At 62.9% G+C, this 461373-nt stretch carries 410 protein-coding genes, 2 tRNA genes and 8 pseudogenes (2 of these 420 running past the window's edge); 200 read left to right on the forward strand and 220 right to left on the reverse strand.

Annotation, left to right across the window (positions count from 1 at the left end):
* From gltB to pyk, 3 genes are all read left to right on the forward strand, one after another.
* Positions 1 to 2988: the 3' portion of a glutamate synthase large subunit gene (gene gltB, locus AOC05_RS05600; RefSeq protein WP_062006387.1), read on the forward strand. Its footprint begins 1665 nt before the window's first position; only the last 2988 of its 4653 coding nucleotides appear in the window; its start codon lies off the left edge, out of view; it ends in the stop codon at positions 2986 to 2988.
* Entirely contained in the window at positions 2981 to 4435 is a 1455-nt protein-coding gene (locus AOC05_RS05605; RefSeq protein ID WP_062006388.1) for a glutamate synthase subunit beta, read from the forward strand. The genes gltB and AOC05_RS05605 overlap by 8 nt, the downstream gene beginning before the upstream one ends.
* Positions 4436 to 4505: 70 nt before the next feature.
* Positions 4506 to 5990 (forward strand): pyruvate kinase, encoded by a 1485-nt coding sequence (gene pyk / locus AOC05_RS05610; protein ID WP_062006389.1) that lies wholly within the window; start codon positions 4506 to 4508, stop codon positions 5988 to 5990.
* A 190-nt stretch (positions 5991 to 6180) separates the two neighbouring features.
* Here pyk and AOC05_RS05615 read toward each other — a convergent pair whose 3' ends face one another.
* Positions 6181 to 6783: an ANTAR domain-containing response regulator gene (locus AOC05_RS05615; protein WP_062006390.1), complete on the reverse strand. Its 603-nt coding sequence runs from the start codon at positions 6781 to 6783 to the stop codon at positions 6181 to 6183.
* Between the two features lie 187 nt (positions 6784 to 6970).
* On the opposite strand from AOC05_RS05615, the gene AOC05_RS05620 reads away from it, so the two are divergent.
* From AOC05_RS05620 to AOC05_RS20040, 3 genes are all read left to right on the forward strand, one after another.
* Positions 6971 to 7051 (forward strand) — tRNA-Leu (locus AOC05_RS05620).
* 87 nt (positions 7052 to 7138) lie between these two features.
* Positions 7139 to 7309: a hypothetical protein gene (locus AOC05_RS19320; RefSeq protein ID WP_154605298.1), complete on the forward strand. Its 171-nt coding sequence runs from the start codon at positions 7139 to 7141 to the stop codon at positions 7307 to 7309.
* Positions 7310 to 7315: 6 nt separating this feature from the next.
* Positions 7316 to 7558 carry a hypothetical protein gene (locus AOC05_RS20040; RefSeq protein ID WP_154605299.1) on the forward strand — a complete coding sequence of 81 codons (243 nt, stop codon included), beginning with the start codon at positions 7316 to 7318 and terminating at the stop codon, positions 7556 to 7558.
* Here AOC05_RS20040 and AOC05_RS05625 read toward each other — a convergent pair.
* A pseudogene (locus AOC05_RS05625) lies at positions 7545 to 8794 on the reverse strand (IS256 family transposase). The gene AOC05_RS20040 and the pseudogene AOC05_RS05625 overlap by 14 nt on opposite strands.
* A gap of 351 nt (positions 8795 to 9145) precedes the next feature.
* Between AOC05_RS05625 and AOC05_RS05630 the strand changes: the two are divergent.
* The 4 genes from AOC05_RS05630 to AOC05_RS05645 all read left to right on the forward strand — a co-directional run bounded on the left by AOC05_RS05630 (position 9146) and on the right by AOC05_RS05645 (position 11926).
* A complete protein-coding gene (locus AOC05_RS05630) occupies positions 9146 to 9619 on the forward strand; it encodes a hypothetical protein (protein ID WP_157374917.1) in 474 nt (157 codons plus the stop codon).
* 256 nt (positions 9620 to 9875) lie between these two features.
* Entirely contained in the window at positions 9876 to 10076 is a 201-nt protein-coding gene (locus AOC05_RS05635; RefSeq protein WP_062009414.1) for a hypothetical protein, read from the forward strand.
* The gene (locus AOC05_RS05640; RefSeq protein ID WP_062006392.1) at positions 10073 to 10441 is read left to right on the forward strand and encodes a type II toxin-antitoxin system death-on-curing family toxin; all 369 of its coding nucleotides are present in this window, start codon (positions 10073 to 10075) and stop codon (positions 10439 to 10441) included. The genes AOC05_RS05635 and AOC05_RS05640 overlap by 4 nt, the downstream gene beginning before the upstream one ends.
* 858 nt (positions 10442 to 11299) lie before the next feature.
* On the forward strand, positions 11300 to 11926 hold the full coding sequence (locus AOC05_RS05645; protein WP_062006393.1) for a hypothetical protein: 627 nt from the start codon (positions 11300 to 11302) through the stop codon (positions 11924 to 11926).
* Positions 11927 to 12080: 154 nt separating this feature from the next.
* Here AOC05_RS05645 and AOC05_RS05650 read toward each other — a convergent pair whose 3' ends face one another.
* The 11 genes from AOC05_RS05650 to AOC05_RS05700 all read right to left on the reverse strand — a co-directional run bounded on the left by AOC05_RS05650 (position 12081) and on the right by AOC05_RS05700 (position 26263).
* Positions 12081 to 13487, reverse strand: a complete 1407-nt coding sequence (locus tag AOC05_RS05650) for an alanine racemase (protein ID WP_157374918.1) — start codon at positions 13485 to 13487, stop codon at positions 12081 to 12083.
* Positions 13488 to 13496: 9 nt separating this feature from the next.
* Positions 13497 to 15128, reverse strand: coding sequence for an FAD/NAD(P)-binding protein (locus AOC05_RS05655; RefSeq protein WP_062006395.1), 1632 nt, complete (start codon positions 15126 to 15128; stop codon positions 13497 to 13499).
* Entirely contained in the window at positions 15125 to 16102 is a 978-nt protein-coding gene (locus tag AOC05_RS05660) for a pyridoxal-phosphate dependent enzyme (protein WP_062006396.1), read from the reverse strand. Before AOC05_RS05660 ends, AOC05_RS05655 begins: the two co-directional genes overlap by 4 nt.
* A gap of 1003 nt (positions 16103 to 17105) precedes the next feature.
* Positions 17106 to 17375: a GlsB/YeaQ/YmgE family stress response membrane protein gene (locus tag AOC05_RS05665; RefSeq protein WP_062006397.1), complete on the reverse strand. Its 270-nt coding sequence runs from the start codon at positions 17373 to 17375 to the stop codon at positions 17106 to 17108.
* A gap of 558 nt (positions 17376 to 17933) precedes the next feature.
* Complete coding sequence (locus AOC05_RS05670; protein WP_231687182.1) at positions 17934 to 19118, reverse strand: AI-2E family transporter; 1185 nt, start codon at positions 19116 to 19118, stop codon at positions 17934 to 17936.
* A gap of 45 nt (positions 19119 to 19163) precedes the next feature.
* A complete protein-coding gene (locus tag AOC05_RS05675) occupies positions 19164 to 19832 on the reverse strand; it encodes a hypothetical protein (RefSeq protein WP_062006398.1) in 669 nt (222 codons plus the stop codon).
* Between the two features lie 15 nt (positions 19833 to 19847).
* A complete protein-coding gene (locus AOC05_RS05680) occupies positions 19848 to 21569 on the reverse strand; it encodes a dipeptide ABC transporter ATP-binding protein (RefSeq protein WP_062006399.1) in 1722 nt (573 codons plus the stop codon).
* A complete protein-coding gene (locus tag AOC05_RS05685; protein ID WP_082357789.1) occupies positions 21566 to 22459 on the reverse strand; it encodes an ABC transporter permease in 894 nt (297 codons plus the stop codon). The genes AOC05_RS05680 and AOC05_RS05685 overlap by 4 nt, the downstream gene beginning before the upstream one ends.
* Positions 22456 to 23433 (reverse strand): ABC transporter permease, encoded by a 978-nt coding sequence (locus AOC05_RS05690; protein ID WP_062006400.1) that lies wholly within the window; start codon positions 23431 to 23433, stop codon positions 22456 to 22458. Before AOC05_RS05690 ends, AOC05_RS05685 begins: the two co-directional genes overlap by 4 nt.
* A gap of 25 nt (positions 23434 to 23458) precedes the next feature.
* Entirely contained in the window at positions 23459 to 25123 is a 1665-nt protein-coding gene (locus AOC05_RS05695; protein WP_062006401.1) for an ABC transporter substrate-binding protein, read from the reverse strand.
* A gap of 294 nt (positions 25124 to 25417) precedes the next feature.
* Positions 25418 to 26263, reverse strand: a complete 846-nt coding sequence (locus AOC05_RS05700; protein ID WP_062006402.1) for a universal stress protein — start codon at positions 26261 to 26263, stop codon at positions 25418 to 25420.
* 419 nt (positions 26264 to 26682) lie between these two features.
* Here AOC05_RS05700 and AOC05_RS05705 point away from each other — a divergent pair, with 419 nt between their 5' ends.
* Together AOC05_RS05705 and AOC05_RS05710 are read left to right on the forward strand one after the other, a co-directional pair.
* Positions 26683 to 27549: an NAD-dependent epimerase/dehydratase family protein gene (locus AOC05_RS05705; protein ID WP_062006403.1), complete on the forward strand. Its 867-nt coding sequence runs from the start codon at positions 26683 to 26685 to the stop codon at positions 27547 to 27549.
* A 26-nt stretch (positions 27550 to 27575) separates the two neighbouring features.
* Complete coding sequence (locus tag AOC05_RS05710) at positions 27576 to 28607, forward strand: aldo/keto reductase (RefSeq protein WP_062006404.1); 1032 nt, start codon at positions 27576 to 27578, stop codon at positions 28605 to 28607.
* Between the two features lie 61 nt (positions 28608 to 28668).
* On the opposite strand, the gene AOC05_RS05715 is transcribed toward AOC05_RS05710, so the two are convergent.
* From AOC05_RS05715 to AOC05_RS05745, 7 genes are all read right to left on the reverse strand, one after another.
* Positions 28669 to 29538, reverse strand: coding sequence for a metal ABC transporter permease (locus AOC05_RS05715; protein WP_062006405.1), 870 nt, complete (start codon positions 29536 to 29538; stop codon positions 28669 to 28671).
* Positions 29535 to 30317 (reverse strand): metal ABC transporter ATP-binding protein, encoded by a 783-nt coding sequence (locus AOC05_RS05720; protein WP_062006406.1) that lies wholly within the window; start codon positions 30315 to 30317, stop codon positions 29535 to 29537. Before AOC05_RS05720 ends, AOC05_RS05715 begins: the two co-directional genes overlap by 4 nt.
* On the reverse strand, positions 30314 to 31264 hold the full coding sequence (locus AOC05_RS05725) for a metal ABC transporter substrate-binding protein (RefSeq protein ID WP_062006407.1): 951 nt from the start codon (positions 31262 to 31264) through the stop codon (positions 30314 to 30316). Before AOC05_RS05725 ends, AOC05_RS05720 begins: the two co-directional genes overlap by 4 nt.
* A 159-nt stretch (positions 31265 to 31423) precedes the next feature.
* Positions 31424 to 32953: a DUF4389 domain-containing protein gene (locus tag AOC05_RS05730; protein ID WP_231687183.1), complete on the reverse strand. Its 1530-nt coding sequence runs from the start codon at positions 32951 to 32953 to the stop codon at positions 31424 to 31426.
* Between the two features lie 61 nt (positions 32954 to 33014).
* Positions 33015 to 33275: a hypothetical protein gene (locus tag AOC05_RS05735; RefSeq protein ID WP_062006408.1), complete on the reverse strand. Its 261-nt coding sequence runs from the start codon at positions 33273 to 33275 to the stop codon at positions 33015 to 33017.
* Between the two features lie 9 nt (positions 33276 to 33284).
* Entirely contained in the window at positions 33285 to 33977 is a 693-nt protein-coding gene (locus AOC05_RS05740; protein WP_062006409.1) for a hypothetical protein, read from the reverse strand.
* Positions 33978 to 34125: 148 nt separating this feature from the next.
* Positions 34126 to 36978, reverse strand: coding sequence for a LuxR C-terminal-related transcriptional regulator (locus AOC05_RS05745; RefSeq protein WP_062006410.1), 2853 nt, complete (start codon positions 36976 to 36978; stop codon positions 34126 to 34128).
* A gap of 361 nt (positions 36979 to 37339) precedes the next feature.
* Here AOC05_RS05745 and AOC05_RS05750 point away from each other — a divergent pair, with 361 nt between their 5' ends.
* Positions 37340 to 38560 (forward strand): hypothetical protein, encoded by a 1221-nt coding sequence (locus AOC05_RS05750; RefSeq protein ID WP_062006411.1) that lies wholly within the window; start codon positions 37340 to 37342, stop codon positions 38558 to 38560.
* Positions 38561 to 39191: 631 nt separating this feature from the next.
* Here the strand turns inward: AOC05_RS05750 and AOC05_RS05755 are convergent.
* A complete protein-coding gene (locus tag AOC05_RS05755) occupies positions 39192 to 39638 on the reverse strand; it encodes a recombinase family protein (protein WP_231687184.1) in 447 nt (148 codons plus the stop codon).
* 270 nt (positions 39639 to 39908) lie between these two features.
* Complete coding sequence (locus AOC05_RS20715) at positions 39909 to 40352, reverse strand: Clp protease N-terminal domain-containing protein (protein ID WP_082357790.1); 444 nt, start codon at positions 40350 to 40352, stop codon at positions 39909 to 39911.
* Between the two features lie 396 nt (positions 40353 to 40748).
* Between AOC05_RS20715 and AOC05_RS05765 the strand changes: the two genes are divergently transcribed.
* Complete coding sequence (locus AOC05_RS05765; protein ID WP_062006413.1) at positions 40749 to 41543, forward strand: VOC family protein; 795 nt, start codon at positions 40749 to 40751, stop codon at positions 41541 to 41543.
* Positions 41544 to 42234: 691 nt separating this feature from the next.
* Here AOC05_RS05765 and AOC05_RS05775 read toward each other — a convergent pair.
* The 8 genes from AOC05_RS05775 to AOC05_RS05810 form a co-directional block, all read right to left on the reverse strand.
* On the reverse strand, positions 42235 to 43533 hold the full coding sequence (locus AOC05_RS05775; protein WP_197277900.1) for a dihydrolipoamide acetyltransferase family protein: 1299 nt from the start codon (positions 43531 to 43533) through the stop codon (positions 42235 to 42237).
* A gap of 12 nt (positions 43534 to 43545) precedes the next feature.
* Complete coding sequence (locus tag AOC05_RS05780) at positions 43546 to 44589, reverse strand: alpha-ketoacid dehydrogenase subunit beta (RefSeq protein WP_062006415.1); 1044 nt, start codon at positions 44587 to 44589, stop codon at positions 43546 to 43548.
* Positions 44586 to 45701, reverse strand: a complete 1116-nt coding sequence (pdhA, locus tag AOC05_RS05785) for a pyruvate dehydrogenase (acetyl-transferring) E1 component subunit alpha (protein ID WP_062006416.1) — start codon at positions 45699 to 45701, stop codon at positions 44586 to 44588. The genes AOC05_RS05780 and pdhA overlap by 4 nt, the downstream gene beginning before the upstream one ends.
* 59 nt (positions 45702 to 45760) lie before the next feature.
* On the reverse strand, positions 45761 to 46240 hold the full coding sequence (locus AOC05_RS05790) for a CBS domain-containing protein (protein WP_062006417.1): 480 nt from the start codon (positions 46238 to 46240) through the stop codon (positions 45761 to 45763).
* 121 nt (positions 46241 to 46361) lie between these two features.
* Positions 46362 to 48167, reverse strand: a complete 1806-nt coding sequence (locus tag AOC05_RS05795) for a molybdopterin-dependent oxidoreductase (RefSeq protein WP_062006418.1) — start codon at positions 48165 to 48167, stop codon at positions 46362 to 46364.
* A 54-nt stretch (positions 48168 to 48221) separates the two neighbouring features.
* The gene (locus AOC05_RS05800) at positions 48222 to 48971 is read right to left on the reverse strand and encodes a succinate dehydrogenase/fumarate reductase iron-sulfur subunit (RefSeq protein ID WP_062006419.1); all 750 of its coding nucleotides are present in this window, start codon (positions 48969 to 48971) and stop codon (positions 48222 to 48224) included.
* A complete protein-coding gene (locus AOC05_RS05805; RefSeq protein ID WP_062006420.1) occupies positions 48968 to 50911 on the reverse strand; it encodes a fumarate reductase/succinate dehydrogenase flavoprotein subunit in 1944 nt (647 codons plus the stop codon). The genes AOC05_RS05800 and AOC05_RS05805 overlap by 4 nt, the downstream gene beginning before the upstream one ends.
* Positions 50911 to 51627, reverse strand: coding sequence for a succinate dehydrogenase cytochrome b subunit (locus AOC05_RS05810; protein WP_062006421.1), 717 nt, complete (start codon positions 51625 to 51627; stop codon positions 50911 to 50913). The genes AOC05_RS05805 and AOC05_RS05810 overlap by 1 nt, the downstream gene beginning before the upstream one ends.
* A gap of 152 nt (positions 51628 to 51779) precedes the next feature.
* Here AOC05_RS05810 and AOC05_RS05815 point away from each other — a divergent pair, with 152 nt between their 5' ends.
* A complete protein-coding gene (locus AOC05_RS05815) occupies positions 51780 to 52451 on the forward strand; it encodes an NAD(P)-dependent oxidoreductase (protein ID WP_062006422.1) in 672 nt (223 codons plus the stop codon).
* A gap of 55 nt (positions 52452 to 52506) precedes the next feature.
* Here the strand turns inward: AOC05_RS05815 and AOC05_RS05820 are convergent, their stop codons facing one another.
* From AOC05_RS05820 to AOC05_RS20400, 3 genes are all read right to left on the reverse strand, one after another.
* Positions 52507 to 53814 carry an NAD(P)/FAD-dependent oxidoreductase gene (locus AOC05_RS05820; protein WP_082357791.1) on the reverse strand — a complete coding sequence of 436 codons (1308 nt, stop codon included), beginning with the start codon at positions 53812 to 53814 and terminating at the stop codon, positions 52507 to 52509.
* A gap of 140 nt (positions 53815 to 53954) precedes the next feature.
* Positions 53955 to 54290 (reverse strand): transcriptional regulator, encoded by a 336-nt coding sequence (locus AOC05_RS05825; protein WP_062006423.1) that lies wholly within the window; start codon positions 54288 to 54290, stop codon positions 53955 to 53957.
* On the reverse strand, positions 54274 to 54408 hold the full coding sequence (locus tag AOC05_RS20400) for a hypothetical protein (protein WP_257720356.1): 135 nt from the start codon (positions 54406 to 54408) through the stop codon (positions 54274 to 54276). The genes AOC05_RS05825 and AOC05_RS20400 overlap by 17 nt, the downstream gene beginning before the upstream one ends.
* A gap of 312 nt (positions 54409 to 54720) precedes the next feature.
* Here AOC05_RS20400 and AOC05_RS05830 point away from each other — a divergent pair, with 312 nt between their 5' ends.
* The gene (locus AOC05_RS05830) at positions 54721 to 54918 is read left to right on the forward strand and encodes a hypothetical protein (protein WP_062006424.1); all 198 of its coding nucleotides are present in this window, start codon (positions 54721 to 54723) and stop codon (positions 54916 to 54918) included.
* A 109-nt stretch (positions 54919 to 55027) separates the two neighbouring features.
* On the opposite strand, the gene AOC05_RS05835 is transcribed toward AOC05_RS05830, so the two are convergent.
* A complete protein-coding gene (locus AOC05_RS05835) occupies positions 55028 to 55999 on the reverse strand; it encodes a 1-phosphofructokinase family hexose kinase (protein ID WP_062009421.1) in 972 nt (323 codons plus the stop codon).
* Positions 56000 to 56176: 177 nt separating this feature from the next.
* Here AOC05_RS05835 and AOC05_RS05840 point away from each other — a divergent pair, with 177 nt between their 5' ends.
* The 11 genes from AOC05_RS05840 (at position 56177) to AOC05_RS05890 (ending at position 64627) form a co-directional block, all read left to right on the forward strand.
* Positions 56177 to 56611, forward strand: a complete 435-nt coding sequence (locus tag AOC05_RS05840) for a hypothetical protein (RefSeq protein ID WP_062006425.1) — start codon at positions 56177 to 56179, stop codon at positions 56609 to 56611.
* Positions 56608 to 57534 (forward strand): hypothetical protein, encoded by a 927-nt coding sequence (locus tag AOC05_RS05845; RefSeq protein ID WP_062006426.1) that lies wholly within the window; start codon positions 56608 to 56610, stop codon positions 57532 to 57534. Before AOC05_RS05840 ends, AOC05_RS05845 begins: the two co-directional genes overlap by 4 nt.
* The gene (locus AOC05_RS05850) at positions 57521 to 58834 is read left to right on the forward strand and encodes a V-type ATPase 116kDa subunit family protein (protein ID WP_062006427.1); all 1314 of its coding nucleotides are present in this window, start codon (positions 57521 to 57523) and stop codon (positions 58832 to 58834) included. Before AOC05_RS05845 ends, AOC05_RS05850 begins: the two co-directional genes overlap by 14 nt.
* Positions 58831 to 59268, forward strand: coding sequence for an ATP synthase subunit C (locus tag AOC05_RS05855; RefSeq protein ID WP_062006428.1), 438 nt, complete (start codon positions 58831 to 58833; stop codon positions 59266 to 59268). The genes AOC05_RS05850 and AOC05_RS05855 overlap by 4 nt, the downstream gene beginning before the upstream one ends.
* Positions 59265 to 59555, forward strand: a complete 291-nt coding sequence (locus tag AOC05_RS05860) for a hypothetical protein (protein ID WP_062006429.1) — start codon at positions 59265 to 59267, stop codon at positions 59553 to 59555. The genes AOC05_RS05855 and AOC05_RS05860 overlap by 4 nt, the downstream gene beginning before the upstream one ends.
* On the forward strand, positions 59552 to 60073 hold the full coding sequence (locus AOC05_RS05865; protein ID WP_062006430.1) for a hypothetical protein: 522 nt from the start codon (positions 59552 to 59554) through the stop codon (positions 60071 to 60073). The genes AOC05_RS05860 and AOC05_RS05865 overlap by 4 nt, the downstream gene beginning before the upstream one ends.
* The gene (locus AOC05_RS05870; protein ID WP_062006431.1) at positions 60061 to 61809 is read left to right on the forward strand and encodes a V-type ATP synthase subunit A; all 1749 of its coding nucleotides are present in this window, start codon (positions 60061 to 60063) and stop codon (positions 61807 to 61809) included. The genes AOC05_RS05865 and AOC05_RS05870 overlap by 13 nt, the downstream gene beginning before the upstream one ends.
* Entirely contained in the window at positions 61806 to 63260 is a 1455-nt protein-coding gene (locus tag AOC05_RS05875; RefSeq protein WP_230085597.1) for a V-type ATP synthase subunit B, read from the forward strand. Before AOC05_RS05870 ends, AOC05_RS05875 begins: the two co-directional genes overlap by 4 nt.
* A gap of 10 nt (positions 63261 to 63270) precedes the next feature.
* On the forward strand, positions 63271 to 63882 hold the full coding sequence (locus tag AOC05_RS05880) for a V-type ATP synthase subunit D (protein ID WP_062006432.1): 612 nt from the start codon (positions 63271 to 63273) through the stop codon (positions 63880 to 63882).
* Positions 63883 to 63942: 60 nt separating this feature from the next.
* Entirely contained in the window at positions 63943 to 64125 is a 183-nt protein-coding gene (locus tag AOC05_RS05885; RefSeq protein ID WP_195849432.1) for a hypothetical protein, read from the forward strand.
* Between the two features lie 115 nt (positions 64126 to 64240).
* Complete coding sequence (locus tag AOC05_RS05890) at positions 64241 to 64627, forward strand: SDR family NAD(P)-dependent oxidoreductase (protein WP_197277901.1); 387 nt, start codon at positions 64241 to 64243, stop codon at positions 64625 to 64627.
* A 130-nt stretch (positions 64628 to 64757) separates the two neighbouring features.
* On the opposite strand, the gene AOC05_RS05895 is transcribed toward AOC05_RS05890, so the two are convergent.
* A complete protein-coding gene (locus AOC05_RS05895) occupies positions 64758 to 67718 on the reverse strand; it encodes a glycosyl hydrolase family 65 protein (RefSeq protein ID WP_062006434.1) in 2961 nt (986 codons plus the stop codon).
* A gap of 24 nt (positions 67719 to 67742) precedes the next feature.
* Positions 67743 to 68213, reverse strand: a complete 471-nt coding sequence (locus tag AOC05_RS05900; RefSeq protein ID WP_062006435.1) for a pyridoxamine 5'-phosphate oxidase family protein — start codon at positions 68211 to 68213, stop codon at positions 67743 to 67745.
* 390 nt (positions 68214 to 68603) lie between these two features.
* On the opposite strand from AOC05_RS05900, the pseudogene AOC05_RS20535 reads away from it, so the two are divergent.
* The 7 genes and pseudogenes from AOC05_RS20535 (at position 68604) to AOC05_RS05940 (ending at position 76073) form a co-directional block, all read left to right on the forward strand.
* A pseudogene (locus AOC05_RS20535) lies at positions 68604 to 69244 on the forward strand (hypothetical protein).
* Positions 69245 to 69550: 306 nt separating this feature from the next.
* Positions 69551 to 71977: a phosphoenolpyruvate synthase gene (gene ppsA, locus AOC05_RS05915; RefSeq protein ID WP_062006438.1), complete on the forward strand. Its 2427-nt coding sequence runs from the start codon at positions 69551 to 69553 to the stop codon at positions 71975 to 71977.
* A 109-nt stretch (positions 71978 to 72086) separates the two neighbouring features.
* Positions 72087 to 73004 carry a universal stress protein gene (locus AOC05_RS20540; protein ID WP_315899786.1) on the forward strand — a complete coding sequence of 306 codons (918 nt, stop codon included), beginning with the start codon at positions 72087 to 72089 and terminating at the stop codon, positions 73002 to 73004.
* A 93-nt stretch (positions 73005 to 73097) separates the two neighbouring features.
* Entirely contained in the window at positions 73098 to 73514 is a 417-nt protein-coding gene (locus tag AOC05_RS20045; protein ID WP_231687185.1) for a hypothetical protein, read from the forward strand.
* Positions 73515 to 73666: 152 nt separating this feature from the next.
* The gene (locus tag AOC05_RS20050) at positions 73667 to 73807 is read left to right on the forward strand and encodes a hypothetical protein (protein WP_231687220.1); all 141 of its coding nucleotides are present in this window, start codon (positions 73667 to 73669) and stop codon (positions 73805 to 73807) included.
* Positions 73808 to 74788: 981 nt separating this feature from the next.
* Positions 74789 to 75313: a GNAT family N-acetyltransferase gene (locus AOC05_RS05935; protein WP_062006441.1), complete on the forward strand. Its 525-nt coding sequence runs from the start codon at positions 74789 to 74791 to the stop codon at positions 75311 to 75313.
* 217 nt (positions 75314 to 75530) lie between these two features.
* Positions 75531 to 76073: a Type 1 glutamine amidotransferase-like domain-containing protein gene (locus AOC05_RS05940; RefSeq protein WP_197277902.1), complete on the forward strand. Its 543-nt coding sequence runs from the start codon at positions 75531 to 75533 to the stop codon at positions 76071 to 76073.
* A 237-nt stretch (positions 76074 to 76310) separates the two neighbouring features.
* Here AOC05_RS05940 and AOC05_RS05945 read toward each other — a convergent pair whose 3' ends face one another.
* The 3 genes from AOC05_RS05945 to AOC05_RS05955 all read right to left on the reverse strand — a co-directional run bounded on the left by AOC05_RS05945 (position 76311) and on the right by AOC05_RS05955 (position 78641).
* Positions 76311 to 76790, reverse strand: a complete 480-nt coding sequence (locus AOC05_RS05945; RefSeq protein WP_062006443.1) for a universal stress protein — start codon at positions 76788 to 76790, stop codon at positions 76311 to 76313.
* 78 nt (positions 76791 to 76868) lie between these two features.
* Entirely contained in the window at positions 76869 to 77510 is a 642-nt protein-coding gene (locus AOC05_RS05950) for an NADPH-dependent F420 reductase (RefSeq protein ID WP_062006444.1), read from the reverse strand.
* Between the two features lie 69 nt (positions 77511 to 77579).
* Positions 77580 to 78641 (reverse strand): zinc-dependent alcohol dehydrogenase family protein, encoded by a 1062-nt coding sequence (locus tag AOC05_RS05955; RefSeq protein WP_062006445.1) that lies wholly within the window; start codon positions 78639 to 78641, stop codon positions 77580 to 77582.
* Positions 78642 to 78891: 250 nt separating this feature from the next.
* Between AOC05_RS05955 and AOC05_RS05960 the strand changes: the two genes are divergently transcribed.
* From AOC05_RS05960 to AOC05_RS05995, 8 genes are all read left to right on the forward strand, one after another.
* Positions 78892 to 80628, forward strand: coding sequence for a GAF domain-containing sensor histidine kinase (locus AOC05_RS05960; RefSeq protein ID WP_082357793.1), 1737 nt, complete (start codon positions 78892 to 78894; stop codon positions 80626 to 80628).
* Between the two features lie 147 nt (positions 80629 to 80775).
* Complete coding sequence (locus tag AOC05_RS05965) at positions 80776 to 81444, forward strand: response regulator transcription factor (protein WP_186759374.1); 669 nt, start codon at positions 80776 to 80778, stop codon at positions 81442 to 81444.
* Positions 81441 to 82661 carry a sensor histidine kinase gene (locus tag AOC05_RS05970; protein ID WP_062006447.1) on the forward strand — a complete coding sequence of 407 codons (1221 nt, stop codon included), beginning with the start codon at positions 81441 to 81443 and terminating at the stop codon, positions 82659 to 82661. The genes AOC05_RS05965 and AOC05_RS05970 overlap by 4 nt, the downstream gene beginning before the upstream one ends.
* 109 nt (positions 82662 to 82770) lie before the next feature.
* Complete coding sequence (locus AOC05_RS19335; RefSeq protein WP_154605326.1) at positions 82771 to 83046, forward strand: hypothetical protein; 276 nt, start codon at positions 82771 to 82773, stop codon at positions 83044 to 83046.
* A 22-nt stretch (positions 83047 to 83068) separates the two neighbouring features.
* Positions 83069 to 84007, forward strand: a complete 939-nt coding sequence (locus AOC05_RS05980) for an FAD:protein FMN transferase (protein ID WP_231687221.1) — start codon at positions 83069 to 83071, stop codon at positions 84005 to 84007.
* Positions 84000 to 84557, forward strand: coding sequence for a ferric reductase-like transmembrane domain-containing protein (locus tag AOC05_RS05985; protein WP_062006449.1), 558 nt, complete (start codon positions 84000 to 84002; stop codon positions 84555 to 84557). The genes AOC05_RS05980 and AOC05_RS05985 overlap by 8 nt, the downstream gene beginning before the upstream one ends.
* A complete protein-coding gene (locus AOC05_RS05990) occupies positions 84554 to 85807 on the forward strand; it encodes an NADH-ubiquinone oxidoreductase-F iron-sulfur binding region domain-containing protein (protein WP_062006450.1) in 1254 nt (417 codons plus the stop codon). The genes AOC05_RS05985 and AOC05_RS05990 overlap by 4 nt, the downstream gene beginning before the upstream one ends.
* On the forward strand, positions 85804 to 86046 hold the full coding sequence (locus AOC05_RS05995; protein ID WP_062006451.1) for a ferredoxin: 243 nt from the start codon (positions 85804 to 85806) through the stop codon (positions 86044 to 86046). Before AOC05_RS05990 ends, AOC05_RS05995 begins: the two co-directional genes overlap by 4 nt.
* Here the strand turns inward: AOC05_RS05995 and AOC05_RS06000 are convergent.
* Genes AOC05_RS06000 through AOC05_RS06020 form a run of 6 tightly spaced genes read right to left on the reverse strand, consistent with a single transcriptional unit; the run spans position 86043 to position 91463 of the window.
* On the reverse strand, positions 86043 to 86765 hold the full coding sequence (locus AOC05_RS06000; protein WP_062006452.1) for a VIT1/CCC1 transporter family protein: 723 nt from the start codon (positions 86763 to 86765) through the stop codon (positions 86043 to 86045). The two genes, AOC05_RS05995 and AOC05_RS06000, sit on opposite strands and share 4 nt — an antisense overlap.
* A gap of 50 nt (positions 86766 to 86815) precedes the next feature.
* Complete coding sequence (locus tag AOC05_RS06005; protein WP_231687186.1) at positions 86816 to 87769, reverse strand: hypothetical protein; 954 nt, start codon at positions 87767 to 87769, stop codon at positions 86816 to 86818.
* The gene (locus AOC05_RS06010) at positions 87766 to 88473 is read right to left on the reverse strand and encodes a cytochrome b N-terminal domain-containing protein (RefSeq protein WP_062006453.1); all 708 of its coding nucleotides are present in this window, start codon (positions 88471 to 88473) and stop codon (positions 87766 to 87768) included. Before AOC05_RS06010 ends, AOC05_RS06005 begins: the two co-directional genes overlap by 4 nt.
* A complete protein-coding gene (locus tag AOC05_RS19340; RefSeq protein ID WP_154605329.1) occupies positions 88470 to 88637 on the reverse strand; it encodes a hypothetical protein in 168 nt (55 codons plus the stop codon). The genes AOC05_RS06010 and AOC05_RS19340 overlap by 4 nt, the downstream gene beginning before the upstream one ends.
* Entirely contained in the window at positions 88630 to 89085 is a 456-nt protein-coding gene (locus AOC05_RS06015; RefSeq protein WP_062006454.1) for a universal stress protein, read from the reverse strand. The genes AOC05_RS19340 and AOC05_RS06015 overlap by 8 nt, the downstream gene beginning before the upstream one ends.
* Complete coding sequence (locus tag AOC05_RS06020) at positions 89085 to 91463, reverse strand: phosphoketolase (RefSeq protein WP_062009431.1); 2379 nt, start codon at positions 91461 to 91463, stop codon at positions 89085 to 89087. Before AOC05_RS06020 ends, AOC05_RS06015 begins: the two co-directional genes overlap by 1 nt.
* 322 nt (positions 91464 to 91785) lie before the next feature.
* Between AOC05_RS06020 and AOC05_RS06025 the strand changes: the two genes are divergently transcribed.
* Complete coding sequence (locus tag AOC05_RS06025) at positions 91786 to 92289, forward strand: universal stress protein (protein WP_082357795.1); 504 nt, start codon at positions 91786 to 91788, stop codon at positions 92287 to 92289.
* Positions 92267 to 94912, forward strand: a complete 2646-nt coding sequence (mgtA, locus tag AOC05_RS06030; protein WP_231687187.1) for a magnesium-translocating P-type ATPase — start codon at positions 92267 to 92269, stop codon at positions 94910 to 94912. The genes AOC05_RS06025 and mgtA overlap by 23 nt, the downstream gene beginning before the upstream one ends.
* Here the strand turns inward: mgtA and AOC05_RS06035 are convergent.
* From AOC05_RS06035 to AOC05_RS06055, 5 genes are all read right to left on the reverse strand, one after another.
* Entirely contained in the window at positions 94867 to 95703 is an 837-nt protein-coding gene (locus AOC05_RS06035; RefSeq protein ID WP_062006455.1) for a lysylphosphatidylglycerol synthase transmembrane domain-containing protein, read from the reverse strand. The two genes, mgtA and AOC05_RS06035, sit on opposite strands and share 46 nt — an antisense overlap.
* A 514-nt stretch (positions 95704 to 96217) precedes the next feature.
* Positions 96218 to 96676, reverse strand: a complete 459-nt coding sequence (locus AOC05_RS06040; RefSeq protein ID WP_062006456.1) for a pyridoxamine 5'-phosphate oxidase family protein — start codon at positions 96674 to 96676, stop codon at positions 96218 to 96220.
* On the reverse strand, positions 96673 to 97143 hold the full coding sequence (locus tag AOC05_RS06045; RefSeq protein WP_062006457.1) for a pyridoxamine 5'-phosphate oxidase family protein: 471 nt from the start codon (positions 97141 to 97143) through the stop codon (positions 96673 to 96675). Before AOC05_RS06045 ends, AOC05_RS06040 begins: the two co-directional genes overlap by 4 nt.
* 84 nt (positions 97144 to 97227) lie before the next feature.
* Complete coding sequence (locus AOC05_RS06050) at positions 97228 to 98877, reverse strand: ABC1 kinase family protein (RefSeq protein ID WP_062006458.1); 1650 nt, start codon at positions 98875 to 98877, stop codon at positions 97228 to 97230.
* A gap of 13 nt (positions 98878 to 98890) precedes the next feature.
* Entirely contained in the window at positions 98891 to 99589 is a 699-nt protein-coding gene (locus tag AOC05_RS06055) for a response regulator (protein ID WP_062006459.1), read from the reverse strand.
* A gap of 254 nt (positions 99590 to 99843) precedes the next feature.
* Here AOC05_RS06055 and AOC05_RS06060 point away from each other — a divergent pair, with 254 nt between their 5' ends.
* Complete coding sequence (locus AOC05_RS06060) at positions 99844 to 101181, forward strand: PLP-dependent aminotransferase family protein (protein ID WP_222440097.1); 1338 nt, start codon at positions 99844 to 99846, stop codon at positions 101179 to 101181.
* A 44-nt stretch (positions 101182 to 101225) separates the two neighbouring features.
* Here AOC05_RS06060 and AOC05_RS20055 read toward each other — a convergent pair.
* Positions 101226 to 101660, reverse strand: a pseudogene (locus AOC05_RS20055) (recombinase family protein); the annotation flags it as partial.
* Between the two features lie 250 nt (positions 101661 to 101910).
* Positions 101911 to 102336 (reverse strand): hypothetical protein, encoded by a 426-nt coding sequence (locus AOC05_RS06065; RefSeq protein ID WP_062006461.1) that lies wholly within the window; start codon positions 102334 to 102336, stop codon positions 101911 to 101913.
* Between the two features lie 319 nt (positions 102337 to 102655).
* On the opposite strand from AOC05_RS06065, the gene AOC05_RS20720 reads away from it, so the two are divergent.
* On the forward strand, positions 102656 to 103039 hold the full coding sequence (locus tag AOC05_RS20720; RefSeq protein ID WP_420480393.1) for a hypothetical protein: 384 nt from the start codon (positions 102656 to 102658) through the stop codon (positions 103037 to 103039).
* Between the two features lie 608 nt (positions 103040 to 103647).
* On the opposite strand, the gene AOC05_RS06075 is transcribed toward AOC05_RS20720, so the two are convergent.
* The gene (locus tag AOC05_RS06075; protein ID WP_062006463.1) at positions 103648 to 104208 is read right to left on the reverse strand and encodes a maleylpyruvate isomerase N-terminal domain-containing protein; all 561 of its coding nucleotides are present in this window, start codon (positions 104206 to 104208) and stop codon (positions 103648 to 103650) included.
* 407 nt (positions 104209 to 104615) lie between these two features.
* Here AOC05_RS06075 and AOC05_RS06080 point away from each other — a divergent pair, with 407 nt between their 5' ends.
* A complete protein-coding gene (locus AOC05_RS06080; RefSeq protein WP_082357798.1) occupies positions 104616 to 105176 on the forward strand; it encodes a class I SAM-dependent methyltransferase in 561 nt (186 codons plus the stop codon).
* A 699-nt stretch (positions 105177 to 105875) separates the two neighbouring features.
* Here AOC05_RS06080 and AOC05_RS06085 read toward each other — a convergent pair.
* Entirely contained in the window at positions 105876 to 106541 is a 666-nt protein-coding gene (locus AOC05_RS06085; protein ID WP_062006465.1) for a DUF1684 domain-containing protein, read from the reverse strand.
* A 9-nt stretch (positions 106542 to 106550) separates the two neighbouring features.
* Positions 106551 to 106877, reverse strand: a complete 327-nt coding sequence (locus tag AOC05_RS06090) for a hypothetical protein (RefSeq protein WP_197277903.1) — start codon at positions 106875 to 106877, stop codon at positions 106551 to 106553.
* A gap of 476 nt (positions 106878 to 107353) precedes the next feature.
* Between AOC05_RS06090 and AOC05_RS20725 the strand changes: the two genes are divergently transcribed.
* From AOC05_RS20725 to AOC05_RS06105, 4 genes are all read left to right on the forward strand, one after another.
* Positions 107354 to 107650: an urease subunit gamma gene (locus AOC05_RS20725; protein ID WP_395939465.1), complete on the forward strand. Its 297-nt coding sequence runs from the start codon at positions 107354 to 107356 to the stop codon at positions 107648 to 107650.
* Entirely contained in the window at positions 107640 to 108020 is a 381-nt protein-coding gene (locus tag AOC05_RS06095; RefSeq protein WP_420480377.1) for a hypothetical protein, read from the forward strand. Before AOC05_RS20725 ends, AOC05_RS06095 begins: the two co-directional genes overlap by 11 nt.
* Positions 108021 to 108078: 58 nt before the next feature.
* Positions 108079 to 109164 carry an NADH:flavin oxidoreductase/NADH oxidase gene (locus tag AOC05_RS06100; protein ID WP_062006468.1) on the forward strand — a complete coding sequence of 362 codons (1086 nt, stop codon included), beginning with the start codon at positions 108079 to 108081 and terminating at the stop codon, positions 109162 to 109164.
* Between the two features lie 138 nt (positions 109165 to 109302).
* A complete protein-coding gene (locus AOC05_RS06105) occupies positions 109303 to 109677 on the forward strand; it encodes a PASTA domain-containing protein (protein ID WP_062006469.1) in 375 nt (124 codons plus the stop codon).
* A gap of 134 nt (positions 109678 to 109811) precedes the next feature.
* On the opposite strand, the gene AOC05_RS06110 is transcribed toward AOC05_RS06105, so the two are convergent.
* Complete coding sequence (locus tag AOC05_RS06110; RefSeq protein WP_062006470.1) at positions 109812 to 110390, reverse strand: TetR/AcrR family transcriptional regulator; 579 nt, start codon at positions 110388 to 110390, stop codon at positions 109812 to 109814.
* 125 nt (positions 110391 to 110515) lie between these two features.
* Here AOC05_RS06110 and AOC05_RS06115 point away from each other — a divergent pair, with 125 nt between their 5' ends.
* Complete coding sequence (locus tag AOC05_RS06115) at positions 110516 to 111550, forward strand: NADP-dependent oxidoreductase (RefSeq protein WP_062006471.1); 1035 nt, start codon at positions 110516 to 110518, stop codon at positions 111548 to 111550.
* Positions 111551 to 111654: 104 nt separating this feature from the next.
* Here AOC05_RS06115 and arfB read toward each other — a convergent pair whose 3' ends face one another.
* The gene (gene arfB, locus AOC05_RS06120; RefSeq protein WP_062006472.1) at positions 111655 to 112077 is read right to left on the reverse strand and encodes an alternative ribosome rescue aminoacyl-tRNA hydrolase ArfB; all 423 of its coding nucleotides are present in this window, start codon (positions 112075 to 112077) and stop codon (positions 111655 to 111657) included.
* A gap of 168 nt (positions 112078 to 112245) precedes the next feature.
* Between arfB and AOC05_RS06125 the strand changes: the two genes are divergently transcribed.
* Entirely contained in the window at positions 112246 to 115512 is a 3267-nt protein-coding gene (locus AOC05_RS06125) for a hypothetical protein (RefSeq protein ID WP_062006473.1), read from the forward strand.
* Between the two features lie 15 nt (positions 115513 to 115527).
* Entirely contained in the window at positions 115528 to 120363 is a 4836-nt protein-coding gene (locus tag AOC05_RS06130; protein WP_062006474.1) for a hypothetical protein, read from the forward strand.
* Here AOC05_RS06130 and AOC05_RS06135 read toward each other — a convergent pair.
* A complete protein-coding gene (locus tag AOC05_RS06135; protein WP_062006475.1) occupies positions 120339 to 121241 on the reverse strand; it encodes a class I SAM-dependent methyltransferase in 903 nt (300 codons plus the stop codon). The genes AOC05_RS06130 and AOC05_RS06135 overlap by 25 nt on opposite strands.
* A gap of 48 nt (positions 121242 to 121289) precedes the next feature.
* On the opposite strand from AOC05_RS06135, the gene AOC05_RS06140 reads away from it, so the two are divergent.
* Entirely contained in the window at positions 121290 to 121979 is a 690-nt protein-coding gene (locus tag AOC05_RS06140) for a helix-turn-helix transcriptional regulator (protein ID WP_082357800.1), read from the forward strand.
* Positions 121980 to 122023: 44 nt separating this feature from the next.
* Positions 122024 to 122788 carry a C1 family peptidase gene (locus tag AOC05_RS06145; protein ID WP_062009435.1) on the forward strand — a complete coding sequence of 255 codons (765 nt, stop codon included), beginning with the start codon at positions 122024 to 122026 and terminating at the stop codon, positions 122786 to 122788.
* Positions 122789 to 123489: 701 nt separating this feature from the next.
* On the opposite strand, the gene crcB is transcribed toward AOC05_RS06145, so the two are convergent.
* The 10 genes from crcB to AOC05_RS06200 form a co-directional block, all read right to left on the reverse strand.
* Positions 123490 to 123867 carry a fluoride efflux transporter CrcB gene (crcB, locus tag AOC05_RS06155; protein ID WP_062006477.1) on the reverse strand — a complete coding sequence of 126 codons (378 nt, stop codon included), beginning with the start codon at positions 123865 to 123867 and terminating at the stop codon, positions 123490 to 123492.
* On the reverse strand, positions 123864 to 124301 hold the full coding sequence (locus AOC05_RS06160) for a fluoride efflux transporter FluC (RefSeq protein WP_062006478.1): 438 nt from the start codon (positions 124299 to 124301) through the stop codon (positions 123864 to 123866). Before AOC05_RS06160 ends, crcB begins: the two co-directional genes overlap by 4 nt.
* Positions 124301 to 124816 carry a universal stress protein gene (locus AOC05_RS06165; protein WP_062006479.1) on the reverse strand — a complete coding sequence of 172 codons (516 nt, stop codon included), beginning with the start codon at positions 124814 to 124816 and terminating at the stop codon, positions 124301 to 124303. The genes AOC05_RS06160 and AOC05_RS06165 overlap by 1 nt, the downstream gene beginning before the upstream one ends.
* Positions 124817 to 125451: 635 nt before the next feature.
* The gene (locus tag AOC05_RS06170) at positions 125452 to 126816 is read right to left on the reverse strand and encodes an MDR family MFS transporter (protein WP_231687188.1); all 1365 of its coding nucleotides are present in this window, start codon (positions 126814 to 126816) and stop codon (positions 125452 to 125454) included.
* A 346-nt stretch (positions 126817 to 127162) separates the two neighbouring features.
* The gene (locus AOC05_RS06175) at positions 127163 to 127906 is read right to left on the reverse strand and encodes an SDR family NAD(P)-dependent oxidoreductase (protein WP_062006480.1); all 744 of its coding nucleotides are present in this window, start codon (positions 127904 to 127906) and stop codon (positions 127163 to 127165) included.
* Positions 127907 to 128193: 287 nt separating this feature from the next.
* Complete coding sequence (locus tag AOC05_RS06180) at positions 128194 to 129711, reverse strand: sulfatase-like hydrolase/transferase (protein WP_062006481.1); 1518 nt, start codon at positions 129709 to 129711, stop codon at positions 128194 to 128196.
* 6 nt (positions 129712 to 129717) lie between these two features.
* Positions 129718 to 130743: an aliphatic sulfonate ABC transporter substrate-binding protein gene (locus tag AOC05_RS06185; protein ID WP_062006482.1), complete on the reverse strand. Its 1026-nt coding sequence runs from the start codon at positions 130741 to 130743 to the stop codon at positions 129718 to 129720.
* Positions 130744 to 130825: 82 nt separating this feature from the next.
* On the reverse strand, positions 130826 to 131623 hold the full coding sequence (locus tag AOC05_RS06190) for an ABC transporter ATP-binding protein (RefSeq protein WP_062006483.1): 798 nt from the start codon (positions 131621 to 131623) through the stop codon (positions 130826 to 130828).
* Between the two features lie 8 nt (positions 131624 to 131631).
* The gene (locus AOC05_RS06195; protein WP_230085605.1) at positions 131632 to 132525 is read right to left on the reverse strand and encodes an ABC transporter permease; all 894 of its coding nucleotides are present in this window, start codon (positions 132523 to 132525) and stop codon (positions 131632 to 131634) included.
* Between the two features lie 119 nt (positions 132526 to 132644).
* On the reverse strand, positions 132645 to 133811 hold the full coding sequence (locus AOC05_RS06200; RefSeq protein WP_062006484.1) for an ROK family protein: 1167 nt from the start codon (positions 133809 to 133811) through the stop codon (positions 132645 to 132647).
* Between the two features lie 340 nt (positions 133812 to 134151).
* Between AOC05_RS06200 and AOC05_RS06205 the strand changes: the two genes are divergently transcribed.
* The 3 genes from AOC05_RS06205 to AOC05_RS06215 all read left to right on the forward strand — a co-directional run bounded on the left by AOC05_RS06205 (position 134152) and on the right by AOC05_RS06215 (position 136636).
* A complete protein-coding gene (locus tag AOC05_RS06205) occupies positions 134152 to 134418 on the forward strand; it encodes a hypothetical protein (protein WP_062006485.1) in 267 nt (88 codons plus the stop codon).
* Between the two features lie 87 nt (positions 134419 to 134505).
* On the forward strand, positions 134506 to 134970 hold the full coding sequence (locus AOC05_RS06210) for a GatB/YqeY domain-containing protein (RefSeq protein WP_062006486.1): 465 nt from the start codon (positions 134506 to 134508) through the stop codon (positions 134968 to 134970).
* Positions 134971 to 135112: 142 nt separating this feature from the next.
* Positions 135113 to 136636, forward strand: a complete 1524-nt coding sequence (locus AOC05_RS06215; protein WP_082357802.1) for a flotillin family protein — start codon at positions 135113 to 135115, stop codon at positions 136634 to 136636.
* Positions 136637 to 137194: 558 nt separating this feature from the next.
* On the opposite strand, the gene AOC05_RS06220 is transcribed toward AOC05_RS06215, so the two are convergent.
* The 7 genes from AOC05_RS06220 to AOC05_RS06250 all read right to left on the reverse strand — a co-directional run bounded on the left by AOC05_RS06220 (position 137195) and on the right by AOC05_RS06250 (position 144973).
* Positions 137195 to 137878 carry an SRPBCC family protein gene (locus AOC05_RS06220; protein WP_062006487.1) on the reverse strand — a complete coding sequence of 228 codons (684 nt, stop codon included), beginning with the start codon at positions 137876 to 137878 and terminating at the stop codon, positions 137195 to 137197.
* Positions 137879 to 137882: 4 nt separating this feature from the next.
* Positions 137883 to 138776, reverse strand: coding sequence for an FAD binding domain-containing protein (locus AOC05_RS06225; RefSeq protein ID WP_062006488.1), 894 nt, complete (start codon positions 138774 to 138776; stop codon positions 137883 to 137885).
* Positions 138773 to 141160, reverse strand: coding sequence for a xanthine dehydrogenase family protein molybdopterin-binding subunit (locus AOC05_RS06230; RefSeq protein WP_062006489.1), 2388 nt, complete (start codon positions 141158 to 141160; stop codon positions 138773 to 138775). The genes AOC05_RS06225 and AOC05_RS06230 overlap by 4 nt, the downstream gene beginning before the upstream one ends.
* Positions 141157 to 141693: a (2Fe-2S)-binding protein gene (locus tag AOC05_RS06235; protein WP_082357803.1), complete on the reverse strand. Its 537-nt coding sequence runs from the start codon at positions 141691 to 141693 to the stop codon at positions 141157 to 141159. The genes AOC05_RS06230 and AOC05_RS06235 overlap by 4 nt, the downstream gene beginning before the upstream one ends.
* A gap of 90 nt (positions 141694 to 141783) precedes the next feature.
* Positions 141784 to 142923: an XdhC family protein gene (locus tag AOC05_RS06240; protein ID WP_062006490.1), complete on the reverse strand. Its 1140-nt coding sequence runs from the start codon at positions 142921 to 142923 to the stop codon at positions 141784 to 141786.
* The gene (locus AOC05_RS06245) at positions 142916 to 144085 is read right to left on the reverse strand and encodes a vWA domain-containing protein (protein ID WP_082357804.1); all 1170 of its coding nucleotides are present in this window, start codon (positions 144083 to 144085) and stop codon (positions 142916 to 142918) included. The genes AOC05_RS06240 and AOC05_RS06245 overlap by 8 nt, the downstream gene beginning before the upstream one ends.
* A 3-nt stretch (positions 144086 to 144088) precedes the next feature.
* Positions 144089 to 144973, reverse strand: a complete 885-nt coding sequence (locus tag AOC05_RS06250) for an AAA family ATPase (RefSeq protein ID WP_062006491.1) — start codon at positions 144971 to 144973, stop codon at positions 144089 to 144091.
* A gap of 149 nt (positions 144974 to 145122) precedes the next feature.
* On the opposite strand from AOC05_RS06250, the gene AOC05_RS19345 reads away from it, so the two are divergent.
* Positions 145123 to 145308, forward strand: a complete 186-nt coding sequence (locus tag AOC05_RS19345) for a hypothetical protein (protein ID WP_062006492.1) — start codon at positions 145123 to 145125, stop codon at positions 145306 to 145308.
* 196 nt (positions 145309 to 145504) lie between these two features.
* On the opposite strand, the gene AOC05_RS20060 is transcribed toward AOC05_RS19345, so the two are convergent.
* The 5 genes from AOC05_RS20060 to AOC05_RS06280 all read right to left on the reverse strand — a co-directional run bounded on the left by AOC05_RS20060 (position 145505) and on the right by AOC05_RS06280 (position 151832).
* The gene (locus AOC05_RS20060) at positions 145505 to 145810 is read right to left on the reverse strand and encodes a hypothetical protein (protein WP_062006493.1); all 306 of its coding nucleotides are present in this window, start codon (positions 145808 to 145810) and stop codon (positions 145505 to 145507) included.
* Positions 145811 to 145899: 89 nt separating this feature from the next.
* Positions 145900 to 146910 (reverse strand): alkene reductase, encoded by a 1011-nt coding sequence (locus AOC05_RS06265; RefSeq protein ID WP_230085661.1) that lies wholly within the window; start codon positions 146908 to 146910, stop codon positions 145900 to 145902.
* Positions 146911 to 147149: 239 nt separating this feature from the next.
* The gene (locus AOC05_RS06270; RefSeq protein WP_062006495.1) at positions 147150 to 149045 is read right to left on the reverse strand and encodes a DUF222 domain-containing protein; all 1896 of its coding nucleotides are present in this window, start codon (positions 149043 to 149045) and stop codon (positions 147150 to 147152) included.
* A 127-nt stretch (positions 149046 to 149172) separates the two neighbouring features.
* The gene (locus AOC05_RS06275; protein WP_062006496.1) at positions 149173 to 150588 is read right to left on the reverse strand and encodes a mycothione reductase; all 1416 of its coding nucleotides are present in this window, start codon (positions 150586 to 150588) and stop codon (positions 149173 to 149175) included.
* Positions 150585 to 151832: a YihY/virulence factor BrkB family protein gene (locus tag AOC05_RS06280; RefSeq protein ID WP_062006497.1), complete on the reverse strand. Its 1248-nt coding sequence runs from the start codon at positions 151830 to 151832 to the stop codon at positions 150585 to 150587. The genes AOC05_RS06275 and AOC05_RS06280 overlap by 4 nt, the downstream gene beginning before the upstream one ends.
* Before the next feature lie 191 nt (positions 151833 to 152023).
* On the opposite strand from AOC05_RS06280, the gene AOC05_RS06285 reads away from it, so the two are divergent.
* On the forward strand, positions 152024 to 152965 hold the full coding sequence (locus tag AOC05_RS06285) for an alpha/beta hydrolase (RefSeq protein WP_062006498.1): 942 nt from the start codon (positions 152024 to 152026) through the stop codon (positions 152963 to 152965).
* A gap of 192 nt (positions 152966 to 153157) precedes the next feature.
* Entirely contained in the window at positions 153158 to 154039 is an 882-nt protein-coding gene (locus AOC05_RS06290; protein WP_062009441.1) for an alpha/beta fold hydrolase, read from the forward strand.
* A 14-nt stretch (positions 154040 to 154053) separates the two neighbouring features.
* Here AOC05_RS06290 and AOC05_RS06295 read toward each other — a convergent pair whose 3' ends face one another.
* Positions 154054 to 154815: a glycosyltransferase family A protein gene (locus AOC05_RS06295; RefSeq protein WP_231687189.1), complete on the reverse strand. Its 762-nt coding sequence runs from the start codon at positions 154813 to 154815 to the stop codon at positions 154054 to 154056.
* A gap of 132 nt (positions 154816 to 154947) precedes the next feature.
* Between AOC05_RS06295 and AOC05_RS06300 the strand changes: the two genes are divergently transcribed.
* Genes AOC05_RS06300 through hrpB form a run of 6 tightly spaced genes read left to right on the forward strand, consistent with a single transcriptional unit; the run spans position 154948 to position 161786 of the window.
* On the forward strand, positions 154948 to 156195 hold the full coding sequence (locus tag AOC05_RS06300; RefSeq protein ID WP_082357805.1) for a LolA family protein: 1248 nt from the start codon (positions 154948 to 154950) through the stop codon (positions 156193 to 156195).
* Positions 156192 to 157136, forward strand: a complete 945-nt coding sequence (locus tag AOC05_RS06305; protein ID WP_062006501.1) for an ABC transporter ATP-binding protein — start codon at positions 156192 to 156194, stop codon at positions 157134 to 157136. The genes AOC05_RS06300 and AOC05_RS06305 overlap by 4 nt, the downstream gene beginning before the upstream one ends.
* Positions 157120 to 158022, forward strand: coding sequence for an ABC transporter permease (locus tag AOC05_RS06310; protein ID WP_420480378.1), 903 nt, complete (start codon positions 157120 to 157122; stop codon positions 158020 to 158022). The genes AOC05_RS06305 and AOC05_RS06310 overlap by 17 nt, the downstream gene beginning before the upstream one ends.
* A gap of 45 nt (positions 158023 to 158067) precedes the next feature.
* Positions 158068 to 158775, forward strand: a complete 708-nt coding sequence (locus AOC05_RS06315; protein ID WP_062006502.1) for an MBL fold metallo-hydrolase — start codon at positions 158068 to 158070, stop codon at positions 158773 to 158775.
* Between the two features lie 24 nt (positions 158776 to 158799).
* Entirely contained in the window at positions 158800 to 159123 is a 324-nt protein-coding gene (locus tag AOC05_RS06320) for a putative quinol monooxygenase (RefSeq protein WP_062006503.1), read from the forward strand.
* A gap of 2 nt (positions 159124 to 159125) precedes the next feature.
* Entirely contained in the window at positions 159126 to 161786 is a 2661-nt protein-coding gene (gene hrpB / locus AOC05_RS06325) for an ATP-dependent helicase HrpB (RefSeq protein ID WP_062006504.1), read from the forward strand.
* Positions 161787 to 161798: 12 nt separating this feature from the next.
* Here hrpB and AOC05_RS06330 read toward each other — a convergent pair whose 3' ends face one another.
* The 3 genes from AOC05_RS06330 to AOC05_RS06340 form a co-directional block, all read right to left on the reverse strand.
* Positions 161799 to 162623 carry an SDR family oxidoreductase gene (locus AOC05_RS06330; protein ID WP_062006505.1) on the reverse strand — a complete coding sequence of 275 codons (825 nt, stop codon included), beginning with the start codon at positions 162621 to 162623 and terminating at the stop codon, positions 161799 to 161801.
* A gap of 76 nt (positions 162624 to 162699) precedes the next feature.
* The gene (locus AOC05_RS06335; protein WP_062006506.1) at positions 162700 to 163260 is read right to left on the reverse strand and encodes a Dps family protein; all 561 of its coding nucleotides are present in this window, start codon (positions 163258 to 163260) and stop codon (positions 162700 to 162702) included.
* Between the two features lie 129 nt (positions 163261 to 163389).
* Positions 163390 to 164010: an L-threonylcarbamoyladenylate synthase gene (locus AOC05_RS06340; protein ID WP_062009444.1), complete on the reverse strand. Its 621-nt coding sequence runs from the start codon at positions 164008 to 164010 to the stop codon at positions 163390 to 163392.
* Positions 164011 to 164206: 196 nt separating this feature from the next.
* Between AOC05_RS06340 and AOC05_RS06345 the strand changes: the two genes are divergently transcribed.
* Both AOC05_RS06345 and AOC05_RS06350 read left to right on the forward strand, forming a co-directional pair.
* On the forward strand, positions 164207 to 166522 hold the full coding sequence (locus AOC05_RS06345) for a transglycosylase domain-containing protein (RefSeq protein WP_062006507.1): 2316 nt from the start codon (positions 164207 to 164209) through the stop codon (positions 166520 to 166522).
* A 119-nt stretch (positions 166523 to 166641) separates the two neighbouring features.
* Complete coding sequence (locus tag AOC05_RS06350) at positions 166642 to 167070, forward strand: universal stress protein (RefSeq protein ID WP_062006508.1); 429 nt, start codon at positions 166642 to 166644, stop codon at positions 167068 to 167070.
* Here the strand turns inward: AOC05_RS06350 and AOC05_RS06355 are convergent.
* From AOC05_RS06355 to AOC05_RS19725, 4 genes are all read right to left on the reverse strand, one after another.
* Entirely contained in the window at positions 167037 to 167678 is a 642-nt protein-coding gene (locus AOC05_RS06355) for a hypothetical protein (RefSeq protein WP_062006509.1), read from the reverse strand. The two genes, AOC05_RS06350 and AOC05_RS06355, sit on opposite strands and share 34 nt — an antisense overlap.
* Before the next feature lie 682 nt (positions 167679 to 168360).
* Positions 168361 to 168861: a hypothetical protein gene (locus AOC05_RS19715; protein WP_062006510.1), complete on the reverse strand. Its 501-nt coding sequence runs from the start codon at positions 168859 to 168861 to the stop codon at positions 168361 to 168363.
* Positions 168846 to 169058: a hypothetical protein gene (locus AOC05_RS19720; protein ID WP_197277904.1), complete on the reverse strand. Its 213-nt coding sequence runs from the start codon at positions 169056 to 169058 to the stop codon at positions 168846 to 168848. Before AOC05_RS19720 ends, AOC05_RS19715 begins: the two co-directional genes overlap by 16 nt.
* Positions 169058 to 169351, reverse strand: coding sequence for a hypothetical protein (locus AOC05_RS19725; RefSeq protein ID WP_062006512.1), 294 nt, complete (start codon positions 169349 to 169351; stop codon positions 169058 to 169060). Before AOC05_RS19725 ends, AOC05_RS19720 begins: the two co-directional genes overlap by 1 nt.
* A 744-nt stretch (positions 169352 to 170095) precedes the next feature.
* Between AOC05_RS19725 and AOC05_RS06380 the strand changes: the two genes are divergently transcribed.
* Entirely contained in the window at positions 170096 to 170539 is a 444-nt protein-coding gene (locus tag AOC05_RS06380; protein ID WP_062006514.1) for an AMIN-like domain-containing (lipo)protein, read from the forward strand.
* Here AOC05_RS06380 and AOC05_RS06385 read toward each other — a convergent pair.
* Positions 170527 to 172248, reverse strand: coding sequence for a PucR family transcriptional regulator (locus tag AOC05_RS06385; protein ID WP_062006515.1), 1722 nt, complete (start codon positions 172246 to 172248; stop codon positions 170527 to 170529). The genes AOC05_RS06380 and AOC05_RS06385 overlap by 13 nt on opposite strands.
* A gap of 150 nt (positions 172249 to 172398) precedes the next feature.
* Here AOC05_RS06385 and AOC05_RS06390 point away from each other — a divergent pair, with 150 nt between their 5' ends.
* Both AOC05_RS06390 and AOC05_RS06395 read left to right on the forward strand, forming a co-directional pair.
* Entirely contained in the window at positions 172399 to 173883 is a 1485-nt protein-coding gene (locus tag AOC05_RS06390) for a CoA-acylating methylmalonate-semialdehyde dehydrogenase (protein ID WP_062006516.1), read from the forward strand.
* 36 nt (positions 173884 to 173919) lie between these two features.
* Entirely contained in the window at positions 173920 to 175293 is a 1374-nt protein-coding gene (locus tag AOC05_RS06395; RefSeq protein WP_230085663.1) for an aspartate aminotransferase family protein, read from the forward strand.
* Positions 175294 to 175498: 205 nt separating this feature from the next.
* Here the strand turns inward: AOC05_RS06395 and AOC05_RS06400 are convergent, their stop codons facing one another.
* Together AOC05_RS06400 and AOC05_RS06405 are read right to left on the reverse strand one after the other, a co-directional pair.
* Positions 175499 to 175921 (reverse strand): pyridoxamine 5'-phosphate oxidase family protein, encoded by a 423-nt coding sequence (locus tag AOC05_RS06400; RefSeq protein WP_062006518.1) that lies wholly within the window; start codon positions 175919 to 175921, stop codon positions 175499 to 175501.
* A 7-nt stretch (positions 175922 to 175928) separates the two neighbouring features.
* The gene (locus AOC05_RS06405; RefSeq protein ID WP_082357807.1) at positions 175929 to 177056 is read right to left on the reverse strand and encodes a LacI family DNA-binding transcriptional regulator; all 1128 of its coding nucleotides are present in this window, start codon (positions 177054 to 177056) and stop codon (positions 175929 to 175931) included.
* 254 nt (positions 177057 to 177310) lie between these two features.
* On the opposite strand from AOC05_RS06405, the gene AOC05_RS06410 reads away from it, so the two are divergent.
* Genes AOC05_RS06410 through AOC05_RS06420 form a run of 3 tightly spaced genes read left to right on the forward strand, consistent with a single transcriptional unit; the run spans position 177311 to position 180570 of the window.
* Positions 177311 to 178444: a Gfo/Idh/MocA family protein gene (locus AOC05_RS06410; protein ID WP_062009447.1), complete on the forward strand. Its 1134-nt coding sequence runs from the start codon at positions 177311 to 177313 to the stop codon at positions 178442 to 178444.
* 3 nt (positions 178445 to 178447) lie between these two features.
* The gene (locus AOC05_RS06415) at positions 178448 to 179677 is read left to right on the forward strand and encodes a dihydrodipicolinate synthase family protein (protein WP_062006519.1); all 1230 of its coding nucleotides are present in this window, start codon (positions 178448 to 178450) and stop codon (positions 179675 to 179677) included.
* On the forward strand, positions 179674 to 180570 hold the full coding sequence (locus AOC05_RS06420) for a sugar phosphate isomerase/epimerase family protein (RefSeq protein ID WP_062006520.1): 897 nt from the start codon (positions 179674 to 179676) through the stop codon (positions 180568 to 180570). The genes AOC05_RS06415 and AOC05_RS06420 overlap by 4 nt, the downstream gene beginning before the upstream one ends.
* Positions 180571 to 180672: 102 nt before the next feature.
* On the opposite strand, the gene AOC05_RS06425 is transcribed toward AOC05_RS06420, so the two are convergent.
* Positions 180673 to 181308: a hypothetical protein gene (locus tag AOC05_RS06425; RefSeq protein WP_062006521.1), complete on the reverse strand. Its 636-nt coding sequence runs from the start codon at positions 181306 to 181308 to the stop codon at positions 180673 to 180675.
* A gap of 237 nt (positions 181309 to 181545) precedes the next feature.
* Here AOC05_RS06425 and AOC05_RS06430 point away from each other — a divergent pair, with 237 nt between their 5' ends.
* Complete coding sequence (locus AOC05_RS06430) at positions 181546 to 182784, forward strand: pyridoxal phosphate-dependent aminotransferase (RefSeq protein WP_062006522.1); 1239 nt, start codon at positions 181546 to 181548, stop codon at positions 182782 to 182784.
* 68 nt (positions 182785 to 182852) lie between these two features.
* Positions 182853 to 183911, forward strand: coding sequence for an LLM class flavin-dependent oxidoreductase (locus AOC05_RS06435; RefSeq protein WP_062006523.1), 1059 nt, complete (start codon positions 182853 to 182855; stop codon positions 183909 to 183911).
* A gap of 98 nt (positions 183912 to 184009) precedes the next feature.
* Here the strand turns inward: AOC05_RS06435 and AOC05_RS20065 are convergent, their stop codons facing one another.
* Complete coding sequence (locus AOC05_RS20065) at positions 184010 to 184195, reverse strand: pirin-like C-terminal cupin domain-containing protein (protein ID WP_062006524.1); 186 nt, start codon at positions 184193 to 184195, stop codon at positions 184010 to 184012.
* A 570-nt stretch (positions 184196 to 184765) separates the two neighbouring features.
* On the opposite strand from AOC05_RS20065, the gene AOC05_RS06445 reads away from it, so the two are divergent.
* Together AOC05_RS06445 and AOC05_RS06450 are read left to right on the forward strand one after the other, a co-directional pair.
* The gene (locus AOC05_RS06445; RefSeq protein ID WP_082357808.1) at positions 184766 to 186151 is read left to right on the forward strand and encodes an inorganic phosphate transporter; all 1386 of its coding nucleotides are present in this window, start codon (positions 184766 to 184768) and stop codon (positions 186149 to 186151) included.
* Positions 186151 to 186456 carry a hypothetical protein gene (locus AOC05_RS06450; protein ID WP_230085612.1) on the forward strand — a complete coding sequence of 102 codons (306 nt, stop codon included), beginning with the start codon at positions 186151 to 186153 and terminating at the stop codon, positions 186454 to 186456. The genes AOC05_RS06445 and AOC05_RS06450 overlap by 1 nt, the downstream gene beginning before the upstream one ends.
* A gap of 80 nt (positions 186457 to 186536) precedes the next feature.
* Here the strand turns inward: AOC05_RS06450 and AOC05_RS06455 are convergent, their stop codons facing one another.
* Positions 186537 to 186995, reverse strand: a complete 459-nt coding sequence (locus tag AOC05_RS06455; protein ID WP_062006525.1) for a hotdog fold thioesterase — start codon at positions 186993 to 186995, stop codon at positions 186537 to 186539.
* A 130-nt stretch (positions 186996 to 187125) separates the two neighbouring features.
* On the opposite strand from AOC05_RS06455, the gene polA reads away from it, so the two are divergent.
* The 3 genes from polA to AOC05_RS06470 all read left to right on the forward strand — a co-directional run bounded on the left by polA (position 187126) and on the right by AOC05_RS06470 (position 192341).
* Positions 187126 to 189756, forward strand: coding sequence for a DNA polymerase I (gene polA / locus AOC05_RS06460; RefSeq protein ID WP_062009450.1), 2631 nt, complete (start codon positions 187126 to 187128; stop codon positions 189754 to 189756).
* Positions 189757 to 189813: 57 nt separating this feature from the next.
* Positions 189814 to 191145 carry a GNAT family N-acetyltransferase gene (locus AOC05_RS06465; RefSeq protein WP_062006526.1) on the forward strand — a complete coding sequence of 444 codons (1332 nt, stop codon included), beginning with the start codon at positions 189814 to 189816 and terminating at the stop codon, positions 191143 to 191145.
* 203 nt (positions 191146 to 191348) lie between these two features.
* On the forward strand, positions 191349 to 192341 hold the full coding sequence (locus AOC05_RS06470) for a type IV toxin-antitoxin system AbiEi family antitoxin domain-containing protein (RefSeq protein WP_062006527.1): 993 nt from the start codon (positions 191349 to 191351) through the stop codon (positions 192339 to 192341).
* A 99-nt stretch (positions 192342 to 192440) separates the two neighbouring features.
* Here the strand turns inward: AOC05_RS06470 and AOC05_RS06475 are convergent, their stop codons facing one another.
* Positions 192441 to 193193 carry an ABC transporter permease gene (locus tag AOC05_RS06475; RefSeq protein WP_154605367.1) on the reverse strand — a complete coding sequence of 251 codons (753 nt, stop codon included), beginning with the start codon at positions 193191 to 193193 and terminating at the stop codon, positions 192441 to 192443.
* A gap of 247 nt (positions 193194 to 193440) precedes the next feature.
* Here AOC05_RS06475 and rpsA point away from each other — a divergent pair, with 247 nt between their 5' ends.
* Both rpsA and AOC05_RS06485 read left to right on the forward strand, forming a co-directional pair.
* Positions 193441 to 194922: a 30S ribosomal protein S1 gene (gene rpsA / locus AOC05_RS06480; RefSeq protein ID WP_062006528.1), complete on the forward strand. Its 1482-nt coding sequence runs from the start codon at positions 193441 to 193443 to the stop codon at positions 194920 to 194922.
* 225 nt (positions 194923 to 195147) lie between these two features.
* Positions 195148 to 195765 (forward strand): DUF805 domain-containing protein, encoded by a 618-nt coding sequence (locus AOC05_RS06485; protein ID WP_230085613.1) that lies wholly within the window; start codon positions 195148 to 195150, stop codon positions 195763 to 195765.
* Here the strand turns inward: AOC05_RS06485 and AOC05_RS06490 are convergent.
* Positions 195759 to 196487 carry an IMPACT family protein gene (locus AOC05_RS06490; RefSeq protein WP_230085614.1) on the reverse strand — a complete coding sequence of 243 codons (729 nt, stop codon included), beginning with the start codon at positions 196485 to 196487 and terminating at the stop codon, positions 195759 to 195761. The genes AOC05_RS06485 and AOC05_RS06490 overlap by 7 nt on opposite strands.
* Positions 196488 to 196509: 22 nt before the next feature.
* On the opposite strand from AOC05_RS06490, the gene coaE reads away from it, so the two are divergent.
* Complete coding sequence (gene coaE, locus AOC05_RS06495; protein ID WP_062006530.1) at positions 196510 to 197721, forward strand: dephospho-CoA kinase; 1212 nt, start codon at positions 196510 to 196512, stop codon at positions 197719 to 197721.
* Between the two features lie 78 nt (positions 197722 to 197799).
* On the opposite strand, the gene AOC05_RS06500 is transcribed toward coaE, so the two are convergent.
* Entirely contained in the window at positions 197800 to 198354 is a 555-nt protein-coding gene (locus tag AOC05_RS06500) for a hypothetical protein (RefSeq protein ID WP_062006531.1), read from the reverse strand.
* Between the two features lie 151 nt (positions 198355 to 198505).
* Between AOC05_RS06500 and uvrB the strand changes: the two genes are divergently transcribed.
* Positions 198506 to 200587, forward strand: a complete 2082-nt coding sequence (gene uvrB / locus AOC05_RS06505; protein WP_062006532.1) for an excinuclease ABC subunit UvrB — start codon at positions 198506 to 198508, stop codon at positions 200585 to 200587.
* Positions 200588 to 200660: 73 nt separating this feature from the next.
* Here uvrB and AOC05_RS06510 read toward each other — a convergent pair.
* The 3 genes and pseudogenes from AOC05_RS06510 to AOC05_RS06520 form a co-directional block, all read right to left on the reverse strand.
* Positions 200661 to 201949 (reverse strand): annotated as a pseudogene (locus AOC05_RS06510) (alpha/beta fold hydrolase).
* Positions 201946 to 202482: a GNAT family N-acetyltransferase gene (locus tag AOC05_RS06515; RefSeq protein WP_062006533.1), complete on the reverse strand. Its 537-nt coding sequence runs from the start codon at positions 202480 to 202482 to the stop codon at positions 201946 to 201948. Before AOC05_RS06515 ends, AOC05_RS06510 begins: the two are co-directional and overlap by 4 nt.
* 46 nt (positions 202483 to 202528) lie before the next feature.
* The gene (locus AOC05_RS06520) at positions 202529 to 205066 is read right to left on the reverse strand and encodes a DEAD/DEAH box helicase (RefSeq protein WP_062006534.1); all 2538 of its coding nucleotides are present in this window, start codon (positions 205064 to 205066) and stop codon (positions 202529 to 202531) included.
* A 43-nt stretch (positions 205067 to 205109) separates the two neighbouring features.
* Between AOC05_RS06520 and AOC05_RS06525 the strand changes: the two genes are divergently transcribed.
* Positions 205110 to 205943 (forward strand): trans-aconitate 2-methyltransferase, encoded by an 834-nt coding sequence (locus tag AOC05_RS06525; protein WP_062009456.1) that lies wholly within the window; start codon positions 205110 to 205112, stop codon positions 205941 to 205943.
* Positions 205940 to 206638 (forward strand): PIG-L deacetylase family protein, encoded by a 699-nt coding sequence (locus tag AOC05_RS06530; protein ID WP_197277905.1) that lies wholly within the window; start codon positions 205940 to 205942, stop codon positions 206636 to 206638. Before AOC05_RS06525 ends, AOC05_RS06530 begins: the two co-directional genes overlap by 4 nt.
* Positions 206639 to 206696: 58 nt before the next feature.
* On the opposite strand, the gene AOC05_RS06535 is transcribed toward AOC05_RS06530, so the two are convergent.
* Positions 206697 to 208037 (reverse strand): type II toxin-antitoxin system HipA family toxin, encoded by a 1341-nt coding sequence (locus AOC05_RS06535; RefSeq protein ID WP_062006535.1) that lies wholly within the window; start codon positions 208035 to 208037, stop codon positions 206697 to 206699.
* On the reverse strand, positions 208034 to 208258 hold the full coding sequence (locus tag AOC05_RS06540; RefSeq protein ID WP_082357810.1) for a helix-turn-helix domain-containing protein: 225 nt from the start codon (positions 208256 to 208258) through the stop codon (positions 208034 to 208036). Before AOC05_RS06540 ends, AOC05_RS06535 begins: the two co-directional genes overlap by 4 nt.
* A gap of 242 nt (positions 208259 to 208500) precedes the next feature.
* On the opposite strand from AOC05_RS06540, the gene AOC05_RS06545 reads away from it, so the two are divergent.
* From AOC05_RS06545 to secG, 15 genes are all read left to right on the forward strand, one after another.
* On the forward strand, positions 208501 to 210243 hold the full coding sequence (locus AOC05_RS06545) for an ABC transporter ATP-binding protein (RefSeq protein WP_062006537.1): 1743 nt from the start codon (positions 208501 to 208503) through the stop codon (positions 210241 to 210243).
* A complete protein-coding gene (locus AOC05_RS06550) occupies positions 210240 to 212177 on the forward strand; it encodes an ABC transporter ATP-binding protein (protein ID WP_062006538.1) in 1938 nt (645 codons plus the stop codon). The genes AOC05_RS06545 and AOC05_RS06550 overlap by 4 nt, the downstream gene beginning before the upstream one ends.
* Positions 212174 to 212566, forward strand: a complete 393-nt coding sequence (locus AOC05_RS06555) for a GntR family transcriptional regulator (protein WP_230085616.1) — start codon at positions 212174 to 212176, stop codon at positions 212564 to 212566. The genes AOC05_RS06550 and AOC05_RS06555 overlap by 4 nt, the downstream gene beginning before the upstream one ends.
* 88 nt (positions 212567 to 212654) lie before the next feature.
* Positions 212655 to 215543, forward strand: coding sequence for an excinuclease ABC subunit UvrA (uvrA, locus tag AOC05_RS06560; protein WP_062006539.1), 2889 nt, complete (start codon positions 212655 to 212657; stop codon positions 215541 to 215543).
* 54 nt (positions 215544 to 215597) lie between these two features.
* Positions 215598 to 216353 (forward strand): HAD hydrolase-like protein, encoded by a 756-nt coding sequence (locus AOC05_RS06565; RefSeq protein WP_062006540.1) that lies wholly within the window; start codon positions 215598 to 215600, stop codon positions 216351 to 216353.
* The gene (locus AOC05_RS06570) at positions 216340 to 217008 is read left to right on the forward strand and encodes a lysophospholipid acyltransferase family protein (RefSeq protein WP_062006541.1); all 669 of its coding nucleotides are present in this window, start codon (positions 216340 to 216342) and stop codon (positions 217006 to 217008) included. Before AOC05_RS06565 ends, AOC05_RS06570 begins: the two co-directional genes overlap by 14 nt.
* 32 nt (positions 217009 to 217040) lie before the next feature.
* Positions 217041 to 219029, forward strand: coding sequence for an excinuclease ABC subunit UvrC (gene uvrC, locus AOC05_RS06575; protein WP_062006542.1), 1989 nt, complete (start codon positions 217041 to 217043; stop codon positions 219027 to 219029).
* A gap of 121 nt (positions 219030 to 219150) precedes the next feature.
* The gene (gene rapZ, locus AOC05_RS06580) at positions 219151 to 220074 is read left to right on the forward strand and encodes an RNase adapter RapZ (RefSeq protein ID WP_062006543.1); all 924 of its coding nucleotides are present in this window, start codon (positions 219151 to 219153) and stop codon (positions 220072 to 220074) included.
* Positions 220075 to 220076: 2 nt separating this feature from the next.
* On the forward strand, positions 220077 to 221075 hold the full coding sequence (locus tag AOC05_RS06585; RefSeq protein WP_062006544.1) for a gluconeogenesis factor YvcK family protein: 999 nt from the start codon (positions 220077 to 220079) through the stop codon (positions 221073 to 221075).
* 35 nt (positions 221076 to 221110) lie between these two features.
* Entirely contained in the window at positions 221111 to 222091 is a 981-nt protein-coding gene (gene whiA, locus AOC05_RS06590; protein WP_062006545.1) for a DNA-binding protein WhiA, read from the forward strand.
* A 114-nt stretch (positions 222092 to 222205) separates the two neighbouring features.
* Entirely contained in the window at positions 222206 to 222832 is a 627-nt protein-coding gene (locus tag AOC05_RS06595) for a superoxide dismutase (protein ID WP_062006546.1), read from the forward strand.
* Positions 222833 to 223101: 269 nt separating this feature from the next.
* Entirely contained in the window at positions 223102 to 224109 is a 1008-nt protein-coding gene (gene gap, locus AOC05_RS06600; RefSeq protein ID WP_062006547.1) for a type I glyceraldehyde-3-phosphate dehydrogenase, read from the forward strand.
* Positions 224110 to 224119: 10 nt separating this feature from the next.
* On the forward strand, positions 224120 to 225358 hold the full coding sequence (locus tag AOC05_RS06605; RefSeq protein WP_062006548.1) for a phosphoglycerate kinase: 1239 nt from the start codon (positions 224120 to 224122) through the stop codon (positions 225356 to 225358).
* Between the two features lie 108 nt (positions 225359 to 225466).
* Positions 225467 to 226282 carry a triose-phosphate isomerase gene (tpiA, locus tag AOC05_RS06610; protein WP_062006549.1) on the forward strand — a complete coding sequence of 272 codons (816 nt, stop codon included), beginning with the start codon at positions 225467 to 225469 and terminating at the stop codon, positions 226280 to 226282.
* A 189-nt stretch (positions 226283 to 226471) separates the two neighbouring features.
* Positions 226472 to 226717 carry a preprotein translocase subunit SecG gene (secG, locus tag AOC05_RS06615; protein WP_062006550.1) on the forward strand — a complete coding sequence of 82 codons (246 nt, stop codon included), beginning with the start codon at positions 226472 to 226474 and terminating at the stop codon, positions 226715 to 226717.
* A gap of 224 nt (positions 226718 to 226941) precedes the next feature.
* On the opposite strand, the gene pgl is transcribed toward secG, so the two are convergent.
* From pgl to tkt, 6 genes are all read right to left on the reverse strand, one after another.
* A complete protein-coding gene (gene pgl / locus AOC05_RS06620; RefSeq protein WP_062006551.1) occupies positions 226942 to 227748 on the reverse strand; it encodes a 6-phosphogluconolactonase in 807 nt (268 codons plus the stop codon).
* Positions 227745 to 228686 carry a glucose-6-phosphate dehydrogenase assembly protein OpcA gene (locus tag AOC05_RS06625; RefSeq protein WP_062006552.1) on the reverse strand — a complete coding sequence of 314 codons (942 nt, stop codon included), beginning with the start codon at positions 228684 to 228686 and terminating at the stop codon, positions 227745 to 227747. Before AOC05_RS06625 ends, pgl begins: the two co-directional genes overlap by 4 nt.
* Positions 228683 to 230227, reverse strand: a complete 1545-nt coding sequence (zwf, locus tag AOC05_RS06630; RefSeq protein ID WP_062006553.1) for a glucose-6-phosphate dehydrogenase — start codon at positions 230225 to 230227, stop codon at positions 228683 to 228685. The genes AOC05_RS06625 and zwf overlap by 4 nt, the downstream gene beginning before the upstream one ends.
* A 16-nt stretch (positions 230228 to 230243) precedes the next feature.
* The gene (locus AOC05_RS06635; RefSeq protein WP_062006554.1) at positions 230244 to 231881 is read right to left on the reverse strand and encodes a glucose-6-phosphate isomerase; all 1638 of its coding nucleotides are present in this window, start codon (positions 231879 to 231881) and stop codon (positions 230244 to 230246) included.
* A 5-nt stretch (positions 231882 to 231886) separates the two neighbouring features.
* Positions 231887 to 233008: a transaldolase gene (gene tal, locus AOC05_RS06640; protein ID WP_062006555.1), complete on the reverse strand. Its 1122-nt coding sequence runs from the start codon at positions 233006 to 233008 to the stop codon at positions 231887 to 231889.
* 131 nt (positions 233009 to 233139) lie between these two features.
* The gene (gene tkt / locus AOC05_RS06645; protein ID WP_062006556.1) at positions 233140 to 235266 is read right to left on the reverse strand and encodes a transketolase; all 2127 of its coding nucleotides are present in this window, start codon (positions 235264 to 235266) and stop codon (positions 233140 to 233142) included.
* A 484-nt stretch (positions 235267 to 235750) separates the two neighbouring features.
* On the opposite strand from tkt, the gene AOC05_RS06650 reads away from it, so the two are divergent.
* A complete protein-coding gene (locus AOC05_RS06650) occupies positions 235751 to 236722 on the forward strand; it encodes a heme o synthase (RefSeq protein ID WP_062009462.1) in 972 nt (323 codons plus the stop codon).
* 222 nt (positions 236723 to 236944) lie between these two features.
* Here the strand turns inward: AOC05_RS06650 and AOC05_RS06655 are convergent, their stop codons facing one another.
* The 3 genes from AOC05_RS06655 to AOC05_RS06665 are packed head-to-tail and all read right to left on the reverse strand — an operon-like array spanning position 236945 to position 239639.
* Positions 236945 to 237901, reverse strand: a complete 957-nt coding sequence (locus AOC05_RS06655; RefSeq protein WP_062006557.1) for a COX15/CtaA family protein — start codon at positions 237899 to 237901, stop codon at positions 236945 to 236947.
* A gap of 5 nt (positions 237902 to 237906) precedes the next feature.
* Positions 237907 to 238677 (reverse strand): ABC transporter permease, encoded by a 771-nt coding sequence (locus AOC05_RS06660; RefSeq protein WP_062006558.1) that lies wholly within the window; start codon positions 238675 to 238677, stop codon positions 237907 to 237909.
* The gene (locus tag AOC05_RS06665) at positions 238674 to 239639 is read right to left on the reverse strand and encodes an ABC transporter ATP-binding protein (RefSeq protein ID WP_062006559.1); all 966 of its coding nucleotides are present in this window, start codon (positions 239637 to 239639) and stop codon (positions 238674 to 238676) included. The genes AOC05_RS06660 and AOC05_RS06665 overlap by 4 nt, the downstream gene beginning before the upstream one ends.
* Positions 239640 to 239805: 166 nt before the next feature.
* Between AOC05_RS06665 and AOC05_RS06670 the strand changes: the two genes are divergently transcribed.
* From AOC05_RS06670 to AOC05_RS06705, 8 genes are all read left to right on the forward strand, one after another.
* The gene (locus AOC05_RS06670; RefSeq protein WP_062006560.1) at positions 239806 to 240576 is read left to right on the forward strand and encodes a helix-turn-helix transcriptional regulator; all 771 of its coding nucleotides are present in this window, start codon (positions 239806 to 239808) and stop codon (positions 240574 to 240576) included.
* Positions 240576 to 242051, forward strand: coding sequence for a Fe-S cluster assembly protein SufB (gene sufB, locus AOC05_RS06675; protein WP_062006561.1), 1476 nt, complete (start codon positions 240576 to 240578; stop codon positions 242049 to 242051). The genes AOC05_RS06670 and sufB overlap by 1 nt, the downstream gene beginning before the upstream one ends.
* Complete coding sequence (sufD, locus tag AOC05_RS06680; protein ID WP_062006562.1) at positions 242052 to 243368, forward strand: Fe-S cluster assembly protein SufD; 1317 nt, start codon at positions 242052 to 242054, stop codon at positions 243366 to 243368. It abuts the gene before it with no gap.
* Complete coding sequence (locus AOC05_RS06685; RefSeq protein ID WP_062006563.1) at positions 243368 to 243724, forward strand: non-heme iron oxygenase ferredoxin subunit; 357 nt, start codon at positions 243368 to 243370, stop codon at positions 243722 to 243724. Before sufD ends, AOC05_RS06685 begins: the two co-directional genes overlap by 1 nt.
* 38 nt (positions 243725 to 243762) lie before the next feature.
* On the forward strand, positions 243763 to 244530 hold the full coding sequence (gene sufC, locus AOC05_RS06690; RefSeq protein ID WP_062006564.1) for a Fe-S cluster assembly ATPase SufC: 768 nt from the start codon (positions 243763 to 243765) through the stop codon (positions 244528 to 244530).
* Between the two features lie 40 nt (positions 244531 to 244570).
* Positions 244571 to 244921 carry a metal-sulfur cluster assembly factor gene (locus tag AOC05_RS06695; RefSeq protein ID WP_062006565.1) on the forward strand — a complete coding sequence of 117 codons (351 nt, stop codon included), beginning with the start codon at positions 244571 to 244573 and terminating at the stop codon, positions 244919 to 244921.
* A 134-nt stretch (positions 244922 to 245055) separates the two neighbouring features.
* Positions 245056 to 246534, forward strand: a complete 1479-nt coding sequence (locus tag AOC05_RS06700) for a class I adenylate-forming enzyme family protein (protein WP_062006566.1) — start codon at positions 245056 to 245058, stop codon at positions 246532 to 246534.
* Positions 246515 to 247705: a thiolase family protein gene (locus AOC05_RS06705; RefSeq protein ID WP_062006567.1), complete on the forward strand. Its 1191-nt coding sequence runs from the start codon at positions 246515 to 246517 to the stop codon at positions 247703 to 247705. The genes AOC05_RS06700 and AOC05_RS06705 overlap by 20 nt, the downstream gene beginning before the upstream one ends.
* 23 nt (positions 247706 to 247728) lie before the next feature.
* Here the strand turns inward: AOC05_RS06705 and AOC05_RS06710 are convergent, their stop codons facing one another.
* Genes AOC05_RS06710 through AOC05_RS06720 form a run of 3 tightly spaced genes read right to left on the reverse strand, consistent with a single transcriptional unit; the run spans position 247729 to position 249793 of the window.
* Positions 247729 to 248379, reverse strand: a complete 651-nt coding sequence (locus AOC05_RS06710; RefSeq protein WP_062006568.1) for an energy-coupling factor transporter transmembrane component T family protein — start codon at positions 248377 to 248379, stop codon at positions 247729 to 247731.
* Positions 248379 to 249074, reverse strand: coding sequence for an energy-coupling factor ABC transporter ATP-binding protein (locus AOC05_RS06715; RefSeq protein WP_062009464.1), 696 nt, complete (start codon positions 249072 to 249074; stop codon positions 248379 to 248381). The genes AOC05_RS06710 and AOC05_RS06715 overlap by 1 nt, the downstream gene beginning before the upstream one ends.
* Positions 249075 to 249094: 20 nt before the next feature.
* On the reverse strand, positions 249095 to 249793 hold the full coding sequence (locus tag AOC05_RS06720) for a biotin transporter BioY (protein ID WP_082357811.1): 699 nt from the start codon (positions 249791 to 249793) through the stop codon (positions 249095 to 249097).
* A gap of 141 nt (positions 249794 to 249934) precedes the next feature.
* Between AOC05_RS06720 and AOC05_RS06725 the strand changes: the two genes are divergently transcribed.
* Positions 249935 to 251533 (forward strand): ABC-F family ATP-binding cassette domain-containing protein, encoded by a 1599-nt coding sequence (locus AOC05_RS06725; protein ID WP_062006569.1) that lies wholly within the window; start codon positions 249935 to 249937, stop codon positions 251531 to 251533.
* Positions 251534 to 251613: 80 nt separating this feature from the next.
* Here AOC05_RS06725 and AOC05_RS06730 read toward each other — a convergent pair whose 3' ends face one another.
* The 4 genes from AOC05_RS06730 to AOC05_RS06745 form a co-directional block, all read right to left on the reverse strand.
* The gene (locus AOC05_RS06730; protein ID WP_197277906.1) at positions 251614 to 252105 is read right to left on the reverse strand and encodes a YbaK/EbsC family protein; all 492 of its coding nucleotides are present in this window, start codon (positions 252103 to 252105) and stop codon (positions 251614 to 251616) included.
* A gap of 83 nt (positions 252106 to 252188) precedes the next feature.
* A complete protein-coding gene (locus AOC05_RS06735; RefSeq protein ID WP_062006570.1) occupies positions 252189 to 253082 on the reverse strand; it encodes an SURF1 family protein in 894 nt (297 codons plus the stop codon).
* Positions 253083 to 253086: 4 nt separating this feature from the next.
* Positions 253087 to 253338 (reverse strand): hypothetical protein, encoded by a 252-nt coding sequence (locus AOC05_RS06740; protein WP_062006571.1) that lies wholly within the window; start codon positions 253336 to 253338, stop codon positions 253087 to 253089.
* Positions 253339 to 253341: 3 nt separating this feature from the next.
* Positions 253342 to 253833 carry a DUF3099 domain-containing protein gene (locus AOC05_RS06745; RefSeq protein WP_082357812.1) on the reverse strand — a complete coding sequence of 164 codons (492 nt, stop codon included), beginning with the start codon at positions 253831 to 253833 and terminating at the stop codon, positions 253342 to 253344.
* 120 nt (positions 253834 to 253953) lie between these two features.
* Here AOC05_RS06745 and AOC05_RS06750 point away from each other — a divergent pair, with 120 nt between their 5' ends.
* Positions 253954 to 254688 (forward strand): beta-ketoacyl-ACP reductase, encoded by a 735-nt coding sequence (locus AOC05_RS06750; protein ID WP_082357813.1) that lies wholly within the window; start codon positions 253954 to 253956, stop codon positions 254686 to 254688.
* 151 nt (positions 254689 to 254839) lie between these two features.
* Complete coding sequence (locus AOC05_RS06755) at positions 254840 to 255580, forward strand: SDR family oxidoreductase (RefSeq protein ID WP_062006573.1); 741 nt, start codon at positions 254840 to 254842, stop codon at positions 255578 to 255580.
* 65 nt (positions 255581 to 255645) lie between these two features.
* Here AOC05_RS06755 and serB read toward each other — a convergent pair whose 3' ends face one another.
* Positions 255646 to 256542, reverse strand: a complete 897-nt coding sequence (gene serB, locus AOC05_RS06760) for a phosphoserine phosphatase SerB (protein WP_062006574.1) — start codon at positions 256540 to 256542, stop codon at positions 255646 to 255648.
* Between the two features lie 95 nt (positions 256543 to 256637).
* On the opposite strand from serB, the gene AOC05_RS06765 reads away from it, so the two are divergent.
* From AOC05_RS06765 to AOC05_RS06790, 6 genes are all read left to right on the forward strand, one after another.
* Entirely contained in the window at positions 256638 to 257423 is a 786-nt protein-coding gene (locus tag AOC05_RS06765) for an ABC transporter ATP-binding protein (protein WP_062006575.1), read from the forward strand.
* Between the two features lie 69 nt (positions 257424 to 257492).
* On the forward strand, positions 257493 to 258290 hold the full coding sequence (locus AOC05_RS06770; protein ID WP_062006576.1) for a TrmH family RNA methyltransferase: 798 nt from the start codon (positions 257493 to 257495) through the stop codon (positions 258288 to 258290).
* Positions 258291 to 258332: 42 nt separating this feature from the next.
* Positions 258333 to 258794 (forward strand): peroxiredoxin, encoded by a 462-nt coding sequence (locus tag AOC05_RS06775; RefSeq protein ID WP_062006577.1) that lies wholly within the window; start codon positions 258333 to 258335, stop codon positions 258792 to 258794.
* A gap of 96 nt (positions 258795 to 258890) precedes the next feature.
* The gene (locus tag AOC05_RS06780) at positions 258891 to 259145 is read left to right on the forward strand and encodes a type B 50S ribosomal protein L31 (RefSeq protein WP_062006578.1); all 255 of its coding nucleotides are present in this window, start codon (positions 258891 to 258893) and stop codon (positions 259143 to 259145) included.
* 107 nt (positions 259146 to 259252) lie between these two features.
* Positions 259253 to 260314 (forward strand): lipoate--protein ligase family protein, encoded by a 1062-nt coding sequence (locus AOC05_RS06785; protein WP_062006579.1) that lies wholly within the window; start codon positions 259253 to 259255, stop codon positions 260312 to 260314.
* A 77-nt stretch (positions 260315 to 260391) separates the two neighbouring features.
* Positions 260392 to 261381, forward strand: coding sequence for a tellurite resistance/C4-dicarboxylate transporter family protein (locus tag AOC05_RS06790; RefSeq protein ID WP_062006580.1), 990 nt, complete (start codon positions 260392 to 260394; stop codon positions 261379 to 261381).
* Here AOC05_RS06790 and pepN read toward each other — a convergent pair.
* Genes pepN through glgC form a run of 4 tightly spaced genes read right to left on the reverse strand, consistent with a single transcriptional unit; the run spans position 261356 to position 267989 of the window.
* Positions 261356 to 263995 (reverse strand): aminopeptidase N, encoded by a 2640-nt coding sequence (gene pepN, locus AOC05_RS06795; RefSeq protein ID WP_062006581.1) that lies wholly within the window; start codon positions 263993 to 263995, stop codon positions 261356 to 261358. The genes AOC05_RS06790 and pepN overlap by 26 nt on opposite strands.
* A 57-nt stretch (positions 263996 to 264052) precedes the next feature.
* On the reverse strand, positions 264053 to 265129 hold the full coding sequence (locus tag AOC05_RS06800) for a YeiH family protein (RefSeq protein WP_186760428.1): 1077 nt from the start codon (positions 265127 to 265129) through the stop codon (positions 264053 to 264055).
* Positions 265123 to 266562 carry an SDR family oxidoreductase gene (locus AOC05_RS06805; RefSeq protein ID WP_062006582.1) on the reverse strand — a complete coding sequence of 480 codons (1440 nt, stop codon included), beginning with the start codon at positions 266560 to 266562 and terminating at the stop codon, positions 265123 to 265125. The genes AOC05_RS06800 and AOC05_RS06805 overlap by 7 nt, the downstream gene beginning before the upstream one ends.
* A gap of 17 nt (positions 266563 to 266579) precedes the next feature.
* Positions 266580 to 267989 (reverse strand): glucose-1-phosphate adenylyltransferase, encoded by a 1410-nt coding sequence (gene glgC, locus AOC05_RS06810; protein ID WP_062006583.1) that lies wholly within the window; start codon positions 267987 to 267989, stop codon positions 266580 to 266582.
* 103 nt (positions 267990 to 268092) lie between these two features.
* On the opposite strand from glgC, the gene glgA reads away from it, so the two are divergent.
* A complete protein-coding gene (gene glgA, locus AOC05_RS06815) occupies positions 268093 to 269292 on the forward strand; it encodes a glycogen synthase (RefSeq protein ID WP_062006584.1) in 1200 nt (399 codons plus the stop codon).
* A gap of 117 nt (positions 269293 to 269409) precedes the next feature.
* Here the strand turns inward: glgA and AOC05_RS06820 are convergent, their stop codons facing one another.
* Positions 269410 to 271710, reverse strand: coding sequence for an HNH endonuclease signature motif containing protein (locus tag AOC05_RS06820; protein ID WP_082357814.1), 2301 nt, complete (start codon positions 271708 to 271710; stop codon positions 269410 to 269412).
* A 479-nt stretch (positions 271711 to 272189) separates the two neighbouring features.
* On the opposite strand from AOC05_RS06820, the gene AOC05_RS06825 reads away from it, so the two are divergent.
* Both AOC05_RS06825 and AOC05_RS20070 read left to right on the forward strand, forming a co-directional pair.
* Positions 272190 to 272660, forward strand: coding sequence for a DUF6318 family protein (locus AOC05_RS06825; RefSeq protein ID WP_157374925.1), 471 nt, complete (start codon positions 272190 to 272192; stop codon positions 272658 to 272660).
* A 2-nt stretch (positions 272661 to 272662) separates the two neighbouring features.
* A complete protein-coding gene (locus AOC05_RS20070; protein WP_231687190.1) occupies positions 272663 to 273556 on the forward strand; it encodes a PKD domain-containing protein in 894 nt (297 codons plus the stop codon).
* A 209-nt stretch (positions 273557 to 273765) separates the two neighbouring features.
* On the opposite strand, the gene AOC05_RS06835 is transcribed toward AOC05_RS20070, so the two are convergent.
* Positions 273766 to 275838 carry an acyl-CoA dehydrogenase gene (locus AOC05_RS06835; RefSeq protein WP_062006587.1) on the reverse strand — a complete coding sequence of 691 codons (2073 nt, stop codon included), beginning with the start codon at positions 275836 to 275838 and terminating at the stop codon, positions 273766 to 273768.
* A gap of 21 nt (positions 275839 to 275859) precedes the next feature.
* Positions 275860 to 276570, reverse strand: coding sequence for a TetR/AcrR family transcriptional regulator (locus tag AOC05_RS06840; protein WP_230085243.1), 711 nt, complete (start codon positions 276568 to 276570; stop codon positions 275860 to 275862).
* Between the two features lie 65 nt (positions 276571 to 276635).
* On the opposite strand from AOC05_RS06840, the gene AOC05_RS06845 reads away from it, so the two are divergent.
* From AOC05_RS06845 to AOC05_RS06860, 4 genes are all read left to right on the forward strand, one after another.
* The gene (locus AOC05_RS06845) at positions 276636 to 277967 is read left to right on the forward strand and encodes an acetyl-CoA C-acetyltransferase (RefSeq protein ID WP_062006588.1); all 1332 of its coding nucleotides are present in this window, start codon (positions 276636 to 276638) and stop codon (positions 277965 to 277967) included.
* Between the two features lie 5 nt (positions 277968 to 277972).
* Complete coding sequence (locus AOC05_RS06850) at positions 277973 to 279367, forward strand: 3-oxoacyl-ACP reductase (protein WP_062006589.1); 1395 nt, start codon at positions 277973 to 277975, stop codon at positions 279365 to 279367.
* A 2-nt stretch (positions 279368 to 279369) separates the two neighbouring features.
* Positions 279370 to 280290 carry a MaoC family dehydratase gene (locus AOC05_RS06855; protein WP_062009474.1) on the forward strand — a complete coding sequence of 307 codons (921 nt, stop codon included), beginning with the start codon at positions 279370 to 279372 and terminating at the stop codon, positions 280288 to 280290.
* Positions 280291 to 280579: 289 nt separating this feature from the next.
* Positions 280580 to 282208: an MFS transporter gene (locus AOC05_RS06860; protein WP_082358147.1), complete on the forward strand. Its 1629-nt coding sequence runs from the start codon at positions 280580 to 280582 to the stop codon at positions 282206 to 282208.
* A gap of 235 nt (positions 282209 to 282443) precedes the next feature.
* Here the strand turns inward: AOC05_RS06860 and AOC05_RS06865 are convergent, their stop codons facing one another.
* The 5 genes from AOC05_RS06865 to AOC05_RS20730 all read right to left on the reverse strand — a co-directional run bounded on the left by AOC05_RS06865 (position 282444) and on the right by AOC05_RS20730 (position 287883).
* Positions 282444 to 283013 carry a hypothetical protein gene (locus AOC05_RS06865; RefSeq protein ID WP_062006590.1) on the reverse strand — a complete coding sequence of 190 codons (570 nt, stop codon included), beginning with the start codon at positions 283011 to 283013 and terminating at the stop codon, positions 282444 to 282446.
* Positions 283014 to 283442: 429 nt separating this feature from the next.
* Positions 283443 to 285413: an ATP-binding cassette domain-containing protein gene (locus tag AOC05_RS06870; RefSeq protein WP_062006591.1), complete on the reverse strand. Its 1971-nt coding sequence runs from the start codon at positions 285411 to 285413 to the stop codon at positions 283443 to 283445.
* On the reverse strand, positions 285400 to 286542 hold the full coding sequence (locus tag AOC05_RS06875) for a hypothetical protein (RefSeq protein ID WP_062006592.1): 1143 nt from the start codon (positions 286540 to 286542) through the stop codon (positions 285400 to 285402). The genes AOC05_RS06870 and AOC05_RS06875 overlap by 14 nt, the downstream gene beginning before the upstream one ends.
* Positions 286543 to 286590: 48 nt before the next feature.
* Positions 286591 to 287481: a hypothetical protein gene (locus AOC05_RS19355; RefSeq protein WP_157374927.1), complete on the reverse strand. Its 891-nt coding sequence runs from the start codon at positions 287479 to 287481 to the stop codon at positions 286591 to 286593.
* Between the two features lie 72 nt (positions 287482 to 287553).
* Positions 287554 to 287883 carry a peptidase inhibitor family I36 protein gene (locus tag AOC05_RS20730; protein ID WP_062006594.1) on the reverse strand — a complete coding sequence of 110 codons (330 nt, stop codon included), beginning with the start codon at positions 287881 to 287883 and terminating at the stop codon, positions 287554 to 287556.
* Between the two features lie 1048 nt (positions 287884 to 288931).
* Here AOC05_RS20730 and AOC05_RS20735 point away from each other — a divergent pair.
* Positions 288932 to 288991, forward strand: a pseudogene (locus AOC05_RS20735) (hypothetical protein); the annotation flags it as partial.
* A 102-nt stretch (positions 288992 to 289093) separates the two neighbouring features.
* Positions 289094 to 289756: a recombinase family protein gene (locus AOC05_RS06895; RefSeq protein WP_197277907.1), complete on the forward strand. Its 663-nt coding sequence runs from the start codon at positions 289094 to 289096 to the stop codon at positions 289754 to 289756.
* Positions 289757 to 289769: 13 nt separating this feature from the next.
* Here the strand turns inward: AOC05_RS06895 and AOC05_RS06900 are convergent, their stop codons facing one another.
* Positions 289770 to 292847, reverse strand: a complete 3078-nt coding sequence (locus tag AOC05_RS06900; RefSeq protein ID WP_062006596.1) for a Tn3 family transposase — start codon at positions 292845 to 292847, stop codon at positions 289770 to 289772.
* Between the two features lie 113 nt (positions 292848 to 292960).
* On the opposite strand from AOC05_RS06900, the gene AOC05_RS06905 reads away from it, so the two are divergent.
* Positions 292961 to 293383, forward strand: coding sequence for a hypothetical protein (locus tag AOC05_RS06905; RefSeq protein ID WP_157374928.1), 423 nt, complete (start codon positions 292961 to 292963; stop codon positions 293381 to 293383).
* Between the two features lie 30 nt (positions 293384 to 293413).
* Here AOC05_RS06905 and AOC05_RS06910 read toward each other — a convergent pair whose 3' ends face one another.
* The 3 genes and pseudogenes from AOC05_RS06910 to AOC05_RS20550 form a co-directional block, all read right to left on the reverse strand.
* Positions 293414 to 294118, reverse strand: coding sequence for an anti-sigma factor family protein (locus tag AOC05_RS06910; RefSeq protein ID WP_062006598.1), 705 nt, complete (start codon positions 294116 to 294118; stop codon positions 293414 to 293416).
* Positions 294115 to 294429 carry a sigma factor-like helix-turn-helix DNA-binding protein gene (locus AOC05_RS20545; RefSeq protein WP_335337612.1) on the reverse strand — a complete coding sequence of 105 codons (315 nt, stop codon included), beginning with the start codon at positions 294427 to 294429 and terminating at the stop codon, positions 294115 to 294117. The genes AOC05_RS06910 and AOC05_RS20545 overlap by 4 nt, the downstream gene beginning before the upstream one ends.
* Positions 294430 to 294485: 56 nt before the next feature.
* A pseudogene (locus tag AOC05_RS20550) lies at positions 294486 to 294626 on the reverse strand (sigma factor); the annotation flags it as partial.
* A 192-nt stretch (positions 294627 to 294818) separates the two neighbouring features.
* Here AOC05_RS20550 and AOC05_RS06920 point away from each other — a divergent pair.
* Positions 294819 to 295262 (forward strand): hypothetical protein, encoded by a 444-nt coding sequence (locus AOC05_RS06920; RefSeq protein WP_062006599.1) that lies wholly within the window; start codon positions 294819 to 294821, stop codon positions 295260 to 295262.
* 268 nt (positions 295263 to 295530) lie between these two features.
* On the opposite strand, the gene AOC05_RS06925 is transcribed toward AOC05_RS06920, so the two are convergent.
* Positions 295531 to 295613 (reverse strand) — tRNA-Leu (locus tag AOC05_RS06925).
* A 191-nt stretch (positions 295614 to 295804) separates the two neighbouring features.
* Here AOC05_RS06925 and AOC05_RS06930 point away from each other — a divergent pair.
* Positions 295805 to 297109: a M20/M25/M40 family metallo-hydrolase gene (locus AOC05_RS06930; protein WP_062006600.1), complete on the forward strand. Its 1305-nt coding sequence runs from the start codon at positions 295805 to 295807 to the stop codon at positions 297107 to 297109.
* Positions 297110 to 297143: 34 nt separating this feature from the next.
* Entirely contained in the window at positions 297144 to 298295 is a 1152-nt protein-coding gene (locus tag AOC05_RS06935) for an acyl-CoA dehydrogenase family protein (protein ID WP_062006601.1), read from the forward strand.
* On the opposite strand, the gene AOC05_RS06940 is transcribed toward AOC05_RS06935, so the two are convergent.
* Positions 298296 to 298535, reverse strand: coding sequence for a DUF5703 family protein (locus AOC05_RS06940; protein WP_062009478.1), 240 nt, complete (start codon positions 298533 to 298535; stop codon positions 298296 to 298298). It abuts the gene before it with no gap.
* Between the two features lie 128 nt (positions 298536 to 298663).
* Between AOC05_RS06940 and AOC05_RS06945 the strand changes: the two genes are divergently transcribed.
* Entirely contained in the window at positions 298664 to 298933 is a 270-nt protein-coding gene (locus AOC05_RS06945) for a hypothetical protein (RefSeq protein WP_062006602.1), read from the forward strand.
* 19 nt (positions 298934 to 298952) lie between these two features.
* On the opposite strand, the gene AOC05_RS06950 is transcribed toward AOC05_RS06945, so the two are convergent.
* Positions 298953 to 299888 carry an aldo/keto reductase gene (locus AOC05_RS06950; RefSeq protein ID WP_062006603.1) on the reverse strand — a complete coding sequence of 312 codons (936 nt, stop codon included), beginning with the start codon at positions 299886 to 299888 and terminating at the stop codon, positions 298953 to 298955.
* Positions 299889 to 299972: 84 nt separating this feature from the next.
* Between AOC05_RS06950 and AOC05_RS06955 the strand changes: the two genes are divergently transcribed.
* Positions 299973 to 300809 (forward strand): undecaprenyl-diphosphate phosphatase, encoded by an 837-nt coding sequence (locus AOC05_RS06955; RefSeq protein WP_062006604.1) that lies wholly within the window; start codon positions 299973 to 299975, stop codon positions 300807 to 300809.
* Between the two features lie 95 nt (positions 300810 to 300904).
* Positions 300905 to 302203, forward strand: a complete 1299-nt coding sequence (gene mshC, locus AOC05_RS06960) for a cysteine--1-D-myo-inosityl 2-amino-2-deoxy-alpha-D-glucopyranoside ligase (RefSeq protein WP_062006605.1) — start codon at positions 300905 to 300907, stop codon at positions 302201 to 302203.
* 64 nt (positions 302204 to 302267) lie between these two features.
* Here mshC and AOC05_RS06965 read toward each other — a convergent pair whose 3' ends face one another.
* A complete protein-coding gene (locus AOC05_RS06965) occupies positions 302268 to 303125 on the reverse strand; it encodes a PAC2 family protein (RefSeq protein WP_222440318.1) in 858 nt (285 codons plus the stop codon).
* A 133-nt stretch (positions 303126 to 303258) separates the two neighbouring features.
* On the opposite strand from AOC05_RS06965, the gene AOC05_RS06970 reads away from it, so the two are divergent.
* The 18 genes from AOC05_RS06970 to AOC05_RS07055 all read left to right on the forward strand — a co-directional run bounded on the left by AOC05_RS06970 (position 303259) and on the right by AOC05_RS07055 (position 324069).
* The gene (locus tag AOC05_RS06970) at positions 303259 to 304008 is read left to right on the forward strand and encodes an HAD family hydrolase (protein WP_082357816.1); all 750 of its coding nucleotides are present in this window, start codon (positions 303259 to 303261) and stop codon (positions 304006 to 304008) included.
* Positions 304005 to 305159 (forward strand): site-2 protease family protein, encoded by a 1155-nt coding sequence (locus AOC05_RS06975; RefSeq protein WP_062006607.1) that lies wholly within the window; start codon positions 304005 to 304007, stop codon positions 305157 to 305159. Before AOC05_RS06970 ends, AOC05_RS06975 begins: the two co-directional genes overlap by 4 nt.
* Positions 305160 to 305252: 93 nt before the next feature.
* Complete coding sequence (locus AOC05_RS06980; RefSeq protein ID WP_062006608.1) at positions 305253 to 306332, forward strand: tRNA (adenine-N1)-methyltransferase; 1080 nt, start codon at positions 305253 to 305255, stop codon at positions 306330 to 306332.
* 44 nt (positions 306333 to 306376) lie between these two features.
* A complete protein-coding gene (gene arc / locus AOC05_RS06985; protein WP_062006609.1) occupies positions 306377 to 308134 on the forward strand; it encodes a proteasome ATPase in 1758 nt (585 codons plus the stop codon).
* Between the two features lie 14 nt (positions 308135 to 308148).
* The gene (gene dop, locus AOC05_RS06990; RefSeq protein WP_082358149.1) at positions 308149 to 309726 is read left to right on the forward strand and encodes a depupylase/deamidase Dop; all 1578 of its coding nucleotides are present in this window, start codon (positions 308149 to 308151) and stop codon (positions 309724 to 309726) included.
* Positions 309727 to 309821: 95 nt separating this feature from the next.
* Positions 309822 to 310028, forward strand: a complete 207-nt coding sequence (locus AOC05_RS06995; protein ID WP_062006611.1) for a ubiquitin-like protein Pup — start codon at positions 309822 to 309824, stop codon at positions 310026 to 310028.
* Between the two features lie 6 nt (positions 310029 to 310034).
* A complete protein-coding gene (prcB, locus tag AOC05_RS07000; RefSeq protein ID WP_062006612.1) occupies positions 310035 to 310856 on the forward strand; it encodes a proteasome subunit beta in 822 nt (273 codons plus the stop codon).
* Positions 310857 to 310858: 2 nt separating this feature from the next.
* A complete protein-coding gene (gene prcA, locus AOC05_RS07005; RefSeq protein ID WP_062006613.1) occupies positions 310859 to 311602 on the forward strand; it encodes a proteasome subunit alpha in 744 nt (247 codons plus the stop codon).
* A gap of 1 nt (position 311603) precedes the next feature.
* A complete protein-coding gene (gene pafA / locus AOC05_RS07010) occupies positions 311604 to 312977 on the forward strand; it encodes a Pup--protein ligase (protein WP_062006614.1) in 1374 nt (457 codons plus the stop codon).
* Between the two features lie 130 nt (positions 312978 to 313107).
* Positions 313108 to 314079 (forward strand): FKBP-type peptidyl-prolyl cis-trans isomerase, encoded by a 972-nt coding sequence (locus AOC05_RS07015; RefSeq protein WP_062006615.1) that lies wholly within the window; start codon positions 313108 to 313110, stop codon positions 314077 to 314079.
* A gap of 32 nt (positions 314080 to 314111) precedes the next feature.
* Positions 314112 to 314507 carry an FKBP-type peptidyl-prolyl cis-trans isomerase gene (locus AOC05_RS07020; protein ID WP_062006616.1) on the forward strand — a complete coding sequence of 132 codons (396 nt, stop codon included), beginning with the start codon at positions 314112 to 314114 and terminating at the stop codon, positions 314505 to 314507.
* A 122-nt stretch (positions 314508 to 314629) separates the two neighbouring features.
* Positions 314630 to 316744 carry a helix-turn-helix transcriptional regulator gene (locus tag AOC05_RS07025; RefSeq protein WP_062006617.1) on the forward strand — a complete coding sequence of 705 codons (2115 nt, stop codon included), beginning with the start codon at positions 314630 to 314632 and terminating at the stop codon, positions 316742 to 316744.
* A 39-nt stretch (positions 316745 to 316783) separates the two neighbouring features.
* Positions 316784 to 317113, forward strand: a complete 330-nt coding sequence (locus AOC05_RS07030; protein ID WP_062006618.1) for a hypothetical protein — start codon at positions 316784 to 316786, stop codon at positions 317111 to 317113.
* A gap of 33 nt (positions 317114 to 317146) precedes the next feature.
* Positions 317147 to 317407: a Sec-independent protein translocase subunit TatA gene (locus AOC05_RS07035; protein WP_062006619.1), complete on the forward strand. Its 261-nt coding sequence runs from the start codon at positions 317147 to 317149 to the stop codon at positions 317405 to 317407.
* A gap of 65 nt (positions 317408 to 317472) precedes the next feature.
* Positions 317473 to 318267 carry a twin-arginine translocase subunit TatC gene (gene tatC, locus AOC05_RS07040; protein WP_062009483.1) on the forward strand — a complete coding sequence of 265 codons (795 nt, stop codon included), beginning with the start codon at positions 317473 to 317475 and terminating at the stop codon, positions 318265 to 318267.
* 35 nt (positions 318268 to 318302) lie between these two features.
* Positions 318303 to 321167: a DEAD/DEAH box helicase gene (locus AOC05_RS07045; RefSeq protein WP_230085244.1), complete on the forward strand. Its 2865-nt coding sequence runs from the start codon at positions 318303 to 318305 to the stop codon at positions 321165 to 321167.
* Between the two features lie 109 nt (positions 321168 to 321276).
* Complete coding sequence (locus AOC05_RS07050) at positions 321277 to 322905, forward strand: amidohydrolase (RefSeq protein WP_062006621.1); 1629 nt, start codon at positions 321277 to 321279, stop codon at positions 322903 to 322905.
* 432 nt (positions 322906 to 323337) lie between these two features.
* Entirely contained in the window at positions 323338 to 324069 is a 732-nt protein-coding gene (locus AOC05_RS07055; RefSeq protein WP_062006622.1) for a polyprenol monophosphomannose synthase, read from the forward strand.
* A 97-nt stretch (positions 324070 to 324166) separates the two neighbouring features.
* Here AOC05_RS07055 and AOC05_RS07060 read toward each other — a convergent pair whose 3' ends face one another.
* From AOC05_RS07060 to AOC05_RS07075, 4 genes are all read right to left on the reverse strand, one after another.
* On the reverse strand, positions 324167 to 324508 hold the full coding sequence (locus AOC05_RS07060; RefSeq protein WP_062006623.1) for an RNA polymerase-binding protein RbpA: 342 nt from the start codon (positions 324506 to 324508) through the stop codon (positions 324167 to 324169).
* A gap of 232 nt (positions 324509 to 324740) precedes the next feature.
* On the reverse strand, positions 324741 to 325667 hold the full coding sequence (locus AOC05_RS07065; RefSeq protein ID WP_062006624.1) for an SPFH domain-containing protein: 927 nt from the start codon (positions 325665 to 325667) through the stop codon (positions 324741 to 324743).
* A gap of 91 nt (positions 325668 to 325758) precedes the next feature.
* On the reverse strand, positions 325759 to 326244 hold the full coding sequence (locus tag AOC05_RS07070) for an NfeD family protein (protein ID WP_062006625.1): 486 nt from the start codon (positions 326242 to 326244) through the stop codon (positions 325759 to 325761).
* A 66-nt stretch (positions 326245 to 326310) separates the two neighbouring features.
* Entirely contained in the window at positions 326311 to 327720 is a 1410-nt protein-coding gene (locus AOC05_RS07075; RefSeq protein WP_062006626.1) for a PLP-dependent aminotransferase family protein, read from the reverse strand.
* A gap of 59 nt (positions 327721 to 327779) precedes the next feature.
* Between AOC05_RS07075 and AOC05_RS07080 the strand changes: the two genes are divergently transcribed.
* A complete protein-coding gene (locus AOC05_RS07080) occupies positions 327780 to 328448 on the forward strand; it encodes a YczE/YyaS/YitT family protein (protein ID WP_082357819.1) in 669 nt (222 codons plus the stop codon).
* A gap of 61 nt (positions 328449 to 328509) precedes the next feature.
* Here the strand turns inward: AOC05_RS07080 and AOC05_RS07085 are convergent, their stop codons facing one another.
* The 3 genes from AOC05_RS07085 to AOC05_RS20405 are packed head-to-tail and all read right to left on the reverse strand — an operon-like array spanning position 328510 to position 330232.
* Positions 328510 to 329433: a putative RNA methyltransferase gene (locus AOC05_RS07085; protein WP_062006627.1), complete on the reverse strand. Its 924-nt coding sequence runs from the start codon at positions 329431 to 329433 to the stop codon at positions 328510 to 328512.
* Positions 329434 to 329460: 27 nt separating this feature from the next.
* On the reverse strand, positions 329461 to 330111 hold the full coding sequence (locus tag AOC05_RS07090; protein ID WP_062006628.1) for a peptide deformylase: 651 nt from the start codon (positions 330109 to 330111) through the stop codon (positions 329461 to 329463).
* Positions 330104 to 330232 carry a hypothetical protein gene (locus AOC05_RS20405; protein WP_257720357.1) on the reverse strand — a complete coding sequence of 43 codons (129 nt, stop codon included), beginning with the start codon at positions 330230 to 330232 and terminating at the stop codon, positions 330104 to 330106. The genes AOC05_RS07090 and AOC05_RS20405 overlap by 8 nt, the downstream gene beginning before the upstream one ends.
* A gap of 91 nt (positions 330233 to 330323) precedes the next feature.
* On the opposite strand from AOC05_RS20405, the gene AOC05_RS07095 reads away from it, so the two are divergent.
* The 4 genes from AOC05_RS07095 to AOC05_RS19360 all read left to right on the forward strand — a co-directional run bounded on the left by AOC05_RS07095 (position 330324) and on the right by AOC05_RS19360 (position 337618).
* Entirely contained in the window at positions 330324 to 333125 is a 2802-nt protein-coding gene (locus tag AOC05_RS07095; protein ID WP_062006629.1) for an aconitate hydratase, read from the forward strand.
* Positions 333126 to 333176: 51 nt separating this feature from the next.
* Positions 333177 to 333710, forward strand: a complete 534-nt coding sequence (locus AOC05_RS07100; protein ID WP_062006630.1) for a GNAT family N-acetyltransferase — start codon at positions 333177 to 333179, stop codon at positions 333708 to 333710.
* Positions 333707 to 336097, forward strand: a complete 2391-nt coding sequence (locus AOC05_RS07105) for an ATP-binding cassette domain-containing protein (RefSeq protein WP_062006631.1) — start codon at positions 333707 to 333709, stop codon at positions 336095 to 336097. Before AOC05_RS07100 ends, AOC05_RS07105 begins: the two co-directional genes overlap by 4 nt.
* A gap of 1104 nt (positions 336098 to 337201) precedes the next feature.
* On the forward strand, positions 337202 to 337618 hold the full coding sequence (locus tag AOC05_RS19360; RefSeq protein WP_186760545.1) for a hypothetical protein: 417 nt from the start codon (positions 337202 to 337204) through the stop codon (positions 337616 to 337618).
* 466 nt (positions 337619 to 338084) lie between these two features.
* On the opposite strand, the gene AOC05_RS07110 is transcribed toward AOC05_RS19360, so the two are convergent.
* The 5 genes from AOC05_RS07110 to AOC05_RS20080 all read right to left on the reverse strand — a co-directional run bounded on the left by AOC05_RS07110 (position 338085) and on the right by AOC05_RS20080 (position 343804).
* Positions 338085 to 341285: an RHS repeat-associated core domain-containing protein gene (locus AOC05_RS07110; protein ID WP_062006632.1), complete on the reverse strand. Its 3201-nt coding sequence runs from the start codon at positions 341283 to 341285 to the stop codon at positions 338085 to 338087.
* A 207-nt stretch (positions 341286 to 341492) separates the two neighbouring features.
* Positions 341493 to 342098: a recombinase family protein gene (locus AOC05_RS07115; RefSeq protein WP_082357820.1), complete on the reverse strand. Its 606-nt coding sequence runs from the start codon at positions 342096 to 342098 to the stop codon at positions 341493 to 341495.
* A gap of 430 nt (positions 342099 to 342528) precedes the next feature.
* Entirely contained in the window at positions 342529 to 343125 is a 597-nt protein-coding gene (locus AOC05_RS07120) for a Tn3 family transposase (RefSeq protein WP_062006634.1), read from the reverse strand.
* A 160-nt stretch (positions 343126 to 343285) separates the two neighbouring features.
* Positions 343286 to 343489 carry a GNAT family N-acetyltransferase gene (locus tag AOC05_RS20075; protein WP_231687191.1) on the reverse strand — a complete coding sequence of 68 codons (204 nt, stop codon included), beginning with the start codon at positions 343487 to 343489 and terminating at the stop codon, positions 343286 to 343288.
* A 21-nt stretch (positions 343490 to 343510) separates the two neighbouring features.
* A complete protein-coding gene (locus tag AOC05_RS20080; RefSeq protein WP_231687192.1) occupies positions 343511 to 343804 on the reverse strand; it encodes a hypothetical protein in 294 nt (97 codons plus the stop codon).
* Between the two features lie 136 nt (positions 343805 to 343940).
* Between AOC05_RS20080 and AOC05_RS18800 the strand changes: the two genes are divergently transcribed.
* The 4 genes from AOC05_RS18800 to AOC05_RS07145 all read left to right on the forward strand — a co-directional run bounded on the left by AOC05_RS18800 (position 343941) and on the right by AOC05_RS07145 (position 345968).
* Positions 343941 to 344342 (forward strand): NUDIX domain-containing protein, encoded by a 402-nt coding sequence (locus AOC05_RS18800; protein WP_082357821.1) that lies wholly within the window; start codon positions 343941 to 343943, stop codon positions 344340 to 344342.
* An 88-nt stretch (positions 344343 to 344430) separates the two neighbouring features.
* Positions 344431 to 344841, forward strand: a complete 411-nt coding sequence (locus tag AOC05_RS07135; protein ID WP_062006636.1) for a RidA family protein — start codon at positions 344431 to 344433, stop codon at positions 344839 to 344841.
* Between the two features lie 165 nt (positions 344842 to 345006).
* The gene (locus AOC05_RS07140; protein ID WP_231687223.1) at positions 345007 to 345462 is read left to right on the forward strand and encodes a GNAT family N-acetyltransferase; all 456 of its coding nucleotides are present in this window, start codon (positions 345007 to 345009) and stop codon (positions 345460 to 345462) included.
* A gap of 104 nt (positions 345463 to 345566) precedes the next feature.
* Positions 345567 to 345968, forward strand: a complete 402-nt coding sequence (locus AOC05_RS07145; protein ID WP_082357822.1) for an NUDIX domain-containing protein — start codon at positions 345567 to 345569, stop codon at positions 345966 to 345968.
* A gap of 40 nt (positions 345969 to 346008) precedes the next feature.
* Here the strand turns inward: AOC05_RS07145 and AOC05_RS07150 are convergent.
* A pseudogene (locus AOC05_RS07150) lies at positions 346009 to 346581 on the reverse strand (Tn3 family transposase); the annotation flags it as partial.
* A gap of 171 nt (positions 346582 to 346752) precedes the next feature.
* The gene (locus AOC05_RS18805) at positions 346753 to 346926 is read right to left on the reverse strand and encodes a hypothetical protein (protein WP_230085246.1); all 174 of its coding nucleotides are present in this window, start codon (positions 346924 to 346926) and stop codon (positions 346753 to 346755) included.
* A gap of 502 nt (positions 346927 to 347428) precedes the next feature.
* Here AOC05_RS18805 and AOC05_RS07155 point away from each other — a divergent pair.
* The 4 genes from AOC05_RS07155 to AOC05_RS07175 all read left to right on the forward strand — a co-directional run bounded on the left by AOC05_RS07155 (position 347429) and on the right by AOC05_RS07175 (position 355013).
* On the forward strand, positions 347429 to 350695 hold the full coding sequence (locus tag AOC05_RS07155; RefSeq protein WP_062006640.1) for an RHS repeat domain-containing protein: 3267 nt from the start codon (positions 347429 to 347431) through the stop codon (positions 350693 to 350695).
* 303 nt (positions 350696 to 350998) lie between these two features.
* On the forward strand, positions 350999 to 351226 hold the full coding sequence (locus AOC05_RS07165) for a hypothetical protein (RefSeq protein ID WP_062006642.1): 228 nt from the start codon (positions 350999 to 351001) through the stop codon (positions 351224 to 351226).
* 172 nt (positions 351227 to 351398) lie between these two features.
* Positions 351399 to 351971: a recombinase family protein gene (locus AOC05_RS07170; protein WP_062006643.1), complete on the forward strand. Its 573-nt coding sequence runs from the start codon at positions 351399 to 351401 to the stop codon at positions 351969 to 351971.
* 75 nt (positions 351972 to 352046) lie between these two features.
* Complete coding sequence (locus AOC05_RS07175; RefSeq protein ID WP_062006644.1) at positions 352047 to 355013, forward strand: Tn3 family transposase; 2967 nt, start codon at positions 352047 to 352049, stop codon at positions 355011 to 355013.
* A gap of 65 nt (positions 355014 to 355078) precedes the next feature.
* On the opposite strand, the gene AOC05_RS18810 is transcribed toward AOC05_RS07175, so the two are convergent.
* A complete protein-coding gene (locus AOC05_RS18810) occupies positions 355079 to 355369 on the reverse strand; it encodes an isochorismatase family protein (protein WP_230085247.1) in 291 nt (96 codons plus the stop codon).
* On the reverse strand, positions 355354 to 355476 hold the full coding sequence (locus AOC05_RS20085; protein WP_230085668.1) for a hypothetical protein: 123 nt from the start codon (positions 355474 to 355476) through the stop codon (positions 355354 to 355356). Before AOC05_RS20085 ends, AOC05_RS18810 begins: the two co-directional genes overlap by 16 nt.
* 319 nt (positions 355477 to 355795) lie before the next feature.
* Between AOC05_RS20085 and AOC05_RS07180 the strand changes: the two genes are divergently transcribed.
* Positions 355796 to 356518, forward strand: a complete 723-nt coding sequence (locus AOC05_RS07180; protein ID WP_062006645.1) for an AAA family ATPase — start codon at positions 355796 to 355798, stop codon at positions 356516 to 356518.
* On the opposite strand, the gene AOC05_RS07185 is transcribed toward AOC05_RS07180, so the two are convergent.
* Both AOC05_RS07185 and AOC05_RS07190 read right to left on the reverse strand, forming a co-directional pair.
* Entirely contained in the window at positions 356515 to 356793 is a 279-nt protein-coding gene (locus tag AOC05_RS07185; protein WP_062006646.1) for a hypothetical protein, read from the reverse strand. The genes AOC05_RS07180 and AOC05_RS07185 overlap by 4 nt on opposite strands.
* Positions 356794 to 356907: 114 nt before the next feature.
* Positions 356908 to 357399: a VOC family protein gene (locus tag AOC05_RS07190; RefSeq protein WP_062009485.1), complete on the reverse strand. Its 492-nt coding sequence runs from the start codon at positions 357397 to 357399 to the stop codon at positions 356908 to 356910.
* A 151-nt stretch (positions 357400 to 357550) separates the two neighbouring features.
* Between AOC05_RS07190 and AOC05_RS07195 the strand changes: the two genes are divergently transcribed.
* From AOC05_RS07195 to AOC05_RS07205, 3 genes are all read left to right on the forward strand, one after another.
* Positions 357551 to 357943 carry a DUF3054 domain-containing protein gene (locus AOC05_RS07195; protein WP_231687193.1) on the forward strand — a complete coding sequence of 131 codons (393 nt, stop codon included), beginning with the start codon at positions 357551 to 357553 and terminating at the stop codon, positions 357941 to 357943.
* 75 nt (positions 357944 to 358018) lie between these two features.
* A complete protein-coding gene (locus AOC05_RS07200; RefSeq protein WP_062006648.1) occupies positions 358019 to 358300 on the forward strand; it encodes an Lrp/AsnC family transcriptional regulator in 282 nt (93 codons plus the stop codon).
* Between the two features lie 8 nt (positions 358301 to 358308).
* The gene (locus tag AOC05_RS07205) at positions 358309 to 359043 is read left to right on the forward strand and encodes a copper homeostasis protein CutC (RefSeq protein WP_062006649.1); all 735 of its coding nucleotides are present in this window, start codon (positions 358309 to 358311) and stop codon (positions 359041 to 359043) included.
* Between the two features lie 35 nt (positions 359044 to 359078).
* Here AOC05_RS07205 and trpD read toward each other — a convergent pair whose 3' ends face one another.
* The gene (gene trpD, locus AOC05_RS07210; protein WP_230085669.1) at positions 359079 to 360080 is read right to left on the reverse strand and encodes an anthranilate phosphoribosyltransferase; all 1002 of its coding nucleotides are present in this window, start codon (positions 360078 to 360080) and stop codon (positions 359079 to 359081) included.
* Between the two features lie 249 nt (positions 360081 to 360329).
* On the opposite strand from trpD, the gene AOC05_RS07215 reads away from it, so the two are divergent.
* From AOC05_RS07215 to AOC05_RS07230, 4 genes are all read left to right on the forward strand, one after another.
* Positions 360330 to 360968, forward strand: coding sequence for a cytochrome c oxidase subunit 3 (locus AOC05_RS07215; protein WP_186760728.1), 639 nt, complete (start codon positions 360330 to 360332; stop codon positions 360966 to 360968).
* Between the two features lie 90 nt (positions 360969 to 361058).
* On the forward strand, positions 361059 to 361847 hold the full coding sequence (locus AOC05_RS07220) for a c-type cytochrome (protein WP_062006652.1): 789 nt from the start codon (positions 361059 to 361061) through the stop codon (positions 361845 to 361847).
* A gap of 100 nt (positions 361848 to 361947) precedes the next feature.
* On the forward strand, positions 361948 to 362976 hold the full coding sequence (locus AOC05_RS07225; protein WP_062006653.1) for a ubiquinol-cytochrome c reductase iron-sulfur subunit: 1029 nt from the start codon (positions 361948 to 361950) through the stop codon (positions 362974 to 362976).
* A gap of 2 nt (positions 362977 to 362978) precedes the next feature.
* Complete coding sequence (locus AOC05_RS07230; RefSeq protein ID WP_062006654.1) at positions 362979 to 364652, forward strand: cytochrome b; 1674 nt, start codon at positions 362979 to 362981, stop codon at positions 364650 to 364652.
* A gap of 217 nt (positions 364653 to 364869) precedes the next feature.
* Here the strand turns inward: AOC05_RS07230 and AOC05_RS07235 are convergent, their stop codons facing one another.
* Positions 364870 to 365649, reverse strand: coding sequence for a GntR family transcriptional regulator (locus tag AOC05_RS07235; protein ID WP_062006655.1), 780 nt, complete (start codon positions 365647 to 365649; stop codon positions 364870 to 364872).
* A gap of 81 nt (positions 365650 to 365730) precedes the next feature.
* Between AOC05_RS07235 and AOC05_RS07240 the strand changes: the two genes are divergently transcribed.
* Positions 365731 to 366018: an HPr family phosphocarrier protein gene (locus tag AOC05_RS07240; RefSeq protein ID WP_062006656.1), complete on the forward strand. Its 288-nt coding sequence runs from the start codon at positions 365731 to 365733 to the stop codon at positions 366016 to 366018.
* 122 nt (positions 366019 to 366140) lie between these two features.
* Here the strand turns inward: AOC05_RS07240 and AOC05_RS07245 are convergent, their stop codons facing one another.
* From AOC05_RS07245 to AOC05_RS07265, 5 genes are all read right to left on the reverse strand, one after another.
* A complete protein-coding gene (locus AOC05_RS07245; RefSeq protein ID WP_062006657.1) occupies positions 366141 to 366542 on the reverse strand; it encodes a cytochrome c oxidase subunit 4 in 402 nt (133 codons plus the stop codon).
* Positions 366539 to 368245, reverse strand: coding sequence for a cytochrome c oxidase subunit I (ctaD, locus tag AOC05_RS07250; RefSeq protein ID WP_062006658.1), 1707 nt, complete (start codon positions 368243 to 368245; stop codon positions 366539 to 366541). Before ctaD ends, AOC05_RS07245 begins: the two co-directional genes overlap by 4 nt.
* Positions 368246 to 368258: 13 nt before the next feature.
* A complete protein-coding gene (coxB, locus tag AOC05_RS07255) occupies positions 368259 to 369128 on the reverse strand; it encodes a cytochrome c oxidase subunit II (RefSeq protein WP_062006659.1) in 870 nt (289 codons plus the stop codon).
* Between the two features lie 186 nt (positions 369129 to 369314).
* Entirely contained in the window at positions 369315 to 369701 is a 387-nt protein-coding gene (locus AOC05_RS07260; protein WP_062006660.1) for a HesB/IscA family protein, read from the reverse strand.
* A 110-nt stretch (positions 369702 to 369811) separates the two neighbouring features.
* Positions 369812 to 371224, reverse strand: coding sequence for a dipeptidase (locus AOC05_RS07265; protein ID WP_062006661.1), 1413 nt, complete (start codon positions 371222 to 371224; stop codon positions 369812 to 369814).
* Between the two features lie 70 nt (positions 371225 to 371294).
* Here AOC05_RS07265 and AOC05_RS07270 point away from each other — a divergent pair, with 70 nt between their 5' ends.
* Positions 371295 to 371897 (forward strand): DUF3043 domain-containing protein, encoded by a 603-nt coding sequence (locus AOC05_RS07270; protein ID WP_062006662.1) that lies wholly within the window; start codon positions 371295 to 371297, stop codon positions 371895 to 371897.
* A gap of 161 nt (positions 371898 to 372058) precedes the next feature.
* The gene (locus tag AOC05_RS07275; protein ID WP_062006663.1) at positions 372059 to 373063 is read left to right on the forward strand and encodes an aldo/keto reductase family protein; all 1005 of its coding nucleotides are present in this window, start codon (positions 372059 to 372061) and stop codon (positions 373061 to 373063) included.
* A gap of 23 nt (positions 373064 to 373086) precedes the next feature.
* Here the strand turns inward: AOC05_RS07275 and AOC05_RS07280 are convergent, their stop codons facing one another.
* The gene (locus AOC05_RS07280) at positions 373087 to 374154 is read right to left on the reverse strand and encodes a quinone-dependent dihydroorotate dehydrogenase (protein WP_062006664.1); all 1068 of its coding nucleotides are present in this window, start codon (positions 374152 to 374154) and stop codon (positions 373087 to 373089) included.
* Positions 374155 to 374258: 104 nt separating this feature from the next.
* On the opposite strand from AOC05_RS07280, the gene AOC05_RS07285 reads away from it, so the two are divergent.
* Positions 374259 to 375932, forward strand: a complete 1674-nt coding sequence (locus tag AOC05_RS07285; RefSeq protein WP_062006665.1) for an FAD-binding dehydrogenase — start codon at positions 374259 to 374261, stop codon at positions 375930 to 375932.
* Between the two features lie 56 nt (positions 375933 to 375988).
* A complete protein-coding gene (locus AOC05_RS07290) occupies positions 375989 to 376975 on the forward strand; it encodes an alpha/beta hydrolase (RefSeq protein WP_231687194.1) in 987 nt (328 codons plus the stop codon).
* A 167-nt stretch (positions 376976 to 377142) separates the two neighbouring features.
* Here AOC05_RS07290 and AOC05_RS07295 read toward each other — a convergent pair whose 3' ends face one another.
* The 4 genes from AOC05_RS07295 to leuA form a co-directional block, all read right to left on the reverse strand.
* Positions 377143 to 379038: a DUF222 domain-containing protein gene (locus AOC05_RS07295; RefSeq protein WP_062006667.1), complete on the reverse strand. Its 1896-nt coding sequence runs from the start codon at positions 379036 to 379038 to the stop codon at positions 377143 to 377145.
* 116 nt (positions 379039 to 379154) lie between these two features.
* On the reverse strand, positions 379155 to 379895 hold the full coding sequence (locus tag AOC05_RS07300) for an isoprenyl transferase (protein WP_261388486.1): 741 nt from the start codon (positions 379893 to 379895) through the stop codon (positions 379155 to 379157).
* 82 nt (positions 379896 to 379977) lie between these two features.
* Positions 379978 to 380730, reverse strand: coding sequence for a DNA repair protein RecO (gene recO / locus AOC05_RS07305; protein WP_062006669.1), 753 nt, complete (start codon positions 380728 to 380730; stop codon positions 379978 to 379980).
* 137 nt (positions 380731 to 380867) lie between these two features.
* Complete coding sequence (gene leuA, locus AOC05_RS07310) at positions 380868 to 382610, reverse strand: 2-isopropylmalate synthase (RefSeq protein WP_062006670.1); 1743 nt, start codon at positions 382608 to 382610, stop codon at positions 380868 to 380870.
* A 275-nt stretch (positions 382611 to 382885) separates the two neighbouring features.
* Here leuA and AOC05_RS07315 point away from each other — a divergent pair, with 275 nt between their 5' ends.
* Positions 382886 to 384850, forward strand: a complete 1965-nt coding sequence (locus AOC05_RS07315; RefSeq protein WP_062009487.1) for a M13 family metallopeptidase — start codon at positions 382886 to 382888, stop codon at positions 384848 to 384850.
* Between the two features lie 84 nt (positions 384851 to 384934).
* Here AOC05_RS07315 and AOC05_RS07320 read toward each other — a convergent pair whose 3' ends face one another.
* The 5 genes from AOC05_RS07320 to AOC05_RS07340 all read right to left on the reverse strand — a co-directional run bounded on the left by AOC05_RS07320 (position 384935) and on the right by AOC05_RS07340 (position 390646).
* On the reverse strand, positions 384935 to 386527 hold the full coding sequence (locus tag AOC05_RS07320) for an LCP family protein (RefSeq protein ID WP_062006671.1): 1593 nt from the start codon (positions 386525 to 386527) through the stop codon (positions 384935 to 384937).
* A gap of 138 nt (positions 386528 to 386665) precedes the next feature.
* The gene (gene era, locus AOC05_RS07325; RefSeq protein WP_230085249.1) at positions 386666 to 387631 is read right to left on the reverse strand and encodes a GTPase Era; all 966 of its coding nucleotides are present in this window, start codon (positions 387629 to 387631) and stop codon (positions 386666 to 386668) included.
* Entirely contained in the window at positions 387628 to 389022 is a 1395-nt protein-coding gene (locus AOC05_RS07330) for a hemolysin family protein (protein WP_082357824.1), read from the reverse strand. Before AOC05_RS07330 ends, era begins: the two co-directional genes overlap by 4 nt.
* Positions 389019 to 389492, reverse strand: coding sequence for an rRNA maturation RNase YbeY (gene ybeY, locus AOC05_RS07335; protein ID WP_062006672.1), 474 nt, complete (start codon positions 389490 to 389492; stop codon positions 389019 to 389021). The genes AOC05_RS07330 and ybeY overlap by 4 nt, the downstream gene beginning before the upstream one ends.
* Complete coding sequence (locus tag AOC05_RS07340; protein ID WP_082357825.1) at positions 389489 to 390646, reverse strand: PhoH family protein; 1158 nt, start codon at positions 390644 to 390646, stop codon at positions 389489 to 389491. Before AOC05_RS07340 ends, ybeY begins: the two co-directional genes overlap by 4 nt.
* A gap of 497 nt (positions 390647 to 391143) precedes the next feature.
* Here AOC05_RS07340 and AOC05_RS07345 point away from each other — a divergent pair, with 497 nt between their 5' ends.
* Positions 391144 to 391962, forward strand: a complete 819-nt coding sequence (locus AOC05_RS07345) for a GerMN domain-containing protein (RefSeq protein ID WP_154605432.1) — start codon at positions 391144 to 391146, stop codon at positions 391960 to 391962.
* Positions 391963 to 391965: 3 nt separating this feature from the next.
* On the opposite strand, the gene AOC05_RS07350 is transcribed toward AOC05_RS07345, so the two are convergent.
* Genes AOC05_RS07350 through hrcA form a run of 3 tightly spaced genes read right to left on the reverse strand, consistent with a single transcriptional unit; the run spans position 391966 to position 394939 of the window.
* Positions 391966 to 392733 (reverse strand): 16S rRNA (uracil(1498)-N(3))-methyltransferase, encoded by a 768-nt coding sequence (locus AOC05_RS07350; RefSeq protein WP_062006674.1) that lies wholly within the window; start codon positions 392731 to 392733, stop codon positions 391966 to 391968.
* A gap of 5 nt (positions 392734 to 392738) precedes the next feature.
* Entirely contained in the window at positions 392739 to 393872 is a 1134-nt protein-coding gene (gene dnaJ, locus AOC05_RS07355; protein WP_062006675.1) for a molecular chaperone DnaJ, read from the reverse strand.
* Between the two features lie 53 nt (positions 393873 to 393925).
* On the reverse strand, positions 393926 to 394939 hold the full coding sequence (hrcA, locus tag AOC05_RS07360; protein ID WP_062006676.1) for a heat-inducible transcriptional repressor HrcA: 1014 nt from the start codon (positions 394937 to 394939) through the stop codon (positions 393926 to 393928).
* Between the two features lie 210 nt (positions 394940 to 395149).
* Between hrcA and AOC05_RS07365 the strand changes: the two genes are divergently transcribed.
* Both AOC05_RS07365 and AOC05_RS07370 read left to right on the forward strand, forming a co-directional pair.
* A complete protein-coding gene (locus tag AOC05_RS07365) occupies positions 395150 to 396004 on the forward strand; it encodes a DUF3097 family protein (protein WP_062006677.1) in 855 nt (284 codons plus the stop codon).
* 55 nt (positions 396005 to 396059) lie between these two features.
* Entirely contained in the window at positions 396060 to 396452 is a 393-nt protein-coding gene (locus tag AOC05_RS07370) for a DUF4870 domain-containing protein (protein WP_231687195.1), read from the forward strand.
* A 26-nt stretch (positions 396453 to 396478) separates the two neighbouring features.
* Here the strand turns inward: AOC05_RS07370 and hemW are convergent, their stop codons facing one another.
* The gene (gene hemW / locus AOC05_RS07375; RefSeq protein WP_062006679.1) at positions 396479 to 397708 is read right to left on the reverse strand and encodes a radical SAM family heme chaperone HemW; all 1230 of its coding nucleotides are present in this window, start codon (positions 397706 to 397708) and stop codon (positions 396479 to 396481) included.
* Positions 397705 to 399561: a translation elongation factor 4 gene (gene lepA, locus AOC05_RS07380; RefSeq protein WP_197277910.1), complete on the reverse strand. Its 1857-nt coding sequence runs from the start codon at positions 399559 to 399561 to the stop codon at positions 397705 to 397707. The genes hemW and lepA overlap by 4 nt, the downstream gene beginning before the upstream one ends.
* 222 nt (positions 399562 to 399783) lie before the next feature.
* Between lepA and AOC05_RS07385 the strand changes: the two genes are divergently transcribed.
* Both AOC05_RS07385 and rpsT read left to right on the forward strand, forming a co-directional pair.
* Positions 399784 to 400344 (forward strand): type II toxin-antitoxin system PemK/MazF family toxin, encoded by a 561-nt coding sequence (locus tag AOC05_RS07385; RefSeq protein ID WP_082357827.1) that lies wholly within the window; start codon positions 399784 to 399786, stop codon positions 400342 to 400344.
* A 179-nt stretch (positions 400345 to 400523) separates the two neighbouring features.
* Positions 400524 to 400784 (forward strand): 30S ribosomal protein S20, encoded by a 261-nt coding sequence (gene rpsT / locus AOC05_RS07390; protein WP_062006680.1) that lies wholly within the window; start codon positions 400524 to 400526, stop codon positions 400782 to 400784.
* A 123-nt stretch (positions 400785 to 400907) separates the two neighbouring features.
* Here rpsT and holA read toward each other — a convergent pair whose 3' ends face one another.
* The 8 genes from holA to AOC05_RS07430 form a co-directional block, all read right to left on the reverse strand.
* Complete coding sequence (gene holA / locus AOC05_RS07395) at positions 400908 to 401915, reverse strand: DNA polymerase III subunit delta (RefSeq protein ID WP_062006681.1); 1008 nt, start codon at positions 401913 to 401915, stop codon at positions 400908 to 400910.
* 160 nt (positions 401916 to 402075) lie between these two features.
* The gene (locus tag AOC05_RS07400) at positions 402076 to 403902 is read right to left on the reverse strand and encodes a ComEC/Rec2 family competence protein (protein ID WP_154605439.1); all 1827 of its coding nucleotides are present in this window, start codon (positions 403900 to 403902) and stop codon (positions 402076 to 402078) included.
* The gene (locus AOC05_RS07405) at positions 403899 to 404693 is read right to left on the reverse strand and encodes a ComEA family DNA-binding protein (RefSeq protein WP_062006683.1); all 795 of its coding nucleotides are present in this window, start codon (positions 404691 to 404693) and stop codon (positions 403899 to 403901) included. Before AOC05_RS07405 ends, AOC05_RS07400 begins: the two co-directional genes overlap by 4 nt.
* A gap of 61 nt (positions 404694 to 404754) precedes the next feature.
* The gene (locus tag AOC05_RS07410) at positions 404755 to 405630 is read right to left on the reverse strand and encodes a DegV family protein (protein WP_231687196.1); all 876 of its coding nucleotides are present in this window, start codon (positions 405628 to 405630) and stop codon (positions 404755 to 404757) included.
* A gap of 197 nt (positions 405631 to 405827) precedes the next feature.
* Entirely contained in the window at positions 405828 to 408332 is a 2505-nt protein-coding gene (gene leuS / locus AOC05_RS07415) for a leucine--tRNA ligase (protein ID WP_420480379.1), read from the reverse strand.
* Between the two features lie 346 nt (positions 408333 to 408678).
* Positions 408679 to 410193, reverse strand: coding sequence for a glycerol kinase GlpK (gene glpK, locus AOC05_RS07420; protein ID WP_062006685.1), 1515 nt, complete (start codon positions 410191 to 410193; stop codon positions 408679 to 408681).
* Between the two features lie 50 nt (positions 410194 to 410243).
* Positions 410244 to 410984, reverse strand: coding sequence for an MIP/aquaporin family protein (locus AOC05_RS07425; protein WP_062006686.1), 741 nt, complete (start codon positions 410982 to 410984; stop codon positions 410244 to 410246).
* 83 nt (positions 410985 to 411067) lie between these two features.
* Positions 411068 to 412783: a glycerol-3-phosphate dehydrogenase/oxidase gene (locus tag AOC05_RS07430; RefSeq protein ID WP_062009499.1), complete on the reverse strand. Its 1716-nt coding sequence runs from the start codon at positions 412781 to 412783 to the stop codon at positions 411068 to 411070.
* Positions 412784 to 413031: 248 nt separating this feature from the next.
* On the opposite strand from AOC05_RS07430, the gene AOC05_RS07435 reads away from it, so the two are divergent.
* The 4 genes from AOC05_RS07435 to AOC05_RS07450 all read left to right on the forward strand — a co-directional run bounded on the left by AOC05_RS07435 (position 413032) and on the right by AOC05_RS07450 (position 416955).
* On the forward strand, positions 413032 to 413970 hold the full coding sequence (locus AOC05_RS07435) for a sugar-binding transcriptional regulator (RefSeq protein WP_231687197.1): 939 nt from the start codon (positions 413032 to 413034) through the stop codon (positions 413968 to 413970).
* Positions 413971 to 414010: 40 nt separating this feature from the next.
* A complete protein-coding gene (locus AOC05_RS07440; protein ID WP_062006688.1) occupies positions 414011 to 414844 on the forward strand; it encodes an aldo/keto reductase in 834 nt (277 codons plus the stop codon).
* 9 nt (positions 414845 to 414853) lie between these two features.
* Positions 414854 to 415789 (forward strand): alpha/beta fold hydrolase, encoded by a 936-nt coding sequence (locus AOC05_RS07445; RefSeq protein WP_062006689.1) that lies wholly within the window; start codon positions 414854 to 414856, stop codon positions 415787 to 415789.
* Positions 415790 to 415872: 83 nt separating this feature from the next.
* Positions 415873 to 416955: a glycosyltransferase family 4 protein gene (locus AOC05_RS07450; RefSeq protein WP_062009501.1), complete on the forward strand. Its 1083-nt coding sequence runs from the start codon at positions 415873 to 415875 to the stop codon at positions 416953 to 416955.
* A gap of 202 nt (positions 416956 to 417157) precedes the next feature.
* On the opposite strand, the gene AOC05_RS20740 is transcribed toward AOC05_RS07450, so the two are convergent.
* Complete coding sequence (locus AOC05_RS20740; protein WP_420480380.1) at positions 417158 to 417406, reverse strand: VOC family protein; 249 nt, start codon at positions 417404 to 417406, stop codon at positions 417158 to 417160.
* Between the two features lie 765 nt (positions 417407 to 418171).
* Here AOC05_RS20740 and AOC05_RS07460 point away from each other — a divergent pair.
* A complete protein-coding gene (locus AOC05_RS07460) occupies positions 418172 to 418522 on the forward strand; it encodes a VOC family protein (protein ID WP_062006691.1) in 351 nt (116 codons plus the stop codon).
* A 62-nt stretch (positions 418523 to 418584) separates the two neighbouring features.
* Here the strand turns inward: AOC05_RS07460 and AOC05_RS07465 are convergent, their stop codons facing one another.
* Together AOC05_RS07465 and AOC05_RS07470 are read right to left on the reverse strand one after the other, a co-directional pair.
* The gene (locus AOC05_RS07465; RefSeq protein ID WP_082357829.1) at positions 418585 to 418950 is read right to left on the reverse strand and encodes an NUDIX domain-containing protein; all 366 of its coding nucleotides are present in this window, start codon (positions 418948 to 418950) and stop codon (positions 418585 to 418587) included.
* 282 nt (positions 418951 to 419232) lie between these two features.
* Positions 419233 to 419817: pseudogene (locus AOC05_RS07470) on the reverse strand (dihydrofolate reductase family protein).
* A gap of 914 nt (positions 419818 to 420731) precedes the next feature.
* On the opposite strand from AOC05_RS07470, the gene AOC05_RS07475 reads away from it, so the two are divergent.
* Entirely contained in the window at positions 420732 to 422477 is a 1746-nt protein-coding gene (locus AOC05_RS07475) for an HNH endonuclease signature motif containing protein (RefSeq protein WP_082357830.1), read from the forward strand.
* 114 nt (positions 422478 to 422591) lie between these two features.
* Here AOC05_RS07475 and AOC05_RS07480 read toward each other — a convergent pair whose 3' ends face one another.
* The 13 genes from AOC05_RS07480 to pyrR all read right to left on the reverse strand — a co-directional run bounded on the left by AOC05_RS07480 (position 422592) and on the right by pyrR (position 437870).
* Positions 422592 to 424718 (reverse strand): primosomal protein N', encoded by a 2127-nt coding sequence (locus AOC05_RS07480; protein ID WP_062006694.1) that lies wholly within the window; start codon positions 424716 to 424718, stop codon positions 422592 to 422594.
* Positions 424719 to 424866: 148 nt separating this feature from the next.
* Positions 424867 to 426069 carry a methionine adenosyltransferase gene (gene metK, locus AOC05_RS07485; RefSeq protein WP_062006695.1) on the reverse strand — a complete coding sequence of 401 codons (1203 nt, stop codon included), beginning with the start codon at positions 426067 to 426069 and terminating at the stop codon, positions 424867 to 424869.
* A 78-nt stretch (positions 426070 to 426147) separates the two neighbouring features.
* The gene (coaBC, locus tag AOC05_RS07490; protein WP_062009503.1) at positions 426148 to 427425 is read right to left on the reverse strand and encodes a bifunctional phosphopantothenoylcysteine decarboxylase/phosphopantothenate--cysteine ligase CoaBC; all 1278 of its coding nucleotides are present in this window, start codon (positions 427423 to 427425) and stop codon (positions 426148 to 426150) included.
* Between the two features lie 32 nt (positions 427426 to 427457).
* The gene (gene rpoZ, locus AOC05_RS07495) at positions 427458 to 427715 is read right to left on the reverse strand and encodes a DNA-directed RNA polymerase subunit omega (RefSeq protein ID WP_062006696.1); all 258 of its coding nucleotides are present in this window, start codon (positions 427713 to 427715) and stop codon (positions 427458 to 427460) included.
* 35 nt (positions 427716 to 427750) lie between these two features.
* A complete protein-coding gene (gene gmk, locus AOC05_RS07500; protein ID WP_062009505.1) occupies positions 427751 to 428326 on the reverse strand; it encodes a guanylate kinase in 576 nt (191 codons plus the stop codon).
* A gap of 47 nt (positions 428327 to 428373) precedes the next feature.
* Positions 428374 to 428694 carry an integration host factor, actinobacterial type gene (gene mihF, locus AOC05_RS07505; RefSeq protein ID WP_062006697.1) on the reverse strand — a complete coding sequence of 107 codons (321 nt, stop codon included), beginning with the start codon at positions 428692 to 428694 and terminating at the stop codon, positions 428374 to 428376.
* 172 nt (positions 428695 to 428866) lie between these two features.
* The gene (gene pyrF / locus AOC05_RS07510) at positions 428867 to 429661 is read right to left on the reverse strand and encodes an orotidine-5'-phosphate decarboxylase (protein ID WP_230085671.1); all 795 of its coding nucleotides are present in this window, start codon (positions 429659 to 429661) and stop codon (positions 428867 to 428869) included.
* Between the two features lie 91 nt (positions 429662 to 429752).
* On the reverse strand, positions 429753 to 433082 hold the full coding sequence (gene carB / locus AOC05_RS07515) for a carbamoyl-phosphate synthase large subunit (RefSeq protein WP_062006699.1): 3330 nt from the start codon (positions 433080 to 433082) through the stop codon (positions 429753 to 429755).
* Positions 433082 to 434317, reverse strand: coding sequence for a glutamine-hydrolyzing carbamoyl-phosphate synthase small subunit (carA, locus tag AOC05_RS07520; protein ID WP_062006700.1), 1236 nt, complete (start codon positions 434315 to 434317; stop codon positions 433082 to 433084). The genes carB and carA overlap by 1 nt, the downstream gene beginning before the upstream one ends.
* On the reverse strand, positions 434304 to 434861 hold the full coding sequence (locus tag AOC05_RS07525; RefSeq protein ID WP_230085251.1) for a hypothetical protein: 558 nt from the start codon (positions 434859 to 434861) through the stop codon (positions 434304 to 434306). The genes carA and AOC05_RS07525 overlap by 14 nt, the downstream gene beginning before the upstream one ends.
* Positions 434861 to 436186 (reverse strand): dihydroorotase, encoded by a 1326-nt coding sequence (locus tag AOC05_RS07530; protein ID WP_062006701.1) that lies wholly within the window; start codon positions 436184 to 436186, stop codon positions 434861 to 434863. Before AOC05_RS07530 ends, AOC05_RS07525 begins: the two co-directional genes overlap by 1 nt.
* A complete protein-coding gene (locus AOC05_RS07535) occupies positions 436183 to 437184 on the reverse strand; it encodes an aspartate carbamoyltransferase catalytic subunit (RefSeq protein WP_062006702.1) in 1002 nt (333 codons plus the stop codon). The genes AOC05_RS07530 and AOC05_RS07535 overlap by 4 nt, the downstream gene beginning before the upstream one ends.
* Entirely contained in the window at positions 437181 to 437870 is a 690-nt protein-coding gene (pyrR, locus tag AOC05_RS07540) for a bifunctional pyr operon transcriptional regulator/uracil phosphoribosyltransferase PyrR (protein ID WP_230085252.1), read from the reverse strand. The genes AOC05_RS07535 and pyrR overlap by 4 nt, the downstream gene beginning before the upstream one ends.
* A 147-nt stretch (positions 437871 to 438017) precedes the next feature.
* Here pyrR and AOC05_RS07545 point away from each other — a divergent pair, with 147 nt between their 5' ends.
* Positions 438018 to 439433: a PrsW family intramembrane metalloprotease gene (locus tag AOC05_RS07545; RefSeq protein WP_062006703.1), complete on the forward strand. Its 1416-nt coding sequence runs from the start codon at positions 438018 to 438020 to the stop codon at positions 439431 to 439433.
* 101 nt (positions 439434 to 439534) lie between these two features.
* Here AOC05_RS07545 and nusB read toward each other — a convergent pair whose 3' ends face one another.
* The 14 genes from nusB to AOC05_RS07615 form a co-directional block, all read right to left on the reverse strand.
* Positions 439535 to 439981, reverse strand: a complete 447-nt coding sequence (nusB, locus tag AOC05_RS07550) for a transcription antitermination factor NusB (RefSeq protein WP_062006704.1) — start codon at positions 439979 to 439981, stop codon at positions 439535 to 439537.
* Positions 439981 to 440544: an elongation factor P gene (efp, locus tag AOC05_RS07555; protein ID WP_062006705.1), complete on the reverse strand. Its 564-nt coding sequence runs from the start codon at positions 440542 to 440544 to the stop codon at positions 439981 to 439983. The genes nusB and efp overlap by 1 nt, the downstream gene beginning before the upstream one ends.
* Before the next feature lie 116 nt (positions 440545 to 440660).
* Positions 440661 to 441161, reverse strand: a complete 501-nt coding sequence (locus AOC05_RS07560) for a tetratricopeptide repeat protein (RefSeq protein ID WP_062006706.1) — start codon at positions 441159 to 441161, stop codon at positions 440661 to 440663.
* Entirely contained in the window at positions 441162 to 442253 is a 1092-nt protein-coding gene (aroB, locus tag AOC05_RS07565; protein WP_062006707.1) for a 3-dehydroquinate synthase, read from the reverse strand. It lies immediately after the preceding gene.
* Entirely contained in the window at positions 442250 to 442756 is a 507-nt protein-coding gene (locus tag AOC05_RS07570) for a shikimate kinase (protein ID WP_231687198.1), read from the reverse strand. Before AOC05_RS07570 ends, aroB begins: the two co-directional genes overlap by 4 nt.
* Before the next feature lie 71 nt (positions 442757 to 442827).
* Positions 442828 to 444027 carry a chorismate synthase gene (gene aroC / locus AOC05_RS07575; RefSeq protein WP_062006709.1) on the reverse strand — a complete coding sequence of 400 codons (1200 nt, stop codon included), beginning with the start codon at positions 444025 to 444027 and terminating at the stop codon, positions 442828 to 442830.
* Between the two features lie 20 nt (positions 444028 to 444047).
* On the reverse strand, positions 444048 to 444950 hold the full coding sequence (locus AOC05_RS07580) for a shikimate dehydrogenase (protein ID WP_062006710.1): 903 nt from the start codon (positions 444948 to 444950) through the stop codon (positions 444048 to 444050).
* Positions 444947 to 446224: an endolytic transglycosylase MltG gene (mltG, locus tag AOC05_RS07585; protein WP_082357833.1), complete on the reverse strand. Its 1278-nt coding sequence runs from the start codon at positions 446222 to 446224 to the stop codon at positions 444947 to 444949. Before mltG ends, AOC05_RS07580 begins: the two co-directional genes overlap by 4 nt.
* A gap of 90 nt (positions 446225 to 446314) precedes the next feature.
* The gene (ruvX, locus tag AOC05_RS07590; protein ID WP_082358150.1) at positions 446315 to 446773 is read right to left on the reverse strand and encodes a Holliday junction resolvase RuvX; all 459 of its coding nucleotides are present in this window, start codon (positions 446771 to 446773) and stop codon (positions 446315 to 446317) included.
* 54 nt (positions 446774 to 446827) lie between these two features.
* Entirely contained in the window at positions 446828 to 449506 is a 2679-nt protein-coding gene (gene alaS / locus AOC05_RS07595; RefSeq protein WP_062006712.1) for an alanine--tRNA ligase, read from the reverse strand.
* 40 nt (positions 449507 to 449546) lie between these two features.
* On the reverse strand, positions 449547 to 449798 hold the full coding sequence (locus AOC05_RS07600; protein WP_062006713.1) for a hypothetical protein: 252 nt from the start codon (positions 449796 to 449798) through the stop codon (positions 449547 to 449549).
* 57 nt (positions 449799 to 449855) lie between these two features.
* Complete coding sequence (locus tag AOC05_RS07605; protein WP_062006714.1) at positions 449856 to 450230, reverse strand: DUF948 domain-containing protein; 375 nt, start codon at positions 450228 to 450230, stop codon at positions 449856 to 449858.
* 158 nt (positions 450231 to 450388) lie between these two features.
* Complete coding sequence (rpsD, locus tag AOC05_RS07610; RefSeq protein ID WP_062006715.1) at positions 450389 to 451015, reverse strand: 30S ribosomal protein S4; 627 nt, start codon at positions 451013 to 451015, stop codon at positions 450389 to 450391.
* A 619-nt stretch (positions 451016 to 451634) separates the two neighbouring features.
* Positions 451635 to 453068, reverse strand: coding sequence for a replication-associated recombination protein A (locus tag AOC05_RS07615; RefSeq protein ID WP_062006716.1), 1434 nt, complete (start codon positions 453066 to 453068; stop codon positions 451635 to 451637).
* A gap of 51 nt (positions 453069 to 453119) precedes the next feature.
* On the opposite strand from AOC05_RS07615, the gene AOC05_RS07620 reads away from it, so the two are divergent.
* The 3 genes from AOC05_RS07620 (at position 453120) to AOC05_RS07630 (ending at position 455727) form a co-directional block, all read left to right on the forward strand.
* The gene (locus AOC05_RS07620; RefSeq protein WP_062006717.1) at positions 453120 to 453722 is read left to right on the forward strand and encodes an acVLRF1 family peptidyl-tRNA hydrolase; all 603 of its coding nucleotides are present in this window, start codon (positions 453120 to 453122) and stop codon (positions 453720 to 453722) included.
* Positions 453723 to 453847: 125 nt separating this feature from the next.
* Complete coding sequence (locus AOC05_RS18820; RefSeq protein ID WP_082357834.1) at positions 453848 to 454324, forward strand: lipopolysaccharide assembly protein LapA domain-containing protein; 477 nt, start codon at positions 453848 to 453850, stop codon at positions 454322 to 454324.
* Positions 454321 to 455727, forward strand: coding sequence for a DUF2254 domain-containing protein (locus AOC05_RS07630; RefSeq protein WP_062006718.1), 1407 nt, complete (start codon positions 454321 to 454323; stop codon positions 455725 to 455727). The genes AOC05_RS18820 and AOC05_RS07630 overlap by 4 nt, the downstream gene beginning before the upstream one ends.
* On the opposite strand, the gene AOC05_RS07635 is transcribed toward AOC05_RS07630, so the two are convergent.
* The 3 genes from AOC05_RS07635 to hisS all read right to left on the reverse strand — a co-directional run bounded on the left by AOC05_RS07635 (position 455663) and on the right by hisS (position 459860).
* Positions 455663 to 456472, reverse strand: coding sequence for a GNAT family N-acetyltransferase (locus AOC05_RS07635; RefSeq protein WP_062006719.1), 810 nt, complete (start codon positions 456470 to 456472; stop codon positions 455663 to 455665). The two genes, AOC05_RS07630 and AOC05_RS07635, sit on opposite strands and share 65 nt — an antisense overlap.
* 128 nt (positions 456473 to 456600) lie before the next feature.
* Complete coding sequence (aspS, locus tag AOC05_RS07640; RefSeq protein WP_082357835.1) at positions 456601 to 458388, reverse strand: aspartate--tRNA ligase; 1788 nt, start codon at positions 458386 to 458388, stop codon at positions 456601 to 456603.
* A gap of 122 nt (positions 458389 to 458510) precedes the next feature.
* Positions 458511 to 459860 (reverse strand): histidine--tRNA ligase, encoded by a 1350-nt coding sequence (hisS, locus tag AOC05_RS07645; protein WP_062006721.1) that lies wholly within the window; start codon positions 459858 to 459860, stop codon positions 458511 to 458513.
* Between the two features lie 282 nt (positions 459861 to 460142).
* Between hisS and AOC05_RS07650 the strand changes: the two genes are divergently transcribed.
* The gene (locus AOC05_RS07650) at positions 460143 to 460937 is read left to right on the forward strand and encodes a peptidylprolyl isomerase (RefSeq protein WP_395939478.1); all 795 of its coding nucleotides are present in this window, start codon (positions 460143 to 460145) and stop codon (positions 460935 to 460937) included.
* Positions 460938 to 461057: 120 nt separating this feature from the next.
* Positions 461058 to 461373, forward strand: partial view of a DUF349 domain-containing protein gene (locus tag AOC05_RS07655; RefSeq protein WP_062006723.1) — the 5' end (the start) only. Its footprint extends 1178 nt past the window's final position; the window shows 316 of its 1494 coding nt (coding positions 1-316); its start codon is at positions 461058 to 461060; its stop codon lies off the right edge, out of view.

The following is a 461373-nucleotide window of genomic DNA, read 5'->3' on the forward strand; positions in this document are numbered from 1 at the left end:
GAACTCGTCACCTCCTTGAACACCACTATTGGCCCGCAGGGCAACCTGCTCTCACGGGCGAAGGTCAAGATGCCGCAACTGGCCCTGACCTTCCCCGTGATCAACAATGACGAGCTGGCCAAGATCGCCAACATCGAGTCCCCCCTGAAGGCTGACGGCACCGGCGCGGAGCTGCTTGCCGTCAAGGTGCGCGGCCTGTACAAGTTCGACGGCGGTGAGAGTGCCCTGCGCTCCCGGCTGACGGAGATCTGTGAGCAGGTCTCCGGCGCCATCAACCGCGGCGTGCAATACGTGGTGCTCTCCGACAGGGACTCCTCGGCCGCCTGGGCGCCCATCCCGTCACTGCTGCTGCTTAGCGCTGTCCACCACCACCTGCTGCGCAGCGCCAACCGCACCAAGATCTCCTTGGTGGTGGAGGCCGGCGATGTCCGCGAGGTCCACCATGTTGCCGTGTTGATCGGCTACGGCGCCGCAGCGGTGAACCCATACCTGGCCATGGAATCCGTGGAGGAACTGATTCGCACCGGCGATGTCACTGGGGTGACCCCGGAGCAGGGCGTGGCGAACCTGATCAAGGGCCTGGGCAAAGGCGTTTTGAAGATCATGTCCAAGATGGGCATTTCCACCGTGGCCTCCTACTGTGGTGCCCAAACGTTCGAGGCCCTGGGGCTCTCGGACAAGCTCGTCGGGCAATACTTCACCGGCACCGTCTCCCAACTGGGCGGCGTAGGCCTTGAGGTCATCGCCAGGGAAGTTACCCAGCGGCACGTCCTGGCGTACCCGGTGGACGGCGTGGACGTCCCGCACCGCCCCCTGCTGGGCGGCGGGGAGTACCAATGGCGCCGCGACGGCGAACCGCACCTGTTCAACCCGGACACGGTCTTCCGCCTCCAGCACGCCACACGGGAACGTCGCTACGACATCTTCAAGCAGTACACCAACGGCATTGATGACCAGGCCAGCAAGTTGATGACCTTCCGCGGCCTGCTTAAATTCAAGGACGGGGTGCGCCCGCCGGTGCCGTTAGAAGAGGTGGAATCGGTGGCCAGCATCGTCAAGCGCTTCTCCACCGGCGCCATGAGCTACGGTTCCATCTCCAAGGAAGCACACCAGACCCTGGCCATTGCCATGAACCGCCTGGGTGCCAAATCCAACACGGGCGAGGGCGGCGAAGACGTTGACCGCCTGCTTGATCCCGAACGCCGCAGTGCCATCAAGCAGGTGGCCTCCGGACGGTTCGGGGTCACCAGCTTGTACCTGAGCAACGCAACAGATATCCAGATCAAGATGGCTCAGGGCGCCAAGCCCGGCGAAGGTGGCCAGCTCATGGCCAAGAAGGTGTACCCGTGGATCGCCGAAACCCGGCACTCCACCCCCGGTGTCGGCCTGATTTCCCCGCCCCCGCACCACGACATCTACTCCATCGAGGACCTGGCGCAGCTGATCTACGACTGCAAGCGCGCCAACCCCAGCGCCCGCGTACACGTCAAACTGGTCTCCGAAATGGGGATCGGCACCGTGGCCAGCGGGGTGACCAAGGCCAAGGCCGACGTCGTCCTGGTCTCAGGACACGACGGCGGCACCGGTGCCAGCCCGTTGAACTCGCTCAAGCACGCCGGCATGCCGTGGGAGCTGGGGCTGGCCGAGACCCAGCAGACGCTGCGGATGAACGGGCTGCGCGACCGCGTGGTGGTGCAGGTGGACGGTCAACTGAAGACCGGCCGCGACGTAGTGATCGCAGCCCTGCTCGGCGCCGAGGAGTACGGTTTCGCCACCGCGCCGCTGGTGGTTTCTGGTTGCGTCATGATGCGCGTGTGCCACCTGGACACCTGCCCGGTGGGTGTGGCCACACAGAACCCGGAGCTGCGCCAACGCTTCAGTGGCAAGCCCGAATTTGTGGTCAACTTCTTCGAGTTCCTGGCCGAGGAGGTCCGTGAGATCCTCGCGGAACTGGGGTTCAGGACGCTATTGGAGGCGGTGGGTCAGTCGGACGTGTTGGATGTTCGCAAGGCGGTGGACCATTGGAAGACCGACGGTCTGGATCTGAGCCCCATCATCTCCGATGCGGGCGTGCCCGCGGGAACTCCCGTCCATAACCAGACCACCCAGAACCATGAGCTGGAGAAGCACTTTGACCAGCAGCTGATCACCATGAGTGCGGAGGCGCTCCGCGAGCGGATTCCGGTGAAGATCAGCCTTCCGGTGGTCAACACGGACCGTTCTGTGGGTACGCTGCTTGGTCACACCGTCACTAAGACGTTCGGAATCGAGCTGCTGGGAACCGACACCATCGACGTCACCCTGACCGGCCAGGCCGGCCAGTCGTTGGGTGCGTTCCTGCCGGCCGGCGTAACACTTCGCCTCTTTGGCGATGCGAACGACTACGTGGGCAAGGGCCTCTCCGGTGGTCGGATCACCGTCCGCCCGGATCGTGCCAACACGTTCTCGGCGGCGGAGAACGTCATTGCCGGCAATGTCATTGGTTACGGGGCCACCAGCGGGGAAATGTTCTTGCGCGGGTTGGTGGGCGAGCGCTTCCTGGTTCGCAACTCCGGTGCGAACGCCGTGGTGGAGGGCATTGGCGACCACGGTTGTGAATACATGACAGGAGGGGTGGCACTGATTTTGGGGGACACGGGGCGCAACTTTGGTGCCGGCATGTCAGGTGGCACCGCGTTTGTGCTGGACCTGTTGCCGAGCAACGTCAACCAGTCCGCGTTGGAATCGGGAGAGTTGTCCTTGTTGGCGCTCGACGCCCAGGATGCGGCCATTGTCCACACACTGCTTCTCAAGCACCAGCAGGAGACGGACTCGTCCCTGGCGGCCGCATTGCTGGCCGATTTCCCGGCCACTGTGACGCGGTTGGCGAAGGTGCTCCCGCGCGACTTTGCAGCAGTATTGGAGACCCGCTTGGCAGCAGCCGGGCTGGGTGAGGACCCCGACGGGGCTACCGTGTGGGCAAAAATTTTGGAGGTTACCGGTGGCTGATCCCCGTGGATTCTTGAAAAACCGCGAACGTGTCACTCAGTCGCGACGGCCCGTACCGGTGCGGATCATGGACTGGAAGGAGGTTTATGAGGCGCAGGAGAAGGGTGTCTTGAAGTCACAGGCTGGGCGGTGCATGGACTGCGGTGTGCCGTTCTGCCACCAGGGCTGCCCGCTGGGAAATCTGATCCCGGAGTGGAACGACCTCACCTGGCGGGACAAGGGCCAGGAAGCCATTGAGCGGCTTCACGCCACCAACAACTTCCCCGAATTCACCGGGCGCCTGTGTCCGGCCCCGTGCGAGAAGGCTTGTGTGCTGGCCATCAACCAGCCCGCCGTCACCATCAAGCAGGTGGAGGTCTCCATCATCGACGAGGCCTTCGAGGCGGACTGGGTGCAACCGCTGCCCCCGGCACGGCTCACAGGCAAGACGGTCGCCGTCGTCGGTTCAGGACCTGCCGGTATGGCCGTCGCCCAGCAGCTCACCCGCACCGGGCACACAGTGGCCGTCTACGAACGTGACGACAGGATCGGGGGGCTGCTGCGATACGGCATCCCGGACTTCAAGCTGGAGAAGGAAAAGCTTGACCGCCGACTGGAACAAATGAAGGCCGAGGGCACCCGATTCCGCACCGGCGTCGAGGTGGGCAAGGATATTGGGTGGGACCAGCTGCGCAAACGCTACGACGCCGTCGTGGTGTCCACTGGCGCCACCGTGCCCCGGGACCTCCCCATTCCGGGACGTTCCTTCGCCGGTGTGCACTTCGCCATGGACTACCTTGTGCAGGCCAACAAGGTGGTGGCGGGCGAGACCGTGCCAGGGCAGATTCACGCCCGAGGCAAGCATGTGGTGATTCTTGGCGGCGGAGATACCGGTGCCGACTGCCTGGGCACCGCGCACCGCCAGCAGGCCGCCTCGGTGACAACATTGGCCATTGGCAACCAGCCGCCGGTGGAGCGCGGGGCTGGCCAGCCGTGGCCCACGTTCCCGAACCTGTTCGAGGTGGCCAGCGCGCATGAGGAAGGCGGGGAGCGCACTTACCTGGCGTCCACTGTCGAGTTCCTGGGCGAGAACGGCGTCCTGACAGGCCTGAAGATTGCGGAGACCGAATACCAGGGCGGGCGCCGGGTGCCTAAGGAGGGGACCGAACGGATCATCCCCGCCGATCTGGTATTCCTCTCGCTCGGGTTCACCGGCCCGGAAACGGCCGAGCTAACCCACCAGCTGCCCGTGGAACTGGACGAGCGCTCCAATGTGCGCCGTGATGGTTACTACATGACGAGCCGGCCGGGAGTGTTTGCCGCCGGCGACGCAGGGCGGGGACAATCGCTGATTGTGTGGGCCATTGCTGAGGGCAGGGCCTGCGCGGCGGCCGTGGACAAATTCTTGATGGGCGAAACATTCCTGCCTGCGCCCGTCTCGCCTAGTGACTCGGCTATCAGTGTTTAGCGGCGAGCGGTTAGGCTTGAAGCAAGTCCAAGAAGATTTCTACTGTTAAACACACCATGAGGTAGGTAAATTGAGACGCGCAAAAATTGTGGCCACATTCGGGCCAGCAATCGCGAGCTATGAGAACACCGTTGCTGTCCTGGACGCAGGTGTCAACGTAGCCCGCATGAACATGAGCCACGGCGACTACGCCGTGCACCAGGTCACCTTTGACAACGTCCGCAAGGCCGCTGCGGAACTGAACGTTCCCGTCGCCATCATGGCCGACCTGCAGGGCCCCAAGATCCGTCTGGGGCGCTTTGCCAACGGAGAAGGTTATGACCTGGCCGTGGGTGATATCTTCACGATCACCACCGAAGACGTCCCCGGCACCAAAGACATCTGCTCCACCACGTTGAAGTCACTGACCGAGGACGTCAAGGTGGGCGACATTATGCTCATCGACGACGGCAAGGTTTCCGTGCGTGCCATCGAAGTTGACGCCATCAAGGTTGTCACGGTTGTGACTGTCCCGGGCAAGGTCTCCAACAACAAGGGCATCAACTTGCCCGGCGTTGCCGTCAACGTTCCGGCGTTGAGCGAAAAGGATGAGTCCGACCTGCGCTGGGCACTTGCCTGCGGCGTGGACTTGATCGCCCTTTCCTTCGTCCGCGACGCTAGCGACATTGAGCGTGTGCACGAGATCATGGACGAGGAAGGCCGCCGCGTACCGGTGATCGCCAAGATCGAAAAGCCGCAGGCAGTGGACAACCTTGAAGCCATCGTTGACGCGTTTGACGCGATCATGGTGGCCCGCGGAGACTTGGGTGTGGAGCTTCCCCTGGAAGATGTGCCGTTGGTGCAGAAGCGTTGCGTTGAAGTTGCACGCCAGTGGGCCAAGCCGGTCATTGTGGCAACCCAGGTGCTCGAATCCATGATTGAGAACCCGCGCCCCACCCGCGCCGAGGCTTCGGACTGTGCCAATGCCGTGCTCGACGGCGCGGATGCAGTCATGCTCTCCGGCGAGACCAGCGTGGGTAAGTTCCCCATCGAAACCGTCAGGACCATGGCACGCATCATTGAGGCCACGGAGAAGGACGGCCTCAAGCGCATTCCGAAGCTCGGTTCCGAGCCGAAGACCCGCGGCGGCGTCATCACGGCTGCTGCCGTGCAGATCGCAGACCAGCTCGACGCCAAGTACATCGCCACGTTCACACAGTCGGGCGACTCGGCACGCCGCCTCTCGCGCCTGCGCCCGTCCAAGCAGGTCTTCGCTTTCACACCCGACGTGCGAGTCCGCAACCAGCTGTCGCTGACCTGGGGTATTGAGCCGGTCCTGGTGCCCATGGTGGCCCACACCGACGCCATGACCGAGCAGGTTGACTCCACGCTGTTGGAGAAGAAGCTGGTCGAAAAGGGCGACTTGGTTGTTATCGCTGCCGGTTCCCCTCCCGGACAGGCCGGTTCCACGAACCTGGTCAAGGTTCACAAGGTGGGCGACCTCGCCGATATCGGCAGGGGCCCCGACGGGCGCCCGCTGAACAAGGAAAAGGTTGGCCGCTGGCCCGCTGAGTAATTCCCCGTCGCCCGCGAGCTAACAAAAGCGCACTGCGTAGTGAAAACGTCCCTGTTTTCACTACGCAGTGCGCTTTTGGCTTTTAATGCACCACCGTTAAAATACGACGTCGGCACCCAAGGTGAGTGCCGACGTCGTCCATGTTTTGCGGTGATCGAGTTTGTCGAGATCCCGAGGTCGGGGCTGGAAGCTAGTTGACCTGGTTGATGATGGTCTCGGCGACTTCGCGCATGCTCAGGCGGCGGTCCATGGAGGTCTTCTGGATCCAGCGGAAGGCCTCGGGCTCGCTCAGGCCCATCTTGGTGGTCAGCAGGCTCTTGGCGCGTTCCACGAGCTTGCGGGTGGCGAACTGCTCCTGAAGGTCGGATACCTCGTCCTCAAGCGCCTTGATTTCCTCGTGGCGGGAGAGGGCGATCTCCAGGGCGGGGAGCAGGTCTGCCGGGGTGAAGGGCTTGACCACATAGGCCATGGCGCCGGCGTCGCGGGCACGCTCCACGAGTTCCTTCTGGCTGAAGGCCGTCAGCAGGACCACGGGGGCGATGCGGGCCTTGACGATGATTTCAGCGGCGGTGATACCGTCCATGACGGGCATTTTGACGTCCATGAGGACCAGATCGGGCTTGAGTTCCTTGGCGAGCTCCACGGCCTTCTCACCGTTGTCGGCCTCGCCGACCACGTCGTATCCTTCGCCACGAAGGATTTCCATAATGTCCAAACGGATCAGGGTCTCATCCTCCGCAACGATGACGCGGCGCGCGGGCGTGGTGGGGGTGGTTTCCGATTGTTCGGACACTAAAGGCTCCTTAGAAGCTGTAAGCTGTGATGTCGGACACTAAATCCGATTTTTTAGCACTTGTGGGGCGCTGGTTCCACAAAACAGCCTATCTGCATGTAGAGTAGTTTCGCGCACTCGTTCGGAAGTGATTCACGAATGGGCGCGTGATCTTCGTAACGGTGTTCACTTGAACGCTTTTGCCAAGGCCCGAGTGGCGGAACGGTAGACGCGCTGCACTCAAAATGCAGTATCGAGAGGTGTGTGGGTTCGAATCCCACCTCGGGCACGCTAAACCCCCTGGTCACAGGGGGTTTTCGTGTTTAAGTGTTCCCAAAAAGCCCAAAAGTGTTCCCACGGGCGTAAAATTTAGTGCATGGCGAGTGTTGTTCAGCGCCGGTCGAAGTCTGGAACCACCTCCTTTCAGGTGAGGTGGCGCGATCCCGATGTGGCCCAACAACAAAGCGTCACTTTTGTCTCCGAGATTGACGCGAAGCTGCTCAAGAAGTTCCTGGACAGGAATGGCCAATCGTTTGGCATTGCCTAGAAAGCAATGGAGTCCAGTAGACGCAAAGTCCTGACTGTTGCCGAAGTTATCCAAGAACACATCGATTTATTGGTCCGCCCGGCCTCCGGCACTTTGCGCACCTATCAGACCATGTTGGATTTGCACATCAAGCCGGTGCAAGGAGCAATCCTGATCGATGAACTCGATATGCGGCAGGGTTACGTCCCGCTGAGTGGTGGAGTTTGCCTCGACACCGTGCGGGTCAGTTCTTTGATTATGCTGCAGTGAGTTCTGGGAGCAAAATCGCCTCCTCCACGGCTTCGACTGATGCCGTGTTCATGGCCTTGAGTTCGGCCATGGAGGCTTCGCAAGAGGTAGCGGCGGTCCCCGGCTTCCCATTCGTCATGTTGCTCGACAAGGACGGCTCCGGCGAGCCGTAGGAGCGCTGCGGGGTTGGGGAAGACTCCGACAACATCGGTGCGTCGTTTGATTTCCTTGTTCACCCGTTCCATGGGGTTCGTGGACCAGATCTGGCGCCAGTGCCTGGCCGGGAAGCCGGTGAACGCGAGGACGTCCTCCCGGGCGTCGCCGAGCATCGCTGCGACCTTCGGATGGGACTTGGCCAGCATCCGCGTGACCTCGTCGAACTGGGTGTTCACGTGTGCAGCGTCGGGCTGGGCGAAGGCGGTGCGGATGATCGAGGCGACCATGTCCTGGGATCCCTTCGGCACGATCGAGAGCACGTTACGCATGAAATGCACCCGGCAGCGCTGCCAACCCGCACCGTGAAAAACCGTGCCGATGGCCTTCTTCAAGCCACTGTGGGCATCGGAGATAGCCAGCTTCACCCCGTCCAGCCCACGGGCCTTTAACGACCGCAGGAACGAGGTCCAGAACCCCTCGTTCTCACTGTCTCCGACATCGAAGCCCAAGACTTCCCTGCGCCCGTCAGCAGCCACACCGAAGGCGACCACGACCGCCTGGGACACGACCCGGTGCCCGACCCGTGCCTTGCAATAGGTCGCGTCCAGGAACACGTACGGGTAGTCCATGGCCGAGAGATCCCGGTCCCGGAAAGCACCGACCTCATGGTCCAAGCCCTCACAGATCCGGGACACCTCGGACTTGGAAAATCCCTGTATCAGCCCCGAGCGCCTTGACCAGATCATCGACCTTGCGCGTGAAGACACCGTGCAGGTAGGCCTCCATCACCACGGCGTAGAGTGCCTGATCCACGCGGCGCCGGCGCTCCAGCAACGCAGGGAAGAACGAGCCGTTGCGCAGCTTGGGGATCTTCAGGTTCAGGTCCCCGGCGGTGGTCGTCAACGTCCTAGGACGGGACCCGTTGCGCTGGGTCGTGCGAGCCTCGGAGCGTTGGAACGGGGCGGCACCGATGAACGCGGTCCCCTCGGCCTCGATGAGCTGCTGGTACAGCGTTTCGGTCGCAGTGCGGATACGGTCGGAGACATCGGTGAGTTTAAGTTGGCCAAGCAGGTCAAGCAAGGACGACTGGTCTAGAGCCATCGTGTGTTTGCGTCCTTTGTGAGTTCTTTGATCGGTCCTCACTGACCATCACACGATGGCTCTTCACATCAGAAATCCGATGCTCAGCAACCGGAAACTACACCACTCCACGGGACGTAACCAAATGACTGGCCTGATTCTTAGCGCTCTTTTGGCCTGAAACGAGCCACTAACTTGGCCCACATTCCTAGCTGAAACGGCCTACAAATAGTTGATCACACACACCCTTCCGCTGGTGTCAGTGTCAATCTTGAAAATTCGGACGACTAGGTACACACGTGCTGATGGCCAGTGCAGGGTGAGCTTGTGTCTCGTAGTGGGGCGATGCAGGCTGTAGGTAGCATGTATCTCATGACGCTCATGGATCCTCTCTTCTTGAATCTTCTGGCCGCCGCCGAGCGCGGTGAGAAATGCCCCCCGCTCGTGGTGGTGACGGGTACTTGGGTCATCCAGGGCGCCCTGGTCGGCACAACCGCATTTCTAGAAGCCTCCCAGATGCACGTCTACGACAAGCTGATTCGCCTGTGGGGCTCTGCAGAGCGCAAGAATCCCATGTCGCCCGAGGATGCCGCCCAGATTGCTGGTCAGCGACTCGCCCCGTTGGGAATCCCCGGGGGTGCAGGGTCGCCCAGTCTTAGCCTCATTGAAGTCACGCTGACCGGCGTTAAGACCCTCTCCGTGCCTGCGATGCGCGTGCCACTGGCAGCAATTGATGCGTGGTGGGTCACCGATCATGCCCTGGAGAAGCAACAGCCCGTTGCGGAACGTGGGAGTGAAGCTCGGGGCGGCGGCGGTGTCAGCGTTGGCGTAGCATTCGACTTCTAGAACCCGGCGCTCCGAATCACCCAATCCCACCAGCCTCACATCGTTCTTTGAACTGTCCCGGAAATGATGCCGCCACCTATTTTGACGAATGTGCGTATGTTGGCCTCTCGTTAAAGTTCGGCGCGTGGCGATGTGGTGGAGAATGTAGATCTCGACGTCTGGGTGCTCCTGTGGCGAGCGGGACCACCCGAATCGGGTCGGATCTTCTGGATTGATAGACAGAGCTAGTACCGGATTGGTACCATGAGGTATGGCTATGAATCTGCGAGTACCCGAAGAGCTGGATCGAGAGCTGGAGAAGCTTGCTCTTGAGGAACATACCTCAAAGTCCGCGCTGCTGCTTCAGGGTGCCGAGATGGTGCTACAACGTCACCGGCGTCGTCGTGAGATCGCTGCGAGCATTGAGTTCGTCAAGAGCCATGATGCCGAGCTGTTGATCCGCCTCGCTGATGCATGACGCAGTATCTCGATATTGAGGATGCTCTCCAAGTCGTGGACGGCTATGGCTTTCATATCCGGGACATCGGCCTGCTTGCCTCCGCCCTCGCCCGTCCGGGAACCACCGTGCTGGGAACGGACGCATATCCGGACCTTGCCTTGAAGGCAGCGGCGTTGCTGGATTCGGTGGCCAGGTTTCACCCGCTTCTGGACGGAAACAAGCGCACTGCCTGGACACTGATGGTGTCATTTCTTTGGATCAACGGATTCAAGCACAACTTCGGGACAAATGAGGCGTTTGATCTTGCCCTGGGAGTGGCCGCTGGAAATATTGGATTGGAACAATCGGCCGCGGCGATCGTGTCCCATATTGTTCCTCGCTAACCGATGGCAAGGACAGTAGGCTCTAGTCGGAGTCGGCGGGCGTACCTAGCCAGGATTCATGAAAATGGGCCTGTTCCCGCCGGGAACACTTTTCCTTCTGGACTGGTCCGGACTGCGTCGTATTGGGACGGAGATCGGCAGGATGTCGGGACTTCCCTCTGTTTGCATGGGCTAAAAGCCGGTTCGAATCCCACCTCGGGCACATATGTCGATGAATGGCCCCCTGGAAACAGGGGACCATTTTTCATTTGCGGCCCCGGTTCCGCTGATCGAGCTTGTCGAGACCCGTCCATTCCCCTGATGGGCCTTGTTATGCAGCGTGCTGGTTCTCTGACGCTGATTTAGATGTTCGTTCCTGGCTTCTCCCTTTCTGAGTATTGCGGGTAATTCGTCCTCCGTTACCATCCATGGTCCGTAGGACCACTACGACATGACCTGGGTGTGACTTTTGGCCGGCAGCTGGAAGCTCTCCGTAGCTGCCGCTGTTTCAGTTGTCCACGGTCCTCGAAGCACCTCAGGGGGTCAATGGCGAGACTTAGAATTCAAGCCCGTGGGCAATTTCATGGCCGCCCATGGGCAGTTTTTCATGGCCGCTAACACGAGGGTGAACTCGTATTGAACGATGGCTACGGGGCGATCATGGCAGTTGTGTTTCGGCGGACATTGTCCTCTCTGTGGCTTGGAGCTCATCGGCTCGAAGCCGCATCACCAGGCCGCGGTGGGGCGCGCTATATCCGGCCAGTTCTTGCATAAGTACTATGATTCGAGGGACTTTACGCGTCGACCTGTTGCGGCCGTTCCACGCCGTTGAATTACGAGGGTGTTTCGACGTCGAACGAAACTGGAGACAAAATCGTCATGAAGTTTTTCAAAGCACGGGTTCTGCTTTGGCCTCTCCTGCTGATCGCCGTGCTGGTTGTCTCGGGAATGGGCGCCGCTTTCGTATTCGGTGGACTCAACGCTCTCGCTCTCAGTTCGCTGTTCACCAGCACCTCTAACGAACGCGATTCGCAGGTGATTCAGTCCGTCACGCGCGTGCAAGAGGTCGCCCTGCTGAGCCTTCATATCGAGGGTGTCGACAGGCACGAAAGCAATGGAGCGATTTTCGGCGTGGCCATACCCGCCAGCGAGAAAACAACGCTGATCCAGTACAAGCTCGACGCAAAATTAGGCATCGATGGGTCACAGGTGAAGATCGAACCCACCGGCCCAGACTCATTTCGGGTGACCATCCCTGAATTTATTGGCATCGGCTTTGACGATCCTGTGTTCGAAGACCCCCTTGAGGACAACAACGCGCTTAGCTGGCTGGCGGCGCCAGCCGTTCAAACTCGCATGATCAACAACATTCTCAGCGACGAGAACAAACAGAAGTACACCACCCAAAACGCGGCAGCGCTGAAAGAGCAGGTCGAGGTTTTCTACTCCGGAATCATCGCCTGCGTCGATCCCGAAATCACCATAGACTTTGAGTTCGCAGGGTAGATGCCCGCAACGCCCCGTTCTCGCCGCATGAACCCAAACTGTCAACTAAACACTGGTCAGACCCACCGTATGCCGGAGCCGACAGCTTGAATATTACGCATCGCAGTGGTCTCACCGGCAGATGAAACGTCCCCACCATGGTTTGAAACGGCAGCTACAGCCTTATCCGGTCGATGTCGTCGGACTCCCAAGTTTTCCCGTTCCACAATACGTTGGCAGCAAGGGGCAACTGGTGGGATGCACTCTCAACGATGTGCATGAGATAGCCAGCGGTATTGGGGAATGCTATGAGATCCCCAGCGGCCACTCCCGCGGGAAATTCAAAACGACGTCGCAGGAGAAGTTCTTCTTCAATACAGTAGGCACCCACCAGGAACGCGCTGCCGAATGTTCGTTCCGCGCCTGGGCCGGCGGCGTGAACGAGCAGCGGATCAAGTAAAAAGTCCGCAGAGGTGGACCTGCACTGTGTACGATTCATGTGCAAACCAACCAGCGGCACACCATCGCTGCGCTGTTTTGTGAATGCCACTTCGGCAAGCGTTAGCCCGCATCCATCCATCAGTGAACGCCCCGGTTCGCACCGTAGTTGAATATCGGCAGCCCTTAAAGCGGCGCCAATGGAAACCGATTCAGTCTCGGGCACATAACCAAGTAGTTCATTGAGCCAAACACCGCGCACGAGCTCCTGGTGATAGGGGTATACAGCGGAGCTGGGAGCGAGCCCCTTGGCGCCGAGCCTGTCGGATTTCCAGGTGAGGGACTCATCGCCGTCGGGCAGCCGGACAAGCTGGTACCAAAAGTCCTCCCACTGGTCCGCACTGTCCACGTAAGACATGGGTATTCCGCCACCCATGTCCACGAAGTCTGGTGCGTGGCCCATGCTCCGCAGCTCTTCGATGACGCCCAGGGCCTGATGAATACCGAGGGAGCGGGCATGCGCATCATAGCCGTTGAGGTGGAAATGAAGGCCGGCCACCTTGACGCCAGCGTTCGGGGTGACGTCGGAAAGTAGGTCCAACCAGTGGGATGCGGACAACCCAAAACGGGTGGGCGGGATGCTCCGGTGGTCGATAGACAGCCGCAAAGCCACGTTAAGGGCTTGTCCCGAAGCTTCGTTGACTTCCAATGCACTGTGTAGTTCGTCGCTGTTGTCCAGGCTGACGGTCACGCCGGCGGAGATGGCCGCGCGAAGAAGCGCCTTTGACTTCACAGCGGCGCTGAGGATGATTCGCTCTGGCGGCACTCCCCGGTCAAGGCATTGGCGCAGTTCATTCAGACTTGCTACGTCGACGCCGCACCCCTCGCGAACCGCCTGATCAATCGCTCCCATCGTCTTGTTGGCTTTGCGCGCATAGTAGATCTGCAAGTCGATCTGATGCTCAGCTGCGGCAGCGCGGAGCTCCTGGGCATTGCGTCCCATAGCGGAGTATTCGTGAATGTTGACCGGGGAACCGTGGGTGTCTATCAGCTGCCTGCAGAGTCTGGAGTTGCTGAGCAGCTCTTCCATCCACGGTTCAAGCCGGGCTGTCAGCCGCGCTGTGCCGTACATTTTTTCATTCATCACTTTGTCCTAGTGGTTGAGCCGGTCGGTAATGAGACCAGCAATGCGCTGGGCCCACAGCAGGTGTTCGCCGTGCAGGGAACGATTGAGGGTGTCGTGGCCCAATGTTGGGTCCTCGGTGGGACGGCCCAGCGCTGCCAGAGATTCATTCCTGGATCCGTTCAAGGCAATGCAGGTCCCATCTGATGCTGTCAGAAGGCCACGGTCTCCGGGCCGGATGGAGATGTCCCCGCGATGCAGTAGCCCGGCGAACAGTTCACTAGTGGGAGTTCCTGCCGGTGCAGCCGCCGGCAGCACGCCAGGACCGGGCGTCACCGCGTCAACGAGGATCGCAGCCGGTGGCGGAGTCTGCTCAGTCGTGGCCAGCTGAAGGAGTCCGGCGTCAATGAGGGCCGCTAATTTACGTGCAGTGAGCTCCGGAGGGCCGAAGGTGATCTTCTCCAGGCTGTGAGCAACTCGGGCAAATTGGCGCCAGTCCCGGGCGGTTCGGGGCAAACGGTCCATCGCCGCCACCAGCTCCGCATACAGACCGGACCACACCCTGGCCCAAAGCCACCCTGTCGTGACAGGCGCCTGGAGCTGGTTCACAGCGAGGGCACGTTCTAAGAAGGCTGCGGCGTTGTGCGGCCGCTCAGGGGCCGCAGCTCCACAGCCGGCCACAGCTGAATGACCGGTCAAGGCCGTGCGCCACAGGGCCAGCGCACTAACGTCCAAGCCCATTACACGGGCACAATCCTGGGCACAGCGCACAAGTATCAACCACAGCCCGCTCAGGCTGAGCTCAGCGGGCGCATCCGTTTCCCGTACCTCCTGGCCCCACTCGCGCAAGCTGGCTTTGTGTCCTTCCAAGCACGCAACGACCTCCCCGGGCACCATCTCGCTTTTGGGCAGCATGAGTGTGCCACTGCGGGAGGAAAAGATGATCAGCCGCGGCTCTTCGCCACAGGAGCGATACCGCAATCGTGCGCCGTCGCCGGAGTCGTTGGTCCATTGCCAGTCGCCACCACGGCCTTCAGTCAGCAGCATTGCCACGTCGTAGGCCGTCAAGGCCGCTCCCCGAATCCAGACTTCGGACCCGGCGGGGAGGGCCTCCGGTGTCAGTGCGGCGTAATCCCCAATCAGCGGGAATCTGTTCACTGCGCCTTTCATAGGATCCGCTGCTGGGGCCTGCGCCAGTCCATGTCCGGTGGCCAAGAGAACCTCGTCGTAGGTGTTCGCCCCAAACGTCCCGCTGACCTGCCACACCGGACCCTTCCGTTCGACGCCGGTGACCACCTCAGGGACGTGGCCCACGGTGATGCTTCCGCGGCGCGACAACAGCTGAAACTGCTCCTGTAGATAACGTCCCACGAGCCGCCTTGGCGGATAACGCACTGGTCCCATTTCTGGTGCCACGCGCTGCGCCCACACAGTGAACGTCTCGGCACTCAAACACGAGGTTGCCTCTACGATGCCCGCCTGCACGTTCAGGCGAAGGGTCTCGGGCTGGTTGGTCCGCCATACACTTCCCGCTCCAGGCGGCTGGGGATCATAAACATCCACGGTCACCGGCGCCGATGGCGTGGATGACAGGCGGTCGTTGAGGGCCAGAAGTGCGAACAGGCTTTTTGGTCCTCCCCCGACAACAGCAATGCGGATCACTGATTCGCGAACTTCCCAGTATCCGCTGTACCTTCCAGTTCTTCATTCAACACTGTGCGAACCCAGTCATCGTTGTAGACAGTTTGAAGGTAAGGAACACCGGTGTCATGAACCATGAACGCCACACGCGAAGCTGGATCAATGCCGGGCAGCAAGTTTCCCATCGCGGCAACGATGGCACCGGTGGACGCTCCGGCGAGAATTCCTTCGCGGTGGGCCAGCCGGCGGCAACCTCGAACCATATCGATCTCTTGAATCTGGCAGACTATGTCCGGGGCAGCGGACGAGGCCAACTCCGGGAGAACCCCGGCGCCGAGGCCCGGTAGCCGGCGCGTGCCCGCGACCCCGCCGAACAGCACCGATCCCACAGAATCAACAGCCACGATTTTGGTGCCGAGGCCGTGGGTGCGAACGTATTGCTGGCATCCCAGAAGGGTGCCGGTGGTGCTGGTAGCGACGAAAAGGTAATCCAGATTGCCCCCGGTACCGGCCAATATTTCGGGCATAGTCGCCTCAAAGTGCGCACGCGGATTTGCGGGGGACCCGTACTGATTGGTGGTCACAGACCCCGGATGCATTGCCAGGAGATCATTGACCCGCTGGCGGCGGGCTGCGAGTTTGTTGCCGTCCGCCGGGGTCTGAATGCGGTTCACTGTTGCACCGTATGCCGCCATCAGCTCCAAGGCCAACGGGTTCGCATTTTCATCGACCACGGCCGTGAAGCTGATCCCGCGCACCACACATTGCCGCGCCAGGGCTATGCCTAGATTTCCCGATGTTGATTCAATGACCATGCCGCCGGCAACGAGCTGCCCCGAATCCAGAAGGGCCTCAATCAGCCCATTGGCGGTGCGTTCCTTGGTGCTACCGGACAGTTGGAGCAAGTCAAGCTTGGCATAGACTTCGATGCCACAGCCCTCAAAAAGCCGGTTAAGTTTGACCGTCGGTGTGACAAATGGTCGGAGCGTTCCCAAACTATTCAACCTCAGTCCTCACATTCCATTCCTAGGGGCAACGATAGCTATTGAGGCAAGTATTGCCGGCGCCGCCGCGTCCCAGCGTCTAGCCAGTATAGGGCCACCGATGAACAACTGCGTGAACTCTTATTCAGATCGCATCTAGCCGCCATTGACCGCCACGGCGGCGAACAAGGAGTGGCTGGAAGGCCATGGCAGCACTGGTTGGAGAATTTCCATCGGTATCGTTCACAGACAACAACGTCATCAAAAAAGCGCTGTCTGCCGCTCGGTGAAATCCGAAGGGACTCACCATGGAATTTGTACTCTCATTCGTCATTCATTGGAGAGAGCAGGCGCAACCACGATCCAATTTCCGCGGCGGAGAACCAACCAAGGAATCAACCGAGTGTGACCCGGGCAGACACAATCTTGTCGTAGATTGCCCGCATAGCGTCCACGGCGGGTCTGATCGTCACCCTCGGGGCAAGAATCTCCACTGGATCGATGCTTGTGTACGGGCGCTTGCGTATGTAATCCTGCTTGTTGTCGTTTTTCTGGCAAGCACAGTTGCTGCTATGAATTCGTGGCGCATACCCTCACCAATCCGCCGCAAGCTCCGCAGGACCAGTTTATGCACAGCCTCAACGGTTTCCCCGGGTATGCGCGCCTTGGCCTAGTTCAAAACGAGAATGACCTAGACCGGCGCTGAATCAACCAAACAGAACATCCACAGTTCGCCGTCGTCCTGGATTTTGGGCACTGTCACCGGCCGGCTCAGGAGTCAATCCCTGGCCTGACAGGTGGGTATACAGTTCGGATGCGCCTTGATGATTTCAGTAACGATGATGTCAGTAACTCTGTGAAGATCCGGATGTTCTGCCATGGAGAAAACTCTACTTTCCCGTGGGATTTCACGGTTGATAACTCCGGCGGACAGGTCCTTTCACAGAGTCCGTTCACCAGTGGTTGCTGGCTGAGGCTGACGGAAACCCCTGTGTGGTGGGGCCTGTCAGGCCCCTTACGTTCTTGACTTGCTGCGGCCAGTGATTGCCCCGTAAATGCCGGCCACAACCAAGCCGCCGACGATGGCAAGAATCCACGAGCCGAGATTCCAGAACTCCATCCGGCCTCCACCAAATAGCAGGTCACCGATCCATCCACCCACGATGGCTCCAACCACACCGAGGATGAGACTAGTGACCCAGCCCCCACCTACACTGCCTGGCATGATGGCCTTGACAATGGCCCCGACAACAAGGCCCAAAATGATCCATCCGATGAAACCCATGATTCCTCCTTGGATAAGGACTGCCTGACTTCACAACGGTGCAAATCCGTAAAAAGTCCCGGAAGTGGTGGTTCATAGTGTAATAGCCACTAGACACAGTTTAACCAAAGTTTTGCCGAAAATCTTGGAATCTGGTTAATTTGTTCTTGTTGGGCAGGGACTTGTGCAGACTCTCCCCAGCGGCATTCCCGGCGGATTGCGACCCACGGTGACTGGGCATTGGGTGTTGCTCGCCGACAAGACTGCCGTCGCGGTGCGGACGGGTATGTCGACGTTGACCGGGCTGCCCCGCCTAGGTGCTGGTCCCGACTACGTCCCAGTGGCTGCGTTGCGGGTAGCCGCGCTGCCTGATGACAGCTCCCAGACCTTGGATTTCGGTTCAAGCCTCGATGAGCATTCCCGCAGGATTACTCTTGCTCGCTGGGCTTACGTGAAGTATGCCCTCCTACTTTCAGCGGTATTGCGCCCGGCCTGCAAAACCGGGCCGCACTCCGTACCCCCATGACCGACCGCGGAAAGCAAGCACTCAAACGCAAACGGTGGGAATCGCGGAAAGAACTACGCCCGGCCGTCGTCATTTGGATCCGGAGAACCAGTCACCTCCGGCGCGTCCGATGGCGACGTGTGGAGCGCGTCCCGTCCCGTCCAGACCTTGATGACTGTCCAGCCGACGGCGGTGAGCGGGACAGCGAGTAGGGCGCCGATCAGCCCTGCCAGGGCAGTCCCGGCTGCGAGGGCGAGGAGGATGGCCAGGCCGTGGATGCGCAGGACCTTGCCCATGAGCAGCGGCTGGAGGAGGTGGTGTTCGAGCTGGTTGGCGGCAACTAAAACAATCAGCACCACCAGGGCCGGGACCGGGCCGTTGAAGATCAGAGCCACCACCACGGCCAGTGTCCCGGCAGCAGTGGCACCTATGATGGGAATGAACCCGCCGATGAACACGAACACGGCCAGTGGCAGTGCCAGCGGCACGCGCATAATGGTCAGGGCCAGGCCGATGATGAGAGCGTCAGTCAACGCCACTAGTGCGGTGCCGCGCACGTATCCGCCCAGTACGATCGCGCCGTGATCCACCGCTTCGTGAGCCTTCCTCCGTTGCCCCGCGGGGAGGAATCCGATCAGGAAATTGCGGATCCGTTCCCCGTCCTTGAGGAAGAAGAACAAGATGACTGCCATCAAAATCACCCCCACGGCGATTTCAGCGGCAACACGGAGCCCGGTCAAGGCTTCGTTTCCAAAGGTGGTGCTGAGGATGAAATTCTGTATGGAGTTACGGATGCCGTTGATCTGCGTATCGGTGATCGGGTATGGGCCCTGAACAATGAACCCGTGCAGCCGGTCGATGCCAATGTCAGCTTGGGCGGACAGGTCCTTTAGCTGGGACCGGATCAAGAAGACAATACCTGTGATCACACCGCCAAACACGGCCAGGATTGCCACGAATGATGTCAGCACCGCAGCGGCCCGTGGCCAACGGCGGCCGGTGAGCCAATGGACCAGCGGGCTGATCGCCGAGGCAAGGATCAATGCAATGAGTATCGGAGTAACAACTACGGGGACCTGTGTGAGGGCCCAGATCACCGCCGCGACAAGGGTCAAGACCAACAGCACCTGGGCCGATCGGATGGACGACTGGCCCATTGCGTCTGCCCAGATCGTGGGTAGTCCCTGGGTGAATCTCCCGCTGGGGGGCTTTGCCGGTGGCAATGGCTCTGCGGGGCTGTTGCTTTCTGTTTGCGCCATGAAGCCAATTCTTGCACTGTAAGGACCGGATGGCTGTTTGTTTAACTACTTGGCAGGCTTTTTGGTCCCCACCGTGGTGTCCATCAGCCCTTCGAGTCCGTCTTCGTCAACCTCGGTGTTTGGTTCGACATCGATGGGGGTCCCGTCGTCAACTGCGGGCTTGTCCTTCTCTGCCGTATCGCCCTCGTCCCGCACGAAACCCGGCGCCTCTCCGTCCGCCACATTGAGCGCCAGTACTGAGCTTCGATGGCGACGGGTATCAGCCAAGTCGAACAGCCGCGCGGCAGCGCCAGCATCACCTTCTTGTTCCAGGAGGGAACCGGCCGCCATCAGCGCCTCGGCCGCGACGGCGTTCTCGCGGTAATCGAAGTATGCTCGCGCAGCCGGCTCCTCGAGGATTCCGTTGATCTGCGCGCTGACTCGGCTGGCGTCAGCTAGGGAATAGCCGTGCCCGAGCTGGTACACCTCGTGATAGAGGAAGCCATAGTTTTCTTCCCGAAAGTCCATGGACCTATCCAGGCGGGACTTCATTTCGTCCTGCTCGGCGGGTGAAAGATCGTCCACTTCGAGCCCGAGACGCTTGGCAAACTCGCGCAGGTAGGTGGCACTGGCAAGCGGCATTCCAGTCGGGGCGAGGTCAGTGTTGGCAGAGGCGGGTTGGGCATGCTCGGCAGGGGAAAAGAGGGCAAGGAATTTTTGAATCAGGGTGCTCATGGGGTCCTCTATTGGTTAGTGCGGCCCTTCAATCTTCCCAGCTTCCGAAGAACCTTCCAGCATGGATTCCCGTGATACTCGCCGCACCGGCAGGTTCAACGGCGCAGCCGACAACAAGGCACGTGTGTACTCGTGCGCAGGATCGGTGAACACCTGCTCGGTGGACCCGGACTCAACAACTTCCCCCGCGCGCATTACCAGCACCTGATCACTCATGTGCCTGATCACCGAAAGGTCGTGGGAGATGAACAGGTAACTGAGCCCAAACCGCTGCTGCAACTCGTCCAGTAGGTCAAGGACCTGGGCCTGGATGGAGACGTCCAGGGCCGAGACCGGTTCATCGCAGATCAGCACTCGTGGCTTCGGTGCAAGGGCGCGGGCAATGGCTAGACGCTGGCGTTGCCCGCCCGAAAGCGTGGCGGGATTGCGTGCCGCCATGCCGGGCTCCAAACCGACCAGCTGCAGCAATTCGTTGATTTCGCCAGTGCGGGCGCGGGGGTTGCGCGTGCCACCAAGACTCAACGCGTCGGCCAACAGGGCTCCAGTGGAAAGCCGAGGGTCGAAGGAGGACAACGGGTCCTGGTAGATGGCGCCCAGCGACGAACGGTGGGTTCGGCGAACGGATTCGGGAACCGAACTCCACGGCTGACCGAAGAGCTCCACGGTGCCCGCGCTCGGGGCCAGCAGCCCCAGGGCCATGCGTGCGGTGGTCGTCTTCCCCGATCCGGATTCGCCCACCAATCCAAGGGTGCGGCCGGGCAACAGCTCGAAGTCGACATGGCGCACGGCCGTGAACCCGGTGGACTTGCCCAGCAGGAAGGTCTTGGAGAGGCCACGCGCGCTGAGCAGGGGCTGTACGACGGCGGCCGGCTGACCGTTGGGTGCCACGGGGCCGGCGGTCCGGCTGGAAACGGAATCTCCGGATTCAGTGGCGGGGGAGAGGCGTGTGAAGCGGGGCTTGCCGGCAGGAACCGCGGCCAGCAGCGCACGGGTGTACGGGTGTTGCGGGTCGTTCAGGATCTGCACAGCCGCGCCGCGCTCCACGATGCGCCCGGCCTGCATGACGGCAATCGAATCGGCCACCGCTGCTACGGCTGCAAGGTCGTGGCTAATCAACAGCATTCCGGAGCCGCCCTGGCGCAAGTTACCGAGGAGGTCCATCACGGATGCGGCGATCGTGGCATCCAGCGCAGTGGTGGGCTCATCGGCTATGATCAGTGCCGGTTCCAAGGCAATAGCCGAGGCAATCAGCGCCCGCTGGCGCATTCCGCCGGAGAGTTCCCCTGAACGTTGGGAGGCCCTGCGGATCGGGTCATCCAGGCCCACCGCAACAAGCAGTTCAATCACGCGAGCGGCGCGTTGCGCTCCGGAACCGGTTGAGTGCAGGCGCAGTGCGTCGTCAATTTCCTTGCCGACGGTGCGCAGTGGATCCAGGGATGTCAGGGCATCCTGCAGGATGAACCCCACCTGACGGCCGCGGAGGGCACTCCAGCGGCGCTGTGAAAGGGTCCTGGCATCCACGCCCGCCACCTCAAGTATGTCGGCGTGCACCTGCGAACCGGGCCCGGCCAAGCCGATCAGGGACCTGGCGGTCACCGATTTGCCCGACCCCGATTCGCCCACCAGCGCCAGGCATTCCCCGGGGCTCACCGTGAAGGAAATGTCGCGGACTACGCTATTCCCGCCAAAGGTGACCGCCAAATTCTCAACCCGTAAGAGCGGCTCGGCAGCGCTCATCGGACACCCCTGGACTTCAGGATCCGGGAGAGTACCGTGGAGGCCGCGGCAACCAGCACAATGGCCAGGCCCGGGAAGAACGTCATCCACCAGGCCAGGGCGAGGTAGGTGCGTCCGGCCGACAGCATGGTGCCCCATTCGGGGGCAGGTGGGCGCGCTCCGAGCCCCAGAAAACTCAGCGACGCGGCCCAGAGGATGGCCTGTCCCAGCCCCAATGTTGCCAGTACGGCAATGGGGGCCAGGGCGTTGGGAAGGATGTGGACGGTGAGGATCCGGGCCCTACTGCGCCCGAGAACTGTGGCGGCCTCCACCATGGGGGAGGCTCGCAGGGCAATGATCTGGGCACGGATCATCCGCGCGTATCCGGGGGCCGTGGTCAGGCCCACCGCCATAACGGTGGTTGCCACACCTGGCCCTGCGAAGGCGATGAACACCAGAGCCAGCAGCAGCCCGGGCAGGGCAAAGAGCACCTCCAGGAGGCGGCCAACACCAAAATCCAGCCATCGGCCGCCAAAGCCGGCGATGGTGCCCAGCACTAGGGCCAGGCCGAGCCCGATGGCGGTGGCCGCGGCCCCGATGAGCAGTGAGGGCCGTGCGCCGTGGATGATGCGCGAATAGATGTCCCGCCCAGATTCGTCGGTGCCCAGCAGGTGCTCGGCACCGGGCGCGGAGAAGGCCTGGGTGGGGCTGATGGCCAGCGGGTCAACCGGTGACAGCAGGTTCGGTGCGATGGCTGCGAGGACAAAGAAGAGCAGCACGGCAGCAACAGCCACCAGGGGCAGGTGGGCCGCGAGCCGGCGCACAAGGGCGACCTCACGCCGTCGTACATGGTTCTTCTGTGGGCTCAACGAAGGCTCTGGCGTCGCCTTGCCCGGCCCGAAGACGCTCATGAGGTACCTATCCGTGGATCGGCGAGGCGTTCGGCAAGGTCGGACAACGCCATGATCACCACGTATGCGGCTGCCGAGATCAGTGCCACACCGGTGACCATGGGGATGTCCCTGGACGTGACCGCCGAGAGCAAGGAGCGTCCCAGGCCAGGCCGGGCAAAGATGGATTCGACCACCACGGCGCCGGAGAGCAGCGAACCGAAAGCCCATCCGGAGAGAGCGATGGCCGGAAGCGCGGCATGTCGCAGAGAATGGCGCAGCAGCACACCGATCTCAGATTCCCCGCGCGCCCGGGCGGACAGGGCAAAGGCGGAACGCTGGGCTTCCATCAAGGTGTCCCGCATGACCTGGCCTAAAAAGCCTGCCAGCGGCAGCGCCAAGGTGATGACCGGCAGCGCTAGGCCGGCTGCGGTGTTGGTGCTCACCGGGGGAAGCCATCCCAGCATGGTGGAGAAGACCAGGATCAGCACGCTGGCCAGCCAGAAGTGCGGCACCGCCGCAGAAACAATCTCCAGTCCCGAGCCCAATGCAGAACCTAACGCACCGCTGCGTGTGGACAGCACAGCGACGACCAGCGCCATGGCCCAGGCCACCAGCAGTGCCAGTATGGCGAGGATGAGGGTCGGGGGAATCAGCTCGCCTAGCACCTCGGACACGGGGGTTTTCAGCGAGTAGGAGGTGCCCAGGTCGCCGGTTGCCAGCCGCCACAGCTGGCCAAAGTACTGGACGTACAGTGGCTGGTCCAGGCCGTACTGGGAGCGGGCGCCCGCAAGGGCCTCGGCCGAGGCTTGGGAACCGGGGCCGCCCATAATGGCCTCTGCCGGATCCCCGGGAATCATCCGGATGCCGAAGAAGATGGCGGTTGCAACTGCCCAGAGCACAAAAATGCCCCCGCCGATTTTGCCCAGCAGCCAGCGGACGGGCGACTCGGAAAATCCGGGTGCTCGGGTGGAAGCGGCTGCGGGTGTGCTCATGGGCGGGGGCGTTTCGTGGAAGGTGCTAGTTGCTCAGCCAGGTGTCAAAGAAGGTGGGGGTTGCCACTGCGGTGGTGGCGCCGACGTTCTTCAGCTTCGCCGAGTACAGGAAGTGGTTCTGCTGGTTGTACAGCGGCAGCAGGTAGTAGCCCTCGAGAACCTTCTTCTGCGCCTGGGTGTAGAGGTCCTTGCGCTCTGCCAGGTCCTTGGTGGTCCCGGCCGCGGCCAGCAATGCATCAAGGCTTGGGTCCTTCACCTGGGACAGGTTGGCGAAGTAGCCCGACGGCGCGGGAATGGTGGAATCGGAGTGGAAAAGGACGGACAGGACACTCGGCCCAACCTTGGTATACGGGGCCGAGACCAGGTTGTAATTGTTCGTGAACAACTCGCCGTACCAGCTGGAAAGATCCAGCAGCTTGATCTTGATCTCAAGGCCCGATTCCTTGGCGGTGGCCTGCATCTGCTCAAAGAGTGACTGCTCGGCAGGGATGGACTGGCTGGTGCTCACCGGGAAGGAGAGGGAGAGCCTGGTGCCGTCCTTGACACGGTAACCCTCGGAATCGCGCTGGCTCCACCCTGCCTCGTCCAGCAGTTTGGCTGCCTTGGCCCGGTCATAGCCGAAGAGCGATTCCTCGGAGAGGGCCAGGGGCTCCACGCTGGACAGGGGGGAGTAGGAACGCACGGCAGTGCCGAAGAACAGCGAATCGATGCTGGCGTTGACGTTTACCGCATGGATGAACGCTTCACGGACCAAGACGTCGTTGAACGGCGGTTTCGAGGAGTTCAGCTCAACCCGGTTGGATGCCCCGGGGCGCGGCGCATCCAGGTGCTTGATGGATGTGTTCTTCTCGGCGGCGGCAATGGCGTCGGGCTGGGCGTTGTCTATGATCTGCACCTCGCCGGCCTGTAGAGCCGCATAGCGGGTGGCTGCCTCCGGGATGAAGCGCCAGGTGATGGCATCCAGGTAAGCTCCCCCGGCATGCCCGGCCTTGGGGTCCGGGAGCACATAGCCGGCGTTGCGCACCAGTTTTACGGAGTCCTGCTTCTTCCAGGACTCGACCTTGAACGGACCGGTACCCACGGGGGCGGCACAGTTGTCGGCCTGGCTACGCTTGAGGGCAGTGGGGGATTCAATGGCCACCCAGGGCATGGAGAAGGACTCGAGCAGTGAATTGTCCGGGGACTTGAGCTTGAGCTCGAGGGTGCTGGCATCGACGGCCTGCATGGAAGCGATCTTGCCTAGGGCCAGGTAGCCGGTGGATGAGGTGGTGGCGGGATTCAACAGGTGCTCAAAGTTTGCCTTGACCGCATCAGCATTCAAGGCAGTGCCGTCGGTGAAGCTGATCCCGGTACGGATCTTCACAATGCGCGTCAGCCCGTCGTCGGAGACGGTGGAGTCTTCGGCGAGCCAGGGGATCAACGCGCCGTCGGCGTCCTTGGTGTAAAGGCTCTCAAGGTATTGCGAGGCAATGAGCGCCTGCGGGAAGTTGCCGCCAACGTGCGGATCCAGGCAGGCAGGTTCGGCATCGCCGGAGGCGTACACCAAGGTCCCGCCCGTGACAGGAGAACCGGATTCGCCGCTGGCATCGGGGGTCATGGCGGCCGGCGAGCAGCCTGCCAGAACCAATGCTGCGGCCAGTGCCGTCGCGGCGGGAAGTAATCTGGTGGCCAAGGGGCGTGCGAGAGTCATGAAATTCTTCCTGCGAACCGGTGAAGTGGAGCGATGCGTGGTCAGTCCGCGTCCGTGTCCTCCGGCAGGTGGCCATGAGGCACGCGTCGGCGGGTACCGCCATCAACCATAGCGGCTGGGGCGGGACTGATGCAGTGGCATGTGGGGTAGATCATAGGCTGGCCGGGGCGCCATCATAGGTAAAGGCTGCACAGGGTTCGGCCAAGGGCCCTGCGTCACGTCCAGGTCCCGCGGTGCGCTGGCCGCCGTCGCTTGCGCCAGCGGGTAGGAGCGCATCTCTGACCGGGCATTCATTCACTGACGTCGTGAGACGAGGACCGGTTCGGTGGCGCGGTGAAGGACGGTGTGGGTGGTGGAACCGATGGTGCCCTTGATGAGGCCGCGGCCCTTGGTTCCCATGACTATCAGGCTGGCGCCCCGGGAAGCGTCCAGAATTGCTCGGGCGGTGGACTGGTTTCTGAGCAGTACCCCCTCGACGCTGGTGCCGCCGGTCAGTTCACGGGCCCTGGCCACGGCGGCGGCCAAGATCTCCGCCGACTCCCCATCGACTGGTGCCCGGCGCGCCGGCCAGCCGCGGGGTTGGGGCTGGACATGTATGACCCTTAACGGGGCGCCCGTCAGAACTGCCATCTGGCAGGCATCCGTCAGGGCGCTCATGGAACCGGATGCGTCAACGGCTACCACGATGGCTCCGCCGGGTTGTGATTCCATGGTCCTGATGACCGCCACGGGACATGGGGCAGTGGCCGCCATTTCCAGGCTCACCGACCCGACGAGCAGGCCGATGAGCCCTCCGATCCCGCGGCTGCCAAGCACCAGCATCTGCTGGCCTTCAGAAATTTTGGCCAGGTGAACGGCGGGCCATCCGTAGATCAGGCTGCCCTGGACATCCAGCCCTGGTGCGGTGTCCGTCGCCAAGGCCAGGCCCTCGTTGAGGATGATTTCGGGGGAGGGCCCCTGCCCGATTCCCGCCGGGATGCTGGCAGCTTGGGTGCCTTCGGGGGGCAGCGGCCGCAAGTGGCAGTGCACTAGGTGCAGCCGACACTCTCGCAGGGCGGCTTGCCGCGCCGCCCACTGAACGGCCTGCGAAGCCTCGGGGGAGCCGTCGTAACCAACCACGATGTCTTGAGAGTGCTGCACCAATTCCCCTTTGCGGTTTTTTCTTGCCTGAACTGAGCGGCGTCGTCGCCTAGCCAGGTTCCGTCAAAGTCTACGGGCTGACTGGGCGAGTCCGGCTCCTTGCAAGCAGCCAGGCCCTGCGGCGCAGTGCCAGCACCGAACCCCCTACCACCAGGAGGAACACGGCGGTCCGCAGAATTACCGTAGGTTTGCGGACCCTGCCTGGGCCAGGCTGGCAGCCACCGGGGCCAGTCCGCGCACCGTCAACGGTGTGGCTCTAGCAGTATCCGGCAATCTTCTCGGTCAGGGCCGATGCCGTTGCCGGTGAGAGCCCAATGTGTTTGGCACTTTCCCGGACCGAGCGCGGAGAGTGGTCCCGGTCCTATAGTGGAGCTACCGGCATCCGGAGGAAGCCATGAACCACGCCTAAGGGAGTACCTATGAAAATTGCAGTGACAGGCGGCAGCGGAAAACTAGGACGCCATGTGGTGCGCAGGCTCACCGACGACGGCCACCAGGTACTGAATCTGGACCGGGCCGGGGAGCGCGGACCGGGGCTAGTGGTGGTGGACCTGCGCAATTACGGGCAGGTCCTGGACGTTTTCTTGGGCTTGGATGACAGGCACAGCGGATTCGACGCCGTGGTGCACCTGGGCGCCATTCCGGCGCCCGGGCTCCTGCCGGACGCCGCCACCTTCGAAAACAACATGCTCTCCACCTACAACGTCTTCCAGGCGGCCCGGCGGGCGGGTATTAAAAGGCTCGTTTACGCCTCCAGCGAGACGGTCCTGGGACTGCCGTTCGACGTCGACCCTCCCTACATTCCCGTCGATGAGGACTATCCCGCCCGGCCGGAAAGTACCTATTCGCTGGTCAAGGTCCTGGAGGAGCAGATGGCCACGGAGATGACCCGCTGGGATCCGCAGCTGAGTATCGTGGGCTTGCGGTTCTCTAACGTCATGAATGTGGCGGACTACGCTGCCTTCCCCTCCTTTGACGCCGACGCCATGGCCCGCAAGTGGAACCTGTGGGGCTACATCGACGGCCGGGACGGGGCGCAGGCCGTGGCGCGGGCCCTTGAAAACGGCCAGCCAGGCTTCCAAGCGTTCATCATCGCCAACGCGGACACCGTGATGAGCCGTTCCAGCGCGGAGCTGGCCGCCGAGGTGTTCCCGTCTGTGCCGGTGCGCAAGGACCTCGGTGAACACGAGACCCTGCTGTCCATCGACAAGGCGCAACGGCTGCTGGGCTTTGTTCCCGAACACTCCTGGCGCAACCACCAAGCAACCGTCCCGGACCAGAACTGATCACCACCAAGAATTGAGGGGCACCAATGGAATACCGCATATTGGGTAACAGTGGCGCCGTGGTTTCCAACTTCGCGCTGGGCACCATGACGTTCGGGGCGGAGGCAAGCGAGGCGACGTCCCACACTCTCCTCGATGCTTATGTGGCCGCCGGTGGCACCTTCGTCGACACCGCGGATGTGTACAGCGCCGGGGGGTCGGAGGAGATCATTGGCCGGTGGCTGGCGAAGCGGCCGGACGCGCGGGAGTCGGTGGTGCTCGCCACCAAAGGCCGCTTTCCCATGGGTGCCTCCCCGAACGATGTCGGGACCTCCCGCAAGCATCTCACGCGCGCCCTGGATGACTCCTTGCGCCGGTTGGGGGTGGAACAGATCGACCTGTACCAAATGCACGCGTGGGATCCCATCACCCCTGTTGAGGAGACGCTGCGGTTCCTCAACGACGCCGTCAGCCGGGGCAAGATCGCTTACTACGGGTTCTCGAACTTCCTGGGCTGGCAGCTGACCAAGGCCGTCCATGTCGCCGCGTCGCATGGCTGGAATGCGCCGGTCACACTGCAGCCCCAGTACAACCTGCTGGTGCGGGAGATTGAGTTGGAGGTTGTTCCGGCGTCCCAGGACGCCGGGATCGGGTTGCTGCCGTGGTCGCCCTTGGGTGGGGGCTGGCTCACCGGCAAGTATCAGCGCGACGTGCCGCCGGCAGGGGCCACCCGTCTGGGCGAGAACCCCACCCGCGGCATGGAGGCCTGGCAGCAACGCAACGACAACCCGCGAACGTGGGAGGTGATCGGAGCCGTCCAAGAGGTGGCGGCAGCACACGGCGTCACCGCCTCCCAAGTGGCGCTGGCCTGGCTGGCCGCCCGCCCCGCCGTCACCTCGGTAATCCTGGGCGCGCGCACCACCGAACAGCTCACGGACAACCTGGCCGCGGCGGCGCTGGAGCTCACCGGTGCGGAGCTGCAGGCACTCGCCGACGTCAGTGAACCGCGTCTGGGCGTTTACCCGTACGGCCCCATGGCCCAGGAACAGCGAAGCCGGAAGATCCAAGGGGGCCGATAGCCCTCTTTGTGGGTATCCGCCGCCGGTCAAGAGCTGACGTGCTGCACGCCCTCGGCGAGCCTCAGGCGGGGGCCAGATTCCGGCGTCGGACCTCCTTGTAACGGTTCACCAGCAGGCCGTGGCGGGGGCTGAAGAAGTAGACCAGGGCAAACGCCGCGCCCTGGGTCAGCACCACCATCCCGCCGGACGCCGCATCGAGGTAGTAACTGGCGTAAAGCCCGACGACGGCGCACGCGGCCGAGATGGTTGGCGCCAGCACCAGCATGCGCCCGAAGCGGTCGGTGAGCAGGTACGCCGTCGCACCGGGAATGATCAACATGGCCACCACCAGCACCACGCCCACCGCCTGCAGCGCCACCACGGAAGTCAAAGCCAGCAGCCCGAGCAGGAACGCGCCGAGCATGCGCGGGTTCAGGCCGATGGCGTGGGCGTGCGTGGGGTCGAAGGCGTAGAGGGTGAAGTCGCGGCGTTTGATGACCAGAATGGCGAAGGTGACCGCGCCGAGGACCAGCACCTGGACCAGGTCGGAGTGGCTCAGGCCCAGCAGGTTGCCGAAGATGATGTGGGTGAGGTCCGTCTGGCTGGGCGTGACGGAGATCAGCACCAGCCCCAAGGCAAAGAGCGTGGTGAACACGATGCCGATGGCGGCGTCCTCCTTGACCCGGCTGGTGTCGCGCACGGCCCCGATCAGGGCCACAGCCAGGAAGCCGAACAGCACCGCTCCGACGGCAAAGGGCGCTCCGAGAATGTAGGCCAGGGCGACACCGGGCAGCACGGCGTGGGAGACGGCGTCGCCCATCAGGGACCAGCCGATCAGCACCAGCCAGCACGAGAGTACGGCGCAGACCACGGCCGCGATCACGGTGACCACGAGGGCGCGCTGCATGAAGACGTAGTCGAAGGGTTCCAGTAGGAATTCAAAAACACTCATGCCGGCACTTCTGCCGCACTCATGACAGCCGCGGTAGCGGTATCGAGGCCGAAGGCCAGGGCCAGGTTTTCCGGGCGCAGCACCTCGTCCGGGCTGCCGTGCAGCAGGACGCGGCGCATCAGCAGCACGGCCTCGTCGGCTAAATCCGGCAGGGCGTGTAGGTCGTGGGTGGAGACCAGGACGGTGGCACCGTCCGCGGCCAGGCCCTTGAGCAGGGCACAAATGGTGGCTTCGGAGCGCTTGTCCACGCCGGCAAACGGTTCGTCCAGCAGCAATGTGGTGGCGCCCTGGGCGATGCCGCGGGCCACAAAAGTGCGTTTCTTCTGCCCTCCCGAGAGCTGGCCGATCTGGCGGTGGGCAAAGTCGTTCAGATCCACGCGCTCCAGGGCGTCGGCCACGGCGAGCCTGTCGGCCTTGCGAGGCCGCCGGCTCATGCCCATGTGCCCGTACCGGCCCATCATGACCACGTCCTGAACCGAGAGCGGGAACTGCCAGTCCACGTCCTCACTTTGTGGCACGTAGCTGACGACGCCGGACCGCCTCGCCTGGGCGGGGGTGGCGCCGCCAATGGTGACGCTGCCGGCGTCGGGCTTCACCAGGCCCATGATGGACTTGAACAAGGTGGACTTGCCCGAACCGTTCATGCCGACAAGGCCGCAGATCCGGCCTCTTTCCAGCTTGAGGCTGGCCCCGTCCAGGGCCAGCACGTCGCCGTAGTGGACGGTCACGGAGTCGACGTCGATCGCTGGGACCGAGGCTGTTGCTGGGGTGGGCCTCATGACCGGGCTCCGGTGAGTGCGTCGACGATAACCTTGGCGTCGTGCTTGATCAGCTCCAAGTAGGTGGGGACAGGGCCGTCTGCTTCGGAGAGTGAATCGACGTAGAGGGTGCCGCCAAAGACGGCGTCCGTTGCCTCGACCACACGGTCCATGGGGTCCGCGGAAACGGTGGATTCACAAAAGACGGCCGGCACCTGGTTGGTGCGGACAAATTCGATGGTGCTGGCGATCTGCTGCGGTGTGGCCTGCTGCTCGGCGTTGACGGCCCAAATGTACTTCTCCGTCAGGCCAGCGTCGCGGGCCAGGTAGGAGAAGGCGCCCTCGCAGCTGACCAGGGCGCGCTGGTTCTTCGGAAGGACGGCGAGGTCCTTGACCAGGCTGTCCTGGACCTCCTGCAAGGTGGCGTTGTAGGCGGCGCCGTTGTTCTTGTAGAACTCGGCGTTGGCGGGATCCAGGTCCTGGAAAGCCTCCACCATGTTCTCCACATAGATCTGCACATTCTTCGGCGACATCCAGGCGTGCGGGTTCGGCATGTCCTTGTAGGCGTCCTCGGCGATGTTGATGGCGTCCACCCCGTCGGTGACGACGGCGTGGGGTGCATTTACGTCTCGGACAAACTGTTCGAACCAGGCTTCCAGCCCCATCCCGTTGTCCAGGATCAGGTCGGCCTTGGCGGCCTTGCGGATGTCGCCCGGGGTGGGTTCGTAGCCGTGGATCTCCGCACCGGCCTTGGTGATGGACTCCACCCGGAGCTTGTCGCCGGCTACGTTCTGGGCGATATCGGCCAGGACGGTGAAGGTGGTGAGGACGACGGGGCGGCCGTCACCGGCATCACCGGAGGCCTCGCCGGGTGCTGCGCAGCTGGTCAGGGTTAGGGCGAGAACGGTGGCGCCGGCCGTCGCTGCCAGCCGGACGGCTGTGAGGACTTTGGGTAGGTAAATTGGCATGAACTGACCATAGTTTAGGTATACCGAAAATACCAATTGCGGCCCACCGTAACAATAGCTTTTTCCTATCCTGTCCGTATTGGCGCCACCCACACCGTAGACAATATCTGGACACCCGGCGCACCGGGCCGCTGACTAGGCGGCGGCCCGCTGGCCGGACTAGACCGGCGGCCCGGGCTGCCCGTCAACTGGCAGGGGCTCGAAAGGGGCGCCCGGTTCCGCGGGGCCCTGGTCCAGACGGAACGGCGGGTACTCGTCGCGCATGAGGAGCGCGTAGCAGGCCACGCGGTAGATCCACCGGTTGATTCCCATGACCAGGTCGAAGAGTGTGGGTTGGTACCTGCCGGTGAACAGGAGCATGACGGCGGCGATGAGCACCAGGAGCCCGAGCAAGGAGAAACCTGTGTTGCGGGCGTAGTCCTGTCCCCAGGAATCGCTGCCTCCCCACGGGGCCCAGACGCTGCCGGTAAAGATGGCAATGATCAGCAGGTGCGGAATCGCCAGCAGCCATCCTTTGACCAGGACCAGACCGTGCGCGAGCCGCTGGGGGTAGTCCACCTCGAAGTCTGCGGGATAGTCCGTGGCGGCGAAGGTGAAGGGCGGGTACTTGTCGGTGGCCAGAGCCGAATAGGCATAAAAGGCGACCCGCCAATTCCAGCGCAGGACCCCTACGTTGAAGTCAAAGAGCGAACGCGGGTAGCGGCCTGTGAACAAGATGGCCAAGCCTGCGATGAGGGTTGTGAAGAAGAAGGCAAACCACAGGAAGAACAAGATGATGAAGTGGGGGATAGCCAGAAGCCATTTGACCAGCCACAAGCCGCGGGAAAGCTGCGGGTCCAGATACCCGGACAGTTGCGCCGGATAGCGCTTCGCCTCTGCCATGCTCCCCGGCGTGCCCACGTCGCCCGGCACTGCCGTGCCCGTTGCCGTACCCACACTCGGCCGCCCTGCACCGCCCTGGCTCGATGGGGGTAGGCCCCTGCCGACGCCAATGGCTCCCAAGGCTATCAGCCCGGCCCCGACGAGCAGGATGAGGATCCCGGCAATTAACAACGCTGGTGTAAGGGTTCCAAACAGCTCGGAATGGAACCCGGCCTGCATTTTCACGGAGACGCCTGCGCTCGCATCGGCGTTCATGACCACCATGACCACGTCCGCACCGCTGATGTCCATGGTGACTTGCTGTGTTCCGGGCCCGGAAGCGGACTCTGTCCAGAAGCCCTGGGCGGCCGGGGCTGTTGGTGTCGCCGTTCCCGGCTGATCCCGGTAGCTCACCCGGAACGGGGATGTTTCGATGCCGGTGATCTGGGTGGTGTGTACGCCGCTGAGATAGCTCTCTACCTGGGCTTTGGGGCCAATACCAATGAAGACCTGGCCGCCGGGGGCGGAGGACGTGGCGGCCAGCCGTATGCTGCCCAGGTCAAAGGGGATCCTGTCGGTGCCGATGTCCGCCGGTGGAGAGATGAGCGCGTAGGACGCCGTGGAGAAGCCGTGGGCGGAGGAGGTGAAATAGCCGTCGGGTCCTTGCTGGGAAGCCACCACGGCCGAGGCAATGCCGCCGGCGATCCCACCCACTCCCAGCATGGCCAGAATCGTCCCCAGGACAAGCGCGACGACGGAGCCCGCCCGTGAGCGGTGGACGTTGCCTGGGTTTGGACTCTTGCTTTGAACCATCGGATTGCTGGTCATGGCTGTCCCTTCGATTGTTTCAACCTTGTAGCGCCGGAGCCTGATTGGCAAGGGTCAAAGGTCACAGTTGTTGCCGTGGCCGGGTATTCGGCAGGTCGAGGACCTCCACCGAGATCAAGATGATGCCCAGATCGCGGATCTTTACGAGCAGGCCATGCAAGGCGGCCTGATCGGGCACCGGGCCCCGAAGGGTCGTGGTGCCGTTGCCGTCGCGGCTTAGTGTCAGGCCGTCAAACCACGGCACCCACCGGTCATCGAGGAGTCCGTCTACCCGGATGCGGTAGCTGGCGGGCAGGGGCGGCTTGGGATCGTGCACAGTCATTCCGGGCTGTCACTTCGCGTTGGAACCAAGCGGCGCGACGGACGCCACCGCTGCCGAGCGGGGGGCTGTGCGCTGGGTGTGCTGGGTGCGCCACAGTGAGTAGCCAAGGCAGATCAGGGCCATGGCCGTGGGGATGGCAAACAACCGCTCGTTGACCTGGGGAAGCAAGGGGATCGCCATGGTCGCGACGGCTCCGACGGCCAGCAGTACCGCAGCCCACCGGGTCAGGATCTTGGCCCGGTACAACGCAATTCCGAACAGCAGTCCGCCGGCCATGTACAAGATGCCCGAGGCGGCACTCAGCGGCAGCATCAGGCCGATGCTGCCAACCGGGTGGCCGCCGGTCGCCGCGACAAAGACGTCGTTAACGTACCCGGGGTTGCTGTGGGCAACGGCAGGCAGGACCACCGCGCCCATGGTCTCCATGCTGAACATGATCAGGTAGCCTGCTCCGAACACGAGGTACCCGATGAGGCCAAGCACGCCCATCCTCTTCACCTGGGACAGATACATGGCGGTGATACCGGCGAGCGACAGCAGCGCCATGACCATCTTCAGTGACTGGCGGAACGTGAACTCTGCTGTCGTGGCGAAGTTTGCATCCAGCTGCGGATGGTTGAACTGGACGCCAATAAACAACAGCCCTGCACCAACGGCGCAAAGGCCGCCCACGCGGATGAGGGTTGTGGGGTTGATGGACATGTTGACTCCTTGGATATGGATCTCCGTGGCCGTGTGCCGCGGGATAACTCCAAGGTAGAAGCGCGGTGGGTGAGCCGGCATCACCCAATGATGTGAGCGGCAAGGTGAGATCCGCGGGAGCCAGGTTCGTCCCGTGCGCCGCGCTGTGTCACAGCAGACCGCGTTCGCGGGCGGTGCGCACCGCGGCCCGGCGGTCGTTGACGCCCAGCTTGGTGAAAATATGCTTCGTGTGGGTGCGCAGCGTGTTGTAGGAGATGAACAGCTCACCGGCGATCGCCGGCCCGCTCAGCCCACCGCCCAGAAGCCGCAGCACATGCAGTTCCCGGGTGCTCAACGTTTCAGTACCCGCCGGTTTAGCCGTGCCCAAGGATCCAGTCGCCATCGTTTGGGTGTCCGACGCCGGACCATGGCCCGGGTGTGCAGCGTTGCCTTGGCTGTGGGCCAGGCTGAGGAGACGGGAGGCCCGTCTGGAGGTATGGCCAGGGCCGCTGGCGTGACTGGCCTCGCGCAACAATGCCTGCATGGGCGTCCCCTCATCGAGAAAAAGCCTTACGCGGCCTTCGGATTCGGCAGCTTCGGCAAGGGCGCTGGCAAACGACTCCCGGGCCAGGCCCTGGTGGCCCTGGGCGTCGTGGACAAGGGCTGCAAGCAGGCGGATCTCCACCGTGCTACCTGCTCTTCCTGAGGCTTCGGCGGTCTGAAGCAGACGCTCCAGCAGGGTTTCCACCGAAGGATCCAACGGCTTAGCTGGCTGGAGATGCAACTGTGCGGTGGAACCGGTGCCGGCCACTGTCCGGGCCAGCCCTGCGCGGTGCAGCCCTGCCCGGTCCAGCCCTGCGCGGTGCAGGGCAAGGAGCAGCCGCACTAAGGTGAGGGCGTCGTATTCGCACTCGTACAGGTGGTTGGCATCACCGGCGGCAAGTAGGCCCCGAGAACGCGCCCATGCGGCGGCCTGCGGCAATTCGCCTTGCCTGATCCAGATACGGGCCTTCATGGCAGCGAGGGGGCGCACCTCAGGGAAGAAACCCCGATGGTAGAGCGGTCCGGCCTGGTTGAGAAAATCAAGGGCCAGCCCTTCGTCACCGGAGGCAGAGGCCAGTAGCGCCCGCGCCACAAACCACCGGTAACTACTTTCGACCGTGGGGGCACGCTCGTAGAAGTCGCCGGCAGCGGCGAGGTGCCGGGCAGCGGCGTCGAGCTCGCCCGCCTCGCAGTCAATTTCGCCCAGCCCCACATGCAGCTCCGCAGTTGCCCGCGCCACGGAACCGCCCAGTTCTCCGGCCCGGGCCAAGGTATCCTCCAGCAACCGGCGTGCCGTTACTGGCCGGCCAGCGGCGAGCCACATGTCAGCAAGCAGTGCCGTGCTGCCGAACGCATCAACGAGGTTGCCGGCAGCATGCAGGTCCGCAACCGCCCGGCCGAACGTTTGCAGCGCCGCATGCACATCCCCGTCAACCCAGGCGGCCAGCCCCAGGAAGCCGTTCGCGGCGCCCCGGGCGAGGTGGTCCGCCGAGCCCGCCAGCTCAAGCGCCTGCCGGGCATGCGCCGCAGTGCCAGCCACATCGCCGCGTGCCTGAGCGAGGGAGGCCCGATAGATCGCGATGGTAGCCGGAATCGTGGCGAACTCCTCAATGCCGGCCCACGGGGACGCCGGCCCGGGCGGTGCCGCGGCCATGACACGTTCAGCTTCCTGAAGGCGGGGCTCAACGCCGTCGAGCTCGCCGGTGGACATGAGCATGTAGGCGTCAAACACGCCAAGCACGGGGCTACTGCGGATGGCGGACTCGGGCAGCAACTTCAGCCAGTCCCGCATCACAGAGTCCTGGCGGTTGCGCCGGATGGCCGGTACCGCCAGTTCCATGAGGTGCGCCGCCCGGCCAAAGTCCTGTGCCGACACGGCGTGCCGGACAGCCTCGTCCATGAGCTCCCGGTCCTGAAACCAGTGGCTGGCACGCTGGTGCAGCAGCGGGACCAGGCCGGGCCGTTCGTTGAGCAGGCGCGCCCGCAGGACGTCGGCGAAGAGCTGGTGGTAGCGGTGCCATTCCCTGTGTCCGTCGAGAGGGACAAGGAAAAGGTTTGCACGCTCAAGGGCTAGCAGCATCCCGCTCCCGCCCGCCCTGCCCGTCACGGCGTCACAGAGCGCCCCGGTAAAGCGTTCGAGAACGGCCGTTTCCAGAAGGAAGTCCCGCACTGGTTGGGGCTGGCACACAAGGACCTCTTCGACAAGGTAGTCGAGGATGAAGCTGTCATCCCCGGCGAATCGGGCGATGAACGCTGCCGGGTCTGTGCGGCCCTGCAGGGACAGTGCTGCCATCTGAAGGGCGGCAATCCACCCCTCCGTCCGCTGTTCCAGGACCGCAATCTGGGCCGGTGCCAGGTCCTGCCCTGCCACGTCATTGAGGTACGTTGACACCTCGCTTGGCGTGAATCGCAGTTCTGCAGCCCGGATCTCGGCCAGTTCGCCACGCACCCGCCACCGTGGCAGGGGTAGCAAGGGGTCGGCCCGGGTGCTTATCACCACGTGCACCTGGGGTGGGAGGTGTTCGAGCAGGAAGGCCATGCCCCGGCCGACTTCGTAGCCGTCGGCGGCGTGGTAATCGTCAAGGACCAGCCACAGCTCGTGGGGGTCCGCGGTTAGCCCGTTCAGCACTGCCGTGAGCGCAAGCTCGGTGGGGAAGGGGAAAGCCTGAAGTAGCTCCGCAGCCGTGGATCCGATACCGGGAAGCACAGTTTGGAGCGCGGCAACCACGGCGCCCCAGAACGCCTCCGGTTCGCTGTCGGATGCGTCGAGGGAGAGCCAGGCGATGCGGCCGCCGTGGCCCGCCGCATGTTCAAGCCATTCCGCCATGAGAGTCGTTTTGCCGAACTCGGCTGGGGCGGACACTAGCATTAGCCGTAGTTCAGTGCCGCTGCGCATCAGCGCGTTGAGCCGTGGCCGTGTGATCAGGCCAGGCCGCAGTCTGGGGCGGCGCAGCTTGCTGGCAACAACCTCACGTGCCATGGCCCACCATTCCTCGATAGTGCTGCCCTGTGTGTCACAGCGTCGATGCTGGCTACGCTACGGCGCTTTGGTCATACTGGGCCGGCTCAAGGACACCCGCTAAACACTTAGGTTCCGGGCGTGTTGCAACTGGGTTTAGTGTACTGCTGCCCGGTCCCGGGCTCCACGATTGATCGGCCGGCTGTCCGGCAGCACCTAAGCCGGCTGAACAAGGTGTCTGGGCGAATGCTGGAAGTTCCGAAGGTGCCTTGACGGGGTTGTCCTTGACAGTCTTGTCACACCGCAGACACCATGGCAGGGACAGACATATGCCGGTGTGCTTGCGCTGACCCGGCCGGATCTGCGACGCAAGGAGAATACAATGGCGCGAGATGAAACGGTGTTACCACTGTCGGGACTTTTGCCCGCCGAGCTGGAAGCGCTCCGGCCGTTTGTTGTGGATCTGGAGAATGGACACTTCTCCGGACTGCCGGGGGCGTCAGGCCATGCGGAGCTCAAAACGGTCCCGGCCGACGTCGATGCCATCTTCTCCACTCATTTGCCGGCTTTTGCGGCGTCCAGGGGCGGGGGAGCGGTACTCGTCGTGTTCTGGGCCCATGGTGGCTTGGTCAGTGAAGGGTCAGCGCTCACCGCCGCCCAGCGGAACATCCCTTGGTGGCTTGCGAACGGCATCTACCCCATCCATTTCGCCTGGCATACGGGTTTCTGGGACTCGTTGGGCGACTTGGTGGCTGACCACGCCCGGGAGATCTGGACCCCCACTGCCGCGGATAAGTCGATGGGTGCAGCCGCGGCCAGCCTGACCGGATTCCCCTCAGTTGCCAGCGGCCGCGGACTGAACTCTCCCGTCACGGACTCCTCCAACAAGCTCATTGAGGAACTGCTGCGCCATGTAGGCGGCATGGCAATCTGGGCTGCCATGAAGGAGAACGCACTCAAGGCCTCCGAGCCCGGGGGAGGGGCCGCCTATGTTGCCGCGGCCATGGCGGCTTTTCAGTCGCACAATCCCGACACGGCCACGGTGCATGCGGCGGGGTTTAGCGCCGGTGCCAACTTTCAAGAACATTTTCTCCCGGCGGTGGTACGTAATGGCGGGGCCATCGACACGTGCACCTTGCTGGTCCCGGCTGTGGGCACGGAGGAGTTCAAGCGGACCCTGTTGCCGCTTCTGGGGCAGGGCGTGGGGCGAATCGCCGTGTTTGGCATGAAGACGGTCCTGGCCCGCGAGGACAACTGCTTCGGCATCTACCGTGGATCTCTCCTAGACTTGATTCGGGCCGCGCTAGATCCAACACCCGGCACCCCGATCCTGGGCCTGCAACAGTGCATAGGTGAGGATACTGTCCTGAACGCGTTGTTCAAGGTTTACCCTGAGACGGGCCCGGCCGAATCCGTGTGGTCCGTCACGTGCGATGGAGCATTGGATGCCCGCTCGGCCGCCACGACGCATTCGGCGTTCGACGACGACGTGCCCACCATGGACAGTGTGGTTCGCCGGATCACCGGCCGCAAGAGCATTGTCTCCTTTGGGACCACGGCCCACGCACGTCTTTTGGCCGTGGCTGGCAAAATCGCCCTTTGATCAGCCGCTCGGTGCTGGGAGTCAGCGCGGCAGCGCATCCAGAATCACGGTGAGCCCGATCTCGAATTCGTCACCTAGGTCGTAGCCGGGCTTCCTGAAGGGCAAAGCCGTGAACGCAACTGTCGAGCAGCGCATAGGGTGAGCCGTCAGTGCCACGGAAAACCCGGCAGGACGCTGCACGCCCGAGGGTTGCATCGTCGTGTCAGAGGGTTGCGGGACCAGGTGAGGGTCTGGGCACCTTTCTAGTCAATCCCGTCACCTACGTCCCTATTGTGCTCATACTGCTGCTGCTCGCCGGCGCGCGCCGATCGTGTGGTTCGCCTACCTTCGGATCCACGGAATTCTCCCAACACGGCTGCGGATTCTTACCCGACCAGATTGGGTGATGGTTCTTGGGGCACTCGTATACAGTGTGTGGCATCTGGGGGCAGGCTACAGCAACCCTGGTCATGAGGGGCTCGGGGTCTGAGGAGGATCGGTACGGAAATTCTCGTTTAGGGTGTGTCGATGCTGATTCTGGCTTTGAACGGTGGAACTGGCCGTCGGGATCCGTGGGATCGCGGACGGCGCCTCCGATGTTTAGTCTGGCTTCGTGTTGGGTGGGCTCCGTGAGAAGTCGACTGCACAATTCTCAGGAGCGTAGTGGTTCGGCTGCCCTGCGTTGTCCGCGTTCAACGGCCCGGTAGATGGTGGATCGGCTGATGGAGAATAGTTCGGCCATTTCGGTCATGGTGTATTCCCCCGCATCGTGCAGTTCCAGGAGGTGGGCTTCTTGTTTCACGGTGAGTTTTGGCTGTTTTCCCCGGAGTCGGCCGTTGGCCTTGGCGACCTTCATTCCTTCGCGGCTGGCGAGGTCGCCGGATGTTTCGTGGGCATCCCGGACGGAACGGGCCAGGCGGTCGAGCTTGGTAACGACGAACGTGTCTCCGGCCCGGCACGCGGCGAGGGCTTCGCGAAGTCCGGCGCGATTCTTGTTTCTGCCGGTACAGCCATGATCAAAATACACGCCTTCGGGTTCAACGCCGAGGGCTGTCAGGGCGTCACGCCGGGCGGTGAGGTCTTGCTCTTCCGTGGACACGCGTAGCCGATCAGTAGTTGAGACATGCGGAATAGTGTTTCATATACCGATAGAATCCGCCGCCCCGTCTACGGACAGTTCACCGTACACCTTATACGGACACTTCATGGGCCACCATTTGAAAAGCAGTAGGTCAGCGGCTGGTGTGTCCGGTGGAGGACCGGCTTACGAAACGATTTCGAATGCCTATCAGGATGGACCCCTTACGGGTCTTTGCGAGGATAGGACGGTGGGGGGATCTCTGCCTGTTGACCAGTTCTGACCAGCCAATCACCCCTGCGTAAGCGCCGCCATTACCCGCGTTTGCGCACTGTCTCGATCCGCTCCCGCATCTACAAGTGCCCGATCCAGGCGGTGGCCATGGACACTCAGCACCCCGAACAAGAGGTGCTTGATCCCGACGTGATCGGAATGCAGCTCCCGCGCGGTGCGCTGCGCTGTCTTGAGGGCGTCCAGAGACTCGCGGGTGAATGGGAATGATGCTGAGGTGTCTGGCGGACCCGAGGGGACAAAACCTACTAACGCATCACGCACTTCCTCCGGCGAGACGCCCAGCGCCGTCTGTACCGTGTTCGGATAAGTGTGCAAAAGCCCCAATAGTAGATGCTCGGGACCGATGTACGAGTCATGTATAAACCTTGACTCTTCCCGAGCCATGACCACCGCCCGCCGGGCACTGTCGGTGTAGTTCCCAAACATCGTCGAACCGCTCATGCCCTTAAGCGTAGTCTTCCCGATGCGTCAGCACCACGGGTCGCGGGCGCGCCTCCCGATCCGGGCCTTGGCCGGTGAGAGCCATAACTCCATCCACTACTGCAAATCTCCGGTGTCCCGGTGAGCATTCCCGCAGTGGGACACCACTGATGCGAAACCTCAACGCTATTGTTTTGGTGTTGGCGGCGCCGTCCGCCGACAATGCTTGGCAAGCCGATGCGACGTGACAATACGGTTAGCCGCTTCTCACGCTTTTCACTAAGATAGAGCCCGAACCACGATAGGCGCCAAGGGCTACTATTCGAGGCCGCATGGGGCGTGCCGCGCTCGGCTTCGTTCGGATGGCCCTCAGATCTGGGCAGATGCAATGAAGACATAGATTCTAGGAGCCAAACCGTGACCGCTACCGATTCATTCCCAAACGGGGCGCCGTGTTGGGTTGAGACACTTCAACCGGACCCTGACGCCGCGGTGGCCTTCTACAGCGAGCTGATGGGCTGGACATTCGACGACGCGGAACCGTGTGGCTACCGCGTCGCCCGGTTCAACGGACGACGCGTGGCCGGCATCGGGCAGGCTCCGGCCATGCTCGATCGCGGTGCTTGGGTGACGTACGTCCTGGTGGGTGACCTTAACAAGACCATAGAAGAGGTAAACGAGGCCACCGGCTCCGTGCTGGCAGGTCCACTAGAGGGCCAGAATGGTGAGCGTACCGCCTTGTTCGCCGATCCAAGCGGTGCAGTATTCGGGGCGCGCCAAGGCAATCCGGCAACCGTGGCCGAAGTTGTCGATGCACCAGGAGCCTGGCAGATGAGTGCGCTGCACACACCCGATCTCAGGGGCGCCCAAACTTTTTACGGCAGAATTTTCGGCTGGCAGATCGAGCCAATGCCTGAATCCGGAATCAGTCTGTGGCGCCTGGCTGGCAGCACACGTCGGGCAGCCGACCCGACGCTGCCCGATGACGTGGTCGGGGTCGCTGTAGAAGCTGACCCGGCGGGCGGTGTGCCACCCCATTGGGCGGTCAACATACAAGTCCTTGACGCCGATGATCTTGCCACCCGTGTCGTCGAGCTTGGCGGATCGATGCTCATGCCACCGACCGACACTCCAGGCTTCCGCAACGCCGTGCTGACCGACCCGAACGGCGGTGTCCTCGCTATCAGCCAGGTCATCATTCAGGCTGAATAGCCCACAAATCTTCAATGTGGACTCATCACCATTCATTTTTGTTTTCTCAGTCATGTGTCGCGCTGAGGGTTCCCGATACGGACAGGCTCGGGGGCGCTTGCCATTGGCATGCTCTAGTCCAGTGACCAACTGGCCCAACTTGCCCTTGGCGTACTATTTTTTCCGTTTTCTGCTTCTGACCGCAATTTCTTCTGGTGTACCACTGCGGTTGGTTTGAATATTTTCGGATCTGGGACCATCGGCGCAGGTCAGCACCTCAACGCGGTCGTGGATTGTCCTCGCGTGAAGCTGTCGACCCAGGCTCCAAGCGGCGGTGGGGTGGCTTTTGATGGTCAGAAAAAGAGGGGCTCCGGCGTCGGAGTCCTGCATCTCATCGATGGTCTGCCATTGCCGAACGAGCGGATCTTCGCATCCATGGTGGACGGCTGGTGCAACCAGCAGCTGGTAAGGGCCTTGGCGTTCTCCACCATCGAAGGCAGGCCAGTACCGCGGCAAGACTCGACCAACCCACCAAAGCCAGATAGTAAAAAAGCGACGAACACGGACTACTTGAATAGCGGTCGCTGCCAGTAGGCTGCCCCGACTCTTGCTGCACATTACCCTCAACAGCATGGGATAGAGCCGCACAGATGAACCCACTCCTACTTCTTTGCCCTTCTTGTCGTCGACGATTCCGTCGGAGGCCCCCAGCTCAGATGACGATCCGCAGTGGATCCTCCAGTGTCCGCTTCAACTCGCTGAGGAATGCCGCCGCGATGGCCCCGTCCAGCACCCTGTGGTCTGAGGTCATGGTGATTTTCATGACGCGCCGGCTGCGCAGTTCCCCGTCCTGTACGTATGGTTCATCCGTGGCGGCCCCCACGGCGAGGATGGCTGCCTCCGGTGGGTTGATGACCGCAGTGAAGTTGTCGATGCCGAACATGCCCAGGTTGCTGATGGTGAACGTTCCGCCGCTGAATTCGTTCAGCTTCAGTGTCCCGGAGCGGGCCTTTTCCGCCAGAGACTGCGTCTGTGCCGCAATCGTGTTAAGGCTCTTGTCATCGGCGCCGGTGACGACAGGGACCATCAGACCTTCGTCCAGGGCCACCGCCACACCAATGTTGATTCGTTGGTGTGCCAGAATCTTGTCTCCGGCCCACGAGGAGTTCACTTGCGGGTGGTGCCTGAGTGTGACGGCGCACGCCCGCACCAGCAGGTCTGTCACGCTGACCTTGACGTCTTGGTCCGCGAACCGTTCATTGACCTCGCTCCGGAAACGGAACAGAGCATCGACGCCCACCACCACGGTCAGGTAGAAGTGCGGCGCTTCCGCGCTTTCGGTGAGCCGCTGAGCTGTCACCTTGCGCATCTGGGTCAGCGGGATCTCCACTGAGGCCTGAGCGGACGACGGCGGCTGGTCAGGCTGGGTGCCGCGGCCCGTCGACTGCGGCTCTTCTTCAACCGGTGGCTGCTCCGTTTCGGCCGCGGCTATGGCGGCTTCCACATCCGCGCGCACAATCCGCCCGCCGGGACCTGTCCCGGTGATCGTTGTAGGGTCCAGTCCGTGCCGGACAGCCTCGCGTCGGGCCAGGGGAGAGCTGAGCAGCCTCCGCGTGCTGGCGTCCGGCCGTGCATCGGCAGATGCAGGGGCCGGACTCGACGCGGGCTGGGCCGGGGTGGGCTTTGGCACGGGCGGGGCAGAAGCCCTCGGGGTGGAAGGGACGCTGCTGGCAGACGCCGAAACCGCAGCCTCAGCTTCCGGGCGGGCCGTGCCGCTGCCGTCTCCAATCACGGCCAGGGGCTGGCCGATAGCCACCGTGGTGCCCTCCGGCACCAGCAGCTTCTCCAAGATTCCGTCCTCGAAGCTCTCCAGCTCCATCGTGGCCTTGTCGGTGTCGATCTCGCCGAGCACGTCACCTTGCCGGACCGTGTCCCCTTCCTTTTTGAGCCACCGGCTCAGTACCCCTTCCTCCATCGTGTCGGAAAGCCTGGGCATGACTACTTCGGGCATGGATTCTTCCTCTCAGATGGCAGAGTCAAGGGGCTCGGCTGCGGCCGGGGTGAAGCCGGTGGCGTCGAGGAGTTCGCGGATGACCTTGATCAGGTCGTTCGCATCCGGCAGCGCCGCCAGTTCGAGCGGTTTGGCGTAGGGCAAGGGAACTTCTGCCGCTGCCACGCGGCGAACCGGCGCATCCAGGTAGTCAAAGGCCCCTTCCATGAGGGTGGCGGAGATTTCCGCGCCAATGCCGTAGCTGAGCCAGTCATCCTCTAGGACCACGGCCAGGCTGGTCTTGCGGACGGATGCGCAGACCGTTTCCCGGTCCAGCGGGCGCAGGCTGCGCAGGTCCACTACCTCGATGGAGATGCCTTCACCGGCGAGCTGGCGTGCCACTTCCAGGGCCACCGTGGTGGCGCGGGAGTAGGAGATCACCGTCAGGTCTGTCCCTTCCCGTGCCACGGCTGCCTTGCCGATCTCTGCTACGTGTTCGACGTTGGGCACCTCGCCCTTGGTGTTGTACAGAGACAGGTTTTCCAGGAAGATCACCGGGTCATTGTCCCGGATCGAGGCCAGTAGCAGGGCCTTGGCGTCGGCCGGGTTGGAGGGTGCAACCACCTTCAGCCCGGGGACGTGCGCGAACCAGACCTCAAGGTTCTGTGAGTGCGTGGCGGCCAGCTGCTGGCCGCCACCGCCGGGCATCCGGATCACCATGGGAACCGGCGTTTGGCCGCCGAACATGCCGTAAATTTTGGCCGCATGATTGACGATCTGGTCCATCGCAATCAGGCTGAAGTTCAGGGTCATGATTTCCACCACCGGACGCATGCCCAGCATGGCGGCGCCGATCGCGGCCCCGACGAAGCCCTCTTCCGCGATGGGCGTATCGCGCACCCGTTCGGGCCCGAATTCGGCCAGGAGGCCGGCGGTAATCTTGTAGGATCCCTCGAAGATCCCAATCTCCTCGCCCAACAGGATCACGTTCTTGTCCCGGGCCAGTTCGTTCCGGAGGGCGTCGTGCAGTGCCTGACGGTAGGTGATGACGGTGTTGGTGGTCTGCTCGCTGGTCATGGGATCACCGCCACGGGGTCACCGGGCAAGGCATGGGAGGCATTCGCGACCGGGCTGGCGTAGGCGTAGTCGAAGAGCTGGTCCGGGGTGGGGTCCGGGCTTGAATCGGCAAACGCGACGGCGGCGGCAACCTTTTTGTCCGCTTCCGCCTCGATGTCCTGTGCCTGGGCCTCGTCCATCATGCCCGCAGCCAGTAGGCGCCGGCGCATCAGCGGGAGTGGGTCTGCGGACTGGGCAATTTCGAGGTCCGACGCTGAGCGGTACCGGGCCGGGTCTACCACCGAGTGACCCCGCAACCGGTAGCTCATGACCTCCAGAAGCGCCGGCTTTCGTTCCAACCGTGCACGGTCCAGCGCACGCTGGGCGCCTTCGCGTACGGCCACCACATCGGTGCCGTCTACCCGCTCACCGGGAATTCGGTAGGAACAGCCTCGTTTGTACAACTCCGGTTCCCCTGCGGCGGCCTCGACGGTGGTTCCCATGCCCAGGCGGTTGTTCACGATCACATACACGATGGGCAGGTTCCAGACGGCGGCGAGGTTCAGGGATTCGTGAAACGCCCCGATGTTGGTGGTGCCGTCCCCCATCTGGCACATGACGACCTCGGCGTCTGGGCCCGGCCGGCCGCGGTAGGTCAGGGCCAGTGCTGCGCCGGTGGCCGGGGGCAGCTGGCCACCGACGATGCCGTAGCCGCCCAACATCCGGGTTGCTGTGTCAAACATGTGCATTGATCCTCCCCTGCCCTTGGACACCCCGGTTGACTTGCCGAACAGCTCCGCCATCACCGCACCTGGGGTCATGCCGCGCATCAATGCGTACCCATGGTCACGGTAGTTGGTGAACAGGTAGTCGCTGGGCGCCAACGCCTCCATCAGCCCGACGACGGTGGCCTCCTCGCCCAGGTTCAGGTGGCAGTAGCCGCCGATCTTCGCGCGTTTGTACATCTGATCTGCGCTGAGCTCGAACTTGCGGATCAGGACCATGTCAGCGTAGTAGCCCAGCAGGCGTTCCGGGGGTTCGCCTGCGGGGAAACGTTCCACTGCGTCCGTTTTTTTGGCCGTAGCAGCCGTCTCTTTTCCTCGCGCCGCTGCCGGTTTCCGTCGTTCCGCCATGTGTCCTCCTCCAAGATACTGTGAACTGTGTTCGCGCTGGTGTGCATGCCCGCTGGCATTCACGGGCCGGGGGGCTGCTCCTGCAGTGTGAAGCTGGCCCCGCCGCATTTGGGGCAGGTGGCCGGCGGGTTCTCCCCGCGCGCGGGTTCGCCGCAGACACCGCACACCCATTCGGTGGCAAGCAGCGCCACCAGATCGCCGCGGCTGATGATGCCGGCTAGGCGCCCGCTGGTGAGTACCGGCAGCCGGCCGATGCGTTGGCTGACCAGCAGGTGGCGGACGTCGGCGATGGCCGTGTCCGGGCTGACACTGATCACCGCGGTGGTCATGATTTCTGCAGCCGTGGTCCCGGTCTTGGCCAGCAGGTCATATTCGCTGACCAGCCCCAAAACGTGGCCCTCCGGGTCCACCACGGGCACCCCGGCGATCCGGTGCTCATGCAACAGTGCCGCGACGGCGGCCACCTCCAGCCCGGGCGTAACGGTCACAACGGGATGGCTCATGATCCCACCGGCGGTGGTGGGAATCCTTGTTTCCATGGTTCCTACTTTCCGTGCACGTATCATCCCCATGCTTCGCCGTCGGCAGGGAACTGTCAACTATCGACGAGATGGTAAGGGGCTGTGTTGGCTCAAGCAATGGCCGAATGGATCCATGTGTTCAGATGGATTGACGGTAGCCGAAGAACTCGTGATCGTTGTTGTAGCCGCCTAGTCCGCCTCCGACGTCGTCGAAGTCCTCGACGAATTCGATGCCCTTGATCCATTTGACGAGTTTGAATCCGAGCTGGGTCTCGTTGCGCAGCCGAAGCGGTGCGCCGTGTCCGAAGGAGAGCGTTTCCTCGTTCATGTCGTAGGCCAGCATGGTCAGTTTGTAGCTCATCTGCTCGATGGGTTGGGCGTCGTAGTAGATGCCGCCGTCGGGCCCGGCAGCGAAGGAGTAGAAGATCACCCATTTTGCCTCCGGCTTGGGCTTGGCGAGCTCGAGGATGGTTTGCATGGAGACTCCACCCCATTTGGCGACGCCGGACCAGCCCTGGATGCAGAAGTGCTGGGTGATCTGTTCATGGTGGGGCAGGGCACGCAGCTGTTCCATGTCCACTTCTATCGGGTTTTCGACGAGGCCGTTGATGCGCAGCTTGTAGTTGGCGAAATTGCCGCTTTCCAGGTCCTTGTATTCCTGGGTTTCAGGGTATTTTCCGTTGTGCCAAAAGTACGCGGAGATGTCCTTCTTGGTGTATTGGCCGGGCTTTGAATCAATGTGTTCAAAGAGGCGCTGGGCCGGGCCGATCAGGGCGAAGCCGACCTTTTGCACCACTCGAGGATGCCGGTAGGTGAAGGGTGTGGCTGCCACCCAGGCAACGATCACCACCACCATGGAGGCTGCGAAAATCCAGAAGCCCGTCCATGACTCGTTGTCCTGGGAGGCGTACATGTGGTTGAGGTTGCGCAGGGCCCCTGTGGTCATCACCAGCGTGACGTGGATGAGGATGAACAAGATGAACCAACAGAGCACCAGGAAGTGTAGGGAGCGGGCCACCTGGATGCTGAAGACGGTACTGACGGTCTTGAAGCGGGTGGAGAGGGCCGGGGACATGCCAAGTCCTGTGATGAGGGCGGCGGGTGCGGCGATGAACACTGTGATGAAATAGGCCAGTAGCTGCAGGCCGTTGTAGTTGACCCAGCCGGTTTCCAGCGGCCAGTCCAGGGACAGGTACTGGATGGCGACCGAGAGGGAGTTGGGGAACACATCCCAGCTCAACGGCACCAGCCGCATCCATTGGCCGGTGGAGAAGATCAGGATGTAAAAGATGATGCCGTTGAGCAGCCACAGCGTGTCAATGCCCAGATGCCACCACCGGGCCAGGCCGATGGAGTGGCGGCGGCCGGGTAGGCCCACGCCAGCAGGCAGTGTGATGGAATCCTGCTTCGCGGTATACAGCGGGTCCGTGGGTACCGGCTTTTGGATGCGGAACCATTCCTTGCCCGGTGTTGAATGCCGGGTCCAGTACAGGCGGGGGTGGTCGGAGAGGATGGTGAGTCCTGATCGGATGATGAAGATCATCAGGAACAGGTTCAGGAAGTGTTGCCAGCCCAGCCAGGACGGAAACCCGACAGGTGCATTGCCAGGGAGTTCAGAGGTGCCGGGGTAGCGGACCATAAAGCCCTGTACGGCGGGCAGTTCGCGGATACCCTTGGCAACGGCGATGCCGATGATCAGCAGCAATAAACCGATGGGGATCAGCCAGAGTAGGTTGAACCACTTGCCGCTGCCGCGCCCGCTGCCCTCGCCGGGCCCAATCCTGACCCGCGGGGCAACACCGTACTGGGCGGGGACACCTCCGGCCCAGTCCTCGTCCACCACGGTGTACCTCGTGCTGTCGAGCTCGTCACGAAAACTCTTCCTCGTTCCGCCCGCCCCAATCTCTGCTGCGGGTTCGTGCTGGCCGTTCGGTAGCGGGTCCATACTCCCGAGCGTAGCCCCGATCGGGCCGCATAGGGCCGGAATACGGAAAGCAGTTCAGGGGCTGGGGGAGCGCAGGGCGGAGAGCACGTCAGCGTTGAGCCGCGAGATCATATCCAGCGGGATGCCGGCTGGGCACACGGCCGTGCATTCGCCAATCTGCGTGCATCCGCCGAAGCCCTCCTCATCGTGGGCGGCCACCATGGCCAAAGCCCGGGCGCCCCGCTCCGGCTGGCCCTGCGGCAGCGCACCCAAATGCGTGGCCTTGGCGCCCGTGAACAACATGGCCGAGCCATTGGGGCACGCAGCCACACACGCGCCGCAGCCAATGCAGGTGGCGGCGTCGAACGCCCGGTCCGCGGCTGCCTTGGGCACCAGTGTGGCGGCGGCGTCCGGTGCCGAGCCGGTGGGGGCGCTGATGTACCCGCCGGCCGCGATGATCCGGTCAAGGGCACTGCGGTCCACGATCAAGTCCCGCACCACCGGGAAGGACTCCGCATGCCAGGGTTCGACGTCTATCACGTCACCGTCGCTGAAGTGGCGCATGTACAGCTGGCAGGTGGTGGTCAGGGCCTCGGGGCCGTGGGCCACGCCGTCGATCGCCAGCGAGCACATGCCGCACACACCCTCGCGGCAGTCGTGGTCAAACGCCACAGGCTCCTGCCCGTCAAGGGTGAGCGTCTCATTGAGCACATCCAGCATCTCCAAAAATGACATGTCGGCACTTACGCCCTCGACCGGGTAGGCGATCATCCGGCCGGGGGAGTCGGCGTCGTGCTGGCGCCAAATACGCAAGGTGATATTCACTTGTAGCTCCTCTGCGTCAGTGCCACGAAGTGGTACTCCAGCTGTTCCTTGTGCAGCCTGGGCGGGGCGTCATCGCCGTCGAACTCCCACGCCGCCACATAGGCGAACCCGGCATCGTCACGCAGCGCCTCGCCGTCGCCGGTCTGGCTCTCCGTGCGGAAGTGACTGCCACAGGATTCTTCGCGGTGCAGCGCATCGATGCACATGAGCTCGGCCAGCCCAAAGAAATCCGCCACCCGCCCGGCGCGCTCCAGCGTTTGGTTCAGTTCCTCATTGACGCCGGTGACTTTCAGATTGGACCAAAACTCCGCCTGAAGCGCCCGGATGAGCCCGACGGCGTGCACCAACCCGTCCGCGTTGCGCTCCATCCCGCAGTACTCCCACAAGATGGTGCCAAGCTCCTTGTGGAAGGAGTCAACGGTGCGCTCGCCAGCAATCGCCAACAAAAAGGCCAGGCGCTCGCGGACGGCCTCCACCGTTGCCGCCACTTCCGGATGGCTTTCCTGCAAGACGTCGGAGGGCCGGCTTTTAGCCAAATAGTCGCCGATGGTGTTGGGCAGGATAAAGTAGCCGTCGGCCAGTCCCTGCATGAGGGCGCTGGCGCCGAGCCGGTTGGCGCCGTGGTCGGAGAAGTTCGCCTCGCCGATGACAAACAAGCCCGGGATGGAGCTTTCCAGATCGTAGTCCACCCACAGCCCGCCCATGGTGTAGTGCACGGCCGGGTAAATGCGCATGGGACCGGCGTAGGGGTCCTCGTCGGTGATCTTTTGGTACATGTCCAGCAGGTTGCCGTATTTCTCCTCGATCGTGGCCCGGCCCAGGCGGGCGATTGCGTCGGACAGATCCAGGTACACGCCGCGGCCCCCGGGTCCCACGCCGCGTCCGGCGTCGCACTGGTTCTTGGCGGCCCGTGAGGCGACGTCGCGGGGCACCAGGTTACCGAAGGCCGGGTAGGCGCGCTCCAAATAATAGTCGCGCTCGACCTCCGGGATGTCCTGCGGCGGGCGCGGGTCCCCGGCCGTGGCGGGCACCCAGATCCGGCCGTCGTTGCGCAGTGATTCACTCATGAGCGTCAGCTTCGACTGGTGCTCGCCGCTGACGGGGATACAGGTGGGATGGATTTGGGTGAAGCTGGGGTTCGCGAACAGGGCACCCCTGCGGTGGGCGCGCCAGATCGCCGTCGTGTTGCAGCCCATGGCGTTGGTGGAGAGGTAATAGGCGTTGCCGTAGCCGCCCGAGGCGAGCACGACGGCGTCGGCCAGGTGGGTTTCCAACTCACCGCTGACCAGGTCCCGGACCACCACCCCAACAGCCCTGCCGTCCACCACGATCAAGTCCAGCATTTCGTGGCGGGTGTTGACCTCCACCGTGCCGGCCGCGGCCTGCCGTTCCAGTGCCTGGTAGGCGCCCAGCAGCAACTGCTGGCCGGTTTGCCCGCGGGCGTAGAAGGTGCGCGAGACCTGGACGCCCCCGAAGGAGCGCGTGTCCAACAGGCCGCCGTAGTCGCGGGCAAAGGGCACGCCCTGAGCCACGCACTGGTCGATGATGGCCGAGCTGACCTCGGCCAATCGGTACACATTGGATTCGCGGGAGCGGTAGTCGCCGCCCTTTACGGTGTCGTAAAACAGGCGCCGGACGCTGTCGCCGTCGTTGCGGTAGTCCTTGGCTGCGTTGATGCCGCCCTGGGCTGCAATGCTGTGCGCGCGCCGGGCGCTGTCCTGGTAGCAGAAGCTCTTGACTTGGTAGCCGGCCTCGCCGAGCGTTGCCGCGGCCGAGGCGCCGGCAAGACCCGTGCCGACTACAATCACGGAGAGCTTGCGGCGGTTGGCAGGGTTGATCAGCTTCGCCTCGAAGCGCCGTGCCGCCCAACGATCCGGCAGCGGCCCCGTGGGTGCCTTCGTGTCGTGGATGGGCCCGCCCACCGTAAATAAATCGGCCATTACTGCACCCACCCCAGAAGGATCACGAGCGGCGGGATCAGGAACCCCACCACAATCACGGCGGTGACGGCGGTTGCGGCCACGTTCAGGCCCCGCCGGCGTGCCAGCGAGGTGTTGGCGCCCAGAGAGGCAAAGGCGCTCCACAGCCCGTGGCGCAGGTGAAATCCCAGCGCCGCGAGGGCCACCACGTAGGAGAGCACCACCCACCAGACGGAGAAACCGTTGACCATGCGCTCATACGGGCTCGACGACGCCCCGCCGGGTGCGATGACATCGGCAGTTAGGTGCAGCAAATGGTAGATGACGAACAGCCCGATGATAATGCCGCCCCACCGCAGCGTGAAGGAAGCGTAGCTGCGCTGGACGCCGCGACGGTTCCTGGTGCTCTCATAGCGCCACGCCCCCTTGCCGCCGGTGGCCGCCCGGGAGCGGTGCCACAACGTGAACGCAGCGTAGATGTGGAATGCCACGCACAGCAGTAGCACCACGCGCAAGATCCACAGCGCCCCGGCGTAAGGCAGCAGTGGCTCGGCAATGGTGCGCAGAAATTCCGAGTAGCCGTCGAACGCCTGCTGGCCCTCAAAGATTTTCAGGTTCCCGTACATGTGCGCCAGCAGGAACAACACCATGATGAGCCCGCTAATGGCCATCCCCGCGTGGAGCACCACGGAAGACCGCAATGCTTTTTGCCGTGAGCCAACCCCGTTGACAGCCATGGGCTCACTGTATGCACGATTGCCCGAATGCACCATGGCTGGTTTCGCGGCGCAGACTTCACGACCCGCGAGCTCTGGTGACCTGGCGGGGTTCAAAGCTTGAATTCTAGGGGTCGCGTCCCTGCAGTGAGGGTGTCAGCTACGATGGCGCCATGACTGCTTTTGCGCAGGAACCGCAGGACTCCCGGATGGCCGTTGTGCTCGGCATACCTGCCGATGCGCTGCTGACCGGCGCCATCAGGAACGTGGATGCCCGGATCGAGGTGCTTCAAATGGGCGGCCTGGATCCGGTGGTGCGTGCGCGGATGCTAGCGGACGCCGAGGTCCTCTTCGGGATTCCGGCCGGGACCCCTGCCCAGTTGCGGGAGCTGCTGCACAGCAATGCCGCACTGCGATGGGTTCATGCGACGTGCCGGCAGTCACTGGAGCGGCTGCAGGCCGCTGACCCCAGCGAGGAAGCCCGAGAACGAATGCTGGTCACCGGACCTGGCGGGGGACATGCCGCGGCGGTGGCTGAATTTGCGATGTCCGGGTTGCTGGACTTTGCCAGGCCGTCACCCGGTGTTGGATCGGCCGCCGAGCGGGCGCCGTCGGAGCTTGCGGGCCAGACGCTTCTTGTTGTGGGCCTGGGCGCGGTGGGCGCCGAGGTGGCACGCCTGGGCAAGGCGTTTGGCATGCGGTTTTTGGCCATGACCCGGACAGGGAACGGTCGTGCGCCCCATGTCGATGAACTCCGCCCGGCGCGTTTTTTGGGGGACATGCTCCCGGTCTCCCACGCCGTCGTATTGGCCTTGCCGTGCAATGATCACACGGCAGGAAAATGACCGCAACCTCGGGTTGTTCACGGCGAATCTTGGCAGGTACCTGCGTGGTGAAGACTTAGTGGACCTGGTCCGGCCCGTCCGCTGAGCGGGCCGGCCCCGCACTCTTCGCGCCGGTGTCCTTCGCGCCGGTGTCCTTCGCGTTGGCGAGGACGTCCGCCAGGGGAATGGACGCGTCGGAGAGCTTTACGACGTCGACCGCCACGCCCGAGCGCACCAGTTCCTTGATGGTCTCGGTGACATCCCAAATGTTGACGTTCATGCCGGCCAGGACGCGGCAGTCCTTGAGCCAGAAGGCAACAAACTCCAGGGTGTCCGTGCTGCCGCGGACAATGACCTGGTCGTAGCCGCCGGGCACCACAAAACCGGAATATTCCATGCCGAGCTCGTACTGGTCGCTGTAAAAGTACGGGACCTGGTCATAGCTTGCTTCCAACCCCAGCATGGATTTGGCCGCGACCGCTGGCTGGCTGAGCGCGTTGAACCAGTGCTCCATCCGGATATGCTGGCCCAGCATGGGATGGAAGGCGTTGGCGACGTCGCCGGCCGCGAAAATGTCCGGATCCGAGGTGCGCAGGTGCTCGTCGACGGTGATACCGTTGTCCACGGCCAGCCCGGCGGCTTCGGCCAGGGCCGTGTTGGGCAGTGCGCCGACACCCACCACTACAAGATCCGCCTCGATCCGGGTGCCGTCAACGAGCTCCACGCCCTTGGCCCTGCCGTCAGCATTGGCAATGATGTGGCCCAGCCGGGCACCCGTGCGCAGATCGACCCCGTGCGAGCGGTGCAGGTCGGTGAACACCTTGGCCATCTCCGGTCCCAGAATGCGCAGCAGAGGTACCTCGCCGCGCTCCAGCAAGACCACGTCAACCTTGGCGGCGCGGGCGGCGGCCGCCACTTCCAGGCCAATCCACCCACCGCCGACAATGACCACGCGCTTGGCTTTGGTGAACGCAAACCTGAGCTGGATGGCATCCTCCACCCGGCGCAGGTAGTACACACTGTGGGGCCCGGCGTCGGGCAGTTCACGCGGTGAGGCTCCGGTGGCCAGCAGCACCTTGGCGTAGGGGACTTGCTGCCCGTTGGCGAGCCGAATGTGCTTGTGTTCGCGGTCAATGGCGGTGACGGTGGTGCTGGTGCGCAGTTCAACATGGTGCTCCGCGTACCAGTGCTTCGGGTGGACGTAGATATTCTCCCGCTCCGAGGTGCCCTGCAGAAAGCTCTTGGATAGGCCGGGCCGTTCGTAGGGCCGCTCCGGCTCCGTCCCGAACAACAGGATGCGGCCGCTGAAGCCCTGCGCCCGCAGAGCTTCAGCGGCTTTCGCGCCGGCCAGTCCCGCCCCGACGATCACAAACGCTTCACTCATGGCTCTACCCTCTTTCGGAAATCAAGGGGGCCTGGGAGGGGTCCCGCTCCTCTCAGGGTAGCTCCGCCGTCGCTGACGTGTCGGAGGGGCTGCCGGGGGGTGGTATGGCGGCGGCAGGTCTTCCGGTACTTTTCTCCCGGTCACACAGAGGCAGACAACCTCTTCCGGAACCTAAGGTCCATCTCGTGCATGGTTCGCAGAGCGGCAATATGTCCCACGTTGGCGTTTCTACCTGGTGCCGTCAGCGCAACCCTGACATGGCTGCCCCCGCCTTTGGTAAAGCGTTTCATGTCCACGTAGCCGGCATTGGTCAACTGCTTAAGATGGTTGCTCACTACCGAATCTGCAACCCCAAGCACATCAGGTAGTTGGGCAAACTCGGCCCACTGAACAGGAGCCAGCCCGGCACAGATGCGCAAACGTACCGGGGCATAGATCAGCTCATCAAACACGGCGGGGCTAGACGGGGCGCTCACTGGCGTCCTTGAGCCGATTCTTGATCGTCGCAGCGCGCATGCGCGATATGGCGAACCAGCCCACGGCGAACATCAAAAGCCACTTGGAGCCAACTTCCCACCAAGTGAAAGCTTCCAAAATCTGCTTCCCTGCAGGGCAAGCATCAACAGCATGACATACGCCACGTAGGCCCGGGAGTGGCTGAGAACTGCCCGCCGCGTGGGGCTTCGGTGTTATCAGCCATTGCGTCAGAGGCTGCGGCCACCTCCGAGAGTGCCTCGAGGGGATCCAGATCTGTGGACCATGGAGTTTCTTCAGTCGTAAGCTTCTCTCTTTCCAAGATGGACAGATGATGTTCTCCACCTTGGAAAGTCAATGGCTGGCTGATTTGACCAAATTTTCGCACTCATCACAACGGGCCTGCTGTGGGCTGATCATAGGATGCCTTCCGTGCGCCAATTGGCCAGCGACCTGGCGCAGCGTGATGTACCCAGCCGACTGGTAAACATTGAAGTACTGTCACCGGAAGACCAGTTGGCGTTTGGCCGCCTCAATGTTGGGATAGGTGAACAGGACTATGGCACCCCCTGCGCCAACCAGCCGAACAGGATCCCGATTGCTAGTGCGCAAACCGTCACGAGGGCATAGGCGACAAGGGTGAGGGGACCGAGCGTGCCCAGAGTCGACAGGATTCCATATGTTCGTAAACTGGGCCGGCGTCACTTACGGACGAGAGGGCCGCGGCGCCCGGTGCGTGTCACCTGGGCGTGTCGGTTCTGGCCGCAATTTCCGTCTCGAACCGTTCGACGTCGGCGCGGTGGCACAGTTCGGTGGCCGGTGTCAGGACGGCTGCAGTTCCTGCCGCAACCGCCGACCTCAGGGCCACCTCGGCCGGGTATCCTTGGGCAAGCCGCAGCACGAAGGCGGCCAGGAAGCTGTCGCCGGCGCCGACAGTGCTGACCACCCGTACCGGGGGAACCTGCAGGCGGCAGATCCCTGCCTTGGAGGCGAGCACGGCTCCAGCATCGGCCAGGGTCAGGGCGACATATTCGGCGGAACCTTGGCCCGTCAGCTCTGCGGCCGCAGCGATCTGGCTCTCCTCGGTGTCAAGAGCGGTTCCGGCATGTTCAGCCAACTCCCGGCGGCTGGGCTTAATCAAAAACACGCCTTCGGCCAAGGCTTCCGCGAGCGCCGGTCCCGAGGTGTCCACAACACACCGTGCGTCGGCATTTCGTGCCAGGCGGGCGACGCGGGCGTAGAAGTCGTCGGGGACCCCGGGCGGCAGGCTGCCGCTGGCGACGACATAGCCGCCTGCACGGATGGAGCGCTGGACCAGCTGCAGGCAGTTGCGCCACTCGTCTTCACTGAGTTCGGTACCTTCAAGGACGAATCGGAATTGTTTGCCGGTTGAATTCTCATCGACCGTAAAGTTTTGCCGGGTGTTCCCACGCACGGCCGCCACGACGGCGGGAATCCCTTGGGCTTCCATCAGCTTGCGGTAAGTGTCTCCGGTGGTACCGCCTGCTGTGTAAATAGCCAAGACGTGGCCGCCGAGCCGGTGGATAACCCTGGCAACGTTGGCCCCTCCGCCTCCCGGGTCCATATGGCTTCCCTGGCAGCGAAGCTTGTGGTCGCTGTAAACGAGGTCCGTTGAGGTACTCACGTCCAATGCAGGATTCATGGTGAGGGTCAGGATCGGTGTGGCGAGAATTGTGGGGAAGCTGTCCATGGTCCCCAGCATAGGACATCACTTTGGTTGCCCGGGTAGGACTTGTCAATGGCCTGGACTGAGGGGCTTCTCTGCGTGATTTTTTGTGTGAACCGGTGCCAAGGCGACGGGGGGGCTTTGGGCAGTGCGTGGGAAGAGCCTAGACTGGGGCTGGAGCGGCATTCCAATGGAGGTAACATGACGCGATTGAGTGTTCTGGACCGCTTCCGGCCTGTGGGCGCGCCCGGCGCGGCAGGCCGTTCGGGCGTGCCAGCAGTTGACGGCCAGGGGCCCGCCGCGGAGTTGGCCCCGGTGTTCGCCGCGCTCGCCTCCGAAGTCCAGGCGTGTGAAGAACTTGTTGAGGCCGCACGCCGACAAGTCGGGCATGACTTGGCCGCGGCCCGGACGCAGGCTGCGGCGATCGTGTCCCAGGCCAGGCTCGACGCCGGCGCCGCACGGGCAGTCGCCGCCGCCGGTGTTGAGCAGGAATCCGGGGATAGGGAGGCCCTGATGATGGAGCACGCTCGTCGCGAGGCCGCCGCCGTGGAAGAGTCCGGGATGGCCCGTATTCCAGACGTCGTGGGAAGGGTCATTGACGCCCTGCTGGCCCCGGACATAGCCGGCACGAAATGAAATCGGACTGGGTTGGCGCATGTGTGCGGGCCCGGTCCATGGCACAGCGCCGGGTAGGTGCCGGCAGCATCCGGGCGCTTTCCGCCGCACCCACCCTGGCTGCAGCCCTGGCTGCCCTGCAGCCGACTTACTATGGCGAACGGCTCCACGGCGTATCAAGCCTTGCCGCTTCCGAACGCGCCATCTCGGAGACTGTCCTGTGGCAGCTGCGGGTACTGGCCGGTTGGCTTCCTGCCTCGGGCACCGCACTTGCGAGGGCAGCTGCGGGCACTTTCGAGCTCGAGAACATTGTGGCGCTGGCCCACCAGTTCGACGGTGGCCCCACGGCCCCCGAGCCTTACCGTCTCGGTGCCCTGACGACGGCCTGGCACCGAGTGGGAGAGGCCAGTTCCCGTGAGGACCTCGGCGTGAGGCTGCGCACCTCGCCCTGGGGCGAGGTCGGAAAAGGCGGCCCGGGCCAGCTCAGGGACACGCTGAGCGTGGCCTGGGCGCGTCGGCTGGCTACCGTGGCGCCCCCGGCACGGCCGTGGTTTGGTGCCGTGTGCGTTCTCACCGCGGCCCGCAGCTTGACGGTCGACGGCGACCTTCCGGCTCCGCAGCTCCTGCACCTCTTACGCCCGGTACTTGGCCGTTCGTGGGAAAGCGCCGGGAACATCGCCGACTTCCGGGCAGTGCTGCCGCCATCGTTGCAAAAGGTGGTGGGCGACATTGCCGTACCCCAGGAACTGTGGCGCGCGGAGGTGCGTGCGCACACCAGCGTGGAGAAGGATGGATTCCGGTTGCTCCGCGGTTCAATGCCCGGCCCCGAGGTTGTGTTGGGGGCCATCGCGGTGCTGTCGATGGATGCGTGGCGTGTGCGTGCTGCCTTGGCCGCCTCAGCCACCGGTGCGGGGTCGAGCGAGGTGCTCGATGAAGCGCCGTGATTCGCTGGCCCCCGCCCGAATGCAACGGGTTGCACTGGTGGTGCCTGGCGACGCGCTGAAAAGCATGCTCGTCGCCATCGCCAACAGCGCACTCGTGGAACTGGAACTGCCGTATGAACCTGGCGATAGCGACGAAGAAGTGGAGAAGGCCGCTGCGGCCGCTGTCGTCTCCGGGCCCACCGCGGCATTAGTGGGCTGGGTGCCGCAGCGCCGGATTGCCGCGCTCACGGAGGCGCTCGCCCCGCTGGGCGCCGCCGTCGTTCCGCTACAGCGGCCGCGGTGGATCCAGGCCCCGACCCTCCTGGGTGCCAGCGGGAGGCCTGGCATCTCCCGAACCCTGGTGGACACCTACGGGACCGTGCCGTACGCAGACCTTGACCCCTCACGACTGGCGGCCATGGCTTACGTCCTGATGTTCGGCATGATGTTCGGCGACGTCGGGCACGGCGCCATGCTGCTGGCCTGCGGCTTGATCCTGCGCAGCGGCCGGATCAGGAAACTCGCCGCGCTGAAAAGGGCGTGGCTGTTTGTCAGTGCCGCCGGCCTAGCCGCCATGGTGTTTGGGGCGCTGTACGGAGAGGCTTTCGGCCCCACCGGACTGGTACCCGTGTTGTGGCTGGAACCCCTGGCCAATCCGGTGCCGCTGCTGCTGGCAGGCCTGGGGGTTGGCGCGTTTCTGCTGGCGGGCGCCTACGCCGTCGGCACCATCAATCGCGTGCGTGAGGGCGGGTGGGGCCTGGCGCTGTACGCCCGCTCCGGCGCGGCCGGGTCGCTGTTGTTCCTGGCAGTGGGGCTACTTGTCTGGGGTCTGGCCGCAGGCATCGGGATCTTGAACGCCGCCGCCGTCATCCTCGCCATGGTGGCCCTCATCTTCATTTTCATCGGCCTGTTCGTTGAGGCCGGGGGTGGGGGTACCGGTGTCGTTCAGGCGTTCATTGAACTTGTGGACACCGTCATCCGGCTCGGGTCCAACATTGTCTCCTTCGCCCGCCTCGCCGCCTTCGGGCTGACCCATGCGGCGCTGCTGATGGTGGTCTGGAACGGAACGACGGCGCTCTGGGGACCGGGATGGCGCGCAGGAGCGGCCATTCTGCTGTTCCTGGTGGGCAATATTGTGACCTTTGCGCTGGAGGCCCTGGTGGCAGGAATCCAGGCCCTGCGCCTGGAATACTACGAACTGTTCTCACGCGTTTTCCAAACCGAGGGCCGCCCCTTCAAGCCGTGGTCCCCGGACGTGGGCACCACCGAGGTCCCGACAGGCTCGACCACTCCAACCGCAACCGAAAGGCCCCTACAGTGAATCCCTGGCTCGCCACGATCCCCGTCTTCCTCATCGCCGCAACAGGGGCCGTTCTCCTTGCCAAACGCTGGCGAAAGTCGGCGTTCAAGATCCTGATGGCGGTCAACGTCGCGGTGATGGTTGGCGCCCTAGCCTTGCTGGCTAGCGCCTTGACTGCCGGGCCAGCCGTCGCGGCGGGCGTGGCACCGGCTGCCGCCGCAGCGGCGGTCGCCACTCCCGGCGCCGGAGGGGCGGCACTGATAGCGGCAGCCATCGCCGTGGCTGGTTCCTCGATTGGGGCAGCCTTTGCGGTGGCCTATACCGGATCGGCGGCCTTGGCTGCGATGAGCGAACGGCCGGAGATCTTCGGCCGGGCGATGGTGGTGGTTGGCCTGGCCGAGGGGATCGCCATCTATGGCCTGATCATTGCCATCATTCTGATCGGTAAGGCGTGAGCGAGGGGGTTGCCGGGGTGCCTGAAGAGTCGGTGTCCAGAGCCGTGGCACCCGGTAGCGCAGCACCCGGTGCAGTCGCTGCAATCGGTGAACGGGCCCTCCTTGCAGGGTTCCACCTGGCCGGTGCACGTATCCACGCCTGTGAGAGCGAGCAGGAATTCCTGCATGCCTGGACTGCACTGCCACAGGACACGGCAGTGGTGATCCTGACGCCACGCTGCGCGCAGGCCCTGGGCCCGGCCGTCACCGTGCCCGGCTCGCCCATGACGGTGGTGCTTCCGTCATGAGCAGTTTGCCACCACAATCGGACACTGCCCTGGCCCCCGTGCGGGAGGCGTTGCGGGCCGCTGCTCAGACCCAGTCCGCCGAACTGCACGACGGCGCACGCCGGGAGGTGGATGCGCTGCTGGCCTCCGCACGGGCCCAGGCACAGAAGATCATCGCCGATGCTGCAAGGGATGGGGCGGCCGCAGCCCGGGCCGAGGCGGCGCTGCGCTCATCCCGTATTCGACGGGAGGCCCACGAGCTAGTTCTGGCACGGCGCAGCTCCGTGCTGGCGGAGTTGCGCCGCCAACTCCGGGTTCGCGCGTCGGCACTGCAGGACGACCCCAGTTACCCAGCATTTGTGGCGGGGCTGAGGGAACAGTGCGTGGACCTGCTAGGACCGGCGGCCACGGTGTCTGCCAGTCCCGATGGAGGCGTCATCGCGGCGGCAGGCTTGCGCAGCTTGGATCTTTCCCTTCCCGTCCTGGCCGAATTGGCACTGGACTCCCTTCCTGAGGCGCGTGAGCTGTGGACCCGGTAGCAGCCAGGCGGGATGGGACGGTGGTGCGGGTCAGCGGACCCCTCGTGGAGATCGAGGGCGTGGAGGGGTTGTCCATGCTTGAATTGGTCACGCTCGGTCCGCAGCGGATCACTGCCGAAACGGTGGCCATTGCCGGGAGCAAGGCAACGCTACAGGCCTATGAGTACACGGGCGGCCTCAAGGCCGGGGACGTTGCCTCCGCCACGGAGGACGAGCTCTCTGCACTCATGGGGCCGGGCCTGCTGGGCCAAGTATTCGACGGGCTGATGCGGCCCTTGTCGTCTGCGCCGATGTGGCTGACACCGGAGCGGTCGGGATCCGCCGACGATCCCACGGTCCTGGCCCGCGAGTGGACCTTCGTTCCTGCTGCTGTCTGCGGTAAGAATGTTTCCCCCGGCGAGGTGCTCGGCACCGTGCCAGGTGCAGGCTCGGTGGAACACCGCGTCCTGGTGCCTGCCGGCGTGTCCGGGGAGATCACTTGGCTGGCGCCGGAAGGCAAGGTGCATGTGCTGGATCCGGTCGCCGTGGTTGCCGGCCGCAAGGTAGCCCTGGCCGAACCTACCCCGATACGCCAGGCACGTCCCTTCCTCGCCCGGCACAGCGATGCCGTGCCGCTGCACACCGGTCAGCGGGTCCTAGACCTGGTGTTCCCGGTGGCACGTGGCGCTGCGGCGACTGTTCCGGGGGGCTTTGGCACAGGGAAAACCATGATGCTGCAGCAGATCGCCAAGTGGAGCGACGCCGACGTCATCGTCTATGTGGGGTGCGGGGAACGCGGCAATGAGATGGCCGACGTACTTGCCGGGCTCTCGCAGCTTGAGGACGCCCGGACCGGGGGAAAGCTGATCGAGCGCACCGTCATCATCGCCAACACCTCTAATATGCCCATGATGGCGCGCGAGGCCAGCATCTTCACCGGAATCGCGGTGGCCGAGTACTACCGCGACATGGGGTACGACGTCGTCGTGATCGCCGACTCCACCTCACGGTGGGCTGAGGCTCTGCGTGAGTTTGCCAACCGCAACGGTGACCTTCCCGCCGAGGAGGGCTACCCGGCCAACCTCGCCTCCGAGCTTGCATCGTTCTATGAGCGGGCGGGCCGGGTTACGACGCTTGGCGGGAACACGGCCTCGGTCACCGTGATCGGTGCTGTCTCCCCGGCTGGCGGCGATATGAGTGAACCTGTCACCACCGACTCCCAGCGCTTCGTCCGGTCGCTGTGGATGCTGGATAAGGACCTGGCCTACTCCCGCCACTATCCCGCGGTCAGTTGGACGGGCTCCTTTGCCCGGGATGCTGACGAACTGGGTGCCTGGCACGCGGCCAACGGACAACCTGGCTGGGCCTCTCGCCGGGCACGCGCCGTCGCCCTTTTGGCGGAGGCGGACCGGCTGGACGAACTGGCGCAGATTATCGGCCAGGCCTCGCTGCCCGGGCACGAGCAAGTCCTGTTGCTGGGCGGGCGGCTGCTCCGGGACGGGGTGCTGATGCAAAACGCACTGAGCCCCAACGACGGTTTTTGTTCCGCCGAGAAGGGTGCCGCGTTGCTGGATGCGGTGCTCGACGTCGTTGACACCTGCCAGCTGCTCGTGGAGCGTGGCGTGGCAGCCGCCACCATTGAGGCAGCCGATTTTGGGCCGGTCCTGCGGGCCCGGGAAGACTTCGGACCCTCCGACGATGCGGCGGTGCGGGCCCGCACCGCCACAGTGCTAGATGTTTTGGAGGCGCTGCAATGATGGATTTGGGCGGTCCGGGCGGGGAGTCCTCCGGCGCCACCGCAGCCGTTCCACCGGTGGGGCGCTTCGGCGCGCACATCTCCCACAGCGACATCCGGGAGCTTCGCGGCCCTCTGCTAGTGGTGGGCGGGGCCGACGGCGTGGGCTGGGACGAATTTGCCACTATCGACATGGCTGGCGGGGAAAGCCGCCATGGGCTGGTGCTGGAAGTGGACCGGGACCTGGCCACCTTGCAGGTCCTGGAAAGCACTGACGGCATGTCATTGGGCGGCATCGGGATCCGCTTTGATGGGCGCCCACTGCACGTACAGGTGGGCACGGAGTGGCTTGGGAGGGTCTGCAATGGCCGTGGGGAACCGCTCGATGGTGGACCGCCGGTGACAGGCACGGCAACACTACCCGTCAGCGGCTGGCCGCTGAACCCCGTCTACCGGGAACCTCCGGCAGAGCCGGTCCTGACCGGCATCTCGGTCATCGATGCCCTGACGACCCTTGTCAGGGGCCAGAAGCTGCCCATCTTTTCGGTGCCCGGTCTGCCGCACCTGACGCTGGCCACCCAGATCGCGGCACAGGCCACCTCCAGCGGCCAGTCGTTTCGGGTGGTCTTTGCCGCCATGGGGCTAACCCATGCCGACATCGCGTATGTGCGGGACCGGCTTGAGGAACGGTCGGCGGACGGGGAGTTGATCCTGCTGCTGAACGCGGCCGATGACCCGGTCATCGAAAGGATACTCACCCCGCGGATTGCCCTGACCATTGCCGAACACCTGGCCTACACGGAAGGCCACGACGTCCTGGTGATCATGTCCGACATGACAAGCTATGCCGAGGCCGTACGTGAGGTGTCCGCGGCCCGGAGGGAAATCCCTGCGCGGCGGGGCTATCCCGGGTACCTGTACAGCGACCTTGCCACCCTGTACGAGCGCTGTGGGAGAGTAAAAGGCCACGACGGATCCGTGACCATTGTCCCTGTGCTGACGATGCCGGCCGGCGACATCACCCACCCCGTCCCGGACCTCACCGGCTACATTACCGAGGGCCAAATTGTTTTGGCCCCGGACATCGCCGCACGCGGCATCTACCCGCCGGTAGATGTCCTGTCATCGCTGTCACGGCTGATGCGCAGCGGCGCCGGCGCGGGCCGGACCAGGGAGGACCACCTGGACGTGGCCGCCCAGGTGATGGCCGCCCTGGCACGCGCCCGGGCGGCCACCGAACTGGCCGAGCTGGTGGGTGAGGCAGCATTGAGCGACACCGACCGAAGCTACATCGCCTACCGGACCCTGGTTGAGGAGGGGCTCTTCAACCAAGGGACTGAGGAAAGTAGATCTCTGGAGGATACTCTTACCCGTGCCTGGGCGGCGCTGGCGGCACTTCCGAAACAAGAACTGACCATGGTGCCGACAGTGTTCCTGGACCGATATTTACCCAACGGCGGCGGGCACCCATGAGCAGCCGGACATGACCGCCATGGGGCGGGCAGCCAAGGTTCAGCTTGAGCGCCGCCTGGAGAGCGCCCACCACGGCGCCCGCCTGCTGGATCGAAAACAGCACCTCCTGGCAGACCAGCTGGAGCGGCTCCAACGCCGCTCGGAGACGACCCAGGCGGAGTGGGAGGCCTTGGCCACGGAGGCTGCTCGGTGGCTGCGCCGCTCGGCGGCCCTGGATGGCAGCGCACGGATAGAGGCGGCGGCTCCACAGGACACCGCCACAGTGGTGGTGCGGTGGGGCAATGCCATGGGGGTGAGCTATCCAGAAGATCCGCAGTGCGAGCTCCCCGAGCTGCCCGCGGCAGGGGGTAGCTCGGCCTTGTCCTATGCGGCCTCCGTCCATCAAGGTGCGCTGCTCGCCGGGGTACGTCATGCCTCGGTCCAACGGGCGCAGCTGCTGTTGGCCGCCGAGCTTGCAGCAACCCGGACCCGGCAGCGGGCTGTTGAGAACCGGTGGATTCCACGACTTGAGAATGAACTCCTGGCCATCCGGCGCCAGCTCGACGCGCAGGAACTGGAAGAGAGCCTGCGCCTGCGCTGGGCCGCCGACCGGACCACGGCTGACCGCAATGCGGGAGACTAATTCAGGCATGGACAGGGCGGCGCCGGAATTTCTAAGGCCCAACGGTGGCTCAATGCAATCATGGCCGTCACCGGGGCCGCGGCGCTGCCGCTTATGGTTATTCACCTCGGATGGGCTGCCATTATTGTGTTGTTGCGCAACCGCGAAGCGGAAGAGAAGAGCTTCCACAAGTTCTTCCTCCTCGTCTGGGGTATTTGGCTCATCCCGTACCTCACAGGTGCCATCGGCACGAACCTTGGCTGACCCGCCAGCGGCTTTGGATGCCGAACCCGGGACTTTGGAGGGTATGCCTCGCTGACGTGTGCAGCTTAAAGTGGGCAACACCCGGTTGGCTGGCAGGGTTCGGAAAGCCAGCTCATTGTCTGCGCGGTTTCCGCTGGCCGTCGGTGCCGATTCCGGCGTTGGTAAGGTCACGGCTGTACGGCTGATCGAAGAAGGTGCACGTGTCGTTGCCACGGATGTCGTGCCGCAAAGCTTGGAGGAGCTGGGGCGTGAGCACCCTAGCGACCTGCTGGTCACCGTGGCCGGTGACATTGCGTCGCCGGAAACAGTCCTAGCCATCAAGGCTGCAGCTGCGGGGCGGGTTGCCGCGCTGGCCAATGTTGCCGGGATTATGGACGGGTTCCTGGCGTCCTTGCGCTCATGCTGGAGGCCGGCGCCGGTTCCATCGTCAACGTCAGCTGGGAGGCCGGTCTTTGAGGTTCTGCCGCCGGGACGGCGTACACCACCTCCAAACATACGGTGAACGGGCTTTCCATGAGCACCGCTTTCTTTTATACGTCCCGGGTCCTTCCTGCAGGTCACGGTGCCGCCCGTGGCCACTTCGGAGCAGGAGGTCGCCGTGCTCGGGCACGGAGGCGTTGCGGGGTGGGCCCTCACGGACGCTGCCGCAGCGCCACCTTCAGAACGTCGCCTGGATGCAGGGTTTTGCGAATGCCCTCCACATGGACACGGATGGGCGCCATGGTCCCCGGGCGAAGGCGCAGGACGGCCAAATGATGCGTCAGCTCGACGTCGATCGGCTGTCCGCGGTAGCTGAGCTGGAACGCCACACGTGGCAATTCTGTGGGCAGGAGCGGGTGGATCAGTAATTCTCCCTGCCGCGTTTCGACACCGCCGTAGCAGCGGATCGCCATATCCACGGTGCCGGCCATGGCGCCCAGATGCACGCCCTCACGAGTGGTGCCGCCCTGGGTGTCGCTCAGGTCGCATTCGAGCGCCTGGCTAAAGAGTGACCACGATTGTTCCCTGTCGCTGCGGGCCAGCACCCAACTGTGTGCCACCCTGCTCAGGGTGGAGCCGTGGCTGGTGCGTGCCAAAAAGTAGCTGACCGTCCGCTGCACCAGCTCGGCGGGCAGCGCATAGCCAAGCCGCTCGAAGATGGCACGCAGCTCCTCGGCGGAAAACAGGTAAAAGAGCATCAGGACGTCGGCCTGTTTCGATATTTGGTAGTGGTTCGTGCTGTCACCTTCGGCCTGCAGAATCAGGTCCAAGCGCCCCACGTTGCCGTACTTGGACCTGTAGGCGTCCCAGTTGAACTCCGCAAGGGCCTCGTAACCGTCAAACTGGCTGATGATGCCGTCCGCGTGAAAGTGCAGGCGCAAACGACGACTGATGTGGTCCCATTCTTGCAACTCCGCTGGCGGGGGCGCCCACGGGGCAGGGCGCTCATGGACGTCGAGTCCCCCGAGGATTTCCATGGCCTCGGCGGCCCGGGCAAGGACCCACGAGGCCAAGACATTCGTGTAACTGTTGTTCCTGATGCCCAGGCCAGGGCTGCCCGGGTAGGCGTCATGAAACTCATCCGGGCCCATGACCCCGGATATGTCGAAACGGTCCGCGGCGGCGTCGTGCGTGGCAATCCCGGCAAAGAACCGGGCCACCTCCACCAACATCTGTGCACCATACCGTGCCAGAAATCCTCGGTCGGCGGTTACCTGGTAGTACTGCCAGACACTGTAAGCGACGGCAAGGCCCACATGGACCTGCAGGTGGGAGTGGTCGGGCATCCAGCTACCGTCCAGGGTGTTAAACAGCTGGGCCGGCGTCTCGTCCCGGCCGCTGCTGCCGCTCTGCCACGGATACATGGCTCCACTGAAACCTGCTGCTGAGGCCGCAGCCCGGGCCTGGTCCAGGCGGCGGTACCGGTACATGAGCAGTTGTCGGGTGAGTTCGGGACGGCGCAGGGTGAGCATGGGGTAGACGAACAGTTCGTCCCAAAAAATGTGCCCGCGGTAGCCCTCCCCATGAAGCCCCCTGGCCGGAACGCCCGCATCCAGTTCAATGCTATTTGGCACGGAAGCCAACACGTGGAAGGTGTTCACATTCATGGCCAGGGCAGCAGGTGAGGCCTCTGGTAGTTCGACAGCGAAGCGGGCCCAGAGTGCCGCCCAGGCAGCCACATGCCTGTTCAACAAGGCGTCGAAGCCCGGCGCCAGCGCAAGGCGTGCGGTGGCGTCAAGTCGGGGAGTGGAGATGGCGTGGTCCCGCGATGTTGTGGCCGACACGGTCTTTTCAATGGTTATCGCTTCGCCCGCGGCAAGAACGACGGTGATTTCGTGGCCGAACAGTCCTCCACTGTTCACAAAGCTGCTTGTATGCGGCACGGGTGCCCCGGCGGGGTCCAGGATGCGTGTCCGTGCAGCCAGCGCAATGGTCAGCCCGGACTGGTTTGTCTGGACGTCCACGGCCACGGTGTCTTCACCAATTTGAGCGGCGGCCGGTGGCAGAAAGTGCCTTTCGTCCAGCATGGAGTCGTCGGCTGCGTTGCCATTTGTCACTGAGGTGTTGATGGCTGAAACGATCGTGATGCTCCCATCCCAGTTCCCTGCGACCACCGTGGTTTTCATGGCCGCGAGGTGGGGATCGGACTGCGATTGGAAGCGGTGCGATGAGACCACAGTGGTTCGGCCGCCGTCGTCGGCGTAGTGGTCGTCTATGGCCAGAATCCCGCGGCGGAGGTCCAATGACTGCGCGTGCTCACGCAGGAGGGGGGAGCTGGGCGCAAACACTTCCTGGCCCTGCCGCGCTATGCCAAGGTAGGTCCAATCCGGGGCGTTGACCATGTGCTCTGACTCCATGGGCGTGGTACCCAGAATGGTTGTTCGCCGGTTGTACACCCCGGCGAAGTACGTGCCGGGGCAGTGCACACCGTCACTGGTGCTGCCCGGTTGTGAGCCGCGGGTGCCCCAATACCCGTTCGCGAGTGTGTATAAGGTTTCCCGCTGCCCCTCTTCGGCGGGGTTGAAGCCTTGACTGGACAAGGTCCAAGCATCCGGGGCAGGTGGCACGGGGTGCGGTGTGGTGATGGGTTGAGCGCCTGGTGAAGACGGCAGGACAAGGTCGGAAAGACAGCCAAATATTGCCGTTGCGCCGGCCACCCTGAACCCGATGGCCTGATCCGGGGCGCCGATGCCCACCACAAGGCCAAAGCCCGCGGCCGTGGCGGCCCGGACACCTTCGGATGTTCCTTCAATGACAATGGTGGTGGCCGGGTGGGTCTCCATCCGGCGGGCGGCTTCCAAGTAACGGGCTGGGTCCGGCGGCCCGGACAAGGGAAGGTGTGCCGCCCCCCTCCCGTCGACAACCACCGTGACGAGGGAGGCCAGTCCCCAAGCCTGCAACTCGGGACGGGCGTCCACACTGCTGCTAACCACAGCGGTGGGAACTCTGTCCGCGAGAAACTGGCGGAGCATCCCGGCCATGGCGTGCATGGCGTCCGCGGTCACCAGGGCGTCCAGGCCGAAGATCACGGCATCAAACCTGCCCTCCGGACCGGCCCGCCCTCGCGTGGCCGGAAGGTTTTCAAGTTTCATGGCATCCTGCCCGGGCGTCATGGTACAAAGGTGCCTTACACGGACCTATTCCAGTCCGGCCCGGATGGCATCGTCCAAGGGAATTCGCCACGACATCGATGCATCAAGGGTGAAGCGTTTGCCCGTGACTTCTTCGGCAACGACCCGGACCAGATGGTCCTTGCCGACACCTTGCCAGGGGAACATGCCCTGCTTTGTGGTGTTGAGGACTTCGTCATCGGCCGCGGCAATTTCGGCTCGGCCCTTGACCACCACGCTCCACGCCAAGCCGAACTCCGCACTGACGGCGTCGGCCTCGACGGCTACGCGTGCGTCCGCGCGGAGGGCATCGATCTTTGTTCCGCCACCTGTTCGGAAGATGAGCGATTCCCCGTCAACTTGATAGTTGACCGGGAAGACATCCGGGTGCCCGTCCACGGTTACGGCGAGCCGGCCGATAGACGTTTCGGACAGGAGCTTCCAGCATTGCCCGGGGGAGAGGTTTTCTACTTTGGGTGCCACACGTTTCTCATCCATGTCAACGATCGTACGGTCCTGCCGTGGAAAGGAACAGAGTCCAAAGACCCAACACCGGTGCGCCAGTGCGTAGTGTCGTTGGACCCTAGTTCAATCGGCACCGCCGCGGGAGCATGAGACACACGACTAGGCACACCACCCTACAGAGGAGATTCTGCATGAACAACGCAACCGGACAACGGCACATAGTGGCAGGCTTCGTCCGCGGTGCGCGTTCAGCATGCGCTGGGGACGGTGGACGTGGTGGGTGCCGCCGGAGACGTTGTGAGTGAGTTGGAGATATCTAGTGGGGGTGGGATTGTCAGGCTGAGCAATCCCGGAAAGGTCACCTTCTCTGAAACGGGCACCACCAAGGCCGACGTCGCTAGCTACTTCCTGCATGTGGCACCCGTGCTGGTCCCGTGGGCAAGGAACCGTCCTGCAACCAGGAAGCGTTGGGTGGACGGGGTGGGAACGGCCGCGGCACCGGGAAGGAGCTTCTTCCAAAAGAACCTCGACGCTGGCACACCGGACTGGGTTTGCAGGCAACGGCTGCACCACGAAAACCACGACGCCGTGTATCCCCTGATCAACGATGCCCGCACCCTGGCCTGGCCGAATGCCCTTCCGTTGCGCTCCTTGCCAGGGAATCACTGGCCCACCTGCGGCTGCGGGCCCTGCCAGTGACCAGCGGCAGTAAGGGAATCCACCTCTATGCAGGCTTGGACGGCAGTCGTACTTCTGCGGATACTGCGGCCCTTGCCCATGAGGTGGCCCTAGCCTTGGAACATGACCACCCCTACCAGGTTGTCAGCCGGATGAGCAAGGACGTGCGGCGTGGGAAGGTGTTCATTGACTGGAGCCAGAACTGGCAGGCCAAGACCACCATCGTCCCCTACTCGCTACGGGGCCGGCCCACCCCCACGGTGGCGGCTCTACGGCAGTGGGACGAAATTGCCGCTCCCGGGCCTGCCCAGCTGGGCTACCGGGAGGTCATGGAAAGAACCGCCGGCGGGCTGGTCCCCGTGGTTCCCTCACCCGGCAGCGGCTGATTGGCCCATGAGGAGAACAGCGGCACCAGGGTCGCAGCGAGCGCACAAGTCTCGGCCGAGCGTGCCGTGACATAGAAACAGGCGCCCTGATTCAGCGCGATCTGGGCCGTGATGTCGGCCGACCCGCCGTAACCGTAAATTCCCACCACCTCGTGGCCGGCGTTCAGCGGTGGCCTGTTCCACCTTGCCACGTAGTGGTGACTTTGGCCCCTAGCCGGACGCGACATCACGGGGTTGACTCGTTAGGAAGGACACTTGGCCCAAGGATGCCCTGCGGCGCAACAATGGCGAACATGCGAAGGAAAGATGATTACTGTGAACAACGAGAATGTTCTCTGGCTTGAGGACGTCGGCATCAAGGATGTTGCCCACGTTGGCGGAAAAAATGCCTCCCTAGGTGAAATGCTCCACTCGCTATCCGCTGAGGGGGTCAGTGTGCCCGGCGGATTCGCGCTGACCGCGTCCGCGTACCGGGAGTTCATCGTGGCGAATGACATGGCGCCAAAGCTGGAACGGATCCTCGCCACCAAGGACGGCAGCGACACCCACTGGCGCGCCATCGGAACCAAGATTCGGGAGCTAATCCTCACCGGGGTGTTCCCAGCAGAGATCTCCCAGCAGATTCGCTCCTTCTACCGCGAGCTTGGTGTGCGCACCGGACAGCAGGACCCCGCCGTCGCCGTCCGCAGCAGCGCCACCGCTGAAGACCTGCCCGACGCCAGTTTTGCCGGACAACAAGAAACGTTTCTGAACGTCAGGGGCGAACAACAACTGGTGGACGCATGCCTGCGCTGCTATGCCTCCCTCTTCACCGACCGGGCCATCAGCTACCGGGAGATCATGAACTATGGGCAACTCGAGGTGGCGCTGTCAGTAGGCGTACAGCTCATGGTCCGCTCCGATGTGGGGGCCGCAGGAGTCATGTTCTCCATTGACACCGAAACCGGTTTCCCGCGGGCCGCCGTCATCAGCGCCAACTGGGGACTGGGCGAGACAGTGGTGCTGGGCATGGTGAACCCGGACAAATACGGTGTCTTCAAACCGCTGCTGGCCAACGCGGCTTTCTCGCCCGTGATTGAGAAGACGCTCGGGTCCAAGGCGCGCAAACTCACCTACTCGGCCGACGGCGGTGCGGGAACGCTCATGGTTGACACCAGCGAGGCCGAACGCGCCTCCTTTTGCCTGGACGACGGCGAGGTCCTCCAGTTGGGCAGGTGGGCCATCCAAATCGAGAACCACTATGGGCGGCCGATGGACATGGAATGGGCCAAGGACGGCGTGAGCGGCGAGCTGTTCATCGTCCAGGCCCGGCCGGAAACCGTACAAGCCCGCAAGAGCGGCACCATGATGAGCACGCACCGGCTGACCGAAGAGGGCCGGATGCTGGCCGAGGGTGCCGCCGTGGGCGATTCCATTGCCTCGGGCACCGCCTGCGTGATCAAAAGTGCCGCGGATATCGGCAGCTTCGTGGACGGCTCCGTGCTGGTTGCCGAACAAACCGATCCGGACTGGGTTCCGGTCATGAAGCGGGCCAGGGCCATCGTCACCGACAAGGGCGGGGCAACCAGCCATGCCGCAATCGTAAGCCGGGAACTGGGGATCACCGCGGTCGTCGGGACCACCAACGCCACCAGCGTGATTGCGGACGGGGCGGCCATCACGGTTTCCTGTGCGGCGGGGGACACCGGCCATGTGTATGAAGGGCTTTTGGCACACGCCCAGGATGATGTGGACCTCGGCGAGATGCCGGCCACGCGGACCGATGTCATGCTGAACATGGCCAGCCCGTCCGAGGCGTTCAAGTGGTGGCGCCTGCCAGCCAAGGGTATTGGGCTGGCGCGCATGGAGTTTGTCATCAACGACATGGTTCAGGTACACCCGATGGCCCTGGCCCACCCGGAGCGGGTCTCGGATCCGGGCGATCAGGCCAGGATCAAGGAACTCACGCGCGGCTTTGACGACCCGGAAGACTATTTTGTGCACACCCTGGCCCGCGGGCTGGCCAAGCTGGCCGCACCGTTTTATCCCGCTCCGGCGGTGGTTCGGTTTAGCGACTTCAAGACCAACGAGTACGCCCACCTGGTGGGCGGCTCAGCCTTCGAAGAGCAGGAATCCAACCCGATGATCGGATTCCGCGGGTCCTCACGCTACTACGACCCACGCTACAGGGACGGATTTGACCTGGAATGCCGGGCCATCACCCGCCTTCGCAACCATTGCGGCTTCAGGAACGCCATTGTCATGGTGCCGTTCTGCCGGACACTGCGCGAAGCGGACCGTGTCCTGGCCGTGATGGCTGAGAACGGTCTTGTCAGGGGCAAGGACGGGCTCAAGGTGTACATGATGTGTGAGATCCCTGCGAATGTTGTCCTGGCGCAGAAGTTTGCCGCCAAGTTTGACGGCTTCTCCATCGGCTCAAACGACCTTACCCAGCTGGTGCTCGGCGTGGACCGGGACGCGGCGGCCCTTGCACCGCTCTTTGACGAACGGGATGAGGCCGTGCTGGCCATGATCAGTGCGGCGGTCGCCGGAGCACATGCCGGAGGCATCCACATTGGGATCTGCGGCCAGGGTCCCAGCAACCACCCGGACTTTGCGCAGTTCCTGGTCCGTGAGGGCATTGATTCGATCTCGCTGAACCCCGACAGCTTCCTGCGCACCGTTCCTGTCATCGCGGCGGCTGAAGCGGCGGCGAACATCACGGCGGGCACAGTTCCAAGCGGACACGACTGACTGGCTGACAGCACTGCGGGTGGGGCCTTAGGGCCCTAGCGAGAGCCCGCGTGCGAAACCTAGCCTTGAAAGTGGCAACCAGTATGCACTCTTTGAGAGGACAAATCCGGTGACTAACCAGTCTGGCCCTGCCCGCATCGTCGTTGGCGTGGACGGCTCTGAGCAGTCCATTGGGGCTCTTCGCGTGGCACAGCATGTTGCCTCGGCGATGGATGCAGAAATCGGCGCCACCGGCTGTTGGGAGTATGCCAATATGCGAAGCGCCCGAATAACGTTGGGGGCAATGGGGGAAAAAGACGAAGCCAAGGCCGAGCTGAAGGCGGCCATCGAGGCCGCCTTCGGTGCGTCCTTGCCCAAGAACTTCACCGTTGATCTGGTCTTCGGTCCCGCCGAGCGCAGGCTGGTGGAAGCCAGCAAAAACGCCCAGATGCTGGTGGTTGGCAGGCGCGGACATGGCGGCCTGAACGGACTACTTGTTGGTTCCGTCAGTTCTGCCTGTGTCCGGCGGGCAAAATGCCCCGTTCTTGTGGTGCACGAGCCAATGGGCGAAAGGGGGAGCGTGTCCGTGGAAAGTGAGGGCCGGGCACTGGAGCGGCAACTGAATTCGGGCCGGATAGTGGTTGGCGTCGATGGGTCACCGCAGTCAGTGCATGCATTGCGTGAAGGGGCCCGGATTGCTTCCGCTTTGGGCGGCGTGGTTGATGCGGTGGCCTGTTGGGATTTCCCCAGTATCTGGGCGGCCCCGTACCCCCTGGCAGGGGAGGATTTCCAGGGCGAAGCAGTGCAGGCGCTGGCCTCCAGCCTCTACGAAGCATTTGGTGTGGACAGGCCCAAGAATGTTTTGAGCCGTCTGGTCCAGGCCCAGGTCCGTCCCGGTCTCATTGGAGCCAGCAAGGATGCGGCCATGCTGGTCGTAGGCCGGCGGGGACGAGGCCTTGCCAGGTTGGGCCTGGGATCGGTGAGCGCGGGCTGTGTCAGTCACGCCAGCTGCCCTGTCCTGGTGGTCAATACAGAACCTGACGACTAGCGGGCGCATTGCGGGCCCTGCCAGGATTTTGGTGGCTTGTGGCCTGTTCCAGGGCTACAAGTACCCCGCCACCGGAAGTGGAGCATGTTTCCTGTGACAGCGTCGTCCGTTGACGCCGTTGTCATCACCCACGCCTACCTCGATCACACCGGCTGCGTACCTGCCCTGGTCGGTGAAGGTTTCCGTGGACCCATCCATGCCACCACGGGTACGGCGGAACTGTGCACCATGTTGCTCCTGGACAGTGGGCACTTACAGGAAAAGGAAGCCCGGTACGCCCAACACCAGGGCACCTCGACACGTACCCCGCCACTGCCCCTGTACACGGCGGAAGACGCGGTGCGTTTGCTGAAGTATTTCCGCACCCATGAATTTGACCAGCCTTTTGATGGGGGGGAGGTGTCCGCGCCATGCTACTGCCAGCTGGGCACCTGCTCAGGGCCGCCCGATCCACTTGTCGATGGACGGGAGCAGCATTCACTTCACCGGGGATTTGGGATATTCGGATGATCCGCTCAAGTACCCCGCCCCTGGAGTTGGAGCCAGTTGACGTGCTGGTCACCGACTCCACCTAAAGCAACCACGTTCATCCTGAAGGCAATGCCGTCGACGGCCTAGAGGATCTCCTCAACCGTGTCACCAAGCGGGGCGGCGTGGTCATCATGTCCGTCAGTGGCATACTCACCGGTGGACGCATTCTCCATCACCTGGTGAGCTACGGACAAGACCCGAGAAACGCCGTCGTCCTGACCGGATATCAGGCGGGAGGAACGCGGGGAGCCTCCCTGGCACACCCCCGCTGACCATCCGGGCCCGACCCAACTGTCGGATCCCGAGCTGGCTGTCACCATCGAAACGCGCTGACTGGCGACGATGCCTGTGTCCAGATCACAGAGATTCTCATTTTCGTGGCGCATTCCTACGGCCGACCGCAGACGCTCGAAACACCGTCCCGTATAAGGGACGCGTTCACCGGGCATTAAGTCGGGCCAGTTATACGTGAATGTGGCGCCTGCGGAATCACGCCGATTTGTCATTTTCTCTAATGGATATTGGCTGGCCCGGGGCTGGCTGCACAAATTTCAATACTCGTCTGCACAGCCCTAACGCGGCCGGTGGTCCAATCGCAAACGCAAAGACTCCGTCGGCGGGAGGTCCATCAGCTATGGCGTGGAAACTTTCAACCGCCGCTATGTCGTTGAGAGCAGTCTCAAAACCCTCAAGTAAGGGAGAGTGCTGGCCACGCGCCACGATGAACTAGCCCAAACCAGCCGATCAGCTGCGCTCCTGCACGCGGTCGTCATCTGGGCCACAGCATTAGGCGACACACCCTAGCGGTGTTAAGACACAAGAAAGACCCAACCAAATTGGCTGGGACTTTCTTGTTGGCGGAACGCTGATCCTGGACCTTCAGGGTCCGGTGTCAATCACTCAGATTGGCCAAACCCATGTACGGGCGGAAACACCCTCATAATAAGTGGCAGCGAGGTTCCGACAAAGAGCATTCCCATTTGGATAGGCCCTGCCGCAGCTAAGCATCAAATTCGCGTAAAGTCCCGAATCGCACGAAGCCCTTCGCGCTTTACGCTGAGAAAGTGGCAAATACACAACAGGTTCAAGGCACATATCGTGCCTTGCACAGGATCCCTTGAAATCCTATGACGACAACCGATATTCGGTGGTTGTCATTCCGACTATTACGGCGCTAGCGGCGTGCATTCGTAATTCAAAAGACAATCGTTGCCAGTCAAAGTGGCCGCACAAACGTGTTCTAAGATGACCTAATGAAAAACGACAAAATCGTTATTAGACCAACCGCCGAAGCCGACTGGCGCGAGATTCGGGAACAGCGGCTGGAAATGATTAACGACACCCCAATCGCATGCTCCGAGACTGACGCCGATGCCATGGCGGTGGACGAAACCGAGTGGCGTCGCCGTGGGGCACAAGGATCACGAGAAGGCTCCATCACAGTAGCGGCGATTGCTGAAAACGGGAATTGGGTAGGAACAATGGCCTCGTACATAGCAGACCCCAGCGTTGGGCCTCTCCTTGTAGGTGTATATGTAAACCCCGACTTCCGAGGCGCTGACGTAGGCCTAACGGACGCCTTGCTATCGGCCATTGAAGTCTGGGCCCGGAACAACGGCGGACGCCTTACACTTCACGTGCATGAGGCCAACGTGAATGCACAAAGGGCCTATTCAAAAAGGGGCTTTGAGCTCACCGGCCACTCAGCTGAATACTCTCTAGATGCCAGCAGTCGTGAAGTGGAGATGACCAAGGAATTGATGCCTGCAGCAGTTTGAGGCCGCCTAGATCCGTAGCGTTTAACCGGCGCTGAGGAGTCCGCTCAAGGTTTCCCTATGGGCAGACGCGGACGTGCACAATTCATGGGAAAACGACTCTCTGCGGATAAGTAAGGACAATGGCCCCATGCGCCTCTACCTGTCTTCATACCAACTTGGTGCCCATCCAGAAGCTTTCACCGGCCTGGTTCGAGGCAGAAAGCGCGGGTGGCTCATCATGAACGCTTTCGATGGTGTTGATCCTGAGATACGGCGCATAGAGACCAAACGCCAGCTGGTGAATCTCGCGGGCATTGGACTCACGGCACAGGAGCTCGACCTACGGGCGCACGACGCCGATAGCCTTTCTGTGGAGTTTGGCCAACCGGACTTCATCTGGGTTCGGGGCGGCAACGTCTTCACTCTCCGGGCCGCACTGGCCCGATCGGGAGCCAACGCGCTCATTGTGGATCGTCTCCGAGCGGATGCCCTGGTCTACGCCGGTTTCAGCGCCGGGGGTTGCGTCCTTGCCCCGAGCTTGTCGGGTCTCGAAGAGTGCGATCCAACAGGCGATGCCTTGTCACTCTACGGAGCTGTCGAGTTCGACGGCCTCAATATTCTGGACCGACCGTTTGTGCCCCATCTTGGATCTTCGGATCACCCGGAACTCGAGATCCTGACTCAGGTGGCTGCTACCTGCGCCCAAGATGGCAAACAGTACTGGGCGCTTCGCGACGGACAGGCGTTGGTGGTTGACGGCAGCAGCGTCTCGCTGCTTTGAGAGAACGCTGGATTGAGTGTTCCGGTCAAGGTTCCCTCTACAGGACGCACAGAGCTTGGCTCGCCGGGGATACTCAATCTTACTGACGCTCACAATCAACCCAATGATTGGTGACACGAATCTGAGAACACTGACACGCCACTGACACGGAATTGAGAACACTGACAGCCAGCGTGAGAACCTGGACCAGCGGCCCGTATCAGCGCCAGCATCCCTATAAGGGACAACATGTCCAGATCACGGACGGGCTGGTTGTCCATCCTGGAGTTCGTCATTGACCACCAGGACCGGGCAGTGGGCATGCGCGACGCATGCCGCAGAGACTGAGCCAATCAGCAAGCCCGGAAAACCCCGGCCTCCCCGGCGGCCCAGCACCAGCAACGTGGCGCTCCGGCTTTCCTCGACGAGTACTTGGGCCGTGTGCCCGTACCTGATGGAGGTGCGAAGGCCCTGGGGCCGGTCCGCGCCAAAGGCCCGCTCGATGGCCTCCTCAACCACCCTTGTCGCCGAATCCTCAAGCGCCCCCTGCTCAGGGAATCCGCCAATTGGTATCTGGGCCGCAAAGTACAGTTCGGACCTGCTCCAGCAGTTTATGGCGTCAAGGGGCAGCCCCAATGCGTTGGCGTATGCCGCCGCCGTCTTCAACGCCCGGGTGGAATAGTCCGAGCCGTCCACGCCAACAACGACGCGCTCGGATCCTTTTGTTGGTGTCTCCATTGCTATTTGCCCTGTCCTTGCTGGAACGTCATTTATGATCTCCGCCTGTCCTGATCCGGTCCTCGTCGCCGAGCCTGTTTAGGGAAGCAGTTTCACGGCGGTGTCCCAATTGAAGTTCTCATGGTGGGGGCTGACCTGCAGCCCCATGAACATCAGCATCATGGCCTCCAGTTCCCTAGCCCTGCGCAGGGGGCCGACGTCGATCGGGCGAAGGCCCGAGGCAGCGACAACGGCGCTGACCTTCATCTTGGCTTCCTGCGAGTCGCCGGCAATGAAAACATCCAACGGCTGGCCGGCAACCTGGCCTGCTTCAAGTGTGGCCGCAAAGCAGGTGTTGAATGCCTTGACCACAAGGGCGTCCTTGGAGGCGTGGAGGGCCACCTGCTCGGCACCAGAGGAACCCGCCGGAGTGCGCATCCCGTCAAAGGTTCCCAAATCGATCGGGTTGCACATGTCCACCACGACCCTGCCCGCCAATGTTTCGCCGTAGAGAGTGACGACCTTGGTGGCTTCCTCGTAGGGGACGGCCAGGAAGACAATGCCGCCCTCAACCACGGCCTCTTCCCCGCCGCCGGAGGCTCCGGCGCCAAGATCTTCAACCAACCCACGAGTCTTTTCCCCATCCCGCCCAAGAATCTGGACTGAATGGCGGGCACGGATCATGCGCACACCGATGGCCCTGGCCATGTGTCCGTTACCGAAAATGGTTATTTGAGACATGATTTTTATCCTTTCCTAGGGGCCGGAAAATGAGCTTTTCCACCCTCTGCGGCTGCGCGTATGGTACGTTCAGCCGACTCGTGAGATGACTACTTTCAGTGCCTTGGTTGTTGCCGCATTTGAGAACGTCTCGTACGCTTCTTGCATCTGCTCAAAGGTGAAGAAGTGTGTGGCAAACCGTTCGGCTGCTATCTTGTGGGAGGCCACCAGCTTCAGCAGCATCGGCGTCGTGTTGGCATTGACCAGACCCATGCTGATGGTGATGTTGCGAATCCATAGCTCTTCCAAATGCAGCTCAACCGCCTTGCCATGGACGCCGACATTGGCCACGTGGCCGCCCGGACGGACAATGTCCACAGCCATGGAGAATGTCGCTGGAAGGCCGACTGCTTCGATGGCGACGTCCACACCCGCCCCATCGGTAAGTGCCAAGACTTGTTTCTTCCAGTCCACAGTGCCCGAGGTGACCGTGTCTGTGGCGCCGAACGACCGGGCCTGCTCCAACCGGCCGCTGTCCAGATCAATGGCAACGACGGTGGCGGCCCCACACAACCCGGCGGTCATCATCGCGGCAAGGCCCACGGGGCCGGCGCCGACGACGGCCACCACGTCCCCTGGTTTCACCTGGCCGGCCAGCACGCCGATTTCGAATCCCGTGGGCAGGATGTCCGAGAGCATGACCGCCTGGACGTCGGTGACGCCGTCGGGCAGTTTGTGCAGTGAATTATCCGCATACGGCACCCGAACGTATTCCGCCTGTGTACCGTCAATCAGGTGGCCGAACACCCAACCGATCCCGGACGCGCCCTCCGCGCCGAGGCAGTGTGAGTACAAGCCGCTGCGGCAGTTGACACAGTGCCCGCAGGACTTGATGCACGAGACGATGACGCGGTCGCCGACCGCGAAGTCCCTGACGCCTGTCCCGATTTCGGAAATCGTGCCGACGCCTTCGTGACCCAAAATGCGGCCAATTTGGACGGCGGGCACATCTCCCTTGAGGATGTGCAGGTCTGTTCCACAAATGGTGGTGGTGTCGACGCGCACGATCACATCCTGTGGATTGGCCAACTGTGGCATCGGCACGTCCATCCACTGCTTCTTTCCGGGGCCTTGATAGACCAATGCCTTCATGCTGTGTGTCCTCTCGATGGGCGCCGATGGACGGCTGTCTGCCGCGGCCAGATACCTTGGTGCATAGCTCGAGGCTACTGTTGGCGGCGCGCCGTGGTTAGGGCCAAAAGGCCCGCATGGGGACTGTTTTTGGATCTACGCATTGGTGCTGTCGCCGTTCGCAGACGCTCAAGGGTAGTGTGGTGCAAGGATGGCGGATCTGGGGACCAAACCCCATTTCTGCCGTGACCAGTCCCTTGGGGAGTGCACGATGTCAGAAGATATTTCACGATCATCACTGCCTGTTTCGCATTCCTCGGGTGAACCGGGCGTCGAGGACGGGCGCAGCGAGTCCGCTCTGCCGGAGCTCGAATCTAATCGTGCGCAGGAACGTATGCGGGGCTTGCTCTCCGCGGTGGTCTCCCTGGCCGAGGAGCCCAATCTTGACGCTGTCCTTCGCCGTATTGTGGAGTCGGCTTGCCAGCTCTTGGACGCACAGTACGGTGCCCTGGGTGTCATCGGGGACGGCCTGGAACTGAGCCGTTTCATCACGGTGGGCGTAGATGCCCCCATGACCAAACTCATCGGCCCGCTTCCCACCGGTCACGGTGTACTCGGGCTGCTCATCCGTGACCCGAAACCCATCAGGCTCCCGGACCTGCACCTGCACCCGGATTCCTTTGGGTTCCCTCCCCACCACCCGCCCATGACAACCTTTCTTGGTGTGCCTATCTTGGCGAGGGGCGCCGTGTTTGGCAACCTTTATCTGACCGAAAAGCGTGGGGGCAAGGAGTTTACGCCCGACGACGAGTACCTGGCGGTCGCCCTGGCCGTCGCGGCGGGTTCTGCCATAGAAAACGCTAAGCTTTTCGACGAGGCACAGCGCCGGTCCGCGTGGCTGAAGGCTTGCGCCGATGTCACCGCCCAACTGATGGCCGACGACGGCAGCGAACCCCAGCGGAGCACTGAGCTGATCGCCGACCGCGCCTTGGCAGTCTCCGATTCCTTGATTGCGCTGGTGGTGGTCTCGTCCCCGACGGACCGCGGTAGCAACGTCTCCGCAGCGGCAGGTCAGGGGGCCGGCCATTTCATGAACCGTTCCATGAAGTTGGACGCTGTCGCAGCGCAGCGAATGCGGGACACCGGGGCGCCGGCCGCCTTCACCACCGCGTCCGAGCTGCTGGGGTCCGACGGGGAAGGGCTCGGGCCGGTGTTGATGACCCCCCTGGGCACCAGTGGGCAATACCGCCGGGTTTTGATAGTGGCCAGAGGGATCGGAGCGCAAAGCTATACGCAGGCCACGGCCAAGATGGCGGAGTTTTATGGTTCGCAGGCGGCGCTGGGCCTGCAACTTGTCAGAAGCCACAGGCTACGCGAACAAATGGTGGTCTTCCGGGACAGGGACCGCATTGCCAAGGACCTGCACGACCTGGTGATCCAACGGTTGTTTGCCGCGGGTCTGAACCTGCAAAGCCTATCCCGTTACTTCGACAGTCCTGAAGCGGCCCAACGGTTGCTTGGCATCACCTCGGAGCTTGATTCAACCATCCGGGAATTGCGCAATACCATCTATTCTTTGGGCGAAGTCGCTGAGGAATTGGAGTTGCTCAGCAGCCAGATCCTGCAAACAGTCCTGAACAGCGCAAAATCCTCAGCCTTGACACCGCGCCTTCACCTCACTGGCCCTATCGATTCCTCTATCCCAATGGCACTCGGCAGGCAGCTTTTGACTGTCCTGTCGGAAGCGCTCAGCAATGCGGTTCGGCATTCCCAGGCCCGGGACATTGAAGTGTCTGTGAAAGCTGACGACCATCAGGTCCAGATCAAAGTCACCGACAACGGTGTTGGCTTCAGGAATCCTGCACGCCGCAGTGGACTCTCCAACATGGAGGAGCGAGCCCTAAGTCTCGGCGGGACCTGCTCGGTCAGAAGCGACGTCGGGGAAGGAACCTGTGTTTTGTGGATGGTGCCCCTCTCCAGAGGAAAGATGCAGGGCATCCTTAGCTGACCGCCGGTCGTGGAGGGCCGGGAATCGGGGTGGCTGCTGAATCCTGTTTTCGGTCCATAGTGGCCGGGGCCGGCAGCGCCCAAGGTCTCTGGCCACCCTGCCGCGTCTGCGAGCTGGTCAATGCCGGCAACGCCTATACTTCACACCATGGCTGAAGGACGTTCCGTGCTGGTAGTGGAGGATGATGCGGCGTTGGCCGTGATGCTCCAGGAGTTGCTTGAGGGCGAGGGGTACACCGTGGCGAGCGTCCATGACGGACAGCGCGCCCTACACGAAGGCCTGAGCAGGAAATTTGATGTGATCGTGTTGGATCGGGGCCTGCCCGCCATCGACGGTTTGGACGTGTTGGAACGTTTGCGCAGGAAGGGGGTCACTACCCCCGCCCTCATCCTTTCGGCCCTGAGCAATCCGGCTGACCGTGTGGAGGGGCTTGACCGGGGTGCCGAGGACTACTTGGGCAAGCCGTTCGATATCGAGGAATTGCTGGCACGGCTGAGGTCGCTGTTGCGGCGCCACTCGGAGAGCACGGCCGTGCTGGAGATCCCGGGCGGGGTGTTTGAGCCTGGCACCCGGACCGTGACCCTTGCCGGCGGCGGCCAGGTGATCCTCTCCGAACGGGAATCGGAGTTCCTGGAGCACCTGGCCCGGCATCCGCACCAGGTTTTTACCCGTGCGGTCCTGCTGGAGTCGGTTTTTGCCGACGCCGACGACGGCGGCGTCGTTGACACCTACGTGCACTACCTGCGTAAAAAGTTGGGACGGTCCGCCGTCCTGACCGTGCGCGGCTTGGGCTATGTCCTGGGGCCGGTGGGATGAGCACCCGCGACGCCGCAGAACTCCGGCGGGCGGTGGTCCGGCTGTCGTTACAGTTCACTATCTTGATCGTGGTGCTGCTGGCGCTCATGGGCGCCCTGCTCTACGCGATCGTGGCGGCCAGCACCACTGAATCCACCAACAAGAACCTGATGAACGCCACCCAGGTGGATTCGCCCCACGACGCCCCACTGGGGGTCTTTGTCGCCATGTTCTCCGACGGCCAAGTGATGACTTCACCTGTCATTCCGCCCGGGCTGCCTGACACAGCCGCAATTAAACGTGTTGCCACCACACAGGCCGATGAACAGGGGAGTTTTTCCGCCGGGGGGCGAAGCTACGAAGTCCTAACTACCTTTCATGGGGGAGAGGTGGTCCAGGCTGCCGTGGACACCCACGAGGGCCGCGAGTCGCTGGGCAGGCTCCTCTGGGCCATGGTTGTCTCCATTGCCACGGCAGCATTGCTTGCTGCCGCGTTGTCGGTGTGGATGGCCGGGCGGGCCATGCGGCCCCTCTCGGACAGCCTTGCCCTACAGCGGCGGTTTGTGGCGGATGCCAGCCACGAGCTTCGCACGCCCCTGACCTTATTGAGCACCCGCTCCCAGCTGCTGCGCCGGAGGCTGGAGGCACCCGGCACGGGCCTGTCCAAGGAGACGGTATCGGCCGAAGTTGGCCGGATCGTTGAAGACTCCCGGCTGCTGACGGGGATCCTGGATGACCTGCTTATTTCCGCGGACCCCCGTGCCTCCGTGGACCACACCATGGTGGACCTGGCCGGTGTGGCCCGCCACGCCGTCGCCCTGGCCGCACCCCAAGCGGCGGAGCAGTCCCTCCGGATTCAGCAAAGCGGCCAACCCGGTCCTGTCATGGTGCAAGGATCCCCGGTGGCGCTCCTGAGGGTCTTTACCGCCCTAATTTCCAATGCTCTGGACCACGCCCGGAACCAGGTGGGTGTTGCGGTCAGTGTCCGTGGTGGTGACGTCTGCATAGAGGTCTCCGACGACGGCCCCGGGTTTGCACCCGGCACCCAGGCAGGGCTCTTTGAACGCTTTTCCTCGTCGCGTCCGGCGACCGGTAGCAGTGGGACACCGCGCCACTACGGGCTTGGCCTGGCCCTTGTGGCCGAGATCGTGGCCCTCCATGACGGCAAGATCATGGTGGAAACTGCCTCTGGCGGGGGCGCCGCCATCAAGATCCTGATTCCCTTGGCGAAGCCGTGACAAACATGGATTCATCCTCTTCTGCTAGCCGGGTCTAAGAAACCACAAAGAATTCATGGGGATGATGAAGGTAGAGGACACTTCATCAGTCACCAAAACGGAGAAGACCATGACGACGCGAATCCGCGGCAAGCAGTTGGCGCTCAAGATCACCACGGCCGTCACGGTGGGAAGTTTCGCGGTTGTCGGGATCGGCGCCATTGCCATTGACCAAGCCACGCCGCGCCACACGGCCACCACCAATTCCGTCGCTGACGACGACGGCGGCACATCACAAAACCAGGCCCCAAGCCAGGGAAACGGCTCCTACAGCGGCTACTCCGGCGGAAACGCTGTCCAGTCCGGCGGCGGCGGGGTCACTAGCGGTAGATCCTCGGGGTCCTGAAGTGAAGACCGTGTCATGGAAAGTGTGGGGGTTGGAAGCGTCCATTACGGTCACCGAAGCCGCACTGGCAGCCGCCGCTGAAGCCATTGTGCGTGCGGAAGTTGCCTGCGTTGATACGGCTGCCAGCCGCTTCCGCCCGGATTCTGAACTCATGCGCCTGCAGCCGTCCCTTGCCACCGGAGCAAGCGTGAGTCCGCTGCTGGCCCTGCTGGTCGGGGCTGCCCTCGAAGCAGCCGCGTGGACCGACGGCGACGTGGACCCGACCCTGGGCAAGGACCTGGACGCCCTGGGCTACGACAGGGACATCGCCCAGGTGCGGCTCGGCCCCGATGGTGGCGTGAGCCATGACTGCCGGCCGACACGGCAGACACCGGGCTGGGAACGGGTGCGCCTGGAGGGGCAAATGCTCAGAGTACCGGCGGACCTTCGACTCGACTTGGGGGCGACCGCTAAGGCCGTTGCCGCAGACCGTGCCGCAGCCCGGGTTGCCGCCGATTTGGACTGCGGCGTGCTGGTTTCCCTCGGCGGGGACATTGCCACGGCCGGAGCTGCGCCTGACGCCGGCTGGCAGGTGCTTGTCCAAGACCTTCCCGGTGATCCCGGCCAGCAGGTTACCTTGCGTGCAGGGAACGCCATGGCCACCTCGAGCACCCAGAAACGCCGTTGGCAGCATGCCGGCGACACGGTCCACCATATTCTTGACCCCAGGTTTGGGCTTCCTGCCGAACCGGTATGGCGCTCTGTCACCGTGGCGGCGTCTTCCTGCCTGCAGGCCAATGCTTTCAGCACTGCAGGAATTGTCGGTGGCTTCGACGCCGTGGAAAGGTTCGTGCACACCGGCATCGCCGCACGCTTCGTTGACCGGCAGGGCGGGGTTGTTGCCACCGGTCGCTGGCCCACGGACCACTCCCGGGGAAACCAGCCGGGCACAGCCACGACGGGAGCGGGTTCGCATGGATAACGCACTGTGGGCCTTCGGGCGCGTCAGCGGGTTCGTCGCCTTGGCCCTGTTCACTGTGGCCGTGGTGCTGGGCATCTTGACCCGTTCCGGCAGGCGACTTTTTGCCATTCCAAGGTTCTCCGTAGTGCTGATCCACCGCAACATCTCCGTGTTAGCCACCGTGTTCCTGGTCCTCCATGTGAGTTCCCTCATGCTCGACTCGTTTGCCAAAATGAATGTCATCGACGTCCTTGTACCGTTCCTGGGAGCCTTCAAACCCTTCTGGCAGGGCCTTGGCACAGTGGCCTTTGACCTGGTGCTTGCCGTGGTGGTCACCGGCTTGCTGCGGCACCGCATAGGGCAGAAGACCTTCCGCGCCGTGCATTGGCTCACCTACGCGATGTGGCCGATCGCCCTTGCCCATGCCATCGGCAACGGCACCAACGGCACCGCCGGATGGTTCGTGCTGCTCGCCGTTGGGTCGGTTGCCGTGGTGGGTACCGCCGTGGTCTGGCGTCTGTCAGCAGCATTCCTGGAAACATCCAAAGCCAGGCAAGGAGGCCTGTTATGACACCCCTTAGTGCGGAACCTCAAACCGTGGACGATTCCTGGGAAACCGAAGGAAGCTTCCAACTCTTTGCTGCCGGATCAAACGCGGGGCGCCAGGCCCATGAGCGGGCTTTTGGGCCGTTGCCCCTTGAACGCGTCGACGCCGGTTTCATTTCGGTCCTGGAGGCGTCCGGTCTGACCGGGCGCGGCGGTGCGGCGTTCTCCTCCTGGCGGAAGGTGGCGGCAACGGGGCAGGGCCGTGGCGGGGCACTATTGTCAGCCAAGCCGGTAGTCGTTGCCAACGGGGCCGAAGGCGAACCCCTCAGCTTCAAGGACAAAGCCCTGCTGACCCATGCTCCTCATTTGGTCATCGACGGCCTGCTGATCGCCGGGCAGGCGGTGTCCGCCTCGCAGCTTTTCCTTTACACAACCCCGGTAACCCTCACAATGGTGGAGGCCGCCGTCGCCGGGCGCAAGGATGCCCGCAAGATCAAGGTGGTTCAGGCGTCGGAGACCTTCATCTCCGGCGAGGCCAGTGCCGTGGTCAACAACATTGCCAATGGCATAGCGCTCCCCTTGGACAACCGACGTCGCCTGAGTGATACGGGGATCAAGGGCCGGCCCACCCTGGTGCTGAACGTGGAAACCCTGGCCCACATGGCCCTCATTGCCCGCCACGGCCCAGGGTGGTTCCGGACTGCGGGATCAGACCGGGACCCCGGAACACGGCTGGTTTCCGTCTCAGGGTATTGCACCGAACAGGTGCTTGAGGTGGAGGGCGATGCGAGTCTGGCCGACATCCTGGCCAGCGCCGGCGTCGATCTTCCGGGCGTGGGCGCCGTCTTGGTCGGCGGTTACCACGGGCGATGGGTGCGGCCGCTGGACTACCGGCTGTCCCCGGCGGGGTCGGATAGTAATGTGGTCCGTCCCGGTGCCGGTGTCCTCCATGTTCTCGCGGCAACGGAGTGCGGACTGGAGGCCACCGCTCGGATTCTGGGCTACTTGGCCTCGGAGTCTGCGCAGCAATGCGGCCCGTGCATGTTTGGTCTGCCAGCCATGTCCCGGGTGCTGAACGCGATCGCCTACGGTGACCACGACCCGAGATTGGTGGGGGAACTTGAACGGCTGGGCAAGCTCGTCGGCGGCCGGGGCGCCTGCCACCATCCCGATGGTACCGCCAGGCTCGTGGGCAGTGCCCTGGACACATTCTCCGACGACGTCAGGGCCCACCTTACAGGGACGTGCACACGAAAGACCGTGAGGTCAGCATGAGTGAAATACTCCACATCGACTGGACCAGGTGCGACGGACGCGGTATTTGCACCGAACTACTGCCCTCAGTTTTAGGCCGCGATGACTGGGGCTATCCTTTGGCTAGGCAGGCCCGCCATGGTGACCGCACGAACGTGGCGATCGTTCCCAGGGATACTGAGGCAGCACGCGATGCGGTCAATCTGTGTCCGAAGCTGGCGCTGAGCCTGAGCGTGCAGCAGGCCAACACGCGGCGCTAGATAACTCCGGTGGCCCCGAGCAGACGGCCGATGCCGTAGGTTGCCGCCAGGGCCAGCGCGCCACCAACCACTAGGCGCGTCGCCGAGGTGGTCTTGGAACTGCCTCCGATGGCGGCACTGAGGGTACCGGTCAGGGCCAGGGCCAGCAAGACAGCGGCAAACGTCACCGGGATCCGCCACTCTGCCGGTGGTAGCAGGATGGCGATCAGGGGCAGGATGGCGCCGATGGTAAATGCAGCGGCCGAGGCGTAGGCGGCCTGCCATGGATCGGCGTGGTCGTGCTCGGTGATGTTCAGTTCGGCGGAAAGATGCGCCCCCAAGGCGTCATGGGCGGTCAGCTCAAGAGCCACCTGCTTGGCCGTCTCATCGCTGAGGCCCTTGGCCCGGTAGAGGCCGGTAAGCTCAAGCAATTCCGCGTCGGGGTCATCGGCCAACTCCTGGCGTTCCTTCTCAACCAGCGCCCGCTGGCTGTCACGCTGGCTGCTGACCGAAACATACTCACCCAAGGCCATGGAGACGGCGCCACCCACCAGAGCCGCAATTCCGGCCACCAGGATAGGGGTGGGTGCGTTGGTCACTCCTGCAACACCAACGACGGTTGCGGCCACTGACACGATGCCGTCGTTGGCGCCCAAGACCCCGGCCCGGAGCCAGTTCAGGCGCCCTGCGATGTTGGCCGTGTGTGGTTCATTGCTGTGGCTCCCAGATACGCTGCTCATAGGCCCAATCTAGCAGGAGGTTCCCGGTCTGGAAGGCGGGCAGCTCCTGCTCACCGTTGGCGATAGTAGTCTTTCCAGATCAGCCGGTGGACGGGGATTTTGCGGGGCAAGGCACGTAGCCCCGGAATAAAGGGCAGTAACGTGAGCAACAGCGAGAGCACCAGCATCGTGGACACCACCAGGATGTCCGCATTTGCTGAGGACTTGAATGGTTCAATCTGGTAAAGCAGCGAGAACAGCCACAGCCAGGACTGGCCCGGCGTATTGCCGGTCTCGTTCATGACGCCCCACTGGTCCCCGGTCAGATGGGCTGTGGAGGCCAGATTTGGAAAGTACGTGCCGTCACCGAGGAAGAGGACGGTGGGCGTGTAATCCAGGTTGTAGGGCTCCCCGGCGTTTTGCAAGACGCCGTCCAGGTTCCCGCTGGCCGCCATGGACAGCAGCGCCTGCGTCAGGGCGGGGACGGGCCCGTAGTTGCCGGACATCACCTGGGCCGGGTCGCCGGTTGGCACGGCGGCGAGTGCCTCCGTGTACGCTGCCGTCCACTTTGCCTGCTGCTCGGCGGAGGCGGCGGACCACTGCGCCAGGGCCGGCGGCGGAGTTGGCAGGGTCTTGAGCGGGTTGAGGACAAAGTCGCTGGCCGTGTCAATGGGAAGCCGGATTCCTGACAGGCTCTGCAGATCTATGAACCAGAGCTTCTGGGTGGCATCCGGCGTCGCGTTGTACGGCGGCCCATATCCGGCGGTGTCACTGGTCCCACCCAGCTCGGCCGTGGCCGTTGCGACAAAGTCCGACGGCGCCGCCGTCGCCCATGATTTCAGGGTTACGCCGGGATCGTCCGGCGACCTGAAGATCGCCGAAAGGCTGAGAACCAGCAAGCCTACGACGACGAGCCCGATGGTGAGTTCCTTGAACAGGTCGTAGTCGCGGACACGCCCGCGCCACGGCCGGCTGGCAACGTCATCGCCTTTGCGCCAGGACATCGCAGAGAGTTTCTTGCTCATGGCAGTTTCCCCTCCTTGTCAGAGGCAGATGGGGCAGACGTTTGCAACTGGGCGTCGGTGTCGGCCGCGTCCAGCGGGGGAACCACTCCGTGGGCGCGAACCAACAAAACATGCAGTGCGACGACGGCGCCTACAGCCAGGGGCAGCAACATGATGTGCCACATGAAGATCTGCCCCAGATTGGCAACGTTGAACCATGCACCGACACCGACGGCGTTCAAGGCGTCCTTGGCCTGGAAGGCGATCCACTGGGAGTCAAAGTTGGTCTGCAGCAGGTACCCGGTGAAGGCCGTCACAACGGAAACCAGGAATGCGAGCATGCCGGTGATCCAGGTCAGCACCCGTCCGCCGCGCCACGCCGCCATCCAAAACTTGATCCACAGGTGGACCACTGTGAACATAAAGAACAGTTCCACGCTCCACAGGTGCACGCTGTTGGTGAAGTGGCCCAGGGAGGAGATGTGGTACCACTGCGGCCCGTTCAGGCTCAGCACTACGCCGGAGGCGATGATAAAGACCAACCCGGCCACCGCCCCCATTCCAAAGACATAGGCCCACGATGCAACATAGCTGGGTTGGTCCTCGGGCAGCAGCTTCTCCGGGGGCAGATGCTTCAGGAACCAGCGGCGGGACCTGCCGGTCCAGGTGTGCACACCGGATTCGGGCTGGGGAGGGTCGGGCTCAGGCATGCCGTGCCGGTTCATTTCCGGCTCTTTCCGCCAGGAAACGGCAGCAACAGGGAAAGGCCGAAGAGGATGAGCATCACCACGATCACCACTAAGTTGCCGGACTGGATGGTCACATCCCCCCAGCCAAAGTACGTTCCAGGCGTGATGGGGGCCGCTGCACCCGCCATGAACTCATACATGACTTTCTCCTGTCTGCGGTGCATGGACAACCAGGACGGGGCAGTGTGCGTGGGCGGTGCAGGCGGAACTGACCGAACCCATCAGCAGCCCCCTGAACCCACCCTTGCCCCGCCGGCCCAGAACGAGAAGGGCCGCGTCCTTGCTGGCTTCGATCAGAATTGCCCGGGGACTTCCTTGTTCCAGCCGGGTGCTGAGGTTCACGGGCCAGTCCAGGCCAAACGCGTTCTCCACGGAAGCGTCGAGAATCTTTTCTGCCGCCCCCTTGAAGTCGAATGAGCCGGGTCCGTAAGGGACCGAGGAGGCGCTGGGGTAGTTCCAGCACATCAGCGCCTGGAGGGGCGCGTTCAAGCTGGCAGCAACCCTTTCCGCCTCCCGCAGGGCTGCGATGGATGATTCTGAGCCATCCACGCCCACGATGACCGGGGATGCGACATGTTTGCTGTTCATCAGATGGTCCTTTGGTTCTCCGGGGGCGTCCAGACCCAGTCGCGTATCTCTGGCAGATCTTCCAAATGCTCGCGGATGTACACTTCGTGTTTTGCCAGCATCTCCTGGCAGTGTTCGGCCAATTCCTGGGCGCCGTCAAAGTGGCCGGTAACCCGGTGTAGGGCCTCCATGGCGAGGTGGTAGCGGCTCATCTTGTTGAGCACCACCATGTCGAACGGGGTGGTAGTGGTGCCTTGCTCGTTGTAGCCGCGGACATGGAACCGACCCGGGTCACTGCGGCCGTGCACGAGCTGGTGGACGGCGCGCGCGTATCCGTGCCAGGCCATGACGACATCAGCATGGGGGGTGAACAGTTTTTCAAAGTCGACGTCGGACAGGCCGTGGGGGTGGACGTCCGGGGGCGGCAGCACCAGCGCGTCCATCACGTTGACCACGCGCACGGTCAGCCCGGGGACATGGCTCTGGAGCAGCCAGGCCGCTGCGAGTGTTTCCTCCGTGGGCACGTCACCGGCGCAAGCCATGACGATGTCCGGTCCGGTAGTCGGTTCAGGGTTTTCGTTGCCTGCCCAATGCCAGATCGAGGCGCCTGCCGCGGCATGCCGTCGTGCCGCCTCAAGGGAGAGATACTGGGGGTGCGCCTGCTTGTCCACAACCACCAGGTTCACGTAGTCCTTGCTCTGCAGGACATGTTCGGCTGTGGCCAGAAGTGTATTGGAGTCCGGTGGCAGGTAGACGCGGATCACCGATCCGGATAGGGACAGCACGGTGTCGATCAGGCCCGGCCCCTGATGGCTGAATCCGTTGTGGTCATTGCGCCAGCATGTTGAGGTGAGCAAGATGTTCAGGCTTGGCACGGGGTTTCGCCACGGCAATTCACGGGCATGCTGCAACCATTTGGCGTGTTGGACGGTCATGGAGGCACTGACCATGGCAAACGCCTCATAGGTGGCAAAAAGGCCGTGCCGTCCGGTCAGCACATACCCCTCCAGCCAGCCCTGACAGAGGTGCTCGGAGAGGACTTCCATGACTCTCCCGTCAGGGGATAAGTGGTCATCGCCGGCAAACACCGGTTCCATCAGGCACCTGTCGGTGACCTCAAAGACGGCCCCCAAGCGGTTGCTGTTGGTCTCGTCCGGGCTGAAGAGCCGGAACCGCGGGTCGTCGGCAGTGTCTGCGTAGATGTCCCGGAGCATCTCGCCCAGCGGTCGGGTGGTCTCGTGCGTGCTTGACCCGGGAACGCCGACGTCAAGGGCATAGTTTTCCAGCGGCCGCAGTGACAGTGGTTCCACGGCGGCTCCGCCCTGCGCCCACGGGCTGGCCCCCATGCGCAGGGGCCCGGCAGGAGCCAAGGCGGCCAGCTCGGGCAGCAGCCGCCCGTCGTTGTCAAAGAGCGTTTCGGGGTTGTATGACCGCAGCCACGCCTCCAGCTGGGCCAGGTGGGCCGGGTTTTCCCGCACCCCGGACAGGGGCACCTGATGGGCGCGGAAGGTGCCTTCCACAGGGATACCGTCCACAAAGTCCGGCCCTGTCCAGCCCTTGGGGGTGCGCACGATGATGGCAGGCCATCGCTCCGCCCCGGAAGCACCGTTGCTCCGGGCCCGCTCCTGGATCTGTCGGATCCGGGCATACGCGTGTTCAAGCGCCACAGCCAGTTGGGGATGGACCACCATCGGATCGGTGCCGGCGACAACTACAGGATCCCAGCCATTCGAAGCCAGGTGCGCCATGACTTGCTGGTCGGACTGGCGACCGAGCACCGTGGGGCCGGAAATCTTGTAGCCATTGAGGTGCAAGATGGGCAACACGGCCCCGTCCCGGGCGGGATTCAGGAACGCAGGGGCCTTCCAGGCGCCCTCCAGGGGACCGGTTTCCGCCTCGCCGTCACCTATGACGCAGGCCACCACGAGTTCCGGGTTGTCCATGGCGGCGCCGGTGGCGTGGGCCAGGGAATATCCAAGCTCTCCACCCTCATGGATGGACCCCGGTGTGGCCGGGCCCACGTGGCTGGGGATGCCTCCGGGGGTGGAGAACTGCCGGATCAGCTTGCGCAGGCCCGCCAGATCCTGGCTGACAGCCGGGTAGATTTCGGAGTAGCTGCCCTCCAGATACACGTTGGCAACCACCGCCGGGCCGCCGTGTCCGGGACCGGCAATATAAAGAACCTTGGCTCCTGTCTTACGGATCAGCTGGTTCAGGTGCACGTACACCAAGGACAGTCCGGGGCTGGTGCCCCAGTGCCCGAGCAGCCGCGGCTTGATGTGGGCGGCCGTCAAGGGCTGGCGCAGCAGCGCATTCTCCTGAAGGTAGATCTGCGCCACCGTCAGGTAGTTGGCGGCATTCCAATACCGGTTGAGAAGCTCAAGCTCATCTGGTCCCAGTGTTGGATCCGCTCGTCCGGCACCCTGAGAATGCGGCTGGTTGCTGTGAAGCTGTTGATTCACCAAGATGTGCTCCGTGTCCTCGTGCAGGTTGCCGGGCCCAAGGCCAAGCTGGCGCGGCAACGCCCTTTGCCTCCCAGCTTTGCACCGTGCAGAAGGCGCCGCTAGGGACCTTGTACCCTGTCCGTGCACACTGCCCGGGGCAAGAATTGGAAACAGCTGGGCCAGTCTGGTCCACGTCCGGCCCACGGCTGGTGCGGGCCCGAAACCGCGCCGCGGGGGTGCGGGCCAACGACAGACGGTTGTAAGGACGGTAAATCCCATGGAAGATTCGACATCCCGTGATGTTTCGCGCATTGTGGTGGGCGTGGACGGGTCGCCGGAATCGGTTCAGGCGCTCAAGTGGGCGGCGGCACTGGCCCCGACCTTCGGCGCCGTCATCGTGGCGGTCACGGCCTGGCATTTTGAGGCGGTTGTCAGCTCCTATGCGGCTGCCGAATGGGACCCGGAAGCCGACGCCGTCGAAGGCATGACCGGCGCCGTCAGCGAGGCTTTTGGCGAGGAACCGCCGGAGGGACTTCGTACCCTGTGCCGTAGGGGAAACCCTGCCCAGGCCTTGATCGACGCCGGCCGCAACGCGCGCATGATCATTGTGGGGTCTAGGGGGCGTGGTGGATTCGCTGGCCTGCTGCTGGGCTCCGTCAGCCAGGCGTGTGTGCAACACGCAAGCTGCCCTGTGCTGGTGGTCCATCGTGGAAGTGTGGCCCCGGGCACCAGCGACGACGTCTGCGGCAAGGTTGCCAGTGAGCGTCCCGGAAGCGACTGAGCTGCACGGCGCCGCAGGGCTGCCGCTGTCCATGGTCAACGCTGCCCACCGCAGCGGAGGGGAGGTTCTTGAAGATCTGAACACTTCCGAGCAGGGCTTGAGCAGCGGAGAAGCCGCGCGACGCCTTGCGGTAGTGGGACCCAATGCGCTGCGCAGCCACAAGGCCAGTCCCTGGACGGTGCTGGGGCGACAACTGCGCAGCCCCATCTTGATTCTCTTGATCATCACCGCTGGCCTGTCCGTATTCCTGGGCGACGCCACGAACTCGGTCGTTATCGGCGTCATTCTGGTGGTCAGCGTGGGGCTGGGTTTCAGCAATGAATTTCGGGCCGAACGGGCGGCCGAGGCACTCCATTCACGCGTCAGGCACAGTGTGGTTGTCCTCCGGGACGGGCAGGCACACCAGATCGACGTCGTGGAGCTGGTACCAGGCGATGTGGTCAAGCTGTCCCTAGGAACCGTCGTCCCGGCGGACATCAGGCTGCTGGTCAGCGAGGAACTCCTGTGCGATGAGAGCATTCTCACGGGGGAGTCGCTGCCAGCGGACAAGGGCCCCGCCGCCATCACGGGGGATGCGTCGCTGGGGGACCTTGCGTGTTCTCTCTTCATGGGGACAGTCATCCAGTCGGGCAGTTGCACCGGCGTGGTGGTGGCCACGGGCGGCCGGGCCGAGTTTGGCAGGATCGCCCTGGGACTGGGCGAGCACCAGCCGCAGACGGAATTCCAGCTGGGTCTGAAACACTTTTCCTACCTGCTGCTCCAGGTGGCCGTGGTCCTGACAACCCTGATTTTCATCGCGAACCTGTTGCTGGGCCGGCCGCTGATCGATTCGCTGCTGTTTTCTCTCGCCATTGCTGTCGGCATCACACCGCAACTGCTGCCGGCCGTGGTGAGTACCTGTCTGGCCGCCGGGACCCGGGCCCTGGCCAAGCGAAAGGTCCTTGTCAAGCGCCTGATCTGCATCGAGGATCTCGGTGACATGGATGTGCTGGTCACGGACAAGACCGGGACGCTGACGGAGGGGCGCATCAGTTTCATGGCGGCCCTGCCCGCCCGTTCCGGTCTTTGTGCGGAGGGGCTCATTGCCCTGGGGCTGGTCGCCACGGAGGTCGACTACTCGCACGGTGCCGTCTCCACGGTGGGTCAGAACGCGCTGGATGCCGCGCTGTGGGATTCGCCGCAGGCACGGGACTTTGCGCCGGAGAGCCAGCGCCGGATGGGCATCATCCCCTTCGACCACCAGCGCCGGAGGACCAGCGTGCTGGTGGCCGATGCGAGCGGACACCAGCAGATTGTCACCAAGGGGTCCCCGGAGGATGTGCTGCGGCTGTGCCGCGATGTGCCGCCGGAAGCCATGGCGTTGCTGGATGAGCAGTACGACGCCGGGTCCCGGGTTATCGCCGTGGCCACCCGCGACGCCGGTGTCGTGGACAGGATTGTTCCCGCCGATGAGCAGGGGCTGGTACTGGCAGGATTCCTGGTTTTCCTTGACAAGCCCAAGGCCAATGCCGATAAGTCGCTGGTGGAGCTTGCCACCCTTGGCATTGCCGTCAAGGTGGCCACTGGGGACAATGCCAGGGTTGCTGAGAAGGTGTGCCGTGACCTTGGTCTTGTGTCGGGCGGCACGTTGACCGGCGTCCAGATGGACGCCATGACGGACCCGGAACTTGGGGAGGCCGCCAGGGAGACTAGCATCTTTGCCCGAGTGTCGCCGGAGCAAAAGGCGCGCCTGATCAAGCTGCTGCGCCAACAGGGGCGCGCCGTCGCGTTTCTGGGCGACGGCGTCAACGACGCACTGGCGTTGCACCAGGCCGACGTCGGCATCTCCGTGGAAACCGCTACCGACGTGGCCAAGGACGCCGCGGACATCGTCTTGATGGACAAGGATCTGGGTGTCCTGGCCGAAGGCGTGCGGGAGGGGCGGCGGATCTTTGCCAACACCATCAAGTACGTGCTGATGGGGACCTCCAGCAACTTCGGCAACATGTTCAGTGCCGCCGTGGCCTCCGTGGTGCTGAGCTTTTTGCCGATGCTGCCGGGGCAGATCCTGCTCAACAACCTCCTGTACGACACTGGCCAGCTGGCCATACCCGGGGACAAGGTGGACAAGGAGCAGCTGCTAGCGCCCTCGCACTGGGACATCGCGTTCATCCGCCGCTTCATGCTGTTGTTCGGCCCCATCAGCTCCATCTTCGACTTTGCCACTTTTGCCCTAATGATCTTCGCCTTCCATGCCGTGCCGGGCGAATTCCGGGCCGGCTGGTTCATCGAGTCCATCGCCACTCAAACCCTGATCATCTTTGCCATCAGGACCCGCCGCGTGCCGTTCTTCCGCAGCCGCCCGTCGGCCGGGCTACTCTGGGCGTCCCTGGGCGTGGTAACACTGGGGATCTACCTGCCGCTGTCCCCGCTGCGCGGCGTACTGGGTTTCGATCCGCTGCCGGTGCCGTTCTTCCTGGCCCTGCTGGCCATGACGGTGGTGTACTTGGTGCTGGTGGAGTTCGCCAAGCAGTGGTTCTTCTCCCGCCCCGTCCAACAGCAGCCAACGGTGCGCCGCCGCGGCCGCGTCCATCACATTCACCGTACGGCCGCCCGCTTCAGTGTTCCGCAGCGTCTGCGTTGAAACTGCTGTGGTCTGACCCGAATGGCGGTGGTCGGTGTTTTTTCAAAAGTGCCCAAAGTCAACGACAAGTAGGCTGCGGCACCCAGCGGAAGGAGCATCCAGAATTGCAGCAACCGCCAGCCAATCACGCCCAAGAGGGCAACGCCGGCCGGCGTGCCGAAGCCAAGCAGCGCCGGCACCATGACGCCCTCGACGAGCCCCAGGCCACCAGGGGTCAGCGGCAGGGTGGCCAGGATGTTGCCTGCACCGTAGACGGTCAGCAAGGGCCCCAACCCGAGGTTATGTCCAAATGCCGACAGCACCAGCCACAAGGCCGCCGCGTCGAGAATCCAGTTCGCGGCGGCAAATATCAGATCGAACGCCATCTTCCGCGGATTCCTTCCCAGGTACCGGATCTGGGCCGCCATCATGCGCAGAAACGCTCCCGTGACCTCTGCGCTGATCAAGGGAACTAACCGCATCACCGCGTGAACCTTTACCATCGTCGCTTCGGTGCGCCGGGTGAGAAACCAGATGCCGGTGCCCGTGACCAGCAGTGCCGCCAGTATGGCAATGGCGGCGGTACGGTAGTAGCCGTTGGACCATGCGGTGGTCAGGGTCATCAGCAACCCCACGGCACAGATGGCGCCCAGGACCAGGTTCGAGGATGTGACTTCAATAAATGCGGCGCTCAGGGCGTTGGGCGAACGCACCCCGGCACGATGCAGAAGGCGAAAGCGCGCCGCAGCGGCCGTGGCGCCGCCTCCGGGGACCACATGGTTGACGGCAAGTCCGGCCAGATCGATGCGCAAGATGGTGAAGTAGCTGGGACCTCCGGGCCCCCAGAATGGAGGCGGAGAGCACGGAATAGGCGGCCAAGGACAGCAATTCAAGGACCACGGCGGTAAGCACCAGCAGCGGGGAGACTATTTCCAACGACTCCAGGCTTTCCCCCGCGGCGGCATATAGCGGCGCAAGGACCCACCAAACTGCCACGAACAGAACGGCCACTGTGCCGGCCACCCGAAGCCACAGCAGTTTCCAGCGTCGGACGGAGCCGGACTTTACGGGGTCCCCAGTTTCCATGGTCCTCCAATGCACCTTGCGGAGGACGCTGCCGATAATTCCGGCACCCTAAGCCCAAGGATGAGCCTAGTCCGGGAATCGCGACTTGGTGAGGGGAAAAAGCACTAGCCCCCCCGGGGGAAACAAAAAAGGGCCCTTCGACTCTCAGCAGCGCGACCTGCCAACCTCGAATAGTTTGTGGCGAGGACCGGGAACGCCCGATTCGAGAAGGATTCAGTCCTCACCCAGGCGTCGTATGCTTTATTCGAAAGATGCGCGTCTGGGATCACTGAGTGGGGTGGCCCAAATGTCGGGTTCGCTGACCTTGAAGCGTCGCCCGCTCAGGTGCTGGGCATTGATGCGAATGAAGTGGTTCTTGGCACCCGCCTGCCATGGTTGTAACGGCAGGCCGTCGGGTTCGACCCGAGCCGCAACTTCCTGCGCGCTCCCGCGCAGGATTACGCTCCAGGCCTGCTCGGCGTGGGGATCATAACCGTCAATCTCAAACACCACCTGTGCGTTGGGCATGGACGCGGAAAGTTTGGTGCCGGCGGCGGTCCGGAACACCACGGAGCCGTTGTGCACGGCATAATTCACCGGAAAGATTTCCGGATGGCCCGCAGAGACGACGCCCAGGCGGCCCACCACCTGCCCCTTCAGCAATTCCCAGCACTGGGCCTTGGCCAGGTGTTCAACGCCGGCGGGCTCCTCGAGTGTCATTCGGTTGCCGTGTGGGGATTCTTCGATGAAGGATCCCACCACGTTTTCGGCTCCGTGACCTTGAACCTGCGGCCGGTGACGGAGGTGGGCGTAATGCGAACGAAGTGGTCCTTCCGGCCGGGCTGCCACGGGAACAGCGGCAGCCCGGCCGAGTCGAGAACGTCACCGATGGCTTCGATGGCGGAGGCGGCGCCCTTGGCCACCACACTCCATGCAATGCCGGTGGCAGAGTCCACGCCGTCCGCCTCCAAGGCAACGGGGAACGCAGCGAGCGCAGAGGTCAGCTTGGTGCCCTCGCCTGTCCTAAAGACCAGCGTTCCGTGGTCCCCAGTGAAATTGATGGGAAAAATGTCCGGGTGGTCCACGACCCAGACGGCCAGGCGCCCCAGGGACACGGTGCGCAGCAACTGCCAGCACTCGTGGGGTGCCAGGTTGGTGGTTCCTGCAGGCTCTGGTGTGTTCGTCATGGTCCCGATTGTAGGGGCTCAAACGGCTTGCCGGTAGGGGAGAAGGTCCCGGAAAGCGGTCCAGGACTTAGCATACGACGCCGGTCATGGCTTGGTGCCGCCGCGCCGCCTTGGCCGGGCGGTCAGGGCCAGGTAGGTGCCCAGCACCCCCACCGCGCCGACGCCACCGGCCATGAGGGGGTTGAGCCAGATCTTGAGCCGGTCGCGGTCCGCGGTTGTGAGTTCCCCGACGCCCCGGATGAAGGCCGCGGCGATCATGCCTGCCACCAGCCGGTTGCCGATGGCCTCGGCCCGGCTGATCAGCGGTTCCAATTCGGCGGCGCGCAGGTGCACCTCGACCCCATCCTCCATACGCGCCACCAGGCGCTCAAGTTTTTCGGGCAGTCCGGTGCCGAGATCGGCCGCGGTCAGTCCCAACTGTGAGAGCACCGCGGCCACGTTGCGGGGCGCGAAGCGCTCCAGGGCCAGGCGTTTGGCGTATGGCTTGAGTACTTCGCCCAAGCTGAAGTCCGGATCCAGCCGGGCGCCAAGGCCCTCCATCATGAGCAACATCTTCACCAGAAGTGCCAGCTCGCGCGGCAGTTGCAGGTGGTGGGTGCGCAGGATGGTCAGCATGCTGGTGACCAGCGGAGCGATATCTATCTGGCCCAGGCTCTTGCCTTGGTAGAGCCGCATGAACTGTGCCGTGTCCGTGCGCAGGCCGCTGCGGTCGGCTGTCCCCGTGTGTGTGGACAGTGCCAGTAGGGCGCTGGTGATTCGTCCCGGGTCATTGGCGGTGAATGCCAGTAGGAGCCTGCCCAGTTGCTCGCGGAGCTGTTTTCCCACCTCACCCACCATGCCAAAGTCAATCAGCCCGATCGATCCGGATGGCTCCACAAAGAGATTGCCGGGGTGCGGGTCCGCATGGAAGAAGCCGTCCACAAATACCATCTTGGCCGCAGCCCTGGCCGCGCGGTCGGCCAGTTCATGCCTGTCGATTCCGGCCGCCTTGAGGGCCTGGAGCTGGTCGACCTTGATGCCCCGGATACGTTCAATCGTCAGTACCCGTGAGGTGGTGGTTTCCCAGAAGATCGCCGGAATGTGGATGTCCGGTTCGGAGTCGAAGTTGCGGGCAAAGCGTTCCGCATTCCTGCCCTCTTGCAGATAGTCGAGTTCGGCCCGCAGCGTTTCTGCGAAATCAGCCGTGATGCCGGCCAGGTTGTAGGTGGCTGCGCCCGCCCAGGTGCGGGTGGCGCGGGTGGCAAGGTTCTGCAGTATTTCCAGGTCTTCATTGACCTGGGCCACGACGCCGGGGCGCCGGACCTTGATGACCACAGCGGTGCCGTCGTGAAGTGTTGCCTCATGGGCCTGGCCGATCGAGGCGCTGGCCAGGGGAGCGTCGTCGAACGTTTTGAACAATTCCTCCGGCGCCTTGCCCAGTTCCTGGGTGACCAGGGCCCGGACAGTGTCCGAGGCAAGGGGAGGTGCCCCATCCTGGAGCTTGGCCAGCTCGGCTATGTACTCCGGGGGCAACAGGTCGGACCGGGTGGAGAGCATTTGGCCCAGCTTGATGAACACCGGCCCAAGTTCTTCCAGGGCTTGTCTGAGGCGTTCCGGATTTGCCGTGGCAGTCTTGGCGGTGCCCGCACGCCCGTTGAGCCACTGGTCCACGCCGGTGGCCGCGGCTAGGAAGCCGAGGCCGTGCCTGGCAAGTATTTCGGTGACCTGGCCATACCGCTCCCAACGGGTGATCATCGCTTACCTGCGTTCAGTCATGGTCGGGGTGGTTCTTCCACTTGGTGTCGGTGATAAAAACAGCGGCCTGGGTCCTTCGCTCAAACCCCAGTTTCGCCAGCAGGGAGGAGACGTAGTTCTTGATGGTCTTCTCCGCCAGGTACATCTCAGCGCCAATTTCCCGGTTGGTCAGTCCGCGCCCGATGAGTGTGAGCACGCGGCCCTCCTGCGGTGTCAGGGCCGAGGTCCGCGGGTCCACCCGGTGGGGTGGAGCGATTCCCTGCACGATTCTCTGGACGATATCCGGATTGAAAAGTGACTCTCCCGCTGCTGTCCTGCGCAAGGATGCCAGCAAGTCCGTGCCGCCGATCTCCTTCATCACGTATCCTGCGGCACCGGCGAGCACGGCCCCGCGCAGGGCCTGCTCGTCGTCGTAACTGGTGAGAATGATGCATTGCAACGACGGGTCCACGGACCGCACGTCCCGGCAAACCTCAATGCCTGTTCCATCGGGAAGGCGGGCATCCAGAATTGAAACGTCGGGGTGGAGCGCCGGAATGTGGCGCGTCGCCTCCAAGGCGGATCCGGTGGTGCCGACCACCTTGAAGCCTTCCCCCTCCAGTAGATTCTTCAGGCCGAGGCGGACGAGTTCGTGGTCGTCAAGGATGAAAACCGTGATCGGTTCGGTACGGCCCGACGACGTTTGTCGCGGGGCCGGGGCGACCTGGTCCATGTCCGTCCTTCCTTCCTTCCTGTGCAAGTGTAAATCCGCGGCCAGTGGAGTTCGACTCTGAGGCACCTTGGCGGTAGCGCGCCGCTGGGTGTCGCGGCCATTAGTCTTTCGTATGGGGAAGCCCGGGGCAAGGGTCAAAGGTCTCTAGCGTGGCGGATCTGTCATGGGGCAGTAGCGTAATTGACACGAAATGGGGAACGTTATCTAATAGCGTCATGTTAAAAGATAACAGGGCGGTTGAGATTGCCAGAATCTTGAGCCAGCAGGCCGCGGCGATGGGCGTGGGGGAGAAGCTTCCTTCAGTCCGGGCGTTGTCGAAGGCCTACGGGGCAAGCCCGGTGACGATCACCGCGGCCATCACCTCCCTCACGGCGCTCGGCGTGGTCCGGGCCGAGCCCGGGCGCGGCACCTTCGTCGCCGGGCGGGACACAGTACAGGAGCCCGACTACGCCTGGCAGTCCTCGGCACTGGGTCGTTCCCGCGTCGACTCTTCTCGCGCCGGCCGCCCCGGCATGCAGGGGACCGCCGACCACGTGCAGCTCTCGTGGGGCTACCTGGCCCCGGAACTGCAACCCTTCGACGAGCTTCGCACCTTGGGTGTCCGGTCCGCGAAAAGCCACCGGGCCTGGACCATGGCTCCGCCGGCAGGGCTGCCCGAGCTGCGGCGCGTCTTCGCCGCCGGGCTCAACGCCGAACCCGGGGACATGCTAATTATGCCCGGAGGCCAGCAGTCACTGGCGTTTGCCATGCGCACCCTCGCCGATCCCGGTACCACGCTCATCACCGAAAGCCCCAGCTACCCAGGGGCCATCATTGCCGCCCAAGCCGCTGGCCTGAATCTCGCGGCAGTCCCGGCCGACGCCGACGGGATCCTCCCGGACAAGCTGGCCGATGCGCTTGAGCGCACCCACGCCACGCTCATCTACCTGCAGCCATGCTATGCCAACCCCACCGGGGCCGTCCTCAGCCCTCGACGGCGTGTAGAGGTCCTTGCATTGGCCAAGCGGTTTGGTGCGTTCATCATTGAAGACGACTGGGCCAGGCACCTGTCCCTCGAGGGCGCAGCACCGGCTCCGTTGTTCACCCAGGATCCGGACGGGCATGTGGTCTCCATTGCAACGTTGAGCAAGCCGGCCGCCCCCGGGCTTCGGGTTGGTGCCCTGGCTGCGAGGGGGCCGGCTGGTGAACGCCTGCGCAAGGCCCGGATCGCCGATGACATGTGTGTGCCAGCCCTTGCCCAGGAAATAGCTCTGGGACTGTTGACATCCAGTGCGTGGCCGCGGCATGTCAAGCGCCTGCGCACGGGGCTGCGGGAGCGGCGCGACGCCATGGTACGTCAGGTGCATGCCTCGGTGCCTAGTGCCCGGGTGGTGGACGTGCCCGCCGGGGGCATCCACTTATGGGTCAAACTGCCCGAAGGAACCGACTCCACCGTGCTGACCGCGGCCGCCCAGGACGCGGGAGTGCTGATCGGCGATGGGAAGCACTACTACCTCGACGAGCCGCCAGCCCCGTTCATGCGGCTCTCCTTCGGGGCTGCCTCCATTCCGCAGATTCAGGAAGGGGTCCGCCGCGTCGCGGCGCTCTTGTAGCGATGGAACGCGGCGGGTACTCACGGAGGTGGGCTTGCGCTCTCTCAGCCAAGCGCACGCATCCTAGACGGCTCCGGGTCAAGGAGGATCGGAACGGAAAGTCGCGCTGAGTAATTGTGTAGGGTCGCCCGCACTTTTGATGGCGCTGTAGACGGCGGAAGGGCTCCGCCGAAAAGTTCGGCAATTTCAACAGTTGTGTGCGTTCCTGCCCGGTGAACAGAAACCGAGTGTGTTTCCTGTGCCTTGGAAAGCTTGGGGTGCTTGCCGCGCAACTTGCTCTTATGCTTTGGCGACAGCCATCCCCTCTCGGATTCGTACCTGGATCAGGTCTGCCTCAAATTCGGCAACCAAGGCCAGAATATTGAAAAGAGCCTACCGACGGGATCGGTGGGGTCGTGGACAGAGCCACCGATGCCGAGCTTGACCCCGCGAAGGGTAAGTTCATCGACTATCTCCGTGGCATCGCGCAATGACCAAGCCTAGGCCGCGCCCTATCGGCACCAGTGAGGGCTTGGTCATTGGTGGATGCGCGGGCGATGTGGAACGTCAACGGGATCGACATTAACGTCACCTAAAACGGCTCCGTCGCATGGTTACCCAGTGCCGCCAACCGTCTCGTAGGGCGTTCCCATGGTGGAACGACCACACGTCGTGTTCGCAACACCGCACTGGATGATTCGGCGACCGTTCCACCACCTACTTGCGGAATGCAGGATGCGCCTGGGTGGGTCAGCCCACAGCGACGAGCGTCGTCCAGGCGACGTCGATCACACAAAGCCCGTCGTCGGTCTCGCGGTAGAAGACATCTCCCGGATAGTGGCTCCCGGGCGTTGCACCCTCGGGGAGACCCTCTAGGTTGATGCTCCACTGAGGGTTGAGCGCCGCTTGGTCGGCCCAATACCTCGCGACAAACTCTTCCGGTTCGCCCGCGGACAGCCCTGACCAATCGCTGGGCTCACCGAGATGGGCGACGGAATCCATGCAGACAAGGTCCGACGTTTCACCTGAAGCTATGTCGCTGACGAGCTTCTCGGTCGTTTGAATCACTTGGGCGCCATCGTTCCCCCAGATCAGTGTGTCAACTGAGCAGCCAGTCAGCAGAGCCATGAGTGCTCCGGCTGAAAGTCCGTAAACCGCTTTCCGAATCGGTGTCATCGCTCAAACCTACCGCCCCAGCTATCGGGCCTGCTCGCCAATCGTCGAGGAATGCTCACTGTCGTATGCCGCGACGGAGTACGTGGCGCGACCTCTGGCAAAACTGCCGTTCATTGAAGCAACGTCCAGCCACCATGCTTGGACGCTAACCGTTTCCGAACACCCTCCTCAGGACGCTATTTTCCATAGACACAGGAGCATGATCTTCGCCGTACTGCTGCTATTAGTTTGCTACGTTCTACTTGTTTTTGTTGCCGTGCGTTGTGCTGACGGCCGCATCGGCATCAATGCGATTGCCGGAATCAGGACGCCAACGATCATGACTAATGATCAGACCTGGCTGGCTGGACATAGAGCCGCCAAGAAGCCGACGCTCCTGGGCGCTTATGCGGCAATGGCAGTCACGGTGGTTGCACCATTCCTGCCGAGTGAACCGTTACAGGCGACGGCCATACTTCTTGGTTGCGGGTTGCTACCGTCCGGCATCCTTTACGGCGCTGTTGCTGTGTCCGGCAGGAGGTTCCGCACTCGGGTCAGGGAAAGTCCGATCTGGCTATCCATGCGGGCTTTGTATGTCCGGAGGATGTGCTGTCCGCGGTCATTTCATCGCGCATCCGGAATTGGAGGTCGGATAGTGGTTCACAGTTTGGGTCCATTCCAAGCAGCCAAGTCAGCCCCTTCATCCCCCGTGCGTCGCGACTGACAAGTGCGATCCCGATGAGTGTCTCATCGGAAGCGTTTTTCTTTGCCCATTGGTGAACTTCACCGAAAGTGACATCGGACAGGTCGAAAGTACTCATCGCGCGGCCGTAGAATTCGCCAAAAAAGGTAACCACGCAGCACACCGACGGCCTGCAATCCTAAAGTATTAGCCGTTGAGGGTCCGGCTTTCGGGCACGGTGTTTTGTGTTCCGTGCAGGCAATCCGATCCAAGCAAGCGCGAGTCAGGGCTGCGGTATCAGGAAGTGCACGACGAGAGTCGCGAGCAGCACGGAGAAGATGCCTGCGCTAATCAGCGATGCACGACACAGGTTGCGACTATGGGAGGGCTCGCCGCCGACAACCTTGATGGGCATGGCGTAAGACTATCGATCGGGCCCGCCCGTTGCGCGACGACCGCGAAGTGGGCGGCGAACAGCAATACGTTCCGGGGCGGAATCTCTGCGTACGTCACGCACTTCCGTATGGCATATGACGCATGTTTAGAGAACTGTCCCACTGGAGGTTCCGACTGTGGACACTGAATTGCCGTGCCTTCGGTATCTGGGACTGGTGTCTTCCATCTTTGGCAGCGTGACACGAGGGAGTTGGTTACCAGGGGTTCAGGATTGTCCCGTTGTCCAGCGGCCCGCGCCCAGCCAACCAAGCCATAAACAACCGGCGACCATTGGAAGAATCAAGCCGCCCGGGGATGGTTGCAAGCAACTGCGGAAGATCCCAGGCAACATACTCGTCCGGCCAATCCAAAGGGGTGTACCCGCGTCCAAGGTCGACGTGGTGCATCTCCACTTCGCGGAGCCTGTGCGCCGGGCAACCAGCGACACCGTAATGCCCTCCGCCGAGGAAGTGCCCATTGGGCCATCCTGCCGCAGTAGATTGCGTGAATATCTCTTCAAGACCGTCCATACTGGCTTGCAGATCGGCGATGATCTCACCAGCTAACCGTGTGGCCCCGTCTTCAATCTCGGTCCTGCGCTGTTGCTCGCCGCTTTCGTATTTGGGAACATCATGGCCGCTCAGCGCACCTGAGAGGCGGCGCGCATGGGCGTCAGCATTGCGAGCAAGATGGGTCATTACATGGCCCACGGTCCAGCCGGGCAGACGACTTGGTGATTGGACGTCGTCGTCCGTCAGCTGGGTTACGCGACTCATCAATCGCTTCTGCGCTTCACGGCACAGTCGGGACGCTAGTTCCGGATTACCCTCAAGATCCACGAATACATCAACCTTTCTTGGCTACTCGATCACAGGCAACTCTGCCACAAGCACTCGCGCCGGGCTGGGTGGCGCAGACACGATCCCGCCGAGCGCTAGTTAGGCTGAAGGCATGAATCAGTTCCACAGCGCAACAACACCTTCGAGCCGTAGCGCTTTCCTGCATGATGATATTCGCCCGGTCTGGTCTTCGGAGGTCGTCTCGTGGCTATGGGGATCACCCCTGAGCGGCCAGCGGCTGGCAGTCCTGGATCTAGGAGCCGGCACAGGACTGGGAACACGGACCATCGCAACACTCGCAACACTCGCAACACTCCGCCACTGCAGTTGATACCTCTGATGACATGCTGTCGGTGCTCCGAAAGTCCAGCGAGGAACTGCCCTCCGGAGTCGCTAATCGCATCACCGCTACTCGCGGGTCGGCAGAACGTATCTCCGTGGACGATCAGAGCGTCGACGCCATTATTTGCCTCCAAGCTTGGCACTGGGTCGATCCTGAACAGGCAATAAATGAATGCGATCGTGTGCTCAAGCAGAACGGCATGATGGGTAGGGCGTGGCATACCTGGGACCGAACCAGCGATTGGGTGCAGGCACTGGCCGCAATCATCGAACCGGATGGAACCCCTGCCGACCAAACGCTCAGCGTGCCTGGAGAGTTTGTCGGACGAGGCACCTTTGAACGCAAGGAATTCCCCTTCAACCACGAGCTGACGCTCGAGCAACTCGTTCAACTTGCCAGCTCCTGGTCTTTTGTTGCGCAGAGAGCAGACCGAAACATTGTCTTGGCTAAAATCCGTGGGCTGGGCGAAAAAGCCGAGTCTGTTCACACAGGCCTTGTCAGATTTCCCCACACCACGGCCACCTTTCGCTTCAAACAGCCAGCACGAGGAGTCGTGGGTTAGGCGGAACGACACCCCATGAGGACAGGTCACCGAACGCCGATAACTTTCACGCTGCACGTTCCACTTACGGGCGATCAAGCTCAGTGCAAAGGACTTCGGATAATCAGTGCACTCGAGTTCGAAAAATGACAGTTTCGCAGGTGGGGGAATCCCTGAGCAGAACCATCACCAGCAACCTCCGAGGTGAATGCCCACACGGCACAGGGCAGTGTCACAATGCGGCGCTGCCCAGATAATCCCTGGAGCGCTGAGGCCCTACCCGACAACCCGTAGCGGGCCAGGGCATTCATCCGGCCTAACTGCCGCAGTAGCTCCGGCGCAGAGACCCTGGAGGGCCCTGTCCTCAGTCTTTCCTCGGTAGTCAGCGGGGGAACCCTCCGATACCAGACGAGTCAGCCTCAAGTCACCAGGGCGGAGGACCGTGCACTCACGCAACCAGAGCGTCGTCCGTTCAAACAAACGCACAGGCCCCTCTGGCGACGTCCACGCCCGCCCCCCAGAAACAGTCTCAGTTCCTCGTGCCTCACCCGATCAGCATGCCGCGTTCTCCTTAGTCTGACTTTCCGTAACGATCCTTCTCAGACCCCACCTCCGGCGGATCTCTACCGTGGCGTGACACGTACCGATCCAGCGGACGTCAGGGCCTTCTTGGAGGTGGGGCCGCCCCTCCTGTCCCTCCCGGCCAGGCCGTCGGTGGCATTAGTCGTTGCCCGCCTCCGGTGTGCCAGCCAGGCGCGGCAGGTAGAATTCACCCACCGGAATATGCGTGGTCAGCCGGTTGTGGGGGCCAGGCAGGGGGCAAGCCCACGCTTCGTCGTAGGCGCATGAGGGGTTGTAGGCGAAGTTGAAGTCCACGACGATAGTCCCAGCGTTTCGGCCCAGGTGGGCGCCCTTGACGGTGTCCAGCAGGTAGCGGCCCCCGCCATAGCTGCCGCCGCTCCTCCCCGAGCTTGCGTCCCGGAACGGGAGAAAGAGGCCGCCGCCGTAGCTGCGCAACGCCCATAGGGCGAGGGAGCCGATCCCGGGGATCTCCAAGGTGCCCAGCTGTTCGAACGGGACTGTGCCGTCGGTTCCGGTCTGCACCAGCATCTGTTGCCCGGCGCCCTGGGCGGTGGGTTCACACTCGAAGCGGAAGTCCGGGTTGTAGTCTGCCACCTGCAGGCCAGTGAAGCGGGCCTTGGCCGCGGTGGTCAGTGCGGAGGCCGGGTGGGAGGCGAACAGTTCGTTGCGACCCCGCACCCAGAAGGCATGGGCTTCGGGTGCGCCGTGATCCTGGGCCGTGCGGCGTACCCCGGCGTATAGCTCAAAGGTGCGAACCCGCCAGTCGGCGACGTCGGCGGCCTGAACAGCCGGGTTGGTAGTCATGGGCCCATGTTACCTGTGGCGAATACCCCGGATGGTGGTGGGAAGCTCTAGCAGTGCATCGTAGTTGTGGCCACTGACGAAGGCGTCGCCGCATGACAGGGCGGCTGCCATCCCACCCACCAGAGGCTGGTCGTCCGGGCCTGCCTTGCGCCGGTTGACCCAGATGATCCGATGGCCCAGGCGTCGCAACCGCACCCCTGGCTGCTGCTGCGGCGGGTCAGGGGCCTGGCTCACCGGGGTGCGAAGGTCCATGTGGCGCTGTGGAGTTGACGGGGCGCCAGCATCCGGCCCTAGAGAGAATCCCCCCGTGGGTGCATCATGGAAGAAGGCGAACACTTCCTAAACCTTTTGTGAACACGTTCGCCAGCCGGTTCGAACGCCGGAACGCGACCAAGGAGCTGACTTGTCATGAACATGATGGGGCTAGTAATTGTTATTGCAGTCATTATTGTCATCACGTTGACCTTGGGTTTCATCGCCACCCACGGCACGTACAACAAGACGCAGCACCACTGAGCTCCTGGCGCTCGGCGAACTGGCCGCTGAGGAACAGCTAGATCGACTGCAGCGGCCCAAATCTAGAGACCGTGCCGACCGCTGTGACGGTGGTGCCATGAGGATGCCTACCACCAGCCCTCCGGCGAAGGGGATCAGCCATGCCAGGGTGGCCCAGCGGGGGAGCTGCCGCTCGCCCGACGCAGCATTTTCACTTCGATGCTGTAACCAAATTCCATTAGCCGCCGGCATAGTCACTTGCCGGTTGTAGATAGACGGGTGGAAACTGACGACACTAGTTTCCTGAGGATGGATAGATGCATTTGACGCCCCGTGAGCAGGAAAAACTCATGATTGTTCTCGCTGCGGACTTGGCACGCTGCAGGCAATCCCGGAACCTGAAGCTCAACCATCCCGAAGCCGTCGCCATCCTCTCCCGCTCTGACGTCATGCATGGGGTGGCTTACATGATCAAGGACGTTCAGATCGAGGCCATCTTCCGGCCGGCACCGCCGTCTGCCTCGCCGGCACCGAGCTGTTCGCCCAAAAATCGAGTACGACCACACGAAGCATGGCGAGGAAGTTGTGTTTGGTGGCGGCAAGGTGACCCGTGATGGCATGGGCCAAAACGGTCAGCGCACCCGCGCCGCGGACATCCCGGACACAGCCATCACCAACGTGATCGTGCTTGAATACAGCGGCATCTACAAGGCGGACGTGGCCCTGCGCGACGGGCACATCTTCCAGATCGGCAAGGCCGGCAACCCGGACATTTCCGACGGCGTGGACATCACCATCGGCGGCGGCAACGGCCCCTCGGATGCCAGAAAGGCCAGCACCGTCACTCCCGGCGGCTGGCACATCTCAAAGATGCTCCAGGCAGTGGACAACTTCCCCATCAACATCGGGCAACTCGGCAAGGGCCACGCCAGCGCACGGGCCCGCAGCACCCGGCCGACGCCGTCGAGCTTTCCACCGGGATAGGGAATCCGTCGCCTCCTCGCGGTGTTGTCTCAGATGACACCATCAGATAAGGAACACCATGGACTCCATACTCTTTGCCCCCATCACGGTCCGCGGCATCACCGTCCGCAACCGCCTGTGGGTCACGCCCATGTGCCAATACTCGGCCGAACAGCGGGACGGCGTGCCCACGGACTGGCACCTGGTTCATTTGGGCTCGCTCGCCCGCGGCGGCGCCGGGGCCGTGTTCACGGAGGCCACGGCCGTCGTGCCCGAGGGCCGGATCTCCCCGCAGGACCTCGGCCTCTGGAACGACTCCCAGCGCGACGCCTTCTCCCGCATCACCGCCTTCATCCACAGCCAGGGCGCCGCCGCCGGCATCCAGCTCGCGCACGCCGGCCGCAAGGCCTCCACGTTCCGGCCGTGGGATGTGCGCCGCGGCACCGTCCCGGAGAGCGACGGCGGATGGCGCACCTTCGCGCCGAGCGCCGTCGCCTTCCCGGGGTATGTGCAGCCGGGAGAGATGACCGCTGAGGACATCGGGGGAGTCGTCGCCGCTTTCGCTACGGCCGCACGGCGCGCGGTGGAGGCAGGGTTCGATCTTATTGAGATCCATGCCGCGCACGGCTATCTGCTCCATGAGTTCCTGTCGCCGTTGTCCAACACCCGCACGGACCACTATGGCGGCAGCCTGGAGAATCGGGCCCGGGCACTGCTGGAAACCGTCGATGCCGTCAGGGCCGAGGTGGGCCCGGACCTCCCGGTTTTGGTTCGCTTCTCCGCAACGGACTGGGTGGACGGCGGCTGGACCGTGGAGGACACGGTAGCTGTTGCGCGGTGGGCAGCCGCTCACGGAGCCGACATGGCCGATGTTTCCTCCGGCGGCAACGTTCCGGCGCCGCACCTTCCGGTGGGCCCGGGCTACCAGGTGCCCTTCGCTACGGCGGTCCGCACACAGGCGGGCGTGCCAAGCATCGCCGTCGGACTGATTGAGGAACCGCACCAGGCCGAGCAGATCGTGGCAACGGGATTGGCCGACGTTGTCATGATGGGGCGTGCGCTGTTGCGCGACCCCAACTTCCCGCTCCGCGCCGCGGCGGCCCTGGGCATCGAGATCGACTATGCTCCGCAGCAATACCACCGGGCGCCGATCGGAAGGAAGTAGCCGGCGCAGCTGCGGGGCCAAGTGGCAGCGGTCACGCCCGGCCCGCCTGTCCCGGCCGGGGGAGTATAATTGATGGTTGCAAAGCACGTTCAGGGGGGCATGTGTTTCACCCCGCACATTGATTATGAAGTTAGGCCCATGAAGAAATTTATCCAGCTTTCCGCCGCCGTAGTTCTCGTTGCAGCTCTCGCTTCGTGTGGTACCGCAGCGCCGGCCACCACCTCGGGTGGATCGCCCAGTGCTTCAGCCACGGCCGCCCAGGCGGAGCGTGCCGTTCCCGATGTGACGGGCATGACGTACAAGGAAGCCTACGAAGCACTTGTCAAGGACGACTTCTTCGCCCAGGTGGTCGATGAAACGGGCGCCACGTGGACTACGGGCAACCCGTGGGACGACGTCAAGGTGGCCTCGACGGATCCCCAGGCAGGCACCATGACGGACGTGTCGCATGTGAAAGTGACCCTCCAACTGACGCAGGCCGAGTATGGCAGCCAGACAAAAGCGGCAAAGTAGGCACGTCTTGCACCAGAACTGAGCAAGCAAACGGCTGGCCAACATCCCCGAATCGGTGTGTTGGCCAGCTTTTTGCGTTCCTGCCCACCCAGGCATGGTGGTCAATCACAGGACAGGCACCCGTGGCTGACCTATCAGTTCCCGAGCAGTTCAAGTGCGGTGTCGAGGGTAGCCAGAGCCTGGTCCTTGTCGATGCGGGCCAACGTCATGGCGGCAATCACCAATGAGCTCAGCACCGTGGCCAACTGGAGGCGTGCGCCGTCGCCAATCCCGCGACGGTGGGCACCAACACCCCGGCCAAGCGAGGCTTGCAGCTCGTCCCGGTAGCCGGCAATGGCCAGGCTGACGGCCGATTCATTGGCTATGGGCGCTCCTGCAGCATTCAGGAGCAGGCAGCCGTGGTGAGATTGCGGCGTCCCGGGTTGGGCGAGTGCGGCGCGCAGGGCCGTGAAGTACTCCACGATGGCATCCTCGGCGACGTCGGGGGCGTTGAGGGAGCGCAGCCGGGGACGGATGATTTCATCGAGGTAGCTGGACACGGCGGCGTCAAAGAGCCCGCGCTTGTTGCCGAAGGCGTGGTAGATGCTTGAGCGGCTCAGCCCCGTGGCACGTTCAAGCTCGGGCAGTGAGGCCTCCTCGTAGCCGCGCTCCCAGAACACCGCCCGCGCGCAGCGGACGGCTTCGTCTGTGTCAAAGGCCTGCGTGCGTCCCATTACGCCCCTCATTTTGTGAACCAATCGATCCACTATATAGTGGATCATACGATCCATAATAGTTCATGCGCGCCGCATTCGGCGCCGTGGCACCACCGTCCCGTGACCCTCCGAAGGAAAACACTGTGACCAACACCGTCAGCACACACATCCAACTCGCCTCCCGCCCTGTCGGCTGGCCCACTACCGGCGACTTTGCCACAGTCAAGGTGGAGCTTGGCCCGCTCGGCCCGGGCCAGGTGCGGGTCGTGAACGAATTCATGTCCGTTGACCCGTACATGCGCGGGCGCATGAGCGCTGCCAAGAGCTATACGGCGCCCTTTGCTGTGGGCGAGACCATGACTGGCGGCGCCATCGGCCGGGTCGTCGAGTCTGCCAGTGACGCCATCCCCGTCGGCGCCGTGGTCCTGCACCAGTTCGGTTGGCGCGACGTTGTCCAGGAAGACGCCGCGGGGTTCAAGATCGTCCCGGAACTGCCGGGCGTGCCGCTGTCGCTCTACCTCGGCGTCCTGGGCATGACGGGCTTCACCGGCTACGTCGGCCTGACGGCCATTGCAGGGATGAAGGCCGGCGACACCGTCTTCATCTCCGGAGCCGCCGGCGCCGTGGGTACTGCAGCCGGCCAGATCGCCCGCCTGCTGGGTGCCGGGCGTGTCATCGGCTCAGCCGGCAGTGATGAGAAAGTGGCGCTGCTGACCGAGAAGTACGGTTACGACGCAGCCTTCAACTACAAGTCCGGACCCGTCCGTGAACTGCTCGCTACGGCCGCCCCCGAAGGCATCGACGTCTTCTTTGACAACGTCGGCGGTGACCACCTCGAGGCCGCCCTTGCCGCATTCAACCCCGGCGGGCGAGGCGCCCTGTGCGGTGCCATTTCCAGCTACAACGCCACCGAGCGCAAGGCCGGGCCGGACAACATGGGCAATATGATCACCCGCGGGCTGACCTTGAAGGGTTTCACCCTGGGCAGCTACCTGGATCTGGCCCCGGAATTCAACGAACACATGACCAAGTGGTTCACCGACGGTGACATCGCCTTCGACGAAACCGTGGTCGACGGCGTCGAGAACGCCGTGGACGCTTTCCTGGGCATGATGGCCGGTGCCAACACGGGCAAGATGGTGGTCCGCACGGCCGTCAACGGCGTGCCGATCGCATAACGGGTGTATTCCGGGCCCGACGGTAGCGCATAACAGGTGTTTGTCCGCTTACCCGTTGTTGAACAACAACGGGTAAGCGGACAAAGTGCGTTCATGCGCAGAATCTACTCGGCTGAGGGCCGTTGCCGCTGCCTCTTGATGGCCGAGCGTTGTTGCTTGGCGGCGAGGTGGCGCCTGCCGGATCCCTTGGTGGGTTTGGTGGGACGACGCCGGGCCGGGCCGGGGGCCAGGGACGCCGTGACGATTTCGGCGAGCTTCGCGAGGGCGAGCTCACGGTTGCGAAGCTGCGAGCGCTGCTCGGAGGCCGCCACCGTGAGGACACCCGCCACAAGCCGGCGCCCCAACCGGGAGAGCAGCATTTGCCGTTCTTCTTCCGAGAGAACAGCCGAATCTCGGATGTTCCAGGACAGTTCTGCCCGGCTGTCCGAAGTGTTCACGTGTTGGCCGCCCGGACCCGAGGAACGCGAAAACCGCCAGTGAAGTTCAGTGGCGGGAATTATCAGCGCGGGCGACACCTCCAGATCCATGGAACAAGCATCGCACGTTCACGAACGCCGGGGCCGTGCCGGTGTCTGGGCGGATGAATTATTAATCTTTGCCAGAAACGGATCGCCGGCGGAAAATTGTTGGCAAGACGCGTCGATCATCACCGAGCGGACCCACCGCTGTATCAGCGTGCCGGAAGAAGGTGTCACGTGAGTGAGCCTGTGGACCCTCCAAGGGACGAGCAAATACCCGTTGACGTCCGGCTCCTGCGCACCGTGGACCTCATCGATCTGCGGCTTGAGGCGCCGGGGTGCACGATTGAAACGAACGACGGCGGTCCGGTTCTGGTGGCCGGTGCCAACGCCTCCGTGATTGTGCACTTCCCGCCCCAGCATGTGGGGGAGGAAGTGTGGCAGGGCGGGGTCACGGACCCGCCCCCTGTTCCGAACCGTGCATCAGGGCACGTCGCCGCCGGCCCCACCCGCTTGGTCTACGAGCTCCCCGAGGGGACCCGCATCGGCTACACGATTGAAATGGTGCTCGCGGCACTCCCGACACTAATGCTGCGAGTCGCAAAAAACGCCACCGCGGCCGGTGAAGCCGCCGACGGCGCCCCCGAACCTCCCGGAGAACTCGAGACGGCCATCGAGGCGCCTTACCACCTGGTAGTCTCGCCCAGCAGCCGGGGAACCTTCACCCACAGCAGCACTCCCTTGGGCCCGCCGGACCGTGCAGAACTGTGGCGCACGCACCTGAGTACACGACGGCTGGACGGGAGCGTTGATGACGCCGCGCAGCGAACGCTCCGTGCCCTCTGGAACCGTGACCTTGAGCAGTCGCCGCCGGGCTTCCAGCAGCCTCTGACAGGCTACGACCGGGACGCGATCGTGGCACAAACCAGCGGCGGCGACCCCGGCAATGCCCACACGCCGCTGCTGGTGGATAACCTTGCCCTGTCAAGCCTGGGCGCCTGGTTTGACTGGCGGCAGTCTTGGGACTTTCCGGCGCCGCTGGCCGACTACCGGCACCAGGCGTTCATGGGCCGCGACGGCTATGTGCGCACGGCCTACCCGGGGTTCCTGTTCCCCTTTGGTCACAGGTGCCTGCTGGTGGCCGTGACACAACGAGAGATCAAGCACCGCCAGGTGCCTGCCGCGTATCTGTGGCAGCGGTGGTTCATCATTGTCCGCCAGCCCACACGCAGCTACCCGGACACGGACAGGGACAACCCCTTCGGCCAAGTCACGCTTGGCCCCATGGTCACCCCGGACCTTGACGAGCCTCCCGCGGACCGTTCGCCCTTTGTCCCGAGTCGCAACGGTGTGCCCTTCGGCTTCACACTGACCACCATTGACCGTGGCGGGGGAGTGAGGACGTGGTCCGCACCACTGGTGTTTGTGCAGGTCGGCAAGGACGGCCCGCAGACCTACCTCAACGGTCCCGAGCTGGCGTCGCCACGGTACTTTATGGTCCGCCAGATCCAAGGCCGCGGGCAGTCCCTGGCCTTCGCAGCGCCGGTCAAGGCGGGCGACACCTCGGTGGAGGTGGCCCACCTGGTCTTTGACGGGGTGATCGATCCCGTCAACGTCACCAGCCGCCCGTTCCTGGTGGAGGCGCGCGCCATTGTCCCTTCCATGCGCCACCTTGCCCCGCAGGCCCCCGCCGTGGACCTGGTGTACGCCAAGCCGTACCTGGCCGACGGGCTGCCGGCCAGGGCACTGAACGCCCCACCGGCTCCGGGCACCCCCAATGCCGGGGAACTGATCCTGGCCCTGAAGAGCGCGCCGGCGGCCGTGGACTTTTCCAGCGGCTCGGACCGGGCCGGCGGCTTCCTCGCACCGAATCTGTCGGTGCGTGGCATCTCCCGGGCGCTGGGGGCCATTGGCGAGTCCGGCGACGCCCCGTCCGCGTTCGACGGCGGCGCCTTCGACCCGGCGTCGTTCCTCGCCGGCGCCATGCCCAAGCTGTTTGGCTTGTTCAGCCTGCTGGAATTGCTCCAAGCCGGTGGGCTTGATGAGGCACCGGCGTTTGTCTCCGATGCACTCAAGGCCATCACCACCATGCTCACCGAAGCGCAACGACTCCGGCAGGCGCTCGACGACGCCCAAAGCCGCCTTGCAGAGGAAGTGGCAAAGGGCGCCCACAGCGGGGCGCAGGCCGTGGCCCAGCACGCCAAGGACAAACTCGATGCCTGTGTTGGCCCGCTGGCAACCAACCTTGACGCACTCATCGCCGCCGTGCAGGGGCTGCCCGGCACAGCCGGTAACGTCAGCACCGCCGCAGAAACCTTGGCAGCTGCCATGGCGCCGCTACGCGATGCCATCACGATGCCCGGGGTGCCCGCCGCCGTCCGCTCGGCACTGGAAAAGCCGGTGCAAACACTCACCACGCTCGCCGACATTGCCAAGGACGCCGCGGGTTTGGCCCAGATGCTCGAAGGCGCGGCGGGCGGCCAGATCACCGCACGCATGCAGTGGAACCCGGCCATCAACCCGTGGGGGCTGCCCGGTGCACCCAACATCTTTGAGCCGCTGAACCAACGCGCCCTGCACCTGGATGTGGAGGTGCGGGCCTCGGCGAGCGCGCCGCCGGCCGTTGACATCCTTGCCGAGATCACCGACTTTAACCTGAATCTGATCGGCGACGGCGCCGGGGGCCTGATGAAGCTGATATTTCGGCGCATCGGATTCCGGGCGGGATCGGGCAGCAAACCCGAGGTAGACGTTGTCTTTGGCGGCATCGGCTTTCTGGGTCCGCTCTCTTTCGTGGACAGGTTGCGGGAGCTGATCCCTTTTGACGGCTTCTGTGATCCGCCCTTTGTGGATGTGGCCCCCGACGGCATCACGGCCGGCTTTGACATCGCCTTGCCCAACGTTTCCGTGGGTGTGTTCAGCCTAGAAAACATAGCGCTCGGCGCCGATGCCCGCATCCCGTTCCTAGGCGACGCCATGAGCGTGGGCTTCCACTTCTGCTCCAAGGACGCACCGTTCAGGCTCACCGTCATGTGCATTGGCGGCGGCGGGTGGCTGGTGCTCAGGGCCGCTCCCAAGGGCCTGGTGCTGCTGGAGCTGGGGCTGGAGGCCTGTGCCGCCCTGTCCGTGGACCTGGGCGTGGCGTCGGGCTCCGTCTCGATCGCCGTCGGGGTCTACCTCCGGCTTGAGGCGACGCAGGGTTTGCTCACCGCCTACTTCCGGATCCGCGGCGAAGTTCAGGTGCTGGGCCTGGTCAGCGCCTCCATCACCTTGGAACTTTCGCTCACCTACCAGTTTGAGACAGGCAAGCTCATGGGGCGTGCCTCACTGGTGGTCGAGGTGGAGGTACTGTTCTTCTCCGCCTCCGTGGAGATCACGGTGGAGCGCAAACTCGCCGGCTCCAAGGGAGACCCCACCATGTACCAGATCATGCCACCGGATGCCGGGGGCCTGAACGCCGACTGGGTACTGTACTGCGACGCGTTTGCGCCGCTGCCCGGCTAAGGAAAGGACACCCCCATGCCCACCACCGTCCTGGCGAGCGCACTGCCGTACTCCCTAGCCGACGGCGCCCCCTTCCACCTCACCATCTTCATCACCCACAAGCTGGTGGGCGATGGCGTGCAACTCGCCGACTACCCGGCCGCGGCCGACTGGGTGGGCACGCTCTCCGGCTGCACACTGGGACTGCGGACATCCGTCAACCCCGGTTTGGCGCTTCCCCTGCGAGCCGTGTCCGTGGCCGACGCCGGATCCTGGGTCGCCGTGCTGCCGCCCGCCACCGCTGTGGCACCGTTCCCAACGCCGGCGCCGTCGGCCGCCCCCTGGGTGAGCAACCCGGCCAGCCGGATGGGTGACCACGCCATCGACCTGCACCTTGCAGCGATCACCGCCGCACCGCTTCACCGGCCCGGGCTGGCCGGAGACCCGGTGGCGGGCGGGCTGCTGCGGACGCTGGCCACCATGGACCAGGGAGGCCCCCTGTGGCGGTTGCTCGATGACGAGGCTGGCCGGGCCCGACGCGCGTTTTCGATCCCGGGCAAGCGGCTGCGGGAGGCGCTGGCAACCATTGGACCGCTCACCGAACCGCAGGACTCTGCGGGCAGGCAGGAAGCCCTGGACCCGTTGCCGCCCTACGCGTCGGAGATCACGGATCAGCCATCGCCGCTGCAAATTCTTCTGGAGGACCCGGACGCCGACCTGCGGGTCACGGCCCGGCTCGACGCACTCATGGGCCAGGACCTCTCCGCGGACCCCCAACTCCAGATGATGGTGGACGCCCACGCCATGCGCCGCTACTACGAGCGGCCGGAACAGCCCCAACCCGAACCCCGGGCGGAACCGGACCCCAACGCCGCGCCCACCCCGCGCCCCGAGCGGCCCCAGCACGACTTCCACGCCAAGGCCGCATCCTTTGGTGCCACCCCGGCCCTGCTGCGGCGCCTGGGCTTGGCCATCGATGTGGTGCTCGACGGCGTCGACGCTGCAGGGGCCAGGGCAGCACTCGCCGGTGCCACATGGGTGAGCGTGGAGCTCACATCAACGGATGCGGACCTCCAGATTCTGCCGGCACGCCGCACCGCCGTGTTCGTTGAAGGGGACGTGTTCACAGCCTTGTCAAGCACCGAATGGGTGGGCGGCGCCCTGCCCTTGGGCGAGGAGTACTGGGTGGTGCTGGACGCCGATCCCGACGCCTCCGGGCTCAAACTGGACCAGCACGTGCGTAATCTGGGCCGCCAGTACGCCAGCGAGGCGAACGGCGACCCTGCCACCGGTGCACCCGGCACGGTGCGGGCCACAGGGTTCGCGATCGCCCGGCGTGACCGGGCCGCACAAGTGCGCACCCGCGTCCAGGCGGCGCAGTCCCTGGCAGCCGACGACGACAGCCGCGAACTGCTGCTCGATGACTTGGTCCGCGGGATCAGGATTGAAGTCTGGGATAGCGTCACCCAGGCATGGCACAGCCTGCACCGGCGCACGGTGAACGTCACGGCCCAACCCGGCGCGGTGCCCGTGCTGGCTGACACGCCGGATGTTGGGTTCCTGCAGCTTTCAGCGCTGAACAGGGCACCGGGGGATCCCCTGGAACGGTATTATCTGCACGAGGTGGTGGCCGGCTGGGATGGCTGGAGCCTGTCGGCGCCCCGGCCCGGCCTGACCATTGTGCACCTTGAGCCGCCGGCGCCGGACGGTTCCACTGAGGCCGTGGTGGCGGAGCCGCCGGACCCGCCGCTCGATGGCGCCCACATCACCTCACGGGTTGAGCCGGGGTCGCTGCCCCGGCTGCGGTACGGAACTTCCTATAGTTTCCGGGTGCTGGCCGTGGACCTGGCCGGCAATTCGGTCCCTGCGCAGCCGCCGGGCGTGCCCGCACCCGGGGCCCCGGATGGCCCGGCCCTTGCAGCTGCGGCTACCCACCTTGCCGCGCTCCGGGCACGGTATGGGGAGCGCGACGGGGCCGGATTGGCCGCTGCGAGCCGTGCTGCCGTGCTGGAGCAGCACAGCGACGCCCCGCCATCGCCCGAGGTCCTGCCGCCGGAGATGCTTTCCGGGGACGGGCGGATCGATGCCGTGCTGGCACAGCTGGTGGGGCAAGCCGTGACTGCGGTGGAAGTCTCCGGCACCCAGCGCGCGTTCGACGGCGTCCGGGCGGGCGCCAAACTTCTGGCCGGATCAGCGCGGACCCCGCGGGTGCGCCCGCAACTGCGCACCAGCCCCACCGAATTTGCGGCACTGGCCCGCAACGACGACCTTCAGCTGGCCCCGGCACAGCGGCTGGCTTTCCGGCCCATGGTTACCGCGCCGCGTCCTTATCTGCGCTGGGAACCGATCCCGGCCCCGGCGCTGGTGCCGCGGCAGGAACTCGGCACGGGGGAGCAGCCCTCGGTGCTGGTGGTCCGAAGCGGCGCCCGGCCCGATGAGCCCCTACCCGACGTGCGGGACACCGCCGAGCGTCACATCGCCGCACCCAAGGCCACGCAGCTGGAAGCCGAGGCCGCAGGCAGCTTTGATGCCGCCATCGGCACCGGTGACGCCGCGCAGATCCGCCGGCTGTACGCCGTCGCCCTGGCCGAGCGGGGTACCTTCTTGGACCAGTACGCCCCCAGCCTCAGCGACGCCAACGCCGTGGACGAGCAGCCGGGAATTGCGCTGGTTGACAGGCCCGGGGCGGACATCGCTTCGGCACACCGGGCCACCCTTGCAGAGATCACGGCCGAACGCGGGCGGCCCATCGGCGAAGGCCAATACGTGGTCCACGACACCGACGCCCTGACGCTGCCCTATCTGCCGGATCCCTACGCGAGCGGTGTCTCGCTGGTGTTCTTCGAGGCCGGACCGCCGCATGCCTTGTCCGAACCGCGCGCACTGCAGGCCATCTCCGTCCCCTATCCGGGCCAGTGGCCGGCGCTGGCGCCGCTGCGGATTATCCTGGAACGCGGGGACGTGCTGGACGCTCGCGTAGTTGGGCACGAGATCCATGTGTCCCTACCGCCGGGCGAACAGGTGCGCGTGGCACTTTCCAGCACCCTGGACACCGCGGCGCTGGAGAAGTTTGGGCTTTGGCGCTCTCACCTGGCTAGTGTTGCCGACCCCGCCGACGGTTACACCACCGATGAGGTGGTGGCAGCGGCGGCACTCATGCGGGCCGCCTCTTCGGGCTGGATGTGGTGGCTGACGCCGTCGGTTCAGGCGCGCCTGGTGCACGCCGTGCCCGCACCGGTGCGGCCGCCTGTGTTGCGTGCCCTTGAGGTGTTTTTGCGCCCCCCGGGACGCTCAGTGGTTGCCTTGACGGGGTTGGTTGATGTGCACGGGCCCAGTACTGACACCCTGCTGGTGCGGGCACGGTGGTCCGAGACCGTCGATGACCCTGCGGCGCCGGTCCCGCAGGTGGTGGATAAGTCCGACGTCGTGGTTCGCTCAGCAGTTGGTGCAGGGGAGCGCACGGGTGTGTTGTTCCTGTACGACTTCCAACCCACGGGCCCGCTTGCTGCTGCCCTGGGCGGGGTGGGATTCCACAAGATGATCCAGACGTTCCCCGACACCCACCACCGGCAGGTCAGCTATGTGCCCTCCGGAACCACCCGGTACGCAGAATACTTCACGGCGCTGCCGGACCCGGCCGATCCGCTGCTGGCCGGGGAGCCCGTGGTGGTGGACATTCCGTCGTCGGCCAGGCCGGCGGCACCCATCCTGCTTGACGCCGTCCCGTTGCTGCGTTGGGAGGAGACGGCCGAACCACAGGACCCGTTTGGGTGGCGGCGGGTGCGGCGTTCGGGGGTGCGCCTGTGGCTGGGGCGTCCGTGGTTTTCCTCCGGCGACGGTGAACTGCTGGGCGTACTGCTCTTCGACACTGCCGAGTGGGTGCAACAGCCGGACGGGAGTTGGCAGAGTCACCCCAAGGCCGTTCAGGCACCGGACAGCGCCACCAGCTTGTGGGCGGCCGACCCCATCGCCACGAAAGGCGGACCCACCTGGACCCCCACCATTCCGCCGCTGCTCACGCTCAGCCAACTGTTGCTGGACGTCATGGAGACGGCATCGGCCGAAGGGGTGGGCATCAGCCCGCCGCTGACAGGGCGGGCCCAGGGCGGCCGGGACCGGGGGTGGCCGCACGGGCCGGGCAATCCCGTGGCCGTCGCCGCGGCAATCCCGCTGCACAATGTGGCCGGTCAGCCAGCGGCACGGGTGCTGGGCTACCAGCCCGAATTTGACCAAGAGTCCGGGCGCTGGTTTGTTGACATCGCATTTCAGCAGACGCCGGCGCTGTGGCCTTTTGTTCGCCTGGCCGTGGCCAGGTACCAGCCACATTCCATCCCCGGTAGCGAGCTCTCGCCTGTGGCCCTGGCCGGCTGGGTGCAGCCGCTGCCCACCCGCACCCTGACCGTCACCCGCCCCGACGACGGGCACGTGCAGCTGACCCTGTCAGGTGTGGTCAATTGGTTGCGCTGGAAACCTGAATGGGCCCCGGAATTCCCTGGGGAACTGCTCAACGCCGACACCCCCACAGGGGAGGATGCCACACGCGCGTCCGGGCTGCGGCAGTCACGGACGGTCCATGCCACCGTGCAAAGCCTGGCAGTCGGTGCGGGGGATCTGCAATGGCAGGTTGTTTCCGGTGCCGAGCTGCTGGCTGTCAGTGTGGAGGAGTCCGGTGGTTTCAGGGCCACCTGGTCCGGGTCGGTGGCCCTGCCCTCCGGTGCCGGATCCCCGGGGCTGCGCCGGCCCGGGGGTGCGCAGACGCAGTGGCGGGTGCTCGTGGAGGAGCATGAACTGCTCGACGGCGACCCCACCTTGCCGGGCGCTGGCCCCACCCAGGTGCCGCGGCTGGTCTACGCGGACACCGTGGCCCTATAGCTGGTTGCCCGGGCGGCCCACGGCTTGCGGGCGACCCACGCCGTGCGGTTGCCCCTAGCCTCGAGGTCGGTCCTTTGCCCCAGGGCTTCTGGGCCGTCGCTGGCCAACAGCCGGTCCAGGGTGGCCAGGTCGGTGGTGGACGCCACGCCATCGAGGGCCTCACGGATGCGCCCCAGGAAGATTCGGGTGTAGCGGGAGGTGAGCTCCGGCGTCGAACGTCCCACCGTGGGCAAGGTGCGCTGCTCGAGGACGTCGAACCCGGCGCGCTGAAGTCCGGCCCGCCAGTCAGGATGCGAGTTCCAGTGCCTTTGCTCCAGGGCGCCGTGCAGTCTGGCTTCCAGTGCCGACAGTCCGGTCCCGTCCTCGAGCATGGCCGCGGAAAGGAAGCGCGGCAGGCTATCCATTTCGATGACCACCAGCAGGCCACCGGGGTTCAGTCTCGCGAACATCTCACGCATGGCCTGCTCGGGGTCGGCAAGCTCATGCAATGAGGAGGAAGCCCAGATCAGATCCGCGGCCGGCACGGCCGGCCACGGCCCGTCAAGGTCTGCTAAGACGCAGGAGACCCGCCCGTCCAGTCCTTGCTTGCGGCACGCCTGAAGTGTCTGGGCTAGCATTTCCGCAGACTTGTCCAGGGCAATGATGTTGGCGTTCTCAAAGCGTTGGGCCAGCGCAACGGTGCCCGCGCCCGAGCCTGCACCAATGTCCAAGATGGTGGCGGGAACCGTCGCAACCAGCCCTGCGGCCAGCTCGGTTGCCTGCTCCAGGTATTGGCCCAGGATCAGGGAGTCCAGGGTCAGCGTTTCAGCCAACCCTGCACCGTGGGAGTGTCCGCTAGCGGCGTGCTGGCCTTGATGGTGGTCCCCATGTGTAGTCATGGATTCCACGATATCCACCAAATGCTAAAATGGCATAGAATCTTGCGTATGACGCAAGAACCCGATGTGGACAATGTAATCCGGGCCCGCATTCGTGGCCTTCGCCTCTCACGCGGCTGGTCCCTGGAGAATCTGGCGGCCCGCTGCCAGCTCAGTCCCTCCACCTTGAGCCGCCTGGAAACCGGGAACCGCCGGATTGCCCTCGACCAGCTGGTGCCGATCGCGCGGGCGCTGGGTACAACGCTGGATGCGCTGGTTGAATCCGGCGACGACGCGGACGTGGTCATCCGTCCGCAACCCGGGTACCGTCCTGGAGTGACCACCTGGATCCTCTCAAGTGATGACGGCCTGTACGGCAAGACCGTGGCGAAGATGCGCATCACCGCGGAGCGTTCCGGCGGCCCGTCACAGCTTGGCGTCCATCCGGGCCGTGACTGGTTCACCGTGCTCTCCGGAATCGCCGTGCTTGCGCTGGGGGAGCGGACCATCTTGGTCCACCCCGGGGAGGTGGCGGAGTTTTCCACTATGGTCCCGCACTCCATCGGCGCCCACGAGGGTCCCGTGGAGATCCTCACCATCCTCAATCACGACGGCGGGCGCGCCCACCTGCACGGCGCCGATCGCGCACCGGACCATGCCGCGGATCACGCTGCGGGACAGCCAGTCACAAGGGGCGCAAATGAATCCTTGACTGCTCGGGCTGGGAGGAGGAACCTCATTCTTAACCACGCTGAATGAGGAACTTTTCGGACCACGGCGTGATGCAAGGAGGCAACATCACCATGGCTAGAACCAACTCCCGTTACGGTTGGGTCCCGGACCTTCCTGACCAGCGTGACTTTCATTTTGCGGCACCCATGGCCGTGCAGGCGAACCTGCCGCCCGCCGTCGACCTCACCCCTGCATGCCCGCCTGTCTATGACCAGGGGCAGCTGGGCTCCTGCACCGGCAACGGTGTGGCCGGTGTGGTGCAGTTCGACGCGCTCAAGGAGAAGCTCCCCGACACCTCCACGCCGTCGCGTTTGTTCATCTACTACAACGAGCGGGTCATAGAGGGCACCGTGGCCTCCGACGCCGGTGCCCAGATCCGCGATGGCATCAAGACTGTGGCGACGACCGGTGTCTGTGATGAAACCCTGTGGCCGTACGACATCACCAAGTTCGCGAACAAGCCGGCTGCCGCCTGCTACGCGGCAGCCAAGGCCCACCGCGCCATCACGTACTCGCGCGTGGGCCAGACGCTGACCCAGATGAAGGGATGCCTCGCCTCGGGATACCCCGTCGTTTTTGGTTTCACCGTGTATGACAGCTTTGAAAGCGCCCAGGTTGCCAGCACGGGTGTGGTGCCCATGCCGGCCGCCGGAGAGGGTGTGCTGGGCGGGCACTGTGTGGTGGCGGTTGGCTATGACGATGCCAGTTCGCGCTTCACGATCCGCAATTCCTGGGGCACCGGCTGGGGCCAGGGCGGGTACGCCACCATGCCATATCCCTACCTGCTCAGTTCCTCATTGGCCAGCGACTTTTGGACGGTCAAGTCAACGTCATAACTGCCTGTACTGCCTGCCGGATGGCGGTGGCCGTCCGGCGGCGTCTGCGCTGACGATGGACAGAGTGCGCACGAACAGTGCACGTTCTTGATCGGCAAATCCTCCTGCAGACCGTTCCTTCAGGGGGTATGAGCTACCACGTCGAGTTGTGCCCTGCCGCAGTTCGCGCGTTGAAACGAATTGACCATCAGGAGTGCGAACCCCTTCGTGGAGCGATCGCGCTCCTCGGAGAATCCACGGCCACCAGGTGCCAAAGCACGCCAACGCCCGTCCCGGCCTCAGAGCTCGCCTAGGGGACTACTGCATCGTCTATACGGTTGAGGAGAACATCCTCGTTGTCGCAGTGATCACCCTCGCCCATCCTGTTCCCATGACGAGGATTATTTCGCCCCTGGTGATCGCCCCTGGTGATCTCCCCCTGGTGATCTCACAGTAGCTTCCAGCAATAGTGGGGACGTACGATTCCCAGCCAGCCAGCCAGCCCGGGCAGGTCCTCGGAACTGGCACAGAAGTGGGACAGATCCTCCCAAGAACGCTGGATTCCTCACACTCAATTTCACGAGTGGTGGGAAACCAAATGGGAAAGGCTGCCAACTGCAGCTTGGCTAGCTCCCCAACTCGTCCGGCCAACGTTCCCGCAATGGACAGGCTCTGGGTGGCTTGCCATTGGCAAAGCGCTGTCCGATTCCTGAACCACCATTTTAGAGCGACAGGCCCAGCCACAGCCCCATACCGGCCGCTGCAACAGCCGCAACGGCCAGTCCTAAGCCACTACCCAATGCAGCCGCATAGCGACGGTCCCGCATAAGCTGGACTGTTTCATAACTGGCTGTGCTGAAGGTGGTGTAACCACCCAGGAATCCGGTGCCCAGCACGATTGCCACGTTGTTCGCGGGAAGAGCCTCCATGGCCAGGCCGGTCAGGAAGCCCAGCACAAGAGAGCCGGAGATGTTGATGAGGGTTGTGGGCCAGGGGTAGCCGGCGGCGGATTTGCTGCGGATCGAACCGTCAACCATGTATCGTACGGCGGCACCAACCCCTCCGGCGACGGCAACGCCCAGAAAGATCCACGGCGTCATCGTTGGCCTTCCGGGAAGGCCGTGGCGGTCCGTGAACCGGCCAAGATGCCAAGCCACGTGGCGCAGGCACCCAGGACGACTGTCCCGAATATATAAGCCACCGCGATGCCAGGGCGCCCGGACATGACGAGCACCGCCGTGAAAGCGGCTAGGGAACTGTAGGTCGTGAACCCTCCGCAAAAACCAGTTCCGAGCAGCAACCTCAGCCGGCTGACTCGCCCGGCTGAGGTTCCGGGCCGGGTCAGGGCTTCATAGAGGAAACCGAGAAGGAAGGCCCCGGCAATATTCACCAAGGCAATCGTGACGGGCACCTGGTCCACTTCCGGCGTCAGCAAGGTCAACGCTTCCCGCGCAGCAGCACCGACGGTTCCGCCAATACCTACCAGCACCCACAGCCGCCACTTCAGGTAGTTGGGCGTGTCCGTGCCGGCCATCAGCCTTCTCGCCAGGGGTGGGAGAATTCCGGGACCGGTGCGTGTGCCGGGATGACCACGACGGGCCGTGTCTGCCTGTGCGCAAGATGGGTTGCGACCGAGCGATTGAAGAACTCCTGGAGGCCGCCGCCCGCGGATCGCCGGTGCGTACCGACCACAATCATGGCCGCGTCAAGACGTTCGGCAACCCTCCCCAGGGCTACGGACACCTCGCCAGCCAAGACCAGTGTCCGCCACTGGAGACCGGTTTCTTTCAACAGCTGTTCCAAACTTGCAGCCAAGGCGCTGTCAAAGACGTCCTCGGACGGATCGGAATAATCCGGATCGATCGGCTCCGAGACCACCGAGCCGTCGGCGCCTTCGGTGATAGGGACGCGCGCCTGGTCGACGAACACGCATACCAGTTCGGCGTCGAAGCGCGAGGCGAAATGGGCGGCTTGTTCCACCACCTGGGGTGGCTGTCCCGGTGCCACCCCAACGATCACAGGACGCGCCGGATTCGATATATTGCTCATAGGTGGAGCCTATCGCCACGGCAGGTCCGCAACAAGAAGCCACGGTTTTGTGCGGCGTGCCGCAGAGCTTAGACAGTTGCGTGTACCCGTGATTGAGTGCCGAGCGGAGTGTTGGAGTCGGCCATAGCAAACTCCGTTTCCACTGGCCACGGCCAGGACGGCCGGACAGCCCAAGAGGAAGCAGCCGGAGCCAAACATGGGAGGACCAGATTCCTGCGTAATGTCCCCCAGGATCCGCACCCGTGTATCTGGAAGGAAAACTGCCAGGTCCGTGTCGGCACGTCCGGGTTGCAGAGGCATCAGCATCGATGCGCCGCCCTGCCGCAGCGATGCTGGTCCTCCGGGACACCGAGATGGTGGGTGGCGCCAAGACCGCAGTGTCCCAATCCCGGTCAGGATCCGTGCTGGAATCTTGTTGGTTCCGCTTCAGGCGCGACGCCGGAAACGATCTCCTGCGCCTCGGCTGCTGCGGGTGTCCACCACGGTGACACCGGCAGCGGTGCGAATTAGCGTTATGGAAACCTCCAGGGATCGTATCTGCGTTGAAATACCCGTCAGCAACATCCAGCCATGAGCTCACAACGACAATCTACACATGCCCGGGAACGGGGGTGGTCAGGTACCTTTTTGCGGGGTTAGTGGACGCTCTGGGTTGCCGGCTCGGGCACCTGCTCGTCCTTGGCCGCGGTGGTGTCGTGCGTCATGAAGGCGGCGATGGCTACGATCCCCAGGGAGACGATCGCAGCAACCAAGAAACCGTTGCTGAAGCCACTGGCCTGGGCTGCGATAGCGCTCTTCCTGGCGGCTGCCGCCGCCAGCGTTCCGGCGGACATGACGCCCACCAACAGTGCAGTACCTGCCGCACCACCCAACTGCTGGAGTGTGGAGAGCAGGGCAGCTCCGTGGGCTTGCATCGAATGAGGCATTGGGTTCAGCCCGGCCGTAAATGCGGGGGTGAAAATGAACGCCAGCGCGATCGACATCAGGACGTGCAAACCGACGATTGCCACCAGGAGTGTGTTTTCATCCAGCTGAGTGTAGGCGAACAAGATCGCGGAGAGCAGCAGGCCACCTGGGATCAGCACCGGGCGTGGGCCCACCTTGTCAAAGAGCTTCCCCACCCAAGGTGCCAGCAAAACCATGACCAAGCCACCAGGGAGCATCAGCAAGCCGGTGGTGAGCGTGTCAAGGCCGCGGACGTTTTGCAGGTACATGGGCAGCAGGATGATCACGCCGAACAAAGCCACCATCGCCATGACCATCAGGGCCAATGCGAGGGTGAACTGGCGGTGAACAAATGGGCGCATGTCTAGAAGTGCGCCATTGCTGCGCTGCAGCCGCAGTTGCAGGAGCACGAAGCCAAGCACCGAGACGAAGGAGAGCGCCAATGCCGCCAGGGCGATCTGATGGGTCTGGGCGTCGGGGGAGCCGATCCCGCTCAGGCCGTAGACCAAGCCACCGAATGCGGGGACGGACAGCAGCACCGACGGGATTGACAGCCGCGAACTGGCCCGCTTGGAACCCGTGGGCAGAACACGTGAGCCAACGATCAGGGCGGCTATTGCGACGGGCAGGACAAACAGGAACATGAAGCGCCAGGACAGTGAATGCAAGATCACCCCTGAAAGGGTGGGGCCAATGGCCGGTGCCACCGAGATCACGATGGACACGTTGCCCATCACGGCGCCGCGGCGGTGCGCGGGCACCAGATCCAAAATGGTCGTCATCAGCAACGGCATCATGATGGCTGTTCCGGAGGCTTGGACCACCCTAGCGGCCAGTAGGATCTCAAATCCCGGCGCCAGCCCGGCCAGTAGGGTCCCTGCGGAGAACAAGCCCATGGCCAGGATGAAGACCCGCCGGAGGGGCAACCGGGTTAGTAGATAGCCGGTGGCGGGGATGACTACCGCCATAGTGAGCATGAATGCTGTAGCCAACCATTGGATGGCGGAGGCGGAAACGTTGAACTCGTGCATCAGCCTGGGCAGAGCCACATTCATGATGGTTTCGTTTAAGATCACCACAAATGCCGAAACCAGCAGCACGGCTATCGTGGTGCGGTCACGGGCGGAAAGCCTGTCGGGGGATTCGACGGCGGTGCTTGTCTTGGTGGGATCCTGATCTTTGAGTGCAAAAATTTAGGGCTGCCTGCTCGCAGGGCTTGATCAGGTCAAGAGCTCTGCGGGGCAGTCCAGTGATGCCAGCAATGGAACGGCATGATGTATTCCAGCCGCCGCGGGATTCCCGCCCTAGAACGACCCGGTGCAGTCTTCGAAACCTACACCGGGTCGTTCCTCCCCTCACCACCTCTAACATCAGGGTTGCTCGTTTGACTGGTGGGAAGGCTCAGTAGAGCTTGTTGGCTCCACCGTCCGCCATGAGGGTTTGGCCGGTCATATAGCGTGAATCATCAGAAAGCAGGAATGCGACGATAGGTGCGACATCTGCTTCTGGATCCCCGAAACGGCCCAGGGGCACCTTGGCGAGGGAATCCTGGTACATCTCGGGGAACGCCTCGCTCCATGCCTTCACACCTGCGGTGAGTGCCATGGGTGAGACAACGTTGACACGGATGTTGTCCTTGGCCCATTCGTTGGCTGTGACACGGGACAGCCCGCGGATTGCTTCCTTGGCCGAAGCATAGGCAGCCTGGGTCTGCTGCCCAACGATGGCTGAGCCCGAACCGAAGTTCACAACCGAACCGCCGTTGACGGCCAGCAGCGGGTAGGCAGCCGCCATGAACTGGCGGGTGGCCCGGAAACCTGTATTAAAGGACAGATCCCACTGTTCCTCGGTCAACTCGTTGAACATTGCCTGTCGCGAGGCATGGGCGTTGTTGACCAAACCGTCCAACCCGCCAAAGGTTGTCTTGGCAAGTTCAACCGCGGACGCTGCAACCGCTTTCTCGCTGACATCGCCCAAAATGAACTGGACGTTCTCCCCAAGATCTTGTTGAAGCGATCCCCCGGCCTCTGCGTTGACATCAACCGCTACAACCTTGGCGCCGCGGGCCACCAACACCCTGGAGATCGCACCCCCAATTCCTGAAGCACCACCGGTGACGATGACTACCTTATTCTCGAGCTGCATGCTGACTCCTTGGTTTCCGTTCGTGGAATCGGTCGATCCCTTGCTGCGGACAGCCCATAAACACAATCACAAGATCCTGTGTACCGGCTGGAAGCCGCGCCGTCCCCGGCAGAGGGATTGCCCGGAGTTCGAATTTGCTCCGATTGTCTTTGCTTGCGGGACCCCCATATTAACCACCAGACATATTAGCCACCAGATGCCACGTGTGGGCCCGAAATTGAGGATTCGGGTCCACACGTGGCACGTTTTCGGAAGGGACGTGAGTTCTCGCGCCGGCTTGGGCGGATTTACTCCTGGGTGATGAAACGTTCGACGGCGGTCACTGGGCGAACGCGCTCATCCGCCGGGATGTCTCCGGCGAAAGCCAGCCACTGGGCAAATTTGTCACCGCGTTCCACGAGCTGGCGGTACATGGCGCGGCGCATGGTGCTGACCTGCTCGCGATAGAACGGCACGTCGATGACATTGATCAGCTCGTCGGGGTCGGTGACCATGTCGTAGAACTCGTCGATGCCCTCCGGGTTGGCAATGTACTTCACGTGTTTGTTGCGGATCATGCGCTGGGCATAGGGGAAGTGGTGGCCGTGAAACTCGCACACGATGTCTTCCCGCCAGCCCTCAACATGGTCACCGTGGGCCAGCGGAAGCAGGCTCCTGCCGTGGACCCCCGACGCGTCGGCGCCGGCAATCTCGTGAAAAGTGGCTGTGAAGTCCAGCAGGCTGATGAAGCGGTCCTCGCGGCGCTCCACTTCGCCGGGCAGCGCCAGGATGGCCGGTATGCGGTAAATGTCCTCATACATGGCCGGACCCTTGTCGTTGAGCCGGTGTGCGCCCGTGAATTCTCCGTGGTCTGCGGTGAACATGATGGCTGTTGAATCCTCCAGGCCCAGCTCGTCCACGACTGCCAGGATGCGTCCAATTTCATGGTCGATCATGGAAACATAGCCCCAGTACACGGCCGTAAGTTTCTTCCACTCATCCACCGTAAAGCAGTCCGTCGACCAGTATTCCGCGTAGGCCTGCTGCACCATGGGCTTGCCATGGAACGTCTCGGCGAACGAGCCGGGTAATTCCACGGTGGACGGGTCCACCATGTCGTACCACTGTTGGGGGATCAAGTACGGCAGGTGTGGGCCAAAGATATGGCAGGAGAGGAAGAACGGGGTACCGTCCTGCTCCTGCAACGCCCCGGCCGCAAATTCCCGCAGCTTCGCGATGGTTTGGTCCGCCAGAAACGCCTCGAAGGTCGCCTCCGTGGGCTGGTCCGTCACTCCCGCGATCAGGTGGCCCTGGCTGCCGTCGGCCCGCGTCGTATAGACGGGACTGGAGATGTGGAAGTCCGGGAAGTTGTTGGCCTTGAGCCAACCCTCATAACCAGGGTCGTCAAAGACGTTCAACGCTCCCGGCAGGTGGATGCCCTCGAAGCCGTAGTATTCGGGCCCGCGGTCCTTGCCCACATGCCACTTGCCCACGTGCCCCAGCCGGTAGCCCTGTTCGATGAGGGCGGCCGAGAATGTCGGCAGCCCATCAGGTAATTCCTCACGGTGACCGGAATTCCATTCGTAATTGGCCAGCAGTCCATGTTCAAACGGTTGCAGTCCGGTGAGCAGGCTGGCACGCGCAGGGGTGCAGATGGCGGTGGGGGTGTAGGCCCGGTCAAAGGTGGTCCCGCGCGCAGCCAGCCTGTCAAGGTTGGGTGTGTGTTGTGAGGTGTTGCCGTAGCAGCCCAGGGTGTCGATGCGTTGCTGGTCCGTCATGAGAAACAGCATATTTTGGCGTTTGGCTGTTGGTGTTGCAGCTGACATTGAGGCCTATGCCTTCGACGTGCTGACGTACAGCTCGGAGTTGAAGAACGTCTTGGGATCCACCACTTCCTTGATCTTCTCGGCTGCCTTGAACTGCTCCTGCAGGGCGTTGAGCCAGGTGTAGACGGTGCCCTTGGAGGCGAGTTCCTCGAGTTCCTTGGTCGTGAAAATCTTGGCGACGCCGGCCTGGGCCTTCATGTCTTCCTCCTTGAGCTTGAGAAACTTGGCCGTGAGGGCGATGGTACTGTCCTGGTTTGCGTGGCGGTAGTCGTTGGAGCTTTTGATCACTGAGATGAAGCTGGTAGCCAGCTCCTTGTCCTTGGCCGCCCGGCCGGGGCCTGCCACAAAGGTGGAGGGGAATGTCAGTTCGTCGATGAAGTCCTCGTTGGAGTACAGCTCCACCAGGTCCGGGGAACCCTTCTTTGCACTGTCGATCAGCGGGTACCAGAGGGCTGCGCCGTCGATCTGCTTGGATGCAAACGCGGCGACGATTGCGGGCGGTTCCATGGCCAAGACCTCAAAGTCAGCGCGCGTGAGACCGTCTTTCTTCAGGGCCAGGGAGAACAGCTGATCCCCTGATGTGCCCGTGGGGATGGCGATCTTTTTGCCCTTCAGATCCGCCAGGGACTTGATGCCCGGCTGGGCAATGATACGGTCGGCGTTGGAGACCGAGTTGACGGCCCAGATCTCAGCCTTGCCGGAGGCTGGCAGCCACAGGGCGCCGGAGCCAATATAGGCGACGTCAATGTTGTCGGTGCCCAGGGCCTGGATGGCGAGCGGGCCGTTGGTGAACGGCAGGTACTTTGGAGACAGGCCGGCCTTGGCCCAGTAGCCTTCCTGGTCGGCAACGGCCATCAGGGCCGCTCCGTTGTAGTCGGCAATGTAGCCAACCTTGATTTCGACAGGATTCTTTGCCGCAGGTGCATTGGCGGCGCTGTCCTCGGTTTTGGCGCCGCAGGCTGCCAACAAGGAGATGGCGGCTGCTCCCATGGAGAGCTGAAGGACGTTTCGACGTGAAAGATTTGTTGACATGAGTTCTCCTGAAGAAATTCTTGCCCGTCGTTGGGCAAGGTGAGCGTGGGTGGTGAGAGTGAAAAACGGGTGCGGAACGGTGTTATTGGTGGGCTTCGGCAACACCGGGCTGGTGATAGACGGCTTCCCACACCTGGGCGCGAAGACGGGCGAACCCGTCGGAGAGCCGCATTTCCTCCGTACGCGGGTAAGGCAGATCGATCTTGATCTCCTTGTAGATGCGGCCCGGGCGGGCTGCCATGACGATCACCCGGGACGCCAAGAACACCGACTCGTCGACGTCGTGGGTAACGAACATGACGGTGCGCCGTTCCTTGGTCCAGGTTTCTAGCAGTTGCTCTTGCATATGCACCCGGGTGAGGGCGTCGAGCGCCCCGAACGGCTCGTCCATGAGCAGGATTTCGGGGTTGACCGCGTAGGCGCGGGCAATGGCGCAACGCTGCTTCATACCACCGGAGAGTTCCTTGGGCAACGCCTCGGCGAAGCGCGTCAGCCCCACGAGTTCCAGGTAGTGGTCAACGATCTTGCGCCGTTCTTTGGCGGGAATCTTCTTCAACTCCAGCCCGAACTCGACGTTCTTGCGCACAGTCAGCCACGGGAACAGTGCATACTGCTGGAAGATGACCCCGGTTCGGGGGCTGGGGCCGTCCACCTCGCGATCATCAACCATGACACGCCCGCCGGTGGGATCGAGCAGGCCGGCCGCGGCATTGAGCATGGTTGACTTGCCGCAGCCGGAGGGTCCCACCACTGTGACGAACTCTCCGTCGGCAATATCAAGGCTCACGCCGTCGAGCGCGGTAAAGGTGGTGCCTGTGAGGGTGAACTCCTGGCGGAGGTTTTCAAAACGGATCATGGCATTTTGTGTTGACGTAGTCATGGTGGTTCCTATCGGCGTTCTTGCCAGCGGGTCAGGTGGGCCTCGACCATGAGGAGCAGACGGTCCATGACCAACCCCAGAATTCCAATGGCGATGACGTTGACGAAGATGGTGGGCATGTCATAAAACTGCTGGGCTTGTTGCATACGCATGCCCAGCCCGTTGGGGGCTGCGAGGAGTTCCGCGGCAACCACGGTGGCCCAGCCGGCGCCGAGGCCGATGCGCATGCCCACCAAGATGAAAGGTGAGGAGGCCGGGACCACAACCCGCCGGAAGATGACGAAGCTATTGGCGCCAAGCACACGGGCCGCGTTGATGAGCGTCTTGTCCACGCTGACCACGCCCTGGTAGGTGGAGATCACGCACGAGAGGAACGCGGCCAAGAAGATGACGAAGATCTTCGGTGTTTCCCCGATGCCCATCGTCACCATAACCAGCGGGAGCAGTGCCAGTGGGGGAATGGTGCGGAAGAACTGCACGTATGGCTCAATGATGGCCCGGCCAACGCCGTACCATCCCATGATGAAGCCGACGGGGATCGCCAACAGGGAGCCGAGGAGGAAACCGCTCAGGACACGGGACAGTGAAGCGACTGTATCTTCGCCCAGTGTTCCGTCTGCCATGAGCTCGCCGGCACGGAGAACCACCTCGCCGGGGCCGGGAAGGCCCACAAGGCCTGTGGCTGAAAACAATGCCCAGGCGAGCAGGCCTGCTGCGACTGAACCGAAGTTGATGGCCAGCATTGCCTTTCGGCTGAGCTTGCTGGCGCCAGGCTTCTTTTGGTTGGGCTTCTTAGTGGGTGTGGGTGTTGGTGTTTGTCCAGAAGGTGCCATGTTGGGTGTGGCGCTGCCGTGGAGGACTTGCGTGGTGGACGCCGGATTCGCGCTATTTTGTGCTGCCATGACTCAAAGCTATGACACACATCACTCAGTGTCAACACTCTTTACTTAAATAGACTTTACACTTCATTTGTTGCGAGATGCTTGACTTCTGGCACTGCTGATGGGGAGCCGGCACTCCTTCAGCTGACGCTGGCAAGGGCCCAGTGTTTCAGGGCCGTTCTCGCCGCGCCGTCACTGCCTGCCGTGGGCGCATACGGTGCCGTGCTGATGCTGATGGAACGCGGCCCAAGGTCCAGATGCTGTCCAGCCAGGGCTTTGCGGACAGGTGTTAGGAGCGGTTCGCCAAATTGCGAGAGCTCACCGGCAATCACCACCTTGCTTGGATCCAGCAGCACACAGGCGCTGACCACTGCACGGGCCAGCAGCACCCCGGCCCAGTCCACCACGTTGCGGGCGATGCCGTGGCCGGACGCTGCGGCCGCAGAGAGGGCATGGATCGAATCAAAGGCCTGCCCGCGATGGGCCGCCTCAACCAGCACGTTCGATACGTTGATGTAGCTTTCAAGGCAGCCGTGCCGGCCACACCAGCACGGGGGTCCGGCGAAGTCGACACTGATGTGGCCCAGTTCCCCGGCGATTCCATTGCCCCCGCGCAAGAGCCCGCCACCTGTGACCATGGCGGCGCTGACACCAGCTGACAGGACCACATACAAGAGGTTGTCGTCGTCGTTACCGTACGTCATGGCGGACAGTCGAATGTTGTTGTCCCACAGCAGCGGGGCGGGTAGAACGGCTCGCAGGGGTGCCAGTGTTGCCCCCTGGGGGTCAAGTTGTTGGGCGACGCCGTCCGAGAGCGAGGTCGGGTCGGCATGGCGGCTGGCTATGCCGACACCGGTGCCAATGACTGTTTCGGGCTTGATGCTGCCGTTGCTGACAAGATCGCGGAGCATGTCGGCGGCGTACTGCACTTTCGACTCAAGGCTTGACGGGCTGCTGACGTCGCGGTGTTCATGGTTCACAATGGAGCCGTCAAAACCCATGACAGAGATGCTGATACGCCGCCGCCCCAGTTCAATGCCGACGGCGGCCCCCGCCTCAGGGTTGAGGGAGAGCCTTTTGGTGGGGCGTCCATTGCGCCCGTCTGAGATGGGCACCTGATCGGTTTCGGTCAAAACCCCGCGGTGGCGCAGGTCGCCGACGATGGCCGACAACGTGGTGCGGGAGAGCTTGGTGTCTGTTTCCAACTCCCGCCGGGTGCGGCTCCCGTGGGTTACCAGCGTTTCCAGAACACGCAGTTCATGTCTGCGCCGCACCGCCTGCAAGGCGCTGTCGTCAGGTGTAAGCACGTCTCCCACTTTCTATAGCCAGCCGGATGCTCGCCATCCGTGTTGGCGGCGGTCATCTACTTTGAAGCCATCATAAGCAATTGTGTAAAGACTATTGTCTTTAATGGCCGTTAGGAACCGTGTCGGCATCCAGAGCTCGGCGCAGGCTTGCACCAAACCGGCGCCGATTTCCCTTACGGGACTGGCCTTCAGAGGGTTCTTCTTCGTTGAGTGTTTCAACGTGTGCCGCTGAACCAGCCCGGCATGGCCACGGCGGGGGTGTGGCCAACCCTTACGGTGACTAACACCGCCCGGAGTAGGGAAGACTGGAGGTTAACAATGACAAGGGAAAGAAAATATCATGATCAATCTTCAGCAGGACACCGACGGCTTCATCCGAATGATCCAGCACTACCCGCGCTCGATGAGCATTTCAGTCACATTCAACGACGGCACACAGGAAATTTTCTCTGGCCGGCGCTTGAATGAAATTTACGACGACGCCCTGGCAGCCTTCAGGTTGGGCAACAACATGGATGCCAAGGGCTTTGAGCGCATCCCGGCCAAGCGAAACCTCCGCAAGAATGCCGTCAGCACCATTGCCGTTCGTCCGGGCATGTCCGCATAGCACCGCATCCCCTCGGGCACGCCTGTCAGGGGATAATTGCCTAAGAGTTGTGCCCAGTCCACCCGAAACACCTATCAAAGGAACGCCATGTCCACGTTGAAGCAGCAATTGAAGTCCGACGTCATTGCGCACATGAAGGCCGGCAACAAGTTGGCGCTGACAACAGTGCGCAACGTCCTGGGTGAGATTGAGACCAAAGAAAAGGGCGGTAAGACCCCCGTCGAGTTCGACGACGCGCAGGTCACCACCATCTTGCAGAAGGAAGCAGCCAAGCGCCGCGACACGGCCGTGATCTACACCGAGGCGGGGGAGCACGACCGTGCGGCCGCAGAAGTCAGTGAGGCGGAGGTTATCGAGGCCTACTTGCCACAGCCCCTGAGCGCCGCTGAAGCCGAGGCGATCGTCGATGCGGCCATCACCGAGCTTGAAAATACCGAAGGTAAGCTGTCGATGCGCCAAATGGGCCTGGCCATGAAGCCGATCACGGCGCAGATTGCGGGCCGCTTTGACGGCAAGGCCATCTCAGAAATGGTCCGCAAGCGCCTAGCCTAGTTGCCAAAGCGGGGTTAGACGCCGCGGCGACGCGAGACATTTCTCCATCATGTGGAGAATTACCGCAAATTCCGTAGGATCGATGGTGAAGGTGGGGCGGACACGTTCGTGCCCACCGCCGTCGCACTCTATGAAAGGCGCCATGCTACTTGCCCTCATTCCACTGATTATTGGACTGGCAGTGCTGCTAGTCATCGTGGTCATCGCCGCCATCATCTCCCGGATGGCCCTGCACATCGCCAGCCCCGACCAGGCTCTGATCATTTCCTCCAAGGACAACAAGTCACAGCCGGACCCCAGTAGCCAGCGCGTGGTGTTTGGTCGAATCTTCATCAACCCGTTTACGCAGCGCGCCTACCCGCTCTCGCTGGCCTCACGCCAGGTGTCGTTGAAGATTGAGGGTATTTCCAAGAACGGGATCAAGCTCCACCTCACGGGCGTGGCCCAGGTCAAGGTGGGCGGCGACGCCGATTCGGTCCGCAAGGCGGCCCAGCGCTTCCTGAACCAGCAGGACGCGATCGATCACTACACGCAGGAAACACTGTCCGGTTCCCTGCGCTCCATCGTGGGAACACTGACCGTTGAGTCGATCATCAAGGACCGCGCCACCTTCGCTAAGAGCGTCAAGGAGGAGGCTGAGCACTCCATGCACAACCAGGGCTTGGAGATTGACACCTTCCAGATCCAGTCGGTCGACGACGATTCCGGATATCTGTTGAACCTGGGCCGGCCCGAGGCCGCCCTAGCCGAGAAGAACGCCAAGATTGCCGAGGCCCAGTTCCTGCAGGAGGCCGAGCAGGCCAAAGCGATTGCCGACGAGCAGGTCGCACTTGCGCAGCAGCAGCTGATCATCAAGCGTGCCGAACTCAAGGAAGTGGCCGACGCCCGTCAGGCCCGCGCCGACGCGGCTGGCCCGCTGGCTGCCGCCGAACAAAACGAGCAGGTCATCATCCGCGATCAGCAGGTGGCACTGCGCCGCGCGGAACTGCGCGAAAAGGAACTCGACACCGAGGTCCGCAAGCCGGCCGATGCCGAAAAATACCGTCTCATCCAGCAAGCCGACGCGAAACTTGAGGAACGCCGCAGGGCCTCCGAGGCGGCCGAGATCGAGGCAACCGTCGAACTGGCCAAGCGCAAGCTGATGGCCGAGGGAGACAGGGTGGCTGCCGAGGCCGACGCTGCGGCCAACACCGCACGCGGCAATGCCGAGGCCGCCGTCATCGAGGCCCGGGGCCTTGCCGACGCTGCTGTCATAAAGTCGCTGGGCCAGGCCGAGGCCCAGTCCATCGAGGCCAAGGGACTCGCCGAGGCCGCTGGCATCGCCGCGCAGGCCGACTCTTACGAGAAGTTTAACGAAGCCGCGGTGCTCAGCAAGGTCCTTGAGGTACTCCCGGCCATGGCACGCGAGGTGGCCGCCCCGATGTCCGCCATCAAGAACATGACCGTGGTCTCCAACGACGGTGCTAGCCAGCTGAGCAAGAACGTCTCCAACGGCGTGCACCAGACCACCCAGCTAATCAAGGACTCCACGGGCCTGGACATCATTGGCTTGCTGGAGAACATGATGAAGGACGCCGGCTCGGGCAAGGACCGCGGCCACGCGAGCTCCGTCTTCACCAAGGAACCTAGTGTCACCGCCAACCAAGACGGGCACGACGCGAACTAGCGGCAGATAGAAGGGCTGGGGCCGCTTGATGCCGCCCCAGCCCTTCGGCACTGAGCACCCGCCCCACCGACCCGGCTGCTAGACGATGCGCCCCGGAACCCCGAACGGTGGGTCCGGCAGCGGGGGCGGTGAAGGCTGGAGCGGGTCCGGGGGATCCAAGGGGTCCGGCGGGAATGGCTGAGGAACTGGTTCCGTGGGATCCGGAGGCCTGTTGGGATAACCGGGTTGGGTGGGGTCAGGCCGCGCTGGCGGCTGCTCCGGGTCCGGGATGGTGCCGTTCTGGGGATGATTATTGGACAAGGTGTTCACCCTTTCATGGCGAGAGTGGTGGCAAGGACTGCCTGGCGTGTTCGCTCTCTACGGTTTTTTCGGGACTCCTCAAGAAAGACACAGTTCCTCAAGAAAGACACAGTGGTTGCGGATCTTCACACCGATTGCCGGCTCCGGCCCTTGACGGCACCATAGCCGCCCGCCACGACGCCGCCCACGACACTCAGGCCCGGGCTGGTCCATGACAGGGAACCCATGCTACTCCTTCCATTGGCCTAGGTATCCACTTTACTTCCGACGGCACTGACAGCGACGGACAAGCCAAGCCACGATGGTGATGGCTGCGAGCGCACCGAGAATCGCCGGAGCAAATCTCCGGATCAGCACCGGCACCACAGCCGATCCGAGATCTAGTTCCACGACAGGCTGTGATGGTGCGGGCCGGGCCGGGTTCGCGCTCACCGGGGTCTGGACAGGCTCGCTCACCGGGGTCTGGCTTATCGGGGTCTGGACAGGCTCGCTCACCGGGTCTGCGCCTGCTTTCCCGATGACACATTGGACAAACTGTTCCAGCAGCTTGTCGGAGACGTCCTGGATGACGCCCCTGCCGAACTGGGCGGGTTTGCCGGTGACGTTCATATCCGTTGAGACGTCCACGGTAGTGTTGTCCCCGTCAGCGATAAGAACGGCGGTCACCGTGGCGCCGGCTGTGCCATTGCCGCGTTTGTCTTTACCCGAGGCCTGGATGACCACGGTATGTGCGGCCTCGTCCCGGGACACGAACTCCCCGGTGCCCGTGTACATCATGGCGATGGGGCCCAGCTTGATCTTGACCGTGCCGGTGAAGGTGTCGCCGTCAACGGAGGTCAACGTGGCGCCGGGAAAGCATGTGGCGATCTCCTCCAGCTGGTTGAAAGAGTGCCAGGTCTCCTCCAGGGGGGTGGGAACGGTGAAGTGGTGTTTGAGTTCCATAGTGTTATGCCTCCGCCAGTCTCATGCCCGTATGGGGAAGCCCGACGGCGGCCAGCACCGCACGTTTGGCAATAACGGTGACCAGGTGGCGACGGTAGTCGGCGTCCCCGTTGAGGTCACTGACCGGTTCGGTGGCGTCGGCGGCGTGGGAGCAGGCTACCGCAATGGCATCGGCATCCAAGGCGCATCCTGCGAGTGCTTGTTCGGCGGAGGAAGCCCGCAACGGCGTGCTTGCCATATTCGTCAACCCCAGCCGGGCCTCGGCGATCACGCCTCCCTCCACCCTGACCATGGCGGCGACGGCCACGATTGACCACTGCTGGGACACGCGAGTGAACTTTTCATAGTGTGCACCCCAGCCGGTGTATTTCGGCACCAGGATGCTGGTGAGGATCTCACCTTCTCCAACCGCGGTGGTGAAGTACCCCCGGAAGAAGTCCGCCGCGTCCACGGTTCGGGTTCCGTTGGCGGAGGACAGCGTGAACGTTGCCCCGGCGGCCAGCACCGGGGCGGGCATGTCACCTGCCGGGTCGGCGTGGACCAGTGCCCCGCCAAAGGTGCCGCGGTGGCGGACCTGTGGGTCGGCCACGGTGGCGGCAGCCATCTGCAGCAGGGGCAGGTGCGCCGCCAGCAGGGGATCGGTGGCCATCACGTGGTGCGGCGTCATGGCACCTATGGTGAGGTGCGCGCCGTCGTCGGTTATACCGGAGAGCCCGGGGATCCGGCCCAGGTCGATGACAAGGGAGGGGTCGGCCATGCGCAGCTTCATGACCGGGATCAGGCTTTGGCCCCCGGCGAGCAGCTTCACCTCGTCCCCGGCCGAGCTGGCAGCGTCCAACAGGCCCAGCGCCTCCTGGACGGTGGTGGGCGCAGCGTAATCAAAGGCGCTCGGAATCATTGCACTCCTTCAACGGTCTTGGCTTCCTGCAGGGCATGCCACACCCGCGACGGCGTACAAGGCATCTTGACGTCCTTCACACCCAGGTGGCGGATAGCGTCCAGCACCCCGTTAACGATGGCGGGGGTGGAGGCAATGGTGCCGGCCTCGCCCACGCCCTTGGCGCCCAGCTGGTTGCTGGTGGCCGGGGTCGTTGTGCGGGCCGTGATGTAGTGCGGCAGGTCCGGGGCGCTGGGGACGAGGTAGTCCACGAAAGAACCGGAGACCAGGGTCCCAGCGTCGTCATAGACCGCCTCCTCGTACAACGCCTGGGCGATGCCCTGGGCCAGGCCGCCATGCACCTGCCCCTCCACGAGCATGGGGTTGACCACCACCCCGATGTCGTCCACGCACACATACTTGAGCACGCTGACGGCGCCGGTTTCGGTGTCAACCTCCATGGCCGCCAGGTGGGTGCCGTGCGGGTAGGAGAAGTTGACCGGGTCAAAGGTTGCTTCCGAGTCCAGGTTGGGCTCCACCCCCTCGGGCATGTTGTGGGCGGAGAACACGGCAAAAGCGATCTCGCCGAAGGAGGTTGAGTGTTCGGTGCCCTTGACGGTGAACGCGCCGCTGGCGAATTCGAGGTCGTCTTCGTTGGCCTCCATTAAGTGCGCGGCGATCACCTTGGCCTTTTCAATGACCTTGTCCGCCGCGGCCAGCACGGCCATGCCGCCCACTGTCAGGGACCGCGAGCCGTAGGTGTCCAGGCCGCGCTGGGAGACCTGGGTGTCGCCGTGGAGTACCTCGACGTTCTCAAACGGTACGCCCAGCCGGTCCGCGACGAGCTGGCTCCACGCGGTTTCGTGGCCTTGCCCGTGCGCCGAGGAACCCGTCACCACCTCGACATTTCCGGTGGGCAACACCCGTACCTGGGCGTGTTCCCAGCCGCCGGCCGCATAGTTCAAGGAACCAAGCACCCGGGATGGGGCCAGCCCGCACATCTCCGTAAACGTGGAGACTCCGATACCCAGCTGCACGGTCTCCTTCGCGTCCCGCCGCCGCTTTTGTTCGGCCCGTAGCCCCTGGTAGTCAAACATCTCAACGGCCTTGGCTGTTGCGGCCTCGTAATTGCCGGTGTCGTACTCCAGCCCGGCCACTGTGGTGAAGGGGAACTCGCTGTGCTTAATCCAGTTCTTCTCACGCAGTTCCAGCGGGTCCATGTTCAGCTCGGTGGCCAGCTCGTCCATCATCCGCTCGATGGCGAAGGTGGCCTCAGGCCGGCCGGCACCTCGGTAAGCGTCGGTCCACGGCTTGTTGGTGAAGATGTTGTTGCATTCAAACCGGTAAGCCGGAAACTTGTAGATGGAGTTGTACATGAAGGCGCCCAGGACGGGGATGCCGGAGGTAATCAGCCCCAGATAAGCCCCCATGTCCGCTAGCAGGTTCACGTCCAGCCCGGTGACGATGCCCTCCTTCGTGGCGGAGATCTTCAGCCGCTGCACCTGCGCCCGCCCATGGTGTCCCACCTGCAGGGATTCACTGCGGGTCTCGGTGAATTTGCACGGCTTGCCCATGCGCCGGGCCGCCAGCACCGTGATGACTTCCTCCGGCGTCACCTGCAGCTTGCCGCCAAAACCGCCGCCGACGTCGGGGGCGATCACCCGGACCTTACTTTCGGGAATGCCCAAGGTTAGGGCCAGCATGAGGCGTAGGATGTGCGGAATTTGGGTGGCACTCCACATGGTGATCTGCTCACCCGTGGGGTCAACCACCGTGGAACGCGGTTCCATGAACGCCGGGATGAGGCGCTGCTGGTACAGGGTGCGCTCCACCACCACGTCTGAGTTCAGCAGGGCGTCCGCTATGGAGCTACCCGTTCCGGCCTCGGCCGAGTCAAAAACCCACGTGGCCGACTTGTTCGACGCCAGCGTGGTGTGCGCCAGGACATTGTCCGTGAGAGCCTCCTCCAGGTCCATGACCACGGCAAGTTCCTCATAGTCCACGTCCACTAGTTCGACGGCGTCCCGGGCTGCGGCCACGCTGCGGGCGATGACGACTGCCACGATCTCCCCGGAAAACGCCACCTCTTCAACCGCGATGGCCGGATGGTTCGGAGCCTTCTGGTCCGGGGTGACGGGCCAGGCGTTGGGCAGTGAACCTTGCTCATCCGCGACGTCTGCCCCCGTCAGCACGGCGAAGACACCAGGAGAGGCCTTCGCGGCGGAGACGTCAATGGCGGTGATCTTGGCGTGTGCATAGGGGCTGCGCACCATGGCCAAGTGAAGCATGCCCGGCAGGACCATGTTGTCGGTGTAACGGGAGCGGCCCGTGATCAGGTGCGCATCCTCCTTGCGCAGCCGGGCCTTGCCGATCTCGGCGCCGCCGCGCTCAACCGTGGCGGTCATGACACACCCGCCCTCTGGTCTTCAACCAGATCAACGTTGGCGGAGATACCGCTGTCATTGTATTGGACGCCGTCGGCTACGCTCTTCACAGCGGCCACAATGTTCTGATAGCCGGTGCAGCGGCACAGATTTCCTTCCAGGCCGTCCCGGATTTCGGTCTCGGTGGGGTGCGGGTTCTCTTTCAGCAGCGACGCGGACTGCATGATCATCCCAGGGGTGCAGAATCCGCATTGCAGGGCGTGACACTGGTGGAAGGCTTCCTGGAGCGGGGCAAGCTTGCCGTTCTGTGCCATGCCCTCGATGGTGGTGACCTGGTGCCCGTCCGCCTGGACCGCGAACATGGTGCACGACTTCACGCTCACCCCATCCAGGTGGACGGTGCACGCCCCGCAGTTCGTGGTGTCGCAGCCAATGAGGGTGCCGGTCTTGCCCAGTCGCTCACGGAGGTACTGGACCAGCAAAAGTCTTGGTTCGACGTCGTCCGTGTACGTGACGCCGTCCACGTCCACGGTGATTGTCTTGGAACTCGCCATTGAGATCTCCTTAAAACATATGGCAGACGCTCTTGACTGCCCGACTCCAGCCTTGATGTGTCATACGCTACATCAGCCGTTGATGGATTGTTAGGGGCTCGGGGCATCGGTCAGGGGGTCGTGGTGGATGCGCACATCCATATGGCTCAGCCGGGTTCCGCGCCCGCCCCAGCGCAGGGAGATGATCTCCGCGGCAATGGAAACAGCCGTCTCCTCCGGTGTGCGTGAGCCCAGATCCAGGCCGATGGGACTGGAGAGGCGTTGGAGTTCTTCCTTCATCAGCCCGGCCTCACGCAGCCTTGCCATCCGGTCGTCATGGGTACGCCGCGAACCCATGGCCCCGATATAGGCGACGTCGTGGCGCAGTGCCACCTCCAGCAGCGGTACGTCGAACTTGGGGTCGTGGGTGAGAACGCAGATCACGGTGCGGGGGTCCACAGCCCCGGCGTCGATCTGGGCCTGCAGGTACCTGTGCGGCCACTCCACCACCACCTCGTCGGCCACGGGGAACCTAGCTTTCGTGGCGAACACCGCGCGGGCGTCGCACACCGTGACCCTGTACCCCAGGAAGCTGCCCTGCCGTGCGACGGCGGCGGCAAAGTCGATGGCGCCAAACACCAGCATGCGCGGTTGAGGGGCAAAGCTGATGACGAACACGCGCATGCCGTCCCCGCGGCGTTCCCCGTCTGGACCGTACATCAAGGTGGTGTTCCGTCCGGCAGCCAAAAGCCCCTTGGTGTCGTCGCTGACGGCGTGATCCGCCCTTTCGCTGCCCAGCGTTCCCTCAAAGCCGTCGGGGCGGACCACCAGGTGCCTGCCCAGCCAGGAGCGGTCGGGGTGTTCGATCACCGTCACGATCGCCACCGGATTGCCGGCGTCGACGTCGTCGCAAACGCCCTGCAACTGCGGGAAGCTCGCCTGCGAGACGGCTTCGACAAACACGTCCAGGATGCCCCCGCAGGTCAGCCCCACCTCGAAGGCGTCGTTGTCGCTGATGCCATAGCGTTGCAGCACAGGGGTGCCGTCCTGCACCACGGCGGTGGCCAGCTCGTACAGGGCTCCCTCCACGCAGCCGCCCGACACCGAACCCACCGCCCGGCCATCGGCGTCGACCATCATTGAGGCACCAGCAGGCCGCGGCGCTGACTTGAACGTGCGCACCACGGTGCCTAGCCCCACGGTGTGCCCGGCTGCGACGGCGGACACCAGATCCTTCAACACCTCACGCATTGCGCACCACTTCCAACAAGTCCTCGAAGCTCTTCATCGAATGTCCCCCCACAAAATAGTCAACGTGCCCCAGCACTGCCTTGATTCCCTGTTGCACCGGCTCATACCCTGCCTTGCCCCGGTGCGGGTTGGACCAGATGATCCGCCGAGCCACATGATGCAGGCTCTGCACCGCCTGCCCCAGCAGGGCCGGATCCCCGCGTTCCCAGCCGTCACTGGCAATCACTACGACGGCGCCACGCACCACCGAGTGCTGCCCCCACCGGTTGTTGAAGGCGCCCAACACCTCGCCCAGGCGGGTGCCACCGGACCAGTCGGGCACGGTGCGCCCCGCCTGTGCCAGGGCTTCCTCCGGGTCGTGGGCCAAGAGCGCGCCCGTCACCCTTGTCAGTCGGGTGCCCAGGGTGAAAACCTCCACCTGGCGTGGGGCCTGTGCCAGCACCCGGTGCGCCAGGCGCAACAGGCTGTCCGCATAAGGGGCCATGGACCCTGAAACGTCGATCAGCCACACCACCTGACGCGGCTTCCGCGGCGCCTTGCTGCGGCGCAACGGCCCCGGTTCACCGCCGCGCCGCAGCTGGTCGCGCAACGTGCGCACCCGGTCAATCTCTCCGTGAGGGTCAAGTTTTCGCCTGCGGCTGGGGCGGCTGGGCAGGCGCACAACCAGATCTTCGAACATGTGGTTGAGTAACGTGCGATCAGTGGCGTCAAGGGTGGCAATGTCACGGTGGCGCAGCAGTTCGCGCCTGCTGGAGATGGCATTCACCGTCTCTTGGGCGCCGTCGGAGGTGCCGGCGTCGTTCTCCAGCGAGGCCTGGCTGACGGTGGTGGAGGCAGTGTCCTGGCGTTCGGTGGTGGAGTGGACGGGGGCAAACCATGCCTCAAAGGTTCGCTGGTAGGGGCCCAATTCGTCGGGAGAGGAGCATAGGGTGCCCCGGCCGGCCCAAAACACGTTGTGGCGGTCCATGGCAGAGCGGGCCGTGGACAGCCGGACCACCGCCTCGACAAAGGTGCGGGCCCGCTCCGGGTTGACCTTAACCCCGGCGGCCCGCACGGCACTGGCAAACGCCAACAGGATTTCCTCTGCGCCGTGTGCCGGAACGCCCGCGAGCGCGGTGTATCCCGTGTCCGCGGTGTGCCCGGATGTGCCTGCCTCAGCCATGTCTCAACCCAACATCCGGGCCAGGGCTGCCGTGACCCGCTCGGTGTCCTCACGGTACTTGCACAGGGCGCCGATGCTGGCCGCGGCGGAGGCCAGGTCCAGTTCGGCGCAGCCCAGCTGGTGCAGGGCCCGGGCCCAGTCCAGGGTTTCGGCAACGCCTGGCGGCTTGAGAATGCCGTCGGTGGCGCGGATCTGTTGGACCACATTGACCACCTGATGGGCCAGTAGCTCCGGCACCTGCGGCAGGCGGGTGCGCAGGATTTCAACCTCGCGGGCCAGTCCAGGGTGGTCGATCCAGTGGTACAGGCACCGCCGTTTCAGGGCGTCGTGCAAGTCCCTGGTCCTGTTGGAGGTCAGCACGACGATGGGCGCAGTCACGGCCGTGACCGTCCCAAACTCGGGGATGGAGACTTGGTAGGTGGAGAGTACCTCCAACAGGAACGCCTCAAATTCGTCGTCCGCCCTGTCAATCTCATCGATCAGCAACACTGCCGGACTTTGCTGGAGCGCCTTCAGGATGGGACGGGCCAGCAGGAACCGCTTGTCATACAGTGAGCTTTCCAGCGCTTGAACACTCAGCCCGCTGCCGCCGCCAGCCTCAATGCTTCGCAGATGCAGGATCTGCGCGGTGAAATCCCAGTCGTAAAGCGCCTGCGAAGCGTCGATTCCCTCATAGCACTGCAGCCTGATCAGCGGCAGCCCAAACGCCTCCGCCAGTGCCTGCGCGAGAGCCGTCTTACCCGTGCCCGGCTCGCCCTCCAACAGCAGCGGGCGCTCCATACCCAGGGCCAAATAGGCAATGGTGGCCAGGCCGTCGTCGGCCAGATAGCCGGTGGAAGCCAGCATGGCGGATAGGGCTGCCGCGGAATCGATCGACGTCTTCGTCATGGCACCAGCATAGGGCCATGTGTGATCCGCAACATGAAGATTGGGCCTTGGCCGGTTTTCATCGGGAGCGGCCGATCAATTCCTACATGACATGGTTGGTGCCGCCAAAGATCTGCAGGCATCTATCAACCACGACCACGTGGATATCGGTGCTCCACAAGCATCGTGTCGGCCAGCACTTGGGTTTTGCATTCCGCGAGCACAAACCTGGTGTTTTGGAAGTCCATGACGGGCTTGCCAAACGGCGTGTGCCGACAAAGCTCTTCAGGACATTGGCGCTCGAGGACGTTGACGCCGGTGACGCCGGGAGCATCGGCGGCGAGGGCGGCCGGTAGCGGAACCGCGCCAATGCCGGCGTCGAGCCTGGGGTAGAAGAAGAAGGGGACCGAGTACTTGTCCGCCCACGCAATCCTGCAGCAAACGCGTCACGAAGCCGTAGTCGGCCGGTGAGCCCACTCCCTACGTTCGCACCTCGGGCAGGTCCAGGGCCACACTGATGGCAGTCAGCAACAAACGTCCCGTATCCGCCACCTACCCGGCCCACGCCGATGCCGTCCGTTCAAGTTCTGGGTAGGAGGCCAGCCACTCGTTGTGTCCTTGCCGGCGCCAGTAAAGTCTTTCCGCTGGGACCACCGGCACCGCTGGCACCACCGGCACCGCCGGGACTCTGTCCGCTGGCACGGCGGAGGCGGGGTCGCGGTGGAACTGTGCGGAGGTGTGTTTGCCCAGGGCCAGGCGTTCTTCCAGCAGCAGCGCGAAAAAGCCTGCCACAGAGTCGAGGAGGTCTTGCGCCTGGCCCGGTACTGCCCCGTATTTGATGATCCGGAAGAAGCCCACGTTGTGTGCGGCGTCCCTCAGAATGTCGATGAAGTCGTTGCTTCGCGACAGGGCCGGGTGTGGCTCTCCCGCGGAGCACAGGCCAACTGCTAGTTCTTCCAGAAGGGGTAATCCGTGTACCCCACGGCCCCTTCCGTGTAGAACGTTGCATGGTCTGGTTCGTTCAGGGGCAGGTCCTGCTCCCACCGGTGCGCCAGATCAGGGTTGGCGAGGGCCGGGCGCCCTACCACCACGGCGTCTGCCCAGCCCATCACGGCCTGCGCGTCCTTGAGACTGGTGATCGTGCCAAAGCCGGTGTTGATCAGGACCGGGCCGCCAAAGCGGTTGCACAAGTGCTGGACCAGTACGCCTGACGGTTCCTTATGCAGGATACTCAGCCCTGCCAACCCCAGCGGTGCAATCCCGTCGGCAAGGGCCGAGTACGTCTCCAGCGTGTCGGTGGGGTCGGTTTCAAGGGCGCCTTGGACATTGTGTTCAGGGGAGATGCGCAACCACGTCCTGCCAGCGCCAATCGCCTCCACCACGGCGGCTGTGGTTTCGATGACGAAGCGGGCTCGGTTCGCGGGACTGCCACCATAGGCGTCGTCGCGCTGATTGGAGGACGGGGCAAGGAATTCATGCAGCAGGTATCCATTGGCACCGTGCAGTTCGACGCCGTCGAATCCGGCCGCGATCGCGTTGCGTGACCCTTGGACAAATTCCTCAATGATCTCTGGCAGTTCCGCCAGATCAAGTGCCCGAGGCACCGGATAAGGCAGCTTTCCGGCGTAGGTCCGGGTGAATCCGTCAATGGCAAGGGCGCTGGGAGCGAGAACTGTACGTCCACCATTTGTCTCTTGGTGGGTGACACGGCCCGAGTGCATGACCTGGGCGATAATGAGCCCGCCGTCGGCATGCACCGCGTCAGTAACCCTCTTCCAACCGGCAATCTGGGCTTCGGTTACCAGCCCGGGCTGCCTGACGAAGGCCTGCCCGGCAAAGCTGGGGTAAGTGCCTTCGGAAACGAGCATCCCCATGGATGCCCGCTGCCTGTAGTACTCGACCACGATGTCCCCGGGAACGCCGTCCAATCCGGAGCGCGAGCGGGTGAGCGGGGCCATGACCAGGCGGTTTGGCAGGGTTAGTTCGCCAAGGGTGACGGGGGAAAACAAATTCAAGGAGATCTCCAAAAGAACAGGGGTTGGTATTTACTTTTTGTCAACGCCCGGAGAGCGCTGAGCTATTCCCTGCCGCGTGTCGCCTGGGTGCCTGGCCCGTGGTGAAAGGGCCCTCGGGTGGCTGGTCTGTGCTTGGAGGGCTTGCCTGGGTGCCGGGCCTGTGTTGTGGGGGAGGGTGCTTGCTAGATGGGTGCGTTTTGTTCGTTGTCGGGGTGGTTGTGGAGGTATTCGCGTCCGGTGGGGGTGGTGGTTTTGGTGGCACCGTTTTCGGCTGGTTCTACGTTCCAGCCGGTGGTGGGCTCGTCTTTGAGGCGGTGGCAGTAGATGGAGCGTGGGCGGAGGTTCTCGGTGCTGGTTTGGCCTTTGGGCAGGGCGGTGCCGTTGAGGGTGTACCGGGTTTGGTGGAACGGGATGGTGTGGTCGATCTGGCAGTTCCGGGCCGGGGTGTCGCACCCGATTCCGGTACAGACAGGGTCCCGGAGACGGACGAGCCTGACCATGTCCGCGGGTGGTTTGTAAGCGGTGCGCCCGATACTGACGATGGTGCCTTTTTCGGGGTCGGTGAGGATCCGGTGCCAGGAGCTGGCCCCGGCGGCGAGTTCTCTGGCCTGATCGGCCGGGATGGGACCGTACCCGTCGAGATGGCCGGGCTCCTCCGAGGTGTTCAGCAGAGTCAGGAACGGGATAGTGACGTTGACCTTAGCCGGGATACGAGGAGTAAACCGTGGCTCCGGAACCGACCCACCACCGGGCAGCCCATTCCCTGCCAGCCCATTGCCGCTCAGCCCATTGCCGCTCAGCCCGGTGGTGGTGTGGGGTGCTGGCTGGTCTGGTGCTGGATGGTCTGGGGTGGGGTTGTTACAGGAGCAGTCAGTGCAGCTGGTGGCGGGGTGGAGGAAGGCTTGATGGATCAGGTCCAGGAAGCAATCGGCGAGGTAGTTATCATAGCTACGGGAGGGCCGCCCGGTCGGGGTCAAAGCGGTGGAGGGTTCCCCATCCTGTTGGGCCTGTCTGGCCCAGGCTTCTAAGGACTGGAACAAGGCCAGGGCTGGTGTGGCGGGCAGGATCGCACCGAGTTGGGCCATCCCGTCGGGCAGGGGCGTGAACCAGACCCGGCGCTGGATCCGGGCCCGCTCGTGCCGGACCGCCAACGGTTCAGGGTTGAAGCGTTCGGCCAGGCGCCGGATCTTACGGGTCAGCCCGGCCGGGTTCATCCGGGCCGCCCCGGGCAAAAACAGTGGCTCCAGCACCAAGAAGAGCTCCTCGGGGACGTTCTCCAGGCCCCGGTGGATGGCCCGGATCCGCAACCCGTCCAGCAGACCCTGCCGGTGCAGGGCCAAGGTCGCCGGGAGCGCGGTCAGGGTCGCGGCGTCATCGAGTCGATGCTCGGCGGCGCCCCGCCCGATCGCGTATACCGCCATCAGTTCCCCGGCAGCCCACAACGACACCCCGCCGCGTTCCCGGACCGGTTCATCGGCCAGAGGCGGACGACGGGTAGCAAACACGGCCACCGCCTCGGCTTCCCTGGCCTGAGCGAAAGCGGCCAAACGGTTCGCCGCATGCATGAAGTCCAACACCTCGTTATCGGCCAGCCCGGCCGGATCCAGAACCTCCAACGCCTCGGCCCCCGCAGCAGGGGTCCACACCACACCGGCAGGGTTGTCCTTCCTGGGCGCCTTAGGAAGGTCCGGAACCGAAGCCCGCACCACCGCCACCGCAGCATCCGCACCCACACCAGAGAGCGACACAGGCAACAGTGCCCCAACCCCCAGCCCCGGTACAGGCGCGGCAGGCAAGAACTGGGCCGCCCATTCCTCCGCACTGATCTCCCGCGACGGGCCGATCCACGTGACATTGCGCATCTGCGGGTCATCGGCAAAAGGATCACTGGCAATCAGCCGGGCCAGCGCAGCACCATCCCCATCCACCACAGCATCCACAGCAACACCGAAAGAATCATGGCCGGAAAAATCGCCGCCAACAATCCCCTCCGGCCCAAAGCCGGGGTCCTGATCCAAAAACGCCTGCCCGGAAGGGGTGGAAACTCTCTTGCTACCGGACCGATCAACGGTGCCCATACACCAATTTTAGACCTAAATACGCCAGCAAGGAAGTACTATAGAACAAATATTCTAATAATATTTCTTATCCTGCCAGGCGTTGACAATGCAGGTGCGGAGGCAGGAACCGCGCCTGTCTGACTGGCTATTGTTCGGTCGGCTCCGGCAGCCCGAGTAGTGCATTTTCCACGAGTTCACTCAGCGCAGGGTGGATCCAGTACTGGCCGCGGGCGACGTCGAGGGCCCGTTGCCCAAACGACATGGCATGGATCAGCGGTTGGATCACGGTGGCCGCCTCCGGCCCAATGACATGTGCGCCCAAGAGGAGTCCGGTGGTGGGATCTGCCAGTACCTTTAGAAAATGGACGGTGTCCTCCCGAGCCCATCCGGCAGCGATGTCGGCATATTTTTGGACCTTGACGGCATAAGGGCGCTGCGCCTCGATGGCCTGTTCCTCGGTGAGTCCTACCGATGCAATCTGGGGATCGGCGAAGACCGCTGCCGGGATGAACCGGTGGTCTGCGGTCATCATCTCGTCGGGGTGTAGGAGATTGTGTTTGACCACCCGGGCCTCATGGTTGGCCACGTGTTTGAGCTGGTGGGCGCTGGATAGGTCACCCAGCGCAAAGATCCCCTCTACCGAGGTGCGTTGGTAATCATCCACCCGCACCCGCCCGTCGCCGTGGACTTCCACCCCGGCTGCGGCCATCCCCAGCGCGTCGCTGTTGGGGCGCCTACCGGTGGCAACCAGCAACAGCTCGGCCTCAATCGTCCCCGGACCATTGGGTCCCTTGACCTCAAGCACGACGCCGGAGCGCCCGTCCCCGGAGCTGCTCGTGACACCTTCCAGGGTCGTCTCAAGCAGCACCTCATAACGCGAGGCGGCCTCCCGGGTGAACTGTTCGGAGAGGTCGCCGTCCAGTTGGCGCAGCATGGCCGGACCGCGGACTAACTGGGTGACGGCGACACCAAATGAGGAAAAGATGTGGGCAAACTCGGCGGCGATGAAACCACCGCCAAGAATGGCGATGTTATCGGGCAGGCGGTCAATGCGCATGATGGTGTCGGAGGTGTGGAACGGCACGGCACCACTGGTGAGCCCGGCAATCTCGGGGACGACGGCGTGTGACCCGGCCGCCAGCACAAACCTTTCGCCGGTGATCACCTGGGTGCCGCCGTCGTGCATGCTAATGGTGAGTCTCTTGTGCGAAATGAAACGCCCGTGGCCGGCAAAAACTGTGATGTTCTGGCATTCCGGACTCTTGCGGTAGGCGCGTCCGGCAGCCTCGATGGCGTCGATTCGGCCAAAGACCCGGTCTCGGATGCCTGGCCAGTCGACGGCGTCGAGGTGCGAAGAGACGCCCAGACTCCTTCCGTGCCTGGCGGCGTCAGCGAGTTCGGCGGGGTGGACGAACATCTTGGTGGGGATGCAGCCCACGTTCAGGCATGTCCCGCCAAAGAGGTTGTCCTCCACGATGGCAATGCTCAGGTGTTCCAGTTCGGGGCCCGGGATGGAGTTGCCGGAGCCTGTGCCAATGATGACGAGGTCAAAGTGGTTCAAGGGTGCTCCTTTGCTGGCGCGGTGTGGGGCTGCTTGTTCCGGCGTCTGCGTGCCACCGCAAGGGCGGCCAGGGCGGCGCCTGCTCCGGCGGTCCACCAGAGCAGGCGCCGTTCGGGCGCGGCTGTGGGTTCGGCGGGAGGCGGGGCTGTCTGGCGGCGGAGCTTCCTACCCTCAGCGATGAGCTGGCGCTCCTTTTCGCGCTTCTTCACGCTTGCGGAGAGGCCCCGCGGGGGAAGCTGCACCTGGGCCTCGGCCTTGATGCCGGCCCGCAATTCGCGGCTCCGTTCCACCTCGGCGTCCACTTCCGCGCCCAGAAGCAGGCTCAGGTTCATGATCCACAGCCATAGCAGCAGCACGATCATCCCCGCGATAGTGCCGTAGGTCTTCTCATACTTGGGAGAGTTGGCAACGTAGATGCCAAAACCGGCAGAAGCAATGACCAAAGACACCAGGGCCACGCATGCACCGACGCTGATCCAGCGGAACCTGGGAGGCTTGACGTTGGGGGTGAAGTGGTACAGGACGGCGATGAGGACCACGGCAAGGATGCCGACGACCGGCCACTTAGCGATTTCCCAGACCATGACTGCCGCATCCCCCAGACCCAGTGCGTCACCCACGACGCGGGCGATGGGCCCGGATATCACCAGGAGCAAAGCGATGGCCGCGACAATGAGGACAGCGAGCAAGGTGACAAGGAGCAGGGCCGGGCGCAGTTTCCACACGGGCCGGCCCTCGGTGGTGCCATAGATCCTGTTCAGGGAGCGGCTGAAGGCGCCAACATATCCAGAAGCGGACCAGAGCGCCGTCACGAGTCCCAGGGCAAACGTCCACCCGGCCGCAGAGGAGCGGCTCAATTGCTCCACGGGCACCCTAATGGTCTCCACCACCGAGCTGTCGGTGAGCTTGCCGGCCAAGTCGAGCATGGCGGCGGTGGTTTGTTCCGCCTGGCCCACCAGCCCCACGATCGAGACCAAGGCCAAGATGGCAGGAAACAGGGACAGGATGCCGTAGTAGGTGAGCGTGGCTGCCATGTCCGTGCAAGCATCGGCGCTGAACTTGGCCACAGACCGTTTCAACACGTACTTCCAGGAGATGGCGGCCCGCTCCGCCGCCTCAGCCGTTGGCGGCAGGCCCTGAGGAACGTGCAGGCGCTCCAGTGCCAGCACGTGTTCCTGGGTAGAAGGCGGGTCTTGGCCGGCTGCCGTGCCGGCACGTGTCGTGGATTTCTCCTGCGTGCTCATCCATTGACCCTATCCGATGTGGTGTTCGGCCACCTGGTGCCGCAGCCGTTTCACAGGGGCATCTCAGTTCCCCGGCGTAGTCTTGCGCCATGGTTGAGCAGGGACGTACGCCGTCCAGATCGGTGTTTTCCTTGGGCCGCCTCGTAAGAAGCGTGTTGAGCCGAGTGCCCGTGTGGGTGTGGCGGTTTCTTATGCATGCCGTCAGCCGCGGCGAACTGCGCCGCTTCAACGTCGATCCCATCAGCGGTGTGCGCTACTGGCATGACATTGACTTTGTGGGCGACCAGATCCGCTGGCACCGGCTGGATGTTATGACCCCGGCGGGAGCCACCGGGCATGGAAACCGTTTGCCCGTCTACGTCTATTTTCATGGTGGCGGCTGGACGTCGGGGGACAAAGCTTCCGTGACCAAGTACTGTGCCGCGCAGGCCGCCGGCGGGGTGGTCGTCATCAACGTCAACTACCGGATGGCACCCCATTTTCACCTGGGCCATGTGCTGGAGGACGCCAACGCCGCACTAAAGTGGGTCGGCGAGAATATTGGTGACTACGGCGGAGACTCGCAGCGGATAGTGTTGGGCGGCGACTCGGCCGGCGGCCAGATTGCCGCCCTCATGGTCGCTGCCACCTACCAGCATGAACTAGCCGAGCACTACTCCATCACGTCAGCTCTGGACGCCAGCCAGGTGCGCGGCTTGGTGCAGCATTGCAGCATCGTGGACTTTTCGGTGTTTTTTGATAGGGGATTTGTCATGAGCCTGAATTTCATCCGCATGCTGCTTCCCCCTGAGGAGCACGAAGACGGAACCGGTGGTGGCAAGGGCAAGGTGAGGACCACGGGCAAGCAGCGGCGCTTCAAGCTGCGCGTGGCCGCCCGCTTCATGTCACCGATTGAATGGCTGGATGAACGGTGCCCGCCCGTGTTCATCACCACCTCCGAACGGGACTTCTTCTATGACTCAAATATGAACCTGATCAGGCGGCTGGATGAGCACGGGGTGCCCGTGGATTCGCTGGTCTACGGTTGGGGCAGCGCCAACACCGAACACACCTGGCAGCAAAACTTCCGCCACCCGGAATCCCAAGAGGTCTATCGGCGCCTACAATCCTTTATAACCAAGGTGGCCGCATAGCGTCAGCTCTCCGGTGCCTGTTCCGATGCCAAGCGGAGGTGCGCTGTGGTCTGTGAAGTGGCCAGAGGGAACGACGACGACGAGCCCGACCTTGGTGCGTTGGCGGGCTCGGGTGTTCCGGTGGAGCGTGCCATGGATGCCGTGTCTGGGGCCGCCGCGTCGGCGGGCTCGGATATTTCGGTGGAGCGTGCGATGGATGCTGCAGAACTGGCCGACACCCAGTTGCCCGACTTTGACTGGGCGGTGCTGCCGCCAGGCTTTGTGGCCAGCTCCTTTGCCGCCCCCAGCGGTGCACTGGCGGTCATCACCATGGGTGCCGCCGATGCGCCGCCCGTGGTGCTGGTACCGGGCGCCACCGGGTCCAAGGAAGACTTTGTGCTGATGATGCCAATTTTGGCTGCCGCCGGGTTCCATACCCTGAGTTTCGACTTGGCCGGCCAGTACGAATCGGCGGGGGCCGGGCCCGAACGCCTTGACCCGCCGCGGCCACATTATGACCTGGACTTGTTCGTCAATGACCTACTGGCGGTGCTCCGGGATCTGGAGCGGCCGGCGCACGTTGTCGGCTATTCCTTTGCCGGAACCGTGGCCGGGCTTGCCTTTGCTCGGGAGCAGTCACTTTTTGCCAGCCTGACGCTGCTCAGCTGCCCGCCACTGGCGGGCCAGAGCTTGCGCGGCGTCAGCAGGATCGGCCGCATCTCCGGCGTAGCCAACGGGAGGGTCGGGGCGGCCCTGATGATCTGGGGGATTAGGCGGAATTTCATCCCTGTCCTGCCGGGACGGCTGCGCTTTGTCGAGGATAGATTCAAACTCACCCGCAGGCAGTCGGTGCGCGACATTGTGGAGCTCATGAAGCACAACCCCGACCTCAGCATTCCCCTGGCCCAGGCGTCCCTGCCGAAACTGGTGGCTGTAGGTGAGCACGACCTCTGGCCCACCAGCCTGCACGCCGAGTTTGCCCGTTCGCTGGGCGCGGACTTTGCCGTTTACCGTTCCGGGCACAGCCCGTGCGAAACGTCCCCGCACCAGTTATGCAGGGACCTGCTGGCTCTGTTTTCGACAACTCGACCGTAAACGGCCGAAGACCGTCAGCGGGGGTTGGCGTGGGCCCATTGTCTCCGGGCGCCGCGTCGGCGCAGGGGAGGCTCGGCGCGGAACTCGTGCCGGAACGTCCCCCAGGCCATGACTAGCCTCATGCCCAAGGTTCCCCACGAGGCAAAGGGACGGGCGGAGACTGGCATGCGCAGGCCGGCGTCATACATCGCGCTCATGTCGGGTCGCAAGAGGTAGGAGACGTCCAGATCGTCGTGAAGTGCTCGATTGTCCCGGGTCACGGCGGGAGAGAGTCGGGCCCACACATCGGCGGTCATGGCATAGTTTGAGCCGAAAACCGGTGGGTGGCCCAGCAGGAATCCGACCACATGGAAGTAGCCACCAAGGTACATCGTCCGACCCAGCCAGCAGACCAGCTTGGGTCCGCCATAAAAGTCTCTGGGCCCCGTGACCAGGGACAACGGCCCGGATTCGGCCAGATCGGCTTCAACCCTGGCCAGCCAACCCGGTGCGGGCCGCGAATCGGCATCAACGCGCGCCAGGATATCGGTGCCCGCGGCGTCAAACCCGCAGGCAGATGCGCCAGCAACACCAGGTACCGGCCAGTAGATGCGGTGGACACCGGCAGCGGCACACACTGCAGCCGTGTTGTCGGTGCTCGCGTTGTCCACAACAATGATCCGGTCAGCGGGCCGTGACTGAGCAGCAAGGTGGGCGAGGCACGTTTCAAGCATCGGAGCATCGTTGCGCGAGGGGATGACGACGGCGATGGTGGTCATGGCGTCCGATTGTTCCACATTTGCATCACAATACAGCGGCACTGCTGGGAGGCTCCCAAGCGCTGACAGAAACTCGCCGATTCACGGGGTCAGCAGCCCTGGGTAGGCGTACCCTAAAGGTATGCGTTTTCCAGTCCGGGCCGCACTGCCATGAGCAGTCGCTGGCTGCGGTGGATGCCAGCGGCGGTGACGCCGGTGGTGGTTGCCGCCGCTGTGCTGGCCGGGCCGATTCAGGCTTCGGCACCTGTATCCCTGCCCACCAAGACTCCAGCGCAGGTGGTGGCGCTTGTGGCTGGCAGCGACGTCCAGGCACTCTCCGGAACGTTTGAACAAACCGTTGGCCTGGGCTTGCCACAATTGCCGGACGTGGGCCCCGGCACATCCTCCAGTTCCACCAACACTGCCACGGAGCAGCTGCTGGGCCTGCTGACGATGCCGCATACCCTCCGCGTCTACCTCGAAGGCGCAACGAACCAGCGCATGCAGGTCCTGGACACGCTCAAAGAAACTGATGTGGTGCGGCAGGGCAACACCGTGTGGACGTACGACTCGGCCACGAATTCCGCCACCTCACTGACCCTGCCAGCTGCGGCGCCAAGCGGTGCCACGCCACCCTCTGCAACCTCACCCTCTGCAACCTCGCCCAAGATGCCCGGCCACGTCGGCCCGGACGCCTTCCCGCCGGACGCCAGGGGAGCGCCGCTTCCCTTACCTGGCTCCCCAGCTGCAACGCCAGCTCAGCTGGCGGCACGGTTCCTGGCCAACATCGGCCCCTCCACGCAGGTGGCATTGGGGCCGAACACCAGTGTGGCCGGCCGCGACGCGTATGAGCTGGTCCTGAGCCCGCGCACCGCCGGCACCTTGGTGGGGAAGGTTTCGATCGCCGTCGACGCCGCCACCGGCTTGCCGCTGGGCGTCTGGGTGCAGGCCACGGGCGCCGACACGACCGCCTTCGCCGTGGCCTTCAGCACCCTGGACCTCACGGCCCCACCGGCGTCGGCGTTCACGTTCACGCCGCCACCCGGCGCCACCGTCACCAAGGCGTCCCCGCCGTCGAGCCTGCTGCCTAGGGCGATGCCTGGGACGTTGCCTGGCACCCTGCCCGGGACCGCCCAAGCACCAGCCGCCCCCACGACGTCGGGCACCGGCTGGGCCACCATCGTCACCACTGATGCCGGGACCGTCCCGGGGTCGCTACTGGCCTCGCCGGCGTTGGCCCAGGTTCTGCAAAGCGTTCCCGGAGGGCAGGCGTTGGAGACCAGCTTGTTCAGCGCACTAGTCACCACCGATGGCCGCCTGTATGCGGGGGCGGTACCGCTGGCAGCCCTTCAGCAAGCCGCACAGCAGGCAGCCGCACAGCAGGCAGCCGCACAGCAGGCAGCGGCGGCTGGCAGGTGAGCGACGGGCCCGCCATTGAAACGCATGACCTCACCAAACGCTTTGGCAAGCAGACCGCCGTCGACCGCCTGGAGCTGAGCGTCCCGGCCGGCGCCATCTTTGGGTTCCTGGGGCCCAACGGCTCCGGCAAAACCACTACCATCCGCATGCTGCTGGGGCTTGCCACAGCCAGCAGCGGCACGGCCACGGTGCTGGGACGGCTCATGCCCCGGGAACTGGACACGGTACTGCCCCGGGTCGGCGCCCTAGTGGAGGGACCGGCATTTTACCCGTTTCTTTCCGGCCGGGCCAACCTGCTGCGCCTGGACAGTGCGGACCCGCACGCCCCGGGGACGACCCGGCAGGCGCGGGTGGGGCAGGCCCTGGAGCGGGTGGGGCTGTCCGCGGCTGCGTCGAAGAAGGTGAAGGCGTACTCCTTGGGCATGAAGCAGCGGCTGGGCCTGGCCAACGCGCTGTTGCGGCCCCGCGAGCTCATGGTGCTGGATGAGCCCACCAACGGACTGGACCCGCAGGGCACCAGGGAGGTGCGTGCTCTGATTCGTTCGCTGGCCGCCGCGGGCACCACTGTTTTTCTCTCCAGCCACCTGCTGGCCGAGGTGGAACAAATCTGCTCCCACGCGGCCATCATGCGTGCCGGGACGCTGGTGGCCCAGGGGACCCTGCCAGAACTGCGGGCACAGGGCCAGGGCCGGGCCACCGTGATGACGCCCGACACCGGTGCCGCCCGGGCCGTCCTGCTTCGCCTGGGGCTGGTCCCCGACGACCGGGGCGTGGCCGGATCGGTGACGGCGGCGATGCCCCTTGGTGCTTCTTCGCCCGAGGACATTGTGGACGCCTTGGTGGAGGCCGGCGTTCGGGTGCGCGGCTTTGTGGCCGACGCCGGCAGCCTGGAGGACAGGTTCGTGGAATTGACGGGGGAGGGGTTTGACGTTGCCCAGTGACATGGCCGGCCCTGTGGGGAGGCATCCGGCATCGAAGCGAAAACTTTCGGGGAATGGACGGCCCGGGTCGCGGTCGCTGTGGCCGTTGCTGGTCTCGGAAATCTCGCTCTTGTTTCGTCGCCGCCGCACCTGGGCCATGCTGGCGGCGCTGGCCGCCGTACCGGTGCTGATAGCCGTCGCCGTGCGGCTGACGCATTCCACCACGCCGGGCCGGGGTCCGGCGTTTCTGGACAGGATCACCGGGAACGGGCTATTCGTGGTCCTGACGGCGCTGGTGCTGTGCACCCCTTTGTTCCTGCCGTTGACGGTGGGCGTCACCTCCGGGGACACCATTGCCGGGGAGGCGGGGCAGGGCACGCTGCGGTACCTCCTGGTAGCACCGGCAGGCCGTTTCCGTCTTCTCGTGGTGAAATATGTGGGCGCCGCCGTCTTCGCGGTAGCCGCAACCGCCTCCGTGGTCTTGGCCGGCACGACGGCGGGGCTGTTGTTGTTCCCGGTGGGTCCGGTGCCGCTGTTGAACGGGGACGTCGTGGGCCCGTGGGTCGCGGGGGGCCGGTTGCTGCTGGTAGGGGGTTACGTGTGCGTGTCGCTGCTGGGGCTCAGCGCCATTGGCCTGTTCATTTCCACGTTGACGGATGCGCCGGTAGCGGCTACGGCGGCGACGGTGGTGCTGGCCATCTGCGCGCAGGTGCTCGATGCCCTACCGCAGCTGGACTGGCTGCACCCGTGGCTGTTCAGCCACTACTGGCTCGGCTTCGCGGACCTGTTGCGCCAGCCCATCGAGTGGGGCTCCTTCGGTAGCAACGCCCTGCTCCAGCTGGGCTACCTTGGAGTGTTTGGGGCGCTCGCCTATGGCCGGTTCTCAACCAAGGACGTGCTGTCCTGACCGGTGCCCGAGCCTGCGCAGACCGGTGGCCACTAGGCTGGGACCATGACTGATACTTCAACGCTGCTCTACGATTTCCCCAGCTGCACCATCCGCGGGGCGGTTGTCTCGGAGATGGCGAATAACGTGTACCTGATCACTCACAAGGAGACGGGCGCGCAGATCCTCATCGACGCCGCTGACAGCATGGCGGCCATCAAGGAGTTGCTGCGCGACGGGGCGGGCGATGCGACGGTGCCGGCAAGGTTGACCACCATCGCCACCACTCACCAGCACTGGGACCATGTCCGGGCGCTCGCAGAACTGCTCGAGGTCTCCGGCGCCCAAACCGTTGCCGGGCTTCAGGACATGGCAGGCATCGAGGCCGGGACAGGGGTAAAGATCGGCCACCCGGTGGCAGACGGTGAGGTGCTCACCGATGTCGAAGGCCTGCTGCAGCTTTCCTGCGTCGGGCTGCGCGGACACACGCCCGGGTCCATCGCCTACGTGCTCCAGGATTACCGTGTCAGTGGCGAGATCATGCTGGACGTTGAGGGGGCCACCATCATCTTCAGCGGCGACTCGCTCTTCCCCGGCGGGGTGGGCAACACCGAGGGAGACCCCCAGAGGTTCGCCTCCTTGCTCGATGACGTTCAGGAACGTCTCTTTGCCCGCTACCCCGACGACGCCGTGGTGCTGCCGGGCCATGGCGCCGCAACCACCCTGGGTGCGGAGCGGGCCTCCCTGCCACTATGGCAGGACCGCGGCTGGTAGCAGCCCGTGCAATAGACTGGGGACATGTACTTCATTGTCGTAAAATTCCAGACCAAACCCGAGAGCGCCGAGCAGTTCATGGACCTGGTGGCTCCATTCACGGCCGCCACCCGCGCAGAGCCTGGCAACCTGTGGTTTGACTGGTCCCGCAGCGTGGAGGACCCCAACGAGTTTGTCCTCATTGAGGCATTCCTGGACGACGCCGCCGCCGGCACCCATGTCAACAGCACTCACTTCAAGGCCGGTCTGGAATCCATGCGCCCGGCGCTGGTGTCCACACCCAAGATCGTATCCCGCAAGGTGGACGGCGACTCCTGGGGCGAGATGGGCGAACTGCAGATCGGCTGACCATGGCCGCCCCCTGGGCCCATGGCCCCTTCTTTGAGCTGCACAGTCTTGGCGCCGGGCTGGTGTTCGCCGACTCCCTGGGTAACCTCGCCGAAGCCCTGGCCGGAAACGGTTCCTGTGGTGCGGCCGTAGTTCAGGCTCCTCCCGGCACCGGAAAAACCACATTAGTGCCGCCGCTGCTGGCCAACCTCTTGGCAGCGAACACCGGGCAAGGCCGCCGCCCCCGCATCGTCGTCACCCAGCCACGGCGGGTTGCGGTCCGGTCGGCGGCCCGCCGGCTGGCCTTCCTGGCCGGGCGCCCCCTAGGGGACACTGTGGGCTACACGGTCCGCGGGGAAAGCCACACCAGCCCCAACACCGTAGTTGAATTTCTCACCCCCGGCATCCTGCTACGGCGCCTTCTAGGCGACCCGGGGCTGGAAGGCGTAGGCGCCGTCGTGCTCGATGAAGTTCACGAGCGCGGCTTGGAAACTGATCTTCTGGTGGGCATGCTCACGGAGGTCCGCCAGCTGCGGGACGACCTGACCCTGGTGGCGATGTCCGCCACCTTGGACGCCCACCGTTTCGCCGCATTGCTGGGAACGGGCGACGGCGGGGCCCCGGTTCCCGTGGTCGACTGCCCGTCCGCGCTGTTCCCGCTGGAGACCACGTGGGCGCCGTCGGCCCTGCCGCGGTTGAATGAGCGGGGAGTGAACCTAGGCTTTCTGGACCATATGGCGGACACGGCCGCGGCCGCGCACGCCGCCGCCCTGGCAGTGGACCCCGGCGTTGACGCCCTGGTGTTCGCACCCGGGGCCTGGGAGGTGGGGCACATCGCCGCACGGCTGCGTCGCAACCACGCCGCCAGGACTGGCGGGGCCCCACCCACCGAGATCCTGGAACTCCACGGACAGGTGCCCCCGGCCGAGCAGGACAAGGCGGTGTCGGGCCGGCGCCCGGGCGGGCCGCCGCGGATCATCGTTTCCACCTCGCTGGCTGAATCCTCGCTCACGGTCCCCGGCGTGCGGCTTGTCATTGACTCGGGGCTCTCGCGTGAACCGAGGCGTGACGCAGCCCGAGGCATGCAGGGGCTGGTCACCGTTTCCTGTTCCCGGGCATCCGCGGTGCAGCGGGCGGGGCGGGCGGCCCGTCAGGGGCCTGGCACCGTGGTGCGCTGTTATGACGAAAAGTCGTTGGCGGCGGCACCTGCCAACCCAACCCCGGAGATCGCCGTCGCCGACCTGGGCGCCGCTGCCCTCACCCTAGCCTGTTGGGGCGCGCCGGGCGGCGTCGGTCTGGCATTGCCCGATGCTCCGCCACCTTCCGCGCTGGCCGATACCGTGGAGATGCTGCGCGAACTTGGTGCCGTCGCGGCGGATGGCCACGCCACGGAACTGGGTAAAACACTCTCCCGCATCCCTGCCGACCCCCGTCTGGCCAGGGCTCTCCTGGCAGGGGCCGCCGCGGTGGGTGCGCAAAAGACGGCCGAGGCCGTGGCACTGGTATCCGGGGACCACCGGGCCCCGGGGGCAGACCTGACTAAGCTGCTGACCCTGCTGCGCTCCGGCAAGGACCCTGGCTCGCGGCGCTGGAATGAGGACGTCAAACGACTGAAGGGGATTGTGGCCCGGGAATCAAGGGTTGCCCGGCAGGGAAAGCCCGTGACAGTAACTGCGGCTGGGGTGCCTTCGGAGGAGTCGGTGGGGTTCGTCGTCGCCCTGGCCTACCCTGACCGGGTGGCACGCCGCGTTCCCGGACCAGGCAGTCAGTACCTGCTCACATCGGGCACCCGGGCGGGCTTGCCCGCCGGTAGCCCGCTGTCCGGGCACGAATGGCTGGCCGTGGCGCAGGTTGCCCGCGCGCAGGGCAGGGACGCCGCCGGGACAGGGGCCGTGATCCGCTCCGCGGCACCCCTGAGCGCGGAGTCCGCCCACCAGGGCGCCGTTCACCTGGCTACCGACACCGTTACGGCGAGCTTTGCCGAGGGCAAGGTCAGCGCGCGCAGGGAACGCCGGCTCGGCGCCATCGTGCTGTCCACGACCCCCGTCAAGGCCACTGCGGACCAAGGCCGATCCGCTGTCGCCTTGGCCCTGGAAACACAGGGACTGAGCCTGCTACGGTGGTCTGCGTCCGCGGAGTCCTTGCGGCGCAGGCTTGCCTTGGTGCACCGGGAGCTGGGGGCGCCCTGGCCTGATGTCAGTGATGCGGGCCTCCTGGGGTGCCTTCAGGAGTGGCTGGCCCCCGAGCTTGAGGTGATCGCCGCGGGCAAGCCTGCCGGATCGGTGGACCTCACTGAGCCCTTGCGCCGGCTGTTGCCCTGGCCCGAAGCCAGCCGGCTCGGCGAGCTGGTGCCCGAGCGTCTGGCGGTGCCCAGCGGGTCCCAGGTGCGCCTTGGCTACCCCGACCCGGGCGACGACGCCGGCCTGCCGGTTGTCGCGGTCAAATTGCAGGAGTGCTTTGGTTGGGCGCAGACACCCCGGCTGGTCAATGGCCAGGTTCCCATCCTGTTCCACCTGCTCTCACCGGCGGGGCGTCCACTGGCCGTCACCGGCGACCTTGCCTCGTTCTGGGCCGGCCCCTACGCCCAGGTGCGGGCCGAGATGCGTGGGCGCTATCCCAAACATCCCTGGCCCGAGGATCCATGGACGGTGAAGGCCACCGCCAGGGTCAAGTCAAAGATGTAGGGCAGTGGGCTTTTAGTGGCTCGTGGTGGTCCCCTTTGGTGTGGCGGCTCGCCAGTCGTGATTTTGTAGGTGCGAACTGGCCTGGGCACCCATTTGAGACATGCCCCCGTCCACTGCCCAGCTGGCCCCGCTGACATAGCTTGCTGCGGGCGACGCCAGGAAGGCGATCACCTCTGCCACCTCTTCGGCTACCGCTGCGTGCCCCAGTGGCAGACCGGGCCGCGGGATCTGGTGGGCGTGCCGGGTTTCGTCGGGGGGCAGGTGCGTGGCGATTTCACCCGGGGCCACTGCATTCACGGTGATTGCGTGCTCGGAGAGTTCCAGGGCCAGGGTCCGAACGAGCCCGTCCAAGCCGAACTTTGAAGCGCAGTACGCGCCAAAGCCAAACCTCGGTTGCTGGGCGTGAATGCTGGTGACAGCCACGATCCGTCCACCGGAGTTTCCTGCGATGAGAAGTTTCGCGGCCGCCTGCAGGCACAGGAAGGCGCCGTTGAGGTTCGTGTCAAGGATGTTTTGCCAGTTTGCCAGCGTGGTGTCGACCACAGCGGCGTTCAGCCCGATGCCCACGTTGTTGACGAAGACACCCAAGGTGCCCAAGTCCCCGGCCAATGCGTTGACTGCCGGAGCGCAGCTGGACAGGTCCGAGGTGTCCAGCCACAGGGTTGCCGTGACCCGTCCCCGGGCCCGGATCTGCTCAGTGGTGTCGGCTGCCCCGGCTTCGTCGTCGTGCCAGGTGAAGCCAACGTCATAACCGTCCCGGGCCAGTGCCAGCGCTGTCGCCTTGCCAATGCCGCGGTCGGCGCCGGTGACGATGGCAGTTCGCGGATAGGGTTTCATCTTCCTCCAAGGTTCCTGGTCGCGCGCGGGAAGCCCGCGGCAGGCCACACTTGGTTCGTGGACTGCCGCGGGGTGCCTACTTTGCCTTGTGGGCCGCGGAGCGCTCGGTCTTGGCCCCGGCATTGACGAGGTCGCCGTCGTCGTCTTCCAAATGGGCGCGCATGAACCATTGGAACAATTCGAGCTTGGCACACTGGCCGATGAGCATGTCCTCGGTGATCGGGTCCACGGCAGCGACCTCCGCCAGCGCCTTGCGGTGGCTGGAAAGGAAACCGGTGTAAACCACATCGAGGGCCGCCAAGTGTGCCGCGGTTCCGGCACGCCCAATGGCGTAGTCGTCCCATGAGCGGGCGGCCACCAAGGCACCCGGCAGGCCGTTCGGGGAGACACCCAGCGTGGCAATGCGTTCGGCCGTCTCATCCACCATGGCCCGCACAATCTCAATTTGGGGGTCGAGCATCTCGTGGACACTGATGAAGTCCCTGCCCACCACATTCCAGTGGGCGTGTTTGAGCGTGAGCGCCAGATCGTTGAGGGCGTGCAGCCGGGCCTGCAGCAATGCACCAACTTTGTGGCCGTCCTGCAATGACAATCCGGGAACTGTGTAGCCGGCGTGCTTGGTCCTCTTGACTGCCATGTGCTGCTCCTTTGGCTGATGGGCGCCGCGTGGTCGACAGCCCTGCCTCCACGGTAGTCACTGAGGACCTTTTGGTCTAGGGCCCAGGCCGCTGGTTGACAGGCAGCACGGCCCCCATCCGCTAAGGACCTATTCGAAGCGGGAAGGATCTCCCATGCCACGGCGTACCACTTCGGCGGTTCCGCTGGAAAAGTCGATGACTGTGGTGGGCTCGGCGCCGACGTCGCCGGAGTCAATCACGGCGTCCACCTCATGGTCCAGGGTTTCCTTGATTTCCCATCCTTGTGTCAACGGCTCTTCCTCCGCCGGGAGCAGGAGCGTGCTGGAGAGCAGCGGTTCACCCAGCTCAGTCAAAATGGCGGCGATGAGGCGACTGTCGGGGATGCGCACACCCACCGTCTTCTTCTTCGGATGCAGCAGGCGTTTGGGGACTTCCTTGGTGGCCGGCAGAATGAAGGTGTACGGGCCGGGCGTGACCGCCTTGATGCTGCGGAAGATGTCGTTATCAACGGCGACGAACTGGCCCATCTGCGCAAAATCCTTGCAGACCAGCGTGAAGTGGTGCTTACCGTCAAGGTTGCGGATCCGACGGATTCTCTCCAGCGCCTCCCGGTTGCCCAGCTGCGCGCCCAGCGCGTAGCAGGAATCGGTAGGGTAGGCGATCAATCCGCCGGACTTCAGCAAATCGACCACCGCACTCACCGAACGCGGTTGGGGATCTTCGGGATGGATGTCAAAGAATTTGGCCATGATCGTAAGCATACGTGGGTGCCGAACTCGGGGCACGCATCAGCTTACAAACAGGTCCGGAAGTCCGCTTCCACGCCTTGTTTGTGGGTATCGCACAGGAAATTCCCACGTTTAAGGGGGATAATAGCTACCGTGTCTTGATGGCATGTGTCAGGTTGGCGGCAACGCCATAGTCATAAGGGAAGGCTCGCACCAGATGCCCCAGGGATCACAAGGCTCACCACGGAATTCACGGTGGCGGGACAATGGAACCGCCGTGGCCAACCTCCTGCGACTCGTGGTGGTGTGTGGCATGTGCGGGGTGTTGTTGGCCGCACTTTTGGTGCCAATAGGCGCCCTGGCCACAGCGGCCGTGGCGGGCACCAACACGGTGCTCGATGAACTGCCCAGAACCCTGTCCACGGCCCCGCCGGCGCAGACCACCAGGGTGCTGGCCTCGGATGGTTCGCTCCTGGCCTCCTTTTATGCCCAGGACCGGCAGGACGTCACCTTGGAAAACATGTCCCCGTACATCAAGAACGGGATTGTGGCCATCGAGGACGCCAGGTTCTACGAGCACGGCGGCATCGACATGACTGGCATACTGCGGGCGCTGGTAGCAACGGTGAAAGGTGGACGTGAGGGCGCCTCCACCATCACGCAGCAATACGTGAACAATGTGATCATTGAACAGTTGGTCTCCAACGGGAAAACCGAGGACGTCAAGCTGGGCCAGCAAAAAACGCTCGGTGACAAGATCAATGAGATGAAGCTTGCCATCGGCCTGGAAAAGGAAATGTCCAAGGACCAGATCCTTGCCGGCTACCTGAATATCATCTACTTCGGCAACGGCGCCTACGGCATCCAAGCAGCCTCAAAACTGTATTTCAACACCACAGCCAAGGACCTGACGCTTCCGCAGGCGGCGGCACTGGCCGGGGTGGTCAACAGCCCCACCTACTACGATCCCATAACCCAGCCGGAGCATGTGGTGGCCCGCCGCAACGCCGTCTTGGCCGGAATGCTGGCCCAGCAGAAAATTTCCCAGCCGGACTACGACGCTGCCGTCAAGGCCCCTTTGACCCTCGATGTGAACAAGCCTGCGCAAGGCTGCGCCGCCGCGGCCACTGCCCCTTACTTCTGCGACTACATCCAGCAACTGGTGCTCAACAACACCGCGTATGGGGCCACCGTTGAGGACCGGACAAAACTGTTGTTGCAGGGCGGGTTGACCATCAAGACCACCCTGGACCCGGCCTTGCAAAGTGTGGCCCAGGAAAAGGTCAATGCCACCATGGCCCCCACGGACCCGCTGCAACGTGGTGCCGCCGTGGTCAGCGTCCAGCCAGGGACGGGTGAGGTATTGACCATGGCACAAAATACCGTCTACAACCCGGCTACAGCCCCCGGAAACTATATGGGCAACTTTGCCCTGCCCATCAACGACGCCAACGGGCTGCCGCTCAACGGCGCCGGCGGATTCCAAATCGGTTCAACCTTCAAACCCATCGTTTTCGCCGAGTGGCTCAACAGCGGACATTCGATGATGACGGTCATTAACGGTGGGGTGCGTAAGTACCCGCTGGGCTATAACTGGAAGAACTCCTGTGGCACCACGGCCGGGGCGTACGACCCCGCGGCCGGCGGCGGGAGCGTGCTGTTGCCCAATGACGACCCCAATCACTACTATCCAATGACGGCCTTTGAGGGGTTGTACAACTCGATCAACACCATCACGTTCCAAACGGCCACTCAGCTGGACTTTTGCAACATCCAAAAGATGGCGACGGCGGCCGGCATCAAAGATGGCCGGACCAACAAGCTCTACGACGTTTCCCAGATTTCCAGCCTGATTGGCACCCAGAATGTGGCGCCCATCGACATGGCCACCATGATGGCCACGTTCGCCAGTGGTGGCGTGCGGTGCGACCCGATAGCACTAGTCTCGGTGACCGATGCCGCGGGCAAGGCGTTCCCGGTGCCTGCCGCCAACTGCCAGCGCACGATCAGCGCCGACGTGGCCGCCGGTGTCACCTACGCCCTACAAAATGTGCTGGTGCGTGGTTCCGGCTACCAAATCCCGATCAACGACAAATCCACGTCCTTCGCCAAGACGGGCACCACCGACTACAACATTGACACGTGGACTATCGGGGCGAACACGGGGATCGCCACAGCGTCATGGTTTGGCAGCTACCAGGGGAACAGTCAGCAGTTCTGGAACCAGAACATCACCATCAATGGCCGATATTGGCCGGTGGTCGATGGTGCCAACCTGGCAGGCACCCAGTGGGCTGCGCTCATGAACGCCGCCGCGGGCGTGCCTGTCCTGACGCCGGCGGCACTGCCCCAGCCGCCGGCGGTCATGCTCAGCCGAACCGTTCCCCTGGTGGCGGGTGTGAACAACCCCTTGGCCGGAAGCGGTGTCCCTGCTCCGGTCCCCGTCCCTGCAGCACCAAACCAAGCCCCGGCGCCTGCACCAGCCCCGGCGCCTGCACCAGAGATTAGCACCGCACCCAGCAGTGGGCCCTGAGTCCGGCGTCGTGCTTGCCGGCGGTGACGATGACAGGCGCCGGGGCCAGCTAATTTCCGCGTTTGGCCCTTCTCGGCAAGACTAGGGGTGCAATAATCCCCTGACGCAAGGAGAGCACCATGAAAGATACAACGAACCCGCCACGCATCGTGGTTGGTGTCGACGGATCCGAATCATCCATCAACGCCTTGCGTGAAGCGGCGAGCCTGGCCAAGGACCTCAACGGGACCGTTGACGCCATCGCCGTATGGGCGGCCCCCACCAAGCGTGCCAGCTATGAGGCCGTGGGCATTGGCCACTTTGCCGAAGGTGCCCAACAGACTATTGACCAGGCGTTGCAGGATGCGTTCGCCAACGAACGTCCCGCCCACGTGCACGCACGGGTGGAGCAAGGCTCAGCCGCGCCCATCCTGGCCGAGGCCAGCAGGGGCGCCCGCTATTTGGTGGTGGGGCGCCGTGGCCATGGTGGACTGATGGGGCTGGTGCTTGGTTCAGTCAGTGCCCAGAGCATCAATCAAGCGCACTGCCCGGTGATCGTGGTTAAGTAGCAGCCGGTGTCCGTCAGGACGTGTCTTGCTGCCGCGCCTGATCTGGCCGCCTGTTCAGCCCGGTGGAATGCGAGCTCCAACAGCATGATGGCCTCCGGATAGCCGGGCTCGCCCTCCCCTCCAGGGGAAGTGCCCCCGTCCGTGTCGCGGAGTAGTTGCTCGGCCAGCGCCGCAGCCTTCACCAAGGCCGAAGTTTCCGGAACCCGGACGTCACTCATGGAGGGGAAGTCGATGGCAGCACCTGGGTCGAGTTCGTAACGGCTCCAGCGGGTGAGGACCTCCTCATGCCGGGCCGCCAAGGCTGCCTGCTCACGTGCATGCTGTGATCGTGCCGTGGTGGCGATCCTGACCGCCACGCTGTGTGAGGCGAGCTTGTTGACCCAACAACCGGTTCCGGCAGAGACGGCCAGCAGCGTCAGCGACGCCCAGGGGCTAGCGGCGGCGCTGATCAAGATGGTCGGTGCCAACACACACAACCCGGCAAAGCCGTACCAAAATTTCGTGTCGGGATCGTGTTCCTGCGACGGGCGAGTCTTGACCAGCCACATTGTCCCCGCCGTTGTAAGCACCACGAGCACCACCAGCACGCCAAGGGTTACAACCAGCATCACGGCACCTCCCGAGCAACGGTCCGGGACCGCCCTGTCCGGACTTTTCAAAATGGGGCCAACGCCAAGCGCGCAGGTCCTCCTACTACCATTGCAGGCCCTTTACGCTCTTTGGTCAAGGGCACCGGGCTCACGCCCGGATCATTGTCACGTCCTAGCCCACCCGGCGTCTCGCCACAGACCTTTGGCGGTCACTGGCGGCAGTGCCGTAGTTCTCAACCGCAGGCCATCGCGATACAGGGCTTGATCGTGCCGGGACTGCGTGATTACCACGAACGGTATTGCCACGGACAGTGCCGGCATACGCGCCCGCCTAGACACTCGCGGAAACCGTGGGGAGAGCAGCCTATGGGAGGGCAGACAGTGGGGCTGGCTCGGGGTAGGTGTGCTTGCCGCCCGGCAGTGACGAGGCTGCCGCAGCCACCAGGCAGTCGATGATCGCAAACCCAAAAAGCCACGGTCAGCCCTTCGGCAAACGGACCGGAGATCAGCGTGGGGAAGAAGCGTCGGCCGGTGAGGTAGTCGGCGTCGGCCGGTGGGAGCTTGGCCATCGCGGCTGGGCCCAGCAACGTCTGCACCGGGTTGTAGCCCAGCAGGGAGGAGAAGAGCACGGAGACCGGGGGCAGGTTCGCAACCCGTTCGGCGTCGAGCGCGCTGACGCCGTACGCTGTCAGCCCAGAGCTCAGGGTGGCCGGCTATTCAAGATGCCGGCCCGGTTGGGTACCGCAAACAAGCCCATGCCGACTCCGTTGAGCGGGAGGACAAGGGCGAATCCCCAGTACGCGAAGCCCACCGGCAGCACCAGAAACCACACGAAGCTCAACGCCGCCACCACCATGCCTCCGGTGGACAGCAGCTGGGCTCCACGCCTGTCGGAGATCGCCCCGGAGATGGCGCCGGCCACCAGGAAACCCACGGTCAGGGGCAGCATGTAGATGCCGGCCCACAGGGGAGTGTCGGCAAAGTTGTGGCCATCCCGGGGGAGCCAGATCCCCTGCAGCCAGATGATCAGAATGAACATCAGCCCGCCACGGCCAATTGCGGACAACAAGCCGGCAAGGTTTCCTGCCGTGAACGCCCGGATGCGGAACAGCGAGAGTTCGAATATGGGCTCCGCGACGCGGCTTTCCACGACGACGAAAATTCCCAGGACCACAGCGCCGTCCACTAGGGCGCCCAGCACCCACGGATTCGTCCAGCGACGGAGACCAGGAACACCAGACGCCAGTCGATGGGTTCCAGCAGCCCGCAGATGATCAGGCCCAGGAAGCCCCCCGCAATGCCTGCCACCTGGTTCAGGCCCAAAGCCAGGCCGCGCTGGTCGACGCTGAATGCGTCGGTGTTGATGGCGTCGGTGATGATGGTGTTGGAATTGGCCATCAGCATGGCCCCCCCGCGCACTGGAGGATGCGCATGACGATCGTCCACATCACGGCCAAGGTGCTCTGCATCCATGTCACGGCCAGGAGGACCGAGAACACCGTGAAGATGGCAAAGCCGGCGTTGTACATCTTCACGCGCCCGTACATGTCCCCGAGCCGCCCAAAACCGACCACCAGGACGGCGGTGGCCACCATGTAGCCCATGATCAGCCACAGCAGGAGGCTGGTATTGCCCGGAGTCAGCGGGTTGATGCCCACGCCGCGGAAAATGTCCGGCAGCGCTAAGAGCATGATGGAGAGTTAATGGAGGCCATCAGCACACCCAAGGTGGTGTTGGAGAGGGCGATCCATTTGTAATGTGGTTTGGCCAGATCGCGAGTGCCGCGCAGTGTGCCATTCTCGCCAGCCAGTGCCCGTGCAGGATTCACGCTTATCAGCCCCTTGGTAGATCACGGGGCAGGGGCTCGTTGGTTACCTCTATCAACTAACCATGTTGGTCCGGACTTGGCTTGATGTAGCTGGGAAGTTGCCCAAAATGTTCGACGGCGAAACGTCATGTGCAGTTTGGCAGGCTAGGTCTTGGCGCATATTCGAATACATGTTCTAACCTGCGCCGCGCTCGCAGGCACGGGACGTAGCCGCGGCACTGCGCAGCTGGCCCGTCCACCCTTTCAACGTTGGAGGCCATCCGCCCTGCGCGATACTCTCGGCGGGCTTGGCGCCAGTGGACATTATGCGCAAAATCTGACTTGGGTCCAGCGCATCATGGAAGGGCCACTCGGCGTCGTAGCCCTCACACCCACAGATCACGGATGGGTCAGAGAAGAAACGTGGGTAACAATTCCATGCACTGGCCGGGCCGGCAAAACAGTTGGGCCCATCTCTGGCTGGCAGTCGCGCCGTCACGGGCGTGCCCACCAAAAATGGGGAGACCATTTGGGTATGGCCTTCGCGCACTTGCTCAAGAGGTTGTTCCCATGAAAAAGTTCAAGTCCTGGCTGGCAGTATTGGGGCTGCCGGCAACATTGTTGTTCATTGCACCGGCGCAGGCGCAGCCCTTGTTGCGGCATCGTCTGGAGCTCACTGGCCAAGTCGGCAGGAACCGTCTCCAGCGCCGCCCTGAGCGATGTCCGGGCCGTGTGGCACGCCAGCTATGACAGATTGGTTTTCGACATTGCAGGCCAGGGCGCCGGATTCCCGGTCGGCTACGTCTCCGCTATCCACCGGCAAGGCAGCGCTGCAAACGTTGACTTGCGCGGGGGAGCGTTCCTACCAGTGAGCGTCCTTGACCCGGTCTACAATGTGGCCACCGAGGCACCCACCGACGCGCCGGCGAATCCGAACGAACTAATCAACACGGCCGGATTTGCCACGTTCCGCCGCGTCGTCATGGCGGGCAGCTTTGAATCGGTCACCACCGCTAGTGAGGGTCTGCAACCGAGGCCCTCGGGGACGTGCAGGAGAATCTACCGGGGCTGAGCCGCCTGGATGGTCTCCCAGGCGATGACAGCCGCCTGGAGCCCTGCGATGACCTCACCGTCGGACAAGTCCACCCCGAGCAGCCTTTCAATGACCTCCAACCTCTGGTAGAACACCGAGCGGGACAGATGGCTGCCAGCGGCCGCCTTGGTGCGGTTGCCAGGATGTGCCAGATAGGCTCGGAGCACCGGCAGCAGGTCACTTCCTTGCGTGGCGTCGTGGTGCAGCAAGGCGCCCAAGCTGCGTTCCAGGTAGCCCTGCATCCGGGGGTCTGAGCGCAACGCTCCGATCAGCCCGCGCAGTGCCCTGTCCGCCGAGCGGTGCAGGACTGATTCCGTCCCGGCTGTGCTCCGCCTAGGCACTGATCCCAGCACTTCAAGTGCCTCCTGGAGGGACGCTGCGAGAGCGCCCACCTGCTCCACGACCGCCCCGGCCGCCAAGGCCGCCCGTCCGGTTTCCGGCGACTGCCCGTTGGCCAACTCCTGGAGCTTCACGGCAAACGTGTCAATGGCAGCCTCGGGCGCCACCCGTCCCGGGCCGGGCTCCGGCACTGACAACGCCATAAGGAGAGTCTCAGAGGCTGCGGGCCCGGTCCAGCTCGCCACGGCGTTCAGCCCCATGGAGCGGGCCAGACGTGTTACCTCGGCGGTCGCGGGGACCCCGCCGACCGGCAGTGTGCCGTCAGCTTGAGGGGAGCCGGGGACCGGGCGCAGCGCCAAACCACACAGCCGTCGTTGGGCCACCGGCAGGCCCATGGACTCGAAGCGCGCGCGCAACGCCACATCGCTGCGATACCGCCCCTGCAACAAGGACGCGAGCAGCCAGTGCTGGCTGGCGGGGACCCAGTGGTCGGCCGTCCCGTCTGCGAGCCTGCTCAGGGAAAGGGCGACGGCGGCCTGTTCCAGTACCAGCGCACGGCCGGCCGGGTGGGGCGCGCCGTCGAACGCGATCAAGTAGCCCCAGCGTGTACCGCGGGCCTGAACCGGGGTGACCAGCCAGCTTTCGGGCCCCAGCACCGAGGTGCGGGTGTCCTCGCCGCCGCTGTTGCCACTGCCTTTGCCACTGCCATGGCCGCTGTCCTCGGGGCGGCCCCGGTGGGCGGAGCGGGACCGGGACTCCCACAACGCCAGGAGTTCCTCCTCCGGCCGGCCGGCCGGCTCAAAGGCAACAACCTGGTGGGCCATGTTCTCCAGGACGACCGGCGAACCGAGCACGGCACCCAACTGGGCCACGATGTAATCCGCAGGCGAACCACGCAGACTTAGTTCTGAGAACAGGGCGTGGACCTCATCACGCGCCCGCAAGGCCCCCATCTGCTCGGCAATGATGCGCCCGTGCACGGCCTCGGTGACGGTGACGAACTTAATCCGCCGATGCAAGACCACCAACGGCAGATCCTGGCTCAGGCAACACTCCACCAGCCGCGGAGGCGCTTGATCATAGCGGGTGCCCAGTTCCAGCACCAGTCCGGCCACGCGCGCGGCGGCGAGCTCGGCGATGTAGCCCGGGATCCAGCCGTCACCGTCCGGCCACCCCACACCTGTTGCCAGCAGCAGCTCATGCCCGTCCAGCAATTCGGTGACGTCCTGGGCTTCCACAACATGGACCCAACGCACAGCGTTTCCCAGGCTGGCGCTTCCCGCCAGAACCCTGGCCTTGCCGGCCGCGAAAACCGGTAGGGCCAGCACCTCGGCAACCGTCGGGAGCATCTCCGGACGATCTGTCCGGCCGGGAGTGAAATTCCGTTGATGTGTCAGCGCCTTGCTCCGTATCTTCCGTGTGAGGATCAATAGAGACGAGCATACAACGGCAGCCAAACAGACTGTCCGGATATCATGACAGCGAAGGAAAAATACCACATGCAGCTTATTCCGCACTTCATTGCCGGCCAGGAAGACACCACTTCGGAGCGCCGCGGGCCCGTCTACAACCCGGCCACAGGTGAGCAGCACAAGGAGGTCGCCTTCGCCACCACCGATTTCGCCAACCAGGCCATTGCCGCTGCTGCCGCGGCTCTTCCGGCCTGGCGGGCCACCTCGCTGACCAAGCGGACCGACATCTTTTTCAAACTGCGCACTCTGCTCCAGGAGCGCAAGGCCGAGTTGGCCGCCATTGTCACCAACGAGCACGGCAAGGTCCTTGACGATGCGGCAGGCGAAATTGCCCGCGGCAGCGAGAACGTGGAATTTGCGGCCGGGCTGATCAACCTGCTCAAGGGGGAACACAGTGAGCAGGTCTCCTCCGGCATCGACGTGCACAGTATCAAGCAGCCCGTCGGCGTGGTGGGCTGCATCACCCCGTTCAACTTCCCCGTCATGGTGCCGTTGTGGATGATCGCCAGCGCCATCGCCTGTGGCAATACCGTGGTGTTGAAGCCCAGCGAGAAGGACCCTTCGGCAGCCTTGTTCCTGGCCAAGCTCTTCCAGGAGGCGGGACTGCCCGACGGCGTGCTCAACGTGCTCCAGGGCGACAAGGAAGCAGTGGACGCCCTCCTTGAGAGCCCCACGGTCAAAGCCATCAGTTTTGTGGGTTCCACCCCCATCGCACGCTCCATCTATCAGCGTGCCGCCGCCAACGGCAAGCGTGTGCAGGCGCTGGGAGGCGCCAAAAACCACATGATGGTGCTGCCCGACGCCGATCTGGGCAATGCCGCCGACGCGGCCGTCTCCGCCGCCTACGGCTCCGCCGGGGAGCGCTGCATGGCTGTCAGCGTGGTGGTGACCGTGGGCGACATTGCCGACGAGCTGGTCGCCGGCATCAAGGACCGCCTCGGCGCACTGAAGATCGGCGACGGGACGAAGGCAGGGACCGATATGGGCCCGCTAATCACCGGCGAGCACCGCGACAAGGTGGCCTCCTATGTGGCAGGCGCTGCTGCCGAAGGTGCCACCGTCATTGCCGACGGCCGCGAAACCCTCTTCGACAACGACGGATTCTTCATCGGTGTCACACTGCTGGACCATGTCAAGCCGCACATGTCGGTCTACACCGACGAGATCTTCGGCCCCGTCCTGTGCGTGGTCCGTACGGAGAGCTACGACGAGGCGCTGGAACTGATCAACAGCAACCAGTTCGGCAACGGTACCGCGATCTACACGCGCGACGGCGGGGCGGCACGTGCCTTCCAGTTCGACGTCGAGGCAGGTATGGTGGGCGTCAACGTCCCCGTCCCCGTCCCCGTGGGCTCCTTCTCCTTTGGTGGATGGAAGGACTCGCTCTTCGGCGACGCCCACATCTACGGCCCCGAAAGCGTCCACTTTTACACGCGCAGTAAAGTTGTCACCACCCGGTGGAACGACCCCTCCACCTCCTCCGTCAACCTCGGCTTCCCGAGCAACTCCTAGACCAGCGCACCAGTAAAGGAAACTTTCATGACTGACATGCTTTCCGCCGAGACAGGCACGCAGACCGGTGATCACGCCGTCGAACGCACCATCCGGCACAACGACCGCACCCATGTGCTGCACTCCTGGTCCGCCCAAGCCAAGATCGACCCGCTGCCCGTCGAAGGCGGCTTAGGCTCCACGTTCTGGGACTACCAGGGCAACAGCTACCTGGACTTCGGAGCGCAGCTGGTGAACCTGAACCTGGGCCATCAGCACCCTGACCTGGTCAAGTCGATCCAGGACCAGGCAGGCAAAATGGCCACCATCCAACCCGCCTTCGCCAACGACGTCCGCGGCGAGCTGGCGGCTCTGATCGCCTCGAAGGCGCCCGGGACCCTGAACAAGGTCTTCTTCACCAACGGCGGCGCCGAGGCCAATGAGAACGCCGTCCGGATGGCGCGGGCGTTCACCGGCAAGTCCAAGATCCTGGCCCAGTACCGCTCCTACCACGGGGCCACGTCCACGGCGATGGCGCTGACGGGGGACCCCCGGCGCTGGGCCAACGAGCCAGGAGCTGCCTCCGTGGCACACTTCTTTGGCCCGTACGCGTACCGGTCCCCGTTCCACTCCAGCTCACCTGAGGAGGAAAGCGCCCGGGCGCTGGAGCACCTGGAGTCCGTGATCGTGTTGGAGGGGGCCTCCACCATTGGTGGGATCATCATTGAAACGGTGGTCGGCACCAATGGCATCCTGGTTCCGCCGCCGGGCTACCTGCCAGGGGTGCGTGCCCTGTGTGACAAGTACGGGATCGTCTACATTGCCGACGAGGTCATGGCCGGCTTTGGGCGCATCGGCGAGTGGTTTGCGGTGGACGCGTTCGACGTCGTCCCGGACCTGATCTCCTTCGCCAAGGGCGTGAACTCCGGGTACGTACCCCTCGGGGGGGTTGTCATGAGCGATGAGATCGCGGCCATCTTCGATGAGAAAGCGTATCCGGGCGGGCTGACGTACTCCGGACACCCGCTGGCCTGTGCGCCAGGTGTGGCCACGTTCAAGGTCTTTGAACGTGACGGCATCCTGGCCCATGTGCGGGATCTGGGCAGCCGTGTGGTTAAACCGATCCTCGAGTCGTGGCTGCACAAACACCCCAGTGTGGGGGAGATTCGCGGCCAGGGCCTGTTCTGGGCGGTGGAGCTCGTCACCAACAAGGACACCCGCGAACCGTTGGTACCCTTCAATGCCGCAGGAGAGGCGGCCCGGCCCATGGCCGAGGTGGTGGCCGCGTGCAAGGCTCGCGGTGTGTGGCCCATGACCAACAACAACCGTGTCCACATCTGCCCACCGCTGGTGATCACCGAGGAGGAGCTGCGCGCGGGACTGGCGGCCATCGACGAGGCCCTGACGGTGGCCGACGGGTTCGTGCGCTAAATCCTTTTACAACAAAGATGAACGTTGTAGTCATTAGTAATGACTTCGTATTCCATGGCAAATGTCCTGAATTCCGCAAATTCAGGACATTTGTTGTGTCAGCCGCCGTCGCCGCGAATGATCATGGGCAGTTAGGAGGCATTCTTCGGCTGGCGTGAAAAGTGCAGCCACAAGTTCTCGGGCGCTGAGGCGCCAGATCCGGTTCTCAGCGCTCCGGTTCGGTGCCGAGCTCAAAGCGAATCCCGCGCACGCTGGTGGGGATGATCTCCACGTAGGTGTTTTTGCGGGTCGGGATCCAAGGGGTGAGGGGCAGTTCATTGGCGGCGTCAATCTCCGTCTGCGACTCAATGACTCGCGCGGAGCCCTTGACCACCACACTCCAGGCGGAGTTCTCGGCGATTCCGTCGATTTCAAAGGCCACTCGATCGTTGATGGTTAGTTCTGCCAACTTGGTGCCGGGGTTGGTGCGCATCAACAACTTGCCATCATGGGCTAGGAAGTTGATCGGAAAAATGTCGGGTTCATTGGCGACGCTCAGTGCCAGCCGGCCAAAGGAGGTGTGCTCCAGAAAACGCCAGGCGTCGCTGGGGGACATGGTTGCGCCGGGGTGTTCCTCATCTGTTGTCATGGCTTGATTATGCACCCTTTGGACCTGTGGTGCTGTCAGGTGAGCGATTCGCCACAGGGGAGCGGCGCAGTTGCGCCAGCGGTGCGCCGGCGCTTTCTCGCAGGATCACCTGCCCCGTGACATGGGCCGTGGCATTGGCGTCGGGGCTCAGTGCAAGTTCTGCGGCGAGCTCCCCAATGCGTTCCAGCGGCAGCCTGTAGGTGGTCAGCCCCGGTGAGTGGTCGCGCAGGGTGGGGATGTCATCAAAGCCGGCGACCTGGACGTCTTCGGGGACGCGCAGGCCCCTGGACCGCAGGGCCGTCATGGCGCCTAGGGCCATGACGTCGTTGGCCGCCAGGATGCACAGCGGTTGTGCGCCGACGTTGCCGGAATCGTCGCCGCGGAGGCTGTCAGGGGAGCTGTCGCCTTTTATACCGAGGGAGTCAAGGCATTCAAGTGTTGCCTGGTATCCGCCTTGGCTGTCGAAGGAGCCGTGGATGAGCACCGCGGGGGACTGGCCCAAATCGTTCAGGGCCTGGAGGAAACCGGACACACGGGATCTGGCGGTGTTGCGTTCGGGCGGCCCGGCCAAGATAGCAAAGCGGTTCACTCCCTGGTGCGCCAACACCTCGACCAACTCCCGAGAGCCTGCCACGTTGTCCACATGGACACTTCTGGCGCCAGGAATACTGGTCCCCCCCAGGGCCACCACGCGGCCACCGTTGGCAATGTACTGAGCCAGGGCCTTACTGAGCCGGGGGTCCTCAGTTTCCCGCCGGGAAGCAGCAAGAATGATCGCGTCGGTGCGGTAGGAGATGAAGGCATTGACCGCCGTGAGCTCCGCGTCCTCCCCAATATCGGTGCTGGCGAGCAACACCTGGCGCCGAGACGTCAAGGCCACCTGCTGGACGCCGTGGGCAATGGCGGAAAAATAAGGGTCGGCGATGTCGTGCACCACCAGGCCGAATAATCCCGTGGCGGAGCGGGCCAGAGCCTGGGCCTGCGCGTTGGCCACATAGCCGAGCTCAAGGGCTGCGGCCTGGACGCGTTCGGCGATGTCCGCCGCCGGGGTGCGGGCGGAGCCGTTGAGTACCCGGGAGGCCGTGGCTAGTGAAACGCCGGCGTGGCGGGCAACTTCTGAGAGCTTGACGGGCACGGTGGCGTTCCTTGATGTTGGCAGGTGGGACGTTGCTGGGCCATGTGGGGCCGGTCATGAGGTGTCCTTGACCCACGGTGAGTCTTCAGCATATATTGGAAAGCGCTTTCCAAACCACAAACCACGCCGGGGTGCCCGGTACATACTGAACAACTACTTCTTAGGGGAAGACCGTGACTCTGACAGCCACCACCGCGCCAGCGCCAGCCGAAGCCACTGCCGCCACCGCCAAGCCCGCCGTGATCCGCATTGCCATGAACGGCATCACCGGGCGCATGGGCTACCGCCAGCACCTGCTGCGCTCCATTCTGCCTTTGCGCGAAACCGGGCTCACCTTAGAAGATGGCACCAAGGTCGCCATTGAACCGATCCTGATCGGCCGTAACGCGGCGAAGGTGCGCGAGCTGGCCGAACTGCACAACGTTGAGCACTGGTCCACCGATCTGGACGCCGTCATCGCCGACCCCACCGTCGACGTCGTCTTTGACGCCTCCATGACAAGCCTGCGCGCCGCCACCTTGAAGAAGGCCATGGCCAACGGCAAGCACATCTTCACCGAGAAGCCCACGGCCGAAACCCTCGAAGAGGCCATCGAGTTGGCCCGCGTCGCCCAGGACGCCGGCATCACTGCAGGCGTCGTGCACGACAAGCTGTACCTGCCCGGCCTGGTCAAGCTGCGCCGCCTCGTAGAGGAAGGCTTCTTCGGCCGCATCCTCTCGATCCGCGGCGAATTCGGCTACTGGGTCTTCGAAGGCGACCACCAGGAAGCCCAGCGCCCCTCCTGGAACTATCGCAAGGAAGATGGCGGCGGAATGACCACCGACATGTTCTGCCACTGGAACTACGTGCTTGAAGGCATCATCGGCAAGGTCAAGTCCGTCAACGCCAAGACTGCCACGCACATCCCGGCCCGCTGGGACGAGCAGGGCGTTGAGTACAAGGCCACCGCCGACGACGCCGCCTACGGCATCTTTGAACTGGAGACCCCTGCCGGGGATCCCGTCATCGGCCAGATCAACTCCTCCTGGGCCGTGCGCGTTTACCGCGATGAGCTCGTGGAATTCCAGATCGACGGCACCCACGGTTCCGCCGTTGCCGGCTTGCGCAAGTGCCTCTCCCAGCAGCGTGCCAACACCCCCAAGCCCGTCTGGAACCCGGATTTGCCCGTCACCGAACCCTTCCGTGAGCAGTGGGCCGAAGTTCCCGCGAACGCCGAACTGGACAACGGCTTCAAGCTGCAGTGGGAAGAATTTTTGCGCGACGTTGTCGCCGGCCGTGAACACCGCTTCGGCCTGCTCTCCGCAGCCCGCGGCGTGCAGCTCGCCGAGCTGGGCCTGCAGTCCTCTGCCGAGCGACGCACCCTGGACATCCCGAAAATCGAGCTCTAAATCATGACAATCTCACTGACGCTTCCCGCCGCTTCCGGCGAACTGGAAGACCTGACACTGAACCCGTGCGGGCTGTGGCGCAAGCCCACCGAGCTGATCCGCTCCCGCAAGGTGTACGCCGCAGCCCACGTCACGCCCAAGGTCCTGGGCAACAACGTTCCTGGCGCCCCGGCCGACATCGACTGGGACTCCACCCTGGCCTTCCGCCGCGAGCTGTGGAGCTGGGGCGTGGGCATTGCCGATGCCATGGACACCGCACAGCGCGGCATGGGCCTGGACTGGGCCGCCACGCAGGAGCTGATCAACCGCAGCGCCGCCGAGGCCGCCCTCATCGCGACGCCGGAGCGCACCGTACGTGACCTGCTCGCCTGCGGTGCCGGCACCGACCAGCTGGACCCGGCCGCCGTCGAACCCGGCGAAGCAGGACTGGCTGCCGTGTTGGCCGCCTACCGTGAGCAGATCGCCGCCGTCGAAGCCTCAGGAGCGAAGGTCATCATCATGGCCTCCCGCGCCCTGGCCAAGGTTGCCTCCGGCCCGGCGGACTACCTGGCCCTGTACGGCACGCTGCTGTCCGAGGTCAGGGAACCCGTTGTCCTGCACTGGCTGGGCACCATGTTCGATCCCGCTCTGGCCTGCTACTGGGGCAGCGACGACGTCGCCGCCGCCACCGCCACCTTCCAGACGCTCATCGACACCCACTCCGAGAAAGTGGACGGTGTCAAGGTTTCCCTGCTCGACGCCGGACACGAAGTTGCGCTGCGCGCCAGCCTCCCAGCCGGTGTGCGCCTGTACACCGGGGACGACTTCAACTACCCGGAGCTCATCGACGGCGACGGGGAAAACTACTCCGACGCATTGTTGGGCATCTTCGCCGCGATTGCCCCTGCCGCCTCCACTGCGCTGCAGGAGTACGACGCCGGCCGCCCAGCCGAAGCCCGTGCCATCCTGGACTCCACGCGGGATCTGGGCCTGCACATCTTCGAGGCACCGACGTACTACTACAAGACCGGCATCGCGTTCCTGGCCTGGCTCAACGGCTTCCAGCCCGGTTTTCAGATGATCGGTGGCCTGCACTCGGGCCGCGACGTCAATCACCTAGTCAAGCTCTTCCGTTTGGCGGACACGGCCGGGCTGTTGCTCCAACCGGACGTTGCTGCAGCCCGCATGGCAGGCTTCCTGAACACCGCCGGCTTTGCCGCCGAGGTTAGCATCACGGAAGGCGACAACGCATGAGCACCTTTGACAGGCTCTCCATCAACACGGCCACCATCAAGAAGGCCTCCCTTGCGCAGGCGTTGGAGCTGACGGTTGCCGCGGGCCTGTCCCACATTGGCCTGTGGCGTGACAAGGTCGCCGAAGTCGGCCTGGAAACAGCTGTTGAGATGGTGCGCGCTTCCGGCCTGCAGGTTTCCAGCCTGTGCCGTGGCGGCTTCCTGACCGCGGCCGATGGTCACGGCCAGGCCGCTGCTCTGGCTGACAACAAGGCTGCCATCCTGGAGGCCAAGGCGCTGGGGACCACCGAGATCGTCGTGGTCGTCGGCGGCTTGCCTGACTTCAGCGTCTCGCCGGGCGCTGTTGACGGGGGAGGGAACGCCACCACAGTGGTAGGCGGCAAGGACATCGTCGCAGCACGCCAGCGCGTCGCCGATCGCCTCGCCGAGCTGGTGCCGTTCGCCCTGGAACACGGCGTCCGGCTGGTGCTGGAAGCCCTGCATCCGATGTACGCCGCGGACCGTGCAGTGCTCTCGACACTGGGCCAGGCCCTGGATTTGGCCGCCCCGCACCCCGTGGAAGCCGTCGGCGTTGTCGTAGACACCTTCCACGTTTGGTGGGACCCTGCCCTGCAGGAGCAGATCGCCCGTGCCGGCGCCGAGGGCCGCATCGCCTCCTACCAGGTGTGCGACTTCAACCTGCCCATCGCCACTGACGCCCTGCTGTCCCGCGGTTTCATGGGCGACGGCGTAGTTGACTTCGCGTCGATTTGCACCTGGGTGGCCGAAGCCGGCTACGACGGCGTGGTCGAGGTGGAGATCTTCAATGCGGACATCTGGAACCTGCCCTTCGCCGAGGTCATAGACACTGTCAAGGCCCGTTATGCCGAACTCGTGGAGCCGCACCTGGGCTGACGCCGCACTTGGGTTAACGCTGAGGATACAGATACGGTGATCCGCCCCATCGTTGAGGGGGCGGATCACCGTTGGTGCATCCCGGGCAAAATGGGGAGGAGGTTAGCGGCCCTTGACCGGGATGCCGTTGCGTGTCATGCACTCGGCGTAGGCCTTGGCGGATTCCAGCAGCCACTGCTCCTGGCGCTCGGCGGAGCCGGCAAAGCTTCGCCCGCTCAGGGAACGGACCTTATAGATGCCAAAACCGCGCTTGTAGAGCATGGGCCCTTGCGCCTTGAGCAGCTGGTCGGCGAGGCGGTGTGCCTCGGTGCCGTGGGCCACGAGTGCTGAAACGCGGGGGACCAGGGTCAAGAACTTCACCAGCGGGCGCAGGCCCTGCTCGATCTGTGGTGCCGTGAGGCGGCCGTTCGGCTCGCCAGGGGTGAACCAGGGGTGTACGTTCCAGGGCATGACGAAGCTGGGGCGCAGCCCGATCTGCCAATGGATGCCGAGCAGGCGAGTTGCCGCCTGCTCGTCGCCGGCCGTGACGAAGCCCGAGGGGTCCATCTCGCCAACGTTGGAGAACAAGCTGATGATGCGGCACTCATCAATGTCGTGAACCGGATCAACGTAAGCAACCTGCTGCTCGGGCCGAGCTTGCGCAAGAGTGTCGCAGAGTTCTGTGACGGGTGCAATGTTCTCGTCATAACGACGGTTCCAGAGCTGTTCGCGCAGTGATTCAGTAGCCACGGATGTCATTGAAGGCTTGGTCTCCTTGAGGGTAAAAGTGAAGTGGGCGGCGCTTCCCCGAAACGGCCTAGGTCCAGCGTTTGAGCTTACCAATTATTCTGCGTCCATGGGGTTCCGGAGGTTGTGCTAGTGCCCTGTGCGGGGGTCGAGTGTGAGAAACTCAACATGCGCCGGAGTCCGCGGTGTCGTTGCCCGATATTTGGACAGCAAGCCTGCCGGGGCCGTCATTGTGTGAAGATGGAAGGCATGCGCCCCATGCAACACTCCAGCAAACTGGCCAATGTCCGCTACGAACTTCGCGGCCCCATCCTCCACGCGGCCCAGAAAATGGAGGCGGAGGGGCACCGGATCCTGCGCATGAACCTAGGTGACACCGCCCCGTTTGGCCTGGAGGCCCCGGAGTCCATCGTGGTGGACATGATCCACCATCTGCGCGGCGCCCAGGGCTACAGCGACTCCAAGGGCATCTTCTCCGCGCGCACCGCAATCTCCCAGTACTACCAAACGCAGGACCTGATGCAGATCGGCGTCGACGACATCTTCGTAGGCAACGGCGTCAGCGAGCTGATCTCCATGACCCTGCAGGCGTTTTTGGAAAACGGGGACGAGGTCCTGATCCCGGCCCCCGACTACCCGCTGTGGACGGCCTCGGTCACCTTGACCGGCGGGGTCCCGGTCCACTATCTGTGTGACGAGGGCAATCAGTGGTGGCCGGACATGGCCGACGTCGAGGCCAAAATCACCGCCAACACCCGCGCCATCGTCATTATCAACCCGAACAACCCCACTGGCGCCGTATACCCCCGGCACATCCTGGAGGCGTTTGTGGAGCTGGCCCGCCAGCACGACCTTGTCATCTTCTCCGATGAGATCTACGAGAAGATCATCTACGACGGCCGCCGCCACATCCACATGGCCTCCCTGTCCGATGACGTGTGCACACTCACCTTCAGCGGACTGTCCAAGGCGTACCGGATGCCTGGCTATCGCGCCGGGTGGGTGGCACTCTCTGGCCCCCGTTCGGCCATGGCCGGCTTCAAGGAGTCTTTGGAACTCATCGCCTCCTTGCGCCTGTGCTCCAACGTCCCGGCCCAGCACGCCATTCAAACCTCGCTGGGGGGTTACCAGAGCATCAACGACCTCACCAAGCCCGGCGGGCGCCTGCACGAACAGCGCGACCGGGCCACGGAATTGCTCAACGCACTTCCGGGCGTCTCCTGCGTGCCGGCCGCCGGAGCCATGTACCTGTTCGTTAAACTCGACCCTGTGATGTATCCCATTGAGTCGGATGAGAAGTTCGTGATTGACCTCCTCCAGGAACAAAAGATCCTGGTCAGCCACGGGACGGCGTTCCACTGGCCCACGCCGGACCACTTTCGCTTCGTCATCCTCCCCTCCGTCAGTGACATTGAGGAAGCCGTTCGCCGCATCTCGATTTTCCTGGCTGTCTACCGGCGCAAGTCTGCTGGCGCAATTCAGGAATAGATTTGCCAGCGCCCCGGTTCCCTAAATAGATGCAAACGCATGTTCATTGGAAATGGATAGGGAACCCCATGGCACACAGCAACCACGAACCTGACGACTTTGAACTTGGTCTTGACACCTTTGGTGACATGACCCTGGCGGTGGACGGCCAGGCCAAGCCCGCTGCCCAAGTGATTCGCGACGTCGTTGAACAGGCGGTGTTGGCGGACAGCCTGGGACTTGACTACTTCGGCGTGGGGGAGCATCACCGCGACGACTTCGCCATCTCCGCCCCTGACATGGTGCTGGCCGCCATCGCCGGACAGACCCAGCGGATTCGCCTGGGTTCGGCCGTGACGGTGCTCAGCTCGGATGACCCGCTCCGTGTCTTCCAACGCTTTTCAACGCTCGACGCCGTCTCCAACGGCCGTGCTGAAGTCACCCTGGGCCGCGGTTCATTCACCGAATCGTTCCCCTTGTTTGGTCTTGACCTCTCCCAGTACGAGGAACTATTCGAGGAAAAGCTGGAACTGTTTGCCGAAGCCCGCAAACAGGGACCCGTAACGTGGAGCGGGAAGACCCGCCCGGCACTGGCCGATCAGATGGTCTACCCCCATCTGGAGTCCGGCACGCTCAAGGCCTGGGTGGCCGTGGGCGGCAGCCCGCAATCCGTGGTTCGCGCTGCACGCTACGGACTGCCCCTGATGCTGGCGATCATTGGCGGGGAACCGTTGCAATTTGCGCCGTTCACGGACCTTTACCACCGTGCGTTGAAAGAATTCGGCCTGCCCGAACAGCCCATCGGCGTCCACTCTCCGGGGCATATTGGCGAAACAGACGAACAGGCCATGGAGGAATTGTGGCCGCACTACGCTGCCATGCACAACCGGATCGGCCGCGACCGTGGCTGGCCACCCCTGACACGGGCGCAGTTCAACGCCACGGCAGGACCCGACGGCGCCTTGGTGGTTGGCTCCCCACAGACCGTGGCGGCCAAGATCACCAGGGTGGCCAAGGCGCTGGGGCTTTCCCGCTTCGACCTTAAGTACAGCCACGGCACCTTGCCACACACCGCCATGCTCAGGAGCATCGAGCTCTACGGCACCCAAGTGGCCCCACTGGTGCGGGCGAACCTCCGTCAGGGCTAGGGGCAGTTTCGCTCCTGCGCACGGTTTATCGCCAATGCTGTGCCACTTTCAAAGTGGCGCAGCATTGAGCGTTAACGCTTCGCACGCCTGCGGCGCCCTCAGGCAGGATTGGCCAGGGGAGTGCCGCCGATGAGTAGCAGGCGGACCGCTTCGCTTCCCGCCACGAATGTGAGCGTATCCCGCCCGGGCCTTACGTAGCAGAGTTCCCGGCAGGTCACCTCCTGAGCGGCCACGGTGGCGGAGCCGGTATCCAAAAGCAAGCCGTGCTCAAACGCAGGGTCCACCTCCAGGGTGAGTCTCGCACCGGCGTCGAGCAGTATTTCGGCGCCCGGCAGTCATCAGATTCAATTCACCGGGGCGCACGACAGTGTGATATCCGGCACTGTCCGCATGCTCGATCCCACCGCAAAAAGAGCCAGCTGACCCTCTGCATCCCGGTGAGGGGATGGGGCTGCACCGCCATGCCTCCACCGCCCCCGGATCGCTAGGGCAAAGAAGCTCCTGCGGGCTGGTTTCCACATTACTCATCCCGGACCACCTATCAATCCTGCGCACAGTGCCATGACGATTGCACAGTTCAATGACGATCCATTCACGCGCAAATCTATCCATAGTCCAAGTAGCGTAGTTCGTTTTGCGCCGGAGGGCAGGGGAAGGGCAGCAAGAAGATCACGGCCCTTCGACGAACGCAACCCCCTCGAGGATAACGGTGCACGGCAATTTCCCCGTAGGATCGTAAACATTGGGTTTCGGCCGGGACCAGGTGCCACGAGCGCCTGCAACGCCGCTAGCCGAATTTGTCCGATTAGACTCTTTGCAGTCTCGCACTTGTCCTCAATAGAAATGGATCTCGGGTGGATCTCACCTTCATGGTCGTGCTTGTCATAGCATTGGCCCTTTTCTTTGACTTTACCAATGGCTTTCACGACACAGCCAACGCTATGGCAACCCCCATCGCCACCGGTGCCATCAAGCCCAAGACGGCCGTAGCCCTTGCCGCCGTGCTGAACCTGGTGGGTGCATTTTTGTCCACCGAAGTTGCCAAGACCATTTCCGGGGGCATCATCAATGAGGGCGGACCCAACGGTGTCGCCATCACGGCCGACATGATCTTTGCCGGCTTGATGGGCGCAGTGCTGTGGAACTTGTTCACCTGGCTCCTGGGCCTTCCCTCCAGTTCCTCGCACGCCTTGTTCGGCGGGTTGATCGGTGCAGCCATTGTGGGCACTTGGTCCTTCGGGGCCGTGAACTTCATGGTGGTCCTCTCCAAGGTCATCCTCCCGGCCCTGTTTGCACCCGCCATTGCCGGCCTGGTCGCCTACCTGTGCACCAAGATGGCATACGCGATCACCCGCCGCTCCGATCCGGACTCCGGTGACAAGCTGACCCAAAAGCGTGGCGGCTTTCGCCGCGGCCAGGTCTTCAGCTCATCCCTGGTGGCCCTGGCCCACGGCACCAACGACGCCCAGAAGACCATGGGTGTCATCACCTTGGTCCTGGTCGCCTCAGGTTTGCAGACGGCCGGCACCGGCCCCCACCTGTGGGTCATCACCGCCTGCGCCGTCGCCATTGCCGGCGGCACCTACGCCGGTGGCTGGCGCATCATCCGCACCCTGGGTTCGGGGTTGACGGACGTTAAACCAGCACAGGGCTTCGCCGCGGAGACCAGCACCGCCGCGGCCATCCTGGCCTCCAGCCATCTGGGCTTTGCCCTGTCAACCACCCACGTGGCATCCGGCTCCGTGATTGGTTCGGGGCTGGGCCGCAAAGGCTCCACCGTGCGCTGGCGTGCCATTGGCAAGATCAGCCTTGGCTGGCTCTTCACGCTCCCGGCGGCCGCGGTTGTGGGCGGTTTGGCGGCCCTGTTGATTCGCGCCGGCACCGTCGGAATCGTCATTGTGGCCGTCCTGGGCCTGAGCGCAATCTTGTTCATGTTCTACATGTCCCAGCGCGACACCGTTGACCACAGCAACGCCATCAGCGACGTCGACGCCGTGGGTGAAGCAATGCATATTCCCAGTAAGAAGGAACGTGACCGCCTCGCCGCCAAGGCGCGCGCTGCCGAAAAGCTCGCTGCGAAAGCCGCCAGGCGTGCTGCCGAAACAGCAGCGGTGCGGGCCGAAGCCCAAGCGGCCCTGGACCGGGCCGACACCGCCGTCCTTAGGGTCATGACCAAGGCGGCCACCTCGGCACAAACGCCCAAGTCAGGCAAAAAGCGCTCAGGTAAGAAGGGGAAATAATGCGGATTGCAACTATTGCCTATGGCGTGGCCGAGGCCACCAACAAGCCTGTCATCGACTGGTTTGGATTTGTCGTCGTCGCCATTGTCACCTTGGTGGGCGCCGGCTTCGTGGTTGTCATGTACTCACTTGGCGTACGCCTGACAGCCGTGAGTGGGGACGACGAGACGAAGGGCCATGTGGCGGCCAAGTGGGGCTCCTATGTGTGCTTCGGCTTTTGTGCCCTGGCCGTCGCACTCGGCATCGTGCTGATTGTGCCGCACCTCAGCCAGCCATTCCTGGACATGGTTGGGCACTGGTTCTAAACACCGTCTCACCGTACGACGCCGGGCACCTGCCTCTCGCTTTCAGCGGGAGGCAGGTGCCCGGCGTCGTATCTTAACGCTCAGCTGTCCAGGATCATGTTGGTGATGCGGGCCGTGGAGAGCCTGCGTCCACTCTCATCGGTCACAACCACCTCGTGGGTGGCCAAGGTCCGGCCCAGGTGGATGGCGGTGGCCGTGCCCGTAACCAGGCCGGTGGTGGCGCCCCGGTGGTGTGTGGCACCAATCTCAATGCCCACCACACGGCGGCCGGCGCCTGCGTGCAATGAAGCGGCAAAGGAACCCAGGGTTTCGGCCAGGACCAGGTGGGCGCCGCCGTGCAGCAGGCCGGCAATCTGGGTGTTGCCGGCCACCGGCATGGTGGCCGTCATAAGCTCGGGCGTCATGTGCGTGAAAACGATCCCCATCTTTACCACCAGGGGGCCAACGCCCACGGTGCCAAGGTAGGGGTGTAGGGCTTCTGGGACCCCGGATGTGACGAGTTCGTCAATGAAGGGCAGTGGTGTGATATTTTCGCTCATGATGACTAGGCTGACACCTGTGAGTGAATCTGCCAAAACGGCCCCCAAGACACCTGTTCCTGCTGTAGCCGCATCAGGTGCCCCCAAAACCGGTCAAACGCCCCGGCTGTTGGTGATCGACGGGCACTCGATGGCTTTCCGTGCCTTCTACGCCTTGCCTCCGGAGAACTTTTCCACCGAGTCGGGCCAGCACACCAACGCCGTGCACGGCTTCACCTCCATGCTGCTGACCATGATCCGCCAGCAAAAGCCCACCCATGCGGTGGTGGCTTTTGATCTGGACACCCCCACCTTCCGCTCACTGGAATACGCCGAGTACAAGGGCGGGCGCAATAAGACGCCGGAGGAGTTCTACGGCCAGATCGACCTGATCATCAAGGTCATGGCCGCCATGAGGATCCCCACCATCAGCGTTGACGGCTTCGAGGCAGATGACATCATCGCCACACTGGCCGCCCAGGGCGAGGCCGCCGGCTGGGATGTGCTGGTGGTCTCGGGGGACCGGGACGCCTTCCAGCTCATCACCGAGAAGGTGCTGGTGCTCTATCCCAAGAAGGGCATCTCCGACATCCCGCCCATGGACGCCGCCGCGGTTGAAGCGAAGTACCTGGTGCCGCCGGACCGCTATTCGGATCTGGCCGCACTGGTCGGGGAAACAGCGGACAACCTGCCCGGCGTTCCCGGCGTCGGCCCCAAGACGGCCGCAAAGTGGATCAACCAGTATGGCGGGCTCGAGGGCATCCTGGAGAACGTCGACGCCATTGGCGGCAAGGTCGGGGAGTCCCTGCGGGCACACGTGGAGGACGTCAAGCGCAACCGCCGCCTAAACCACCTCCTGCGTGACATGGAACTACCTGTAGCCATCGAGGACACCGTGCTGCAGTCCCCGGACCGGGAAGCTGTGGAGGAACTCTTCGACGCATTGGCCTTCAACACCTTGCGCAAGCGGCTCTTTGACATGTTCGGGGAAGAAGAAATCACCGACGACGGCGCCGGCCACGAAGTGCCCGCCCACCAGGTGGTGACAGAGGCCGCCTTTCTGGCCACCTGGCTTGCCTCCGCGACCGCCAAAACCGCTGTTGACGTGCTGTCCCGGCCGGTCGGGCTCCTGCGGGAGGCCACCGCTGTGGCGCTGGTACGCGCGGACTCCGCCGTCGTCGTCGATCTTGGGTCCGCCGACGCCGCCCTGGATACGGTGCTGGGCACCTGGCTGGCATCCGCCGACGCGCCCAAGGTGGTGCACGAGTACAAGGAAGCGATCAAGGCGCTGGCCCCGCGCGGGCTGGTGCTGGGCGGGGTCGTGGATGACACCTCCATCTCCGGGTACCTCATCCAGCCGGACCGTCGCAGCTACGAGCTGCCCGATCTGAGCCAGGTCCACCTCAAGGTCACCTTCGCCACGGCCGGACAGGAATCCGCCGGCCAGCTGGACCTGGGGCTCGACGCCGACAGCGGGTACGCCGATGCGGTGCAGCACGGCTATGTCGCGTTGCTGCTCAGCGAGCACTTTGTGCCCATGCTGGCCGAACGCGGTGCCGCGGCCCTGCTCACCGAGCTGGAATTGCCGCTGGCCGCCGTGCTGGCCGAGATGGAACTCACGGGCATCGACGTCTCCGAGGAACGGCTGGCGACCCTGTTGGCCGACTTCACCGCCATGATGGATGCCGCCCAGACCGCGGCGTTTGCCGCCATCGGCCACGAGGTGAACCTTGGCTCGCCCAAGCAGTTGCAGGAGGTGCTCTTTGAGGAACTCCAGCTACCCAAGACCAAGAAGATCAAGACCGGCTACACCACCGACGCCGCGTCTCTGAAGGCGCTGTTGGAGAAGACGGGGCACGAGTTCCTGGCCCAGCTCATGGCGCACCGGGAAGCGACAAAGCTCAAACAGATGGTGGAGACGTTGAAGAAGTCGGTGGCTGCCGACGGCCGTATCCACACCACCTACGCCCAGAATGTGGCCGCCACCGGCCGGCTGTCCTCCAACAACCCCAATCTGCAGAACATCCCCATCCGTAGCGAGGAAGGCCGCCGTGTGCGGGACATCTTCGTGGTCAGCGACGGCTACGAATGCCTGTTCGCCGCAGACTACTCTCAAATTGAGATGCGCATCATGGCGCACCTCTCCGGCGACGCCGGGCTCATCCAGGCGTATGCCGAAGGCGAGGACCTGCACCGCTACGTCGGCTCGCATGTGTTCGGCGTTTCACCGCAGGAGGTCACCTCCGCCATGCGTTCCAAGGTCAAGGCCATGTCTTATGGCCTGGCCTACGGGCTGACCAGCTTTGGCCTGTCCAAGCAGCTGGAGATCTCCGTCGATGAGGCACGCACACTAATCAAGGACTACTTCGACCGCTTTGGCGGCGTGCGCGACTACCTGCGCGGCGTCGTCGAACAGGCCCGGATTGACGGCTACACCTCCACAATCGAGGGTCGCCGCCGCTACCTGCCGGATCTTTCCAGTACGGACCGGCAACTGCGCGAACTGGCCGAACGCATCGCCTTGAACTCACCCATCCAAGGCTCTGCGGCTGACATCATCAAGCACGCCATGCTAGGTGTCGCCGCGGAACTGAAGGCGCAAGGCCTGAAGTCCCGCATGCTGCTGCAGGTCCATGACGAACTTGTCCTGGAGGTCTGGCCGGGGGAGCGGGACGCCGTCCAGACCCTGGTGGTGGCTCAGATGGGCGCCGCAGCCGAGCTCAAGGTGCCTCTGGAAGTCCAGGTGGGCATCGGCACCAGTTGGAACGACGCCAGCCACTGACCCCGTGCGCCAGCCCCCACCGCGCATCCTTAGCTTTCGCAACGTTAGGACCCTGACATGAGCAACGCCCGCGAAACCCCGACCCGGAGCCCTCGGTCCTTTCCCTATGAGCTGAGGACCTTTCCCTCGCGCCTGGTGGACGGGGAAGTCCCCGAGGAGGTGGCCAAATGGCAGCAGGCGGTGGCCCTGGGCTTCTACGCCGATGTGCCGAGCCTGGAAATATCCACCAAGTACGTTCAGTGTGAGCAGGCCGACGGGCGCATGGCCACCGGCGCATACCTGATCGACTCGCAAGCGCCCGTGGGGGCCTGGGGTGTTGACTACCCCGTGGCCACTTACGCGTACCACCGCAAGACCCTCAACGTCGGTGGCGGGACTCTGCTGCCGGTGCACCAGATCACGGCCGTCACGGTGCGGCCCAGCCACCGGCGTCGAGGTCTGTTGCGTGCCATGATGTCCACCGACCTGGCGCAAGCGAAGGCCGCCGGCATTCCCATGGCCGCCCTGACGGCGTCGGAGTCCACCATCTACGGACGGTTTGGCTTCGGGGTGTCCACCCACGCCTGCGACATCGAAGTCTCAACCATGCGCGGCCTTGACTTCATTGTCCCGGCGGCGGCCTCGGTGGGCGTGGTTGAGGTGGCGGACGCGTCGGTGGTGGGTGAGCTCCACAACGAGCTGTTCGCGCGGGTGCACGCCACGACTCTTGGTTCGATCGGCAGGCAGGACATGTACCGGCTGTTAGCCGCGGGCCAGGGCAACTACCAATCGATGGAGCCAGCCAAGAATGTTCGGGCGGCTCTGCACTACGACGCGCACGGCGCCGTCGACGGATATGTCACCTACAAACCCAAAGAACCGGCCGTGGAGATCGTGGACCTGCTGGCCGCCAGCGACTCCGCTTACCTGGCTTTGTGGAACTTTTTGGGTTCCCTGGACCTCATCGAATCCGTCACATGGGGCATGGCGCCGGAGGTAGATCCGCTGGAATGGGCCATGGCGGCCAAGCGCGACTACAAGCGCACAACCACGGAGGACCATTTGTGGCTGCGCATCCTTGACACCCCGTCGGCCCTGGCCGCCCGAAACTATGCCGTGAACGGCCAACTACTGATCCACGTCGGCGACCCGCTGGGCCATGCCTCAGGCATCTTCAACATCCAGGTGCTCCACGGCAAGGCAACCGTCACCCGTTGCCCCGAGGACGGCACCGTGGTGGCAGAGGTGAGCATGGGTGTCAGCGAACTCTCCAGCCTGTATCTGGGCACCGTCTCGGCCCGAACCTTTGCCGCGGCCGGACGGTTGCGGGAGGACAGCTCGGGTGCCGTCGAACGCCTTGACGCTTTGTTTGCCACCTCGGAAGCGGCCCACTGTCTGACGAGTTTTTAGGCCCGCCCCGCAGCTTTCCCGCATACCCGTAGTTGTCCAACAACGGGTATGCGGGTTTCTGGCAGGCGTGCGGGGAACCCGCTGGTGTGTTGGGCGCCCCGCGCAGCCGGTTCCCTCCTCCACAGGACGGCGCGGGCCCTTGGTTGTCCACCTTTGATGCCCGCCGTGACCGCCACGGGCCCGGAGGTGTCACATGATGGAACATGGACTTCCCTCAATTGCGAGATTTACTTGAACGGAAGTGGCCGTCCACGGCAGTTCTGGGTGTGGCCACTACCGCCATGTTGGCCTCTGCCGGCATCACCGACAGGACGTTGACGGCCGGCCTGCGCTGCGGCCTTCTCAAGCGCCTGCATCGCGGCTCCTATGTGAGCGTTACCGTGTGGAATGCAGCAAAACCGTGGGTTCGCGAGGACATGATACTGATTGGGCACGTCCTGGCCTCGCATAGCCATGGCGTCTACAGTCATTCCAGCGCCGCGCGCCTGCACGGCCTGCGGACTTGGGGTTGCGGTGACGCGGTCCACCTGACGCAGGAGTTTGCGTTTGGAAACAGTGGCGGTGCCCATCGCGTCCGTGGGCACCAGCAGCTGCTTGCACCCTCGCTTGTCACGTCCGGCAAGGTCGGTGGCATCCGGGTGCCGGTGACAACCATCGCCCAGACAGTCCTGGACTGTGCACGCCTGTTTGCCATGCAGGAGGCTGTGATCATAGGGGATCATGCGCTCCGAAAGGGGGTGCAAATCGCGCAGCTGCAGGCACTGCTCGTGGCAAGCCCGGTGGTGCGAGGTTCGGCTAAGGCCCGTCTGCTGCTTGCCGTTCTGGACGGGCGCAGCGAATCGGCCGGTGAGTCCCGCACCAGGGTGCTGGTCGGGCGGATGGATATGCCCCAGCCGGAACTTCAGGTGGAAATGGCAACCCGGTACGGGAACTACCGGCTTGACTTTGCATGGAAACAGTACAAGCTGGCCCTGGAATTTGACGGCTGGGGCAAGTACTTCGATTTCGAGCCCACGGATGAGGCGATCGCCCGGGAACGCCAACGCGAGAAGGCGCTTATGGAGTTGGGCTGGCAGTTCATCCGCATTGACTGGGCCGCCCTCTCGGACCCCGCGGGCCTGGAGTCGCGAATCCGGGCCTCCCTGGTGCGCGCGGGTGCCCGGTTGCCCGTGCGCAGGTCCACATTATTCGCTTGAAAGCTGGCAAAACCGTGGTTTCCCCGCACACCCGGTGTTGTCCAACACCGGGTGTGCGGGGAAACCACGTGTGCGCGGACAGCCACCGGGTGTGCTGTGTCAACGACCCGGACGAGCCCAGAGCCCGTGGCAACTGAGCCAAAGCGTGACCGTGGCTGCACTCGAATTGACCAGGAGCAGCGAAATGAGCACCAGCAACTGGATCAGTCCGGCATCAAGGGGGCGGGCACCTCCTAGGATCATGCCCACGAACGCGCCCGGCAAGGTGACCAGACCGGCCGTGCGGGTTTGGTCAATAGAGGGCAACACGGCCTCGCCCGCAACAATCTGGGCCACCATGGACCGGGCGGCAGGCCAGTCAAAGCCCAGAGACAGAGCCGCCTCCACTTCGCCGTTACGCAACGCCAGTTCATCGCGAATGCGGCGCCCACTCAACGTCACCGTGGACATTGCCCCACCGATCTGCTGGCCAAGTACCGCAATGATCGCCAAGGCATTGAAGGGAAGGACGCCGGCGGCAAACATCAATCCCGCCACTGGAATAACCCCGGCAGCTAGGGGAATGGCGGCCATCCACCAACGCCCGTCAGGTGCCACCCGACGGCCCGAGGTCCACACGCCCACCGCGAACATCAACCCGACAAAGACAAACGCCCACGCGCCCCGGTTGGACAGCCAGCCAATGACAAGGGCGACGGCGGCAAGCTGGATGAGCGCCCGCAGGCCGGCCACCACCATCTGTGCCGGCTGGCGGTCCAACGCCGAGCACCACACAACGGCGGCAAGGGCCAGCATGACTGCCAGCAGTACCCACGCGTTGGGTCCCAACACGAGCAGGGTTGAATTGTTCACAAACGCAATTATCGTCGTCGGAGGCAGCTTTTGCGCTCTAAGGCACGAACGCCTAGACTAAATGGGCATGTCATGCGTGGCTTGGGCTGGCCAAAAACCGGCAGAACACACAAGTGACGTGCACCAGTTTCACCGCAGGAACCCCTGCAACCATAATAATTCCGGGCCCAGTGTGCCAAGTTGCGATTCAATCGTGGACTTGTCAGGGTCCGGCGAATCCAACTATCCACATCGGAGCCCCTACTACATGACCATCACGACCCCCGAGAAGACTAGTACCACTCCCGTCGTTGCCATCAACGACATTGGTACAGCTGAAGAATTCCTCGCCGCAGTAGATGCAACCATCAAGTACTTCAATGACGGCGACCTCGTCGAAGGCATTGTTGTCAAGGTTGATCGCGACGAAGTTCTGCTCGACATCGGTTACAAGACCGAAGGCGTCATCCCCTCCCGCGAGCTGTCCATCAAGCACGACGTTGATCCCGGAGACGTTGTCTCCGTTGGCGATCAGGTCGAAGCCTTGGTCCTCACGAAGGAAGATAAAGAAGGCCGGCTGATTCTCTCCAAGAAGCGCGCACAGTACGAGCGCGCCTGGGGCGACATCGAGAAGGTCAAGGAAGAAGATGGTGTCGTTACCGGTACCGTCATCGAGGTGGTCAAGGGTGGTCTTATCCTCGACATCGGCCTGCGCGGCTTCCTGCCCGCATCGCTGGTCGAGATGCGCCGTGTGCGCGACCTGGCTCCGTACATCGGTCAGCAGATCGAAGCCAAGATCATCGAGCTGGACAAGAACCGCAACAACGTTGTTCTTTCCCGCCGTGCCTGGCTCGAGCAGACCCAGTCCGAGGTTCGCTCCACGTTCCTTAACAAGCTGGAAAAGGGCCAGGTTCGTCCCGGCGTCGTTTCCTCCATCGTCAACTTCGGTGCATTCGTGGACCTTGGCGGCGTAGACGGCCTCGTGCACGTTTCCGAACTCTCCTGGAAGCACATCGACCACCCCTCCGAGGTTGTCGAAGTTGGCCAGGAAGTCACCGTCGAGGTTCTCGAAGTGGATCTGGACCGCGAGCGTGTATCGCTCTCGCTCAAGGCTACGCAGGAAGACCCGTGGCAGACCTTCGCCCGCACCCACGCCCTTGGGCAGGTTGTGCCGGGTAAGGTCACCAAGCTGGTTCCGTTCGGCGCGTTCGTTCGCGTCGAAGACGGCATCGAGGGCCTGGTCCACATCTCCGAGCTGGCTGTGCGCCACGTGGAGCTGGCCGAGCAGGTTGTCTCCGTTGGCGACGAGCTGTTCGTCAAGGTCATCGACATCGACCTGGAACGCCGCCGCATCTCGCTGTCCCTCAAGCAGGCCAACGAGGGTGTCGACGTCGACTCCACCGAGTTCGACCCGGCCCTCTACGGCATGGTTGCCGAGTACGACGAAGAAGGCAACTACAAGTACCCGGAGGGCTTCGATTCCGAGTCCAACGAGTGGCTTGAAGGCTACGAGGCTCAGCGCTCGGTGTGGGAGCAGCAGTACGCTGACGCCCAGACCCGCTGGGAAGCACACAAGAAGCAGGTTGCTCAGCACGCTGCTGAAGATGCAGCCGCTGACGGAGCCGGTGAAGGTGGCGAGTCCGCAGGGACTTCCTACTCCTCCGAGCCTGCTGCAACGGATACCGGAGCTGGCACGCTTGCTTCCGACGAGGCACTCGCTGCCCTGCGCGAAAAGCTGACCGGAAACTAACTTCCGCTCGGCGTCCAACGCACCAGTGAACAGGTCCTCCACCTTCGGGTGGGGGGCCCGTTCCCTTTAATAGCGGAGTACAGCTCATGCGCAAGTACGACGGCGGTGGGCACCTTCTCATGGACGCCTCACGACCGTCGCTTTGGCTGGTTTCCCGGGACATTCCTATTTGTCGGTGACGGCCGATATGATCATTCATACAGACGATCAAAGGGGAACCGCAGTATGTCCTATCCGGACCAGAACTCACAGGAACCCCAGGTGCTGCCGGGGTACTTCAGTCCTGCCGAGGCGCCGCCGCAAGCACCTCCGGTGCCCCCACCTCACTATCAGGCACCTCACTATCAGGGCCCCCAGATGCCGGGACCGCTGAGTCCCTATGTGCCCCCGGTCATGCAATACGGTGCCGTAGACCCGCTGTCACTACCGTATTACCGCGCCACCTTTGGCCAGGCGATGGGCCAATTCTTTAGGAAATATGCAACCTTCAGCGGCCGAGCCAGCAGAAGCGAATTCTGGTGGGTCATGCTGTTCATGGCCGGGCTGTTCTTGGCCGGAGCCATAGTGAATGCCTTGACCCGGAGCGACTGGGTCGCCGGCTTATATGTCATGTTCATGATGGCCACCTTTGTGCCGTCCCTGGCGCTGGCCGTGCGCCGGCTGCACGACGCCAACTTCAGCGGCGGACTCCTCTGGTTGTGGCTCGTGCCCTACGTCGGCTTCCTGATTGTGCTGGTCATGGCACTGTTGCCCGCCAACCGGCAGGGCGCCCGCTTCGACAAGGTGCGCGGCGGTCAGCAGCCCTACGGCCCCGCTGGCAGCTACGGCCCGCCCCGCTACTGACGAAGCGGAGCCACGGGCCAATCTACCCAGTCGCTCCCGGCATCCGTCAGCACGCAGCGCCCAGCGGTGAGGGAGGCGAGCCGTTCCACGGCGGCCGCGATGATCGCCCCGTCGTCGGCCAGGGCCAGTCCCACCAAGGTGTTGGTGGGGCCATAGCTGTTCCCCGTCATGTGGTATCCGGCGGTGCGCAGCTCGTTCTCCAGCCGCCCGGCCTCAGCATGCCCCACGGCCACGGTGAATAATCTCAACCGCTGCCGGCGTATTAGTGCGGCAAGGTCCACGGCGGTACTGACGGACTCCGAGTAGGCGCGCACCAGGCCGCCGGCCCCTAGCAGTATCCCACCGAAATAGCGTACGACGACGGCGCACACGTCGCTGAGGTCCGCTGAAGGTTGCTGCCCTGGCCGGGTTTCACGCTTCAGGAGGGCCTCAAGCATGGGCATTCCGGCCGTCCCGGAGGGTTCACCGTCGTCATTGGAGCGTTGGATGCCTCGATCGGGGCCGATCGTGAACGCGGAACAGTGGTGGCGTGCGTCGTAAAACTCCCGGCGAAGTTCGGTGACGAGGGCGCGGGCCCCGGCTTCGTCGTCGACCCTTCGCAAGACGGTGATGAAGCGCGAGCGTTTTATGGTGATCTCGTGGCGGAAATCAGGGCCACCGGCAAGGGTCGTGTAGCTGTTCACACCCGGCGATGTGACAGGTGAAATGGGTGTTTGGTTCACAAATTCAGTCTAGTGTGGAAGCATGCTCTCGATTGGTCTCACCGGCGGTATCGCCTCAGGCAAGTCCCTGCTCTCCGCCCGATTCCGCGAGCTGGGCGCCGTCGTGATCGATGCCGACCAGCTGGCCCGGGACGTTGTTGCCCCTGGAACGCCCGGCCTGGCAGCGGTGGTGGCGGCCTTCGGTCCGGGGATTCTGCGTCCTGACGGTACGTTGGACCGCCCCGCCTTGGGTGCCATTGTGTTCGGCTCACCCCAACGACTGGCCACCCTCAACGCAATCGTCCACCCCCTGGTGCGGGCCGCGGCACAGGCATTGCAGGCCGACGCCGAACCCGGAACCATTGTTGTCCAGGACATCCCCCTGCTCGTGGAGACTGGGCAGGGGGCCAGCTTCCACCTCGTGGTGGTGGTGCAGGCTCCGGAGCGGGAACGCCTGGCACGAATGGTCAGCGACCGCGGCATGACGGCGGCTGACGCGCTGGCCCGGATGGCAGCGCAGGCCAGCGATGAGGAGCGTGCGGTGGTGGCCGACGTCGTGCTGGTCAATGACGGCACCCGGGAACAGGCCAGCGCAGCCCTTGACGGACTGTGGGAAACACGCTTGCTACCCTTTTCAAGGAACCTGGTGGCACGGCGCCCGGCACCGATGGAGGGCCCGGCAGTGCTTGCCCCGGCCGATCCGACGTGGCCGCTCCAGGCGGCACGTTTGATGGCACGCATCCAGGCTGCCGCCGGGGACAGGGGTATCGCCGTGGACCACATTGGCTCAACCTCCGTTCCGGGGTTGGCGGCCCAGGACGTCATTGACCTGCAACTTCGCGTCGCCTCACTCGACGACGCCGATTTCCTGGCCACTGCGCTTGCCGACGCCGGGTTCCCACCCCATGCCGGGAACTTGCTGGACACTGGTCACGACTTTGCCGGCGGGCGGCAGGGGGAGATGTGGGAGAAACGGTTCCACAACGCCGCCGATCCCGGCAGACCCGTCAACCTTCATGTCCGGGTTGACGGTTCACCCGGGGCGCTCCTCGCCCTGGCTTTCCGCGACTGGCTCCGGGCGGACGCCTCGGCCCGGCGGGCCTACGAATCGCACAAGCGCTTACTCGCGTTCAATCACCACGGGGACTCCTCCGCCGCGGGCTACGCACAGGCCAAGGAGCCGTGGTTTGCACAGATGGTTCCGGACGTGAACGGGTGGATTGCACGGACCCGGTGGCATTGCCCGCAGGCGTGAGTGTGTCCTTGATAGGCGCAGCTTAAACGGCTGTGGCCCGCGCCCACGGCACGGACCACACCAAGTTAACGCCGGGGTTTATCCGACGGCGGAGCAGGAGTAAAGCAGGCCGTCAACGGTGACCGTTTCAGCACCTGACCGGCAGGCGTCGGTTACCTGCTGGATCAGCAGGACAGCAGCGGGGTCTATAGAGTTGGCCCAGACGAAGAACAAGATAACGGCGATGATGGTCGCGACGACGGCCAGGGCGCTGATGATGACTGCTACCAGTGCCAAGGTGTTCTTGAACCCTGCCTTCTTTGACTTGGACATGGCCACAAGACCAAGAATCAGTCCCACCAGGCTAAAGCCCACAAAGGGAAGGATGATGGCCACAATGGACAAGGTCTTGCCCGGGTCAACCACAAATGGAGCGCCAGGCATGCCATCTGGCTGCTGGCCGTAGGGAGCGGGCTGTGCGTAGGGCGGGACCTGCTGCGCGTGCGGTGCCTGCTGGGCAGGCTGGCCATACGGTGCTTGCTGGGCTGGCTGGCCAAACGGAGCCGGCGGCGCATACGGAGGCGCGGACGACGGAGTCGGTTCGGCCGGCGGCACAGGCTTGGTGAAGGGGTTTTCGGGGATGTTCGCAGACATGGATACCTTAAGAGTTTGAGACCAGTGATGGGTGCTACCTCTATTTTTACATGCAATGGACTAATTCGCCGTGTCGGGCCATGGGGAGTACTCCCCATAAGGTTTTCGATCAGGTGTTCTAATCGGTGCCATCGGGGGTAGCGTTAGGGTCATGAGTCTTGCCCAAGAGATAAATCGTGTTGTCGCCCCCTTCGAGGTCATCAGTGACTTCCAGCCTGCCGGCGACCAGCCGGCAGCCATCAAGGAACTCACAGAGCGCATCAACAATGGCGAAAAAGACATTGTCCTACTCGGCGCCACGGGCACTGGAAAATCCGCCACCGCCGCATGGCTGATCGAACAAGTGCAGCGGCCCACACTGGTCATGGTGCAAAACAAGACACTGGCCGCCCAGCTCGCCAATGAATTCCGCGAACTGCTGCCCAACAATGCCGTTGAGTACTTCGTCTCCTACTACGACTACTACCAGCCGGAAGCCTATGTGCCGCAGTCGGACACCTTCATCGAGAAGGACTCCTCGGTCAACGAGGAAGTGGAACGCCTGCGCCACTCAGCCACCAATGCGCTGCTGACCCGCCGCGATGTGATCGTGGTGGCCACCGTGTCCTGCATTTACGGGTTGGGCACACCCGAGGAATACGTTGCCGGGATGGTGACGTTGACCCGCGGTGAGCAAATGAACCGGGACGACCTGCTGCGCAAGTTCGTCAGCATGCAATACGCGCGCAATGACATTGACTTCCACCGCGGCACCTTCCGGGTCAGGGGCGACACCGTGGAGATCATCCCTATGTATGAGGAACAAGCCATCCGGGTGGAATTCTTTGGGGATGAGATTGAGAACATTTACACCCTGCACCCGCTGACGGGGGAGATCATCCGGGAAGAAAACGAGATGTACGTTTTCCCGGCCTCACACTATGTGGCGGGGCCGGACCGCATGGCCCGGGCCGTCAAACAGATTGAGGACGAACTGGCGGCCAGGACCAAGGAGCTGGAAAGCCAGAACAAGCTCCTGGAGGCACAGCGTCTGCGCATGCGCACCACGTACGACCTGGAAATGATGGAGCAGATGGGCTTCTGCAACGGCATTGAAAACTACTCCCGGCACATTGACGGACGCGAGCAGGGGAGCGCCCCCCACTGCCTCATCGACTACTTCCCCGACGACTTCCTGCTGGTCATTGACGAATCCCACGTGACGGTTCCCCAGATCGGGGCCATGTACGAGGGTGACATGTCACGCAAGCGCACCCTGGTGGACCACGGCTTCCGGCTTCCCTCTGCCATGGACAACAGGCCGCTGAAATGGGATGAATTCTTAGAACGCATTGGGCAGACCGTGTACATGTCTGCCACGCCCGGAAAATATGAGCTGGCGAAGGCGGATGGCTATGTGCAGCAGATCATCCGCCCCACCGGCCTGATCGACCCGCAGATCATCGTCAAGCCCTCCAAAGACCAGATCAACGACCTCTTGGGTGAGATCCGGAAACGGAGCGCCAAGAACGAGCGTGTCCTGGTCACCACACTGACTAAACGCATGTCCGAGGACCTCACCGACTACCTGCTGGGCAACGGCATCAAGGTCCAATACCTACATTCCGACGTCGACACGCTGCGGCGGGTGGAACTGTTGCGGGAACTGCGCATGGGCGTCTTCGACGTGCTCGTAGGTATCAACTTGCTCCGTGAAGGCCTGGATCTGCCGGAAGTGTCGCTGGTGAGCATCCTGGACGCCGACAAGGAAGGGTTCCTGCGCTCGGCCACGTCCCTGATCCAGACCATCGGCCGTGCTGCCCGTAACGTCTCCGGCGAGGTGCACATGTATGCGGACAGAATCACCGCGTCTATGGCGTTCGCCATAGACGAGACGAACCGGCGCCGCGAAATCCAGGTCGCCTACAACACCGAACGCGGCATTGACCCGCAGCCGCTACGGAAGAAGATCGCCGATATCAGCGACCAGTTGGCGCGCGAGGATGCAGACACGGCTGCCTTGTTGGAGGAAGCCCGGGCCAGGCGGGACGGTGCCGGGAAGAAGAAGGCCGTCCGAGCCGACGGGCTCGCCGCCCGTCCTGCCGAAGCGCTGGTCACGTTGATAGAGGACTTGACGGCGCAGATGCACGCCGCAGCAGCCGATCTCCACTTCGAGTTGGCAGCCCGGCTTCGCGACGAGGTTCAGGACCTGAAGAAGGAGCTGCGCCAAATGCGCGAAGCCGGCCACGCCTAGGCGGTGATTGAGCCTGTCGACATCGCCGGGCTTCGCTCCCCATTGGGGTCTGGACAGGCTCGACCACCGGTGGCTACTCCGGGCCGCGCACCATGGACAGGAGCAGGGCGAAGATCCGCTCACCGTCGTCGGCGATGCCGTCGTGGTGGTAGTCGGCGGTTTCCCAAGTCTGCAGGTTTTGGACCGCGGCGGCCGTGGCCATGGAGATGTCCCGGTCGACGTAGATGTCCTCCGAGTACACTGCGGCTGCCACGGGCACAGTGTTGCGGCGTAGCTGCTCGAGGTCGTAGAGCGCACCCCAGCCGGCGGTCCTAGTGGCGAGCAGTTCCGCCAGCTCGCGCAGTGGCACCAGTGCCGGGTCCTGCTCGAAGTACCAGGGATACACGGCCTCGCCTGTCAGTAGCGGTTCGGCCTCGTCCGGGTGGAAGGCTGGATGTTCGGCCAGGACGCGGGACGCAGCCCAGTTGCTGGCCTCGTCCTGGACATAGATTGATTCGTGCAGCAGCGCGTACAGGGGGTTGGCCGCCCGGCTGACCTGCGCGCAGACTTGGGCGAGGAAACCGTCGGAGAGCTTGTCGCCGTCGGGTGTGGGCACAAACGCGTCCTCCAGGAGATAGTGCAGGGCGTCAATGCGGGTGTTGCCGCCAAAGTAGTTGCCCAGCATCTGAATTCGTTCCGGTGTCAGGCGCTCACCGGTGGGCAGGTACTCGGAGGCGGAGACCACGTGGCGCATGATCCGCGTGACCTGCGCACGGTCTTGCGGGTAGCGGGCAAAATACTCGGCGTTGCGGGCAACCAGACGCCCAAACGTTGCCTCATACACCTGGTCGGCGGGGCCGGTGAGTGGACCGAGGCCGCCGGTGATGAGCACTTCCTTCAGGCCCTGGGGGCAAAGGACAAATAAGTAAGAGCGCAGAATCCGCCGTAGCTTTGGCCAAAGATGCTCCACTTGGCGGCACCCAGGTCAGCCCTGATCAGTTCGGCGTCGGCCACAATGTCCGTGGCGCGAAAGTGTGCCAGATAGGCGGCCTGGGCGGCTGCATCGCCCACCAGCGGCAAAGTCTGCCGGTTGGCAGGTGTGGACAGGCCCGTACCGCGTTGGTCCAGCATCAGCACGCGGAACCCCTTCAGCGCCTCCGCCAACCAGCCGCTCATGCCAAGGGGCCGGTTGCCGCGGCCGCCGGGGCCGCCCTGCAGGAACAACAGCCACGGCAGCTCCTCGCCCCCTGGCCGGGGATCAAAGAGCTCCCGAGCGTACAAGGTGATGGAGGGTCCGGCAGGGTTGGCATGGTCAAGTGGTGCTTGGAACCAGTGGTCGCGCATGCCCACGCCACGGATCAGGTACGGCCCGGCGTTGCTCATACGCGCACCTGGGCGGGTTCCTTGGTGGGCGTGGCCCCGGAGCCCGGCGCCGGAGCCCCGAAGGCACCCAACTCGGCGCCGTCCAGGCGGAACACGTGCCAGCCGTCCATCGGGGCTGCTCCCAGGGAGTTGTAGAAGCTGATCGCCGGCTCATTCCAGTCCAGCACGCTCCACTCGACCCGGGCATAACCGCGTTCCACCGCGATCTGGGCCAAGCAGCGCAGCAGCGCCTTGCCGTGCCCGCCGCCGCGAGCTTCGGGGCGCACATACAGGTCCTCGAGGTGGATGCCGAGGGCGCCTTCCCACGTGGAATAGTTCAGGAACCAGAGGGCGAAGCCGACGATGGTTTCCCCGGCCACGGGACTGTCCACCACGTGGGCAAAGACCTGCGGATTCTCACCAAAAAGGTGTGCGTGGAGCATCTCCACCGTGTTCTTGACGGCGTCGGGTTCTTTCTCATAAACAGCAAGGTCGTGGATCATGCCCAGGATGGCGGGGACATCTGCCGGGACAGCGGTGCGAATAAGGCTCATGAAAGGAGTTTATCGCCCCGCCGGCCCCGAGTCCCGCCCGCCACCCCTACATGCGGGCGAAGTCCACGATCTTCACGACGGCGGAACCGGCGTCGTTGGACGCCTGAAGGTCCACCGTGGCGGTGATGAACCAGTCATGGTTACCCTCGGGATCGGCAACAGTTTGGCGGACCGCCCAGGTGTCTTCACCCTCGGCGATCGCCAACAGTGCCGGGCCGCGCGCGGCCGGCCCGGACTCGATGAACTCGTGTTCATCCCAATACGCGTCCAGGGAGTCAGCCCAGCGGTCGGCACTGAAGCCGTGGTCGCCGTCGAGCTCGCCCAACGCCTCAAAATCGTCGTCGGACGCCAACTCGATGCGCCGGAACATCTCATTGCGGACCATGACCCTGAAGGCACGCACATTGTCGGTGAGGCGCGGCGGGGCCGGCGGCACAGCCGATTCCACGGCAATCTCCCCGACCTCCCCGTTGGTCATCTTCTCCCACTCATCCAACAGGCTGGAGTCAACCTGACGGACCAGCTCGCCAAGCCAGGAAATGATGTCCACCAGGTCCTCGCGCAGTGCGTCCTGCGGGACCGTCTGGCGCAAAGCCTTGTACGCGTCCGTCAGGTAGCGCAGCACAATTCCTTCCGACCGTGCCAGGGAGTAGTACTGGACGTATTCGCCAAAGTTCATGGCCCGCTCGTACAAGTCGCGGATGATCGACTTTGGACTCAGCTCAAAGTCTCCCACCCACGGCGCCGCCTTCCGGTACACCTCAAAGGCCTCAAAGAGCATGTCGGAGAGCGGCATCGGGTACGTGGTTTCATCCAGGATGGCCATGCGTTCGTCGTACTCGATGCCCTCACTTTTCATGGCCGCCACCTTTTCGGTGCGGGCCCGCTTGAGCTGGGCGGAAAGGATCTGCCGCGGCTTCTCCAAGGTGGCCTCGATGACGGAAATAACGTCGAGAGAGTACGTGGGGGATTCCGGGTCCAGCAGTTCCAAGGCGGCCAGGGCAAAGGGGGATAGCGGCTGGTTTAGGGCAAAGTTCATCTGCAGGTGCATCGTGAGACGCACGGTGCGGCCGTCACTTTCCAGCTCCTCCTCGGGGATGCGCTCCACAATGCCGGCGGCCAGCAACTCCCGGTAGATGCCCAACGCCTTGCGGATCAGGCGGCGCTGCGCTGCCGGGGACTCGTGGTTCTCGGTCAGCAGCTTCCGGGCCGCCTGGAAGGGATCGCCGGGGCGTTCCAACAGGTTCAGAAGCATGGCGTGCGTCACCGTGAAACTGGAGGTCAGCGGCTCGGGCACTGATTCGCTGAGCCGGGTGAAGGTGGGTTCGCCCCAGCTGACAAAGCCCTGCATGGGCTTCTTCTTCACCACCTGGCGCAGCTTCTTTTGGTCGTCACCAAATTTGGCGACGGCCTTGGCCATGGACTTCGTGTTTTCAATGACATGGTCCGGTGCCTGGACCATCACGGTGCCGGCCGTGTCATAGCCGGCCCGCCCGGCACGTCCGGCGATCTGCTGGAACTCCCGCACCTGCAGCACACGAGTGCGCACGCCGTCGTACTTGCTCAGGGCTGTCATCAGCACGGTGCGGATGGGGACGTTGATGCCCACGCCCAGTGTGTCAGTTCCGCAGATGACCTTCAGCAGGCCCGCCTGGGCCAGCTGCTCCACCAGCCGTCGGTACTTAGGCAGCATGCCCGCATGGTGGACGCCGATGCCGTGGCGGACCAGGCGGTTGAGGGTCTTGCCGAAGCCGGCGGAGAAGCGGAAACCAGCAATGAGCTCACCGATCTTGTCCTTTTCCTCGCGCGTGCACACGTTGATGCTCATCAGGTTCTGAGCCCTGTCAATGGCCTCTGCCTGGCTGAAGTGGACCACGTACACGGGCACCTGCTTGGTGGCCAGCAGTTCCTCAAGGGTTTCATGCACGCCTGTGGTGACGTAGTAGTAGTGCAGCGGGATGGGCCGCACGGCGGAAGAAACGGTGGTGGTGACCCGGTTAGTCAGCTCCGTGAGTTCCTTCTCGAACCGATTGACCTCTCCCAGGGTGGCACTCATGAGCAGGAACTGGGACTGTGGCAGCTCAAGTAGCGGCAACTGCCAAGCCCAACCGCGCTGCGGGTCGGAGTAGTAGTGGAACTCGTCCATGATGACCACGCCGACGTCGGCGTCCTCGCCTTCACGCAGGGCGATATTGGCCAGGATCTCGGCCGTGCAGCAGATGATGGGCGCGTCCTGGTTCACGGAGGAATCCCCGGTGATCATGCCGACGTTTTCTGCGCCGAAGATCTCACACAAGGCAAAGAACTTCTCCGACACGAGCGCCTTGATGGGGGCCGTGTAATAGCTGGTGGCGCCCCGGGCCATGGCGTTGAAGTGTGCGGCGATCGCCACCAGCGACTTGCCCGATCCCGTGGGCGTGGACAGGATCACGTTGTTGCCGCTGACCAACTCCATGGCGGCGTCCTCTTGGGCCGGGTAGAGGTCGAGCCCCTTGTCCATGGTCCATTCCAAAAACGCCTCCAAGACGTCGTCATCGCTGGAGGTTTTAGGGTCAAGGCCGGAGAGTTGTTCAAGAAGATTCATGGTCCCTCCAGTCTACGGGCGCCGCCTGTGGGAGGATAACGCCATGGCAGAGCAGCAGTTTCGCTGGGATCCGGCGAAGTACGTTGAATTTGGTGACTATCGCAGCCGGCCGTTCTTCGAGCTGACCTCACGCATCGCGGCCACAGCCCCCGCCCGCGTTGTCGACCTGGGCTGCGGTCCCGGAAACCTGACCGCCACACTCGCCGCGCGTTGGCCGGATGCCCGGGTGCTGGGGCTGGACAGCTCCCCGGAGATGGTGGCCGCCGCCACCTCCGCGGCTAACTTGGGGCACGACGGCGGCACCCACCCGGGCGGAAATCTCACCTTCGCCGTCGCCGACATCCGCGCCTTTCGCCCACGGGCTGACACCGACGTGGTCGTCTCCAATGCGGCTCTACAGTGGGTGCCTGGCCACCTCGCACTCATGGCCGGCTGGCTGGCCAGCATGAACGCGGGGGCCTGGCTGGCCGTTCAGGTGCCGGGGAACTTTGGGGCGCCGTCGCATGTGCTGATGCGGGAGCTGGCCGAATCTGCCGCCTGGCGCAAGCGCCTGGGCGGGGTGCTGCGGCATGCGAACGCCGTGGCCGAACCCGGCGAGTACCATGAACTCCTGCTCCAGGCCGGCGCCGCGGCCGACGTCTGGGAAACCACCTACAGCCACCTGCTGGCGGGGGAGCGGCCGGTGCTGGACTGGGTGCGCGGAACAGGGCTGCGTCCTGTGCTCGCCGCCCTCAGCGACGCCGAAGGTAAGGCCTTTGAGGATGAGTACCAGAGGCTGCTGGAGCAGGCCTATCCGTACGGTGAGTTCGGCACGATCTTTGAGTTCAGGCGCATCTTCATGGTGGCCCGGAAGGACGAGGCAAGGGAGCAACAATGAACGAACTGGAAGCATTTCCACAGGACTGGCAGCGCGCGCTGTTGATCGTGGCCCACCCCGACGATCCTGAATACGGGATGGCGGCCGCCGTGGCCCAATGGGTCGCAGACGGCAAGGAGGTCCACTACCTGTTGGCCAGCCGGGGCGAGGCAGGTATTGCAGGGTTACCGCCGGTGCAATCGGCACCCCTGCGTACCAGGGAGCAGGAGAACGCCTGCGCCCTGGTGGGGGTCACTGAGTTGGTGTTCCTTGACCACCCCGACGGGAGGATCAAGGAAGGGCTGGGGCTCCGGAAGGACCTGGCCCGCCACATCCGCCGCGTCAAACCCCAGCTGGTGTTGACCCTTAACCACCGCGACCACTGGGGCCCGGGCAGGTGGAACAGTGCCGATCACCGGGCGGTGGGCCGCAGTGTGCTGGACGCTGTGGGCGACGCGGACAACGACTGGATCTTTCCCGAACTCCTAGCTGAAAGGCTGCCACGGCACAAAACCCGCTGGGTGGCCGTCATTTCCCCGCAGCCCACGCACGCTCAGGCCGTCAGCACGGAGAGCATTGACAAGGCTGTCGCCTCGCTGGCCGCACACCATGAATACCTGCGCGCCTTGAGCGCCGAGCCGGTGGAGGACCAGGCCCGCAGCCAAGTGGAGATGGTCACCGCTGGCGGAGCCGTTGGTTTTGAACTGTACGGCTGACCGGGGGAGTGGCTGTACGGACGCACCGGTCGCCGACTTCGCCGGCATCCCCTGTGTGTCAGTTCCCCGGGCGCCTGCCGCCCGTATTTTTCGGCATAGCCGAGACGGGCAGCAGGTGGGCCAGGGTCACCGGGCCGCCGGCCGAGACCGCCGCACGTTTGCCGTTGAGCAGGTTTTTGGCCTGGTTGGCAACCAGCAGGGGCACGTTTTTCGCCACCTCGGCCGCCCCGGATTCCTCCACCGCGTAGCGTACCTGTTTGAGCGTTTCCTTGGCTACGCTGCGCGCCCGATCCTGCTCCAGCCCCCACGACTGCCCCTCGGCCACCAGATCCGCTAGGGTCACAGATGGCTGGAACCGCAAGCCGTTGACCCCAATGGCCAGATTCTGCTGTCCGTCGGGGCTCAGCACCTGGGGGAGCACGTCGTACAGCGGGGCCAGCTCAATCCTTCCGTTGGGGAGGTGCAGCAGTGAGAAATTCTTCGCATGGGCATCCGTATTGCCCACGGCCACATTCAAGGTCATGAACGCGAGCAGCCGCTCCCGGTCGTCTGTTCCGCCGCCAAGCACTGTCCGGCGCCGGGGCAGCAGGCCGGCAATGTTTTTCAAGGTGGCCCTGAACGGCGGGAAGGATTCAAACTTCGCATCGCCGCCCCACGGCAGACCCAGCGCCTGGGCCGCATCCTCCTGGTGGATGCGGTGGACGGTACCGCCGTCGTCGACACGCCGGTCGTAGCGTTCGACCACCAGGGCCGGGCTGCCCGCAAAATTGAGGACTTCACTGGCAAAGGTCGTCAAGCCGCAGCGACGGCCGATCTCCAGGCAATACGCCTCGGCATGCAACGCTCCCACGAATTCCGGGGGGAGCGGTTTGAGGATGTGTGTGGTAGGGGCGCCATCCAGGGCTTCGAGCCACTGGTTTCCGATGCGCGCCAGCGTGGTTTTGGGCTGGTAGCCGGTAATCGACCCGCCGCCGCCGGGGGCACCCAGCGCATAGTTTCCGATTCTGGCGAACCGCTCGGCAATCTGGGCATCGGTCACCGGCCGGTAGCTGCCGGTGCCCGAACCGGCCCTGCTGCCAACCTGCAGCGCCCCGGCAACGTCCAGGCCGGCATAGTCGAGCATCGCGTGCACATCCGCGGTCCCGCACCGCGCCTGGGCGGCAAGGTTCGCCAGCCCGCGGCCTTCCGGCAGCAGGCCGCCAAAAAAGGCGGCGGCAGCTGCGGTGGTTGAATCCCGCGGCCCCAGCGGAAGGCTGGTGGAGAGCACAGTGGAGGCGACGCCAAATCGCTCGATTCCCGCTGGGGCCGACTCAAAGGCCACGTCGTCCCCCCGGCCCTTCCTGAGATTCCCCACGTGCGTGCCGTATAGGTGGACCGGAAGCCGGCCGTCCGTGGTCATTCCACTTCCCGAAAGCTCAGCTCGATGCCGAGGTCGGCAAGAAGCTGCAGGAGTTTAGCGTTGAGGACCTTGGGTCGTCCGGTCTCCAGCTCCGAAAGATAGCGTTGGCTGACGCCCAGCCGCTCCGCCAGCTCAACCTGGGTGAGATTGTGGCGCTTGCGCACAGCCAGCACCATCAAGCCCAGATCGGACGTCTTTCGCATCGTGCCCTGCATTGCCATTTCATGACCTTTTCGTAATAGGTTCTTCAGTATTACTTACTCGTAATACTAACGCAGCTATCCCGAAAACGTAATAGCCAACGGCACCCGGCCGGGAACCGGCGTCGTGCCTGGAATGACCGGCAGCCCATGCACAGCCGCGCCACGGCAAACACACAGGCAGTACGCGCTGACAAGAGGAGCCCGTCAGGAGTACGTTGATAGCTGAGTGAGAATATTCGAGGGACCCACGGGAGGAATTTGTGCTGTTTCAACTGATAGCGCGCAACTTAGCGCCCCACAAGGTGCCCCTGGCAGGCATTGTGGTGCTGCAATTCCTCTCTACCATTGCCACTTTGTTCCTGCCGACGCTCAACGCCGACATCATTGACGACGGCGTTGTCAAGGGCGACCTCGACGTCATCACGAGCCTGGGCATGTGGATGCTGCTGATCACCGCCGGGCAGGTCGTGTGCGCCATCGCCGCCACCTACCTCAGCGCCCGACTGGCCATGGGGGTGGGCCGGGCGATCCGCCGCGACCTGTTCAATAAGGTCGAGACGTTCTCCTCCCGGGAGGTCGGGATCATCGGCGCCCCATCGCTGATCACCCGCACCACCAACGACGTTCAGCAGGTGCAGATGCTGACCCTGATGTCGTTCACCATGATGGTCACGGCGCCGATCATGTGCGTCGGCGGGATCATCCTGGCCATGGCACAGGATGTGCCGCTGTCCGGGCTTCTGCTGGTGATCCTACCGGTGCTGATCGTCACCATCGGCCTGATCGTGCGCGTCCTGGTGCCCACCTTCCGCAAGGTGCAGCGCCAATTGGACGACATCAACGGGGTGCTCCGCGAGCAGATCACCGGCATCAGCGTCATCCGCGCCTTCGGCCGCCGCGACTACGAGGCCGAGCGCTTCGCCACCGCCAACGGCGCCCTGACCGCCTCCCAGCTGCGGGCCGGGCGGCTACTCTCGCTGATGTTCCCCACCATCTTCTTCGTCGTCAACGTCACCAGCGTGGGTGTGCTCTGGTTTGGCGGGCAGCGCATCGACACCGGGGACATGCAGATTGGTGCGTTGACCGCGTTCCTGAGCTACATCATGCAGATCCTGATGTCGGTCATGATGGCCATGTTTATGTTCATGATGATCCCGCGCGCCGCGGTCAGCGCCGAACGCATCACCGAGGTCATGGACACCGAGGCCAGCGTCGTGGACGCCCCAGGCGCCCTGGCCGTAGACCGGCTCCACGGCCAGCTTGCCGTGCGCAACGCCGCGTTCAGCTACCCCGGCGCTCAGAACCCGGTGCTCTCCGGCGTCAGCTTCACCGCTGGCCCGGGAACCACGACGGCGATCATCGGCTCAACCGGCAGCGGCAAGTCAACACTGGTGAACCTCATCCCCAGGCTCCTGGACAGCACCGCGGGCGCCATCGAACTCGGTGGCCATGACATCAAGGCGGTCTCCCTGGCCGGGCTGCGCGGCTCGATCGGGCTGGTGCCGCAGCGGGCCTACCTGTTCTCCGGCACGGTGGCCAGCAATGTGCGCATGGGCAACCCGGAGGCGACGGACGAGGAACTGTGGGAGGTCCTGGAAACCGCGCAGGCCGCCGACTTCGTCAAGGAGATGCCCGGCGGCCTGGAAGCGCCCATCGACCAGGGCGGCTCCAATGTGTCCGGCGGCCAGCGGCAGCGCCTGTGCATTGCACGCGCCATCGCTGCCCGGCCGTCCGTGTACCTCTTTGACGACAGTTTTTCCGCCCTTGACTACGCCACCGACGCCAAGCTTCGCGCGGCGTTGAAGCCCATCACCCGCGACGCGGCCGTGCTCGTCGTCGCCCAGCGCGTAGGCACCATCGTGGATGCGGACAACATCCTGGTCCTGGACGAGGGGCGGCTGGTCGGGCAGGGCACACATGCGCAGTTGTTGGAAAACTGCCCCACCTACCAAGAAATTGTGACCTCACAGCTCAGCACTGACGACGAAGGGAGCCGGGCATGAGCATGATGCGCGGGGGTGGCCGGGGCGGCCCGCCACAAAAAGCGATGACGTTCGGGCCCAGCCTCAAGCGCATCCTGGGCCTGCTGGCCATCGACAGGCTGCGCATCACAGCCGTGGTCGCCATGGCTGCCGTGTCGGTGGGCTTGTCGGTCGTGGCGCCGAAGGTGCTCGGCAAAGGCACAGACATCATCTTTGACGGCGTCGTCGGCAAAATGCTGGCTAGGTTTCCCGCCGGCACCACCAAGGCCCAGGCCGTTGCGGAACTGCGTGCCGGCGGCCAGAGCCAGCTGGCCGACATGCTCAACGCCATGAACGTGGTGCCCGGGCAGGGCCTTGACTTGGCCGGGCTCGGCGCCGTCCTCGTGGTGGTGCTGTGCTTGTATGTTGCGGCGTTCTTCTTCAACTGGTCCCAGGGATTCATGACCACCGGCATCGTCCAGCGGGGCATGTACCGGCTGCGTGAGGACATTGAAAGTAAGCTGAACCGGCTCCCCATGTCCCACTTCCAACAGGAATCCCGTGGCGATGTGCTCTCCCGTGTCACTAACGACATTGACAACTTCTCCCAAACCCTGAACCAGACCCTGACCCAGGTGCTCATCGCCGTACTCACGGTGTGCGGGGTGTTGGGCATGATGTTCTCCATCTCCCCGCTGCTGGCCGGCATCTCGCTGCTGACGGTGCCGCTCATCGCCGGCATCACGGTCATGATCGCCAAACGTTCCCAGGTGCAGTTCGCGGCGCAGTGGAAAAGCACCGGTGACCTCAACGGGCATGTGGAGGAAATGTTCACCGGCCACGAAATTGTTAAGGCCTTCGGCCAGCAGGATATGGCCATTGAGAAGTTCCGGGTCTCCAACGACTACCTGTACGAATCCAGCGCCAAGGCACAGTTCATCTCCGGCATCATCATGCCCAGCACCAACTTCATCGCCAACCTGAACTATGTGGTCGTGGCCGTGCTCGGCGGCATCCAGGTGGCGCAGGGCACCCTGACGATCGGCAGTGTGCAGGCGTTCATCCAGTACTCCCGCCAGTTCAGCCAGCCGATGGCGCAGCTGGCCAGCATGATCAACTTGCTGCAGTCCGGCGTCGCCTCCGCCGAGCGGGTCTTCGCCCTGCTGGATGCTCAAGAGCAGAGCCCCGAGTACAGCCCCGCGGCAACGTTGCCGGAACCTCGCGGCCGGGTTGTCTTTGACCACGTCAACTTCGGCTACAACCCTGGCGAACCGCTCATCAAGGACCTGTCCTTGGTGGTCGAGCCCGGCCAGACCGTGGCCATTGTGGGCCCCACCGGCGCCGGTAAGACCACGCTGGTGAACCTGCTCATGCGTTTCTACGAGATTGACTCCGGCACCATCACGGTCGACGGCGTCAACACCGCCCACCTGAGCCGCGCCGAACTGCGCAGCCAGTTCGGCATGGTGTTGCAGGACGCGTGGCTCTTTGGCGGGACCATCCGGGAGAATCTGGCCTACGGCAGGGTGGGCGCCACGGAGGAGGACATCATCGAGGCTGCCGTGGCTACCCACGTCGACCACTTTGTCCGGTCCCTGCCGGAAGGCTACGACACGGTCTTGACGGACGACGGCGGCGGTCTGAGCCAGGGGCAGCGCCAGCTCATGACCATTGCCCGGGCGTGGATTGCCAAGCCCGGCATCCTGATCCTGGACGAGGCCACTAGTTCCGTGGACACCCGCACCGAGGTCATGATCCGCCAGGCCATGAACAAGCTGCGCTCCAACCGGACCAGTTTCGTCATTGCGCACAGGCTTTCCACGATTCGCGACGCGGACCTAATATTGGTGATGAACAACGGTGAGATCATTGAACAAGGCAGCCACGACGTGCTGCTAGCTCACAGGGGGTTCTACTACGATCTGTATATGAGCCAGTTCGGGGACCCGCTGGTGGAAGAGGTGAGCCGGTTATGAATTCCATGGATATTTTGATGCGCCGCTGGCGCCTGGACACCGAGTCCACGGTGCCGCCGTATGAACAAATCCGGCTGCGCATCCTGGACCTGGTGTCGGCCGGTGAACTGGCTGTCGGGACGAAGCTACCCTCGGTGCGGTCCTTGGCGGCCGACCTGGTCGTTGCGGCGAACACTGTGGCACGGGCGTACCGAGAACTTGAGCAGGCCGGGATCGTGGCCACAGCCGGGCGCAGCGGCACCTCCGTAACCTCCGGCGGGGACCTCATCGGCGCCCAGATGGCAGACGCTGCGGACGCCTTCGCGCTGGTCGCTCGGGAGCTGGGTGTGCCAAGCCCCAAGGCGCTTGCCATTGTGGCGGCGGCGCTTGAGCGCGGTTCCGCCCGCTAACCACCTTGTTCGAACAAAGCTTCGACTATACTTTTAATTGTTGGCGCACCATCGCGTCCAGGGTTTGGACAGTACTTTGAAGGAAAAAATGCCCCAGAATTCCACCACCGAGTCCACTGTGTCGCGCCCTGACTTGTCGCGCTTGATCGTCAAGGGCGCCCGCGAACACAACCTTCGCAACGTGGACCTGGACCTTCCGCGCGACTCCATGATCGTCTTCACCGGTCTCTCCGGCTCGGGCAAGTCCTCCCTCGCCTTTGACACCATTTTTGCCGAGGGCCAGCGCCGCTACGTGGAATCGCTTTCCGCCTACGCCCGGCAATTCCTGGGACAGGTGGACAAGCCGGACGTTGACTTCATCGAGGGGCTTTCCCCGGCCGTCTCCATCGACCAGAAGTCCACCTCCAAGAACCCGCGCTCCACGGTCGGCACCATCACCGAAATTTACGACTACATGCGCTTGCTCTGGGCCCGCGTGGGAACCCCACACTGTCCGGTGTGCGGGGAGCCCATCGCCAAACAAACCCCGCAGCAGATCGTGGACCAGCTGCTGGAAATGCCCGAAGGCACGCGCTTCCAGGTCCTTGCCCCGGTGGTGCGGGACCGCAAGGGCGAGTTTGTGGAGCTGTTCCGGGAGCTCACCGCCAAGGGTTACGCCCGCGCCAAAGTGGACGGGGAACAGATTCAGCTCTCCGATCCGCCCAAGCTAAAGAAGACCTTCAAGCACACCATTGAGGTGGTTGTTGACCGGCTGGTGGTCAAGGAAGGCATCCAGCAACGCCTAACAGACTCGGTGGAAACGGCTCTGGGCCTGGCCGAGGGCAGGGTCCTGGCCGAGCTGGTGGACCTGGATGCCGACGACGCCGGACGGATCCGTTCTTTCTCGGAGAACCTCGCCTGCCCCAACGAGCACCCTCTGGCCATTGATGAAATCGAGCCGCGCTCGTTTTCTTTCAACAACCCTTTTGGCGCCTGCACCGCGTGCAGCGGCATCGGCACCAGGCTTGAGGTTGACGAGGAACTCGTTGTCCCCAACCCGTTCCTTTCCTTGCGTGAAGGCGCCATCGCGCCGTGGTCGCTGGGCACAGCCACCACCGAGTATTGGAACCGGCTTTTGGAAGGCCTCTCCGACGAGCTGGGCTTCAGCCTTGATGACTCTTGGAACAAACTGGACACCGGCTCCCGCCAGGCGATCCTGTACGGCAAGGACCACAAGGTAGTGGTGCAGTACAAAAACCGTTTCGGCAGGGAGCGCAAGTACAGCACCGGCTTTGAAGGTGCCGTGCAGTACATCCAGCGCAAGCACATCGAAACCGAATCCGACTCCGCCCGCGACAGGTACGAAGAGTACATGCGCCAGATTCCCTGCCCGGCTTGCGGGGGAGCCCGGCTGAACCCTGCCTCGCTGTCCGTGTTGATCAACGGCAAGTCAATCGCAGAAGTCTGCGCGATGTCCATGCGCGAGAGTTTCAGCTTCCTCTCCACTCTGGTGTTGACCGGCCGGGAAGCCCAGATCGCCAGCCAGGTCCTGAAAGAGATCCAGGCCCGCCTGCGGTTCCTGCTCGACGTCGGCCTGGAGTACCTGAGCCTGGAACGGGCCTCGGCGACTCTCTCCGGCGGCGAAGCCCAGCGCATCCGGCTGGCCACCCAGATCGGATCAGGCCTGGTGGGGGTGCTGTATGTCCTGGACGAGCCCTCCATCGGCTTGCATCAACGTGATAACCGCAGGCTCATTGAGACCCTGACCCGGCTTCGCGACCTGGGCAACACTCTCATCGTTGTCGAACACGACGAAGACACCATCAGTGAGGCCGACTGGATCGTTGACATTGGCCCCGGCGCAGGCGAGCACGGCGGCCAGGTGGTGCATTCGGGTTCCTTGGCCGATCTGCTCACCAACACGAACTCACTCACCGGCGACTACTTGTCCGGGCGCAAGAAGATCGCCGTGCCGGCCAAACGCCGCAAGTACGACAAATCGCGTGAGCTCAAGGTCATCGGCGCGAAGGAAAACAACCTACGCAACGTGGATGTGGCCTTCCCCCTGGGTGTGCTGACCGCCGTCACCGGCGTCAGCGGCTCCGGTAAGTCCACTTTGGTCAACGAGATCCTGTACAAGGTGCTGGCCAACAAGCTAAACGGTGCCAAGCAGGTGGCCGGACGTCACCTGCGCATCGACGGGCTGGAACACCTTGACAAGGTGGTGCACGTCGACCAGAGCCCCATCGGCCGTACGCCGCGCTCCAACCCGGCCACCTACACGGGCGTCTTCGATAATATTCGCAAGCTCTTCGCCGAGACCAACGAATCCAAGATGCGCGGTTACCAGCCCGGCCGGTTCTCCTTCAACGTTAAGGGCGGGCGCTGCGAAGCGTGCACGGGCGACGGCACGCTGAAGATTGAAATGAACTTCCTGCCGGACGTGTATGTGCCGTGCGAGGTCTGTCACGGGGCCCGCTACAGCCGGGAAACCTTGGAGGTCCACTACAAAGGCAAATCGATTGCCGACGTTTTGAACATGCCAATCGAGGAAGGCGCCGAGTTCTTTGCCGCGTTCACCCCTATTGCCCGGCACCTGCGCACGCTGGTCGACGTCGGGCTTGGCTACGTCAGGCTGGGGCAGGCCTCCACCACCCTCTCAGGCGGTGAGGCGCAGCGCGTGAAACTGGCTGCCGAACTGCAAAAGCGTTCCAATGGGCGCAGCATCTACGTGCTGGACGAGCCCACCACGGGCCTGCACTTTGAGGACATTCGCAAACTCTTGCTGGTCCTGCAGGGTTTGGTGGAGAAGGGCAACACCGTAATCGTCATTGAACACAACCTAGACGTGATCAAGACGGCGGACTGGGTTGTGGATCTGGGCCCTGACGGCGGTACCGGCGGCGGGCAGGTCATCGCCACTGGAACGCCCGAGAAGGTAGCCAAGAGTGAGGTCAGTTACACTGCGACGTTCCTGCGGGAAGTGCTCCAGGGCTAAAGTATTCCCGTCCGGGCATGGATGCGCACGGGTCGGGGCAGCTCGTGAGAAACTATGGACGTGACTATTGCCGCACCCCCCATTGCCCATGACGGTTCCCTCAAGGCTGTCCTCTTCGACTTGGACGGTACCCTCGTCGACCCTGCCGGGGGCATCACCGGCGGCATCGAACATGCCTTGCAGGTTATGGGCCTGCCAGTTCCCGGCGCCGACGTCCTTAACGCCATGATCGGACCCAAGCTCGCTGACTCGCTTGTCAGCCATGCGGGCATCTGCGTGGACCAGGTGCCGGAGGTCATAGCCGTCTACCGGGACTGGTACGGCAACACGGGGATAGGCATGTCGGTGCTGTACCCGGGCATCAAGGAACTTCTGGCGCGGCTCCGTGCCGCTGGCGTGCCGCTGGCGGTTGCCACGCAAAAACCGGAACCACTCGCCAAGACCCTGCTGGCGCATCATGGGATTGCCGAGTACTTTGAGGTGATCTGCGGTTCCAACGCTGACGAAACACTCATGCCCGGCGAGCCCGGCTACCGCAAAGGCAAGGCCGAGATCATCGCCGCCGCGCTGGTTGCACTGTCAGTTCCGGCCGGTTCGGCCATCATGGTGGGGGACAGGCACCAGGACGTCAACGGCGCCCGCGCCAACGGACTTGACTGCATTGGTGTCACCTGGGGATTCGCCCCGGAAGGTGAGCTGGAGGCGGCAGGGGTTGCCGCCGTCGTACAGTCAACAACTGAGCTGGCCGCGATACTCCCAAACGTTGCGGGCGCAGGAACCGGACCGGGGGCCGTACATGGCGCTCTATGACCTCACCCGAGTGCTAACGAAAGGCACCATCACCGCCTTGTGCCGTCCCACCGTGGAGGGGCTGGAGAACGTGCCCACCGACGGTGCATTCATTGTGGCGCCGAACCATTTGTCCTTCTTTGATTCGGTGATTGTCCAGGCCCTGACCCCCCGGCCCGTCTCCTTCTTTGCCAAGGCCGAGTACTTCACCGGCAAGGGCCTCAAGGGCAAGCTGATGAAGTCGTTCTTCGAATCAGTGCATTCCATCCCCGTGGAGCGCGGCGAGCAGGCAGCCAGCGTCCAGGCCCTGAAAACGCTGCTGGAGATTCTTGGCAGCGGAGACGGCGTGGGAATCTACCCGGAGGGGACCCGTTCCCGTGATGGCATCTTGTACCGCGGCAGAACTGGCGTGGGCTGGCTTGCCCTGACCACCGGTGCGCCGGTGATTCCCGTGGGCATCATCGGCACCGAAAAACTGCAACCGGCTGGCAAGAATATGATCAAGCCCGCCCCCTTCACGCTGCGCTTCGGCAAGCCCCTGTATTTTGAGAAGACCGGACCGGATCACTCCCTGCCCGCGCGCCGCCACGTCACTGACACCATTATGGATGCCATCGCCGAGTTGAGCGGCCAGGAACGAAGCGCCAAATACAACCAGAGCCCCGCCGCGGAATAGTTCCCACCCGCCGCCCAGCCTAGAATGGGTGTGTGGCAGATCCAGCAACTTACCGGCCAAAGCCGGGCGAGATTCCGACCGACCCCGGCGTGTACCGTTTCCGTGACGAGCATGGACGGATCATCTACGTGGGCAAGGCCAAGAACCTGCGTTCACGGTTGAATTCCTACTTTGCAAACCCGGCCACGTTGCTGCCCAAAACCCATGCCATGGTCCACCATGCGGCCAGCGTGCAGTGGACCATTGTAGGTAGCGAACTCGAAGCCCTGCAGCTTGAATACACCTGGATCAAAGAGTTCGCTCCGCGCTACAACTTAGCCTTCCGGGATGACAAGACTTATCCGTACCTGGCCGTGTCGATGAGCGAGAAGTTCCCGCGTGTGCAGGTCATGCGCGGCGAGCGGCGCAAGGGCACCAAATACTTTGGCCCCTACACCGCTGGCGCCATCCGGGAAACCATGGACACCTTGTTACGGGTCTTTCCGGTGCGTAGCTGCAGCGTGGGCGTGCTGCGCCGCGCCGAACGCAGCGGCCGGCCGTGCCTGCTGGGGTATATCGACAAATGTGCGGCACCCTGTGTGGGACGTATCAGTGTTCAGGACCACAAGGCGCTCGCCCAGGACTTTTGCGACTTCATGGGTGGCGAGGGCACCCGGTTCATCAAGACACTGGAAAAGAAGATGGCCGGGGCCGTGTCCGAGCTCGACTATGAGCAGGCCGCCAGGCTGCGCGACGACATTATCGCCCTGCGCAAGGTCTTTGAGCGCAACGCCGTGGTGCTCAGCGAAGACACCAACGCGGACATCTTTGCCGTGGAACAAGACGACCTTGAGGCAGCTGTGCAGGTATTTTTTGTGCGCGGTGGCCGTATCCGTGGCCAGCGCGGATGGGTGGTGGAAAAAGTTGAGGACGCCTCCGACGCACAACTGTGGGAGCACTTGATGCAACAGGCGTACGGCGCCGAAGCACATCAGCAGGACGCGATTCCGCGCCAAATATTGGTCCCCGAACTGCCTACCAACCACGAATACCTAACCCAATGGCTCGGCGGGCTGCGACAGGGCAAGGTTTCCATCAAGGTGCCCCAGCGTGGGGAAAAAGCCGCGCTCATGGACACCGTCCAGGCCAACGCACACCAGGCCATGGCACTGCACAAGTCACGGCGTGCAGGGGACCTGACCACCCGCTCACTGGCGTTGCAGGAACTCCAGGAAGCCCTGGAGCTGCCCATGCCGCTGCTGCGCATTGAGTGTTACGACATTTCGCACGTGCAAGGCACCAATGTGGTGGCCTCCATGGTGGTGGTGGAAGACGGGCTGGCCAAGAAGGGCGAGTACAGGAAATTTGCCATCACCGGTGAGGCAGCCATCGATGACACCGCCTCCATGTATGACGTCATCACACGCCGGTTCCGGAACTACCTCAACGAGAAGGAGGCCCGCGCCACGACGGTGGCGGCCAGCGGGGAAGTCGCCGCGGCGGGGATCCCCGGCCAGGAAGCGGCAGACACGCCCACCTCTAAATTCGCCTACCCACCGAACCTGGTGGTGGTCGACGGCGGTGTACCCCAAGTTAACGCGGCGTCGCGGGCGCTAGCGGACCTGGGGATCACGGATGTGGCCGTCATTGGGCTTGCCAAGCGCCTGGAGGAGGTGTGGGTGCCTGAGAGTGACTTTCCCGTCATCTTGCCCCGCTCCTCCGAAGGCCTGTACCTGCTCCAACGCATCCGTGACGAGGCGCACCGCTTTGCCATCACCTTCCACCGCGCCAAGCGGGGCAAAGCCATGACAGCCTCAGTGCTGGACACCGTCCCGGGCCTGGGCACCGCGAAGCAAAAGGCAGTGCTGGACCACTTTGGCTCGATGAAGAAGGTCCGGGGCGCCACGGCCGAGGAATTGACGAAGGTGAAGGGTGTGGGACCGGTCCTGGCCCGTTCCATCCATGAGTCGTTGCGCACCGGTGTGGAAGGTGAGGCGCCCGCCCCGGCGGTGAATATGACGACAGGGGAAATCCTGGACTGAGCAAAAAAGTACTGGCTTTGAATTTGCTGGCCTTATAGTGACTAGGCTGGCACGGTAGCAACTGTTTTGTGACCCAGCCACGCAAAGAGCGTTGGAAATGACTAAGTAGTAAGGATGCGCAATGACGGAGCAGGACCAGACGCCCGCAGCCAAGGACGATGACCTAACCTCGGTTAAGCCGGCGGAGTCTGAACTGTTGGTTGTCACCGGCATGTCAGGTGCCGGTCGGAGCACGGCAGCCAACGCGCTGGAGGATCACGGCTGGTATGTCATTGAAAACCTGCCGCCGCAGATGCTTGGCACCTTAGCTGAACTCGTCTCACGGATGCCAGCAGCCCTGCCCAAGCTCGCCGTCGTCGTCGACGTGCGCGGCAAGGCGCTCTTTGCCGACATCCGGGAATCCCTGAACGCGTTGTCAGCGGCTGGTGTCAGCTACCGGGTCTTGTTCCTGGACGCCAGCGACGACACCCTGGTCCGGCGCTTTGAACAAGGACGCCGCCCCCACCCCTTGCAAGAGGATGGGCGTATCCTTGACGGTATCGGTGCCGAACGGATCTTGCTCGCCGAGATGAAGTCGCAGGCCGAGATGGTCCTTGACACCTCAGTCATGAATGTCCACGAACTTGCCTCCGCCGTCACAGAGCTGTTCTCCGAAACAGGTCCCGTGGTTCTGAGCCTGACCGTCATGAGTTTTGGCTTCAAATACGGCCTGCCCGTGGACGCAAACTACGTCGCCGACGTCCGGTTCATCCCCAACCCTCATTGGATCCCTGCCTTGCGCCCCCTGACGGGCCAGGATGCTGCGGTGAGCGATTTTGTGCTCAAGGACAATGGGGCCGCTGATTTCGTGGACCGCTTCGTCCACGCACTCGAACCTGTTTTTGACGGCTACCGCCGCGAAAACAAGCACTACGCCACCATCGCCGTCGGCTGCACGGGAGGAAAACACCGTTCGGTGGCCGTCGCGATTGAACTGGCGAAACGCCTGAGCCAGCTGCCCCGAGTCACCACTAGTATCAGGCACCGCGACCTGGGCCGGGAGTAGGCGTGTACACGGGAATCCTGCCGATCATCCCGGCGGCCGGGCGGCTGCAAGGCGTTGAGTCAGGGGTCAAGGTTGCAGCCTTGGGTGGTGGGCACGGCCTGTCAGCGTCCTTGTCCGCGTTGCGGCTACTGACAAGCAATCTCACGGCCATTGTCACGGTTGCGGACGACGGCGGCTCCTCCGGGCGCTTGCGCGACGAGCTGGGTGTCCTGCCCCCTGGCGATCTGCGCATGGCCTTGGCCGCACTGTGTGATGACACCGACTGGGGCAGGACGTGGCGTGATGTCATGCAACACCGATTTACCTCCCGGGAGGGTGTCAGCGGATCCCTGGACAACCACGCCCTGGGCAATTTGCTCATCGTCACCTTGTGGGAACTATTGGGGGACCCCGTGGCCGGGCTGCGGTGGGCTGGTGCGCTGCTGGGTGCCCGGGGGGAAGTGCTCCCCATGGCAAGTGTGCCATTGACCATTGAAGGCCAGGTCAAGGCCTCCACCCACGGAGTTCATCCCCCCGGCTACACCATCAGCGGCCAGGCCCGCCTAGCCAAGGCCGGCGAGGTCGACAACGTACGCCTAGTGCCCCAGGACGCGCCCGCCTGCCCGGAGGCCGTGGCGGCCATCCACGACGCCGATTGGGTGGTGTTGGGGCCGGGCTCTTGGTACACCTCGGTCCTTCCGCACCTGCTGTTGCCCCAGTTGCGAACGGCCCTGTGCACCACCAAGGCCAAACGGCTCGTGACCATGAACCTTGACATCAACGATCAAGAGGCCACCGGCATGAACGCCGCCGACCACCTGCGCGTCATCTCCCGTTATGCACCCGAGTTCGACGTCGACGTCGTCCTGGCGGATCCTTCCTCCATTTCGGATGTAGTCGAGTTCACAGAAGCCGCCGCAATGATGGGGGCGGAGGTTGTATTCGGTAGGGTGGGAAGTTCCGCCGGAACGCCGGTCCATGACCCGCTGCGGTTGGCAGCGGCATATCGAGACATTTTCTAAGGACCACTAGGTACGTGAGAGCGAAGGCGTGAACCATGGCACTGACAGCTGCTGTTAAAGAAGAATTGTCTCGGCTGGACATCAAGAAATCCTCTGTCCGCAAGGCCGAGATTTCGGCTCTGCTTCGTTTCGCCGGTGGGCTGCACATTATTTCCGGGCGCATCGTTATCGAAGCAGAAGTGGACTCCGCCGCAACGGCCAGGCGCCTGCGCGTGGCGATCGCCGAAATTTACGGACACCAAAGTGAAATCATCGTGGTCTCCGGTGGGGGATTGCGTCGCGGCAACCGCTATGTGGTGCGCGTGGTTCGCGACGGCGAAGCCCTGGCCAGGCAAACCGGGCTACTGGACGGGCGCGGGCGCCCTGTTCGGGGCTTACCCTCCGTCGTCGTGAACGGTTCAGCGGCCGACGCCGAAGCTGTCTGGCGTGGGGCGTTCCTGGCCCACGGCTCACTCACCGAACCCGGACGGTCCTCAGCCTTGGAGGTGACCTGCCCGGGCCCGGAAGCGGCCCTGGCATTAGTGGGAGCCGCCAGGAGGATCGACATCGCCGCTAAGGCCCGTGAGGTGCGCGGCATTGACCGTGTCGTCATCCGTGACGGCGACACCATCGCCGCACTGTTGATCCGCATGGGGGCCCATGAGACTTTGCTGGTCTGGGAAGAACGGCGAATGCGCAAGGAGGTCCGGGCCACGGCAAACCGCCTAGCCAATTTCGACGACGCCAACCTGCGCCGCTCGGCGCAGGCCGCTGTTGCTGCCGGTGCCCGTGTTGACCGCGCCCTGGAGATCCTGGGCGAGGACGTCCCGGAACACCTCAAATATGCGGGCGAGCTGCGTGTCGCCCACAAACAGGCAAGCCTTGATGAGCTGGGCAGGCTGGCCGATCCGCCATTGACCAAGGATGCCATCGCCGGACGGATCCGCCGTCTGCTGGCCATGGCGGACAAAAAAGCCCTGGATCTTGGCATTCCGGGTACCGAATCCAATGTCACTTTTGACATGTTGGAGCAGTAATCGGCCCTAGTATGAAAGAGTAGAAACATCACTGGCAATCAACCAGTCATGCAGCTTGGCACGGGAGTGAGAACGCTCGGCCAAGCTCACCAGAAAAATTGCAATGGAGGAACCGTGACCAAGTACACACTCCCAGAACTCAGCTATGACTACGCTGCCCTGGAGCCCAACATTTCTGCCCGCATCATGGAGCTGCACCACAGCAAGCACCATGCCGCCTACGTTGCCGGCGCCAACACGGCTTTGGACCAGCTCGCCGAGGCGCGCGAGAGCAACAACTTCGCCAACGTCGCCAAGTATTCCAAAGACCTGGCCTTCAACCTCGGTGGCCACACCAACCACTCCATTTTCTGGAACAACCTTTCACCCGAGGGTGGCGACAAGCCCGAGGGCGAGCTGGCCGCGGCGATCGACGACGCCTTTGGTTCCTTCGACGCTTTCCGCGCACACTTCACCGCCGCAGCCATGGGCATCCAGGGTTCCGGCTGGGCGCTTCTGTCCTACGAGGGCCTGGGCGGCAACATCTTGATCGAGCAGCTTTTTGACCAGCAGGGCAACGTCCCCGTGGCCACCACGCCGTTGCTCATGCTCGACATGTGGGAGCACGCCTTCTACCTGGACTACGTCAACGTCAAGGCCGACTACGTCAAGGCGTTCTGGAACATCGTGAACTGGGCCGACGTCGCCAAGCGCTTTGAGGCTGCCCGCAAGCACGCAACGGGCCTGATCCTGCCCGCCTAAGGCCACACGCCTCGAGGTGACCAATATATGGACGCCCGCCCCACAAGATTTCCGGGGCGGGCCCCAAAGAACGTAATATGGGTCACGAAGGTCAAAAGCAGCGCCACCGCGGTGCGTGCTGCACCAATAAACGTGGATGCGCAGGCTTCCGAGCCTGCAGGAATCCGCTCATTAAAAATCTCTGCCCAACGTCGTGCGGGAATCAACGGTTGAAACTAACCCTTCAACCTGACTACGCGTGCTCGCAAGAGCACCAAGGAGAGAACTAAGTGACTACTCGTATTGGTATTAACGGGTTCGGCCGCATCGGCCGCAACTACTTCCGCGCCGCATTGGCACAGGGCGCCGACATTGAGATCGTTGCCGTCAACGACCTCACCAGCCCCGAGGCCCTGGCCCACCTGCTCAAGTACGACTCCGTCAACGGGCGCCTGTCCGTTTCAGTTGAAGTTGTCGATGGCCACCTTGTGGTTGACGGCAAGACCATCACTGTCTTGGCAGAGCGCGATCCCGCAAACCTCCCCTGGGGCAAGTTGGGCGTTGACATCGTCATCGAATCCACAGGCTTCTTCACCAAGGCTGCCGACGCTCAGAAGCACATCGATGCTGGCGCCAAGAAAGTCCTGATCTCAGCACCGGCGTCGGACGAAGACATCACAGTGGTTTTGGGTGTCAACGACGAGCTGTACGACCCCGCCACACACCACATCATCTCCAACGCATCCTGCACCACCAACTGCCTGGGCCCGCTGGCCAAGATCCTGAACGACAACTTCGGTCTGGAGCGTGGCCTGATGACCACCATCCACGCCTACACTGCCGATCAGAACCTGCAGGACGGCCCGCACAAGGACCTCCGCCGTGCCCGCGCCGCAGCGATCAACATGATCCCCACCTCGACGGGTGCAGCTAAAGCTATCGGCCTTGTCCTGCCCGAGCTCAAGGGTAAGCTGGACGGCTACGCCATCCGTGTACCGGTCCCCACAGGTTCCGCGACTGACTTGACCGCAATCGTGAGCCGCGAGGTCACTGTTGAAGAAGTGAATGCCGCTTACAAGGCTGCAGCTGCGGAAGGCAAGCTGGCTGGCTACCTGACCTACACCGAAGATCCGATCGTTTCCTCTGACATTGTTGGGGACCCGGCCTCGTCCATCTTCGATTCGGGCCTGACCAAGGTCATTGGCAACCAGGTCAAGGTTGTTTCCTGGTACGACAACGAGTGGGGCTACTCCAACCGCTTGGTCGACTTGACCGAGCTCGTAGCTTCGAAGCTCTAAGGATCAAATAATGACACTTCACACCCTCAGCGAGCTCATCGATGAAGGTGTCCGCGGGCGGTACGTTCTTATCCGTAGTGATTTGAACGTGCCGCTTGACGGCTCGCATGTCACGGATGATGGTCGCATCAGGGCCTCACTGCCCGGAATCAAGGAATTGGCCGACGCCGGTGCCAAGGTCCTGCTCAGTGCCCACCTGGGACGCCCGAAGGGTACCCCGGAGGCCAAGTACTCCTTGGCCCCCGCCGTGGCCCGCCTGGCGGAGCTGGCTCCCGAACTCAACGTGACCTTGGCCGCCGACACCACCGGTCCCGCCGCGCAGGCAGCTGCCGCGACGTTGGCCGACGGGTCCGTTCTGGTGCTGGAGAACGTGCGCTTTGACGCCCGCGAAACATCTAAGGACGACGGCGAACGTGCGGCTTTCGCGGCCGAGCTCGCCTCCTTAACGGGGGAGCATGGCGCTTATGTGGATGACGCCTTCGGTGCCGTCCACCGCAAGCACGCCAGTGTCTATGACATCGCCAAACTGTTGCCCTCCTACCAGGGTGATCTGGTGCGTACCGAGTTGGAGGTCCTGCGCAAGCTGACCACTAACACCGAACGCCCCTACGTCGTGGTTCTGGGCGGTTCCAAGGTCTCGGACAAGCTTGCCGTCATTGAGAATCTGCTGGGCAAGGCAGACACCATTTTAGTTGGCGGCGGCATGCTTTTCACCTTCCTCGCGGCCCAGGGCCACAAGGTTGGGGCATCGCTACTGGAGGCGGACCAGATCCCCGTGGTCAAGGACTATCTGGCGCGCGCCGCGGCGGCAGGCACCACCTTTGTGTTGCCCACCGACGTTGTGGTTGCTGCAAGCTTTGCCGCCGACGCAGCCCATGAGACGGTTCCCGCGGACGCCATCGAATCCAGCTCTTTCGCCGCCTCGGGCTTGGGCTTGGACATTGGACCGGTCTCCGGGGCAGCCTTCGCCGCAGCCATCTTGGAAGCCAAGACTGTGTTCTGGAACGGGCCCATGGGCGTGTTTGAGTTCGCAGCGTTTGCCGAAGGAACCCGCGCCGTGGCCAGTGCCTTGCGTGCGGCCAGCAGCGGCGGGGGCTTCACGGTCGTCGGCGGCGGCGACTCGGCCGCGGCCGTGCGCACGCTCGGGTTCGCAGACTCGGACTTCGGGCACATCTCCACCGGTGGCGGGGCGAGCCTGGAGTTCCTTGAAGGCAAGGAACTCCCCGGATTGAGCGCTCTGGAGCGTTAATCAATGAGGCGGTGGCGGGTCTATCCCGCCGCCGCCTTTGCATGCGCCATCCGGCGCAACGAGTTTTTTTCAAGTATTTCTTTAGCTACGCCAAGGAACGAGAGAGCGATGACGACTTCAACCAACGGTTCATTTGACCGCACACCGCTGATTGCCGGCAACTGGAAGATGAACATGGACCACGTCCAGGGCATCACCTTGCTGCAGAAGCTGGCATGGACGCTTTCGGACGCCCGCCACGACTTCAGCCGCGTTGAAGTCTCCGTCTTCCCGCCGTTCACCGACATCCGCGGTGTTCAGACCCTGGTTGCCGGCGACAAGCTCAAGCTGAGCTACGGTGGCCAGGACCTCTCGGACAAGGATTCCGGCGCATACACCGGCGATATCTCCGGTGCGTTCCTGAACAAGCTCGGTTGCACTTACGTCCTGGTGGGCCACAGCGAACGCCGCGAAATCCATAGTGAGAGCGACGAACTGCTCAACGCCAAGGTCAAGGCCGCCTTCCGGAACGAGCTCACCCCCGTCCTGTGCGCTGGCGAAGGCCTGGAGATCCGCAAGGCCGGCACCCATGTGCAGCACACGCTGGCTCAGGTCCGTGCCGGCGTGGCAGGTTTGAGTGCCGAGCAGGCCGCAGAACTCGTCATCGCCTACGAGCCCGTCTGGGCCATCGGCACCGGCGAAGTTGCCGGCCCCGAGGACGCCCAGGAACTCTGCGCCGCCATCCGTGCCGAGCTGGTGGAACTCTTCGACGCCGAAACGGCTGCCAAGACCCGTTTGTTGTATGGCGGATCCGTCAAGGCCAACAACGTGGCCGCCATCATGGCCGAGCGCGACGTTGACGGAGTGCTCGTCGGTGGCGCCAGCCTGGACGCCGGCGAATTCGCCAGCATCGCCCGTTTTGAAAGCCACCTCGTCACCAAGTAGCCCTTTGCGTGGTCGAGCCTGTCGAGACCCTCGCCGAGCATCAGGGCGGGATTGGCCATGTGTGGGGCCAGCCGGATAGAATGAACTGCGGACCACAGCACTCGTGACCGGATCCGTCCAAGATTTCTTACAAATACGCCTCATTTCCCAAGCCGGGGAACGAATTTTTTTCATGCTGAAAGGCCAAAAGTGGAAGCACTTCAAATTGCCCTGCAGATCCTGCTGGGCGTCACCAGTTTGCTGCTGACCCTCTTGATCTTGCTCCACAAGGGTCGTGGCGGCGGATTGTCCGATATGTTCGGCGGAGGCATGAGTTCGAACCTCGGGTCCTCAGGTGTCGCAGAGCGCAACCTGAACCGATTTACCGTCGTCTTGGGCATCACCTGGGGAATTGTCATCATTGGCCTGGGACTGATCATGTCCTACTCCACGTAATCCCCACTGGCCAGCGTCAAAAAAGGTCCCGTCAGGCGTTTGCCTGGCGGGAACTTTTTTGCAACCCTCTGGCAGCAGTGGCCCGATATTTGCGGACGTTGTCTCATTCTGCACGGCTGCCGCGCTTCGCAGAGGATTACCAGTGGAGTTGGCAACTCCGGCTAGCCACCACTACTGGGACAGCGTTGAGAAAAACTGGCCTTTGCTGCGAGAGCGTCGGGGGGTTAGTTCTCGCGGCGTATGAGCTGTTCGGGGACTTTTGCTGCTGCTTCCTGGTCGATCAGCCACAGCGTCTTGTTGACCCCGCGGGCGCCGGAGGCAGGAACCTGGACCGGGTTGGCGCCTGCCAGGCCGAGCCCCACCGCGGCAGCCTTGTCAGCCCCGGCAGCAACAATCCAGATCTCCTGGGCCGTGTTGATGGCTTCCAGTGTCAAGGACACGCGCGACGGCGGCGGCTTGGGGGAGTTGGTGACACCCACCACCGTGACCCCTTGCGTTCGGATGCCGGCCATGTCCGGGAAGAGGGAGGCAATGTGCGCGTCCGGGCCCAAGCCCAACAGGAGCACGTCAAAGCGGGGAACCTTCGCATCACCGGAGGTCGTTGCGTCGTCGTCGTTCTCCCACTCCAGGCGAGCCGCGGCAGCCAACTGCCCCTGGTAGTCGGCAACGGCCGCCTCCAGATCCGCAACCTCGTCCGAGGCTGCCATGACATGGACCCTGGCCGGGTCCACACCAACAGAGCCGAGCAGGGCCGCCGTGGCCTGGCCAACATTCCGCTCGGGGGAAGCGGCGTCGACAAACCTGTCATCACCAAACCAAAAATTAACTTTGGCCCAGTCCACTGAGAGCCGGGCCGGAGAGTCGGCGATGGCCTTCAGCGTGGCGATTCCCACGCTCCCCCCTGTCAGGACAACCGTTGCCTCGCCGCGTTCACTTTGCACGTCGAGCAGGCGTGTGATCAGCCTGGCCGCGGTGGTGGCCGCAAGCACATCGAAGCTGGGGTGCACCGTGATGCGTACATTTCCACTCATGCCTGAACTACCTTTTCCTCAGCCAACAACTTGGTCATGCCTTCGGTGACCACTTCACCGAAGACTTCATCAGGGTCAAGCCTACGCAATTCCTCGGCCAGGCAGTCCTGCAGGGAACGTCTGGGCAATGAGAGCTTCTGCACCGGCTGGCCTGGCAGGGTCAGGATCGCCTCGGAATTCCCCGGACGGAACAGTTCAATGTTGCCGGTGGCTCGTTCCATGACGACCCGGCGGATGCCTGTGCCCTGCTGATCCTCGGTCACGGTGATGGGAACATCCAGGGCCCGGTGCAGCCAGGAGGCCAGCAGTAGGGTGCTGGGGGAGTCGCTGGCTCCTTCAACCTGAAGACCTGTGATGGGGTCGCTTGGATCAAACTGGTCCAGGGCGGCAGCCAGCTGGATGCGCCAGTTGGTGAGCCGGGTCCAGGCCAGGTCTGTGTCCCCTGCCGCGTAGGTGCCAGCAATATGTGTCAGGGCCGCGCGGGGATCCGAGGAGTTCGCCGAGTCGGTGATCCGGCGGTGGGCGATGCGTCCCACGGGGCTTTCGCTGGCGGATGCCGGCGCACCGTGGGGCCACCAGGCCACGATGGGTGCGTCGGGAAGCAGCAGTGCCGAGACCAGCGATTCGTTCTCCGCGGACAGTTCCCCATACCCTCGCAGCACGATCACCTCGGAGGCGCCGGCGTCGCCACCCACACGGATTTGGCCGTCCAGCCTGGTCGGTTCCTCGGGGGATCCCGAGGCCAGCACAATGATCCGGCAGGGATGCTCGCGGCTGGCAAGGTTCGCCGCCTCGATGGCATCTTCACCCATCCCGTCCTGTGTGATGACCACCAACGTCAAAACGCGGCTCAGCGCCACCACGCCGCCCTGTTCACGCAACTTGACGATCCGTTTGGTGATCTTGGAGGTGGTTGTATTGGGCAGGTCTACGATCATGGTCGACGCCACGTCCTTCCGTCACGCTTCAACAGTTCATCGGCCGACGCCGGTCCCCAGCTGCCGGGCTCATAACTTTCGGGCTGGATTCCCTGGGCTGCCCAGAATTCCTCAAACGGGTCAAGGATCTTCCATGACAGCTCAACCTCTTGGTGGCGTGGGAACAGCGGGGGCTCGCCCAGCAGGACGTCAAGGATCAGCCGCTCATACGCCTCCGGGCTGGATTCGGTGAATGCATGGCCGTAGCCAAAGTCCATGGTGACGTCGCGGACTTCCATCTGCGTCCCCGGCACCTTGGAGCCGAAGCGGATGGTGACGCCCTCATCCGGTTGCACCCGGATGACCACCGCGTTCTGGCCAAAGTCGTCCTCCGCATGGTCGGTGAACAGCAGGTTGGGGGCGCGCTTGAAGACGACGGCGATCTCGGTTACACGCCGGCCCAACCGTTTGCCTGCCCGCAGGTAGAAGGGTACACCGGACCAGCGGCGGGTGTTGATGTCCAGGCGGATTGCGGCAAACGTCTCCGTGGTTGAGTCTGCCGGGATTCCTTCCTCGTCTAGGTAGCCGAGCACCTGCTCACCACCTTGCCAGCCGCCAGCAAATTGGCCGCGGGCCGAGTGGCCGGACAAATCTGCCGGAAGTTTCACGGCAGCGAGCACCTTTTCCTTTTCCGCACGCAAGTGCTGGGCGTTGAAGGAGATGGGCTCCTCCATCGCTGTGAGGGCTAGGAGCTGCAGGAGGTGGTTCTGGATGACGTCGCGGGCAGCACCGACGCCGTCGTAGTAGCCTGCACGGCCACCGGTGCCAATGTCCTCGGCCATGGTGATTTGCACGTGGTCAACATAGTTGGCGTTCCACAGGGGTTCAAAAAATTGGTTGGCGAACCGTAGGGCCAAGATGTTCTGGACGGTTTCCTTGCCCAAGTAGTGGTCAATGCGGAACACCGAATCGGGGTCAAACACTGACTCCACAATGTCGTTCAACGCCCGGGCGGACTCCAGATTGTGTCCGAAAGGCTTCTCGATAACCACCCGGCGCCAGTCGGTGCCGGTGCTTTGAGCCAGGCCGTGGTCCGAAAGCTGGCGGCAGACCTGCTCAAACGCCTTAGGCGGAATGGACAGGTAAAACGCGTGGTTGCCCTGGGTGCCGCGCTGGGCATCCAATTCAGCGAGTGTTGTTTTCAGGCGCTCAAAAGCCTCGTGGTCATCAAACTCGCCCTGCACAAAACGGATGCCTTCGCTGAGCTGGTTCCAGACAGCCTCATCGAAGGGCGTCCTACAGTATTCCTGAACCGAGGCCTTGACCTGGGCCGCAAAGTCCTGGTTGTCCCACTCGCGGCGGGCGAACCCCACCAACGCGAAGCTGGGCGGCAATAAGCCACGATTGGCCAGGTCATACACGGCGGGCATGAGTTTCTTGCGAGACAAGTCGCCGGTGACACCGAAAAGGACCAGTGAGGACGGGCCCGCAACCCGGGACAGCCGCCGGTCGCGACTGTCCCGAAGCGGGTTTGCATTATTTGTTGCAGCACGTAATGGCATCGGGGGTCTATACGCCTTATGCGTCGGTGTGATGGCCAGCCAGTGCCGCCACCACAGTTTTCAATTGTTCAACACCAGCGGCAATATCCCTCAGGTGTAATCGCAGCACGGGCCGGCCGTGGTCGGCCAAAACCTGCGCGTCGCCTGCCGCCTGGGCCGCAATGAGCTCCCCAAACGTGAACGGACGGTCCGGTATCGCCAGGTCGGCAACCGCGTCACCAGTAATTTGAACGAACACACCAACGGCCGGGCCCCCTTTGTGGAACTGGCCGGTGGAATGCAAAAAGCGCGGTCCCCAACCAAAGGTGACGGGACGGGTCGCAACCGCCGCGAGTTCGTCACGGACCACGGACAAGGAGGCATTGGCGAGCCGGTCTAGGTACGCCTGCACGCTCAGGTAGCCATCAGCAGGCAAGGTCCCGAGTATGGCAGCCAACGCCGCCGGCACGGTGGAGACGCCGTCAAGCCAGGAGGCGTCGTCGTTGGCGCAGCGCACCTCAATGGCACCGTCGATGAAGAGGGCGGGCGTGGGTACGGGGGTGTCGTCGAGCAGGCCGCGCGCGGCCGACTTGGCCGCCTCAACGTCCGGCTGGTCGAAGGGGTTGATGCCCAGCAGGCGCCCGGCCACGGCGGTGGCAAACTCCCACACCATCATCTGGGCGCCCAGGTCACCGGCAATGGTGACCTCGTTCTCGCGAAGTTCGACGTCGGCGTCCCCGGCCACCAGGCGCACCACCAGGACATCGGCGGCACCCCCTGTAACCTCGGGGGAGTTCGGCTCAGCCACCACCGGCAGAACCCCTGTGCCCAGCTTCCCCGTGGATTCGGCGATGAGCTGTTCGGCCCAGTCAGCGAAACCAACAATGCCCGAACCCTCGTCAACGATGACAATCTTATTGCGCAGCGGCGAAGTGCCACCCAAAGCTGCGCCAAGGCGCAAACCAATGTTGTCAGCGTCGTCCTCGCGCAGGAACTCCCCCGACTCCTCGGCCGAATCCAGCAGCGCCTGCACATCAACACCGGCGAGGCCCGACGGAACCAGCCCAAAAGCAGTCAGTCCGGAGTAGCGCCCGCCCACGTGGGGATCGGCGTTGAAGATTTTGCGGTAGCCGGCGGCGCGGGCGGAGGCATCCAGCGGGGAACCGGGGTCGGTGACGATCACAATGCGGGATTTGGCATCGATCCCGGCCGTCGTGAACTCCTGCTCGAAAATGCGCCGCTGGGAATCGGTTTCCAGGGTGGAACCGGACTTGGAGGAAACCACGATGGCGGTGGATGCCAAGCGGTGCGAAACCGCGGCACGGACCTGGCCGGGCTCCGTACTGTCCAGCACCGTCAGCTCAACGCCCGCCGTGGCGGTGATGACCTCCGGCGCCAGCGAGGAGCCCCCCATGCCGCACAGGACAATGTGGGTGACACCTTCGGCCAAAAATTCGGCGCGCAAGGCTGTGATCTGGGCGACGAGGGGAGCGGAAACTTCCGGCGCCTGGACCCAGCCCAAACGGATGGCTGACTCGGCCTGCGCGTCGGCGCCCCACAAGGTGGCGTCCTTGGCAAAGATGCGTGAGGCGACCTGGTCGGCAACCAATGTTTCAAGGTGTGCGATCCCGGCGGCCTGTGCGGCCCCGGTGGCCGTGAATGCCAGTGATGTCATGGGACTTACGCCTCCGTGACGGCTGCGTCCAGGGCCTCCTGGACATGGTTCAGGAGGTCCTTCCAGCTGGCCACGAACTTGTCCAGCCCCTCGGTCTCGAGCAGGTTCACCACATCGTTGTAAGAGATGCCCAGGCCCTCGAGCTGGTTCAGCAGGGCGTTGGATGCCGCATAGGTGCCGGTGATGGTGTCGCCGGTGACAACGCCGTGGTCGAACGTAGCGTCAAGGGTCTTCTCGGGCATCGTATTCACGACGTTCGGTGCGGCCAAGCCGGTGACGTACATGGTGTCCGGGTAGTCCGGGTTCTTGACACCAGTGGAGGCCCACAGGGGACGCTGGGGGAGGGCGCCGGCGTCGGCCAGCAGCGCCCAGCGCTCGGAGGAGAACACGCCCTCGAAGGCTTCATAGGCGAGGCGCGCGTTGGCCAGGCCGGCCTGGCCCTTCAAGGCAGTGGCTTCGGCGGTGCCCAGAGCGTCAAGGCGCTTGTCGATCTCCAGGTCCACGCGGGAGACGAAGAAGGAGGCGACGGAGTGGATGTCGGCAAGGTTGTGGCCGTTGGCCAACGCCTGCTCCAGGCCGTTGAGGAACGCGTTCATGACGGCACGGTAGCGGTCAAGGGAGAAGATCAAGGTCACGTTGACGCTGATGCCTTCAGCCAAGGTTGCCGTGATGGCCTCAAGGCCTTCGAGCGTTGCCGGGATCTTGATGTAAACATTCTTCTTCTCGACCTTGGCGTAGAGCCGCTTGGCCTCTGCGATGGTGCCGTCGGTATCCCAGGCCTTGCGGGGATCGACCTCGATGGACACTCGGCCATCGACACCCTTGGTTGCTGCGGCGATGGGCGCGAACAGATCGCAACCGGCGGCCACGTCCGCCGTCGTGATTTCAAAGACGGCATCCTCGGCGTTGACACCAGCAGCGGAGTAGCTGGCCAGTTCAGCTTTGTAGTCATCACTTTTGGTGATGGCCGCCTCGAAAATGCTGGGGTTGGTGGTGACGCCAACAACGTTCTTCTCGTCAATGAGCTTTTGCAGGCTGCCGGTCACCAGGCGTGCGCGGGAAAGATCGTCAAGCCAGATGGAGACGCCAGCGGCGGAGAGTGCTGCAGTGGGTGTTGCGTTGGTCATTTTGTGCTTCTTTCCTTGACATTAAGGCCCTGCATTCTCAGCGCTGCAGGTGGGGTGTTGTATTCCCTACGGCCGACCACCCAAAGGCTCCGGCCGCAGGAAATACGGTGATGACAGGTCTCGAGGGCCCTCTAGGCCTGCGCGGCTGCCACTGTGTCCCTGGCCGCAGCGGTGACGGCCTCGGTGGTGATGCCAAACTCCTGGAACAGGCGCTTGTAGTCGGCGGAGGCGCCGAAGTGCTCAAGAGAAATACAATGGCCGGCGTCGCCAACAAATTCGCGCCAGCCCAAAGCCAGTCCGGCCTCGACGGAGACACGAGCCTTGATGGCTGCGGGCAGCACCTGCTCCCGGTACTCGGCACTCTGGGCATGGAACCATTCAACACACGGCATGGAGACAACGCGGGCGGCAACGCCGTCGGCCGCCAACGCCTCACGGGCCTCCATGGCCAGCTGGACCTCGGATCCGGTGGCGATCAGGATCACGGCAGGGGTGACCACGGCGCCGTCGGAGACGGCCTCGGCCAGGACGTAACCGCCCTTGGCTACGCCGTCGGTCGATCCGAACTCGGTGGCTGTTGCCACCCCGGTGCCGCGGGCGTAGGTGGGAATGTTCTGACGGGTCAGCACAATCCCGGCCGGGTTGTCGGTGGTCTCCAGGATCTTGCGCCAGGCGGCGGCCACTTCGTTGGCGTCGCCGGGGCGCACCACATCAAGGCCCGGAATGGCACGCAACGTGGCCAGCTGCTCAACCGGCTGGTGGGTGGGGCCGTCCTCGCCCAGACCAATGGAGTCGTGAGTCCACACGTAGATGGATGGGACACCCATCAAGGCGCCGAGGCGGATGGCCGGGCGCTGGTAGTCGCTGAAGATCAAGAACGTACCGGAGAAGGCGCGGGTGGGGCCACCCAGGTGGATGCCGTTCACAATCGAGGCTGCGGCGTGCTCGCGGATACCGAAGTGCAGCACCCTCCCGTACGGGCCGCCCGACCAGGTGTCAGTCTGCTTGGATGCGGGCACAAACGAGCCGGAACCCTCAATGGTGGTGTTGTTGGAGCCTGCCAGGTCGCAGGAACCTCCCCACAGCTCGGGCAGAACCCCGCCAATGCCGTTCAGGACGGTGCCGGAAGCGGCGCGGGTGGAGACATCCTTGCCCGCAGCGAACGCGGGGAGGTGGCTTTCCCAGCCCTCGGGCAGTTCCTTGTTCTGAATGCGCTCCAGTAGGGCGGCCCGCTCGGGGTTGGCGGCCTTCCAGGCGTTGAAGCCAGTGTTCCATTCTTGGTGGGCGGTGGCGCCACGACCCACGAGCTCGCGGGCGTGAGCCAGGATGGCCGGATCCACGTCAAAGTGCTTCTCGGGGTCAAAGCCAAGGCTGGTCTTCAGCGCGGCCACCTCGGCAGCACCCAGGGCGGAGCCGTGGATGGCGCCGGTGTTCTGCTTCTTCGGTGACGGGAAGCCGATGATGGTGCGTAGGGAGATCAGGGACGGCCTGGACGTCTCAGCCTTGGCCGCGGCCAGGGCTGCATGCAACTCTTCCACGTCCTCGACGTATGCACCGGTCTTGGTCCAGTCGACGCGCTGCACATGCCAGCCGTAGGCCTCGTAGCGCTTCAGGACATCTTCTGAGTAGGCGATGTTGGTGTCGTCTTCAATGGAGATGTGGTTGGAGTCGTACAGCACCACCATGTTGCCCAGTTCCTGGTGCCCGGCCAGTGAGGACGCCTCGCTGGTCACGCCTTCTTGCATGTCACCGTCGGAGGCGATGACCCATACGGTGTGGTCGAACGGGCTGGTGCCGGGGGCGGCGTCGGGGTCCATGAGCCCGCGCATGCGGCGCTGGGAGTAGGCGAAGCCGACGGCGGAGGCCAGGCCCTGGCCCAGGGGTCCGGTAGTGATCTCCACACCGGCTGTGTGCTTGTACTCGGGGTGGCCTGGAGTCAGCGAACCCCATGTGCGAAGCGCTTCAAGGTCACTTAGTTCCAGGCCATACCCGGAGAGGAAGAGCTGGGTGTAAAGCGTCAGCGAGGTGTGCCCGGGGGAGAGGATGAACCGGTCACGGCCAATCCAGTGCGGATTTTTCGGATCGATGCGCATGACTTTTTGGAAGAGCAGGTAGGCGGCGGGGGCCAAGGACATGGCCGTGCCGGGGTGCCCGTTGCCCACTTTTTCCACAGCGTCAGCGGCCAACACACGTGCAGTGTCAACTGCCCGTTGGTCGTTGGCCGTCCAGGTAAATGTTGTCGTATCCAGATGTGTCATTTACATAGTCCCTCTCGTTAGGTGCAGGCGTAAAAAACGCGCACGGCGTGTTGCCCCCGCCGGCCCGGTTGAACAGCAGGGGCCAATCCGGACTCAGTGGGGTACGTGCACCGCTGCGCGTTGAAACATTCTTCTGTGAACAGCTTAGTCCCACCGTTGCGGATGGGCAGTAAATTGTGCCTGCCCGCGAAAGTCATAAATCGACAAGCTGCAACGCAAATTGACTCGTTTTCACCCACCGGGTATTCGTGCATCTTTCGTGGCCCCCAACAGCCACAACGCTCCAGTCAGGGACTGCTCAGGAGCTTATCGGGCGGGTTCGGTGCCGCAATCCGCTCTTCCCTCGCGGGGCGGGGTATGATATTTAGAGGTTTGCTCCCTGTATGGGGTCCCCTTGCTGCATCGGCGCCCTCCCCTTGGCATTCCGCGCAAAACCGGCAGCTGTGAAATCTGAAGCCAGCTGTGAACCAACGATGAGAACATGGTGACATTACACGTGAGTGCGACGCATACCCCGATCGCCGGATCTTCCCCGAAGACGCCGGTGGGTTTCTCCGAGAAAGCCAAAGGGTACCTGGCCCTGACAAAACCGCGCGTGGTGGAACTGCTTTTGGTGACTACTTTGCCCACCATGTTTTACGCACAAGGTTTCTCTGGCAAGAGCGGGGTGCCCAGCCTGTGGCTGATGGTCGCCACCATGGTCGGTGGGGCGCTGGCCGCTGGTGCCTCAGGCGCCTTCAACTGCTACATTGACCGCGACATCGACAAGATCATGAACCGCACCTCCAAGCGGCCACTGGTCACCGGGGTCATCACCCCGCGTGAAGCCCTCGTGTTCTCCTGGGTCCTGACAGTCATTGCGATCGCCCTGCTCTGGAGCGTCAACCCGCTCACCGGGCTGCTCGGTGTCGGCGCCATCTTCGTCTACGTCGTGGTCTACTCGCTTATCCTCAAACGCCGCACCACCCAGAACATTGTCTGGGGCGGCGCCGCCGGCTGCTTCCCCGTGCTGATTGCCTGGTCCGCCGTGACAGGCACCGTCCAGTGGCCCGCCTTCATCCTCTTCATGATCATCTTCCTTTGGACGCCGCCGCACTACTGGCCGCTGTCCATGCGCTACAGCGACGACTACAACGCCGTCAACGTCCCCATGCTTGGCGCCGTCGCCGGCTCACGCACAGTTGCCGTCCAAGTGGTGCTCTACACCTGGGCCATGGTCGCCTGCTCCCTGCTGATGATCCCGCTGGGCGGGGCCGGCATCGTCTATACCGTCACAGCCGCGGCCGCTGGGGCCTGGTTCTTGTTCGAGGCCCATAAGTTGTACAGCAACGCCAAAAAGGACCTTGTCACCAAGAAGAACGCCATGAAAGTTTTCCACGTCTCCATCACTTACTTGACGCTGGTGTTCCTGTCTTTGGCTGTGGATCCTTTTGTCGGCTCTGCTCTGATGGGCTAGTTTTTTTCATCAAGTACGACGGCGGCCGGTGCCTCTCCTTTCAGAGGTACCGGCCGCCGTTGGTTAACCGCAGCTGGTCCAGAACTGCGTTGGTTGAGCGTGTCCAAAACTGCGGATCTCGACAAGCTCAATCACCCAGACCGGTGCCACGCACAACAGCGGCCGGCCACCTCGATGAGAAGGTGACCGGCCGCCGATCAACGTGGGCCCTGCGTAGCGGGGCTAGGCAGGAAGAACATCCTTGCCGCGGCGCAAGGCAATGTCAATCATGTTGGTGACAACGCCGAGCATGAGAGAGGCACCGGCCATGTGAAAGATCACCAGCAGGATGGGGATACCTGTGAAGTACTGCCAGTAGCCGATGAAGCCCTGGAAGAGCACGGAAACGAAGAGCACCAGGGCTGCGTTGCGCAGAATGTCACCCTTGCCATTGCGCCAGAGCAGGATCACCAAGAGCAGTGCGGCGGCCACAAGGACGTAGACGGGGACGGCGTGGAGCCTGGTAACCAAGTAGCCGTTCAGTTCCATGCGCGGGGAGGTGCCATCGCCTGAATGTGGGCCGGAGCCGGTGACCAGCGTGCCAAGAACCACGGCGAGGTAACCGGCCACCGCGGCAACGACGCTCAGCTGGCGAATGAGCGGCCGGGGGCGCGGAACATCATGGGGTCCGGTGACACCTGTCCGGCCATATGCCCTGTTCACCAGCAGCATCGAAATCACCACAAGGCCGGCCGAAACCAGGAAGTGCAGGCTCACCACGTAGGGGTTGAGTCCGGTGAGTACCGTGATGCCGCCAATGACGGCCTGCGCGGGGATGACGGCCAGCAGGCCGAACGCCAGCCAGAACAGATCTTTGCGTTCTTTGCGCAGATTCCACAGCATGACCAGCAAGATCAAACCAATGGCGGCCAAGGCGAAAGTCAGTGTGCGGTTGACGAACTCAATGACGCCGTGAATGCCCATCTCGGGCGTATTGGTCAGGGATTCCGCGGTGCACTTGGGCCAGGTGGGGCAACCCAGGCCGGAACCGGTGACCCGGACCACGCCGCCGGACACGATGAGGACACCCTGGCCGATCAGCGAGGCCACAGATAAGCGGCGCACTGCCGGGGTGACGCTGGTGGGCAGGCGCTCGGCAAGGGAACGCTTGGTGGTGCTGATTTGGCTCACTTCATTCACGTCTTTCAATTCCACTTAAACCACTTGGTTGCTGCAACTGAACCGGCGACGGCCCAGGCAAGCAAAATAACAATTGCAAAAACATCAAGACGGCCTTCAATCAGTGCCGCCCGCATCAGGGTACCGAGTGCTCCTGAGGGCAGCCAGTCAACGACGCCGGCCATGGAGGCGGAGAACGTGGCCGCGGGCAGCACAATCCCACCCAAGGCGGCGAACAGGATCCAGCCGAGGTTGGTGATGGCCAGGGTGGCTTCGGGGCGGACGGTTCCGGCAATCAGCAGGCCCAGGGCGGTGAAGGTGATGGCACCAAGGACCAGCAAGGGGATGCCCAACAGCACCCCGGCCGGCTCCGGACGCCAGCCAAGGAATGCGGCAACCGTAGAGATGACAACCACCTGGATCACCAGCGCCGCGAGCACGGCGATGACCTTGCCCGCTATGAGCCCGGTTCTGCCCAAGGGGGTGGTGGACATGAACCGTAGGACCCCATAGCGCCTGTCAAAGCCTGTCGCGATGCCCTGGCCGGTGAAAGCGGTGGACAACGCGCAGAGGGCCAGGATGCCGGGGGTTGCGATGTTGATGCGGGACTGGCCCATGCCATCAAGGATCGGGGTCACGGCCAGAGCAATAAGCCCCAGCAACGGCATCACGATCATGAGCACCAGCTGCTCTCCGTTGCGCAGCATGGTGGACGCCTCGTATTTGCCCTGGCTCAGGACCCGCCGGCTCAGGGAAGCGGGCCGGCCGGCCGGGGCGTCGGGAAAGAGCGTGTTCATGAGATCTCCGTTTCCACTGAGTCGGCAATGGCCAAGAACACATCTTCAAGGGACCGAGAGGCGAGGTGGACCGAGGTGGGCATGACGTTGCCGGAGGCGCACCACTGGCCAAAACGGGCTAGGTCCTCAGCCACCAGGGAGCCAGCCAAACGGTAGCTTCCTGGCCGGGTTTCCTCACAGAGCACCCCCGGACGGGACAAACTTGCGGTGTCCCGTCCGGGCAGAGCCTCAAACGTCATGACCCGGTGGGCCTGCGACTGCGTCGACTGGCGCAACAGCTCCGGGACGGTGCCCTCGGTGACCGATTCACCCTTGTTGACGATGTAGACATAGTCGGCGAGCCGTTGGGCGTCGTCGAGGAGGTGGGTAGTGAGCACAATGGCCTTGCCGGCATCGCGCAGTTCACGGATCAGCTCAAAAACCATGAGCCGGGACTGCGGGTCCAGGCCTGCGCTGGGCTCATCCAGGAACAACACCTCCGGGTTACCCAGCAGGCTGGCGGCAAGGGCCACCCGCTGCTTTTGACCGCCCGACAGCCTGCGAATGCTCGTGTTGGAGAACTCCCTTATCCCCAGCCGCTCGGCCAGGGCATCCACACTCAGCGGGTTCTGGTACAAGCTTGCCACATGGCGAAGCAAAGCCAGCGGCCGGGCGGCTGGCGGCAGCCCACCGTCCTGGAGCATCACCCCAACCCGGGCACGTAGTGCAGCGTCGGCATTTTCCGGGTCCTGACCCAGCAGCGAGATGGCACCGCCACTGCGCTGCTGCAGGCCTTGGGCGCATTCGATGGTGGTGGTCTTCCCGGCCCCATTGGCACCGAGTAAGGCGGTTACGGCACCAAAGTGGGCCTGTAGGCTGATGTTGGAAACGATCCGCTTCATGCGCCCATCGAGGGCGGTAATGGGACCGACATCCTTGACGAGCCCGGCGATGTCCAGTGCGAGGGTAGGAGATTGTGTCACCGCGCTATTCTACCGGACGTAGTAGCCTCAGGAGTTTGGGGTCCGAGACCGGCCGGCGCGCGTTGGGTGCGTGCGTAGGCTCACCTTACTGGAAACTGCCAGCTAATTAGCACATACTTGTGTTGTTTATTGTTGTTGAATTAACCCAGGTAGCGGAGGTGTCAAAGTGAGCGAAGTCCAGCCAGTCCATCTCTCTGGCCCGGAACCTGACGAACGCACCCGTGACCGTGTCCTGACAACGGTTCTGGAACAGGGGCCCGTCAGCGCCGCGCAAATGGGTAAGTTGCTGGGCCTGACGCCTGCGGCGGTCCGCCGCCACTTGGACACGCTGTCCCGGCAGGGCGTCATCGAGGTCAAACTCATTAGCAATTCCAAAACCGGTGCGGGCCGCCCGGCACGCCGGTACGTGGTCTCCAAGCAGGGCCAAAGCGAAATTGGCGACGATTACCTGGAAATCGCCAGCTTAGCCTTGGCTGAGATTGCCGACGTCCATGGGCAGGAGGCTGTCATCAAGTTCGCTGAACGCCGCTTCGCCAAAATGGAGGCCAAGTACCAGCCTCTCGTTGACGCCGCGGGAAGCGATGTCGCTGCCCGCTCCAAGGCACTCGCCGCAGCCTTGAACGCCGACCGTTTTGTGGCAACCTCCAACTCCCTGAACCCGGGCACCACCATGGCGGCCGAACAGCTGTGCCAGGGGCACTGCCCCATTCAAGCGCTGGCCGCCACTTTCCCCGCATTCTGCGATGCCGAGACAGAAGTCTTTTCCAGGCTTCTGGGCGTCGACGTGCGCAGGCTCTCCACTTTGGCAAGTGGCGGGCACGTGTGCACCACCCATGTACCTACGGGGCGGGCGGTGGTTCGCAAACGCAGCAGCGTTTCCGTGAACCTGGCCTCCCCGTCGAAGAGAATTTCCAACCATCAGCAAGAAAGGCCGTGATGACGGATCAATTAGCGCAGGATGTACTCGCGCATGGTGACGTGGCAGATGCCACCAACCACGACATCCTCGAAAGGAACCCGGAGCTGGAGGGCTTAGGTAACTATGCTTTCGGTTGGTCGGATAAGAACGCTGCCAGTGAGAACGCCCGCCGCGGCCTGAGTGAAGAGGTCGTCCGCGACATTTCCGCCAAAAAGGGTGAGCCGCAGTGGATGCTTGACCTGCGTTTGAAGGGCCTGAAGTACTTTGACCGCAAGCCCATGCCCACCTGGGGTGCAGATCTCTCCGGCATTGACTTTGACAATATCAAGTACTTTGTCCGCTCCACCGAGAAGCAAGCTACTACGTGGGAAGAGTTGCCGGAGGACATCCGCAACACCTACGAGAAGCTGGGCATCCCCGAGGCAGAGCGCAACCGCCTAGTCGGCGGCGTCACCGCCCAGTACGAGTCCGAGGTTGTCTACCACCAGATCCGCGAGGACCTGGAGGAGCAGGGCGTCATCTTCACAGACACCGACACCGCCTTGCGTGAATACCCGGAAATCTTCCAGGAGTACTTCGGCACCATGATCCCGGTGGGCGATAACAAATTCGCGTCACTGAACACGGCTGTCTGGTCCGGCGGTTCGTTCGTCTACGTCCCTCCGGGCGTGCACGTGGAGATTCCGTTGCAGGCGTACTTCCGCATCAACACCGAGAACATGGGCCAGTTTGAGCGCACGCTCATCATCGCCGATGAAGGCAGCTACGTTCACTACATCGAAGGCTGCACGGCCCCGATCTACACTTCGGATTCCCTGCACTCTGCTGTTGTTGAGATCGTGGTGAAGAAGAACGCCCGCGTTCGCTACACCACCATCCAGAACTGGTCCAACAACGTATACAACCTGGTGACCAAGCGGGCCATCGCCCACGAAGGCGCCACCATGGAATGGGTCGACGGTAACATCGGCTCCAAGGTCACCATGAAGTACCCGGCCGTTTACCTTGTTGGCGAGCACGCTAAGGGCGAGACACTGTCGGTGGCGTTTGCCGGCGAGGGCCAGCACCAGGACACCGGCTCCAAGATGGTCCACATTGCGCCGAACACGCAGTCCTCCATCATCTCCAAGTCGGTAGCACGCGGTGGCGGACGGGCCGCCTACCGCGGCCTGGTCCAGATCCGCGAAGGCGCCACCCACTCGGCCAACACGGTACGTTGTGACGCACTGTTGGTGGACAACATCTCCCGCTCGGACACGTACCCTTACGTTGATGTTCGTGAAGACGATGTCTCCATGGGCCACGAGGCAACCGTGTCCAAGGTCAGTGAGGAGCAACTGTTCTACTTGCAGTCCCGCGGCATGCCCGAGGACGAGGCCATGGCCATGATTGTGCGCGGCTTCATCGAGCCGATCGCCAAGGAGCTTCCCATGGAATACGCGCTGGAACTAAACCGTTTGATTGAACTGCAGATGGAAGGGGCCGTCGGCTAAATGACCGAGCTCACGCAAGAACACGCAACAGACACAAAGGTTTGGTCCCAGGGCTTCATCAAGGGAATGACGGAGGAAGGCGAGAGCCTTTCCGAGATCAACCCCGAGTCGGGTCCGCTGGGCGGCAGTGCCGCCAAGGCGCACAGCCATGGTGGCGACAGCCACGGCGGCGGCGTCGGCGTCCCAGACAGCTCACGCGCCGGCCGTTTGACCTCCTACAAGCTCGCTGACTTCCCGGCCATCACAGGCCGTGAAGAGGACTGGCGCTTCACCCCGCTTAAACGCCTGCGCGGCCTTGACCGGGTTGGCATTAAGGGTCAGGAACTATCCGGGGCAGCACCGTCCGTGGAAATCTCCAAGCCCGACGCCGTGACGGTTGAGACCGTGGGCCGCGACGACGCTCGCATTGGCTCGGCTGGCATCCCCGAGGACCGTGTTGCCGCGGCCGCGTGGGAGAACTTCGCTACAGCCACTGTTGTCACCCTGCCCGAGGAATTCCTTGGCACCGACGACGACGTCACAACGTTGACGCTGACCGGCGCGGGGGATACCCCGGCAGCCGCGCACATCATTGTGCACGCCAAGAAGTTCGCCACCGGAGTTGTGGTCCTTGACCACCGCGGCAGCGCGGTGCTGAGCGAAAACGTTGAAGTGCTGGTTGAGGACGGTGCCAACTTGACCGTTGTCAGCATCCAGGACTGGGACCAGGACGCCGTGCACGCCAGCGCCCAGCACATTTCGGTGGGTCGTGACGCGAAAGTCAAGCACGTTGTCGTCAACCTTGGCGGAAACTTGCTGCGCACCACGCCGTCGGCCCGCTACACCGGAACCGGTGGTGAGGTCGAAATGTACGGCCTGTACTTTGCCGACGCCGGCCAGCACCTGGAGCAGCGCCTGTTCGTTGACCACTCCACGAAGAACTGCAAGTCCCGCGTCACGTACAAGGGCGCCTTGCAAGGTGACGGCGCACACGCTGTCTGGATTGGCGATGTGCTGATCCGCAAGCAGGCCGAGGGCACCGACACGTATGAGATGAACCGCAACTTGATCCTGACCCAGGGTGCGCGCGCCGACTCCGTGCCGAACCTTGAAATTGAGACGGGGATGATCGAAGGCGCCGGCCACGCAAGTGCCACCGGCCGTTTTGATGACGAGCAGCTGTTTTACCTGCAGGCTCGCGGCATTGAAGAAAGCATTGCCCGCCGTCTGGTGGTGCGCGGTTTCCTCAACGAGGTCATCCAGCACATCAAGGTTCCGGCCCTGGAAGAGCGCTTGCGCGACTCTGTGGAACGCGAACTGGCGGCAGGCTCACTGTAATGGCCGATTCCTCCACACCCGCCGGCGTCGTTGTCTGCCAGGACGAGGACGTGCAGGTCAAGTCCGCCTTGCTGGTTGAGGTTGACGACTTGCCCGTCGCAATTGTCAGGGATTCGCACGGGGTCCTGCACGCCATTGGCGACACCTGCTCCCATGCGGATATTTCGCTGAGCGAGGGCGACGTGGAGGAGGGCACCATCGAATGCTGGGCGCACGGCAGCTCGTTTGACCTATCAACAGGTGAACCGCTGACCTTGCCCGCGTTTGAACCGGTTCCCGTCTTTGCCTTGAGCGTTCACGGCACCGACGTCTACGTGGACGTCACCAACATTCTTAACGGCGTCAGCCCGCAGTAGCGGCACGCGCACACAAACTTTTTAGGAGAAAATAGAGTATGTCTACTCTGGAAATCAAGGACCTGCACGTGAGTATCGTCACCGATCAGGGTGTCAAGGCGATCCTCAAGGGCGTCACCTTGACCATCAACACCGGTGAAACCCACGCCATCATGGGCCCCAACGGTTCCGGCAAGTCCACGCTGGCAGCCACGATCGCCGGCCACCCGCGCTACACCGTGGACAGCGGCTCCATCACCCTCGACGGCGAAGACGTCCTGGCGATGAGCGTTGACCAGCGTGCCCGCGCCGGCTTGTTCCTGGCCATGCAGTACCCCGTGGAAATCCCGGGCGTCACCATGACCAACTTCTTGCGCACCGCCAAGACAGCCATCGACGGTGAAGCCCCCAAGCTGCGCACCTGGACCAAGGATGTCAAGGCCGCCATGGCGCAACTGCGCATCGAGCCGGAGTTCGCTGAGCGCAATGTCAACGAAGGCTTCTCCGGCGGCGAGAAGAAGCGCCACGAGATCCTCCAGCTGGAATTGCTCAACCCTAAGTTCGCCATCCTGGATGAGACTGACTCCGGTCTTGACGTGGACGCGTTGAAGGTCGTCTCCGAGGGTGTCAACCGCACCATCGAAGCCGGTGGCCTGGGCACCATGCTCATCACCCACTACACGCGCATCCTGCGCTACATCAAACCCGACTTCGTGCACGTGTTTGTCGATGGCGCCATCGCCGAACAAGGTGGCCCGGAATTGGCTGACCGCCTGGAGGCAGAAGGCTACGACCGCTTCCAGGTCGAGGAAACGGCCACGGCCTAGCCAACAGCCCTTTTCAATATCGAAAAGTGAAGAAGGAATCATGACTGACATCAGTGAAACAAGCGCCGCTGTGGCGGGTGCACAGACTGACCTCGAAGACGTTGAGGAAGCCCTCAAGGACGTCATCGACCCCGAGCTGGGTGTCAACATCGTCGACCTCGGGCTGCTGTACGGCATGCGCTACGGCGAAGACGGCGCTTTGCTCCTTGACATGACATTGACCACGGCGGCATGCCCGTTGCAGGATGTCATTGAGGAACAAGTTGAAAACTCCCTCAGTCCCATCGTGGACGAGTGGCGGATCAACTGGGTGTGGATGCCGCCGTGGGGTCCGGAAAAGATCACGGACGACGGCCGTGACCAGATGCGAGCCCTCGGCTTCAACATCTAAACGCGCCACCGTCTGCCAACGGCACCCTGAACGCCCGGTACGAAACCTGAAAGGGTTTCTTGTACCGGGCGTTTTTGTGCGGGGGTTTTGTAGGGGATGCCGGTTCCGGCACGGTGTCGTTTACGATGAAAGCCATGCCATTCATCAACCAGCTCCAGCACTGGGCCGCCGCCCGCCCGCACCGGCCCGCCGTCGTCGTCGGCACCGAATCACTGGACTTTGCGGCGCTCCGGGACGGTGCCGCCGGCATGGGGCATGGGGACCGCACCCTGACCATCATCGACCGGCACGCCAGCACGGCCCTGGCCGTGGAGTTCTGTGCCGCCGTGGCCGGAGGCGGGGTTGCCGCGGTGCTGGAGAGCACCTGGCCGGCAGCCTTGCGCGCGTCCATCGCCGCGCAGGCCTCGTCCTGGGCCATGACGCTGCCCACACCAGTACCTTCTGACATGGGCTTCTTCGACGGGCCACCGGATTCCACTTTCCTGCTGGGGCTCTCCTCCGGCACCAGCGGGCTACCCAAGGCGTTCACCCGCTCACGGGAATCCTGGCGCGCATCATTTGTGCACAGCGTGGACTACTTTGGCCTGGCTGAAGGCTGCATCACTCTGGCACCGGGTCCCATGGCGGCCAGCATGAACCTCTACGCGCTCGGTGAGGCCATCCACTCCGGCACCACCTTCGTGGCCCTGCCGTCCTTCAGCCCCGACGCCGCACTGGCCGCAATCATGCACCATGCCGTCACCCGGCTGGTGCTGGTCCCCTCGGTCCTGGGGTTGCTGGCCCGGCGTGGCCTGGAGAGCGGGCGGGGGCCCGGGTCGCTCACTTCCATCGTCTGTGCCGGTTCCGCCCTGCCGGATACCATCCTGGAGCAGGCCCGCCGCTGGGCGCCGAACGCCCGGATTGACTTCTACTACGGGGCCTCAGAGCTGGGCTTTGTTGCTGCCACCCGCGGCACGGAACCGGCGGACGCCGCGCCGCGGACGGATTCCACGACGGTTGAATCCTGGGGCGCTCCCGCTGCCGGCCGGGCGTTTCCTGGTGCCGAGCTTGCCGTCCTGGGCCCTACGGGCGCCCTGCTTGGCCTTGAGGAGATCGGCAGCGTCTATGTCAGAAGCCCCTATGTCAGCAACGGCTATGCCTGGGGCGATGACGGCCTGTCCTTTAGTGCGGCGACCAGCGGGAACCAGGATGCCGTCCAGCGGTCCGGGCAGTGGTTTACGGTCCATGACCAGGGTTACCTCCGCGGCGACGGCGTGCTCCACCTCGTGGGGCGCGCCCAGGACATGGTCATAACCAGCGGCAGCAATGTGTACCCCCAACAGGTCGAGCAGGCCTTGGAGGGACACCCGGCAGACGGCACAGTGGTAGTCACGGGCATCGCCGATCCCATCCGTGGACAGCGGCTGGTGGCCGGCCTGGTAGCAGGGACCCTGCCCATGGATGATTTTCTTCGCGCCTGCCGGGAACGAGCCGCGCGCCTGCCCGCACACCAACGGCCCACCCTGTACTTTGCGCTGTCCAGATCGCCCCTGAGCGCTGGCGGCAAACCCAGCAGGACCCTGCTGCGTGAGTGGATCACTGCGAAAGGCGCCCATGCGCAACGAATCTACTGACCCTGGACGTCTCGGTGCGGACAGGACCGCTGTTGTCATAGCCGCCATGCGGCTGCCCACGGCCAAAGCCGGAGGCGCCTACAAGGGTATCCGTGCCCACGAGCTGGCCGCCCCTCTCCTGCAGGCGGTGCTGGCCGACGTCGGACTTTCCGCGCACCAGGTCCAGGACGTCATCTTGGGCAATGCCACAGGAGGAGGCGGCAACGTCGCAAGGTTGGCTGCACTGACGGCCGGATTCCCGGCGCACGTGCCGGGCCTGACCGTTGACAGGCAGTGCGGCTCGGGCCTGGAGGCCATTGTGCTGGCGTGCCGTCTCATCCAGGCCGGCGCAGGACACACATATCTTGCCGGGGGCGTGGAGAGCATCAGCACGGCGCCGGCACGCGCTCACCGGCACGCCGACGGCTCGCTGGAGTTCTATGACAGGGCACAGTTTGCACCGCTGGCTGAGGGGGACCCTGACGCCGGTGTGGCCGCCGAGAACGTCGCCTCCCGGTACGCCATCAGCCGGGAGCGCCAGGATGCTTACGCTCTGGACAGCCACCACCGGGCAGGGCTGGCTGCTAGGTCAGGCAGATTTACCCGCGAACTTGTCCCGCTGGCGGGGCTTGTCGAAGATGCAGGCCTGCACAGGAAGCTCACCGGCTCGTTGCTGGCCCGGTTCCCGGCAGCCTTCGTTGCCGGCGGGACTGTGACAGCCGGGAATTCGTGTCAGAACAGCGACGGGGCAGGCGCCGTGGTAGTCACCACGTTGGCGAGGGCCCGCGATCTAGCCGGGGATGGGCTGATTTTCCGCGACAGCGCCACGGCCGGCAACGACCCCACACTGATGGGGGTGGGTGCCGCCTACTCCACACGCACGTTGTGGCAGCGCACGTTGTGGCAGCGCACCGGGCCCGGCAGCGACGTCGGGTTGGTGGAGTTTAACGAGGCCTTCGCCGCGCAGGTCCTGGCGGTCGCGGACCTGCTCGAGCTTGACCCCGCCGAGTTCAACCGCGACGGCGGCGCCCTAGCCCTGGGGCACCCCTACGGAGCGTCCGGGGCTATCTCGGTGGTCCGGCTGCTGGCCCAGGCACGTGTGCGGGCGGAACCGGATCTGCCCGCGCTGGCCATGATCAGCGTGGCCGGTGGAATGGGGATCTCCGCCGGCTTCAGCTGGGAAAATCTCTGATTGTCTTCGGAGGAGGCGTGGGGCTAGTTTTCGTCCAGTTCGGAATCGCCAAGTCCCCTCGCCGCCAACGCTTCGCCGGTGGCGCGCGCATATCCCACAGTGGCGATCATCACAGGGAGGGTGCGGGCCAGAAGGTTGCGTTCCAAGCCGCGGGCGCGGGCGGCGTCACGGACGTCGCTAAAGGCGCCGATAACAAAGGGAATGCTGCGCAGCATCAGTGCCACCGTCAGCGAAAACCGTTCAGGGTCTGCGCCAAACCGCTCCAGCGGGGCCACCATGGCGGCCAGTCCGTCCAGGAGTTCGTCAACGGGTGTGGTGGCCGTGAGGATATTGGAGGCGAGGACGGTGGCAACAATGGCGGCCACCACTTGCCACGCCACCAGCGCCCCGAAACTCCACCACTGGTAGGCGCCGATGAGCACCAGGAAAATTGACATTAGCCGGATGGCCCGCCACAGCCGGCCCCACCCCAGACCCGCCACCGTGTGCGAGATAATCACCAACAGCAGGACCGCCGTGTTGACCCACGCGGCGACACTAGCAGAAAGGATAGGGGAGGCCAGGGCCAGAACGGCCACCAAAAGCAGCAGCACCGCCTTGCGCCACAGGGGCATTTTGTGAAAGGGGGAGGAGCCTGACACATAGCCGGCCACCAGGTGCGCATGCCCGCGCATCAGCCCACCAGTGCCCGGTACCTGGCCACAGCTTCGGCGGGCTCGCCGTCGTAGGCAACGCCGCCGTCGTCAATCACCAGGACACGTTCAAAAGTGGTAGCAAGGGAGAGGTCATGGGTGGACATGATGATTTGCTGGGGCAACACGGACAGGCGCTCGCGAAGCCGCCTGGTGTTGCGTAAATCCAGCAGCGTCGAGGGCTCGTCCAGCACCAGTATTGAAGGGTCAACGGCCAGCACGGTGGCCAGGGCCACCAGTTGGCGTTCCCCTCCCGAAAGCTCGTACACACTGTTCTCTCCAAGATGCCCCAGCCCATAGCTGGCCAAAATGGCTCCCGCCCTGGACCGCCGCTGGTTCTTGGGCAGCTTGAGCCGACGCAGGGAGAGCTCCACATCCTCCATGGGGGTGGGCATGACCAGCTGAGAGAGGGGATCGGTGAAGACAAATCCGACGCTTCGACGTACGGCCGCGCCTCCGGTTACGGTGTCATGGCCGTTCACCATGACAGTGCCGGAGGAGGGCAGGACCAGGCCATTTAGTAGTCGCAGGAAGGTGGACTTCCCTGAACCGTTAGCACCGATCACGGCGATGCGCTGCTCGGAAAGGGTCAGTGTCAAGGGGCGCAAAATGACTTTACCGGGGCCAGTGGGCCCATCAGCGGGCACAATGCTAACGCCGGCCGATTCCAAAACTATGGAGTTTTTTGTGTCGGTGGTCAACGGCGGCGGCGCAGCAAAAGATCGGGGAAGGCGCGGTGCAGGCTCAAGGCGATCGCCACGGCGATCAGGCACTTAAGGATGTCCCCAGGCAGGAAGATCGCGTCGGCTGTGATGGCCGTCCCCAGACCCATGCCCTTGAAAACCAGCCCTGCAATGCCAAAGACGTGAATGACCACCATGCCAGCCAGCGCCGCCCCGAAGAGGGCCACGGCCTTGACGCGGCGCAGCAAGGCCCAGCGTGCCAGCAGGCCCACTACGGCAACACCAAAGATGAAGCCCACAATGTATCCGGCCGACGGACTGGCAAGAACGGCCGGTCCGGCACGGAAGCCGCTGAAGATCGGCAAGCCCACAAGGCCCAGCAAAATGTACAGGCCCACGGCCGCCGTGCCCCGGCCCAAGCCCAGCACCAGGCCACACAGGGTGACCACCAGGGTTTGCAAGGTGATGGCTACACCCAGCGGGCCCACGTTCACCCCGGGAACGGCGATGGAGGCGGCCAGAAGTGCGGCAAAGACGGCAATTAGTGACAGGTCGCCGGCGCTCCACCGCTGGCGGCGCCGTCCTTTACCCGTGCCGGGGGCGCTACCCGCGGATTTGGCCGGGCCCGGCGTCGTGTCCTGTGCCGTGTCCGTTTCCGTTTGCGGGCCGGAAGGCTGATGTGCGGGGCGTGCGGAGGGTGATGTTGGATTCATTCTGGCTACTTTCAAGTGCAAGCGATTTTTGTTGTGCGCGAACCTCGTTAGACTGAATAGGTTGTTCAACGTCCATAGCGCCCTTTTTTAGGGCTGCGAACGTTTCGCGGCACTTACCCACTTATGTGAAAGGTTACTACGTTGATTACGGTCCAAGACCTTGAGTTACGCGCCGGGGCGCGATTGCTCATGGACGAAGTGTCATTTCGGATCGACAAGGGTGACAAGATCGGCCTGGTGGGACGTAACGGTGCCGGCAAGACGACGCTGACCCGCGTCCTGGCTGGCGAGGGCCTGCCCGCCGGTGGCAAGGTCACCAGCAGCGGCGAGATCGGCTACCTGCCCCAGGACCCCCGCACCCCGGACATGGAGCAGCTGGCCCGCGACAGAATCCTGGCTGCCCGCGACCTGGACAAGGTCATCACTAAGTTGCGTGCCGCCGAGGAAGACATGGCAAGCGAGGACAACGCCGTTCGTGACAAGGCCATGCGCCGCTACGACCGCCTGGAAAACGAATTCCTTGCCGGCGGTGGCTACGCAGCAGAGGCCGAGGCCGCCGCGATCTCCTCCAACCTGGCCCTGCCCGAGCGCATCCTGAACCAGCCGTTGAAGACCCTTTCCGGTGGCCAGCGCCGCCGTGTGGAACTGGCCCGGATCTTGTTTTCCGGCGCCCAGACCATGCTCCTGGATGAGCCCACCAACCACTTGGATGCCGATTCCATCGCCTGGTTGCGTGAATTCCTCAAGAACCACCAGGGCGGGTTGATCGTGATCAGCCACGACACCGAACTGCTTGAAGCCACGGTGAACAAGGTGTTCCACCTTGACGCCAACCGGGCCACCATTGACCAGTACAACCTGGGGTGGAAGAAGTACCTGGCCCAGCGTGAAACTGATGAGCGAGCCCGACGTCGGGAACGCGCCAACGCTGAGAAGAAGGCTGGCGTCCTGATGGACCAGGCCAATAAGATGCGCGCCAAGGCCACCAAGGCCGTGGCCGCGCAGAACATGGCAAAGCGGGCCGAGCGCCTGTTGGCCGGGCTTGAGGACGTCCGTGCGCAGGACAAGGTGGCCGCCTTGCGCTTCCCGGACCCCTCACCCTGTGGCAAAACGCCGCTGATGGCCGAGGGCTTGAGCAAGTCCTATGGCTCGCTGGAGATCTTCACCGACGTCAGCCTGGCGATCGACCGCGGCTCCAAGGTGGTCATCCTGGGCCTCAACGGTGCCGGAAAAACAACCTTGCTGCGTATGTTGGCCGGAGTGGCCAAGCCGGACACAGGTGAGATCATCCACGGCCACGGCCTGAAGGTGGGCTACTACGCCCAGGAGCACGACACCTTGGACGTTACCCGTACGGTCCTGGAGAACATGCGTGCCTCCGCGGGGAACATGAACGACGCCGAGGTGCGCGGAATCCTCGGTTCCTTCCTGTTCTCAGGCGACGATGTCAACAAGCCTGCCGGAGTCCTCTCCGGTGGTGAGAAGACCCGCCTAGCGCTGGCCACGATTGTTGCCTCATCAGCAAACGTGCTGCTGCTCGATGAGCCCACCAACAACCTTGACCCTGCCAGCCGCGCCGAGATTCTGGGGGCCCTGAAGAACTACAGCGGCGCCGTTGTATTGGTCAGCCACGACGAGGGTGCCGTGGAAGCCCTGGATCCCGAGCGCGTGGTCCTGCTGCCCGACGGCGATGAGGATCTCTGGAATCCTGACTACCTGGACCTGATCACCCTGGCCTAGGTCCTGGCAAGGACTTGTCCCGGCACTCTTTAGCGAACGGCACTCTTTAGCGAACGGCACCCTTAAGCGCACGGCAGGCTTTAGCGCACGGCAGTAGGAACTGCGCCGGTGGCCACCAAGAGCTCCTCGTAGGTCAGGGAGAGCATCGCCTGGTGGCTACCCGCGCCGGCCCACAGCAACGGATACTGCGCCAGCTCGGTATCCAAAAACGTTTTGATGTGCGCAGTGTGCCCCAAAGGAGCAACCCCGCCGACGGGCTGACCGGCGTATTCCAGCACGAAGTCCGGCATGGCTCGGCTGATCTTGGGCAGGCCATGCTCCTTGGCGAGCAGCTTCACATTAACCTTGGCGGCACCGCTGGCGAGAATCAGCAAGGGCTCACCGCCGCATTCAAAGATCAAGCTGTTAGCGATGGCACCCACCTCGCAGCCCAGCACGGCCGCGGCCGTGGCTGCCGTGGCGGCCGAGCCGTCAACGACAATGACGGTGTCAGGCAGCCCAGCCGCCAAAAGAGCACGCCGCACATTTTCTACAACAGGGTCGATAGTGTCTTTGTTTGGTTCAGTGCTCACAGGGCCAAGTCTATGACGAAACTCACGCCGCTAGAGGTGCTGCAGCGGACGCCAGCCAGGTCTGCGGATCAACCTGACCGGCGCTAGAATCCTTGTGAGTCAAGGAGTGCGTCTTCTTCCTCTTCGGCGGTGGGCTTGGTCCCCGCCTTGCGGACCTTTTTCATCTGGCGTGGTTGGAAGGCCGAACCGCGTCCGTAGACCTCCTCGACGGGAACCCCTGATTCGGCGGCCTCCATGGCGTCATAATCGTCATTGCGGCGCTGCATGCGTGCAGCATACCCAAAGCCCACAAACGCCAGCACCCCAAAACAGATCCACTGCATGGCGTAGCTGAGGTGCGAACCTTCATCGATCGAGGGCGCCGGGAAGGAGACGGGGATGCTCGCTGCCGCGGGCGACTCGCTGGCCAACTGGGCGTAGGCGCCGGTCTTGATGGCGTAGGGAAGTTGTGCCGCGTAGTCGTTGAGCTCTATGGAGGCGAGCTGGCCGTCGGGGGCGCCCCTGTCAAGTTTGGGCTCCGGCGGTTTCAGCCTGCCCACCACTGTGACAATCCCTGCTTCGGGTTGCGGCACCACGTCGGGGTGCCCGGGAACTTTGTAGCCGATGGGAAGCCAGCCGCGGTCGACGATGACAGTGTCGCCATTCTCCAGCTTCAGGGGTACCAGAACCTCATAGCCTGGGGTTCCGTTCAAGGGGCGGTTGCGCACCACCCGCTCATCAGCACTCACGTAGCTGCCCTTGAGCGTGACCTGCGTCCATTCCTTGGTGGGGTCAAGGTGGTCAAAATTCGCTGATACGGTGTCATAGTCAACAGGCGTCCCTGAATAGTTTGCGGTGATCTTGGCAATGTTAGCCACCACGTCGTTGCGCCGACTCATCTGCCAGTTGCCCAAAGCCACGCAAGCAATGGCAAATACCAGAGCCATGGCGAAGTAGCCAGCCCATTTGCCGGAAAACAGGAACTTGTAGGTCTTCATGAATTTAAGCGGATTCCTCGGGTGTCAACGGCAATGTTTCCTTCCACAAGGAACGGCTTTGCAAATAGTCTTCCAGCCAAGCTGCGTGCTCGTCGCAGGCCAACCAGATTTTGCGGCGTTCGGGTGTGTGGATTCTGGGATTGTTCCACAACAGCTGAGTTGTGGCTTCGTCGCGGCAGCCCTTGCGAGAGCACATGACCTCAGCGGCGGTCCGCTCCGGCGGTTGCCCAGGATCAAGCATGTCGAAGATATTCACGTCTTAGGGCTCCTCACCCTTGGTCTGTTCCTGTTTGTCCACCGGATCCCCGGTGTCGGCGGTTTCACTGGTTGATCGCTCCGCCGGGTCAACCACGAATTCACCCGTGAGGATCACGGAAGAGACGTCATCGCCGTCGGAGGCGTTGGTGGAATCGTCGGGAAGCTCATAGAGGGGCGCCGCATCGAGCAGGGCGATGGTGGTGATGTGATTGGTGTCGGCGCCACCGTTGGCGATGATGACGGCCACCCAGGGGAGAAGCACTGCACCCACAATGGGAATGAGTTTAAACCAACCGTCAAAGACAAAGATCAGTGCGATACAGACCATTCTGATGCCCATGGTGGTGGCATACCTGACCATGCGTGAATGCATTTCGGCGCTGTGCGCCTCGACAGCGTTGGTAACGGATTGGACCGCGGGTATGGCGGCAACGTGGCGGTAGGACTTCCGCCGATGCGCGCCGGTTGGTGGCGTAGCTATATGGTCTGTCATCACCCTCCAAGGGACGGTTTCATTCTCTCACTTCGGCTAGGGACAACCAAAAGCGCAAGTATGTACGGGCACGCCATACACCGTAGGATTCATTGCGAGTACCAACATATGGAGGATTACATGAGTGCACCCTTAAGCGAACCGGTCCAGGGCCGCAGCGTCCTGGTCACGGGAGGCAACCGCGGTATTGGCTTGGCCATTGCCAAGGCGTTCTTATCCAACGGCGACAAGGTTGCGGTCACGTTCCGCAGCCCTTCCGAACTACCCGCTGGCATCCTTGGGGTTCAGGCCGACGTCACCGATGCCGCCTCGATCGACGCCGCCTTCACCGAGATTGAAGCCGCCCACGGACCCGTGGAGGTCCTGGTAGCCAATGCAGGCATCACCAAGGACACCTTGCTGTTGCGCATGAGCGAGGACGACTTCACATCCGTCATTGACACGAACCTCACCGGCGCATTCCGGGTGATCAAGCGCGCCTCCAAGGGCATGATCCGCTTGCGCAAGGGGCGGGTGGTGTTGATCTCCTCCGTAGTGGGACTGTACGGTTCCGCCGGACAGGTCAACTATGCGGCGTCCAAGGCAGGTTTGGTGGGCATTGCCCGCTCCGTGACGCGAGAACTCGGATCACGCGGCATCACAGCCAATGTGGTGGCCCCCGGCTTCATTAGCACCGACATGACAGCGACCCTGCCCGAGGCAACCCAAAAGCAGTACCTCGACAGCATCCCCGCTCGCCGCTTTGCTACCGCCGAGGAGGTCGCCAACGTGGTTCGCTGGGTGGCCAGTGATGAAGCCGGCTACATTTCCGGAGCAGTGATACCCGTCGACGGCGGACTCGGGATGGGGCACTAGGGCCTTTCCTCTCGCTGTGAGGCACTGCCCTTACAGCCAGTAGTGGCGGGCGTGAACAACAAGCCCGGATACACTGCGAAGAAGAAAAAAAGACGATTGGTTGGCAGCGCCAGCGCGCCAACCCCACAACACAGTTATGTAAGGACCATTTATGGGAAAGCTTGACGGAAAGACAGCGATTGTCACGGGATCATCCCGGGGAGTCGGCGCCGACGTGGCCAAGTTCGTGGCCGCCGAAGGTGCCGCCGTAGTGGTCAACTACCGCCAGAAGGCGCCGCGCGCCAACAAGGTGGTGGCCCAGATCACCGAAGCGGGCGGCCGCGCTGTGGCCGTTGGGGCTGACCTGACCACCAAGGAAGGCGTCCACGCACTGGTCAGTGCCGCTATGGAGAACTTCGGTTCCCTTGACCTGCTGGTGCTCAACGCCTCAGGCGGCATGGAAAGCGGCATGGCGCAGGATTACGCCCTGCAGCTGAACCGCGACGCCCAGATCAACCTGCTCAACGCCGCCATGCCGCTTATGAAGCCAGGATCGCGCGTGGTGTTCGTCACCAGCCACCAGGCCCACTTCATTGAAACCGTTCCCACTATGGACGAGTACGTTCCGGTGGCCAAGAGCAAGCGTGCAGGTGAGGACGCCTTGCGCGCCTTGATCCCCAACCTTGCCGACGAGGACATCTCCCTTGTGGTGGTTTCCGGGGACATGATCGAGGGCACCGTCACGGCAACCCTGCTGGACCGTGCTAACCCGGGGGCCATTGAGGCCCGCCGCGCCGAGGCGGGCCGCTTGTATACCGTGGCCGAGTTCGCCGCGGAGATCGCCAAGATGGCGACGGCAGAAGTTGAGAGCGGCCACACCGAATACGTTGGCGGAGCCGACTACTTCAAATAGCTGGGATCTCGACAGGTTCGAACCCCCGGGGGTTCGAACCCCCGGGGGTTCGAACCTGTCGAGACCTAGATGCCAGCCAAGGCCAGAGCTACATCCAGGTTGGGCAGGTTGATTTGGGCGTCGGCTGCCGCCCGCACAGCAGGCTTGGCGTTGAACGCCACACCCAGTGCCGCAGCGGCCATCATGTCAAGGTCGTTGGCGCCGTCGCCGATGGCCATGGTGGCGCCGACGTCGATGCCCGCCTCCGCACTCCAAGTGCGCAGCACCCGGGCCTTCGTCGCACGGTCCACCACGTCGCCGCAGACCTTGCCGGTCAGGTGTCCGTCCACAATTTCCAAGTCGTTCGCCAGGGCAAAGTCAAGGCCCAAGCGGGCGGCCAGCGGGGCGAGGATCTGGGAGAACCCCCCGGACACTGCTGCCACTGTGTGCCCGGAGGCCTTGGCCCGGGCGACCAGCCTTTCAGCGCCCACCGAGAGCCGAATACTGGCCTCTACCTCCGCCAGTACGGATTCTGGCAGCCCGGCAAGCGTGGATACGCGGTGGTGCAGGCTTTGGGCGAAGTCCATTTCACCGCGCATGGCGGCCTCCGTCACCTCCGCAACTTCGGCTTCTTTTCCGGCGTGCGCGGCCAAAAGTTCAATGACCTCCTGCTGGATCAAGGTTGAATCCACGTCCATGATGATGAACTTGCGGGCCGCGTGGTGCAGGGAGTCCGGCACGACGGCGATATCAAGGTTCTCAAGCACGGCGTCGGCCAGGGCAGTACGCAGCCGGGAGACGGCGTCGTGCTCGTCATCACCGGCCATCTCAAGGCTGAAGGTGACGGCGTCGAAGCCCGGATGTTGCGCGCTGGATTCAGCAAGGACGGTGGCCCCGTTCGCGGTGAACAGTGCGCGAATCACTGCCAGGGATTCTTGGGGGAGCGTTTGGCCATAGCTGACGGCGGTACATGAGGAGGGCATGGATCGATTCTAGCGAAACCGGGCGACAAAAAATCCCCGCTGGCTGACGGTGCACAGTTCGCGGCACCGGCCCGCGTGCCCTAGGCTCAATGGTTATGAGTGAAGTTCTGGGTTTGGCCGGTGTCAGCGTGGTCCGCGGCACCAAAACACTGTTGGACAACGTCGACTGGCGCGTCGCCGAGGGGGAGCGTTGGGTCATTCTTGGCCCCAACGGTGCCGGGAAGAGCACCTTGTTGCAGATCGCCGGGGCACGCATGCACCCTACGCGTGGGGTTGCAGGCATCCTAGACGAGGTGCTGGGTGCTGTTGACGTCTTTGAATTGCGTCCCCGCATTGGGCTGGCATCGGCCAGCCTGGCCAGCCAGATCCCGCAGCATGAGAAAGTGCTCAACGTGGTGGTGACTGCCTCCTACGGCGTGACCGGGCGCTGGCGTGAAGCCTACGACCGCGACGACGAACGCCGGGCCTTCCGCCTCTTGGAGGACTGGGGCATGTCAACTTTCCTGAACCGCCCGTTTGCGTCCCTGAGCGAAGGGGAGCGCAAACGTGTCCAGATTGCCCGCGCGCTGATGAGTGATCCCGAGTTGCTTCTCCTTGATGAGCCCGGTTCAGGGCTTGACCTGGCCGGGCGTGAGGACCTGGTACGGCGCCTGAGCGAACTGGCGGCCGACCCCCTGGCGCCGAGCACGGTGCTTGTCACCCACCACCTTGAAGAGGTTCCCCCCGGCTTCACCCACGCCCTACTGTTGCGCGAGGGTGCCGTGGTGGCGCAGGGCCCCATCAACGAGGTCCTGACGCAGGAACATCTCAGCGCAACTTTTGGCCTGCCGTTGCAGGTCACCAACATCAAGGGCCGTTTCGCCGCCACCGCCCTCCACTAGGCAGGTGGACCGTACCGTCCTTCCCGGCCTTGTGGAACATTTTTCCATGATTGAGAAACTGGTTTCCGCATGATCATTCACCTCACCGATCCCACCGATCCGCGCGTCAGGGACTACACATCGCTGACAGATGTCCAGTTGCGCAAGGTCAGGGAGCCTGCCGAGGGCATCTACATCGCCGAAAGTTCGCGCGTCATGCGCCGCGCCCTCGGGGCAGGGCACAAGCCGCGTTCCTTCTTCATGGCGGAAAGATGGCTTCCGGACTATTCCGACATTTTTGCCGCACACCCCGACGTTCCCGTGTTCGTGGGGCCGGCACAGGTGTTGGAGGATGTCACCGGCTTCCACCTGCACCGTGGTGCCTTGGCCGCCATGCAGAGGCCGGAGCCGCTCGATATCGCCACCATGCTCGCAGGCTCCCGGCGGGTGGCGGTCCTTGAGGACATCGTGGACCACACCAATGTTGGCGCCATCTTCCGGTCCGCGGCGGCCCTGGGCGTTGACGCCGTCCTGGTGAGCCCGCGCTGCGGCGACCCCTTGTACCGCCGCAGCATCCGGGTGAGTATGGGTACGGTGTTCCAGGTTCCGTGGGCCAGATTGCCCGAATGGCCCGAGGGCATGGCCCTGCTGGAGGAGGCCGGATTTACGACGGCGGCTCTTGCCTTTGAGCCCGACTCGCTCACCATCACTGAACTTGCCGCCCGCAAAGATGAGAAACTGGCGTTGATTCTGGGCACGGAAGGCGAGGGCCTGGCCGAGGCCACCCTGGCCCGGGCCGACTTCTCCGTCATGATCCCCATGTTCGCGGGGGTGGACTCACTAAATGTGGCGGCCGCCAGTGCCGTGGCATTCTTTGCCACCAAATAGAGAGACCAGCGCCCTTGCGGCACGGTGGAGTAGGCTGAAACCATGAAAATTGGTGACGTTGTTGCGGACTTTGAACTGCTGGACCAACACGGCGAAGAGCGCAAACTCTCCGCGTTGGCGGCCGACGGGCCGCTCGTCATCTTCTTCTACCCGATGGCAAGCAGTGGCGGTTGCACCAAGGAAGCCTGCCATTTCCGGGATCTGCAAAAGGAGTTCTCCGCCGTGGGGGCCTCACTGGTGGGGATCAGCACCGACTCACCGGAAAAGCAACTGGCTTTCGCCAAGGAAAACCATTTCAGCTACCCGCTGCTGAGCGACCGGCAAGGCCAGGTGGCAGATCTCTTTGGGGTCCGGCGTCGCCTGCTGGCCAAGACGCTGCCCACCAAGCGGGCCACTTTCATTGTGGATCCGGGCCTTTCCGTGCGTTTCCAGGTTTCTAGCGAAACTAACATGGACGTGCACGCCAATGAGGCTCTGGCCGCCTTACAAAACCCGGCTTGGTGAAAACGGCTGACAACCGGTAATATTCATAGCTGGCCCTAGAGGCCATAACATTCATCAGTCTGGCAAAAACCAGACGATCACATTTTGAGGTAAATAGTGAAGCAGAACACGCACCCTAAGTACGAAGCAATCGTCTTCAACGACCTGGCTTCGGACACCAAGTTCCTGACGCGTTCCACCGCAACGTCAAAGAAGACCATCGAGTGGGAAGATGGCAACACCTACCCCGTCATCGACGTTGAAATCTCCTCCGAGTCGCACCCGTTCTACACGGGCAAGCAACGCATCATGGACAGCGCCGGACGCGTGGAGCGCTTCAACGCTCGCTTCCAGGGCTTCGGCAAGAAGTAACACTTCTTCCCTTCAGATTAACTTGCGCAGGCCCGCTCCCATGGAGCGGGCCTGCTGCTTTTAACTCACGTTTTGCCACCGGGGCGTCATCTTGAAAGACTGCAACCATGGTTCAAACATTGCATGGCGAATATAAGGTTCATGGCGGAAAACTCGTGGTGGTCGATCTGGACAACCACGACGGGGTGCTGGCCAACGTCAGCGTCAGCGGCGACTTCTTCTTAGAACCCGACGAGGCGTTGGTTGACATCAACCATGCGCTGAACGGATTGGACGCCCGGGTCCCGGCCGCGGCCATTGCCGACGCCATCAACGAGGCCCTGCCGCCCGACGTCGTCTTATTTGGCTTCTCGGCTCAGGCCGTGGCCATTGCCGTGCGCAGGGCCCTGGCCATGGCCACCAGCTGGCACGATCACGACTGGGACATCATTGCCCCCACCATCTTGCCAACAGCGCTCAACGTGGCCTTGGATGAGGTCCTGACCCGAGAGGTGGGGGCCGGGCGCCGGAATCCCACCCTCCGTTTTTGGGACTGGAACGAGCCGTCGGTGGTCATTGGCAGTTTCCAGTCGGTGCGCAACGAACTCGAACAGGCTGGCGTTGAAAAGTACGGGATCAACGTGGTGCGCCGGATCAGCGGTGGGGGTGCCATGTTCATGGAGGCCGGCAACTGCATCACATACTCGCTGTACCTGCCGCAAACCCTCGTTGACGGGCTGACATTCGAGGATTCGTACAGGTTCCTGGACAGCTGGGTCATGGCCGCACTCGAGTCGATCGGGGTGCAGGCCTTCTACGTGCCGCTGAATGACATTGCCACCGACCAAGGCAAGATCGGCGGCGCGGCGCAAAAGCGGCTCAGCAACGGCGCCATGGTCCACCATGTGACCATGAGTTACGACATCGACGCGGACAAGATGGTCCAGATCCTGCGGATCGGCAAGGAAAAACTCTCCGATAAGGGCACCCGCTCCGCCAAGAAACGCGTTGACCCCTTGCGCCGGCAGACAGGCCTGAGCCGCGCGGAGATCCTGGCGGTCATGAGCGAGACTTTCACCCAACGCTACGGCGCAAGCCCGTCAGTTTTGAGCAGCGACGAACTGGCGGCCGCCGCACACCTGGTCGAGACCAAGTTCGGCACAGACGCCTGGCTAAACCGGATCCCGTGACACGCCCACGTCCGTTCCCCAGGGCGCCAACCCACCTACGATGGCCCAACCAGCCACCAGCAGCTTTTGCCTTCGTCATGGCAACGGGCATAATCTCTATCGCATTGCTCGATGCCGGCTGGGTAGGTGCTTCCCAGGTGCTGTTGGTGGTGGCCTCCCTTGCCTTGGTGCTGCTGACCGCCGGTCTGGTGGGGCGTATCGCCACGCGGCCCGCCTTGGTACTGGCCGACTTCCGCAATCCGCATGCAGGTTTTGGGTACCTGACCATGGTGGCAGCCTTAAATGTGGTGGGCGCCAGATTCCATGACACGGATCCGGCGATCACCTGGACCCTGGCCCTTGTGAGCATCCCGCTGTGGCTGTTCTTGGCCTACGGCGTTCCGCTTTCCATGATGCTGCGTACCGAGATCGGGCAGGGCGGGCGGCCGTTGTTGCTCCCTGTTGACGGCACCTGGTTCCTGTGGGTGGTCTCCACCCAATCGTTGTCGGTGGCGGCAGCGACCCTGGCCGCGGACGGTAAATCCACCAGCCTGCTCAGCGATGCCGCCGTCGCTTTTTGGGGCATTGGGATCATGCTGTATTTCTCTTTGACAACGCTGGTGATCCTGAGGCTTCTTGCCGGGGGCGAGAACCGCGGCGGGATCGTGCCCACAAACTGGATCTTCATGGGCGCCACCGCCATCACCGTCCTCGCCGGGTCCATGATCTTGAACCTTCCAGCCGATGTCCCCGTTCTTGGCGTTGCCGCGCCCACAGTAGGCGGCATTAGCTACCTGCTGTGGGCGTTCGGACTGTGGTGGGTGCCGCTGCTGGTGGCGTTTGGAGTGTGGCGCCACTTGGTCCGTCGTGAGCCGCTGCGCTACTCCACGGCCTTGTGGTCCATCGTGTTCCCGCTGGGCATGTTCTCAGTAGCAACGTACCGGTTCGGACACGAGAACGCTATGCCGCTGCTGGCCGTACTGGGGCAGTGGGCCACCTGGGTGGCGGTGGCGGCTTGGGCGCTGGTTGCCGCAGGTATGCTCCTGGCAGTGATACGGGTGCTCAGGAAACCACCGACTGGGCCGTGAGCGCGCGCAGCAGATGATCCCGCTGCTCCACTATCAGGCGGCGCAGGCCTGTGGCGGCACCGCCGTTGTCACTCAGCCACGCGTCGGTGCGCACCACCACCGGGTGGTCAACGGGATTCCCGCCCGACGCCAGGTCCTGATGTGCCGGGTACAGCCCGCGCACAAGCCGCCCGGCAATTTCGATGCTGCGCGTCTCCCAGACCTCCCTCAGTGACTCAAAGTATGGTTCCACAAACGGCTCAAGAAGTTCGTGTCCGCCGGCCATGAAACCTTCTAAGGTGGCGCTGAGCAGCTCATTCGTCAACAGGGTTTCCTTGACGGCATCATGCCAGGCCCGCGCCTTGACCGCCTCGGACGGGAACGACGCCCCAGCGCTCACCCTGCCAACACGGTTCTCCGCCGTCGTCAGTGAGGCCAATTCAGCATCCAATTCCGCCTCCGTCGCCAGGCCTCGCGCAGCCAGCGCCTGCCACAGCAACCACCGCAGATCGCTGTCCACACGCAATCCGGAGGGCACCCTGAGACCGTCCAAAAGCCCACGGATCCGCACCGCAGGTGTGTCGGTGCCGCGCCCCAAAGAGGCAAGCGCCCTGGCCCACACCAGTTGCTCATCACTGCCGGGCGAGGCGGCGTCGAGGTGCTCTTCGACGCCGGCCAAGAGCCCCGCCCGAACCTCGCCACGGATGTCCGGCGGGCAGTAGTTCTCGAGGGCAAAGATCGCGTTGTCCACCAGGGTCTGCAGGAGGGCGATGTCATGCTCGCCGGCTGTTTGCTCGCAGACGGCATTGATGTACAGGCGGGAGGCCATGAGAGCGTCCCGGACAGCGTTCCACATCGAGGACCAGACAAGGCTGCGCGCCAACGGGTCAACAATGGTGCCCACCGCTGACAGGGCTGTGGCGAGTGAAACACCATCAAGGCGGACCTTGGCATAGCTGAGGTCCTGGTCGTTGACGATGACTAGGGCCGGTTCGGGAAAGCCTGTCAGCTCAGGAACGATCGTCTGCGCGCCCGTCACATCGACGGTGACCGAATGGGTCCGAACCAGCTGGCCGGCGTCGTCCAGGTTGAACAAGCCCACAGCCAGCCGATGCGGACGCAGTGCCGCGAGCCCCGTAACCGGGTCCACGGCTTCCTGGGTGATGGTGAACGCCGCAATCCGCCCCTCCACCAGTCCCATGGAGGTCCCCAGCGTGGAGATGCCCGCCGTCTGGAGCCAGTCCCCGCCCCAGCTGCTCAGGTCCCGGCCACTGGCATTGCTCAGGGGGACAAGCAGGTCAGCCAGGCTGGTGTTGGAGTACTCATGAGCCTTGAAATATTCTTGCGCACCGGTGATGAACGCCTCCTGGCCCACATAGGCCACCAACTGTTTCAGGACCGAGGCGCCCTTCGCATAGGTGATGCCGTCAAAATTCTGCTTCGCTGCTTCCAGATCTGGGATGTCAGCCACGATGGGGTGCGTGGTGGGAAGCTGGTCCTGGACATAGGCCCACGCCTTGCGGCGGCTGGCGAAAAGCGTCCACGACTTCTCACCCCACTCGGTCACTTCAGCCACGGCAAGGTGGCCCATGAAATCGGCAAATGACTCCTTCAGCCACAGATCGTCCCACCAGCTCATGGTCACCAGGTCGCCAAACCACATGTGAGCCATCTCGTGCATGATCGTGTTGGCCCGCTGCTGGTACTGGGTGTCGGTGGCCCGGGAGGTGTGGATGTAATGCTCGGTGAAGGTCACCAGTCCGGGATTCTCCATGGCGCCCAAATTATATTCCGGGACAAATGCCTGATCGTACTTGCCGAACGGGTAAGGGTAGTCAAAAAGGTCGTTGAAGTAGGCGAGTCCGGCCTTGGTCACGGCAAAAATGGGGTCCGTGTCAAACTTGGCGGACAGGGACGCCCGGCAATAGGCGGTCAACGGGATCTCCAGTTCGGTACCTGCGTGCGCACTGTCCATGCCGAAGGTCATGCTGAAATGGTCCGAGACCTTGAAATATGGGCCGGCCAGGATGGTGGTGATGTAGGTGGAGATGGGCAAGGTGGTGGCAAAGTCCCACGTTCCACCGATCGCCAGGCCATCGGCATCGACCGCCGTGTCACTGTAGTCGGAGACCACCTGGTTTGAGGCCACTTCCCAATCCGACGGCGCACTGACGTGAAAGGTGAACGCCGCCTTCAGGTCTGGCTGTTCGAAGTTTGCGAAGACGCGCCGGGCGTCGGCTGGCTCGTATTGGGTGTAGGTGTAGACCTTGGAATCTGCGGGGTCCACGAACCGGTGCAGGCCCTCCCCGCTACTGGAGTAGGCGGCTGTGGCCTTAACCGTGACCACATTCTCACGGGCCAGTTGCGGGAGGTGGATGCGGGCGCCGTCGACCACGTCCGCCAGATCCAGGAAGGCCCCATTGAGTTCCACGGATTCCACGCTCAGACCAATGAAGTCCAGGAACGTGCTGCTGCCGGGTGTGGCTGCGTCAAAGGTGATGACACTTTGCGTGGGGAAGCCCTGTTCGTCCAGGTTTTGGGCGTTGCTGACGTCCACGCGAACGTCGTAGTGATGTACGGTGAGCAGGGCTTTTCGCGCGGAAGCCTCGGCGCGGCCTAAGTTTGAATTCGACACTCTTTCATTGAACCATGGACCGGCAACCTTAGGCCCTCCCTTCCCCGAACCAGCCTTCTACACTGACATCAGGTGCACGGCGCCAAAGGCCAGCGCTGCAATGAGCACCCATGAGCAAAGGGCCATGATGGTGGCCCTGACACCGGTACGCAGCAGTTCACGGATCCGCACCGACGCCCCCAAGCCAAACAACGCCGCACCTAGGGCCACGTCCTGGGCCGTGGCGCCGGCCTCGACCAGCCCCGCCGGCAGCCATCCGCTGGTGCGCAGCACAATCATCGCCAAAAATCCGAGTACAAACAGTGGAATGACGGGTGGGAACCGTGGTGTCTGGGATACGTCCGCGTGGGGATCCGCCGCGACCGCTGCTTGCGCCAGGCGGCTGTGCCGGCGTCGTTCCATACCGCCTACGACACCCACGATGGGGGCCAAAAGCATGACCCTGGTGAGCTTGACGATGATGGCAGCGCTGAGGGCCACGGCGCCGGCGGTCTGGGCGGTCGCCACCACCTGGCCGACGTCGTGCACGCCAGCACCCACCCACTGGCCAAACTGCAGCGGATTCAGGCCCAGCGGGTTCATCAGCAGTGGCAAGACCCCGATGGCGAGTGTGCCGCACAGGGTCACCAGGGCCACGGGCAGAACGGTGTCGCTGTGTTTGGTGCCCTTGACGGCGGCCATGGCGCCAATCGCGGAGGCACCACAAATGGAGAACCCGGTGGCGATCAGTAGGGGCGTGTCGCCCTCCAGTCTGAACAGCTTGCCCAGCGCGTAGGTGCCGGCGAAGCTGAGCAGCACTACGCCCACGATCAACGCCACACTGACCCAGCCAAGGTTCATGACATCGCCAAGGCTGAGCTTCAGGCCCAGGAAGACGATGCCCACCCGCATCAGGTGCTTGCCGGAGAAGTTCAGTCCGGCCCGCCAGGGCCCCTCGCACAGGACGGCGGTACCCGGCAGGTTTACCGCGGCAATGCCCAGGACGACGGCGATGGTCATGGCCGGCAGCATCGGCACGACACTGTGGACCAGCAAGGAGACGACGACGGCGACCAGGGCAGCGGCCAGGCCTGGAATGAATGGTTGCGTGCGCGTCCACCAGGTGGGTGAGCCGCTTTCGGCACGATTTACCACGGGCTGGGCTTGTAGTCCTTGAGGAAGACGCCATACTGGTCCACACCACTTTCACCCATCACGATGGGGTCATAGACGCGTGCCGCTCCGTCCACAAGGTCCAGGGGTGCGTGGAACCCTTCCTCGGCCAGCCTGACCTTGGTGTAGTGGGGTCGTTCATCGGTGATCCAGCCAGTGTCCACGGCTGTCATGAGGATTCCGTCAGCCTCAAGCATCTCTGCCGCGCTGGTCCGGGTCAGCATGTTCAGGGCCGCCTTGGCCATGTTGGTGTGCGGATGGCCGGGGCCTTTGTAGGCGCGGGCGAACTGCCCTTCCATGGCGGACACGTTGACGATATATTTGCGGTCGGCCGTGGAAGCGGCCATGGCCGGACGCAGGCGTGAGACGAGGAGGAACGGGGCGGTGACGTTGCACAGCTGAACCTCAAGCATCTCCAAGGGGTCCACCTGGTCCACCACTTGGGTCCAACTGTTGATGGCGGCGACATCCGGAACGAGTCCACCTGCGTCAATGGCGGTTCCTGCGGCTAGGCGCTCCAGGGACGCGGAGCCCATGGACATGGCCAAGGCTGCAAGCTCGTTGCCACCAAGTTTGGGATGTTCAGACATCTGGCTGGCCAGCGCGAGCGGGTGCTTGTCGTGGGCGTGTCCGAACGTCACCAGCTCCGGCATGGGAGTGTCGGTGGGAAGCGGTTCAAGCTCGGCGTCGACAAGTGGCTTGTAGGCGTTGCCTGAACGGCGGACGGTTTGGGCCGCGTTGTTGATGATGATATCCAGTGGACCAGCCGCGGTGAGCGAGTCCGTCAAGGCGATGACCTGGGCCGGGTCGCGGAGGTCAATGCCGACAATTTGCAGCCGGTCAAGCCATTCGCCGCTGTCTTCCATGGCGGCAAAACGGCGGGCAGCATCCTTGGGGAAGCGTGTGGTGATGGTGGTGTGCGCTCCGTCCCGCAACAGCCGCAAGGCGATGTACATGCCAATTTTCGCGCGTCCACCAGTCAACAGCGCCCGTTTTCCGCTCAGGTCTGTTTTAGCATCCCGCTTGGAGTGGTTGAAAGTGGCGCACTCCGGACACAACTGATGGTAGAAGGCATCGACGTGGGTGTAATGAGTTTTGCAAATGTAGCAGGGGCGGGAACGTTGCAGCGTTCCTGCCATTTTGCCTGTGGTGGAGGTCGTGAGTTTGTTGCCTCGTGTTTCATCATCAATACGGTCCGGGGCAGCGGTGGCCGTTTTTGCTATAACAGCCCGGTCGGCGTCATTAATGGCGTCACGCTTAACAATTCGACGATGGCGTTTAACCGCCTTAAACATCTTGCCGGTGGCACGGCGAACATTCACATAATCTGGATGTTCTTCGTCATATTCATGGATACTTTCCAAAACCTTAAGACAGTTTTGAATTTCCTCGGGCGTCAAATTTGCAGCGGTCACACCCCAATATTAGCCTCTTAGTTACGGGTTGCCGACTCCACCGCCTCCAACTGGTTACTCACCACCAGATCCACCGTCTCTTGGGAGACTTGATCGCGGCCGATAGCCAAGGCCAACGCCTCCGGCAGCTCAGCTGCGGCAGCCTTTGACAGCTCAATTTCGCGCGCGTCAGGCGCCGGGACCTGCTGGCCCTTGCTCAGGACGGTCAATCCGGATTCGGTGATGATGAAACCTCGGGCCCTGTCCAGGTCCGCGTCGACCCCGATGGTGGCACCCGCTGGAATCCGCACGTTCTTATCAATGATGGCTCGCCTGATGACCGCACCTGGCCCCACCACCACCTTGTCCATCAGAACCGAGTCCTGAACCCTGGCACCGGTGCCAACGTAGACGTCGTTGGAAAGCACCGAGCTCTCCACCACGCCGCCAGAGACCACCACACCATTAGCCACAATGGAATCCAATGCTGCACCAATGGAGTTGTGTTCGCCACGGACGAACTTCGCCGGGGGTGAAACAGTGCTGCGGGTGAAGATGGGCCATGAGCGATTGTAAAGGTTGAACACAGGGACAGGGGAGATCAGGTCCATGTGGGCGTCGTAGAAAGAGTCGATTGTGCCCACGTCGCGCCAGTAGTTTCGGTCCCGGTCGGTGGCATCGGGGATGTCATTGGTGGAGAAGTCGTACACATAGGCCTCGTCGCGGTTGACGAAGTACGGAATGATGTCTCCACCCATGTCGTTCTTTGTGTCGTCTTTCGCCGCGTCCTGTTCAAGAGCCTCAACCAGTGCGTCGGCGTCGAATACGTAGTTGCCCATGGAGGCAAGGAACTGATGGGGCGCGTCCGGGAGGCCGGCGGTGGATACGGGCTTTTCCACGAACGCTGAAATTTTGTGGGCGCCAATCGCGCCAGGTACTTCCGCATTATCGATCTCGATGACACCAAACTGATCTGCCATCTCCAAAGGTTGGCGGACGGCGGCAACGGTGGCCCGTGCACCTGAATTGATGTGGCTCTGGACCATCTGTTCAAAGTCCATCCGGTACACGTGGTCGGCCCCAACCACCACAACAATGTCTGGTTCGGCGTCGCCGATGAGGTTCATGGACTGGTAGATGGCGTTGGCGCTGCCTAGGAACCAGCTTTTTCCGCGGCGCTGTTGTGCGGGAACGGACGCCACGTAGTTGCCCAATTGGGTGGACATCCTCCACGTCTCCGAAATGTGGCGGTCCAAACTGTGTGACTTGTATTGGGTCAACACCACAATTTTGAAGTACCCGGAGTTCGCGAGATTTGATAATGCAAAATCGACTAGTCGAAATCCGGCAAAGGGTACTGCGGGTTTCGCACGGTCTGCTGTCAGGGGCATCAATCGTTTGCCCTCGCCGCCTGCTAGTACAATCGCCAGAACTTTCTTGACTGACATGTCACAACCTCCGACGGCTTCAATGTTGCTATAAGTAGCGTTCATGAACGGATCGAACACCTTCACACTAGAACAAACTCTCTGGAGAGACTAGCTTGAGAGTGTGCGTATCGATATTGTGACAAAAGAATTCCCTCCGGAGATATATGGCGGTGCCGGTGTGCATGTGGCCGAGCTCAGTCGGGTGTTGGCAGCCAAGGTTGACTTGCGGGTTCACGCCTTTGGCGCCGACCGTGAACGTGACTTCCACGGCGCCACCGTTTCGTCGTATGAAAACCTGCCCCAACTCAATGGTTCCAACCCGGCGATGCAGACCCTGGGAGTGGATCTGAGGATTGTTCCCGACATTGCCGGGGCCGATCTGGTGCACTCACACACCTGGTATGCAAATATGGCCGGGCATTTGGCGTCTCTCCTGCATGGCATCCCGCATGTCCTCAGCGCTCATAGCCTGGAACCGCTGCGCCCTTGGAAGGCTGAGCAGCTCGGCGGCGGTTATGCGCTTTCGTCGTGGGTAGAGAAAACCTCGTATGAGGCTGCCGCAGCCATCATCGCCGTCTCCGACGGGATGCGTCAGGATATTTTGCGCAGCTACCCTGACGTTGACCCTGCCAAGGTGAAGGTGATCCACAATGGCATCGATGTATCCATGTGGTGCCCCGATGAGAAGGACGACGTCGTACGCTCCCTGGGCATCGATCCCTCACGTCCTAGCGTGGTGTGGGTGGGCCGTGTCACCCGCCAGAAGGGTGTCCCCTACCTTTTGAAGGCGGCCGCTGCGTTGCCTCCCGAGGTGCAGCTGGTTTTGTGTGCAGGTGCCGCCGACACACCTGAGTTGGGCGCCGAGGTCAATTCGCTCATCGAAGGGCTCAAAGCCCAACGCGACGGTGTGATCGTGATGGAACGGATGCTGCCCCGAAATGAACTCATTCAAGTCCTCAGCCATGCCACCGTTTTTGCCTGTCCTTCAATATACGAGCCCCTCGGCATCGTGAACCTGGAAGCCATGGCATGCGGCGCGGCTGTCGTGGCCAGTGCCACCGGTGGCATCCCGGAGGTTATCGTCCACGGGGAGACAGGTTTGTTGGTACCGCTGGAACAAGTTTCCGATGGCACGGGCACGCCATTGGATCCCGAGAAGTTTGTCGCTGACTTTGCCGCTGCCTTGATCGAGGTTGTCAACGATCCGGCGAGGGCTCGCACGATGGGGGAGAAGGGCCGCATCCGTGCCCAAGACCATTTCTCCTGGGAGTCAATCGTTGATCAGACGCTTGGGGTCTACCGCAGCGTCTTGCCCCACTAGACCTCTACTGTCCCTGTGCTCGAGCTTGACCAGACCCGGCGGCCTGGCCCAGACCCGGCGGCCTGGCCCAGACCCGGCGGCCTGGCCCAGACCCGGCGGCCTGGCCCATCCCGGTGGTCAGGGCGGCGTGTTCTGGTTGTAGGGGCTGGTGGGGATGCCGTGGTGGTAGTTGTTGCGGCGTTTTTTGCTGCTGGGGTCCAGGCGATAAGGCGGGGTGAAGTATGGGGTGCCGTTGATGAGTTTGATCGTCCAGTCGGTGCGGTGAATGAGGTGGTGATGGTAGGAACAGAGGAGGCAGGCGTTGGCGATGGAGGTTTCTCCGCCGTCGCTCCAAGGAATGATGTGGTGACCTTCGCATTGGTAGGCAGTGGCGGTGCAGTCGGGGAAGGAGCAGCCCAGATCGCGGGCGATAAGGATTTTACGCTGGGCTCGTGTGAATAGTCGTTGGGTTCGTCCGACATTGAGGATTTCTTGGCCTTTGCCGAAGTAGAGGTGGGTGATGTCGGCGTCGCAGATTTCTTCTTCAAACATGGTGAGGGGAACGGGGCCACTGAACGGGGCCAGGGCGGTGCCGGATTTATCTTGTCTGTGCCGGTCGAGGTCTTCTTGGGTGGTGGTGATGATCAGTTGCGTTTTCAGGCCACCATGCGTGGGTAGTTTCCCGGTGCGGGCGGCCAGCTTCAAGCAGTCAATGAGACCGTCAAGGAGGCGTTGGGCGTGGGTTCGCCGGTCTTTGACCGCCGTATCGGTGCTGTTTGGATCGATCGGGTCCCAACCCTCGAGCTCGACCCACACTCCCGGATCCGGCTTGGATCCCGTTGCAGCGATCCTCACACCCTCAACATTCTCAGTATTCTCAGACCAAGGACTCCGGTCCCCTTCCACTCCCGTCACTCCCGGCGCAGCCTCAACCCCGGCACCATCGGTAGCCCCTGTGCATGTGCCTAGCAGCGGGGCGCCGGGCAGCGGAGTGCCGGTGGTGGTGTCGGGTGTCTGGTCCCAACCGATGGGGGTCACTGGTAGTGGTTCGTTCCACAGCCAGGACAGGTCATCTCCCGCAGCGTCGGTGTCGGGATCTGGGGGTTTTTCCCAGCCGATGCCCACAGAATCCGTGGCGGGGCTCAGCCACAACGAGGGAACCAGCTTCGGTGGTGTCATTGCATTCGTCGCCGGCTCAGCCGGTGCGGGTGTGGGCATAGTTTCAGCCTCGAAGCCCGCAGGTGCTCTGCTCCCGTCCTTACGAGCCCCGTCGTTTGGAGTGCTGTCTACACCGGTGCCGTCGTGGTCGGTGCCGTCGTGGTCTGTACCATCGTGGTCCGCACTGTTGTTGACGAGGTCTTTCAGGGTGGCGAGATCACTGAACAGGCTCTCCTGCCCGCGGGTGGCACCCTCCAGGCCACCACGACCACTGCTGCTACGACCGGTACTCCCGAAAGTACTACTTTGGGTGGTTTCGTCGCCATTACTGGGGCCGCTTGTAGTTCCGTCGACGGTGTCGTTGGGGGGTGCTTTTTGTTTGTTGTTGGCCCAGTCGAGGTAGACCTTGGATTGTTCGTATTGGAGTACTGTCATGTGGCCCTCGAAGTGGACCAGGCCGCGGCGGGGTTGGCGGAAGAAGATGCCTTGTTTGGCTAGCAGGGCCCCTTCGGTGGGTTGTTGCCCATCGGGGTCCAGGTGGTTCAAGATCCGCTGCCCGACCCGGCGCAAGTGATCCGGGGCTTCCTCCTTGGCGTACGTGGTGAGTGTCTGCTCAATGTCGTCGCGTTGCTTCACTGGGATGCGCCCTGCATCGGCAAGGTCAATAGCGTTATCAAGGTAGTGGGCGGCCATCATGGCCTGATCCGGTGAAAGGTCCCCGCTCAAGAACGCTGAGCCGAGCACGGGTTGCCGCACCGGGGTAACCACCGTGGTCAGCGGGTCAGTGGTGGGGAAGAATCGCTTGGCCAGGTGAAGACGCCGGTTCGCTTCGCTCTTACTGAGCAGCAAGGACTGCACCAGCAACGCTGTCGGGTTACTGGCCCCGTCTTCAATAAACCGACCTGCCTGGACCCTGCGTTCCAAGTCTCCGGCCGACTGCACCAACAACGCCTGGGTAAACCGGTTTAGCTGCTCTAAACAGTGCGCCCATTCAACCGCCGCAGCATCACTGAAAGACCCCAAATCCACCCCCAGCGCGGCAGTAACCAAAGCGGCTGAACCCCCACCAACAGGCAAATCAGCAGGCGGGTCTGTGAGTGGGTCTGTGGGCGGGGTAGCGGAAGCAGTATCAGCTCCCGTTCCTGTTGAGGCGGCGGTTGTTCGGAGGGCGGCGGCCGTGAGGGCCCGTGCCAGGGAGAGCAGTTGGTGAAGACGATCACCAACACTCTTGCCATCAGGGGTGGAGCCGGGAAACCCGGGCATCCTTGCCGTTGCATCCATACTCCTAGTTTACTTAATCACACTGACATTGTTCGAGCTAATTCCTAGTCAGTGGATATCGTTCGAACATAACTATCATGTGGAGGGCGGAACATATTCCAACACCCCTGAAACAGGTCATCCCGGTGTGGACTGGAGATGGTGTTGTGGATAACTCGTGGCGTGTTTCCTACTTTGGGTCTAGGTTGGGAACTATCGCAAATTAGGTCCCGGCCAGGCGGGGACAGTAACGAGACCCGCGGGGGCTTGAGATGACCGATGCAGCAGCACGTCCGCCAGCACCTGCATGCCAGCGCGGGGCACGCCAGCGCACGACCCGGCAGGTCGCGGCGATCGCGGCACTGCTGCTGTTGCTGGCCGGTTGCACCACGAGCCCCACCCCACCCACTTCCAACGGCCCTGTTGCGGGGCAATCACCGGCAGCCACCCAGGTTGACACACCGCCGCCCTCTCCGGGCCCGGCGCCCGTACCGGCCTACATGCCCGCAACCGCCGATGCGCCCGCACAAAACGTCCCCACCCCCGTCCTTCCAGAGAAGGCCAGGGAATTCAGCAAAGAGGGCCTCGAAGCCTTCGCCCGCCACTGGTACAGCACTCTCGGCTACGCTTACGAAACAGGCGACTTAGCACCAATGACAGCCATAACCGACCCAGGATGCAAGACCTGCGCTGGCGCCAAGACAAGCATTACGACAATCTATGGAGATGGTGGCTGGATTGTGGGTGCGAAAGTCACGATCGATTCTTCCACCAGCAATTTTGCAGTTGTACCCGACGGCACATATCAGGCGATCGTTTGGGTACAACAAGAAGCGGGCACAACCTACCTTGCCGATGGCTCTTCTCTTGCCCCAAAGCCAGCAAGTATTTCACGGCCAGACATCGTAGTTGCGGCCTTTCAGCAAGGGCAATGGAAGACGATGAAAGCTGAGCATCTAACCAAGGAATAACAGTGAAAAATCGATTGGCAACCTCGGGTCTTGGCACAGCTCTATGGCTATTGTGCGCACTTCTGCCAACGACACTGGTCCAAAGCAGCTCAGGCGACAGCGGATATTGGGACGATGAAAACGTCGATGTGGAAATCTGGGAAAAGACGCCGGAAGGGGACTACTACGGCCATTCACCGTCCACAGGACCGTCTGATCCGTTCGTCTATAAAACTGAAGTGAGTTGCAAAGTCGGAGATGACGCACTCCTCCAGCTCTGTCTCGCCACACTTCAGCCTTGTGCTGCCGGAGCAGATGGAATCCACGTCGACTGGTACCGAATGCTCGCAGATGGTTCCGATCAGACCTGGCGCCTCTATGTTTCTGGTGATTGCGTTTATGGCGAGAAACCCCGGGACATCCTCGCCGAAATCGCCGCACAAATCAGCAACGAATTCCAACAAACACCCATCGCCCCAGCCACCCTCGGCAGCCAACCCGGGCCCCACACCCTCCGCGGCCAAGAAACCAACCTCCACGCCCACGCCACCGAACAAACCTTCAACCTCACCATGCTCGGCCAACACATCACCATCACCGCCACCCCCGCCGCCTACACCTTCAACTACGGCGACGGCACCACCCGCGGACCCACCACCAGCCCCGGCGCACCCCTACCCGAAAACAGAATCGGCGAACAAACCCAAACCAGCCATGCCTACACCACCACCGGCCACCACACCATCACCCTCACCACCCACTTCAACGGCCACTACACCGTCAACAACGGACCCACACTCCCCATCGCCGACCAAGGCCACATCACCTCAGCACCCCTAAACCTCACCGTCTGGCGCGCCATCACCCGCAACTACGCCGAGAACTGCATCACCAACCCCCAAGGCACCGGCTGCTAACCACCAATGAGCCAACCGCCATTCAGCGAAGTCCCGCAACCCCACCAACCCCGCCCGCAGCAGAGCCCTGTTCATTGCCTGCGACCGCACTGGGCGACGACTAGGTGACGATCAAACGACGGCGGCGGCACCCACACCGGGTGCCGCCGCCGTCGTTCCAGCTCCGAACAGCTCCGGAACAATTCCGCAAAAAGCCCTTCGAACCGACGTTACTTCTTCGCGGAGGCCTTGGCCCGCTGAATGAGGACTTTCTCATCCACTGGCCCGTCGGAACTGGCACGCTGGATGCGGAAGTAGTCGCGGGCCTCATCCTGACGCTCACGTTCAATGCCCGTGGCGATGGTGGCCCGCAGATGCTCGGGGCCGTAGCCAAACGCGTCCACCAGATCGAGGGCATGCGGGCGCAGCTTAGCCAGCAGCCTGTTGATGTACGGTCCCAGGGTGCGGGCGCGTTGCATCGAAACCCGACCGTTCATCAGGTACCAGTCGAGGTGCTTTTCAATCAGGCCGAGGCCAAAGAGATCACGCAGGCGGGTCAGGACCTTCTTGGTGCCGGCGTCCTCCACCCGGTGCAAGGCCTCAGTGAACGCCTCCCACTGCAGGAGTTCGGCATGGGCGCGTGCGGCTTCAATCAACTCGTTTTGATTGTCATTGAAGATCTCAGCCGCCTTGTCCTTGGGTAGCTTGGCAGCTTCCTTCAGCGCACCGGCGACGTCGGCCACCATAGTCTGGACCCGGCCCACCAGCAGCTCATGCTGTGTGTCCTCGTCCTTCAGCGCCTTGGCGGACTTCTGCGGGGATCCGCTGTCGGCCACGAACTGGGCCACTTGGCGCAGTCCGGTCCTGTTCAGGGTCAAATCTGCCGCCTGCCCGACGACGAAGCGGGCCAGCACGCCAAAGTCCAGGTTGCGGAATTCCTTGCTGTAATCAGCCAGCAACCGCTTGGCCACGAGTTGGAGCAGCACCGTATTGTCGCCCTCAAATGTGGCATAAACATCCAGGTCGGCGCGCAGCGAGGTGAAACGGTTCTCCACCATGAAGCCAGCCCCGCCACACGCCTCCCGGCACTCCTGCAAGGTGTCCAGGGCATGCCAGGTCGTCATGGACTTCAGCGCAGCGGCCAAGGTTTCCAGGTCTTGGCGGTCCTCGTCGCTGTCGTGGGCTCCGGAGAACACGCCGTCGAACTTCACCAGCAACTGCTCGTGGGCAAACGTCGCAGCATACGTCGTTGCCAGCAGGGGAAGCAGCCGGCGCTGGTGGCGCTGGTAGTCCATCAGGACCACTTCCTCGGTGTCCGACGCGGCGTTGAACTGGCGGCGCTCGGTGGCGTACTGGATGGCAATCTTCAGGGCAACCTTCGACGCGGCTACGGCGGCCCCGTTCAAGGAGACGCGTCCCTGGACCAGTGTTCCGAGCATGGTGAAGAAGCGCCGTCCGGGGCTGGCGATGGGGGAGGAGTAGACGCCGTCGGCTGTGACGTCGCCGTAGCGGTTGAGCAGGTTGGACCGGGGGATGCGGACGTTGTTGAAGCACAGGCGCCCGTTGTCGATCCCGTTGAGCCCACCCTTGATGCTGTCGTCCAGGCCGTCGATGCCGGGGAAGAACTCCTTGGTGGCGGGATCGCGCAGCTGAACATAGAACGCGTGCACGCCATGGTTCACCCCGCGGGTGATCAGCTGGGCGAAGACGACGGCGGCCAGGCCGTCCACGGCGGCATTGCCGATGTATTCCTTCCAGGCCGCGCGGAACGGTGTGTTGATGACAAATTCCCCGGTGGACGAATCGTAAGTTGCTGTGGTGGCAATTGAGGCGACGTCGGAGCCGTGCCCGATCTCCGTCATGGCGAAGCAGCCCGGAATTTCCAAGGACATGATGCCGGGGAGCCACTTGTCCTGGTGTTCAGCGCTACCCAGGTGCATTACGGCGGAACCGAACAGGCCCCACTGCACCCCTGCCTTGATCTGCACCGAGGGGTCCGCAAGGACAAGTTCCTCAAACCCGGCAACGTTACCGCCATGGTCGTCGTTACCACCGAGACGGGACGGAAACGCGCGGTGCACGCCGTCCTGTTGCACCAGGATGCCCAGCTGCTTGAATGCCCGCAAACGGTGCTCGGTGTGGCTCAGGCCCTCCACCTTGTGCAGCTCCGGATTACCAGCCAGCGCCCTGGCTTGGCGGCGAACATCCGCCCAATTGCCTAATAGCAACTCACCGAGTGCAGCGACGTCCACTGTGTGGCCGTCGCTGGCGGGCGCTGTGGTTGATGTCATTACTTCCGTCATGGAATTCCTTAGGGTGTGAAATTACTGGACAAGGGGTGATTGTGAAGAAATTTGTGCTCCGACACCGTCGATGAGCCAGGTGGTGATCTGTTGGGCCATGGCGCCATGGTCAGGTTTGCTTGGGGCCGGGGGAGTCTTCAGCCACAGCTCACCAGCGGTCCGGACCAGCCCAATGGCCGCTGTCGGCCAGTAGCCAAGAAAGGGTGGGTTCGCGCCACCGAGCATCTCCTGCAGCGGTTCAGAAATCATGCCGGCAACCGACTCAAAGAAGCCGCTGAGTTCGCCGGTCTGCTGCGAGTCGCCATCGCTTTGGGACGTCACAAAGAGATAGACGTTGGGGGAGGTCTCGGCCATCTGCAGGTATGCCTCAACCATGTTCACCAGGCCCTCCCTCGGGGTCCGGGCGGTGCTCCGTGCTGCCGCGATGCTCTCCTGCATCTGCCCGATCACTACTTTGCCAACCGCCTTTTGCAGCCCGGCTTTGTCGCCGAAGTAGCGGTAAAAGACGGATTTTGAGGTGCCTGCCTTGGCTGCGATGTCCTCCATGGACGCGTCGGAGCCTAGGCGGTGGATGGCTCGGCGGGTGGCCTTGATGAGCTCACGACGGCGTTCCTCCCGGTGCGCGTCCCATCTCACCGAACGCCCATCAGTGGCGGGCGTCCCCAGAACCGTGGAGTCGTCAGCTGTTGCTGGGGATTCAGTTGCGGCCAGCCCGCTCTGTAGCGTGTTCACGATACTCAGCGTATCAGGTACGCTGGGTATCAGTAACGCCCTGCAATCTTGAAGGAGACAGCGCCATGAGTTCGACCATCTCACCATTCGTGCCCACCGAGGGCATCCGCAAGGCAGTCATCGTCGGAGGAAACCGGATTCCCTTTGCCCGGGCGGGCGGTGCCTACTCACATTCCTCAAACCAGGACATGCTCACAGCAGCCCTGGATGGGTTGGTGGCCCGTTTTGGCCTCCAGGATGAAGAAATTGGTGAAGTTGCCGCCGGTGCCGTCCTAAAGCATTCGCGCGATTTCAACCTCACCCGTGAGGCAGTTTTGGGTTCGGCCCTCTCCGCCACAACCCCCGCCTACGACCTGCAGCAGGCGTGCGCCACTGGCATGGAAGCAGTCATCGGACTCTCCAACAAGATCAAATTGGGCCAGATCGACTCGGCCATCGCCGGAGGGGTGGACTCGGCGTCGGATGCCCCCATCGCCGTCAGCGAAGGATTGCGTGCCATCCTCCTGGACCTCAACCGGGCGAAGACCGTCACGGACAAGCTAAAGATTCTCAGCCGCATCCGCCCCAAGGACCTGTCCCCGGACGCCCCCAACACGGGCGAACCACGAACTGGGCTGTCCATGGGTGAGCACCAGGCACTGACCACGGCCCAGTGGAAGGTGAGCCGCGAGGCACAGGACGAGCTCGCCCTGGCCAGCCACAAGAACCTGGCTGCCGCTTACGACAGGCATTTCTTTGACGACCTGGTGACACCCTTTCGCGGCCTGAGCCGGGATTCGAACCTAAGGGCAGATTCCAGCCTTGAGAAGCTGGCATCCCTCAAGCCTGCGTTTGGGCGCAACCTCGGTGACGCGGCCACCATGACGGCCGGCAACTCAACCCCCTTGACCGACGGGGCATCAACGGTGCTGCTGGCCTCCGAGGACTGGGCGCAAGCCCACGACTTGCCGATGCTTGCCACCGTGGTTGACGGCGAAGCAGCGGCCGTGGATTTTGTGCACGGAAAGGACGGCCTGCTCATGGCCCCGGCCTTCGCCGTTCCGCGCATGCTGGCCCGCAACGGGCTGACACTGGCGGATATCGACTTCTTTGAGATCCACGAGGCGTTCGCTGGCACGGTCTTGAGCACCCTTGCCGCCTGGGAAGATGAGGAATTCGGCAAGACCCGCCTTGGCCTGGACGGAGCCTTCGGCTCAGTTGACCGCGCCAAGCTCAATGTCAACGGCTCTTCCCTGGCCGCAGGTCACCCGTTCGCCGCCACGGGGGGACGCCTGGTGGCAACCCTGGCGAAGATGCTCCATGAGCGTGGCCAGGTGGACGGCCGCCCGGCCCGAGGCCTGATCTCCGTCTGCGCCGCCGGCGGCCAGGGCGTCGTGGCCCTGCTGGAAGCCAGGTAAGCCGCATGAGCACTTCACAGAACGGCGCCCGCAGGGGCAGCCGCGAACAAGCAGACAAGTACACCGAATTCGTCAGCCGCGGTTTCGGCAAGGACCTGGCTAAACGTCTGGGCCTGCCCCAGCCAGCCATCCTGCGCCGCTACGAACCCGGATCCCCTCTGGTAGAGGGTCCCGTCCTAGTCCTGGGCCAGAGTGCCGGGGCCGACGCCGTTGCAACAGTCCTGCTGGACTGGAACCAGGATGTTCGCCGGCATGCAACGCCCAAGGAGAAGTTGGGTGCCGTCGTCGTTGTGCTTGACGAACTGTCGCACCCGGACCAGCTCTCGGCTCCCATCCGCGAACTGGGCGCATCGGTACGCGACCTGGCCAGGAACGCCCGCGTGGTCACCGTCTCCCGGACCGGCCTCGTCGAGGATGCACCGGAAGTTGCTGCGGCCCGCAACGGCGTTGACGGGATCGTCCGCTCGCTCGCCAAGGAACTCCGCGCAGGCGCAACGGCCAATGGGGTGCTGCTGGCCAACGGGATCCAGGCCAATGCCTCCAGCGCCATGGCAGCACTACGCTTCTTCCTCTCTGGCCGTTCCGCCTTTGTCGACGGCCAATTCCTGACGGCCTCCTCGGAAGGGGCACCCGCTGGCGGTGGGGCAGCGCAGGACTGGGCTAAGCCGCTTGAGGGCAGGGTCGCCGTCGTCACCGGAGCGGCCCGTGGAATTGGTGCCGCGATTGCCCGAACCCTGGCCCGTGACGGCGCCAAGGTGATTGCTGTGGACGTTCCCGCTGCGGGGGATTTGCTGGCCCAGCTCGCCAATGAAATCCATGGGACGGCGCTGCAACTGGACATCACGGTGGCCGAGGCCGGGGCCCGCATCCTGGACCATGCCGCACAACGGTACGGCCGCCTGGACATCGTGGTACACAATGCCGGAATCACCCGTGACAAGCTGCTCGCCAACATGGACGCCGCCCGTTGGGACTCGGTCATGGCCGTCAATATCGCCTCGCAGCTGCGCATGAACCAGGCATTCTTGGCCAGTAGCCACTTCAGGGCGAATCCGCGCATCATCAGCGTGGCCTCCACCAGTGGCATCGCCGGCAACCGCGGACAGACCAACTATGCGGCGTCGAAAGCGGCCGTCATGGGCATGGTCCGTTCCACAGCACCCCTGCTGGCGGCCAGCGGCGGCACCGTCAACGCGGTGGCGCCGGGCTTCATCGAGACCGACATGACGGCGAAGATCCCCTTCGCCACACGGGAGGTTGCCAGAAGGCTGAACAGTCTCCAGCAGGGCGGTAAACCCGGGGATGTGGCCGAGGCCATCGCCTTTTTCGCCTCTGAGGCCGCCGCCGGCGTCACCGCCAATGTCCTGCGCGTGTGCGGGCAAAACCTTGTGGGGCAGTGACCATGGATCACGTGCTCACCGAGATGCCGTCGCTGTCCAAGCTTTACCTGAACGCGGCGGCAACATCAGCCAAGCAGCGGTTGGGACGGTCCATCCCCGTGGTCTCCCTCCCGTCCAAGGCCATCGAGGTGCGCGGGGTGCGTGCGGACTTGGTGAAAGTGACCCAGTTTTCGCACCTGATGGGCAAGCCTGCCCGTGATGTGCTGCCCTCTGGCTACATCCACGCACTCGCGTTCCCGGTGGCCATGTCGGTCATGGTGGACCCCGAGTTTCCCTTACCGTTGCTGGGCATGATCCATCTTCGCAACCAGGTGGAGCACCACTCGCCGATCTTGTTCACCGATGTTTTAACCATCAGGTCTTGGGCGCGAGAGCTGACCGGGCACCGGCGGGGGACCCAGGTGCAGCTGGTGGTTGAGGTACGAGGCGAGGATGCCACCGAACTGCTGTGGCGTGGCGTCTCAAGCTACCTGGCCAAGGGGATTTACCTGCCGGGCCTGGACAAGCCCACCCCGGCTTCCGCAAACGCGGATCGGGCACCGTTCAACCCGCCGGCGCCGACAGCCCAGTGGCAATTGGGAGTGGATACCGGCCGCGCCTACGCTGCCGTCTCCGGTGACTTCAACCCCATCCACCTCAGCGTGCTCTCCGCGAAGGCCCTCGGCTTGCGGCGTTCCATTGCTCATGGCATGTACGCTGCCGCGCGGGTCGTGGGGGACATCGGTTCGCCCAAGCCGGACGCCTTCAGCTGGGACATCACCTTTGACGCGCCCATATTCCTACCCGCCACGGTGTCATTGCATATTGCGGACACGTTGGCGCCCGACGGCGGTTGGCTGGGTTCGGAGTTCACCGCCTGGGGTGCGCGCAGCACCAAACAGTATTTCCATGGCAGTGTCACCGCCGGGATAGCCGCACAGTAGATAGTAGTAGGTGCCGCTGGACCGGCAACCTGGGGCCCGCCTTTTTCGAACATTTCAAAAAAGGCGGGCCTTGGCTATTTAAGTGACACATCTCCCATGGTGCTTAGTTGCCCTAATTAACTAGTGGATTTACAGTTGAGGAAGGCAATGCTGGAGCGCGCCTGAAAAACTTCGCTTCCCTGCCACACCATTGAGACGCCGCGCACGGCATATACGAAAAGGAACCATGAAAAACAGATCGACCACGGCCGCACCGAATCAAGCGGCACAGACCCCCACCGAGTCGGCGATGACGCACCGTCAGGTGCTTGAATCCTTGACGGGCCTGCTTGCCGCCTTCTTCACCGCCATCCTTTCCTCCACGATCGTGGCCAACGCCTTGCCGACCATCATGGACCAGCTCCATGGCACGCAGACGGACTTCGCCTGGGTCATCACTGCCGCCCTGCTGGCCAACGCAGCCACCACCCCCATCTGGGGCAAGCTGGCGGACCTTTTCAACAAGAAGCTGCTGGTCCAGCTGAGCATCATCATCTTTGTCGCCGGCTCGGTCATGGCCGGCTTCGCCACCACCATCCCCTTCCTGCTGACGGCCCGCGTCATTCAGGGCGTCGCCATGGGTGGCTTGACCGCACTGGCGCAGGCCATCATCGGCACCATCATCCCGCCCCGTGAGCGTGGCCGCTACTCCGGTTACATGGGTGCCGTCATGGCCGTGGGCACCGCGGGCGGGCCCCTACTGGGTGGCTACATCGTGGACAGCCCGCTCGGCTGGCGCTGGACGTTCTTTGTCTGCGTGCCGCTGGCCATCATCTCCTTGGTGCTGTTGCAGTTCACGCTGAAGATCAAGCACGTGCGCGTCCCGGCCAAGATTGACTGGCTTGGCTCTATCCTCCTGACCTCTGGCGTGAGCTTGCTGCTCATCTGGGTCTCCTTTGCCGGCCAGTCCGGCTATTACGACTGGATCTCAGGCCAGTCCGCACTCATGGTGGGCGGCAGCGTCATTCTCCTTGCAGCCCTGCTGTTCGTGGAGACCAAGGTCTCCCACCCGATCATCCCGTTGAAGATCATCCGCCAGCGCACCCCGGCCCTGGCCATAGTGGCCTCGGTGGCCGTGGGCATCGCCATGTTTTCCTCCTCAACCTTCCTGGGGCAGTACTACCAAGTGGCCCGCGGTGCCACACCCACCGAAGCTGGCCTGCTGACTCTGCCCATGATCGCCGGCAACCTGATCGGCGCCGTAGCCTCCGGCCTGTTGGTCACCCGGACGGGGAAGTGGAAGCGTTACCTTGTGGGTGGTGCCATCCTGTTGATCGCCGGGCTTGGCCTTACCGGGACCATCGACCACCAAACGTCCCTGGCCCTTGTCGGAATGTACACCTTCATCTTTGGTCTGGGCCTGGGCATGATGATGCAAAACCTGGTGCTGGCCGTGCAGAACACGGTGGCGGCCAAGGACATTGGCTCGGCCTCCGGCGCGGTGGCGTTTTTCCGCACAGTGGGCGGCGCGGCCGGCGTCGCCGTGCTGGGCGCCACGATGGGGACCAAGGTCGCCTCGCTCATCTCCGAGGGGCTGGCAGCCATTGGCATCAAGGCCCCCGCCGGAGGTGCTACACAGCTGGACCTGTCCACCATGCCCGAGCCCATCAAGCTCATCGTCCGGGCGTCCTACGGTGACGGAGCCGCCATGATCTTCATGATCAGCGCCGTCATCGCCGTGGTGGCCCTAGTAGCGGTGCTCTTCATCAAGGAAATTCCCTTGCGCCGTACGGTGGACATCGTTGACACCAAGCACGACGGCGGCGGGGCCGGTTCCGTGGCCGGGCTGGCTGTGGCGGGTGTCGCCGACTCCATCGTTGATTCGACCATGGCCGAAACCGAGGATCCGTCCGTCTCGGTGTCCCTGGACAAGGGTTAGATTCCGCGCTCCGGAGCCCTGCGTCCCCGTGACGGCACGTGGGGCTCTTTGTTTGGGGGCTAGTCCTGCTGGCTGAACCATGCTTCGGAGCACTTCGTTCAATGGTTGCGGTGCACCCGCACCGCCGGACAACGAGGAAGTGCATGGCCATGAGCGTGCAAGTGTGGAAGTTAGCGACTGCCGCGTCGCTGGGGGCGCTGCTGCTGGCTGGCTGCTCCGGTGGTTCGACGCCCGGTTACGGCCAGGGAGGTGGCCCAACGCCCACGGGTGTAGTGTCAGCCTCGCCCTCTGGCGGCGCGAGCGACGGGGCGTGAGCAACAACGGAACGGTCAGTGGCGTTAGGCATTCGGGCCTGGGGTGTGGGGTCTTTACTGGTAGCGACCGCTATTCGGGTGGTTGACTTCCCATCCGGATACATCGACAGTTTGATTGGTGCCAGCAACCGGTCGATCGTGGCCGCACTCATCGCCAATAACTGGGCGCGCACTTCCGGGCTGTAGCGGGTGTGTACCTTGCCGAACGCGCCCGTCATGGTGCGGGCGTCCATGTTGGCCAGCGTGGGGCCCATGACCGCCGCCAGGTACTTCCCGCAGGGCTGCCCCGCGACGACCCAGACCTGCTGGAGTACCTTCACGGTGTCATAGCCGTACGTCGGTGGTCGGGGCCGTCGCAGCAAGGCACGGCCCAGCCCCCGACGCTTGAATGCCTTGCCGAGCTGGCGGCGGGCGTTCGCCCGGGACCAGCCCACCTCGGCCACCAGCCGGTCCAGAATCTCGCCCTTGGCCTTCTTCGACGCCGCCCGCATACACGCCGGATTCCTTCTTCGTGATTTCCCTGCGCGCAGACAACGACAATGCCCATGTTGACGCCGCTGAAAGCTCACCGGTCAAGAAGAACGGTCTAGTAGGAACCAAACGGTGATTGGCTGTGAGGTCAGGGCCAATCTCGATAGATCGTCTGCGTCACGGCAGTGGAGAGGCTGTCAAGACCATGATATTCAGGCCATTTTGTACAAATTATGCACAACAAGATTATGGGATCAGTTCTCCAAAGAACTGATGAGTTGCAATGCGCTAGAGATGGGCAACGTCGAGGCCCAACTCCTTGGTTTCAATGGCAAAATGTCCTAGCGCCAACAAGTGTACGAACAATTCACCCCTCGACTTTCACTTTCAACAGGTCCTTTCATCGAATCAAGACCCGAACGGATACGTAACCCGGGTCAGTCCCCAAATCAGTCCCTGATGGCTTGCGCTGGATTCTGTTTAGCAGCGATGAGTGCTGGCACAAGTGCCGAGATGATCCCGGTGGCGAGTCCGATGGAGGCCGCAGCTGGTAGCCACCACCAGGCAAGGACCGCGGACCAGCCTTGAGCGATGCATATGATGACGATCGCCGAGCTGCCAGCCGCACACCCAAGAAGCCCACCAATTGCGCCCATAAAGCCGCCCTCGAGGAGGAATAGTGAGGCTATGGATGCTTGGCTAGATCCGAGTGCGCGGCGTAGCGCGATTTCTGAAGTCCTAGAGCGTACTGAGACATACATGGTCGTGGCCGCGCTGAGCATTGCTAACAGGAGAAGTATGACCGAGACGCCACCAATGAGGATCGATAGGTCTGAGCGAACTCCTCGGGCGAGGGTCCGGAGGTCTCCAACCGTGTTGATTTTGATGCTGGCCGGGTTTCCTGGTTCGATGGCGCTGGCGAGGACATTACTGAGAGGAGCCGGGTAGCCAGGCTGTGTTCTGACCACGATAGTGGTGTTCGCGTAGCTGGCTTTGGCGACCCCGGGGGAGAGCAGGATGGCTGATTCAAGAGCTGGGTCTCGAGGGGAATCAGTGAGTATCCCAACGACCGGGATTTCTTGTCCGGAGACCCAAATGGAATTTCCTGTGCTCTTCGGTTCGATCCCTAGTTTCTCAGCAGCTTGTCTACCAAGGATCGCAGCCTTGGTAGGTGTATCGGTGGCGAAGATGGAGGGAGTTGTTGGGGAAATGGAGAGGTCATTGGTGCTCAGGAACGTCTGGTCCACCATGACGACGGAAGTGTTGGAGATGGGCAGGGGGCTCAGGCTCAGCGGTGAGAATCGTGAGATTGTCATGGCTTTCTCAGGCAACACCGATTTGAATCCCGCCCCGACAACGCCGTCAATGCGGGAGAGGCTGCTTTGGACACCCTCCACCCATTGCAGCACTGGTTCCAGATCGGGAGAATCGGCCGGTACGGTCTTGGAGAACCGTACTTCATCGAGTGCCGACTGTGAGATCTTCTCTGAGATCTGGGTTGCCGCGCTCTGGCTTATGCCAGTGGACGCCACCAGGCCGGCGATGCCGAGCATGAAGGCGACAATCAGAAGGATTGAGCGTCCAAAGGAGGTTGAAATGCCGGTTAAAGCGTCGCTAATCAGGTCCGACAGCTCTCGCACGGGGCGGCGCTTTCCAAAACGATTGCTCCCTTCCCGTCTCGTCCTTAATTGCTCCGCTTCAGCAATGTGCGGATTTCCGTCGTGGAGGCTGCCGTCAATCATTCCAACCTGGCGTTTTGCTGCGGCGGCGACCGTGGGATCATGGGTGATTACGATGATCGTGGTCCCTGCAGCGTTGAGCTGTTTCAGATGATCAATGACCAATTCACTATTGGTCGCGTCGAGATTTCCAGTTGGTTCGTCTGCAAGCAGCAGGAGTGGCCCGGAGGCGACAGCACGGGCAAGTGCAAGTCGTTGCTTTTCTCCGCCAGAGATTTGCTTGCCGAGGCTACTGGCCCGGTGTCCAAGTCCAAAGTAGTCAAGCCAGTATCCGACGATTTCTGGACGCTCCTTGCGTGCTACTCCCTGGATCCTGAGGGATAGAGCCGCGTTGCGGGCCACGGAGTCTCTGCCGATGACATGGGAGGCCTGGAAAACAAAGCCCAGGAAAGCTGAGCGAAGTCGATTTCTGGACTTTTCCGTAGCGGAGCTGACATCGATACCATTGAGGTAGAGGTGGCCGGACGTTGGGGTGTCGAGGAGACCAATGATGTTCAGTAAGGTCGATTTACCCGATCCTGAGGCACCAATGATGGCTAGGAAGTCCCCAGGGTAGACCGTAAGATTGACTTCTTTGAGGGCGATGGGACCCCCGGACTGCTCGAAGGATCGTTGGATGTGGAATAACTCAACGATGGCCCGAGGGTCAGCACTTTCAGTTTCTTCTTCAGGGACTGACAAGTATCAGCTCGCCCTCTTTGACCGCGGTGGGAGGTTTCAGGAGTACCCATCCCTCCGCTTGGCCCAGAATCTCTACAGGTTCCCTTCTGGTTGCCGGATTGTCCGCATTGTTTTCTTTGGCCGGTTTAGTGCTTAAGTCGTCGCTCACGAGCAGATATTGACCTTGAGAATCTGCACGAATCCCGGTCAGAGGTACTGCAAGTCCCGTTATCTCCGAATCGCTGGTTGACACGGTACCCGTCGCTCCAGGAAGTGCGTCTTTCAGTGTGGCAGGTACGGAGACCGATATATCGATACCCGAAGGTTTGGTTCCATCCCCTTCGATGAAGCCGGTCACCGCAGAAACGGTGCTATCCAATTTGGTGCCGGAGAAATTTAGAACGACCGGTGCCCCAGACTTGAAGCGTTCCCCGCTCGTAAGGCCAGCTCGGCCAATGATCTGGTCAGGACTTATCTTGATCTGAACGAGCGGGCTGTCTTTCGTGAGTTCTGAACCGATTGCAGCTACGGACGTAACCGTTGCCCCGTCGATCGGTAAGTGGACGAATTCTCGCCAGGGAAAGAAAGGAGTGTCCCCTCCAGGCAGGGCGACGCCTGCGCTTTTGTAGATCGCCCGGAGGACGTTGAAGAAGTTTTCTCCCACGACCCCACTTTGATCGATGTAATAACCCCAGCTGGCAAATTCTGCCTGTAGGGCTTGGACATCAGGGCCGGTATCTTTCAATTTAAGGTTGCGATAGAGCGGAACGTTGTTGCTAGTCATGAAAAGCGGCCGGCCTGAGACCGTTCCGAGCGCTATTCCGGGCGTAAGAGTGTCTCCCGGTTTAACGAACACCTGGGTAGCTATTGGCCGGTCGGCGCCCTCGACGGCGGTGACGCTGATTCCAGTGGTTTGTCCTGCGACGATGGTTGCCTGAATCTGAGTCGCGTTGCTGATGGTCGTGGTTGTGGCTGGCACGGTGATCGGAATTTGGGTATCAGCAACGGTCAGAGCCATCTCGTTGGGTGATTTAACAAACAAGCCAAGAACGAAGGAAAGTCCTAGGAAGAGACAGGCTACTAAGATCAGGCTGATAAGCCTCAGCGGGGAGGCAACGAAAGAAATTCGGGGGTGAGACCGGTCGCTCATGACTGTATACAACCCGGCCTAACCTGAGAAGGGCCGCAGAACAACACCCTATTTCCCTTCAGCAATAATATGCTTGGCTTTTTCAACCGCGGCGTCCTTGTCAGCTTTGATCCTGTTCAGGGCAGACTCGTGCTGACCGATATACGCTGCCTGGAATGTCGCGTCTATATCAGCCAGCCGCTTAATGTAGTTGGTCTTTTCCTTACAGTCAATGTCTGTCAGTGCCGTTTTGATCTGGCTCTGCTTGTCAGTCATGGAAACTACAGGAACCCAGGAATCCGGCTTCCCGGCCGGCATGCTGACACCATTAGCTGATAGACAATTAATCCATTCAGTCCGGGCCGCTTTCCATTCATCAGTTCCTGCGGCTTGAGACGCTGCTGCCAGAAGACCTTTAGAAACTTCGCTGTCTGTTCCAACCTGATTCGGGGTGAAATCCTTTAACATCTTATCCGCGAGCGTTTTGCTGCAACCGGTGTATGCCAAGCCGTAGTCCCGGCTTTTTAGGTTGGTTGGCTGTGAACCTGTTGGAACACCGTCCGATGCGCTCCCGGCAGGACCACTCGGATGTCTTGGGTCAGGCGGCAATTCATAGCCGTAATTCTCGGCATTTACTTTATTCCATATCCCGTAGCGACGATCCTCGGGAAGCGGAGTAGGAATTGCATCTGACATGTCAAGCTGTTGACCCTTTGCACTCATGCAAGGGCCTAAAAGCGTAGCATTCGCTGTTTGAATAGCAACATCCTCGTCGTTGTCCACATAATAGGGAGTCAGAGGAAGGGTGATGCGAAGATTGACAGGATCGACCTTCGCTTTGACCGAAGAATAGTTTGAGGCATCAAGCTTTTCCTGCTCAGGCGAACCGGACGAACATCCCGTAATCGCTACAAGTGTCAGACCGGTCAGAACCCCGACCAAAACATGGATCTTAACCAATGTGCCTCCCCCTAGAGTGTTGTCGCCCCAGATTAGCAGGGATCGATCGTCCCGAAGAGGAGGCACGCTAGGCTAAGCGAATCGGCTACTATCGATCCGGTCGCTCCATCCGCCCGCCCAGCTCGGCCCAAGATCACTGAACTGAGAGTATGGGCCAATATACGTGTTAGCCCCTGTATAGAAGGGGTCATCGTAGACGTAATAACGTCTGCTCATGTCGCTGTCCACGGACGTTGCACGATCATGGAAGTTCGACTGTCCCCATTCGTACACGTCCCACGACATGTAGATCGAATCGCCTTGGTAGGTATCATCTGCCCAGAAGCAAATCTGCCCACCTATATAGCAATAGCCAGAGGCCTGAGCCGCAGGTGCAGAAATTACGGCAGCGCCGGCGGCCATTCCTGCCACCGCTAAGATTGCTGTGATTTTTCTTTTGATCTTTATGACTTCCCCTTTACACCGTCATGGAGGCCTTTCCCCCATTGTAAGTAAATCTTGGGGATACCGCTAAGTCAATGGATTCTTTCAGTGAATCATCAGACAACACACTCCCAGCTGCTCCAGTGGTGGCCGGATGGCCTGACTATTCGGGTTTCGAAGGATCCGAAATTGATTTCTCTTTGCCATGAAAATTCCTAAATTCAGCGGGCCTCTTATTCCCACCAGCTGGTCGGAATAAAGGGCCAAAACTCAATGAGACAGCCATCCCTACGGTGGTATAGCGGCTCTCCGCGGTTCGTGTTGAATTCTGGTTTCGTGTCCTTGAACAGAGGTGGCTCGTAGTCCTGTCAAGAGCCAGATATGGAGTCGTTTTGCTGATAATGATGACGTCTAACTTGAGTGCCACAGTCCAAGCCAGTCAGCGTATCGAAGAACGAACCGTTCAACGGGTAGATGCCCCCGGGTATGGCTGTCACGGTTGGGCTCAGAGCTGGTCCCTGCTCGCCGAAGAGAGCTTCGGTGTAGTCGACGATGTTGTCCTGCCTGTAGAACTCCAGAATCCTTGTTGGCGGGACGATCAACAACACCTTCGGGTCGCCGCCCTCGTCGTTATGGATGACTCAAGAATCCAGTGTCAGCCGAGGACTCTGTGATGCGATGTTCAAGAGACTTTCACTGTCCCTGTTCCCTGGCAGGCCTGCTTCGATGAACTCGGCCAGTTCGGAGAAACTCTGCTGGCTTGCATCAAGATCGAGGTGAGGGCTTTTCCGGTTGGGGGTTGAGTAGATGCGTGGGCAACATTGGAATGGAACGGTCAGTGGCGTTAGGTGCTTGGGCTGGGGTGTTTCATAGGTGACCACCTGTGAAACGCGGGTGGGGGCGTGACTGGTTCGGTCTCTATTGTGTTTCATAGGATGTTGCATTTGACCTAATGCGCGAAACGTATCTATGAAACAATTCCAGGGTGAGTGATGACTACGAGCTTGTCGAGGGTAACTACTGCCCCATGTCTTCTTGCGCCGTCCCGGCGGGGTCGCCTTGTCGGACGGGTCGGGGGAAAGTTGCGGTCCAGTACCACACGTCCCGATTCCGGCTTGTGCCGTCATTGGCGAAGGCTTTGAATGTTCCGATATTGCCAGCCCGCCGACCAGGGTCGGTTTGGGTCGAGTTGCCACGCCCGATCACAGCTGATGCCGCGCCGGCAGGGCATGTGCGCATCGGGTATGCCCGTGCATCGACTGCGCGGCAGTCACTGGACGCCCAGCTCGACTCGCTTAAGCGGGCTGGGGTTGCCCGGGTGTTTTCGGAGAAGATCTCAACCAGGGCGACGCAGCGGCCCGAGCTCGAGCGTGCGGTGGCCCTGGCTGGGGAGATGAGGGTTTCCGGAGTGGAGGCCACCATCGTGGTACACGAGCACAAGCGGCTCGGCCGCGGCCTGGAACTGGCGATGCTCGCCGAGCGGTTGAAGGCCTCCGGCATCGGTCTGGAGTTCCTCTCCGGGGAGTTGCAGGGCCTGCACGATCCGTCGGGGGTCGTGTTCACGGTGCTTGCGGCATTGTCAGGGATGGAACGTGAGTACATTCGTACCCGCACCTTGGAGGGGCATGAGTCTGCACGGGCGCGGGGAAAGACGATTGGCGGGGCCTCGGTGACCGACGAGGCGATGCTCGCCCTCGCGTTGTACTTGCGTGGGCAGCAGCATAGTCTGCGCGATATCGCAGGCCGGCTGGTCATTGCAAAGGGTAAGAAGAAGGGTGAACACCCTTCGCCGGCGACGGTGCTGCGTATGCTCCGTGAGTACGACGAGAAGGCCGTGCCATCGCAAGAATGAACCACCACCGCGCTCATTCGTCGTCTTCGTCGGTGGCTTCCGGGTCCCGCAGTTCACGGATGGTTCCTGGTTCCATGTCGGGCAGAACAAAGCTGTAGGTTCCAAGCACGCTCAAATGGGTTCGGACGAACGGGGACAATCGGGCCATGTCCTCCTCCCGTACGGGATAGCCCTGGGCTTTGAGCTGGCGGACGGCGGCGTCGAGATAGACGCTCGTCCACAACACGACGCAATTCAGGACCAGGCCCAAGGCCCCGAGCTGGTTCTCCAGGCCGCGTTCGTACCGGTGGTACAGCTCCCCCTTGCGTCCGTGGCAGATCCTGCGGGCCAAATCGTGGCGGCCTTCCTGGAGGTTGCGCACGCTTTTGATGTCGCGGCGGTAGGACTCGTCGACGTCGATATAGGCCAAGATGTGCAGGGATTTGAAGATCCGGCCGTAGGAGGCAATCGCCTCACCCAGGGCGGTAGGGTGCCCGTCTCGCTGAAGCATCGTCACCACGTCGTAGGCCCTCACGGTGCCGGTATAGATGGAAGCGACCACACGCAGGATGTCATCCCAGTTCCGGCGGATCTTCTCCAGATCGATGCGGCCCCTCGCGAAGGTGTTCAGCGGGCCGTAGTCGGCCTCGGGACGGATTCTCCAGCCTTTCTGGTCTGGCAGGTCAGCTAGAGCTGGCCGGTAGGAGATACCGAGCAGTTCGAGCAGCCCTAATACCAGATCCGAGTAGGACCCGGTGTCGGAAACGACGATCTCGGGCAGATCGCCGCCGTCCAGACCGAAGATGACATCGACCATGTGCAGGGAGTCCCGCACGGTCCCCGCCACGATTTTCGCGCCGCGGCCCATGCCTCGCTCGCTCATCGCGTTCAGCCACGTCATGCCACGCTTGGGACCAAAGTACTTGCGGTTGGGGCGTGCGAACGCTTCCGGCACCGGGACCACGAAACGCATCCCGTCGACCGCGGCGACCATGCCACCACCCCACGCCTGGGCAAGCTCAAGACTGGCCTGCCGGGCGAGCAGCGGGACGTTCGCGGCCGCAAGAGTTTCGGGGCGCACGTAGTTCTGGAACACATGCGATAAGCGCGAGCGTTCCAGTGCCGGCACGCCCTTCTTCGCGATCGGCCGGTACCCGACGTTCATCGAGTGTGCTGCCAGACAGGCTGCCAGCGATGTCGGCAAGTCCTCCAGCCGGGACCGTGCCCCAGAGACGGCAGTGAACGCCTCTGCCAGCTCAGGGACCCACGTCATGACCTCCAGAATGGCTTCCGGCAGATCGATGCGCGGAAGCATCGCCGTGCTCCTGGTACGCAGGTCAACCAGCGACGGCGGTTCCTCGAGCGCCTTCAGGCCGGTCAGATGGATCTTCCCGTCATCGTCGATACGGACCTCGTTGTTAACGACCAGGCGGCCGCCGACCTCCCGGTAAGTTTCGTCCAGCGCCTCGGCGTGCCCGGACAAGAGCACGTCCGGATTCTCGGGCAGACTCAAGGTGGTCAGTACATCGGCACGGACCGCCTCCCACCGGGCACCTTCGAGCAGCTGCGCCTGCGGGTTGCGCCACTTCGTCGAGGACTCGGCGTAGATTTCGCGGCGCTTCAAGTGCCGCCAGAACTGCTCCAACACACAAAAAGCGTAGGCATGGCGGTTCACCACATCGTCCTCGTGGGCGGGAGACCCGAAGACCAAGTGCCGCCAGGGCCCGTTCACCACCTCGGCGTTGATCAGCCGTCCGGGGATCAATGGCACAGGTAGGCGGCCCCTGTACGCCAACACTTCGGGCAGGGCTTTCATCGCGTCCAACACGGGCGTACCCTCAGCATTCGCCGCGAACTCAATCGTCAGCGGCAACATCTTAACAAACCCCGAAATGCTGGTGTATCGCCCCGTCAACTCGGCCCGCCAGTCATCGGGGTCCGGGCCGTTGACCGGCGGAACATCCTCACCCACCACGACAAGGGCTGCGCGCAGTTCGGTGCGGGAGACAACCGCTTCGATGGCCTCCCACACCTTCGACACCCGCGGCGGCTCCGATTCCGTCCCGGCCCACTGATCGGATTCAAACAACGCCGCCACCGCTACCGCCAAACGGGCTGAAGCCCCCGCCAGGCGTGGGTGCTTACGGACCTTCGCCCTGTCCGAAGCAGTATGAGCCTTGTTCAACAGCTCGGCTGTCATCAACAAATCCAGCAGCTCCAAGGCGTTGTCGACCGACGCGCCCTCCAGATGCCGGACCGTGGCCAACAATGTGGCCAGCCGACGCCCTGGCGGGTGCCTGTGGATCAGCGAGGCATCCGCGCTCATCCCGTATCTGGCAAGCCCTCCCAGTCGACGCGGCGGGACCAGCTTCTCAGCGCCAAGGTTCGCCAGTCCCAGGCCCATGATCTCGGATACCTGATCCAAAGCCTTCATGATCACCAGCCCGCTCCCGCGCGGCGGCGGACCCTTACGCCAACGTTCCAGATCCGAAACCCGTTCTCCTGGCCCGACCTCCAGCAGTCGGTCTAGGGCAAGCCGCTGGCCCGGTGTGAGTAGGAGTTCGAGCTCGTTCCACAGCCGCTGGTTCGTGTCCTCGCGGACCTTCGCAACCAGCCGCGTCAGCGTCGTCACCCCGGGTAGCAGCACCTTGCGTTCCCTCAGCCACGACACGCCGTCGTGGAAGATCGCCTTCGGCCCATCTCCGGACGTCCATGACCGGGCCGCGATCCACTCAACGAACTGTTCCTCGACGTCCGCGAAGTCCTTCCACCCGAACGCCTGCCGGATCTCCCACTGGTGCTCGAACCGGGTTTTCTCCCGCTCCACATACCTTTTCAGGCACGAAGAATCGGACACACCAACCTGCCCGGCAACGAAATCGAGGACAGCGGTTGGAACATCCAGGGGATCCTCCAGGAAAGCACCCAGATGACGAACAGTCACAAGCTGGAGTCCAAATCCGAGCTTCATATGCTCGCCTCGACGCCGCCCTACCAGCACCAGATCCGCGTCGTCGAGGAAGAACACCCGATCCAGGTCCGTCTGCGCCACCGGCGCACCGTACCGACCATACGCCACAGCCTCAGCATCACTCAGAAAATCCACCGGCATGAAGCGAGGATACCCCACACAACCCCGAAAAACCCACCAACATTGGAACGGTCAGTGGCGCCAAACAAGCCACTACACCCTCCCTAACGCCACTGACCGTTCCGTTGTTGCTCATGCCCCGCGACGCTGCTGCTGCGGCCGCCCTGGCCACGGCGGGTTCACCGCTGGGCACTATTGTGGTCAACGGACAGGGTATGAGCGCGTATGTTTTTGACCACGACACGGCCGGTTCCGGCACGAGTGCTTGCACGGGTCCGTGCCTGAGCCTCTGGCCGGCCATCACAGCAGCCACCGGCACCCCCGCCGTCAGCGGCGTCACGGGCAAGATTGCCACCAACGCACTCCCAGACGGGAAGTTCCAGCTCACCTTGAACGGGCTTCCGCTGTATACCTACACGCCCGACACCAAACCAGGCGACACCACGGGGGAGGGTTTTGGCGGCATCCGGTGGGTCGTGGGTGCCGACGGACACAAGATCACGTCAGCGCCGTCACCGACCCCGAGCAGCAGCGGCTCCTCGGGCTCGGGCTACTGACCGGGCCGTTCCCAACCGGCGGGCCGTTCCTCAGGGTGCGGCCCGCAACAACGCCTGCACCGTTCCAGCCCGGCGGACCTCCAGCGCGGCAATGTCATCCACCGCCACCGTTGTCGTGGCGACAGGGGTGACTGTCTCCCCGGGGGACGCCTGCCAGCTGCCCACCACCGTACTTTTCCCGTCAGTTGAGCGCAGCACCAGCTCGTACGTGGTGTCGCCTTGGTAGCCGGTGGCGGCATAGGAGCACGTCCAGGAGATTTGGGTGCCCCACGGCCGTGGCGCCAGGGCGCCCGTGGCTTGCAAGGCCGTCTGTCCTGTCGAGGTGAAGCGCACGGCAATTCCCGGGCCGTGACTTGTTTGGCTTGTGGCGGGGTCGGCTGCCGTCGGCACACCTGCCCCGGGGAAGGAGCCGTCCAGGGCGGCGGTCAGTCCCAGCGTGCCGGCGCCCGTGATGAGCACGGCGGCAGCCGCCGCAAGCGCCCACCGGGCACGCCGCCGTCGTACCTTGCGGCCAAAGACCCGGTAGGCGGGGACGGTCTGCACCTCCGCGGGGTCCTGCTCCGCACCTGCCACAGCCAACAGCCCTGGCAGGGGAGACAACCCGGCCACCCGCGCACGGCATGCGGCACAGCCGGCCAGGTGGTCTTCATAGGCGCGTCGTTCGGTCGGGGGCAAGGCGCCGAGGATATAGGCAGCATCCCAGGTGGCGAACTCGTCGGGGTTTCCCTTGCTCATGGCCTACTCACCCCGACCTCCTGGAGAGCGAGCTTGAGCGCGTGCAGGCCGTAGTGTAGACGGGATTTGACGGTGCCGGCCGGGACGTCCAGCGCCCGGGCGATCGTGTTCGTGTCCTCGCCGCCAAAATAGGCGCGGATGATGACATCGCGGTGCTCGGCGCTCAGGGTGGCAAGGGCCTCAGAGATCAGCCAGCTGTCAAGGATCCGTTCGCTTTGATCCGGTTCCGCCCGCTCAGGGAGCTCGGCGCGGGCATGTTCGAGCCGGTGGTGGGCGCTGCGCCAGTCGTCAATGACCAGATTCCGGGCCACCGTGAAAGCCAGGCGCGCAGGGCGGCTTCGGGGCGTTGGAGCACCTCCTGGTGCGCCCAGGCCCGGAGCAGGGTCTCCTGCACGACGTCCTGCGCCACCGTCCCTTCCTGCGTGAGCCGCAAGACAAACCGGGTCAGCACGAGCGCATAGTCGCGGTGCAGCGCACGCATCGCCTCCTCGCGTGTGGGTGATCCCATGTTCACCTGTCCCTTCACCGTCCGTCCGCCACGGTACTCCTGTCCGCTAGACGAAACACCGATTGCAAAGGTTCACCTGCGGTGAACCTTTGAGCGGGCCCGTTCGTCTTGGAGGGCAGGAGCACCCGCCGCCCTTTCAGGAGCCACTCCATGAGCTAAGAATTCAATGGCCTGCCACCGCATATTCTCCTCGTGCACGCCGTAATAGTCATGGTCCCGTTGGCGGCCCTGTGCGCGGTGGCCACGCTGCTGTGGCCGGCCGCCCGAAGACGGCTGGGCGCCGCGACGCCGGTCCTGGGCCTGGCCGCCGTGGTCCTGGTATTTTTCACACAGCAGGCCGGGGACTGGTTGCTGGCCCGTGTGGGGCACATGTCGGCCATCCTCGCTCATGCAGCGGCCGGTCGAACCCTTTTGCCATGGGCGTGGGGCCTGCTGGGCGCCTCTCTGGCAGCCTGGTTGTGGCACCGGCTGAGCATCTGGGCCCGCCTAGCGGCTCGCTGGGGAACCGGTTGGGCTGCGGGCGTGGCCTGCGTTTTTATGGCGGCCGTGCTTGCCGTCTGTGTGGGCATCACGGCCAACGTGGTGGTCATCGGCGAGGCAGGGACACGTGCCGTCTGGGGCGCGGTGTTGGTTTAGCTCCCCATCCGTTGCGCGTGCAGGTAGGCGATGGCTAAGCGCCTGGCAGTTCCACCTCCATGACGGTGCCTTGCCTGGCCTGGCCGACCACCTGCACGGCACTGACCGTCAGAGGCCCGCCCGTCAGGCCTGCATCGAGTCGACATAGGCATAGCTTTCAATAACTTTTTGAATGCGCTCTACAGCATCTGGGCCCAGGCCATGCGGATCCGGGGCGGAGACAAAAAGAACCCCCCGAAATCCTAAGATTTCAGGGGGTTCTTATTCGTGCGCGAGAAGGGACTTGAACCCTCACCCCGTTTCCAGGACCAGCACCTCAAGCTGGCGCGTCTGCCATTCCGCCACTCGCGCAGGTGATGACGGGAGGCGCATTCTTCCTCTCGGATGAATCGTTGTCTCCCGCAGCAGCGATGAAAACAATAGCACAGCTTTTGCCTCAACCGACAATCAGGTAATTCGGCGCCGTGAACGTCACCGTTCTGGGGCATGCCGCGGTGCGGCTGTAGGCTGATGTGAACCCCAAAGCTATAAGGAGTCCGCCCGTGAACACCCTCAGGCCAGAAGATGAAGTCGCTGGCATTTGTCAGGACCTGATTCGTTTTGACACCAGCAACTTCGCCAACAACGAGGGGCCGGGGGAGCGTGCGATCGCCGAACACGTAGCGGCCCTGATCTCCGAGGTAGGGCTCGCGCCGGAACTTTTCGAATCCGCGCCTGGGCGTGCCAACGTGGTGACCCGCGTTGAGGGTTCAAACTCCGCGCTTCCGGCACTGATCGTTCACGGGCATCTGGACGTGGTTCCGGCGCTGGCCCACGAGTGGAGCGTGGACCCCTTTGCCGGTGAGGAGAAGGACGGCCTGATCTGGGGTCGCGGCGCCGTGGACATGAAGGACATGGACGCCATGATCCTGTCGGTGATGCGTTCCATGGCCCGGGACGGGCGCAAACCCGAACGTGACATCGTCTTTGCCTTCTTCGCTGACGAGGAAGCAGGCGGCAGCTACGGGGCACGGTGGGCGGTGGACAACCGGCCCGAGCTCTTCGACGGCGTGACGGAGGCCATCTCCGAAGTGGGCGGCTTCTCGGCAGATATCGGCGGCAAACGGGCCTACCTTTTGCAGACGGCGGAAAAGGGCCTGGCCTGGCTTCGGCTGACGGCCCATGGCCGTGCGGGCCACGGATCGCAAATCAACACCGACAACGCTGTCACCCGCCTGGCCCGCGCCGTCACCAGAATTGGCGATCACCAGTGGCCCATTGAATACACGGCCACCACACGTGCGTTCCTTGAGGGGGTCTCCGAGCTGACCGGTGTCGAGTTTGACGAAGGAAACCCCCAGACACTGCTGGATCAGCTTGGCACGGTGTCGCGTTTTGTGGGCGCAACACTGCAAAACACTGCCAACCCGACGTTCCTGAATGGCGGCTACAAGGCCAATGTGATCCCCGGCACGGCCGAGGCCATGATCGATGTCCGCACCCTGCCCGGCCAGCACGAGCAGGTGCTGGAACTGATCCGCGACCTGGCCGGGGACGGCATTGAGATTTCCACCATCCACAACGACGTTTCCCTGGAGACGCCTTTCACCGGCAATTTGGTGGACGCCATGATCGACGCCTTGCATGCCCAAGACCCGGGTGCCGCTGTTCTTCCCTACACGCTCTCGGGCGGCACCGACAACAAGTCCCTGAGCCGTCTGGGCATTACCGGCTACGGTTTCGCCCCGCTGCAACTGCCCCCGGAACTTGACTTCACTGGCATGTTCCACGGTGTTGACGAACGCGTTCCAGTGGAATCGCTGAAATTTGGCGCCCGCGTCCTTGACCAGCTTCTAAGCAACTACTGACATTTGAGTAACTACTAAGGAGCCCAGCGGACCTATGGATCTGTTCGAACTGCTTCCCGATGACCTCCTGGAACGCTTCAGAGCCCGCGCCAAAGGCTATGACGAGCGCAACGAGTTCTTCCATGAGGACCTGGCCGAGCTGAAATCGCAGGGTTACCTGCGAATGTTTGCCACGATCGACGACGGCGGGCTGGGTTTTGGGCTCCAACAGGTCGCCGCCGCGCAGCGCAGGCTGGCCACGGCGGCCCCCGCCACCGCTTTGGCGATCAACATGCACCTGGTGTGGACCGGCGTCGCCCATCTTTTGGCCCGGCGCGGGGACGACTCCTTGCGCTACGTCCTGGCGGAGGCGGTGGCGGGAGAGGTGTTTGCCTTCGGGAACTCGGAGGCCGGCAACGATTCAGTACTTTTTGACTCCAACACGGTGGCGGCACCGCTAGGTGACGGCAGCTATTCGTTCACCGGGACGAAGATCTTCACCTCACTGTCCCCGGCCTGGACGCGGCTGGGGATTTTCGGCAAGGATTCCACCGGCCAGGAGCCCATGCTGGTGCACGCCTTCATCACCCGGGACACGCCCGGCTACAGCATCAAGGACGATTGGAACACCCTGGGTATGCGTGCCAGCCAATCCAACACCACGGTGCTCGACGGCGCCGTGGCTGCCGCGGATCGGGTGTTCCGGAAGCTGCCCGTGGGGCCGAACGCCGATCCGCTGATCTTTGCCATCTTTGCCTGTTTTGAGACCCTCCTGGCCGCTGTTTACACCGGGCTGGGGGAGCGGGCGCTGCAAATCGGGGTGGAAACGGTCCACAAACGCCGGTCTAAGAAGACCGGCAAGAGTTATGCCCAGGATCCCGACATCCGTTGGCGCATTGCCGACGCGGCCCTCGCCATGGACGGGCTGTATCCTCAAGTCGACGCCGTGGCCCGCGACGTGGACGGGCTGGTCAACCATGGCGGCATGTGGTTCCCTGCGCTGGTGGGCGTGAAGGTCAGGGCCACCGAAACTGCTCGGACGGTGGTGGATTTGATCATCCGTGTCAGTGGCGGCGGAAGCTACTTTGCCGGCAGCGAGCTGGGCCGCCTGTACAGGGACGTGCTGGCGGGCATGTTCCACCCCTCCGACGACGAGTCGGCGCACGCAACCATAGCCACTGCGTGGTTGGGGCCTGTGGAGCAATAGTTAGTGGATCTCCAGCGTGCGCTCCACACGGAGCACCTTTCGCCGTAGCCAAAACCGGCGGCTGCCGCCGATGTACAACAAGCTGCGTTCGAGTTCCCATTTGCCGTACTCCGCATGTTCACGCAGGCGCTGATAGGCCAAGGGAGCTGGCTCGTCGGAGCGAACTGACAGGATTAAGTACTCGTACTGCCGTTTCGGTGCACCCTTCGCGGTGAGCACGCCTTGCAAGGTTTCCCTCATGTCCATTCCGCCTTCCCTGTCCAGGGCTGAATATACTCTGTGTCCATTCAAGCAGCTTGTGGTCCCGCTGGTGGTGGCACCGGAAACTGGTCTTTCCACTTCGTTGCCACACTGGTAGCGTCGAACACATGAGTATTGATCCCCGCGCAGCCTTGAGCGCTTTGACGACGGCACTTGAAGAACACTTGATTGCTGCCTCTGCACGTCGCGGCGAAGAAGACCCCCAGGTGGAAGCCACCTTCCTGGGCATCATCGACGCCTTTGAGGTGTACGAGGAAGCTCTCTTTGACGCCTTCGACGAGGTCACCCCCTTAGTGATTTACGGCGATGACGGCGATGAGGACGAAGAGAATTCCGACGACGACCTCAATGACGAGCTGGATCCCATCGAGGACTGACGCCATGCACGCGCCCACCTCAGTGGGCGTGAGAGACCTCATTGAGCACGGTGGCAATGGGTTCAGGCAAAGGTTCCAACGTCGATTGCAAAATCTGGCGAAGCTGTTCGGTGGTGCGTGGGCCAACCACCGCGGCAGCCACAATGTGCTGATCCAGCACCCAGCTCAGCGCAACATCTAACGGGGACCGGCTCAGCCCCTTGGCGGCTGTGACAAGGGCCTCGGTAATTCGGCTCGGGCGTCCCGTAAGGTACGGGTCCACATAGCTGCTCATCGCTTCGCTGGCCCCACGGGAATCGGCCGGGATCTGGCCCCTGTACTTGCCTGTCAGAACTCCCCTACCCAACGGGGCCCAGCACAGGACACCGGCGCCCACGTGTTCCGCTGCGGGAATGGCCTCACGTTCCACTCCACGGGAAAGAAGTGAATACTCCACCTGGTTGGCCACTATCGCCGTCTCGGACAACGTGGCCGCCCGGGCCAACTGCCAGCCGTTGTAGTTGGAAACTCCGGCATATCTGACCCGTCCCGAGGACACGGCCAGGTCCATGGCACTCAGTGTCTCCTCGAGGGGAACGTTTTCATCCCACAAGTGCGCAAGCCATAGGTCAAGATGGTCGGTACCCAGCCGGGCAAGCGAGGCATCCAAGCTTGCCAGCATGGCCCTGCGGGAGGTGTCCACCATCCGTTTGCCGTTGCGGTGGCTAACTCCTGCCTTGGACACCAGCACAACGTCGCTGCGGGGCACAACGTCGCCGAGCATCTCACCCAGAATGGCTTCGCTGCGGCCCTCCACATAGCTGGGGGCCGTGTCCAAAGTGTTGCCGCCAGCGTCGATGAACGTCCGCAACTGCTCCCTAGCGGTGTCCGCGTCGGTTTCCTTGCCCCAGGTCATGGTGCCCAGCGCCAAGGCCGAAACCCGCAGTCCACTGGTGCCCACAAATCGTTGTTCCATACGTGCAAGCTTACGGGGAAGATGGCTTCGCTTTTGCGGCGCGGTCAGTCGTGAACGTGCTGTTAAGTGCTCTAGGCTAAACCCGTGAACTGGTTAGAAGCGGCCATCTTGGGCCTCATCCAAGGATTGACGGAATTTCTTCCTATCTCCTCAAGCGCCCACCTCTTTGTCGTCGGCAAGTTTCTGCCCACCGGGGCCGACCCCGGGGCCGCGTTCACCGCCGTCAGCCAATTGGGTACCGAGACGGCTGTCATCGTCTTCTTCTGGCGCGACATCGTCCGCATCATCACGGCCTGGTTCGGCTCCCTGCGCGGAAAAGTGCCCCGTAACGATCCAGACGTCCGCATGGGCTGGCTGGTCATCATTGGCAGCCTGCCCATCGCCGCGTTGGGCGTCATCTTCCAAAGCCAGATTGAATCAACGCTGCGCAACTTGTGGATAGTGGCCACCACCCTCATCGTGTTTGGCCTGATCCTGGCCGTTGCTGACAATGTTGCCAGCCAGGAACGCGAGCTCAAGGACCTCTCGCTCAAACACGGCATCATCTACGGCTTCGCTCAGGCCCTGGCCCTGATCCCCGGCGTTTCTCGCTCCGGAGGAACCATTACCGCAGGGCTGCTGATGGGCTACACGCGCGAATCAGCCGCAAGGTATTCGTTCCTGCTCGCGATTCCCGCCGTCTTTGGCAGCGGCTTTTACGAGCTGTATAAGATCTTTGCCAAACACGAGGGCGCCCAGGGCCCGTTTGGTATCGGTGAAATTGCTCTCGCCACCGTCATTGCCTTCGTTGTGGGCTATCTGATCATCGGATGGTTCCTGAAGTTCATCTCCACCAAAAGCTTCCGGCCCTTCGTCTGGTACCGGATAGCCCTTGGCCTGGCGCTCTACTTACTTCTCGGACTGGGCGTCATCACCGCTTAGGCAGCTCGCGGCGGGACCCTCGGAGGTTACCGTGCAACCTCCTCCCCAAACTCGCTTCGCTCGTTTGGGGCCCCTCGGAGGTTACGCTTAGCTACGTGAAAACATGGAAATCACGTCCCGTTCCAGAATTGCCCGGCACCATGCCGGCCCTTTTCCTCCACGAGACGACAGCGAACTCAGTGTCCGCGCTACCCGACGGCGATCAGGCCAGCCTTTATGTCTGCGGAATTACCCCCTATGACGCCACCCATATTGGCCACGCAGCCACTTACGTTGCCTTTGATCTGCTTAACCGTGCCTGGCTCGACGCGGGACGCGCAGTCAACTATGTGCAAAATGTCACAGACATTGACGATCCCCTCCTCGAGCGGGCCACCCGCGATGGCATCGACTGGCGGGAATTGGCCCAGGAGCAAACCGCCCTGTTCCACGCGGACATGGAAGCCCTGAATGTTGTTGCCCCTGACCATTACATTGGCGCTGTCGAGGCCATCGGGTGGATCGTGCCCCAAATTCAGACACTCCTGAGCGCCGGGGTCGCCTACGCTGTTCCCGGCCACGACGGGGAGCCCGACGGCGACATTTACTTCTCCGTAGAGCGCGCCTCATCCGCACAGCACCTCAAAGGCGCCGACGTCCCTTGGTGGCTCGGCCAGGTATCGGGCCTGAGCCAAGAACAGATGCTACCGCTTTTTGCCGAACGGGGGGGAGACCCCAAGCGCCCTGGCAAGCACCACCCCCTCGATGCGTTGCTGTGGCGTGTGGCCCGCGAAGGCGAACCGTCCTGGGACGGTGCCGCCTTGGGTGCGGGGCGGCCCGGCTGGCATATCGAGTGCACAGTGATCGCCCAACGCTTCTTGCCCGAACCGTTCACCGTGCAAGGTGGCGGGTCCGATCTGATCTTCCCCCACCACGAGATGGGTGCCGGGCACGCCTTCGCTTTGAGCCAGGTGCCCATGGCACAGCACTACGCCCACACAGGCATGGTGGGCCTTGACGGCGAGAAGATGAGCAAGTCCTTGGGCAATCTGGTGTTGGTGTCCAAACTGCGCGCAGACGGTGTTGAGCCCGCGGCCATCCGCCTAGCCATTTTAAACAACCACTACCGTTCCGACTGGAGCTGGACCGACGCCTTGCTGAGCAACGCCACCCAGCAGCTGGCCACCTGGCGCCTAGCCCTGGCTAGCACAGCGCAAGGCTCGGCCAAACCACTTGTCACGGAGATCCGCAACGCCTTGGCTGCCGACTTGGATGCACCACGCGCCCTCGCCGCCGTCGACCATTGGGCCGCACAAGCCCTGGCCACTGCCACGGCCAACACTTCGGAAACATCCGAGCGTGACGCCGCCTTGGTTTCCGACGCCATCGAGGCGTTGCTCGGTGTGGAGATCTAACTCCGTACCCGGCACCTTAAAAGCTGGGCTGCACAAGGACGGTTGTGCAGCTCAGCTCATTTACTTAAGTCTGCTCTTTGCCGCGGCGGCGCAGATAACGCTCAAACTCCTTGGCGATTGACTCACCCGTCGCTTCGGGCAGGTCTTCGGTGTCCTTGGTCTCTTCGAGCTGGCGCACGTACGCGGCTATCTCGGCATCCCCGGCAGCGAGTTCATTGACCCCGCGTTCCCACGCCTGCGCGTCCTCGGCCAAATCCCCTGTGGGCAGCGGAACCTGCAGGAAATCTTCAAGCTTATTCAAGAGTGCCAGTTGCGCCTTCGGCGAGGGTGCCTGGGCCACATAGTGGGGTACGGCAGCCCACAGTGAAATAGTGGGCAGGCCTGCCAGCAGCGCCAACTCGTTGAGCACACCCACAATGCCCACGGGACCTTCGTAGGCGGAGGCTTCCAGATCCAGCCGGCTCCGCAAGTCCTCATCGTCGCAGGTGGCGGTCACGGGTATGGGCCGTGAATGGGGGACATCGGCGAGCAGGGCACCCACCAGCAGAACATAGTCCACGTTCAGCTCCGCAGCCTTGGCCAGCAGCTCCGCCGTGTAGGCCCGCCACCTGTAGGAGGGCTCGATCCCGTGAACAAAGATGACGTCCAGGTTCGTTCCGGGCACCGTTACCTTAGCAATCTTGGTCAGTGGCCACTTGATCTTGCGGGTCCCTGAACCTGTGTAGCGCACTTCGGGGCGGGTGAACTGAAAGTCATAATATTCGTCTGGTTCGATCACGGCCACACGCTTGGCACCCCACAAATGATGGAGGTACTTCAGCGCGTCACTGGCCGCCTCACCGGCGTCGTTCCACCCTTCAAACGCCGCAATGAGGACAGTGACGGGTTCGCTACCGCCGGCGGGCCTAGGCAATCGCTGCAACCCGGCTGATTCCTGATCATTGACTTCACTCACGGCACCAGCCTACGTCGCTGCGAAAATTGTGCAATGCCAACCCACCCTGGCTGTGCACCGGGCAAATATTATGCGCCAGCAACCCACGTAGACTGTGTGCATGCGTTTATCGACTGCACCAGCCATGCACGCGGAGGCCCTGACCTCCGCTGATGCCCCGACTGACCTCAAAGCCGCCCTCTGGGACATGGACGGCACACTTGTGGATAGCGAACCGTATTGGATTGCCGCTGAGATGGACCTTGTCGGAGCACACGGCGGCCACTGGAGTCTTGATCAGTCCTATGCGATGGTCGGCAACGCGCTTGAGACAACGGCAGCCATCCTCCAGGAGGCCGGCGTGGCCCTGCCTATCCGCGAGATAGTCGACTTCCTCACGGCTTCGGTCACGGCCGCCATCCGGCAGGAGATTCCGTGGCGCCCGGGGGCCAAGGAACTCCTGGCACAGTTGCACGGCCGCGGTGTGCGCTGCGTCCTTGTCACCATGAGCGAGGCCTCCATGGCGCAGGTGGTTGTGGACGCGTTGGCGGAACCATATTTCGAATTCATGGTCACCGGGGACCAAGTGGACAACGGCAAGCCCCACCCCGAACCGTATCTGAGGGCCATGGATCTGCTCCGGGCCAGCGATCCTTCCCTGGGTGCCCACCACTGCGTGGCCCTTGAGGATTCGGTCCCTGGTGTGGCCTCCGCCCTCGCCGCCCTGGTCCCCACCATCGCCATCCCGCATATTGTTCCCTTGGGCGAGGACCCCCGCCGCACCACCTGGGACACGCTCGTGGGCAAGACGCACGACGACGTCGCTGCCGTCTTGTCCGCCAAGCCCACCTTCAACGGGGCGAAGGCATGAGCCGGTCAACACCGGCGGCAAGGCCACGGCGCGAAGGCCTGGTGATCGGCTCCGTTCGTGGTACACCCATCATCTTGGCCAATTCGTGGTTTGTCATTGCAGCTTTCACCGTCCTCGTGTTTGGCCCCCAACTGCAATCGGTGCTGCCGAGCCTTGGCTGGCGTGCCTACCTGGTGGCTTTTGCGTACGCACTGTTGCTGCTGTTCTCGGTGCTCATCCATGAACTGTCCCACGCCGTCGCAGCCATCATGTACGGCTGGCCCACGCACAAGATTGTCCTAAACCTTTGGGGCGGCCACACAGAGTTCGACTTCAACAAGGCCACACCCGGACGTGCCGTGGTGGTTGCCTTTGTTGGCCCCATCTCCAATTTTGTGCTGGCCGGTTTGGGCTGGCTGCTCCAAACGGTCGTGCCAGTGGACTCCTCCTCGCTGGGCCTTGTGGTGACGCACCTGCTGATCAGCATCTTCATTTGGGCCAACCTGCTCATCGGTGCCTTCAACGTGCTCCCCGGCCTTCCACTCGACGGAGGGCGCCTCGTGGAATCAATCGTCTGGAAGGCCACCGGAAACCAGGAAAAGGGCACCGTGGCGGCCGGTTGGGCGGGGAGGGTTATTGTCATCCTCGGCCTGGCCGGCGCTGCCGCACTCAGCTATGCAAACGGCACCCAACCGTCCCTGACAACGGCTTTCATCGTGGTGTTGTTGGCCGGTTTTTTGTGGATGGGCGCCTCGGCCTCCATCAAGGGGGCCTCGATCCGTCTTCGCCTGCCAGCCATCACCGCCTCAGCCCTGGCCACCCCGGCAGTGGGGGCATCCATCGATTTCAGCGTGGCACAACTGTGGTCGGTGCGGGCCCAGCACCCCAGCGAACCAATTGTTCTGTGTTCCGCCGACGGCCGACCGGCGGCACTTGTTGACGAGTACGCGCTGGCCAATGTGCCCCCCAACGTTGCCGCACACACCCTGGCTCCCGCTGTGGCGCGCTCCTTGTCCGCTGGTGCCTATGTGCCTGCGTCAGCGGCGGGGGCCGAACTTATCCAGTACCTTTCTGCGCTTCCGGACACCGAGTATGCCGTCATCGACGAGCACGGCCGTGTCACTGGACTGCTTAGCCAGGCCAAGGTGGTTGCCGCCATCACCGGCAAATAGTCTTCCGGTGCCACGTCGTCAACGGCACTGATTCAGCCACGAACGCAAATTTTTTCCTTTTTACGCACCACCACGCCCGATAGGACACCACGCATGAGCAAGATCGATCCCCACACCGCAGCGTCCGCTGCCAAGGAAACAGCCCTTCCACACGGCGCCGCCGCACGCAGGGGGCCGTTCCGGGCAGGCGAGCGGGTACAGCTCACCGACGAGCGGGGGCGCATGAACACCATCACGCTCACGCCGGGAACCGCCTACCACACGCACAAGGGCTTCTTGAATCATGACACCTTGATTGGCCAGCCCGAGGGTTCCATGGTTGAAAGCAACGTGGGCCAGCAGTACCAGGCACTGCGCCCCCTACTCTCTGACTTTGTGCTCTCCATGCCTCGCGGTGCCGCAGTGGTTTATCCCAAGGACGCCGGCCAGATCATCACCATGGGGGACATATACCCCGGTGCGCGCGTTGTGGAAGCCGGCGTCGGTTCCGGCGCCCTGTCCATCTCCTTGCTGCGCGCAGTGGGCGACAGCGGCTACCTGCACTCCTTTGAGCGACGGGAAGAGTTCGCCGACATTGCCCGCGGCAATGTCGAAACCATCTTCGACGGTCCGCACCCGGCCTGGAAGATCTCCCTGGGCGACTTCCAGGACCAGGTGGTGGCTCAGGAGGCCCCCGGCAGCATTGACCGGGTGGTCCTGGACATGCTGGCACCGTGGGAGTGCCTTGACGCCGTGGCCACCGTGCTGGCCCCAGGCGGGGTGTGGATCAACTACGTGGCCACCGTCACCCAGCTTTCCCGGACGGCCGAAGCCATCCGCGCGGACGGTCGCTTCACCGAACCCGACGCCTGGGAGTCAATGGTTCGTGGCTGGCATTTGGAGGGGCTTGCCGTTCGCCCGGACCACCGCATGGTGGCCCACACTGGCTTCTTGATGGTGACTCGCCGGCTTGCCGACGGTGTCACCGGCATGACCTTGAAGCGCCGGGCGTCCAAGACGGACTTTGCCCAGGAGGATCTTGACGCGTGGACTCCCGCGGCAGTGGGCGAACGCTCCGTCTCCGATAAGAAGTTGCGCCGGGCCGCCCGCGACGCGTCCTCCACCGTCCAGACGCGGCGCAATATCAGCCAAGCCGAGGCTGATGAGGCGCACGGCACACTCCCGGAGCACTAAGGTCTTTAGTATCACCACAGGTCTCTGCGGAAGGACGGCACAGCATGAGCGAAGCAACTAACTCCACCCCCGGCACCTCGGGGGAGGGCGCCCCGGGCTCCCAGGGGGCACCGTATTCGGCGGGCCCAGGACAGCAGGCTGTCCTGGAACGCCAGCTAAACGTTCTCCGGGAGAAGGCACGCACCCTTGATCGCCAGCTTTCCTCGGCCACGCAAAACAACTCCCGCCTCGTGGCAATGTTGGAGAGCGCAAAGACCGAGATCCTGAAACTGCGCTCTGCCCTGGAACACGACGGGCAGCCGCCTTACGGGTTCGCCACCATCGTGGCGCTCAACCCGCGGGGATCAACCGTCACCGAGGAAAGTATCGACATCTTCGCGTCGGGACGCAAAATGCGCGTGGGCCTGAGCCCGTTGCTGCCCATCCGCGAACTGCGTGTGGGACAGGAGGTGCTGCTCAATGAGGCCTTCACGGTCATCGCCGGGCTCGGTTTTGAGCGAGTTGGTGAACTTGTCACCGTCAAGGAACTCCTGGGCACCGACCGGGTCCTGGTGACAGGCCGGGCGGATGAGGAACGGGTCGTGCGACTCTCCGGGGCCCTGCAGGAGGGCCGCCTTCGTGTGGGCGATGCCCTGACTCTTGACGGGAAAACCGGCTACGCCCTGGAAAAAATTCCCCGCTCCGAGGTGGAGAACCTGATCCTGGAGGAAGTACCGGATATTTCCTATTCGGACATTGGCGGGTTGACCTCGCAGATCGAACAAATCCGCGACGCCGTCGAACTGCCGTTCCTGCACCCTGACCTGTACAGGGAGCACGGGCTCAAGGCGCCCAAGGGCATTTTGCTCTATGGTCCCCCCGGCTGCGGCAAGACCCTGATTGCCAAGGCCGTGGCCAACTCACTGGCCAAACGCGCCGCCGAACGCTCCGGGATCAAGGACCAAAAGAGCTATTTCCTGAACATCAAGGGCCCGGAGCTTTTGGACAAGTACGTGGGCGAGACCGAACGCCAAATCCGTCTGATCTTCGCCCGGGCCAGGGAAAAAGCGGCCGATGGCAGCGCCGTCGTTGTCTTCTTCGACGAGATGGACTCGCTGTTCCGTACGCGCGGTACCGGCATCTCCTCAGACGTTGAAACCACCATCGTCCCCCAGCTGCTCAGCGAAATTGACGGTGTCGAACGGTTGGACAACGTCATTGTCATTGGCGCCTCCAACCGGGAGGACATGATTGACCCTGCCATTTTGCGGCCCGGCCGGCTGGATGTAAAAGTCAAAATCCACCGCCCCGACGCCGAGGCCGCTGCGGATATCTTTGCCAAATATGTCACCACGGCGCTGCCCTTCCACCACGTTGACGTGGAAGCCAACAACGGCAGCCTCAGCGACACCGTGGAGGCCATGATCCAGCGCACAGTGGAGGCCATGTACGCCACCGACAAGGCCAACGAGTACCTGGAAGTCACGTACGCCAACGGCGACACCGAGATGCTGTACTTCAAGGACTTCAACTCCGGGGCCGTGATTCAAAATGTGGTGGACCGGGCCAAGAAATATGCCATCAAGGACCTGCTCCTCAGCGGTGAAAGGGGCATCAGGATAGAGCACATGCTCAGGGCTGTGGTCGACGAGTTCCGTGAGCACGAGGACATGCCCAACACCACCAACCCCGATGACTGGGCGCGGATCTCGGGGAAGAAAGGGGAGCGGATCACGTACATCCGCACCATCGTCCAAAGCAAGGAAGGCCAGGTGCCGGGAAAGAGCCTGGAGACGGTGACCAACACGGGCCAGTACCTGTGAGCGTCATCCGGGTGATGGGTGCCGAGACCGAATATGGCATCCACACTCCCGGCAGTTCGGCGTTCAACGCCACCTGGCTTTCCACCCAGGTGGTGCACGCCTATTCCCAAGAGACCGGGCACCGGGCGGCGGCCGGGGGAGAGACCCGCTGGGACTATACGGATGAGGACCCTCTCGCCGACGCCAGGGGCTGGGTCACCCCGCGCCCGGACGCCCACCCCAGCCAGCTCACAGATGAGGAAACCGAACTGACGGCCGCCCAAATTGCGTTGGAAGGCGGGGAGGTGCCCGAGCAGTCGGGCCCGCTGATGATGAACATGGTGTTGGGAAACGGGGCCCGGCTCTACGTTGACCATGCCCATCCCGAATACTCTTCCCCCGAGGTCACCAACCCGCTGGACGCCGTGCGCTGGGATGCTGCCGGGGACCTGGTGGCATTGGCGGCCATCCGCCGTATTGCGGCAACACCGGGGCTCCCAGCCATCAATCTGTACAAGAACAACACGGACAACAAGTCCGTGTCCTACGGCAGCCATGAAAACTATTTGATGCCCCGGGCGGTCCCCTTTAGCAGCATCGTGGCCGGACTGACCCCCTTCTTTGTCACCCGGGCGCTGATCTGTGGTGCCGGCCGGGTTGGACGCGGCCAGGATGGTTCCGGGGTCGGTTTTCAAATCAGTGCCCGCGCTGACTTCTTCGAGGCCGAGGTGGGGTTGGAGACCACCATTCGCCGCCCCATCATCAACACCCGCGACGAACCCCACGCGGTCGCCGACAAATACCGGCGCCTGCACGTGATAATAGGAGATGCAAACCTCAGCCAGGTTTCGAACTATCTCAAGTTCGGCACCACTGCCCTGGTATTGGACATGATTGAACACGGCACGGCGCCGCAACTTCGTTTCGCCGATCCTGTGGAGTCCCTGAAGGATGTCAGCTACGACTGGAAACTAGAGCAGACCCATCTGCTCGCCGACGGGCAGCGGCTCAGCGCACTGGAGGTGCAGTGGCTGTATTTGAAAGCGGCCAAGGCCCATACCTCCGCGAATGGGTCAAGCGACCCCGTTACCGGCGACGGGCATACCGAAGCCGTCCTAGCCACGTGGGAAGGAGTGCTGAACGCTTTGGGCACGGATCCCATGAGCCTGTCGGGGCAGGTGGAATGGGTGGCAAAACTGAAGCTACTTCAGCAGTACCGTGCCCGGGACGCCATGGAATGGGATGATCCGCGGCTCGGGCTGATCGACCTGCAGTGGTCCGATGTCCGCCCGGAGAAGGGGTTGTATTACAAGCTGTTGGAGCGCGGACGCATGGAACGGCTTGTCAGCGACGAGTCCATCGCCCACGCAGCCGTGCAGCCGCCCACCGATACCCGGGCCTACTTCCGGGGTCAGTGTATCCAGCGATTTGGGGCCAATGTGGTGGGTGCCAGCTGGGATTCGGTGATCTTTGAATTACCCCAGCAGCGCAAGCTCCAACGCGTCGCCACCAAGGAGCCCCTGCGTGGCACCAAAGACTTAACGGGAGAGCTGTTTGAGAACAGCCCCGACGCCGCCACTTTCTTGGCCCGGCTGCTTTCAGTCACGCACTAGCTGCACTCATATTGGCTGGCACGGTTCAGCATATATTGCGCGCTGCCATGGCAGGATGGAAGCTAGGCACCGCTCCACTGGCAAAAGGACACAACATGGCTTCGCAGGAACAAAAGAACGTCTCTTCCCGGACCGAGGAAGAACAAGTTGACCAGACACCGCTGCCCACTCCGGCGCCGGGATCCGGGGCCGGGCAGGACGCGACCTCGGGTGTCGATGACCTCCTTGATGAGATTGACGGCGTATTGGAATCCAACGCGGAGGAGTTTGTCCGCGGCTTCGTCCAAAAGGGCGGGCAGTAGCCTCTCATGGACGCCGAGCAGAGGGGCGCCTGGCCGTCGATAACAGTCTCGGGGGCGTCGTCGTCGTTCCTTGACTATGTCAGCGCAAGCAACCCTGGGCTCTTGCCGTTTGGGCGCACGCTTCCTGCCGGGACGCTGCCGCCCACACCACACGGCACCACCATCGCGGCCCTGACCTTCGACGGCGGGGTTCTCATGGCGGGGGACCGGCGCGCCACAATGGGTTCCATGATAGCCAACAGGCACATTGAAAAAGTGTTCCCCGCGGACAGGTTCTCGGTGCTCGGCATTGCCGGGACGGCCGGGATTGCCATTGACATTGTGCGCTTGTTTCAGGTGGAGCTTGAACACTACGAGAAGATCGAGGGGACCTTACTGAGCCTTGAGGGCAAGGCCAACAGGCTCGGCGCCATGATCCGCGCCAACCTGCCCATGGCGCTGCAAGGGCTTTCCGTTGTTCCCGTGTTCGCAGGGGTGGAGGCCGGGGCTTCGGTGGGCAGGCTCTTCTCCTACGACGTCACCGGGGGCCGTTACGAGGAGCTCGAGCACCACAGTGTCGGCTCCGGATCCGTCTTTGCCCGTGGCGCACTAAAGAAACTGTGGCGCCCTGGCATGGACAAGGACGCCGCCGTCGCCGTAGCCGTGGAGGCGTTGATTGACGCCGCGGACGATGACTGCGCCACGGGCGGTCCGGACCTAATCCGCAAACTGTGGCCGGTGGTTTACGTTGTCACCGACGACGGCGCCCAACGGGTGAGCTCGGATATATTGGCCGCCGTGGTGGGTACCGTTGTGGACAGACAGACCACTGAGCGAAGGGAGGCTTAGACATGTCACAACAGTTTTATGTTTCCCCTGAACAGATGATGAAGGACCGAGCCGACTTTGCCCGCAAGGGGATCGCCCGGGGTCGGTCCGTGGTGGTTCTCAGCTACCGGGACGGCATTGCCCTGGTGGCGGAGAACCCATCGGCAACCCTGCACAAGATCGGTGAGATATACGATCGCATAGCGTTTGCCGCGGTCGGAAAGTACAACGAGTTTGAAAGCTTGCGACAGGCGGGAGTTAGGTACGCGGACGTCCGCGGATACTCTTACGACAGATCCGATGTCAGCGCCCGTGGCTTGGCAAGCGTCTACGCGCAAAGCCTGGGGACGGTGTTTACGGCCGAACAAAAGCCCTTCGAGGTGGAGTTGGCCGTTGCCGAGGTTGGCGCCATCCAGGCGCAGGACCATATTTTTCGCCTCACCTTTGACGGCTCCATCGCCGACGAGTCGGGCTACTTGGCCATGGGCGGCAATGCTGAGCTGGTCCAAGGGCAGCTGCGGGACCTCTGGCAGGTCGGGGCCGGTCTGGAACAGGCACTTGCCTGGGCGGTGGCCGCCTTGCAAAAGCCCCGGCAGGACATCGCCGGGGCCGGTGGCGGCCCCGGCGCGGACGGTCTCGGTGCCGGTAATTTGGAAGTTGCCGTGCTAGAGCGAAACGGCCATGAAGTGCGTGGCACACACCGTGCCTTTAAACGGTTGGCACCGGCCGAGGTGGAAAAGATTTTGAGCTCCCAGGGAAAGGCCTAGAGTGGATCGGCGTATTTTTGGCATCGAGACTGAGTTTGGCATTGCCTACTCGGCTCCCGGCTCACGTCCCTTATCTCCCGAAGAAGTGGCCCGCTACCTTTTTAGAAAGGTGGTGAGCTGGGGGCGCTCCTCCAACGTGTTCCTACCCAATGGTTCCCGGCTGTACCTGGATGTGGGATCCCACCCCGAATACGCCACCGCTGAATGTGACTCCATTGAGCAGCTTATTGCCCATGACAAGGCAGGGGAACTCATTCTCAACGAACTCGTCTCCGAGGCCCAGTCACGGCTGGCCTTGGAAGGTTACACCGGAAAAATCTTCTTGTTCAAGAACAACGTTGACTCTGCAGGGAACTCCTATGGCAGCCACGAAAACTACCTGATCACCCGGCGCGGGGAATTCAGCAGGTTGGCGGACATCCTGATTCCCTTCCTAGTGACGCGCCAGTTGCTGGCCGGGGCCGGAAAAGTCATGGGCGCCCAACAGGGGGGACGCTTTGCCTTTTCCCAACGCGCCGATCATATTTGGGAAGGCGTGTCATCGGCCACCACCCGCTCCCGGCCCATCATCAACACCCGGGATGAACCCCACGCCGACGCCGAACTGTACCGGCGCCTGCACGTGATTGTGGGCGACTCGAACATGAGCGAAACCACCACCATGCTCAAGGTAGGCACCGTGGACTTGCTGCTGCGCATGATCGAGGCTGGCACCATCATGAGCGATATGCGGATGGAAAACCCGATCCGCAGCATTCGAGAGATTTCCCACGATCTCACGGGCAAGCATGCCGTGAAAATGGCTGATGGGCGCACACTGAACGCCCTTGAAATTCAGCGGCACTACTTGGATAAGGTCAGCGCCTTCGTCCGTTCCCACGGGGCACACAACGAGCTGGTCCCACGTATCTTGGACCTTTGGGGGCGCACCCTGGATGCCGTGGAGGCACAAGACTACTCAAGCATTGACACCGAGATCGACTGGGCTATTAAGCACAAACTGTTGACCGCCTACGCGGACCGCCACGGTCTGGACCTTGGCTCGGCCCAGGTGGCACAGCTGGATTTGCGCTATCACGATATTTCCCAGGAGCGTGGCCTGTTCAACATGCTTGTGCGCCGTGGGGCGGCGGCCAGGGTCAGCCACAATGAGGCCATCGCACAGGCTGTCGATGTGGCACCATCCACTACTAGGGCTGCGCTGCGCGGGAGATTCGTCTCCGCCGCCCGTGACTCCGGGCGTGACTACACTGTCGATTGGGTGCACCTGAAGCTCAATGACCGCTCACACCAAACCATCTTGTGTAAGGATCCCTTTGCCAGCACCGATGAGCGCGTGGACGAGCTGATAGCTTCGTTGCAGCCCGGCTACTAGAGCCTCCGGGCAACGGTGGCAGCCAGCCTATACCCAGATAGTGCGGATATGCTTGTTGCGCCTGCGAGTTGCTCCACCATTCGCAGTTCCTTGCAGCATTTCCATCCGTCCCGCCATCGAAAGTGTCTCTGTGCGCCGAATTCTTGCACTGCTCCTGCCCTTACTGCTTCTTTTGAGCGCATGTTCCGGAGCAACCTCTGACCCCAGCTCCAGCGACTCGGCCAGTACCCCACCGGCCAATGCGGAGGCCCTGGCCTCCGTGAAGGTGGAAGATCACGGCGCCGGCAAGCCGCCCACTGTCACCTTTGACAAGCCGTTGGCAATCAAAGCCGAGTCCATCAGGGTAGTCACAGAAGGCACCGGCGCCGAAATCAAGGCCGGCCAGGCAGTGACCCTTCGTGCCATCGGCCTCAACGCCGAGGACGGCACCTCAGAAGGAAACAACTTTGCCGACCCGGCAGGGGAGCGCATGCTCTTTGACGACACCTTCAAGTCCCAGAACCCGGTCGTCTATAACACCTTTGTCGGCGCCAAGATCGGCTCCTACGTGGCTTACGCATACCCCGGAACCCCGGCCGTTGCAGGAAGCAGTGCAGCCCCCAGCCAGCCAGCAAAGCCAACCGTTTTGAGCGTATTTTTCATTGAATCAGCCAGTGACATTGTCAAGCCGCTGACCAAGCCCGAGGGCGAGACGCTCACTCCTCCCGCCGGTCTGCCCACGGTGAAAGAGAACGACAAGGGTGTTCCCGCCATCACCATCGGGGATGCCAAGGCACCCACTGAACTCATTGCCCAGGACCTGATCAAGGGCAAGGGCGCCGATGTGAAGTCCGGTGACACGATCGTCGTGAACTATGCGGGCGCCACGTTCTCCGACGGCAAGGTTTTCGATGAGAGCTACTCCAAGGGACAGACCTTCACCACCCCCATCGGAGTAGGTAAAGTCATCCCCGGATGGGACAAGGGACTCGTGGGTAAAACCGTGGGGTCCAGGGTTCTGTTAGTCATCCCTAAGGAGTTGGCATATGCCTCGGCGAACGCCAGCAATGGCCAGCCCATCGGCGACTTGGTCTTTGTTGTTGATATCCTTGGTGTCGAGTAGTTTCCCCCAGCCTTCTAACAACGAGGAGCACCATGTCATTTGGCACCCGCGACTTTGATCGCACCAAACCCGAAATTGAATTCCCCGACCACGCCGTCCCCACCGAACTGGTCATTGAGGACATCGTGGAAGGAACCGGCACGGAGGTGGTGCGAGGCAGTACAGTCTCCACCCACTATGTGGGCGTCGCGTTCTCCACGGGCGAAGAGTTTGACTCATCCTGGGGCCGCGGCACGCCGCTTGAATTCAAGGCCGGAATCGGCCAGGTCATCCAGGGCTGGGATCAGGGCTTGCTCGGCATGAAGGTGGGCGGCCGTCGCCGTCTGGAAATCCCTTCCGAGCTGGCTTACGGCTCACGAGGCGCCGGTGGAGCAATCGGCCCCAACGAAGCGTTGATCTTTGTGGTTGATCTGGTGGGCGTTCGCTGACCCATCCATGATTTGCCTGCGTGTGGCCCCCAAGCAGTGCTTGGGGGCCACACGCTTTTTAAACGTCATGCCTGGGTGTCATGATGGCAAGACCGGGTCCCTGTCCTAGTACTCTTGGGAACGTGTCCACATCAATCGATGCCAGCGAACGCAGGCTCAACCTCGTCATTGCGTTGCTGGGTACCCGGCAGGGCCACAGCAGGCACTACATTCGCGAACATGTCAACGGGTACGCCCGGATAGCGTCAACAGCCGCCGCGGAAGTTACGGCCGGTGTTGCCTTTGAACGCATGTTTGAACGGGACAAGGAAACCCTGCGCGAACTGGGCATCCCCATCTCCACAACCGCCACCCACGATCTGGACAGTGCCGAACAGGCCCTGTACCGGATCAAGCCCGGCGAATACCGTGTCCCCGAGATCCGCCTTGACGAACCAGCCATGACCTTGCTGGCTGTTGCCGCCAACCTGTGGGCCGAGGCAGCCTTCAGCGAGGCGGCCCAGTCTGCCCTGCGCAAGATCGCCGCCCGTTCCGGATCAAGCTGGTACGACGACGACACCACCGTCCAGTCACGCATCCGCACCCGTGAGCCGGCCTTTGAACCCTTGTGGACAGCCCTGCGTCAGGGCAACCCCGTGCGGTTCCACTACAGGGGCGCGGGCACCGAAACCGCCACACCCCGCTTGGTTCACCCGTGGGGCCTTGGCAGCAAATACGGCGAATGGTATCTCTCGGGCTTGGACCTTCAGAAGTCTGAGCAGCGCAACTTCCGCCTCTCACGGATTCAATCAGAGGTCACCGTGCTGACTGAGGAACAGCTGACGCGACCGGCCCGGTTCTCCATCGGCACCATCCTGGACGGGCTGGGGAAGCAGGAACCCTACCGGGCAGTGGTGATTGTACCCACGGGTTCAACGCACTCCCTGCGCAGCAGGGAAGGAACCACCGTGCTTGACCCACGTGGTCCCGCAGGCACTGACACCTTGTCCATCAGCTACCGTGAACCGGAGCTGATGGCAGACGATCTGGCTGCCTTGGGCGCCTACGCCACGGTCATGGAACCACGCGATCTGCGGGAAGCCGTTGTCGCCAGGCTCCAGGCGGCGGCCGCCGCTGCCAGGCAGGCACCACCGGTAACGTATGACCCCGCACGGCCGGCGGAGGCCGGTTTCGGGCCTGTCCTAGCGGCCCCGCGGGGCAAAAAGAAGGACTCCCGCGATAGATTGCTGCGGTTGCTCTCCATGGTGCCGTTCCTGGTGGCAAACCCCGGCATTGAAGAATCGGAGCTAGCACAGGAATTTGGCCTGTCAGCGAAACAGCTCAGCAAGGATTTAGCGACCCTGACGGTGTCCGGCCTGCCCGGCTACCTGCACGGAGACCTCATGGATGTCAGCAATGAGGCCGGCCAAGTGTTCATCCGCGACGCAGAAACTCTCGCCAGTCCACTGCGCCTGACCCAGGAAGAAGCCTGCGCCCTACTGGTGGGAATGGACGCCTTGACGGCCATCCCGGGCACCCGTGAGGCGCGGTCCCTGCGCACCGCCATCGACTCGCTCAAGCGGGTGGCGGGCGAGGACGCATGGCTCGCGGACGCCGTCGCCCTGCAATTGCTCACCAGCGGTGAACTGGCCACGATTGCCCAACTGCAGGCCTTGATCGGTGAAGGCGACGCCGCCGAGATCAGCTACCTTGTCCGCAGCCGGGACGAACTGACCCAACGTGTCATAGAACCCCGGCGCATCTTTTCCATCGACTCGCAGTGGTACATCCGCGCCTGGTGCAGGCGGGCCGGGGAGATGCGCAGCTTCCGGGTGGATGGTATTCGTTCCCTACACGCGGCCGGGCCCCAGACTCAGCACGGTGCCAGCCACACCCAGACCGCGCCGGCTTCCTCCAACGGCGTCTACACCCCGGGCGCCCACGACCAACAGGTCCAATTGGTGGCAGATGCGGCCACCGCCCAACGGCTGGCACCTGCCTATGGCGCCACCTTGCACCAACTGCCTCCGGGCGCGGACGGGACCGAACGTTTGGGTGTGCAGATGTTGGTGGGCGAGAGCCGCACCGTCGCCCCCCTCATGGCCCGCCTGGGCGGGCACGCCCACGTGGTGGCGCCGTTGGCGCTCCGGGAGGAAACTTTCACCTGGCTGACCGCCTCGCTGGCACACTATGGGGCCACTGAAGACGATGACGCTGTGGGCGAAAGCACTAAGACCACTCCCAGTCAGGACGGCTAGACTCAAACAATGCCTTGGTGGTCGTGGATTCTTATATGGGTGGCGCTTGTGGCGCTGGCCCTTCTCTTTGTGACCGCTTTGGGCTTCAAACTCTGGCGTGAGGCTTCCTTGACCATGCGCTCCATGACGGCGGTCAGTGAACAGCTGACGCAGCGGTGGGAGACCAATTCCCAAGCGTTCCAAGAGTCATACGTCACAGAGGAGCGAAATGTTGTTCCTGGCTCCGCCGTTTTTGCAACGCCAGAACAAATGAAGGATGATTACCTAGCTGCCAAGGAGGAACGGCGTTTCGCCCGCCTCCAACGGCGCGTCGCCCGCAGGAAAGAACGCGGACAGCTCCAATCCTTGCGCGACATCGAAGCTTTATAAGACGTAGGATGAACCAAAAGGAAAGGTCATACCGTGGCAATATTTAGGGAACCGTGGGTTCTTGGCATCATCATTCTCGTAGCGATTCTCCTGTTCGCAGGGCCGAAGCTGCCGAGCATAGCCCGCAACCTTGGACAGTCAATGCGCATCATCAAATCCGAGGTCAAGGAAATGAAGAACGACGGCAAGGAAGAAAAGACTGCCGCACCCACACCCGACGCCGAATCACCTGTCGAGGGCAAGATCGTCAACGACCCCACGAAGCCGGGCACCACTGACGGCACCGGCGTCTAGTCATAGAATCTGCTACTGAGAACGTGAGTGCAGTGAAGGGGCGCAAAGCCAACCCTGACGGTCAGATGTCCCTTAAAGAGCATCTGGTTGAAGCTAGGAACAGGCTCTTCAAGAGTGCCTTGGCCATGATTCCCGGGATCGTCATCGGGTGGATTCTCTATGACCCCCTGATGGCAGCCGTGACTGCGCCACTGCGTGACATCAGCGCCGAACGGCACATTGTCGCCTCACTTAACTTTGAAGGCGTCACAACCTCGTTTGACCTGAAGCTACAAATATCGCTCATTCTGGGTCTTATTCTGGCCTCACCTGTCTGGATCTACCAGCTGTGGGCGTTCATCACGCCCGGGCTGACGAAGAAGGAACGCCGTTACACGCTGTCGTACCTGTTTGCCGCGGTTCCCTTGTTCCTGGCCGGCGTGTACGTTGGCTGGCTGATCTGGCCCAACATTGTTCGGGCCTTGACATCCTTCACACCGGAGGGCGGCTCCAACATCATGAAGGCCGTCGACTACCTCCAGTTCGTGCTGCAGCTGATGCTGTTTATGGGTGTCGCGTTCTTGGTCCCCGTCCTGCTTTTTGCGTTGAACGCCATCGGCATGGTGCGCGGCAAGACGTATTTGAAGGCTTGGCGATTCACCATCTTGGGTGTCACCATCGTCTCGGCTATGGCGGCACCGGGTTCGGATGTCATGTCGATGTTCTTCTTGGCCGCACCCCTGTTAGTACTGTACTTCGGCGCCATCGGGCTGTGCATTCTCAATGACAAGCGCAGGGATCGGCGCCTGGCCAAACGGGCGAAGGAAACCGAAGCGAACGCCGACGTTGCCACACCGTCGAAGGACTTGGAAATTCACTGACTGGCCCCGGCCTCGCGTAGGCTGGTGGTATGCCAATGCCTGAGCTTCCAACACCCGCCGAACGCTATCTGGCAGCCAGGGACAACGTCGCTGACGCCGCTAGTGACTTTGGCGCTTTCAAGGAAACGCTCGACTTTGATTTAGATGATTTTCAACTCACCGCGTGCCGGGCCCTTGTGGCCGGCCGCGGTGTTTTAGTTGCCGCCCCCACCGGTGCCGGGAAAACCATTGTGGGAGAATTTGCCGTCTACCTGGCCCTGTCTCGCGGGCACAAGGCGTTTTACACCACGCCCATCAAGGCCCTGAGCAACCAGAAATACCAGGAGCTGGCCCGCAAATACGGCGCGGAAAACGTGGGGCTGCTGACGGGGGACACCAGCATCAACTCAGAGGCCCCCGTGGTGGTGATGACCACGGAGGTGTTGCGCAACATGCTCTACGCGGATTCGCAAACACTTTCCGGCCTGGCTTACGTGGTGATGGACGAGGTCCACTACCTGGCCGACAGATTCCGTGGCGCCGTGTGGGAGGAAGTGATCATCCACCTGCCCAGCGAAGTATCTGTGGTGTCCTTGAGCGCCACCGTGTCCAATGCCGAGGAATTTGGTGCCTGGTTGGGCACTGTGCGCGGCGACACCGCCGTGGTGGTTTCGGAGCACCGGCCGGTGCCGTTGTGGCAGCACGTGATGGTCCAGCGCGAGATCGTGGACCTTTTTGCCACGCAACAGTCCTTCGACGAGATTGCCGCTGACCTGGCCCCGGGCCAGGATCCGCGCTTCAAGGTCAATCCGGAGCTGCTCAAGCTTGCCCGCAGTGAAAACCCCCAGGCCCACCGGGGCCGGCCGGGGTCACGCCCCGGGCGGCGGGATCACCGCAGCGGTTCCGGCAATGGCGCCGGTGCCTCCAAATATTCTTCACCCTTGAACCGCTCGGCAGCCGGCATGGTACAGAAGGCGTCCCGGCCCCAGGTCATCAGGGCACTGGAAAGCGCCAATCTTCTTCCTGCCATCACGTTCATCTTCTCCCGGGCCGCATGTGACGCAGCGGTCCAGCAGTGCGCCGCCGCCGGCCTGTGGCTCACCACGGCGCAGGAGCAAGCGGAGATTGCCCGCCGCGTTGACGCGGCGTGTGCCGATCTGCCCGATTCCGACAAGGACATCTTGGGCTACTGGGGTTGGCGGGACGGTTTGCAGCGCGGGCTTGCAGCCCACCACGCAGGCATGCTGCCCAGCTTCAAGGAAGTCGTGGAGGAACTGTTCGCCGACGGTCTGGTGCAGGCCGTGTTCGCCACAGAAACACTCGCCCTGGGCATCAACATGCCGGCTCGCACAGTGGTTTTGGAGAAACTTGAAAAATTCAATGGCGAAGCGCACGTGGATATCACAGCGGGGGAGTACACCCAGCTGACCGGCCGGGCAGGGCGCCGCGGCATTGATGTGGAGGGGCACGCGGTGGTGCTGTGGCAACCAGGCACCGACCCTGCCGCGGTGGCAGGCCTGGCATCCAGGCGCACCTACCCGTTGAACTCTAGCTTCCGGCCCACCTACAACATGAGCATCAACCTCATGGCCCAATTTGGCCGCCATCGGACCCGGGACATCCTGGAGTCCTCGTTTGCCCAGTTCCAGGCGGACAGGTCAGTGGTTGATCTGGCCAAGCAGGTCAGGTCCCGGGAGGAATCCTTGGTGGGCTATGAGAAGGCCATGGCCTGCCATCGGGGGGACTTCAGCGAGTACGCGAGACTGCGCCGCGAACTATCCGACCACGAGAGTGGCGCATCGAAGTCCAAGGCGAAACAGCGGCGTACCGCGCTGACTCAGTCACTGTCCGCCCTGAGCCCTGGGGACGTGATCATGGTTCCGGCCGGACGAACCCCCGGTTACGCCGTCGTACTCGAAGCCGATCCCAGCGCGCGTGAACCTCGCCCCCTGATACTGACTCTGGAGAAGGAGGTGCGCCGGCTGAGCATCAATGACCTTGCCGGTCCCCCCTCCCAACAGACTCATGTTCGCCTCGGCAAAAACTTCAACGCGAAGGTTCCCAAGGACCGCAGGAACCTGCTGGAGGCGGTGTCGGATGCGCTCGCCCAAGCCGGGAGCAAGCGGGCAGGCAGAGGCGCCTTTGACATTGCCGATTCGCCGTACAGCGACACCGAGGCCGTCCAGGCCCTCCGCCGGGCTTTGCATGCCCACCCCTGCCACGATTGCAGCGATCGTGAGGAGCACGCGCGCTGGGCTGAACGCTGGTGGAAACTACGGCGCGAGACCGATGTCCTGGCCCGGGCTATCGCGCAACGGACCAACACCATCGCCAAAACCTTTGACAGGGTCACCGATCTGCTGTCGGCCTACGGTTTCGTGGAGCTGGACGACGCCGGGAACGCACGCCCCAGCGCAGACGGCCAACGCTTGCGCCGGGTTTACGGGGAGAAGGATTTGCTGATCGCCATGGCCCTGCGTGAGGGTGCCTTCGAGGACTTGGACGCAGCTGAACTCGCAGCATTCACCACGGCCGTCGTCTACCAGGCCAAGCGTGAGCACGACGGGGCCCGGCCGCGGATGCCCAGTGTCAGTTTGGAAACCTCGGTGGAAACCGTGGTGCGGCTGTGGGCGGCATTGGCGGACACTGAGGAAGCCCACCGCCTGCCGTTGACCAGCGAACCCGAACTGGGCCTTGTCTGGCCCATGTTCAAGTGGGCCACGGGGCGCTCCCTCCAAGACTCGCTGCACGGCACTGAACTGGCTGCCGGTGACTTTGTCCGCTGGACCAAACAAGTGATTGACCTGCTGGGCCAACTGTCGACGGTGCCGGGAATGCCCGCCCACTTCTCGCGGTTGTGCAAGTCGGCCATTGATTTGCTACGCCGCGGCGTAGTGGCGTACACCACTGTTGTGGACTAGCCCCAACGCTCCGCTGGCACATTAGCTTCCCACACCTCAGCAGCTCTTAACACCACAGCCCGGCTACCGGGCGTGTGGGCAGAAAAGTTCTCGAAAGGACTCCACCGCCATGTCTTTGACCATGTACCGCAACGGCTCCGTCTACAGTGCAGCAGACCCTTTAGCCACAGCGATGCTGGTGGATGGCGACACCGTGGCCTGGGTGGGCTCCGAACACGCAGCCACATCCTTACTTGATGCACGCATGCGGCTCGTCGACCTGGCCGGGACCCTCATAACACCCGGCTTCGTGGACTCCCACGTGCACGTGACCGAGACCGGGACGGCCCTGGAGTCGATTGACCTTTCCAATACCAGGTCGGTGACACAGGCACTTGCTTTAGTGGCGGCCGCGGCGGCCGCCAACCCTCACGGCATCCTGCAGGGCCACGGCTGGGATGAGTCCTCCTGGGCGGAGCAGCGCCCGCTGACGGCCGTGGAGCTGGATCGGGCCACTGGGAGCCGTGAGGTCTATTTGGCGCGTGTAGACGTGCACTCAGGGACTGTGTCCGGGTCCTTGGCGAAGCGATGCGGGCTGCCCGGTCTTGACGGCTGGCGGGGCGACGGGCTTGTCACCGGCGCCGCCCATGCCTGCGCCCGCGACGCCTCACGCCAGCTCTCCACGGCGGACCGCACCAGGATTCAACAGCGCGCCCTGCGCCATGCCGCAGCCAACGGTTACGTCGCCTTGGCAGAAATGAGTGCCCCGCATGTTGGTTCGGCCCAGGATTTGGCCTCCCTGGCGGCTCTGAGCTCCTTCACTGCTCCGGAGGCCTTTGCCGAGGTCCTGCCCTACTGGGGCCAGGTGGTTTCCAGCGCCGACGAGGCCCGGCAGGTGCTGGCATCCCTGGGCACACCCGTTCTGGGGCTGGCTGGTGACCTTAACATCGACGGCTCGCTGGGCTCCCGTTCGGCGTTCTTGCGTGCACCGTATGCGGACGCCCCGGATGGGCGGGGACAGGCCTATCTGACGGCGGCCCAGATCGGCGACCATTTGGCGGCCACCTCCGAGCTGGGGATCTCCGGCGGCTTCCACATCATTGGCGACGGCGCCATGGACCTGGCGCTGGAAGGCCTCGCTCTCGCCGCGGAGCAGGTGGGCATCGAGAAGGTTCGTGCGGCTGGGCATCGATTCGAACACGCCGAGATGGTTGACGACGCTGCCATGGCGGCGTTGGCCCGGCACGCCGTCACCGTCTCGATCCAGCCGGTCTTTGATGCTTTCTGGGGCGGGGGGGAGGGCATGTATGCCCAACGCCTTGGCGCGGAACGGGCTGCCCTCCTAAACCCGGTGGCCAGGTTCTACGAGGCTGGTGTGCCGATCTGCTTTGGCTCGGACTCTCCCGTGACGCCCCTGAACCCGTGGGCAAGCGTCCGCGCAGCCTTGTCGCATCACCAGCCGGGCCAAAGGATTTCGGCCCGGGCCGCGTTCATTGGCCACACTCGTGCAGGCTGGCGCGCCGCGGGGGCGCAGAATCCCATGCTGGGCCAGTTAGCCCCCGGCGCCCCCGCCAGCTTTGCCATCTGGGAGGTTGATGAGCTCATGGTGCAGGTGGCTGACGAGCGAGTACAGTCTTGGTCAACGGATCCGCGGGCACGCACCCCATTGCTGCCTGCCCTTGACACTGCCAACGACCCTCGCTGTCTGGCGACGGTGCACCGAGGCCGGGAACTGTACACCGCTGCGGACTTCTCCTGAACAGTCTTTGTTTCGCCCCGCCGCAGGCCTCTGACCTGCACCAATAGGCGTCGGTGCAGGTCAGCAGTGTATTGACAGCGAGGCCGCTGGCCGTTAGTTTTTATGGAAGTGGCTTGCCTTTATGGCGATCCCCACCGATGCTTCGCAAGCTGGTCTCGGTGTTAGGGAGATAAGTTCACGTGTCAGTAGAAAACAAACAGATTTTCCACGTCCTTGATGTGGGTACTGTTTGGCCCGAAGGCGCGTGAGCTTGTCTTTCCTTGTGTGCTTTTCGCCTCACAGTGACGGCCGCCTTCAGCACATCCACCTATACTAGGGATTTGGCGCCGCGTGCCCGCTGCCTTCACTGGCCAGCCCTTTGTCCCGCGTGGATGCGTGCCGCACCGAAGATGTGACCTGTTTTCTCATTTCCACACGGAAAGGCACCAACTGTTGCGTGTCCTGACAATAATTCCCACATACAACGAGATTGAGTCCCTGCCCAAGACTCTCAAGCGGCTCCGCGCCGCTGCCCCTCATGTCGACGTACTCATCGCCGATGACAACAGCCCCGATGGCACGGGCAAGCTTGCCGACGAGTTTGCCGCTGCTGACAGCCAGGTGCACGTGTTGCACCGCGCAGGCAAGCAAGGGCTGGGCGCGGCGTACCTGGCAGGTTTCGCGTGGGGCCTGGATGCCGGCTATGACGTCCTCGTGGAAATGGACGCAGACGGTTCCCACCAGCCCGAACAGTTGCCGCTGCTGCTGGATGCCATCGACCAAGGGGCCGATCTTGTCCTGGGCTCCCGCTGGGTGCCGGGCGGCAAAGTGGTGAACTGGCCCCTGCATCGCAAGCTGATCTCCACCTGTGGCAGCTTGTACTCGCGTGTCCTGCTCGGGATCTCCATCCGCGACGTCACGGGGGGCTACCGCGCCTTCCGCCGCACCACGCTGGAGGCACTTGACCTTGAGGCCGTGGATTCGGTGGGTTACGGTTTTCAGGTGGACATGTTGTGGCGCGTCTGCCAGAAGGGCCTGAAAGTGGTTGAAGTCCCCATCACTTTCGTGGAGCGTGAATTCGGTGCTTCCAAGATGAGCGGCAATATTGTCCAAGAAGCCATCCTCAACGTCACCAAGTGGGGTCTGAGCGCTCGGTGGAACAAGCTGAGCGGCCGCAACAAGTAACTGCTCTCAAGGTCTTTTGAACCCACGCAAAAGGCGGGCGACCCGGTTTCGGGTCGCCCGCCTTTTGCGTGGGCAGGAATTTACAGGCTAAGGAACCTTAGACCTTTTCGCCACGCTTCTGACGAAGAATGGTCAGGCGGTCCGCCAAAATGGTTTCCAGTTCCGGAAGCGAGCGGCGTTCCAGCAGCATGTCCCAGTGGGTGCGTACCGGCTTGTCGTTGGAGGTGTCCGGTGCCTCACCATTGACGAGCAGGGCTTCCTTGCCGGTCTTGGAAACCCACACTGGGGGGATCTCTGCCTCGGCAGAGAACGTCACAAACACCTGCTCGCCATCCGCGCAACGGTATTCAATTCGCTGACGGGGAGCGGGCTCCACACCCGACTCCGTCTCCATGCTCTGTGCGCCCAAGCGCATACCGCGCAAGCTACGATCGCTCATGACTTCTCCCTAATATTGTTGCCGAATCTAGTGATTTTCGGCGTTTGGTCTGAGCCGGCCGTATCCAACGTCCGGCCCAATCCACGTTCGTCATTGTTTCAACGCTTTACCAGGCTACGTTGTTCCACACGCCCAACACTGCGCAAAATAGGCCGCCGAAAACGCCGCGCGGCCAAGCACCCATTATACGTGCTTGACCGCGAAGTTCCATGCAGCTCGTGCCGCTTCGCCGCTAGGGGTCGGTGGCAACGTCGGCGGCGTCATCGGTATCCGCCGTCGTGTTGCCCAGGACGTTACCAATTCCCTTTAGCGCCTCGCCGACTTCACTGGGGATAATCCACAGTTTATTGGAGGACCCGGAGGCGATCTTCGGCAGGGTTTGCAGGTACTGGTAGGCCAGCAGTTTCTGGGTCGGGTTGCCCTTGTGGATGGCACCGAACACCTTCTGGATGGCCTGGGACTCACCGTCGGCACGCAGGATGGCGGCTTTTGCGTCACCCTCTGCTTTGAGGATGGAGGACTGGCGTTCACCTTCGGCGGTCAAAATGGCCGACTGCTTGGTTCCCTCGGCGGTCAGGATCGCGGCACGACGGTCCCGCTCGGCACGCATCTGCTTTTCCATGGAATCCTGGATGGACAGGGGCGGGTCGATGGCCTTGAGCTCAACACGGCTGACCCGGATGCCCCAGCGGCCGGTGGCCTCATCAAGGACGCCACGGAGCTGGCCGTTGATCTGGTCGCGAGAGGTCAGGGCCTCTTCAAGGTTCAAGCCACCCACAACGTTACGCAGTGTTGTAGTGGTCAACTGCTCCACGGCCTGAATGTAGTTGGCGATCTCGTAGGTGGCAGCCCTCGGATCGGTGACCTGGAAGTACACCACGGTGTCAATGGAGACCACCAGGTTGTCCTCGGTGATGACCGGTTGCGGGGGGAAGGAGACAACCTGCTCGCGCAAATCCAGCAGCGGCAGCAACCGGTCCACGAAGGGGATCAGTACTGTCAAGCCGGGGTTAAGTGTCCGCTGGTATTTACCAAGTCGCTCAACAACGCCAGCACGTGCCTGCGGAACAATGCGCACGGACCGGACCAGGACAATGACGACGAATATCAGCAAGACCAAAACAACAAAGAGCCAAACCAGTGTGCCTGCGTCTCCCATGAAATCCCCTCTTTTCTGTGTGAAGAATATGTGCTCCTGAACGCCATTTGGCACAGGAAAACTCTTTCAACGGACTAGGCGGCTTTTTCGCCTAGCCAATTATTGCGGCGGTTCCTGTCGCCTTGTGGACAGTGGGGAAGCTGATGATGGCAGTGGCACCGTCGATGGCGGCTACTTCAACCTCGGCGCCCATGGGAATCTCCTTGCCATCGCGGATCCGTGCCGTCCACACGTCACCACCAATTTTGACGAGGCCGCTGTTGGTGCTGACAGGCTCCAACACCACGGCATGGTGCCCGATGAGTCTGTCAACATTGGAGAGTTGGTCTGCCGGGCCGCGCCGCAAGTGGGCCAGTGCCAGGGGCCTGATTAGCACTGTGGTGGCGAGGGCGACTACGCAGAAGATGACAATCTGCAGCCACAACGGAGCGCCGAACAGGAATGCCACCAGCGAGGCCAAGGCACCAACCGACATTAAAATGAAGTACAGATTCAACGTCAGCATCTCGGCAACGGCCAACAGCAGGAACACCGTCAGCCAGATGATCCAACCAAAGTCATTAATCCATTCGAGCATTGAGTCCCCCTTAGAGACTTATATTGCGTATCTATGAGCCTACTACGAGCGGCTGGGAATATGCGGCTAAATGACCGCCTGAAGTGGCATTCTCAAGGGGTCCGAGCCCACTTGGGAGCTGACACGTGCCAGGATTCGCACGCCGTCGTGCAATTGTTCATCGGCGTAGCAAAACGGCAGCCGCAAGAAACGCTCAAATGCACCGTCCAGACCAAAACGTGGTCCCGGCACCAAGCCCAGGCCCTCGTTGCGGGCAGCCAGGGCCAGCGCAGAGGAGGATGTGGTTTCGGTGTTGATCCACAAGGAAAGCCCCCCGTCGGGCACTTTGACATCCCACTGGGGTAGGTGTTCGGCTAGCAATCGCACCAGGGTGTCCCGGCCCCGTTGCAGATCCCGGCTGCGGTTGTCGCTCAGCAGCGGCAAGTCCTTGAGCAGGGACGTGGCGACGAGTTGTTCAAACAACGGCGTCCCCAAGTCCGACGACGGACGGTTGCGCAGGAGCTGTGCGAGGACTTCCCGGGGCCCTCGGATCCAGCCGACCCGCAGCCCTCCCCACGCAATCTTGCCAAGCGAGCCCAGCGTGATGACGTTCGGGTTGAAGCAGGCAAGCGGCGGCATCGGGCCCCTGTCGATATCCAAAAGTGCCGTAGTTTCATCCACCACCAGCACGGTGCCCTCGCGTTGGGCTGCTGCGGCAAGGTATTCGCGTTCCGGGACGGTCATGCTCATGCCGGTGGGGTTGTGGAAATCCGGCATGAGGAAGGCCATGCTGGGTGCGGCCCGCCGGATTTGCAGCAATGCTTCGGCCAGGTCCCAGCCGCCATCTTGGCGTACGGGAAAAGCCAGCAGCCGCGCCCCCACGGAGCTGAAGGTGTCCAGGGCGTGCGGATACGTGGGTTGTTCCACCATGATCCGTTCACCGGGGGAGTACAGGGTCCGGGTAACGAGGTTCAGCGCGTGCTGGGCCCCGATGGTGACCATGATCTGCTCAGCTGAGGTGGGCAGGCCCCTGTCCCGGTAGCTTTGGGCGATGGCCTCACGCAGGTCCGGCAAGCCCACCATGTCGAAACCGTCGTGGGTGAGGTAGCGGGGGATCTCCTGCGCCGCAGCCGTGAAGGCCGCGCCTAGCCCCGGGTAGGCCGGAGCTGTCGCCTTGGTAAAGTCTAGTGGCAGCCCCTGGTGCAGGGTGTGCTCACCGCGTTCGCGACCCGGCAGTGTCAAGGTGCTGCCGGAGCCGCGCACACTGGCCAGGTAGCCGTCGTCGCGCAGTTTCGAGTAGGCGGCGGCAACCGTGGTCCTGCTCAGCTCCAGGGCGTTGCTCAGCTCGCGTTCGGCCGGTAGTTTGGCCCCGCTGGCCAGCCGCCCGTCAATCAACAGGACCCGGATGCGCTCGGCCAAGGCCCTGTAGGCCGGGGCGCTCGAACGCCATTCACCCAGCTCGCGGGCCAGCCGCCGTCCAGTGACAAAAGTGTTCATAAAGCCACCTTAGGCGAATTGGACCTAGTGCATAAGGCCAGTTTGGTTAGAATTGTGTAATGCCACTGTTTCTTTCGACCCAAAACCTCCCCGCCCGTTTGCTCCGACTCCTGCTGGGCCTGTTGATGTACGGCATCGCCATTGCGTTGATGATCCGTGGCAATATTGGCGCCTCCCCGTGGGACGTCTTCGCCCAGGGCGCTTCACGAACCACCGGGATTTCTTTTGGACTGTGCACGGTGATCATCAGCGCCATCGTGTTGCTCTTTTGGATCCCGCTGCGGCAAAAGCCGGGCGTTGGCACCATTGCCAACGCCGTCCTGGTGGGCGTCTTTGCCGATCTTGGCCTCGCCGTGATTCCCCAGGCCAGCCACCCGCTGCTACAGGGCGCCTCGTTCATGTGCGGACTGTGCCTGCTGGCGTTTGCCACCGCCCTCTACATTGGCGCTGGCTTGGGACCGGGGCCCCGTGACGGGTTGATGACGGGGTTGGTGCGCGTCACCGGCAGGCCCGTGTGGATGATCCGCACGGGCATTGAACTGAGCGTGGTTGTGGTGGGGTTCTTCATGGGTGGTGTGGTGGGGGCCGGCACGGCAGCGTTTGCCGTGGGCGTAGGCCCCCTGACGCAGGTGACCCTGCGGTGGCTGGGGGTTAACCTTCACGGCAAGAACCAGAGCTCCGGCGCCGCCCCGCTGCTGGACGCCGGCACACCCGGCAGTCCTCTTTAGATAGGCGTTGCCGCTTGCCTGTCAGTATTGCGCGGCGGCTAGTCCGACGCGGCGGCTAGCATTACGCGGCGGCTAGCTTGCTGAAAATGGAGATTTGAAACTCGGCCTGCACAGCAGTGAACGCGGGCAGTCCCAGCACTGTCCTGGCAAGGTGTTGTGGGTCCACATGGTGCCCGGCCGGTCCCATGAGGGCCACATTCTGGATGTCGCGCGGGGAAAGTACCAGGGACACGTTCACTTCTCGGCGTTCCTGAAGGTGGAAGTGGCCTGCCATGGCTTGAACCAGTTCCGCCTCCTTTTGAGGCTGAATGCCCAGCATGCCAGCCAGTTCAGCTATTTGTGCCAGGTGCCCTGGCCTGGGTGTCACCACCACCAGCTTGCCCCGGGGCGCCAGCACGCGAGCAAACTCGGCGGCGTTTCGCGGGGCGAAAACCACTAGGACCGCATCGGCCCGACCGGCCTCCACCGGCAAGGGCTGCCACAGGTCCCACACCAGATTTACCGTGCCCGAGTTGCGGCGGGCCGCCCGGCGCAGGGCGAACTTGGAGATGTCCAGCCCGATCGAGTCGATGCCGTGTTCACCGCCCGGACCGCTGGCGAGGTTCACTAGAATACGGTCCAGGTAATACCCGGCGCCGGTGCCGGCGTCTAGGACCAGAGGCCGGGAGACCAGCGGCCGGGACGTTCCGGCGGGTGCGCACTCGGGCCGGGCGTCGCGCACAACCTCGCCCACCACCTCGCCAAGGGCGTCGGCGAGGGGTGCGTAGTGGCCGGCGTCGAGGAAGTCCTCGCGCGCCGCCACCATCTCCGCGGTGTCCTGGGTGAACTTGGTGCCGCGGCCGCTCAACAGGTTCACATAACCTTGGCGAGCAATGTCGAAGCAGTGTCCGTCAATGCACTTCAAGGAATTTTCACCGGGGAGTGTCTCCACGAACTCCAAACCGCAGACGGGGCAGATGAGGGCGTCGAGCGCACTGTTTTCCATAGTTTTATCCTAGAGGGGCGTGCCGGTTTAGAAGTTCAGCTTCGCGCGCGCGTAGGCAACGTCCGGGTGGGCCCAGTTGGCCGAGTACTCGGCGTTGGAGGCGAGGGATCGCGTGTGGGCCTTGTCAATGTACAAGGTGCCGGCCAGGTGGTCGGTTTCGTGCTGCACGATCCGTGCCTGCCACCCAGAGAACCGTCGGGTGTGCGCGGTGCCGTGGTCGTCGTCGTACCTCAGCTCGACGGCGATGGCCCGGTCCACCACAGCCTGCCAGCCGGACATGGACAGGCAACCTTCATAGTGCGACGCCGTGGCCGTCCCCACGGGCGTGTATCGGGGGTTGAGGATGGCGAGAAAGTCAAGGGGGTGCCGCTCGCGCGCTGCCGCGTTCTCGGCGCTGACCTCGTACAGGTCTTCCATGACTGCCAACTGCAAGGGCACGCCAATCTGCGGAGCGGCCAGCCCAACGCCGGGGGCCGCACGCATGACCTCGGTCATCACGGCAATGAGCCCGGCCAGTTCGGTGGCACTGAGCTGACCGGTGAACGGCAGGGCCCGGGCGCGTAGCACCGGGTGCCCGGCCTGCACGATAGGGGGCAGTTCGCCGCCATCGAGGACGGCCGTGACGGACCGGCGCAGGTCAGCGTCGTCGAAGGGCGCGGGGGCTTTCCACTCAGGCATTGCCGTGCTCGATCCGCCGGCCGCCCACGGGGGAGCAGGCGCTGGCCCGGTCAATTTCTTGTACAACTTTCATCTGTGTGCCTTCCAAAGAGATTCCGTCGGCCTCTATTGTGCCAAGCATTTATTGTGCCAAGCATTCTCAAAACCTGCTTGCTATCCGTGGAGTGGGGGTTAGGGTGGCTTAAAAGGTTACGCAACGAAAAGGGATTGTCATGTCTTCCAATAGTTTCGATGCACGTAGTGAAATCACCGTTGACGGCGAGTCGTATGAGATTTACCGCCTTGACGCGGTTCCGGGTTCGGCACGGCTGCCGTACAGCTTGAAGGTGCTGCTGGAGAACCTGTTGCGTAACGAGGATGGTCGCCTTGTGACTGCGGAGCAGGTCCGCGCCGTGGGGGATTGGGACCCTGCCGCCGAGGCCAGCAAGGAGATCCAGTACACGCCGGCCCGTGTGCTGATGCAGGATTTCACCGGCGTCCCGTGTGTGGTGGACCTGGTAGCCATGCGCGACGCCATGTCCGATTTGGGCGGGGACCCCACCAAGATCAACCCCTTGATCCCCGGTGAGCTAGTCATCGACCACTCGGTCATCGCCGATGTCTTCAACCGCCCCGACGCCATTTCCGTGAACTCCGAGCTGGAGTTCAAGCGTAACCAGGAGCGCTACCAGTTGCTGCGCTGGGCCCAGCAGTCCTTTGCCGACTTCCTGGTGGTCCCGCCAGACACCGGTATCTGCCATCAAGTCAACCTCGAGTACCTCTCCCGGGTGGTGTTCACCAGGACGCGCGACGGCGTGGCGCAGGCTTATCCGGACACCTTGGTGGGCACGGACTCGCACACACCCATGGTGAACGGGCTGGGCGTGCTGGGCTGGGGCGTGGGCGGCATCGAGGCAGAGGCCGCCATGCTGGGCCAGCCCATGAGCATGCTGGTGCCGCAGGTGGTGGGCTTCAAGCTCACCGGCGAACTGCCTGAGGGGACCACCGCCACCGACCTGGTCCTGACCGTGGCCGAACTGCTGCGCCAAACCCGTGTGGTGGGAAAGTTCGTGGACTTCTTCGGCCCAGGCGTGGCGAACGTCCCGCTGGCCAACCGGGCCACCTTGGGGAATATGAGCCCGGAGTACGGCTCCACCTGCGCCATCTTCCCGATCGACGAGGAAACGCTCAGCTACCTGCGCCTGACCGGCCGCCCCGAACACCAGATCCGGCTCGTGGAGGCCTACGCCAAGGAGCAGGGCCTGTGGCACGACCCGTTCCACACCCCCGACTACAGCCAGATCGTGGAACTGGACTTGGCCACGGTGGAGAGCTCCATCGCCGGGCCCAAGCGGCCACAGGACAGGATTCCGTTGCGCAGCGCCAGCCGGGCCGTCCGCGGCCTGCTGGCGGGGGAGTCTCAGGAAGCGGCCGTTCTGGCTGGCGGCCTCGACGACGCCGGGAGCGAGTCGTTCCCGGCCAGCGACCCGGTGGCCATCAGCACCCGGATCCCGCGCGACGAGCCGCCGCACGTCTTTACCGACGACGGCTCCGGGGATTCCTTGGAATGGCACAGTGACCCCACGCAATTCCTATTGGACGGTCAGAACCTCACCCTTGACCACGGCGACGTGGTCATCGCGGCCATCACATCGTGCACCAACACCTCCAACCCGTCGGTCATGATCGGCGCCGGGCTGCTGGCCAAGAAGGCCGTGGAGCTGGGCCTGGAGCGCAAGCCGTGGGTCAAGACGACGCTGGCCCCCGGCTCGCGCGTGGTCACCGACTACTTCAACCGGGCCGGGCTCACCCCTTACCTGGAGAAGATCGGTTTCAGCCTGGTCGGCTACGGCTGCACCACCTGCATCGGTAACTCCGGCCCGCTCATCCCCGAGGTCAGTGCCGCCGTCAACGCCAAGGACCTGAACGTCTCGGCAGTGCTCTCCGGCAACAGGAACTTCGAGGGCCGCATTCACCCCGAGGTGAAGATGAACTTCCTGGCTTCCCCGCCGCTGGTCATCGCCTACGCCCTGGCCGGGTCAATGCACGTTGACCTGCTCAAGGACCCGCTGGGCACCTCCTCGTCTGGAGAGCCCGTCTATCTGAAGGACATCTGGCCCACGACGGCCGAAATCAAGGAAGTGGTGGACGCCAGCCTCGAGGCTCAAATGTTCACGGACGGCTACGCGGATGTCTACCACGGGGACGAGAACTGGCGCGGCATGCACGTTCCGGAAGGTGACATGTTCGCCTGGTCGGAGGATTCCACCTATGTGCGCAAGCCCCCATACTTTGACGGTATGGCGCGGGAACCGGAGCCCGTGACCGACATTGTCGGCGCACGTGTGCTGGCCCTTCTGGGGGATTCGGTCACCACCGACCACATCTCCCCGGCCGGTAACATTCGCAAGTCATCGCCGGCGGGGCAGTACCTACTGGAGCACGGTGTTTCCCAGGGCGACTTCAACTCCTATGGCTCCCGCCGAGGCAACCACAATGTGATGATCCGCGGCACCTTCGCGAACATCCGCCTGCGCAACCTGCTGGTGCCAGGGGTGGAGGGCGGCTTCACGAAGCGCTCGGCCGACGGCCCGGTGGAAACTATTTTCGACGCCTCGAACGCTTTCCAGGCTGACGGCACGCCGCTGGTGGTCATTGCCGGCACCGATTACGGCTCCGGCTCCTCACGGGACTGGGCGGCCAAGGGCACCATGCTTCTGGGAGTGAAGGCCGTCATCGCCGCATCGTTTGAGCGCATTCACCGCTCCAACCTGATCGGCATGGGCGTGCTGCCGCTGCAGTTCAAGGACGCGGACACAGCCGAATCGCTGGGCCTGACCGGCATGGAGACCTACTCCATCGTCGGGTTGGCCGGCGCCAACCCGTTCCCGCGCGAGGTCACCGTGCGCATTGAGTCCGACGACGCCAGCCGCGAGGTCGTGACAACGCTACGTATAGACACCCCCGCGGAGGAGGCCTACTACATGCACGGCGGGATCCTGCAATACGTGCTGCGGCAGATGCTGGCGGCATAGCCGGGCTCGACCAGGCACAGTGGAGTGCTGCTCAAGAGGCATAATGATCAAATGACAGCACACATCACCACTGATCGCCTTGCCCTGCGCCCCTGGGAAGACTCCGACGTCGACTTTGTCTACGACCTGTACTCCCGGTGGGTGGTGCAGCGCTTCATCGGCGCCGAACCGGCCGTCATGGCCAGCCGTTCCGAAGCGGTCGATCGGGTGGAGCGTTTCATGGCGCTGGACCACCCCGTCCACGGCATTTGGGCCGTGACCGGCAAGGAGGACGGATTGCCCGTTGGCACACTTTTGCTCAAGCCAATCCCAGCCTCAGGTGAGGAGCCGCTGGAACCGTCCTCCGACGTCGAAATTGGCTGGCATTTTCACCCCGACCACTGGGGCAAGGGCTTTGCCTCCGAGGCTGCCGCGGCGGTGCTTGAACACGCCTTCGCGTCCGGACTTGCGCAGGTCGTAGCCGTGACGAACCCTGCCAATGCGGCGTCGCAGAGCGTGTGCCGGCGCATTGGCATGGAGCACCAGGGCCGGACCAAAAAATATTACAACGCCGAGTGCGAGTTGTTCGTGATCGGGGCCCCATGAGTCCCGAAGCCGCCAGCGAAAGGCACGTTCGCACGCCGCACATTGCCGACAGTCATGAGAAGATCCGGGTCCAGGGCGCCCGGGTAAACAACCTCAAGAACATCAGCGTTGAGATCCCCAAGCGCCGGTTGACGGTGTTCACCGGCGTGTCCGGCTCCGGCAAGAGCTCCCTGGTCTTTGGCACCATCGCGGCCGAGTCGCAGCGGATGATCAATGAAACCTACAGCGCCTTTGTGCAGGGCTTCATGCCCACCCTGGCCCGACCGGATGTTGACGTGCTGGAGGGGCTGACAACGGCGATCCTCGTGGACCAGGAGCGGATAGGCGCCAATCCGCGCTCCACGGTGGGCACCGTGACCGACGCGAACGCTATGCTGCGGATCGTGTTTAGCCGCCTGGCCCAACCCCACATTGGTTCACCCCAGGCGTACTCCTTCAATGTGGCGTCCATCTCAGGCGCCGGTGCCGTCACCATCGAAAAGGGCGGAGAGAAGATCAAGGAGCGTCGCAGCTTCTCCATTACCGGCGGCATGTGCCCGCGCTGTGAAGGCATGGGCAGGGTCAACGACTTCAACCTCGAGGCCCTGTTCGACGGCGGGAAGTCTTTGTCCGAGGGTGCCGTTCTGGTGCCCAACTACAGCATGGACGGCTGGTACGGGCGCATCTTTGCCGGTTCCGGCTTCTTTGACATGGACAAGAAGTTGGGGAAGTTCACCAAAAAAGAACTCAACGACCTCTTGCACAAGGAGCCCACCAAGATCAAGGTCGAGGGCATCAACCTCACTTATGAAGGCATCATCCCCAAGATGCAAAAGTCAATGCTGTCCAAGGACGTTGACGCACTCCAGCCGCACATTCGAGCCTTTGTGGAGCGCGCCGTCGTGTTCACCACCTGCCCCGAGTGCCAGGGCAGCCGGCTGGCCGCGCATGCTCGCAATTCCAGGATTGACGGCGTGAGCATCGCCGACGCCTGTGCCCTGCAGATCAGCGACCTGGCCGTCTGGGTCCGCTCCCTGAACGAACCCTCCGTGGCTCCCTTGCTGGGTGCGTTGGGCGAAACCTTGGACTCGTTTGTGAACATTGGGTTGGGATATCTTTCCCTGGAGCGCCCCTCAGGAACCCTATCCGGCGGTGAGGCGCAGCGCACCAAGATGATCCGTCACCTGGGCTCGTCCCTGACGGATGTCACTTATGTCTTTGACGAGCCGACTATCGGGCTGCACCCGCACGACATCGCCCGCATGAACGAGTTGCTGCTGCAGTTGCGAGACAAAGGCAACACCGTGCTGGTGGTGGAGCACAAGCCCGAGGCCATCACCATCGCCGACCACGTTGTTGATCTGGGCCCGCGGGCCGGGGCCCAGGGCGGGCAAGTGGTATTTGAGGGCACCGTCGAGGGGCTGCGGGCCAGCGGCACCATCACCGGAAAGCACCTGGACGACAGGATCTCCTTGAAGACTGCTCCGCGGGCTGCAGCCGGCACCTTGGAAGTGCGCGGCGCCACGGAGAACAATCTCCAAAACGTCGACGTCGACATTCCCCTTGGCGTACTGGCTGTCATCACTGGTGTGGCCGGCTCGGGCAAGAGCTCGCTGATCCACGGCTCGGTGTCCGGGCGCGACGGCGTGGTCACGGTTGACCAGGGCGCCATTCGCGGCTCCCGACGCAGCAACCCCGCCACGTACACGGGCCTCCTGGAGCCCATCCGTAAAGCTTTCGCAAAGGTGAACGGGGTGAAACCGGCCCTGTTCAGCGCCAACTCCGAGGGCGCCTGCCCCACCTGCAACGGCGCCGGTGTCATCTACACCGATCTGGGCATGATGGCCGGTGTTTCCACGGTCTGTGAAGAGTGCGAGGGCCGCCGCTTCCAGGCCGCCGTCCTTGATTACCACCTGGGCGGGCGCAACATTAGCGAGGTCCTGACCATGTCGGTGGACCAGGCCGTGGAATTCTTTGCGGCGGGGGAGGCCAAACTTCCGGCCGCGCACACAATCCTGGCCCGCATGGCCGACGTCGGGCTTGGCTACCTGACGCTTGGTCAGCCCCTGACAACCCTCTCCGGCGGGGAGCGGCAGCGCATCAAGCTGGCCACGCACCTGGGGGAGAAGGGTGGAGTTTATGTGCTCGATGAGCCCACCACCGGGCTACACCTGGCCGACGTCCAGAAGCTTCTGGGCCTGCTCGACCGGCTGATCGACTCCGGCAAGTCGGTGATCGTGATCGAACACCACCAGGCCGTCATGGCGCATGCCGACTGGATCATCGATATCGGCCCCGGTGCCGGGCACGACGGCGGCACGATCGTTTTCGAGGGAACGCCAGCGCAGCTGGTGGCCTCCCGGGAGACGTTGACGGGCCAGCACCTGGCCGCGTACGTGGGCACCTAAAATACTCCAACGGTGTTCGATTCTCCGCGACGGCAGCAAATGTTCGTATGTGGTGGGCGGCGCCGGGCCAGTTTTCGTATTTTTGCACGTTTGGCGGGGACCCGGGGGAGTTTGTTCCGACTCACCGGGCGCGGGTGAGTGCCGTGCTCAAGCACCCCGGTAGGGCGTTCTGCGAGGGTAATCCGGTCGCCATCATCACCCAGTGCGCGGAGGCCTCCTTCCTCGCCGTCGACAACGGCACAGGCTGGCCGGGCATGTCTCCAGAATTACGGACTCCTGCAACGCCAAGATAGCTGCCAAGAAGGATGCGGACGTGTGGCAGGTCCTTGACCTACTGGCACGGCAGCCCGTCATGTGTATCTAGTTGAAGGTGAAGATCTGATCATCATGCAGGTTCGATTCCACTACAAATAGGCGAACAATAGTCAACTTTCAACAAGGCATCCATTGCGCCGATAATCTATATTATGTCAACTAGATGGAATTGGACGCTGCTCGTGCAGACTGCCGCAGACCTGTTGTCCTGTCTCATCTAAAGTGGACCAATCTCACTACGCATGGCCCTCCGACTAATCCGGACTGACGTTCTGGACTTCTTCGCCATAGCCTCCGACGGCCCATGAATGGTGATCGACGTCTACCTGACAACCACATCACTGGCCCATGACCGCATGGCATTTTCCGTGAGGACATGAACTGCCGGTCCGTGGGCTGGGGGCGACCTGAGCGTAGGGTAATACCCCGCTCCCCCGCCGCCCTACGATGAACCAGAGCCGAGTTGGGCCATACCAGCCACCTCCACCCTGCACAATTTGCGGTGCTACCTTCCCCTTGGATACAGTCACGCACCAAAGGGGAGCCAAGTTATCCCTCTCCCCAGTAAATGTTGCTGAAGTGGCGTTCATGACTCTGCTCCAGCGCACCGTTTTTTGAGAATCAGGCGCAGCTTTGAAAGTTGCGCTCCATTGGCGGCAAACCGTGCGCCCATTCAAAGTGGACGCTGGCCAACACCACGGTGTGATGTCCATTTCTCGCAAAAACGCCTGATCCAACCGGATACACTCTAGTCCGCCTATGCCACCGTCTGCCGTCTGCCGTCTTTTCATGGGCAGCCTGCCCCTGGTGGACATCCATGCCGCCGTCACACCAAACAATGGAACCAGCACCAGCAGCACCCCGAATTGTAGCCACGGGACAACGATGGGCGTGCCCCGGGAAAAGGATAACAAGACGACGACCGGCACGGCGCCTGCGAACAACCCCATCACCGTGCCAAGGAATGCCGTCAAGAACGTCTGCGAACCAGATAGGGCTTTTCGGAGCCGAATATCGGCCCCCACACTGGCAAGCGTGGCGTGGTCGCTGCGCCCGTCGGCCAGGGCCAGGCCGGCCCGTTATGCCTGCGGCGCTGAGCGTGAGGAGTGCGGCACCAATGACGACCATCCACAAGATGCTGGCGATGTCGGTGGTCGGCTCGTTTTGCACCTGGTACTCCTGGAGCTGTCCCCAGGTGACAAGTAGCATGGGGACAGCTCGAGGCTTGTGAAAAAATGAAATGTCCGACGGCAGGTTGAAGCGGCCAGATTTTCCGCACTGCTGACGGTCACCATGATGAAGTGTTCGGCGCATCGCAAAGGGGGGGTGCGCGCTACGTTGGTGCCTACACGGCAACTGTTACCCATTGGATCTTTGTATTTGCTGACCTGGATGAGATCCCGGCCAGAGTCTCGCGAACGATCGTTGCCGAATTTTTTGCGGGCCGAGCGTTCGATATTTGTGGAATGCAAAAAAAGACACGGCCCTAATTCACTGACGCCTTCGATTTGTAGTGAGCACCGCTGTCAGTATTACAGCACCTACCGCGCCGCCAATAATTCCAACTATCAAACCGCGGGATGAGTAGCCAACAAAAATTGTGATTAGTACCACAATAATAACGAACGTCGCTCCAGCTACAAGTAGGCGCAAAGGCCACGTAAATTCTCTTCTATTCACAGATAATCAGCCCCCCGATGGTCGTAGCAACCCCTACTGAAACAGCTCCGATTAGTACTGCCGGCCCTACAGTAATTATTGGTGCTTCCGGTCCTAAAACAGCGGTAAGCAACCCGCCGAAGAATCCGCCAGCGGCACCTCCGAGAACACCGCCAATTGCACTTTTTGCCACACAACTCCCGCAGCTATACCCCGTGGGGTCTGTGAGGTTGATGGGGTTGTTGGCTGCGTAGGCGTAGCGGTTGGCGTTGGCGGGGTCCAGGGGTTGGTCGAGGGTGTCCTGTTGGGTCCAGCGTCCGGTGGTGGGTTGGTAGTAGCGGGCCCCGTATTTGATCCATCCGGTGGTGCGGTCTTGTATCCCGTTTTTGAAGGTGTAGGGGTTTTGGACGCTCGCGTTGCCTCCGGCATCTTTGGTGATGGTTTGCACGCCGTAGGGGTCGTAGCTGGTGGCGAGGGCGACGTAGTTCCCGGAGGTGATCAGGGCGGCGGGGTTCCCTGTCCCATCGGTAATGTAGAGCGATTGCATGCCGGTTGAAGTCCGGAGCATGAGGGGTTCCCCGGTGACGGGGTCGTGTTCGATGTAGGCGGTGGAGTTGTCCCGGTTGAGTTGTTCTATCACGGGTTGTCCCTGGGCGTCGGTTCGCCCGTACGTGTATTTGTAGTATCCATTCGGGGTTGATTGGGCCAGGAGCTCATTGTTGGAGGCCCCCGCATAGCTGTAGTTGTACGTGGTCCCGGACTTCGTCGCCTGGGTCAGTTGGGAGGCCCCGTTGTAGCTGTAGGTCCCAGCCGGGTCTGCGGTGAGGTTTCCTGTCCCGTCGTAGCTGTACCCGGTGGTGCTGATCTGGTTTGCCGGGTTCGCGGTCAACGTTTGGGAAGTCGTGGTGGCGCCTGTGGTGGTGGCCGTGAGCCGGTTCCCGCGGACATCGTAGGAGTAGTTGTAGGTGATCGCGGGTGTGGTGCCGCCGGTGATGGCAGCCTGGGTGAGCCGGTTCGCCCCGTCATAGCTGTAGGCGGTCACGGAACCGGTGAGGTTGTCCTTCACCCATTGAATATTGGCCCGGTCCGCACTCGTGTTGGTGGGGCAAGTGGGGGCGACGGAGCCGGCGGCGTGGCAGTAAGAGATATCCATGACGGGCCGGTTGTCACTGTCCCCGGTGCCTACCTGGGCGGTGGTGCGGGTCACGCGGCCGGTGGTGTCGTAGTCGGTGTGGGTGTGTGCGGCCCAGGTGGTGTGGGCGGGGTTGGTATCCATCCAGGTATCGGTGCGCCGGCCCCTGTCATCGGTGGCGAACGCGAGGACATGGTTGCCACCGTTGTACTGGTACGTCAAGGACGTCGGCACCCCTGAGGCGTCAAAAGCATACGTTGTCGTCCCGCGCGTATCGGTGGTGGAGGCCAGGTTCGAGGCCCTGTCGTAGCCGTAACTGATGGTCCCCCCGCCTGCGGTGTTGGTTCGGGAGGTTAGCCGTCCCATCTGGTCATAGGCGTAGCTGGTTGTCCCGGCCCCATCGGTGCGGGTGAGGGTTTGTCCGTTGGTGTTGTAGGTGTACGCGATGGAGTGTGTGGTGTCGGAGAAGCTGGTCCCGGCCAGCCGGCCGACCCCGTCGTAGGAGTACGTCAAGGTCGTCCCGGCCCCGGTCGTCTGGGTCAACAGTCGCCCCCACACGTCATACGTCCTGGATTGGGCGGTCAGGGAAGACCCCGTGACCGGGGTCACCGTGGTCAGTTCATGATTGCTGTTGTACGTGTAGGAGGTTTTGTTGCTCCCGTTACCTGGTGCCAGGGCGGTCGCGACGGTCCCGTCCGTGTTGTGCGTCAGGGACGCGGTCGCGGCCAAGGCATCCGAAGCGGTGAGCGCGTTCCCGGCCCCGTCGAAAGTGAAAAGAGATTCGTTTCCAGCGCCACTGGTGGCCGAGGTGGGTAGATATTTGGTCGAGGCCGCCGTGTTGGCGTAGGCGAGTTGTGAGCTCGCCCCGCCCGGTGCCGTGGTCTGGGTCAGGGACTGGCCCATGTTCGCCCCGAAGGTGTTCGTGGTGGTTCCGGCGGTGGTCCCGGTTCCTTGGGTAGCCGTCAACGTGTCGAAGTCTGCTGTGTAGGTGCTCGAGCGTGCCCGGCCCATCGGATCGGTGACCGAAGCAACGCGTCCGGTGGTGGTGAGCGTGTAGGTGGTGTGGGGGCCGGTCGCGACCGCCACGGCCTGATCCGTGTTCGGGCCGGCCAACAGGGTCTGGGTGCTGGAGGGGTAGGCCAGGCGGGTGATGGAATTTCCTGGGGAACCAGTGGTGGTGTTGACTTGCTCGACCCTGGTCACCCGGCCGGTGGCGTCATAGCTGAAATTTGTCACCCCACCAGCCGGGGAGATCACCTGGGTGACCCGGTTGGCGGTGTAGCCAAAGGTCGTGGTCTTTCCGGCCAGATCCGTGAATCCTGTCAGATTCCCATAAGGGTCATGGGTGAAGGACACCGAGCGGGAAGATGCCCCGGAAATTTGAGATATGGAATTCAGCAACCCGGTGTAGGAATCGTAGGCCAGGGTTGCGGTCCGGGCCCCTGCCACACCGCGGGTTGAGAGGACCGTCGTGAGCTTCCCGGAGGTCCACGTCAGCGCGGTGGGGTTATTATTCCGATCGGTGACCTTCGTCGTTTTCCCATCCGTATTGAACGTCACCACCGACGCGGACGTCCGTGAAGTCAACACCCAGCCCGTCGAGCCGGTCTTCACCAGATCAGCCTTCACCCCGGCCGGGGACGTGTAGGCCGTCGAGGAACCAGTCACCGGGGTAAAGAGGGCCGAGTACCCATCCCCGGATGTAAACAACACCCCCGTCGGGGCCGTGGAAAGAGTCCCCGCCGAGTCGGCCGCCAGGGTCCACCGCGGTGCCACTATCCCGGCACTCGTATCCGTGGAAAGGGAATTGAAGCTCATTCCCAACCCCACATTGCTGCTAACACCAGGCAAGGAGAGGGCATTGACGCTGAGGGAGAGATTGCCGGTACCGACATCAATGGAGCCGCTGACTTGGTCACTGATCTGTACTGGAAACCGGGTCGCACCCGGGCGGGAACCCAACAACCCCAACGTTGACACATCCCCAGACGGCAACGCCGCAAACGACGGGGCCGCAGCCCCCAAACCCACCGCGAACACCAACCCCAGGGTCACGGTCCCGGCAAGGGACGCCCGTCCCACCGAGCTTCCCCAGTGTTCCCTGACAGCAAAATGGCTGGCGCGTAGTTTTCGTAGACATCGTCGTCCCCCGAAGCGAAGCGATAGTGATGGGCTATGTCTACTCCTGCCCAGACCAGAAGACAAGGGAAAACTACGAAATACGGGGTCTTGGTAGTAAATGGAACGAAATTACACGATAGGGCGCGCATGGGCTCGATAATTTTAGTCTTAGTCGCTTGTTACGGGACTGTTGGCAGCATGGCGATAGTAGGTGGCGCGGGACCAGCCAACCAGTCGTGCGGCCTCCTGCGCTGTTCGTCCCTTCGCGCGTGCGTCCTTCACGATCGCGAGCTTTTCGGCGACCACCGCGGGATCGGAAAGCGGCCGTCCAAAACTAGTGCCACTTTGACGTGCCGCCGCGATCCCGGCATTCACACGTTCAACGATCAGCTCACGCTCATACTCGGCCAAGGACGCCAGCATGTTCAGCATCATCCGGCCGGTCGAGGTCGCCGGGTCGATCCCATCCGAAATGGATTGGACGAGCACGCCGCGTTCACGCATCAAGTTGACAGTGTTCAGGACATCGAGCAATGAACGACCGAGCCGGTCGACCCGCCAGACAACGACGGTGTCCCCGGCCTCGGCGTATTCAAGCAGCTTCTTCATCCCGGGCCGCTCGATCGCTGTCCGGCTTCCGGAAGTGACGTCGGCGAATACATCGCGTTTTTGCACTCCGGCGGTGACCAGCGCATCAAGTTGCAACGTCGCGTCCTGACTCGAAGTGCTCACGCGCGTATATCCCAAATGTCTCACATCATCATTTTGACTCATAAAGCCCTACCGAGCAACAGACTAAGACACTTTATGGCGGGATGACTTTTCGAGACATAAGGTCCCCCTCCATGACAATGTAGACAACCAAGCCGGAGAGGCTCATGCGAACGTCTCAAAAATCTGAAGGTTTCCAAGACGCTTCTGTTTCAGGACTCCTTGGATTCTGGAGTGAATACTTTTTCACGGTTGGCATTGATCCTGGCGTGATCGAAGTATTCGGGGTCGAAGCGTTCTCCTCTACCGGATCGTTGAGTGGTCCCTTGCGCCCATTCGCGGAGGCCTTGGCGTGTTCGTGCTCCTTTCCTGGACCTGGCCGCGGTGGCCCCCCGCCCGATGTGTTCGGGTTCGTCCCAGGCGTGTGATTTTTCCTTGGATTAGTTTCCCTTTACTTCGGGGAGTTCCCCTACCGGAGCGGGGAGGGATTCACTCATGTCACAACCTCCTCTTTCTTTGACGGTGTGGTCTCTGGAGAGCTAACGGGATACCGCTCTGAGCTCAGGCCCAAGTGGGTGTCCATATCGAGTGTGAAACGTCCGTAGGGGTTGATGTGGGTCCAGAACAACGGGCTCAACCCGCGCCAGTCCTCAGGCGTCAGTAGGTCATGAAAGGTCGGATCTTCAAGGACTTCCTGCAACATCAGGGTGTTGACTAGGACCAAGGACGATTGGAGGAGGTGGAGGGCTAGCATGGAAACCTCAGTCGTTTCCCTATCCGGGCCGGTGAGGTCTCGGTTCTTGCCGTAGAAAACGACGTCGTTGCCGCTATTCCAGTTCTCCACCACCTGCAACCCAGAATTTATCTCTCGTCGGAGAGCTTCACTAGCGAGGTAGTCGGCGGCGAAGATCGTGCGAACCGCCCGGCCGAGTTCTTCCAGAGCCTGGTACGTGGAGTGTTTCGGTCCGCCCCGGGTGAAACGGCGCAGAATCGTCTCCGATTCGGCTGTGCCAAGCTTCAATGCTGTGGCGTATTTGATCATCTGGTCGTATTGCTGAGCGATGATCTCCCAATTAATAGCCCTCGACATCACCGGGGGGTCTGCCTAAGGTCTCGTTGTCAGATATCGCTTGCTCTATCCACGGGAGACGAGCGCAGCTCCATCCCGTAGAAGGTTCCCGCAACGGGCACGGCTCTGAGACTCGTGCTGTCGTCTTCTGAAAACGCCACCGGGCCAAGACAGTATGAATTTAGTGCGTGTTGATCCAGTAGCGGCGCTTACCGTTACGGCTGTCTTCATAGACGCCACTATTCTTTTCGATAGTGGCACGGGAACCGGCATTGTCCTCATCGCAGGTGACGAGAACCCTGGAAATACCCAGCTCGCGGGCAACAGGCAACGCGTCATTCAACGCCTTGGAGGCGTGACCGCGTCGGCGCGCGGATGGCCGCACACTATATCCAATGTGCCCGCCTTAATTCAGCCCGAAATCATTGAGTTCGTGGCGGATGGCAAGAGAACCAAGGACCACATCCCCCTCAACGATCCACAGATAGGTGCACGTCACATAACCCGGCTTCCGTGGGCTTTCCGGTAGCGCAGCAGCAACAAGTTCGTCAACAAACCGGCCAAAGTCCAGCGGATCCCGGAGGTCTTCCAATGACCAATCCTCCCCTCCGCCACCATCCCGGTGGGCTCCACCAAATTCAACGGCAGCTTCTAGCCAGGAGGATTGAAAAAATACATTGGGGGTCAAGAGGGTAGCCATCAAAAGATCCTAGCCTGCTACTTTGCTCTTTCTGACACCGCTCAGGAGCGTCCCATTCGAGGGCCCGAAAGCCTTCGCCTTCCAGATGCCGAACCTATCGCTCGCCCACCGGTGGACTCGCCCGTAAAATCGACCCATGGATGAATCTTGCGTGCATCAGGTGTCGTGCGGAATGCTTATCTGCGCGGGGCGGGTGCTTCTTGTACACCGGTCGTCGTCGAAGGCACGATATCCGAATGTTTGGGACTTCCCGGGAGGTCACCTTGAACGGGGCGAAAATAGTCGTCAAGCGCTTGTGCGGGAGCTTCGAGAAGAGTTGGGCGTAGAAATCACTCCGCCGACTGGGCACTCGCTGCTGACCCGCCGGGATGCTGAGATATTCCAAGAAATATGGAAGGTTGAAGCGTGGGAAGGTGCGATCATCAATGCTGCACCCGATGAACACGACGCCATCGGATGGTTCAGGTTGGACGAGGCAATGTCCTTAGACCTAGCCGATGACGGCTACCCAGCACTCTTCAATCAGGTGCTGCCCTGATTTCTGACCGGAACAGGTGGTGTTCGGGCAATTGTTTCCTCCGATATGGTGGGACTCAATTAATAGCTAATACAAAATGAGGACAAGCATGCGGCAGCCTTTGGTCACACTTATTCGGTCTGAAGAACTCTCCGATGTTGCTGAGTATGCTTACGCGGCGACCGCTCCAAGCAACGCACGCCTCATTTTTTTGGCAGGGTCTTGCCCGTTGAACCAGGATGGATCGACTGCTGGGGTCGGCGATTACCGCGTACAAGCCGCCAAAGCTGTTGAGAACATGCGCATTGCCCTAGAAGCCGCAGGCGCTAGCGTGGATAACGTCATCAGTACACGTGTCCTTGTTGCCTCCTCAGACCAGGCAGACCTCGTAGCAGCATGGGAAGTGGTTCGTGCAGCATTCGGTGACCACGACGTTCCGAGCACCCTAATGGGCGTCACTGTTCTCGGCTACACGAACCAGCTCGTAGAAATTGAAGCCGTCGCGGCTGTTATTGACTAAGCATCTGAATGCCCCGTCAAGATGCTGTAGTGATCAGATTGGACGATCCCGAAGTTGAATGAGCCAGTAATACCGTTAGGCGACTTTGCCCGGCGGAAACAGCCCGTCCTAGAAGTCGATGACCTAGTGCTCCGGCCATGGGACCTCGTTGACGTTCCCGTAGTGGTGCAGGCCTACCAAGACCCGGCAATCATGCAATGGCATGGAAAGACCATGACCATCGATGACGCCAAGGAATGGGTGCTCCACTGGATCGCCCGCTGGCAAGACGAGTCCGGTGCGGGCTGGGCAATAACTCGCGGCGGGGAAGCGATTGGACAGATCAGTCTACGTCGCATCGACCTAGAGAACGGTTCCGGTGAATTTTCTTACTGGATTCTTCCTGAAGGCCGCGGCGCCAACGTGGCACCTTTAGCGCTAAGCAAGTTGTCTGCATGGGCCTTCGGTCGTGCAGGCTTCCACACACTTGAGCTCGCGCACTCCGTTAACAACCCTGCTTCATGCAGGGTCGCCCAAAAGAGCGGTTACCCCGCGGAAGGTGTGAAGCGTCAACAGGTGCACCATGCAGACGGATGGCATGACATGCATACGCACGCTCGCTTGGCATCAGATCCGGGCTAGATAACCTGACACCGCCAGCAGGCCGGCGACTGTCCCGTAGGAGGTTCGGCTTACGGGCGATGGTTCTGGGACCCGCCGCGTTGGATCGTAAGTAGACTCCTCCCATGGAAGAACCTTTGATGCACTACGTTTCGTGCGGAATGCTCGTACGCGCGGGACGCGTGTTTCTCGTACACCGATCATCATCGAAGGCACGGTATCCCAACGTCTGGGACTTCCCGGGAGGCCACCTCGAGCTGGACGAAAACGGCCAACAAGCTCTTGTACGTGAACTTCGAGAAGAGTTGAGTGTGAAGATTAGTCCGCCTGCTGGGAAAGCGATACTGACACGGCAAGACGCTGAAATGTTCAAGGAAGTATGGCTAGTTGAAAAATGGGATGGTGACATCGTCAATGCCGCACCCGATGAGCATGACGCCATTGGATGGTTCAGTTTGGACGAGGCAATATCTCTGGATCTAGCTGATGCTGACTATCCAGCGCTCTTCAAGCAGGTCCTGACTTAAATCCAGTTCGGTGGGAGTTATCCCGGTGAACGGGTTACGTTCAGGCCTCCTGATCTTCATTGGGATTCCGGAAGGGTCGTAGCTGCGTTTCTGCAGGAGTGACGGTGAAGGTGTATCTGCCTAGCATGTTGATGTGTTCTGATACCAGCGGAGACAACCGTTGTACGTCTTCGTCGGCGACAGCAACACCTTGGTCACGGAGCTCGGTGAGCGCCGCGTCCAGGTAGCGGGTGTTCCACAGGATGACGGCGTTCAGGACCAGGCCAAGAGCTCCGAGTTGGTCTTCCTGCCCTTCCCGGTAGGACTGGCGTATCTGGCCCCTCCTGCCGTGGAAGATGAGTCTGGCCAGGGCGTGGCGGGACTCCTGCAGTGTCAACTGCGTATGAATTTGGCGTCGGTAGCCCTCGTCAACATCGATGAAGTCCAGCAGGTGCTCGGTTTTGGCTATTCTGCCGTACTCCGCCAACGCTTTTCCAAGCAGGGTTGCTGTCCCACCGCCCTGGGTGACTCTCAGGATTTCCGAGGCACGCACGGTCCCAGCAGTCAATGAGCCCGCAAGGCGGAGCATGTCCGGCCAGTTGGCCGTGATGAGGTCTATGTTGATTCGGTTGCGGCCTGCTAGGGGTGGCTTGTGAAAAAGTTGAATATCCGACGCTAAGGTTTTGTCGAGCGTCGTAGTGGCCTGCATTTGCCGGCCGTCCAAAGGATCCTGCTTCAAGGGGCTGGGTTGTGATCTTGCCCGGAGGCACGACCTTGGACGCCCACAAACCGGACCCGCACTTCTTCAACAGCCGTCTGCGCCAAGTCCGAGCAACGGGACGGCAACTGCTTCGGGGTCCCTGGCCGGAACCCAGCGGTACAGCGTGGGCGTCGAAACTCCGAGGCTGGCAACAAATTCCCTGGGCGGTGCGCCTTGGCTGAGGACCCTTCGTGCGGAGCGGATTTTGGAGTCCGTCATGACGCGCTTGCGGCCGCCGACCCTTCCTGTTCGCGGGCAGCCTGTAGGCCTGCTTTGGGTGCGTCCGACCCTTTATAGGCACCTAACACCACGCCCCGGGGAACACCCCAAACTCAATGAAGCTAGCAGCGTCGGGCATGGCAAATCCACGACTCTTCTCAGCTGGCACCATTGACACTCGCGCCTTCGCTCCCCTGAAGCAATGCTCGTTCACCCATCAACTCAAATGGGTTTTTCGCATTTGACAGTGAATCGATGTAAGCAGTCGCGAACTCCTTAAGGGTCTTCCCGTTTCGTGCTCGCCCGGTGGAAGGGCATATAGCACGGGACAGTACATGGTTTCCCGGGCCGGCGGAATGGGTAGTCGTGGGCGCAAATATCCGAGTACTTGCTTTTGACGTTTGAGGCTTTTAGCTCTGGGCAACGGATGGTTTTTGGTATAGCGTCACGTTTATCAGCTCTTCGCGGGGTCTCTTTATTTGGGTCTCTTATTGGGGGAATCATGAGTTTTGAGGGTGTACACGGCCGCGCCAAAAACACGTCCATGATTGCGGGGCAAGAACACGGACGACGACCACCGAATTCCCTCGGCAAAATCACCCTCGCGGGGGTCTTGAGCCTGGTGCTGCTGGGCGTGGCGATCACTCCGGCGCAGGCCGCGATCGCCCCCGCTGCCACTGCAGATCTCGCGACCACGGGGTTGTTGGGTTCGCGTCCGGGCGCGACACGGTTACCTGTCCCGATCAATGATCATGTCGGCGCCAGCGTGGACGTCGGCACGGGTAACCTCTTCGTCAGTGTGAACGCCATGACGCTGCCGGGCATCAATGGTGATACCGGGATCGGGGCGACGTTTAATTCCTTGTCCCAAAACACCGACACGGGGCTGGCCGGGGCACGCTGGACCCTGAATGTTGCCTCCGCCGGGACCCTGGCGACCGCCCCGACCGGTATTCTCTACACTGCGGGGGACGGCTACTCGGCCCTCTTCACCCCCGTTTCCGGCTCCACCACCGCTTACACGGCCCCGGCGGGGGTGAAAGCGGACCTCGTGAAAACCTCCTCCGGTTGGTCCCTGACGTCCCGCACGAGTGCGACCGTGGTGGTCTTCAATGCCGACGGGCACCCGACCACGGTCAAGGACCGCAACGGCAACGCGACGACCATTACTTGGGCCACCGGTGGTAACCCCACCACGGTGACGGCCACCAGGGGCGGCACCGCAGCCCGGACCGCGAAGCTGACGTATAACTCCGCCACTGGCACGATCGCGTCCATCATCCAGGGCAGCGGCACGACGACCCGGACGGTGTCCCTGGCCCACGACCCGTACGGGGTGTTCACCGGCTACACCGACCTTGCCGGGAAAACGACGCGCGTCTCCATCACCGGGGGATTGATCTATTCCATCACCCCGCCCACGGGCGGGACAGTGTCCTTCACCTATGACAGTTCCCGGCGGGTCACCTCGATCACCAGGACGAATACCGCTCCGGGCTCACCGGGGAATTCGATCACCCGGTTCGCCTATCCGACGGGCTCACAGACCCTGATTGCCGGGCCGAACACGGACCAGGGATCGGCTGTCTCGACCGTCGCGCATACCACGTACACTCTGGATGCCAACGCCCGGGTCACCGCGGCAACCGATGCGGCAGGCCGGGCACAATCGAAGACCTACACCGCTGACTTCGACACCCTGAGCGCGACGCAGGGCACCGGTACCACGGCGGGGACGACAACCAACACGTACGGGGCGAATACCGGCCAATCGATCACCGCCTCCCAATCCCCCGGCGGAGCCACCGGGCAGGCCGCCTACGCCAACACGGCCGCGGCCACGAAATACCTGGCCTCCTCGGCCACCGACGACGCCGGCAACACCTCCCTCTACACCTTCGATGGTCCCGGGAACATGCTCACCTCCACCGACGCGACCGCGGCAACCGCGACCCTGAGCTACAACCCCGACGGCACCGTCGCCACCGCCCTGGCCCCGGGAAACGGTTCCAACAAAACCCTCTACACCTACAACACGGACCACCAACTCACCTCCGTGTCCCCGGTCACGGGCTCCTCCCTCGGTGCAAGGGCCTTCACCTACGACTCGTGGGGCCGGGCGTTAACGGCCACCGACGGACGGGGTACGACCACGACCTACGGGTACGACGCCGATGACCGGCTGACCTCCACCACCTTCTCCGACAGCACCGCGGCCGTGGCCTACACCTATAACGACAACGGGCAGACCCTCACCCGGGTGGACGGGGCCGGGACCACGACCTACGGGTACGACCAGCTGGGCCGGTTGACATCCAGGGTCAACACCGCCGGCGGCGGGACCATCAGCTACGGGTACGACAAGGCCTCCAACCTGGCCTCCACCACCGACACCCGCGGCACCACCACCTACACCTACGACGACTCCGGTGTCCCCACCTCCCTGTTGTATCAGTACAACGGGGCAACGCACGTGCTCGCGTTCGCCACCGACAGCCGGGGCCGGCGCACCGACACCTGGATGGACGCCAACCCCGCACACACGAGCTGGGCCGCGCACTCCCACACCGACTACGACACCACCGGGAGGGTCACCCGCACCACCGCCCAGGTCGGCACCGGGGACGCCGACAACCGGCCCGTGATGGACCTGAGCTACTGCCACGCGGCCGGCTCCACCGCCCCGATCTGCCCCACCACGACGAGTGCGGACCGGTCCAATATTCAATGGGTGAAGGACAACCTCACCAATGCGGTCACCGCCTACAGCTACGACACCGCCAACCGGCTCACGAAGGCCACCGTCACCGGCGGCACCAGCCCAACCACGTACACCTACACCTACGACGTCCGGGGTAACCGGCTCACCGCCACCACCACCGGGACGACCCCGTCCAGCCAGACGTTCAACGCGAACCCGGCGAACCAGATCGGCACCACCGGCTACAGCTACGACGGGACCGGGAACCTCACACAGGATCCGAAAGGCACCTACGCTTATAACGGCGCCCAGCAAATGACCCAGGTGACCAAGTCCGGGACCACGTACAACTACACCTACGCCGGTGCCTCCCAAAACGAGCTGTTGGCTGAATCCACGCCGAAGGGGTACTACAAACTCACCTACGGCCGCACCGACGCCGAAGGCCAGCCCATCATCGAACAACTCAGCAAAGACGCCGGGACCGCCTACATTGAGCACGACCCGGTCACCGGGGAACCGCTCATGCTGCGCACCAGCGCGGGTATGGCATCGCTTTACATCACCGACGGCACCGGCAACCCCACCGCCCTGATCACTGCCGGGAACTACGTCGCCGTCGCCTCCGCCTACGACCCCTACGGTGTGCAGACCATCACCAAAGACACCGGCGGCAACGCCACCGACCAAACCCCCTACACCTTCAAACAAGGACTCCAAGACCGCACCACCGGCTGGGTCAAATACGGTGCCCGCTGGTACAACCCCACCACCGGGCGCTGGACCCAACAAGACACCCTCGATGCACCCCTGGACCCCGCCAACGCCAACCGCTACGCCTACGCCGCCAACAACCCCATCAACAACACCGACCCCACGGGAAGGGACGTGGGGGGCTGTATCGGCGGAGTTGCAACAACGATTGGCGGCTACGCAGCTTTCGGTGCCGGTCTTCTCACAACTGAAGTCGGCGTTGGATTTCTTGGTGTCGTCGCTGGGCTAGGTGGCATTGTTGGGGGCCTTGCAACCGTCGGTCAGCAGTGTTACGACACCCCCTACGGAGGATAAGTGCGAACATCCTACAAATGGGGTTATGCGATCATATTCGCCACCCTAGCGGCAGCTCTGGTCCTGGCACTGACCAGCACGAGCCAATGGGCCGCAGCCCCCGTTAGCCTAATGATCATTTTCTTCATAACGTTGCTCTGGCGGCAGAGAAAGAACCGTCATCCGTCCAACAAAAATGCGGAGAGATAGAATTTTGACCGGGACCACTTTTCCGGACGGGACGCCGGCCGTGACGATCAGGTATAGGGATTATGGGCAGACCCTCCGGGACCACGTCCTACGGGTATAATCCGCTGGAATGGTTTGACGTCCCGGTCGAACACAGCCAGCGGCGGGACCATCACCTACACCTACGACCGGGCCTCGAATCTGGCTTCCACCACCGATACCCGCGGGACCGCCAGCTGTGCCTTCAATACCTGCAAGGTCTCGAGCTCGTTGAGGTACCGGTACAACTCCGGGAACGACGGCGCGAACCAACACACGAAGGCAGCCGTCACCGGCGGCACCGCCCCGGTCACGGAAGGGTGACTTGTGAATTTGTCGAATATCCGGCGCTAAGCCGGACGCCGACCGGTAACGATCGTTCGCGAGACACTTCTCCTCCGGTTCCATGGCCCACGGATTCCCACTGTCGATTTTGTAACGCTTCCCGTGTACGCGCCAATGTAACGCTCAACTAGGTTGGTGATACATTTCGGTCATGCGAATCGGATACGGGCGTGTCTCCACACGCGATCAGCACCCCGAGGCCCAACACGATGCACTGCACGCGGCGGGATGCGAGCAGGTGTTCCTCGACACTGCCTCCGGGAAACTCGCTCGTAGGCCCGAACTCGACAAGGCGCTGCTCTCGGCTAACCGGTCCGGCGATCAGCTCGTTGTCACCAAGCTGGACCGGCTCGGGAGATCGCTGGAAAACCTCATAGAGCTGTCCAAGACGTTGCAGGAGCGCGGCGTGGACCTGGTGGTCCTGGACCAGGGCGTCGACACGTCCACACCCGCCGGGCGGATGTTCTTCCAGATCATCGGTTCGATCGCCGAGTTCGAACACGCGCTGATGTCCGAACGAACCCGTGACGGGCTGGCCGCCGCGCGGGCACGTGGGCGGACCGGTGGGCAGAAACCAAAGCTCGGTCCACGTCAGGTGAAGCTGGCCAGGGAAATGTATGAGGAAAAGGATGCCGACGGGAAACGTGCCCATACCGTCGAGCAGATCGCCCAGGAATTCGGTGTTAGCCGTCCCACCATCTACCGGCACCTAGCCAAACCATGAACGGCCGTTCGTGCGCATCACCCGGCCACGGCATGCCAGTGAGGCACTGTCACCTAACTGATAAGGACTTCTAAAATGGCCCTTCGTTCCTTGCTCACGACTGCCGAACGCGGCCAAGTCCTTGAAATCCCCGCCGGCACCGAGGAGCTGGCTGCCCACTACACACTGGGCGAAGCGGACATGTCGTTGGTTCGCCAACGCCGCGCAGATGCCAACCGGTTGGGCTTCGCCATCCAGCTGTGTCTGCTTCGGCACCCGGGTATCGCGCTGGCCGACGACACCGAAGTGCCCCCTGAAATGATCGACTGGGTCGCGGCCCGCCTGGCCATCACGGCCGAGGCCTGGGATGAATATGGGACGCGTGGGGAAACACGGCAGGAACATGGACGGGAGATTCGTGCGTATCTGGGTATGTCCGCGTTCGGAATCGCGGATTTTCGCCAGCTCGTGGAACACATGGGCGAGGTGGCCGCACAAACTGACAAGGGCCTTGTCTTGGTCGAAGGCGCGCGGGACTTCCTGCGCTCAAGGAAGGTTGCCGCGCCCGGGGTGGAGATCATTGAAAGGGCCTGCGCGCAGGCCCTGACCCGGGCGAACCGGCAAATCTACGCCGTCTTAGGTGCGCAACTCTCCTTGGATCACCGAGGTCGTCTGGATGGTTTGTTGCTTCGCCGCACCGATAGTTCCTTGACCGAAATCGGCTGGCTGCGGCAGGCACCACTGCGACCCAATGCACGGGCGATGAATGAGCATATCGACCGGCTCACGGCCTGGCCTGCGCTTTGCTTGCCCTGGGACGCCGGCAAACTGGTGCATCGCAACAGGTTGCTGAAGTTGGCCCGCGAGGGCGCATCGATGACCGCGGCAGATCTGGCCAAGTTCGAACCTGGACGCCGGTACGCGACCCTGTTCGCCATGTCCGTGGAAAGCATGGCAACGATCACCGACGAAATCATCGATCTGCACGACCGAATTATCGGCCGGATCATTCGCACCGCCCGGAACAAACAAAACCAGAACACCCTAGCCTCCCGTGCCACCGTCGCAGCCATGATGCGCCTGCACTCCAAGCTCGGCGATACCCTGATCGCAACGAAGGAAAACGGGGAGGACCCCTTCGTCGCGATCGACACAGCCATCGGCTGGGAATCCTTGGCCGAAAGCATCGCCCAAGCCAAGGAACTGACCAGACCCGCACTCGAAGACCACCTCGCCCTCGTCAGCGCCCACTTCACCACGCTGCGCCGCTACACACCGTCATTCCTTGCCGTCCTTGACCTCCAAGCAGCCCCCGCTGCGCAAGACCTATTGGCCGCGATCAAGGTCATCCGAACCGTGAATACTACCGGTGCCCGAAAGATCCCCGACGATGCACCCACGTCGTTCATTCGGGCCAGGTGGAAGCCTCTGGTGTTCACCGAGAACGGCACAGACCGTGGATTCTACGAGTTCTGCGCCCTGGCGGAACTCAAGAATGCGCTGCGGTCCGGAGACATGTGGGTCACCGGATCCCGGCAATTCCGCGACTTCAAGGACTACCTGCTGGCCGGCTCCGACTACACGGCCATGAAGGACGCCGGGGAACTGCCCCTGGTCACAGCCAACGGCAGTGAAGAATATCTCCAGAACCGGCTTGCGCTGCTCAGCGAACGTCTGCAACAAGTCAACACTCTGGCCGCCCGTAATGAACTGCCCGGAGTGCTGATCACCAAAAATGGCGTGAAGATCACCCCGCTCGAGACGATCGTGCCACAACACGCGCAGCCCTTGATCGATCAGGCCAGTGCCATGTTCCCGCGGATCCGAATCACCGACCTGCTGATGGAGGTCGATGGCTGGACCGGGTTCACACGCCACTTCACCAACCTCAAGTCCGGCCAGCTCTCCAAGGACAAGCAGCTCCTGCTCACCGCAATCCTTGCCGACGGAATCAACCTGGGCCTGACCAAGATGTCCGAGTCATGCACCGGCATCACCTACGCCCAATTGGACCGTCAGCAAGCTTCCCATATCCGAGATGAAACCTACAGCGCCGCCTTGGCCGAGCTGGTCAATACCCAGCACGCACACTCCTTCGTAGCGCACTGGGGCGATGGCACCACCTCGTCCTCGGACGGGCAGCGCTTCCGCGCCGGCAGCCATGCCGAATCCACCGGGCATGTGAACCCGAAATACGGGGCCGAGCCCGGACGGATGATCTACACGCATGTCTCAGACAAATATTCGCCCTTCCACAGCAAACTCATCAACGTCGGTGACCGGGACGCGACCTATGTCCTGGACGGGCTGCTCTATCACGAGGCCGATCTTGCCATCCAGGAGCATTACACCGACACCGCAGGTTTCACCGACCATCTCTTCGCCCTCATGCACCTGCTTGGATACCGGTTCGCACCCAGGATCCGCAACATCGACGACACCCGCCTCTACACCCCCACCAACGATCCAGAGCTTGCTATCTTGGCGCCGCTGATCGGCGGCACCATCAACACCAAGACCATCACCGCGCACTGGGACGAGATCCTCCGCCTGGCGACATCCATCAAGACCGGCACAGTGACCGCCTCCTTAATGATGCGCAAACTTGGCGCCTACCCCCGCCAAAACGGCCTCGCCACCGCACTGCGGGAACTGGGCAAACTGGAACGAACTCTCTTCCTGCTGGACTGGCTCCAAGATCCTAACCTTCGCCGCAAGGTCACAGCCGGGCTGAACAAGGGCGAGGCCAGGAACACCCTGGCACGGGCCGTATTCTTCAACCGTCTTGGAGAGATCCGCGACCGGTCCTTCGAGCAGCAGCGCTACCGGGCCTCGGGACTGAATCTTCTCACCGCGGCCATCGTTCTCTGGAACACGGTCTACCTCGACCGCACGATCACCACCTTGAATCAGGAAGGCAACACCACCGACCCTGACCTGCTGCGGTTCCTCTCACCCCCGGGCTGGGAACACATCAACCTCACCGGCGACTACACCTGGCCACGCACCAACCAGATCAAACCCGGCAAATACAGGCCACTACGGCGCTCAACAAAACCTTAGCGTCGGATATTTCACTTTTTCACAAGCCACCCCATGTACTCAAGCTCCCGCCTTGCCGCTGAACGCTACCGCATCTGTGCCCAGGACGCTGGCGGTACGGCCCGGGGCCCGGGGCCCGCTGATACTGGCAGTAGAGGGCAGTACAGGTTCGTGTGCACAATGACCTGGTCAGGCACCGGAGCACCCATCCCGCTCAGATCCGACGTCGAATGTGCATCGCTGACAAGTGTCACGTCATACCCGCGGGTGAATGCGCCATGAATGGTCGACCGGATGCAAGCATCCGTTTGGGCCCCGGCCACCACCACATACCCAACACAGGCCAAGGCCAGAACCCCCGCTAACGTGGTGTCCATAAAGGAGTCCCCGCGGCTCTGGCCTTGTCCAGAAGTGTATTGATCTTGACCATGACATCATCGCGGCGGTAAGCGTTGGCGACGACATCCTGCTGGACGTCAATCACCAGCAGGGCAGTGTTGGGCCGTCCTTTCAAGCGTGGTCATGGTGCACTCCTTAGCTGTTGGTGGGCCAAATTGATAGTGCTGCCATACGAGAGCGACGCACCGACACCGGCGCGGTGACCACGGCGCTGCCTGGAAAAAACATAACTTGCCGTCTCCGCGTACCTCGCCTCGCCGGAGTGCAGTGGAGTCTGGTTGCGGAGGCTGAACCAAATCGCGCGGTTCCACCCCGGTCCCCCAAGGGCTCTCCGACACCGCGGCGCTCTGCTTGGCCCCGCACTGCTGGATGTAAACCAGAGCCCCCTCTGCTTGAATGGGGCCATGAACTTTGGCAGAACACCCGTGAAGCATGTGGGCGTCAACCCATTCAACCGGCCGCAACTGAACGCCTGGCCCGCCACACTGCCACCTGTGCGGCAGGTTTTGCAAGACGGTCTTGCGCTGGGCAAGGCCACGGTTTTCGTGGGCGAAAACGGTGCCGGAAAATCGACGTTGGTCGAGGCGATTGCGCTTGCCTACGGCCTGAACCCCGAGGGCGGCTCCACGGGCGCCATGCATCAGAGCCGGAGCACCGAATCCGAGCTCCACAGCTACTTGCAACTCGCCCGCAACGCCGGCGCCAGCAAATATGGCTACTTTCTGCGGGCCGAGACCATGCACGGTTTTTTCAGCTACCTGGAGGACAACCCATCAACGCGTCGCCGTGACATCGACTTCCACAAAATGTCCCATGGTGAATCGTTCATCTCGCTGATCACGGACCGGTTCAAGGGCGGCGGGCTGTGGGTGCTGGACGAGCCGGAATCCGCGCTGTCCTTCTCGGGCTGCCTGTCCCTGCTCAGTGTGTTGCAGCAGTTGCTAGAGGACGGGGACTCCCAAGTTATCCTCTCCACGCACTCCCCCGTGCTGGCCGCCCTCACTGGTGCCGACATTTATGAAGTTGGCGACTGGGGGCTTCGGCCAAGCGCCTGGGAGGCCCTTGAGCTGGTGCACAATTGGCGTTCATTCCTAGATGTCCCTGAGCGGTTCCTGAGACACCTTTAACGTTTCAGATCCTGCGTCTTTCCTTGCTCTTCCGGCGTCGACGACCGGCCGCTGAATAGTTCCCCCGGCAGGTCCCCCGGGAGTCGGATGGGCCTGCGCCCTGCCGGGATGGTTGCCAGGCCTGGGATGGAGAGCTTCAGGGCCCGGATCCCGGCGTCCTGGTTGACCTTCACCACGACCGGCTCACCTGCGCCGACCACGGACAGCCCGTGGATGGGTGTGCCGATACTGGTGGTTGATTTGATTAAATTCGCGGTAATCCCCGCTATCGTCACCGTCGGTGCATTGACTGGATTCGACGCCTAAATTTGGGTCAGCACCGCCACGATCAAGGGAAACAAGCAGGCAGTCACAGCGACGCAGTCAGGGGCTGGGCGGATGCTCACATGTCACCGTTTGGGGGGGGCATCCCCGTCGTAGGCGGCCTGGAGTGCGGCGATGTCCAGTTTTTTCATGCCCAGCATCGCCTGCAACGCGCGTTGGCTGGCCGCAGGGTCGGGACTGTTGAGGACTGTGGGCAGCATCTGGGGAATCAGCTGCCACGACACCCCAAACCTGTCCTTGAGCCAACCGCATTGGCCCTCCTGACCACCGTCGGACGTCAAGGCCTTCCACTTGGAGTCGAGCTCTTCCTGGTCCTCGAAGAACAATTCGAAGGAGATCGCCTCACTGAACGTAAACTCCGGGCCACCGTTCAGGCCGCGGAAAGCCCTACCGTCCAGTTCAAAGGCGATCGTCAGGACGTCCCCGGGTATGCCGGGGCCGTCTCCACCCCCTCTGGAGACATCGGTAATACGAGAATTCTCAAAAAGGTGCACATAGAAATTGGCTGCCTCTTCCGCCTGCCCGTTGAACCACAGACACGTGCCAATCCCACCCATAACCGCCACTCCCTCATCTCCAGCACCCGTCTGGATCGCTCTTGTTGCGAAGCCTAAACTTGCGCGCCTGCCACTTCAATCCCTACTGGCCGGTAATGTACCCCTTTGGCCGCTTGAGAATCCACAAGGGTTTACGGACTAAACTTGACTGGTGACTCTCACTACCTCGCGCCCCACGCCCTTGCTGATCTCCTATGCCGTCGCCGTTGACGCCCTGCTGGTGGTGGCATTCGCCGCATCCGGGAGAAGCTCCCATGCGGAATCCTTGAGTATCGCAGGGGTGTTCAGTACTGCCTGGCCGTTCCTGGCTGCCCTGGCCATTGGCTGGCTGGTGACCCGCAATTGGCTCCAACCAGTGCGTTTGTGGCCCAACGGTGTCTGCATCTGGCTCATCACCCTCTCCGGCGGCATGGCCTTGCGAATCCTGTCCGGCGGCACGGCTGCCTTCGCGTTCGTCGTCGTTGCGACACTGGTGTTGGCCTTGTTCCTGCTCGGCCACCGGGCCATCGCGGCAAGCGTGTTGCGACGCACCAGCAAACGCTAAATTTTGTTTCAATTGGGTTACGATCGTCACTAAGTAAATCGATCGAAACCTGCCTCAATGACAAGGACCCCACCTGTGATCACCGCTTTTGTCCTGATCAAGACCGACGCTTCGCGGATCCCCGAATCCGCCCAAGAGATTTCTGAGATTGCCGGGATCAGCGAGGTTTACTCGGTGACCGGCGAATGGGACCTAATAGCCATTGCCCGTGTTGAAAAACATGAGGAACTCGCCGACGTGATCGCCGACAAGCTCTCCAAGGTCCAGTCAGTTGTTTCCACGACCACCCAGATTTCCTTCCGGGCCTATTCACAGCACGACTTGGATGCCGCGTTCGCACTCGGTTTCGACCACTGAGCGTGGCGATGCAGCTGGAGATCGCCGTCCAAGACGTTCCCGGAGCGAACCTGGCGGCCCTCTACGGGGCGGACAGGATCGAACTTTGCTGCGCCTTGCAGATGGGAGGTTTGACACCGTCCCAGGGCCTGTTGAACTCGGTTCACCAAGCCCAACCTGGCCTTCCCATTCACGTGCTCATTCGCCCCCGCCCTGGCGACTATGTCTATGACCAGGCCACGGTTGAGCTGATGAAAGCGGAAATTGCCGCCTGCCGCGACGGCGGCGCCACCGGCGTCGTCATCGGTGCGCTGACTGCTGCCGGCGCCATCGATGTCCCGGCCGTGAAGGCCTTGATCGCGGCCGCACAGGGCCTGCACATCACCTTCCACCGCGCCATCGACCACCTCGATGACGCCTCCGCGGTCGCCGCCGTTGGCCTGCTCGCCGAGCTGGGCGTCCACCGCATCCTGACTTCCGGGGGCGCTTCACGCGCTGGTGATGGCACCAAGCGCCTGGCTGCGATGGCCGCGGCCGGTGGCCAAAGGCTGGCCATCATGGCAGGTGGCGGCGTGGAGACCTCGGATTTCCCCACATTTCACAAACTGGGAATCGAGAACGTCCACCTGTCAGCCAAACGGGTCATCAACCATATCCAGGGGGCGCCCGTCACCTCCGCAGCCCAAGCCGAGGACACCAGCTACTACGCCACGGACGAGGACATTGTCTCCCTCGCGGCGTCGGCGGTCGGCGCATTGGGCTAGGCCACTAAGCCGTCGGCCCCGCCTCACGATGTCCTCTAGAGGTCCCCGGCTGAGAGCGCCATCCAGTTCTTGAGCACATTGGCAGCGGCACCGCTGTCAATGGCAGCCTCGGCACGCGCCGCCGCGAAGCGTATGCGCTCCTCCAGCGACCCGGAAGCCGTAGGGTCGTAGGCCACCAGTCCGGCCGCGGCGTTCAGGACGACGGCGTCGCGAACCGGAGAGCGTTCACCGTCAAGGATTCCTCGCACGACGTCGGCGTTGTACTGTGCATTCTCGCCGCGCAGGTCCTCGATCCTCGCACGGGCAATGCCAACGTCCAACGGGTCGAACGTGGACTCTGTGACCTGGCCGTCCCGGACCTCCCACACCGTGGAGGGACCCGTCGTCGTGAGTTCATCAAGGCCGTCGCTGCCGCGGAACACCAAGGCCCGCACTCCTCGGGCGGCCAGCACTCCTGCCACCAGGGGTGCCAGGCGCGCGTCGGCGACACCGATGGCCGACGCGGCCACCCGGGCCGGGTTGGTCAGCGGCCCCAGCAGGTTGAAGGCGGTGGGGACACCCAGCTGACGCCTGGCAACAGCTGCGTGGCGCATGGACGGGTGGAAGTAGTTGGCGAAGCAAAATGTGATGCCCACTTCTGTGGCAGAACGTGCCACGAGGTCAAGGGGCATGTCCAGACGGACCCCCAACGCCTCAAGCACGTCGGCGGATCCCGCCGCGGAGGAGGAAGCACGGTTGCCGTGCTTGACCACCGTGGCGCCCGCTCCCGCGCAGACCAGGGCGGCCATGGTGGAAATATTCACCGTGTTCAGGCGGTCCCCGCCCGTACCGACAATGTCCAGCGCATCGGCGTCAACTGCTAGGGGCCGAGCATTGGCAAGCATGGCCTCAACCAGGCCCGCTACCTCCGCAACCGTCTCACCCTTGGCCCGAAGCGCAACAAGAAATCCTGCGATCTGCACATCGTTGGCGTTCCCAGCCATGATGGCGTTCATGGCCCATTCCGTTTGCCCGGCGGAAAGATCTTCACGAGCCATCAGCGCCGCAATAAGGTTGGGCCACGTCGGGTCGGCGGGCAGTGCCGCATCTTGAGCATTCACCCTCCAAATCCTAGAGCAAACTCGGCCTTCACGAACCAATGTGACCATTGACATGCCCACCCGACTGTGCATAGCCGGCTGGGTTAACCCTGTGAAACAACCGGGTTTTCGCAGGTTTGTAGAAAAAGATTCCCGAAACGGCATTTCGCATTGGGATTGCTGGAGTTTTATAGACATAATGTCTATGTGACAACTGCGACCCATGCCCCCAGTACCCCGGCGCATCCGACGCTGAATCGACCGAACATGGTTTCTGTAGGAACCGTAGTTTGGTTGTCCAGTGAACTGATGTTCTTTGCCGGCCTTTTTGCCATGTACTTCACGCTGCGTTCCACCACTGGTGGAATGTGGGCGGAAGAAACGGCCAAGCTGAACTTCCCGTTCGCCTTGGTGAACACGCTCATTCTGGTTTCCAGCTCATTCAGCTGCCAGATGGGTGTATTCGCTGCGGAGAACCTTCAGCCGCGCCGCACCGGCCGCCTCTTCCAGTTCTCCCGTTGGGGAATGACGGAGTGGTTCTTGCTGACCTTCGTTCTTGGTGCCATCTTCGTATCCGGTCAGTCGACCGAGTACGCCATGCTGACCTCCGAGCACGTAACCCTTAATTCCAACGCCTATGGTTCCGCGTTCTACATGACAACAGGCTTCCACGGCCTGCACGTCATTGGCGGACTTATTGCATTCCTGCTCATTATTGGCCGCGCCTACGCTGCGAAAAAGTTTGGACACTTTGAAGCAACCAGCGCGATCGTCACCTCGTACTACTGGCACTTTGTGGATGTTGTGTGGATCGGCCTCTTCTTGGTCATCTACGTCCTGAAGTAGGCTGATACCCAGCTTTCTTCAACACGAAGCAGAATTAGCTTTTGCGGCTCTCACTAGGGGCTGCCGAATACAGATCAAAGGAACCACCAAGTGAAGGCACTCTCGCAGAAGCGACGTCATCCGTTGGCTGCACTAGCATTGCTAGTGCTGGGGCTCATGCTGACAGGTGGGCTATACGCCGTTGTCACAACCGTGAATGAAGCCAAAGCCGATACCACCACCTTTACCGCGCAGCAGGTTGAAGAAGGCGAGAAGCTCTTCGTTGCCAACTGCGCCACCTGCCATGGCGTCGGCGCCAGTGGCACGGACGCGGGACCGTCCCTTGCAGGCGTAGGCGCTGCCGCCGTCGACTTTCAGGTCGGCACTGGCCGCATGCCCATGCAGATGCAGGGACCCCAGGCTCGGCAAAAGCCCAAGCAGTTCAACGCCGATCAGACCCGTGAGCTGTCTGCATACGTAGCCACTCTCGGCGACGGCCCGGCCTTGCCGGAAGAGCAGTTCATTGACGGCAAGGGCAACGCGGCCGCTGGCGGGGAACTATTCCGCGTCAACTGCGCCATGTGCCACAACGCTGCTGCCGCTGGCGGCGCCCTGACCCGAGGCAAATTCGCACCCGCCCTAGCAGGGGTGTCCAACAGCCACATGTACAGCGCTATGGTCACCGGACCCCAGAACATGCCTGTCTTCAATGATGCCAACATCTCCCCGGAGGGCAAGCGCGACATCATCACGTTCTTGAACACCATTGAAAACCAAGGCTCCCCCGGCGGAGCCAAGCTCGGCTCACTCGGCCCTGTCTCCGAAGGACTTTTCCTTTGGACGGCCGTCATGGGTGTCGTCATCGGATTCACCATCTGGTTGACATCACGCCCGTCATAGCCGGCCCCTGAACCAAATATTTTGGCTGCTTTTCGCAGCCGTGAGAAACTTACATTACGAGCCCGGGAAATATCCGGGATAAGAGAAGGATGAGGGGATTATGGGCAACCATAGTGACGGCTCGCCGACAAGCTCGGACGCCGTAGCTAAGGCTGGTCACAAAGAGGTGGATAAGTTCCAGGACCCGGGACTTCCTCCACATCGTTTGCGACTAGCTGACACGGACCCCAAGGCAGCAAAGCGAGCCGAGCGCCAGGTGGCAATTCTGTTTGGAATTTCCATCGTTGGCACCTTGCTTTTCTTCTTTGCCTACTTTGGCATCCGCCTAGATGAAACCATCGCCACGTTGCGGATGCAGAACCTATTCCTTGGACTGGGAGTCACCTTTGCCATGTTGGGCATAGGCGTTGGAATCGTGCACTGGGCCCGCGCCCTGATGCCCGACCACGAGGTCTCCGAGGAACGTCACGAGCTGCGCACTGAGGAAGACCGCTTGGCCGCCTTGGCGATCGTCGATGACATCGTCGAAGAGACCGGCATCAAGCGTCGCCCGCTGATCCGTAATACCCTCATCGGAGCGATGGCCCTGGCACCCTTGCCGGCCATCGCCATCTTCCGTGACCTGGGACCGCTGCCGGGCAACACCCTGCGGCACACCTTGTGGAAAGAGGGCGAGCGTCTTGCCCGCGATCCCGATGGCACACCCATCAAGGCTTCCGATGTCACCATCGGTTCGGCGTTCCACGTCATTCCTGAGTCGCTGAATAAGCTTGAGGCTGGCAAGTTGAACGAGAAAGCCAAGGCTGTCGTCTTGCTGATGCGCCTAAACCCGGAAGACCTCAACCCTTCCAAGGGTCGCGAAGACTGGGCCTACAACGGCATCGTCGCGTACTCCAAGATCTGCACCCACGTTGGTTGCCCTGTTGCCCTCTACGAGCAGCAGACTCACCACCTGCTCTGCCCCTGCCACCAGTCAACCTTTGACTTGACGCAGGAGTGCAAGGTCATCTTCGGCCCGGCCGTTCGCCCCTTGCCGCAGCTGCCCATCACCGTGGACAGCGAAGGCTACTTGGTTGCGCAGAGCGATTTCCACGAACCTGTTGGACCTAGCTTCTGGGAGCGTGGCTGATCATGTCCAGTACAACTCAAGAGACCTTCGAGCCCAAGACAGCCACAGGACGTATCACCAACTTTGTTGATGAGCGTGTGGGCGGTTCGGGCATCCTTCGTGAATTTGGCCGGAAGGTTTTCCCCGACCACTGGTCCTTCATGTTCGGTGAAGTGGCGCTGTATACATTTGTCATCTTGCTCCTCTCCGGAACATTCCTGACATTCTTCTTTGACCCGTCCATGGCTGAGACACACTACAACGGCTCCTTTGTGCCCCTCAAGGGCGTTGAAATGTCGGTTGCCTACAGCTCCTCGCTTAACATCTCCTTTGACATCCGCGGCGGCTTGTTCATGCGCCAGGTACACCACTGGTCAGCCCTGTTGTTTGTGGCCGCTGTTTCGGTACACATGCTCCGTGTGTTCTTTACCGGGGCCTTCCGCAGGCCCCGCGAACTGAACTGGGTTGTTGGCGGCGTATTGCTGATCCTGTCGATGGCTGCCGGCTTCACCGGTTACTCCCTCCCCGATGATTTGCTTTCCGGCAACGGCTTGCGCATCATCGACGGCGTGATCAAGTCCATCCCGATTGTTGGCACGTACATCTCCTTCTTCTTGTTCGGCGGTGAATTCCCCGGCACAGCCATTGTGGGACGCCTCTACATGATGCACATTATGCTGGTACCGGCCTTGATCCTGTTGATGGTTGCCATTCACTTGTTCATGGTCGTCATCCACAAGCACACGCAGTACCCTGGCCCGGGACGCAACGACCGTAACGTGGTCGGCTACCCGCTCGGCCCGGTTTACGCGGCCAAGGCCGGTGGATTCTTCTTCATCGTGTTCGGCATCATCGCCTTAGTCGCCGCAACGTTTACCATCAACCCCATCTGGAACTACGGTCCCTATGACCCCTCCCCCGTCTCGGCAGGCACCCAGCCTGACTGGTACATCGGCTGGGTCGATGGCGCCTTGCGCCTGATGCCAGGATGGTTGTTCAACATCCCGATGGAATGGCACATTCCGTTCCCGTGGGGCGTGAATACCTTGTCTTTCAACGTTCTTGGCCCGGCTTTGATCCCTGCAGGCATCGTCTTCACCGCACTGTTCGCCTACCCGTGGATTGAGCGCTGGATAACCCGCGACAACCGTGAGCACCATGTGCTTGACCGCCCGCGCAACGTGCCTACACGTACGGCGATCGGTGTTGCAGGCTTCATCTTCTACTGCGTGATGTGGGCAGCGGCAAGTTCTGACTTGATCGCAACCCACTTCCAGGTCGCGCTGAATGACGTCACGTACTGGTTGCGTGCACTGTTCTTCATTGGCCCGATCCTTGGCTTCATCGTTGCCAAACGTGTTGCCTTGGCCTTGCAGCGCAAGGACCGCGAGATTGCCCTCCATGGCCGTGAGACCGGACGCATTGTCCGTCTTCCGCACGGTGAGTTCCAGGAGATGCACGCCCAGCTTGACGACTACAAGCGTTACAAGCTGGTCGGCTTCGAGTCCCACCTTCCGGAGGACGGCATTCCGAACGAGAACGGCATCGTCACCAAGACGGAGAAGCGCCGCGCACTGCTGAGTCATGTGTTCTTCGAGGACCGCGTGGCACCTGCCACACCGTCCGAGTTTGCTGCCGCCCACGGACATCATGAGGCCATCGAGCCAAGTGAAGAGTCCAGGCAAGTTGAGCACTAAGACACACTGGTAATCATCAGCCCAACAAATGTGGCGGTTCCCTTCAAGGGAACCGCCACATTTGTTTAGGCCCTTCCGGCCGCCCGCCCATTGTTTGCGGGGCACTCCCGTCATGTCAGTCACGCCCGTCATGCCCGTCATGCCCGTCATGCCCGTCATGCCCACGGTACCCCGGCCGCTCCCCCACGCGCCCTGGGAGGCCGCTTGCGGGCGTTCCCTAGTAAGTGCGTCTAGTGCGCACCCCGGGCCGCTGGAGGGGCACCCGCAGCTTGTAACGGTCGGCGCGGTAGAACGACACCGAGTAGTCAACAGTGGATCGGGAAACGAACGCGTGCCTCTCCATGCGCAGGACCGGGGCGCCGACGTCGACCTTTAACAGCCGGGCAATGGAGGGAGTGGCAGCGTTGGCCTCCACAATGTCCTCGCCCCACTCGATGAGCAGGCCATAGCGCTCACTGAGGAGGTTGTACAAGGAGGTGGGTGGCCCATGGTCCAGGATGCCAGGCACGCGCCAGGCGGGGATGAAGTTCTCATCCACGCTCATAGGTTCATCGTCGGCCAACAACAGCCGTCGAAATCTGATCACCGCCTGGCCCTCCTCCATCTGCAGTTCCCGTGCCAGCCGGGCAGTTGCCGGTATCTGTTCAAAGGAGAGGGTCTTAGCCGCCGGGCGCATGCCCCGTCGCTGCATCTCCTCCGAGTAGGAGGTCAACTTCACTTGCACGTCGAGCTTTTTGTGGGAGACAAAAGTGCCGACACCAATGACCCGTTCCAGCAACTCCTCATCAACCAGGGCCTCAATGGCATGGCGCACGGTCATCCGGGCCACGTGGAAGTGTTCGGCAAGATCACGTTCGGACGGCAACTGGCTGCCGGCCTTGGCGTTCTCTGTGATGTAGTTGCGCAGCAACTCACGCAATTGGATGTGCACAGATATGCCGGATGTCCGTTCAAGACTGCCGGCCACATTGTTCGCCGGCGGTACTAGATAGCCCATGAAACTCCTTTGATGACCATGACCAGACTAAAACACGACTACTCTCAGTACGTAAAGCATCTACTTCTCAAGGAGCAAGAAATGTACACCCGGAAAGCCACCATAGCGGCCAGCGTAGGCTTACACGCCAGGCCCGCTGCGGTCTTTGTCCGTGCCGTCAACAAGACCGGGCTGCCCATCACCCTCGCCAAGGCCGGACTGGCGCCGGTGGACGGCCGCTCACTTTTGGAAGTTATGAGCGCTGACTTCGCTTGTGGCTGCGAGGTGGAGATCGCCGTGGCAGCTGGCAGTCACGACGACTCGCACGTACGCCGCGCCATTGACCAGTTGGCACAGTTGCTCCTGACAGACCTCACGGACCCCGCATAAGGCAACTCTTAGTTGGGGAACGCAACAACAAGAGGGGCTGTCCACTACCGAAGTAGTGGACAGCCCCTCTTTTTCTCACACGGGCCTTGCCGCAAGCCTCAGGGAAACGCGTCCCCTATCGGCTAGTGTGCGTGGTCGCCACGGCTGTATTCATAAACCCAGCCGACCAAGGCAATAACTGCCAGCCCTGCCCCGAAGAACAGGACCCACCAGCCAACGGCCAAGCCAAGGAACCCGGAGGCACAGGCCAAACCCAAAACTAGCGGCCACCAGCTCCAGGGACTGAAGTGCCCCTGCTCGCCGGACCCTTCGTGGACCTCTGCGTCGACGCGATCTTCGGGACGCGGCCCCACCCGATTACCCGTGTAGTACAGGTACACGCCAACCATGAGGCACAAACCCGCCAACAAGTACATGGCCAAGAAACCAACAGGCTCATTCCACGCAACCATAAACCCGTAAACGGTGGCTACCGGGATGAAGAACAGACCTACCAAGATGAAAAGCCAGGCTTCAACCTTCATTTGCTTGCTCCATTCGACGAGGCACCAGCCGGGACAGGCTGGTAATGCGGTGCCAGCTCGGGGTGGTGCAGATCCAAGGCCGGCCGCTCCGAACGAATACGTGGCAGTGAGGTGAAGTTGTGACGCGGCGGCGGGCAGGAGGTTGCCCATTCCAGCGAGGCTCCAAAGCCCCACGGGTCATCAACTTCGACCTTTTTGCCACTGCGCCAGGTGATGTACACGTTCCAGAACCAAGGAATCATTGAGGCTCCAAGCACGAACGAGGAAATCGTGGAAAACTGGTTCATCCAGGTGAAGTTGTCTTCAACCATGTAGTCGGCGTAACGACGAGGCATGCCCAACACACCCAACCAGTGCTGGATCAAGAACGTGCCGTGGAAACCAAGGAACAACATCCAGAAGTGAATCTTGCCCAAACGCTCGTTCAGCATGCGACCGGTGAACTTGGGCCACCAGAAGTAGAAGCCGGCGAACATGGCAAACACCACCGTGCCAAAGACCACATAGTGGAAGTGGGCCACAACGAAGTAGGTGTCCGAGACGTGGAAATCCAACGGCGGTGAAGCCAAGATGATGCCGGTGAGGCCACCGAACAAGAACGTCACAATGAAGCCCAGGCTCCACAACATGGGAGTTTCAAAGGTCAGTGACCCTCGCCACATGGTTCCTATCCAGTTGAAGAACTTCACACCAGTTGGAACAGCGATCAGCATGGTCATAAAGGAGAAGAACGGCAGCATGACCTGGCCGGTGACGTACATGTGGTGGGCCCACACTGTAACCGAAAGGGCAGCAATGGCAATGGTGGCGAAGACCAGACCCTTATAACCGAAGATCGGCTTTCGGCTAAAGACCGGGAAGATCTCAGAGACGATCCCGAAGAACGGTAGCGCAATGATGTACACCTCGGGGTGCCCGAAGAACCAGAACAAGTGCTGCCATAGAATTGCACCACCGCTTTCGGCATCAAAGATATGCGCCCCAAACCGGCGGTCGGCACCCAGTGCGAACAAGGCTGCTGCCAGCGGGGGGAATGCCATGAGGATCAAGATAGCCGTGACAAGCGTGTTCCAGGTGAAGATGGGCATGCGCCACATCGTCATGCCGGGAGCACGCAGGCAAATGATGGTGGTGATGAAGTTGACGGCACCCAAAATGGTTCCGAAACCTGACAACGCCAAACCAAACACCCACAAGTCGCCACCGATTCCGGGGCTGAACGTGGTGTTGGACAGAGGCGCGTAGGCGAACCAGCCGAAGGCAGCTGCACCCTGGGGGGTGATGAAGCCGGAAACCGCAATGGTGCTACCAAAGAGGAAGAACCAGAACGCCAGGGCGTTCAAACGCGGGAAAGCTACGTCGGGAGCACCAATTTGCAAAGGCATGATGACGTTGGCGAAACCTGCAAACAGCGGCGTGGCAAACATCAGCAACATGATGGTGCCGTGCATTGTAAACAACTGGTTGTACTGGTCTTTGGTCTGCAGGATCTGCATACCGGGCTCAAACAGCTCCGCACGAATGATGAGCGCCATGACGCCACCAAGACAGAAGAAGATGAATGATGCGATCAGGTACATGTACCCGATCGTTTTATGGTCTGTGGAGGTGATCCAGTTGACGACGATACGTCCCTTAGATACTGGTACCACCTTAGGTGCAACCGCATTGATTTCGGTTGCCGAGTACTCGAGTGTAGACACTTTCCTCTTCCCCCTACTTCTGATTCAGATTCGGATTGCGGTCATACTTATTACCCAGTTCGCCGGTCTGACCCTTGGCCTTCAAAGAAGCCAAGTGAGCATCAAATTCGGCCTGCGTGACAACCTTGACATTGAAGAGCATCTCAGAGTGGTATTCGCCACAGAGTTCAGCGCATTTGCCGTCAAAGGTGCCCAAGGCAGTGGGTGTCAGCGTCATGTAGTTGGTCTTGCCTGGCAAGATGTCCAACTTGTTCAAGAATGCCGGAACCCAGAAGGAGTGAATGACGTCACGGGAGTTCAGCTGAAGCTCCACGGAACGATCGACGGGCAAGTACAAGGTGGGCAACGTCGACTTGTCGAACGGCTTGCCGTCTAACTGTGCCTGGACACCGACGTCATAGACGGCATCCTTAACATCATTGCCGGCCATGTAGTTGAAGTCCCACGACCACTGCTTGCCACGGACATCAATGGTGACGTCGGGGTTGTCAACACGCGCGGTGATGGATTGCTGCGCGTTATCGGTGAAGTAAAAGAACACCAACACCATAAACAGCGGAACCAGCACATAGAAAATCTCCAGCGGGAGATTGTAGCTGGTCTGTCGCGGGAAGCCGGTGGCACCCTTGCGACGACGGTAGGCGATGATGCACCAGATGATCAGACCCCACGTAATAAGGCCGATGATCAAGACGGTGATCCAGGTGTTAACCCACAGATCTATGATCCCTGCCGTGTGATTGGTCGTATCACGTTCGGCTGGCATCCAGCCGTTCTTATTCTCTGCCGTACATCCTGACAAAGCTAACGCTCCGGCAATCGCCAACCCAGCTATGGGGATGACTTTTGCGCGTCGGCTGCCGGTTCGGTCCTGCGAACTCACAGACGGCCCTTCCTCTTGTTACTGCGCACCGAACAGGCTGTGGGCCAGCGGTGCGAAACGGGTTTTACTACTCGATGTAGAGCTTACCGCTTGAGCACGCAAAAAGCGTACTAAACCCACCGTGCGTCGGGGGCAAAATCAACTTTTGCCCCGCGGACGTTCTACAGGGAGTAATGAAGTCACTGACTAGTGGAACGAATCACCGCAGGCACATGAGCCTCCGGCATTGGGGTTGTCGATGGTGAATCCCTGCTTTGAGATGGTGTCCTCAAAGTCAATGCTGGCACCGGCGAGGTAGGGCACACTCATTTTGTCGATGACAACTTCGACGCCGTCAAAGTCACGGACCGCATCTCCGTCAAGGATCCGCTCGTCAAAGTACAGCTGGTAGATCAAGCCTGAACAGCCACCGGGCTGGACGGCAACACGAAGCCGCAGATCCGTGCGGCCTTCTTGCTCAAGGAGGCTGCGGACCTTGCCGGCGGCAACATCGCTGATCAGCACTTCGTGGGCGGGAAGCTCGGCTGAGTCGCTGACAGCGGCAGGAGTTTCTTCATGGACATTTGCAGTCATGGCATTTCCTTACGTGGGGTACAAGTACATGCTACGTCGAGCCCGGCAGGGGCGCTAACTATGGCAACGGATTCTTTCGGGGTTATGTTCCCAACCCCTGTATTGGCGGCCTAGAGGGTGTTCATGGCGGCCAGCATCAGTGCCTCGGCCACTATCGCCTTTTCAAAGTCCCCTAGGTGCAAGGACTCGTTGGCACTGTGCGCCCTTGAGTCCGGGTCCTCAACACCCGTGACCAGGATTTGGGCGTCGGGGAACATGTCGTTGAGATCGGCGATGAAAGGGATGGACCCACCCATGCCGCTTTCCACGGCGGGTACACCCCACGACTCCCCCAGCGCCCATAGGGCGGTCTGTGCCGCCGGCGCCTTGGTGTCGGTGGCGAACGCCTGGCCCGCCTCCCCCGGGGTGAAGGTGACGCGGGCACCGAAGGGTGCGTGCTTGTGAATGTGGGCGTCGAGCGCCTCCATGGCCTCCTCCGGGGCTTGGCCGGGGGCCAGGCGGAGGCTGATTTTGGCACGTGCCGCAGGCAGCAGCGTGTTGGAGCTCATCGCCACCGACGGGATATCCATGCCAATGATGGACAGAGCCGGTTTCGACCAGAGACGGGAGGTGATGGTGCCCGTGCCGGCCAGCTGAACGCCGTCGAGCACGGCAGCGTCACTGCGGAAAATTTCCTCCGGGTAGTCAAGGTCAGAGTCCTGTGCCGTCGCCAACCCCTCGATCGCGACCGAGCCGCAGTCGTCATGGAAGGTGGCGATGAGACGGGCCAGCAGCGTCGGGGCGTCAAGGATGGGCCCACCGAACATGCCCGAATGCACTGCATGGTCAAGCACCCGTACTTCCACGGTGCCGTCGACTAAGCCGCGCAGGCTGGTGGTCAGGGCAGGGACGCCCACCTTCCAGTTGGCAGAGTCGGCGACCACGATGACGTCACCGGTGAGGAGTTCATGGTGTGTCTGCAAGAAGGTGCGGAAGGTGGGCGAACCGGCTTCCTCCTCCCCTTCGATGAAAAGTGTCACCCCAAGTCCGTAATCGGCGCCCAGGACCTCATTCAAGGCGCGCATGGCACCGATGTGGGCCATGATGCCGGCTTTGTCGTCCGCAGCGCCGCGGCCAAAGAGGCGGCCTTCCTTTTCGACGGCGGTAAACGGCTCCGTCTCCCACAAGGTCAGGTCGGCTGGCGGTTGGACGTCATGGTGGGCGTACAGCACCACTGTCGGGTAGCCCGGGGCTGCAGGCTTGCGAGCGACGACAGCCGGGCCGCCCGGCGTCCCGTCGTCCTTGTTCACGCGAAGGATCTGCACGTCCTCAAGGCCCGTGCTTCGGATCAGTGTAGCCACCGCCTCGGCACTGCGGTCCAGCTGCGTAGCGTCGAAGGCGTCCCAGGCGATGCCGGGGATAGCCACCAGCTCGACGAGTTCGGCCACGGTGGCGGAAAAGTTGTTGGCAACGCTGCCGCGCAAGTCGGCAACAAGGACTCCTGCTCCGATGGGAGCGGACGGGAGGGAAAAGTCATCAGTCATGCACGCAACATTACTGCCACACTCCGGTATCCGGTCACAGTTACCCGCCGCGACAGGGTATCCTATACGGGTGTTTGGACGAAAGAAAGATCAAGCCCCCGACCAGCAGCTGACGGCTGCCTCCTCCGAGCAGATTGACCGGTTCAAGGACCCGCAATCTGCCAAAGGCGTGCCCACGCCCTCACGTAGAGCACAGGAAGAGGCCCGTAAGCGCCCCCTGGTACCCAACGACAGGGCAGCAGCCAAGGTTGCCGCCCGTGAGGCCCGCCGCGAGGAACAGGCACGGATGCGCCGCGCCCTGGATACCGGCGAGGAGCGCTTCCTTCCCCTCCGGGACAAGGGACCGCAAAAGAAGTACGCCCGCGACTACGTGGACGCCCGGTTCAGCCTTGGCGAATACGTCATGTTCGTGGCCTTGGCGATCGTGGTGCTCACCGTGGTGATTCCACCGTCGAGTAATTCGCAGATCATCGTCTTTGGCCTGTTCTGGGTCATGGTGGCAGGTGTCGCCGTTGACGCATGGCTGATGTCCCGCAAGCTCAAGCGCAAGATCATTGAAAAATTCCACAGCGTCGACTCGGGCGTCATCTGGTACGGCACCATGCGTTCGCTGCAGTTCCGCCGTCTGCGTCTGCCCAAGCCCATGGTCAAGCGCGGGGAATGGCCCAGCTGACCCAACCGCCCAAACCAACACGCCGGTTCCCTCCCAACGGAGGGGACCGGCGTCGTACGTTAACACAACACCCGCCCGGAACCCGTTTACCGCTAGCGCCTAACGTCCTCCCCACACTCGCTTCGCTCGCGCAGGGCCCTTCGGCCGCTAGGCTGGGGGCCATGGACTATAGATACCTTGGCCGTTCGGGCCTGAAAATCACTGAAATCACCTACGGCAACTGGCTCACCCATGGCTCCCAGGTGGAGAATGACGTCGCCACCGCCTGCGTCAGGGCCGCCCTAGACGCCGGGATCACCACCTTTGACACCGCAGACGTCTATGCCAACGGCAAGGCTGAAGAAGTCCTCGGTGCGGCGTTGGCCTCCGAGCGCCGGGAGTCCCTGGAAATCTTCACCAAGGTGTACTGGCCGGTTGGCCCCAAGGGCCCCAATGACACCGGGCTCTCACGCAAGCACATCATGGAGGGCATCAACGGCTCCCTGCGGCGCCTGAACATGGACTACGTGGACCTATACCAGGCCCACCGCTTTGACCATGAAACGCCGCTGGAGGAAACCATCGGTGCGTTTGCCGATGTGGTGCGTGCCGGTAAAGCCCTCTACATTGGCGTGTCGGAATGGAACGCCGAGCAACTGCACCGCGGGCAGCTGCTCGCCCGCGAGGCAGGCTTTGCGCTGGTCTCCAACCAGCCCCAGTATTCGGCCCTGTGGCGTGTGATTGAGCCAGAGGTCATCCCGGCCGCGAAGGAGCTGGGCATATCGCAGGTGGTGTGGTCACCCATGGCGCAGGGCGTGCTCTCCGGCAAATACCTGCCCGGCGCTCCCTTGCCTGCCGGTTCGCGCGCCACAGACGAGCACGGAGGTGCAAACACCATCAAGGCCTACCTTGATGACACCATCCTGAGCAATGTGCAAAAACTTCGACCCATCGCCGATGAGCTGGGGTTGACCATGCCGCAGCTGGCCATCGCTTGGGTGCTACAAAACGACAACGTGGCAACAGCGCTGGTGGGCGCGTCCAGGCCGGAACAAGTTGCCGAAAACGTGGCCGCCTCGGGAGTGAAGATTCCAGTCGAGCTCATGTCCGCCATTGATGAGGCCTTGGCACCAAGCATCGTCAACGACCCGGCCAAGACGGTCAGCCCGGCCACGCGCGTGGCGTAACAGGGCGCGTTGATTCACCTGACTCACTTGCGGAGTTGGGTAAGTTCCTTATTGATGCGGGCCGCCCAAAAGGGGCCCTCATAAAGGAAGGCCGTGTAGCCCTGGACCAGGGTGGCGCCGGCGTCGAGGCGTTCTTGAACCTCGGCGCCGGTTTCCACCCCACCGACGGAGATCAACGTCAGCGAGTCCCCCACGGCGGCCTTGAGCTGGCGCAGCACAGCCAGGGACCGGGCCTTGAGCGGGGCCCCAGAAAGCCCGCCGGCGCCTTTCTCTTCCACCAGCGCGGCCGGGCTTCGCAGGCCGTCGCGACTGATGGTGGTGTTGGTGCAAATGATGCCGTCAAGTTTCATCTCCATGGCCAGCGCCGCAACGTCGGCCACATCCTCATCGGAAAGGTCGGGGGCAATTTTCACCAGGAGCGGGACGTGCCTGCCAGCCGCAGCGTCGGCTGCCTCGCGAACACCTGCCAGCAGCGGGCGCAGTGCTTCCACGTTTTGCAGCAGACGCAGCCCGGGCGTGTTGGGTGAGCTGACATTGACCACCAGGTAGTCGGCGGAGGGTGCCAAGGTACGGGCGCTGGCAAGGTAATCCCCCAGCGCGTCGTCGAGCTCCACGAGTTTCGTCTTGCCAATGTTCACGCCGACTATAGGGCGCACTCCCCGGTACGTCTTGCCCAACTCCGCCACGGCCCGGGTGAGACGCGGCGCAACGGCCGCTGCGCCGTCGTTGTTGAAGCCCATGCGGTTAATAACGGCACGGTCCTCCACGAGGCGGAAGAGGCGCGGAGCAGGGTTGCCGGGCTGGGGCTGGCCGGTGATCGTGCCCACCTCTATGTGTCCAAAACCTAAGTTTGCCAGTGCATTGACGCCCTGGCCCTCCTTGTCGAAGCCGGCAGCCAGACCAAATGGCGTGGGAAACGTCAGGCCCAAGGCGGTGGTTTGCAGCGCGGGCGACGGGGCGAACATTCGACGCATCACGGCACCGGCACCCACGGTATGGGCGGTCTTGATCAAGGTGAAACCGATCTTGTGCGCCCTTTCGGCGTCCATCCAGGAGAAACAGAGCCGGAAAAAGGTGGGATATATTCGCATACCCCCTAGTTTTCCGTCTCCGCGCCACAACTGCAAAACGTCTCACAGCCCATCCTTCGTGTTCCACTCACCGGAGAGGGAACAGCAGGGACTAGCATGGCCACATGGAAAGCGATGAGGTTGGTACACAGTTCCACGCTGACGTGGTGGTAGTGGGCGCAGGTCTCTCCGGGCTGGTCTGCGCCGCCGAGGCCTACAACGCCGGCCGGAGCGTCCTGATTCTCGATCAGGAACCCGAGGCCTCCTTGGGCGGGCAGGCGCACTGGTCATTTGGCGGGTTGTTCCTGGTGGACTCCCCCGAACAGCGCCGCCTCGGTGTCAAGGACAGTGCCGAACTTGCCCTGGGTGACTGGATGGGCTCGGCCGCGTTCGACCGTCCGGAGGATTTTTGGGCGCGACAATGGGCGGAATCCTATGTGAATTTTGCGGCCGGGGAAAAGCGTTCCTGGTTACACGCCTTGGGTGTGCGGTTCTTCCCGCTGGTGCAATGGGCTGAGCGCGGTGGCTACGACGCGCAGGGCCACGGCAACTCTGTTCCCCGCTTCCACGTTGTGTGGGGTACGGGCCCGGGCATCCTGGAGCCCTTCCTGGCCAAGGTCGCCGAAGGTGTCGCCGCCGGTCGCATCCAACTTGCCTTCCGCCACCGGGCCACCGAATTGATGCTCGACGGCGGTGCCGTCACGGGCGTTCGCGGGCAGGTTTTGGCGCCCTCCCGCAGTCCCAGGGGTGTGGCCAGCAGCCGCGAGGTTGTGGGGGACTTCACAGTGTCAGGCGCCGCTGTCATTGTCACCAGCGGCGGAATTGGCGCCAATCACGACATGGTGCGTCAACAGTGGCCCGGCCACAAGAGCCCAAAGTTCATGCTCACGGGTGTTCCCGCGTCGGTTGACGGCGACTTTCAACAAGCTGTTGCCTCCGCTGGCGGAAACCTGGTCAACACCGACAGAATGTGGCACTACCCGGAGGGCATCCACAACCCGGATCCCGTCTGGCCAAACCACGGTATCCGCATCCTCTCCGGGCCGTCACCGCTGTGGCTGGACGCCACCGGGCACCGGCTGCCTGTACCGCTATTTCCCGGCTTCGACTCACTCGGCACGCTCCGGCACTTGGGGACCACCGGCCATGACCACTCGTGGTTCGTGCTCAATCAGACGATCATCAACAAGGAGTTTGCGCTCTCCGGCTCCGAGCAGAACCCGGATCTGACCGGAAGGGATGTGAAGTTACTGGCCAAGCGTGCCCTGCCGGGAGCCACCGGTCCGGTGCAGAACTTTCTACACCACGGGGTCGATTTCTTACAGGCCGTCACAGCGCAGGAATTGGGCACCAAAATGAACGCACTCGTTGGCGAGGACCTTATTGACCCGCAAGGCCTGTTTGAAACCTTAGCGGCACGGGACCGGCAGGTGCACAGCGGTTTGGGCAAGGACACCCAACTCAATGCCATTCGAGAAGCCCGCCGATTTGCCACCGACAAGCTGATACGCGTGGTTCCTCCGCACGCCATGATGGCCCCGGAACACGGACCCCTGATCGCTGTGCGGCTTTCGACGCTGACGCGCAAGAGCTTGGGTGGCCTGCAAACGGACCTGGCCGGCAGGGTCCTGAACTCCGACGGCGTCCCCGTCGCTGGCTTGTACGCCGCGGGCGAGGCCGCAGGTTTCGGCGGCGGCGGCCTGCATGGCTATCGCTCGCTCGAGGGAACATTCCTAGGTGGCTGCCTCTTCTCCGGGCGCACTGCAGGACGCCAAGCCGCCAGCGACACCGCCGGATGAGGGCTGCTGCATCCGCGTCCTGGTCACCGGATATTCTCGGTCCCGACTACCAAGCAATGACACTTCAGGCACCCCGCCCCGATGGCACAGCCCGCCGTGCCACCCTGATTCGGCATAGTCCAGCCGACGGAGGCGCCGACGAATCCGGTCGCTCTCCACGCTTGGGCGTGCTCTACATCCACGGCTGGAGCGACTACTTCTACAACACCGGACTCTCTGAGTTCTTCTCCAGCCACGGCTACGACTTTTACGCCCTGGATTTACACAACCACGGCCGTAGCCTGGAATCAGCGGAGCTCGGTGGCTACGTGGATGACCTCGCTGACTACGACGATGAAATCCTGCTGGCCCACCAAGTCATTGCTAACGAGCTCTACCAAGGGAACGCTAAACCCGAAGGCCCGGCAGCTGAGTCTGTGCACACAAACCCAATCGGACGGGCCGCCATCATTCTGGTAGGCCACTCAACCGGTGGGCTTATCGCCGCCCTCTGGGCACGCAAGTTCCCCGACAAGGTAAGCCACCTGGTTCTAAACAGCCCCTGGCTGGAAATCCATGGTGGGGCTGCCATCCGGCGTGCAGCCACTCCGCTGGTCCGGCCCGTGGCCGACCGCCGGCCCCTGACCAGGATGCGGGTGCCGGAGCGCACGTTCTACTGGCGCGGAATCAGCGACGAGGCCTACGGGGACTGGCACGTGGACAGGCACATGCGACCGCCCCAGGCTTTCCCCGTGAGGGCCGGCTGGATGCAGGCCATCATGGCTGCCCAGCGTGAGGTTGCCAGCGGGTTGGCCCTGCCCATGCCCGCTCTGGTCTTACTCTCGGCACGCAGCATGCTGGGGCCCGTATGGAATGAGGCAATGCTTCACGCCGACGTCGTTCTGGACGTGCGTGCCCTGGCTTTTCGGGCGCTTTCCCTCGGGAGCAGCGTGGCCCTGGAACGCATCGACGGCGCCTTGCACGAGGTCTTCCTCTCCAACAAGCCCGTGCGCGACGACGCCTACAACAGGCTTGCCCGCTGGCTGCGGGGATACGTCGACTAGCAGGCGTCGTGCGATGCGGTTCCTCCCCGACAAGCGCGGGCTCCATGAGGGACACAACAGGTCGTTCTGCGGTACGCTTCCGGCCACCAGTCTCAGTGATTTTGGCCAACACTTCGCGGGTGCCGGGTGCCTGGGTGCCGGGCCTGTGTTGTGGGGGAGGGTGCTTGCTAGAAGGGTGCGTTTTGTTCGTTGTCGGGGTGGTTGTGGAGGTATTCGCGTCCGGTGGGGGTGGTGGTTTTGGTGGCACCGTTTTCGGCTGGTTCTACGTTCCAGCCGGTGGTGGGCTCGTCTTTGAGGCGGTGGCAGTAGATGGAGCGTGGGCAGAGGTTCTCGGTGCTGGTGTGGCCTTTGGGCAGGGCGGTGCCGTTGAGGGTGTACCGGGTTTGGTGGAACGGGATGGTGTGGTCGATCTGGCAGTTCCGGGCCGGGGTGTCGCACCCGATTCCGGTACAGACAGGGTCCCGGAGACGGACGAGCCTGACCATGTCCGCGGGTGGTTTGTAAGCGGTGCGCCCGATACTGACGATGGTACCTTTTTCGGGGTCGGTGAGGATCCGGTGCCAGGAGCTGGCCCCGGCGGCGAGTTCTCTGGCCTGATCGGCCGGGATGGGACCGTACCCGTCGAGATGGCCGGGCTCCTCCGAGGTGTTCAGCAGAGTCAGGAACGGGATAGTGACGTTGACCTTAGCCGGGATACGAGGAGCAAACCGTGGCTCCGGAACCGACCCACCACCGGGCAGCCCATTCCCTGCCAGCCCATTGCCGCTCAGCCCATTGCCGCTCAGCCCGGTGGTGGGGTGGGGTGCTGGATGGTCTGGTGCTGGATGGTCTGGGGTGGGGTTGTTACAGGAGCAGTCAGTGCAGCTGGTGGCGGGGTGGAGGAAGGCTTGATGGATCAGGTCCAGGAAGCAATCGGCGAGGTAGTTATCGTAGCTACGGGAGGGCCGCCCGGTCGGGGTCAAAGCGGTGGAGGGTTCCCCATCCTGTTGGGCCTGTCTGGCCCAGGCTTCTAAGGACTGGAACAAGGCCAGGGCTGGTGTGGCGGGCAGGATCGCACCGAGTTGGGCCATCCCGTCGGGCAGGGGCGTGAACCAGACCCGGCGCTGGATCCGGGCCCGCTCGTGCCGGACCGCCAACGGTTCAGGGTTGAAGCGTTCGGCCAGGCGCCGGATCTTGCGGGTCAGCCCGGCCGGGTTCATCCGGGCCGCCCCGGGCAAAAACAGTGGCTCCAGCACCAAGAAGAGCTCCTCGGGAACGTTCTCCAGGCCCCGGTGGATGGCCCGGATCCGCAACCCGTCCAGCAGACCCTGCCGGTGCAGGGCCAAGGTCGCCGGGAGCGCGGTCAGGGTCGCGGCGTCATCGAGTCGATGCTCGGCGGCGCCCCGCCCGATCGCGTATACCGCCATCAGTTCCCCGGCAGCCCACAACGACACCCCGCCGCGTTCCCGGACCGGTTCATCGGCCAGAGGCGGACGACGGGTAGCAAACACGGCCACCGCCTCGGCTTCCCTGGCCTGAGCGAAAGCGGCCAAACGGTTCGCCGCATGCATGAAGTCCAACACCTCGTTATCGGCCAGCCCGGCCGGATCCAGAACCTCCAACGCCTCGGCCCCCGCAGCAGGGGTCCACACCACACCGGCAGGGTTGTCCTTCCTGGGCGCCTTAGGAAGGTCCGGAACCGAAGCCCGCACCACCGCCACCGCAGCATCCGCACCCACACCAGAGAGCGACACAGGCAACAGTGCCCCAACCCCCAGCCCCGGTACAGGCGCGGCAGGCAAGAACTGGGCCGCCCATTCCTCCGCACTGATCTCCCGCGACGGGCCGATCCACGTGACATTGCGCATCTGCGGGTCATCGGCAAAAGGATCACTGGCAATCAGCCGGGCCAGCGCAGCACCATCCCCATCCACCACAGCATCCACAGCAACACCGAAAGAATCATGGCCGGAAAAATCGCCGCCAACAATCCCCTCCGGCCCAAAGCCGGGGTCCTGATCCAAAAACGCCTGCCCGGAAGGGGTGGAACCCCTCTTGCTACCGGACCGATCAACGGTGCCCATACACCAATTTTAGACCTAAATACGCCAGCAAGGAAGTACTATAGAACAAATGTTCTAATAATATTTACTCTTCTCCCAGTCCCGGCACGGGATACATGCGAGGAACGTGAGCGGAATCAGCTGGTGGACTTGGCTGCATCCACAGCGCCGCCATAGCGCCTGTCCCTGCGGGCGTATTCATCAACCGCCGCCCACAAAGTCCTGCGGTCGACGTCGGGCCACAGCGTGTCCATGAAGACAAATTCAGCATAGGCGCTTTGCCACAACAGGAAGTTGGAGAGCCGCTGCTCGCCGCTGGAACGCAGGAACAAGTCCACGTCCGGCACATCGGGCAAGTACAGGTATTTTTGGATCGTCTTCTCAGACACCGAGCGCGGGCTCATTTTTCCGGCCGCAACATCGGCCGCCAAGGCGGCAACGGCGTCGGAAATTTCAGCCCGTCCGCCGTAATTAACACACATGGTCAACGTAATGGTGTCGTTGTCCTTAGTGTGCTCCTGTGCCACTTCCAGCTCCTTGATCACGGATCCCCAGAGCCTTGGTTTGCGGCCTGACCACCGAATGCGTACGCCCCAGGAGTCAAGTTGGTCCCGCTGACGTCTTAATACATCTTTGTTAAATCCCATGAGGAAACGAATTTCCTCCGGTGAACGCTTCCAATTTTCGGTGGAAAAGGCGTAGACACTAACGTATTTGATACCCATTTCAATGGCGCCAGCCATGACGTCCAACAACGCCGGCTCCCCCGCCTTGTGACCCTCCACCCGGGGCAGACCGCGCTGGTTGGCCCACCTGCCGTTCCCATCCATGACGATGGCCACATGCGCGGGGATCAGCTGCGCGGGAATCGCTGGCATGATCTCCCCTGAGGGGTGCGGCCAAGGCGCCACGACGGCCGGCTTTGTGGTGCTTCGACTGCTGCGTTGGACTGCCACGGGTTTATGCACGCTCCACAAGTTTCAGGGAACGCACGGTGCGCTCCAAATGCCATTGCACGTAACCGGCCACGAGGCCTGCAGCCTCCCGGCGGTGAATATTCTCCGAAGCGTCAGCGCCGGCCCAATCCCCGGAGAGCAGGCACGCCAGCAAGAACATGGTTTGCGGGGCCGGAGCCGGTGAACCGGGAGGCCGACAGTCATGGCAAACGGCACCACCCAAGGCGGCATTGAAGGCGCCATGGGGACCAGGATCACCACATCGGGCACAGTCTCCGAAGCTGGGCGCCCACCCCGCGATGGAAACAGCCCGTAGCAAGTAGGAATCCAAAATCAGTTCGGTGGAATGTGCGCCCCGGCTCAACGAGGCAAGTGCCCCCACCAGCAACAAGTAGTGTGCCGTGGACGTTTCACCATCAACGTCCGTGAGCCGCTCCGCCGTCTCGGTCATGGCCGCAGCCACCACATAGCGGTCGTAGTTGGCGGCGATCGCATCCCCATAGCTACCTTTGGCCACCGCCTGGGTGACGATGTCCAAGGTGCGGCCCCTGACCAACTGGAGGTCGGCCACCATGAACGGCTCCAACCTGGCCCCAAACTTGCTGCTGGTGCGCCGCACACCACGCGCCACGGCCCGCAACTGCCCATGATGATGAGTCAGCAACGTGATGATCCTGTCGGCTTCCCCTAGTTTGTGGGTTCGCAGTACGACGGCGTCATCCCGGTAAGTGCGGGCGGCAAAGGATTGGTTGGACACTATTCCATTCTCCCACTATTCGCCCGGCGCGGTCAGTTGCACCGCGCCAGCAATCAACCTAGCCCGCATTGCTGGGCCCACGCTTGCCAGGTTCCCAGTAAATCGCGCCAGCGATTTACTGGGGCGGCAAGTGGGGACTACGCTGCCTGTGCGTCGCGGACTGCGCGGTTCACGGCGGAGATGACTGCCTTCAGTGAGGACGTGGAGGTGTTGGCGTCGATACCGATGCCCCACAGCACCCGCTCACCCACTGCGCATTCGACGAAGGCTGCTGCGCGGGCGTCGCCGCCTTCGGAGAGTGCATGCTCGGAGTAGTCCAGGACGCGGACATCCACGCCGTCTTCTCCGAGGATGGCCAGCAGCGCCGCAATGGGTCCGTTGCCGGTGCCCGTGCGTGTGGTGCTCACCCCGTCGATGGTCAGCTTGGCGATCAGCGTCATTTCGCCGTCGTCATCGGTGGACGTGGTGAACGGACCAATATGGTAGCGGCCCCACGCGTTCTCGCTTGCTTCGGCCGGCAGGTACTCGTCGCTGAAGATGGTCCATAGCTTGGCGCCGCTGACCTCGCCGCCCACCGTGTCCGTCTGTTTTTGGATGACACCGGAGAACTCGATCTGGGCACGTCGTGGCAGGTCCAGATTGTGCTCGTTCTTGAGCAGGTATGCCACACCGCCCTTGCCCGACTGCGAGTTGACCCGGATGACGGCCTCGTAGCTGCGGCCCAGGTCCTTCGGGTCAACAGGCAGGTACGGGACAGCCCAAGTGTGCTCGGAGACGGCGTGTCCGGCAGCCTTTGCGTCCGCTTCGAGGGCTTCCAGGCCCTTCTTGATGGCGTCTTGGTGCGAACCGGAGAACGCGGTGAAGACCAGATCGCCGCCATAGGGGGTGCGCTCGGCCACCGGAAGCTGGTTGCAGTACTCGACGGTGCGCCGCACGTCGTCGATGTCGGAGAAGTCGATCATGGGGTCGATGCCCTGTGTGAACATGTTCAGTCCGAGGGTGACCAGGTCGACATTGCCGGTGCGTTCACCGTTGCCGAAGAGGCAGCCTTCGATCCGGTCGGCACCGGCCAGGTACCCCAGCTCGGCCGCGGCAACACCGGTCCCACGGTCGTTGTGCGGGTGTAGGGACAAGATGATGCCCTCCCGCGGGTGCAGGTTGCGGCTCATCCACTCGATCGAGTCCGCGTAGACGTTGGGCGTGGCCATCTCCACCGTGGCAGGCAGATTAATGATGACCTGTTTGTCGGCGGAGGCCTCGAAGATGTCCGCGACGGCGTTGCTGACACGCAGCGCGTACTCTGGCTCGGTGCCGGTGAAGGACTCCGGTGAGTATTCGTAGGTGATGCGCGTGTCGGTGAGCGTTTCCTCGTACTTCTTGCACAGGCGGGCACCCTGCAAGGCGATGTCCAGGATACCGTCTTCGTCCTGGTTGAAGACAACCCGGCGCTGCAGTACGGAGGTGGAGTTGTACAGGTGCACGATCGCCGTTTTGGCGCCAACCAGGGACTCGTAGGTGCGCTCAATCAAGTGCTCGCGAGCCTGTGTCAGGACCTGGATGGTGACGTCATCGGGAATGTGGCCGCCCTCGATCAGCTGGCGGACAAAGTCGAAGTCCGTCTGCGACGCGGAGGGGAAACCCACCTCAATTTCCTTGTAGCCCATCTTAACCAGCAGCTGGAACATCTTCATTTTGCGGCCCGGGCTCATGGGATCGATGAGCGCCTGGTTCCCGTCACGCAGATCCACTGCACACCAGCGCGGAGCCTTGGTGATGACCTTGTCCGGCCAGGTGCGGTCCGGCAGGCTGATGGAGATCTGTTCCCGGAAAGGAACATAGCGGTGTGCCGGCATTCCAGAGGGCTTTTGCATATTTCGCATGGAGGGGACCTTAATCTTGTTCAACAGGTGGGGGCCGGCCAGGGCAACACAAACACCGCAGCGAGGGCGGCCATTGCCAGGTTGATCAGGTCAACGTGGTTGAGGCCTCGCCGCGGCAACTAAGAAGAAGCATTCCAGTGCGCACATTTTTACCCTAACACGGCACGTAGGATGAGAGTGAAAGAGCTCACTAAAGTGCGGGTCGTTGAACAATGTTCGGCACTGGCCGGCATGGCAAGGCAACCCGCTTCACCAAAGCAAAGGGACAGATTCTTTTGACGCACTCCGGTATCAACATCAGCAATATTGACGCCAATGTTCGCCCCCAAGATGACTTGTACGAACATGTCAATGGCAAATGGTTGGCCACAGAGGTCATACCCAGTGACCGCGCCTTGACCGGCTCCTTCATCACCTTGCGGGACGAGTCTGAGGCAGCCGTGAGGACCATCATCGAGAGCGCAGGCGCCGCCGCGGCCCTCCCGGATGCCCAACGCGGCAGCATTGGGGCAAAAATCGGGGACATGTACGCCGGGTTCATGGACGAAGGTGCCGTGGAAGCGGCAGGTGCGGCACCCCTGGCCCCCACATTGAAGGCGATTGACCACGCAACGTCCATGGCCGCCGTCGTGACTTTGATGGGTGAACTGGACAAAAAAGGCGGCAACGGCTTGTTTGGCGGTTATGTAAACAACGACGCCGGCAATCCCGAGCGCGCGCTGCTGCACCTTTACCAGTCGGGCCTGGGCCTGCCGGATGAGTCCTACTACAGGGAAGAGAAGTTCGCCCCGATCCGCACCGCCTACCTGGCTCACGTGCAAACCATGCTGGAGCTGGCAGGTATCGCTGAGGCCGCCAAAAAGGCGGGCAGAATCGTTGCCCTCGAGACCGAGATCGCGGCCACACACCTGGACAAGGTGTCCTTGCGGGATCCTCAAAAGACATACAACTTGATGGACAAGCTTGAGGTCCTGGAGCTTCTTCCCGCCATGGAACTGTGGCTGGACGCACTGGGCGTGAGCGCTGAACAAAGCACCGAAATGGTGGTGGCCACCCCCGAGTTTTTTCGTGGGCAAGCAGCCCTACTGGTTGAGCACCGCCTCGAGGACTGGAAGGCCTGGCTTTCGATGCGCGCCATCTCCGGGGCGGCACCGTACCTGTCCAAGGCGTTCGTTGACGCCAATTTCGCTTTCCACGGCACCACCCTCAGCGGGACCCCGGAAATACGGGAGCGTTGGAAGCGTGGCGTCGCCCTCGTCGAGGGTTCCCTGGGTGAGGCTGTGGGCCAGCTTTATGTGGCCGAGCACTTTCCGCAAGCGCACAAGCAACGCATGGAAATACTCGTTGCAAACCTCATCTCGGCGTACAAGGCAAGCATCACTGAACTAACGTGGATGAGCCCGGAAACCATCGCCAAGGCGTTGGAGAAGCTGGCGGCGTTCACGCCAAAAATTGGCTACCCGTCCAAATGGCGCGACTACTCGAACCTGGAAATCGTCCCCGGTGATCTCATCGGCAACATTGAACGCAGTAACGCCTTCGAACTGGCCCGCCAGCTCGCCAAGATCGGGGCGCCCATTGACCGCGAGGAGTGGTTGATGACCCCGCAAACGGTCAACGCCTACTACAACCCGACGATGAATGAAGTGGTGTTCCCCGCAGCCATCCTGCAGCCGCCGTTCTTTGATGCTGAGGCCGACGACGCCGCCAACTACGGCGGCATCGGCGCCGTGATCGGGCATGAAATTGGCCACGGCTTTGACGACCAGGGCTCCCAGTTCGACGGGAGCGGAGCGCTGCGCAATTGGTGGACGGATGAGGACCGTGCCGCCTTCGAGAAACTGACGGCCAGGCTGGTGGAACAATACAACGCCCTCTCCCCTGCCGCCGCCCCTGACGAAAAGGTCAACGGGGAACTAACACTAGGCGAGAACATTGGGGACCTGGGCGGGCTTGCCATCGGCTACATCGCCTACGAGCTCAGCCTGGCCGGAAGTCCCTCCCCCGTCATCGAAGGGATGAGCGGGCCCGAACGCTTCTTCTTCTCCTGGGCCGAATGCTGGCGAACCAAGATTCGCAGTGAAGAAGCCATTCGGCGCTTGGCCATCGACCCCCACTCGCCCTCTGAATGGCGCTGCAATGCAGTGGTACGCAACCTTGATGTGTTCCATGAAGCCTTTGCCACGACGCCGACGGACGGGCTGTGGATGGAACCGGGTGAGCGGGTGCGCATCTGGTAGGACAAAGGGTAGGACAAAGGAGTGCTCACTGAGCCGCGTATGCAGCACGCATGCGCGGCTCAGTGCTTCTAGAGATCAGTGCTTCTAGTACGTGTAGTAGATCGGGTTGACCTTCAGGCATCCGCCGGTCTGGTCGGCCGTGCTGGCAACTATGTCCTGGGGCACTGTGACCGTGCCAAACTGCACCCCGCTGGTCCAGTCAGTACCCACCAGAAGCTTCACACCCGTCACTGTCGGATCGGCTTGGAGTGCAGTCGGTGGTAGCTTGAACAGCGCCGCCACGTCGGCGGCAACGTCGGCCATGTCGGTGCCGTACAGCACCTTCGTCTCATTCTGGGCCGCGACGTCGCCACTTGACCGCGATGCGTTGAAGCCCGCCGTTGAGAGGGACGCAAGCAATTCAACAGAACGCCCTGCAATTGCCGTCGCGTTCTGGACAGTGATCGGTTGGATCGCCTTGTTGTAGGCGGCAACGGGCGGAGCCACTTCGGCAGGGGTACCGGAGGTTGTGGCGGCTGTGGCGCCCGGCGTTGCAGCACCCTTGGAGGCCTCCGCCGCAGCCGCAGCGCTCTTCGTCAGGGCAGTATCACTGCGCAATGCGGCAAAGAACTGCCCTGCCTCCGGTTCCTTGAGCTGGACACGGTTGTTGTCGCCCGAGTACGCCTCATAGGGGACTGTCACGAAGGAAACGTTGGCCAGGTTGATCTTGGCAAGTCTGTTGGCAACACCGATCATGGCGGGGATATTTGCCAAGCCCTCGTCGATGGTGAGGTTCTTCGTCACCACATCAGCCAGGTTGTACAGTTTGGGCAGGTTGGTTAGCGTTCCCTCGCTCGTGACCTTGCGGGCCATGGAACCGAGGAAATACTGCTGGGCCTTGATGCGGTCCAGGTCGCTGGCATCACCAAAGGAGTGGCGTGTACGTAGGAACGCCAGCGCCTGTTCGCCTTGGACCAGGCTGTTTCCGGCTGGAAGGCGAAGGAAAGACCCGTTGACGTCGTACATGGCGTGGTCAACGCAGACCTCCACTCCCCCCAGCGCCGTGGAGAGTTCCTTGACGGCGGTGAAGTCCGCCAGCATGAAGTGGTCAATGGTCAGCCCTGTGAGGTCATTAATGGCCGCCACGGTACAGCCCGGGCCGGCACCCAGCGCGGCATTAAGCTGGCCACTGCGGCTGCCGTAGACCACCTTTCCCGTCACCGAAGAGACACAGTCCGGGATCGGTACCATCAGGTCGCGGGGGAAACTGGTGATGGACACCTGAGAGTTATCTGCTGAAATATTCATCAGCAACATGACATCCGATTGGCCTTCGCCAGCGGAATCCGCTTCGGTGCCATACTCACCGTTGGCGCCAGCACGCGTGTCCGTGCCCAGGATCAAAACTTGCATGGAGTCGTTGGGCTCTTCGGGGGCCTTGGTTTTGTTCCCGTTGGACACTGCGGCGTTCAACGGCGCCGTGGTGACGTTGTTTTGGAGTTTCATGACGAGGACGCCAGCGGTTCCCAAACCCAAAACGAGGGCACCGCTGAGGGTGACAGCAACGATCTTCAGCCACATCGGCGACTTGCGGCGCCCCCTAAAATGCCGGCCAGCTGGTTCCTGGTTTTCAGGGGTTTCACGACGGGGGGTGCCGGCAGCCTTGGCTGCGGCCGAGTCGGCGCGGCGTCGCCCCATGGATAAACCTTTCGCTGTGAACAAAGAACATGGGTAAGTTTACCGGCCAAATCTGGGAACATCCGCAAAACCGCGTCGGCCACCGAAAAACTGTCCACCACACGTCGGCCAGTTTTTGCCTAGAAAACTAGTTTCTCCCTAGAAACCCAGTTTTACGAGCTGTTTGGGGTCCCGCTGCCAGTCCTTGGCGACCTTCACATGCAGGTCCAGGTAGATCTTGGTTCCCAACAGCGCCTCGATGGCGTGGCGGGCATTGGTACCCACCTCACGTAGGCGTGCCCCGCCCTTTCCGATGATAATTGCCTTCTGTGAGGGACGTTCCACGTAGAGGTTCACGCGGACATCCAACAACTGATTGTCATCACTGCGTCCCTCGCGGGGAACGATTTCCTCAACCACCACTGCGATGGAGTGCGGCAGCTCATCACGAACACCTTCCAGGGCGGCTTCACGGATGAGCTCGGCCACCATGACAGCTTCCGGCTCATCCGTCAGTTCCCCGTCAGGGTAGAGGGCCGGCGAAAGCGGCAGGTACGCGGAGAAAACGCTGGCTAAGGATTCGACCTGAAAATCTTCCACGGCTGAGACGGGGACGATGGCGGCGAACCCGGCCTCGCCCAGCACTTCACGCCCAAGTTTCTCCACGGCGATCAACTGGTCGGTGACAGCTTGCCGGTCAACGGTGTCAGTCTTGGTCACGATGGCCACAACCGCCTGCTTGCCAACGTTGGCGAGTTGCGCGGCGATGTAGCGGTCGCCGGGGCCAATCTTTTCATTGGCTGGCAGGCAGAACCCGATGACATCAACTTCGGAAAGCGTATCTGCCACGAGGTCGTTGAGCCGCTTGCCAAGCAAGGTCCGCGGTCGGTGCAGCCCCGGCGTGTCAACAAGGACCAGCTGGAAGGTGTCGCGATGAACGATCCCGCGAATGGTGTGTCGGGTGGTTTGCGGCTTGGCCGAGGTGATGGCAACCTTGTGCCCCACCAAGGCGTTGGTCAACGTCGATTTTCCTGCGTTGGGGCGGCCAGCCAGCACAGCAAAACCTGCACGGAACCCATCAGCCTTGGGTGATGGCATAGCCAAGCTTCCCTTGTTCTTCTTCATGGTTGCTCCTGTGTGGTTGTTCTGTGAGATAAGTTCCTCGCCGACGCTTCGCCGACGAGGTGGTGCTGTGTAGCTTCAGTTTCCGGGGTACTGCCATTTTCCGGGGTACCGCCATTTTCCGTGCCTGGCCCCGGGCTGGCAACGACCAGGCTTGCAACCACGTGACTGACCCGGTTGCGGGCCGGTTCCATGCGCTCCGCTACAAGACGAATTCCGGAGACGTTCACCGTACTTCCCACGGTGGGGAGCCGGCCCAAGTGCTTGGCGAACAGGCCTCCCACGGTGTCCACCTCGTCGTCGTCGAGTTCCTTCCCGAAAAGCTCACCAAAGTCCTCAACACCCATGCGGGTGCGGATCAGATACAGCCCCTCGCCCAGTCCTTGAACGTCCGGGGACACTGAGTCGTATTCATCGGCGATCTCGCCCACAATCTCCTCGATCAGGTCCTCCAACGTCACAAGGCCGGCAGTACCGCCATACTCGTCTACCACGATGGCCACGTGCGTTGACTCGCCTTGCAATTCTTTCAAAAGCTCATCGACCGGCTTTGACTCAGGAACATAGCGGACGCTGCGGGCCAGGTTCTCCACGGCCGGGCGCGGATCGTCCTGACCGAGGCGGTGCAGTGTTGCCACGAGGTCCTTCAGATACAGGATGCCCAGAATGTGGTCCGTGTCGTCGCCGATGACAGGCACCCGCGAAAAACCGGAGTCAAGAAATACGTCCATGGCATCGTCAAGGCTGGAGCCTTGTTCAATGCTGCGAATGTCCATGCGCGGGACCATGACCGCCCTCACCCGGGTTTCACCGAGGTCAAAAACGCTGTGGATTAGCTCCGCCTCGCTGTCCTCGATCATTTCTGAATCGCTGGCCCGGTCAACGAATTCACGAAATTCCTCTTCCGTGACAAAGGCGTCGTCGTGCCCGGGTGCATCTTTGGCGACAGCGGCCCCAATCGCCAGGAACCAGCCAGGAACAGGGCCAAGAATCCGGAACAGGAAGTGCACCGCCCAGGCGCTGCGGCGCACAAGTGCCCCCGCATATAACCGGCCAAGGCGGCGCGGTGAAACACCCACCAAAATGAAACTGATGGCCGCCATGACCACTGTGGCGAACAACCCGGCTATCCAGACGTTTCCCATGACTTCAAGGAGAAACAAGGCAACAGCCACAGCCGCCGCCATCTCGAACCAGACACGCCAGAACCGCAGCGCATTCAGGTGCAGCGCTGGTTCCTGCAAGATCTTCGCCAAGGATGTTCCCCTGCTGTGTGCCGACGCGTCTTCTGCGTCGTGCCGGGGAAAAAAGCTCAGTGCCGACTCAATGGCTGTCAGCACTGCGGCGATGGCCATGAAGATGATCCCCATGACCGGCAGTAAGACGGCCGTCACTTCATTGTCTCCCGCGGGGCTTCCTTGCCCAAGTAGCTGGAGAGCAGCTCACGCTGCAGCCCGAACATCTCTTCCTTATCCTCGGGCTCGGCGTGATCATAGCCGAGGAGGTGAAGAATCCCGTGGGTCGTCAGCAGTAAAAGCTCCTCTTCCATGGAGTGGCCTGCGGCAACTGCTTGTTCCTGCGCCACGACCGGGCACAGGACGATGTCTCCGAGGAGACCGGCGGGGGTGGGCGCCTCCGGGGTCCCCGGGCGCAACTCATCCATCGGGAAAGAAAGCACATCGGTAGGTCCGGGCTCGTCCATCCACTCGAGGTGGAGTTTTTCCATGTTTTCTACGTCGGCCATGATGATTGAAACTTCAGTTTCGGGGTGTACATGCATTTGTGTCAGGATGTGCCGAATAAGCTTGACGATCTCCTCCTCACGTACTTCAACGCCGGATTCATTATTGATTTCGATGCTCATCGGGTGGTGTGGTCCTTGTGTGTCTGGTGGTTTGTGGAGGGGATGGAAGGGTGGATGCCAGCGCTAGCGTTGCCGGCGTCCTCGTCGTTGGTGGTGGTGTGGGGGCGTACGAGAGTGTGGTGCGCCTCATCCCAGTCGTTGTAGGCACTGACGATCGCGCCCACCAACCGGTGACGGACCACGTCGGTGGCATCAAGGATGGAGAAGTGGATCTCATCCACTGATTGCAGAATTTCCTCCACCACCCGCAGGCCCGATTTGATCCCAGTGGGCAAGTCCACCTGGGTGATGTCGCCGGTGACAACAATCTTGGACCCGAAGCCCAGTCTTGTCAGAAACATTTTCATTTGTTCAGCTGTGGTGTTCTGCGCCTCGTCCAAAATGATGAAGGCGTCGTTGAGGGTGCGCCCCCGCATATAGGCAAGAGGGGCCACTTCAATGGTGCCGGCAGCCATGAGCCGGGGGATTGTCTCGGGATCCATCATGTCGTGTAAGGCGTCATAGAGGGGCCGCAGATAGGGGTCAATCTTATCGTTGAGAGTTCCGGGCAAGAAGCCCAGCCGCTCCCCTGCCTCCACTGCGGGGCGGGTGAGGATGATGCGGCTGACATCTTTACGTTGCAACGCCTGGACCGCCTTGGCCATGGCTAGGTAAGTCTTACCGGTACCGGCCGGGCCGATGCCGAATACCACTGTGTTGGCGTCAATGGCGTCGACATAGTTCTTTTGATTCAACGTCTTGGGACGGATGGTGCGGCCCCGTGAGGAGAGGATGTCCTGGGTGAGAATATCAACCACTGAGGCCTCGGGACGGGCCTTTAGCATGGTAACCAGTTGTTCCCACAGCGCGCCATCCATGGTGACGTGCCGGGCGACCATCGCTCTGGCCTCCTCCATCAGATGCATGATACGCGGAACGGTGGCACTGGGTCCGGTAATGGACAGGACATTGCCCCGGGCAAGGAACGCCACATGCGGGTACAACCCCTCAACAGTGCGCAGGCCCTCATCCTGGGTTCCTAGCGTGGCCACCATTTGATCGGTGGAGGAAAAGTGCACCACCTCAGTGCGTGTTCCGTCCACGGAATGTGGGAATGGCTGTCCATTGCCGCCCTCGGAAAAGTCATCGTGGCGGCTATCTATTGTCTCTGGCATAAGTGCGGCCGTCCCAGGCCTGTGATCTCTCCTTACGTAGTACCGGTTCTCACCGGTTCCCGGAGCCCTTGCTCCTGCTTTCAATCTTAGTCCACGTAATCGTCGGCGAAGCAGGACGCAAATGCTTGAAGGTCTCTTTAGTGTTTCAATACGGTTTCAGTTCATGCAGATTTGTAAGATACCAGCCAATTGGGCTGGTCAATATGCCAAGCTATTGGAGGTTCAAAGCATGTGGGGAGGCTTGGAACGCCCTCGCGGCCGTGTCTCGGCCATCAGAACTCTCAAGGCGAATTGAGCTTGTTATTCCTATGTCAGCACTGCCCCGAACCCCGCGAGAGAGTGCCGACGTGCCCGCTCGCCTGTTGCAAGGCAGTGGCCCTTCCCTTTTTCCCAGGGTTCGACGGCGTGGACGCTGGCTGGGCGTTGTAGCAACTGCCATTGTTACCACCGTATCTTTGGGTGCCTGCTCGGGCGGATCAGGTGGCCACGACGCCGTCATGCCTGCCCCAGGGAACGTGTCGGCAAGCAACCTGGTCACCAGTGCCCCCTTGGAGACAGCCGCCACCAGCGCTACGATCCCGGTGTACTGGCTTGGTCACAGCAATGAGGCCGTCTATCTTTACCGTGAGTTCATGCCCGCTGTCACGCTTGATGACCCCATAGTTGCCTCCCTGCGGGCCATGATGACGAGAAAGCCCGCGGATCCCGACTACTTCTCCGTGTGGAATCCTCCGTCCCGCCTGGGTGCGTCGATCTCTGCCAAGAACGCCATCACCGTTGATGTCTCGGCGGATGCTTTTGGCCAGAAAGTTGACCAGGGCATCGCCGACCGGGCCGTGGCGCAGTTGGTCTACACGGCCACCGCGGCAGCCGCCATGGCCGGGCTCATCGATTCCTCCTCAGCCGTCCAGGTGTCAGTGCTAGTAGACGGGCACACCGGATACAACGCATTTGACCACGTCCGGCTGAGCAAGCCGCTGACCCGGGATTCGGGCTTTGTGGCCCCCGTGTGGATCATCGATCCTGCCGAAGGCGCAGCGGCCAACGGTACTCCCCTGAAAGTCACGGGGCAGGGGGCCTCCCCCACCGGAGCACTCCAGTGGTCGCTGTCCCCCGTCACTGCCGGGCAGGCTGAGGGCGTATATCTTTCCGGCGGTGTTAGTGTCCCGGCGGGGCCCGGCGTCCTGGGAAGCTACGGATTCGAGGCCAACCCGATTCCAGGAACCTATCTGCTCTCCGTCTACATTCGCGATCCCAGCTCACCTGGAAAGCAGATTGACCCCGACACGAAGCTAGTGACCGTCACCGGCCCCTAGCTGCTACCAGCGGCCTATTTCCTGGCTGAGGAGTACGACGGCGGCGGGACCGGCCGTTGAGGACCTCAGGACATGCTTTCCCAACAGCGCTGTGCGTGCGCCAGCCGCGAGGAAAGCCTGAACTTCGCCTGCGCTCATGCCGCCCTCAGGACCCACGATCATCACGATCCTGCTGCGGTCACGATCAGGTGCCTGCGCCCGCCAGCCGCGCACCACATCGGGCAGGGTGTCAACGGCGTCCTCGTGCAGGATCAAGGCCAGCTGAGCCGAACCGATCAACTCGACCACGCCTTGGGTGCCCACTAACTCGCCCACCCACGGAACGTGTGCACGGCGCGCCTGTTTGGCAGCCATGGAAACCACATTGCGCCACTTCACCGGGCCCTTGAGCGCCTTGTCCATCTTCCACCGCACAATAGAACGTTCGCCCTGCCAGGGAACCACCCCGTCAACACCCAATTCGGTGGCCGTCTCGACAGCCAACTCATCCCTGTCGCCCTTGGCGAGGGCCTGGACCAGGACAAGCTCAAACCGTTCATTCTCCGGTGCCATGACGTGCTCGACACGGACAGTAAGAACGCCGGCCTCGGAGCCGGTGACGGTACAGGCCAACCGCAAGCCGGCGCCGTCGCACAGGTCAACAGGTTCCCCGGGCAGCAGCCTTTTGACGGTGACAGCATGGCGTCCTTCGGCACCGCCAAGGCTGAACGAGGCCCCCGCGGACAGGTCCGCGAGCTCTTTTACTTCGGCGTAGAAGACGGGATTGCTCATGGGGCTTAGAGGTTGCCGAGTTTGTCGCGTAACTTGGCGAACATGCCACCACTGCTGACAAGCTTGCCCGCGGTGAACGTTTCCCCGCGCAATGCTGCCAGCTGCTTGAGTAGTTCCTCTTGGGCTGCATCTGGCTTGGTAGGTGTCTCCACGTGGATGTGCACCTTCAGGTCCCCGCGACCGTAGCCGCGCAGATGCGTGACACCGAGGTTGCGCAAGGTGATGATTTCCCCGGCCTGGGTGCCGGGCTTGATAGTGATGGGCTGCTCGCCGTCGAAGGTCTCAAGGGTCAGTTCGGTGCCCAAAGCAGCCGCCGTCATGGGCACGCTCAAGGTGGCGTGCAGATCGTCGCCCTCACGCAGGAAGGCCGGGTCGTTGTTGACCTTCATCTCCACGTACAGGTCACCTGCGGGACCGCCTGCCGGGCCGGCCTCACCCTGGCCGGCCAGTTGGATGCGCGTGCCCGTTCCCACACCGGCCGGAACCTTGATGGTGAGGGTGCGGCGGCTGCGAACCCTACCCTCGCCCATGCACTCGTTGCAGGGGTCTTCAATCCGGGTGCCAAAACCCTGGCAGGAGTTGCAGGTGGCAAGGGTCATGACGTTGCCCAGAATCGAGCGCATGGGGCGCTGGATTTGCCCATGCCCATGACAGACGTCGCAGGTGACCGGCGAGGTGCCGGGGCGGCAGCAGGTGCCTTCACAGGTGGGGCAGGTGACAGCCGTGTCGATTTCCAGCTTCTTGTTCACGCCGAACACCGCCTCGTTCAGCTCGATCCTGACGGTGATCAGGGCATCCTGTCCTCGGCGCGTGCGCGAGGCAGGGCCGTTGCCCTGCCCGCCGCCGGCTCCGCCGAAGAACGTTTCAAAGATGTCCTGGAACGCGAACCCCTGGCCGTCGTAATTGCCGCCGCCACCGTTGCTGTTGCCGTTTTCGTTGCCAGTGGTGTCATAGACGCGGCGCTTGCTGGGATCCGAGAGCACCTCGTAGGCGTGCGTCACCGCCTTGAAACGATCCTGGGAATCAGCGGCGTCGTTGACGTCCGGGTGCAGCTTACGGGCCAGCTTGCGGTAGGCCTTCTTGATCTCTTCGGCCGTGGCGTCGCGGGAGACACCGAGGGCGTCATAGTGGTTGCTCAAAGTCTTGCTCTCTCCAGTGGAACGTGTACAAGGTTGTTCTTCGTCAAAGCCGTTTAACCGGCCAAAATTCTCGACAGGTATCGGGCAACTGCCCTGACACTTGACATCGTGTTCGGATAGTCCATGCGGGTGGGGCCCACCACTCCAAGTTTGCCGCTTTCACCGACACCATAATTGGTGGCCACCACTGACGCCTCGGCCAGGGAGTCGTGCGGGTTCTCACGACCGATGCTTACGGCCATACCCATCGAATCCTGCGCCATCTGCTCCAACAGGCGCAGGAGCACCACTTGTTCCTCCAAGGCATCCAGCACCGGGCCTATGCTCAAGGGAAAATCAACGTTGGAGCGAGCCAAGTTCGCCGTGCCAGCGAGCACAATTCTATCTTCACGCGCCGCCAGGGCAAGCTGGCCCAGGCCGTGGGCCAACTTGCGGGCGATGTCTTGGTCTTTGACCGGAAACGTGCCCGGAATCTGTGCCAGGGCCGCTGGTAAATTGCCCACCGGAATGCCTGCCACCGCAGTGAGGAAGACCTGGCGCAATCGGCTCAAAGTTACGTCGTCGCTGGCGGTGCCAACGTCAATGACACACTGCTCAACCTTGCCCGAGGCCAGAATCAATACTAGCAACACCTGGCGTGGCCCGAGAGAGACAAATTCCAGGTGCCGGACAGTTGTTTTCGCCGACCTGGGGTACTGCACCAAAGCGACCTGGTTGGTCAGCTGGGCCAAAGTACGCACAGTGCGCTCAAGCACGTCATCAAGATCAGTGGAACCGTCAAGCAGGACTGCAATGGCACGCCGCTCAGCAGCCGAGAGTGGCTTGACGGAGGAAATTTGGTCCACGAAGAGCCGGTAGCCCTTGTCCGTGGGAATCCGTCCGGAACTAGTGTGCGGGGCCGTGATCAGCCCTTCTTCTTCCAAGGCGGCCATGTCGTTGCGGATGGTGGCACTAGAGACACCGAGGTGGTGACGTTCAACGAGGGCCTTGGAGCCGACTGGTTCACGCGAATGGACGTAGTCCTCAACAATGGCGCGCAGAACTTCAAGTTTCCGTGGTTCGCTCATGGCTGGCACCTCCTCGCGGCCCTTTGATATTTGGGTGGCACTTTTGCCGATGCGTTAGCACTCTACCCATTCAAGTGCCAAGTCTAATACTTACTGGCTGGCACATTCCGGCACGGCGCAAAGTCTCTGCCGCCATTTTGCTTGTTAGCATTGAATATTCAGCCACAGGCGTACCCGTGTACCTCCAGCAAGTAAGGGCTAAAAGCTAAAGTGCAGTTAAACAATTGGGGTCCACAAGACCTAACCGCACCCAAAGAACGCCTCCTGCCCCAGGTCCCTGCGACCCGCGGACTGGTGGTGGAGGATGTCCAGTCAGGCTGGGTCGGCGCCGTGGTCAGGCTTGAAAAATCCGGTGGCATGCATATTATGGAGCTCGCCGACCGTCGAGAAAAGATCCGCGCCTTTCCCCTCGGATTTGGTTTCCTAATTGACGGAGAACCCGTGGAAATGGTGGCCCCCGCCACGGCCGCTGCTGCACCGGCAATGACCCGTACCGCGTCGGGATCACTGAAGGTTCATGGCCTCAAAGCCCAGGTGGCCAAGGCCAGCCGCATCTGGGTGGAAGGGAAGCACGACGCTGAACTTGTGGAGAAGGTTTGGGGAGATGACCTGAGGGTGGAGGGCATCGTCGTCGAACCCTTGCGGGGCATTGACGACCTCACGGCGGCCGTGAAAGATTTTGCGCCGGGCCCCAACCGCCGTCTGGGCGTCTTGGTTGACCACTTGGTGCCAAACTCCAAGGAGTCCAGAATTGTGGCGGATCTCATGAAATCCCCGGCGGCCAGAAACAACGTCCTGGTGGTGGGCCACCCCTATGTGGATGTGTGGCAGGCGATCAAGCCAACAACGCTGGGCATACCCGCTTGGCCTGTCATCCCACGCAACATTGATTGGAAACTGGGCATCTTGGCGGCTTTTGGCTGGCCACACCAAGGCGCCGAGGACGTTGGAATCGGCTGGCAACGCCTGCTGTCCCGGGTGAATTCCTACGCCGACCTGGAACCGTCCTTGCTGGGGCGGGTGGAGGAAGTCATCGACTTCCTCACGGCGCCAGTATCCTTGTAAGTGTTGCAGGCACGACGCCTGCGCAATGCAAAACGTTTTTGAGAGGCAAGTCACCGTGAGCATTCCCGGGATTCCAAACACCAATCCGGCAAAGCCCCCGCTTACCCCTGCGGAAGACAAGCAATGGGCATTTCTAGCCCACTGCGGCGGCATTCTTGGCTGCGTCCCGTCAGCTGTGATCTACAAAGTCTTCAAAGACCGCGGCCCCTTCACCGCCCAGGAATCCCGTGAGGCGCTCAACTTCACCTTGCCGCCCACCATCGTGGCGGTAGTGCTGAACATCGTGGGCATCATCCTCTCCGCCATCCGCCCAGGAGCGGGCACACCGTTCTCGCTCCTGGCACTGCTGGTCTGGGTATTCCTGACCGTCTGGTCAGTCGTTGCGGCCTTGCGCGTGAACAAAAACCAGCCGTACCGTTACGCCTGGAACCTGCGCCCGATCAAATAGGCCCTACCTGCTGGACCACCGGAATATCAGTCCAGCAGTGCCCTTGTCACGGCGTCGCCGAGAAGGCGGCCCTTCAGCGTCAGCACCAGGGTGCCGGCGAAGGCCTTGCGCGGGTCCACGAGTTCCTGGGCGATCAGGCCGGCCACGGCCTTGCGGGCGGTGGGGCTGAGCGTATCGGTCGCAAGGCCCTCAGATAGCCGGGACGTGAGCATGATCCGTTCCATTTCGCGGGTGTCTGCGTCGAGGGTTTCCCGGCCGGCGGCAGGTGACTCGCCCTTGTCCAACCGGTTGGCGTAGGCGGTGGGGTGTTTGACGTTCCACCAGCGCACACCACCCACGTGGGAGTGGGCGCCGGGCCCGATCCCCCACCAGTCGTCCCCACGCCAGTAAGCCAAGTTGTGCTGGCAGGCGTCGGCCGGTGTGCGGGACCAGTTGCTCACCTCATACCACCGCAAGCCGCCGGCGCACAAGAGTGCGTCGGCGAGTTCGTACTTCACGGCGTGGTCGTCGTCGTCAATGTTCGGCACCTGCCCGCGGCGGATCTGGGCGGCCAGCTTGGTGCCCTCCTCCACGATCAGTGAATACGCCGAGATATGGTCGGGTTCATAGCTCAGCGCGGTCCGCACGGACGTTTCCCAGTCAGCCAGCGACTCCCCCGGCGTGCCGTAGATCAAGTCGACGCTCACCTTCAGGCCAGCCTCACGCGCCCAAGCAACTGCCTGTGGCACACGCTCGGGGTTGTGGGTCCGGTCAAGGACCTTCAAAACGTGCGGCACAGCAGACTGCATGCCGAAAGACACACGGGTGAAGCCGCCGTCAAACAGTTCCTGCAGGGACTCAAGGGTGACGGAGTCCGGGTTCGCCTCGGTGGTGACCTCGGCGCCATCTTCCAAACCCCACCGTTCGACGGCGGCACCCAGAATCCGGGAGAGGTCGCCAGCGGGCAGGAGGGTGGGAGTACCGCCGCCGAAGAAGACGGTGCTGAGCTTGCGCTCCGGCAAGCCCGACGCCGCCATGGCGCGGGCGGCGAACTCCACCTCTCGCACGGCTGTGGCCGCGTAGGCGTCCTGCGACGCCCCGCCGCCGAGCTCCGTGGCCGTGTAGGTGTTGAAGTCGCAGTAGCCGCAGCGCACGGCACAGAACGGGATGTGCGTGTACAGGCTGAACTTTCGCTCCTGTGCACCGGCGGCAGCCTGCGCGGGCAAGATGCCGTCGGCCGGGGCCGGATCGCCGAGGGGGAGGGCGCTGGGTGTCACTTTTTCGACTTGTCCTTGGGGGCTTCGGCGGTGGTCAGTGCGGCGATGAATGCTTCCTGGGGAACCTCGACGCGGCCCACCATCTTCATGCGCTTCTTGCCTTCCTTCTGCTTTTCCAGCAGCTTGCGCTTGCGGGAGATGTCGCCACCGTAGCACTTAGCCAGAACGTCCTTGCGGATGGCCCGGATACTCTCACGGGCGATGATCCGGGCGCCGATGGCTGCCTGGATGGGCACCTCGAACTGCTGACGCGGGATGAGCTCGCGCAGCTTACCGGTCATCATGACCCCGTAGGCGTAGGCCTTCTCCCGGTGGGTGATGGCACTGAACGCGTCAACTTGTTCGCCCTGCAGCAAGATGTCGACCTTGACCAGGTCGGCGACTTGGTCGCCGTCGGCCTTCCAGTCCAGTGAGCCGTAACCACGGGTCTTGGACTTGAGAATGTCAAAGAAGTCAAAGACGATCTCGGCCAGGGGCAGGCGGTAGCGGATTTCCACCCGGTCCTCGGAGAGGTAATCCATGCCACCGAGGATGCCTCGTCGGGTCTGGCACAGCTCCATGATGGCCCCAACAAATTCGGTCGGCGCCAAGATCGTGGCAGCGACCATTGGTTCGCGCACCTCGGCAATTTTCCCGGAGGGGTATTCGCTGGGGTTGGTGACATGGATGACCCGCTTGTCCTCAAGGGTCACCTCATACTCCACGTTGGGGGCTGTGGAGATCAAATCCAGGTTGTGCTCGCGCTCCAACCGCTCACGGGTGATCTCCAGGTGCAGCAGGCCCAGGAAGCCAACCCGGAAGCCGAAGCCCAGGGCTGCGGAAGTCTCCGGTTCGTAAACGAGCGCGGCGTCGTTGAGCATGAGCTTTTCCAGCGCGTCACGGAGCACGGGGTAGTCTGTGCCGTCCATCGGGTACAGGCCGGAGAACACCATAGGCTTGGCGTCCTGATATCCGGCCAGCGACTCGGTGGCCGGTTTGTGGAAGGTGGTAACCGTGTCTCCGACCTTGGACAGGCGTACATCCTTCACACCGGTGATCAAGTAACCAACCTCGCCCACACCGAGTCCCTTGGAAGGGGTCGGCTCGGGAGAGCTGACGCCAATTTCCAACAGTTCATGGGTGGCCCTGGTTGACATCATCTGGATTTTTTCGCGCGGGCTCAGGCTGCCGTCAATGACACGGACGTATGTGACAACGCCGCGGTAGGTGTCATAAACCGAGTCAAAAATCATGGCCCGGGCAGGGGCGTTGGGATCGCCCACGGGGGCCGGCAGCTCGCGGACGATCAAATCCAGCAGCTCCTCCACTCCCATGCCGGTCTTGCCGGAGACGCGCAGGACGTCCTCGGGCTTGCCACCAATCAGGTTGGCCAGCTCAAGCGCGTACTTCTCAGGCTGCGCGGCCGGCAGGTCGATCTTGTTCAACACCGGGATGATGGTGAGGTTGTTCTCCATGGCCAGGTAGAGGTTGGCCAGCGTCTGGGCTTCAATGCCCTGGGCGGCGTCAACGAGCAAAATGGCCCCTTCACAGGCAGCCAACGACCGGGAGACCTCGTAGGTGAAGTCAACGTGGCCGGGAGTGTCGATCATATTCAGGCAGTAGGAGGTGCCGTCGACTTCCCACGGGATGCGTACAGCCTGGGACTTGATGGTGATACCGCGTTCACGCTCAATATCCATCCGGTCCAGGTACTGGGCTTTCATGTCACGCTGCTTGACAACTCCAGTGAGCTGGAGCATCCGGTCCGCCAGGGTTGATTTCCCATGGTCAATATGAGCGATGATGCAGAAGTTCCTGATGATCGCCGGATCGGTGGCGGCGGGCACCGGTGCAGTGCGGGCCATGGGTGACACTAGGGTTCCTTACTGTTACATGGACGCAGGGACAACGGCGCAATGGCCATCACCGTGCAGGGGTGTGACCGCCAACGGAACGGACGGGCACTAGTTGCCTCAAGTCTCCCACGTTTAGGGGCCCGGCACAGAACAGGAGGGCCGGCCACCGCACCGCCCTGTTACGCTCCCCCGCGGGAGCCCCCCGACGCATGATCTGCACCATTCAGTAATATTGGTGCCATGGCATCCACCACTGATCGAATTCTTGGCCTCCTGCGAGGCCTTGCCGACTCGTTCTTCTCCGCCAGCAAGTCGCCCCCACGCCAGCAGCCCGGCGCACGGCAGGCGGCACGCGCGGCCGGACGACCGGCGTCGTCCGGGGCAGGCACGGCCCTGCGGGCAAAGTATCCCGGCGACTTCCACGGCACCTCCAAGGTGGTGTATGGCCCCAAGCCCGACGGCGCTCCGGACCCTGGGGAAATCGTGTGGACCTGGGTGCCGTATGAGGAAGATTACAGCCAGGGCAAGGACAGGCCCGTCCTACTGGTGGGCCGTGAGGGGAAGTGGCTGCTGGCCCTCATGCTCACCAGCAAGGACCACAGCAGCGACCGGCGCTCCGACTTCGACTACATCGACATTGGGCCGGGCGCTTGGGACCGCCAGGGCCGTCCCAGTGAGGTGAAGCTGGATCGGATCCTGCAGGTGGCGCCAGCCGATCTGCGCCGCGAGGGTGCTGTCCTTGATGCCCGGCGCTTCGGCGCCGTGGCCAACGTCCTGCGCCAGCGACACGGCTGGAAGTAAGCGCAGGCCGCAACGGGCCTGGCGTCTGATAAACTTTTCTATAGTGTGTGCCCGTGCAGGTCGGCGGGTACAACAGCTTGGCCCGACGTTCACCATATTTCGAGCATCCCCACGCCGCTGTTCTGGCCAAGCTACGCCCTCTACGACCGTATTTTCGTATCAAAAGAGAGTTATACAACGTGGCAAATATCAAGTCTCAGAAGAAGCGCATCCTCACCAACGAGAAGGCGCGTCAGCGCAACCTCTCGGTGCGCTCTGGCGTCAAGACGGCGATCCGTGCAGTAAACACGGCCGTTGAGAAGGCAGACAAGGATGCAGCTGTGGTTGCCCTGGTGAATGCAACTCGCAAGCTGGATAAGGCTGTCAGCAAGGGCGTTATCCACGCCAACAATGCTGCCAACCGCAAGTCGGCCATCTCCAAGAAGGTTAACGCCCTCTAGGGAAGCCGATCTGCTTCGCAACTCACAACGTAAGGCCCCCGCCACTTGGCGGGGGCCTTACGTCTTTTTGCGCCCCGTCTTTTTGCACGCTGAGTGTTTGTGCCCGTGCGGCTGGCCTAAGGGTTAACGCCTGGCCGAGGTGGCGATGGTGATGACTGCACGTTCGACGGCGTACACAGGGTCCTTCGCGGCCCCCTTGACCTGGGCGTCGGCCTCGGCAAGGACCTTGATGGCAGCGATCAAACCGTCGCCGCTCCAATGTCCGGCGTCGCGGCGGGCAGCATCAACCTGCCACGGGGCCATGCCCAGTTCGCCTGCCAGCTGCGCCGAGCTCCCCCGCGCCGAATGCACCTTCGCCACTTGGCGGATCTTCATGGCCAAGGCTGCCACAAGCGGCACCGGGTCCACCCCGGTTGCCAGGGCGTGGCGCAAGGTAGATAGCGCTACCGGCCCATTGCCAGCCAGGGCCGCATCGGCAACCCGAAACGCCGTTGCCTCCACCCTGCCCCCGTAGTACTTATCGACGGCGGCGGTGTCCACCGTGCCGGTGGTGTCTGCAATCAACTGCTGACAAGCGGCCGCCAGTTCGGCAAGACTTGCCCCGAGCGCCGCCACCAGGGCACGCACCGCCGGGGCGTCAATCCGCCGTCTAACCAATTGGAATTCCGAGCTGACAAACGCGGCCTTGTCTTGGTCCTTCTTCAGTGCAAGACAGTCGACGCGCGGGGTGCCGGCTGCTTTGAGCGCGTCCACGAGCTTCTTTCCACGGGCGCCCCCGCTGTGGATCAACACGAGCGTGACATCCGGTGCCGGATCTTTGAGGTAGGCCAGCGCGTCCACGAGGAAGTCATCACTCATGGCGGACAGCCCTGCGACTTCGATGAGTTTGGGCTCGCTAAAAAGGGACGGGCTGGCAATCATGCCCAGCTTCCCCGAGGTGTATTGCCCGGCGTCGAGGGTGGTCAGTTCAAGCTCGGGGTTGTGGGCCCGCAGCTTCTTGCGCAGCCCGTCCAAGGCACGGCTGGCAATGTACTCCTCGGGGCCAAAGAGCAACACCACCGGGGCAATCGGGACATCCCGCCAATCGGCTGTTCCGCCGGCACGGGGCGCAGCCCTCGCTGCAGGGCTCACGGTGTTGATCCGGGCAGTGCTGATCCAGGCAGTGCTGAACCGGGAAGTGTTGAACCGGGAAGTGTTGAACCGACCGGCGCCGTTCCGTTCACGGCTGATGTGCTCAGGGGTGTATTCACGGGTTCTACTGTGCCACCAAGCCCGGCGATTCCCAAGCCCATCATGGCCCTGTCACTGCCAGCATCCACAGTCCTGCACATACCGCCGACACGACAGTCAGACAAGGGAAGCCAAACAAAAACCTCAGCCCTGGCGGCAAACGGCTCCTGACACGGTTGGCAATGAGCACGAACCTGTGACGTTCAAGAAGTCCGAGGAGGGCCAGCAACACTGCGGCATTCACCACGGCCATGAGAATGGCTCCCCGCGCACCGGCTGGCCACGGCAGGCTGGCGCCCGGCAGGGCCGACATGCCCTGCGCCACGGACGCAACCCACCAAGCACCGGTGCCGCTGATGGCAGCACACACCTGGGCCAGCGCAGGCCACCAGAAACCCGCGACCATGCCGAAAGTCCCAACCGTGGTCACCAACGCCACCACCGGTGCCGCCGCCATGTTCGCTGGAACCGTGAACAGGGTCAACCGTGGCGCCAACAACACAATGACGGGTGCGCAAAACAGTTGGGCGGCCAGGGGAATGGCAAGGGCCTGGGCCAGCCACCATGGCAGCCACACGCCCAACCACAACGCACAGCGCCGACCCACCAGGTGCAGTCCCAATGTCGCCAAAACCGACAGAATGAAGGCGTAGTCAATGGCCAGCCAGGGGTCCAGGATCAGAAGCACCACAATGCTCACCGACAGCAGGGCCCCCACCCGTTTTGGCCTCCCGCCCAGGACGGCAAGGCAGCCAATGCCACCCATGAGGGCGGCACGCAGAACACTCGGGTCCAGGCCCACCACAGCCACAAACCCGGCCAGCCCGGCAATTGCCGCGGCAGTTGTCGGCGCCCTCGGCAGGTGTAAGGTTCGCAACCCCAGCATCAAGGACGCCAGAACCAGGGTGCAGTTGGCTCCGCTGACGGCCGTCAAATGAGTCAGCCCCACAGTCTTCATGGACTCGGACAGGGCCGGCGTGACAGCGCTTCGATCGCCCATGACCATGCCCGGTAGCAACGCTGCCGTGTCAGGCGCCACAGACGCCCAGGCCCCTTGCGATGCATTCACCCACGCGGCACGCATCTGGCGAACAGGCGAACCAGCCGGCATTTGCACCTGCAGCGGGGCGGTTGCCGGGCGCAACACCGCCACCACCTTACCCGGCGTTCCGGAGCGGGAAGACGCGCCGACAGCGGAGACAATGGCGCCTTCGCGCAGCTTCGCCCACGGGTCTCCGGCAATCACTTGCACCTCCAGCCGCCCCGTAAGTAGTTGGCCGTGCGCCGTGGCCTGAAGGACAACGGCGTCGAAGAACACCTGCTGCGGACCCCTCCCCCTGGCCAGGGGCCGTGGAGTACTCGAGAGTTCCATGACCAGGCCCAGTGTTTGCCCACTGACCACTGCTTGAGTCAGAGGGGAGTGTTCGCGGTCATAGTGGCGCAGACCCACGGCCACCAACACTGTGCCCAGGCAGACTGCTGCCACCAAGACCGCCACGGCCACCCCGGTTCGTACCGTTTCTGCACCCTCGTGGCGGCGGCGCCAGAGGTAGCCCCCCAACAGGATTCCCACGCCGAAAAATGTGCCGGCGCCGCCAACCGCAACGGGCCAGGACGACCCTATCGAAATTGCTGCACCGGCCCATACCGCCACGACGGTTGGAGTGAGGCGCAGGTCAGGTCTTTGGTGCACTCCTGACGCCGCTGGAGCGCGTGCCTCCTGGGACAGTGCCGCAAGTTTGGCCCGTAGTTCAAGTTTGAACAGTGCAGCAGTTTTTGCCCGCGCCGGAAGTTGGGACAGTGCGGAAGGTTCGGCGTCCGCCACCTGGCCGGAACCGTTCACGGCAGCCCTGGCGTACCGGCGCCACCGCGGCTCCCGGAGAGTCACTGAACTACGACCAATGGGCGCAAGGTGGCCAGCATCTTGGCTCCAATACCGGGCACCGCATCCAGTTCGTCCACGGATTTGAAGGCCCCGTGGTCCTTGCGCCAAGACACGATCCGGTCGGCCAAGACTAGTCCTACACCCGGCAGCACATCAAGTTGGGCAGCAGTTGCCGTGTTGAGATTGACGAGCCCGCCCGGACCGGTGGCTCCAGGATCCACAGCTACACTTCCAGATGCTTCGTCGTACCCGGCGTTCACCTGTTCCTGGGTGGGCACCAGAATGCGGCTGCTGTCCTGCACCAGGGCGGCAAGGTTCAGTGCCGATAACTGGGCCGTGGGCAGTGCCCCGCCAGCAGCCTCAAGGGCAGCCACGACTCGGCTTCCAGCCGGGAGGGTGAAAACCCCCGGCTGTTTCACGGCACCGGCAACATGCACCACAACTCCGGCGCCGGGCCCAGACTGTGCCGATGCAGACTGTGCCGATGCAGGAGCTGGCGGGCCAGTCGCCGCAGGAACGGTCCCCTGGGTGGTGTCCATCCCGTCCGATGGAAAGCCACCTACGGGCGGGACGCCGAGCTTGGCAGGATCTTGCGACGCCAACTGCTCAGAGGCGCTAGAGATGGCCGTCTGCTGCATCCACAGAACGGCAACAACAGCACCTGCCATGGCCAACACCAGGACCAGGGCCCGTAGCGAAATGATCCAGCGCGGACCTTTGGCCGCCGCTGCACCCCTTCCTCCTGGCCCACCCGGGTCCGGAGTCCACGCAAATTCCTTACCGTCGCCACCCATGCCACTACGATAAGCAGCCAAAAGCTGGTGCGGCCGGCCACATCCGGGCGATTGTTGACAGCTAGGAACCCAGCTCGCGCTGTGGAGGAACAATGGCGTCGGAGACGACAACCACCAAGACACCTAATCCCGCATGGGCGGCCAAAACTGCCGGCAGGCGGGTCATGTCGGCTGCGGCGAGTCCGGGAAACCGGGTGCGCAGGGACTCATTGAGAATGCCCGCCTGGTGCTCGTTGCCAAAATGGTGCAGACTCAGCTGTGCCCGTCCTGGCTCACGCCTCGCAATCTCGGCAGCAGCCAGTGTTTCCAACCGGGCAATCGCCTTGGCAGCGGAACGCACCTTCTCCAGAGGAACCACGGCCCCGTCCCTGATGCCAAGCAGTGGTTTGATGTCCAGCACGGTGCCGACCCACGATGAGGCCAAGCTGATACGTCCGCCCCTGCGCAACTGTTCGAGGCTGGGAACGTAAAAATACACGGAGGTCCTCAACGCCGCGGCTCCCGCAACAGCGGCCACGGCCTCCGCACCGCTGCCTTGCGTAGCTGCCACAACGGCCGCCTGCACAGCCACGCCCTGCGCCATACCCACGGTGCCCGAGTCAAGCACACGCACAGGAATACCAGCCCTCCCGGCAGCCAGTTGTGCCGCGTCCAACGTTCCGGAGAGCTTCTTGGAGATGTGGATGGAGACCACTGCATCGAAACCGGCCTCAGCCGCGGCCCGGTACGCCTTGTCGAACTGTCCCGGGGAGGGCCGGGAGGTGCGCACGGGTGTCCCGGCTGCCAGGGCGAGGGAAATGTGGGTCTCGAGCTCGGCGTCGTCGTCGGAAAAAACGTTCTCGCCAATGATGACCGGCATGGGCACTATTGCCAACAGCCCGCTTTCACCGTGCGCAGCAACCCAGTCCGCGGGCAGTGCTGCAGCAGAATCGGTCACGACGGCGATCCTGGGCCTGGCAGGCTCCACGGCTTCCGGTGTTGTGGTCTTGGGACGCAACTTGTGGACTTGGTGGCGCAACCAGTCACGCGCAGACGCCGCATCTGCTGGCACAGCTCACCGTCCTCTCTGAAAAAAGTGCCTTCCCGGCCCCATGGACCAGGAAGGCACTCGTCGGATCGTGCAAAAAACGGGGCCTACACCGGAACGATATTGACCAGCTTAGGCGCACGAACGATCACCGTGCGGATGTCGCGGCCGGCAAGGGCCTTCTGCACATCCTCCGACGCCAACGCCAGCTCACGCAATTGTTCCGCGGTGATGTTCGGCGAGACGTCCAAACGGTGCCTGACCTTGCCCTGGATCTGGACGATGGCCGTGATGCTTTGCTGGACCAGCAAGGCCTCGTCCACGTCTGGGAACCCTGCGTTGGCAACCGACGCCGGATGCCCCAGGGTCTCCCACATGTCCTCAGCTGTGTACGGGGCAAAGAGGCTCAGTACGATCGCAACCGCCTCCGCGGCCTCACGCACGGCCGGGTCCCCCGCGCCGGCACCTGAATCGATGACCTTGCGGGTGGCGTTGACGAGCTCCATGAGTTTGGCGACCACCACGTTGAACTTGTGGCCTTCCAGCAGGGTCTTGGTCTCGTGGACGGTGCGGTGTGTCAGTGAACGCAAGGCTGCGTCACCAGCGGCCGCATCGGTTCGAGCATCGCTGGAAACGTCGCGGGCCAACCGCCAGGCGCGGCCCAGAAACTTCGCCGAGCCCGACGGCGACACATCCGCCCAGTCGACGTCGTCCTCGGGAGGACCTGCAAAAACCATGGTCAGGCGGACGGCGTCGACACCGAACTTGTCCAACTGCTCGCCCAGGTCAACACCGTTGCCCAGCGACTTACTCATGGCCTTGCCGCCGTTGAGGACCTGGCCCTGGTTCAGCAGAGCACTGAAAGGCTCGGTGGCCTCCAGCATGCCCATGTCGTGGATGACCTTGGTGAAGAAGCGGGCGTACAGCAGGTGCAAGATGGCGTGCTCCACGCCGCCGACGTACTGGCCGACAGGCATCCAGTCGTTGACCTTGGCTGGGTCAAACGGGCCCTCTGTGAAGTCCGGGGACACGAACCGCAGGAAGTACCAGGAAGAATCGACGAAGGTGTCCATGGTGTCGGTGTCGCGCTTGGCGGCGCCTCCACACTTCGGGCAGGCAACATTGACCCAGTCCGCTGCCGCCGCCAGCGGGGAGGTGCCCTTCGGAGACAGATCCTCACCGCGCAAGTTCTCCGGCAGGCGTACGGGCAGCTGGTCATCGGGCACCGGAACCTCTCCGCAGTCGGCGCAGTGAATGATGGGGATGGGGGTGCCCCAGAAGCGCTGGCGGGAGAGCAGCCAGTCGCGCAGGCGGAAGTTCACGTATTTTTCGCCGGTACCCAGTTTTTCCAGGACCTCAATGGCAGCGGGGATGCCCTCGGTTTTAGACAGGCCGTTGAGTTCGCCGGAGTTGATCAGAGTGCCGTCGCCGGTGGTGGCGATACCTGTTTCAGCAGGGTCCTGCATGCCCGTGTCCAGGACGGCACGCACCGGCAAGTTGAAGGCCTTGGCGAAGTCAAGGTCACGCTGGTCGTGGGCCGGGACGGCCATGATGGCGCCGGTGCCATAGTCGGCCAACACATAATCGGCGGCCCAGACGGGCAGCTTTTCACCGGTCAGCGGGTTGATCGCGAAGCGGCCGGTGAACACGCCGGACTTGGGGCGGTCGGTGGATTGGCGTTCAATGTCGCTGAGCGCCTTGACGTTCTCACGGTATTCGCTGAGGGCCTCTGCGTACTCTGCCGTGACGAGGTCAAGGGCCAGCGGGGCGTCGGCTGCGACAACAAAGAACGTGGCCCCGTAGAGGGTATCCGGGCGGGTGGTGAAGACCGTCAGATCCTGGGCAGGCTTCCCCTCCCCCGCAGCCTTAATGGCGAACGTGACGTGGGCACCCTCCGAGCGGCCGATCCAGTTCTTCTGCATGGCCAGGACACGGTCGGGCCAGTGGCCCTTCAGCGAGTCCATGTCATCGAGGAGGCGGTCGGCGTAGTCGGTGATCTTGAAGTACCACTGGTTCAGTGATTTCTTGGTAACTATGGTGCCGCAACGCTCACAAGCTCCGTTGACAACCTGCTCGTTGGCCAACACCGTCTGGTCCTTGGGGCACCAGTTGACGGGGGAATTCTTGCGGTAGGCCAGCCCGCGCTCATAAAAGCGCTTGAACAGCCACTGCGTCCACCGGTAGTACTCCGGGTCGGAGGTTTGCAGGCGGCGCGACCAGTCCACGGAGATGGCGTAGCGTTTGAACGACTCCGCCTGCGTGTCAATGTTCGCGTACGTCCACTCACTCGGGTGCGCGTTGCGCTTGATGGCGGCGTTCTCGGCCGGCAGGCCAAAAGAGTCCCAGCCGATCGGGTGTAGGACGTCATAGCCGAGCTGGCGCCAGTATCTTGAGACGACATCCCCCATGGCAAATGCCTCGGCGTGGCCCATGTGCAGGTCGCCCGAAGGGTACGGAAACATGTCCAAGACGTAGCGGCGTTCTTTTGAGCCGTCGTCAAGGGGCGTAAAGACTTTTAGCTCGTCCCAGATGGCCGGCCATTTCGCTTCCATGGCGGCGAAACTGTAGACGCCCTCTTCGCTGTTTTCTTCAGTCTGGGACTGCACGCTCACGTACCCTGCCTTTTCAATCATCATTGGCTTCTTGCGCCTTCTTGTTCCTTACACACAAAAGCCCCTCGACATGGCAAGGGGCGCACCGCATCTTATGGGATGCGGCTAGATAAGGAGAAGGTTTGTATGCACCCTATTACTTTAGCGCATATACAAACCCGGCCTTCAGCCGTTCATCGCCTCCGGCGCCGGGCACTCCTTGGAGCTGCTGGTGCCTGCTCGGCTTCAGCGCACCAAATGTTCCAATCCGTGCGCAGGAACAAAGTGCGACGACGGGACCCCCACCTACGTGGGGCCCCGCCGTCGCGCTTTTGTCGCCACTACGGCCTGCCGGGGGTTGCAGGTGTTAGAGGACGTCCTCGTCAACCCAGTCCATGGACTTGGTGACGGCCTTCTTCCACAGGCGCATCTGGCGGTCGCGCTCTGCCGGGTCCATGTTCGGGATCCAGCGCTTGTCCTCAGACCAGTTGGAGGACAGCTCGCCAAGGTCCTTCCAGAAGCCCACGGCCAGCCCTGCTGCGTAGGCCGCACCCAGGGCAGTGGTCTCGGTGACCTTAGGCCGGATGACCGGCACGCCCAGGATGTCGGCCTGGAACTGCATGAGCGCATCGTTGGCGACCATGCCGCCGTCGACCTTCAGCTCGGTCAAATCCACTCCCGAGTCGGCGTTGACGGCGTCAAGGACCTCGCGAGTCTGGAAGGCGGTGGCCTCCAGCGCTGCGCGTGCAATGTGGTTCTTGTTAACAAAGCGGGTCAGGCCCACGATGGCGCCGCGGGCGTCGGCACGCCAGTACGGTGCAAACAAGCCCGAGAACGCCGGGACAATGTAGACCCCGCCGTTGTTCTCCACGGCGGCGGCAAGCTCCTCCACCTCAGGGGCGGACTTGATCATGCCGATGTTATCGCGCAGCCACTGGATCAAGGAGCCGGTGACGGCGATGGAACCTTCCAACGCGTAATGCGGCTTGGCGTCGCCGAGCTTGTAACCGAGCGTGGTGAGCAGGCCGTTCTTCGAGTGGACGATCTCCTCGCCGGTGTTGAAGATCAGGAAGCAACCCGTCCCGTAGGTGTTCTTGGCCTCGCCCTGCTTGAACGCGGCCTGGCCAAACGTTGCCGCCTGCTGGTCGCCCAGAATGCCGGCGACAGGGGTTTCGCGCAGCAGCTGGCTGCCGTGCACGTGACCGTAGACCTCGGAGGAGGACTTGATGGCGGGCATCATGGACTTCGGGACGCCGAAGGTGGCCAGGATCTCCTCATCCCACTGGAGGGTTTCCAGATCCATGAACAAGGTACGGGAGGCGTTGGTGACGTCGGTGATGTGCACACCGCCGTCGGGCCCTCCGGTCAGGTTCCAGGTGATCCAGCTGTCCGTGTTGCCAAAGAGCAGGTCCCCCGCCTCGGCGCGGGCACGGGCGCCCTCGACGTTATCCAGGATCCACTTGATCTTGGTGCCGGAGAAGTAGGTGGCCAGGGGCAGGCCCACCTTTTGCTTGAAGCGTTCCACGCCACCGTCGGCGGCAAGTTCATCGACGATGTCCTGCGTACGGGTGTCCTGCCAGACGATGGCGTTGTAGACGGGGACGCCGGTGTTCTTGTCCCAGACGACGGCGGTTTCGCGTTGGTTGGTGATGCCCACGCCGACGATGTCGTGGCGTGTGAGGTTGGCCTGGGCCAGGGCCGTTCCAATCACCTCACGGGTGTTGTTCCAGATCTCGACGGCGTTGTGCTCCACCCAACCGGCCTTGGGGAAAATCTGCTCGTGCTCGAGCTGGCCGGTGGAGACGATGTTGCCGTCATGGTCAAACACAATGGCACGGCTGCTGGTGGTTCCCTGATCAATAGCAATTACATACTGAGACATCTTTGTTTCCTTTGCTCGTTATTCACATTAAGAACAAGATCGTTAGAGGATCAGGCGACTACCAGGGGCAGCCACTGGGCTGCCGCACCACCCAGAGCACCACCGAGCAACGGTCCCACGATGGGAACCCAGGAGTAGCTCCAGTCACTGGAACCCTTGCCCTTGATGGGCAACAGTGCGTGCGCAATACGCGGGCCCAAGTCACGGGCCGGGTTGATGGCGTAACCTGTGGGCCCACCGAGGGAGGCGCCGATGGCAACAACTAGCAAAGCTACCGGTAGCGGCCCAAGCCCTGTCACGCCGCCACCGAAGTGGAGGATCACAAACACCAGAACAAAGGTGCCGATGACTTCCGTGACCACATTCCAACCGTAGCTGCGGATGGCGGGACCAGTCGAGAACACGCCCAGCTTGGTTGCGGCGTCGGGCTCATTGTCGAAGTGCTGCTTGTAGGCAAGCCAGCACACCACGGCACCAAGGAAGGCACCGAGCAGTTCCCCACCAAAGTAGGTCATGGTGGAAGCGAACGACACGGCCACATCCGGGGCGTACTCTGCCTTGCCGTTGGCCAGCAGGCCGACGGTGACTGCAGGGTTAAGGTGTGCGCCGGACTTGGCTGCCACAAAAACACCAGCCATAACGGCCAAACCCCAACCCCAGTTGACGAGGAGGAACCCGCCGGAATTACCCTTTGTGCCCTTCAACGCAACGTTGGCCACAACACCACAACCCAGCAGGGTGAGCATCATGGTTCCCATCACTTCGGACAGGAACACTATTCCAAGAGACATCTTTGACTCCTATTATTTTCTTCATAAGGGAAAGCGGACTACGAGTGATCCGCTGTTCTTGAGTCCCACCTGCCACAGGGGCTTCAGGCGATCAAGCTTTGCACCTGGACTCCGTGGAAACGGGCCAGAATATTTTGGGTGTGGCTGATTTCTTCCGCAATCTTGGCGGCTGACCAGCCCAACGGCTGCGCCAGCGCTGCGGCAGTTTCAGCCAACAGTTCACTGGTGACAAGTCCTCGGAAGGCCAGAGAAGTACGCCGGATCAGGACGTCGATGAGGTGCCCGATCTGCTCGTTCTCCACCATGAAGGCGACCTCGCGCTTGCTCAGCTCGTGCGTGGAGTCGAAGGTTTCGTCCTCGCCAGCGGCCAAGTAGGCCAGGACGGTCTCGGCACGGGTGCCGTACCGGGTCAGCAGCACCCCGGCACGGGCGGCGTCGATGTGCTCACTGACGTGGGCGGCGATCCATGCCTCGACACCGGCCCCGTCGACTGGGAAGTTGGCACCGCCACCGATGGGGAGCTTCGCCGTCGACGTCTTCCGTTCAACACCCAGGATGGCCAGGACGTCGTTGCTCATGTGTTCAGCTAGGGCCCGGAAGGTGGTCCACTTACCACCGACCAGGCTGAGCACGGGAACCGTGGCCCCAGCAATGATGCGGTCGGCTCGCTCAATCCGGTAATCGCGGGAGACGAAGCCGGGAGCGGTTTCGTCGTGGCGCGGCAGCGGGCGCACGCCCGAAAAGCTGTACACAATCTCGTCGCGGGTCACCACGATGTTCGGGAAGACATGGCCCACGAGGTCAAAGAAGTAGTCGATCTCGGCGTCGGTGCAGACCGCGTCCTGGCTCATGTCGGCGTCAATGTCGGTGGTACCCACCAGGACCCTGTCACCCATGGGGTAGATCAGGACTATGCGCCCGTCCGTGTGCTCGAAGAAGATCTCCCGGCCCCTGCAGGCGGCGAGCAGTTCGGGGTGGTCAAGGACGATGTGGGAGCCCTTGGTGCCACCCATGAACTTTGTCAGCGCACCCATGGCGGTGTTGGTTTCATCGACCCACGCCCCGGTGGTGTTAACGATGACGTCGGCGGTGAAGGTGAACGACTCGCCAGTGAGCTGGTCGGTGAGTACGACGCCGTCGTCTTGAATGGAGGTCACGGACAGGTAGTTGGTGGCACGGGCGTTGGCGGTCCCGTCCACCAGACCGGCCTTCTCCCCATCTTGGAGTACGTCCAAGGTCAGCCGCTCGGGGTTGTGCACCGAGGCATCGTAGTAGGTGGCGGCGTACTTGATGCCGGGGTTGATGTCCGGGAGTTCTGCCAGAGCCTTGGCCCGGCCCTTGAACTCGTGTCGGGGAACGGAGCCGCCGTCGCGGGAGAAGGAGTCGTACATGGTCAGGCCGGCCTTGATCAGGAACGCGCCGCGCTCCTGCGGCTTGCCCTGCTTGTGCGTGAGGAAACGCACCGGGGCGGCCAGAATACCGGAGAAGGTGCTGAAAATCGGGATGGTGGTCTGCAGCGGCTTGACATAGTGCGGGGCAATTTTCAGGAGTCGGTTGCGTTCGACCACCGATTCCTTCACCAGCCGGAATTCACCGTTTTCCAAGTATCGGATGCCACCGTGGATCATATGGGAGGAGGCTCCGGAGGCGCCTTGGCAGTAGTCGCCACGTTCCACTAGGGCCACGTCAACACCCTGCAGGGCAAGGTCCCGGAACGTTCCGACGCCGTTGATGCCGCCACCGATGATCAGAACCTTGGCATGCGGGCGCTCACGCAGGGCCTGCACTTGGGGACGCACAGCCTCCTGAAAATCGGTAGCATCTGTGTTCTTGCCGGCATTACCAAGAGTTCTCAACTTGACCTCATTCGAGTCCTGCTGCTTTGCGCTTTTGGCGCCTGTTCCCATTATTGTTTGAACATACGGAAAATATAGTCAACACCCTTGCACAAACGTGCAGAAAGGCCTGATTTCTGTTGCCCACTAAGCGAACAAAGCAGTCGGACGCTCTCCGTGCTGCACAAATGTACTATTTACAGGATCAGACCATGGACGCCATTGCCCGCGAACTGCGGACCTCCCGTTCAACGGTTTCTCGGCTCCTTTCAGCCGCCAGGGATAGCGGGCTTGTGCAGATCCAGATCAAGACACCCTCTGACAGGGCGCCCGAACTGGAACGGGCCATTCGCAGGCGCTACAAGGTGGAGGTCCATGTAGTCCCCGTGGCTGACACTTTGAACGAGGTGGACGTTTTGGACCGTGTGAGCATGCAGGCGGCCCGGACCATCACCCCCCTTGTCGATTCCAATGCCGTCATCGGTGTGGCCTGGGGTTCCACCCTCAGCGCCGTCAGCCGGCATCTGACCCGCAAGACCACCCACGGCAGCACCATCGTCCAGCTCAACGGGGCAGGTAACACGCAAACCAGCGGCATCACATACGCCTCCGAGATCATTCGCCGCTTCGGCACCGCCTATGGGGCCAAGGTGGAGCAGTTCCCGGTGCCTGCGTTTTTCGACAACGCCGAAACCAAGCGCATGATGTGGGAGGAGCGCAGTGTCCGGCGTATCCTTGACCTCCAGCAACGGGCCACCATCGCCATCTTCGGGGTGGGCTCCATGGACGCCGACGTGCCCAGCCATGTCTACGTTGGCGGGTATCTTGACTCCACCGACATCGACGAGCTCGAGGCCAGCGGGGTGGCCGGCGATGTGGCCACAGTATTTTTCCGTGATGACGGCAGTGACAAGGGGATCGTGCTCAACGACCGCTCCAGCGGACCCAAACTAGAGGACCTGCGCAAGATCCGTCGTCGTATCTGCGTGGTCTCCGGTGCCCGCAAGATCAAGGGACTCCGTGGGGCGCTGGCGGCCGGACTAGCCACCGACCTAATCCTGGATGAAAGCACCGCCCGGGAGCTGGTGGAGCAGGAAAGCGCCTCCAGCGATCCAATCCTCGGCTTCCTCAACAGTCTGGACGGCCTCTAGCAATGGGCCACCGCCGCCTGGCTCGTCTAGAGTCATGAGTATGCATTTTGCACCTAAAGTCACACTTAACAACGGCGTCCTCATCGACACCCTCGGCTACGGGGTCTACAAGGTCCCTGCACAGGACTGCGCGGACCTCGTCGCTACTGCGCTCGACGCCGGCTACCGGAGTGTGGACACTGCCGCACTTTACGGCAACGAGGAGGGCGTGGGCCAGGCAGTTCGCGCCGCCGTAGCCGCCGGCACGCCACGAGAAGACCTCTTCGTAACCTCCAAGGTGTGGAACGACCGGCACGGTTACGAATCCACGCTGGCGGCCTTCGATGAATCCATGGAGCGGCTGAGACTGGACTACCTGGACCTGTTCTTGATCCACTGGCCGTGCCCCGATCAGGGACTGTTCATCCCCACGTATAAAGCTCTGGAAACGTTATACGCGCAAGGCCGGGTGCGTGCCATCGGGGTGAGCAACTTTGAGCCGGAGCACCTCCACCAGCTCCTGGATGCCTGCGATGTGGTGCCTGCCGTGAACCAGATTGAACTCCACCCGTGGTTGCAACAACGCCAGCTGCGCGCCCTCCACGCCGAACTCGGCATCGCCACCCAGGCCTGGAGCCCGCTGGCCCGCGGTGGCTTGCTGGATGACCCCGGCCTGGCTCTCATGTCCGCCACCCACGAGAGGTCCGTGGCCCAAATTGTCCTGCGCTGGCACATCCAGTCAGGACACCTGGCCATTCCCAAGGCCAGCTCGGCGGCGCGCATCAGTGAGAATCTGCGGGTTTTTGATTTCGCCCTGAGCACGGCCGAGATGGACACCATCGCGGCCATGGATCGCGGCCAGCGCGCCGGTTCCAATCCCAACCAGGTCAACTAGGTTTATGCGATGAAGGCAACCGTAAAGAAACGTTCGACGCCGGAGAGCGCACCCATCGTTGTGGACCTTGCGGGCAGGGAGTCCGCCCACACCGTTGAGGTTCTGTGCACGCCAGTCCACTATTGGGACTATCAGCCGCTGAAACGCTCTGCCGCCACCCGCACCATCGTCATGGTCCACGGCTTCCGTGGCGACCACCACGGCCTGGAGCGGGTGGTGGAGCTCCTGCCCGACTACCGCGTTCTCATGCCCGATCTGCCCGGCTTCGGCTTGTCCCCCGCCTTCGCGAACACGGCGCATTCCATTTCCGGCTATGTCGAATTCTTGGATGCCTTCCTGCAGGCCCTGGGCCTGGGGTCCGACACTGTGTTGCTGGGGCATTCCTTTGGCTCCATCGTCGCCAGCCATTTTGCGGCGGCCCATCCGAGCAGGGCGTATCCCTTGATCCTGGTGAATCCGATTGCCGCGCCGGCGCTGGAGGGCCCCAAGGGGGTCATGACCAAGCTGGCAGTGTTCTACTACTGGGCGTCGGCAAAACTGCCCTCCCGCCTGGGCAATGCTTTGCTGCGCAGCAAACTGATCGTCCGTGTCATGAGCGTGACGATGGCCAAGACCAGCGACCCGCAGCTCCTAGCTTTCATCCACGCCCAGCACCACGCCTACTTCAGCGGATTCGCCAATCGGGACATGTTGCTGGAGTCCTTCCAGGCCTCGGTCAGCGGCACGGTGCGCCAGGTGGCCAGCCAGCTGACACTGCCAACACTGCTCATTGCCGGTGACGAGGATGAAATTGCCACACTCCCCACCCAGCATAAACTCTTGGAGCTCCTGCCCGACGCGGAACTTGTGGCCATTGCCGGCGTCGGCCATTTGATCCACTACGAAACGCCAGCACCCGCAGCCGCCGCGATCATCGACTTCCTGGAAAGGCACCCAGCCCCGTGAGCCAGCAACACCCAGCGAGCGAGCCCGTTTCATCCAGCGAGCCACCTGCCACCCAGCCGCTTCCCCGCCGTCCAAGCATCGTCATGGACGCCCGCTTCACGCGCATGGACCACCACGACGGAATCAGCAGGTACGGCGCGTCCCTGCTAGCCGCCGTCGCCCCTTACGCCCAAGTGACGATGCTCATCCACGACGAACGCCAACTAGCACTGCTGCCGGAGCTGCCATGGGTGAAGATCAACTCGCCGCTGTCGCCACTGGAACTTTTCGTGGCCCGGCATGTGAATAAGCTGGGCGCGGACCTAGTGTTTTGCCCCATGCAGACCATGGGCAGCTGGGGCCGGAAATACCCGCTGGTGCTGACGTTGCATGACCTTATTTACTATGAGCACCCGGCCCCTCCCGGCTTCCTCCCGGCGCCGGTGCGCGTACTGTGGCGCCTGTATCACAAGGCGTACTGGCCCCAGCGGGTGCTGCTGAACCGCGCCGACGTGGTGGCGACCATCAGCAACACCACACTGGCCCTGATGCGCAAACACAGGCTCACCAAAAGGCCCATCCGGATCATCAGCAACGCCCCTCAAGGCGACCGCACGCCGCGGGACCCGTCCGTTCCGCCGGAGAAATCGCTTGCCTACATGGGCTCGTTCATGCCGTACAAGAACGTGGAAACCTTGATCCGTGGCATGGCGGAACTGCCCGACTTCACGCTGAACCTGCTCAGCCGCATCACCCCTGCACGCCGCGCCGAACTAGAGGCACTCGTGCCTTCCGGGGCGAACGTGGTCTTCCACAACGGGGTGACGGACGCAGAGTATGACGAGCTGCTTTTGCGCACGACGGCGCTTGTCACCTTATCCAAGGCCGAGGGCTATGGACTGCCGCTGGTTGAGGCCATGGCCCTCGGGACCCCGGTCGTAGTGGCCGACACTGAGATCTTCCAGGAGGTGGGCGGCACCGCGGCGCACTACGTGCCCGCGGACTCCCCGCAGGCCTTTGCCGCCGCCGTTCGGTCGCTGGACCACTTGGACACGTGGGCGCAAAGCTCGACGGCGTCCGTGGCCCAGGCGGCAACATTCAGCTGGGATGCGTCGGCTCGTGAGCTGCTGGCGATCACCGAGGAACTGCGTGGCGCACCGGCGCAACTCAGGAGCAGACTGCCCTAGCGTCCCAAGGATTCCGCGCCGATAATCCTTGGGTGTTCGCAATGGCTGGCACCGAAGGAGAATCGCGATGACTGGGGTGGGCCCGGCCTCCCCAGTGGACGGACGGCGTATGGAGTCCGTTCCGGCCCTGACCATAGCCGCGCTTTTGGCCGCGATGGCGCCGGGTTCCTTGCATGGCGAGGGCGACGCCGTCAACGACTGCCTAGGACAGCCAGTCTGCTGTTACCTGCCAGACATGACCGTCCAGATCAGCAAAGGCTCCCACATAACCCCACGGCTTTTGCCCAGGCTCGGTGACAATTTCACCGCCTGCTTCAAGCGCCTCCTTAACCAGCTCATCGACACCGGATTCACTGCCTGCGGTGATGCTGATGACGCATTCGCTATGGCCGCTTCGGGCAACGTCTCGGTTCCCCACAACCCACCCAAAGCCTTCCGTGGGAATGAGCATGAGACGGAGCCCGTCATTGAGCTGGAACTGCAAAGGTTATGGCAAGCCATCTGGGGCGATTTCGCCAACGGGGAGAAGACCAAGTCCGGCGGCGTAGAAGTCGAACGATTTGCGGCGATCAGCGATGGGCAAGCCGACGATTACTGGCTGGTTTTTCATGCCTCCATTATGCGCCTGAAGGCCGCCCTTGGCAGTCTCGTTGTTCGTTCACTCCGCAGCTCGGGCGAGGTGACCGCCGTCGCCCTTTGACAATCTTCGGCGCCCGGAGCAGCCGCCTGTACCGGATCAAACCCACCAACCATTAGTGCAGCAGCCTTATCAAAATTCAGCCCAATTCAGCACGTAAGTAGGCAATCTAGTGACTCTACTGGCTCCGCTTCCTGAGCTCTACATTGCAACTCGAGTACACCAGCTCAACATCGCACACTTGACTTGCGTGGGGCTTTGGGCGGACGAAAATGCCTATGGTGGATTGGCGTTCGGTTTCGTGGGCAGCAGCGGCGCACGGATGCACTTAGATCGAGGGTGGGGTGTTCCAGTTTGTCGCCTCATCAAACAAAACACCACCCCACTCGATCAGTCCAATCAAGTCACGCTCAATAAGCTGATACGGAACAGCCACAAACATCAGGATCCGGGCGGAGGGATTCCGCAGGGGAACGTCTACCGGCAAACTGCACCATTCCCATAGTGGGTCGGCTTACGTCGCGACTCACTGGTCTTGGCGCGCGGATGCGTGGCCGAATGAGGTGTCAGACTTAGACGATGAAAGCGATAGAAGCCATCACCAACCTGCACACCGACGACATCGAAGGGGCGAGGGAGTTCTTTCGGTTCCTCGGACTAACCGAAGATGGAATGAACCAAGGATGGGTGGCCCGGTTCACGTCTGCGGACTCAGGCGCCTGCGTCCAGGTCGTGACCCGGGACGCAACAGCACCTGAAGACTCCGTGATGACCATCAAGGTCGATGACGTCGACGCAGCATACAAGGAGGCGCAACAGCACGGCTATGAGATCGTGCACCCGATCACCGACGAGCCGTGGGGAATTCGTCGGTTCTTCGTTCGGAGCCCTGATGGACAAGTGATCAATGTCGCCCAGCATCGCTTATGAGCGGGGATTGCGCCGCGTGCACCGCGGCGTCACCACACGGGGGAACCTCTACCGAACAAGAATCAGGCCAGGAACTGTGTGAAAAGTGCTGTGTAGTTGCTGTCAGCTAAGTTCAAAGATATTGCCTCTTCCAAACCGAACCATCCTGTGGCGTTATGTTCATCTGGTGCGGCATTGACGCTGTCACCGTCAAACTTTTCAACCAGCCAAACTTCCTGGAACATTTCAGCGTTTTGACGTGTCAGTATCGCTTGCCCAGCCGGCGCAGTGATCTGCACGTTCAACTCTTCTCGCAGCTCACGCACAAGAGCTTGTCCGCCACGCTCTCCTGGTTCGAGGTGGCCTCCAGGAAAGTCCCAGAAATTGGGATACCGCGCCCTCGACGGTGATCGGTGTACGAGAATAACGCACCCCGCGCGTACGAGCATTCCGCAGGAAACTTAGTGCATCAAAGGTTCTTCCATGGGAGGAGTCTGCTGACGATCCAACGTGGTGCGTGAAGGAACCATCGCCCAGAAGCGGAACCACCTACAGGACGCTCCCGGAGTCGTTCGGGTGTCGCGTGTGTAGCTATGGCTTGGGCGTCGGTGAAGTCGTCGGGGCATTGTCCTCAGCATTTCCAGTGGCGGCCGAGTGTGAAGAGTGGATCTCAGGCACGAGAACCCTTGCTTCGTCGCGTAGCAGCGGCCAACGTGCCAAGACTAATCACGTCAAGCCGTTACTTGCGTAGGCCGATATCGCAGGGCGATTGCCCCCGACCGGAACTCATGGCGATCCACGACCTGGATGCGCTCGCGCAGACCGGCGAGCAACGTTGGCCCATGTCCGGCAAGGACAGGCTGCACGAGGAACTCGTACTCGTCGATCAGTCTCAGATCCGCCAAAGCGAAGGGGAGCGTCACCCCACCAACCCACAGGCCCTCGCCTGGCTCTTGCTTGAACCGCTGAACAGTTTGCCCCAAGTTGCCTCGCACCAGCTCGGCATTCCAATCGACCCCGCTCAGCGTGCTCGACACGACGTACTTCTTCGCCCGGTCGATAGTCTCGGCGAAGGGGATTTGCCACCCATCCACCCATCCACCCATCCACCCATCCACCCATCCAGGCTACGTGCCCGTGGCCGGCTTCCGCCATGCCGACTCCATCATCTTGTAGGCCACACGGCCGAACAGCAGGGCATCGGCTCGCTCCATCTCACTGGTCCAGTAGCGCATCGACTCCTCGTCCGGCGGGAGCCCTGCCTCGCGGTGGCTGCACCCGTCGAGCGTGACGTTGGAGTATCGAAGTGGTCTCATCTTGTTGCTCTCCCTTGATGCGCGCAGTGCGTTTTCAGCGGACCGACAGTTAGCCAGACCACAGCTTCGCTGGAGTCCCTCATGAAACGAGGATAAGCAGCCTCACCGCCCTACGGAAGTGTTCGCTCACGAATCCGGCCTTGATACGCCGGCCGAGTGAGACGCGCTCGGACTCGTGTTCAACTCCGGGTGAAGGAACGCCGTACGGCACAGTTCTCGGCATCGAACACTCCACGCCGCGGTAAACACTTTCGGGTACGCCGTTCCACATCCCAAGACGATCCTAATTTTCACCGACTACACACCGACTGAATTCCAGCTGACAGGCAGGCCAGCCCACTCCAACGCTCCACCGACCAATGATGCTGGCCAATGGCCCCACCGTGTCCTGTCCTCACGAGAAGCACACGGTCTTAAAGCTCATAGAAAGAGAGGCTAAACAAGCGGCACGTTTGGGACGGGGTAAATCGAAACAAAGCGTGGGGTGCTAGCTATTTCTTGAGTCATCACCGAAAGCGCTCGTGAGCTCGGTGGTAGTGCCACCTTAACCGGGCGCGGGCTGCTGGCTCCGCTGCTGCCAGCCGGCGCCTTTGGCTACTCGGCGAAGGCTTCACAGCCCGAACAGATCATCGCCACCGTGTGGCAGAGCTACTCATGGAGAGACTCCCGAACGACACCATCGCTGGCTGTTGGGTGTAACGCCGAAGACGGTTGCCAACTTGCGTCTCGCCGATGTTCTTGAAGCTGGGAGCGGAGACCAGGCTGGAGGCTGCAGTGCCAATACGCGGCTGAGGTGGCGTACTCGCGGCTAGGACTCGCCCTTACCTCCTGCACAGGCACGCCTATTCGGATATTTTTTCACTTCTTCAATATTAGGGGTTTGTACGTTCTAATTTTGGTGATGGAATGGTGTTATGGACAAATTCCATCCGGAGCTGATACCCCAAAGCGCAGGCACTCAGCCTGCGGCAGGGTCGTGGTCACCGGCGCCCGGCATAGTTGCCGCCTACCCAGTTCAGCATCCGGCATACCCGGCCCGGCGGCAGTGCGCCCGAGACCTCTCCTGCCCCGGCGCTCCTGTTCCCGACCTACCTGTTCCCAACCCGCCTGTTCCCAACCCGCTTGAGCTATCCCGACTACTGGCCAACGTGCCGCATCTGCCCGTCGCATCCTCCGATCTAGACATCGATTCCATCGAGGCTCTGGCTGAGGCCGAGTACCTGTGCTCTGTCTCCACCTTGCGCAGCCTCGCGCTCATCGAATCGGGGATTGCTGCCTTCAAGGCCAGGGCCATCGAACGGCTTGACGCCGCGTCCACGAGGCTCGGCATGGTTGCCGAACTGGACCCGTGGCAGCAAGAAGTCCTGTCGATTTCCACAACAGCCGAACTTTGTGCGGCCCTAGTCCTTCCCCAATGCTCCGGTGCGGAACTGAAGAGACAAAGCACGTCCTTAGTCCGCCAGCATCCAAATACCTTGGCGGCACTGTCCAACGGTTCCATCTCCTGGCGCAACACCAACGCAATCCTTGACCAACTTCAAACCCTGGCTGAAACTAAAACACCGTCCGGCAGCCAGGCCGTTCCGGACGAAGCACCGCGTGAGTTTGAGCACCAGCTGCTTGATCTGGCACCTGGAATGACCACTGCAAAATTCCTTGTCCACGCCCGCCGCCTGAGGGAACGCACCCACCCCTACAGCATGGCCACGCGCCATGTATTGGCAGTTGCCGACCGAAAACTGGTGCTTGTACCGGACCAAGATGGCATGTCATGGCTTTCGATGTTCCTTCCCGCGGACGCCGCGCAGGGTATCTGGAACCAAGCCACCCGCACAGCCCGCACCCTGCAGGGGCCACGTGAACACCGAACCTTGACCCAACTTCGTTTGGACGTGCTTGCGCAATGGCTGCTTGCAACCGGCACCTCTCCGGATCAAAGTCACGGCGCCATCAAAGCCGGCCAGGCGCAGGACACCGTTCCGGTAACCGATGACGCGGCGCCGGCGCAGGGCAGCGCCACCCGGCCCCTGGCGCAGGTCCTGGTCACCATTCCCCTGCTGACAGTGCTGGGCCGTTCCAATGAGCCGGCCGAGCTTGAAGGCTACGGCCCCATCCCGCCAAAAATGGCCCAGGAACTGGCCGCCGGCTGCCCCACGCTGTACCGGATCATGGTGGGCCCCTACACGAACGAGTACCTGTCCATGGATCCCACCCGCTACCGGGTTTCCGCTGCCACCAGGATAATCCTGAGAGCCCGAGATGGCACATGCGTGGGCACCGGCTGCAATACCGTCACCGCCGACACGGAACTCGATCACATTCCTGCGTGGGAAAACGGCGGGGCATCAACTCCGGAGAACCTCTGGAGTGCGTGCGGCACTCATCACCGGCTCAAGCACTTCAAAGATGGCAAGTCCCGTGACGGGAGAAGAAGGCTACCCCGCAATGCCGCACGGAACGGGCCCATCTCTGGACTGAACACCAGGATCATGAACGGCTGGACACCCACTACCTCCCACGCCCCCGCCGAAAGACCCGGTTGGATCTCGCCAGCCGGCCACCTGTATCCGCCGGAGCCAACCGTCAACACTCCCCCATTGATCCCAGACCTGATCATGATCAACGCCATCGAGGAAATGCGCGGATATCAGCAACCCTAGGCCCAGGGCCCGCGATCGCCGAGGGCAACCTCACCAACGGGACCGAGGCCGTTCTGGGCGTGGGCTGGCTGCTCATTGGCTTGGTCCTCCTGGCAATCCGGCGGGTCCGGAGCCCTAGATGACGTCAACCCCATCGCAGCGGACCTGAACCGGGGAGCCCACCCGTCGGGCGGCATTGGCCGCCTTCAGAGACCGCATGGCACCGGTGACCTTGCCCGCCATTGAATAGGGGAAGAACAGCAAGGTCCGGTAGTCGGGTGCCTGCTCCGGATCTCCACCAGGCCTGGCAGAAAAGGGGTTGACCAGGGGCGCCGGGCCAATGACCCGCACCTCACCCGGCAGCTCAAGGGCGGCCGTAAAGGCCACGACGTCGGCCTCCCCGCCCGTCAGCGCGGCAACCCGTACAGCGGGCGGCAGGTGTAGCTCATGGCGAAGGTGGAACTCGCGTTCGGCATAGCCTGCCGGGTCCCAGCGCACTAGGGCAGAGACCTCCACAGTGTCGTCGGCCGTCACCACGATGGTGCCACCATCCCTGGCCGGGCGCACCAAGGCGGCAGCGTTCAACCAACGGCGCAGGGTGTCCTCGCCGGAGCGCAGAGACTCACGGCGCAACAAGGAGTCCCCATCCAGCAGCAGCGCCGCCGCGTAGCCGTGGGGCGCGACTGGTTCCGCCCCGACCGTGGCCACCACAATGGCCGGCCGGTCCGCCACCACCGTCTTGATGTGGTCCCCCGCCGACGCGATGACCGGAACGGAGGGAAAAGCACGGCCCAATTCTTCGGCTGTGCGCGAGGCTCCCACGGTGATGGCACGCAGCTGATGGTTCCCGCACGTGGGGCAGCTAAAGCTGGTCTCCGCTCGCCCGCACCACCGGCACGTCACCAGGATCTGGATGGAACCGTCAGCACGGGACTGCATGAGCGGGCCGGTGCACTCAACACATCTGGCCACCTCGCGGCAGCGCTGGCAGGCCAGCGCCGGGGCATAGCCTGTCCGGGCAACCTGAACCAGGACCGGGCCGCTGGCCAAGGCCGTCTTGGCAGCCTGCCAGGCACGGTGCGGCAAGCGGGCCATGGCAGCCAGCGGATCGCGTTCCTGCTCATAGCTGTCGGCGGTGCTGATGACACGCGCCGTGCCAAGGCGCACCACCGAACGCTCGGCAACCAGTGATTGTGCCCACCCTGTGGCAACCAGGCGTTGGGATTCGCTGCTGCGGCTGTGGGCAGCCATGAGCACGGCAGTGTCCTGAACCTCCGAGCGCAGCAACAACACGTCGCGGCTGTGCTGGTAGGGGGCCCTGCGTTCGATGTGGAGTTCGTCGCCGTCGTCCCAGCAACACACCAGGCCCAGATCGGCCACCGGCGCATAGGCAGCAGAACGGGTGCCGATCACCACCTTCACGGAGCCGCTGAGCACGCGCAGGAAGTTCTCATACCGCAGGGTGGGGCCGTCGTCGGCGGTCAATTTCACAAAGCTGCCAGCCGGCAGCACCGATGTAAAAGTCTTGTCCAACAGTTCGAGGTCACGCAGGTCCGGAACCACCACAATGGCACCCCGCCCGGAGAGCTGGCAATAAGCCACGACCTGGGCGATTTGGTGGTGCCAGGACTCCGGCCCGAATCCGCTGAGCGCAGTCAGGACGGCCTTCGGAGTTGCCCCCATGGCCAGCTGCGTCATGAAGTCTTCGGCGTGCGGGTAGCCCGTGAACAGCGAATGCCCAGGATGAGGCGCAGGTGCCGGTTCTGCCACTGGTTCGGCTTCCGCTGCTGCCGCAGCCCGTTCGGCGGCCGCCTTGAGGTAGCCCTTCTCCAAGCTGGCCACCCGCGGCGGGACGGCAACGCGCAAAACATCCGCCACGGTGCCGCTGTAACGTGACGCCACCCGGTGTGCCAGTTCCAAAACCTGCGGTGCCAGCACAGGCACGGCCGAATAGACTCGGTTCAACGGCACCAGCCGTTCACTCTCCGAGGTGGCAACCCTGGCCACAAGAAAACCGTTCAGGTCCTGACCGGAGAACTTCACCCGCACCCGCACACCAGGCTGGGCTGCGTCGTCGAGCTCCTTGGGCACCGAATAGTCAAAGATGCGATCAAGGTGCGGCAAGGGAGAGTCAATGGCCACCTGGGCCACGGGCAGCGACGGGGCCAATTCCACCCCACTGTGGGGATCGGCCACACGTTCCTTGCCGACAAACCCGCTGAGCAGGCTCAGTTGAACGCCCTGTTCAAGGTGCTGCTCCATGCGTCCTCCCTCGGTGCCAAAGAATCCGGCACTCAAGCATCGCGGCCAAATGCCGGGCCGAAAGGTTCTTCAGCCTAAAACTAGCTAAGCACAGCCCACCGACAATGCTGCCGGGGAGCTGTGCTTAGCTGTGGATAAGGTGGGGGCTCTAGGCGTTGAAGAATGCCTTCAGCGCCTCAACCCGGTCAAGGTTTTCCCAGGTGAAGTCCGGATCGTCCCGGCCAAAGTGGCCGTGCGCTGCGGTCTTGGCGTAGATGGGGCGCAACAAGTCAAGGTCATGGATGATCGCGGCAGGGCGCAGGTCAAAGATGGCGGCGATGGCGGCCTCGATGCGGCGCGGGTCAACTGTCTCGGTGCCGAAGGTCTCCACATAGACGCCCACGGGCCGTGCCACGCCAATCGCGTAGCCCACCTGCACTTCCGCCCGTGACGCCAGTCCTGCAGCCACCACGTTTTTGGCAACCCACCGCATGGCGTAAGCGGCGGAGCGGTCAACCTTGGACGGATCCTTGCCAGAGAAGGCGCCGCCGCCGTGCCGGGCCATGCCACCATAGGTGTCAACGATGATCTTGCGACCCGTCAGGCCGGCGTCGCCCACGGGCCCGCCCACAACAAACGGGCCGGCCGGGTTCAGGTAGGTCTTGATGGTGGAGGTGTCCAGGCCCGAGTCGTCCATGACGGGGCCGATCACGTACTGCGCCAAGTCGGCGCGCAACTGCTCCAAAGAGGTGCCCTCGGCGTGCTGGCTGGAGATCACGACAGTATCCACAGAGACAGGCGTGTCGCCGTCGTACCCGATGGTGACCTGGGTCTTGCCGTCGGGGCGCAGGTAGGAGAGCAGCCCGGATTTGCGTACGTGGGTGAGGCGTTCGGACAGGCGGTGCGCCAGGAAGATGGGGGTGGGCATATAAGATGCGGTCTCATCGCTGGCATAGCCAAACATGATGCCCTGATCCCCTGCGCCCTGCGTGTCGTACTCATCCACAGCGGTGCCCTCACGGACCTCCAAGGCGTTGAAAACGCCGTCGAAGATGTCTTGTGACTGCTGGCCGATCGAGACCGACACACCGCAGCGTGCACCGTCAAAGCCGTTCGCGGAGGAATCGTAGCCAATGTCCAGGATCGTGTTGCGGACAATCGCAGGAATCTCCACGTAGGCGTCCGTGGTGACCTCGCCCGCCACATGGACCAGGCCGGTGGTCGCCATGGTCTCAACGGCCACACGGGAGTTGGGGTCTTCGGCCAGTAGGGCATCCAAGATGGCGTCGCTGATCTGATCGCAAATCTTGTCCGGATGGCCTGCGGTCACGGATTCTGAGGTAAAAAGGCGCACGGGGTTCGGTGAAGTCACTGTTCTACTCTACTTGTTTCGGGCGCGCTTCATGGGCGCGAGGCAGCGATTGGAAACACATGGACACACTTGGCCGTGCTAACTTGCGCTAAGCCGTGCGGCTATGACACGCACGACGGTGTCGGCCACCGTCCGCTTGGACCCCGAGGCCTGCACGGGGGTGGCGCCGTCAAGGGCAAGGATCTGGACCTGGTTGCTGTCCTGGCCGAACACCCGCTCGGTTCCGGAGTCCCCCGGACCCACCTCGTTCACCACCAGCAGATCGCAACCCTTTCGTTGCAATTTGGCTTCCGCATAGCTGAGCGCGTCATCTTGGTCATCACCGGTTTCCGCGGCGAAGCCGACGATGAGTTGCTTGAGGTTTTGTGCGGCCCGGTGAGCCACAACTTCAACAAGAATGTCTGGGTTGCGGACCAAGTTGATGACCGGGTCTGCGGTGTCGTCACGTTTTTTGATCTTGCCGGAGGAGATGCTGGCTGGCCGGAAGTCCGCGACGGCGGCTGCCATGATGACGACGTCGAAAGTCCCTGCCGCGGACAACGTGGCGGCACGCAGTTCCAGAGCCGTTTCAACGCTTTGAAGTTTGGCTCCGGCCGGGGCCGCCACGTCCATGTGGGCGTGGATCACGGTGACGTCCGCACCGGCCGCCAGGGCCGCCTCAGCCAGGGCCACGCCCTGCTTGCCGGAGGACTTGTTGCCCAGGAATCTCACCGGATCCAGAGGTTCGCGGGTTCCGCCAGCGGTGATCAAGACACGCTTGCCGGAGAGGGCTCCCCCGGCTGCGGTAGTCGTCGGCAGCGCCACGGAAGCCGGTGCGGTGCCGGCGGCGTGGGCGGGAATCAACGCCATTGCGGCGGCAAAGATCAGCTCGGGTTCGGGCAGGCGTCCGGGCCCTGTGTCAGGTCCGGTCAGCCTCCCCACTGCCGGGTCCAGGACGTGGACGCCACGGGATCGCAGCGCAGCCACATTGGCTTGAGTTGCAGCATGCTGCCACATCTCGGTGTGCATGGCCGGGGCGAAGAGCACCGGTCCCCGGGCCATGAGCAAGGTGGTTGTCAGCAGGTCATCGGCATGGCCGCCGGCAGCCCGCGCAAGCAGGTCCGCCGTGGCAGGGGCCACCACAATGAGATCGGCCTCGTGGCCGAGCCTGACGTGATTGACCTGATCCACAGCGTGGAAGACGTCATTGCTGACGGGGCGCCCGCTCAAGGCCTCCCACGTGGCCACTCCCACAAATTTGGTGGAGGCCTGCGTGGGGATGACGGTGACGGCGTGGCCGGCCTCGGTAAAAAGGCGCAACAATAGGGCGGACTTGTAGGCGGCGATGCCGCCGCCTACCCCCAGAACAATGTTCAGCTCGGTCACCGGTGAGGTGGTGTTCGCCGCAGTTACGCGGTTTCGATCGGCGTGGAAACCAGCAGGCCCTCGTCGATTTCACGGAATGCGATGGAAAGCGACTTCTCGTTCAGTTTCGTGTCGACCAGAGGGCCAACATACTCGAACAAGCCCTCGTGGAGCTGTGCGTAGTAGGCGTTGATCTGGCGGGCACGCTTAGCGCCAAAGATGACCAATCCATACTTTGAATCCGCAGCCTCAAGCAGCGAATCGATGGATGGGTTGATGATGCCTTCGGGTTGTGTAGTCAATTACTTCTCCAAAATGTGTATGGGGTGAGGCACGGTTAATCAACGTGGCTGGGCGTAAGGCCCATCAAGGTGACAAGCTCGGCTGCGGCCCGGCTTACATCATCGTTGACGATGGTGTAATCAAACTCCGGTTGGGCAGCAAGTTCCAGTTTAGCTGTTTCCAGCCGCCGTTGCTGCTCCTGCTGCGTTTCTGTGCCGCGTCCCACTAGCCGGCGGACAAGTTCGGCCCAGCTGGGTGGTGACAGGAACACGAAATCGGCCTCCGGCATGGCTGCTTTTACCTGCCGGGCGCCTTGCAAATCAATCTCCAACAGCACGCATCGGCCGGCCTGGACGGCTGCTTCGACGGTGCTGCGCAAGGTTCCATAGCGGTTTTGGCCGTGGACCACAGCCCACTCCAGCAGGTCACCGTGCTCGATCAGCGCATCGAACTCTTGGGCCGTCTTGAAGAAGTAGTGCACCCCTTCAATCTCGCCGGGCCGGGCCGGGCGGGTCGTGGCGGAGACAGAAAGCCACACTTGCGGGTAGTTGTCCCGAATAAACGTTGACACCGTCCCCTTTCCCACGGCGGTGGGGCCAGCCAGCACGGTCACACCGCTGCGGGGCTTGATGCGGGTGGTGTTCTCACCTGGCACGTGCACCGTGTTGCCTTGGGCGCTCACAGCACCTGCCCCAGATAGTCCACCAGGGCACGGCGCTGGTGGACGCCCAGGCCCCGCACCCTGCGACTTGGGGAAATCCCCAGCTCGCTCATAATCACTGTTGCACGTACCTTTCCAATGCCCGGAAGGGCTTCCAATAAGTCTGTCACTTTAAGCCTGCCTAGGGCCGGTTCCTCGCCTGCCGCCGCGATGACGGCGGCAACGGAAACCATCCCGGACTTCAACTCGGCCTTGATCCGGGACCTGACGGTACGGGCCGCCGCGGCCTTCTGGAGTGCTTCTGCGCGTTCTTGGTCAGTCAATGACGGCAAACTCACGAAAAGGCTCCTTGCGGTGGCAGCGGTGCGGACAAAATCTTCCTGGGCCGGTGGCAGGGCTCTTTGACAGGGCCCTGCGCATGGAACCCTATCCCATGAACCTATCCGTACCGGGGCCGGAAAATCAATCCGCTGGGCCAGCATCCTGCAGGGCGATGATGACCCGTTCCATCTACAGACCGAGCAGGGTCTGTGCCGTCGCCTCTCGCAGGGCCAACAGATCCGGCCCGGCAGCCAGGATGCCCCGGCTTGAGGTAGCCAGGACGGCCGGGTATGCGGGGCCAAAAGTTGCACGCATATCCGCGCCCGTGGCCCCTTGAGCACCAAGCCCCGGGGCCAGTATGGGCCCGTGAACCGCTGCTAAATCAATGCCCAGGTCCGTGAGGGCGGAACCGACAGTGGCACCCACCACCAGTCCTACCGAGCCCAGAGCATCCGCTGCATAGCGCTGATTTTCTAGCGTTGCCGCCCGCACAATGCGCCAGGCCACCGACTCGCTCCCACCCACATGCTGCACCGAGGCACCTTCAGGGTTGGAGGTCAGTGCGAGCACAAACACACCACGACCCGACGACGCCGCCAGATCAAGTGCAGGACGCAGCGACTCAAACCCCAAGTACGGGCTTAGCGTCACCGAGTCTGCCGCCAGAGAGGAACCATCGCGCAGCCACGCATCGGCGTAGCCTGCCATGGTGGAGCCAATGTCCCCGCGCTTGGCGTCGGCAATCGTCAACACCTCTGCCTGCGCGGAGGCGGCCAGGAGCTCCTCGAGTGCTGCCAGACCGGCCGAGCCGTGCCGCTCGTACAAGGCAACCTGCGGCTTGATGGCTGCCGCCAGCGGCGCCACGGCCTCCAACACTGTCTGTGAGAAAGTTCTCAAACCCTGGGGCGAGTCCGTCAAGCCCCACGCCGCCAGGAGTCCCGGGTGCGGGTCGATGCCCACACACAAGGGGCCTCTGGCGGCCATGGCTGCGGCGAGCCGTGAACCGAAGGGTGCGTGTCCGCCGGGTTTTGAACTAGCTGGACCACCGGTGGTCGAGCCCGGACCGCCGTCGTCCTTATTTGGCATGCAGCAGCGCCTGATTGTTCTGAACCGCCTGGCCGGCTGCCAGAACCTTCGCGTGTTCCTGCAAGCTGGTGACATCCCATTCGTAGGTGCGCAGCGCCTCCATGGCTTGGACGGCCACGTTGAACTCGGCCACAGTGGTGATGCAGGGCCTGCCGTTGGAGACGGCCGCTGCGCGGATCTCGTAGCCGTCACCGCGGGCCTGGCCGCCTGAGGGGGTGTTGAAGATCATGTCGATCTCTCCGTTGTTGATCAGGTCAACAATGGTTCCTTCACCTTCAGCCGAGGTGCCTTCAGCGATTTTTCTCACCGTGGTGGAGGCGACGCCGTTGCGCCGTAGCAGATCGGCCGTGCCGCCCGTGGAGACGATCTCGTAGCCGAGGTCGGCCAGGCGCTTGACGGCCATGATGATGTTGCGTTTGTCGCGGTTGGCGACAGAGACAAAGATCTTGCCTGAGACGGGCAGGGCGTTATTGGCCCCGGCCTGACTCTTGGCGAACGCCGTGTCAAAGTGCTTGTCAATGCCCATGACCTCGCCGGTGGAGCGCATTTCCGGGCCCAGCAGTGAGTCCACGACGTGGCCCTCCACGGTGCGGAAACGGTTGAACGGCATGACCGCTTCCTTCACGGCCACAGGGGCACTGTCCGGCAAGGTGCCGCCGTCGCCCACCTCGGGGAGGATGTGGTGGACGCTACGCAGATGGGCGATGGACACGCCAACACCGATCAGCGCAGCGGCCTTGGCCATCTGCACGCCTGTCGCCTTGGAAACGAATGGGACGGTGCGGGAGGCGCGCGGGTTGGCCTCGAGCACGTACAGGATGTCCGCGGCCAGGGCGAACTGGATGTTGATCAGCCCGCGCACGCCCACGCCTTCGGCGATGGCACGGGTGGCCACCCGAACCCGTTCCTGGACGTCCTTGCCCAAGGTGATGGGCGGAAGCACACAGGCGGAGTCACCGGAGTGGATACCCGCCTCTTCGATGTGCTCCATGATGCCGCCAAGGTACATGTCCTTGCCGTCGAAGAGCGCGTCAACGTCAATCTCGATGGCGTCTTCGAGGAACCTGTCGATCAACACCGGGTGCGCCTGGGTGATTTCCGTGGCGTTCTTGATGTAGCGGGAGAGGTTCGCCTCATCGTAGACGATCTCCATGCCGCGGCCACCCAAAACGTAGGACGGGCGCACCAGGACCGGATAGCCGATCTCATCAGCGATCTTCTTGGCGTCATTGAAGGACACGGCCGTGCCATTTTTCGGGGCGATCAGGCCGGCTTCATCGAGGACGCGGGAGAACATGCCCCGGTGCTCGGCCAGGTCGATGGCTTCCGGGGACGTGCCCAAGATGGGCACACCGGCGTCGGCCAGTTCCTGTGCCAGCTTCAGCGGTGTCTGCCCGCCCAGCTGCACGAACACGCCCATCACACCACCGGTGCGCTCCTCTGCCGCGATGACCTCCAGCACATCTTCAAGCGTCAGCGGCTCAAAGTATAGGCGGGTGGAGACGTCGTAGTCAGTGGAGACGGTTTCCGGGTTGCAGTTGACCATGACGGTCTCGTAGCCGGCCTTGCGCAATGCCATGGAGGCGTGCACGCAGGAGTAGTCAAACTCAATGCCCTGGCCGATGCGATTCGGGCCCGAGCCCAGGATGATGATCGACGGCTTTTCATGCAGCGCAATCTCATCTTCCTCATCGTAGGAGGAGTAGTGATACGGGGTGTAGGCGTTGAATTCGGCCGCACACGTGTCAACTGTCTTGTAGACGGGGCGGATGTTCAGGGCTTGGCGCACGCCGCGGACGACGGCCTCGGTGTTGTGCGTCAGGGACCCGATCTGGGCGTCGGAGAAGCCGTGGCGTTTGGCTAGTTTCAACATTTCCGGGGTCAGGGCTGTGGACTGGCGGATCTGCACAGCGATCTCGTTCAGCAGCACCAGCTGGTCCAGGAACCAGGGGTCAATCCCTGTGGCCGTGTACAGTTCTTCAACCGTGGCACCGCCGAGCAGGGCGCGCTGGACCTGGGACAGGCGCTCCGTGGTGGGCCGCTTGGACAACTCGATCAGCTCGGGGACATCTAGGGCGTTGACTGATGAGAAGTCCAGGCTGGCACCCTTTTGCTCCAGGGAACGCAGCGCCTTCTGCAGCGCCTCGGTGAAGTTGCGGCCCATGGCCATGGCCTCGCCGACGCTCTTCATGGTGGTGGTCAAGGTGGTGTCGGCCGCAGGGAACTTCTCAAAGGCGAAGCGCGGGACCTTGACAACAACATAGTCCAGGGCCGGCTCGAACGACGCCGGGGTCTTCTGTGTGATGTCGTTGGGGATCTCATCGAGGGTGTAGCCCAGGGAAAGCTTCGTGGCGATCTTGGCGATGGCGAAGCCGGTCGCCTTCGAGGCCAGTGCCGAGGAGCGGGACACTCGCGGGTTCATCTCAATGACGACGACACGCCCCGTGTCGGGCTCAATGGCGAACTGGATGTTGCAGCCGCCGGTGTCCACGCCCACCTCGCGGATGATGGCAATGGAGATGTCGCGCAGGTTCTGGTATTCACGGTCCGTCAGGGTCATGGCCGGGGCCACCGTGATGGAATCGCCTGTGTGCACGCCGACCGGGTCAAAGTTTTCAATGGAGCACACAACAACGACGTTGTCGTTCTTATCGCGCATCATCTCCAGCTCGTATTCCTTCCAGCCCAGGATGCTCTCTTCGAGCAAAACCTCGGTGGTCGGGCTGTACTGCAGGCCCTGGCCCACGATGCGAGTGAGGTCCGACGGCGTGTAGGCCAGTCCGGAGCCGAGCCCGCCCATGGTGAAGGAGGGGCGCACCACCATGGGATAGCCAAGGTCCTCGGCTGCCGCGAAGGCTTCCTCGATGGTGTGGATGATGTGGCTGCGGGCGGACTCGGCGCCGCAACGCTCCACGACGCCCTTGAACTTTTCGCGGTCCTCGCCCAGCTCGATGGCTGCGATGTTCGCGCCGATCAGCTCCACGTTGTACTTGGCCAACACGCCGTTCTTGTCCAGTGCGATGGCGGCGTTCAGAGCCGTCTGACCGCCTAGGGTCGGCAGGATGGCGTCGGGGCGTTCCTTGGCGATGATCTTCTCAATCACCTCGGGGGTGATGGGTTCCACGTAGGTGGCGTCGGCGAACTCGGGGTCGGTCATGATGGTGGCCGGGTTGGAGTTCACGAGGATGACCCGCAGTCCCTCTTCCTTCAAAACACGCAGCGCCTGGGTGCCGGAGTAGTCAAACTCTGCGGCCTGGCCGATCACAATGGGACCGGATCCAATGACCAGTACGGACTTAAGATCTTCTCTCTTCGGCATTACTTGGCTTCCTGGCTCTGTGTGGAATGGCTCTGTGTGGAATGGCTCTGTGTGGTCTTGCTGGCATCTGATGTCTTGCTGGCGGTCATCATCGCGATGAACCGGTCAAAGAGGTAGGCGGCGTCGTGCGGGCCGGCCGCTGCTTCGGGGTGGTATTGGACGGAGAAGGCGGGGATATCCAGGCAGGACAGGCCTTCCACCACCTGGTCGTTGAGGCTGATGTGGCTGACCTCGACCCGGCCAAAGCGTTCTTCAGGGGCCAAAGCCGGCCCATCCAGGGGCGCGTCGACGGCAAAGCCGTGGTTTTGGCTGGTGATCTCCACCTTGCCTGTGCTGCGGTCCATGACGGGCTGGTTCATGCCGCGGTGGCCGTAGCGCAGCTTGTAGGTGCCAAAGCCCAGGGCGCGGCCCAGGATCTGGTTGCCGAAGCAGATACCAAAGTAGGGCACGTCCGCGTCGAGGAAGCTGCGCACAAACGCGACCTGGCGGTCCGCGGTTGCGGGGTCGCCGGGGCCGTTGGAGATGAAGACGCCGTCGGGGTTCAAGGCCATCGCGTCATCGAAGCTGGTGGTTGCCGGCAGCACGTGCAGGCGTACGCCGCGCTCGGCGAAGCGGGCCGGGGTCATAGCCTTCATGCCCAGGTCGAGGGCGACGATGGTGAACAGCGCCTCCCCATCCCAGCCGTGGTCTGCAGGCTCGACGACGAACGCTTCCTTGGTGCTGACCTCTTCAGCCAGCGCAAGGCCCTCCATGGACGGCTGGGCGTTCACCTCGGCCAGCAGTTCGGCCCCGGGACGCAACGCGTCGGCCCCGGAAAAGATTCCGGCCTTCATGGCGCCGCGTTCGCGCAGGTGCCGGGTGATGGCACGGGTGTCAACACCCTGGATGCCGACGACGCCGTGGGTGATGAGCTCGTCGTCGAGCGTTCCCTCGGAGCGCCAGTTGGACGGGCGGCGGGCCGCGTCACGGACCACGTAGCCGGCTGCCCAGATCTTCGTGGACTCATTGTCGGCTGCGTTGACACCGGTGTTGCCGATGTGCGGGGCCGTCTGGACGATCAGCTGGCGGGCATAGGAGGGGTCCGTGAGGGTCTCTTGGTAGCCGGTCATGCCGGTGGTGAAGACCGCCTCGCCCAGGGCGGTGCCCTGCGCTCCGTAGCTGGTGCCGCGGAATGTACGGCCGTCTTCAAGTATCAGTAGCGCCTGTGCAGGCATGGTTGCTTCACTCATTCTCATCGTTCTTTCTGCTTATGTCGGCGTCGGAAATGTCTTGGACACCGTCCAACAATTCATTCGAAGCCAATTCACTCAAAGCCTGGATCAGGGGGCGTTTTGCAGCAGCCTCATGGGTCCTAAATCCCGTGTCCACGCTCATCTGACCCAGTAGCCAGCTCATGACCACCAGTCCGTCTTTTTCCACAAACTTGCCGGCCATGCCAGCCTGCGTGGTGACTTCCGTCAGGGCCGCCCTGGCGATGAACACCTCCGGGGCCCCCCTGCGCCGCACCAGCACGCCCTCGGGGTGGATGCTCAGCTCCGCCGGGGTGCGCACACCCAGCCGGTGAACGGCAATCCGGTCCAGCCAGTCGCCGGTGGAGGTGGTGGTGACGTACTGTCCGGCCACAATCAGGGTGGGCGCACCCAGATTGTCGGGGACTGCGGGAAGCTGCGGCACATCGGCCTGCCGCTTGAGCTTGTTCCGCCAGCCCCAACCCATCATCCCAAAGATGACCACGATCAGCAGGAGCGTGAGGATCGCCGGGATGGTCCGTTCGCCCACTAGTTGGACTCATAACGGTAGGGCGTGTTCAACACGCCGTCGAGCACCGTGGGGTGGCCGCGGAAGAACGTCGCCACAACCTTCCCTGGCAACTCCATGCCCGCGAACGGGGAGTTACGGCCCTTGGTCGCCATGGCGTACGGGTCCACGTTCCAGCGGGCGCCCGGGTCAACCAGGACGATGTTCGCCGGCTCCCCGACGGCCAGCGGCCGGCCTTGGTCAGCCAGCTGGCCGATGGCCGCCGGTGCGGTGGAGGTGACACGCGCAAAGTCGCCCCACGTCATCAAGCCGGTCTCGATCATGGCGTCCTGCACCACAGATAGCGCGGTTTCCAGACCGGTCATGCCCATGGCCGCGGACGCCCACTCGCATTCCTTGGCTTCGCTGGGATGCGGAGCATGGTCGGTTCCGACAATGTCGATGGTGCCATCGGCCAAGGCAGCACGCAGGGCGTGCACGTCCGCGTCGGCGCGCAGCGGCGGGTTGACCTTGTAGACGGGGTTGTAGCTGCGGACCAGTTCCTCAGTCAGCATCAGGTGATGCGGGGTGACCTCGGCGGTGACTTTGATGCCGCGCTCCTTGGCCCAGCGGATGATCTCCACCGAACCGGCTGTGGACACGTGACACACGTGCAGGCGGGAGCCCACGTGCTGGGCCAGCAGCACGTCGCGGGCGATGATCGACTCCTCGGCAACGGCAGGCCAGCCGGCCAGGCCCAGGACTGCCGAGACCTTGCCCTCGTTCATCTGGGCACCCTCGGTGAGGCGGGGCTCCTGCGCATGCTGGGCAATGACGCCGTCGAACGCCTTGACATATTCCAACGCCCGGCGCATCAGAACAGGGTCGCTGACGCAGATGCCGTCGTCGGAGAACACCCGGACACGGGCCCGGGAATCAGCCATGGCGCCCAGCTCGGCGAGTTGCTTGCCGGCCAGTCCCACCGTGACGGCGCCGACGGGGCGAACGTCCACCCAGCCCGATTCGATGCCGAGGGAGTGAACCTGCTCCACGACGCCGGCGGTGTCGGCCACGGGTGAGCTGTTGGCCATGGCATGCACTGCGGTGAACCCGCCCAGGGCGGCCGCACGGGTCCCAGTTTCAACCGTTTCGGCGTCCTCGCGTCCCGGCTCGCGCAGGTGGGTGTGCAGGTCAACCAGGCCGGGCAAAGCGACCAGGCCGCTCGCGTCGATGACAGTGGCGTCACTGACCACCTCGGCGCCGAGATCTTTTCCGACTGCGGTGATGACTCCGCCGGCGATGAGCAGGTCGGCGGTTTCCTTCCCCAGCAGGGACGCTGAGCGGATCAAATAACTGCGGTTCGTCATGAATGGTCCTTTACAGAGGGCGTGGTGGGGGTTTCGCGCAAATCTCCGGACAGGAGCAGGTACAGCGCGGCCATGCGCACCGAAACGCCGTTGCGCACTTGAGCCAGCACTGTCGAGCGCGGGGAGTCCGCCGCCGCCGAGGAGATTTCCAGGCCACGGTTCATGGGGCCGGGGTGCATGATGATGGTGTCCTTGAGATCGAGCGCGTCCAGCCTTGCCAGGCGTGCATCGTCAAATCCCCACCGGCGGGCATACTCGCGGGTGGATGGGAAGAAGGAGGCGTTCATGCGTTCGGCCTGCACGCGCAGCATCATGACCGCGTCAACTCCTTTGTCCAGGGCGGCATCGAGGTCATAAGTGACCTCGCAGGGCCAATGCTCGACGCCGACCGGCAGCAAGGTGGGCGGGGCCACCAAGGTAACGTGGGCACCCAGGGTACGCAGCAGCCACACGTTGGAGCGGGCCACCCGGGAGTGCAGCACATCCCCTGCGATGAGAACCCGCATGCCCGACAGGTCAGCCCCCACCGAGGGGATGCCTTGCAGCTTGGACCAGTGCGCACGCATCGTGAAAGCGTCAAGCAGGGCCTGTGTGGGGTGGGCGTGGGTGCCGTCACCGGCATTGATGACGGCCGCGTCGATCCAGCCGGAGGTGGCCAGGCGGGCCGGGGCACCCGAGGCCCAATGCCGGATAACGACGGCGTCCGCGCCCATGGCCTGCAGGGTCTGGGCGGTGTCCTTCAGGGATTCCCCCTTGGACACCGAGGAGCCCTTCGCACTGAAGTTGATGACATCCGCGGAGAGGCGTTTCGCCGCGGCTTCGAAGGAGATTCGCGTGCGGGTGGAGTCCTCAAAGAACAAGTTCACCACGGTTCGTCCACGCAGGGCGGGAAGCTTTTTAATTTCCCGCTCCCCCACGGCAGCCATCTCCTGGGCGGTGTCCAAGATGGCCAGCGTATGCTCACGGCTCAGCTGTTCAGTTCCCAGCAGATGCCTCATGCGCCAGCCTCAATAACCACTTCGTCGGTGACATCCGCGCCGTCGATCTCGGCAAGCCGAACCCGGACTTTTTCACTGGAGGAGGTGGGCAGGTTCTTGCCCACATGATCGGCCCGGATGGGCAGTTCACGGTGGCCGCGATCCACCAGGACGGCCAGGCGCACTGCCCGCGGCCGGCCCAAATCCACTAATGCGTCCAGGGCGGCCCGGATGGTCCGTCCCGAGTACAGGACGTCATCAACGAGGACGATGACCTTGTTATCGATGCCGGAGACCGGAAGCTGGGTGCGCTGGGGGGCACGGGTGGGTTGGTGGGCTAGATCGTCTCGGAACATGGTGACGTCAAGCTGGCCCACGATGGCTGCCGGGTCGATGCTCGGATCGGTGGCAGCTAGTTTGGCGGCCAACCGCTGGGCAAGAGGGTAGCCGCGGCGCGGGATGCCCAACAAGAGGAGGTTTTCCGAGCCCTTGTTCGCTTCCAAAATCTCATAAGCGATCCGGGTCAACGCCCTGTCGATGTCTGCGGCGCTCAACACCACACGGGAGGAAGCTCCGGCGCCCCCTGCGTTCTCTCCCACCGCAGTGGAGTCGCTGGGTACTGCAGTGGAGTCGCTGGATACTATGGAGCTGCTGGGTACTGTGAAGCTGCTAGGTACAAGCTCAAAAGGCATAGAGGAGCTAGTCATTACCTCAGGCCCCCTTTCCCCGCCTCACAGGACGGAATTAAAAGGATGTTTGCACCGCCAAATCTACCACAGCGCCCCCTCTCTCCCGCCCCCGGCGGGGTGTGCTGCCCTTTGGAGCGGCCCGCCCTTGGCCCTAGTGTTAGGGGTATGACTGAACCAGGGCGGGCGCCGCATCCCCAAGGCAACAACCCCGACCGGCAGCGTCCAGGCGACGGCGCACCGCTGGCGCAACCGCACTACGCCCAGGCGCCGCTGGCGCCAGCATCCCAGCCGCTGGCCGCACCCGCCTACGCCGCGGCGGGAGGTACGGGCGCTCCAGGCGCTCCGTCGCCGGAGTATTGGATGCACGCCCCACCGGTGAAGCACCGGCACAAGGGCACCGGCCTGAAGGTGACTAACATCATCTTGTTGTGTGTGCTGATCCTGGTCACTGCGGGAACCCTGACCGTCTTTGCGTGGTCCATTGGTGTCAGCGTATTCCTGATCTGCGGGGCACTGGCAATGATTCCCTTAAGCATCTGCGTTGCCGCCCTAGTGTGGATTGACCGTTGGGAGCCTGAACCGAAGACCGCCTTGTTGCTTGGCTTCTGCTGGGGCGCCGGCATGGCCGTCATCACCACCTTGATCCTGGGCAGCTGGGTGCAGCCGCTGCTGCTCATCGCAAGTAACGCCTCAACGGATTCCGACGTGATCGGCGCCGTCGTCCAGGCTCCACTGGTGGAAGAGCTTTGCAAGGGTGCCGGGGTGCTGCTGTTGTTTTTCCTGCGCCGACGCACCTTTGACGGTCCCATCGACGGGCTGGTCTATGCCGGCATCATTGCAGCAGGCTTCGCCTTCACCGAGAACATCCTCTACTTTGGCAACGCCTGGGCCGAAGGCGACGGCCTTGCCGGGGCCCTCGTGGGGACCTTCGTGATGCGCGGGCTAATGTCACCATTTGCCCATGTCATGTTCACGGGCGCCCTGGGCATCTGCGTTGGCTACGCTGCACGCCGCGGCGGTACCGCAATGGTGCTGGGCGCCTGGGCGGTGGGGCTGATTCCAGCCATGTTGTTGCACGGTTTGTGGAACGGCCTGACCTTCATCGGCGGGAGCTTCTTTGTGATGTACCTGATGCTGCAGGTGCCCATCTTCGTATCCTTCATTGGTGTCATCGTGTTGTTGCGCCGCTCGGAGGCAAAACTCACCCGGGAGCGACTGGCCGACTATGTGCCGTCAGGGTGGTTCAGCCCCCAAGAGGTGCCGATGCTCGCAACAGGTTCCGGCCGGCGTCATGCGCTGACATGGGCCAAGAGCTTCGGGGCGGGGCCGGCCATGAAGGAACTGATTCGCCTCGCCACCCGTTTGGCATTCACCAGGAACCGGTTGCTGGTCGACGCCAAGGGCGCCCCGGGCCGCGCTGGCGCCGCCCGGTTCACTGCGGCACAGGCCCAGGAGCTGGAACTACTCAACCGCTCAACCGCCACACGTGGGGAACTTCTGGGCCAGCACGCCGCAGCGCTCTGGCGCGCACGGCAGCTCCAGGCGAGCAGGTACCAGCCAAATTGGCCGCCCCACAGCTAGCCGGCCTTAAACAACTGACCCGCACCCGGAAACGAGATCCAGGTGCGGGTTCTTTGTAAGGGCCCCACGCCGAGCTTGCTACGTGTAGGAGGGTGCGGGGATCAGGCCAGCAGGGTTGGCTTGACCTGTTGCAGGCGGCCCAGGAGTCCGTTGACGAACTGGGGGGACTCGTCGGTGGAGAGCGTCTTGGCCAACTCGACCGCCTCACTGACAGCGACGGCGTCGGGAACGTCATCGTTGAACAACAGCTCCCACGTGCCGATGCGCAGGATGATGCGATCGACGGCCGGCATGCGTTCCAGCGTCCAGCCCTGCGAGTACGTCTGCAGGTACTCATCGATGCTTTCCTGCATGGCCGTGACGCCTTCAACAAGGTCTACCGTGTACACGTTGATGACCTGATCGGCAACGATGCGCCGCGCCGTCATTGCTGAAAGCGCACTTACGTCACGTTGTTCGGCCTCGAACAAGATGTCCAAGGCGCGGCGGCGAGCCTTGCTCCGCGCCGAGTTGGGTTTGCCCGTGGGGCTAGTTTGAGCGCTTGCCACTACTCGCTTACACGTCCCAAGTAGCTGCCGTCACGGGTATCAACCTTGACGAGGGTGTCGTTGTCAACGAACAAAGGAACCTGGATCTCGTAGCCGGTCTCCACCGTGGCGGGCTTGGTTCCGGCGGAGGAGCGGTCACCCTGCAGACCGGGCTCGGTGTAGGTGATGCGCAGCTGCACCGACGGAGGCAACTCAATGTACAGCGGGGTGCCTTCGTGCAAAGCAATGGTGACGTTGATGTTTTCCAACAAGAAGTTGGTGGCATCCCCGACAGTCTTGGCCGAAACAGTCAGTTGGTCGTAGTTCTGGTTGTCCATGAAGACGAAGTCTTCGCCATCCTGATACAGGTACTGGTAATCGGAGCGGTCCACTGTGGCTGTTTCGATCTTCAAGCCGGCGTTGAACGTCTTGTCGACAACCTTGCCGGAGAGGATGTTGCGCATCTTGGTGCGGACAAACGCGCCGCCCTTGCCCGGCTTGACGTGCTGGAACTCAATGACGTTCCAGAGCTGTCCCTCAAGCTTGAGGACGGTGCCATTCTTAATGTCGTTAGTCGTTGCCAAAGGTCGCCTCTTACGTATAAGTGTTATCAAAAATCCATTGATCATACTACCGCACGGCGCCAGCGAACTGCTACTTTTCCGCCGTGAAGTGCGCACCGGCACATGCCTGGACGCTCTCAGGTACTCTCGGCCAGGTCCAGGGCACGTTGTAAGGACACGGTGGAGGAATAGATGGCGCTTGCATCGGCCCCTGCCGCAACCCGCTGCTGCAGTGCCGTGGAGAAACTCTTCGCGGCCGGCCCATACCTGCCGCTGCTGAAGTACACCTTCCCCAGTTGCTGGTAAATCCATGCCTCCACGGAGGTCCCCGCCACCTCAGGCAGTAGGGCCTTGAGCAGGCGCTCGGCCCTGTCGAAGTGCTTGGTTGCCCGGAGTACTTCGGCATCGAGGACTTGCAGGCGCACTGACTCCGGATCGGTCAGGCGGGCATCGGCCGCCATCTCCGCGGCCTCGGCGGTGAGTCCGCGGGCCAGCAGGACAAAGATGTGGTCCGCGGGGTCCGCGGAGAGTTCCAGCGCCTGCTCACACTTGTCCTCGTCGACAACCTCCGGCAGCAGTGTTTGCGGGTTCAATGCGGTGCCCGGGAAGCCCGCCGACGGCCAATCCTTCAGTCCCACTTAGGACGCAATCTCCTGGTAAGCGGCAAAGAGCAGTGAGGTGTCCGGGACGTCAAGAATTCCGGGTTTGCCGATACCGTCCAAGACAACGAAGCGCAACAGGTCACCGCGGGTCTTTTTGTCCCGGCGCATCCCATCCAGCAGGGCCTGCCAGCGGTCCTTGCGGTAGGTCAGCGGCAGGCCCAGCTGCTCAAGGATGCTCCTGTGACGGTCGGCGTCGGCGTCGCTGAGACGGCCCACACTGCGGGCCAGCTCAGCGGCGAACATCATGCCCACCGACACGGCGGCCCCGTGCCGCCAGGAGTAGCGTTCAACCAGTTCAATGGCATGGCCCAGGGTGTGGCCGTAGTTCAGTGTCTCGCGCAGCCCCGATTCGTGCAGGTCCTGGGACACCACGGTGGCCTTGACGGTGATAGCCCGTTCAATGAGTTCACGCAACACCTCTGAGCGGGTGTCCTTGATCGCCTCGGGGTTGGCCTCGATCAGGTCCAAGATCGCAGGGTCGGCGATGAAACCGCACTTGACCACCTCAGCCATGCCGGATATCAGCTCGTTGGGCGGCAGAGTGTCCAGGGTGTCCAGGTCCACCAACACGCCAGCTGGCGGGTAGAAGGTGCCCACCAGGTTCTTGCCCTCAGCGGTGTTGATGCCGTTCTTGCCCCCCACTGCCGCGTCGACCATGCCCAGCAGCGACGTGGGCATGTTGATGACCCTGACCCCTCGCAGCCACGTGGCGGCGACAAAACCGGCGACGTCGGTCACGGCACCGCCGCCCACCGCCACAATGGCGTCCGATCGGGTGAAGTCGTTTTGTCCTAGGACCTGCCAGCAAAACGCTGCGACCTGGATGTGCTTGCCCTCTTCGGCGTCGGGAATTTCGGCCGTGAGGGTGGTGAAGCCAGAAGCCTCGAGGTCGTCGCGGACGGTGTCCCCGGTCAGCCGCAACGCTCGGGGATGAATCACCAGGACCCGCTTGACGCGCTCCCCCAACAGCTCGGGAAGATTAGCCAACAGCCCACGGCCCACCACGACGTCGTAGTTCTCAGTGGGGGCAGACCCGGTGACCTTGATAACTGTGTTTTCACTGCTCACTGTTCGGGGTTCTCTTTCCTTGATTCTTCGGCCAACATGCTGATGAGCTGAGTGACCAGCTCCGGCACACTTGAGTTGCTGACATCGATGGTGATGTCAGCCAGGCGGGCATAGACGGGGCCCCGGGCCGCGGCTAGGCGGGACCAGGTCTCCACGGGGTCTGCCGCCAGCAGTGGCCGGCCGCTGGTGCGTAAGATCCGTTCCCGCACCGTCTCCAGCGTGGCCCGCAGGAACACCACGGTGGTTTTGGCCAGCAACTGCTGGGTGCCCGAGTCCAAAACAGCCCCGCCACCCACGGACAGCACCACGGTTTTTGGTTGCTCGGCGTCCAGGACTTGGGCCACTGCACGGGCCTCTAGTTGCCGGAAATGGTGTTCGCCCCGTGCCGAGAAAATGCGCGGGATGGCCCCGTGCTTGGCGACGATGCGCTGGTCGGTGTCCACGAATTCAATGCCCAGGGCACGGGCCAGCTCCGAACCAATCACCGACTTCCCGACGGCCATGGGCCCAATCATGACAATAGGGCGGCCGGGCCTATAATGCGGTTTCTCCGCACACTCCGTCGCGGCGTCCATCAGAGCCCCAGCGTGTCCAAGTTCACCGGAATCGAGGCCAGGTAACTGTTCATGTTCCGCTCGGTTTCGGGCATGGAGTCCCCGCCGAACTTCTCCAGCAGCGCCTCGGCCAGCACCAGTGCAGTCATGGCCTCGGCCACCACACCCGCGGCAGGCACGGCGCACACATCCGAACGTTGATGGTGGGCCTTGGCTGGCTCCCCCGTGGCAACATCGATGGTCTTCAGGGCGCGCGGGACCGTGGCAATGGGTTTCATGGCGGCGCGGACGCGCAACACATCTCCGATGCTCATACCGCCCTCAATGCCGCCTGCGCGGTTGGAGGTGCGCACTATCCGGCCGTCGCCGTCGCGCTCAATCTCGTCGTGGGCGGCCGAGCCGCGGCGGGCCGCCGTGGCAAAGCCGTCACCTACCTCCACACCCTTGATGGCCTGGATACCCATGAGGGCCCCCGCCAGGCGGGAGTCCAGGCGGCGGTCCCAGTGCACGTAACTGCCTAGGCCCGGCGGCAGGCCGTACGCCAAAACCTCGACGACGCCACCAAGGGTTTCGCCTTGCTTCTGGGCCACGTCAACCTCGGCCACCATTGCTGCGGACGTGGCGGTATCAAAGCAACGCAAGGGGTCCGCGTCCAGGGCCGCAACGTCGGCAAAAACGGGCAGGGCCGCCCCCTCGGGCGAGGCGACGCCGGCAATCTGCACGGTGTGGCTGACAAGGCGGACACCTACTGCGGCCAGGATTTGGGCGGCCACCACCCCGAGTGCCACACGTGTGGCCGTCTCGCGGGCGCTGGCACGTTCCAGGACCGGGCGGGCTTCGTCAAAGGCGTACTTTTGCATGCCCGTGAAGTCGGCGTGGCCGGGGCGCGGTCGTGTCAGAGGCGCGTTGCGGGCCTGGTTGGCCAGCTCGGCCGGGTCCACCGGGTCCGCTGACATGATCTGTTCCCATTTGGGCCATTCGGAGTTGGCGATCTGGATTGCCACCGGACCGCCTTGGGTCAGGCCATGGCGGACGCCACCCAAGATGGTGACTATATCCTGCTCAAATTTCATGCGGGCGCCGCGGCCGTAGCCAAGCCTGCGCCGTGCCAGGGCATCCTGGATCAGGGCACTGGTGAGCTCAACCCCGGCCGGGACGCCTTCAATAATTCCCACAAGGGCCGGGCCATGTGATTCTCCGGCGGTTAACCAACGCAACATACTCTCCATCCTGCCATGTTCTACGCGTGCCATTCGTAAGGGGGGCGCCGAGCCAGCCCAAGTGCGTCGCACATCACATTGAGGATGTCCCCGACGCGTCCAGTGACGCGGTCTTGATACCCGCCGGCCCCGGCAAACAGTTTCACTTGTTCCACGCCTTGATACAAAAGCATCTCAATCCCCGGAACCACGGTGCCGCCCTTGGCCTGCCAGCTGGTGGCTAGGGCACTGGGCCAGGGGTCGTAGGCCACGTCGAGCAAGCAGGCGCCGGACACGGTGGCCGCCTGGGTGCTGAACTCTTCGGCCACTGCGTCCGCACCGTGGGGGGGAAGGGTGGAAATCACCACGTCATAGCCCGCTAGGGCGTGTGCCGCACCGTCGAAGGGCACCAGCTCGGCGGGCACCCCGAGTGCCCTGGCCACCTCCAGGGTGTCCCCGGCCTTGGCCCGATTGCGCACAAAGAGGTCCACCACAGGAGCCTTGAGCGCCCCGAGTGCGGCAACCGCTGAGACGGCGGTGCCGCCGCCACCCAAAATCGCTGCCCTCGGGCGCTCCCTCACCCCTGCATGGAGCAGGGCCTTGACGATCCCCGCAACATCGGTGTTGTCGCCGCGCATGTGCGTGGCGCCGTCGTGCGTGGTGACGATGACAGTATTCACGGCGCCCAGCGCCCGTGCCACCGGTGTCAGCTCGTCGACAAGGTCTACGGCAGCGTTTTTCAAGGGCATGGTCACCGAGAGCCCGTACCATTTGCCGGAACTGCGGACCTCTGCAAGGAAGGCGGCCAGCGCTGGCACTTCCACGTCAAACGCCGCATAGTTGTAATCGATCCCTAGTGCCGCATAGGCGGCACTGTGCAGCTGCGGAGACTTGGAGTGCCCTATGGGGTGCCCCAGCACGGCCCCGCGCAGGGCTTCACTCACTTGTCACATTCGCCCGCATTGGCAGTGCACCAGGCAACATATTTGGCCACGTTGGCCTGGTGTTCGGCAAAGGTGGTAGCGAACAGCGTCTCACCGGTCTTCAGGTTCACCGTCACCCAGAAGTAGTACGGGTTGGCCTGAGGGTGCGCGGCAGCCACAATGGCTTTCGCACCCGGGGAGCCGATGGGCCCCACGGGCAGGCCGGGGTTGGCGTAGGTGTTGTACAGGTTTGATTTGTCGTCCTTTTGGGCCTGTGTCAGGTTGTAGGATTTGATGCCCAACCCGTAGACCACTGTGGCGTCGGACTGCAGGAAGCCGTGCGTCTCCCCATTGGGGTTGTTGATGCGGTTCTCGATGGCTCCGGAGATCTCGGCGTAGTTCGCCTCGTTGCCCTCAAACTCGATGATGCTGGCAATAGTCAGGATCCGGTATTGTTGGGCCGGTTCGCTCACGCCTGCTGCGACTAGATTCTTTTGGGTTGCGGCCACCATCTGAGCCAGAATCCCCTTGGCATCAAGCTCCACGGGGAACCGGTACTCCCCGGGAGCTAGGTAGCCTTCAAGGTTCTTGGCCTGCGCCGGCAACCCAAATTCTGCCGGGTTGTTGGCAAGACTTTCAAATTCGGTGATGGGGATACCTGTGCTCTTGGCCAGCAGGGCAAGGGTTTCGCCCAGGCGCAGATTCTGGGACACCGCAGCGTAGTGCACCTTGGAGGGGTCACCGGCAAGCAGCACCGTGACAGCGTCTGCGGCCTTCATCTGCAATCGCAGCTCAAAGGCTCCCGGTTGCAGCGAACCGGTTCCGTCAGCTGCAGCGAGGGCGTCAACGAACGCCTGTTCGCTGGCCACCACGTCCTTGGCTGTCAGCAAGGTGGCCACCGAACGTGCCGAGGACCCTGCCGGAACCATGACTTGCACGGAGCCAGTGCCCGGGCCCGGGTAGTCGGCTGCGGTGAAACCGCCCAGCATGGGTTTGATCGATTGCACAACAAAGAACACTACGGCGGCGAACATGACCAGAATAAGAAAAAAGACTACTGTGCGGCGACGTTTGCGGACACGTTTGGACACGCGTGAGCTACGGCGCGAGGGTTCGTGGTGGTCCTCATACTCCAGGTGCTCCTCATAAAAGGGCTGCTCCTGGTGCTCCTCATAAAAGGGCTGATCCCGCTCATCCTCCCAGGCTGCGGCTGGCTCCTCCACCGGGTCCGGCGAGTGGGTGCCTGCTTGTTCTGCGCGGCGCGCAGCAGCACGGCTGGGGAAGATCTCACTCATGGTGTTGTTCCTTCCCTGATGGATGAGACTTGCGAGACTCGTGGTGAGGTGGAGATGACGGAACTCTCTTCTTGTCCGGACGGCCGGGCGTCACGCACGGACGTCCGGCTTCTGGGCACGCACCAGTTCCCCAACGTTAGCGTTGCGCGCCTTCTGCATGTCAATTGCCTGCTGCAAGATTCCAACAGCGGCGACCTGATCTATTACTTTACGGTGTTCTCTGCTCCCGAGGCCAGCCGCGTGTAACGCCTGATGGGCGCTGACCGTTGTCAGGCGCTCGTCGATCAGGCGGACGGGAACCTGCAGTCCAGCCTCTTCCATGGCCACGACCAGCAGGGCGGCATAGCTCCGGGCCATCTCCGCGGAGGCCTTTTCGGCGCCCTTGAGGGTGCGCGGGAGCCCCACGAAAACCTCCACGGCGTTCCGCTCACGGGTTTCCTTGACCACCACGCGAATGTCGCTGTTCTTCTTCGCATCACGAGAGAGGGTCTTGACGGGTGTGGCGAGGATCCCCTCACGGTCACAGGTGGCAAGGCCAACCCGGACCATGCCGACATCAACGCCAAGCTTCACACCGTAGGGATAATCAGACACGTAAGCGACTCAGCGGTTCTTGATGGCGTCAGTGACGGACACCAGGGCCGCAGGAATTGCCGTGACATCCGTGCCGCCCCCCTGGGCCATGTCCGGCTTGCCACCGCCACCACCGCCCAGGATGCCCGACGCCAGTTTCACCAGGGCACCTGCGGAGACCGCCTGGCTGCGGGCGGCGTCGTTGGCGGCGATGAAGATGATGGGTCGGCCGTTGCTGGCCCCCGCGATCGCCACGACCGACGGCGCAGTGCCGAGCCGGTTGCGCAGGTCAAGGGCCAGCCCGCGGAGGTCGTCGGCGCCACTGACCTCGCCGGCGTCGTGCGCAATGACACGCACGCCGCTGGCATCAACCGCCGTGCCGACCAGGGTGGCCGCGGCCGCGCCAAGCTGCTCCTTGCGCAGACGCTCCAATTCCTTCTCCGCCGTCTTCAACTTGGCCAAGGTGGCTGCCACACGCTCCGGCAGAAGGTTCGAGGGGACCTTGAGCATGTCCGAGAGGGAGGAGACCAGGGCGCGCTCGGCGGCGAGATGGCGGAACGCGTCCATGCCGACAAAGGCCTCCACGCGGCGGTTGCCCGAGCCGACGGACTGCTCCCCGAGCAGTGTCAGGGACCCGATCCGGGAGGTGCTGTCGACATGGGTGCCACCGCACAGCTCCCGGGACCAGGCGCCGTCGATCTCCACAACACGCACCTCGGAGCCATAGTTCTCACCGAACAGGGCCATGGCGCCCAGGGCTTTGGCCGCGTCCAGGTCCATCACCTTGGTGTCAACGCGAAAGTTGTTGCGGATGGCAATGTTGGCCACCTCTTCAATTTCCGAACGGGTGGCGGCGCTCAGGCCCTCGCCCCAGGCGAAGTCGAAGCGCAGGTAGCCGGCCTTGTTGTAGGAGCCGCGCTGCAGCGCCTCCGGGCCCAGGATCTGGTGCAGGGCGGCGTGCACAATGTGAGTTCCCGTGTGGGCCTGCTCTGCGGCATGGCGGCGTTCGCGGTCGACGGCGGCACGCACCAAGGCGTCCGCCGGCAGTTCACCCTCACGCACGATCGCCTTGTGCACGCTCAGGCCCTTGATGGGCTTTTGGACATCCAAGACTTCCACGATGAACCCGTCGCCGGTAATCAGTCCCGTGTCCGCCGCCTGGCCGCCTGCCTCGGCGTAGAACGGGGTAGCGTCCAGGACGATCTGGACTTCCTCCCCTGTGGAGGCGTGGCTGACGGCGGCACCGCTGGAAAGGATGGAGCGCACACGGCCCTGCCCCTCCAGTTCGGTGTAGCCGGTGAAGACGGTCTCACCCTTGGCTAACAGTTCGTGGAATACCGTGAGGTCGGCATGCCCGCTCTTCTTGGTCTTGGCGTCCTTCTGGGCCCGCTGACGCTGCTCCAGCATGAGGGCGCGGAATCCGGCCTCATCGACTGCCAGTCCAGCCTCGCCCGCCATTTCCAAGGTCAGATCGATCGGGAAGCCGTAGGTGTCGTGCAGGGCAAAAGCCTCCGCGGCGGAGAGAGAAGTGTTAGCTGCCTTGGACTCCTTCACGGCTTCTTCCAGGCGTGTGGTGCCGCTGGCGATGGTGCGCAGGAAGGAGCGTTCCTCGGCGTACGCAATCCGCGCGATCCGGGCGAAGTCGGTTTCGACCACCGGGTAGGCGCCCTTCATGGCGTCACGGGAAACGGGCAGCAGTTCAGGCAGCACGGCCGTTTCGACCCCGAGTAGGCGCATGGCACGAACGGCACGGCGGATCAGGCGGCGCAACACATAGCCGCGGCCCTCGTTGGAGGGGGTGACGCCGTCGGAGATGAGCATCAGCGAGGAGCGGATGTGATCGGCGACCACGCGCAAGCGGACATCGTCGGTGTGGTGCGGGTCGGCGGGGTCCTCGGTGGAAGTGTACGTCTTGGCGGCCAGTTCGGCGGCCTTGTCCAACACGGGGCGGATCTGGTCCGTCTCGTACATGTTTTCAACGCCCTGCAAGATCATGGCAAGTCGTTCCAGGCCGAGGCCGGTGTCAATGTTCTTGTTGGGCAGCTCACCCACCACGTCAAAATCGGTCTTTGAGGTGACGTTGTCGATCTGGTACTGCATGAACACGAGGTTCCAGATCTCAATGTACCGGGTCTCGTCGGCGACGGGGCCGCCCTCCACACCGTACTCGGGGCCGCGGTCGTAAAAGATCTCCGAACAGGGGCCGGCCGGGCCGGGCTGGCCGGTGGACCAGTAGTTATCTTCCTTGCCAATCCGTTGGATGCGCTCCACCGGGACGCCTACCTTATCGCGCCAAATCTCCAGGGCCTCGTCGTCTTCGTTGTAGACGGTGACCCAGAGCCGCTCGGGGGGCAGGCCGAAGCCGCCCTGATCCAGTGGGCTGGTGAGCAGTTCCCAGGCGTAGGGGATGGCGGTTTCCTTGAAGTAGTCGCCAAAGGAGAAGTTGCCACACATCTGAAAGAAGGTGCCGTGCCGGACGGTCTTGCCGACCTCGTCGATGTCGCCGGTGCGGATGCACTTTTGCACGCTGGTGGCACGCTTGTAGGGGGGCACCTCACGCGCGGTGAGGTAGGGAATGAAGGGCACCATGCCGGCCACGGTGAAAAGCAGCGACGGATCCGAGGAGATCAACGACGCAGAGGGCACCGGGGTGTGTCCCTTGCCGGCAAAGAACGTGATCCAGCGGTCTGCAATGTCGTGCGATTTCATTGGCCTGGTGGCTCCTTCAGTAGTTCTGTCATAACAAAATTTAGTGGCGCGGCGTGCTGTGGTCTTTGGCGTTGGGCTTTTGTGGGTCCAGCCCCAGGGCGGCACGCAAGTCCGTTTCACGCTGGTCCATATTGTCCCGGAGGGCGTCGGCAAAGTCGTGTACGGCGTCGCTCATCGAACCCACAGCCCGGTTCAGGCCTTGGGGGCCCAGTGCGCCTTTGGCGGCGGCAAGCTTGCGGGCTACGACCACGCCGATGGTGATTCCGACGCCAAGCCAAAAGATCTTCTTCATGGGTGAGTTTCTCTCCAGGATCTGTTGCAATACACCGTCATGGTTGGGTTTCTAAGTTTAACGGCTGCGGCGGGCGCGCTTTGGTTTTCTGCTGCCGGTGAAGGCCTGGCGCACTCCATAGGAGAACGCAGCGACCTTAATGAGCGGCGAGCCGAGGGTGGCGGCAAAAAGCGAGGACAAGGCGGAGATGTTGGCGGTGGCGTCGGAAATGTTGCTGGAAATGTCATCGACCTTGGTCAACTGGGTGTTGGTGGTGGCGACAGTGGTGGTGACCTCGTCAATGAGGGGCACTGTGCCATCACCAATTTGCTTGATGGTGACACGAATTTCGTCAAAGACTTTTCCGAGCTTGAAAATGGGCACGGCCAAAAGCGCAACCAAAATGGCGAACACCCCTGCCGCAATCAGTCCCGCAATATCTGTTCCAGTCATGAAAGAACCGCCTCACTTTACGTGTTTCTAACGTTTGTGTCCCCCGACAGCCTACCGACAATGCGGTGCACCACAGCTACAAAGCAGCCCGCGGCGCGTGCCACGGGCTGCTTTGTTGGGTCGAACCGGAGCGATCCGGCACCACAGACGCTAAGAATTTAGCGTGAGTAGAATTCAACGACCAGCTGCTCTTCACAGGTTACGGGAACCTCAACACGCTTCGGGCGGCGAACCAGGCGGGCCTGGAGGCTTTCCAACTTCACGTCAAGGTAGGCCGGAACGGCGGGGAGCACGTCGCGGTGAGCGCCGGCTGCAGCCAGCTGCAACGGCGTCATGGACTGGCTGCGCGGGTGCACGTGGATCAACTGACCCTCGGCAACGCGGAATGACGGACGGTCCACGCGGGCGCCGTCAACCATGATGTGTCGGTGCACAACCAGCTGGCGAGCCTGGGCGGTGGTGCGGGCGAAGCCGGCACGCAGAACCAAGGCGTCCAAACGGGTTTCCAAGATCTCAACCAGGTTCTCACCGGTCATGCCCTTGGTGTGCTTGGCTTCTTCGAAGGCACGGGTCATCTGTGCTTCGCGGATGCCGTACTGGGCGCGCAGACGCTGCTTTTCGCGCAAGCGTACCGCGTAGTCGCTGTCCTGCTTCTTGCGGGCGCGACCATGCTCACCGGGGCCGTACGGACGGCGCTCGAGGTACTTGGCTGCCTTCGGAGTCAGAGCAATGCCGAGGGCGCGCGAAAGGCGGGCCTGCCGGCGGGCACGTGTGTTGTTAGCCACTTGTGTCCTTCCAATATTTGCAATACATAGTGTCCTGGCCTCCATTGTGGAGAGTTGGGGCTATTGCGGCCCATTCGCTACAGCACCTGGGCATGTCCTACAGCAGGCACCGCCACGCCCGCGAGGGACGTTGTGGTTATCAACTGTGTTGGGCATGGAGCCAAGGCTTGCCAGTGCGCCCTCAACTCTACCACCTCCGCTCCCCCGCTCCCCGCACAACCCACTCTCGCCTGGGACGCAGTATGTGACGCAGTTGATGCACTGCCTTGCTCCGGGAAAGCGCAATCCAGTACATTTGCGGCGCCACCGAAGTTTGGCGGGCAAGGCGGGCTTCTTGGGAAGTTCGACGGCGCGTCCCGGCCACCAACTTCACCCCACCCGGGCGCCGGTCACCGCGGCGACGCGCCGACGCGCCGACGCGTACCGGCGTCGTGCCAGGACGCCGAGAACGGGGGCAAGCTGCACGGGTTCGCCGAAAACGGGGGTAACCCGCTGAGAACGGTGTATCTTCTGCGGCGTTTCGCGGGTTGGACCCGTCTTCGACGGTATGCCCGCATAGCCACGCAGGAAACCACCGTGCTCGGCGCCTACTGCCCCGCCACTGCCGAGGGATCGGCCGCTATTTCACCGGACCGGTGCCGCGGATGATCGAGCGCAGCCGCTCCACCCGAACACCTAGGTCCCGTTCCACGCCGTTGACGGTGGGCACGTAATAGTTCTTGCCCACCAGGTCATCTGGTGGATACTGCTGGGTGGCGATGGAGTGGGGCGAATCGTGGGAGTAAATGTAGCCCTTGCCGTGCCCCAGCCCGGCCGATCCCGCGTAATGCGCGTCCCGCAGGGGTGCCGGGACCATGGTTCCCTTGCCTGCCCGGACGTCGGCAATGGCGGCATTGATACCGTTGTAGGCGGCGTTGGACTTCGGCGCCGTGGCCACGTGCACAACGGCCTCGGCCAAGATGATCCGCGCCTCGGGCATCCCGATCAGCGCCACGGCCTGCGCTGCGGCAACGGCGGTCTGCAGCGCGGTTGGGTCGGCCATACCCACGTCCTCGGCGGCGGAGATCATGATGCGGCGGCTGATGAAGCGGGGGTCCTCCCCCGCTTCCAGCATCCTGGCCAAGTAGTGCAGAGCGGCGTCGACGTCGGAGCCGCGGACAGACTTGATGAAGGCACTGATGATGTCGTAATGCTGGTCCCCAGCCCTGTCGTACCGGACGGCGGCCGCGTCGATGGCGCGTTCGGCGATGGCCAAGTCCACCAGTACCGGGGCACCGCCGTCGTGCGGCCCGGCGGCGGCATCTTCGGAGAGGGCCACGCCGGCTGCAGCCTCGAGGGTTGTCAGGGCACGGCGGGCATCGCCGCTGGCCAGCCGGACCAGGTGGTCAAGGGCCTCGTCGGTCAGGGCCACCACCCCGTCCAGCCCTCGCGTGTCATCAAGGGCCCTCAGCAGCAGCCCCTGGATGTCCTCACTTGTCAGAGGTTTGAGCGTGAGCAGGATGGAACGTGAAAGCAGCGGGGAGACAACGGAGAAGGACGGGTTTTCGGTGGTTGCCGCAATCAATACCACCCAACGGTTCTCCACCCCGGGCAGCAGCGCGTCTTGCTGGGCCTTGTTGAAGCGGTGGATCTCATCCAGGAACAGCACTGTGGTGCGCCCGTGCAGGTCCCTGTCCGTCAGCGCCTGGTCCATGACCCGTCGAACGTCCTTCACACCGGCGGTGATGGCGGAGAGTTCCACGAACTTCCGGCCCGGCCCGCGCGCAATCACATGGGCGAGCGTGGTTTTCCCCGTGCCGGGCGGGCCCCAGAGCATCACTGAAGCAGGCCCGGCCGGGCCGCCGGCATTACCGCCGGCGGCGAGCATCTGCAGGGGCGAGCCGGGCCCCAGCAGATGCTGCTGTCCCACCACTTCCGCCAGGGTGCGCGGGCGCATTCGAACGGCGAGGGGGCTGCGCGGGCGCGAACCCTCAGCCGTCGAATCACCAAAGGAGAGAGTTGCGCCGTCCTCGGCGTCGTCGTCGCCGTCAAAGGCACTAAAAAGGTCACTCACCCTCCTAGGCTATCGCCCCTTCTGGCATCCTCCGCCCGCTAGGCTGGCAGCGTGAACCCCTCCACCCGCACCCTCCGTGTCCCTGCCTCTCGCCTCACCGGCTGGATGGAGCGATTCGCCGCCGCCCACCAGGGTGTGGCTGACACCACTGACACGGACGACGGCGTGTTGCTGGAAATGTGCGACGGCGCCACCGCGCTCCTGAGCCCACCATGGCCCGACGAGGGCCGGCCAGGCAGGGGTATCTCACTTGTGGGACGGCTGATTTCACTGGCGTCGCAGGAGCGCCGCCTGGGAATCGTGCTGGTGCGCCGGGGAGGATACGCGGTGGGCGTTTCGGTGGGCGGAAAGCTATTGGCGCACAAGGTGGGTACCGCCTCGGCACGGTCCCGTGGAGGGGACCAGGGCGCAGCCATGGTCGAGCGCGTGGCAGCGCAAGCCGCTGGTGCCTTCTCCGGGGAGAACTTTGAATACCTCGCGACCGGCGGTGACAAGCAGCTGGTGGAGTCCGCCTTGGCGGTTCCTGCCCTGCGCCGGTACGCCGGCCTTGCCCGCCTGGAACCACTTCCGGTCACGGACCCTAGGATGGATGTCCTGATACGGGCCACCGCGGATTTTTGCTCCGTTCGCATCCGTGTCACCGATGGCCGGTAGCAGCCCACACGCCTCCAGGATCCCGTGACCGGCCAGCAGCTGTGCAGCAGCGAAGCACCACAGAGGTAAGGTATGACAAACGTCACCCTCAGGGATGGGTGCTTGAAGATTGAGAGGTTGGAAATATGTCCCACGACCCAACGCCGCTTCCACCCGAGATGCCGGCCGATTCCACCGGGCCCGCCAGCGACCAAGAGCAGGTCAAAGACCAGGCGCAGGTCAAGGCTAATCGGCATTCCACGCCATTACCCGATGGGCGGTCAGCGAACACTGATGTGACCCGGGCTGGCATGGTGTGGGTGGGCGTCATCGCCGGGCTGGTGATCCTGGTGCTGCTGATCATCTTCATCCTGCAGAATCAAGATCGTGTGGAGGTGCACTTCTTTGGCATGGCTGGCGCACTTTCCATTGGCATGGCATTGTTCATTGCCGCAGTGGCCGGCGGGATTCTGGTTGCAATCGCCGGAGCAGTGCGGATCCTGCAACTGCGCAGGCAACGCCGACGCCAGGCCGTCCGAGCCCGGTCTCAGCCCGGATCTGGGGCCAGATCTGGGGCCGCTGAGCGGCCAGTGCCTGGGGCCACGGGGCAGACCGAGCAGTGACTCCGCGGGCAAGCGGCGACACCCGGATTGCCAGCCTGCGCGATTCACTGCGTTCACAATTGTGGCCCACACCCGTGGCAGCAGTCATTGTGGCCATTGTGGCCGGGCAGATACTGCCGTATCTCGACCAGGAGGTACAGGACAAGGTTGGCCCCACGGTCTCCGCCTGGATTTTCGGCGGCGGTCCGGCCGCGGCAAGCAACCTGCTGCAGACCATTGCCGGGGCCATGGTGACCGTCACCGCATTGACCTTCTCCCTGACGGTGGTGACACTTCAGCTAGCCAGCAGCCAGTTTTCGCCCCGACTGTTACGCACCTTCACCAGTGACAGGATTGTGCACCGCACGCTCGCCCTGTTTTTATCCACCTTTGCGTTTGCGCTGACGGTCATGCGCAGTATCCGCAGTTCCACCACCGTAGACGACGGATTCGTCCCCAAGATCTCCACCACCGTGGCGTTCCTGCTCTCGGTGGCCAGCGTGTTGGCGCTGGTGGGTTTCCTCTCCCATCTGGCCAGGCAAATACGAGTGGAGAGCATGCTCAAGACGGTTTTTGATGAGACCGAATCAACGTTGGAGAGCATCTTTCCCGACACAGGAACGCAGAATTCATCGGTTGCAGCGGATTCCCTGGGGTCCGGGCCCGAATTCAGGCCCATTGAAAGTTGCGCCTCCGGTTTCCTGCTCACGGTGAACAGTGCCGCAATCTGTGCCGCGGCAGCGCAGGCGGGTGCACTTGTCGTGTTTGCGGCGGCGCCGGGCGACTCGCTGGTCCGTGGAGTACCTTTCGCCAGCGCTGCCGACTCGGGTGGCGGCCGTCTTGAGGAGGAGGCATTTTTATCGCTCAACCGGGTGGTGGCCGACAACGTTGACATCGGGTTTGAACGCACCTCGGTGCAAGATGCCACGCTTGGTTTGCAGCAGCTATTGGACATTGCCTGCAGGGCCCTGTCCCCGGGCATCAACGATGCCACTACGGCCGTGCATGCCATCGGACACGTTTCGGCACTGCTGTGTGGACTTGCAGGCCGTCGCACCGGGTTCTCTCCCTTGCTGGACGACGACGGAACGGTCCGGGTGATCCTCAAGCGTCCACGGCTTGAAGACATGCTGGAGCTCACCATACGGCAGTTGCTGCGCTACGCCATGGATGACCCTCGGTCGGCAGAACGAACCATCAGCATGCTTGGTGAGCTGGCTTGGGTGGATAGCGGGGGGCGTCTGGCCCGCGTGCTGACCAGTCATCGACGAAGGGTGGCCCAGGCTCTGCTGAACAGCCCCCTGGAGAGGGAGGAGAGCGACCGCCTTGTGGCGCTTGTCACCGCAACCGGGAGCGCGTTCAGCAAGCATTGGGGGCGCGGTGCAGCGGGGCCTGACGGTAATGATAACGGCCAGCTTCCGTGAACCCTGCCCGCCCGTAGAGTTCCCTGGCCCCGGTGTTCGCGGCGGTCACCATGAGCCAATGCTGACTCACCCCAGCCTCCGATCCGGCGACCATCAACGCGTCCGCGACCGCCGCCGCGATACCCAGGCGCCGAACGGTCGGGTGCACCGCCATGCTGTAGATACCGCCCCATCCGGGCCCGCCCACGAGGCTTGGCAGCGCCAGTCTGCCGGTGCCAACAGTGCGGCCCTGCGCGTCCATGACGGAGGCGTAGATCGACGGCGCCCCCAGCATGATGTTGCAGGCGGTGGCCCTTTCCGGGGCGCCTCCCCGCCCGTCAACGCTCCACCACAGCTTTAGCCACTCCTGCGACGGCGTGCGGCCCAGGACGATCCGGTACCCGGGCACCCCATACCCATAAGGGGCCGCGTCCCCTGGACCTGTTCCCGCCGTCATGATGATGGTCTCTGACTGGCGCGTATAGTGCAGCCCGTCCAGGACGCTCTCCAGTGCCGCATTCTCGGGGCGGTGCGTGAGCTGGAAGATGACTGGTTGGCGACGGTCGGCGTACCAGCGCACGGCCTGCACCAAGGCCCCGGGCAAGTCCTCCGGGGAGGCGAACGGCCACACCGAATTGGCCCTCTGCGTCACCGATCCCGCCGAGCGCAACTTCCACCCGTTCGCCGTCGAGCTTTCCAGGGCTGGCCAGGCCAGGTCCATGAGGCTTTCAAGAGTGTCCAGGACGGTGCCAGCGCAGTTGCTCATGCGCAACATTCTACGGCGGTGGTCACCGCGGAACGAGACGGTATTGAAGAATGTGGGGCACCCGCATGCCGGGGGCTTAAAGCACAAACGCCGGTCCTTTTGAAGGCAGACCGGCGTTCGAGCGGGTTTTACTTGGCTCCGGGCTTGGCTTCCGGCTTGTCCTCGGGCTTGAAGTCCACGCCGGCTTCCTTGCGCTGCTGCGCCGTAATGGGTGCTGGAGCCTGCGTCAGGGGGTCGTAGCCGCCGCCGGACTTCGGGAACGCGATGACGTCGCGAATTGAATCCACACCCGCCAGCAAGGACACGGCACGGTCCCAGCCGATGGCGATGCCGCCATGCGGCGGGGCGCCGAACTTGAAGCCTTCGAGCAGGAAGCCGAACTTCTCTTCCGCCTCGTCGCTGCTCAGGCCCATGACCTCAAAGACACGCTTTTGTACGTCGTTGCGGTGGATACGGATGGAACCGCCACCGATTTCGTTGCCGTTGCACACGATGTCGTAGGCAAATGCCAGCGCGGACTCGGGGTCGGTGTCGAAGGTGTCCATGAACTCGGGCTTGGGCGAAGTAAACGCGTGGTGCACTGCCGTCCATTTACCGGCGCCAACAGCCACGTCACCGGAAGCAACGGCGGCGGCGGCGGGCTCAAACATGGGGGCGTCTACAATCCAGACGAAGGCCCAATCGGCTGGGTTAATCAGGCCGGTGCGGTGGCCGATCTCAACACGGGCGGCACCTAGCAGGGCGCGTGAGGGGGAAACCTCGCCGGCGGCGAAGAAGATGCAGTCACCGGGCTTGGCCCCCACGGCGTCGGCCAGGCCGGCACGCTCGGTGTCCGTCAGGTTCTTGGCAACCGGGCCGGTCAGCTCGCCGTCCTCCTTGTACAGGACGTAGGCCAAGCCCTTGGCGCCGCGCTGCTTGGCCCATTCCTGCCAGGCGTCCAGCTGGCGGCGGGGCTGTGAGGCACCGCCGGGCATGACCACGGCGCCCACGTAAGGCGCCTTGAACACACCAAATCCGGTGTCCTTAAAGAACTCCGTCATCTCCGTCAGTTCCTGGCCGAAGCGCAGGTCAGGCTTGTCTGAGCCGTAGCGGGCCATGGCGTCGCGGTAGGTCATGCGCGCAATCGGCAGCGGGATTTCGACGTCGATCAGCTTCCACAGGGCGGAAACGATCTTTTCACCCAGGGCGATGATGTCATCCTGGTCAACGAAGCTTGCCTCAATGTCGAGCTGGGTGAACTCCGGCTGGCGGTCCGCACGGAAGTCCTCGTCGCGGTAGCAGCGGGCGATCTGGTAGTACTTCTCGAAGCCACCGACCTGCAGGAGCTGCTTGAACAGCTGCGGGGACTGCGGCAGCGCGTACCAGGAACCCGGAGCCAGGCGCGCCGGCACGACGAAGTCGCGGGCACCCTCAGGGGTGGAGCGTGTCAGTGTCGGGGTCTCGATTTCGGTGTAGCCCTGCTCGTGCAGCAGGTTCCGGGCCACCCGGTTGGCCTCGGAACGCAGGCGCAGGTTGCGCTGCATGCCCGGACGGCGCAGGTCCAGGTAGCGGTGCTTGAGGCGGGCTTCCTCACCGACCTCCACATGCTCGTCCACCTGGAATGGCAGCGGGGCTGCTTCGTTAAGGACAACGACGGTATCGGCGATGACTTCGATCTCACCCGTGTCCAGGGCCGGGTTATCGTTGCCGTCGGGGCGGCGGGAGACGACGCCGGTGATTTGCAGCACGTACTCGTTGCGCAGCGAATGGAACACGTCCTCTTCACGCACCACGATCTGCGAGACACCCGAGGCGTCACGCAGGTCAAGGAAAGCCACGCCGCCATGGTCGCGACGGCGGGCAACCCACCCCGAGAGAGTGACAGTTTCTCCGATATGCTCGGCCCGCAGGGAGCCCAGGTCATGTGTGCGCAGCACAGCATTCCTTTCAATGGTGATGAACGGCCCGATCCGGGCCGCAAAAATGAGTTTGTCTAGAAGTTTACCGGTGATTCGCTCCGGCGCTGCTCGAGGTGGCCGTCCCTGCCAGGAAGGTCCGGCTAGGCGACGAGGATTTGCGCAGTCAGGTCCTCGACGGGCGGCATCCAGGTGACCGGATCGGCCGCCACCTGCTCGCCGGAGCGGATGTCCTTGACCTGATGGGCGCCGGACTCGTCCGTGAACCAGACGTAGGGGATGCCGCGCTTGTCCGCGTACTTGATCTGTTTGCCGAACTTGTCGGCCTTGGCGGCGACCTCGGTGGAGATGCCGCGTGCGCGTAGCGCTGCGGCCACAACCTGTGCGTCCGACCAGCTGTCCTCATCGGCCAGGGTGACAAGGACAGCCGTGGGGACGCTGCGGGAGGCCTTGGCGAATTCCTGGCTGAGGATCCGGGCCACCAGGCGGGTAACGCCGATGGAAAGGCCGACGCCGGGGAACGTGCGGTTGCCCTTGGTGGCGAGGGCGTCGTAGCGCCCGCCGGAGCAGATGGAACCCAGGGCCTCGTGCCCCACCAGCACCGTCTCATAGACGGTGCCGGTGTAGTAGTCCAGGCCACGGGCGATCGACAGGTCCGCCACGACGGAGCCAGGGGCGCTCTTCACCGCGGCCGCGACAACCTGCTGAAGTTCGTTCAGGCCCTCTTCCATGAGCTCGTTAGTGACGCCCAACGCGCGCACAGCAGCCACAAAGGAGGTGTCCTCGGTGCGGATGGAGGCCAGTGCCAAAGCCTGGGCGGCCTGCTCGCCTGTGGCACCCAGCTCATTCTTCAGCAAGGTCGCCACAGCGTCCGCCCCGATCTTTTCCAGCTTGTCGATGCTGCGCAGCACCCCTGCCGTGTCGCTGAGCCCAATGCCGCGGTAGAAGCCTTCGGCCAGTTTCCTGTTGTTGATGCGCAGTTTGAACGCGGGGATCGGCAGGGCGGAGAGCGCCTCAGCGATCACCAGCGCAAGTTCCACGTCGAAGCGGAAGGGAAGTTCGCCGTCGGCCACCACATCGATGTCAGCCTGGGTGAACTCGCGGTAACGTCCCTCCTGGGGCCGCTCGCCGCGCCAGACTTTCTGGATCTGATAGCGGCGGAACGGGAAGGACAGGTAGCCGGCATTTTCCACCACGTAGCGGGCAAAGGGCACCGTCAGGTCAAAGTGCAGGGCCAACTGGTTGGGGTCCTCCTTGCCCCCGGCAGCTGCCGCGTTGCCGTCGTCGTCCTGTAGCCGGGACAGCGCATAAACTTCCTTGTCGATCTCACCCTTGCGCAGCAGGTGGCCAACGGTTTCCACGGCGCGTGTCTCGATTGAACTGAAGCCGTGCAATTCAAAGGTCCGGCGCAGGGTGTCCAGGACGTGCTGCTCTACCAGCCGCTCCGAAGGGAGCCACTCGGTGAAACCTGACAGGGAGGCGTTGCGTGCCATGGGTGGGCTCTCCTAAAACATTGGTGCACCTGGGCCGTGTGCACGAGGGGACACGGGCCTTGGCCTCACACCTCGGCCAGATGCGCATAAATAAAGTCATGATCTGCTCTTCAGGCTGTCAGGGACGCATCGGTAAAACAAATACGCTCTAAAATTAATACATGGGTAAACTGACATCCGGCTGCCATTTTATAAGGTTTCCCCGGCTGCCCCTAACTAGCTCCTGCACCGAACACGGTTGCGCGGGCCCCCACCCTTGAAGAAACGATGGAGAGCTGGCCGTTGGTTAACAGCAAAAAGGACGACCGCGAGGCAAAGGCACGCAGGGCACGCATGCAGGCCAACCAGGAACTGCACCAAACGCAGATTACCCGGCGCAAGCGTGACAATGTGATTGCTGCCGGCGCGATCGTGGTCGCCGTGGGAGTTGCCTGCGTTCTGGCACTGACCGTCTTCACCGGCCCCAAGAATGACGTCGCGGGCGATATCCCCTCGGAAAGCCCCTCGACTTCCGCCAGCCCCACCGCTGTTGAGACGAACAGCCCCACCGTCCCCAACGCCGACACCGCCGCGGGCAAGACCTTCACCGGCACGTTGACCCTGAACGGGCAGCAGCTGGGTGTCAGCCTCGACGGCACCACCGCCGCGCAGGCGTCAGCCGTCTTCAAATCCTTAGCAGATGAGAACTTCTTCGCCGGCAAGGACTGTCACAGGTTGGCCGACTCCGAAAACTTTGGAGTGCTGCAGTGCGGTTCCCTGAACGGGGATGGCAACGGCGACCCCAGCTACCAGTGGGGCCCAGTGGAGAACTCCCCGGCCGACGGCAAATACCCTGCAGGAACCATCGCCGTGGCCCGCGGCCAATCCACCTACAGCAATGGCACCCAGTTCTTTATCACGTTCAAGGACACCATCTTGCCCCAGGACACCGGCGGCTACACGATCGTTGGAAAGCTCACCAGCGGCCTTGACGTTGTCACAGCAATTGCCGACGCCGGCATCGTTCCAGGGGCAAACAGCGCAACCGACGGTGCACCCAAGACACCGGTGACGATAGACTCGTTTACGCTGAACTAAATATCTTGGCCGTACTTTCCCCGCGTGCACCTGCATGCAGGGCAAGCACAGCGATGACCGTGGCCACATCGAATTGTTTATTGACCTGACAGATTTCCCTCCAGCGAAAGACTTTTAGCGGTGACACACAGTCAAGAATCCGACGAAACAACGTCCACCATCACTGACCTTGGACAGGATGTTGCAAAGGTACACGCTCCTGTGATCGAGGTGGAAGAGACGACGCCGCAGGCCCCGGCCACGCCGTCAGCCCCGGCCCGCTCCCCCTCACCGGCCACGTTTGCTGCACGCCCCAAGGCTCCGGGCGCCCCCGCAGCAACACCGGCACCGGCGCCGGTTGCGGCGCCGGTCCCGGCAGTGAACTTGGAAGAGGCCGCCAAATTTGGCCGCGCTGACGACGACGGTCACGTCTTCTTGCTCCTTGATGGGCAGGAAT

The organism is Arthrobacter alpinus (assembly GCF_001294625.1).
Taxonomy (GTDB): domain Bacteria; phylum Actinomycetota; class Actinomycetes; order Actinomycetales; family Micrococcaceae; genus Specibacter; species Specibacter alpinus_A.

What these genes read in the sequence shown, in the direction of transcription:
- AOC05_RS19320 (WP_154605298.1), top strand. Translation starts at nt 7,139, where the DNA reads ATGGCGAGTGTTGTTCAGCGCCGGTCGAAGTCTGGAACCACCTCCTTT.
- AOC05_RS20040 (WP_154605299.1), top strand. Translation starts at nt 7,316, where the DNA reads ATGGAGTCCAGTAGACGCAAAGTCCTGACTGTTGCCGAAGTTATCCAA.
- AOC05_RS05630 (WP_157374917.1), top strand. Translation starts at nt 9,146, where the DNA reads ATGACGCTCATGGATCCTCTCTTCTTGAATCTTCTGGCCGCCGCCGAG.
- AOC05_RS05635 (WP_062009414.1), top strand. Translation starts at nt 9,876, where the DNA reads ATGAATCTGCGAGTACCCGAAGAGCTGGATCGAGAGCTGGAGAAGCTT.
- AOC05_RS05640 (WP_062006392.1), top strand. Translation starts at nt 10,073, where the DNA reads ATGACGCAGTATCTCGATATTGAGGATGCTCTCCAAGTCGTGGACGGC.
- AOC05_RS05645 (WP_062006393.1), top strand. Translation starts at nt 11,300, where the DNA reads ATGAAGTTTTTCAAAGCACGGGTTCTGCTTTGGCCTCTCCTGCTGATC.
- AOC05_RS05650 (WP_157374918.1), bottom strand. Translation starts at nt 13,487, where the DNA reads ATGAATGAAAAAATGTACGGCACAGCGCGGCTGACAGCCCGGCTTGAA.
- AOC05_RS05665 (WP_062006397.1), bottom strand. Translation starts at nt 17,375, where the DNA reads ATGGGTTTCATCGGATGGATCATTTTGGGCCTTGTTGTCGGGGCCATT.
- AOC05_RS05670 (WP_231687182.1), bottom strand. Translation starts at nt 19,118, where the DNA reads ATGGCGCAAACAGAAAGCAACAGCCCCGCAGAGCCATTGCCACCGGCA.
- AOC05_RS05675 (WP_062006398.1), bottom strand. Translation starts at nt 19,832, where the DNA reads ATGAGCACCCTGATTCAAAAATTCCTTGCCCTCTTTTCCCCTGCCGAG.
- AOC05_RS05680 (WP_062006399.1), bottom strand. Translation starts at nt 21,569, where the DNA reads ATGAGCGCTGCCGAGCCGCTCTTACGGGTTGAGAATTTGGCGGTCACC.
- AOC05_RS05685 (WP_082357789.1), bottom strand. Translation starts at nt 22,459, where the DNA reads ATGAGCGTCTTCGGGCCGGGCAAGGCGACGCCAGAGCCTTCGTTGAGC.
- AOC05_RS05690 (WP_062006400.1), bottom strand. Translation starts at nt 23,433, where the DNA reads ATGAGCACACCCGCAGCCGCTTCCACCCGAGCACCCGGATTTTCCGAG.
- AOC05_RS05695 (WP_062006401.1), bottom strand. Translation starts at nt 25,123, where the DNA reads ATGACTCTCGCACGCCCCTTGGCCACCAGATTACTTCCCGCCGCGACG.
- AOC05_RS05705 (WP_062006403.1), top strand. Translation starts at nt 26,683, where the DNA reads ATGAAAATTGCAGTGACAGGCGGCAGCGGAAAACTAGGACGCCATGTG.
- AOC05_RS05710 (WP_062006404.1), top strand. Translation starts at nt 27,576, where the DNA reads ATGGAATACCGCATATTGGGTAACAGTGGCGCCGTGGTTTCCAACTTC.
- AOC05_RS05715 (WP_062006405.1), bottom strand. Translation starts at nt 29,538, where the DNA reads ATGAGTGTTTTTGAATTCCTACTGGAACCCTTCGACTACGTCTTCATG.
- AOC05_RS05720 (WP_062006406.1), bottom strand. Translation starts at nt 30,317, where the DNA reads ATGAGGCCCACCCCAGCAACAGCCTCGGTCCCAGCGATCGACGTCGAC.
- AOC05_RS05725 (WP_062006407.1), bottom strand. Translation starts at nt 31,264, where the DNA reads ATGCCAATTTACCTACCCAAAGTCCTCACAGCCGTCCGGCTGGCAGCG.
- AOC05_RS05730 (WP_231687183.1), bottom strand. Translation starts at nt 32,953, where the DNA reads ATGACCAGCAATCCGATGGTTCAAAGCAAGAGTCCAAACCCAGGCAAC.
- AOC05_RS05735 (WP_062006408.1), bottom strand. Translation starts at nt 33,275, where the DNA reads ATGACTGTGCACGATCCCAAGCCGCCCCTGCCCGCCAGCTACCGCATC.
- AOC05_RS05740 (WP_062006409.1), bottom strand. Translation starts at nt 33,977, where the DNA reads ATGTCCATCAACCCCACAACCCTCATCCGCGTGGGCGGCCTTTGCGCC.
- AOC05_RS05745 (WP_062006410.1), bottom strand. Translation starts at nt 36,978, where the DNA reads ATGGCACGTGAGGTTGTTGCCAGCAAGCTGCGCCGCCCCAGACTGCGG.
- AOC05_RS05750 (WP_062006411.1), top strand. Translation starts at nt 37,340, where the DNA reads ATGGCGCGAGATGAAACGGTGTTACCACTGTCGGGACTTTTGCCCGCC.
- AOC05_RS20715 (WP_082357790.1), bottom strand. Translation starts at nt 40,352, where the DNA reads ATGAGCGGTTCGACGATGTTTGGGAACTACACCGACAGTGCCCGGCGG.
- AOC05_RS05775 (WP_197277900.1), bottom strand. Translation starts at nt 43,533, where the DNA reads ATGCCCGAAGTAGTCATGCCCAGGCTTTCCGACACGATGGAGGAAGGG.
- AOC05_RS05780 (WP_062006415.1), bottom strand. Translation starts at nt 44,589, where the DNA reads ATGACCAGCGAGCAGACCACCAACACCGTCATCACCTACCGTCAGGCA.
- pdhA (WP_062006416.1), bottom strand. Translation starts at nt 45,701, where the DNA reads ATGGCGGAACGACGGAAACCGGCAGCGGCGCGAGGAAAAGAGACGGCT.
- AOC05_RS05790 (WP_062006417.1), bottom strand. Translation starts at nt 46,240, where the DNA reads ATGGAAACAAGGATTCCCACCACCGCCGGTGGGATCATGAGCCATCCC.
- AOC05_RS05795 (WP_062006418.1), bottom strand. Translation starts at nt 48,167, where the DNA reads ATGGACCCGCTACCGAACGGCCAGCACGAACCCGCAGCAGAGATTGGG.
- AOC05_RS05805 (WP_062006420.1), bottom strand. Translation starts at nt 50,911, where the DNA reads ATGGCCGATTTATTTACGGTGGGCGGGCCCATCCACGACACGAAGGCA.
- AOC05_RS05810 (WP_062006421.1), bottom strand. Translation starts at nt 51,627, where the DNA reads ATGGCTGTCAACGGGGTTGGCTCACGGCAAAAAGCATTGCGGTCTTCC.
- AOC05_RS05815 (WP_062006422.1), top strand. Translation starts at nt 51,780, where the DNA reads ATGACTGCTTTTGCGCAGGAACCGCAGGACTCCCGGATGGCCGTTGTG.
- AOC05_RS05820 (WP_082357791.1), bottom strand. Translation starts at nt 53,814, where the DNA reads ATGAGTGAAGCGTTTGTGATCGTCGGGGCGGGACTGGCCGGCGCGAAA.
- AOC05_RS05835 (WP_062009421.1), bottom strand. Translation starts at nt 55,999, where the DNA reads ATGGACAGCTTCCCCACAATTCTCGCCACACCGATCCTGACCCTCACC.
- AOC05_RS05840 (WP_062006425.1), top strand. Translation starts at nt 56,177, where the DNA reads ATGACGCGATTGAGTGTTCTGGACCGCTTCCGGCCTGTGGGCGCGCCC.
- AOC05_RS05845 (WP_062006426.1), top strand. Translation starts at nt 56,608, where the DNA reads ATGAAATCGGACTGGGTTGGCGCATGTGTGCGGGCCCGGTCCATGGCA.
- AOC05_RS05850 (WP_062006427.1), top strand. Translation starts at nt 57,521, where the DNA reads ATGAAGCGCCGTGATTCGCTGGCCCCCGCCCGAATGCAACGGGTTGCA.
- AOC05_RS05865 (WP_062006430.1), top strand. Translation starts at nt 59,552, where the DNA reads ATGAGCAGTTTGCCACCACAATCGGACACTGCCCTGGCCCCCGTGCGG.
- AOC05_RS05875 (WP_230085597.1), top strand. Translation starts at nt 61,806, where the DNA reads ATGATGGATTTGGGCGGTCCGGGCGGGGAGTCCTCCGGCGCCACCGCA.
- AOC05_RS05880 (WP_062006432.1), top strand. Translation starts at nt 63,271, where the DNA reads ATGACCGCCATGGGGCGGGCAGCCAAGGTTCAGCTTGAGCGCCGCCTG.
- AOC05_RS05885 (WP_195849432.1), top strand. Translation starts at nt 63,943, where the DNA reads ATGGCCGTCACCGGGGCCGCGGCGCTGCCGCTTATGGTTATTCACCTC.
- AOC05_RS05895 (WP_062006434.1), bottom strand. Translation starts at nt 67,718, where the DNA reads ATGACGCCCGGGCAGGATGCCATGAAACTTGAAAACCTTCCGGCCACG.
- AOC05_RS05900 (WP_062006435.1), bottom strand. Translation starts at nt 68,213, where the DNA reads ATGGATGAGAAACGTGTGGCACCCAAAGTAGAAAACCTCTCCCCCGGG.
- ppsA (WP_062006438.1), top strand. Translation starts at nt 69,551, where the DNA reads ATGATTACTGTGAACAACGAGAATGTTCTCTGGCTTGAGGACGTCGGC.
- AOC05_RS20050 (WP_231687220.1), top strand. Translation starts at nt 73,667, where the DNA reads ATGTCCGTCAGTGGCATACTCACCGGTGGACGCATTCTCCATCACCTG.
- AOC05_RS05935 (WP_062006441.1), top strand. Translation starts at nt 74,789, where the DNA reads ATGAAAAACGACAAAATCGTTATTAGACCAACCGCCGAAGCCGACTGG.
- AOC05_RS05940 (WP_197277902.1), top strand. Translation starts at nt 75,531, where the DNA reads ATGAACGCTTTCGATGGTGTTGATCCTGAGATACGGCGCATAGAGACC.
- AOC05_RS05945 (WP_062006443.1), bottom strand. Translation starts at nt 76,790, where the DNA reads ATGGAGACACCAACAAAAGGATCCGAGCGCGTCGTTGTTGGCGTGGAC.
- AOC05_RS05950 (WP_062006444.1), bottom strand. Translation starts at nt 77,510, where the DNA reads ATGTCTCAAATAACCATTTTCGGTAACGGACACATGGCCAGGGCCATC.
- AOC05_RS05955 (WP_062006445.1), bottom strand. Translation starts at nt 78,641, where the DNA reads ATGAAGGCATTGGTCTATCAAGGCCCCGGAAAGAAGCAGTGGATGGAC.
- AOC05_RS05960 (WP_082357793.1), top strand. Translation starts at nt 78,892, where the DNA reads ATGTCAGAAGATATTTCACGATCATCACTGCCTGTTTCGCATTCCTCG.
- AOC05_RS05965 (WP_186759374.1), top strand. Translation starts at nt 80,776, where the DNA reads ATGGCTGAAGGACGTTCCGTGCTGGTAGTGGAGGATGATGCGGCGTTG.
- AOC05_RS05970 (WP_062006447.1), top strand. Translation starts at nt 81,441, where the DNA reads ATGAGCACCCGCGACGCCGCAGAACTCCGGCGGGCGGTGGTCCGGCTG.
- AOC05_RS19335 (WP_154605326.1), top strand. Translation starts at nt 82,771, where the DNA reads ATGACGACGCGAATCCGCGGCAAGCAGTTGGCGCTCAAGATCACCACG.
- AOC05_RS05985 (WP_062006449.1), top strand. Translation starts at nt 84,000, where the DNA reads ATGGATAACGCACTGTGGGCCTTCGGGCGCGTCAGCGGGTTCGTCGCC.
- AOC05_RS05990 (WP_062006450.1), top strand. Translation starts at nt 84,554, where the DNA reads ATGACACCCCTTAGTGCGGAACCTCAAACCGTGGACGATTCCTGGGAA.
- AOC05_RS05995 (WP_062006451.1), top strand. Translation starts at nt 85,804, where the DNA reads ATGAGTGAAATACTCCACATCGACTGGACCAGGTGCGACGGACGCGGT.
- AOC05_RS06000 (WP_062006452.1), bottom strand. Translation starts at nt 86,765, where the DNA reads ATGAGCAGCGTATCTGGGAGCCACAGCAATGAACCACACACGGCCAAC.
- AOC05_RS06005 (WP_231687186.1), bottom strand. Translation starts at nt 87,769, where the DNA reads ATGAGCAAGAAACTCTCTGCGATGTCCTGGCGCAAAGGCGATGACGTT.
- AOC05_RS06010 (WP_062006453.1), bottom strand. Translation starts at nt 88,473, where the DNA reads ATGAACCGGCACGGCATGCCTGAGCCCGACCCTCCCCAGCCCGAATCC.
- AOC05_RS19340 (WP_154605329.1), bottom strand. Translation starts at nt 88,637, where the DNA reads ATGTATGAGTTCATGGCGGGTGCAGCGGCCCCCATCACGCCTGGAACG.
- AOC05_RS06015 (WP_062006454.1), bottom strand. Translation starts at nt 89,085, where the DNA reads ATGAACAGCAAACATGTCGCATCCCCGGTCATCGTGGGCGTGGATGGC.
- AOC05_RS06025 (WP_082357795.1), top strand. Translation starts at nt 91,786, where the DNA reads ATGGAAGATTCGACATCCCGTGATGTTTCGCGCATTGTGGTGGGCGTG.
- AOC05_RS06040 (WP_062006456.1), bottom strand. Translation starts at nt 96,676, where the DNA reads ATGACACTCGAGGAGCCCGCCGGCGTTGAACACCTGGCCAAGGCCCAG.
- AOC05_RS06045 (WP_062006457.1), bottom strand. Translation starts at nt 97,143, where the DNA reads ATGACGAACACACCAGAGCCTGCAGGAACCACCAACCTGGCACCCCAC.
- AOC05_RS06050 (WP_062006458.1), bottom strand. Translation starts at nt 98,877, where the DNA reads ATGATCACCCGTTGGGAGCGGTATGGCCAGGTCACCGAAATACTTGCC.
- AOC05_RS06055 (WP_062006459.1), bottom strand. Translation starts at nt 99,589, where the DNA reads ATGGACCAGGTCGCCCCGGCCCCGCGACAAACGTCGTCGGGCCGTACC.
- AOC05_RS06065 (WP_062006461.1), bottom strand. Translation starts at nt 102,336, where the DNA reads ATGACACCGATTCGGAAAGCGGTTTACGGACTTTCAGCCGGAGCACTC.
- AOC05_RS20720 (WP_420480393.1), top strand. Translation starts at nt 102,656, where the DNA reads ATGACTAATGATCAGACCTGGCTGGCTGGACATAGAGCCGCCAAGAAG.
- AOC05_RS06075 (WP_062006463.1), bottom strand. Translation starts at nt 104,208, where the DNA reads ATGAGTCGCGTAACCCAGCTGACGGACGACGACGTCCAATCACCAAGT.
- AOC05_RS06080 (WP_082357798.1), top strand. Translation starts at nt 104,616, where the DNA reads ATGCTGTCGGTGCTCCGAAAGTCCAGCGAGGAACTGCCCTCCGGAGTC.
- AOC05_RS06085 (WP_062006465.1), bottom strand. Translation starts at nt 106,541, where the DNA reads ATGACTACCAACCCGGCTGTTCAGGCCGCCGACGTCGCCGACTGGCGG.
- AOC05_RS20725 (WP_395939465.1), top strand. Translation starts at nt 107,354, where the DNA reads ATGCATTTGACGCCCCGTGAGCAGGAAAAACTCATGATTGTTCTCGCT.
- AOC05_RS06100 (WP_062006468.1), top strand. Translation starts at nt 108,079, where the DNA reads ATGGACTCCATACTCTTTGCCCCCATCACGGTCCGCGGCATCACCGTC.
- AOC05_RS06105 (WP_062006469.1), top strand. Translation starts at nt 109,303, where the DNA reads ATGAAGAAATTTATCCAGCTTTCCGCCGCCGTAGTTCTCGTTGCAGCT.
- AOC05_RS06110 (WP_062006470.1), bottom strand. Translation starts at nt 110,390, where the DNA reads ATGGGACGCACGCAGGCCTTTGACACAGACGAAGCCGTCCGCTGCGCG.
- arfB (WP_062006472.1), bottom strand. Translation starts at nt 112,077, where the DNA reads ATGGATCTGGAGGTGTCGCCCGCGCTGATAATTCCCGCCACTGAACTT.
- AOC05_RS06130 (WP_062006474.1), top strand. Translation starts at nt 115,528, where the DNA reads ATGCCCACCACCGTCCTGGCGAGCGCACTGCCGTACTCCCTAGCCGAC.
- AOC05_RS06135 (WP_062006475.1), bottom strand. Translation starts at nt 121,241, where the DNA reads ATGACTACACATGGGGACCACCATCAAGGCCAGCACGCCGCTAGCGGA.
- AOC05_RS06140 (WP_082357800.1), top strand. Translation starts at nt 121,290, where the DNA reads ATGACGCAAGAACCCGATGTGGACAATGTAATCCGGGCCCGCATTCGT.
- AOC05_RS06145 (WP_062009435.1), top strand. Translation starts at nt 122,024, where the DNA reads ATGGCTAGAACCAACTCCCGTTACGGTTGGGTCCCGGACCTTCCTGAC.
- crcB (WP_062006477.1), bottom strand. Translation starts at nt 123,867, where the DNA reads ATGACGCCGTGGATCTTTCTGGGCGTTGCCGTCGCCGGAGGGGTTGGT.
- AOC05_RS06160 (WP_062006478.1), bottom strand. Translation starts at nt 124,301, where the DNA reads ATGGCCGGCACGGACACGCCCAACTACCTGAAGTGGCGGCTGTGGGTG.
- AOC05_RS06165 (WP_062006479.1), bottom strand. Translation starts at nt 124,816, where the DNA reads ATGAGCAATATATCGAATCCGGCGCGTCCTGTGATCGTTGGGGTGGCA.
- AOC05_RS06170 (WP_231687188.1), bottom strand. Translation starts at nt 126,816, where the DNA reads ATGAATGTGGCTCTGCCCAGGCTGATGCACGAGTTCAACGTTTCCGCC.
- AOC05_RS06175 (WP_062006480.1), bottom strand. Translation starts at nt 127,906, where the DNA reads ATGCAGCTCGAGAATAAGGTAGTCATCGTCACCGGTGGTGCTTCAGGA.
- AOC05_RS06180 (WP_062006481.1), bottom strand. Translation starts at nt 129,711, where the DNA reads ATGTCAGCTGCAACACCAACAGCCAAACGCCAAAATATGCTGTTTCTC.
- AOC05_RS06185 (WP_062006482.1), bottom strand. Translation starts at nt 130,743, where the DNA reads ATGTCAACAAATCTTTCACGTCGAAACGTCCTTCAGCTCTCCATGGGA.
- AOC05_RS06190 (WP_062006483.1), bottom strand. Translation starts at nt 131,623, where the DNA reads ATGACTACGTCAACACAAAATGCCATGATCCGTTTTGAAAACCTCCGC.
- AOC05_RS06195 (WP_230085605.1), bottom strand. Translation starts at nt 132,525, where the DNA reads ATGGCAGCACAAAATAGCGCGAATCCGGCGTCCACCACGCAAGTCCTC.
- AOC05_RS06205 (WP_062006485.1), top strand. Translation starts at nt 134,152, where the DNA reads ATGATCAATCTTCAGCAGGACACCGACGGCTTCATCCGAATGATCCAG.
- AOC05_RS06210 (WP_062006486.1), top strand. Translation starts at nt 134,506, where the DNA reads ATGTCCACGTTGAAGCAGCAATTGAAGTCCGACGTCATTGCGCACATG.
- AOC05_RS06215 (WP_082357802.1), top strand. Translation starts at nt 135,113, where the DNA reads ATGCTACTTGCCCTCATTCCACTGATTATTGGACTGGCAGTGCTGCTA.
- AOC05_RS06220 (WP_062006487.1), bottom strand. Translation starts at nt 137,878, where the DNA reads ATGGAACTCAAACACCACTTCACCGTTCCCACCCCCCTGGAGGAGACC.
- AOC05_RS06225 (WP_062006488.1), bottom strand. Translation starts at nt 138,776, where the DNA reads ATGATTCCGAGCGCCTTTGATTACGCTGCGCCCACCACCGTCCAGGAG.
- AOC05_RS06230 (WP_062006489.1), bottom strand. Translation starts at nt 141,160, where the DNA reads ATGACCGCCACGGTTGAGCGCGGCGGCGCCGAGATCGGCAAGGCCCGG.
- AOC05_RS06235 (WP_082357803.1), bottom strand. Translation starts at nt 141,693, where the DNA reads ATGGCGAGTTCCAAGACAATCACCGTGGACGTGGACGGCGTCACGTAC.
- AOC05_RS06240 (WP_062006490.1), bottom strand. Translation starts at nt 142,923, where the DNA reads ATGCGTGAGGTGTTGAAGGATCTGGTGTCCGCCGTCGCAGCCGGGCAC.
- AOC05_RS06245 (WP_082357804.1), bottom strand. Translation starts at nt 144,085, where the DNA reads ATGGCTGAGGCAGGCACATCCGGGCACACCGCGGACACGGGATACACC.
- AOC05_RS06250 (WP_062006491.1), bottom strand. Translation starts at nt 144,973, where the DNA reads ATGACGAAGACGTCGATCGATTCCGCGGCAGCCCTATCCGCCATGCTG.
- AOC05_RS06265 (WP_230085661.1), bottom strand. Translation starts at nt 146,910, where the DNA reads ATGGCCCCGCTCACCCGCTCGCGCTCCGGATTGGACGGCGTTCCCGGG.
- AOC05_RS06270 (WP_062006495.1), bottom strand. Translation starts at nt 149,045, where the DNA reads ATGGGCACCGTTGATCGGTCCGGTAGCAAGAGAGTTTCCACCCCTTCC.
- AOC05_RS06280 (WP_062006497.1), bottom strand. Translation starts at nt 151,832, where the DNA reads ATGAGCACGCAGGAGAAATCCACGACACGTGCCGGCACGGCAGCCGGC.
- AOC05_RS06285 (WP_062006498.1), top strand. Translation starts at nt 152,024, where the DNA reads ATGCATGCCGTCAGCCGCGGCGAACTGCGCCGCTTCAACGTCGATCCC.
- AOC05_RS06290 (WP_062009441.1), top strand. Translation starts at nt 153,158, where the DNA reads ATGGATGCTGCAGAACTGGCCGACACCCAGTTGCCCGACTTTGACTGG.
- AOC05_RS06300 (WP_082357805.1), top strand. Translation starts at nt 154,948, where the DNA reads ATGAGCAGTCGCTGGCTGCGGTGGATGCCAGCGGCGGTGACGCCGGTG.
- AOC05_RS06315 (WP_062006502.1), top strand. Translation starts at nt 158,068, where the DNA reads ATGACTGATACTTCAACGCTGCTCTACGATTTCCCCAGCTGCACCATC.
- AOC05_RS06320 (WP_062006503.1), top strand. Translation starts at nt 158,800, where the DNA reads ATGTACTTCATTGTCGTAAAATTCCAGACCAAACCCGAGAGCGCCGAG.
- hrpB (WP_062006504.1), top strand. Translation starts at nt 159,126, where the DNA reads ATGGCCGCCCCCTGGGCCCATGGCCCCTTCTTTGAGCTGCACAGTCTT.
- AOC05_RS06330 (WP_062006505.1), bottom strand. Translation starts at nt 162,623, where the DNA reads ATGAAACCCTATCCGCGAACTGCCATCGTCACCGGCGCCGACCGCGGC.
- AOC05_RS06335 (WP_062006506.1), bottom strand. Translation starts at nt 163,260, where the DNA reads ATGGCAGTCAAGAGGACCAAGCACGCCGGCTACACAGTTCCCGGATTG.
- AOC05_RS06340 (WP_062009444.1), bottom strand. Translation starts at nt 164,010, where the DNA reads ATGGCCAAATTCTTTGACATCCATCCCGAAGATCCCCAACCGCGTTCG.
- AOC05_RS06345 (WP_062006507.1), top strand. Translation starts at nt 164,207, where the DNA reads ATGCCCCAGGGATCACAAGGCTCACCACGGAATTCACGGTGGCGGGAC.
- AOC05_RS06350 (WP_062006508.1), top strand. Translation starts at nt 166,642, where the DNA reads ATGAAAGATACAACGAACCCGCCACGCATCGTGGTTGGTGTCGACGGA.
- AOC05_RS06355 (WP_062006509.1), bottom strand. Translation starts at nt 167,678, where the DNA reads ATGCTGGTTGTAACCCTTGGCGTGCTGGTGGTGCTCGTGGTGCTTACA.
- AOC05_RS19720 (WP_197277904.1), bottom strand. Translation starts at nt 169,058, where the DNA reads ATGGCCAATTCCAACACCATCATCACCGACGCCATCAACACCGACGCA.
- AOC05_RS19725 (WP_062006512.1), bottom strand. Translation starts at nt 169,351, where the DNA reads ATGCTCTTAGCGCTGCCGGACATTTTCCGCGGCGTGGGCATCAACCCG.
- AOC05_RS06385 (WP_062006515.1), bottom strand. Translation starts at nt 172,248, where the DNA reads ATGCTCCCGACGGTTGCCGAGGTGCTGGCCCTACCGGTTTTCGCGGCC.
- AOC05_RS06390 (WP_062006516.1), top strand. Translation starts at nt 172,399, where the DNA reads ATGCAGCTTATTCCGCACTTCATTGCCGGCCAGGAAGACACCACTTCG.
- AOC05_RS06395 (WP_230085663.1), top strand. Translation starts at nt 173,920, where the DNA reads ATGCTTTCCGCCGAGACAGGCACGCAGACCGGTGATCACGCCGTCGAA.
- AOC05_RS06400 (WP_062006518.1), bottom strand. Translation starts at nt 175,921, where the DNA reads ATGACAACAGATGAGGAACACCCCGGCGCAACCATGTCCCCCAGCGAC.
- AOC05_RS06410 (WP_062009447.1), top strand. Translation starts at nt 177,311, where the DNA reads ATGAACGGCATCACCGGGCGCATGGGCTACCGCCAGCACCTGCTGCGC.
- AOC05_RS06415 (WP_062006519.1), top strand. Translation starts at nt 178,448, where the DNA reads ATGACAATCTCACTGACGCTTCCCGCCGCTTCCGGCGAACTGGAAGAC.
- AOC05_RS06420 (WP_062006520.1), top strand. Translation starts at nt 179,674, where the DNA reads ATGAGCACCTTTGACAGGCTCTCCATCAACACGGCCACCATCAAGAAG.
- AOC05_RS06425 (WP_062006521.1), bottom strand. Translation starts at nt 181,308, where the DNA reads ATGACATCCGTGGCTACTGAATCACTGCGCGAACAGCTCTGGAACCGT.
- AOC05_RS06430 (WP_062006522.1), top strand. Translation starts at nt 181,546, where the DNA reads ATGCGCCCCATGCAACACTCCAGCAAACTGGCCAATGTCCGCTACGAA.
- AOC05_RS06435 (WP_062006523.1), top strand. Translation starts at nt 182,853, where the DNA reads ATGGCACACAGCAACCACGAACCTGACGACTTTGAACTTGGTCTTGAC.
- AOC05_RS06450 (WP_230085612.1), top strand. Translation starts at nt 186,151, where the DNA reads ATGCGGATTGCAACTATTGCCTATGGCGTGGCCGAGGCCACCAACAAG.
- AOC05_RS06455 (WP_062006525.1), bottom strand. Translation starts at nt 186,995, where the DNA reads ATGAGCGAAAATATCACACCACTGCCCTTCATTGACGAACTCGTCACA.
- polA (WP_062009450.1), top strand. Translation starts at nt 187,126, where the DNA reads ATGGCTTTCCGTGCCTTCTACGCCTTGCCTCCGGAGAACTTTTCCACC.
- AOC05_RS06465 (WP_062006526.1), top strand. Translation starts at nt 189,814, where the DNA reads ATGAGCAACGCCCGCGAAACCCCGACCCGGAGCCCTCGGTCCTTTCCC.
- AOC05_RS06470 (WP_062006527.1), top strand. Translation starts at nt 191,349, where the DNA reads ATGGACTTCCCTCAATTGCGAGATTTACTTGAACGGAAGTGGCCGTCC.
- rpsA (WP_062006528.1), top strand. Translation starts at nt 193,441, where the DNA reads ATGACCATCACGACCCCCGAGAAGACTAGTACCACTCCCGTCGTTGCC.
- AOC05_RS06485 (WP_230085613.1), top strand. Translation starts at nt 195,148, where the DNA reads ATGTCCTATCCGGACCAGAACTCACAGGAACCCCAGGTGCTGCCGGGG.
- coaE (WP_062006530.1), top strand. Translation starts at nt 196,510, where the DNA reads ATGCTCTCGATTGGTCTCACCGGCGGTATCGCCTCAGGCAAGTCCCTG.
- AOC05_RS06500 (WP_062006531.1), bottom strand. Translation starts at nt 198,354, where the DNA reads ATGTCTGCGAACATCCCCGAAAACCCCTTCACCAAGCCTGTGCCGCCG.
- uvrB (WP_062006532.1), top strand. Translation starts at nt 198,506, where the DNA reads ATGAGTCTTGCCCAAGAGATAAATCGTGTTGTCGCCCCCTTCGAGGTC.
- AOC05_RS06515 (WP_062006533.1), bottom strand. Translation starts at nt 202,482, where the DNA reads ATGAGCCTTATTCGCACCGCTGTCCCGGCAGATGTCCCCGCCATCCTG.
- AOC05_RS06520 (WP_062006534.1), bottom strand. Translation starts at nt 205,066, where the DNA reads ATGAATCTTCTTGAACAACTCTCCGGCCTTGACCCTAAAACCTCCAGC.
- AOC05_RS06525 (WP_062009456.1), top strand. Translation starts at nt 205,110, where the DNA reads ATGGCAGAGCAGCAGTTTCGCTGGGATCCGGCGAAGTACGTTGAATTT.
- AOC05_RS06530 (WP_197277905.1), top strand. Translation starts at nt 205,940, where the DNA reads ATGAACGAACTGGAAGCATTTCCACAGGACTGGCAGCGCGCGCTGTTG.
- AOC05_RS06535 (WP_062006535.1), bottom strand. Translation starts at nt 208,037, where the DNA reads ATGACCACGGACGGCCGGCTTCCGGTCCACCTATACGGCACGCACGTG.
- AOC05_RS06540 (WP_082357810.1), bottom strand. Translation starts at nt 208,258, where the DNA reads ATGGCAATGCAGGGCACGATGCGAAAGACGTCCGATCTGGGCTTGATG.
- AOC05_RS06550 (WP_062006538.1), top strand. Translation starts at nt 210,240, where the DNA reads ATGAGCATGATGCGCGGGGGTGGCCGGGGCGGCCCGCCACAAAAAGCG.
- AOC05_RS06555 (WP_230085616.1), top strand. Translation starts at nt 212,174, where the DNA reads ATGAATTCCATGGATATTTTGATGCGCCGCTGGCGCCTGGACACCGAG.
- uvrA (WP_062006539.1), top strand. Translation starts at nt 212,655, where the DNA reads ATGCCCCAGAATTCCACCACCGAGTCCACTGTGTCGCGCCCTGACTTG.
- AOC05_RS06565 (WP_062006540.1), top strand. Translation starts at nt 215,598, where the DNA reads ATGGACGTGACTATTGCCGCACCCCCCATTGCCCATGACGGTTCCCTC.
- AOC05_RS06570 (WP_062006541.1), top strand. Translation starts at nt 216,340, where the DNA reads ATGGCGCTCTATGACCTCACCCGAGTGCTAACGAAAGGCACCATCACC.
- rapZ (WP_062006543.1), top strand. Translation starts at nt 219,151, where the DNA reads ATGACGGAGCAGGACCAGACGCCCGCAGCCAAGGACGATGACCTAACC.
- whiA (WP_062006545.1), top strand. Translation starts at nt 221,111, where the DNA reads ATGGCACTGACAGCTGCTGTTAAAGAAGAATTGTCTCGGCTGGACATC.
- AOC05_RS06605 (WP_062006548.1), top strand. Translation starts at nt 224,120, where the DNA reads ATGACACTTCACACCCTCAGCGAGCTCATCGATGAAGGTGTCCGCGGG.
- tpiA (WP_062006549.1), top strand. Translation starts at nt 225,467, where the DNA reads ATGACGACTTCAACCAACGGTTCATTTGACCGCACACCGCTGATTGCC.
- pgl (WP_062006551.1), bottom strand. Translation starts at nt 227,748, where the DNA reads ATGAGTGGAAATGTACGCATCACGGTGCACCCCAGCTTCGATGTGCTT.
- AOC05_RS06625 (WP_062006552.1), bottom strand. Translation starts at nt 228,686, where the DNA reads ATGATCGTAGACCTGCCCAATACAACCACCTCCAAGATCACCAAACGG.
- zwf (WP_062006553.1), bottom strand. Translation starts at nt 230,227, where the DNA reads ATGCCATTACGTGCTGCAACAAATAATGCAAACCCGCTTCGGGACAGT.
- AOC05_RS06635 (WP_062006554.1), bottom strand. Translation starts at nt 231,881, where the DNA reads ATGACATCACTGGCATTCACGGCCACCGGGGCCGCACAGGCCGCCGGG.
- tal (WP_062006555.1), bottom strand. Translation starts at nt 233,008, where the DNA reads ATGACCAACGCAACACCCACTGCAGCACTCTCCGCCGCTGGCGTCTCC.
- tkt (WP_062006556.1), bottom strand. Translation starts at nt 235,266, where the DNA reads ATGACACATCTGGATACGACAACATTTACCTGGACGGCCAACGACCAA.
- AOC05_RS06660 (WP_062006558.1), bottom strand. Translation starts at nt 238,677, where the DNA reads ATGAACACGCTCTTTCCCGACGCCCCGGCCGGCCGGCCCGCTTCCCTG.
- sufB (WP_062006561.1), top strand. Translation starts at nt 240,576, where the DNA reads ATGACGGATCAATTAGCGCAGGATGTACTCGCGCATGGTGACGTGGCA.
- sufD (WP_062006562.1), top strand. Translation starts at nt 242,052, where the DNA reads ATGACCGAGCTCACGCAAGAACACGCAACAGACACAAAGGTTTGGTCC.
- AOC05_RS06685 (WP_062006563.1), top strand. Translation starts at nt 243,368, where the DNA reads ATGGCCGATTCCTCCACACCCGCCGGCGTCGTTGTCTGCCAGGACGAG.
- sufC (WP_062006564.1), top strand. Translation starts at nt 243,763, where the DNA reads ATGTCTACTCTGGAAATCAAGGACCTGCACGTGAGTATCGTCACCGAT.
- AOC05_RS06695 (WP_062006565.1), top strand. Translation starts at nt 244,571, where the DNA reads ATGACTGACATCAGTGAAACAAGCGCCGCTGTGGCGGGTGCACAGACT.
- AOC05_RS06700 (WP_062006566.1), top strand. Translation starts at nt 245,056, where the DNA reads ATGCCATTCATCAACCAGCTCCAGCACTGGGCCGCCGCCCGCCCGCAC.
- AOC05_RS06705 (WP_062006567.1), top strand. Translation starts at nt 246,515, where the DNA reads ATGCGCAACGAATCTACTGACCCTGGACGTCTCGGTGCGGACAGGACC.
- AOC05_RS06710 (WP_062006568.1), bottom strand. Translation starts at nt 248,379, where the DNA reads ATGCGCGGGCATGCGCACCTGGTGGCCGGCTATGTGTCAGGCTCCTCC.
- AOC05_RS06720 (WP_082357811.1), bottom strand. Translation starts at nt 249,793, where the DNA reads ATGAATCCAACATCACCCTCCGCACGCCCCGCACATCAGCCTTCCGGC.
- AOC05_RS06735 (WP_062006570.1), bottom strand. Translation starts at nt 253,082, where the DNA reads ATGAAGACCTACAAGTTCCTGTTTTCCGGCAAATGGGCTGGCTACTTC.
- AOC05_RS06745 (WP_082357812.1), bottom strand. Translation starts at nt 253,833, where the DNA reads ATGACAGACCATATAGCTACGCCACCAACCGGCGCGCATCGGCGGAAG.
- AOC05_RS06750 (WP_082357813.1), top strand. Translation starts at nt 253,954, where the DNA reads ATGAGTGCACCCTTAAGCGAACCGGTCCAGGGCCGCAGCGTCCTGGTC.
- AOC05_RS06755 (WP_062006573.1), top strand. Translation starts at nt 254,840, where the DNA reads ATGGGAAAGCTTGACGGAAAGACAGCGATTGTCACGGGATCATCCCGG.
- serB (WP_062006574.1), bottom strand. Translation starts at nt 256,542, where the DNA reads ATGCCCTCCTCATGTACCGCCGTCAGCTATGGCCAAACGCTCCCCCAA.
- AOC05_RS06765 (WP_062006575.1), top strand. Translation starts at nt 256,638, where the DNA reads ATGAGTGAAGTTCTGGGTTTGGCCGGTGTCAGCGTGGTCCGCGGCACC.
- AOC05_RS06770 (WP_062006576.1), top strand. Translation starts at nt 257,493, where the DNA reads ATGATCATTCACCTCACCGATCCCACCGATCCGCGCGTCAGGGACTAC.
- AOC05_RS06775 (WP_062006577.1), top strand. Translation starts at nt 258,333, where the DNA reads ATGAAAATTGGTGACGTTGTTGCGGACTTTGAACTGCTGGACCAACAC.
- AOC05_RS06785 (WP_062006579.1), top strand. Translation starts at nt 259,253, where the DNA reads ATGGTTCAAACATTGCATGGCGAATATAAGGTTCATGGCGGAAAACTC.
- AOC05_RS06790 (WP_062006580.1), top strand. Translation starts at nt 260,392, where the DNA reads ATGGCAACGGGCATAATCTCTATCGCATTGCTCGATGCCGGCTGGGTA.
- glgC (WP_062006583.1), bottom strand. Translation starts at nt 267,989, where the DNA reads ATGTCAGTCAAGAAAGTTCTGGCGATTGTACTAGCAGGCGGCGAGGGC.
- AOC05_RS06820 (WP_082357814.1), bottom strand. Translation starts at nt 271,710, where the DNA reads ATGGATGCAACGGCAAGGATGCCCGGGTTTCCCGGCTCCACCCCTGAT.
- AOC05_RS06825 (WP_157374925.1), top strand. Translation starts at nt 272,190, where the DNA reads ATGCCCGCAACCGCCGATGCGCCCGCACAAAACGTCCCCACCCCCGTC.
- AOC05_RS06835 (WP_062006587.1), bottom strand. Translation starts at nt 275,838, where the DNA reads ATGACGGAAGTAATGACATCAACCACAGCGCCCGCCAGCGACGGCCAC.
- AOC05_RS06845 (WP_062006588.1), top strand. Translation starts at nt 276,636, where the DNA reads ATGAGTTCGACCATCTCACCATTCGTGCCCACCGAGGGCATCCGCAAG.
- AOC05_RS06850 (WP_062006589.1), top strand. Translation starts at nt 277,973, where the DNA reads ATGAGCACTTCACAGAACGGCGCCCGCAGGGGCAGCCGCGAACAAGCA.
- AOC05_RS06855 (WP_062009474.1), top strand. Translation starts at nt 279,370, where the DNA reads ATGGATCACGTGCTCACCGAGATGCCGTCGCTGTCCAAGCTTTACCTG.
- AOC05_RS06860 (WP_082358147.1), top strand. Translation starts at nt 280,580, where the DNA reads ATGACGCACCGTCAGGTGCTTGAATCCTTGACGGGCCTGCTTGCCGCC.
- AOC05_RS06865 (WP_062006590.1), bottom strand. Translation starts at nt 283,013, where the DNA reads ATGCGGGCGGCGTCGAAGAAGGCCAAGGGCGAGATTCTGGACCGGCTG.
- AOC05_RS06875 (WP_062006592.1), bottom strand. Translation starts at nt 286,542, where the DNA reads ATGAGCGACCGGTCTCACCCCCGAATTTCTTTCGTTGCCTCCCCGCTG.
- AOC05_RS20730 (WP_062006594.1), bottom strand. Translation starts at nt 287,883, where the DNA reads ATGGCCGCCGGCGCTGCCGTAATTTCTGCACCTGCGGCTCAGGCCTCT.
- AOC05_RS06900 (WP_062006596.1), bottom strand. Translation starts at nt 292,847, where the DNA reads ATGCCGGTGGATTTTCTGAGTGATGCTGAGGCTGTGGCGTATGGTCGG.
- AOC05_RS06905 (WP_157374928.1), top strand. Translation starts at nt 292,961, where the DNA reads ATGCCCCGCGACGCTGCTGCTGCGGCCGCCCTGGCCACGGCGGGTTCA.
- AOC05_RS06910 (WP_062006598.1), bottom strand. Translation starts at nt 294,118, where the DNA reads ATGAGCAAGGGAAACCCCGACGAGTTCGCCACCTGGGATGCTGCCTAT.
- AOC05_RS06935 (WP_062006601.1), top strand. Translation starts at nt 297,144, where the DNA reads ATGGATCTGTTCGAACTGCTTCCCGATGACCTCCTGGAACGCTTCAGA.
- AOC05_RS06940 (WP_062009478.1), bottom strand. Translation starts at nt 298,535, where the DNA reads ATGAGGGAAACCTTGCAAGGCGTGCTCACCGCGAAGGGTGCACCGAAA.
- AOC05_RS06945 (WP_062006602.1), top strand. Translation starts at nt 298,664, where the DNA reads ATGAGTATTGATCCCCGCGCAGCCTTGAGCGCTTTGACGACGGCACTT.
- AOC05_RS06950 (WP_062006603.1), bottom strand. Translation starts at nt 299,888, where the DNA reads ATGGAACAACGATTTGTGGGCACCAGTGGACTGCGGGTTTCGGCCTTG.
- AOC05_RS06970 (WP_082357816.1), top strand. Translation starts at nt 303,259, where the DNA reads ATGCGTTTATCGACTGCACCAGCCATGCACGCGGAGGCCCTGACCTCC.
- AOC05_RS06975 (WP_062006607.1), top strand. Translation starts at nt 304,005, where the DNA reads ATGAGCCGGTCAACACCGGCGGCAAGGCCACGGCGCGAAGGCCTGGTG.
- AOC05_RS06980 (WP_062006608.1), top strand. Translation starts at nt 305,253, where the DNA reads ATGAGCAAGATCGATCCCCACACCGCAGCGTCCGCTGCCAAGGAAACA.
- arc (WP_062006609.1), top strand. Translation starts at nt 306,377, where the DNA reads ATGAGCGAAGCAACTAACTCCACCCCCGGCACCTCGGGGGAGGGCGCC.
- dop (WP_082358149.1), top strand. Translation starts at nt 308,149, where the DNA reads ATGGGTGCCGAGACCGAATATGGCATCCACACTCCCGGCAGTTCGGCG.
- AOC05_RS06995 (WP_062006611.1), top strand. Translation starts at nt 309,822, where the DNA reads ATGGCTTCGCAGGAACAAAAGAACGTCTCTTCCCGGACCGAGGAAGAA.
- prcB (WP_062006612.1), top strand. Translation starts at nt 310,035, where the DNA reads ATGGACGCCGAGCAGAGGGGCGCCTGGCCGTCGATAACAGTCTCGGGG.
- prcA (WP_062006613.1), top strand. Translation starts at nt 310,859, where the DNA reads ATGTCACAACAGTTTTATGTTTCCCCTGAACAGATGATGAAGGACCGA.
- AOC05_RS07020 (WP_062006616.1), top strand. Translation starts at nt 314,112, where the DNA reads ATGTCATTTGGCACCCGCGACTTTGATCGCACCAAACCCGAAATTGAA.
- tatC (WP_062009483.1), top strand. Translation starts at nt 317,473, where the DNA reads ATGTCCCTTAAAGAGCATCTGGTTGAAGCTAGGAACAGGCTCTTCAAG.
- AOC05_RS07045 (WP_230085244.1), top strand. Translation starts at nt 318,303, where the DNA reads ATGCCTGAGCTTCCAACACCCGCCGAACGCTATCTGGCAGCCAGGGAC.
- AOC05_RS07050 (WP_062006621.1), top strand. Translation starts at nt 321,277, where the DNA reads ATGTCTTTGACCATGTACCGCAACGGCTCCGTCTACAGTGCAGCAGAC.
- AOC05_RS07060 (WP_062006623.1), bottom strand. Translation starts at nt 324,508, where the DNA reads ATGAGCGATCGTAGCTTGCGCGGTATGCGCTTGGGCGCACAGAGCATG.
- AOC05_RS07065 (WP_062006624.1), bottom strand. Translation starts at nt 325,667, where the DNA reads ATGGGAGACGCAGGCACACTGGTTTGGCTCTTTGTTGTTTTGGTCTTG.
- AOC05_RS07070 (WP_062006625.1), bottom strand. Translation starts at nt 326,244, where the DNA reads ATGCTCGAATGGATTAATGACTTTGGTTGGATCATCTGGCTGACGGTG.
- AOC05_RS07075 (WP_062006626.1), bottom strand. Translation starts at nt 327,720, where the DNA reads ATGAACACTTTTGTCACTGGACGGCGGCTGGCCCGCGAGCTGGGTGAA.
- AOC05_RS07080 (WP_082357819.1), top strand. Translation starts at nt 327,780, where the DNA reads ATGCCACTGTTTCTTTCGACCCAAAACCTCCCCGCCCGTTTGCTCCGA.
- AOC05_RS07085 (WP_062006627.1), bottom strand. Translation starts at nt 329,433, where the DNA reads ATGGAAAACAGTGCGCTCGACGCCCTCATCTGCCCCGTCTGCGGTTTG.
- AOC05_RS07090 (WP_062006628.1), bottom strand. Translation starts at nt 330,111, where the DNA reads ATGCCTGAGTGGAAAGCCCCCGCGCCCTTCGACGACGCTGACCTGCGC.
- AOC05_RS20405 (WP_257720357.1), bottom strand. Translation starts at nt 330,232, where the DNA reads ATGCTTGGCACAATAGAGGCCGACGGAATCTCTTTGGAAGGCACACAG.
- AOC05_RS07095 (WP_062006629.1), top strand. Translation starts at nt 330,324, where the DNA reads ATGTCTTCCAATAGTTTCGATGCACGTAGTGAAATCACCGTTGACGGC.
- AOC05_RS07100 (WP_062006630.1), top strand. Translation starts at nt 333,177, where the DNA reads ATGACAGCACACATCACCACTGATCGCCTTGCCCTGCGCCCCTGGGAA.
- AOC05_RS07105 (WP_062006631.1), top strand. Translation starts at nt 333,707, where the DNA reads ATGAGTCCCGAAGCCGCCAGCGAAAGGCACGTTCGCACGCCGCACATT.
- AOC05_RS19360 (WP_186760545.1), top strand. Translation starts at nt 337,202, where the DNA reads ATGGGCAGCCTGCCCCTGGTGGACATCCATGCCGCCGTCACACCAAAC.
- AOC05_RS07115 (WP_082357820.1), bottom strand. Translation starts at nt 342,098, where the DNA reads ATGAGTCAAAATGATGATGTGAGACATTTGGGATATACGCGCGTGAGC.
- AOC05_RS07120 (WP_062006634.1), bottom strand. Translation starts at nt 343,125, where the DNA reads ATGTCGAGGGCTATTAATTGGGAGATCATCGCTCAGCAATACGACCAG.
- AOC05_RS20080 (WP_231687192.1), bottom strand. Translation starts at nt 343,804, where the DNA reads ATGGCTACCCTCTTGACCCCCAATGTATTTTTTCAATCCTCCTGGCTA.
- AOC05_RS18800 (WP_082357821.1), top strand. Translation starts at nt 343,941, where the DNA reads ATGGATGAATCTTGCGTGCATCAGGTGTCGTGCGGAATGCTTATCTGC.
- AOC05_RS07135 (WP_062006636.1), top strand. Translation starts at nt 344,431, where the DNA reads ATGCGGCAGCCTTTGGTCACACTTATTCGGTCTGAAGAACTCTCCGAT.
- AOC05_RS07145 (WP_082357822.1), top strand. Translation starts at nt 345,567, where the DNA reads ATGGAAGAACCTTTGATGCACTACGTTTCGTGCGGAATGCTCGTACGC.
- AOC05_RS18805 (WP_230085246.1), bottom strand. Translation starts at nt 346,926, where the DNA reads ATGACGGACTCCAAAATCCGCTCCGCACGAAGGGTCCTCAGCCAAGGC.
- AOC05_RS07155 (WP_062006640.1), top strand. Translation starts at nt 347,429, where the DNA reads ATGAGTTTTGAGGGTGTACACGGCCGCGCCAAAAACACGTCCATGATT.
- AOC05_RS07170 (WP_062006643.1), top strand. Translation starts at nt 351,399, where the DNA reads ATGCGAATCGGATACGGGCGTGTCTCCACACGCGATCAGCACCCCGAG.
- AOC05_RS07175 (WP_062006644.1), top strand. Translation starts at nt 352,047, where the DNA reads ATGGCCCTTCGTTCCTTGCTCACGACTGCCGAACGCGGCCAAGTCCTT.
- AOC05_RS18810 (WP_230085247.1), bottom strand. Translation starts at nt 355,369, where the DNA reads ATGGACACCACGTTAGCGGGGGTTCTGGCCTTGGCCTGTGTTGGGTAT.
- AOC05_RS07180 (WP_062006645.1), top strand. Translation starts at nt 355,796, where the DNA reads ATGAACTTTGGCAGAACACCCGTGAAGCATGTGGGCGTCAACCCATTC.
- AOC05_RS07190 (WP_062009485.1), bottom strand. Translation starts at nt 357,399, where the DNA reads ATGGGTGGGATTGGCACGTGTCTGTGGTTCAACGGGCAGGCGGAAGAG.
- AOC05_RS07205 (WP_062006649.1), top strand. Translation starts at nt 358,309, where the DNA reads ATGCAGCTGGAGATCGCCGTCCAAGACGTTCCCGGAGCGAACCTGGCG.
- trpD (WP_230085669.1), bottom strand. Translation starts at nt 360,080, where the DNA reads ATGGCTCGTGAAGATCTTTCCGCCGGGCAAACGGAATGGGCCATGAAC.
- AOC05_RS07225 (WP_062006653.1), top strand. Translation starts at nt 361,948, where the DNA reads ATGGGCAACCATAGTGACGGCTCGCCGACAAGCTCGGACGCCGTAGCT.
- AOC05_RS07230 (WP_062006654.1), top strand. Translation starts at nt 362,979, where the DNA reads ATGTCCAGTACAACTCAAGAGACCTTCGAGCCCAAGACAGCCACAGGA.
- AOC05_RS07235 (WP_062006655.1), bottom strand. Translation starts at nt 365,649, where the DNA reads ATGGGCTATCTAGTACCGCCGGCGAACAATGTGGCCGGCAGTCTTGAA.
- AOC05_RS07240 (WP_062006656.1), top strand. Translation starts at nt 365,731, where the DNA reads ATGTACACCCGGAAAGCCACCATAGCGGCCAGCGTAGGCTTACACGCC.
- AOC05_RS07245 (WP_062006657.1), bottom strand. Translation starts at nt 366,542, where the DNA reads ATGAAGGTTGAAGCCTGGCTTTTCATCTTGGTAGGTCTGTTCTTCATC.
- AOC05_RS07260 (WP_062006660.1), bottom strand. Translation starts at nt 369,701, where the DNA reads ATGACTGCAAATGTCCATGAAGAAACTCCTGCCGCTGTCAGCGACTCA.
- AOC05_RS07265 (WP_062006661.1), bottom strand. Translation starts at nt 371,224, where the DNA reads ATGACTGATGACTTTTCCCTCCCGTCCGCTCCCATCGGAGCAGGAGTC.
- AOC05_RS07275 (WP_062006663.1), top strand. Translation starts at nt 372,059, where the DNA reads ATGGACTATAGATACCTTGGCCGTTCGGGCCTGAAAATCACTGAAATC.
- AOC05_RS07280 (WP_062006664.1), bottom strand. Translation starts at nt 374,154, where the DNA reads ATGCGAATATATCCCACCTTTTTCCGGCTCTGTTTCTCCTGGATGGAC.
- AOC05_RS07285 (WP_062006665.1), top strand. Translation starts at nt 374,259, where the DNA reads ATGGAAAGCGATGAGGTTGGTACACAGTTCCACGCTGACGTGGTGGTA.
- AOC05_RS07290 (WP_231687194.1), top strand. Translation starts at nt 375,989, where the DNA reads ATGACACTTCAGGCACCCCGCCCCGATGGCACAGCCCGCCGTGCCACC.
- AOC05_RS07295 (WP_062006667.1), bottom strand. Translation starts at nt 379,038, where the DNA reads ATGGGCACCGTTGATCGGTCCGGTAGCAAGAGGGGTTCCACCCCTTCC.
- AOC05_RS07300 (WP_261388486.1), bottom strand. Translation starts at nt 379,895, where the DNA reads ATGCCAGCGATTCCCGCGCAGCTGATCCCCGCGCATGTGGCCATCGTC.
- leuA (WP_062006670.1), bottom strand. Translation starts at nt 382,610, where the DNA reads ATGCGAAATATGCAAAAGCCCTCTGGAATGCCGGCACACCGCTATGTT.
- AOC05_RS07320 (WP_062006671.1), bottom strand. Translation starts at nt 386,527, where the DNA reads ATGGGGCGACGCCGCGCCGACTCGGCCGCAGCCAAGGCTGCCGGCACC.
- era (WP_230085249.1), bottom strand. Translation starts at nt 387,631, where the DNA reads ATGAAGAAGAACAAGGGAAGCTTGGCTATGCCATCACCCAAGGCTGAT.
- ybeY (WP_062006672.1), bottom strand. Translation starts at nt 389,492, where the DNA reads ATGAGCATCGAAATCAATAATGAATCCGGCGTTGAAGTACGTGAGGAG.
- AOC05_RS07340 (WP_082357825.1), bottom strand. Translation starts at nt 390,646, where the DNA reads ATGCCAGAGACAATAGATAGCCGCCACGATGACTTTTCCGAGGGCGGC.
- AOC05_RS07345 (WP_154605432.1), top strand. Translation starts at nt 391,144, where the DNA reads ATGCCTGCCCCAGGGAACGTGTCGGCAAGCAACCTGGTCACCAGTGCC.
- AOC05_RS07350 (WP_062006674.1), bottom strand. Translation starts at nt 392,733, where the DNA reads ATGAGCAATCCCGTCTTCTACGCCGAAGTAAAAGAGCTCGCGGACCTG.
- hrcA (WP_062006676.1), bottom strand. Translation starts at nt 394,939, where the DNA reads ATGAGCGAACCACGGAAACTTGAAGTTCTGCGCGCCATTGTTGAGGAC.
- AOC05_RS07385 (WP_082357827.1), top strand. Translation starts at nt 399,784, where the DNA reads ATGGCATCCACCACTGATCGAATTCTTGGCCTCCTGCGAGGCCTTGCC.
- AOC05_RS07405 (WP_062006683.1), bottom strand. Translation starts at nt 404,693, where the DNA reads ATGGGTGGCGACGGTAAGGAATTTGCGTGGACTCCGGACCCGGGTGGG.
- glpK (WP_062006685.1), bottom strand. Translation starts at nt 410,193, where the DNA reads ATGTCTCAGTATGTAATTGCTATTGATCAGGGAACCACCAGCAGCCGT.
- AOC05_RS07425 (WP_062006686.1), bottom strand. Translation starts at nt 410,984, where the DNA reads ATGTCTCTTGGAATAGTGTTCCTGTCCGAAGTGATGGGAACCATGATG.
- AOC05_RS07435 (WP_231687197.1), top strand. Translation starts at nt 413,032, where the DNA reads ATGGACGCCATTGCCCGCGAACTGCGGACCTCCCGTTCAACGGTTTCT.
- AOC05_RS07440 (WP_062006688.1), top strand. Translation starts at nt 414,011, where the DNA reads ATGCATTTTGCACCTAAAGTCACACTTAACAACGGCGTCCTCATCGAC.
- AOC05_RS07445 (WP_062006689.1), top strand. Translation starts at nt 414,854, where the DNA reads ATGAAGGCAACCGTAAAGAAACGTTCGACGCCGGAGAGCGCACCCATC.
- AOC05_RS07450 (WP_062009501.1), top strand. Translation starts at nt 415,873, where the DNA reads ATGGACGCCCGCTTCACGCGCATGGACCACCACGACGGAATCAGCAGG.
- AOC05_RS20740 (WP_420480380.1), bottom strand. Translation starts at nt 417,406, where the DNA reads ATGCTCATTCCCACGGAAGGCTTTGGGTGGGTTGTGGGGAACCGAGAC.
- AOC05_RS07460 (WP_062006691.1), top strand. Translation starts at nt 418,172, where the DNA reads ATGAAAGCGATAGAAGCCATCACCAACCTGCACACCGACGACATCGAA.
- AOC05_RS07465 (WP_082357829.1), bottom strand. Translation starts at nt 418,950, where the DNA reads ATGCTCGTACGCGCGGGGTGCGTTATTCTCGTACACCGATCACCGTCG.
- AOC05_RS07475 (WP_082357830.1), top strand. Translation starts at nt 420,732, where the DNA reads ATGGACAAATTCCATCCGGAGCTGATACCCCAAAGCGCAGGCACTCAG.
- AOC05_RS07480 (WP_062006694.1), bottom strand. Translation starts at nt 424,718, where the DNA reads ATGGAGCAGCACCTTGAACAGGGCGTTCAACTGAGCCTGCTCAGCGGG.
- pyrF (WP_230085671.1), bottom strand. Translation starts at nt 429,661, where the DNA reads ATGGCCGCCAGAGGCCCCTTGTGTGTGGGCATCGACCCGCACCCGGGA.
- carB (WP_062006699.1), bottom strand. Translation starts at nt 433,082, where the DNA reads ATGCCGAAGAGAGAAGATCTTAAGTCCGTACTGGTCATTGGATCCGGT.
- carA (WP_062006700.1), bottom strand. Translation starts at nt 434,317, where the DNA reads ATGAGAATGAGTGAAGCAACCATGCCTGCACAGGCGCTACTGATACTT.
- AOC05_RS07530 (WP_062006701.1), bottom strand. Translation starts at nt 436,186, where the DNA reads ATGACGAACCGCAGTTATTTGATCCGCTCAGCGTCCCTGCTGGGGAAG.
- AOC05_RS07535 (WP_062006702.1), bottom strand. Translation starts at nt 437,184, where the DNA reads ATGAGGCATCTGCTGGGAACTGAACAGCTGAGCCGTGAGCATACGCTG.
- pyrR (WP_230085252.1), bottom strand. Translation starts at nt 437,870, where the DNA reads ATGACTAGCTCCTCTATGCCTTTTGAGCTTGTACCTAGCAGCTTCACA.
- AOC05_RS07545 (WP_062006703.1), top strand. Translation starts at nt 438,018, where the DNA reads ATGACTGAACCAGGGCGGGCGCCGCATCCCCAAGGCAACAACCCCGAC.
- AOC05_RS07570 (WP_231687198.1), bottom strand. Translation starts at nt 442,756, where the DNA reads ATGGCCGTCGGGAAGTCGGTGATTGGTTCGGAGCTGGCCCGTGCCCTG.
- aroC (WP_062006709.1), bottom strand. Translation starts at nt 444,027, where the DNA reads ATGTTGCGTTGGTTAACCGCCGGAGAATCACATGGCCCGGCCCTTGTG.
- mltG (WP_082357833.1), bottom strand. Translation starts at nt 446,224, where the DNA reads ATGAGTGAGATCTTCCCCAGCCGTGCTGCTGCGCGCCGCGCAGAACAA.
- ruvX (WP_082358150.1), bottom strand. Translation starts at nt 446,773, where the DNA reads ATGGTCCGGGTTGGCCTTGCCACCTGTGACCGTGAGGGGATCCTCGCC.
- alaS (WP_062006712.1), bottom strand. Translation starts at nt 449,506, where the DNA reads ATGAAATCGCACGACATTGCAGACCGCTGGATCACGTTCTTTGCCGGC.
- AOC05_RS07600 (WP_062006713.1), bottom strand. Translation starts at nt 449,798, where the DNA reads ATGAAGAAGATCTTTTGGCTTGGCGTCGGAATCACCATCGGCGTGGTC.
- AOC05_RS07605 (WP_062006714.1), bottom strand. Translation starts at nt 450,230, where the DNA reads ATGACTGGAACAGATATTGCGGGACTGATTGCGGCAGGGGTGTTCGCC.
- AOC05_RS18820 (WP_082357834.1), top strand. Translation starts at nt 453,848, where the DNA reads ATGTCCCACGACCCAACGCCGCTTCCACCCGAGATGCCGGCCGATTCC.
- AOC05_RS07635 (WP_062006719.1), bottom strand. Translation starts at nt 456,472, where the DNA reads ATGAGCAACTGCGCTGGCACCGTCCTGGACACTCTTGAAAGCCTCATG.
- hisS (WP_062006721.1), bottom strand. Translation starts at nt 459,860, where the DNA reads ATGGCACGCAACGCCTCCCTGTCAGGTTTCACCGAGTGGCTCCCTTCG.